The sequence below is a fragment of the Agrobacterium sp. Azo12 genome, assembly GCF_029193765.2.
Taxonomy (GTDB): domain Bacteria; phylum Pseudomonadota; class Alphaproteobacteria; order Rhizobiales; family Rhizobiaceae; genus Agrobacterium.
This window is the reverse complement of sequence record NZ_JARFYO020000001.1, coordinates 908,516-1,369,888: the sequence shown is the minus strand read 5'-3', so window position 1 is coordinate 1,369,888 and position 461,373 is coordinate 908,516. Positions and strand designations below refer to the sequence as shown.

Genomic DNA, 461,373 nt, shown 5'->3' with positions numbered 1-461,373 from the left:
CGAGGCGTCTTCAAAGTCCACGATGGCGAAGGCAGCCGGCTGCCCGTCCACCTCGGCAATCCAGCCGCATTCTGCACTCTCCAGCGTTTCGGTCACCACATCCTGCGAGATGCCCATCTCCAGCAGTTGTTCATGCGTCAGATGGTTCTGCGTTACACTCGTCCGGATATCAAAAATGGCGTCGACATCAGCAGAGCGGGCACGGCGAACACATATCATTGGCTGAGATTTTCCTTTTAAATACAACATAGAATGGTGGCGATGCTTTTGACACCAAATGCAGTTTCCATCAACGCGCATTATGCACAACGTCAACAAAACTGATTGGCGCGAAAATATGAGGAAAGCTAATATGGGCGCCTATCAGGAGATTACTGAATGCCCGATTCTATCCGCCAGCCGATGCCCTGGCTCATCATCATTGCCGGATCGCTGATTGCCGTCATGACCTTTGGCCCGCGCTCGGCCATGGGCTTTTTCCAGCTGCCAATGTTGCAGGACACTGGCTGGGATCGCTCGACCTTTGGGCTTGCCATGGCGTTGCAGAACCTGTTCTGGGGCATCGGCCAGCCGTTTTTCGGTGCGCTTGCCGATAAATATGGAACAGGCCGTGTGCTTATTCTGTCCGGCATTCTTTACGCTGCGGGTCTGGTGTGCATGTCTTTTGGCACATCACCCTTCTGGCTGCATTTTGGCGGCGGCGTACTGGTCGGCCTTGGCATTGCCGCCGGTTCGTTCAGCGTCATCCTGTCGGCCTTTGCCCGCAATGTGACGCCGCAGCAGCGCACGATGGCGTTTGGTATCGGAACGGCCGCCGGTTCTGCCGGCATGTTCCTGTTTGCGCCCATCAGCCAAGGCCTGATTTCGGCCTATGGCTGGTCCGACAGCCTTGTCTATATCGGTGCAATGATGCTCATCGTGCCATTGCTGGCATGGCCGCTGCGCGGCAACGCGACATCCGGCACGCAGTCACAGGCGCAGTTTAAGCAAACGGCTGGCGAGGCCCTGCGGGAAGCTCTTGGCCACAAAAGTTATTTGTTGCTGACAACCGGCTTTTTTGTCTGCGGTTTTCAGGTGGCCTTTATCACCGCCCACTTCCCGGCCTATCTCGGTGATATCGGCATTGAACCACGTTACGCTGTCATTGCCATGGCACTGATCGGTTTCTTCAACGTCATCGGCTCGCTGGCGGCAGGTTACATCAGCCAGCGTTACTCCAAGCCTTATTTCCTTGCCTATATCTATATTGGCCGCTCGATTGCCGTGACGGCCTTTCTGCTGCTGCCGCAGACGCCGCTTTCAGTTGTCATTTTCGCTGCCGTGATGGGTCTGTTGTGGCTGTCCACCGTTCCGCCAACCAATGCACTGGTCGCCATTATGTTCGGCACGCGTCATTTGGGCATGCTCGGTGGCGTGGTGTTTCTCTCGCACCAGATCGGCTCATTCCTTGGCGTCTGGATGGGCGGCTACCTCTACGATATTCTCGGGTCTTACGATCTCGTATGGTGGCTTGGTGTCGGAATGGGTATCTTTGCAGCCATTGTTCACTGGCCAATCCGCGAACAGGCGGTTGAGCGACCAGCGATCGCCTAATCCAGCACTGGCTGCTGGACAGCCATCAACGCTTTTAATGCCGCCTGGACGAAACCGTCTCGGGCGGCATTGTCGTTTAGGCCACGCGGCTCATAAACATGGCGGTTGAGGAAATGACCGGTCAGTCGGAAAGCGGCGGTCAGGCTCTCACAGGTGGCGGCAGCTCTGCCCTGATGCCCAAGGAACGGCGGCAACATCAACATTCGGTCTGCATAGGGTTGACCGGCAGCACGACACACAGCACGCCCGGTTTTGGGTGAGACATAGACAAGTTCGTCGCGCGTGCCGGTTGCGGCACACTCACTCAAATCCAGTCCAAAACCGAGATCGTTCAGCACGGCGAGCTCAAACCGCACGAACAGTTCCCCGGCATCGGCGGGATTGGTCATATTTTCAAGAATCACATTCATCGCTTCAAACAGATGCGGATGCGGATCACGTTCCGGCAACAATCTGAGAAGCGCACCCATGGCCTGCACACCATAGACCGCCGTTGCCGTTTCCATCAACTGGGCGGCGCGCAAGCGCACCGGCTCCATGCGGTATTCACCAAGATGGTCATGCAGACGCGCACGCCAAGTCACATCAACCAGATTGCCCGGCTGCAACACCGGCTGCATGCTACGGGAACGACCGGACCGAACCATGCCCAAATGGCGGCCACGCGAACGACTCATCACCTCGGCGATAACACTCGTTTCGCCGTGGCGCTTCACGCCAAGAATGATTGCCTCGTCCTGCCACTGCATGGAATAAACTGCCGCTATGCTGATTCAAGTCACTCTACAGCATCGGCCCGTGAAGCGAAATTGCTTTACAGACTATCGCGCCTCAGACGAGGCGCGTTTTTCATGTTTGCCGAGAATGCCGGACACAAAGGTCGCAAATTCGCCGTCATCAAACGGTTTGCCCAGCACTACCGCCTGCTTCAAATCCTCGGGGAAGCCACTGGTATCGTTATAACCGCTGATAAAGCCGAAGGGAATTTGCCGCTCGCCCAGCGCACGCGCCAGATCAAAGCTGTTTTCTCCTGCGATGTTCACGTCCAGAAACACGCAATCATAAATGTGCGTTTCCAGAGCCGTAACTGCGCCTGCAATAGATGTCGCGATGTCAACCGTATCGAACCCCATACCAAGCAAGGTTGTCTCGATATCCAGCGCGACGAGATATTCATCTTCCAGCACGAGAACTCGTTGCCGCACCATATCTTTTCTCTATCCTCACCCGTCTGCCCGGCCCTCGCAACACTGCGACCCGTATTATGGAATCGCAAATACGGACCACGACGTCATTTAAAAAAGACATGTTCCTGGGCGTTAGCTCAGATAAACGGTCGACTCTGTTTGTCGTCACCGTCCCAACCAGCAACCGCCGCCAGACCTGCCTCATCCAGCACGAGACAGCCTTTGTCCGTCCAGCGCAACAGATTGCGATCGGAGAGCTTGCGCAGGGTCTTGTTGGTATGCACGATCGACAGGCCCAGCGTATCGGCCACATGTTGCTGGGTGACCGGCAGAGTATCTTCCTTACCAAGCAGATTGACCGCACGCGCCTTGCTGTAAAGAAATGCAATCAGGTAGGCGGCACGCTCCAGCGCAGTGCGTCGACCGATGCTGAGCAAGTGACTGTCCAGCATTCTCTCCTCACTGGCGGCAATCCAGGTCAGGTCATAGGCAAGCGTCGGATGATCGGTGAAAAGGTTGTTCAGCCTGCCACGTTCAAAAACGCACAAGGTGACCGGAGAGAGCGCTTCGACAGAATGCTGCATCTCTCCCATAACCGTGCCCTGAAGACCGACAAGATCGCCAGGCATGAGGTAATTGAGGATTTGCCGGCGCCCATCCTCCAGCGTCTTGTAGCGAAATCCCCAACCGTCGAGCACGGTATAAAGGTGGGCGCTGTGCGATCCTTCCATCAGGATCAGCGCGCCAGGTTCAACGGTCAGTTCACCGGTTTTGAAACGAGATACAAATGCGAGTTCACTACCAGAAAAATCTCGAAAATGCGGCATGTGCCGCAAGGGACACTTTTCACATGGGGTGGTTGACGATCCAGCTGGACTTCGAGGGGCCATTGATCCTCAGAACGGTTGTGAACAATTAAGTTATGCGATTACCAACTCGTACACTTAAAAATTGTTCCAACCGTCCCATTGAAAATCAGCCTTATCCCCTTGGGAATTCCAGACCCATTTCGCGGAAGCGTTCCGGGTCATTGCCCCAGTTCTCGCGCACCTTCACGAATAGGAAGAGATGCACCGTCTGCTCGAGGATCTCAGACAGTTCCTTACGGGACGCGGTTGAAATTGCCTTGATCGCATCGCCGTTTTTGCCAAGGGCGATTTTTTTCTGGCTGTCGCGCTCGACATAGATCACCTGTTCGATGCGAACAGAACCATCCTTGCGCTCTTCCCACTTTTCGGTTTCGACATGCGATGCATAAGGAAGCTCCTGATGCAGACGCAGGAACAGCTTTTCACGGGTGATTTCAGCAGCCAGCTGGCGCATCGGCAAATCGGAAATCTGGTCTTCCGGATAATACCAAGGGCCTTCCGGCAGCTTTTCCGCCAGATAATCCATCAGGTCATCACATCCGGAACCATTGGTGGCCGAAATCATGAAGGTGCGCTCAAAATTCACTTCGGCATTGGCAGCAGCCGCCAGCTTCAAAAGATCTTCGCGCTGCACCTGGTCGATCTTGTTGAGGCACAGGATCTTTGGCTGTGGCACATCTTTGAGGCCGGTGAGAATGGCTTCCGCATCGCCTTTCAGACCGCGCTCACTGTCGATCAGCAACAGAATGACATCCGCATCCTTGGCACCACCCCAGGCAGACGTCACCATGGCGCGGTCCAGCTTACGGCGTGGTTTGAAAATGCCAGGCGTGTCCATGAACACTATCTGGGCATTGTTGTGAATGGCGATGCCACGCATCACGGCGCGTGTCGTCTGCACCTTGTGGCTGACGATGGACACTTTCGCACCGACCAGCCGGTTTACCAGCGTCGATTTGCCGGCGTTGGTCGGGCCGATAAGCGCGACAAACCCGGAATGGGTTGGACCGGCGACAACGGTTTCGTCGCCCAGGCCTTCAGTGTTTTCATGTTCGGTCATAATGTCCAATCAGTCTGCGGCGGGCGTTTTGTGCCAGACGCCTTCTCGTTCGAGTAATTTGGTGGCGGCAACCTGTTCTGCTGCGCGTTTCGAGCGTTCAACACCCGTTTCCGGTGCGACGCCGGGAATTTCCACGGTCACTGTAAAGCGTGGATCGTGATCCGGTCCACTGCGATCGTCAACCCTGTAAGATGGGGTGACGGCAAAACGGGCGTGCGCCCATTCCTGAAGTTCGGTTTTGGCGTCACGGCGACCGGCATCAATGCGGGTGGCGCGCTTCTGCCAAAATTTGAGAATGAAGCGTCGCGAGGCATCCAGTCCGCCGTCGAGATAGATCGCGGCAATCAGGCTTTCCACAACGTCGGCGCGAACATTCAGCATGCTCTTGCCGGTCAGTTTCTTGACGTCTGCGCCGGTACGAATGAATTGATGCAGGCCCATTTCATCGGCGATGGCGGCGCAGGATTCTGCGCTGACCAACTGGTTCAGACGAACAGACAGTTCGCCTTCCGCAGCAGAGCGGAAGGTGGAAAACAGAAGTTCTGCAACACATAGGCCCAGAACGCGGTCGCCCAGAAATTCCAGTCTCTCATAATTTCCGGCGGAAGCAGAACGGGCACTTGCATGCGTCAAGGCGCGGTCAAGCCGCGCCTTTTCTGTGAATACGTGACCGATGAGAGCTTCGATACGGCCAATTTCCTCCGGCGAAAGAGGTTTTGCCTTGCTCATTCCACGGCCTTGAACAGTCTGTCCCAACGCATGTTGGCAGGCCATTTCCAGAATTCACGGAAGGATGTGTCATTGCCTAGCGAGAAGAAGATGATGCTGGCGCGGCCGATCAGGTTTTCCGCTGGAACGAATCCGACGTCAAAACGGCTGTCGAGAGAGTTGTCACGGTTATCGCCCATGAAGAAGTAGTGGCCTTCCGGCACGACAAATTCACGGGTGTTATCGCCGCGCGAATCCTGCACCTGATCCAGCGTATCATAGGTCACGCCGTTATCGAGCGTTTCCCGGAATACCGGAACGTCAGAGCCTGGATCAAGGCGGTAATCAGAGGTGAAGGTGCCGTCAGGCTGCTTTGGAACCGGCTTGCCATTGATGAACAGCACGCCATTGGTCACCTGAATACGGTCACCCGGCAGGCCGACGAGACGCTTGATGTAATCCACTTCCGGGTTTGGCGGCAGACGGAATACGATGATGTCACCACGCTCCGGCTCGCTTGCAAAAATGCGGCCCGAAAACAGGTTTGGCGAAAATGGCAGCGAATATTTCGAATAGCCGTAGGAGAACTTGTTCACGAACAAATAGTCGCCAACCAGCAGCGTCGGCATCATCGAGCCGGACGGAATGGTGAAAGGCTGAAACAGAACCGTACGAATAACCATCGCAAGCAGCAGTGCCTGCACGATGACCTTGATGTTTTCCCAAAGGGCGCTCTGCTTCTTTTCAGCTTTATCGGACACTTAAAGACCTGCCTGCTCGTTCCTAAAATCGAAGACTTCTCTAGAACCTTTCCAGCGTAAAGGAAAGTATTCTGTTTCAATGCCAGACCGTGGCGGCAATTTCACCACCGCCTGGCGAAAATTGCTCAAGCGCTGACGGGCCTTGCCTCAATAATCACGAATGCTTGAGCGTAAGGAAATTCGTCTGTTATCGTTAGATGGATAAATGCTTCGTGGCCTGCCGGCAGCAATTTTGCCAGATGTTCACCTGCCCCGCCAGTCAGGGCCATGGTCGGTTTTCCACCCGGCAGATTGATAACACCCATGTCGGTCCAGAACACGCCATGCGAAAGCCCGGTGCCTAAAGCCTTGGAACAGGCCTCCTTGGCTGCAAAACGTTTGGCATAGGACGCAGCCCGGTTTTTCCGTCCGTCGGATTTGGCCCGTTCAATGGGCGTAAAACAGCGGTGGGTGAAACGTTCGCCAAAACGTTCAATAGACTTCTCGACCCGGCGAATGTCGATGAGATCACTGCCGATGCCGATTATCATGCAGAAATTCCTGTATCGTTATTGGAGAAAGAAAGTGCTTGCTGACGCTGCCGGCGCATGGCGCGCAGCAGAAAAAAAACACCAAAATAGGCAATGAAGGCGCTTAACAGTGCAGGAAGCGCCGATCCGACAATCATGGGCTCCAGCACGGGCCGCCAGAGTTCGCGGAAACTCACATGGTGGATAAGCGAACCCAGATCGAGATTATTGGTGGCAGCCGTTTCGTCCCTGCGCAAAAGCAGGCGACCGATTTCCCATGTGGATGCCCAGATGAAGGGAAGTGTCAAAGGATTGGCAACCGCCGTTCCCAGTGCCGCAGCCACAAGACTGACACGCAATATGAAGCCCACAGCCAATGCCAGAATAATGTGGACACCCAGAAATGGCGTCCACGCAACGGCAACACCGATGGCAAAGCCTGCCGCAATCGAATGCGGCGACGCCGAGAGGCGTGAAAGTCGCAGCGCCAGATAGCGAAACGAACGCTTAAACCCTTTGCGCGGCCAAATCAGCGCGCGCAATCTTTCCACAAATCCAGCAGGTTTTTTCCGGCGAAATGGCATCTGATTAGCTTATTGCATCGCTTCAAAACCGCCAAGCGGCGTTTGTTACAAAATGCAATCCATAGAGGCCTTGCCGTTAAACCTGACTAGATTAACGGCGGAACAGGCCGCGATCGATTTCGCGCTGACGAAACTCAAGATCAACCTGCGACATCGAAGCATTGAGGTAGTCAAACTCGCGTTCCTGGACAGTCTTACCACGAACAGCACGAGCAATCTTACGAATAGGACTAAACATGATCTTTTCCTTTTCTTCCAAACCGGCCCTGAATTGAATTTTCACCAAGGCGTCGGAAACTTTGTTCCTGTTTTCTGATCTGGAAGATAGTCCTGCACGAGCAACTTGACTACAGACATGAAAAGGCCGCTGGTATGCACTCCACGCATAACAACGGCATTAATGTCTATTTTGCGTGCAATTTCTGCCTCAATCGAAGGCACGTGTCACGGTTGAGACGCAATCGAGGTCCTTCAATTGCGACTGAAGCTGATTCAACTGACGCAAATCCCAGACTTCGACATCAAGCGACAGCTCGGAGAAGTCCGTACCGATGCGGATCATGTTAAGGCTGCGAATGTTGACGTCGAGCGTGGCGATGGATTGCGCAACAGAGGCAAGCGTGCCGGGCTCATTCAAGGCATTGATCATCAGACGCGCCATGAAGCGTGACTTGTTGGCCTCGTCCAGATCCCAGCGCACATCAATCCAGCGTTCCGGCTCATCATCAAAGCGCTGCAATGCCGGCGACTGGATGGGGTAGATGGTAATACCCTTGCCCTTTTCCATGATGCCGACGATACGATCACCCGGCACGGCACCAGCCGAACCGAAATGTACGTCAACATTTCCGGACAGACCGCGGATCGGCAAAGGATCAGGTCCTTCGGCAATCTCTGCCGCACCATCGTCTTCCAAAACAGAACGCGACTTGCCGGGAATCTTGAAGACCATGCCGGATGCGCTGCGCATGTTAAACCAGCCGTCATCGCCATTCAGCTTCACGGTGACGCGCTCGTCCTGATAATCAGGATAAACTGCACGCAACACGTCGAGCGACGACATTTCGCCACGACCAACAAGCGCGATCGCGTCTTCAACGTCCTTCTGCGCCAAACGATGCAGGGCTGGTTTCAGCGCATCTCGAGAGAAGGCCTTGCCTGCGCGCTCAAAGGTGCGCTCCAGAATACGGTAGCCAAGGCCTGCGTATTGTTTGCGGATGGCCATACGGGTTGCACGGCGAATGGCGGCACGCGCCTTTCCGGTGACCACAATCTCTTCCCAAGCGGCAGGAGGCACCTGCACGCCGGAGCGAATGATCTCGACTTCATCACCGTTATTAAGGCGCGTTACCAAAGGCATGATACGGCCGTTGATCTTCGCACCTACGGTCGTGTCACCGATGTTGGTGTGAACCGCATAAGCGAAGTCGATGGGCGTTGCACCACGCGGCAGCGCAATCAGCTTGCCCTTCGGCGTGAAGCAGAACACCTGATCCTGGAAAAGTTCGAGCTTGGTGTGCTCCAGAAACTCTTCCGGATTGTCGCCTTCGGCAAGCGCCTCGATTGTGTGACGCAGCCAGGAATAGGCGTTGGATTCCGGAGAGAGCAAATCCCCCTCGCCGTTTTCGCCATCCTTGTACAGTGAATGCGCAGCGATGCCGAACTCGGCAATCTCGTGCATGCGCTTGGTTCTGATCTGCAGCTCGATACGCTGACGAGACGGACCAACAATGGTGGTGTGGATAGAGCGGTAGTCGTTCTGCTTCGGCGTCGAGATATAATCCTTGAAGCGGCCAGGCACCACGCGCCAGCGCGTATGCACAATGCCCAAGGCACGGTAACAAGACGGGATATCACCGACCAGAAGACGGAAGCCGTAAACGTCAGAAAGCTGCTCGAACGACAGTGACTTCGACTGCATCTTACGGAAAACCGAATAGGGCTTTTTCTGCCGCCCCTTGACCATGGCACCGATTATTCCGTTCGCTACCAGCAGATCACGCAGTTCGTCCTCAATCTTCTTGACGAGACCCTGATTGCGCTCCTCAAGCTCACTGAGTCGCTTTGTCACGGTCTCGTAGGCCTCAGGATTGAGATAACGGAAGGACAGATCCTCCAGCTCGTCACGCATATCCTGCATACCCATGCGGCCGGCAAGCGGCGCATAGATTTCCATGGTTTCTTCGGAAATACGGCTGCGTTTGTCCGCAGGCATGTACTCCATCGTGCGCATGTTGTGCAGACGGTCGGCCAGCTTGACCAGCAACACCCGCACGTCGTCGGAGATGGCCAGCAACAGCTTGCGCAGGTTTTCCGCCTGCTTGGCCTTCTTGCTGACCAGATCCAGCTTCTTGAGCTTTGTCAGACCTTCAACAAGGCGGCCGATATCCTCGCCGAACAGCTCGTCGATTTCCTGACGGGTGGCAGAGGTATCTTCAATTGTGTCATGCAGGAGAGCAACAGCGATGGTCGATTCATCGAGGTGCATTTCGGTGAGAATGGCGGCAACTTCAAGCGGATGCGAAATGTAGGGGTCACCGTTGGCGCGTTTCTGCTGGCCATGTTTTTGCATCGCATAAACATAGGCTTTGTTCAGCAGCGCCTCGTTTGCATCCGGCTTGTATTTTTGAACCCGCTCAACGAGTTCGTATTGCCTCATCATTGGAAACCAACCGCCATTAAAAAGAAAGCGCGCCAATCTATTAGATTGGCGCACAATTCTGCATCATATGGGATCAAATTATGACAGCAAAGATTTACAGACGGTAACCGCCTGCCCTAGCCGACATAAGAGAATCAATAATCGTCGCTTTTTTCCGGCGGAACGAGGCCTTCGATACCGGCCAGCAGATCCTCTTCCGACATCTGGTCGAATGTGATCGCTTCTGGCTGGTCATCCTCTTCGCTGTCGGAAGATGCAGCATTTGCCGCAACAGCAGCTGGATCGGGCTCTGGCTCATCCACTTCAACATGCTTCTGCAGCGAATGGATGAGGTCTTCCTTAAGGTCGTCAGGAGACAGGGTTTCGTCAGCAATTTCGCGCAGAGCCACGACCGGGTTCTTGTCGTTGTCGCGATCAATCGTGATCTGCGAGCCCTGAGAGATCTGCCGTGCGCGGTGGCTTGCGAGAAGCACCAGCTCAAAACGGTTGTCTACCTTATCAATGCAATCTTCTACTGTGACACGGGCCATTGCCTGTCCTTTGCGGTCGTTATATCGCTTGTATGCTTGCCCGATACAGTGATTGGGCACAAAATTCAAGTTTTTCGTGAATGGGCGTAACTTTAGTAGGATTTGCGCATTGTTTGCGCTTTTAGGTGAATTATCAGCCATAATTGACTTGGAATAAAGCTAAACCTCGAATAATGAACTTTATATGACGTGCTCATAATGTATGATGAGTAACTAAAGTGATTTGCTACTACCGGTTTTGAAATCCTGGTCAGCATTTCTGGCCCGCATTTATGAGGAAGGACCAACCATACATGTTCGATCCCCGAGAGAAAATTGCTCTCTTCATCGACGGCGCAAATCTCTACGCAGCTTCTAAAAATCTCGGCTTTGATATTGACTACCGCAAGCTGCTAAAAGCTTTCCAGAAACGAGGTTACCTTCTGCGTGCGTATTATTACACGGCCCTTATTGAAGATCAGGAATATTCATCCATCCGACCATTGATCGACTGGCTTGATTACAACGGCTACAAAGTTGTGACCAAACCTGCCAAGGAATTCACCGATTCCATGGGCCGCCGTAAAATCAAAGGCAATATGGACATTGAACTGGCTGTCGATGCCATGGAGCAATCCAGCACTGTCGACCATCTTGTCATATTTTCTGGTGATGGTGATTTCACCACACTCGTCGATGCCCTGCAGCGTAGAGGCCGCAAGGTTTCCGTCGTTTCCACCATGGCAACACAGCCACCAATGATTGCTGACGACCTGCGTCGCCAAGCAGATCACTTCATCGATCTCGTATCCTTGAAAGCAGAGATTGGCCGTGACCCGTCGGAAAAACCACAGCGTGTTACCGAAGGCGCAATTCAGGAATAAAATCTTGTTCTGGAATTTATACTTCATCTTCACAAGACCGCACTGTCGAACAGCCTAGTGCTTTGACAGTGCGGTATCATTTTTACATTCTCTGCATTTCCACACAATGGATTTTATAGTTTTTGTTTAATCCGCATTATTTTCTGCAATCAAAACAATAACAGAATAAAACTAAGCACACATTCAATTTGCTCAAAGTCAAATTGCTGCAAAAAAATTTTTTAACTTAACCTAACCATCTATATTCTTGCTGGACACTTGGGCAAGATAACCGCTGCGCTTGGATGCATGAGAAATATGCGATGCAACCGAGGATACTTGGCGCTATCTGCTCCACACTGCCTATTTCATCAAAACCTTTGTTAGGAATTGATTAAACCTAATTGTGGCCTTGTCACGCCACGGGACCAGGAGACTCTTCTCCTCGGGCAAATGAACGAGTTAAATTCATGAGTGGCAAGCAGAACAGTTATCAGGCACTGGAAGAACGACTTTCCTTTTTGGGAATCGCCGCAAACCAAAAGCGTGATCTTCACAACATCATGCCTGTTATCACAGATTCGCTGAGCAGCTCTCTGGATACATTCTACAACAAGGCAAAGACGGTTCCCCATACCGCAAAGTTCTTCGCTAATGATGCGCATATTGCACACGCCAAGAGCATGCAGGTCAAACACTGGTCGCGCATTGCCAGCGGTCGTTTCGACGAAGATTACGTCAAGGCCGTCAGTGCTATTGGCCACACCCATGCCAAGCTGGGACTTGAACCACGCTGGTATATCGGCGCCTATGCGCTTGTTGTCGAAGGCATTGTTAAGGCGCTGATCGAAAACCAGCTGAAAGGCTTTCTCTACGACAGCAAGGCCAAGGCACTGACGCGCGACATTTCCGTTGTGCTCAAAGCCGCCCTGCTCGACATGGATTACTCCATCACTGTGTATCTTGATGCGCTGGCTGAAGAACGTGAAAAAGCGGAAATTCAGCAGCAGCAGATGAAAGCTGAACAGGAAAATGCTCTGGCAGTTCTCAACCAGGCCCTGAATAAATTGGCCAGTGGTGATCTCGCCACCAAGATTGATGCAACCCTTGCGCTGCAGTTTGAATCACTGCGCGATAACTACAACCAGGCTGTCAGCAATCTTTCCAAAGCATTTTCCAATATCGTCGTCGAGACACACAAGATTTCAGCCAATACGCGTGAATTGACAACGTCGACGGACGATATGGCGCGCAGAACAGAACAACAGGCTGCAGCGCTCGAAGAAACCTCGACCGCGATCGAGCAAATCACCACAATTTCCCGCCAATCTGCCCAGCGTACGCGTGAGGCCGAAGATATTGTGCGCAGTTCGGCCCAACAAGCCAATAAATCACGAGATATTGTCGCCGAGACCGTTCAGGCAATGGGGGCAATTGAAGATTCTTCGCAGAAGATCACCCAGATCATCAGCGTGATCGACGAAATTTCTTTCCAGACAAACCTTCTGGCACTCAATGCCGGTGTTGAAGCGGCGCGCGCTGGCGAAGCCGGCAAGGGATTTGCTGTGGTTGCCCAGGAAGTCCGTGAACTGGCACAACGCTCCGCCTCTGCTGCCAAGGAAATCAAGACCCTGATCGACAAGTCCTTCGCGGATGTGTTGCACGGTGTTTCTCTCGTCAACAAGACCGGCGAAGCCCTGCATTCCATTGGTGAAAAAGTCGACAGCATTCAAGAGCATATCGGTGCGATTTCGACGGCTGCGCAGGAACAGGCGGCCGGAATTCAGGAGATTCACACCGCCGTTGCAAGCATGGATCAATTGACGCAGCAGAATGCTGCGATGGTTGAAGAAACCAATGCAGCGACACACGGCCTCAGCGATATCAGCAGCAGCCTTGCGGATCTTGTTTCCCGCTTCAAGGTCTCTACCCAGATGAGCTTCGAACAACCGGTTTACCGCGCAGCTTAAGGTACAACAAAACAAGAAGGGCTCCAAAACGTCGGTTTTGGAGCCTTTTTTTATCTTAAGCCTACTTTTGATGGCATCCTTTTGGATAGAAAGCTTAGCGGGAATCACCCTTGAGTATTCGGGACTTCTGGCGATTCCAATCGCGTTCCTTCTCCGTCTCGCGCTTGTCGTGCAACTTCTTGCCCTTCCCTAGCGCAAGCTCCATCTTGGCGCGGCCACGATCATTAAAATAAATCTTAAGCGGAATAAGTGTCATGCCATCACGATTGATGGCAGAACGCAGGCGATTGATTTCACGCTTGGTCAGCAGCAGCTTGCGACGGCGGCGCGGCTCATGATTGAACCGATTGGCCTGCAGATATTCCGGCAAATGCGAGTTGATCAGCCAAATTTCATCACCTTCATCCGACGCATAGGATTCAGCGATGTTTGCCTTGCCTTCACGCAGCGATTTGACCTCGGTGCCCGTGAGTACCAAGCCGACTTCGTAGGTATCAATAATCTCGTAATTGAAGCGTGCCTTGCGGTTTTCCGCGACAATCTTCTTTACCGTGCGCTGACTGCCTTTGGGAGCCATGGAATCCGATCCGCCTTTTGTCGTTTTTTTGTTATGTCGTCGCGTTGTATGCGCAAACGGCTTTATACGCCTTATTTAGTGCAGGCATGTCGGAATGTGAAGGCGCGCAACACAACGCGCCTCCACCAGTTGATATCAGTTGATGAGTCCTGCGTGTTTCAGCACAGCGTCAATAGCGCTTTCGGTCGCTGGCTCCAGCGAACTCATCAGCGGAGAGCGAACGGTGCGGTTGATGCCACGAATTCTCGAAAGTGCATATTTTGCACCACAAACGCCTGGCTCCATGAAGATTGCCTTGTGCAGCGGCATCAGACGATCCTGATAATCCAGTGCGAGAGCATAGTTGCCAGCCAGCATGGCGGCCTGGAACTCTGCGCTCAAGCGGGGAGCAACGTTTGCGGTAACGGAAATGCAGCCAACACCACCATGGGCGTTAAAGCCAAGCGCTGTAGCATCTTCACCGGATAGCTGAACAAAGTCCTTGCCGCAGCAAATGCGCTGCTCGGATACACGTTCAATCTTACCAGTAGCGTCTTTAACGCCGACAATGTTTTTGTGTGCCTTGGCAAGCGCACCCATCGTCTCCGGGCTCATGTCGATGACTGAGCGCGGCGGAATGTTGTAAATGACGATAGGCAGGCTCACAGCTTCGGCAATAGCCGAGAAGTGAGCGACGAGCCCCTTCTGCGTTGGTTTGTTATAATAAGGTGTCACCACCAGCAGTGCGTCAGCACCAACGTCCTGCGCGTGCTTTGCAAGCTCGATGGCTTCGCTGGTGTTGTTAGAACCGGCACCTGCGATCACTGGAACCCGTTTGTCCGCGACCTCCACACACAGCTCGACGACACGTTTGTGCTCGTCATGGGAAAGGGTTGGCGACTCTCCCGTCGTGCCAACCGGCACAAGGCCGCTGCTGCCTTCCGCAATCTGCCACTCGACGTGAGCGGCGAAAGCCGTTTCATCTACCGCGCCTGAGGCGGTAAACGGAGTAATGAGGGCGGGAATGGATCCCTTGAACATACAAAGCTCCTTGCGACTGGCTATCCACGCTTCAGCCGCATTTCCATGGTTAAAACCGCCACACATTAGTTCCGGTCTTATCAACCGACAAGCATGCAAGGGCGCTATTTTCTGCTAAAAACAAAATCATGTGACAGTTTTATTTCTCAAACTGGTCTGATTACGCCTGCACGGTTCGCTCAAAGATATTTGATCGAATTTGAAGCAGTGGAGTAAGGTTTCGTTAATGCAGCAGGCGGTTAATGGAAGGTGAATTTCCAAAGTTGCGAGTGACGGAATGAAGAAGACGGCGATAACCTTTTTGGCGGCGAGTTTGAGCGCAGGTGTGTGGCATGCCTTTGCATCACCCGTGCCGGACGCCGCTACCCTGCCGACATCGGCGCCACTGCCTTACGTTCGTCCCAATGCCCCTGCCCCGTTTGCAGCGCCCAATCCTGAAATTATTACCGGTGCTATTCCCCGCACGAGCCGACCCGGTGATGTGTCCGACCTGAAAAGCGGACTGGACGCCCTATCATCTCGTGATGCGGCTCGCGCCATCGCGATTCGCAACGGTTTGGCAGCAGACAGTCTGGACCGGCACATTCTGACTTGGGCGATTGCCGTTTCCGGCATGAAAGAAGTACCTTCCTCTGAAATCGCTACAGCACAACGCGAGCTAAAGGGCTGGCCGGGTGTTGCAGCATTCCGCTCCAACTCGGAACGGGCGCTGCTGCGCGAAAATCCACCGACAGCTCAGGTTCTGGCATCATTCGGCAAAAGCCAGCCGGAGACAGCCGAAGGCGCCATTATTCTTTCGCGCGCCTTGATGGCGACTGGCAAGGCAAGTGAAGCCGCGGCCAATATTCGCCGTATCTGGCTGCGCGAGGGTATGGACACGGATCTTGAGGATCAGGTCCTAAGCGAGTTTTCGTCTCTGCTGACCAGCGCTGATCACAAGGCCCGCATGGATTATCTGATGTATCGCAGCCGGATTAGTCAGGCTAAGCGATTCGCAGATCTCGGCAGGGCGCAGTCGCTTTACAAGGCTTGGGCTGCCGTTTTGCAGCGCTCCAGCAATGCGCCATCACTGCTCAGCGCCGTTGACAAGTCATGGACGAGCGATCCGGCCTATCTGTTTGCCCGTGTCGAATATTTGCGCAGCCAGCAGAAATATCCTGAAGCTGCCAAGCTTCTCGAGCAAATGCCGCAGGATAAGGCAAAACTCGTCAATCCCGGAGAATGGTGGAACGAGCAGCGTATCATCGCTCGCGGCCTGACTGATCTTGGGGATTTCAGGCAGGCCTACCGTATCGTTGCAAACCACGCCGCCACATCTCCAACCGATGTTGCGGACGCAGAGTTTCATGCCGGTTGGTACGCGCTGCGTGCGCTGAATGATCCCAAGACCGCCGAAAAACATTTCCAGAAACTGCTTGATACCTCCAATCGCCCTCTCTCCGCATCCCGCGCGTACTACTGGCTTGGCCGTGCCGCAGAAGCTGGCGCGCCAGGAAATGCACGCGACTATTTTGCGAGAGCGGCGAACCATCCCGGCACGTTTTATGGTCAATTGGCGGCGGCACGAATCGGCGTGAAGACGCTCAATGTCACCTACCCGACCCCTAGCAACACAGACAGACAGGTTTTTGCGTCTCGCGAAGCGGTGCGGGCAATAGACCGTCTCGAGGCCGCCGGATACAACTGGAGAGCTGACAGCCTGTACCGGGCGCTTTCTCAACAATTGGACAGTGCCGGTGAACTCGCGATTCTGGCCGCACGTGCCGAGCGTAACGGTAACCATCAGGTATCGCTGCAGATTGGCAAAACCGCCTTTTCACGCGGTATCGACGCTGCAGCACTGGCCTATCCGCTTGGCGTCATCCCTGACAGCGCCAATATTGCCGGTTCCGGCAAGGCTTTGGCCTATGCGATTGCCAGACAGGAAAGCGCGTTTAACCCGGCCGCTATATCGCCGGCCGATGCCCGTGGCCTTCTGCAGCTTCTGCCAGGAACAGCCAAAGGCGTTGCAAACCGCCATGGCCTGACCTTCACGCCAGCGAAGCTGACCAGTGACGCAGGATATAATGCGACGCTCGGCGCTCATTACCTCGGCGAACAAATCGATGCGTTTGGCGGATCCTACATCCTGACTTTCATCGCTTACAACGCAGGTCCAAAACGCGTACCTGAATGGATTACGCGCTACGGCGACCCGCGTGGCAAGCCGATCGATGAGGTTGTTGACTGGATTGAACGTATCCCCTTCCCTGAAACCCGCAATTACGTGCAGCGGGTGATGGAGAATTATCAGGTCTACAAAACACGGCTGGGGCAGAAGTCCGACATTGTCTACGATCTGAGAAACGGTCGTTAAGCACAGTCATCTCGTGACGAATCAAAACGTTGCCAAATGCTCCGGCCGCATTTTTTTGACTGTCACTTTTCAGTGTCTTTAATGTCGTGCGCTATCGAGCGCATTCGATTTGAAATTCAGCAAGCATCATAGAGAAGTTGTGGCGCAGCAATATATGGTGTGGCTGTCTTTATATTGAAGCCAGCAAGTACAGGGTACTGCCATAGGCATACCGACGACCTAAACTTTACGAACGAAATATCTTCCAAAACATAAAAGCCCGGCATTGCTGCCGGGCTTTCACTAATTGACTTAACGTCAGATTAGAACGAACGGGTCAGACGAACCCAACCAGAAGTGTTGTCGCCGAGCAGGTCGGAGTCCTTGTAGTCAACAGTCGCGCCGACCTTCAGGCCAGTTGCGAGCTGGTATTCAGCCAGCAAGCCAACGCCCCAGATGTCGTCGTTGTTTTCGGTTTCCCAGTAAGCAGCCGATGGAGTGATCGTCAGCTTGTCTGTAGCCTTGAGGGCGTAAGAGGCGGAAACAGTCCACTCGTAAGACCAGCCAGAAGTGAGGCCGAGGTCGCGGTAAGAACCAACGTAGGCGTTAACGCCAGAAGACCAACCAGCGCCGATGTTCAGTTCGCCTGGGCCGATTGGAGCAACGAGAGTTGCGTACAATGCGCCTTCTTCAGCTTCAGTGTCGTAAACGCCGCGCAGAGCGAGGTTCGAAGCGCCGAAGTCAACCTGAGCATAAGCCTGGAAGCCGATTTCGTTGCCAGGAGCGCCAACCCAAACGTTGGAGATGTCGTCTACACCGAGACCGATGCGGAACGCGCCAGCATCGTACAGGTAGCTGATTGTATTGAAGTTGGTTGCGTTATCGAAAGCGTCGAGTTCGCCGTTGATACCGATGTCATCCCACCATGTGAGAGCCTTACCAGCCTTCAGGCCGCCAACAGTGATGTAAGCCTGCTCGAGCGAAACGCCAGAGGAAGGAACGCCACCTTCAGAGCTGTAGTTGCCCTGCAGACGGATGTAGGTGCCGATGGTGCCGAGTTCGGAGTCAGACTTCGTGTCGAAGAATACGCGGCCACGAGTAGCGGAGTACCAGTCGCTAGTTTCGTCTGCACCAACGTCTTCACCGAAACCAACGGTGAAACGAACTTCACCACCGATGCGCAGGCAGGTTTCAGTGCCTGGGATGTAGAAGTAGCCAGCGCCGAAAGCGTCGCAAACGCGAACGTATTCCAGGGGCTCTGGCTCAGCAGCGACGATAGCGTCAGCGGCCTGTGCGCCAGAAACTGCTGCGAGAGCTGCAGCGGAGCCGATGAGAAGGCTCTTGATGTTCATATTGACCTCCAGTCAAGTTTGACTAGAGGTGTCAAAAATCACCAAAAATCACCAAAAATTGCAGAAAAATGCCGATTTTGCAGAGTTCTATGCTTTTGGAGATTTCAGCGAGAGAAAAATGTGCCCGAAGAAAAACAGGAGATGAATGCGAAGTCGCATCGCGTTTAATGAGGGGGAATTATTTTGGGAAATCAAAATGATGGCGGAGAGGATGGGATTCGAACCCACGATACGCTTTTGACGTATACTCCCTTAGCAGGGGAGCGCCTTCGACCACTCGGCCACCTCTCCGGTGCGGCCTGATTATTGCGTAACTTTTTTGAATGCAAGGCCTTTTATCATTATCAACGAAAAACACTGCGCTTTCTTCACAGGTAGACGCCTCATGCACGCGCCATATATAGGATGGCGCGTTTATAGGGGGGATTCTGAAAAGAATCACCCAACACTTCAGCAACAGAATCGTGGACGATTCTCCAAATTTCGTGATGGGACAGCTGTTGGGACGGGTGAACCAGCTGCATGCGATAACCTGCCCAAGACGGCCCGCCAGCCGAAAACACCTGGCTTTTAGCCCTAAAATCCCTTGAAATTGTGCTGAAAGAATACGAAACCTCGAAATGTCGTCTCGTTAAGTGACGGATTCAAAAGGTTTTTATTAAGAAGTTGTAAACCTTTTCCACTGTCGGCACCGTGTTTTGTGTCCTTTGCGCAACAGCGTGGGATGAAGCAACACAGGAAAGTGCGTTTACGTGAAGATGGTGATTGCATGCGCGGGTTCGTTTTGTATTTTCAACATCAGGAAGCGCGGCGGTGGATCGTCCGTTTCTTAAATCGACGGGAATGGGGCAGGGAATGCTGTCCTTCAGCTAAGAACCCAGACCCTTGTGAAACTTGACTGGAGGTCAATATGAACATCAAGAGCCTTCTCATCGGCTCCGCTGCAGCTCTCGCAGCAGTTTCTGGCGCACAGGCCGCTGACGCTATCGTCGCTGCTGAGCCAGAGCCCCTGGAATACGTTCGCGTTTGCGACGCTTTCGGCGCTGGCTACTTCTACATCCCAGGCACTGAAACCTGCCTGCGCATCGGTGGTGAAGTTCGTTTCACCGTTGGTTTCGGTGAAGACGTTGGCGGCCCAGCTCCTGGCGGCTTCTCGAGCGATTGGTACTCTGCAACTCGTGGTCGCGTATTCTTCGACACGAAGACCGACTCCGAACTCGGCACCATCGGCACCTACATCCGTCTGCAGGGCAACTACAACGGCAACCAGCAGCTTCCTTCCTCTGGCGTTTCGCTCGAGCAGGCTTACATCACTGTTGGCGGCCTGAAGGTTGGTAAGGCTCTCACATGGTGGGATGATATCGGTATCAACGGCGAACTCGACGCTTTCGATAACGCAACCAACTTCAACACTGTTAGCTACCTGTACGACGCTGGCGCGTTCCGCATCGGTCTCGGTGTAGACGACATCTCCAACGTTTGGACTGGTGCAGCTGGTTCCGAAATCGGTATCCAGGGATACGCCCAGGTTGACTTCGGTGCAGCTAACCTCGCTCTGCGCGGCGTTTACGACACTGAAGCTGAAGAAGGCGCATTGTACGCAACTCTCGTTGCTCCAATCGGCCCAGGCGAACTGAACATCGGCGCTGGTTGGTCTTCTGACATCAACGCCTACGTTGGTTCTTACCGCGACATCGGCTTCCAGTCCGGCTGGGCATATGAGTGGACAGTTTCCGCTTCTTACGCTGTCAAGGCTACTGAAAAGCTGACGATCACTCCATCGGTTGCTTACTGGGAAACCCAGAACAACGACGACATCTGGGGCGTTGGCTTGCTGGCTGAATACCAGCTCGCAACTGGCCTGAAGGTCGGCGCGACTGTCGACTACAAGGACTCCGACCTGCTGGGCGACAACACAACTGGTTGGGTTCGCCTGACCCGTTCGTTCTAATCTGACGTTAAGTCGATTAGTGAAAGCCCGGCAGCAATGCCGGGCTTTTATGTTTTGAGCATTAGGGCTGCTCAATTCATAAGCGTGGTAAATTTTTTATTACGGATTATTCATCTTCGTTCACAAACGCCGACAGACTTGGAGACACGGGTATTATGTCGGCTGTTTTATGAGGCCGTTTTTCTCGCGGACGCATAAAAATCGAAACATTCTAAAATGCGAAGATAGTTTGCATTTTATGAAATTTTAACCGGCCATGGTCATTGGCGGAAAGGGGGCAAAGGAGCATATTTTATGCAGCAATTAAACGCGGCCGAAGATACGGGTATTTCGAGAGACTATGCGTCCTATGATTTCCCATATCGTTACAATTTAACGACAGCAGCAAAGCTCGTCAGGGAAATTTCATTAAAAGGTTTGCTCGAGCGTTACGGGGACATTCTGTGGCAGCCGGGAAGCCATAAATACAACGTCAATAACTTCATTGGCGAATTGCATGAAATTTTAGAAAATCCGTTATTTACTGTATTTTCTCAGGATATGCTGGATGGCCTGATTGGCAAGCTGCGTAATCGCGGCAACAGCAATGCCACCATCAACAGAAAGATGGCTGCACTCCGAAAGTTGCTGCGCAAGGCGCATAAAATGGGGGATATCCACAGCTTGCCGGAATTCCGGCGAGAGAAGGAAAAGGCCGGACGTATTCGCTTTCTTGATCATGAAGAAGAGCGGCGCCTTTTTGAGGCCATAGGTAAAGAATCAGACGTCTATCAACGACTTTGTATTTTTCTCGTCGATACCGGCGCACGCCTTGGAGAGGGTCTTGGGCTGCAATGGGGTGATATCGTCGAAAGACGTGCAACATTCTGGGTGACTAAATCCGGCCGTAGCCGTTCAGTACCGTTGACCGCACGTGCCTATGATGCGGTTTTTGCATCTGAGAAGCGCGGAAAAGGCCCATTTGCTGGCATTGATCAACAACGGTTCCGGACAAGCTGGCACGCGGCTCGCCACACGGTCGGGCTTGGAAGTGATGACGATGTTGTTCCGCACATCTTGCGACATACATGCGCGTCGCGGCTTGTTCAGGGCGGCATTGATATCAGGCGTGTGCAAATGTGGCTCGGTCATCAGACACTACAGATGACAATGCGTTACGCACATCTGGCGTCACACGATCTCGATATGTGCCTGCCCGTGTTGGAACGGCACGTCAAATAAATCATGCCTCGTAGTTTCGAGGCTGTATGCGCCAGATATATTCGACCTGCCCTGCCCTCTTTGGCGCGCGGCAGGTCGAAAGCTTTCATCTCAAACCAAAATACGACCCGACATTGGAACCAAATGTTAGTTCAGGCCGTTCTTTACCCGTAACCATATGAGGTGATTGGTAATGGCACAAACCAAACTCAATGTCGTGGAAGACACGATTGAAACGCAGATTGCAGAACTGCGGTCTCAGATTGATTCACTGACTAAGTCAGTGTCGGCAAGAGCCGGAAGTTTTTCGGAAAGCGCTGCTGAAGTCGTAGACGATGCTAGCAGCCGGGTGCGCAAAGCAGCCCATAACGTACGTGAACAAGGCTACAATGTCGTCGAAGCCGTCAAGGAAAACCCTGGCACTGCGACGTCGCTTTTGACGACGGTTGGCGTTATCGGATTTGCGCTTGGCTATTTTATCGCCAACAGCAGCTCGAACCAGCCTCCATCGCGCTGGCGCCTGCCGTAAGACAGCAAGACACTATCTCAAAGGGGCGTTTACCGCCCCTTTTTGTCGTTGGCATTTTGAAAGCGGGGAGGAATAGTAATCATGCAAATGGACAAAACGAAAGTATTCGAACCAGAACTCGAGGAAGCATTGATGTCCTTTGCGACATCGAGGCAGATGCAGCGAGATGACGCTATACGGCAGATCCTGCGCAACTGGCTGTTAAATGAGGGCTATTTGCATTCTGGCGATCAGGGCATTCCACCGGAAAAACTGAACGCCAGCAACGATGACTGAAGCGGAAACCACTGTCGGGGCCACGTGACAGAGTATGTTGTTACTCCGCCTCGTCCTTCAATATCCCTTGGCCGGGCTTTTGGTCGCTGAAGAGCCCACCTTGTAGCGAGCAGACAGGTTCCTAAGCGCAGTAGCAAACTCGAACACATCCGCGCCAACAGCAACAAAAGTCGCGCCGAGTTCAAGGTAACGACGGTTGAAGGTCTCATTGAAGGTCAAGATGCCAGCGGCCTTACCTGCTGAAACAATCTTGGTGATGGCGTTTTCAATCACCTCTTGCACTTCCGGTGCGTCCATCCGACCAAGATATCCAAGATCAGCCGCAAGGTCAGCCGGACCGATGAACACACCGTCGACACCTTCAACAGCGAGGATATTATCGAGATCGGCAATCGCTGCGCGGGTTTCAACCTGCACCAGCAGACACAGACCTTCAGCCGCCGTTTCAGCGTAGTCATCAATCGTGTTGAACGCTGATGCACGCGCAACCGCCGCTCCCACCCCACGAATGCCGTGGGGCGGGTAATGAATTGCACGCACAAGTTCTCTCGCCTGCTCCGCCGAATCAACCATCGGCACCAGAAGTGTGCGAGCGCCAGCATCGAGCATTTGCTTGATGATCCAGGTGTCACCGACGGGAACACGTACGACGGGCTCTGCGGGAGAACTGGAGAGTGCCCTTAGCTGTTCGATAATGCTACGTAGGTCATTCGGACCATGCTCACCATCAATGACAAGCCAGTCAAATCCGGAGGTTCCGGCAATCTCGGCAGCGATTGCCTCGCCCATGTCCAGCCACAGACCGATCTGTGATTTTCCCGATTTAATGGCTGTTTTGAAACGATTTTCAGAGGCGGGCATGCACTTTCCTTTAAACAAGAAGCTGCTTGAGATCAGCTGAGGTATCGGCGAGAATCACACGGTCCGGATTGATGCCGCTTTCGAGCATCTTTTTACCGGTGACATAGGCTTTGGCATCATTGATCGCGTCAACGGCGATGAACTGGCCCTGACGGAAATACCAAATGGAAAGACTACCCTCACGTGTGCCGACACGCACCAGGGTTTCGTCATAACCAGCATTAAATCCGGCGATCTGAAGCTTTACATCATACTGATCGGACCAGAACCACGGTTTTGGATCATAGGGACGATCCTCACCGGTCAAGACGATGGCAGCGGCTTCTGCCTGCTCAACTGCATTCTGTACGGATTCAAGCCGGATCTGCGTGCCCTGCCAAGGCAAGACTGCGCAATCGCCCAATGCATGAATTGAACTGTCCGATGTGCGGGTAAAGGCATCCACAACCACGCCATTGGCGACATCCAGCCCGGCTTCGCGCGCCAGGCGGTCATTGGGCGTCACGCCGATACCGGCAATCACAAAATCCACATCAATGACAGAACCGTCTGACAGTTCCGCGGTTTTCACGTGACCGTTGTCGCCATTCAGACGAACCAAACCGGTTTTTTCCCTGATGGAAACACCATGCGAGACGTGGATTCCCCTGATGGCATCGGCAGTTTCACGCGCCGCAACGCGTTGAAGGATACGATCCGCCATTTCAATCAATGTGACGTCAAGGCCGAGATGGCGGGCAACAGCCGCAGCCTCAAGTCCGATGTAACCGCCTCCAACAATCAGCAGGCGGCGGCCGGGACGCATCTCTTTCATCAGGCGATCCGCGTCGCGCTTGTCGCGAACCGTAAAAATGCCTCGCAAATCACCACCGATGCCAGGTGGCAGACTGCGCGGTTCGGCCCCGGTTGCCAAAACCAGTGTTTCATAAACTACGGTGCTGCCATCCTGCAGACGAACGCTCTTTGCAGTGCGGTCGATTTCCTCAACCCACGCCGACGTTCTGATTTCAACATTATGGTCGGCGTACCAATGCTCAGGGCGAAATAGCAGCCGATCGAAGGTCATGTCACCGAGAAGATATTTCTTGGATAAGGGTGGACGTTGGTAAGGCAGGACATCTTCTGAGCCGAGGATTGTGATGGGCCGATCATCCTTTAACCCTCTCAGTTTAGAAGCAAGTGCGAAGGCCGCCTGCCCTGCCCCCACAATGACCAATCTGCCACTCACAACACCAACTCCCCCACATCACGATTCGCCTCAACACAATCGCATGCCTGTTTACATGACAAAGGCGTAACGCTGCGTACGGCTTGCGTCAACTCCCGTGGAGCCAACCACACAGAACAACTGCGCAGAAGCAATTCTGAGCGTCGTTGTGTGGCAAAATCATGCACATTGTTTTGTATTTTAGAAATTCGATTAAGCTTGGAGCAATGCTTGAGGCGTACCTTCATATATAAATAATGGGCAATCATGGGAGGTTGTCATGCCATTGAACGTAACAATTGATCCACGGCAATCGGTTCCTCAGGATGAGATGTACGAGAAGTTCACGATCGATCGCCCCGGCAAGATCGTGGTACTCGGCCGCCACCTGAGCACCAAGGACAGCGTACGTTGCCTAGTCAGGACGATTTCACTCTACGGCGCTGAACTCGAAGTCAGCCCTGAGGTGGAAATTCCCAATAACTTCTTCCTCGAATTGCTCGGAATTCGTGATGAAATTGGCTGCACTCTGATCCGCCGCGAAGAAGAAAAAGCGGTGATCGGCTTCAATATGCTGATCGATCCTGAATTCCTGCACCACGTGCAGAGACTGAGTTTCGACGCCAGCCTGTAAGTGCAGACACATTGAAAAGATCAAGGCGGAGGTCATTCCTGATGACCTTCGCTTTTTGTATTTTGGGCAAATTTGTGCGGTGTCGTATGACGCAAAAGTCATTGGCGTCCGTACAGTTTCAGCAAAAACTTGGCTTGCACGGGATGGTTTTCAACCTATTGTGTCGTCGATTTCAAATCGATACCGGAATAGTCTGTAATGTCCGCATTTTCCCGCTTTACGCCCCTCGCCGCCAGCCTGCCATCAACCGTTCCCTTCGTTGGACCTGAAGCCATAGAGCGTAATCGCCATTTGGCCGTCAAAGCCCGTATCGGAGCCAATGAAAGCAGCTTCGGCCCAGCGCCGTCTGTTCTGGAGGCTATGCGCAATGCGGCAACCGAAACGTGGATGTATGCCGACCCGGAAAATTTTGAACTGAAGGAAGCACTGGCCATCCACCATGGCGTATCGCGAGACAATATTGCGGTCGGCAGCGGCGTGGATGGTATGTTGGGTGAAATTGCCCGGCTTATCGTTGAGCCCGGCACCCCTGTCGTCACGTCATTTGGCGGGTACCCAACCTTCAATTACCACGTCAATGGTTTTGGCGGACGCCTGGTCACAACACCTTATGTAGATGACCGCGAAGATCTGAATGGTCTGCTTGACGCCGTGAAGCGTGAAAACGCACCGCTGGTCTACTTCGCCAACCCAGACAACCCGATGGGCAGCTGGTGGAACGCAAACGAAGTCGAAAATTTCGCGAAGTCCTTGCCGGACAATTGTCTTCTCATTCTGGATGAAGCCTATTGTGAAACCGCGCCCAAGGGCGCAACGCCCGACGTCAACGCACTTATCGGCCTGCCGAATATCTTGAGAATGCGCACGTTTTCAAAGGCCTATGGCCTGGCAGGTGCCCGGGTCGGTTATGCGATCGGCACACTTGGAAACGTGCAGGCATTTGACAAGATTCGCAACCACTTCGGCATGGCACGGGTTTCCGTCGCCGCAGCACTGGCCGCGCTGAATGACCAGGCCTATCTGCATGAGGTCGTGCAGAAAATTGATGGGGCTCGCACGCGTATCTCGGCAATTGCCAAGGCCAATGCCCTGTCGCCGCTGGCCTCCGCCACCAATTTTGTCACCATCGATTGTGGTCGCGACGGCGTTTATGCCAAGGCTGTCGTTGATGGCCTGATGGAACACGGCGTGTTCATCCGCATGCCGGGAGTTGCACCGCTTAACCGCTGCATTCGCGTCAGCGCCGGCATTCAATCGTCGCTTGATCTCTTTGAAGAAGCTCTGCCGAAAGTGCTGAAAAAGCTGGCCTGATACGGCCAGCGTCCTTACGCAGCATCGAACAAGAAAAAACCGCGCTGGCCTTGTTCCTGCCAGTCGCGGTTTGATGTGTCAGCGCAAGTTTCGGTTTTCTGCAACATTTTCGCAAATGGATTTGCCCTTCAGCATTTGCGTGTTGTCAGTCCGTCCCAAATTCCCCGCCGCGTTCCTCTTGCGAGTTATCTTCGTTCTACCCTCCCTTGGGTATCTCGTTTTGGCCTTTCTGGCCTGATCAATTAGTGAATGGTCATCCATTCACGTGCAGCACGCAGTGCCGCAGCCAGGTCGGCCTTGCTCATGTTGCGGGCCAGGTCGGCACGCAGGCTTGCCGCGCGCTCAGATCCTTTGATTGCTGCAATGTTCAGCCACTTGTGGGCTGCAACCACATCAACGTCACATCCGCGCCCTGTGGCGTAGATAAGACCCAGATTGCAGAACACATCGGCGCGGGCTTCACCGCCCATTGCTGCTGTTTCGATATCGCGAATTTCAAAGCGTGCCATTGTTTTTCTATCCCTGTTAAAGCCTGTTTTGGTTCAGTCGTTGTGCTGCCCCTTATCCGGGCTTCCGAAAGGATCGCGCCGTCTTCTGCGGCTTTGCGTATCCTTCCGGTTTGGCGGGTTATTCCCTGCTCGTTTGATGGGCTTACTATGCCAAAGCCGCTTCAACGGACGCTTAAAATGCATGATTAATTTGAGACAAACAAAGTCCAAACAGTTGGTAAATTTGAGTTTTTGTTAAATATGGCTATGCCTGAGAATTAAGGGATTTCGCGAAAATTTTACGAAAACTTTACCGGCCGATTTCAACCCTTTGCTAACTTTAAAAACAGCATCCATTTTTCCGTTTGCATAAATCACCGCGTTTATCTGGGTGGAAAACCACTGTCAGCGGCAGCAAACCTTCTTTCCTTTTACGTGAACGTAAACTATAAATTGCCCACTCGTGTGGAGGAACACGATGTTGATGGCACGTGCGCGCACTTGACCGTCAAACACCGGAGGAGGATTTATGAAACGGATTGCACTTCTTGCTGCACTGCTGATTTCAGGTCAGGCATTTGCGGCTGAAAATATCGAAGGAAATTGGAAAACCCAAAGCGGTGAAACGGCAACGATCGCTTCTTGCGGATCTGCGTTCTGCGTCACGCTGAAAACTGGAAAACATGCGGGCAAGCAGATTGGCCGTATGAGCGGCAGCGGCAATGAGTATTCGGGCGAAATCACCGATCCTGCAAATGACAAGACCTATAGTGGTTCAGGCAGTGTTTCCGGCAATTCCCTGAAAATGAAAGGATGCGTTCTAAAGGTTCTGTGCAAGTCGCAGACCTGGACAAGGCTTTAGAACGTTTTTTGTTCAATAACGGGAAAGAGCCAGGATGGCACCGCCTGCCATTCTGGCTCACTTACTTAAGGTCCCCGAAAATTGCCCGCGCAATCCTTATGGTTAAGCGCACATCTGCACTTATCAGCCCTGTTAATGCTTCTGAACGCGAGATGAATTTGGCTCTCAGCAATGGTTCAGACCGAATGTGGCAAAACCATAGCATCACATTCGCAAAGGGGAGCGGACAATGGCAATTCTGATACGGCGTTTAACGATCATTACTTTGCTGATGGCCATTTTTGCGATGTCGTTTGCGGCACTTGCCATCAATCCGCACCGTAATTTCCAGCGGATGCAAATTGGCACCATTACGCCTTGCAGCCAATCCATCCAGACCAACTGCACGACCATTCTGTAAGAAGGACGAAATACCATGACTAAGACCTTCTCCGGCGCGGTTTACAGCAGTGTTCGTCTGGCTCTCATCGCCACCATGTTTCTCGGCCCCATTGCCGGGCTTGCCGCCATGAAAGAAAATGAACGTAGCGCGATGAACAAAGGCGCTGGCTTTGTTCTGTTGATGAGCTTGCAGCGCGGCGCGCTAGGCTAAAACATCAGGGTTTGCAGGCCATGGAAATCGCCGCACTCACAGATAAAAAATAACAGTCTCGTTGTACTTCATTGCTGCGTGCTGTCGCTTGCGTGTCTCAATAGCGTATCTATAATGCCTCATGAGCACACGAATCCCTTCTATATCAGCCCTTACTTTCATAAGCCCTGAGCCCTATGCGCCGCAGGTCTTTACAGATCACAAAGAGGCGGTCGAGGCCCTGACCGCGCTTTACGAACGCAACACCAAATTTTTGATTGATGCGTTTACCGCACTTGCGGCGGGTGCGCCGATAACCGGCCGTTACCGCGCCTGCTATCCGCAGGTCAGCATGGAAACGACCAGCTTTGGCCATGCGGATTCCCGCCTGTCCTACGGCCATGTCACGTCGCCCGGCATTTACACCACAACAATCACCCGTCCGCATCTGTTCAGGCATTATCTGAAAGAGCAGCTCGAGCTGTTGATGCGCAACCACAATGTTCCGATTACCGTATCGGAATCGGCAACGCCCATTCCGCTGCATTTCGCATTTGGCGAAGGCGCCCATGTCGAGGCCTCCGCCACATCGTCTCTTTCCGATGTGCCGCTGCGCGATCTGTTCGATACGCCGGATCTCAACAATACAGACGACCTGATCGCCAATGGTGAATATGATCAGGTATCGGGCGAGCCTGCGCCGCTGGCGCCGTTCACCGCACAGCGCGTCGATTATTCGCTGGCGCGTCTGAGCCATTATACGGCCACCAGCGCCAACCATTTCCAGAACTTCGTTCTGTTCACCAACTACCAATTCTACATTGATGAGTTTGCCAACTGGGCGCGCGACCTGATGGCCAAGGGCGATGAAGGTTATACGGAGTTCGTCGAACCCGGCAACATCATCACCCATGCCGGTTCAGACCGCCCGGAAACCGACATGACCCTGTCGCGGTTGCCACAGATGCCTGCCTACCATCTGAAAAAGAAGGGGCATGCCGGTATCACGCTGGTCAATATTGGGGTTGGACCATCCAATGCCAAGACGATTACCGACCATATTGCCGTGCTTCGTCCGCACGCGTGGCTGATGGTTGGTCACTGCGCCGGCCTGCGCAACAGCCAGCGTCTGGGCGACTATGTGCTGGCCCATGCCTATGTGCGCGAAGACCATGTTCTGGATGATGACATACCAGTGTGGGTGCCTATTCCGGCACTGGCGGAAGTGCAGGTTGCACTCGAGGCAGCCGTGGCCGAAGTTACCGGTTACGAAGGTTTTGAGCTGAAGCGCATCATGCGAACCGGCACCGTCGCCACGATTGACAACCGTAACTGGGAACTGCGCGATCAGGCTGGCCCGGTTAAACGGCTTTCGCAATCGCGCGCCATCGCACTGGATATGGAATCGGCAACCATTGCCGCCAATGGTTTCCGTTTCCGTGTGCCCTACGGCACGTTGCTGTGCGTTTCAGACAAACCGCTGCATGGCGAGTTGAAACTGCCGGGCATGGCAACCGCATTTTATAAAACGCAGGTTGCCCAACATCTTCAGATCGGCATTCGTGCGGTGCAGAAGCTGGCGGCCATGCCGCCGGAAAAACTGCACTCCCGCAAGCTGCGCAGTTTCTATGAAACGGCCTTCCAATAATTCCAGAAAGACAAAACCCCGCTTCAATGAAGCGGGGTTTTCCTTAAGCGCCAGAAGGAATGTCTTATTCCTTGACGGTATCGCGAAGGTGGTCCAGCCCCTTGCGCAGTGTTTCGATAATGCGGTCCACTTCCGAATGGCTGATTGTCAATGCTGGTGAGGCCAGCATGCGGTCGCCGGTGGCACGCATGACCAACCCGTTTTCAAGGCAGTGATTGCGCACGACAATGCCGACATCGTCCGGTTTGGCAAAACGCTGGCGCGTGGTTTTATCGACAGCAAGCTGTAAACCGCCCATCAAACCGACATTGACCGCCTCACCGACGATTTCATGATCGGCCAGGCTCTGCCATGCCTTGGTAAAATAAGGCCCAATGTCGTCTCTGACGCGCTCAACCAGACCCTCATCTTCCAGAATGCGGATATTTTCCAACGCAGCCGCCGCGCATGTCGGATGACCGGAATAGGTAAAGCCGTGATTGAAGTCACCGACTTCTTTGATCATCACTTCCGCCACACGGTCCGACACCAACACACCGCCAATCGGCAGGTAGCCAGAAGACAGTCCCTTGGCGACCGGCGCGAGGTCCGGTTGGTAACCGAAATGCTGGAAACCGAACCATGAACCGAGTCGGCCGAAACCGCAGATGACCTCGTCGGATACCAGCAGAATGTTGCGCGCCTTGCAGATGCGGGCAATTTCCGGCCAATAGGTATCTGGCGGCACAATAACACCGCCCGCGCCCTGAATGGGTTCAGCAACGAAAGCTGCGACATTGTCTTCGCCCAGCTCATCGATCTTCGCTTCAAGTTCGCTGGCCATTTTCAAGCCAAACTCGGCGGGAGATAGATCACCGCCTTCAGCATACCAGTAGGGTTGGCCGATATGGGCGATGCCTTCAATCGGAAGGTTGCCCTGCTCGTGCATCCACTTCATGCCGCCAAGCGAGGCACCGGCCACGGTGGAACCGTGATAACCATTGCGGCGCGCGATGATCTTGATCTTTTGTGGATGGCCCAGTGCCTTCCAGTAAACACGTGCCATGCGGAACCAGGTATCGGTGGCTTCCGAGCCGGAATTGGTGAAGAACACATGGTTCATGTGACCGCCGGTGTGGGACGCGATCTTCTGTGCGAGCAAGGTGGTTGGCGGGGTCGTGGTACCGAAAAAGCTGTTGTAGTAGGGTAACTCGTTCATCTGGCGAGAAACCGCTTCCGCCATTTCCTTGCGTCCGTAACCGATGTTTACGCACCACAGGCCGGCAAAGGCATCGAGATATTTTTTGCCGTTGCTGTCAAAGATATAAACGCCTTCGGCACGCTCGATAATCCGAGTTCCGGCCTCGTTGAGCTTACCCATGTCTGAAAAAGGATGAAGATGGTGAGCAGCATCTATAGCTGCGAGATTGGAAAGGGTTTTGCTCATTTCATTCATGCCAGTTACCACCGATTTTCCCAGTCATGTTGCTGGAGCGAGCATGGCGTTATGAAATGCGTTTGGCAAGGCGGTGTGTTTAAGCTTATCGTTGCACGTTCTACGATCAGACGAGAAAGCCGAAATACCAAAATGACCCGCAGAGAAACCGTACTCCCTAGCCATTTTGTTGAAATGCAGCCACGCATAGAGCTGCTGCTTGTTGGCATGAATGGTGATCTGAGAGGCAAACGCATTCCGCTCAAAGCCGAGAAAAAAATATGGGAAGGCTCCGTCCGACTTCCCGCCTCCACGCAGTCGCTGGATATCTGGGGTGATGACAATGACGAATTTACTGGCCTGTCGCTAACGCTCGGTGATCCTGATGGCGTGTGTGTGCCAGACAAGCGCAGCCTGGCGCCGATGCCTTGGGCACCAGAGGGTTCAGCGCAGGTGTTGGCCACCATGCACGACATGGATGGTGGACCAAGCTTCATGGACCCACGCGCCATCCTGTCACGCATGCTGGAACGTTACGCACAGCTTGGCCTCACACCGGTTGTCGCGACCGAGCTTGAATTTTATCTTGTTGAGGATGACTGGCGTGCAACCGGCAAACCGCGCCCGCCTGCCCGGCTTGCCTACAAGGGCGAAGCGACCGGTGCGCAGCTCTACGATATGGGCGCCACAGACATCATGGACGATTATCTGCAAACGCTGAATGCCTGGGCCAAGATACAAGGCCTGCCCGCTGATGCGACAACAGCAGAATTTGGCCCCGGCCAGTTTGAAGTAAACCTGCTGCACAGGCCGGATGCATTGGCGGCCGCCGACGACTGCATTTATCTGAAGCGGATTGCCGAACAGGCTGCCAAACACCATGGCCTGAAGTCGACATGTATGGCCAAGCCCTATTCGGATCAGGCCGGATCAGGGCTGCATGTCCACATCAGCATTCTTGATGGAAAAGGCAACAACATACTCGACGCGAAAGGCGGTGAGCCAACACGGCTGAAATCCGTCTGTGCCGGTATGTTGGAAACCATGCGGGATGCGCAACTGATCTTTGCACCTTTTGCCAATTCCTACCGGCGTTTCCAGCCCGGCTCATTCGCACCGGTTGATATTGACTGGGGCTTTGCCCATCGTGGTACCTCCGTTCGTATCCCCGATACGCACGGTCCGGCAGCGCGCATTGAACACCGGGTTGCCGGTGCAGACGCCAATCCGCATCTGCTACTGACGGCCATTCTAGGGGGGATGTTACGCGGCATCGAAAATGATCTTGATCCCGGTCCGGCAACCGAACCCGGCGGCGCATCACAATCCCAGAGCAAGCTGACCCATGATTTTCTGACAGCCGTCGAGGATTTTGCGGCGTCGGCTTTTATCGCCGATACGTTTGGCGCGGCCTATCAAAAGCTGTTTGCCGATACCAAACGCAAGGAAGCCATCACATATCTGCAGACGGTGTCGGACTTCGATTACCGGACTTACCTGCCGAGACTATGATCGTCAGGCAGCAGCCTGCTGGATAACCGGGGACGTGAACACTTTCAATTCCCCGGGATGCAGCTTGATTAGCACATCCCGTTCCATCGGCAGCAACTCGCCATCGATAACGCAGCGCACATCGCGGCGGCTTTTGGGAAAATGCAGCTCCAGTTCCGGCGTGGTCATTGAGGTGACCGCAGCATTTTCCTTCAGCTTGCCTCGCAAGATATCAAAGGCCAGCCGCACCACGCCCGGTGGCGTCATGACGTCGGCCAGATAAAAACCCAGATGACCACCGGCAACATCATCCGGCACCAGAAAGGGATGTTCGCCAAACTCATTGTTGGAGACAGAAATGGCGCAGACCTCCCGGTGGCGCATCACGCCATCGACCATATATTCGACATCGAAGACCGGTGGATTGAGCACGACACCCAGCGCCGCACGGGCACTCGCCTGTATTTTGCCGAGCCTTGAGGCAAAGGCCATGTTGTTGCGATAACGCACCATGCGGGCATGCAGACCAGCGGAAAACTGGTGTACAAAAGGGCGTCCGTTGACGCTGGCAATGTCCACGTCACGCACATTACCTTCCGCCAGCACGTCAACGACCGCCCTTATATCAAGCGGCAGCTTTAGCGAACGGGCAAACAGGTTCATGGTACCGGCGGGAACGACACCGAGTGCAAGACCATTTTTCCATGCAATACCGGCAGCAGCCGAGATGGTGCCATCGCCGCCACCGGCAATCAGGCCATCGAGCCCTGGTGTTGCCGCTGCCTTTTCCATTTCCTCGACGATATTGGGGCCTTCAACAAGGCGGCATTCAATATCATGCCCTGCGCCGCGGAACGTTGTCTGTACCAGAGAGCAATATTCAGTCATGTCAGTTGTTTTGAACGTACCGCCGTCGCGGTTGAATATAGCAATCAACTTCATCTCTGTTCCCCACAGACGGGCCGCCCGTTACCGCGGCGAGAAAACACCCAGTTTGAAATTCTGTTCCAGATAAAAATCGTCTGATGCCATTTTTGATGCGAATCCTCTACCGCACCGCACAATCAAATGATAAACGTCAGATCAGGTCATTTTGGTGACCAGTTTCCAGTCCCTGCGCATCGTTGCAGCTCCCGCACCGAATACAGTTCACATATCAGGTTTCCTCATGACCGAGTCCGTCATGCACGATACACGTGCGCAATCATCCGGTTCCGCGAGTGACGCGGCCAAGTTATCGCCCCTTGCAATCGCGCTTATCGAAATTGCGTTGGCTGCCGGCGGCTTTGGTATCGGTACCGGTGAATTCGCCATTATGGGTCTGCTGCCGGAAGTGGCCAGCACCTATGGGGTCAGCATTCCGCAGGCCGGATATGTGATTACCGCTTACGCACTGGGTGTTGTGGTCGGTGCTCCGATCATTGCGGTTCTGTCGGCACGCCTCAGCCGTCGTACGTTGCTGCTGTGTCTGATGGGACTATTTACCATCGGCAACATCCTGAGTGCCGTAGCTCCGGACTTTGCCTCCTTCACCGCACTGCGATTCATAACCGGTTTGCCACATGGCGCCTATTTCGGTGTTGCCGCTCTGGTCGCCGCCTCCATGGCACCAGTTCACAAACGAACCCGAGCTGTCGGGCGTGTAATGCTGGGATTGACCATTGCAACACTGCTCGGCACACCTCTGGCGACATTTATCGGCCAGTTGATGAGCTGGCGCGCAGCCTTCATGCTGGTGGGTGGTATCGGGCTTTTGACGGTTGGCTTGGTGTGGTTGTTCCAGCCTCGCGACACGGTTGCCGAAGGCGCCAGCATTGCGCGTGAGCTTGGTGCATTCAAACGCGTTCAGGTCTGGCTGACTCTGCTGATCGTTTCGGTCGGGTTCGGCGGCATGTTCTCGATTTTCAGCTACATCTCCAAAACAACGACGGATGTTGCGATGATGCCTCTTGCTTCGGTTTCCATCGTTCTGGCGCTGTTCGGCATCGGCATGAATGTCGGTAACATCATCGGTTCACGCCTTGCCGATATTTCGCTGACCGGCACGATTGGTGGCATGCTGGTGTTCAACATTCTGGTCATGACACTGTTCTCGCTGACAGCTGATAACTGGTTCATGCTTTGCCTTTGCGTGTTCCTTGTTGGCTGTAGCTTTGCAGCTGGCCCGGCTGCTCAGACCCGCCTGATGGACGTTGCAGCGGATGCACAGACGCTGGCCGCCGCCTCCAACCACTCCGCCTTCAACATCGCCAATGCGCTTGGCGCGTGGCTCGGCGGTCTGGTGATTGCGTGGGGCTACGGCTACGCTGCAACCGGTTATGTCGGCGCTGCACTCTCAGCCGCTGGCCTTGTGGTTTTTGCGATTTCCGTCTCCATCGACAAACGCGCAAAAGCGGCCTGAACTGACCCCTTAGCGCATTGCTTTGGCACCGTTTTTCGAAACGCGTGCCAAAGCAATGCAGCCTTGCAAAAACGTAATTATTCTCTTCTTGACTATTGGCCGTTTCAGGCGCAACACATGCCTTACGCGCATGGTTTTTCATCGCGCGGATTTCAACCGGAGCATCATTAGATGTCTAGCGACAGTAGTAGTCGATTGCCTTTGCCGAGAACGGCGTTCGTGCACTGATCTGACTCCTGTCGGCTCACCACGATCTGCCGCAATCGGCGGATCGATAGAAAGGTGAGCAATCATGAACTTTCACACCCTCTCCCAGAGAGCCAGCAAGGCTGCACGCCTCTTTCGTGGCACCCATGCAACAGGCCTCACCATTGCAGAACGTGTAGACCAGCTGAACACGCTTGACGTGGCACAGGCTGCATCTGCCCTTTCCACCATGGCACAGCCAAAAGCCGTGGCCATTCTGGCTCGGCCAGAGCTGCATCACGCCGCCGCCATCATCAACGCGATGCCGGTCGACGTTGCCGTTCGCCTGCTGAACACCATGGCAAACGATCGTGTCGCAGACCTTTTGCAGGAAATGCAAGACGGTGAGCGCGCCCGGCTGTCTTCACGGCTGGACCGCACAACGGCACTCGCCATACAGCATCTGATGAACTATCCGCCCCGCACTGCGGGCAGCATCATGACCACGGAGTTTGTCAGCGTCCCTGATGACTGGACCGTTGAGCAGACGCTTGATCATATCCGCACAGTCGGTCGTTCGCGCGAAACGGTCTACGCCATCTATGTGCTGAGCCATGACGGCGTTTTGACAAATGTCGTGACACTACGCCGCCTGCTGACCGGTCAGCCAGAAGCCTCGATCCTGTCGGTCGCCCAGGCAGAAAGTGTTGTTTTCATCGATCCCTTGGCCTCGCAGGAAGTGGTAGCCAAGCTGATCCGCAAGCACAACCTGCTGGCCCTGCCCGTCGTTGATGAGCACGGACATGTTCTTGGCATTGTGACCGTCGATGATGTGATCGACACGATGATTGCCGACACGACCGAAGATGCACAGAAATTCGGTGGCATGGAGGCGCTTGGAAAGCCCTATATGAAAATCGGCTTTCCAGAGATGATCCGCAAACGTGCCGGATGGCTGGCTGCGCTGTTTATCGGTGAAATGCTGACAGCAAGCGCCATGCAGCATTTTGAGGGTGAACTGGAAAAGGCTGTCGTGCTGACACTGTTCATTCCGTTGATCATGAGCTCCGGCGGCAATTCCGGTTCGCAGGCAACGTCACTGATCATTCGTGCATTGGCGCTGGGAGAGCTAAAGCTTTCCGACTGGTGGCGTGTTCTGCTGCGTGAACTGCCAACCGGCCTGATGCTGGGCACCATACTCGGAGCAATCGGTTTCCTGCGGCTGACCGTATGGCAGAAGGCAGGTTTTTACGATTACGGCGAACACTGGCTGCTGGTTGGCTTCACGGTATTTTCCGCGCTGGTCGGCATCGTCAGCTTCGGTTCGATCTGTGGTTCCATGCTGCCATTCATCCTGCAGAAACTGCGTCTGGATCCAGCAAGCGCCTCGGCACCCTTCGTGGCAACCCTTGTCGATGTCACGGGTCTGGTCATCTACTTCAGTGTCGCGCTGCTGATCCTCAGCGGCACCGTGCTCTGATCAAAAGACTGGCAGCTCAGGCTGCCAGTTCCTTCCTGCCATCCGGTGTGCGGACGTATTTCGTGCCATTCTCGCAAACGACGTGGCTATCACCCCAGGTTTTCAGGGCGGCGATAACCGGCTGCATGCTGAGGCCCAGTGGCGTCAGCGTATAGTCCACCCGAGGCGGCACGACGGGAAAAACCTTGCGAGAAATCAGACCTGCTTCTTCCAGCTCACGCAACTGCTTGGTCAGCATGCGCTGGGTGACGCTTGGAATGTGGCGACGCAGTTCGTTGAAGCGAAGCGTGCCACCATTCAGCAGGTGATAGAGGATGACGCCCTTCCACTTGCCATCGAGAAAACTCAGCGTGGATTCAACGGGACAGCCGGGAAAGTTGCCAGTCAATTTTGCACGAGGACGAGACATCACAGTATCCTTTTTGTGCGTATATACAGAATTTGTGCATTCTTGCGGTTTCATTTCATATGTATCAATTACCATGCATGCAAACAAGCAAGGAGGCTTTACATGCGTGCCGTCGGTTATCTGAACCCTCAACCCATCACTGCCGAAACGTCCCTTCTGGACATTGAATTGCCGGTTCCTGTCGCCGCCGGTCACGACCTGCTTGTCGAGATCAAGGCGGTGTCTGTGAACCCCGTTGATACCAAGGTGCGCAAAAGTGCTGTTCCTGAAGATGGCCAGCACTGTGTGCTCGGCTTCGATGCGGCGGGTGTGGTCAAGGCGGTTGGCGACAAGGTCAGCCTGTTCAAGCCCGGCGACGAGGTCTATTACGCTGGGGTCATTAACCGGCCGGGCTCCAACAGTGAATTCCAGTTGGTGGATGAGCGCATTGTCGGCGCAAAGCCCAAAAGCCTGAGCTTTGAAGAAGCGGCTGCCCTGCCCCTCACAGCCATCACCGCCTATGAAACCCTGTTTGATCGCCTTGATATCAATGAGCCGGTTTCCGGTGGCGCTAACGCCATCGTCATCATTGGTGGCGCCGGTGGTGTTGGCTCGATTGCCATCCAACTGGTGCGGCAGTTGACCGATCTGACGATCATCGCAACGGCGTCACGTCCGGAAACGAAAGAATGGGCAAAAGAACTTGGCGCTCACCATGTCATCGACCATAGCCAGCCGATAGCCAAGCAGGTCGAGGCACTTGGAATAGGCGCACCTTCCTTCGTGTTTTCCACAACACAGAGCGATCTTCATGGCGGCGAAAGCGTGACCTTGCTCGCACCACAGGGCCGTTTTGCATTGATTGATGATCCCAAAGGCGGGTTCGACGTCATGCCATTCAAGCGTAAATGCCTGTCGGTGCACTGGGAAATGATGTTCGCACGCGCCGTCTTCCAGACACCTGACATGATCGAACAGCACAAGTTGTTGAGCCATGTCGCAGAACTTGTCGATGCAGGGAAAATCAAAACAACGCTGACGGAAACCTATGGCAGCATCAATGCCGCCAACCTGAAAAAAGCCCATGCGCTAATTGAAAGCGGCACGGCAAAGGGCAAGATAGTCCTGTCCGGCTTCTGATGATCTTGAATCCCCCTAACCTTTGGTCAGGGGGATTTTTTTCATCATGACGGGTCTTCGTCTGGATGGCAGGGCCACTCTTTAGATGCCGTAAGGCCTTCCGGTAGCTTGGTGTTTGCATCACCACAGGCGAGATCAAGCTGGCCTTGAGATAATCCAGAGACCTTCGACAGGTCGACGCCTTCAAAACGTGCCAAGAAAAGAAATGCGTTCTGCAAATCCACCGCGCCGCCAAGCTTTGCACCGATGAAGCGCGCGCGAGACAAGTTTGCCATGCTGAAATGCACGTCATCCAGCACCGCGTTCTCAAAATTTGCCCGGCCGAGTTCGGCCTTCGAAAAATCCGCGCCAGCGAGATGTGCGCCGGTAAAATCGGCTCTTTGCATTTCCGCGTTCACGAATGGCACCTTGTCGGCCTTCACATTGGTGAAATCGCTGCGGTAGGCTTCAATCTTGTTGAGTGTTGCGCCTGCAAGATCGGTATTTGCGAGTGACGTTCTGACCAGCTTCGCCTTGGTGAAGTTCACCGATTTCACAATCGACTCACGCAGGTCTGTATAGGTGAAATCAGTGCCCTGCAGGTTGGCACCTTCGAAATTGCTTCCACCGAGCATCAGCAGTCGCTTGTTGCACTGGCTCCAGTCCACGCCGGGGGCCGGATCAGACCGGCAATCGGCGGCGGCAGTGAAATGCGCTGAGGTCATGACCGATAGAAAACCGCATGCCGCAACAGCAGACCATAGCCATCTGCTTTTAAGGCCAGAGGAGATAACGCCGCATTTAACACCAAAGTCCATAACACCACCCCAGGACGCGATATGCGCCACAGCATTATATCAGCACCTCCCCACATGTCATGGTTAAACGCAGGGAATTCAACAGGCCGTTGCACGCGGTTGTGGATTTAGTGCTTAACCCAAGCCATGGCGACGCGGCGGGCAGGATCAAGACCACATTTAATCTGGTGGTCCAGTGTTTGCCGCAGATGAGACGACAGTTCATCATCTGCCAGCACACGGAAACCCTTTCGGGCATAAAACGGCGCGTTGAACGGCACAAACCGGTCGGTGGTCAGCGTCGCACGTCGCAGTCGGCGTCGCCCCATCTCTTCGACAACCCAGACAATCAGAGCCTTGCCCAGCCCCTTGCCTTGCACTGCCCTCAAGACATCGATTTCATTGATGTAGAGTTCATCACCGATCTGCGTTGCACCGAGAAAACCCAAGGGGCGATCTTCACTGTTTGCGGCCACGACAAGAAGACCATTTTCAAGCATGACGCGAAGGCTGTCAGCCGATGTGGCGCTTGGTTCGCCCGGAATACCGCCAGCATCGCGAAGCGCAAAAAAGGCATCGAGCTCAATCTGTCTCAATGCCTCTATTTCATCGCGTCGCGCAGGCCGGATGGAAAACGAGACAAGATCATCCATTTTCACACCCTGGCCTTCTCGTTGTTGACGGTGGTCCGTGCGGGCCGGGCCATCTTTACAAATTGGCGTAGACCGGCCCTTCGCCGAACATCCTCGCTGGCGGCGGTCCGTGCGGGCCGGGCCATCTTACATATTGGCGTAAACCGGCCCTTCGCCGCCTTGTGGCGGAACCCAGTTGATATTCTGGTTAGGGTCCTTGATGTCACAGGTCTTGCAGTGCACGCAGTTCTGCGCGTTGATCACGTAGACTTCTTCGCCATCCTTCTCGACCCATTCGTAGACGCCTGCCGGACAGTAACGTGTCGAAGGCCCTGCATAGACATCATGCTCGGAGCGCTTCTGCAAATCCATGTCCTTGACATGCAGATGCACCGGTTGGTCTTCCTCATGATTGGTGGAAGACAGGAACACCGATGACAGGCGATCGAAGGTCAACACGCCATCTGGTCGCGGATAGGCAATCGGCTTGTGTTTCGCAGCAGGCTCAAGGCTTTCCGCATCGGTCTTTCCGTGCTTCAGGGTGCCGAAGATTGACAAGCCGAAAATCTGGTTGATCCACATATCGAGACCACCCAGGCCAATGCCCAGCAACGTGCCGAACCTGGACCACAGTGGTTTGACGTTGCGAACCCGCTTCAGGTCCTTGCCAATATCGCCCAGGCGCCATTCATTTTCGATCTCGACAACTTCATCATTGGCGCGACCTGCGGCAATCGCGTCGGCGATCTTTTCTGCCGCCAGCATGCCAGACAGCACGGCATTGTGGCTGCCCTTGATGCGCGGCACGTTGACCAGACCGGCTGAGCAACCGATCAGTGCGCCACCGGGGAAGGAAAGTTTTGGCACCGACTGGTAGCCGCCTTCGGTGATGGCGCGAGCGCCATAGGACAGGCGCTTACCGCCCTCAAAGGTTTCGCTGATTGCCGGATGGGTCTTGAACCGCTGGAACTCTTCAAACGGATAGAGATACGGGTTTTTGTAGTTGAGGTGTACCACGAAACCGACAGCCACCAGATTGTCTTCCAGATGATAGAGGAACGATCCGCCACCGGTTTTAAAGCCCAGCGGCCAGCCGAACGAGTGCTGCACGAGACCCTGTTTGTGCTTTTCAGGCTTTACCTGCCACAGTTCCTTGATGCCAATACCGAACTTCTGGACATCACGGCCTTTCTGCAGGTCGAATTTCGAGATAAGCTGCTTGGCCAGAGAACCACGCACACCCTCGCCGATCAGCACATATTTACCCATCAGGGCCATGCCGCGCGTGAAGTTGGGGCCAGGTTCGCCGTTTCTTTCAATGCCCATGTCACCGGTTGCAACGCCAATGACAGCGCCATCATCACCATAGATAACCTCGCTGGCAGCAAAACCGGGATAGATCTCGACACCGAGAGCTTCCGCCTTTTCCGCCAGCCAACGACAGACCAGACCAAGCGACACGATGTAATTGCCGTGATTGCTCATCAGCGGTGGCATCATGAAGTTTGGCAGACGAATTGAGCCCGCAGGTCCCAAGAACAGGAACCGGTCGTCCTTCACCTCGGTCTTGAACGGATGGCCCTCTTCCTCACGCCAGCCGGGCAACAGGCGGTCGATACCAATAGGATCAACCACCGCGCCGGACAGGATATGGGCTCCAACTTCGGCGCCCTTTTCCAGAACAACCACCGACAGGTCCGGATTAACCTGCTTCAAACGAATTGCTGCCGACAGACCCGCAGGACCTGCACCCACAATCACAACGTCGAATTCCATCGACTCGCGTTCAGGAAGTTCATGTTGCTCTGTCATATCAGCCTCTCAATCCCGCCGGGTTGACCACCCCGTCCCTGTCTTTCGGTTCTTTCTTGGCAAAGCAAACAGCACTTGTCGAGCGCTGAATGCGGCAAGTCATGTCGATTCACACATTATTGTCAGACAACCTGACGATTAAATTACTTTTACGTTCACGTAATATACAAATAAGGTCGGTTTTAGCGTCGGTCAAGGCGCGTTTAAGCAAATGATCACGCTTGACCTTCAACGCAAATCGCCATCAAAATCAGTGGATTCTTCAAACTGCATTGGACGCCTGACCGCAGGCTGCTATTGATTTGCCAACTGAATTCACGCCGCGAAGCGAACCGCTCATGTCAGACACGTCCGCCCTCACCCTTGCAGCGAAGCTGAAATTTGCCTTCCCCGATATGCACGTAGCCACACATACCGACTTGCAAGGACGCGACCCCGGAGAACACCCAGACAATTTTGGCGCTGGCATTCTGGTGTCTCCCTCTAGTGCAGTGGACCTCGCTGCGTTGGTGACATGGTGTCGCGAACAGGGCGTCAACATTGTGCCTCACGGCGGGCGCACCAGTCTTGCTGGTGGTTGCGTCAGCCATGAAGGGCAGATCGCCATCTCGACATCACGGCTGAACGCCGTTGATAGCATCAATATCGAAGAAAAGACCGTCACAGTGCAGGCGGGCATGACGTTGCAAGCCCTTCAGGAAGCGGCAGCGGCATACGGCCTTACCACCGGCATTGACCTTCCTTCGCGCGGAACGGCAACAATTGGCGGCATGGCGGCCACCAATGCAGGCGGCTTGCTGGCGTTTCGTAACGGCGTCATGCGCCATCAGATACTCGGCATCGAGGCCGTCATGCCTGATGGTACGATATTCAGTGACCTGACCCGCGTAGTCAAAGTCAGTGCCGGGCCTGACATCAAGCAGTTGCTGATCGGAAGCGAAGGCACGTTCGGTATCATCACACGCCTCGTACTGAAACTTGAAACTTTGCGGCCATACCGCGCCACCGCCATGCTGGCAGTCAATAATGCCAAAAGCGCGCTGGCCATTGCCGAACGTCTCACTGACATGACGGGCCTCAAGCTGGAAGCGGCAGAAATGATGTGGCCGCTGTTTATCCGTGACCATGCCGCCTTGCGCAATTTTGACCTTTCCTGGCTGCCGGAAAGCGCCTGCGCCTTTATCGTTGAGCTTTCGTCCACAGATGAAGAAACGGCTCGCGGCAATCTGGAAGCGGCCCTTGCCGATATCTGGGAGGACATCGGTATTCTCGATGGCATTGTCGCGCAGTCCAGCAACCAGGCCAAACAAATCTGGGCGCTGCGCGAGGAATCCGGTTTCTATTACCAGTCCTACAACAATCCACCCTCCTTCGACGTATCCTTACCGCCTGCCCTGCTGGATGCCTATGTCGCGGATCTACATGCTCGGTTTCAGGTGCTGAATCCGGATTACCAACTTTATGTCTATGGCCATATTGCCGATGGCAACCTGCATCTGACGGTCAAATGTGATGAGCCAGACGAAGCGGAACTCATTCGCATTCAGGATGCGATCTATACCGATGTGCGCGAAATTGGCGGCAGCTTCTCGGCCGAACATGGCGTGGGTTTTGAGAAACGGTATGGTTACGAAAATTATGCCGACCCGGTAAAACGCAGTCTGGCAAAACAGATCAAGCAGGCTCTCGATCCCGATGGTTTGTTCAATCCCGGCAAAGTGCCATTTGCCTAAATGCACCAAAGCAGGTCTCGACCTTCAAATCGTGACCTGCGCAGCCTATACAAACAATGACGTCTCGATTTCATAAGGAATGACACATGGATTTCGGTATTTCCGGCAAACGCGCACTGGTTCTCGCCTCTTCACGCGGTCTTGGCCTTGGCATTGCCACTGCGCTGGTCAAGGAAGGCGTTAATGTATTGCTGGTTGGTCGCACCAGCGAAAAGCTGGAAGCAAATTGCCAAGCTCTCAACGCGCTTGGCAAAGGCAAAGCCGATTGGGTTCGTGGTGACATTTCCGAGGCAAATTTTGTGGCGGAGATGGTTGATGCCGTTAAACAGAAACTCGGCGGCATCGACATCCTGATCAACAATACCGGCGGCCCGACACCCGGCACTGCCGAAGAAATCACAGCCGAAAAGCTCGAGACCTTCTTCCAGTCGATGGTGCTGCGCGTCATCACACTGACTGGCGCTTTCCTGCCGCAGATGAAGGAGCAAGGCTGGGGCCGTATTGTCACCGTCGCCTCGTCAGGCGTTTTTGAACCGATCCCCAATCTGGCGCTGTCCAACACTTTGCGCGGCGCGCTGGTTGGCTGGAGCAAGACATTGTCGAGCGAAGTGGCAGGTTTCGGCATCACATCCAACATGCTGTTGCCCGGCCGTATTCACACCGATCGTATCGATGAACTGGATGGCGCCAATGCCAAGCGCACCGGCAAGAGCATCGAGGAAATCCGCTCATCGTCCGTCAAGACCATTCCGGCTGCACGTCTCGGCACTGTCGATGAATTTGGTGCAGCAGGTGCGTTTCTGTGCTCGCAGGGAGCAAGCTACATCACCGGCACCATGTTGCGGGTCGATGGCGGTGCGGCAAGCTCCATCTAACGATCAATTCGTTCAAAGTCCTTTGGAGCGCGCCACGGCATGGTTGTGGCGCGCTTTTGTTTTGTGCTGTGGAAAACGCAATTACCTCAGTATTTTAATAAAATCACGCTACCCAATTCCACTAAATTTTGGGGGGTGGAAGGTTAGACGGGGGGCATTGATAGTTCTGGTACCCCTTTCATGCTCGAAACACTTCTGCCGCCCACCTCTTCAAATGGGCAAACGTCTATTGGCAACAGCGGCAACACAAATTCTTCTTCCGGCAATCAGGCTTCGCAAACGCCGCCGGGCACACATGCACAAACCGGTGAAAACACGGCACTAGAGACCGCAGCACAAGATGATGATGGCACCTATTCTGCGGCGCCTACTCAGCCCGATGGCGACACAGAGGCAGACGCTGGAGCTGCGGCTGGGGAACCGCCTTCCGCCGTCGATGATAACGACATATCGGAAGACGGTGATAGCGCCGGTTCAGCGCCGGAACCGACCGATGCATCTCAGCCCAGTGAACAGGTCAACGCAGCGCCCTCGTCGACTGTCGAGACCGATAGCGCGCAGAATGATAGCAAGGCTGACAGTGCCACCACGGCACCTGCCGCAGCGGGCCCTAATCCGCAACAGCAAGCCGCGCCGGTTCAGTCAAGACCAAAAGCCGTTTCGTCTGTGTCAGCGCCCACCTCTCACCCACTGGTTTTGAAAAATGACGCCGCGCTGGAGCGCAGTTTCAGAGTGGTTAATGACGCCGCATTCACAGCCTTGCGCAATCGTGCAATCGCCGCCCAGAAAGACCAGATCATTCGTGGTGTCTTGGACGCGATCGAAAAAAGCACGTTTGAAGGAACGGCGTCAAAGGCTTCGCAGGATACCGACACTGAAAACGAAACAAATCTGATCGTTCGTTATTACGCTGAAGCGTAAACGACGGGAGATTGTGACCATGGCGCGATAGACCGCTTCAGGTTATGATAGAGACCTTGTCTCTTTCGGGGTTTATCATGCAGGTGCTTCGAATTTCGCTGACCGTCCTTGGGGTTCTTCTAACGCTTATCGGCGCAATCTGGATTGGGCAGGGTAGCGGTTATTTCCCCTACCCCGCCTCCAGCTTCATGATCAATCAAAGCCCATGGATGTTGCGCGGCGCACTTTTGGCGATTGCCGGGCTGGCCATGATCTTCGTGGCACGGCGCTTTATCCGCTAAATTATTTCACCAGCTTTGGCAGATCGGCAATCAGCGCGTCACGGGTCGCAAAGCTGATCGGTTCCTTGGTTGTCCATTCCCGGACATTCAGCGTGGCAAAGACCACCCGCTGATCGCCCTTTTCTGCCCAGCCGACAAACCAGCCAAGCCAGTTATTACCATCCGCCTTGCCGACCTTGTTGCGAATACGACCGGAACCGGTTTTACCGTGGATCAACCAGCCATCAGCGGCGGTAAATTGCGGGATGATCGCCTTTGTATTGTCATAGGCTTGTTTGGAGGCCGGTATTTTTCCACTCACGAAGCGGCGCATGAAATCGACCTGCTGATCAGGAGAAATCCTCAGCGATGACATTAGCCAGGATTCCGTCAGCCCATCCGTATGACCGGGTACGCCTTTGACATCGGCATTGCCATACTCGAATTCCTTGACGTATTCGGCAAACTTCTGCTTGCCGAGCTTTCGGGTAATTTCCTGCGAATACCAGACGATGGAATCCTTTTCCCAAATCGTCGGATCGACCGATTGCTGTTCGCGCTTCGGCCTTTTCCATTCGGCCTTGTAGTCCCATCGCGGCGTTGTGGCGTCCTTCAGAATGCCGGCATCATAACCCATGATCGCCAGAGGAAATTTGAAAGTCGATTGAGGTGCAAAGGCTTTATCGCAATCCCCCTCACGGTGCAGAGCCTGCCGGCTCGCCACATCCAGAATGACCGTGCAGTGAACCGGTTCTGCTGCACCGGCCGCACCAAAACTCAGACAAACGCCTGATACCAAACCAAAAAACAATGCCGAACGATAAAGTGTTTGCGTCATACGTCGCCCTCCTGATGCGCTTTACTCAAAACAACAAGCGCCGTGCGTTTCATCAAATCATGTCCATCCCCATCTTCGTATTGCGCCAACCGTCGTGGCTTTATTGCGGCATGACCTAAGAAAACGCATGCGCCATGCTTGCCATTCACAATCTCCTATGCGATCACCCGCCCTCTTCAAAAATCACAGGTGTCAATTGACGCCTTTTTATTTGCGGGACTGACATCGTTCAGTCCGGCCAGCTATTTTATCGACAAAGGATACCGCAATGGCACGGGCGCTCGGCCTCGACTTCGGCACGACCAACACGGTCATGGCTCTCTCTGAAAACGGCACGCAGAGCCGTTCCATGCAATTCAGCAGCATGGCCGGTGACACAGACAGCATGCGAACCGCACTTTCCTTTATGAAAGATCCGTCGCTTGGTGCTGCGGCATTGCACGTGGAAGCCGGTCAGGCCGCCATTCGCCAATTCATCGATCACGCCGGTGATTGCCGTTTCCTGCAGTCGATCAAGACATTTGCCGCCTCCTCGCTTTTCCAGGGCACGTTGATCTACGCCAAGCGCCAGACCTTCGAAGATTTGATGGAGGTTTTCCTACGCAAGCTGAAGACCTATGCAGGCGATAACTGGAACGGTGATATCGGCACCGTTGTAGCTGGTCGTCCCGTGCGGTTTGCCGGCTCCAACCCAAATGAAGACCTTGCCCTGCAGCGCTATAATGAAGCCTTGACGCGCATGGGTTTCCCAAACATCCACTATGTTTACGAGCCGGTGGCAGCCGCCTACTATTTTGCCCAGAGCCTCAAGAAAGATGCGAATGTTCTGGTCGCCGACTTCGGCGGCGGTACAACCGACTATTCACTCATTCGTTTTGAAACCAATGGCGGCCAGCTTTCGGCAAAACCGATCGGTCACTCCGGTGTCGGTGTTGCCGGCGACCATTTTGATTTTCGCATGATTGACAATCTGGTCTCGCCAGAGATCGGCAAAGGCAGCCAGTTCAAGAGCTTTGACAAGGTTCTCGATGTACCGGCCGGCTACTACGTCAATTTCGGCCGCTGGAACCAGCTGTCGATCTTCAAAACGTCAAAAGAATTCACCGATCTAAAATCACTGGTGCGTTCTGCTCTGGAGCCGGAAAAGCTGGAAATGTTCATCGATCTGGTTGAACATGACGAAGGTTATCCGCTCTATCAGGCCATTTCGGCCACCAAGATGGCACTGTCGCAGCATGAAGAGGCGGAGTTCAATTTCTCGCCGCTCGGAAAGTCCGGCCGCAAGACCGTGCGCCGCGCCGATTTTGACACCTGGATCAGCGACGATCTCGCCAAGATCGAAGATGCGCTCGACGAAGTCCTGACCAAGACCAACACCGATGCATCCAGCATCGACAAGGTCTTTCTGACAGGCGGCACATCCTTCGTTCCTGCGGTACGTAAAATCTTCACGCAGCGTTTCGACGCCGATAAGATTGAAAGCGGCGGAGAATTGCTGTCGATTGCGCACGGTCTGGCCATGATTGGCGAGAGTGGCGACATTGAGCGTTGGACGGCGTAACCAAAGACGCTTTTTACTTTGATCTACGCCGCCAGATCATTATGTTGACCTCATGATATCCGCAAATGACCTATCCCCTGCCGAACTCGCCGCGCTTCTGCATTTTCATGCAGATGCGGGCGTTGACTGGTTGCTGGAGGATACAGCCATTGACCGGTTTGCGGAGTTTGAGGCAAGCCGTGCCAAACAGCAGGTACGGCAGACGGACAACGCACGCTCCGGCCAAACGGCAGGACGGAGCGATGCCGGCAAACCATCTGCCACGACCGGTGGACGTCCGCCAGCGGCGGCACCCTCCATGCCTAATATGGCGGTGCCAGACGAACAGGCGGTGGCTGCGGCCCGATTTGCGGCCGAAAGTGCCCGTTCCCTGGAAGAGTTGAAAACTGCCCTTGAAAGCTTCAACGGATGCAATCTTAAAAACGGGGCGCGCAATACCGTGTTTGCGACGGGTACCCCGGGCTCCAAGGTCATGATCATTGGCCCGATGCCGGATGCGGATGACGACCGCGATGGTCTGCCTTTCTCTGGCAAGGCAGGCATGCTGCTCGACCGTATGCTGGCAGCGATCGATCTCGACCGCAATCAGATCGCACTTGCCAACACCGTGCCATGGCGCCCGCCGGGCAACCGCGCCCCTTCCGGGCCGGAAATGAACATTTGCCGCCCCTTCATCGAGCGGCAGATCGCGCTTTTTGAGCCGAAACTGCTGTTGCTTTTGGGCAACGTTACCGCGCGATTCTTCTTTGGCGGCACCGGCACCATCCACACAATGCGCGGTCAGTGGCGTGAAGTGCCCGTTGGCGGCGCGATTATTCCGGCACTTGCCAGCCTGCATCCGCAAGAATTACTCAATGCTCCAGCCAGTAAAGCATTGGCCTGGCAGGATTTATTGTCTTTCAAATCCCGTCTCGCTCAAATGTAAATGCTTGGTTTTTGACCATTGTAAACGTTTTATGAAAATAGCCATGCGGTTAACGCATAACAGCGCCGCATTTACCCTGATTGTCGAATCCGACGACCGCTGTCATAAGCACCTCATGTCTTGGGAGGAAATAGGTTTAAGGAACCAAGGCTATGACAACTCGCTTTCGTCCGGTTCACTCCGGCTTTGAAACACTCAGGCTCGCAGGGGTTGGCCCCCGCTCCAGTCAGGGTTACCACCGTTTCGGTTCGGCAACGAACGAACAAATTACCGCACGTGCCTATGCTGTTCAGCATGGTGTAACGCGCCCTTCGCAAGTTTTTGCGGATTTTCGTGCACGCTGATCCAACGGCGTCATGTTTTAAAAATTGTGTTACCGTGAGCGTTTTTCGACAGAAAGACGCTCTTTTGGTTTTTATGGGCTTTTTTTGGAAATAAAGCGCAATTAGCGCAGTGGTACCATCGACGGCCAGCAAGACCGCACAATCAGTCGCGGTTGACCTGCGGCAGCGTCATCTCATCACCGTGGCTTTCCACTACCGTCACGAATGCATTGTTGACATGAGCAATCTTTACAGCTTGCCAGCCGGCGTAGTCATGCAGAAACTGCTTCGATATCCACATACCAGAACGCGGCGCATCGTCTGACCAGCCTATCAACTCCATATCCATGGCCTTGCGCATCATGCGCTGGAAATGGGTACGCGACATCATGAACTCGGTCGCAAGTTCGGGAATGTTGACGTAGCCAATATCGATCCGTTTCTGGGTTATATCGGCATTTTTGATGCGGGCGATAAAATCATCGACCACCAGACCGCCACCCTCCGTCCACATGAACATTGCAACGTTCTCGGGCGGTTCGCGCCATTCCTTGGATTCGATGCAACTGCGAATGGCGCGTGGATGAGCAAGCCGGAACAATTGCGGTTGGCTGATCAGCCGCGCCGCGCGCATGCCGCCATCCATGCCATCCACCACCATCAGATTGCTAGCATACCAGCGGAACATCGCGCTTTCGGTTGTGTCCGTCGCGCGGTAACGACGCGGATAATAGCGGCCATTTTTACCGACTACTTCGATGAAGCGGTAGATTTCCAACTGCTCGAGAAAGTTCTGAACCGTGTTACGGCTGGCAATGCCATGGGGCGTGATCAAATCGCGCAGGGAGGCAATTGTTAGGCCAGCCTCGCCGTTTTCCAGATGCAACGCCATTCCGGCCTGACTTAACAACCAGCGTTGGTGGGCGGCCAGCATCTTGGCCATCCGTGGACCTTCCGCGAAGACGGCACGTAAAACCTGCGCCAGATCACTCAAGCCACTAACGAATGCCGGATGCTCTACAAGTTCAGCGGGCGTATATCTTTTCAAGATATCCTCCCGACATGAACGAACCTGGTAGTCTCACTATAATCACTGATTGAAGCATGCATCGCAATCATGAGCGTACAGGATAATACACTGACTGCAAAAGCAGCCCATGTACTTTACCACGCTCAACCCCATTTCCCGCTTTTGCCAGCCTGCAACACAAGCATTAGCAAAACTGCATTACCCTAGAATTGTCTTTTAACTAAATTTTAACAACCAGGACAACGGGTAACAGGTGCAATAGACAGTTATATTACAACTCCACGCATTTATGTGAAGAAAATCAGCCCTGTGGGGTTGAGGCTTTCTTGCTTGCCTTGCGGCTCAGGCCGAGACGATGTTCGCGGTAAATAATGAAGATACCGGCTGAGATGACGATAGCTGTTCCCACCAGCATGGTGAATGTCGGGATATCACCGAACATCACATAGGAAATCCCGATCCCGATGATGATTGAGCTGTATTCAAACGGCGCAATGGTCGAAACCTCGGCATGGCGGTAGCTTTCAGTCAGGAACAACTGCGCCACGCCACCAAATATACCACAGGCGATGAGCAGCGTCGTATCGGTGGCGCTGAGTGACACCCAACCGAATGGCAACGTAAACAGCGACAGCACAGCCCCGGTTATCGAGAAGTAGACAACTATAGTGGCGGTCTTTTCGCTGACGACCAACTGACGCACCTGGATCATCGCCATGCCTGCCAGCACTGCCGCCGCCATGACTGAGAGAGCGCCCATGCCTTCGCTGCTGCCAAAGCCACCTTCGCGTAGCAAAGTCAGCTTCGGAAACAGAATAACAATAACGCCGATCATGCCGACGAAAACGGCCGTCCAGCGATAGACCCTTACCTGTTCACGTAACAACACGGCGGCAAAAATGACCGCCATCAGCGGGGAGGCATAACCAAGCGCGATGGCATCGGGCATTGGCAGATGCACAAGGCCATAAAAACCACAGGCCATTGACAGGATGCCGAGAACGCCACGTTTGAAATGACCGAAAGGATGACGGGTATAAAAGGCACCTGGCAGATCCTTCAGCCAGGCAAGATAGATAAGAATGGGGACCAGCGCGAAGGCCGAGCGAAAAAAGGTAATCTGTCCCGCCGGAATATCCGCGCCTGCCGACTTGATGCAGGTCTGCATCATCAAAAACAGCATCACCGACAGCACCTTGAAGCTGATACCGCGAATTGGATTTATTGCTGCCACGCTCATCGGAATTGCACTCAGGACACCTGGAAAAACGCGCTATCGAAGCAAGCAGAGACGGCGGCGCACGGAAATGGATTTTACCTATAACCCATATTTGATCGCACTTTCATCAAAACGTGTTATCGAACCATGAATAGGCTTGGAAATTTACGGCAACTGTTGCGGCGCGTGTTTTGATCGTCGCTTTCAAGGCATTTTCCAGCGCGACATACGTTCGATGCTATGGCCAGGATATTGTCTCCGCCAACACAGTGAAAACGAAGTAAGCTTCGCGAAGAACTTGCTACCTGAGAGGTCAAGTCTGCTTCGACTTACTCGTCCATATAGATTTGCCAAATTATTATTCGGGCAAAGACATAATTTCAGTAATCGTTCAACATTTGATGTGAATATGTGCCAATGCGAGGCACATTCACTGGTTTTCCGTGAACAGATTGTCTGGCAGCTACTACGAAGGACATTATGTTTTTCGCCTTTCACATGATTGTGAATCTCAAAATTAATTTTACATTCGGGCGGCATGTTCCATGATGTCCGGTAGCGGCAGACATAAGTTCATTCAGGAATAGTCATGCGAACAGACACGGGCCAGATCGTTCACCTGGCAGATTACCGCCCAACAGATTTTGTTTTGGAACGGGTGGATCTCACCTTTGAACTCGACCCTGAAAACACCAAAGTCGAAGCGCGTCTGATTTTTCACCGGCGCGAAGGCGTCGATGCAAAAGCGCCGCTGGTACTGGATGGTGACGAGCTTGTTCTGTCCGGTCTGCTTCTGGATCAGATCGATGTTCCTGCTGCACAATATGACGCAACTCCGGAAAGCCTGACAATCCGTGATCTGCCGGAAAGCGAACCGTTCGAGATTTGCGTCACCAACTATATCAACCCGACATCCAATACCCAGTTGATGGGCCTTTACCGCACTGGCGGCATTTATTGCACGCAGTGTGAAGCAGAAGGCTTCCGTCGCATCACCTATTTTCCGGATCGTCCGGATGTATTGGCACCTTACACGATCACCATCATCTCGCAGAAAGAGGGTAATCCCCTACTGCTGTCGAACGGCAACTTTCTCGGTGGTGGCAATTACGACGAAGGCCGTCATTTCGCAGCCTGGTTCGACCCACACCCGAAGCCAAGCTATCTGTTTGCGCTTGTCGCAGGCGATCTCGGCGTTGTGGAAGATACATTCACAACCATGTCTGGCCGTGAAGTTACCCTGAAGATCTACGTCGAGCACGGCAAGGAGCCGCGCGCCACCTACGCCATGGATGCGCTGAAGCGCTCGATGAAGTGGGATGAAGACCGTTTCGGCCGCGAATACGATCTCGATATTTTTATGATCGTTGCCGTGTCTGACTTCAACATGGGCGCGATGGAGAACAAGGGTCTCAACGTATTCAACGACAAATACGTTCTGGCCGATCCTGAGACCGCCACCGATGCGGACTACGCCAATATCGAAGCGATCATCGCCCACGAATATTTTCACAACTGGACGGGCAACCGTATTACCTGCCGCGACTGGTTCCAACTGTGCCTGAAAGAAGGCCTGACCGTTTATCGCGATCATGAGTTCTCGGCCGACATGCGCTCGCGCGCCGTCAAGCGTATTGCAGAAGTGCGTCACCTGAAAGCGGAGCAGTTTCCGGAAGATGGCGGACCGCTCGCACACGCCGTTCGTCCAGAGAAATACCGCGAAATCAACAATTTCTACACGACGACGGTGTATGAAAAGGGCTCCGAAGTTACCCGGATGATTGCCACCCTGCTTGGTCAGGATGGTTTCAAGAAGGGTATGGACCTGTATTTCGAACGTCATGACGGCGATGCCGCCACCGTCGAAGACTTCGTGAAATGTTTCGAAGATGCCAGCGGTCGTGACCTGACACAGTTTTCGCTGTGGTACCGTCAGGCCGGCACGCCGCTTGTCAGCGTATCCACTGCTTACGACGCGGCAGCGAATAAATTTACCCTGTCTCTTGAGCAGACAACTCCGCCAACACCCGGTCAGCAGAACAAAGAGCCGATGCATATTCCGCTCAGCACCGCGCTGCTGCTGGACAATGGCCAGATTGCCGAGCCGACACAGGTCGAGGGTGGCGAGTTTTCCAACGGCGTGATCCACCTGACCGAGCGCTCGCAGACGTTCGTGTTCTCCGGCATTTCGCCTCGCCCGGTTGTTTCGCTTAACCGCAGCTTCTCAGCACCGATCAACCTGCATTTCGACCAGACACCTGCCGACCTCGTGCATATTGCTCGCAATGACGCAGACCTGTTCTCGCGCTGGCAGGCGATTACCGACCTTGCACTGCCAAACCTGATTGAAGCCGTGGCATCGGTCAAACAGGGCAAGGCTGTCAGCTTTGCACCGGACCTGATTACCGCGCTGTTGGAAATCGCATCCGACGACAGTCTGGAACCTGCCTTCAGAGCGCAGGCGCTGGCGCTGCCAAGTGAATCCGACATTGCCCGTGAACTTGGCCGGGACAATGATCCCGACGCCATTCACAAAGCACGTGGCGAAGTTTTGGCGATCATCGCGCAGGGTGGCCAGGAGACCTTTGTCCGCCTGGCGGAAGACATGCGCACCGAAGGCGAATTTACGCCAGATGCAGCCAGTGCCGGACGCCGTGCCCTGCGCAACAGTGCTTTGCTCTACCTGTCTTACGCCGAAAAAGATCCGGCACGGGCAGCAGAAGCCTTCCGCACTGCCAGCAACATGACTGACCTTGCCCATGCCCTGACCGTCCTTGCGCACCGCTTTCCTGCGGCGACCGAGACCGCAGAAGCGCTGGCATCGTTTGAAACACGCTTTGCCAACAACGCACTTGTTATCGACAAGTGGTTTGCCATTCAGGCCACCATTCCCGGCCACGACGCGCTGGACCGCGTAAAGAAGTTGATGCAGTCGAAGCACTTCATTGCAGGCAACCCGAACCGCGTTCGCTCGCTTGTCGGCAACTTTGCCTTTGCAAACGCCACCGGTTTCAATCGCCCTGATGGTGAAGCCTACGCTTTCATTGCCGAGCAGATCATTGAAATCGATAAGAAAAACCCGCAGCTTGCTGCGCGTATTCTGACATGCATGCGCTCATGGCGGTCTCTCGAGGCCGGCCGGGCTGACAAGGCACGTTCTGCCCTGATGAAAATTGAGCACGCACCAGCGCTTTCCACTGATGTGCGTGACATCGTTGAGAGGACTCTCAAAGGCTGATTGAGAGTTTCTTTTGCAAAAAAGGCTGGAGCTTCTCCGGCCTTTTTTGTTTTAAAACAGCATTTCGCAACCGACCGCAGACAAGAGTAAAAAACCTTGAGTCGGTTCAAGGGGTTAATAATCTTTTAACCAAAGCCTCTGGACAACACACAAAGCCTTTGATTCATTAGGGTAGATTCGAGCGGCGGTGCTTTGGATCAGCGCATTGGTCTTGGGGATCTGAACAGATCTTGAGAGTGGGCTATGCGGCTTTTCAAATTGTGACAGCGTCCTGATTTGCGACATGAATGGCGCGGCGCTGTAATCGAGGGACATCAAGGCGGGACAATGACGAACGTGCGGCGGGCGACTGCGGGCGATGAGCGACCGTATGCCAAATTTTCTGATTTTTCAGTCTGGAGCGAGCAGCTATCAAGCAATTTGATAGGGCTGGTTCACGGATCTCCGCGTCAGCTGCCGCAGGTGGAGACGACGCTCAAGCGTCTCATTCCCATACTCATCACAGCCTTCCTCGTTGTGGTCGCTGCGTCACGCACGCTTGGCATCATGGCAGAGTATAACCGAATGGACGATGCCGCCCGGCAGTCCACGGCTCTAATCGCCATAACCTCCCGCTCCGTATTGTCTGAAAATGCCGCCCCGCTTTCATTTCAGAACCGCCTGCAAGCTGAACAGAAACTCTCTGCCGCATTTCCCGAAGGCAGCATGGGTGGCGATACCTTCGTTTTGCTGTCTGACGCCTCAGGCAAAGTCTTTGCAACTTCCAGCGTGGCCTCTTCGATCTATATCGGCACCAGCCTGACAAATCTCCTGCCGGAAATTGCAATTGTGCGCCGTTTTGCCGGCGCACCCGGCACGATCGAGACCAATATTGACGGCACGCCACATTACGCCACGATGATGCCAATCGGCACCGAGGGCGGCATGGTGATTGCAGCGCAGTCGCTGGAGTCCATCCGCTCGTTCTGGCGGCAGGAAATTGCCATGAACGTCACGTTGTTCGCCGGCATTTCCTCGATCCTCATTGTGATCCTTTATGCCTATTACATGCAGGTCAAACGGGCGCGTGAAGCCGACGAGATCTTCCTGGAATCCAATCTGCGCGTTGATACGGCGCTGTCGCGCGGCCGCTGTGGTCTGTGGGATTTCGATCTCGCCAACCGCCGCATGTTCTGGTCCAGTTCGCTTTATGAGATGCTCGGACTGCCGCCGCGCAACAAGCCGCTATCGTTCAGCGACGTTGCCCGCATGATGCACCCTCAGGACGGCAATCTCTACGCACTTGCCCGTGCTGTTGCCGGACACGAACTTAACCAGATCGACCAGATTTTCCGGATCAAACACGCAAAAGGTCACTATGTTTGGATGCGCGCCCGCGCGCAGGTCATCCGCACCGTGACCGGCCGTACCCATGTCATCGGCATTGTGATGGATGTGACTGAGCAGCATCGTCTGGCGCAACGTTATGCGGAAGCTGACCAGCGCCTTGCAGATGCGATTGAATGTACCTCTGAAGCCTTTGTTCTCTGGGATAAAAATGACCGCCTGGTGATGTGTAACGCCCACTTCCAGCAGGCCTATGGTCTGCCAGATAGCGTCCTTATTCCCGGCACCGAACGTTCCGCTGTCAACGCTGCGGCGGCGCGCCCTGTTGTCGAACGACGTATTGCCGATGGCGACCAGTCCGGTCTTTCCCGTACAACAGAAGTACAGCTTGCCGATGAGCGCTGGCTGCAGATCAATGAGCGCCGGACCCGTGACGGTGGCCTCGTTTCGGTTGGTACCGATATTACCCTTCTCAAGCGCCATCAGGAACGGTTGCGTGATTCTGAAAAGCGGTTGATGGCGACGATTGGCGACCTCTCAGCCTCCCGCCACACGCTTGAACGACAGAAGTCTGAATTGTCTCTGGCAAACGCCAACTACCAGGCGGAAAAAGACCGCGCCGAAGCGGCCAACAAGGCCAAGTCAGAATTCCTTGCCAATATGAGCCATGAGTTGCGCACGCCGTTGAATGCTATTCTCGGCTTCTCGGAAATTCTGGTGAACGAGATGTTCGGTCCGGTCGGATCGCCGAAATACCAGGAATATTCTCATGACATCTACGACAGCGGCAAACATCTGCTGAATGTCATCAACGACATTCTCGACATGTCGAAGATCGAAGCCGGGCATATGCGTATCAACCCGGAAAATATCGACCTTGCGCCACTAATTGATGAAGCTCTGCGCCTGACCTCCATTCAGGCCGAACAGAAGAGCATCTCAATTGAACAGCGCATCTGCACCGGCCTGACAATGACGGGTGATCGCCGCGCCATGAAGCAGATTTTCCTCAATCTTCTCTCGAATGCGGTGAAGTTTACGGAAGAAGGTGGCCGAATTGCCCTACGCACCCATGTCCATCAGGGTGCATTGATGCTGACGATTGCCGATACGGGCATCGGTATTCCCACCAAGTCGTTGCACAAGATCGGCCAGCCGTTTGAACAGGTGCAAAGCCAATACGCCAAAAGCAAGGGCGGCTCAGGTCTCGGCCTGGCAATCTCACGCTCGCTTGTCCACCTGCATGGCGGCACGATGAAGATCCGCTCCTGCGAGGGCAAGGGCACTGTCGTTACCCTGATTATCCCTCACGTCCAGCCACGTGGATGCAGGCTGCATTGACCCGGATGCAACTGTCATCCACCGTTCTTGACCAACGCATTGAAGGTTTTCCGAACAGTTTTCGACAGGCGCTTCACTTCACCTTCAAGCGTTGCAATGTCTGGGCATTCGCCTGCACGGCAGACCAGATCGATCAGCCCCGCCGGGGCCTCCTTCGGTTCAAAACGGCTATCGATGCACAGGCGGATGATCTGCGACAACGCCGTCCATAGCCGCATGGCTTTCAGGCAATCGTCAAAGGCTGACGGCTCCATCGCCCCAACTGCCTGCGCGTCCAGCACGTCATAGGTGCTTTGGCCAAGCAGCGGCAATTCCTGCCCCTTGGTGACGGTGACGAGCAGCAGGAATTGCGCCATGAACTCCAGATCGATCTGACCACCGGGGATCAGCTTGAGATCCCAAATGTCAGCCGGTGGCTTTTCCTGTTCGATCAGCGTGCGCATTTCCTTTACATCGGCGGCAATTTTGCTGATTTCGCGCTTCTGCGACAGGATCGAACGAATGATGGTTGCTGCATCCAGTCTCAGGCTTGGGTCACCGCAGAGAGGGCGGGCGCGTGACAGTGCCATGTGTTCCCAGGTCCAGGCTTCCTCGCGCTGGTACTTTTCGAAAGCGGAAAGACGCGTTGCCACCGGCCCCTTGTTGCCGGACGGGCGCAGGCGCATGTCGACTTCATAAAGGACACCCTCTGCCGTCGGCGCAGACAGCGCAGCGATAAGCCGCTGGGTGATGCGGGTGAAATAACGCACAGCATCCAGCGGTTTTTCGCCGTCAGATGCGGTTGCACTGTCATCGTAGTCATAGAGCAGGATCAGGTCGACGTCGGAGCCTGCAGTCAGCTCGAAGCTACCGAGTTTCCCCATACCGAGCACAGCCACGCGACCACCAGGGAAACGGCCATGCGCCTGCTCTATCTGCTCCAGAACAGCATTGAGGGCTGATTCAATCACGAGGTCCGCAAGGTGTGTAAACGCTCGTGCCGCCATCTCTCCACGGATCGCGCCTGTCAGAAGCCGCACACCGATCAGGAAACGCTGCTCGGCGGCAAAGATACGCAACCGGTCAAGAATGTCCTCATAATGCTGGGCAGGCGCCAGGAAGCCAGCCATACGGCCTGCCAGATATTCACGTGTCGGAATATCGTTCATCAGGCCGGGATCGAGCATGCCATCAAACACATGCGGACGCGAGGCAATGATATCTGCCAGTCGCGGCGCGGACGACATGATAGTGACCAACAGTGACAACAGGGCGGGATTGTTACCGAGCAGCGAAAACAGCTGGATGCCGGCTGGCAGGCCGGACAGGAAGTTGTCAAACCGCAGCAAAGCCTCATCGGCGCGTTTGCTTTCGCCAAAGGCTTTCAGCAATTGCGGTGTCAGTTCTGTCAATCGCTCGCGTGCCTCAACCGACTGCGTGGAGCGATAGCGGCCATTGTGCCATGTGCGGATGACACGCGAAATGTCCTGTGGCCGTTCAAAGCCCAGTTTGCTGAGGGTCTGCAATGTGTCTGGGTCGTCCTTTTGGCCGGTGAACACCAGATTGCCCGAACCGATGGAAAGACGAGTCTCCTGCTCGAACAGTTCGGAATACTGTTTTTCGACCCGACGCAGCACCTCTTCCAATCGGCTGGAAAATGTTTTGGTGTCGGCAAAACCAAACATGAAGGCAATGCGCTTCAGTTCAGCCTCGCTGTCCGGCAGTGTATGAAGCTGCTCATCGCGGACCATCTGGATGCGGTGTTCGATTTCTCTCAGGAACCAGTAGGCATCGATCAGCTCGTCGCGGGTATCAGCATCAATCCATTTCGCCGTGGTCAGCTCATTCAACGCCGGTTCGGTGGCACGAACGCGAAGGGCCGGCATGCGGCCGCCGGCGATCAATTGCTGGGTCTGGGCAAAAAACTCGATCTCGCGAATACCACCGCGACCAAGTTTGACATTATGGCCTTTGACGGCGATAGCGCCGTGGCCCTTATGGGCATGGATCTGCCGCTTGATGGAGTGAATATCGGCGATCGCGGCGTAATCGAGATATTTACGGAACACGAAGGGTGTCAGTTCACGCAGGAAGTTCTCACCTGCCTTGATGTCGCCCGCCACCGGCCGTGCCTTGATATAGGCGGCACGTTCCCAGTTCTGTCCCCTGCCCTCGTAATAAAGAAGAGCTGCCTCAACCGGAATGGCAAGCGGCGTTGAGCCTGGATCAGGACGCAGACGCAGGTCCGTGCGGAAGACATAACCGTCACCGGTACGTTCCTGCATGATGCGGATAAGGCGGCGCATCAGGCGCCCGAAGGTTTCAGTCGCCTCAAGCGGATCCGCCACGATACCGGCCGATGGTTCAAAGAAGATCACCGCATCAATATCGGAGGAGTAGTTAAGCTCTCGCGCACCGAGTTTACCCATGCCAAGCACGACAAGGCCGGATTTTTCCGATGGCGCATCGGGATTGCTGAGTTGCAACTTGCCCGCCTGATGGGCCGACAGTAGCAGAAAGTCGATAGCGGCAGACAGGGCCGCATCGGCCATGTCGCTTAACCAGCGCACCGTGTCACGGGCGGTATAAATACGGGCGAGATCGGCTAGGGCAACGATGAAGGACAATCGACGCTTGGCAATGCGCAGCCGTGTCATCACGTCGCTTTCGCTTGGGAAAGCACCTTCTGCATCGGCACGCCAGCAATTGCGTGCATCATCGACAAGCTTTTGTAGCGTGGCGTCGAGCGGCTCACTGATTGCCAAAGTCAGCAATCCGTCATCCATGGTCGCCATATCGCGCAGGTAGGGCGAGAGCGTGAAGGCATTGGCAATAAAGTCTTTTAAAGGCATCTCAGTCGCCAGAAGGCTGGCAACGGCCGGTTCATTTTTGGCGATGTCCTTTAAAATGGAAAAAACGGATTTCAGCTCCGTCTGCGTGTAGGGACGGATGATATCCGCCGCGACAGCATCCAGCCGGTTCTGCGTTGTCTTGTCCTGCAGCAATGTCTCTCTCCCTTGTCGATACTTTTCTGCCGCCGGTTCCACGCAAATGGAATCGGCTTAGTATCGTTCAATGGCGGGAGTTTAGGGATTTGAAACGGGAAAGACCATCGAAACAGTAAGCCCCGGACATGCCGCACCGAGAGGATTGGTATCAGACAGTTCCAATGTGCCGCCATGCAGTTCCATCACCGCTTCCACCAGTGACAGGCCAAGGCCAGTGCCGGGCTTGGAACGGCTTTCATCCAGACGGACGAAGCGCTTTTTCACCTCACCACGCTTATCGGCGGGAACACCCGGCCCGTCGTCGCTGACGGAGAGAACAATCTTCTGGTCTTTTTTGGCAAGGCTGACACGAATGCGTTTTTCGCCATCGCTTTCTGCGGAATATTTGATGGCGTTATCGATCAGGTTGGTCAAAGCTTGCCCGATAAGTTCGCGATTACCATTCAGCGAGATGCCCTGCTCTACCTCTGAAATCAAGGTCAGCCCGACCTCTTCGGCAACCGGCTCATAGAGTTCGGCGCTATCGGCCGCGATGGCGGAAATATCCACTTCCGTCATTTCGGCGGCGATTGAGCCAGCTTCAACACGAGAGATCATCAGCAGTGCATTGAAGGTGCGGATCAGCTGATCGGACTCACCGATAATGCCTTCAAGCGCGATCTTACGACTATCGTCATCCGGGCTACCGAGCGCGTCAGCAGCCTTGTTGCGCAGGCGCGTCAGCGGTGTCTTCAGGTCATGGGCGATATTGTCAGAGACCTGGCGCAGGCCTTCATTGAGCTTTTCAATACGTCCCAGCATGGCGTTGAGGGAACTGGACAGCCGGTCAAATTCATCACCGGAGCGACCCTCCGGCAGACGCTGTGACAGATCACCCGCCATGATCTTCTTGCTGGCGGCAGACATGCGGTCGATACGCTTCAACGCATTGCGCCCGATGGCAAACCAGATGACCAGTGCACCAATACCCATGATGGCAAGTGCCACCATCAGCGCATTGCGAACCAGCAGACGCAGCTTGGTGGGTTCACCCAGATCGCGGCCGATCAGGATCCGCATGCTGTTATCAAGGAAAAATACGTGGCCTGCGGCCAGATGCTTTACGCTATCGCCACTTTCCGAATAACGCTGGTAGCGGAACGGAAATCCGGTCCAGCCTTCCTTGTCGAAGATACCAGGCTGCACCGAGGCAACGTTGCCTGCAAGGATTTCGCCATTGGGGCCAGCGATCACGTAGAGATTGGCGCCCGGCTGGCGCGCACGCCGCTCGAGCATGCGCAGCATGGGGTTGATGCCACCGCGCTCATAGGCGCGCTGGACCTCAAGCACTTCCTGCACCAGCGAGTCTCTCGTCTGCTGGTTTAGCAGACGTTCGGACAGCGCTGTAACGTAGAAAACAAGAAATGCCGCGCACAGGGCAACAAGAAGAATGTAAAGCGCAGAAAGACGAACCGCCGTCGATCTCTGAAGAAGCCAGAAACCAGCCATAATGCAGGCTTACCCTTCGTCTTTAATCATGTAACCCGCGCCGCGGATGGTTTTCAGCAAAGGCTTCTCGAAGTCCTTTTCGATCTTGGAGCGCAGGCGGGATACGTGCACATCGATCACATTGGTCTGCGGGTCGAAATGATAGTCCCAGACGTTTTCCAGAAGCATGGTTCTGGTGACGACCTGACCGGCATTCTTCATCAGATATTCAAGCAGCCGGAATTCACGGGGCTGCAACAGGATTTCCTTGCCGTTGCGGCGTACGTCATGGGACAGGCGATCCAGTTCCAGATCACCGACACGATAGACCATATCCTGTTCAGGCTTGCCCTTGCGGCGCCCAAGCACTTCGATACGAGCCAATAATTCGCTGAATGCATAAGGCTTCGGCAGGTAGTCGTCACCGCCGGCACGCAGGCCCGTGACACGGTCATCGACCTGGCCGAGAGCCGAAAGAATAAGAACCGGTGTTTCAATGCCCCGACGGCGCAGCTCGCTGATGACCGACAGGCCATCACGGCGCGGCAACATACGGTCAATGACCATAACGTCATAGGTATTCTCGCAGCCCATGAACAGGCCGCTTTCGCCATCACTGGCATGGTCGGCCACAATCCCGGCTTCGCGGAATGCCTTGGTCATGTAGGCCGCAGCTTCAAGGTCGTCTTCAATAACAAGAATCTTCATGTGCGGCACATTAGCGCCGTCCGCCTTTTCCGCACAACTGGAAACAGCTGAGGCAGTGGTATCCTGAAGCTTGATATCCATAAGAAACCTCCTGAAAAGGAAATGCCGGGGCACGAACGCCCCGGCACACGTTCAAACGGGCTTAGCCAGCATCGATATCGAGAGCGACGAAGCGACTGCCGTTTTCGGTCTGGATCTGGAACAGAGCCTTGGAGCGGCCGTCTTTTTTGGCCTGTTCAAGGATTTTTTCCACATCAGCCGCAGAGCTGACCTGCTGGTTGTTGACGGAGGTGATCGTTTCACCGGTCTTGAGGCCACGGGTTGCGGCATCGGAATCCGGATCAACGTCCGTGATGCTCAGTCCCTTGCCATCTTCAGCCGGAGCGACCGTCACACCAAGGCTTGCAAGTGCCTTTTCGCTGGATGGCTGCTGTTCATTGCCCTGCGAGGTGCTTGGCGTTGTCGGGGAAGCCTCATCGCTGGAAAGGTCACCCAGTGTTACGGTGACGGGCTGAGACTTGCCGTCGCGCCACAGGGAGATTTCAACCTTGGTGTTTGGCGCCAATGCACCAATCTTGCGGGACAGATCGCGGGCGTCCTTGATGGTGTCGCCATTGACGGCAGTGATGATGTCACCCTGCTTGATGCCAGCCTTGTCGCCAGGCGAGCCGGCCTGTGGTGCAACGACCAGAGCACCACTTGCTTCGGACAGACCAAGCGATTCCGCAATGTCTTTGCTGACCGGCTGGATCTGAACGCCGAGCCAACCGCGCTCTACCTTGCCGTCCTTCATCAGGTCAGCAACGACGTCTTTGGCGACGGCTGCCGGAATAGCGAAGGCAATACCGACGTTACCGCCGGATGGCGAAAAGATCGCGGTGTTGATACCGACAACTTGACCATTGAGGTTGAAGGCAGGACCACCGGAGTTACCGCGGTTAACCGCAGCGTCGATCTGCAGGTAGTCGTCGTATGGGCCAGAACCGATGTCACGGCCGCGGGCAGAGATGATGCCCGAGGTGACCGTACCGCCGAGACCGAACGGGTTACCAACGGCGACAACCCAGTCACCAACGCGCACCTTGCTGTCATCGGCAAACTGAACATAGGTGAACTTGCGGTTCACATCGACCTTCAGCACGGCCAGATCGGTCCGGCTGTCCTTACCGACCAGCTTGGCATCATATTCGGTGCCATCATTCATTACGACGGTGAAGGCAGCGCCATCATCGACAACGTGGTTATTGGTGACGATGTAACCATCCTCAGAGATGAAGAAGCCGGAACCCTGCGAGGTTGGACGAAGTGCGCCCTTGCCAGGTCCACGGCGGTTCGGTGCGCGGTCTGCATGATCGCGGTCACCGGGTGTTGGGCCGCCGAATTCACGGAAGAAACGCTTCAACGGATGGTCGTCAGGAAGCTGGTCGAGACCACGACCGCCAAAGTTGAAGGAAAAGTTGCTGTTGTCGTCAGAGGCTGGCTGGACATTGGTCTGCACACGCACCGAAACAACGGCCGGGGAAACGGCATCAACCACGTTTGCAAAGCTTGCAACCTGCGGCGCGTTAACCTCGACTGGGGCAGCCAAGGACTGACCAACATGGAGTGGGAGACCGGTGGCCAGCATCACGGCAGCCAGACCCGCAACAGTTGATGTCTTGAGCGCGGTGTTTACGGAAATGCGTCCGGTTAAATTCTTCAGCATGGAGGTACCTTCTTTCATCATTCAAACTGGAGCCCGTTAGCGGGAAGCGGTGGATGATGAAGATATAGGAGCTCTCACCTTACAATCAGGTGTCTGCTGCATGAAAAATCGGTAATGTTGGTGCTGGCCAGTCTTTCAGGAAAAGGGTCAGTCCTGTTTTTCCAGCAGTGAGCGGATTTTCGCTTCCTCGTCAGAAGACAATTTCTGCTGTGTGGGCAGTGTATTACGCCGTCTGGCAAAAACCAGCAGCGATGTGACGCCAGCCAGCGTCAGCAGGATAGGTGCGCCCCACAACAACACGGTACGAGCGCTGAAACGTGGCTTGAGAAGCACGAATTCGCCGTAACGGGACACAACATAAGCAATCACGTCCTGATCGCTGTCGCCGCTGACCAGACGTTCCCGCACCAGCACGCGCAGATCGCGGGCCAGTTCTGCGTTCGAATCATCGATGGACTGATTCTGGCACACCATACAGCGCAGTTGCGCCGAAAGATTTCTTGCGCGCTCTTCCAGAACAGGATCGCTCAAGATTTCATCCGGCAGAACCGCCATGGCAGGGACTGTCGAAAACAGCAGAAGCACGGCGACGACGAGACTGCGGATCATTCGGCCGCCTCCAGTGCTGGTGTCTTGACCGGTTTGACCTTGCGCGTGGGCGCCCCCACCCGCAGCCTGCGGTCACTCAGAGACATGAAGCCGCCGGCCATCATGAACAGCGTACCGCCCCAGATGCACAGAATGAATGGTTTCCACCAGACACGCACGACAATGCCACCATTTTCGGTGAGATCACCAAGCGAGACGTAAAGCTGGCTGAGGCCGAAGGTCAGAATGCCCGCTTCAGTGGTTGGCATACGTCGTGCGGTGTAAAGCCGCTTGGACGACCAAACGTCAGCAACCATCACACCGCCCTTCAAAATGTTGAAGTGGCCACGATCTTCGGTAAAGTTCGGGCCGGCAGCACTGCGCATGCCGTCAAAAACCAGCGTATACCCCCCGGCTTCGGTGACCATGCCCGGTTTCATTTCCAGCACATGTTCGGTTTCGTAAGTGGTCACGATGACGATGCCGAGAACCGTGATGCCAAGGCCCATATGGGCAAGAGCCGTACCGAATGCGGAGCGTGGCAAACCTTTCAGACGGCGGAAAGCAATGCCGAAGGCCAGCTTGCCAAAGTTGGCGCGGTACCAGAGGTCGGTAAAGGCACCGATGATCAGGAAGAAACCGGCGGCAATACCCAGCGCCGCCATAACCGGGCCGCCATTTTCCACGTACCACAGAACAAGACCGACCAAGAAAGCAAGTGAGGCTGCAACATAGAGCCGCTGCAGGGCACCCAGCGCATCACCGCGTTTCCAGGCCAGCAACGGCCCAAATGGTGTGATGATGAGGATCGGTACCATCAGAAGGCCGAACGTCAGATTGAAGAATGGAGCACCGACCGAAATCTTTTCACCGGTCAAGGTTTCCAGAACCAGCGGATAAAGCGTGCCGGTCAAAACCGTTGCGGTGGCAACCGTCAGGACAAGGTTGTTGAGGACAAGCGCACCTTCGCGCGAAATCGGCGCGAACATGCCACCCGCCTTCAACATCGGTGCCCGCCAGGCAAACAGCGCAAACGCACCACCGATAAACACGGTCAGAATGCCGAGGATGAAGATACCGCGGCTTGGATCGGTCGCGAAGGCGTGGACCGAGGTCAACACACCGGAACGCACCAGGAAGGTCCCCAGCAGCGATAGCGAGAAGGTCATGATGGCAAGAAGCACCGTCCAGATTTTCAGCGCTTCGCGTTTTTCCATGACGATTGCCGAATGAAGCAGTGCCGTACCGGCAAGCCATGGCATGAAGGACGCGTTTTCAACCGGGTCCCAGAACCACCAGCCGCCCCAACCGAGCTCGTAATAGGCCCAGTAAGAACCCATGGAAATGCCTGCCGTCAGAAAGGTCCATGCGGCCAGCGTCCATGGACGCACCCAGCGCGCCCAGGCGGCGTCGATGCGACCGTCCAACAAGGCAGCTACAGCAAAGGAGAAACAGACGGAAAAGCCGACATAACCGAGATAGAGAAGCGGCGGATGGATCGCCAGACCGAAGTCCTGCAGGATCGGATTGAGGTCCTGGCCTTCGGCTGGCGCCGGATCAAGTCGTTCGAACGGGTTCGAAGTCAGCAGAATGAACAGCAGGAAAGCGAGAGTAATCCACGCCTGAACTGCCAGCACGTTGGCCTTGAGCGTATCCGGCAGGTTGCGGCCGTAAATGGCGACCAGCGCGCTGAAGAAGGTGATAATCAGCAACCACAGCATCATCGAGCCTTCATGGTTGCCCCAAACGCCAGTGAGCTTGTAGAGCATTGGCATCATCGAATGCGAGTTCTGGTAGACATTGGCGACCGAGAAGTCGGACACCGCATAGGCTCTGGTGAGCGCTGCAAAAGAAAGGCTGACCAGCAGGAACAACATGATGGAGCCGAGGCTTCCGATATCCATCAGTGCCACATCGTTACGACGCGCGCCAATCACCGGCAGGATCGACACGATCAAGGCGACAGCCAATGCAAGCACCAGCGAATAGTGGCCGACCTCGGTAATCATTGCTTTGCTCCACTTGCGGCTTCTTCCTCACCATGCTGCCACAGACCCTGTTTTTTCAGACCGTCGGCAACTTCCTTGGGCATGTAGTTTTCATCATGTTTGGCCAAAACACTATCGGCCACGAACATGTGGCTTGCCGCATCAAACGAGCCCTCGGTGACAACGCCTTGTCCCTCGCGGAAAAGATCTGGAAGAATACCGGTATAGGTTACCGGTACGGTTGCCGAGCCATCGGTAACGTTGAAGCTGATCGTCGTGCCCTCGCCGCGCTTGACGGAGTTTTCACCCACCAGCCCGCCGAGACGAATGCGAGTGCCAGGTTCAACGGTGGTCTTGGCCAGATCAGACGGCATGTAAAAATAGGCAACGGCCTGCCCGAAGGCGAACATGACCAGCAGAACTGCGGCAATGATAAAACTGACCCCTCCGCCAATGATCGTCAGGCGTTTCTGCTTGCGTGTCATTGCGAAACTCCTTCAAGCGACAGTCCCAGCTCTTTTGCCAAAGCAACCAGCTGTTTTCCCTGTACGCCCTGTGCGGGGAATGATTTCAGGCCGGTTTTCAGAGCTTCCTGTGCCTTGGTCTCGTTCTTGAGCATGGCATAGGAACGGACCAGACGCATCCAGCCCTCAAAGTTGTCAGGATTTTCCTGCAGTCGTGCATCAAGGCTTTCCACCATGCCGAGGATCATCGCCTGACGGTCTTCGGTGTTCATGGTTTGCGCATTGGCGATATCTTCAGCGCTCGGATTGCCAAGCTGCTCACTACCCTGTGATTGTGCCTGACCCTGTGTCTGGGTTTGCGCCCTGTCGACAGTCGGTCCGTTGTCCTGTTTCAATGCTGCGATATGCTCATTGACCAGTGGCAGCCACGGCGAATCCGATTTGGAATCCTTCACCAATCCCTCAAAGGCGGCCAGTGCCTCCTGTTTTCTGCCCGCCTGCTCATAGGCAAGGCCAACATAAAAACGGGCGCGCGGATTGGTGGCGTCAAGGCGAAGGCCTTCTTCAAAGGCTGAGCGTGCATCTTCGGTGACGATACCGTCATTTGCCGCCACCAGCGTTTCTCCAAGACCAATCAGGCGGTCTGAGCTTGGCCCCTGGATACGGATGGCGTTGCGGTAGGCAAGCTCGGCATCACCCAAACGCATGGTGCGGAAGTAGATCGGTGCCAGAATGTCCCAACCTGCGCCATCCTCAGGGTTTTCCGCCAGATGACGTTCGGCCTTGGCGATCAGCAGCGACATGTTATTGCCTGGGTTTGCAAGACGTGCCTCTAGCGGCATGTCCGGTTTTTCCGGACTGCCGGTCAGCAAGTAAAGACAGAGACCAAAGGCAGGCAGCAGCACAGTGACAAATGCAGACGCAAACTTGTGGCTGCTTTGCACGCGGGCAGGCTTGTTCGCTTCCGTGGAACTTTTTGCATCAGCAGCCAGAAGCCGCCGGCCGATTTCCGCACGCGCATATTCCGCTTCGGAATCGCTTATCAGGCCGCCTTTACGCTCGCGTTCAAGTTCCGCGATCTGGTCCTTGTAAACAGCAACTTCACCGCTCTCTGTTGCCTCCAGCACTTCGGCCTTGCGCATCAGGGGGTACATGAGGACAACAGCCACGGCTGCCGTCAGTATGGCGACGATAATCCAGAACATAATGCCCATTACTCGAAGGCGGTCCCTTTTGAAACAAGCAGGCCCGCAATAACGCAAATTTGAGGCAATGTGCCGCAACCTTGCGTATCTTTCATGGGGCTAAAAACACCCTCTTGCCATGACTTATGTCAAAGGCGTCCAGGATCCGTCCGCATTTCGGCACGCTGTTCCGCGCACTTTCGTTTCGCGGCTGTCCGCAGTGATGGTGTGGGTATACTGGCGGCAATTCTGTCCGCCGACCTGATACGGGGCTGCCGCCACAACCTGACCCTTGCCGTCGTCGCCGCTCCAGGCCACGGGCTGGCCACCGGGGGCTGCCTCAAGTGCCTTGTATTCGGCTTCCAATGCGCGCTGCAGGTCATTGCGTTCAAACTTCAAACCGCTGCGCGCGATGATGCCCCCCTGCAGGCTGGCGATATAGGGTGTCGAGGTGGCGGAGCTGCGCGACAGCAAACCACCGGTGCCCGCTGCACGGTTGGTCGTTGTGCAGGCACTCAAAACAGACAGGGATACAGCCGATACGACTGCCGAACGCATTGCGAGATTGATCATCTTACCAAATCTTGTTTTTCTGTTTTCACCGGCCACGAATACGCTTGTCGCTATTCTAGAACACTTCCAGAAAAAGAGTGAAGCAGTTTTACTTCGGGATACACGTAAAAACAAAGACATGGTGCGTTTTAGTGACTCTTTGCCGTCAGCCGTTCCGGCACGATCCACGAAAGCTGCACGGTTTTCCGGTGTCGTTTTTTGAATAGCATGCACTGTCATCCGTGTTCTTTCGAAAGTCCCGGCAGCAACAGCTCAGCCTTGAGGCCGCCGAGTGCGCTGCGCGACAGCTTGAATGTGCCATGATATTCCGAGGCAACCTCGCTGACGATGGACAGGCCAAGCCCCGTTCCGGGCTTGCTTTCATCCAGACGTTTGCCACGTTTCATCGCTTCACTGATCTGCTCAGGCTCCAGTCCCGGACCATCATCCTCGACAACAAGGTTCACCCAGGTTCGGCGGGCATCTTCGGGATCTGACGGTCCCTGCGTGGAAACTTCCAGCGTCAGACTAACGTTAGAGGCGGCAAACCGTGCCGCATTCTCAAGCAGGTTGCCAACCACCTCTTCGAGATCCTGCTGCTCCATGGCCAGAACCAGACCGGCTGGCGCCACTTGCAGCGTAAAATTCTTGTCGCTGTTAAGGCGGCGCATCACACGTACCAGCCGCTCCAGTGCAGGCTCTGCTTCGACACGCGCCAGAATGGAACCCCGCTGCGCGGCGATACGTGCCCGGCTGAGATAAGATTGAACCTGCGCCTGCATCGCCTCGGCCTGCGTGCGAACAAGTTCGCCTTGCTGATGATCCAGCAGCCGAGCCTCATTCAACAAAACGGCAATCGGGGTTTTCAGCGAATGGGCCAGATTCCCCACCTGCATACGTGCACGCTCGACAAGTCTGCGGTTGCTATCGATCAGCGCATTGATTTCCGTGGCAAGCGGCTGAATTTCACGCGGAAAGGTTCCTTCGAGACGTTCGGCATCACCACTGCGCACTTTTCCAAGCGCAACCTTTGCCCGGTCGAGTGGACGAAGGCCGAACAGAATGGCAAAGCCATTCACTGCAAGACTACCGACACCAAAAATGGCCAGTGCGATGTAAAGGCTGTTGGAAAAGCTGGCGATATCATCTTCGACGACATCAAGGTTGCCGGTCACGCGAAACCGCGCTGCACGTCCCTCGCCATCCAACACCACTTCCGTTTCCGCAACCAGTACACGGTTACCGGCCTCATCGACCACGGGATAAAACCGCTCATAACGGCTGTCGAACGGAGCGTCGAGAATGCCGGGAACTGGCAGGCTTGCCACACCGAGCGATGACGACACCAAGGGAGCGGCGGTAAAGTTTCCAAGCGGTTCCACCACCCAGTACCAACCGGTATCAGGCTGGGCAAAGCGCAGGTCGCCTAGCTGCGGGCTGCCGGTCAGCGTATTTTCATTGCTGATCGAGACCGAGTTGATGACGTTATAAAGCTGGGCACGCAGAAGGTCGCTGAAGCTGCGCTCAGCACCCTGCCGGTACAATGTGGAAATTGTCACAGCAATCACCACCAGCGCCAGTGCTGACCATAAAGAGGCTAGCAGCAGAACGCGGGCAGTTAGCGAGCTATTTTGCATTTTCAGGCGCTTGCATGCGGTAACCCAGACCGCGAATGGTCTCGATAAGATCGATGCCGATCTTCTTTCGCAAGCGACCGACAAACACTTCGATCGTGTTGGAGTCACGGTCGAAATCCTGATCATACATATGTTCGACCAGTTCGGTGCGGGACACGACCTCACCCATGTGATGCATGAGGTAGGACAGCAAGCGGAATTCGTGTGAGGTCAGCTTGAGCGTGATGCCGTTAACAGTAGCCTTGGAGGTCTTGGTATCGAGGCGAACCGGACCACAGATGATTTCAGAAGAGGCATGGCCAGCGGCGCGGCGAATGAGTGCGCGCACACGGGCAAGAACTTCCTCGACATGGAATGGTTTGGTGACATAGTCGTCGGCACCGGCATCAATACCGGCCACCTTGTCGCTCCAGCGATCGCGCGCCGTCAGCATCAAAACCGGCATGCCCTTGCCACTTCCACGCCATTTTTCGACAACGGTAATGCCATCCATCTGCGGCAGGCCGATATCCAGCACGACAGCATCATAGGGCTCGGTATCGCCAAGGTAGTGCCCTTCCTCGCCATCAAAGGCTTGGTCGACCACGTATCCTGCTTCCTTCAACGCGTCTGTCAGCTGTCGGTTGAGATTTGTGTCGTCCTCGACCACAAGAATGCGCATGTCCGCCCTTAACCCTCTAATTCACCCACCGCCCGGTTGCTGGCGAGGATATACCCCCGCCGCCAGCAACTCCAGTTACATGGGAACTCTCATCGTGACTTTTCTTGGTCGCTCACCGCCGCCCTGCACCAGCACAGTCACAACGCAACTCTGGCCGTCCCCCGACGGCTGGGCGGAAAGAAGCTGGCCGCCGGTTTCGCGGATGACACGGGAGACGGCAGCACTGCAATCTACAGCGGCCAATATCACCCGGTCCTGCATATCAGCCTCCGGCGCTATGAAGCCGGATAGTCCGGCTGCAAGCGTCGCTATGATCAGAGGTGATGCCATTCCACAAACTTCCAAATACAAAACACGGTAGAGAATATGTAGCGCAATACGTCTGAATGGCAAATGAATGACGCCATAATTCAAGAAAACAAGGTTTACAGCGCCCTTCCCTGCTTTGTCATTTCAAAGACTTGATGGCAAAAACTTTGCCGTAAAACGAAGTCGTACTACCAAGTACATGGAGACGCTGTCTGCGGATATCCACAGTGTGATTCTACAAGAGCGAGTTGGCGAGCCCCTTTGCGGATGAAAACTGTTACTATCCCACCAATCGATGCCGCCCTTGCAGTTGCCGGGTTCGATCGGGAAGTTCAGACATATTTCATTTCTTCGAATTAAGATTGGCATTACTGGCAGGACCACCAGTCTTGGCCTGAAAGACCGTGTTTTGCGCTTTATCAAACCTGATTTGATGATTCATTTGAATCTCTTGCGCGCTGTCCTTCACACAATGAGTCCGGTACTTCACACACTGATTCAACTTTGGCGGAATTTGATTCCGCAAAAGGTCGTAGCGGTTTGTTTTCGTGAGGTATTGGTTATGCTCAAAGTCATTGCGCAGGATTTCATCAGGCCAGAGGCGGTCGATATCGTTATGCCGCTGTACCGCGAGCTGGTTGAGAAAACCAAACAGGAAAAACTCTGCATCGCCTATGATCTTTTTGTTGATCAGAAAGATCCCGGCCACTTCATTTTTATTGAGGAATGGCCAGACCGAGCAGCACTCGATGCCCATTGTGCGACCGAACATTTCACCCGTCTGGTGCCGCTGATCAATCAGCACCAGCGGCAGGAAGGTACCTTCATCCTCATGGATGATTTCGATCCCGCCACCTAGAATGATGGCCAGCGAGTACAAAAAACCGCCCTGAAATCTCTATCGGGCGGTTTGCAAATCCTGTCATTTTTATAGGGCGAAAAGCTCAATCGACGATCGGGCTGGTCACAGCCTTGGCGTTATCATAGTCGGCAGCGATGCGGATTTCGCGCAGCGGCTTTACCGTGGAGGTCGAGCGATTGTATTCCGGGTGGGCCTTGTAGGCGGCAAGAGCTGCTTCGTCTTCGAACTCACCGTAGACGACAAAATCAACCTCATTGTCCCACTGATCGTTTTTCACATTCTCGCCGATCTCCAGCTTGGACGCGTGCGGGATCGCCGTGAGGATCGACAGACCTGCCCGGACCGCTTCGCGATTTGCTTTTGTGGCTGTGAAAAAAACGATGTGACGGATCACGGCTGCACCTGCTTTATATTCGTCTGAACTGCCCCGGCGATATCACCTGCGCGTTGTATGTTCAATCCGCGTGGTTGGGCTGAAATAATCTCGCAGCAGTTTTGGGGGCAGATTCTTAGTTCAGGATTTAATGCATTTTCTGTCCTGAAAAAGGACGGCCTGCCTCGAAAGACCCGCTATGACACAGGGCGTCACCTTTCCTCGGCAGGCCAATTATTGCCGTTCATCAAATGCTAATCGATTTGAAAAAATCTTAATCGATTTTAATGCCTCAAAGCCTAGTCGGGAGTATTTTTTTGCTTGAAGCCGGGAACAATCACAGTAATCCTCACGTTCATCACCCCGCCATGACCAATAGGAGGAATGCCAATGACATCGACAATTCCCCATGATGTTGCACAGCGTCTAGAAGATGAATGGCGTCAGATGCGCGATCTGGGATCGAAGCAAAAGCCGGCTACGTCGAGCAAAAAGTAATATTTTCTTAGTTTTCGTAGGGGGCACATAGTGCCCCTTACTTTATTGGGGTGCCTGTACCATATGACGCAACATGTTGCGTCGGACCGACACTTCAAATCTCTCTGTCGATTTTCCGGAATTGTTTGGCACCGCTTCTATAACCGGTGCGGGCCCTCTGATGGAGTGCTCGTCAGCGCGACGTTAAAGCATTCATCGAAGCTGAATAAACGCCAATCAGGAATGGGTGGCGTGTTGCTTTCACCATCTACTTGCCAAGCGCTCATCGCTGGCCGAAACGCCGTTGTCGTTCCGACAGTGTGAACTTCGACAACCCTGGGAAGGCCTTCATATGTCAGCGACAAACACTTGCCGCGGTCGATCGCCTCAATAGCCATCAGACGATTGTTAGCGGCCTCGCCCACGTTCTTCGGCTTGTTGGTCTTTATCTTGTGTGAATAACTTCCACCCCAAGGTGACGTTCGTTTGGCCATTGCCGGTTTCCTCTAATTCAACAGAAAAGCCGTCTTACCATAAGCGTGTCTTATCGTGGGACTTTAATCACGGGACCACATTCCTGCCCCCCATTGATTATTACAGTTATCTGTTGGCTTTAGCCAAACACCCGTAATAGACTTGCGGGAATGACCAACAGGATTTTGAAACCCTCATGAATTTTCAATTCCTTAGGAATAGTCTCCGTTCTCTTTCAATCACCGGCATTCTGATTGGCACGCTGTTTTTCTGCGTGTCGCTGACGCCAAGCCTGCTGCCACGGACCTATGTCATGCAGGGCGCACTGTGTGGATTTGCCTTCAGCACCGGTTACATGATCGGTGTCTTCCTGCACTGGGTGTGGGCCTATCTGCAATTGCCGGAACCGAACCGCCATCAGGCGCGCGGCATACGGTTCCTCATTTCTTTTGCAAGCCTGGTTACCGCGATCTTTTTCCTGTGGCAGGCAGCCGAATGGCAGAACTCCATTCGTATATTGATGCAGCTACACCCCGTTGACAGCGCACATCCAACCAAAACCGGCCTGATCGCTGCGGCGATCAGCATTGTGCTGATTGCAGCCGGTCGCCTTTTCCAGTTCATCCTGCGGTTTACGTCACAACGCAGTGGCCGTTTCCTGCCGCGCCGGGTGGCGAATGTTGTCGGCATCGCAGTTGCCGTGTCGCTATCATGGATGGTGGTCAACGGCATCATTTTCGACATTGGCCTGCGAGCAATGGACTCGTCCCTCAAACAGTTCGACTCGATGATGGAACCGGATGTTGCACGGCCGACCGATGCCAGCAAAACCGGCAGCAGCGCATCGCTGGTCAATTGGGAGGGGCTTGGCCGACGCGGGCGTGAATATGTGGCAACCGGCCCTTCGAAGGCAGAAATCGAAGCGTTCACCACCAAACCGGCGATGGAACCCATCCGGGTCTATACCGGCCTGAACTCAGCCGAGACACCGCAGGCGCGAGCAAAACTGGCGCTGGAGGAATTGAAGCGCCAAGGCGGCTTTGAACGCTCGATGCTCGCTATCATCGTGCCGACCGGCACCGGCTGGATCGACCCTGAGGCAGTCGACACGCTGGAATATCTGCACCATGGCGATACGGCCAGCATCGCCGTGCAATACTCTTATCTCTCCAGCTGGCTGGCGCTGCTGACAGAGCCGGATTACGGCATCGAAACCGGCCGGGCGCTGTTTCAGGAGGTCTATGGTTACTGGACCACGCTGCCAAAAGACCAGCGCCCCAAACTCTACCTGCATGGGTTAAGCCTTGGTTCGCTGAACTCCCAGAAGTCTTCGGATCTTTATGATGTTTTGGCCGATCCGTTTGACGGTGCCCTATGGAGCGGACCACCCTTTTCCAGCACAACATGGCGCATGGCGACCAATGGCCGCGAACCGGGCTCGCCGGCATGGTTGCCACGCTTCCGGGATTCGTCGGTCATCCGTTTTGCCAATCAGACCAACACGGCGGAAATGCCAGACAAGCCGTGGGGACCGATGCGGATTGTCTACCTGCAATATGCCAGCGACCCGATTACCTTCTTCGAGCCATCGGCGCTTTATCGTCGTCCCGCATGGATGGACACGCCGCGAGGGCCGGATGTGTCGCTGTCGCTGCGCTGGTTCCCTGTCGTGACACTTCTGCAATTGGGACTTGATGTCGCCTCTGCGACAACGGCACCGATGGGTTATGGCCACGTCTATGCGCCGGAGCATTATATTGACGCGTGGATCCAGGTGACGCAGCCACAAGGCTGGAACGCGGAAGAGACGGAGCGGCTAAAGGCGTTTTTCATTCAGCGGCGCAGTCTGACAGAATAGGGCAGAACAGCTCTGCCCTATCTAAAGTCTTCGCTTACGCCTTGAGTGTCGCGAGATTATCGGCGATGTAGGTTTCCAGCGAACGTGCGGGTTTACCAGTCAGTGTTTCAACATCACCGGTTACACCTGACGTCCAACCCTGACGGACCGGGTAGAAGATCGAGGTGAGGAATGTTGCGTAATCCTCCGGTACACCAACACCAGTCAAAAGACTGATAAAGGCCTCGTCACTCAAGGTCGAATAGGTCACAGGCTTGCCGGTTGCCTTAGAGATAAGAGCGATCGCATCCGCGTAACCCAATGCCTTAGGCCCGGTCAGGTTAAATGCCTTGCCATCAAAATTGCTAGAGGTCAGTGCTGCGGCCGCACTGGCAGCAATGTCCCGCACATCGATGAAACTGGACTTGCCATCATCGGCGGGAACCGAGACCTGACCATGGTCGATGCCTGCCTTCCAGTAAGTGTGGAAATTGTCCGAGAACCAATTGGGCCGCAGGATGACATAAGGCACACCCGAATTGATTATTACCAGTTCCACTTGGCGGTAAGGGATGCTGTCATCGGCATCGACACCGAGCACGCTCTGGAAGACGATTTTTATCTTGCGGCTGATAGCAGCCTCAATCACCGGCAACAACTTGCCCTTGGCATCGACGTAACCGCCAGCCAGCATGATGTAGGCGCGATCTACGCCCTCAAAAGCCGGGCCGAAGGTTGCCGCATCATCATAATCAAACCGCACGCCTTCCGCACCATCGAGTGCGTTACCGGAGCGGGACGCGGCCTTCACGCTTTCGCCCTTGTCGAGCAACAGCTTGACCAGCGGTTTGCCGACGTTTCCATTTGCCCCCAATACGAGAACCTTGCCTGACATTTCAAAACCTCTTAGTATCTGTTAGAAACTATCTATGCTCGAGATACATACTTTCATCACGAAAGTAGCGAAAGAGAGCACTTTAAAGTCACATGGTTTCCATCAGGAAACCGGTGACGATGCCAAAGCGGGGTTGAGATGGAACATGTCTATGATGTCTACGAGGATCGCTGTCCGACGCGCATGGTGCTGGACAGGCTGGCCGACAAATGGGCGCTGTTGATCCTGGACCGTCTGCGCTCCAAGACCGTGCGCTTCAACCATCTGCGACGCGACATCAAAGGCATTTCGCAGAAGGTTCTGTCACAGACATTGAAAAAGCTGGAGCGTGACGGCCTCATCAACCGCGAGGTCTTCCCCACCGTCCCGGTGACCGTGGAATATTCACTGACACCGCTTGGGCTGACATTAAATGAAACCGTTGCGGCGCTGACCCATTGGGCGGAAGGCAATATAGAAGCGGTGCTTGCGGCGCAAAAAGCCTATGATGACAATGCTGCCGAGAAAAACTGAGCGGTTCAGCGCGAAATACGAGTCGAAAGAATAATCGACGACAGAGTTCGCTCGACCCCATCGATTGCGCCGATGCGATCAATCAGGCTGTCGAGGTCGGCAATGGATGGCGCTGCCAGAATAGCAATCAGATCAAAGGTGCCGCTGACAGAGTGTAGTGTCGTGACTTCGCTGATCGCGGCGAGTGCCGCCGTCACCGCCGGCAGGGATTTGGGCGCGATGGTAATCAGCACATGCGCCCGCACCAGCCCGCTGCGATAGGCATCCGACAGCCGAAGGCCGTAACCGGCAATTACCCCATCTGCTTCCAGACGCTCGATCCGGGCCTGTACCGTGGTGCGTGACAGGCCGAGTTTGCGCGCCAGTTCGGTCACCGGCATCCGGGCATTTCCACTCAACAGCGCCAGCAAAGCGCGATCCTTGTCGCTCACCGTCATATTGCGCAATCCTATGGGCATTATGCGTTATTTATTTCGTCTATATGAAACATATGCAGCTACGAATCGACAAGAAAAATCGTCATTCTGTTAAAAAATTGCATCATCCTGTGGGGAAATAAAAATGAAAAACATTGTCGTCGTTGGCGCTGGAAATATTGGCTCTGCCATTTCATGGATGCTGGCAGCCACAGGTGATTACCGGATTATCGTTGCGGATCGTTCTACAGAACAGTTGGCCAATGTGCCGGCTCATGAGCTGGTTGAAACCAAAGTTGTCGATATTACCAACCGTCCGGAACTTGAGGCCTTGCTCAAAGGCCAGTTCGCGGTGCTGTCTGCCGCACCGTTTCACCTTACCTCAGGCATCGCCGAAGCAGCGGTTGCAGTCGGCACACATTATCTCGATCTGACCGAAGACGTTGAATCCACCCGCCGGGTCAAGGCACTGGCGGAAACCGCCAACACCGCGCTCATCCCGCAGTGCGGACTGGCACCCGGTTTCATCTCCATCGTGGCTGCCGATCTCGCGTCGCGCTTCGACAAGCTGGACAGCGTGCGCATGCGGGTTGGTGCCCTTCCGCAATATCCGTCCAATGCGCTCAACTATAACCTGACCTGGAGCACCGACGGCCTGATCAACGAATATATCGAACAGTGTGAAGCGATTGTCGAAGGACGTCTCACCGCCGTTCCTGCTTTGGAAGAGCGCGAAGAGTTTTCACTGGATGGCGTGACCTATGAGGCGTTCAATACATCGGGTGGCCTTGGCACACTGGCGGCGACGCTGGAAGGCAAAGTGCGCACCATGAACTACCGCACTATCCGTTACCCCGGCCATGTGTCGATCATGAAGGCGCTGCTAAACGACCTCAACCTGCGCAACCGCCGCGAAGTGCTGAAGGACCTGTTTGAAAATGCCCTACCTGCCACCATGCAGGATGTTGTGATTGTGTTCGTGACTGTATGCGGTACGCGCGGTGGCCGTTTCCTTCAGGAAACCTATGCCAACAAGGTGTATGCCGGCGCCGTATCTGGCCGCATGATGAGCGCGATCCAGGTCACCACAGCCGCCGGAATCTGCACGGTGCTCGACCTTCTGGCCGATGGTACCCTGCCACAAAAGGGTTTCGTGAAGCAGGAAGAAGTTGCTCTGCCCAAATTCCTCAATAATCGCTTCGGCCATTATTACGCGCCGCATGACGGTTTGGCGAAGGTCGGCTAAAGCTCCACACTGGGGGCGATCACGTTTCGCCCCCAATCTGCTTGCGCTGGACTTAAGTCCCGCAGAATGTCCTGAACACCCGCTCATGGCCCATTGGCGGCTGCATGTAGACGGAAAATTCCGGCAGTTCTTCAAACGGCTTGGCAATTGCCTTCAACATGTCGTGGAAGGGTTCAAAGTCACCATCTTCAACCGCCGCCGCAATCAGCTCCTCAATGCGATGGTTGCGCGGAATGATTGCCGGGTTGGTGGCGCGCATATTGATCACCCGTTCTTGCGGTGACGTAACTTCGCGCCCTGCCCGCTCTTTCCACCGCGCAAGCCACGTATCCATCGAATGCAGATCAATAAACATGCTGCGGAAAGGCTCGACGTTACCCTCGGCGGCATCGCACAGCCGACGAAAGGCGAGTGTGAAATCGACCTCACCCAGCTTCATCTGCTCCAGCAGATCCTGCACCAGCGCTTCGTCATCGTCCTCTTCATTGCTTAAGCCGAGCTTCTGGCGGAAACCGCTTAGCCAGCGTTGTGGAAAGGTTTGGGCAAAATCTGCCAGCACGCCATTGGCCATCTCGGCCGCTTTCTCGACATTCTCATCCAACAGCGGCAACAGGCACTCCGCCAGCCGGGCAATGTTCCACTGGGCGATGCCGGGCTGGTTGTTGTAGGCGTAACGCCCCTGCGCATCGATGGAAGAAAACACCTTCAGTGGCTGGTATTCATCGAGAAAGGCACAGGGGCCAAAGTCGATGGTTTCGCCTGACACTGCCATATTGTCAGTGTTCATCACGCCGTGAATGAAACCGACCATCAGCCAGCGTGAAATCAGTTCAAGCTGGCGCGCGGCGATGCCCTGCAGCATGGCAAGATAGGGGTTTTCGGCCTGTCTGGCGTCCGGATAGTGGCGATCGATAACGTGATCGGCCAATGCCTTGATGGCCTCATTGTCTTCTCTGGCGGCAAAAAACTGGAATGTGCCGACGCGGATATGGCTTGCGGCAACGCGGGTAAAGACACCGCCCGGCAGACCTGTTTCACGCTGCACCCGCTCGCCTGTCGTCACAGCGGCAAGTGCGCGTGTGGCGGGAATGCCAAGCGCATACATGGCCTCTGATACGATATACTCTCGCAACACCGGTCCGAGCGCCGCGCGCCCGTCCCCTCGCCGAGAGAACGGCGTACGACCCGACCCTTTCAGCTGGATGTCGCGGCGTTTGCCTGAGGTGTCGACCACCTCACCCAACAGGATTGCACGACCATCCCCAAGCTGCGGCACGAAGCCGCCGAACTGGTGACCAGCATAGGCCATGGCCAGAGGCTCGGAGCCTTGTAGAATGGTGTTGCCGGAAAAAATCTGCGCCAGACGGGCATCATCGGCATCGGCCAGATCAAGCCCCAGCTCTTCGGCGAGTGGCTTGTTGAAAGCAATAAGCTGCGGCGCTTTTACCTGTGTTGGCATGACCGCTGCGGTGAACCGCTCAGGCAAACGGGCATATGAATTATCAAATTGGGTCAAGGTTTCACTCCCTGCGTTTGCCTCTATATGGGGCTTGTCAGGCAAAGATGCGAGAGGATTTCACCCACACAGCGTCATGCAGCGGAAACGGTGACTGCACGCCGGCGAACAACCAGATATTCCCAAATGGCGACCATCAACAGCACGGCGGCACTGGCAATCTGCAACAGATAAAGCGGCAGGCCCGGCAGGAAGAGCAAGCCGACCAAAATGGCAATGCCGACAAAATGCGACACTGGGCGCATATGGGCCGAGGCTATTTTCACACCGATCGCTCCGGCCAGAAACAGGACCGGCCCACCGATGATGGCCAGTGTCTGGCGCAGCGTTGCTTCGTCATGGCTATGCGACAGGCTGAAATCTTCACCCACAGCCGTCAATATGATGCCGGCGACAATTGGCAAATGACCGTAATTAAACAGGCTTTGAGCAATCTTTTCCGGTTCCGCCGCCCCATCCACCTTTTCGGACACCCGCTTTTGCGCATAATCAAAATAGATCCACCACATCAGTACCGTGCTGGAAAAGGCGCAGAAGAATACTACGAAAGTCAGGCTGGAATTCATATGCTCCGATGCGGTGCGCCCGGTCGTCAGAATGGTTTCGCCGAGGCAGATGATGACGAAAAGGGCACAGCGTTCAGCCAGATGTTCGCCCGACAGCCCGAGCTTTTCTTCGCCACCGGTTTGCAGACCCGGTACGTAGTACTTTGCCAGCGGCCCTGCATATTCCACCGCAATGGCAAGCGTCCACAGCACGATGCGCAGGTGCAGTTCGGCCAATGCGCCAGCAAACCAGAACAGGCTTGAAAACACCAGCCACACCGCAATACGCGCAAAGATGCGATAATTCTCGTCATCAACGCCTTTGAACACATAGAGTGCAAAACATGTTCTGCCGATCTGAATGGCGCTGTAGATGGCGGCAAACACCATGCCCTGTTCGGCAAAGGCTTCTGGGATGGCAATGGCCAGCAGTATGCCACCAAACATCATGGCAAACAGCAACAGCCTGACCACTTCCTTTTCAGTGTTCAGCAGGTTGGTCAGCCAGGTGGTGTTGATCCACAGCCACCATAAAGCAAAGATAAGGATTGCCGCCTCAATGAGGGCGGTCGTGCCGAAATCTTCGGCTAGCGTGTGCGATAACTGAATAAGTGCAAATACAAACACCAGATCAAAGAACAATTCAGGGAATGTCGCCTTGCCGCTTTCCTGATCATCACGTTTCAAAAGCCCGGCTTTCGCCGGCCCTGTCGCCTGTGTCTTTTTCATGATGTGCCCCCGCATACCGCCTGTCGTTTATCGCGCTGCTGCGTCAGCCAGATCATTTCGTTCCAGCGTCGGGTTTTCCCTGCCGGGAAACTGCATGGCATTTGCTGGATCCGTGTAAAAACGCGGGCCGACAAGACGAACGCGCTTGCCTGCAACATCGGTGATGTAATGGACCTCACCCGAAGCGGCGGTCACAGCTTGGTTTTTCTGGGCCGGTGGGCTGACAGCCTTTATGGATTGAGACAAAGCGGGAAGTGAAGTGGCTGTGAGGGTGATTGCCGCAAGACTTATCGACAGCCAATTCATATCTGTTCTCCACACATGATGAGATTTCACGCATGAAGAACAGCAAAGGGAAAATTTTGTTCCATCGCCGGGATGAAGGCCGGCAAAGGATTTATCAGGACGCCTTTGGAAGAACGTCCAGGGACGGTTTGTTTTTCAGTTGCGGGATTTCGTTGAGCAGTTCGCTGACCTGATTTTTCGTCAAAGGTCGCGCCATCAGGAAGCCCTGAACCTCATTGCACTGATCCGCAGTCAGCATGACAAGCTGCTCGTTGGTTTCAACACCTTCGGCGGTGACGGACAGGCCAAGCGCCTTGCCGAGACCGAGGATGGCCTGAATGATCGAGCGTGCGCTGTCGCTTGAATCGATGTCCGAGATAAAGCTGCGGTCGATCTTGATCACATCAAATGGAAAGTTGCGCAGGTAGCTCAGTGAGGAATATCCGGTTCCGAAATCGTCCATGGCGAGCTTTATGCCCAGCGCCTTCAAATCCCGCAGAACTTCATTGGCGCGCTCGGCATCCTCCAGCAGCACACCTTCGGTGATTTCAAGTTCCAGCAGATGGCCAGGCAAACCGCTTTCCAGCAGGCAGGATTTGACCTTGTCTACCAGCCCGGCATCTCGGAACTGAATGGGCGATACGTTGACGGAAACGCCGATGCTGTCCCATTGTGCAGCAGCATTGCAGGCGGTGCGCAATATCCATTCGCCCAGCGGAACGATCAGACCGTTCTGTTCGGCAATGGAAATGAAGTCCATCGGGTTGATGCGGCCATGTTCCGGGTGTGCCCAGCGAACAAGTGCTTCAACGCTGCGGATCGTTCTCTGGCGCGTATCAAATCGTGGCTGGTATTCGAGATAGAAGTCGCCCGCCGTCAGGCTGTGACGCATGTCTTCGGCCAGCTGACGCTGTGTGCTGATCTTCTCATTCATGTCGGATGCGAAGAAGCTGTAATGCCCGCGACCATTTTCCTTGGAGCGGTACAGCGCCGTGTCGGCCATCCGCAACAACTCATCCGGTGTCGTCGCATCGGTTGGCGCGATCGCAATACCGATTGACATGCCAATGCTCACCTCACCACCATCGTGACGGATCGGCTGAGTGACAGACTTGTAGAGATTTTTGCAGAATGGCTCGATCTCATCCATCGTCATACCAGGTGCGGCAATAACAAATTCGTCGCCTCCGATACGGGCAACAAGCTGGTCGTCTTTCAGCGCGCGGCGCATACGGTCTGCCACCTCACCCAACACCCGGTCGCCGACATGGTGGCCATAGGTGTCGTTGACCGGCTTGAAGCGGTCGAGGTCGATGTAAAACACCACCATGCTGGCCTCTGGGCCACCAAGGCAGGCATTCATGAAGCTCGAAAGCTTGGCGCGGTTGGGCAGCGACGTTGCCGCATCATGGTTGGCCTGACGGCGAGCATCTTCGAAGGCTTCGGCCAGGGCAACATTCGAGCTGACATCGGTGGCGTATTTGATGACCTTGACCGGCTTGCCGTCGAGATCGAGAACGGGGTTATAGGAGGCCTGAATCCAGATTTCACGACCGTCCTTGCCTAGACGCTTATACATGCCCGAATGATAAGCACCTGTGCGCAGCAGATCCCAGAACTCAACATATTCTCGGCTGGCAGCAAATTCTTTTTCAACAAGCGTCGCGTGATGTTTGCCGTCCAGTTCATTGGCCTCATAACCAAACATCGACAGGAAGTTTTCATTGGCCTCGGCAACCGTGCCATCAAGGTTGAATACGACAACGCCCTGAGATCTATGGATCGCATTGATCTGACCGACATGATCGGCATGCATCATTTTGTCAGCGGTGACATCGGTCGCATATTTGACGATTTTAAACGGCTTACCGTTCATGTCGAGAATGGGATTGTAGGTTGCCTGCAGCCAGATCTCGCGACCATCCTTGCAGATGCGGCGATACTCACCCGCGCAATGATTGCCCTCTGACAGCTTTTTCCAGAAGGACTGGTAGTCCTCGGTTTTGGCATACTCTTCTTCGACAAACATGCTGTGGTGCATGCCGCGCACGTCGGAATAGCGGTAACCGGTGGCATCGAGGAAGTTTTCGTTGGCATCGATGATCGTGCCGTCGAGCTCGAAGGAAATCACACATTGCGCGTTGTGGATCGCAGCAATCTGGCCCTGATTATCGGCCTGCAACAAACGTTCATCAGTGACCACAGAGGCGTATTTCACCACCTTGACCGGCTGGCCATTGGTGTCGAAAATCGGATTGTAGGTCGCCTGCAACCAGACCTCCTTGCCGTCCTTGCCGATACGGCGGTACTGGCCGGAGCGATGGTGCCCCTTGCGAAGGTCCTGCCAGAAGGCGGCATATTCGCCGCTATGGGCATAAGAAGGCTCAACGAAAATGCGGTGATGACGTCCGCAAATTTCGTTTTCAGTATAGCCGGTGGCTTCCAGAAAGAGGTCATTGGCATCCAGAATGGTGCCGTACATATCAAAGGTTATGACAAGGTTCGACTTGTGGATGGCGGTAATCTGCCAGCTGTAATCGGCTTGACGCAGCTTTTGCTGGGTAATGTCTGTGGCGTATTTAACCACCTTTGTCGGACGTCCAGCAGGGTCTAGTACCGGGCTGTAAACCGCCTGCAGCCAGACTTCCTTGCCATCCTTGTTGATCCGGCGGCATTCCCCCACGCGGTGTGCGCCGCTGGACAGTTCCTTCCAGAAGGCTTTGTATTCTGTACTTTCTCGTTCTTCCTCTTGGATGAAAATTGAGTGGTGCTGGCCAAGTATCTCCTGTTCCTCATAACCCATGGCATTGAGGAAGATTTCATTGGCACTGAGAATAACGCCGTTCAGCGAGAAATGGGCAACGGCTTGCGTCTTGTTAATGGCGATGATCTGGCTGCGCTCGTCCGCTTCGCGGGTCTGCTGCTCAGTCACATCCTCAACGATCTGCACGATTTCAGTGATATGGCCACCGTCGTTCTGCAGGGACACATAACGCGAATGTAGCCAGATTTCATGCCCGCCATTTGTGATGCAGAGCGAACGCTTTTCAACGAACTTGCCAGCGCGCAGATCTTCCCAGATCGCGTTCTGTTCTGTGCGCTGGTAACTTTTGGACAGGAACATGGTTTCCTGCTGGCCAATCAGGTCAGGTAGTTCATATCCAGTGATGCGCAAAAACCTGTGATTTGCAGCCTTGATCCTGCCATCCGGTGAGTACCGAACCGTAGCAAAAACCTGATTAAGCGCACGTAACTCGGCATGCACTTCAGAGGTTTTATTAGTAATGACAGACATTTGTTCTACCGAATAAAAGTGAAATTTCGGCACCTTTATAGTCCATGACTATCTAAACAAATGTAAACCCTTGTATCTCCACGATAAGTTCAGCTTCTAAGTTAATGAAACATCTATAATGTTCCGCAAACATAGCGTCGTGGTTGCGGCAATATGTGCGCCTTGAAACCACGTGGCCTTTTTCTTGCTGAACTTTTGCGCCTTAGTTTCGTTGTCTAAAGTTAGACACAGACGAGAAAGGACGCCGAATGAACGACACATCCTTGCCCATCGAAGCAGAGAGCGCCATTCGCACCATCCACCTCGACCTTCCTGTTAACACGACATTCCACATATGGCTGAAGGCCAAAAAAGAAGATGAGGCAGGTGCCGTTTCCTTTTCCAATGCCAATGGGAAATTTGCGGAAGTTTCCAGTTCCAATACCGACGAATATTCATTTCGTATCTACCAGATTTTCGGCGGCGGCCATGTGGAACTGAACTATGACACGGCGCTAACGGCCGTTTCGGTTATCTACTGGTTTACTGCCTCCGACGTACTGGAAACCGGCATTACCGTGGTTCACACCAAGCCCGACAACGCTGCACCTGACATATCAGGCAGCTATCATTTCCGCCCACCGTTCGGCTGGATGAACGACCCCAATGGTTTTGGTCGTTTTGAAGGGCGACCGCACCTGTTTTATCAGCATTATTCACACGGGCTTCACTGGAATACCATGCATTGGGGCCACGCGGTTTCATCCGATTACCTCCGCTGGCGGCATCTGCCGATCTTCCTGTTCCCATCCGAGGAGCTGGCCGCGAAACCCGACAAGCGTGGCGGGGCATTTTCCGGCACCACCATTCCGCTTGCCGAAGGACCGGGCATTCGTGTGTTTTTCACCGAGCAGGAGTTGGGGCGCGAGCCTGAACAGCAGATTCAGCTGACCGCCACTTCACATGATCTGATCATGGCCGGACAGGCCGACGTTATTCTCGCCAATCGCCCCGCCAATGAAGGTCTGACGCCCGACTTTCGAGACCCCTATGTGTTCAGGGGACCGGATGGCATCTGGAAAATGCTCCTTGGTAGCCAGAGCGATCAGGGCGGCGTTATCCTGCTTTATGAAACACAGGATCCGACCGCCGCTTCCGACTGGACCTATGTCGGTAAATTGCTGATCGAGACCCGCTACAAGACAACGGCCATCGAGTGTCCATGCCTGTTGCCACTGGATGGGCCGGTGACCGGGCGTGCCACGCGCTGGGTACTGATTTATGGCCTGATGCACAGCGAGGATGCGCAGACCGGTCGCAAGAACCTGACCATGGCCGATGTCGGCTGGTTCGACGGAAAAACCTTCATCAAGTCCTTCGGTCAGGAACTGGATTTTGGCACCGATAACTATGCGTTTCAGGCCTTTCTGGATGGCGATATCGCCGTTGGTATCGGCTGGTTGGCCAACTGGTGTGATGCAAGCCCGGAAATCGATTTCCCCACCGCCATGACATTGCCAAGGCGACTGCATCTTGCCGGTGATGCCTTGTTAACCCCACCGATTGGTGCGGCAGAAAGCTTGCGCAGTCATATCCTTGACCGCACCCGTTTGGCGGCTGGTGAACGCGTGACATTTCTCAGCGGCGCCATCGAACTGCTTTTCGAAACATCGGAAGCCGGTAGCCACTTCGATCTGGAACTTGAACACCCCACCTTGCGCCTCGGCGTCGTGTGCGATGACACCGGTCTGTGGATCCGCCATGAGGATAAAAATGGTGCTCCATCCCCACATTATTTGGCACGGGATGCGAGACCATCCCGCTTTCGTATTTTCCTCGATTTCGGCTCGATTGAAGTGTTCGCCGACAGAGGACGCTGGGTCGGCACAAAACGGATCGACGGCTTTGCCCCCGTCAGTTCCGCATTGCTACACGCGCCTACTGGTTCTGTACAACATGCAACCGTTTGGGCACTCAAACCGTAGTCTTCTAAATTTCATCCACCCTGCATTGAATTAGATTGCGCGACAATAACTTCTGATTATTATCCTCGCCAGATGCGTAAATGGCGGGGGCGCTAGTTTGTATCATTCCATTCGTTCGTTGATATCGGTCGCGGCTCTATCAGCCCTTGCTTTTCCAGCTTTCGGCGCTGATTTCAACGCAGAGCGCATGGCCCCTGAACGCGAATGGGCCGTGATAGTCAGCCCTTATGCTTGGGCGGCCAGTCTGAACGGTGACGGTTCACTGGCCGGCTTCGACACTGATGTTGACGTGCCCTTCTCAGATGTTCTCAAACATCTCGACTTCGTCGTTATGGGCAATGTCGAAATCACCAATGGCCTTTGGGGCGTCTATTTCGATGCGCAACATGTGCGTACCAGTCAGGACGAGCAGTTGCTGGCCAACGAACTCGATCTTGGTATCAAGACCACTTCCTTGAGTGCCGGTGCCTTTTTCAAGGCCTATGAGGCTGAACTGGGTGGGCAGACTGTTTTCAACCGCCCACGCACCATTTCGATTGAACCGACCGCTGGCATTCGCTGGACCAAGCTGGAAGGTACTGTGCATTTTCTGGGTCTGAGCGCCAAAAAAAGTGCCGACTGGGTTGATCCCTTCATCGGTCTGCGCGTCAATGCCGACCTTACCGATCGCTGGAACCTGTTTAGCTCGGTGGATGTTGGCGGGTTTGATGTCGGATCGAAATTCACCATCAACGCACAATCCTATCTCGGTTATCGCACCACATTGTTTGGTAAACCGACGATCCTGCGGGCCGGATATCGCGTGCTGCATCAGGACTATGAAAGCGACGACTTTACCGGTGCCAACAAGTTCCGCTGGAACGTAACGCAGCACGGGCCTGTCGTCGGTTTTTCCATGCGCTTTTGAATGTCCTGATACCAGGCTCCAAGCAGAGGAAATCTCCCATGAAAGCCAGACGCCTTAACGTTTCAAAATCATTGGTCGCCCTTGCCTTCGCCAGCGTTTTCACACTTCAGACCACTGCCGAAGCCTGCACACGCGTTGTCTATCTCGGTCCAAATGACAACATCATCACTGCCCGCTCCATGGACTGGAAAAATGACGTTGCGACCAATCTTTGGGTACTGCCGCGCGGCATAGAACGAACAGGTGAAACCGGCCCCAACTCCATAAAATGGAAAGCCAAATATGGCAGCGTGGTCGCCACGGGCTACGATGTCTCCACGACCGATGGCATCAATGAAATGGGTCTGAACGCCAACCTGCTGTGGCTTGCGGAATCGGAATACCCGGTGCTCGACAAAAAAAAGCCCGGGCTGACAATCGCCGCCTGGGCGCAATATGTGCTGGATAACTTTGCCACCGTTGCAGACGCTGTCGAAGCACTGGAAAAAGAACCCTTCACCGTTGTGACCGACAACGTGCCTGGCGAAAACCGGCTGACCACGCTTCACCTGTCGATATCCGACGCCAGCGGCGACAGCGCCATTGTCGAATATATCAAGGGCAAGCAGGTCATTCATCACAACCGTGATTACCAGGTCATGACGAATTCTCCGCAGTTCGAGCAACAGCTGGCACTCAACGCCTATTGGAAGAGCATTGGTGGCACCACGATGCTGCCAGGCACCAACCGTGCGGCGGACCGTTTTGCCCGCGCCTCGTTTTACGTGAACGCCATTCCGAAGGAAGAAGATTCCAACCGGGCACTTGCCAGCGTATTTAGCGTGATCCGCAATGCATCGGTGCCATTTGGCATCAACACGCCGGAAGAACCCAATATATCCTCCACCCGTTGGCGGGTGGTGACGGATCACAAACGCAAGCTTTATTTCTTCGAGTCGGCACTGACTCCAAATACTTTTTGGGTCGATTTGAAGAAGCTGGATTTTGCGGAAAACACCGGCAAAGTCCTGAAGCTCGATCTGGGACCGGATCAGGACCACACTTATTCTGGCGAAACCAGCGGCGAGTTCAAGGAAAGCCCTGCCTTCAAATTCCTCGGCATACCAGAATGACACCTGATCGGGCCACATTACCGTCGTTGGCTCGTTTATGGACCTGAAATCATCGAAAATTCACGTGACGAGATTTCGCTTTTCTGCTTGATGCGTGTGCATGAACGCATATCTCGCACTTGGCATTGCCATTGTCTCGGAAGTCATCGCCACGGCTGCCCTAAAGGCGTCGCATGGCTTTAGCCAATTGGTACCGTCACTCATTGTGGTGGTCGGCTATGGTGCGGCGTTTTATTTCCTGTCGATCACGCTGAAAACCATCCCTGTCGGCGTGGCTTATGCCATCTGGTCCGGCACCGGCATTGTGCTGATCTCCATTATCGGTTGGGTTCTGATGGGCCAGAAGCTGGATCTGCCGGCGATTATCGGTATTGCGCTCATCATGGCCGGCGTCATCACCATCAATGTCTGGTCTTCAACAGGTCATTGATGGCGACGCGAAGGGTACGGGCGGCTGTCACGCTGCCTTTTCAGGGCTGTAACCAGCCTCGCGGATGGCCTCTTCTGCGGCCTGCGCATTTCCTGTGACAGACACGCTGTGTGTCGAAAGATCGACGCTGACCACTGCATCCGGCAGCACATCTGCCAGCGCGCCACGCACGGTCTTTTCACAGTGGCCGCAGGTCATGTCCGGCACGTGGAATGTTACCGTATCGCTCATGATATTTCCTTTCATGCTGTTTCAGTTTTTATGACGGTGAGATGGGTTGGATGGCAGCATGTCAAACCCCGCGAGATCATCGAGGATCGGGCAATCGGGCCTGTGGTCGCCACCGCAGCAATGGGCAAGGTGTGACAGGGTCGTCACCATGCTTTTCATTTCTGCGATCTTGTGTTCAAGATCGGCGATATGCGAGAGCGCAATTTCCTTCACGGCACTGCTTTCGCGGCTCTTGTCCTGCCAGAGTTTTAGCAGCGTTTCGGTCTCCTCCAGTGAAAAGCCGAGCGTTCTCGACCGCTTGATGAAGCGCAAGTTGTGAATATCCTGCTCGCCATACACGCGGTAATTATTACCTGTTCGCTCTGCCGGATGGATGAGGCCGATCTGCTCATAATAACGGATCATCTTGGCAGAGACGCCGGAGGCTAATGAAGCTTGTCCGATATTCATGCGGCATGGGTTCCCTGTTGAGACATGTCATGGTGCGAAACCCTGACGGTTTTCAGTCGCAGCGCATTGGCCACCACGAAGACACTGGAGAGCGCCATGGCGCCCGCGCCGAGCATTGGTGACAATAGAATGCCAAAGGACGGGTAAAGTACACCGGCAGCCACCGGCACCAGCGCAACGTTGTACCCAAAGGCCCAGAACAGGTTTTCCTTGATGTTGCGAATGGTCGCGCGGCTCATTTCAATGGCATTGACCACGCCGGTCAGGTCACCACCCACCAGCACCACATCGGCACTTTCGATTGCAACGTCTGTACCCGTGCCAATGGCAAGGCCGATATCGGCCTCGGCAAGGGCTGGAGCGTCATTGATGCCATCACCAACAAAGGCAAGCGTCTTACCGCCCTGACGAAGATCATGGATGGCCTTGACCTTGCCCTCTGGCAACACTTCCGCCACGACACGGGTAATGCCAACCTGGCGGGCAATCGCTTTGGCGGTGCGCTCATTGTCGCCGGTCACCATGACAACCTCAACGCCCATATCCTGCAGCGCCCTGATGGCAGTGACACTGGTTGCCTTCAGCGGATCGGCAACGGCAATGATCGCAGCCAATTGGCCATCGACTGCCGCGTAAAGCGGGCTCTTGCCCTCGTCGCCCAGACGGTTGGCAACCTCCGTAAACACGTCAACGGCAAGCCCGAGCTTTTTCATGAAACGATCAGCACCGACCTCAACCTTGCGGCCGGAGACTGTTGCCGCAATGCCGTAACCCGTTACGCTCTCAAAACTCTGTGCAGCTTCTACGACACCCAAATCCCGGTCTTTGGCAGCCTTGACGATCGCCTCTGCAATCGGATGCTCGGAGCGCGCCTCTACGGCGGCAACCAAAGCCAGCACCTCGTTATCGGCAAACCCTTCCGCGACGACAAGATCGGTCAGTTCCGGGCTTCCCTTGGTCACGGTACCGGTCTTGTCGACAACGACGATTTCGGCAGAACGCAAGGCTTGCAGGGCATCCCCCTTGCGGAACAGCACACCAAGCTCAGCTGCCCTGCCGGTTCCAACCATGATGGATGTCGGGGTTGCCAGGCCCATGGCGCATGGGCAAGCAATGATCAGCACCGCCACGGCATTGACCAGAGCGTGGGTGTAGGCCGGTGACGGACCAAAGGTCAGCCAGACAAAGAAGGTGATGATGGCAATGGCGATGATCACTGGCACGAACAAGGCCGTGACCCGGTCGACCAGCAACTGGATTGGCAGTTTGGAACCCTGGGCCTCTTCAACCATGCGGATGATTTGCGCCAGCATGGTATCGCCGCCAACCTTGGTCGCCTTGAACTTGAAACCGCCTGTCTTGTTGATCGTGCCGCCGATCACCGCTGCGCCGACTGTTTTTTCAACCGGCACCGGTTCGCCCGAAATCATCGATTCGTCCACGAAGGAAGTGCCCTCAACCACCTCACCATCAACGGCAATACGCTCGCCAGGGCGAATGATGATGACATCACCCAGCACCACGTCATCAGGAGAAATCTCAATTTCCTGACCTTCACGTTCAACACGTGCGGTTTTGGCTTGCAGGCTGGCAAGTTTACGAATGGCATCGCCGGTTTTGCCGCTGGCACGTGCCTCCAGCAAGCGCCCCGTCAGAATGAGCACCACGATAACGGTGGCCGCCTCGTAATAAACGAACTGCGCCTCGTAGGGCAGCAGATCAGGCGCAAAGGTCACAAACACCGAATAGGCATAGGCAGCGAGGACACCCAACGACACCAGCGAGTTCATCTCCGGCGCGCCATGCAACAATGCCGGAATGCCCGCCTTCAGGAAACGCCAGCCGGGGCCAAAGATGACCACTGTCGCCAGCGCAAAATAGATATAATACAGCGTCTGCGTTTCAATGACGCCCATCAGCCAGTGATGAAAAGGCTCGTAGATATGGCCAGTCATTTCGAGAATAAACAGCGGCAACGTCAGCGCGCCACCAATCAACAGGTCACGCTTTAAGGTCGCCTCGCTGCCAACATGGTGCATGTGGTAATGGCCACCATGGGAGGGGTGATCACCCGACGTATCACTGGTATGGCCAGCATGTGCGTGGCCCGCATGGGCATGATGTGCCGTACCCGATACCTTTGTTTTGAAACCGGCCGCATTGGCCGTTTGCAACAGAGTGTCGCGCTCGTGACGCCCGCCAATCGTCTCGATATGGGCAGCGCCCTGTTCAGCATCGACGTGAACATTGACCACGGTCGCAACCGCTTCCAGCACTGATTTAAGACGTTCGGCTTCCTGAGGATTGTTCAATCCTTCGAAATTCAGCTCAAGATGGTTCGGGGTTACCTCATAGCCCATTTTTTTCACGGCAGCGGCCAGTGCCTTGGCCGAAAAACCGTCGCCAGGTTCAACGGTCAGTTTCTTGGTGGCAAAGTTGACGGAGCTGGCTGCAACGCCCGGCACCTTCGCGGCGGCTGTTTCCACCCGGCGCACGCAGGAAGCGCATGTCATACCTTCAACGGGAACAGAAACCGGCTCAGCGGTGTGGATATGTTTAATGGTCTCGTTCATGGGACACCCCTTTTTGAAATCCACCGGATGTCAGATGGATTTCATAATCAAAACGGCGCTTGTCGGCGCGATCGTCTTTTGCTGAACCCTATGTAGGGCTTCCCATCATGGTAAGGTCAAGGGACGGTGTTGTTTTTTATTGAAGCGTGGCAAAACACTGCCAGCTCTGGCGTAAATCTCAATAAAAATAGCCGCTTAATGGATGCGCTTGCCGCGCTCAGTTGTCGAAGGGTGTGGTGATAGAGGATGGTGCGTATCAGTTTTTCTGTGCCAGCCACACGGTTGCGCCGCCGCATTGCGGATCTTCCACCCTGTGATGCAGCACTCGAAATCCGTTGTCATGTAGTAGCTGGCGATACTCTTCTGCAGAAAGGCTGGCGTGATAAAGCGGCCTGCCCTGCCACTCACCAATCACCTCGCCAGCGGTCGGCCCCGAGGTAAAGATCAGTGCGGCGCCGGATTTTGCGTGGCTGGCAAAACGCGGAAACATAAAGCGCTGGTCATCCGGCGTCAGGTGGAAAAAGCTGTGCCAAGCAATCAGGCCATCAAATTGCTTGTCTATATCAAGCTGACGCATATCTTCTACGTGCCAGCAGTGCTCTGGAAAACGCGAGCGGCACAACGCAATCAATTCTTCGGACGCATCAATACCGGTCAGAGCGCAACCGCGCTCGATGCAATAGCGCGCTATAGGTTCGCCCGAACCACAGCCGATATCAAGAGTATGCGATGAGGCAGGCATGAGAGACAGGAAGCGATCAAACCACGGCGCTTCCCGCATGTCTTTGCCGCGCGACTGATCGAACTCCGCGGCGTGCGCACGGTAGAGATCAATGACGGTTTCACTGATCCCCTTGCCCTTGTTTTTGGTGTCAGGGGCGCACAGGCGCGTTTTCTCCCACCCGAAGCGGCCAGTCGACCACATGATCCTCGAAATCATCCACGTCGACGTCAAGTTCGCTCACGGTGCGGTCACGTGCCGAAATACCGGCAATGTGAACAGTTTCCTTGTCTCCAGACACCAGCGGATGCCACCAGTAGAGGTCGTCTCCGTCACGCACCAGCCGGTAACCGCAGGTCGGAGGCAGCCAACCGATTTCATCTACCAGTTCCGGGGTCAGCTGGATGCATTCTGGCACCGTTGCGCGACGATTGGGGTAATCGCTGCACTGGCAGGAATGGCCATCCAGCAACTGACATCGCACGGAGGTGAATACCACGTCGCCGGTGTCCCAGTCTTCCAGCTTGTTAAGACAGCACAGGCCGCAGCCGTCACAGAGGCTTTCCCACTCCTGTGTCGTCATTTCCTCCAGCGATTTCGTTTTCCAGAACGGAAGGTCACTCATTATTCATCATTCCATTTCATCATCGCGCGCCATCGCCGGATTTTGCCACCTCGTCAAGCATCGAGATATGCGGTATTTCTTATCTACAGGGGCCGATGCAGAGGAATGACCCGCGCAAGCTCAATGCGTCAAGCATTCCTTTCAGACCCGAACAGGACATGGTCGCGACGTGCAGGAAGACAAGAACATAAATAAACCGCTCAAACGCAAGCGCCACATTCTCTTGCGAATCGATTCATGGATCGATTCCAGCTTGTGGACCGCCGGGTTCCGCCTCGTTGACCTCTGGGAAGAAGTAACAATCTTTTCGCGGAAATTCCATGTCGAGGGTTGGAAAAAACATCTTATCAACCTCACAGGCAATGCGCTGACGCTTGGAGCCGCCGGTTCCGTGCTGTTGCTGACGCTTGCCATGCCTGCCTTTGAAGAAACCAAAAAAGACTGGCGATATCGTGGCGACTTCGCCGTTACATTTTTGGACCGTTACGGCAATACAATTGGCCATCGTGGCATTATCCATGAAGACTCAGTGCCAATTGATGAACTGCCCGACCATTTCATCAAGGCGGTTCTGGCAACGGAAGACCGTCGCTTCTTTGAACATTTCGGTATCGACTTTATAGGTCTTGCCCGTGCCATGAGCGAAAACGCCCGCGCAGGCGGCGTTGTCCAAGGCGGTTCAACGCTGACCCAGCAGTTGGCCAAGAACCTGTTTTTGACCAATGAGCGGTCGCTGGAACGCAAGGTCAAGGAAGCTTTCCTCGCCCTTTGGCTTGAAGCCAACATGTCGAAAAAAGAAATCCTCAGCCTCTATCTTGACCGCGCCTATATGGGCGGCGGCACCTTTGGTGCGGCAGCGGCCTCGCAGTTCTACTTCGGGAAGAACCTGAGCGACGTCACACTGGCGGAATCCGCCATGCTGGCCGGCCTGTTCAAGGCACCGGCGAAATACGCCCCGCATGCCAACCTGCCTGCGGCACGCGCGCGTGCCAACCAGGTTCTGTCCAACCTTGTTCAAGGCGGCCTGATGACTGAAGGTCAGGTTATTGGTGCGCGCCGCAACCCGGCAACGGTAATCGACCGTGCCGAGGTCAAGACCCCCGACTACTTCCTCGACTGGGCCTTCGACGAGGTGCAGAAACTTTCGGCATCCGGCAAATTCAAGGATCACACTGTCGTGGTACGCACCACGGTTGATACCGGATTGCAAAGTGTCGCCGAGCAGTCGATGGAATCCAGTCTTCGCGAATATGGCGAAGGCTACCGTGTCAAACAGGGTGCAATGGTGATGATCGAAAACGGTGGCGCCGTGCGTGCCATGGTCGGCGGTCGTGACTATGGCGAAAGCCAGTTCAACCGGGCCACCAATGCGCTTCGCCAGCCCGGTTCGTCCTTCAAGGTCTATACCTATGCCGCCACAATGGAAAAGGGTTACAAGCCGGAGACGTTGATTTCCGATGCGCCTGTGACCTGGCGCGGCTGGTCGCCACAGAATTATGGCCGCTCTTACGCCGGCAAGGTGACGCTGGAAACCGCTCTGGCCAAGTCCTACAACACCGTACCGGTACGCCTCGCCAAGGACGTGCTCGGCACCAAGGTCATTGTCGATACGGCAAAGGCGATGGGTGTGATGACCCCGCTGCGCGAAGACAAGACCATTCCGCTTGGCACATCGGAAGTGACCGTTCTTGATCAGGCCACCGGTTACGCGGTTTTCCCGGCAGACGGCATGCAGTCGCGTCGCCATGGCATTGAACAGGTACTCGATTACGAAGGCAATGTGCTCTACGATTTCGAACGCGACGAACCACCTGCCCGCCGCGTCTTGAGCGAAGAAGCCAACTCCAAAATGAACCGCATGCTGGTAACTATCCCGGTCAATGGTACCGCCCGCCGTGGCGCGTTGGACAACGGCATTGTCAGCGGCGGCAAGACCGGCACATCGCAGTCCTACCGCGACGCCTGGTATGTCGGCTTTACTGGCAACTACACCACCGCCGTATGGTTTGGTAATGACGATTTCTCTCCGATGAACAACATGACCGGCGGTGCCTTGCCTGCGATGACATTCAAGCGCCTGATGGATTATGCCCATCAGGGTATGGAGCTCCGCCCGATCCCCGGCATTCAGAACCCCCTTCCGTCGGGCTCGCGTCCGGAACCGGCAGCAGGGTCTGCCAATGTGGCCAGTGCGACAGAAAACATGCCGGTATTCGTGCGTCCCCGTTCGCTTTCGACCGAAGCAACTCGCATCATTCGTGACATGAGCAAGCGCTTCAAGGATGCACCTGCACTGTCGCTATCGGTGCAAAAGGTCGCGGGTATCGACACTCCATCCACTTCAACCAAAGAGCAGAATTGAACCAAAGCGGGGCATGACACAAACTCTGCATTTCCCAAATCGGGAATCAGTGATACCCCTCTAATGCATCGGAGCGGGGACGAGCACGATGCTCGGCAAGCACGATATGCAGATTCAATAGGTTAGAATGCCCTTGATGTGTTTTGAAAACACGGCGGCGCTCTAACATTTGCAGGGGCATACCGGCACCGGTTTTGCCCGAGAAGCAAACGACACAAGGCTGGCGGTCTGAGGCAGGTAAACCAGACAGGCTCACAGCCTCCGCAGACTGACTTTATACTCGCGGTAAACCATGGCGCGGTTCGGAACAGGAAATATACAAGTGCTAAGGGTTCCCTTTCTTGTCGCCATCATGCTGGTCATCGCTTTTGGTGGCGGTATTGTCTCGACATTAGCGGCGCTGGAAGCGACCTCCGGTTTCGGTTCCATCCGGATCGGCCAGTGGGACGCCTTCCCGGAAGCCCAGACAGTCAATGCCGATCCCTATGCCAAATCTCACCGCGCAGACGCTGGCAAGTTGCTGTACGGCACCGCCGAGGGCCTGGCCTTCACCGCGACAGTCGACAATCAAGGCAACAGACTGGTCGGCGACTGCCGATACAATATCGAGGGCGTGACACCACCTGCCCGCTTCTGGACGCTTTACGCTGCCGATATGCAGGGCAATCTGCTGGACGACGGCAGCGGACGGCCAGCGGCACTGAATTCACGGACACTTTTGCGCGGTCCTGAAGGTGATATCGATATCGCTGTCGCCTCCACCGCCCAGACATTCAACTGGCTGGCCATTCCCGCAAGCGGAGAGTTCAAGCTGGTGCTGACACTGCTCGATACACCGGTGGCGGGCAGTTCCGGTCTTATCGATCTGACCATGCCAAGCATTATCCGGACGGGGTGTGGCAATGCTTAGGATCGCACTGGCAATCTTTACCGGCCTGATCGGTGCGGCCCTACTGCACCTCATCATCGTGCTGGCTGTTCCGCATTTCAGCAATCGTGATGCCTACACGCGCTCATTGGCCGAAGGGCCCGCGAACACGTTTCATCTGTTGAAGGATACACGTGACAAGGCAGCACTTGGCAGTGGCGATCCGTTCATTAAGGTGGCCGTCTGCACCTTTGACATTGAAGAGATGCCCTTGCGGTTGACCGCCTTCGGCAATGTCCCGTTCTGGTCTATAGCCATTTACGACAGCGCATCCAACGAAGTGTTCAGCATGAATGACCGCACATCGGCCGAAGGTGTGATGGATATTCTGGTGGCGACACCGGTGCAGCTTTCAACAATTCGCAAAGCGCAGCCTGCAGCACTGGCACAGGCCATTCTGACATCATCTGTTCAAACAGAGGGATATGCGGTTTTGCGGACAATGACACCGCAGAGCAGCTTCGTTCAGGAAGCCGAGACATTTCTGGATCAGGCGAAATGCGAGCCATTTCAATGGCAATAATGGCACCTAGCGGATATTGACCCGCTACCTGCATGTTAACTGATGCGGCCCATCAGGATTTGGCGGCTTTTCCTGGCTGTACAGGGCGACCGTTGGTCGTTGTGGGTGCCGGCGTTTCCGGTTCCGTCGTGCGGCGTTCATAACGCACGCCAGTGAAAAACAGGATTTGCGCCGGGCCGTTGATGGCTGGGCTGTTTTTCGCTTTCACACCATGGAAAGAGCGATCATTCGCACTGTCCAGTTTGATAATGTCTGCCATGCTCCTCTCCTTCGCTGCATCATTCATTGACCTTTGGCACACTCATGGGCACTTGAGTCAACATTATGAAGAAGGCGGCAAGTCAGGCTCATTATCTGCGGTCACACTGACATTTAAAACGCCTTCTACACTCGGTATTCGAACCACTGCATAGTATGCGATCAAGCCACATTATGGTTAACAGATAGTTAATGCTAATTTGGACGCAACTGTGCGAATATCCACAGGCCGGCCCCTAAAATCTCGTAGTAGATCAACAAGATTTTATTAATCTTACAACCACGGGCCCTAATTTGAACAACCCAAGATTTAGGCGATTTATGCCGTTGTAATGAAATAGTTTTTTCTCACGCCATTTTTTGACACCCCAAAATTTGGGGGCGAAATCCGTTTATCAGCGTTTGACGGAATAAGGTTCAGTGTTCTCTATAGGATTCAGCCGTCATGACGACGGTTAGGGCCCGCATTTCATAGCAAAACTATGGTGCGGGTTCCGCATTTTCAGATGCTGCGCTTTGTTCGCCATTTGCTGCCCTCCCTGATTTTTCCGCAATTTTCCACAGCAACTTTCATGCTCGCTGAAAAACTTGGCACACAGCCCCCCATAGTTAACAGGACGTCAACGCATTTGTTCTAAATCTACACAATATTGCGTTTGCGTAAGTTGTATTGGGTGCGCTTTGGACGACCGGTTTCGAGAACTTGAAAGGCCTACGGCCATGCGGAAGAAAGATGTCGTGCTGATGGCTACGGTCACAAGCTTCGAGACACTTGCACATCCATCGAAGTCGGAATTGCGCCAGTTTGCAGAGCTTTTCATGCCTTTGTTTGCCGCTTCGACCGATGAGGCACGGCGCCAGGCCATTGCAGCCCTGTCTCAACATCCCGACATTCCGGCACCGGTGGCATTTTTTATTGCCAGCCAGCCGATTTCGATTTCCGCACCGTTTCTGATTTCTTCGAAATCTCTCAATGACGAAACGCTGATCACCATTGCCCGGACGCAAGGGCGTGCCCACGCGCGCGCCATTGTGCGCAGAGAATCTCTCTCGCCAACCGTCATAGATGCCCTGGTCGGCATTGGCCATTCGCAGTCCGCCTCGCAGCCCGTGGAAACGGCAAAGGCAGCGGACGCGCAGGCCGTTCAGGCCGCACCTGTGCCTTCCGAAATCATCGATGTACCGCCAAGCAATCCGTCGCGTGAGGAAGAACTTCGCCAGCAGATCAAGACCATGGCTCGGCAGGTCAGCCGTCCATCCGACGATGTGCTGGGTCTTCGCCGCCTGAGCGACATTCAGGAAGCCTTGCTGGTGCGTTTTGCCCGTGAGCGGGATGCCCGGCAGTTTTCTGCCGCCCTTGCAAACACACTTTCGGCCAGCCACTGGCTTGCAGAGCGCATCATGCTGGATATTTCCGGCGTGCAGTTGGCAACAACCCTCAAGGGGCTGGGTATGAACGCGTCAGACGCGATATTCGTACTACAGGGCTTCTATCCGCATCTTAGCCAGAAGACTGGTGACATCAGCCGGGCTGAAGGCATCTTGTACAAGCTTGACGCGATTGCCTGTGAACAACGTATCGAAAGCTGGCGCCGTGCCGACAGCTATACGTTCCAGCCCAAGGATGCGGACAAGCAGAAGCGGTTTGGCTGACACGACCAGTCAGCATGTTTCTCAGATATCGCCGTTCACGACTGTAAACAGGTCACTGGCGTTTTCCGTTTCAATTTCCACCAGCCAGAGATCGCTGTCAAAGCGACTCTCCTTCTCGATGACAGCGGCAACCGCCGCTGCATCCTGCCGCCGCAGACGTACCTCGAAGCGGCGCCCTGCGTCGCTTTCCTCACTGTCAGAGAACACCTGTGGCGCCGGGCCAAAGAGCGTTTCGGAGCCATCACGAAATCGCTGGCGGATAAAGATCGCACCCGCCTCTTCCGCACCGCGTTTTTCAACGGCTGCGAAATCACCAGTGGCAAATACCCGCCGAATGAGCGCGGCGACAAAGATATCCGATTTCAACCGCATTCAGGGTTTCCTGCTTGAATGGAGAGGCGGCCCTGTTAAAGGGCGCCGATATCCTTCAGCTTCTTCAATACCGCATCGCTTGGTTCGCCTGTTTCAGGCAGGCGGTAATGTTTTTCAAAGTGGCGGATCGCCGTGCGGGTCTGCTGCCCAAGCATGCCATCCACGGTCACATTGGCATAGGCGATGTTGACCAGACCCTGCTGGATCTTGGCAACAAGCTCATTATTGACCGGCTTGATCGCGGCATTCTGCGCCGTCGCATTGACCGGTGACGGCTTGGCATTTTCCGATTTGCGGATTGCCGCTGCGACGGGGTCAATCGCGACACCCTGATTGCCGGCGCTCTCGTTCGGGCGATCTCTGGGAATTGCCGATACGGTCGAACCATCGATTTTCAGTGCAGCGAGAACGCGCGTGGTCGGCTCACCGGTTTGCGTCATGCCAACGGTTTCTTCAAAGAACAAGATTGCCGCAGTGGTGCGTGGACCGATCTTGCCGTCAGCTTTGCCATCGTAGAGACCGCGGCGGGCCAGTTCCTGCTGGATCTCGGCTACGAGTTGCGAAGGCACCTGGGATGGTTGACCATCGGAGACCTGTGTCGAGGCCTGCGGTGCGCCGTCCTGCGGCTGGCCACCGTCCTGCAGATCTCCTGCTTCACCCGGTGCGCGCTCGATACGGAATGTCGTTACATCGCCCGTGGCATCGAGTGGCTGTGCAACGCGATAGCCGGCAATGCCGTTGGGATCGACTTCGTCACGGGTTCTGAGAAACGGCGACGGATGCACACCTGGCTGGTACCAGAGCGCGTTGGCGGACACGAAACCGAAGACAATCGTAAAGGCGGCGACACCCGCTACAAGGCGCGGATGTTGACCGAGTTGATACCCCACCTGGCGCCCCACAGCGCCAATAGCCAGAGAAACGACACCCGGCTCACGGCGGGCTGGTTTCCTCTCAGGCGATTTTCGCTTTCGCGGTGCCATTTACACTTCCCTCTTTCATAACTTCCACAGAAGCGATCTGCCGAAGACGTGGCGGAAATTCGACCATGCGCTCGGTTTCATCATTCTGTGCACAGCCAATTGCGCCTGAACCGTCAATTGGCAATGTAACCGTTACAATTGTTCCTTCACCCGGACGGCTGGCAATAGCGAAACGACCGCCATGCAGACCAACCAGTCCCTTGACCAGCGAAAGACCAAGCCCCGTGCCCTCATAGCGACGGGTATATTCGTTCTGAACCTGCATGAAGGGCTGGCCCAGCAAATCGATCTTGTCAGCGGCAATACCGATGCCGGTATCGCTGACAGAGATTTTCAGCGTGTTGCCCTCGCGGGCCGCATCCATGCTGACGACGCCACCGGCATCGGTAAATTTAAGTGCGTTGCCAGTCAGGTTGATGAGAACCTGCTGGATTGCTCGCTGGTCTGCAACCACATCACCGAGATCGCGCTGGACGCGGCTGGTCAAAGTGACGCCCTTTTCCTTGGCCTGCAGACCAAGCATGGCTTCGCAGGTCGAAATCGATTCGCCTATGTTGAACGGCTCCATCAGTAGCTCGTAACGACCGGCTTCCAACTTGCTCATGTCCAGCATGGTGTTGACCACAGACAGGAGATGCGCACCGGACTGGCGGATCAGCGCAACATATTCGCGCTGGCGATCATTTTCGAACTTGCCGAAATATTCACCTGCAAGGATATCTGAAAAACCAAGGACGGCATTGAGCGGCGTGCGCAGCTCATGGCTGACGGCGGCCAGAAAACGCGACTTGGCGTCATTAGCCGATTCGGCCTCGGCGACCTTGCGTGCCACTTCACCGCGCAAAACTTCCTTTTCGGTCGTATCACGCAGCTGGCCAATGACCCGCAGAAGTTCACCACTCGGCTCGCGAACCGCCGTCAAATCCATGCGGGTATGCAGGAACTGATCGACACCACGGCTAAGAGACGATTGTTCGAAACGCAGCTCGACAGACGACTGCTCCGCACCCTGGCGCAGGCAATCCAGCGCCTGTGCAAAGGCAATACGGTCCGTCACATGAATACGCTCGGCAAACATATAGCCGGCGCAATCCTTGACGCTCTTTGGAAAGGCGTCGATGTCGCGACCGGCAACATTTTGCACCATGCCCAGCTCGTCAAAAAAAATAACCACGCCAGGAACATAGGCAGCAAGCGCATCCAGCTTGACCGGCTGGTTGGCCACAGTTGCAGCGGAGGATACCGGACGGCGCACACCCAGATATACGGCAATGACAATAAGGAAGCTTGCCAACACGATCGCCGCCCCTGCTGGAAGCGCAATTGCTGGACTTACAAACAGGCTCAAAATGGTCGGCACGACGAACAGTGCACATAGGCTGAAAGCCATGAACCGGCGCAGCACCGGCACTCTGGCGGTCCGCTGCACGGCATCTTCTTCCATGCGCGCAAGCCACGTGCTTGCGACATGATCAATGCCTGCAACCGCTCTATCAGCAATGTTACTCAATACTTGCACACCAAAACCCTAAAACGGTCTTCTCGAGGCCGGAGAATAGGTCTTGGCACTTAAAGAAAGGATAAAGACATGGGTCAGATGGGGCAGCAAAAGGGCCTGAAATCTCATTTCGGAACATTTCACAGCGACTTTGCCAATCATGGTTAATGACGGGTAAGCGACGGATTTTGCTCAATTTTCCAAATGCTGTTAATCATTGTGGCGAAGAGAACCCAAGGTTTGCGGTGCATTAGGGCCGCGCTGCCGCAATTATGCTTAACATCATCGTTTAAATTAGATCCAATTGCTTAGGACGGCATGCCGGAAAAGGAAAAAAGATAAAATTTGAATCAAATTTGATGAAAATACCGCCGGAAATTTCAAACGGCTGTTGGTCTGTTGTGTGTAGGTTCTGCTCAAGCCCGAAAAACAGGGCATTCGCATACGGGAATACCGTTGCAAAACAAGGCAGGCCTGAAAGGCAAGCCAACAAACAGGGTAGTTGACAATGTGGTTTCTTATTAAAGGAACATTCTGGTTTTCGCTGGTGCTGGTGGCGCTATCCTATTTTGGCGCCGCGCAGAACGAATCGCAGACCTCGACACCGATGAATGTCGCAGGTGCAGTTTCGGCTGCCAGTGAAGCCTACCGTTATGTCAGCGCAATCTGCACGGAGAAACCTGAAGTTTGTGAACAAGGTGCAGAGACATTCCATGCACTGGCCGGACGTGCCCGTGACGGCGCCAAGGTTGCCTATGAATTTCTCGACACCCAGATTGGTGTCAACGAAGACAAGGCCACCGCTGAGTTGACCACCGCCTCGACCGGTACGCCAAGCATCAGCGTTGAATTCCCTCAGAATGGCGACAAGGCGACATCTGAGGGTTTCGTGCCCGTTCCGCAAAAGCGCCCTGCCCTTTAATATCCTCTGAATTCGCCGCTGCCCTCGCCATCTGAAATTCCTGCCGAAGATGACCACTCCTTCGGCACATACACCTTGCGGACAGTTGATAGCCATCGTCTGCCGCCGGACTGCCTGAACTGGACTGAGAATTTGGTCACGCCCTGCCCGGTGAAAATCCGGCAGGGCTTTTTCTTTGCTTTGCGGTTCTAATCACCACGATTTTCGCCTATATGGCGGCAAGTAGTTAAATGGATAGTGTGATGACCTCTCTCGACAAAATGATGGACGACTTTGCCTTTCTCGATGATTGGGAGGATCGCTATCGTTACGTGATCGAGTTGGGCAAGGAACTGCCTGACCTGGCCGACGAGCACAAGAACGCCCATAACAAGGTTCAGGGCTGTGCCAGCCAAGTTTGGCTCGTAACACATGCAGATGCCGACAAAGACCCTGTGATGACGTTTGAGGGCGATTCTGACGCTCATATCGTGCGCGGGCTGGTTGCTATCGTGCTTGCCGTCTATTCGGGCAAACATGCCTCCGAAATCACGCAGCTGGATGCCATCCAAGTCTTCGACAAAATCGGTCTGGTTGAGCACCTGTCTTCCCAGCGCGCCAATGGCCTGCGCTCGATGATCAATCGCATCAGGGAAGAGGCACGGCTGCGCCTGCAATAATAATCCAGTTGGCGGTCAAGTCCTTCGGACTGGTTTCATCCTGGACATGGTTCTACCGTTCTACCCACAAAGGCGCGATTGTGGTCGCGCCTTTTTTGTGTCGTCTATCTTCGTTCACCGCGACATGGCGAACCGTTTCAGATGTCGGCCTTGCTGAAGACTGAGGCCGTAATACGCTCAAGGACAGAAACGAACTCGTCGAAACCGGGGTCGTCGCGCCTGTCCTCTACAACATTGCAGGCATAACCGACTGTTGTCCTGTCCTTGCCAAAGGATATGCCGATGTCACTGAGAGATATGCCAAGCACAACATGGCATACATACATCGCAATCTGCCTGATGTGGCAGGCCGCTCGGCGCCGGTCACTGCGCACCAAGGTACGCTCCCCCGCAAGTACCACCAATTCGCTGGTCAACTGCCTGACGATACGGCAGACGCGGCGGGTGGGAAATGGCAATCCGCCGCACATCACCATCGGTGCGGCCGGGTTCTTCTGGCCTTGTTGTGGCTGGATATCTTTCCTTTGTGTATCCCCTGGCATGAACGAACTCCCTTCATGAATAGGAATTAATTCATGTCATGCGCTGCATGCAAGGGGAAATTATCATATCACTTTTGTACATCCCCCCAGCGACCTTGCGGAGTGACCACAAACAGACCTTCAGTGAACCATTATTTAATCATTATAAAACAGCATCTTCACATAATTTCAGTCTGTCGAAAAAGAGATATTGCCGCGAGGACTGCGTATCGAACAATGAAATAAATGTGATTTTTTTCCTCTTTATACACAAAAAATCCGCGCAAAAGAAAACCGGCCTCTAAGGGCCGGTTTTCAAAACTGCTTATTATTGCCAGTTTAAAGTCGCGACCTCGAACGTGGCCGAAGCACTGCAAACTTGAAAGCGATTAGCGCGAAGCCTTGCGACGCTGGCCAAGACCCATTTCCTTGGCGAGGCGCGAACGTGCTTCGGCATAGGCTGGGGCAACCATCGGATAATCAACCGGCAGTTCCCACTTTTCGCGGTAGTCTTCCGGCGTCATGTTGTGATGGGTTGTCAGGTGGCGCTTCAGTGACTTGAAGGAACCGCCGCATTCGAGGCAGATGATCTGATCGTCCTGAACCGACTTTCTGACCGAGATGGCAGGTTTCTGTTTCTCGGCAGCAATTACAGAAGGGGCTGGGGCTGTTGTACCACTCAAGGCGGAATGCACATCAGAAATGAGGCTTGGCAGTTCTGCAACCGGAACAACATGATTGCTGACATAGGCAGCAACAATGTCAGCGGTTAGTTCAACCAGCAGATCATGTGCACTACCGTATGCGGTTTCAGTCATATAAGTATCTCCTATCAATTCGTTCCGGTACGGCAACGTTTGATCCTGCCCTTCCATGTTTGTGAACATGTTACGAAACCACCCCCAAATGGCTTCCAGCAGACAAAGCAAACATCGTCTGTTACTGGCCATTCAACGGCGCCGCACAAAGCATATGCTCATTTAGGAGAGCACTGATCACGTAGTCTCAATGATCACAAAGCATGTTGCGCGGCAGGAAAACCAGCATCAGAAACTTAATGGGAAATCGAATAACACCGTTTCAAAAAAAGTCCAATTATAATTTCATACTAATTTAAGCTACTGATTTCTTATAATTTACGTATTCCTCAAGAAAATTCTATCTTGACGTTAGAGAACCTTATGATTTGGTAATATATAGCTGGAGATCTGGATAATATTCAGATTTTCAACTTTCGGTTATCTTCAATTCATCAATAACAGACACATCACAAAGCTTGTAACCTGCGATATGGGCAGCTCTGGCAAGCAAATGCGCAGATATCGGTGCCGTCAATATAAAGAAAAAGAAACCGGCTATGGTTCGCGCCAAAATTGAAATATCGACAGAATGAATTCCTACCGCCAATAGCAGCAAACCAGAGCCGATCGTACCCGCCTTTGAGGCGGCGTGCATGCGTGTATAGAGGTCCGGGAAGCGGTTGACGCCAATGGCTGCCACCAGCGCAAACAGCGCACCGGACAGCATCAGAAACGCGGTTATGAGCGCGATGATCAACTCCATTACTTCTTCCTTTTCGATGCTTTTTTTCGTTGTAGTTTTTCCTGCGGTCGTGCCGCTTTGGCGGTAACGCCGTTGTTGCTCGGCGCGCGTGACAACACGAAGCGGGCAAAAGCAACGGTTGCCAGGAACCCGACAAGACCGAGGGCTATCGCGATATCGATGTAGAGCGTGAAACCCGTCTTGATGGCGATGACCGCGATAAAGCCGATCACAATACCAACGAGCATATCAAGGGCAACAATCCTGTCCGGAAGTGTTGGCCCCTTTATGACGCGGTAGACGGTCAGCAGAAATGACAGCGAGAGAATGACGAGGGCAGCAACAGTTGCCCATGATACGATCAGGGATACGGCGCTCATCGAAAGGCCTCCATGATCTTGCGCTCAAAGCCATTGGCAATATCCCGCTTCGTTGCCTCGATATTCGAGCAATCCACGGCGTGCACGTAAAGGAAACGCCTGTCTTCCGACACATCCACCGACAGGGTGCCCGGTGTCAGCGTAATAAGGTTGGCGAGCAAGGTTATCTCAAAGTCACTGGTCACAGTCAGGGGAAAGGCAAAAATGCCGGGCTGCAGGTCAAGGCGTGGTTTCACCACCATCACGGCGACAGTCCATGCCGACAGCATCAGCTCCTTGAAGAACAGTCCGATCAACGACGCTATACGGCCAATACGGATCCAGTAACTGCGTCCGCCCACCTGATCACGGATCAACCAAAGCGCAAATGCTGACAGAAGAAAGCCGAAACCGATATTGAGAAGCGTCGCGCTGCCGGTAATGGCAACCCAGACGACAACAAAGAGAACATTGACGATAAGCAGGGTCATCTTACGCTCCCCTCTGGAAAGACAGATCGTATATAGGCCGATGGATCCACCAGCCCTTCTGCTGCCAGCTGGCTGAGGTTAAAGACGGTTTCCGGAAATACGCCGCCAATCGTCACAAGTAGTGCAAGGCCGGCGATAGCAGTAACCGCAATCGAAAAACCTGGCTGGATTGTGACAGCAGTCTGTGTGCCAACCTGCTTCACCTGTGGGCGCCAGAAGGCCAGAAGATAGACACGGCCTAAGGTCAGCGTGATGATGAAACCGGCCACCAGCAGCGAAGCTGCCAGCCACCACGCGCCGATATCAATTGCAGACTTGACCAGCATGGCCTTTGGCCAGAAGCCGATGAAGGGCGGCAGCCCTGCCCCGGCAAAGAACAGTGCCAGCGCCATGCCGGAGAACAGAGGAGCGGTTTTGTAGAGGCCGCCTAGTTCAGAGAGCAACCAGCCACCGCCAATGCGGGCGGCAACACCTGCCACCAGATAGAGCGCCGTCATCAGCAGCACGGACTGGACAGCATAAAATATTGCGCCGCTGATACCGGCTGTGGTGCCGATGGCGACACCTGCCATGATGTAACCAATACCGGACACCACAACGTAGCCCAGCATGCGCCTGATATCATTTTGTGCCAGAGCGCCAAGTGCACCGAGGATCATGGTGAGGGCTGCGACGATGGCGATCACAAAGCTCAGTTCTTCGCGCTCTACCGGAAACAGCATGACCATGACCCGCAGCAAAGAGTAGACGCCGACCTTCGTCAGCAAACCGCCGAACAATGCCGCAACCACGATCTTGGGCGTGTGGTAGGATGCAGGCAGCCAGAAATTGACCGGGAACGCTGCCGCCTTCATCGCAAAGGCCAAGGTAAACAGGCAGGCCAGCGTCATCATCGGAGCAGTACCCCGTAGATCACCGGCCTTCAGCACAATGTCAGCCATATTGAGCGTGCCGAAGATGGCGTAAAGGTAACCGACAGTGATCAGGAACAGGGTTGTGCCTATGAGGTTGAGAACCGCATATTTGAGCGCACCGTCGATCTGCTCTCTTTCCGACCCCAGCACCAGCAGGCCAAAGGACGAAATCAGCAGCACTTCAAACCAAACATAGAGGTTGAAGATATCACCGGTGAGGAATGCGCCGCTTACACCGGCCATCAGCAACATCAAAAATGGATAGAAACCGTACCGCTTACGGTTTTCATCCATATCCGACAGGGAATAAAGGCCGCAGGCAAACGCCGACAGCGCCGCGACAAAGGCCAACAGTGCACCCGTCAAATCAGCGGTAAATGCAATGCCAAATGGCGGCAGCCAACGCCCCATGACCATGGTGAACGGCCCTTGTGTTGCGACCTTCCACAACAGGGCTGCATCCAGAACCACGAGCACCGCAAGACCGGTCAGTGCAATACGCGCATGCAGCCATGTGGAGTGGCGCACCATCATCAAAATGGCGCCAAAGGCAATGCAGACGGCGACCGGCAGAATGATCAGCCACTCGGAGGCAGCCACAGGCTGCATGACCATGGCGGCGGCGTAATCTGGCACTGTAGAAGAAGGAGCGGCCATTTTTTCTTTCTATGCTGAAACGTCAGTAGCCAAGCGGCGGCAAGGGTTCATGCGCCGGTTCGGCTTTACGCATTTCGTCCGTGTCATCGGTTTTCAGCTCCTGAAAGGCACGCCAGGTCAGCACCAGCAGGAAGCAGAAAAACGAAAATGAGATCACGATGGCTGTCAGGATCAGTGCCTGTGGCAAAGGATTGGCCGTGTCTGCAGGCAACGTGTCCATGCCTGCACCAATGATTGGCGGGATTTCGCGGGTGAGACGGCCGGAGGTAAATAGCAGCAGGTTGACGGCATTGCCCAGCACCGCAATGCCCAGCAGGATGCGGATGCTGTAGCGCGATAACATGAGATAGATGGCGACGGAAAAGAAAATGCCGACCACAACAGAAAGAACAGCTTCCATCAGTCAACGTCCCTTTCTTCCAGCGCCAGCGCAATGGAGGTTATGGCCCCGACAACGACAAGATAAACACCGATATCGAAGGACATGACGGTGGCAAGCGGCACTTCGACGCCGAACAGGCTGGGATAGACCCACAGGCCTGTCATGAAAGGCACGCCGGCAATGACAGATACCAAACCGGATACGGTTGCCAGCAGCAGACCCGCGCCTGCAATGGCCAGCGGATGGAAACGGATAGCGCGACGAACGGCGTTGACCCCAAAGGCAATGCCATAGATGGCCAGCGCGGAAACGGCGATCAGTCCACCGATAAAACCGCCACCCGGCTCATTATGGCCGCGCAGCAGCACGAAGATAGAAAAGAGCACCATCAGACTGGTAATTATCGGCGCAATGGTCCGCAGGATGATCGTATTCATGCACGTTTCTCCTGCCCGCCCTGGTCATCATCCAGCGGGTGAATACGCACACCTGCCCGCAGCCGGATCAGCGCCAGAATGGCAAGGCCGGTGATCATCACGACAGAGATTTCGCCCAGCGTATCCGTGCCACGGAAATCGACAATAATGACGTTCACCACGTTGGCGCCGTGGGCAATCACCTTGGACCACTGATTGAAGAAGTCCGTCAGATTGTTGTTGAATGGCACTTGCGTGGATTTGAGCAGCATCAACGCAAAACCGGCACCGCATGCAATAGCAATGGTGCTGTCAAGTATGATCTGCCCCCAGGAACGGTGATCGACCGCAGACAGGCGCAACCGGGTCATGACAAGGGTTAGAATGACCACCGACAGGGTTTCTACCATGAACTGGGTGAAGGACAGGTCTGGTGCGCCGAACAGCAGAAACAAAACGGCAACCGAGAAGCCCTGTATACCAAGAGCAACAATGGCATTGAGGCGGGTCTTCGACATCAGGATCGCCACGAGGCCGATCAATGCAATGACGATGAAGGTAAATTCATGCAGCAGAATGTCCTGCGGCCAGACCGGCATGTCAGGCAGTTCATCGTAAACGAACAAGGGTACCAGAAGTGCAAAGGCCAGTACCGCAAAGGTCGCCGTGACATAAAACTCCATGCGGCCCGGCTGAATGAAGCGGGTAACATGAAATGCAATCTTGACCATCAGGGCCACGAAACAGTCAAAGCCCTTGTCGGGTCCGCCGCCAATTGCCTGCAGCGTCGACGCAATAAGGATGCGCAGCTTCGCAATGCTTTTATAGGCGATAATTCCAAGCACGACTGTCAGTAGCGATAGCGCCAGCGGAACACCGATATGCGGCAGCAGGGATATCTCCACCGCCCTCATCTCTCCGGCAACGGCACTTGCCATTGGCGTCGACAGGAACTGGTGGGCAACACCGGAAAACAGTGCCAGCAGCAATCCGCATGCGGCCAGGACGGTCGGGCCAAGCCACAACAATACCGGCCCTTCATGCGCATGTTTCGGTGTTTTGACCGGCCCACCAAGGAACGGTTTCAGCGCCACGGCAAAGGCAATGGCAAACATCAGTGCATTGCCGATGATCGCGACACCGAGAAACAACACGGCGCGCGGGTCATTATGCGCCAGCGCATAGTAGATTTCTTCCTTGGCCAAAAATCCAAACATCGGCGGCAGGCCGCCCATGGAAATCGCAGAGACCAGCGCCGCGGTAAAGGTTATCGGCATGGCCTTGCGCAGTCCGCCAAGCTTCGTCACATCACGGGTGCCTGCCTCATGATCGATAACTCCGGCGACCATGAAAAGTGCGCCTTTGAACAGCGAATGCGCGATGAGATAGAGCACGGCCGCCTCGATGGCATGTGGCGACCCAAAGCCGGTCAGCATGACCAGAAGACCAAGAGAAGACACCGTTGTATAGGCCAGCATCAGTTTGAGGTCGGTCTGCCGTACCGCGAGAAACGCGCCGACAAGCATGGTAATGCCGCCAAAGAGCGGCAGCAGGATTTCCCAGGCGGGCGTATCGCCCAATACCGGATTAAGGCGCATCAGCAGGTAGACGCCAGCTTTGACCATGGTCGCTGAGTGCAGGTAGGCCGAAACAGGTGTTGGTGCTTCCATGGCGTTGGGCAGCCAGAAATGGAATGGGAACTGCGCGGATTTGGTAAAAGCACCGCCAAGAACCAGCACCAGCGTGACCAGATAGAGCGGGCTGGCACGCAAGATATCGCCGCCCTGCATCAATTGGGAAAGTTGGGTGACGCCACTGATGTTCCAGATAAGGATCAGGCCTGCAAGCAGAGCCAAGCCACCACCACCGGTGACCAGCAGCGCCTGTAGCGCGGCGCGGCGTGATGCCGCGCGCTCATGGTCAAAACCGATGAGCAGGAATGATGTGATCGAGGTCAGTTCCCAATAGACGAACAGCATCAGGAAACTGTCGGAGACCACAACGCCGAGCATCGCCCCCATGAACAGCAGCAGAAAGGACAGGAAGCGCCCCTGCTGCGGATGGCCCTTGAGGTAGCCGCCAGCATAGAGAACGATGAGAGCTCCAATACCGGTAATCAACAACGCGAAGGTCAGCGAAAGGCCATCAAGAAACCACGAGAAACTAAGATTGAAGCTCGGCACCCAGATATAACCGCCAGTGACGGCTTCCCCTGCTGCGACAAGCGGCAGAAAAGAGGCGAACTGGGCAAAAGCAACGGCCGGAATGAGGACAAGTATCCAGGCGGCGTTGTGACTGAATCTGCGAACCAGAAACGGTGCAACCAGCGCGCCTGCAAATGGCAGAAACAGCACAATGAATGTCATCAACGTGACATTTTCAGACATCTCACCCCCTGTGGAACTGTCAAGAATCCCCCTCGACAACACCCTCTTTTCAATAGGGTAACATGGGTCGTGCCTCAACCATTTTCAGCGAGAATCGGGCCATACACAAAGTTCTCCACCAAATGCGGGGAACTGGCACTTGCGGGCTTTTTTCTTGACGTAACGCACCTTATCTAAAGGGACAACAGAAAGGATCAGCGCCATGAACGACATCAAGACATCTAAACTCGTCAAAACCGATGCGGAGTGGAGAGAACAACTGACCCCGGAACAGTACCATATCCTGCGGGAACACGGTACTGAGCGCGCGTTTACCGGCCCCTATTGGGACAGCAATGAAAAGGGTCTTTACCGTTGTGCTGCCTGCGATGAGCCACTGTTTTATTCAGACACCAAATTCGATGCGGGATGCGGTTGGCCAAGTTACTTCGAGCCGGTCAAGGCTGATGCGGTGACCGAGCACAGTGACACAAAATACGGCATGGTCCGCACTGAGATCCGTTGCGCCAATTGTGGTGGCCATCTCGGCCACGTGTTCCCTGACGGACCCAAACCGACGGGATTGCGTTACTGCATTAACGGCCATTCCATGGTGTTTGAGCCGCAATAACAAACCGCGTATTCATGAAATTGAAAAAGGGCAGGATCACATCGACCTGCCCTTTGTCTTATGGGATGTCCCGTTGCGTGGAAGGGCTGCGGCTTTCACCCCGACAATCGCTTAATCCGGTGTAATGGATTGCCATCTGCCAAGAACGCGCTGCTCCTCACGTGACCATGTCCAGTAATGCCCCTGGAAGGGCTGATCATGGGCGCGGTCAATTTTTACGCCTTGCAGGGCGCAGAGCAGCAGCGTGCCAACGCCGCCATGGGCGACAATTGCCACATCACCCGCTCCGTCTGCCTCTGCTCCAATCAACTGAAAAGCCTGTAGAACACGGGCCTGCGCATCAACTGCTCTTTCCCAACCGCGCACGCTTTCGTTAGGTTCGGAGAAAAACCGGTCCGCCATGACCTCGAATTCAGAGGGCGGCAAAAAGCCGGTCGCGTTGCGATCATTTTCATGTAGCGCATGCTGCACCTGAACCGGAAGACCATGGAACCCGGCCAGAATGCCCGCCGCTTCAATGGCCTTTGTTTCATCACTTGCCCAGACGTTCCTAACCTCGGCCATGGCTGCAGAGGCAGCAAACACCCGCATACGGGCAATGCCCTTATCGGACAGGCACCAGCGAGGCACCGGTTTTGCCGGATCGACCACGATTTCAGGGTGGGTGATAAAATGGATGTTGCTCACGTCGGATCCGCTTCGCCGAGGCGTAGTTCCATGCAGGTCAGGTCGAGCCAGCGACCAAACTTGATGCCGACCTGCTCAAACCGGCCGACATGGCGAAAGCCCATTTTTTCATGCAGACGAATGGACGCGGCATTTTCCGCCTCGATTGCTCCGATCAACACATGCACACCATTGTTTCTGGCGCGCCGGATCAACTCCTGCATCAGCGTTTTGCCGGCACCGGTGCCGCGCGCTTCTTTGTGCACGTAAACCGAATGCTCCATGCTACGGCGAAAACCATCAAACGCCCGCCAGTCGCCGTAAGAAGCATAACCGACACATTTGCCGTCCAGTTCAGCTGCAAGAACAGGATATCTCTTGTCCTTGCGTGCCTTGAACCAGTTCAGGCGGTTTTCCAGATCAACCACCGTGTCATTCCAGATCGCCGTGGTGTTGAGAACGGCGTCGTTATAAATATCCATGATCGCAGACAGATCTGCTTCCGTCGCGTCACGCACAATAAGTGTCATCGGGTATGTCCATCACATGTAAAGCCGGAATATGGCTGTTATGTCTCACAGGCCGGTGACAGGCGAAAGGCTGAAACAGGTGATAACCGCAGAATAATGCACGGCAGCAGCAGCCACCACGAAGCCATGCCAGATGGCGTTCTGAAATCGCAGTTTTTCCCAAACGTGAAAGATCACGCCCAGCGAATAGATCATGCCGCCCGCCACGATCAGCCAGATGGTTACTGTCGAGAGATATTGTGAAAGCGGCGCGGCGATCAGAACACCGCTCCAGCCCATGCCAAGATAAAGCAGGATAGCCAAACGGTCATATCGACCGGGAAACAGGCATTTCAGAGCAATGCCACCGATGGCTGCCAGCCAGATGAAAGCCAACATAAACACGATTAGCGGTTCGTCTGCACCGCGTTGTAGGAATGGGGTGTAAGTGGCGGCAATCAGCAAAAAGATCGCAGAATGATCGAGCCGCCGCAGATACCATTTGGTGCGCGAATGTGGCCAGATATTATAGGTAAAGGAAATGGACAGGCACAAAACCAGCCCCAGCCCATAGACCCAGGCGGCGGCCATGCCGCTGAATGTGCTCCATACTGTAGCGTAGAAGATCAGCGCGGTTGCGCCGATCAAGGCCAGCACGATGCCGACGCCATGCACGATGCCGTCGGCGACGATTTCGTGAAAATCATATTTGCGGCCTAAACGCCAAAGTTCACTCATGGCCCGTTCCTGCTGTCAGGCGTGTAGAATGCCGACAACACGCGCCAACAGCAAGTGGTGTCTCGAAACTGACGATCACGTTGCGTTCGATTATGTTGCAGCCTGTCATGAAGATGTGGCCAGCGAAGCGCCAGGCCACATCCTCGTCTCACACCTGTTCAGCTTGCTGTTCTGCCGCACATTCCTGGCAAAACGGCGTGTAGGGCACGGCTGCGAGGCGCTCAGCGGAAATGGTCTTGCCACATCTGACGCAGGTGCCGAATGTGCCATCGGAAATGCGCACCAGAGCAGCATCAATTGCCTTCAACTCATCCTGTCCGACTTGGCCAAGCTCATCCAGAACTTCGTCATTGCTGCGTTCAACGGCACGGTCCTCATTGTCAGGGTTTACCGGCTGCTCAAAGTCATCCTCGATCTTGCGCAGCCGCTTGTTCAGTTCACGTTGCCTGTCGCGCAGGATTTTTTCATAGCCAGACGTATCCATAACCCATGTCCTCTAATGGTCGATTTCAGCGCGGCGGCCACCCATCGAGAGACCGCCGTGCCAATTCAAGATGTCGTGCAGCCTTGCTTTTAACGGTCGATCAGCACCGAGCATTTTGCATGGCGTACAACGCGGTCCGCTGTCGCACCGATGAAATAGTTGGTGAAATCAGGCGTATGCGAAGCGACGATGATGAGATCGGCATGATGTTCCTCCGCGCAGGCAAGAATTTCGCGTGCCGGAGGGCCACTGCGGATTTCAACTGTTGCCTGAATGCCTGTCCGCTCTTTCAGTTCCACAAGTTTTGCCTTGCCATCCTTGATCGCATTTTCAATCAGGTCGACTGGAAGGTCTATGGCGATATAGCCCGGTAGCTGCTCGACCACATTCAGCAAAACGATCTCGCCACCAGCATCCAGCAAACCCGATGCCTTGCGGATGATCTTTTCACCCTTTTCAATGGCACTCATGTCAACAGGTACAACGATCTTCTTGTACATATGCTTCTCCTTCCACGTTAAGGCTGCGGCTATTTGAGCGCGATGACAGCCCCAGTTCCCAAACCCCGACGCAGCGCAAAGCCAGTCGCCGCGAGAATTATAAAACGGTTCCACACCGATACATGCAGTTTCCCAAATTTGCGGTGCTCTGCCTTGATTAAGGTCAAGCGCAGACAACTTCATTGTCAACAAATAGTGCACGCTCAATCACCAAACGCCCCTCTTTCCTGAACGTTCCCGAGAGACCATATTCACGTCAAATAAAGCGTCGCCGGAACGGCGCCGCAGCGCACGGCCGCCTGCTGATCAAGCACGCCAGCGCAGATGGAGTTCGTGACATCATGACTGAAACATCGCAATTCGCACTGACACGGCCGGCCTATGTTGGGCAGGCACATCTTGTCGTGAACGACCTGGCGGGCGTTTCTGACTACTACCAGAAGGTCATTGGCCTGTCGGTTATTGAAAAACAGCCAAGCGGAGAGATACTTGGCGTCAACGGCCAACCCTTGCTGACCCTGTCCACATCCAGCAATGCCGAACGTGCACCACGCAACGCGGCAGGCCTGTTCCATACCGCCTTCCTGCTGCCAAGCCGCAAGGAGCTGGCGCATTGGCTGACCCATGTTGCGCACAACAATATTCAGCTTGATGGCGCATCCGACCATCTGGTCAGCGAGGCGATCTATCTGTCTGACCCGGAAGGAAACGGCATCGAGGTTTACCGGGATCGCTCGCCTCTGGAATGGACCTACCAGCAGGACGGCACGGTGGAGATGAACACGCTGCGCCTCAACCTGCAGGAGCTATACAACTCTGCCCCCAAGGCACCCTGGCAAGGTGCGCCTGATGGTACCGCCATCGGCCACATTCATTTGCAGGTCGGCAACATTCCGCAGGCAGACGAGTTTTATCAGGACGTGCTCGGCCTGAAGATCATGGCGCGCTATCCCGGCGCCAGCTTTTTTGCCACGGGCTCCTACCACCACCATGTTGCCGCCAATATCTGGAACAGCCGTGGTGCCCAGGCACGACGCGACAACATGACGGGTCTTGCCGGTTATTCGCTGCGCTTCAACGAAAAGGGTGCGTTGGACAGCGCGGTTGCCTCACTGGACCGGTTGGGCATTTCGACTGAGCGTCAAAGCGACGGCATCGTTCTGAAAGACCCATGGGGTATTGGTCTAAGGCTCGCAGCCTAACATCTCTGCTGGTCACCCTCGCCCTTCGGGAACCGTAACTGTTGTTGAACGTTACTGTCTCGGACGGGGATATGAAATCATGAACGGCACCATAAAAATCGATGAAAAAGTTCCGGTGACACCGATCGTAGAGGCGCCGCAGCACAGACACGTATCAAGAAAAAATTCACCGGATGACGATGCGCGCAGCCAGCAGCCATTGGGTCGCGAAGCGCTGGAAGTTGCGGCCAAGTGGTCGATCGTCGGTCTGTTCACCATTGCCTTTCTTGCCTGCGTACACCTGCTGTCCGTAGTGCTGATCCCCATCGTCATGGCAATCGTTGTCGGGATGATCCTTGGGATGGCAGCGGAAAAGCTGGCTGGTTACGGTATTCCGGGCTTTGGCGTGGCGCTCATTCTGTCAGGCCTTGTGGCACTGGTGTTCATTTTCGTCATCAATTCGCTGATCGATCCACTTTCCATGCTCGCTTCTCAGGGGCCGCAACTTCTGGATCAGACCGCAGAACGTTTCCTGCCCTATCTTGAGCGTGTGAGATGGCTCAATATTTCTGCGGCGACCTTCAGCTTCGGCACAATGTCGATGGAATCGCTGCTGGACCGCAGCACCGGTATCCTGTCCGTCGTCACGTCCAGCCTGACACCCGCAATTGTGCAAGGCTTGATCTTCTTTGCCGGACTTTTGATGTTCCTTTACAGCCGCTTGCGGTTGCGCAAGGCCATCATCATGGCCTTTCCAGCCCGCCATCAACGGCTACGGACCATACGTACCATCGGATCGGTGGAACATGTGCTTGGCACCTATTTCGCCACGGCCAGTCTGATTTATGCCGGGCTTGGTGTTACCATGGTTCTTATCGCTTATCTCGGCGGTCTGGCCATGCCATTGCTATGGGGGCTGTTTGCCTTCCTCTCCAGCTTCATACCGTTTATCGGCATTGCCGTGATGACCATATCCCTGACGATTGCTGGCATGTTGACCCATGATACGTTGCTGCTTGGCCTGCTGCCCGCCTTCGTGTTCTTTACCATTCACCTGTTGATGGAAAATCTGGTGTTTCCGGCCGTGATCGGCCGCAACCTCGAGATCAATCCGTTTATCGTGTTTGTCGCGATTATCTTCTGGACGTGGATGTGGGGTGCCGCAGGTGCCATGCTGGCGCTGCCTTTGTCGTTGATTGGCATGACAATCGCGCAGGAGCTTTTCCCGTCGCGCAAAGTGGTGCCGAACCTTCCCGACTAGCTTTAGTTGGTTTCGGGATCAAATCCCGGATCATCCAGACGGACGAAGGTGACACCGCGTTTTTTCAAGGCGAGCAACCCCTTGGCGACGCCCTCGCCTGCCTGATGGGTCGGCTGGTTGATATGGGCAATCACCACATCACCATCCTTAGCGGCAGCAATGCGTTTTTGCGCAACGCCGGCACCAAGTAGCGAACCACCGTCGCCGTTGATGGAGTAACCGGCGATACGTTCGCCGATACCATTGATCTCAATCATGGAGGAATGGGTGTATTTAGCCGTCGCCCCACGGAACCAGCTGGGCTCCTTGCCAGTGGCCGCAATGATGGCCTCACGCCCACCATTGACCTCCCGCATGACACTTTCCATGCTGCCGGCAGCGGCAATACCATAGACAGAGACCTGACGGTCTATGGCCGGGATATGGTCTTGTCCGTGGTTCTCAATCTCAAACAGATCAGGATTGGCCATCATGATGGCAAGCGCATCTCGATTGTGCCTGATCCAGCGTGCGGTCACGAACACGGTCGCGGGAATGCGCTCTTTGACCAGCGTATCGAGAATTCGAAAGTCGGTCTTGCCCATGCAGGCATCCAGCGTGATGGCAACCCGCGTTACGCCACTTGCCTGCGGGCGCATTTTAAGCGTCGGCTCAACCAACCCTGATGACGCAAAGGCGGGCACTGAAAACAGCGCAACAAAACAAACGCTGGCGAGGCTGGAAAGAAGATAACGGCGCATGGCAGACACAGCTCAACGGGAGAATATCAAAAGCGGATGCGCCGGATAAACGCCTGAATTATGGCCGGGTCAACAGCAAAGCTGCTTCAGTTGTAAAGGTAATACTGGCCCCATTGCGATTCCGGGACTTTTTCGCCCACACGGTAATCAAAGGATTGGATGGCAAGGTTCTGTTCGCTGGTCCGGCACTTATATTTCAGCTTGTACCATTCGCCACTGCTGCGAAACACGGCGCCTGCCGCCTTGATGGAGTTTTCCGTGACCTGCGGCTCACCGAACGTGTAGGCGATGACCTTGTCCGGCCTCATGCCCTTCTGTTCGGCGGCGATGCGCTCCATCGCCTCGATATCACAACGCTGCTCAAGACGTTCTTCCGGTGCGAGCGCGTTCAACTGTCTTTTGACGGAACTATCCAGTGCAAGGGATGGAACAGCTGACACGACAACGAGAACAACTGCCGGGAGAAGGTGACGCATATTATCCTGACCTGGTGATTTCGATTCCCTGGAAAATAAAAACAGCAACCGCTCTTTTCCACGTACCTAAGGCTGTATCGTCGAATTGTGCCCGAAACAGGGTAAATCTCAAGGGGCCAGCAGAGATGCCTGTGGATATTCAACCTTGATCCTTCCCCCGCCCCTCTCTACATCTTCTTCCACTGGTGCCACGGCCTGAAAACGGCCACTGGCGCTGCCATTCATTTCCGATGAAAGCGAGTTTGTTTTGTCGATATTCAAGAACCTCCCCGCCGCTCCTGTCGCAGAAAAAAAGCCGGTAACGGATACGCGTCACGGCATCAGCCGCACCGATGACTATGCGTGGTTTCGGGCAGACAACTGGCAGGCAATGTTCAAGGACCCGACCCTGCTCGATCCGGCAATCCGTAGCCATCTGGAAGCGGAAAACACTTATATGGAAGCTGCCCTCAGCGACACCAAACCACTGCAGGAAAAGCTGTTTGAAGAGATGAAGGGCCGCATCAAGCAGGACGATTCGTCCGTGCCTATGAAAGATGGTCCTTACGCCTACGGCACGTTGTTTGTAACCGGTGGTGAGCAGCCACACTATTTCCGCACCCCACGCGACGGTGGTGAAAAGCAGGTCCTGCTTGATGGCGATAAGGAAGCTGAAGGCAAGGACTATTTCCGCCTCGCTGGCATCGACAACTCGTCCGACCACACTCATGGCATTTGGGGCTATGACGACAAGGGCTCTGAATATTTCACACTGCGGGTTCGTAATCTCGCGACCAGTGAAGACCTTGATGACGTGATCGAAAACACTGGTGGCGGCAGCGCATGGGCGCCTGACGGTAAAAGCTTTTTCTACACCTTGCAGGACGAAAACCATCGGCCGTCCAAGGTCTTTCACCACATCATCGGCCAGCCGCAATCGACAGACCGCCTCGTCTATGAGGAAAAGGACCCTGGCTTCTTTATGGGCGTTGGCGGCTCATTGCTTGAAGACTGGATCTTCATCGACATTCATGACCATGAGACCAGCGAATACCGCCTGCTGTCCACCGCCGACCTGACTGCCGAGCCTGTCATCGTGGCGAAGCGTGAGGAAGGCGTGGAATATTCCATGACCGAGGGCGGTGATGTTTTTTACATCCTGACCAATGACGGTGATGCCAAGGACTTCAAGATCATGGAAGCGCCGGTGACGGCACCTGGCAAGGAAAACTGGAAGGAAGTGGTGCCGCACGAGTCTGGCCGCCTTATCCTGTCGCACCTTGCGCATGCCCGCCACCTGCTGTGGCTGGAGCGCCGGGATGGCCTGCCGCGCATCGTCATTCGTGACCGCGCGACCGGTGAAGAACACGCCATTGCATTTGCCGAGGAAGCCTACTCTCTCGGCCTGCAGGGTGCCGCCGAATATGACACCGACACCATCCGCTTTTCCTATTCGTCGATGACCACCCCAAGCCAGTTGTTCGATTACAACATGGTGACGCGTGAACGCGTATTGTTGAAGACCCAGGAAGTGCCATCCGGCCACACTATCGATGACTACGTGACGCGCCGCGTCATGGCGACATCGCATGATGGAGCATTGGTGCCGGTATCACTGCTCTACCACAAGGACACCAAGCTGGACGGTTCGGCCCCTTGCCTTCTCTATGGCTACGGCGCTTACGGCATCAGCATTCCCGCCTCGTTCAGCACCAACAATCTGTCACTGGCAGATCGTGGTTTTGTCTATGCCATCGCCCATATTCGTGGCGGCAAGGACAAGGGTTTCGAGTGGTATGAAACCGGCAAGATGGAGCATAAGCAAAACACCTTCAAGGACTTCATCGCCGCGGCCGACCATCTGGTTATGGAGGGTTTCACCTCCTACGACAAGATCATCGCCGAAGGCGGATCGGCCGGTGGCATGCTGATGGGTGCTGTGGCCAATATGGCACCAGAGAAATTCGCTGGCATTATTGCTGCCGTTCCGTTCGTGGACGTGCTGACGACGATGCTGGACGACACGCTGCCGCTGACACCGCCGGAATGGCCGGAATGGGGCAACCCGATCGATTCAGAAGAGGAATATAGCTGGATTGCGGCTTACAGCCCTTACGACAATGTCGGTGCAAAGGCTTACCCGCCACTGCTGGCGATTTCCGGACTTACCGATCCGCGCGTAACCTATTGGGAACCAACGAAGTGGGTGGCAAAACTGCGCGAGTACAGCACAGGCGACGCGCCAATTCTGTTGAAGACCAACATGGCAGCCGGCCATGGCGGCAAATCCGGACGCTTCCAGCGACTGGAGGAAATCGCCTTTGAATATTCGTTTGCCATCAAGGTTGCGGGCAAGATGTAAAGTTTGAATTGAACGGCCCCGCCTGTTTTCCGCAACAGACGGGGCCGTTTTGTATCAGCCGTTATTGGCCTCGGTATTCGCCGTGACGATACTCGCCCTCACGAAGGCGGCAATAAACATCGCCGACAGCAGAAGCACGATGGTCGGTGCCGGGGCGCTGTCGATAAAAAACGACAGGTAGACACCGAGTAAAGACGCAGTAAGCGCAATGACCACTGCAAGCATCAGCATGGTGGAAAACTTGCGTGTGAGCAGAAATGCAATCGCGCCTGGCGCAATCAGCATGGCAATGGCGAGAATGATGCCGACGGCTTTCAGTGCGCCGACGATGGTCAGCGAAATCAGGCACAACAGACCGTAATGCAACAGGTTTACCCTGAGGCCCACCGCCTTCGCCTGAGCAGGGTCAAAGGCATGCAACAGGAAGTCTTTCCACTTCAGACTGATAATGCCAGTGGTTATGACCGCAATAATCGCCGTCTCGGTAATGTCCTGCCAGCTCACGCCCAGCATGTCGCCAAACAGGATGTGATCGAGATGCACATCTGACTGGATTTTGACGTAGAGCACCAGCCCCAGCCCGAACATGCCGGAAAACACCACACCCATCACCGTATCCTGTTTGATACGGCTGTTATCCTTGAGATAACCGGTGGCAAGCGCACAGACCATGCCGGCCACGAATGCGCCAACCGCAAATGGCAGGCCAACGATGTAGGCGATGACGACGCCTGGGAACACCGCATGGCTGATGGCATCGCCCATCAGCGACCAGCCTTTCAGCACCATGAAACAGGACAGAACGGCGGTTGGCACGGCAACCAGAGCTGCTATGACCAGCGCGTTGACCATGAAGTCAAATTCAAAGGGCTCGAGGAAGTTCATAGCGCCACCTCCTGCGCCTGCGCTGCACGGCGGCGAGATGCCACCAGCCCATGTTTAGGGGCGAAAAAGAAGGCGATGAGGAAGATCAGCGTCTGCAACACGACGATGATGCCACCGGTCGCACCATCCAGGAAATAGCTGGCATAGGCACCGGTGAAACTGGTGATAGAACCAATGGCAACAGCAATGCCCAAAAGACGCGGAAAACGGTCTGTCAGCAGATAGGCCGTTGCGCCCGGTGTGACCACCATGCAGATGACAAGAAACGCGCCGACCGTCTGCATGGCTGCGACTGTCGATGCTGCCAGCAGCGTGAAGAACACGGCCTTCAGAAACGTTGGTCGCAGACCGATGGAGCGGGCATGGCTTTCGTCAAAAAACGTCACCATCAGGTCCTTCCACTTCAGCAGCAAAATGGCCAGCGACACGAAACCGATAATGGCAAGCTGCAATGTATCGGCAGGCGTGATGGCAAGAATATTGCCAAGAACAATGGTCTGGATATTCACAGCCGTCGGGTTGATCGACATCATGAACAGTCCAAGTCCGAAGAAGGACGAAAAGATCAGCCCGATGATTGCATCTTCCTTGAGCTTGGTGCGCTGGTTGAGAAACAGCATGGTCACCGCCGCCAAGCCGCCTGAGAAAAACGCCCCGATGGAAAATGGCAGGCCCAGCATATAGGCGCCGGCCACACCGGGCACGATGGAATGCGAAAGCGCATCGCCAATCAATGACCAGCCTTTCAGCATCAGGTAGCAGGATAGGAATGCACAGACACCGCCAACCAGAGCGGACACCCACATGGCGTTGAGCATGTAGTCATAGGTGAAGGGTTCAACGAGGGCGTTCATCATTGTCTGCCCCTTCCGATGTCACGCTTTGGCCCGAGACTGGACGTCCGTCGCGCAAAACCAGCGGCCGTTCATCATCGGTCATGACACCAACCGGCCATGGCTTTCCGCCATCCGAACCATTCAGAACAAAATGGCGCAACACGCCACCAAAGGTCTTTTCCAGATTGTCCTTGGTGAAGGTTTCTTCGGTCGGCCCATAGGCCAGCACCGTGCCCTTGATCAGAATGGTACGGTCACAGAATTCCGGCACGCTGCCGAGATTGTGGGTCGACACCAGCATGACCTTGCCTTCATCCCTGAGGGCGCGAAGAAGGTGAACGATCTGCTCCTCGGTTTTTACATCAACACCGGTAAAGGGTTCATCCAGCAGAATGACCTTGGCATCCTGCGCCAGCGCACGCGCCAGAAACACGCGCTTTTTCTGACCACCGGAAAGCTCACCAATCTGGCGGCCACGAAACTCGCTCATGTTGACGCGGGTGAGAGCTGCGGTCACTGCATCACGGTCGGCAGCCTTGGGGATGCGCATGAAACCCATATGGCCGTAGCGGCCCATCATGACCACATCTTCCACCAGCACCGGGAAGTTCCAGTCCACTTCCTCGCTTTGCGGCACATAGGCCACCAGATTTTGCCGAAGGGCTTCCGGCACAGTTTTGCCCAATATTGAAATCGTGCCCTGGGCAATACGCACAAAGCCCATCACGGCCTTGAACAGCGTCGACTTGCCCGCGCCATTTACCCCCACCAGCGCCGCGATCGTGCCTGTTGGTATCTGGAATGTTGCATTCTTTAAGGCCGTATGGCCGTTGCGATAGGTCACGGTGGCGTTGTTGACGGAAATACCGGAACCCTCCGTTCCCGTTTGCCAGCCGGTGTGCGCATTCATGAAAAGCATTCCTTTTCAGCGGTTACAAAAACAAACGGCCTGCAAAAACTGCAGGCCGTAAAAGTTCGGATCATGTCAGGAGGACGATGCAAGTCCCTTGGCAATGGTATCGGATGTGACCTTCAGCAGGTCGATATAGGTTGGCACCGGACCGTCAGCCTCAGTCAGGGAATCGACATAGAGAACGCCACCGTATTTTGCGCCGGTCTCGCGGGCCACCTGCTCTGCCGGTGCGGCGGAAATCGTGCTTTCCGAGAAGACGACGCCAATCTTGTTTTCACGAACGGCATCAATGACCTTACGCACCTGCTGTGGTGTGCCCTGCTGGTCGGCATTGATGGGCCACAGGTACAGTTCTTTCAGGTCGAAATCGCGTGCCAGATAAGAAAATGCGCCTTCGCTCGACACAAGCCAGCGCTTGTTTTCAGGTAGGGATGCCAGCTCCTGACGAATTGGTTCGATGGCGTCCTTGATCTGCTGTTTGTAGCTTTCCGCATTGGCCTTGTAGGTCTCGGCATTGGCCGGATCATATTTCACAAAGGCGTCGCGGATATTGTCGACATAGATCAGCGCCGCATTGGGCGACATCCAGGCATGCGGATTGGGTTTGCCTTCATAGGGACCTTCGGAAATGCCCATCGGCTCGATACCATCGGATACAACAGCGCTTGGCACATCTCTGAGTTTTACGAAAAACTTCTCAAACCACAATTCGAGGTTAAGGCCGTTCCACAACACGAGCTGCGTGCCCTGCGCCTTGCGAATATCGCCCGGCGTGGGCTGGTAGTTGTGAATTTCAGCGCCGGGCTTGGTGATGCTTTCCACGATGGCAGCGTCGCCGGCGACATTTCTGGCGATGTCAGCAATGACCGTGAAAGTCGTCACGGCTTTGAACTTTTCCTGCGCAAACGCCACGCCACCGGTAACACCCAACGCCACCACGGCAGCCATTCCGCCCAAAAGCCCGCGCCTGACAATATCAAACATAAGTCACTCCTTGCTCACACCAACACTACGCTATTAAGAACCATTTGCAACAAGGTGGCATGTTTATTTTTGAAATGCAATTGCGAATTACTTGCAACAGACTACGTCAACGTTATTTGAGGCAAGATTGTTCCCAGACCTCGGGCTGGGCATCTGAATTGCTGCGATTGCGCGCTTGTGGTCGCGTGAAAACCCGCATCCAAAGACAACTGAGCGGGAAAGATTGTCGCGCCAAGTCGACAAGATGGCGGTGCACGGGTTCGTCAGGCACTCAGAGCGAACGCACAAACAAAAAGGGCACCCGATCGGGTGCCCTGATTTAGTCCTTAAGCAGCGTCGGCAGCTGCTTCGGTTTCCGTACTGCCCTTGCCGGCTTTTGCCTTGAAGTGCAGCCGGTCGGTGCCGGATGTCACCTTGACGCGAGAGCCATCAGGCACTTCGCCACCAAGGATCATTTCAGCCAGCTTGTCCTGTACCGTCTTCTGAATAACGCGTTTCAGCGGACGTGCACCATAGGCCGGATCGTAACCCTTATTGGCAAGCCAGACACGGGCATCTTCATCCAGATCAAGCGTGATCTTGCGCTCCGACAACAGGGCCACCAGTCTCTTCAACTGGATATCGACAATCGCGCCCATTTCTTCACGCCGCAGGCGGTGGAACAGGATGATGTCATCGATACGGTTGAGGAACTCTGGACGGAAGTGGCTACGCACCCTTTCCATGACCAGTTCCCGCACCGATTCCACATCGTCATTGTCGCCCATCTGCGTCATGAATTCAGAACCGAGGTTCGAGGTCATGATGATGATGGTGTTCTTGAAATCGACGGTACGACCCTGACCATCGGTCAGGCGGCCATCATCAAGAACCTGCAACAGCACGTTGAACACATCTGGATGTGCTTTTTCAATCTCGTCGAACAGCACAACCTGATATGGGCGGCGACGCACGGCTTCCGTCAGTGCACCACCTTCCTCGTAACCGACATAACCGGGAGGCGCACCGATCAAGCGAGCCACGGAGTGCTTCTCCATGTATTCCGACATGTCCAAGCGAACCATCGCGGTTTCGTCGTCGAACAGGAAACGTGCCAGCGCCTTTGTCAGCTCGGTTTTACCAACGCCGGTCGGGCCGAGGAAGATGAACGAACCGATTGGACGGTTGGGGTCCTGCAAACCGGCACGCGAACGGCGCACCGCCTTGGAAACCGCCTGAACGGCTTCACCCTGACCGACCACTGATTTGGCCAGTTCGTCTTCCATACGCAGCAGCTTTTCACGCTGGCCTTCCAACATCCGGTCTACCGGAATGCCTGTCCAGCGCGAGATTACCTGGGCGATGTTGTCCGCCGTCACCACTTCCTGCACCATTGAACCAGCACCGCTTGCGTCGCGTTCTTCCGCCGCAGCCAGTGCTTTTTCAAGGCCCGGAATAATACCGTAGGTCAACTCACCTGCCCGCTGGAACTGGCCACTGCGCTGGGCAATTGCCAATTCGTTGCGTGCATCGTCGATCTGCTTTTTCAGGTCAGCCGCATGGCCGAGTTTCTGTTTCTCCGCCTGCCAGCGCGCCGTCAGCGCATCCGCCTTCTCTTCTGTGTCAACCAGTTCGTCTTCCAGCTTTTTCAACCGGTCGGCAGAGGACACATCGGTCTCCTGCTTCAAGGCTTCACGCTCAATCTTCAGCTGAATGATACGACGATCCAGTTCGTCCAGTTCTTCCGGCTTGGAATCCACCTGCATACGAAGACGCGATGCGGCTTCATCCATCAGGTCAATCGCCTTATCCGGCAGGAAGCGATCAGTAATATAACGGTTGGACAAAGTCGCAGACGCCACCAGTGCCGAATCCGAAATACGGACCTTGTGGTGCTGCTCGTATTTTTCCTTCAAGCCGCGCAGAATAGAAATCGTGTCTTCCACGGTCGGTTCATCAACCAAAACGGGCTGGAAACGACGGGCGAGAGCCGGATCTTTTTCAACGTGCTTGCGGTACTCATCCAGCGTGGTCGCGCCAACGCAGTGCAACTCACCACGCGCCAGAGCCGGCTTCAGCAGGTTGGACGCATCCATTGCGCCATCTGCCTTGCCTGCACCCACCAGCGTGTGCATTTCGTCGATGAACAGGATGATGCCGCCGTCTTCTGACTGGACCTCGTTCAGAACAGCCTTCAGGCGCTCTTCAAATTCACCGCGATATTTTGCACCGGCAATCAACGCGCCCATATCTAGCGCCATCAGCTTTTTGTCCTTGAGGCTTTCCGGCACATCACCATTGATGATGCGCAATGCCAGGCCTTCGGCAATCGCTGTTTTACCAACACCGGGTTCACCGATCAGAACCGGATTGTTTTTCGTGCGGCGCGACAGAACCTGCATGGTGCGGCGAATTTCATCGTCGCGGCCAATCACAGGATCGAGCCTGCCTTCGCGAGCTTCTGCAGTCAGGTCGCGTGCAAATTTCTTCAGCGCATCAAAGCCCTGTTCTGCATTGGCAGTATCTGCCGTGCGACCCTTGCGAAGGTCGTTGATAACCTGGTTCAGGCCTTGCGCAGTAACACCAGCCTTTTTCAGGGTCGCTGACGTCGACGCGCTGCCTTCAATGGCCAGAGCCAGCAAAAGGCGTTCGACCGTGACAAAGCTGTCGCCGGATTTCTTGGCGGCGTCTTCGGCCGTGGCAAATACCTTGGCAAGCGGTGCCGTCAGCGACAGTCCGCCGTTGCCACCGGAGACCTTAGGCAGCTTGGAAAGCGCAATATCATTCGCGAGCCGTGCTTCCTTGGCATTACCGCCAGCACGTTCAATCAGCGAAGACGCCATGCCCTGGTCGTCATCCAGCAATACTTTCAGGACGTGTTCCGGCGCAAACTGTTGATGGTCCTCAGCAAGCGCATGGGTTTGGGCAGATTGCAAAAAGCCGCGCACCCGCTCGGAGTATTTTTCGATATTCATATATGCCTCCTTGAACCGGTCTGCCCTCAAGCGGCACAGACCCGGATGTTAGGGTAAAGGCTCCCGACAACGGCAAGCCCCGATACGACGCCAACGGACATATCCGCACCATCGCCTCTTCGTTTCGCATGTCCTGGATAGAAACATGCTTTGGAAGCAGCCAACCGGCCCTTCCGTTGTGCTTGATATGGTAAGCGATTTTCGCGGTTTAAAGAGGTTGCAGACAACGCAACGCAGAAAAACATGAGGGCATGACAATCCTCAAATTTGCTGCGGCACGATTAGTCGTTGCGACCGCATCTGCACAAAACAGAAAACCCCGGCAAGCCGGGGTTTTCGAAATATCTCTACAGGAAGTATGTCGCTTATTCAGCGGCGCCTTCAAGTGCGGCTGGCTCAGCAGCAGCCTCGCCACCGGCCTCTTCGCCACCTTCCGCATTTTCAGCGGTGCGACGTGGACGACGCGGACGCGGGCCAGTGCTGCGGCGGCGCGGCTGGCGCTCACGAGGAGCCTCAGCGGCCTGAGCTTCTTCTTCCACGGCGACCTCGAGCGGCGTGCCTTCGATTACTGGCTGCGGACCGCTACCGTCATCGTAGGAAGGCTGTTCATCGTCATCACCAGACTGCTGCACCTGCGGAGCAGCGGAACCGATTGTGTCGTCGCTATCGCTGTCGTTGTCGTTGCCGTCAACGTCGTCGCCATCGCGTTCATTGTTGTAGTCAGCATTACGTTCGTCACGCTGGACACGTTCCTGCATATGCGCCTGTGCGGCAGCAATGATACGGTTGTAGTGTTCTGCGTGCTGCAGGTAGTTTTCAGCCATAACCCGGTCGCCGGAGCTTTGCGCATCACGGGCCAGAGCGGAATATTTTTCAGCAATATGCTGGGCAGTACCGCGGATTTTTACATCCGGACCGGAGCTGTCATAGGTCCGAGTGAGCGGATTCCCGCCCTTGCGGTTGAAGTTGTTATTACCACCACCGCCATTATTGTTGTTATTGTTGTTGTTATTTCCACGCCCACGGCCGCGCTTATTTTGCTGTCCTGGCCTCATCAATTGCTCACCTGAATTCTGTTGTGCTCACGAATTAACCACGCGGCTTGCCGGACAGGCCGGATCAAGACCTCGCCTTCGCGTCCGGTTGCCCCCATGGCTTTACCGGGTTGCTTGCGAAATGAAGTTTATGATTCACATGCCGGAAACGCCCAGCCTTTCAGAGTTCTTCAAGGAACTCCCCTAGGGACTGACCAAACCCGGGCGAATCTAGTTCGCCCTCAGTCACCCTGCATGTGGCTGCAAACTATCCCGCTTCATGCGGAAAACCAAGTCTTTTCTTTTGCTTTGCAAAATATCCTTAAAACAGGAGGGAAGCGCAGCGGCTCCCTTACTTTTGAAATACTAGAACACGATCGTTTCCACCGTAATCTTTCACCCCTGCGATGCAAGGAAAACCGGCTGACTTGAAGATCGTTTCAACATCTTGTCTCTGATCAAACCCGATCTCGACCCCGATGACGCCATTTTCTGTTAAAAATCCGCCTACACCACGGGCAATTGCCCTGTAGGGCTCCAGACCATCCGGCCCGCCATCCAGCGCAGCCATGGGATCGAACTCCCGCACATCGCGGTCCAGCGTTTCAATGACAGAGCTTCGTATATAAGGCGGGTTTGACACGATTATGTCGAAACTGCCCTCGATTTTGTCAAACCAGTGACTTTTCACTGTTTTAAAGCGGTCAGAAACATCATTTGCCACCGCATTACGCCAAGCGGTTGCCAAGGCATCCTCGGAAATATCGCTGCCGATACCTTCTGCGCCCGGACATTCATGGATCAACGAAAGACAGATTGCGCCCGTCCCGGTCCCCATATCCAGCACCTGCGCAGATCCCTTGGCGGCAACTGCGGAGCGCAGATATGGTAGAATGGTATCAACAAGTATTTCGGTATCCGGGCGTGGCTCCAGCGTGCCGGACGAGAGGAAAAATTCCAGCCCGTAAAACTCACGTTTGCCGAGAATGCGGTGGACAGGTTCGCCGGTTTCTCGCCGTGCAATTGCACCCAGTACCGCTTGCGCTACATCATCGGCAACACTATCGCTGCCCTTGAGCAAAATATCGGTCAGAGACAGTCCGAGAATGCCGCTGACCAGAAGGCGTGCATCAAAGACCGGATCAGCCACACCGGCCGCGTCGAAACGTTTGCGGGCCTCAGCCAACAGGTCGGCAATGGTGCGCGGTGCGACCGTCATCCGCGCTGTTCACCCAACTGTGCGAGTTGTCCGGCCTGATAATCGGCAATCAGCGCATCCACCATCTCGTCAATTTCGCCCTCGATCATCCGGTCGAGCTTGTAGAGCGTGAGGTTGATACGGTGGTCGGTTACACGACCCTGCGGGAAATTGTAGGTGCGGATACGCTCAGAACGATCGCCCGAACCAACCTGGCTTTTACGATCGGCGGACCGTTCGCTGTCGACCTTCTGTCGTTCGATATCGTAGAGGCGCGAACGCAACACCTGCATGGCCTTGGCGCGGTTCTGGTGCTGCGACTTCTCTGAACTGGTCACAATGAGACCGGTCGGCAAGTGAGTGATGCGCACCGCAGAGTCCGTGGTGTTAACGTGCTGACCACCGGCACCGGAGGCCCGCATCGTATCGATGCGAATGTCTTCCGGGCGAATTTCAATATCGATTTCTTCGGCCTCGGGAAGCACCGCAACGGTTGCGGCCGACGTGTGAATACGGCCGCTCGCTTCGGTATCCGGCACGCGCTGAACGCGGTGGACACCGGATTCGAATTTCAGCTTGGAAAACACGCCGCGCCCGGTAATGGTGGCGATGATTTCCTTGAAACCGCCTGCGTCACCTTCGCTTGATGACAGCACCTCGACCTTCCAGCCCTTGGTGCTGGCAAATCGTTCATACATTCGGAAAAGGTCGCCTGCAAAAAGAGCGGCTTCCGAGCCACCAGTACCAGCACGAATTTCCAGAATAGCGCTCTTTTCGTCGGCGGCATCCTTGGGTAGCAGCAGAATTTGCATCTCTTTTTCGAGCTGCTCGATGCGCTCGGAAAGATCAGGTAATTCAGCTTCGGCCAGATCACGCATGTCGCGGTCCGTCGTCTTGTCAGCCAGCAGCGCCTGCAGGTCGGCCTGTTCGGCCAATGCCTTTTCATATTCCTGGATCTTCTTCACCACAGGCTGAAGCTCGGAATATTCAGACGCCAGCTTCACATAGACATCAGCAGCAGGGCCAGCCGACATCCGCGCTTCGATTTCCTCGAAACGCCTTGAAAGCTCGCGCATTTTTTCGACGGGTAGCTTTGCCAACCTTCGCTCCGGTATTTGAATTCAAAAAGACCTGAAACACATTGCGCTTAAAAACGCGGGAAATCCCTTGTGCTTCAGACTGGAATGGAATGTTCCGCGGCGAACCTTTGCAACAGGACGCGCGGACTTTCCAGAGATTTATGGTCATCGAGCGCCGCATTCAACTCGACCGACAGCGCACCAACATCCAGCCCCAGTAGCATGGCCTTTACCGGACCAATCGATGTGGGCGACATGGAGACTGAGCGGAAGCCAAGGCCGATGAGTGCCATGGCTGAAAGCGGCCTGCCGGCCATTTCACCGCACAACGTCACCGGCTTGTTGTTACGCTCACCGGCCCGCACGATATCACGCAGGATCCGCAGAAACGGTTTGCCCAGAATGTCGAAGCGATCTGAAACACGCGCATTGCCACGGTCCACCGCCATCGAAAACTGGAACAGATCATTCGAGCCAACCGACACGAAGTCGACTTCCTGCATCAGTTCATCCAACTGCCACAGCAAGGCCGGCACTTCCAGCATCGCACCAAATTGCAGCTTGCGCGGCAGGGCATGGCCGAACTTGGACAGATGCTGAATTTCCTTCTGCATCAGTTCGCGCACCGCGTGAATTTCAGACACTTCCGTAATCATCGGCAGCATCATCTTCAATTCGGCACCGGAGGCGGCGCGCAACAGAGCACGCATCTGAGTACGCAACAGACCGGGACGGTCCAGCGACAGGCGGATCGCACGCCAGCCAAGCGCCGGGTTTTCCTCTTCCTGTCCGCGCATATAGGACACGACCTTGTCACCGCCAATGTCTAGCGTACGGAAGGTAACAGGCTTGCCTTTCGCATTGCGCAGAACACTGCGATAGAAGGCTTCCTGCTCCTCGCCTTTCGGCATCGTCGAGGCAATCATGAACTGCAGTTCGGTGCGGAACAGACCGATGCCATCAGCGCCGGATTCGGCCAGTTGCGGCAGGTCTACGAGCAGGCCAGCATTCATCTTGAGATTAATGAACTGGCCATCCTTGGTGATTGGATCGACAGAGCGCAAAGCGCGGAACTGTTCCTGACGGCGGGCGCGCAGCCGTACTTTTTCTTCGTAAGCGCGCTGCAGGTCCATGATTGGACGCAGATGCACCTGCCCATCATCACCATCAATGATGATGGCGTCATTGTTTTCGGCCAGCGCGACGATGCCTGCGGCTTGCCCGATAACAGGAATACCCATGGCACGCGCCACGATTACAACGTGGCTGGTAACCGCGCCGTCTTCCAGCACAAGACCGCGCAGTTTTTCCCGCGGATAGTCCAGCAGTTCGGCAGCGCCCATGGCACGTGCCAGAATGATCGCGTCGCTCGGGAAATCCTCGCCCGGGCCACGCCCGCTAAAGCCGGTAAGCTGGCGCAGCAAGCGGTTGGCAAGATCGTCGAAATCATGCATGCGCTCGCGCAGATAGGGATCGGTCAGGCGCATCATGCGCGCCTTGGTATCGCTCTGCACTTTTTCGACCGCCGCCTCAGCCGTCAGGCCGTTGCGGATGGCTTCCTCCATGCGCCGCACCCAGCCCTGATCATGAGCAAACATGCGGTAGGTTTCCAAAACCTCACGGTGTTCACCTTCGGTCGGTACGTCACGGCGCTGCAGCATGTCGTCGATCGACAGGCGCAGGGAACCGATCGCCTCAGCCAGACGACGGATTTCGGTATCGGCATCCTCGTTTAGAAGATTGGTGACCACGACACGCGGATCATGCAGCACGACGTGGCCAAGGCCGATGCCTTCACTATAGCCATCGCCATCGACGCTGACTGCGCGCGTCAGGTCAAGCTCCACGCCGGGCTTGGTTATTTTCTTTAGTTCACCACTCGCAACGATTTCGGCAATCAACATGGCAGTCGTTTCCAGCGCCTCTACCTCATCTTCGCGGTAATTGCGGCTGACCTTGTTCTGCACAACGAGAACGCCCAAAGTGCGGCCAGATCTCAAAATCGGCACACCGAGGAAAGAGTGATAAATTTCTTCGCCGGTTTCCGGCAGGTAGCGGAAAGCGGGATGCGATTGGGCATCGGAAAGGTTGAGCGGTTGCGCCGATGCGGCAATGGTACCGACAAGGCCCTGCCCCATTTTTAGCTGGGCCAAGTGGACAGCACCTTTGTTCAGACCCTCTGTGGCGTAAAGTTCGAGGACGCCATCAGAACGCAGCACGTAAACGGAACACACCTCCGCGACCATGTTCCCGGCAATCTGCCGCACAATCTGGTCCAAGCGCTCCTGAGGCTCAAGTTGCTCCGCCATCATTTCGCGAAGCTTCTTGAGGAGGACGCGCGGACCGGCTGCAAGGTCTCTCATCGCGATGCTCCTTCATTCGCTACAGCATCCGCACGAAAACGGTTTACGTTTTGAGTGATGCACACATCAAACAAGTTGGAGCGTGCTTCGTACGACGCCCACTCCTCAAGGCATCATACAAAGCACGCTCCAAACGGAGGACAGTGCTTCGGCAAACCGAAGCAATGCGAACCACCGCTATCGAATCAACTTTTATCCAGACCGTAAGCGGAATGCAAAGTGCGAACTGCAAGTTCCGCATATGCACCGTCAATCAGGATAGAAATCTTGATTTCCGACGTGGTGATGGCGCTGATGTTGATGTTCTTGGCTGCGAGCGCCTTGAACGCGCTGGCAGCAACACCTGCATGGCTGCGCATACCGATACCAATGACGGAAACCTTGGCAAGGCCAGGCTCGCTCTGGACAACGTCAAAGCCGATATGGGCCTTGTTTTCTTCCAGGATCTTGAGCGCCTTGTCCATGTCGCCAGCCGGCACGGTGAAGGTCATGTCGGTGCGCGAACCATCTTCAGAGATGTTCTGCACGATCATGTCGACGTTGATATGTGCTTCTGCCAGCGGGCCAAAGATGGCTGCCGATACGCCCGGGCGGTCTGCCAGACGGCGCAGGGAAATTTGAGCCTCATCCTTGGCGTAAGCGATGCCGGTGACTACTTCCTGTTCCACGATCTCATCCTCGTCACAAATCAACGTACCGGGCGGATTGATAAGGTCACCCATGCCCGGTGCATCGGGATCCTCGAAACTTGAACGCACGAAGGTACGAACCTTGTGCACCATGGCCAGCTCAACGGAACGGACCTGCAAGACCTTGGCGCCGAGCGATGCCATTTCAAGCATTTCCTCGAACGCGATCTTCTTCATGCGACGCGCTTTTGGCTCGATGCGCGGGTCAGTGGTGTAAACGCCATCGACGTCGGTGTAGATATCGCAGCGATCTGCCTTGACGGCAGCGGCAATAGCAACAGCAGAGGTGTCGGAGCCGCCACGGCCAAGCGTTGCAATGCGGTTGTCAGGACCAATGCCCTGGAAACCGGCGACAACGGCAACCTGCCCCTCGCCCATTCGACGGATGATGTCCGAACCATCAATTTCCTGAATACGGGCAGCACCGTGAGCGTTATCCGTGCGGATGGCGATCTGCCAGCCCTGCCAGGAACGGGCATTGACCCCCAAAGACTGCAAGGCAATGGCCAGAAGACCAGACGTTACCTGCTCACCGGATGCAACAATGGCATCATACTCGCGCGCGTCATAAAACGGTGAATCCGCACCGGCGACCTTGGGCATGTTCTGCACCCAGTCAACCAGTTCATTGGTCTTGCCCGACATGGCAGACACAACAACGGCCACTTCGTGACCGGCATCTACTTCACGTTTCACATGGCGCGCCACGTTATGGATGCGTTCGAGATTGGCGACGGACGTTCCGCCGAATTTCATGACAATGCGAGCCATAGTCTTGACCAGTACCACCCGTTACGCCGTCCGCACGGCGGATACGGCACCTCATACCAGCTCAATATGACCTTGAGCCTCAAGTTGCGCGTCTATTACCGAAAAGGTCAAGCACGCGCAATGCCGGTTTTTCGCAGATCGGTTCGCCCGGCCAAAAACCTGATTGGTCACACGGCGCAGTAAATGCCGTTGCAAATAGCAAAAGGCCGCGGCACTCAATCGCATTCTTGATCGCGAGCGCTCCTTTGTTTGATAGGTGCGAAGCAGAGATTCCGCAGCTGCCGATCAAGCAACTTCAATTTCTTGGGTAAATTCATCCTGCATTAGGGTATGGCCTGTGACTTTTTCCCGGCAATATTCACCATGTTAGTGTGCTTGAAGCGTTGAATTCAGGCATTTTCGACTGCTGGACTGTACAAAGCCGCGTATTCCAAGTAGAAGCGCGGCCAATGAACCGGTATTTCCGGGGCTGAATGGTCCACCAGCACTGTTTCCAAGACCTGTGCAGGCGGACGCTCTCCAATTCCGAAAGACGATAGATGACAGAAATCCAGGGCCTTGCCCCGGCGCTCGCTCAGGCGTTGCAAAAACGTGGCTATACTGATTTGACCCCTGTGCAGCAGGCCATGCTTGCACCTGAGCTGGAAGGCGCCGATGCGCTTGTTTCCGCCCAAACCGGCTCCGGCAAGACCGTAGCCTTCGGTCTTGCACTTGCTTCCACCCTGCTGGAAGACCGCAAAACCTTCGGCCCTGCGGCCGCACCTCTGGCGCTGGTAATTGCGCCAACCCGCGAACTTGCCCTTCAGGTAAAACGCGAACTCGAGTGGCTCTACGAAATGTCTGGCGCATCGATTGCGTCCTGCGTCGGCGGCATGGATGTTCGCACCGAACGTCGCGTGCTTGAACGCGGCGCGCACATTGTTGTCGGCACACCTGGCCGCCTTTGCGACCACATCAATCGCGGCGGGCTCGACGTTTCGTCGTTGCGCGCCGTCGTGCTGGATGAAGCCGACGAAATGCTCGACCTTGGCTTCCGTGAAGACCTCGAATTCATTCTGGAATCCTCTCCTAAGGATCGCCGCACACTGATGTTCTCGGCAACAGTGCCGCGCAGCATCGCCAAGCTAGCTGAAAGCTACCAGAAAAACGCCATTCGTATCGCGGCCGCTTCCGAACAGAAGCAGCACGGTGATATTGAATATCGCGCGATGCTGACGGCACCTGCCGACCGCGAGAACGCCATTATCAATGCGCTGCGTTTCTACGAAGCACGCAATGCCATCGTGTTCTGCTCGACCCGTGCAGCCGTTAATCACCTGACAGCGCGCTTCAACAACCGTGGTTTTTCTGTTGTTGCCCTGTCCGGCGAACTGACACAGAACGAGCGCACACACGCGCTGCAAGCCATGCGTGACGGCCGTGCCCGCGTCTGCATCGCAACCGACGTTGCCGCCCGCGGTATCGACCTTCCCGGTCTGGAACTGGTTATCCATGCCGACCTGCCGACCAACTCGGAAACACTGCTGCACCGCAGTGGCCGTACCGGTCGCGCTGGCAACAAGGGCGTCAGCGCTCTAATCGTGCCCGTCAACCAGCGTCGCAAGGCCGAGCGTCTGCTCGAGGGTGCACGCGTACAGCCACAGTGGGTACGTCCCCCCTCTGCCGACGAGATCATCGAGCGTGACGCCGAGCGCCTGCTGGCCGATGCCTCGCTTTCGCAGGCAATCAGCGACGACGAAAGCGGCTTTGTCAAAACGCTGCTTGAAACGCACGGCGCAGAACAGGTGGCAGCGGCCTTTATCCGCCTCTACCACTCCGGCCGTTCCGCTCCGGAAGAGTTGACCGAGGTTTCGGTTGATAACACCCGTAAGCCGCGCCGCGAAAACACCGAGGGCGACACAAACACGGCACCACGCCGCGATCGCAACGAGTTTGCCGACAGCGCATGGTTCTCGCTTTCGGTTGGCCGCAAGCAGAGCGCTGAACCACGTTGGCTCATTCCTATGTTGTGCCGCTTCGGCAAGCTGACCCGCCAGGATATTGGCGCGATCCGCATGCAGCAGAACGAAACCTATGTGGAACTGGCGGCTGATGCCGTTGACCGTTTCGTATCTTCGATTGGCAAAGACATGGCCCTTGAAAAGGGTATCCGCGTCAAGGCCCTTGAGGGCAAGCCGGATATGTCGACTGAGCGCCGTGACGACCGCAGCTTTGAGCGTCGCGACGAGAAGCGTGGCGAGCGTCGTGATGACCGCCCCTCCTCCTCCGGCCCGAAGAAGTTTGGCGGCAAGCCTGACTTCGCAGCCAAGACCAGCGACAAGCCTTGGAAGAAAAAAGACAGCAAGCCGAAGTTTGAGAAGACCGGCGACAATGCTGGCAAGCCGCAAGCCAAGAAAGACAAGCCCTTCGCCAAGCGCAAGCCAAAGGCCTGATACAACATTCCCTGCCCCGGCACTGCAAACGCAATGCCGGGGCAGTTGCTTTTGACGATCTCCGTTTCTGAAGACCTCTGTCTTGATGGACATCCTGCTACCGGCATTTCAGTGGCCGTGTAGCAACCGATTCTCTCCCCGACTCAACAACCAAATAAAAACCCCGCCGATTCTTGGCTGAAACAGTCATTGGCGCGCAAATTGGTTGCGCACCCCAAGTAATGACCGGTCATTTCTTCTCAGAATGTGTGGTTTTAGTGCCGCGAAGCAGCACCTTTACCCCTGTCAAGCCCGGGAAACCGGCAAAAAACAGCCTGACGCAAGTTCTGGACGATAGATAATCGTCATATTTTTCAACGCAGGATAAGTGCCATGCAGATTGAAAGCAGCGTTAGTGGCAACCCCTATCAGGGTCGCATACATGACTTGGACAAGAAGAACGCCGAGCCTGTGCAGCAGGAACAGGAGCAGAGCAGACGAAGTGGCATGCCGACCGTCAGCAGCACGGTGCTATCCAGCTCGTTGGCCAATGTTCTGTGGGCGGTCGGCGGGGCGCGTGCACCTGTTGACCAGGATGCCTCCAAGCCCATCTCGGCAGAAGAAAAAGTTGCCGCCAAGATGGAATGGGTTCAGGGCGCCTATCAGGAATATGAAGAGTTCTGACAGACCGTGCCGCATTACGCGGCAGCGGAGACTTCCACGGTAACATGCGCCAGTTTCGGAACTTTACTTAATTCCTTTTTATAAAGCTCAGGACTTTTTCCAGCCGGAGACACCAAGGCAACAATGGTTGCGTAATGCCCCGGCCCAACTTGCCAGACATGCAGATCTGTCACCACATCACCGTCTTTCTCGACGATATCGCGGATTGTTTTGGGCAACCCCTTGTCGGCAGGTGTCGCATCCAGCAACACACCCGAGGTGGCGCGAATTAGCCCCCAAGACCAGCGCGCAATAACAAGACCACCAACAACCCCCATCAATGGGTCCAGCACGACCCAGCCCTGCCATTTACCAAGTATGAGCGCAACGATGGCCAGAACCGAGGTCAAGGCATCTGCCAGCACATGCAGATAGGCGGCGCGCAGATTGTTGTCGTGCCCTCCATGACTGCCGTGCGATCCATGAGAACTGTGGGACGCATGAGCGTGGTGGTCGTGACCGGCGTGATCATGATGAACATCGTGTCCGTGGTCATGACCATGGTGCGAATGATCGTCCTTCAGCAACCAGGCACTGACCAGATTGACGCCAAGCCCCAGCACGGCAACGAGAATGGCTTGGTTGAAATCAATCTCGACCGGCGCTACCAGGCGGACCACACTTTCCCAGGCGATTAGCAGCGCCACCAACGCCAGGATGACCGCACTGGCAAATCCTGCGAGATCACCGAACTTTCCGGTGCCGAAGGAGTATCGTGGGTCGCGGGCATATTTGCGGGCAAACATGTATGCCAGTGCCGAAATCAGCATCGCGCCGGCATGAGTGGACATGTGCCAGCCATCGGCTGTTAGCGCCATCGATCCGTAAATCGTACCGGCAGCAATTTCCGCTACCATCATTACACTTGTCAGCGCGATAACCATCCACACACGGCGCTCGTTCCGCTCGTGGTCTCGGCCCAGAAACACGTGCTCATGTCGTGCATTGTTCGCAAAGTTTCCATCAACAGCCATGGCCGTTACCTTTCGCTCATCGAATATAGGTTTTGAGGACCTGCGCCAGTTCATCGGCGGCCTTTTCACGCTCAGCATCGCTTTCCGCATGCACAACATGTTCATGCAGGTGGTCGTGCATGATCTCGCCCGTCAGTCCGGACAGTGCGCCGCGCACTGAGGCCAACAGTTGCAAGATTTCGCCGCAGGGCTTCTCTGCCTCCAACCCACGTTCGACCGCCTCCATCTGCCCCTTGAGGCGACGAACACGAGCCAGCAACCTTTCCTTGTCACGAACGGTATGAGACATGAGGTTCTCCTAAATATAATATAGGGGGGTATACTATCACTCTGTGAAAATTAATAGGCACACTTCGAAGTGCAGAACCATGCCGACGCAGCCCTCGCGAATGTTTCGGCTCGTAGATGTTGGTCATCACGATTCCCGAAGGAAGAATCACAATGACGACCATTTCAAATATGGACAGTTATTATCCGATGCGTTCGAGAATACGGGACGCGAAAACCGAAGACAGCTTCTCGCCGGTTACATCGGGAGCAACATTCACACCAGACGAGGAAAAATTCGGTTCGCGTGGCCGCGAGGATGCCGCAAGCAGCGTCAGTAGCTACGCGTCTCTCGCCTCTTCCCTTTGGGACATCGAACAACTCAAGTCTGAAGCCACCACCATGTCAGGCGATGCAGTTGATACATCATCCAGTGATCGTCTTTTGGCCGAATTGCAGGAATGGTCACAAATGACGCCGGGCGAAATGATCCGCGCCAAACTACTGGAACAACTGGGTCTTTCCGAAGAAGAATTTGCCGCTCTGCCAGCAGACGAACGTCTGGCCGTTGAGGAAAAGATCAAAGCGGCACTCAAGCAATCGCTTGATGTCGATAATACCCAATCCGGCAACAGCTATGCTGAACAGTCGCTTGAGGTAGACGCTGTTTGACATTGATATATCCCGCGAAAAACCTTATGTCTTCTAGAGCTATAGGTTTGAGGAGCGGGACATGCTTTCCATCGGTGATCTTTCCAAGCGAACGGGCGTCAAGGTCCCGACCATCCGTTACTATGAACAGATGGGGCTGATTGAGGCGGCAGAGCGATCCGAAGGCAATCAACGCCGGTATGAAAAGGCCGATCTGGAACGGCTGGCCTTTATTCGTCACGCACGCGATCTCGGCCTCAACATCGATGCCATCCGTGAGTTGATCCGCCTCAGCCACCACCGACAGCAGCCCTGCGAGGGTGCTGACAGGATCGCAGCTGATCATCTGGTTGCCGTGCGCGAGAAAATTGCCAAGCTGAAAAAACTGGAGCAGGAACTGGAGCGCATCGTTTCGCATTGCGACGGGCATTCCATAGAAGATTGCTACGTGATCCGGGCACTTTCGGACCATAAGCTGTGCGAAAGTGAGCATTAATTTCAGGCGGCCTTACTGAAACGAAACATCTGCAAAAATCCCGATTGACAATCTTGTGATTCAGGAGCATCTAGTCGCCCATGATCAACAATCGCGCACCAATCTCTTGCACGTATTTTTGGGCCTACCTGTAAAGGGCGGCTCGACAGATCATCATGTCAACAAGCCGCCGTCAGGCGGCTTTGTTGTTTTTCAAACGTCCTGATGGCACCTCAAAAAACCCGAAGGACCGAAAAATGACCGAAGACAGTGCCATTACCCTTCCACGCCCCGCCGTTGTAACCATTCGTGGCGCACGCAAGGCTGACCTGCCACAGCTCAACGAAATGATCGCTTTGCTTGCCAAACATCACGGCGACGCATCGGTGATGACGCCGGAAAAGCTGGAACTCGACCTGTTCAGCCCTATTCCATGGATTACCGCACTTGTTGCCGAAGCTGGTGACGAGTTGATCGGCTACGCCATTCTCGTTCCGCTCTACAGAGCGCAGGAAGCGCGTCGTGGCATGGAACTGCACCACCTCTACGTCCGTGACGGTCATCGCGGTCACGGTACTGGCCAGCATCTGGTATCGCGTGCACGCGATGTCGCCAAGCGTTGCGGCTGCGACTACCTCTCGGTCAGTGCAGCCACGGGTAATGTTGCTGCACATCGTTTCTACGAAAACATGGACTTCACACCGCGTCCGGTCACCGGCATGCGCTACATGCAGGCTATTGCGTAACGTTGGATTGCTGTCAGCAAGGACAAAGACAATGACCCGTATTGCAATTGCATTGACGCCCGAGTTCGCCGATTGGGAAAGCGCCCTGTTCAGTGCTGTGGCGCGCAGTTATCTGGGTGCCGAGATCATCATTGCGTCACCGGATGGTTCGCCGGTCAAGTCAATGGGTGGCCTGAAAGTCATGCCCGATGTAGCCTATGGTGCACTTGATCCGGCCTCGATCGATGCGCTGATTGTTCCCGGCGGACTGAGTTGGGAGCGTGGCACCGCCCCGGACTTTACCGAGATGGTGCAGCGGTTCCGGCGGGAGGGACGTGTGATCGCCGGCATTTGCGCGGCCGCCAGCATGCTGGCTGGCACCGGCATTCTGAATAACGTTGCCCATACCGGCAACTCACTTGCCTCACACCGCGCCTATCCAGCCTATTCGGGCGCCGATTATTATCGCGACCAGCCACAGGCGGTGCGCGACCAAGGCGTTATCACGGCAGCGGGAACCGCGCCGATCAGTTTTACCACCGAGATCCTCAAGGCGCTTAACCTGTGGGGACCGGAAGCAGAAGCAGAAATCAAGGCGTTTGCAGCCGAGCACCGCTGAGATAACTCAGCTGGCAACATCGCGGTCGAGAACCCGACAGACACGCTGCGGACCCGACGCGATATCGTTACCCAATGCGCGACGAATATCCCGACTGTTCAGATGAAGGCTTTTATCCGTCGCCAGATTTTGTCGCTTGATCTTGTCGAGGGCGGCAGCTTCAAACGCAGCCTGATGCTCGGTAAAACAGGCAAGGCAGGCCTCGCTATCCGGTGGTGCACCTAGCAGTGCCTTGAAAGCAAGGCGGTGCACGGCGCAAGGCGCGCCATGCCCGGGAACAGAAAAACGCAGCGCATCAAGCGCCACGTTCCATTCGGCAGAACCGTTGTTCACTTGGCCGCTTCAAAGCGCTTGAGGAACGTGCCGCTCAAGGCACCCAGCAACACCCAGAACACAAAGCTGGTGAGTGTGGCAAGGATGATGAAACGGCGCTCCAGTGGCAGTGGTGCCAATGCGTGCTCGCCTTCCGGCGGCAACGGCGCACCAATGACATGCGGCGCAGCAATCAGCACGATGGCGAGTACCGCCGCCCATGGCTCACGACGGAAAGCCAGAAGCGCTATACCACCTGCTGTTGCTACCGCAGTGCCAATCCACCAGGCCTGACGCGCGGCAAGTTCACCAGCCGGGCTTCCCGGCAATTCAGGCGGCAGACCGACCATCGGCGCCAGAGCCACGGCCGCAAAGCCGCCAAGCCCCCAGAACAGACCTTCACGCCAGCCAATATTGCTGCCCCGCAGTGAGATGAGGCCGGTCAGAACCAGTGCATAACCGATTGCCGTCAGAATATTGGCAGCAGCCGTGTAGGCATTCCGCTCAAAACCATCCGTCGGTCCCCAGGCTTCTTCGTCATGAGCGTGGCCAGCAGGCGCAGCCGCTTCACCGGTTGCCGGTGCTGCGTCATGACTATGCCCGGCCTCACCGCCAGCCGATTCGAATGTCTCGGCATGCAGGATCAACGGTGTGGTGCCGACATATTGCATGAGGCTGACGGCAAGTCCGCAGATCAGCCCCACCAGAACGGATGTGAAAACGATATTACGAAAAGACGACATGCCGCTCTCCCTCAGTGGCAGGGAAAGGCGTTGGCATGGCGCGTATCATGCGCGGCATTATGAACGGCCTCGATATGCGAAAAGCCGACAAAACCGATGATGAACAGGCCGCAGAACACGGCCAGAAGCGACTGGACTGCGCTGGCAGATTTGACAGATACCGCCTGCGTGGCGACGTTGTTTTGGACAGACATGGTGAACCCTCTCGCTCAATGCATACGCAGTCTCAAAAACGGAACCGGCAGCGTATGCAATGGACACGCGGATCCGCAATCGACATCCGTCACCACGGGGAAGCACACGAAGAAAGAGGAAACCGCCGAAGCATTTCCGCAAAACCGCGCAAATTCCGGACACCCCGCCGGCATGGACACTCTCGCGATGGCAGGTCTCCTGGCTCACGGGTCGTAACCTGAAAACACCTTCCCGGTCTGTCTGTTTTTTCGCATCGACAGTGCAAAATCACTATGATTCCGCATCGATGCGCCAGACCAGTGGCTCTTTGTTTTCAGGCTCTCCGTTCACAGTTGCGGGGGCAGCCACGAATGAGGACAATTCCCTATCGTGTTCCCTTTTCATCCCGCCGTAAAAACCCCGGCAAGGAACCATCACATCATTGTTATCCGGCGCGGCCCGGTTTGAGTCAATGGGCGACGTTTCAATCGGGCAATCAGTGCCACTGCGTGACAAGGTGATTGTACCGTTAGAGCTGAAAATACGGAAATCTAATCAAAGTTTTAACTAAAATTTGCCAGTGAATAGTTATAGACATTAACCAAGTTTGACAGGTGGAGTTATGGGGTTTGATCGCATTTTCAGCACGGAAGCCGCGGCTATCCTGTCTGCATTCAGCCGATCGCAGGCCATCATATCTTTTACACCCGACGGCATGGTGCTCGACGCCAACGAAAATTTCTGCGCGACGCTCGGTTACCGACTCGATGAGATCAAAGGCCGTCATCACAGAATGTTCATGCGCGCAGAAGACGCTGCCGCAGCAGACTACAAGACGTTCTGGAAGGGCCTCGCTTCCGGTCAGTATGAGCAACGCCAGTTCCGCCGCCTGACCAAGAGCGGTGAAGAAATCTGGATCCAGGCCAGCTACAACCCGATTATCCGCGGCGGCAAGGTTGTCAAAGTCGTGAAGATCGCCACCGACATTACTGCCGCCAAGCAGGAAAGTGTGGAAAGCAAGGGCAAGATTTCCGCGCTGTCGCGCGCGCAGGCCGTCATCGAGTTCAAGCCGGATGGCACGATCCTGACCGCCAATGAAAACTTCTGCTCGGCGCTAGGTTACAGCCTCGAAGAGATCAAGGGACGCCACCACAAGATGTTCTGTGAGGCCGACTATGTTGCCTCCAATGAATATGCCGGTTTCTGGCCACGTCTGGCGGCTGGCGAGTTTTATGCCGACGAGTTCAAGCGTATTACCAAGGATGGCAGTGCCATCTTCATTCAGGCGACCTACAACCCAATCCTCAATGATGAAGGCAAGGTCATCAAGGTTGTGAAGTTTGCCACCGATGTCTCTGGTCGCGTACGGGCACTTCAGGAAGTGGGCGCTGGTCTTGAACGTCTGGCGGAATGCAATATTCGTCTGACAATCGACGACCCCTTCGTTCCTGAATTCGACCACCTGCGCCACGACTTCAACCAGTCGCTGGCGAAGTTTCAGGAAACCCTTGAGCAGGTGCTGACCGAAACGGCCATGCTGTCCAGTAAAAGCGGCGAGATGCGCGCCAGCGCCAGTGGCATCGCCACCCGCTCCGAGCAGCAGGCGGCGGCTCTCGAGGAAACTTCCGCCGCCCTTGAGCAGATTACCGAGACGGTTCGCGAATCCACCGGTCGCACCGCCGAGGCCCGCAAGCTGGTTCAGGACGCCCGCATTGCAGCAGTCGATTCTGTGCAGGTTGTCGATGCAACGGTTGATGCCATGGCGCGCATTGAAACCGCATCACGCGAGATTTCCAAGATTATCGGCGTCATCGATGAAATCGCCTTCCAGACCAATTTGCTTGCCCTCAACGCGGGTGTTGAGGCTGCCCGCGCCGGTGAAGCAGGCAAAGGTTTTGCGGTCGTCGCGCAGGAGGTGCGTGAGCTTGCCCAGCGTTCAGCCTCCGCCGCCAAGGAAATCTCCGGCCTGATCAAGAACTCGACCAATGAGGTCAATGAAGGAGTCAGACTGGTTGGTAAGACAGGTGATGCACTCAAGAACATTCAGGGCTTTGTGCAGAGCATCGAAAGCAATGTCGAGGCCATCGCGATTGGCTCTTCTGAACAATCCACGAAGCTGTCAGAGATCAATTCGGCAATCGGCTCGCTCGATCAAATGACCCAGCAAAATGCCGCGATGGTCAGCAGCATGAGCGCCATTTCCGAAGCATTGGCCAATGGTGCTGGTGAACTTGAACATCTCGTCAAGCGCTTCAAGCTTAACCGCCGCAAATGGCAGCGTGAGCCGGGCTCGGATGCCTCCAAGCTTGGGCCGGAAGATCGCGGTTACGGCAAAAACACCATCTACCAGCCAAAAGCCGCCATCAAGGGATTGGCCAAGGCGTCATAACCTCCAAGGCAAGGATTGCTCCTTGCCTGTTGTTCATCAGTCTCTACGTCACTGAAACAGTCGAATTTCAACCTGCCCGTTTCTCACGAGACGGGCAGTAATTTTTTGCATCAACTCAGACAGCTTTGCCGATACCAAAAAGAAGAGGCGTGGAAGCTGACAGCTGTTCGCGTGTTGCGGGGCGACCGAACAGAAAGCCTTGAACCTCGTCGCATCCTTCCGACAAAAGCACCTGCAACTGTTCGCGTGTCTCGACACCTTCAGCCAGCACCGCCACATCGAGGCTTTTGCCGAGTGCAACAATTGCCCGGACGAAAGCCTTGGACTGTCGGCTTTCAAGCTCATGTACGAAGCTCTTGTCGAGCTTGATCTTGTCGAACGGGAAGGACCGCAGTGTTTCAAGCGACGAATAACCAGTGCCGAAGTCATCAATCGCAATCGTTACGCCCATCGCCTTGATCTGGCGCAGGATATGCAGTGCACGCGCCTTGTCGCCAATGATGGCGCTTTCGGTGACTTCAAGCTCAAGACGTGCAGCGGGCAGGCCGGTGTCCAGCAGAATCTCGCGAACCTTCTCAACTAGGATGACATTGTTCAACTGCAATGGGGACAGATTGACCGCAATCTTATGCGGGATGTCCCAATCTGCGGCCTCACGGCAGGCCTGTTGCAGCACCCATTCGCCGATCGCCGAGATCGCACCACATTCTTCTGCAATCGGAATGAAATCGACTGGTGAAACGAGACCTCTTTCCGGATGCAACCAACGTAGCAGCACCTCGTAGCCGGTGACCTCATCGGTCTTCACCGAACGCTGTACTTGATAGGTCAAGTAGAACTGCTTCTTTTCAAGCGCAATCCAGATATCACGGCCCATGGCCCGCCGTTCTCTGGCGGCCTCGTCCATCGCGGCTTCATAGAAGCTGATCTTCTGTTCGATGCTGGCCTTGGAACGGTACATTGCCATATCGGCATTGCTGAGCAACTTTTCCCGATCAGTAGCATCCTGCGGATAAATCGCCACGCCAAGGCTGGCACCTGGCACAATCTCGGTGTGGGACAGTTCTATTTTGGTGGTCAGCAAGCGGTTCATGCGACGGATGAATTCATCCAATTCTGTCTGATCGTTGAAGCTTTTTATGGCAACAAATTCGTCGCCGCCCAAGCGGCCAACCGTTTCGCCAGTTAGCAGTCGTTCGCCCAGGCGCTTTGCCAATGTCACCAGAACGCTGTCACCTGCGGCGTGGCCGAGCGTATCGTTGACCTCTTTGAAATTATCGAGATCGACTGCGATAACGGCGACCTTTGAAGTGAGTGTATCGGCGTCTCGAATAGCGGCATCCAGCGTTTCGACAAATTGGCGGCGGTTTGGCAGGCCGGTCAAGACGTCATGGCGAGCAAGATGGGCAATGCGTTTTTCAGATTTAACCCGTTCGGTAATATCCTCGACGGTTGTCACCCATGCGCCTTGCACGGCCGGGCGATGAATGACACGCACAGTGCGTTCGTTCTGGATCGTGCGAATGGTTTCGCCACCTTCCGTCGCACGGATCAGGTCGATATGGCCGTGATAAAAATCAGAGGCGTCGATCTTGCTGCCGGCATCATGGCCATAGGGCAGTTCGCAGATTTCCCGGAAGGTCTTGCCCACCAGATCCGCGTTATCGGGAATACCAACAATTTCATTGAGGCGTGTATTCTGCAGAACCAGACGCTCGTCCTTGTCGAACAACATGATGCCATTGGCCATGTTGTCCAGAGCAAGCGCCAGATTGTCGGAAGCTTCCTGAATGCGGTTGGCAGCACGTTTCTGCTCGGTGCAATCCCGCGTGATCTTGGCATACCCGGCCAGGGTGCCGTCCTCAGCATAGATTGCATCAATTACCACAGCCGCCCAGAAGGACGAACCGTCCTTGCGGTAGCGCAGGCCCTCGGATTCAAACTTGCCCTTCGTCCGGGCTGTCTCAAGCGCCTTTTCAGGCAGTCCTGCGGCCCTGTCTTCCTGTGAATAGAATTGTGAAAAATGCTGACCGACAATTTCGTCTGCAGTGTAACCCTTGGCGCGCTCGGCACCGACGTTCCAGTTGCTGACCCGTCCCTCAGTATCCAGCATATAGATTGCGTAGTCGGTAACGCCCTGTACGAGGCGTCGGAAATTGGTTTCACCTGCTACCGTGGCCATTTCCGCCCGCATGGCAAACATCGCTGCCGTCAGCCCGGCAAACAGGAAGGACAGTGTCACGCAGGTGATGATGAGAACCATCACGCCCGCAGAGATGACGTTGCTGGCTGGCGCGGAGTAATCTGGCACAACAGTGATCGCGCCCATGGCGGTGAAGTGCATGCCAACAATTGCCAGCGTCAAAAGTGCGGCAGGCAGAATGACAGGTGAACCGCTGGTCCTTTCAGCGCGACGTACCGCGAATGCTGGCACAGATAGCGCAACGGCCAAAATGGAAGCCGCAATAACCAGGGAACGATCCCAGACAATGGTGCCAGGCAGTTCAATTACCGTCATGCCGATGAAGTGCATGCTGGTGACGCCGATACCGAACAATACACCTGCAGCAACAGTACCGTGCCGACCGGTATCGTAGGTCGCACAGGCCGCAGCCGCCACGGTCGTTCCGATGGCAACCGCCAGCGAAATCAGCGTTCCATTAATTTCATACCCGAACACAAAACCGGGATCATAGGCAAGCATTGCCACGAAATGGGTGGTCCAGATGCCAAACCCGCTTGCCCCGCCGGTCGCAGCAATCCAGATCACACGAGGTAAGCCGCTGCTTTTTACAGCGCGCCGAAGCAGCAACATCGCTACCGTCGCGGAAAGAAGGCACAATATTCCCGCAAGCACTACCAGTCGCATATCGTGCTCATACACCAAGCACGTCAGTATCGAATTCATTTCATACCCCGAATATGCAGAGACGTCACATGCCTGAAATAAGCAATGGTAGCGCCCGTCTAGGCCGGGCATTACTGAAGGCGACAGCTTACGAGATGATTAATTCCGCAGGGTTCTCAAAGGCTTGGTTAACGAAGTCGATCCATCTTCAACGCTGCATCATCAACCACTAAAGGTTTGCACGTTAAGAGCGTTTTTTGTGATTTTTAGTTGTTGAGTAAAACAAATGCACCAGTGGATAGTGGTCGTACTCGTAGTGAGCATGGCGTGTGGTTACACAACATATTTCTACGCCCGCAAGATCGCCAGAGAAGATGGGCTGGATGACCAGAAGCCAACATGGTTCGGCGGATGGAGGAATGTTTCGAAGATCAACACCATCTTGAAACAACGCGCACAGAAAGGCGACCGATTGGCCGCGCGAATACGAATGCTGCATATCGTGAGCAACGCGTCCATACCGCTTTTCATCATCGGCATGGCTGTTCGAAATGTCTGGATGCGCTGACATTACCTGCCGCCAACCGACGATGGCGGCCGCATAGAACCGACTGTTGACGACGGTGCTTTTGCCACACCAATCATCCACATCGGTTTTCTAGCCAGGATGTCACCGTGCCGGAATGGCCTTGAGATAGGCGGCAATCGCATCCCGGTCTTCGGCTGGCAGGCGCGCCATGTTTTGCTGCACCTTCACCATTGAGCCGCCAACACTGTCGAACTCTGGTGTGAAGCCGGTTTCCAGATAGCTTGCGATATCTGCATCAGCCCAGTTTTCCATATCACTGGAACCAGGGGTGATATTGGGAATGCTGCCCTCGCCTTCCGGATTGGGACCACCGGCCAGCCACTTGTCTTTGAGGAATCCACCCAACAGGTTGCGTGGTGTATGACATTCACCACAATGGCCCGGCCCTTCAACCAGGTACTGGCCGCGCACCAGTGCGGCATCGGCGTTTGCCAGCTCGACGCGTGCCGCACCTTCGTCAAAATACAGGAACTTCCAGCCACCCAGAGCAAGCCGGATGTTGAACGGGAATGGCAAGTCATGGTTCGGTGCGACGTGATCGCTGGCAGGCAATGTCTTCATATAGGCAAACAGATCGCTGATATCCTTGGCGGGCATCCGCGCGTAGGAAGCATACGGGAAGGACGGATAGAGGTGCTCACCATTGCGGCCGGTGCCTCGGGTCATGGCATCGCCAAATTCTGCAAGGGTCCACTCACCAATACCGGCCTTTGGATCCGGCGAGATATTTGGCGCATAGAATGTGCCAAATGGACTGTGCAATGGCGCGCCACCAGAGAGTTGTAACAGGGCATCCCCCGTAGCATCAGGCGCTGCATGACAGCTTGCGCAACCACCGGCCCAGAACAGGTTTTCGCCATTGACGAGATCTGGAGTTCCGGCATTGGCCCAATGGCTTGGCGCCTGCCTGTCCGGCGCCGTAACTACGAAGAAAATGCCTGCACCTGCAACAGCAGCCAGAGCCGCGGCGGCACCAAGCTTTACAAGCTTCGAAGCCATATCATTCTCCCGAAATGCACAGTCTGAAAAACAGTCTGAAAAATGCCGGTCTGCGCGTACCCCCAGCGATCGGGATGACAGACCATGGATATCGTCAGCAGAATGTGCGGCCCATGCTGAACAGCCGCACATTCTCAGCAGGCTTAAAGCTTAACGCTTCAAGCGGTAGGTCTGGTGGCAGACACCACAATCAGCGCCGAGTGACTGCATGGCGGTTGCAACGCCAGCCTGATCGGCTGGCAACTGCGCCAGAACGGCATCAGCGTCTGCGCCGAGCTTTTCGGACTTGGCCTTGAAGTCATCGAAATTCTGCCAGATGGCTGGAGAGGCTGCACTTCCGGTCTCCGTACCCGCCGGGAACTGATCAGGGAATGCCTTGGCATTGGTGCTGATGGTCGTGACAGCAGCCTTCACCGCTTCAGCATCGTAAGGCTTCTGGCCCTTGGCGATGGCATTCAGCGCGCCCATTGCGCCGCCGATTTGCTTCATCATGCCTTCGCGCTTTTCAATTTCGCCAGCAGCGGAAACCGCTCCGGCGCAAAGACAGCCGAACAACATGGCAGCCGCAATGGTCTTCAATTTCATATGCTTCTCTCCTTGATACCGGCCAAAGGGACGATTCAACATTTAGGGACGCCCGAACATGCCCCGTTTGACGTTTCGAGAGAAGTCACAATAAGGTGAGGTTTGGTGATTTTCGCTGCTAAAACAGTCATCTAAGAGACTTTTGTCAATTCCGCCCACAGGGTTAGCGCCGATACAACAACCAGCACCAGACCCGCCGCACGTCCGACGAAAACCGTTGCTGCAGGTGATGAAACCAGAAACCTGCGACTTTTATCCGCCGTCAACGCCAATGCGCCATAGACGCTGAACTGGGTTGCAGCCACCATGGCCCCCATGATCAACCCTTGTGTCCACACCGGGCCATAGGCGGGTTTCAGAAACTGCGGATAAACCGCCAGCATGAACAGATAGGCCTTGGGGTTGGCAAGGCAGGTCAGGATGCCGCGCCGGAAGGCACGCCATGCCGATTTGCTGGACGATGCCTCATCTCCCTGCACGGTAATTGAACTGCGCATCAGGCTGATGCCGATCCAGATCATGTAACCAGCGCCCAGCACCAGCAGCGGTGTGAACAGGCTGGGCATCCAGGCAGCCAGCAGCCCGACACCGGCCGCACCATACAGCGAGTGAACGACACCACCGGCCACGATACCGAGAATGGCGAAAAAGCCGGTACGTTTTCCGCCGGTCAAAGAGCTTGCCAGCACAAACAGCATGTCCATGCCCGGCACAATGATGATGCCAAACAAAAGCAGGAAAAACAGCCAGAGGTTTTCGCTATAGGCCATGTCAGTATCTCCCCCGCATTATTTGCTGCAAACTGCGCGCGATCCCAAGGTTTTCAAACCGTTTCTGGTGTTTATAATCTCGTGCTACTGACAGCGTTCTGTCAGTAGCCTTCGCACGGAGACAGAAATGCGCAAAGCATCACGGCTTTTCGAAATCATCCAGATATTGCGGGTGGCACGCCAGCCGGTGACCGCACAGCAGATTGCCGACACGCTGGAGGTGACACCTCGGTCGGTTTACCGCGACATTGCCGCCTTGCAGGCCATGCGTGTGCCGGTCGAAGGGGAACGTGGCGTGGGTTACATCATGAGGCCCGGCTTCAACCTGCCACCGCTGATGTTTTCGATCGAGGAAACGGAAGCCATCGTTCTTGCACTGGCACTTGTCAGCAGAACCGGCGACACGGAGTTACGCCAGGCAGCCAAGCGGGTCAGCGACAAGATTGCCTCATCGGTCCCCGAACCCCTCTCCCGCATTCTGTCCACCACTGCGCTACATGCCTGGGGCATTATTGCCAATGCACCTGATGGCGTGGACCTGTCGATGATCCGACGCGCAGTTCGCAACGAGGAAAAGCTTGATATCACCTATCAGGACGAAGCCGGTTCGCTGACCGAACGGCGGATACGGCCAATCGCGGTGATCTATTATTCCGAAACCGCCAATATCGCCGCCTGGTGCGAGTTGCGGCAGGCGATCCGCAACTTCCGTGCGGACCGTGTCAAAAGCTGCATCGAAACGCAGGACTTCTTCAAACAGCAAGGTGAGGCTTTGCGCCAGCTATGGATGGGCCAACTGGCAATATAGTCAAACGCCGAAGACCAATCCTTGAGCGATCAAAGCGCTAGCGTGCGGCTGTCTTCACGACCGAAACCGCGAACCTCGATACGGTCAGCATAGACATCGGCAATGGCAAAGGTGTTTTCGTCAGGCGTGTCCACCATGCCCTTGAAATTGAGAAAATGCTTGCCGTCTATTTCGCCGTAATTACCGACATGGTTATGGCCGCAGAACCACGCCACAAAACAATCATGGTCGGCCAACAACGACAGAATGCGTGGCGTATCCCACAGGTTATGGGCATTATCAGGGAAGACAGGATAGTGGCAGAAGATCACCACCTTCTGATTGAGACGTGCTGCGTCTTCCAGCGTGTTTTCCAGCCAGCCAAACTGCTCATCACTCAATGAACCATTCCAGGTCTGCGCATTGATGGCGCCAACCGCCTGCAATGTCTCCAGCCGCGTGGCGGCGATTTCACGCTTCGGGTCATGTCTTTCCGGTGCAAACAGACTGACGTCAGATCCATCAAGAACAATGAAACGCATACCCTGCTCGGCAAAGTCATGCCAAGGCGATGGCATGCCCAGTCGCTGATAGACGTCTGGCAATTTCTCAGCATCGACGGCAAAGTCGTGATTGCCCGGCAACAGAACGGAACGGTGCCGCAGCTTGTCATAACAAGCAAGAATTACATCGTAGCTGTTCCAGTCACGATCGACCAGATCACCCAGCGTCACGACGAAGGCCAGATCCTCGCCATTCATCGTTTCAATCGCCGCATCGAGCTTGCGTGGGCTACTGGCGTAATAGCGCCCCATATCAGGCTTCGGTTCGATGTCGGCATATTGGGGGTCGGCGATGATGCCGAAGGAAAATAGCGGTGCAGCAAGATGTGTCATGGCGGCGGCTTTATGCCCTGCACATGACAGCGATATGACATCGCGGCCACATAGCAAAACACCCGGCACGAAGGCCGGGTGTCTCGTAAAATCAAAGGTTGAAAACCTTACTTGGAAGCGGCTTCGAAGCGCTCCAGAACGTAGTCCCAGTTGATGAGGTTATCAACGAAGGCTTCGAGGTACTTTGGACGCAGGTTGCGGTAGTCGATGTAGTAGGAGTGTTCCCAAACGTCGACGCCGAGGATCGGCTCTGCACCGTGAACCAGCGGGTTTTCGCCGTTCGGGGTCTTGGAGATTTCGAGCTTGCCGTTCTTGACCGACAGCCATGCCCAGCCGGAGCCGAACTGTGTGGTACCAGCAGCGATGAAGTCTGCCTTGAACTTGTCAAAACCGCCGAGGTCGGAGTTGATTGCAGCTTCCAGCTTGCCAGGCAGCTTGTTGCCGCCGCCGTCCTTCTTCATCCACTTCCAGAAATGAACGTGGTTGTAGTGCTGGGCAGCATTGTTGAACAGGCCAGCATTGGTGCCGAAAGACTTCTTGACGACTTCTTCCAGCGACAGGTCAGCAAGGCCAGCTTCAGCAGCAAGCTTGTTGCCGTTGTCTACGTATGCCTTGTGGTGCTTGTCGTGGTGGAATTCGAGCGTTTCGCGCGACATGTATGGTGCGAGAGCGTCGTAGTCGTATGGAAGTTCGGGAAGTTCGAAGGCCATGGTGGTACTCCTTGTTGCAGCGGTGACCCGCTCCTTGAAACCTTGTGCGCGGAACATAGGAGCGGAACTCAATTGAGGCAACCTGCGAAATATCAAAATGTTCCGGCAAAAGAGAAAATTCCACTACCAACATCACAAATTCACAATCGCATTCGATGGTTGCGTACCGATTCAAGAACTTCGGTTCGGCATTACTGACAAGGAAAGCGACAAGATGAGGAAAACCCTCTGCACTGCAATTCTGGCAAGCCTGATCTCACTCCCTGCTGCCGCCTCATCGGATGAAGCATGGCAGGAGTTTACTGCCGACGTCCAAGCGAAATGCCTTGCCGCCACGGAAGGCATGATCGAGAACGCCAAGATCGTGGTCGATCCGTTTGGTAGCGAAAGCTACGGCCTTGCGATCGTCAGCGGCAAAGCCAAGGGGGCCGACGCGACGATCAGCCATATCTGCGTTTACGACAAGCAGGCAAAGACCGTGGAAATCGGCGGTGAAATGACAACGGACACCGTCAAGATTGATATTCCCGATCAGGCCAAGCCATAAGGCGAGATAGCCCCAATCATATCAGGGCTGGAAGCGCGGCGTCGTATCTGCTTCACCAAGCGGGCGTTGCATCAGCACAGTATCAAGCCACTGGCCATGCTTCCAGCCGATTGACTTCAATGTTCCGACCATTTCAAAACCTGCCGCGCGATGCACGCCGACCGAGGCGGCATTGGCGGAATCACCGATCACTGCCACCATTTGCCGAAAGCCCTTGGCCGTCGCGTCGCCAATTAGCGCATCCAGCAATTTTCGGCCAATGCCCATGCCTTTGGCATCGGGGCTGACATAGACCGAATCCTCGACCGTTGCGCCATAGGCCGGGCGCGCACGGTAGGCACCGGCATAGGCGTAACCAGCGATACGGCCTTCAACCTCAGCCACCAGATAAGAAAACCCGCCGGAGACCAAAGCGTCGCGACGCTTGAGCATTTCATCAACGGAGGGCGGATCGATTTCGAAGCTCGCCTTGCCGTGCAGGACAGCATCACGGTAAATTTCGGTTATCGCTGGGATATCGTCTGTATGGCTCTGACGAATAATGATGTTAAGCGAAGATTTTTCGGCCATTTGCCGTCATCCGGAATATGTGTTGCAGGAGAAAAAAACGGCCGGGGAACCCGGCCGTTTGGTAGATGTGCAATTAGGCGTCAGTGCCTGACTTGGCCCATTCGAGATAAAGCTCCAGTGCCTTGCGGGCGACCGGGCCAGCCTGCAATTCCTTCTCGTCCAGCTTTGTGACCGGCGAAACCTTGGAATAGTTGCCGGAGCAGAAAATCTCGTCGGCGTTCTTGAAGTCTTCCACCGAAAGCGTTGCTTCGCGAACCTCGAAACCCGCCTGACGAAGCAGACCCATAACGCGCGAGCGGGTGATGCCGGCAAGGAAGGTGCGGTTTGGAACCGGGGTCAGGACAACGCCATCCTTGACCATGAAGATGTTGGAGGCTGCCGTTTCAGCAACATTTCCGTTCATATCGCGCATCAGGGCATTGTCGAAACCACGCGAACGGGCCTCAATGATCGCACGGCCGCTATTCGGATAAAGGCTGCCTGCCTTGGCGTCGGTCATTGCAGTTTCCGGCGAAGGGCGACGCAGCGGAGAAACGGTGAGCGTCAGCGACTTGCCCGCATCCATAGGTGCTTCAAACAGGCAAAGAGCAAAACGGGTGGAGGCACCATCCGGTGCAACAACGCTGCCAACCGAGCCATGTTCAGCCCAGTACATCGGCTTGATGTAGATAGCGGTCTTGCCATCAAACTTCTTGACGCCTTCCAGCGCCAGCGCCTCTATCTCTTCCGGGGTCTTTGTCGGGATCATGCCCATGTTGGTGGCCGAGCGATTGACGCGCTGGCAGTGCAGATCCAGATCCGGTGCCAGACCGTCAAACCAACGAGCGCCATCAAATACTGTCGAAGCCAGCCACATGGCATGCGAGGTGGGGCCAATCAACGGCGGATTGCCGGGCAGCCATTCACCGTCAACATAGGTCCAGGTGTTTGATTTCGGTGAAGTATCGACGGCCATTCTCAAAGTCTCCTATAGATAAGTGGCCGGAGTGAATGCCTCGACCTGCATCAGGTCAAGATAATTTTTCCGCAAAAACACAAAACGACGCAAAACAATATCCACCTGCGGTATCTGAGCAAGAATCTTCCATCGAACCAACAACTTGATAAATGGACGCATAACGATAAATGATGGAGCGGGTAAAAACTGTGTAATTGAAACGGGACACCTGAGCGAAGGTGTCAGCATGGGAGACTCACAGATATGGCATGGTCCGCCGCACAATACCTCCGGTTTGAAGATGAAAGAACACGCCCTGCCCGCGATCTGCTGGCGCAGGTTCCGCTGGAAACGGTAATGGCGGGTTATGACCTCGGCTGCGGTCCTGGCAACTCCACAGAGCTTCTGACAAACCGCTACGGTCTGAATGTGATCACCGGCGTGGACAGCGACGACGACATGCTGGAAAAGGCCAGAGATCGCCTACCGAATACCGAGTTTCGCAAAGCCGGCCTCTCCACATGGCAACCCGATACACCGGCCGACCTGCTTTACGCCAATGCGGTTTTCCAATGGATACCGGACCATCTGAGTGTGCTGGAAAAGCTGATGGATCATCTGAAACCGGGCGGCGTGCTGGCGGTACAGATGCCGGACAATCTGTCTGAACCGACCCATGTCTCGATGGGAGAAACCGCGTCTGTCGGGCCTTGGGCCCCGGCCTTTGCCGACGGATCTTTGCGGCGTAAACCACTGCCCTCCCCAACCGCCTATCTCGACCGGCTTGGTCCAAAATCGGCACGGGTCGATGTTTGGCACACGATCTATAACCACCCGATGACGGATGCCAGCGCGATCGTCGAATGGGTGAAAGGTACTGGACTGCGCCCCTATCTGAATGCCGCAGGTGCTGAACATCAGGAAGCGTTTCTGGCTGACTATACGGCGCGCATCGCCAAGGCTTACGCGCCGATGGCGGACGGCCGTGTCCTGCTACGCTTCCCGCGCCTTTTCGTTGTTGCTGTCAAGAAGTGATCCTGCCGGCCGAGCGGTAGCCCCGAGCAAAACAGACAAAGACCCCGCCCATATGCATGGGCGGGTCTTTCATTTTTCAATCAGTTCAGCCGATAGGCAATAACACTGTCACCCAGTGTCGTGCCGATTGAGCCATGACCACCGGCGGCAATGACGACATATTGTTTGCCATCTGCTCCGCGATAGGTGACGGGCGTTGCCTGCCCGCCCGCCGGCAGACGGGCCTGCCACAGTTTTTCACCTGACTTCATGTCGTAAGCTCGCAGATAGTTGTCGAGCGTGGCAGCGGTGAAGGACACACCGCCTGCCGTGGTCAAGGTGCCACCATGGGCGAGGATGCCCATCGGCAACGGGATCGGCCATGAGTATCCCAATATCTTCTGGTCCTGCACCGTGCCGTTGCGACGTTTCCACGCGGTTTTGCCCGTTGTCAGGTCGACGCCAACCATTTCACCCCATGGCGGTGTATTGCATGGCAGCCCGATGCCGGACCGGAAGTTAAGGATGCTTATGCCAAATGGCCCACCTAGATTTTCATTGCCAGGGTTAGTGCCCTCCTTGGTGAAGAGACGGGCATTCAAATCATCCGGTTTGCGTGGATAGGCCTGATAAAGATAGGGCAGATATTGCGGTGTGCCGATCAGCCATTTGTTGACCGGATCAACCGCGATCGACCCCCAGTTGAACACACCAATATTACCCGGCCAGACAAGCGAAGGTTTGCCGATACCCGGAGGTGTAAACGGATTTCCATCGTATCGTGCCTGCTTGAATGCCAGACGGCACATCGCCTGGTCGATCGGTGAGACACCCCACATGTCGACTTCACGCAGCGGTGCCGGTGTGAAGTTCAGCGACGAGACAGGTTGTACCGGTGACGGTTTTTCATTGGGTACATCGGTTTCCGTGCTGACCTTCTGTTCACTGACCGGTAAGATCGGCGTGCCGTCCTGGCGGTTGAGAACCCACAAGTTGCCGCCCTTGGTCGGCATGATCACCGCCGGTACATTCTTGCCGTCCTTGGGAAGGTCGAGAAGTGTCGGCTGAGACGGATTATCACGGTCCCAAAGATCGTGATAGGAGGTCTGGAATTTCCAGCGCAACTTGCCTGTTTCAATATCGAGTGCTGCCAGCGCATCGACAAATTGCGTGTCCTCTTCAGTGCGGTTCATACCGAACTGATCAGGAGACTTGTTGCCGAAAGGCACATAGACAAGACCCAGCGCTTCATCGGCACTGAAGGTTGTCCATGCGGTGGGAGAGTTGGCCTCATAGGTTTCACCGGCGGCGAGAGGCGCTGTTTCATCCGGTTTTCCGGCATCGAATTTCCAGACGATTTTGCCCGTGCGCACATCATAGGCGCGGATCACGCCCGAGGTATTGTCCTCGTAATAATTGTCAGACACCGAACCGCCGATGATGATGAGGTTTTTCGTCACCAAAGGCGCTGATGTCTGCATGTAAGAGGATTCATGCAACATCGGCATTTGCGCCAGAAGATTGACATAACCATTTTCGCCAAACTCGGTGCAAAGTGCACCGGTATCGGCATTCAGCGCATAAAGGCGACCATCAACCGTGGTGGAAATGATACGGCGTGGGCAGGTCAATGTAGCCGGAGCCGGCGCGACCACTTGCGGTGTTTGGGTTTGAGCCTGCGTTTGTGGCTGTGGCTGTGTCGTGCCATCGGTTGCCGGAGCAGTGGGTGCTACAGGAACTGATGTGGCAGCAGGTACTGCAGGGGCGGCGACAAAATCGCTGCTGTCATTATAGGACACACCACGGCATGTCTGGTGTTGGAAGAATGTGCTGGGTTTCAGCTCAGGGTCAAACTTCCATTTAACCTCCCCCGTTTCCGGGACCAGTGCCTCGACAATGTTGTGTGGCGTGCAGAGATACAGCAGTCCGTTGACCTTCAAAGGTGCCACCTCGAAGGTAAACTCCTTGCTGTCATTGGCAGTTTTCAAATCGCCGGTATGGTGTTCCCAGGCAACGGTCAGCCCCTTGACAGTATCGACGTTGATATCACTGAGGGAGGAATAACGTTGGCCGAGATTGTTGCCGCCATAGGCAATCCAATCATCTGCCGGGTAAGCCGGCGTGCCAGTCGCAGCGGGCTCGGCCTGGGCGGTTTGCGGTTGAAGTTCGCCATCAATCAGCCGCGGGTCGACAAACCATGACACGACACCCAATACAGCGATAACAAAAACTGTCATGCGCAACAAAGCAACGCTTTTGCCTTTGGTTTTAAGGCCATAGGGCACCAGCGGTAGGCTGAGCAATAATCCCAGGAAGGTCAGCAATGCACCGCGCGGTATCCATTGCCACTTGTCGAAACCCACTTCCCAGATAGTCCACACGAAGGTGGCGATCAAAAGCAATGCGTAGAGAAAATAGCCGGATTGTCGACGGCGAATGAGCTGGATGGACGCCAGCAACAGACCAATGCCGATAACGACATAAAAGACGCTTCCGCCAGCCATTGCGAGTTGAACACCGGGATACAGTATCGCCAGAGCCAGTATGGCTGCAACAACCCCAATAATGAGAACAAACATGTGTTCTCCTTTCGCAGATCTGAAAAAATCACCGGTGCCGGAAAGGGCTTTCGACATCAGCATCAGCAGAGGTGAAGCGCGCTCTTTTCTCAGGGTGGCTTCAGCGGATGAGCCCATCTTGCCGGGCGTCATTCTTCAAAGACCACAATCCGGTGTCGTAGCTGAACGACATTTCAGGCACCGGTTGCGACAATGTTTTTGACATGCTTCAACTTTAAAGGGAATGCTAATTAACGAGCTTCTGATACACGCAAACAGAATGCTCCGGACACCTCATGTCAGGTTGCACCTTTGCCCCAAACGCAGTGTCGCCTGAAATGTTCCTTCCGCATAGGGAAAGGACGACCGAAGCCGTCCTTTCCCTGCCTCTCGGGCCTATCTTACCGAGCCATTGCGGTGCGGGTTCGATGGTCGAACACCCGAACGCCGAGAGCAGCAATGGCAAGCACCGCGCCCAGAACACTGACGGCAGTCCATCCATCATAGCCCCAGGCGGCGGTTGCGAGAGCAGAACCGCTAGCACCTCCCAGAAACATACTGGTCATAAAGATGGTGTTGATGCGGCTACGGGCTTCCTGATCCAGCGCATAGATGATGTGCTGGTTGGACACGAGGGCACTCTGCACCCCGAAGTCGAGGATGATGACGCCAATAACCAGTGCTGCCAACGACGCCCATGCGCCGAAGACAATCCAGGAGACAAGAGCCAGAACCGCGCCTGACCATACCACGAAGTGTGGTCCACGACTGTCAGCGATACGGCCTGCCAGCGGTGCTGCGAAGATGCCGACAGCACCCACCACACCGAACAGACCAGCGACATCTGCACCCAGATGGAAGTCAGGACCTTGCAGGTAAAGCGCAAGGATGGTCCAGAATGCCGAGAAGGAGCCGAACAGCGCCGCCTGCACCAATGCAGCGATACGCAAATCCGGTTCACGCTTCCAGATGTGCACCAAGGACACCATCGCCTGACGATAAGCCATGCGCGACGATGGCTTGTGGTTTGGAAGGGCAACGAACATCAATGCGGCGGCAAAAAGTGCCATCGGCACGCCGATCCAGAACATTTCCCGCCAGCCGGCATGCTGGCCGACAAAACCGGACAGGGTGCGGCTTAACAGAATGCCTGACAGGAGACCGGCCATAACGGTACCGATGGTGGCGCCACGTTTTTCCGGTGCTGCCAGCGAGGCTGCAAAGGGTACAATCTGTTGAGCGACCGCGGACCCGACGCCGACGGCAAATGAGGCGATGACCAAGATCCATGCGGTTGGTGCGACGGCCGTTGCCGCCAGCGCGACAGACAGAGCCACAAATTGCCCGATGATGAGATATCGGCGATTTACGATGTCCCCGAGCGGCAGAAGCAGCAGCAGGCCGAATGCAAATCCGAGCTGTGTGGCGGTCGGTACAAAGCTGGTGATCGCATCATGCGGGAAACCTGCCTTTATGATGCCGAGCATCGGCTGGCTGTAATAGATATTTGCAGCGGCAATGCCGCTGGCAACCGCCATTGCCAGCAAGCTCCACTTGCTCAAGCTGGCATGTGCCTGCGGTGCACTGGTCTTTGTCGTGTTCATGTTTCACGCCTTTCTGGCCGAAGAGTTGGCGCAGATATACAATTTAATCAAAATAAGATTTAGTGCCCCATATAGTTCAACCCGTATAACGGAAATTGATATAATGAATATCCAAGACGTGTTGGTTTTCACCACGGCTGTTGCTGCTGGTAGCCTGTCCGAGGCGGCAAGACGGCTTGGCATGCCGTCCATGACGGCCACACGTCGCCTGGCTGCACTGGAGGCAACGGTTGGGGTGCGCCTGATGCACCGTACCACCCGCTCGCTTTCGCTAACAGCGGAGGGCGAGACATTTCTACCTTACGCGCAGGCACTGGTGGAAAATACCGAAGAAGCACTCGCCCAGTTTAATTCTGGCACACAAAAGGCAAGCGGCTTGCTGCGCGTGTCCGTTCCTGTGGCTTTTGGCATCCAATTTGTGGCACCTCTCGTGCCACAACTGCTAGAGGCCCATCCCTCCTTGCGCATTTCCCTTGATCTCAACGATGCCCTGCCCGATCTGGTGTCCAGCGGTATGGATCTGGCCATTCGTATTGCCAGGTTAAAGGACAGCAATCTGATTGCCCGCAAATTGGCAGACAATCCGCGTGTTCTTGTGGCGTCACCCGATTACCTCGAAAAATACGGCACGCCGCGCACGCTCGAAGAACTGCAACAGCATGACTGCCTGCCGATTGCCAACATCCAGCAGTGGAACTTCATCGCCGATGGACATGAACGACATATGCGGCTGAACCCGCGCTTTTCCGCGACCAGCATCGAGGGATGCCATGCGGTTAGTATTGCCGGTGGCGGCATTGCCCTGCTTGCCAACTGGAATGTCAAGAAGGACTTGCAGTCCGGGCGACTGGTAGAGGTCAAGCTGGAGGATGCGGCGCCTCAGACAATCGCTATCTGGGCGGTTTATCCCGCTCGCAAGCTGCTGCCAGCCAAGGTCAGCGTGTTCATATCGGCGCTGCAGGACGTTCTGGATAAAAACACATCCGGCAACGGGTGATGGTTGCCGGATGTTGTCTGTCTGGACCGCACCTGTTTATGCGTGGATGGAATTGACCATCTGGAAGACCTTGTCGAAAGCACCGTTTTCAACGGAAAAACGCAGCGGCTTGCAGCGCTCGACCACCACTTCCTTTTCATCCGGACGATTTGTCAGGATATCCATGACTTCCGTGATGAAGGCTTCCAATGGCATGGCGCGTTCGTCCGTTGCCTGATGTTCACCCTGCAGGGTGGTCTGCACATAAGGCGGAACAATCTCGATCACCTCGACCGGCGTTGCCTTTAGCTGCTCGCGCAGCGTCACCGAATAGGCATGGATGGCCGACTTGGTGGCGCTATAGGTTGGGGTTGCAACCATCGGCACAAAGGCAAGGCCTGACGATACGGTCAACACGGTCGCATTCTTCTGTTTCAGGAAATGCGGCAGCAATGCCGCCGTCAGGCGAATGGGCGCCAGAAGATTGGTGGCGATGGTTTCTTCCGCAATCGCAAGGTAGTCAGGCGCTGACGGAATGGCTTCGTTTTTCATGATGCCTGCATTGTTGATGACGGCGTTGAGGGCGGGATAGGCAGCCACGACTTTGTCGGCGAATGCGCTGATGTCGGCTGCGTCCGTCGCATCCATGACAAAGGATGCCATGCCGGGATTTGCCTTGGTGACCTCGTCCAGAACGTTAGCGCGTCTACCGCTGATGATGACCTGATTGCCGAGGGCATGAAATGCTTCGGCCAGTGCACGACCAATGCCGGAACCGCCGCCAGTGATGAGAATGGTGTTACCTGTGGTTTTCATGGCGATGACCTTTCCTTGTTGTCTGGACAAAGATTAGCTATCATCCTCTCCAATCGAAAGAAGGCACCCAAAAGATTTATACTTACCAAAAGGAGAGTGTCTGCATGAAAAGGCATTCCGTCGATCCGATCATCGAAAAACGCCTGCATGATGAGATACCTGATAATGTTGACCCGGTGATTGAAGCGCTGGTGCAGGACATCATCGCCAAGGTGGCAGACAAATGGACGATGCTCATTCTGGAGGTTCTGGAAGAACACGGCACCGTGCGGTTTACACAACTGGGCAAGTTGGTGGGCGGCATCAGCCAGAAGATGCTGACCAAGACACTTCGGCAGATGGAGAGTGACGGGCTGGTGAAACGCACCGTGCATCCAGTTATTCCACCGCATGTCGATTATAGCCTGACCAATCTTGGCCGCAGTCTGGGCGGTGCATTTTGCGGAGTATGGATCTGGGCGGAAACCCATCATGCCGAAATTGAAAAGGCGCGGCGCAATTTTGCTGCAGCGTCCGGCTGAGCCCTGCCCTGTCCCTTGACCAGCCTCCCAAAAAAAGGTGCATCTGCGTTCGAACCGCAGATGCACCCTTTGAAACTTCAGGCGATCAATTTCTGATCAGGTGAACTGGCTGAGACCTGGAACGGAGGCGATAACCTGATCGACAACTTCATCACCAGCGTGCTGGCGGGCAACTGCGATGGTTTCCTTTGCAAGAGCGGTAATCTCGCCCATGCCAAGGCCCTGGCTCATCAACTGCTGGCCAAGCCCCATGATGCCGCCACCACCGATGGCGCTCATCAAGCCACCCAGCAGACCGCCGCCGCCACCGGCGCCTTCACCGTTAAAGCGCGCAACCAGCTCGGTCGCACCGGGAATGGCTTCGATCATGCGGGCGATTGCACCGTCATCGGCTTCGCGCTGCAGAAAACCCAGCATCATGCCAACGGCCTTTTCAGCCACTTCCGGGCTGATACCGACCTTGTCGGCCACCTGCGTTACGAGTTGGTTCATATCGTCACCTCCTGATTATTTTGACGTTAACGTCAAGGTAAAACAAATATCTTGCCGACTCAAGCCACTGTGGCAAACTATGCAGTGATTAGCATGGCGCACAGCAACTTGTTGTTGGACATTGCTTGCAGCCTTACAAGAACATTGCAATAGATTGATAAACAACGAAGCGTGCCTCGTGTATTTGCGAGTGTACCAGTTTACAGTCAGACGCCTAACAGGAGAGATGCCCACATGTTGCAGGATGGAAAACTCTACATCGGCACAAGCCGCAATCCGGACGACACTCTCAACAAGGGCGAATATCTGGAGCTTAAATTCGGCAACAGGCACGGCTTGATTACCGGTGCGACCGGTACCGGTAAAACCGTGACTTTGCAGGTTCTGGCAGAAAGCTTTTCCAATGCCGGCGTGCCGGTATTCTGCGCCGATATCAAAGGCGACCTCTCCGGCATTGCCGCCATTGGCGAGGCAAAAGACTGGGTCAGCAAACGCGCTGAACAGATCGGTTTTTCTGATTTCGCCTTCCAGGAATTCCCGGTCATTTTCTGGGATCTCTATGGTGAAAAAGGCCACCGGGTGCGCGCAACTATTGCCGAAATGGGACCGCTGTTGCTGGCGCGATTGATGGATGCGTCCGAAGCGCAGGAAGGTGTGCTTAACATTGCCTTCAAGATTGCAGACAAGGGTGGCCTGCCGCTTCTCGACCTGAAAGACCTGCAATCCCTGCTCAACTACATGGCGGAAAATGCCTCCGAGCTTTCCGGACAGTTTGGCCTGATTTCCAAGTCATCGGTCGGTTCGTTGCAGCGTGGTCTGCTGGTGTTGGAACAACAGGGTGCTGAACATTTCTTCGGTGAGCCAGCCCTGAAAATCAGCGACATCATGCGTGTTACCAATGATGGACGTGGCGCTGTTTCTGTTCTGTCGGCTGAAAAGCTGATGATGAACCCTCGCCTCTACGGCACCTTCCTGTTGTGGCTGCTGTCGGAACTGTTTGAAGAACTGCCTGAAGTGGGTGACCCGGACAAACCAAAACTGGTGTTCTTCTTCGACGAAGCGCACCTGCTGTTCAACGACGCACCTAAGGTGCTGATCGAGCGCGTGGAACAGGTTGTCCGCCTGATCCGGTCCAAAGGCGTTGGCGTCTACTTCGTGACCCAGAACCCGCTCGATGTGCCAGAGACAGTATTGGCGCAGCTTGGTAACCGTGTGCAGCATGCCTTGCGCGCCTATACCCCACGCGAACAGAAGGCGGTCAAGACCGCTGCCGACACCTTCCGCCAAAACCCTGCCTTCAACACGGCGGAGGTCATCACCACGCTCGGCACCGGTGAGGCGCTGGTTTCAACCCTGCAGGAGAAGGGTGCGCCTTCAATCGTGGAACGCACGCTCATTCGCCCACCCTCTGGTCGCGCCGGTCCCTTGACCGATGCGGAACGGAAAAGCGTGATGAATGTCAGCCCGGTTGCCGGACAGTACGACACCGACCTCGACCGTGAATCCGCGTTTGAAATTCTGACTGCCCGCGCTCAAAAAGCAGCTGAGGCCGAAGCCGCCAAGCGTGCCGCCGAAGAGCAGTCCGCGCAGCCGGACAGCGCTGCAGGGCGATGGACCCTGCCGGGATTTGGCGATGCACCGAAAGAAGCCTCAACAACCGGTTCGCGCGGTTCTGCGCCACGCCGTACCGGTGGTTACCAGCGCGAGACGGTGATTGAAGCCGCAATGAAAAGTGCCGCCCGTTCGGTCGCGACATCGGTCGGTCGGGCGATTGTGCGCGGCATTCTCGGAAGCCTGAAGCGATAAAATATGCCACCGCCCGGCCAGAGAGCACGGGCGGTGGCATCTAATGACGTTCTGGCGACGGCTTATTTCTCGCGGTAAAAAATCATGCCGCCATGATAGAGCACATCGTCAACAAACTTGCCGTCCGCAGTAAAGCCGGTGTCATCCCAATAATCGATATGATTGCCGGTGACTTCGTAACGCCCCTGATAGGCGCTTTTGCGTTGGCCGCGCGCTTCATCATAGCGCCCGTTTGCCAACAGTTCCTGGCGGATCTGACCGTCGCCCGTCACCCACATGCCAATGTAAGGATGTGTAACCGCTTGCGATGTCTGCTCGGTGTTTTCTGTTTTCATCATGGAGTTCGCTCTGGACGGGCTGGCATCTGCAGCGACAGATGCGAGCGCCATCGCAATTGATGTTGAAACCATTTTCATTTGCTGGACCTCCTCGCGTCACGCAGCCGTCGGGCGCACGACGATTTCATTAACGTCAACGCCATCAGGTTGTTCGATGGCAAACCGCACGGCGCGGCCAATGGCATCCGGCTTCAACGCAATGGCGCGGTAGCTTTTCATCAGTTCGGCGGCTGCCGGATCGGTGATGGTGTCAGCCAGTTCGCTTTCCACCACGCCGGGATGGATGCAGGTCACCCTGATATCCTTGTGCTCCTGACGCAGACCATCGGAGATGGCGCGTACCGCAAATTTAGTCGCACAATAGACCGCTGCCGTCGGAGACACTGCAAGTGCACCGATCGAGGCGATATTGATAATCTGACCGGACTTACGGTTGATCATTTCCGGCAGGACCGCCGCAACACCGTAGAGCACACCCTTGATGTTGACGTCGATCATGCGGTCCCACTCGGCAACCTTCAGCGACGACATCAGCGACAAGGGCATGATACCGGCATTATTGACGATAACGTCGACCTGTCCGAAAGCCTTACGACCAGCCTCGACGAAGTCTGCGACGCTTTCCCGGTGTGTCACATTCAACGGATGGGCGACCACATCGGCACCAGTCAGACGTAACTCGTCTGCCAATGCCTCCAAGCGATCCGTGCGACGGGCGCCCAAAACCAGCTTGGCGCCAGCGGCAGCAAGTTCCCGTGCAATGCCTGCACCGATACCACTGGATGCGCCTGTAATAAGAACGACTTTGTTCATTGCCATGTGTCATCTCCTTGGTTTGCCAGCTCGACCTTTCCGGCCTCTGCTGTTGCAATTAAGATAATTCACAGGCATTGTCGTGATAACCGCCTCAATCATGAACTCAGTAGTTAGATTTTCTAACCAATGAATATCGATCTCAATGCACTATCAGCTTTTTGCCTGGTCGCCGAGGAGCGTAATTTCCGCGCCGCAGCCGACCGTCTTGGTGTCACGCGCTCGGCGGTCAGCCAGACCATTCGCAAGCTTGAGGAAACGATGGGCATTGCGCTCGTCCAACGCACGACACGCAGCGTCAGCCTGACCGAAGCAGGGCAACAGCTTTATGCCGATGTGTCACCATCAATCGCCAATCTCGTACAGGCCACCCTCACCACATCGTCGTTCAGCGGTGCGGTGCGCGGGCAATTGCGGCTAGCGGTGTCGTCGATCGCCGAACGCTTTCTGTCCGGGCCGCTGCTGGCCAGTTTTGCCGAAACCTATCCAGAAGTGCAGCTGGATATTGTCGTCACCGATGAGGAGTTCGACATTGTTGCCGAACAATATGATGCGGGCGTACGACTGGGTGAGTTGATTGCCCAAGACATGATCGCGGTGCCTGTTTCGGTCGAGCAGCGTCAGCTTGCGGTCTGCGCACCAGCTTACAGAGATCGCCATGGCCTACCCTCACATCCTGCAGAGCTGATCGACCACAGATGTATCGGTTGGCGTGCCCGTCCCGGCGTTGCCCCCTATCGATGGGAGTTTGCGGAAAACGACCGTGAATTTACCGTGGCGGTGGAACCGGAATTTACCACCAATGATATGCAACTGATGATCAAGCTGGCCTGCGCCGGTGCCGGCATTACCTTCGGTATGGAAGAGACATTTCGTCCATACATAGAACGTGGACAGCTGGTGTCGATACTGGATGGTTATTGCCCGAGCTTTGCGGGGTTTTATCTCTATTACCCAAACCGTCGTAATCTGGCACCCAAACTTCGGGCCTTCATTGACCACGTCCGGCTGCCACGGCGCAGTTGACCGCCAGGTGGCCAATGTCGGCTGATTGTTTCAGAAAACAGCCTGTGTTATGAATTGGCATCCGAAACCGGTTTTGAAAGGAGGCTTCGCATGGACATTTCATGCTTCTGGCGTTTTTGCCAGATCACGCACCTTTCTGCCCTGCAAATGCGTTTGCGGGGCTGACCGGACACATATCACTCTGGTTTGCCTACCGTAGCGGTTATACGCAGCACGACCTTTGCGTTGTGCCTGCACGTTCTTGATCGCCGGATTTTGCTGTCGTGTTGCCGAAGGCACCGTCAGCATATTCTCATGGGTAATTCCCATGGGTTCCGGCTTGGCAGACCCGAGAATTTCAATGACTTTGATCAATATTCGTGACCTTGGCGTCACACTCACCACACCCCTTTTTACGCACCTTAACCTGAGCATTTCGGCCGGTGACCGCATCGGCCTTGTTGCCGCCAATGGGCGGGGCAAGTCGACCCTGTTGCGGGCAATGGCAGGAGAAATAGACACAACCGAAGGCCAGCTCACCTCGGCGCGCGGCGTCACCATCGGCCATGTTACCCAGCATATAACACCGGCGCTGGCGAAGCTTTCTTTTCGCGACATGGTCTCCGGTGGCCTGCCTGACGAGCAGGCGACCATGGAAAGCTGGCGTGTCGACATGCTGCTGGATATGCTCGAGGTACCAGCTGAGATGAGGGGCCGGTCGCTTTCTGAATTGAGTGGCGGCTGGCAACGACAGGCCCTTCTGGCCAGGGTCTGGATACGCGAGCCCGACGTGTTGCTGCTGGACGAACCGACCAATCACCTCGATCTGGAGCGAATAGCTGTCCTTGAGAACTGGCTGGCCGGGCTGCCCCGAGAAACGGCAATCGTCATTGCCAGCCACGATCGGGCGTTTCTGGATGCAACAACACGCAGCACCCTGTTCCTTCGGCCGGAACGTTCACAATCCTTTGCCCTGCCCTACAGCAAGGCACGTATTGCACTTGATGAAGTGGATGCCTCGGAAGAACGCCTCTATCAGCGCAACATCAAGGTGGCGCAGCAACTGCGCCAGCAGGCCGCCAAGCTGAAGAACATCGGCATCAATTCCGGCAGCGACCTGCTTGTCGTCAAAACAAAACAACTGAAGGAGCGCGCAGAAAAGCTGGAGGATGCTTCACGTCCTGCGTACCGCGAACAGTCGAGCGGCAACATTGCATTGGCCAGCCGCCGTACACACGCCAAGGTGTTGCTTAGCCTTGAGGACGCCGACGTGACGACACCGGACGGAACGCTGTTGTTCAGGACCGGCAAACAATACATTCGCCAGGGCGACCGCATCGTCCTGCTGGGTCGCAATGGTGTTGGAAAATCCTGCCTGATACGGATGTTGAAGGCCGCGATTGAACAGCCGTCGGCGACCGGCCGTATCCGCGCAACACCGTCGCTGGTGCTTGGCTACGCTGATCAGGCGCTGAATGTGTTGTCACCAGAGGAAACGCCGCTTGCCGCAATAACCCGGCGTTTTGATATCTCCGACCAGCAGGCTCACACCCTGCTGGCAGGGGCCGGCATCAGCATCATCATGCAACAGCGCGCTACCAGTCTGTTGTCAGGCGGGCAAAAGGCACGGCTCAGCATGCTGGTGCTGCGGTTGATGGCACCCAATTTCTACCTGCTGGATGAACCAACCAACCATCTCGACATCGAGGGCCAAGAAACGCTTGGCGAAGAGCTGACCGGCAAGACCACGAGTTGCGTTCTGGTATCCCATGACCGCAGCTTTATCAGGGATGTTGCCAACCGCTTCTGGCTGATCGAAAAACGCAAACTGATTGAGGTCGATGACCCCGAAGATTTCTTTGCGTCCTTCGGATAAAAAATGTCCCCTTTGCCGGGTCAGGGCAAAGGGGACATATCTACGTTTACTTGCGTGGTGCGACGAGCGAGAAATAGGCCCCATGTGGGTCAAGGCAATTGACGATCCAGCTGCCGCCGGGCACTTCCATGGGACCGTTTATTACCTGGCCGCCGCCGGTGCTGACACGTGTAACGGCCTCATCGATGGCGTCGACATTGAAGTAGTAACCCCAGTGACAAACGGGAACCTGTGGCAAGCGTTTCATCATGCCGCCAATGGCTTTGCCCTTATAGGCAAAAATGCGGTATGGCCCCATTTCACCCATGTCCATATCATGGTCCTTCGTCCAACCAAAGACACTGCCATAAAAGGTACTCGCCCGTTCGACGTCGTCAGTGAAAAGCTCGCTCCAGCCGACGTGGCCGGGTGCATCCGGAGCTGCTTCCGGTGGCTGGTTATCCATAGGCAGAGGTGTCATGATGCACAGAACCGCCCCGTCAGGATCTTTCACCACGGCGAACCTGCCAACCTCTGGAATGTCTTCCGCCGGGCGCATGATGCTTCCGCCTTCGGCGTCGATCTTGCGCACCGTCTCATCGACATTGTCGACAGCCACATAACCCGTCCAGTTCGGTGGTATGCCACTTCTCGCAAACTCGTCGGTCAGTTCCATCATTCCGCCGACACCCCGACCATTGGTCTCGAAAATGGTGTAGGGCATGGCGGCATTTTCGAATGGCGCCGCCGTCCATCCAACAACAAAACCGTAAAACCGTGCTGCAGCTTCGGTATCGGGCGTCATCAGTTCATACCAGATGAACTTGCCATGCGTATCAGACATTGCACTCTCCCATTGGTCACATGTTAAGCGGCACAAACGTAACCGCTGTCATTTCCGGCGAAATTCAGAAGACATGAATTGTTTGAAACTGCCATCCGGCTGCCTGACGCTGCCGGAAAATGTTCTGTTATTGTCGTCATGCAATGTCAGGACATCGTGATAAAGGGCGGTGCCGCCAGTGCCATCCATGGCGGGACCTTCGGCTTCCAGCGTCAGTGTTTTGCCGTCTGCTTCCAGCCGGCCCTTGTAGACCCAGAGGTTGGTCATCATAGACCCGACCCAGGTGCCGACAAAATCTCCCTTATCAGGGTCATAGCCAACCGTAATAAGCGCAGTCATCGGGCTGCCATCCGGCATCTTTCCCTTGCCTTCGCCAACGATCCAAAGACCGCCGATGGATTTAACAGTTTCGGTAAACACCTGCTCGGGATCATCGGGATTATAGCCTACATGTCCCGATGTGGACACCATAACCCAGTCACCCACGATCCGTTGCAGGAACTCATGCTGTTTTTGCGGCTTGGCACTTTCCATAATCTTTCCCTCCAGAGATTACGTAAGGGTGTTAAGCACTCCAAATCCTTTTGTTGACGCATGATCCGGTTGGCGGTGTTGCAGCCTTTCCAGATGATGTTTCAATGGCAGCAGCTTGCGGCCTTCGGTACATCTTCGTACTGATCGTGGCGTCGCACCCAGTTCATCACGCCGTCTTCGTTTCGTCCCTTGGGCACCAGATCCAGCAGCATCAAAGTACCGATGGTCTGTTCGCAGCCGCGGGCATAGGTGGAATAGGTATGGAAAACCTCGCCATTTTCGTCTTTTGCAAACACGCTGATACCATGCAAATCCTTGAGGTCGCCCATGGGCGGTATCTCGCGGTAGTTATAAGTGATCCCTCCGTCTGAAAGTTCTTCATCCCGGAAAGACACCTGATAGTCGTAATTGAAATCGCTGTCCCCGGCCGAGACCCAAGGAAACTTCCAGCCCATACGTGTCTTGTAGGCCTCAATCTTTGCCAGTGGCGCACGAGACACGGCAACGAATGTGGCATCGGCATGCTGCATGTGTATGACAGAGCCATCGACGTGATCGGCGAAGAAAGAACAGCCGACACAGCCCTCCTCCCAGTCCGGTGCCAGCATGAAATGATAGATGATGAGCTGGCTGCGGCCATCAAACAATTCGGAAAGATTTTTGGGACCAGACGGTGCGTCGAAAATGTAGTCCTTGCTGACCTTCTCCCATGGCAGTTCTCGTCGCGCTTCATTCAGCCGGTCTCGCGCACGTGTGGCTTCCTTCTCCAGCACGAGAAGGTTTTTGCGGGCTTCCAGCCATTCCTTTTGGGAAACGACAGCATGAGACATGATCAATCCTCCTTCGATCAGCTTTTGCTTGACTAATTACGTTGATATCAACATATATTAGCCATGTCAAATGTCACAGTGATTCCTTTTTCAACAACGCCTCTGGTGCGCGATAGTTGCCTTTGCCTTCACGCACAAAGGGCAGCGCGTGCGCTGGCGCGGCGTTTCGACAATGCATTGAAGCCCTTGGGCATGACCAATGGCCAGTTCTCACTGCTGATGTCGCTCAACAGACCGGAACCGCCGCCGATGGGACCAGTGGCGCAACTGCTCGCCATGGACAGGACCACACTGACGGCCGCCCTCAAACCTCTTCAGAAAAAAGGCCTCGTCAGCATTGAGCCCGACCCCAGAGACAAGCGGGGAAAAAGACTGCGCTTGACCGAAGCGGGCATGCAACTGCTGGTCAGCGCCTTTCCGATCTGGGAAAGTGTCCATGCGGATGTTGAACGGCGTATCGTCAGCGGTGACCCAAGCCGTCTGCGGCAGGACCTGCTCGACATCTCCAGATAACATCCTTCATACAAACCCATGAAAAAACCGGCGGGATGAACCGCCGGCTTTATGTTCGTATTACTGCAATTACTCAACAGTGACAGGCACTTCCGTCGAGGTGCGCAAGGCGTGGCTGTATGGGCACACGATGTGTGCTGCAGCAGCCAGTTTTTCAGCCACTTCGCGCTCGACGCCTGGAATATGGACGCTGAGAGCAACATCAATTCCGAAACCACCGCCATCCTCGCGCGGACCAATACCCACGGTTGCTGTCACAGTGGTGTCTTCAGAAATCTTTACCTTTTCCTTGCCAGCAACAACCTTAAGCGCGCCGAGGAAGCAGGCCGAATAACCGGCTGCAAAAAGCTGCTCTGGGTTCGTGCCGGTTGCGCCGTCGCCGCCGAGCTCTTTAGGAACTGTCAGTGTTACATCCAGAACACCATTTTCCGAAACGGCGCGGCCAGCGCGGCCACCGGTTGCACTTGCTTTTGTCTTGTACAGAATTGGCATGGCATTAACTCCCTTCGGTTGATTTGATAAGCATTACCTATCACTCCATTTAATTGCGCGCAATATAATTTTGCGCATTGCCATCAAAAATATTATCTGTGAAAAGCAGAACAACGTCAGAAATAATCTTTGGCGGCATGACCAAGGAACTTACAGCCCCGCCGATTGTTCCATTACGCGAGGGATTTGCAGGAGACGCCATGGACAGGGATGAACTTGAGAAGCATCTACAACTGGAACATCAGATTTGCTTTGCCCTTTACGGTGCGGCCCACGCATTTACGCGGGCCTATAAACCTCTTTTGGATCCGCTTGGCCTGACTTACCCGCAGTATATAGCCATGATGGCCCTTTGGGAAAAAGAGACCGCCACCGTCAAGGCGCTCGGCGAAATGTTGGGCCTAGATTCAGGCACCCTCTCCCCCCTCCTCAAGCGGCTTGAGCAAGCAGGGCTGATCAGTCGCAAGCGCAGCCTTGAAGACGAGCGTCAGGTATTGATTACGCTGACCGATCGTGGACGGGACTTGAAGAAAGATGCGGTTGGCGTGATGCAGGCGATTGGCCAGGCAACCGGCTGCGGATTTGACGAATTGGCAGCCATACGCGACACGCTCAAGAACCTCAGCGCACGGCTCAACGACACCCAAAACTAAAACGCCGCATGCGCACTGCATACGGCGTTTTGAAATCATATATTAATGTCAGGACAATTACTGCCAGACGACGATACGCGCCTTGTTGGGAACGCGCTCATAGAGGTCAATGATGTCCTGGTTCATCAGACGTACACAGCCTGAGGAAACGGCCTTGCCGATGGAATTCCACTCGGGAGAACCGTGCAGGCGGTAAAGCGTATCCTGCCCGTTCTGGAAGATGTAGAGCGCACGCGCGCCAAGCGGATTCTTCAAACCAGGCTGCATGCCGCCATTCTTGGAAGAATATTTGGCGAGTTCTGGCTGACGGGCAACCATTTCATCTGGCGGGGTCCACTTTGGCCATTTCTGACGCCACTGGATAACGCCCTCACCCTGCCATGCAAAACCCTGGCGGCCGATGCCAACGCCGTAGCGCATGGCCGAACCACCCTGCTCAACAAGGTAGAGGAAGCGCGACCGCGTATCGACAACCACGGTGCCGGGCCGTTCGCCGGTCGGGTCGACAACCCGCTGGCGGTAAAAACGCGAGTCGATCTGCCTGAAAGGCACGGCTGGGATGACATAACCGCCATCCTCAATCGAGCCGTACATGACATTCAGTTCTTCGTCACTCAAACGACCGCCAAAAAACTGGCGAACGCCACCGGATATATTGTTGGCGACTGCGGAAGGATTGTAGTTGCCGGAAGATGCACAGCCCGTGAGCAGGGCCGCGGAAGACAGGCCAAGCAAAGACAGGAAGGATCTTTTGGAAAAATCTGGTTGGTCGGGGTTCATCATGAAGGCCGGAATTCTTTCATAAGCGGGACATCACATACTGACGTGCGGTACTCATTTCGCAGTCAAGGATTTATTCCCACATTAGTTAAGGCATCCCTAAATTCCAGCAACCGGTGCTTTAAACCGCAGTCACAGCGATACGATCAAATGGCGACCGTGCTCAAATAACCACAATTGGCGCACCCTGCGGCACGCGTTCATAGAGATCGATCACGTCCTGATTGAGCAACCGCACGCATCCGGATGACGTTGCCTTGCCAACGGACTGCCAGTCAGGCGTTCCATGAACGCGGTACAGCGTGTCCTTGCCGTCCTTGAAAATGTAAAGCGCACGCGCACCAAGCGGGTTGTTCAAACCGGGCACCATGCCGCCGTTGCGGGCAGATACGGAAGCGAGTTCAGGCTGACGCTGCACCATCTCATCCGGAGGTGTCCAGCGTGGCCATTTGGCCTTCCACTGAATTTTGCCACGGCCAGACCAGGCGTATCCGTCTTTTCCAAGCCCAACGCCATAACGGACGGCCTTGCCGCCATCCTGCACCAGATAAAGGAAATGTTGGTTGGTATCGACAACAATCGTGCCCGGCGGTTCGTTCGTCTGATAACTGACTTCCTGCCGTAGGAAACGCTGATCGATGCGGCTGTAGGGAATGGCTGGAAGCGTGTGGCCATCATCATTGACCACGCCATACATGGCGCGGTGTAGCGGATTGGATACTGGCAAGCCATAAGACAACGGCTGGCCCGGAACAGGTAAGCCATATTGCTGATGGAAGCGTGTGCGGAATAGATCTGGCGGCTGCGGCGACAATTGGCCGGGCAGACGCTCCCGTGGCGGCTGTCGGTTGGAGTTCACATCATTATATTGGAACACCGGTGCCGTTTCGCGCACGAAAACATCCGCATTCATGCGGCTGGTGTCCGTCACGAACAGGCAGCCCCCCAAAAAAGGCAGAACCATCAAGGCCGCTACGGACAGCGAGCGACGGCAGGTTTTCTTGAATTTGTCTGTCATTGAACCGCTTCACACAGATATCGTTGCCCTCATGATGAACCTTTCGGCTGGCGCGAAGCTGGTGTGATCAGCGTTTACGACAGGTTTGCCAAAGGGAGTCAGCCCTCAAAACGGGCGAAACGCACATGACTTGTCGGCCTGACAGGTCCCTGCTGTGCAATGGCGGCCGGTGGCGCGTGGTGCGGGATCTGGCGGTAGCCTTTTCTCGGCTTCCAGGCCTCTGCATGACGAGCAGACAGAAGAAGAACAATCGCGAAACCGGCCAGAACCGGACCTGCGAAAGCATCGATTACGGCATCTGTGCGTGACATTTTATTATCTCCGTAAAGCTCTAAATCGAATGATATGCTTTACGAAAACTATAGGCCTGGCGGCTTTGTCTGAATTTGAGCGAGATCAAATGCGCGCGCAGTCCAAGCATTCCGTCCGGACTCAAAATCAAAAATACATCAACAAAATCAATGGCGAGAAAACTGCACATGCGACTGACACATAATGCCGCAGGCTGCGATTTACCGTTGAAGCCCGTTTTTGCAGATCATTCTTCGACCTGCACCACCGTCAATCGGTTACCACCTGCCTTCTTGGCACGGTACATATCGGCATCGGCTGCGGCGAGCAGGTCTTCGGCCGTTTGGCCATCGCCGGGGTAAAACGCAACGCCGATCGAACAATCGACTTTGAGTCGAGCGCTCTCAACATCAATCGGCATGCCGACCTTTTCCCTGATCTGCGCGAGACGTCGACGCACGCCCTCTTCATCATGCTTGGGATTGCTGAACACCAGCGCAAACTCATCTCCGCCAAGACGTACGGCAATATCGGCAGCACGGATGCAGGAGACGAGCCGGTCCGCCACCCTGCACAGCACCTCATCACCGGCGGCGTGGCCAAACAGATCGTTCACCTGCTTGAAGTCATCGAGATCGAGATAGGTGATTGCCACCATGCGGTTCTCGCGCTTGGCCTCGTGCAGCGCACGATTGAACTGCGTCCAGAACAGCGTGCGGTTGGACAGGCCTGTTAACGGGTCATGATGCGCCATGAAACGCACCCGCTCTTCATTGTGCCAACGATCAATCGCGATACTGGCAATGCTGGTCGCCATATCGATCAGCTCTTTTTCGTGAGCGGAAGGTTTGCGCACCTCACCGGAATAAAGCGCAAAGGTGCCGAGCACCTGCCTGTTGGCGTTCATGATCGGCGTAGACCAGCATGAGCGAAGCTTAAACGGCCGGGCGATCTCGACATAGTCCTCCCATAGAGGACTATTTTCTATGTCTTCAACGATAACTGGCTCACTACGCCAGGCAGCCGTACCGCAAGAACCAACCTTCGGGCCGAATGTAATTCCATCGATCACGCGGCAATAGGCTTCCGGCAAACTGGGGGCAGCACCGTGACGCAGCTTTCCGGTTTCCTGATCAAATAGCAAAACCGACGCGCAAATTCCCTCAACCATGCTCTCGACCAGCAAAGTCAGTGCATGCAGGATCATGTCCAGCGGCTGATTGCGCGCTATCAATTCGAACAATGCTGCACTGCCGCGTCGTATCGTATCCTGTCTTTTATTTTCGGTAATGTCGCGCCAAATGGCAACCAGACCGTTGATGCGACCCTGCTCGTCTCGCAGTGGAATTTTCGTCGTCGAAAGCCAACAAACAGGCCTGCCGCTAAAAGAAAAGCACTCTTCCACGTCGGAAGTCGACTCGCCTGTCTCCAGAATTCGAGCTTCGGCGCTAAGAATATTGCTGACTGACTTTTCGGGCAGGAAATGACTTTCGTGAAAATCGTTCAGCGGTTCGTCAGACCTCAGCCCGAGATACTTGCGAAGTGCTGCATTGGCAAAGATAAATCGACCTGCGGCATCCTTGACAAACACCATGTCAGGCAAAAGATTGACCAAGCCAAGAAGTTGATCTGCTTCGGTAAAGCCGCCGTTACTCCTGAGAAAAGATACATCAAGAACTTTTGTCATGGGCTTCGCCATCTCTTCACGGCCTGTTTCAGGAAATACCCATCCAAACTTGCCTTAAATTTTTCTGCGCATCCTCAAATGCACGTTTAAAACAGGTAATTCATTTGATCTGCGTCGTTATTCTATAGGACATAGCGAATATTTGCTTATGCTTGATTAAAGATTCCCGGAAAAACCAAACATGCAACCGATTTGTTAGAAAATATTACAAATTAACGGAAAAGGTAGCAATCTGATCCGGATAGCAGGTTCAGAAAAATTCATGATAAACGGTCTAAATTTCCTTTCGTTTAGACAAAAGCGCCAATAGGCTCACCGCGAAAACTGGCCGCTGTAAAGCACAAAAGTGCCGCCTACATGGCCTTAAGGTTTTGAGATAATTTGCTTTCTTTCGCAGTTGCGAGACGCGACTGCACACAGGGGACCCTCATGCTGACTATTTACGGTGTTTACCGCTCCCGCGCCACGCGCACTCTCTGGTTGGCTGGAGAACTTGGTATCGCCTACAAACATGTGCCGGTCATTCAAGCCCGACGTCTCGACAACCCTCTTGCCGACACAGCACCTCTGAACACGCTTTCCCCGTCTTTTCTGACAATCAATCCTATGGGGACGATACCCTGCATCGAAGATGACGGCATAGTTCTATACGAATCGATGGCGATCAATCTTTACCTTGCGCGCAAATATGGTGGCGCGCTTGCGCCTAAAGACCTGTCCGAAGATGGCGCAGTGATGCAGTGGTCATTCTTCGCTGCGACCGAAATTGAAACGCAGTCACTGAAAATATCCACCACCTTTGCTGAGGATCTGGCCGAAACGGCTGCTGGCAAGGCGGTGATTGATGTCGCAGCCCGCCTGCTGCAACGGCCGTTGCGTGTTCTCGAGCAGCATCTTTCGTCACAGGACTACCTGATCGGTGATCGTTTTACCGTTGCCGACATCAATGTTGCTGAGGTGGTCCGTTATGCGCAGGCCCATACGGCACTGATCGACACATATCCTGCACTTAAAGCCTGGCTGGAACGCTGCCAGTCCCGCCCGGCTTTCAAGGCGATGTGGGATGCACGTGGCGCTGAAGCCGCATGACACGCCAATGATAAAACAAGCCACCCCGAATGTTGACCGGGGTGGCTTGATGTTTCAAGCCTGCTTTTCAGCCTCAAGCACCTGATGACGGCAGCGCGCGCCAACATGCGCTGGTAATGGTCATGCACTTTTGGAAAACGGGCGATGTCGACACCGTCGCTTTCCAGCCATCCCGACATCACGAACAGATAGGGATCGGACACTGAATACTGGCTGCCCAGCACCCATGGGCCGCCGTGAAAACCCTGCTCGATAATCTCGAAACAGTCGCTCATGACCTGCGGCACCTTGCGTTTCATGTCTTCCAGCGAAGACGCCTCATCCGCCCACCGACTGCCACGACGGCCATGGGCATGCGCAACGTGCACGGTGGATGAAATATAAGCGTTGAAGGATTGCATGCGCGCAAATTCAAAGGCGTCATCCAGCGGCGCCAGTTTGGCGGCCGGTGCCATTTGCGCAATGAACGACAGAATGGCAGGTGTCTCCGTCAAAACACCACTAGATGTGACCAGCGCCGGCACCCTGCCCTTCGGATTAACGGCCAGAAACTCCTGCGAATGCTGCTCCTGCTTGCTGAAATCAACCCGCTTGACCTTGTAGGGCAAACCGGATTCCTCAAGCGCGATATGGCTGGCCCGCGAGCAGGTGCCCGGCATGGAAAACAGCGTAAACATTTTCGATTTCCTTTAATTTCACTCAAGGACGAAGTTTCGCGACCTCACTGCGCAAAACCGGCAGCGACCCTGACGTCGCCGACGTGGATCTTGTTCCAGTTTTTCATGCCACGGTTCGACATGGCCAGCAGGTCGGCCTGTTGCTGACTTCCCTTTTCAGAGTAACGCGCCAACAGCGCCGCAATCATGGCTTCTGCCGCACGCGTTGTTCCGTCTTCGCATTTCACCGCCATGGCAATTCCGCTCTCGGGCAGCGCCGCGACGAACACACCTTCCGCTCCGGTCTTGGCAAAGATACGACCGGGTGAAACCTGCATCAGGCGCGTGCAGGTTCTGCCCGTCCCGGCGACGTAAAATGGTTCAGCCATGCAGGCGTCGATCAGGCGTTTCGCCGATTTCGCCCGTAAAGGCTCAAGCCCGGTGCCGGTTGCCATTTTCGCAAAGCCATGTGCGAGCCCCTTCAACGGAACCGCATAGGTGGGAATGGAACAGCCATCGGTGCCGCAAGTTTCATGGGACAGCACGGCGCCAGTCAGCGCCTGCATGGTTGTACGGATTTCCTGCTGCAAAGGGTGGTCGTAACCGACGTAACCTTGCGGGTCGACGTCCATGTGGCAGCAGGCGCAGACAAAACCGGAATGTTTACCGGAGCAGTTGTTATGCAGGGCTGTCGGTTTTTCCAAGGTACGGGCCTGATGAATGAGTGTTGCCTGATCGGACGACCAATGGGCGCCGCACTCCAGCACATTCACGTCTCGACCTGCTTTTGCCAGCATCGAGGCCGCCAGCTCGACATGGGCATCTTCGCCATTGTGCGACGAGCAGGCCAGCGCTAGTTCCCGGTTACCGAAGCCATAGGCGTCTGCGGCACCACTTTCCACCAGTGGCAGAGCCTGCATGGCTTTGCAGGCCGAACGCGGGAAAACACCGCTTTCAATATCGCCGGCGGAAAACAGGATCTTGCCGTCACCATCGACCACCACTGCCATTCCATGATGACGGCTTTCGACCAAATTTCCGCGGGTAACTTCAACAGTAACAGGATTGTTCATAACGGCCTCAAAAAACTCCAGATAATATACGCTTCTACTGCATGACGCCTTAAATCGCACCTGATTCAAGGCATGGATCATGCAGCCATTCCAGCTTCCCTTGCGCAGTGTACAGAAGGCGTTGCGCTTTGAAAGGCAGTGGATACAACGCACGGGGCAATATGAGATACGTCAAACGTTTCTTCGTTCTGGTTTTTGTCATCTTCCTTTTACCGGCCATCGCATCTGCCGGGTTATGGGCCATTCGCGACAAGCCCTCCAGCTGGCGTGAGGCAAAGTGGTCATCATCTGGACTATTGCCGAAAACCGATGACCAGAAGGACGCTGCGGTTTATGTGTTTTCCGCGATGACTGGCGGTTTTAAGGGCGCGCTGGCCAGCCATGCATGGATCGTTACCAAGGAAAGAAACGCGGCGCGCTACAACCGCTATGACAAGGTTGGCTGGGGCAATCCTATCAGGGTGAACAACTATCCGCCTGACGCTTTCTGGTATTCCAATCCGCCACGTCAGGTCATTGCGATCAAGGGTGATGAAGCTGAGTGGCTGATCCCGAAAATCGAAAAGGCGATTGCCGCGTACCCGTACGCCAAACAGGGTGGTTATCAGATCTACCCCGGCCCCAACTCCAATACATTTGTTGCGCATGTGCTGCGCTCGGTACCGGAACTGGGTGTAGCCTTGCCGCCAGATGCGGTCGGGCGGGATTATGTGCCGAATGCCGCCTTGTTCCATGTCGATGACGATTGGAAAGATGTCCATGTGTCCTGGAGAGGTCTGATCGGGGTTGCCGCTGGCGTGCGCAGCGGATTTGAAGTCCATCTGCTTGGGCTTGTCGCCGGTATCGATGTGGTCAATCCCGGCATAAAGGTCCCCGGCCTTGGCTGGTTTGGTATGCAACGCACCGGCAATATCGCGATTTGATAGGTCGTAAAAACAGGAAAAGGGCCGCTCACGCGACCCTTCCATGAGTTTGATCCTGATAGAGGACCCGAACTGTCATTCAAGATGGCAGTCCGAAGGAAGGTTGGTCAGGCCGAGGGCTGCCCCGTCAAAACCTTCTCCTTTCCCAAGCCCAGTACAGATCGAAATCTCATTAGACATTGGATCACCTTCCTTTCGCTACGTTGAACATGAGAGAAAGGTAATCCATCCATGGGCGATTTCAAGGGCTTTCTTACGTATTCAACTTAAGTACGATTTTGCCGATGTGCTGACTGCTTTCCATCAGCCTGTGTCCTTCAACCACATCGCTGAATGGAATGACCTTGTGAATGCAAGGCGCAATGGTTCCGTTTTCGATGAGCGGCCAGACCTGTTGTAACAATTCGTCCCGGATAACCTGCTTTTCAGCCGCGGTGCGCGGTCGCATGGTAGAACCGGTTACCGTCAGTCGCTTGACCATGATTGGTGTCAGGTTAACCTTTTCGGCAACCGCACCGCCGAGAAACGCGATAATGGACAGGCAACCATCCTTGGCAAGACTTACCAGATTGCGCTCGAAGTAATCAGCGCCGATCATATCCAGAACAACGTTGACACCCTTTCCGCCAGTGTTTTCCTTGATGATGGCAACAAAATCATCTGTCTTGTAATTGATGGCGACATCGGCCCCGATCTTAAGGCAGGCTTCGCATTTCTCCGCGGATCCCGCCGTGACATAGACCTTGGCACCAAACGCCTTGGCAAGCTGGATGGCCGTGGTACCAATGCCGCTTGTTCCGCCATGAATAAGAACGCTCTCGCCTTCGCCGAGACCTGCCATCTGGAACAGGTTTGCCCAGACGGTGAAGAAGGTTTCCGGCAATGCAGCTGCACGTTCTCCATCATATCCCTTGGGAAACGGCAATGTCTGGCTAGCCGGAACGGCGCAAAATTCGGCATAACCGCCACCATTGGCGAGCGCGCAGACCTTCTGTCCGATGGCAAAACCGTTTACGCCTTCGCCCAGCGCAACAATTTCGCCGGCGATTTCCAGGCCCAGAATCGGATTGGCGTCCTTGGGAGGCGGATAGGTTCCCTGCCGCTGCGCCACATCTGGCCTGTTGATTCCTGCCGCTTCAACCCGGACCAGAATTTCGCCCGTCTTCGGTTGAGGTACAGGCCCCTTGGCCAAGACCATAACCTCGGCGCCGCCAAAAGAGGGCAGATCGACAAAATTCATTTCATGCGGCAATGCCATAGAACAATCCTCCTGAAACAATGCAGGGGTAAAGGCTTAGAGGAATGGTATGGCGAAGAAAAGAAGACGCTTTGCCACTGGCGTCATTTTGTCCCGTTAAATACCCGGACCGTCAGGCCGTCCTTGCTGTCCTTGGCGGCTTTCTTGATAGCAGCGATTTCACTTCCGATACGCTCGCTGTCGCCAATCATCAGACCTTTCGGCAGCTCCAGAACGGCAATAGAACAACGCAGCAGCGCAAAGAAACGCTCTGTTCCGAAGCGGTCGTGACCAACGATACGGCCTGCTTCCCGGTCATCTTCAGAGTAGAGTTCGATGACGTCGCCGTGAAAATCGCTGAGCAGTCTTTCAAGAATCTCCAAGATTTCCTCACGCGACCAGCCACGAACGCCAATGAAGAAATCATCGCCGCCAATATGGCCGAGGAAACAGCCGCCAGCAAAGAAGTAACGCCGCATAAGAGCGGCGAATAATGAAATTGCATGGTCTCCGATGTGAAAACCGTATTTGTCGTTGAACGGCTTGAAGTTGTCAAAGTCGCAGTAACACAGGAAACGGGTATCGTCGTCGTCGCGGCAGCCCTCTTCAATGAAGCTGCTGATGGCACGGTTGCCAGGTAGTGCCGTCAACGGGTTCTGGTCCTGCGCCATTTTCAGCTTTTTCTCATTGACGACCTTGATAAGCGAGGCCGCAGAGACAACACCGACGTAACGTAGATTTTCCGTCAAGATCACGCAGGCGCTGCCATCCATGCTGGCAAACATCGACATCAACTGGTCTGCATCAGCGTCCAGACCAACGATCGGCGCGGCGTCGACAAAGTGCGATATGGTGCGCTCATAGACCTTGTTCTTTAGCAGGTCGCGACCAAAGGGCTGATAGATATATTCTTTTAGGTGGTGCTCGTTAATAACACCGCGCGGCTCGCCATTTGCATTGAGAACCGGGAAAAAGCCTTGGGCAGGGTTTCTGCGAAACAGTTCAAACACGCTGTCGATGCTGTCGTTCTCATAAACGGTCGGCAGACGTTCAATCTGTTTACGGATGAGTATTTCATCCAGTGACTGGCTGCTGCGACGGTTCTCGCCCAAATGTTGGAGATGTGGGAAGGCCGGCTGCAATTCAGTGGTAAAGGTTGTCGGCCGGGCAATGAACCAGCCCTGTACCAGATCAACGCCATATTCGCGGCATACAAGGAATTCCGCTTCGGTTTCAATGCCTTCAGCGATAACCCGCACACCCAGAACATGCGCAATGTTGACGATGTGGCGCACCAGATGGCGTTTGCGTGCATTGCTGTCGACACCATCGATGAAGTGGCGGTCAATCTTGAGATAATCCACCTGGTAGTCGCTAAGAAGTTTCATTTCGCCATGACCGACACCGAAATCGTCGATGGCAATCTTGAAACCTTCCTTGCGCATTCTGGCGATCAGCGAAGAAAATTCCGGCACGCTGGTATTGTCGAAGCGTTCAGACAGTTCAAAACAGATTGAAGACGGCGCGATACCGGCGCCCGAAAGATGCGAAACAAGCTTGTCGAGAATGGCATCCCCATGACGTATCAATCGAACATCAAGATTGAGAAAAAGCGTGGCAGAGGTAAAATCAGGTAAGGTCGAAAACTTGGCCAGTGCCCTGCTGGCCAGCAGGTTTTCCAGCGCGACAAGTTGGCCGTCACTTTCCGCCTGATCAAGCAGCGCCAAGGGAGAAGAAAAGCCCAGCTTTTCGTGACCGCGCATCAGGGTTTCGTAACCGAACACCGTTCCTGTTGTGGTTTCCACAATCGGCTGAAATGCCGTTTCCAGAACCAATTTAGACATGGACATCATCTGTCCGCTGGCAAAACGACGTATCGAAGGGTGATCCAACGCCAGAGCCGTTGTCATGATTATTCTCCGTACCATAATTATACGGGTTTACGCGGCCTTTTGGGCACGGCGACAACACCGCTTTTTACGGAGAAGCATCCTGAAAACTGGTCAATAAAAGATTGACCGTATGTGAATGTTGGATGAAAGTTTTATGACATAACTGTCACACTTCAGCCGGCCAATATTGTCAGACAAGACGCTGCATCAGCCGCACCGCTTCTTGTCTGCGTGAGCTGCAAAAAGCTCTGCAACATTCACTCGCTCATCTTCATGATTTTGCTGACCTTTAGCAGCAACGTTCAAGTCGTTTGTCTGCGACGATGCGACCCACAAACGCAATGCGGCACGCACAACCTCGCTGCCGGATGCGTATGCACCACATTCAACAGCATGGCGCATTCTCGCCGCCTGCTCCGGGGAAACTGACACAGTGACCATAGGCATATTGTTTCTCCCTTTTTCTCAAATCATGACCCTTGGCAGAACTGCCGAAAAATTGGGCCAGCTTTGGATTGGTTGCGGTCTTATTATTTTGAGCCTGACCGTGGCACCGGACATTGGTAATCCGAAGACATTATATTAGCACAAACTACCGCAACTTACAAAACTCATTCGGGATGAATGTTCGACGCAAGCGCACCCGGTTGAGCCGAGCAATAATGCAGACGATACGCTGCAGGTTCCGCCGCCCTTGTTATTTTACCTGCATTTTGATGTTCAGGATTTTAGCGCAAGCCCAAGCGCAATCAGCGCCCAGCCTTGCATCATCAAATCAATCGACAGGAAAAGGCCCAGCACCCAGATGCTGTTGACTGGCCAGCCAAGCGCGATGATGAAGCCCGCCAGTGCGGTGACGACACCCGCGACAACCACCCAACCCCAGCTTTTCAGCGGACGCAGTTTCACGCCAAGCCATATGCGCGACACACCGGCAATGACTAGGGCGACGGCCATCATCAAAGTCAGCACGGCAGCTGTCAGGTTCGGGTTCTGAAACGCAATGATGCCTGCCAGCAGATAAAGGACACCGCTTAACGTCCAGAACAGGATGCTTTCCCAACCTTTGACCTGGAAGGCATGGATAAGATGGATGACACCACCCATCAGCATCAGCAGGCCGACATAAAAGACTGAGGCGGCGGTCGCGACCATCAGGTTCGCAAAGGCGATGATACCAAAAACAAGAAGAGCAACCCCGAGAACGACAAACCACCCCCATTTGGCGTGAATACCGGACATTTTCAAAGGCTGGAAATCGGACATTTTTGACACTCCATCCGCACGGTATGATTTCATCATATACACCTAATAGGTGACTGCAATTGATTTAGCGCAACATCAAATAAGCGCCTTTAAAGGTGCCATTTATTTTTATTGATTGATCAATCAATCAAATGTAATTTTGACTGATATCAGGAGACAGTCATGCCGAAGATTGGAATGGAGCCGTTGCGCCGAAAGGCTTTGGTGGATGCCACGTTGCGGGCAATCGGCCATCACGGTTCGCTCAGTGTCACAATGAACGAGATTGCCCGGGAAGCCGGTGTGTCTGCGGCATTGGCACACCATTATTTTGGCAGCAAACAACAGCTTCTGCTGGAAAGCATCCGCAGCATGCTGCGGGATTTGCGCGTTGACGCGATTGCGGCACTCAACAGTGCCTGTGGTCCACGCGAGCGGCTTTCTGCCATTATCCGTGTTTCGTTTCAGCAAGACCAGTTCACCAGCGAAACGATTGCCGCATGGCTTGCCTTTTACGTCGAGGCACAGCGTTCGGAGGAAACCAGACGGCTATTGTCTCTCTATACACACCGGCTGCGCTCAAACTTGTTGGCGGATCTCAAGCGGCTCTGCCCGCTGGATGATGCGGCGCGCATCGCCGAAGGTGCCGCTGCGATGATCGACGGTCTCTACATCCGTCACAGCCTGCGCGCCGCGCGCTTTGACATCAAATCGGCAATCGCCCTGGTGGAGGATTATCTGGACGCAAAACTCGTCCCCTTCACCGATGCCCTTGCCCCTAAACAATAAACGAATTTCTTTTCCGGAGTTCTATATATGAAAACCCAACCAACTGCCTCGCATTTCATTGACGGCGAATATGTTGAAGACCAGCAGGGTACTGCTTTCGAAAGCATTTATCCTGCGACCGGTGACGTGATCGCAAAGCTGCATGCCGCAACCCCTGCTATCGTCGAAAAGGCGATTGCTGCGGCCAAGCGTGCGCAACCGGAATGGGCCGCGATGAGCCCGACGGCGCGTGGGCGTATTCTCAAGCGCGCTGCCGACCTTATCCGCGAGCGCAACCGTGAGCTTTCCGAGCTGGAAACCTACGACACCGGCAAGCCCATTCAGGAAACCATTGTTGCCGACCCGACATCGGGTGCCGATGCCTTTGAGTTTTTCGGCGGCATTGCACCGGCAGCTCTCAACGGCGACTACATTCCGCTGGGCTCCGATTTTGCCTATACCAAGCGCGTGCCACTTGGCGTCTGCGTGGGTATCGGCGCCTGGAACTATCCACAGCAGATTGCCTGCTGGAAAGGTGCACCTGCTCTTGCAGCCGGTAACACCATGGTGTTCAAACCTTCGGAAAACACACCGCTTGGCGCCCTCAAGATTGCAGAAATTCTGACAGAAGCCGGTGTGCCCAAGGGCGTTTTCAACGTCATTCAGGGCGACCGCGATACCGGCCCGCTTCTAGTCAACCACCCCGACGTTGCCAAGGTCTCGCTGACCGGCTCCGTTCCGACTGGACGCAAGGTCGCCGCTGCGGCTGCCAGCCACCTCAAACACGTCACCATGGAACTTGGCGGCAAGTCGCCGCTGATCGTATTCGATGATGCCGATATCGACAGCGCCATTGGCGGCGCGATGCTTGGCAACTTCTATTCAAGTGGTCAGGTCTGCTCCAACGGTACGCGTGTGTTCGTCCATCGCAAGATCAAGGATACGTTCCTTGCCAAGCTGAAGGTCCGTACCGAGGCCATGTCGGTTGGCGATCCGATGAATGAAGAAACTCAGCTTGGCCCGCTGGTGTCGTTGGCGCAGCGCGAAAAGGTTCTTGCCTATATTGAAAAAGGCAAAGCCGAAGGCGCAACACTCATTACCGGTGGCGGCATTCCCAACACGGTCTCCGGCACCGGATATTATGTACAGCCAACAGTGTTCGCCGATGTCACTGACGACATGACGATTGCCCGTGAGGAAATCTTCGGGCCTGTGATGTGCGTGCTGGATTTCGACAGCGAAGAAGATGTGATCGCACGTGCCAATGCGACCGAGCTTGGTCTTGCCGGTGGCGTCTTCACCAGCGATCTGTCGCGCGCCCACCGCGTTGTCGACCAGATCCAGGCCGGTACATTGTGGATCAACACCTACAATCTTTGCCCGGTCGAAATTCCGTTCGGTGGTTCCAAACAGTCCGGTTTTGGCCGTGAAAATTCGGTTGCGGCACTGGACCACTACAGCGAATTGAAGACGGTCTATGTCGGCATGGGCAAGGTGGACGCGCCGTACTGAAGAGATCCCTACTCGTTGTAGGAACGTCTTCTCCCCCTCATTCCTGTGCTTGTCACAGTAATCCAGCCACGCAGCGTCTGCTGCGTGGAAAAGACTCTGGACCGTAATTTACCCTTGAGCGATTGATATTTGGGATTGATACCAATGCAGCAAGCAGATTTCGTTATCGTCGGCTCGGGTTCGGCCGGTTCAGCCATGGCCTATCGTTTGTCGAAAGACGGCAAATACTCCGTCATCGTGATCGAGGCTGGCGGCAGTGATTTTGGCCCCTTCATCCAGATGCCGGCAGCCCTTGCCTGGCCGATGAGCATGAAACGCTACAACTGGGGTTACCTGTCCGAGCCGGAACCCAACCTCAACAATCGCCGGATCACCGCACCCCGCGGCAAGGTGATTGGCGGTTCATCCTCGATCAATGGCCTTGTCTACGTGCGCGGCCATGCGGAAGACTTCAACCGCTGGGAAGATCTTGGTGCACGAGGCTGGGCCTATGCCGACGTACTGCCCTACTTCAAGCGCATGGAGCACAGCCATGGCGGGGAAGAAGGCTGGCGCGGCACCGATGGTCCGTTGCATGTGCAGCGCGGTCCGGTCAAAAACCCGCTGTTCCACGCCTTTATTCAGGCCGGCCAGCAGGCCGGTTTTGAAATGACCGAGGACTATAACGGCTCCAAGCAGGAAGGTTTTGGCCTGATGGAGCAGACCATCCATGATGGTCGGCGCTGGTCCGCCGCCAATGCTTATCTCCGCCCTGCGCTCAAGCGCCCCAACGTATCGCTGGTGCATGGTTTTGCCCGCAAGATCGTCATTGAAAACGGTCGTGCGACCGGCGTGGAGATCGAGCGAAAAGGCCGTGTCGAGGTCATCAAGGCAGGCCGCGAAGTGATCGTGTCGGCCTCCTCGTTCAACTCGCCAAAATTGCTGATGTTGTCTGGCATTGGCCCGGCTCAGCATTTGCAGGATATGGGCATTGAGGTGAAGGTAGATCGACCGGGTGTCGGCGCCAACCTGCAGGACCATATGGAATTCTATTTCCAGCAGATATCCACTAAGCCAGTATCGCTTTATTCCTGGCTGCCATGGTTCTGGCAGGGTGTGGCGGGCGCACAGTGGCTGTTATCGAAGGGGGGCCTTGGGGCTTCCAACCAATTCGAGGCCTGTGCATTCCTGCGCTCAGAGCCAGGCCTCAAACAACCGGATATCCAGTACCACTTCCTGCCGGTGGCCATTTCTTATGACGGCCGCGCTGCCGCCAAGAGCCACGGTTTCCAGGTTCACGTTGGCTACAATCTGTCAAAGTCGCGTGGCAACGTGACCTTGCGCTCTGCCGACCCGAAGGCCGATCCGGTTATCCAATTCAATTATATGAGCCATGAGGAAGACTGGGAGAAGTTCCGCCACTGCGTTCGCCTGACGCGCGAGATTTTTGGCCAGAAGGCATTTGACGATTATCGCGGCCCTGAAATTCAGCCAGGAAATGCCGTACAATCCGATGATGATATCGATGCCTTCCTTCGCGAACATCTCGAAAGCGCCTATCACCCTTGCGGCACCTGCAAGATGGGCGACCGTGATGACCCACTGGCGGTCGTCGATCCGGAATGCCGGGTGATTGGTGTGGAAGGATTGCGTGTCGCCGACAGCTCGATCTTCCCGCATGTCACCTTTGGTAACCTGAACGGCCCATCGATCATGACTGGCGAAAAGGCCTCTGACCATATTCTTGGACGCCAGCCGTTGCCGCGCTCCAACCAGCAGCCATGGACCAATCCACGCGCTGCCGTCAGTGACAGATAAAACGAGTGCTACCGTCAAAATCGAAAATCCCCGCCAGATATGCGGGGATTTTTATTTGCAATGGTATTACACGAGGCAGATAAGAGGGCAGCCTGATCGTTGACTGACTAAAGATCGTTTCCGATGCCCATGAATTACAAGAAGCTGAAAATGCTGCGTCGCTCACGCGTGATGTGGGGATCTTGGCGTGTGTGGAAACCCAGAGGAATTTTCTGGCTGGGTGCAATAGCAGTCGGCGTCATCAGCGTTGCCTTTGCAAAAATGGCGGATGCCGCGCAGCACCTGTTTTTTGCCATGACATCTGCAGGCGAATACACCTTCCTGCTGCCATTGATCATTACACCTGCCGGCTTCATGCTTTGTGCATGGATTGCAGCAACCATTTTTCCCAACTCTCAGGGCAGTGGCATTCCGCAGGCTATTGCTGCGCGCCATTTGCGTGATGTCGAAGATCGCTCACGGCTCTTAAATCTGAAAGTCGCCACGGGAAAAATCATTCTCACGATCACCGGTCTGCTGTGCGGCGCGTCAATCGGACGTGAAGGCCCGACCGTCCAAGTGGGTGCATCCATCATGCTGCAAGCCGCCCGCTGGGGCGGTATAGCGCAAGCCCGCGGCCTCATTCTCGCTGGCTCTGCTGCGGGCATCGCGGCGGCCTTCAACACGCCGCTTGCCGGCATCGTTTTTGCCATTGAGGAAATGAGCAGAGCGTACGAATCCCGTGCCAACGGCCTGGTGCTCATGGCCGTCATTCTTTCCGGTCTTGCCTCGCTTGCGCTGGTCGGCAGCTACACTTATTTCGGTGCAAGCACTGTCTTGGCCACCACGGCAAAAGACTGGGCACTGGTTCTGGTTTGCGGTGTTGGCGGTGGCGTTTTCGGTGCCTTGTTCAGCGCACTCGCCTTGAAGATTTCGCAGCGTATACGTCGATGGAACCGCTATACACCGCTGCGAAAAGTGCTCATCATTGCCCTGATATGCGGTTTGGGTTCCGCACTGCTCGGCGTCATGACCGGTGGCGCAACATTCGGCACCGGCTATGAACAGGCGCGTGCGGCCATTGAAGGACATGGAACCGGTCAGTTGTTCTTCGTCGAAAAACTTGCCGCAACATTGCTTGCCATGCTGTCCGGTATTCCCGGTGGAATTTTTGCTCCATCGCTGTCGGTTGGAGCAGGTTTTGGCAGCACGGTTGCCTCGATGCTCGGCGCCAGCATCGGCCTTGGTGCGATTGTCGGCATGGCGGGGTATTTTGCCGGTGTCGTTCAAGCGCCCATGACGGCCTTCGTGATCATTCTGGAAATGACCGGCAACCACGAAGGCGTTCTACCCATCATGGCAGCCGCCATGCTGGGCTATCTGACGTCGCGGTTCATTTCGCATGAACCACTTTATCATGGCCTATCCCGAGTTTTCCTGGCACAGAGCATTCGTGACAAACGCGCGACGCAACGTCACGATGCTACGGCCAGCACACCGAGCCCCTAAGATTACTTCTGAAAAATCTTCCAGCGCGTTGGGCGGAAACGCAGTTCCTGCCCAACCACGATCGACGCATGCAGCGGCACTTCGATTTCCAGATGATAGGGATCATGGCCGTTATTGGCGATGTCGATTTCTGCAATGCGTGTTCCGGCCAAACGACGACAGGTGGTAACCTTGCCGTAGAGCGCGCTCTGATCGATAGTCAGTTCGACATCTTCCGGACGGAAGAACAACTCGCCCTCACCCTTGCCTTCATCGGAAACGCCGATCTGCTCACCCTGGAACAGAACATGGCCGTCCTTGATCGACACCGGCAGGCTGGAAGATTCACCGATAAATGAAAACACGAAAGGTGAGTTGGGACGATCGTACACGTCATCGGCCGTTCCGACCTGCTCGATCTTGCCCTGGCTCATCACCACCACACGGTCGGCTAGTTCGAGCGCCTCTTCCTGATCATGTGTTACGAAGACGGTGGTGTGCCCAGTACGGTCATGGAATTCACGCAGCCAGCGGCGCAGTTCTTTGCGCACCTTGGCGTCAAGCGCACCGAAAGGTTCGTCGAGCAGCAGGACCTTTGGTTCGATTGCCACGGCACGTGCCAAAGCAACACGCTGGCGCTGACCGCCAGACAGCTGGTTCGGATACCGTTTTTCAAGGCCGCTCAGATGCACCATATCAAGCAGTTCCGACACGCGGCGCTTGATCTCGCTTTTGGCCGGACGTGTGTCCGAGGGGCGTACCTTCAAGCCAAAGGCAATATTTTCGGCCACCGTCATGTGGCGGAAAAGCGCATAGTGCTGAAACACGAAACCAACGTTACGTTCCTGAACACTGCGGTGCGAGGCATCCTCATCACCGAAAAAGATCTGCCCTTGCGTGGGTTGCTCCAAACCGGCGATCAAACGCAACAGCGTGGTTTTGCCCGAACCGGAAGGTCCAAGAAGCGCGATCAGTTCTCCAGAACGAATGTCCAGCGACACATCGTTCAAAGCCGGAAAACGATCAAACTGCTTGGTAATGCCGGAAACTTTGACTTCCATAAAAATGCCCTTCAATGCTTGCCGGCAGCGTTGCCCGCGCCAAAGCGAATTTCAAGAATAGTTTTCAGAACGAGCGTAACCAGTGCCAGACCTGCCAGCAGCGTTGCGACAGCAAATGAAGCGCCGATATTATACTCATTATAGAGAATCTCGACATGCAACGGCATGGTGTTGGTTTCACCGCGAATGTGACCCGACACCACCGACACAGCGCCGAACTCACCCATAGCGCGCGCGTTACACAGCAACACGCCGTAAAGCAGGCCCCATTTGATGTTGGGAAGGGTCACGTACCAGAAGGTCTGCCAGCCGGACGCCCCGAGCGAAATGGCCGCCTCTTCGTCACCCGTTCCCTGCTCCTGCATCAGCGGGATCAGTTCGCGTGCCACGAAGGGAAAGGTCACAAATACCGTGGCCAATACGATGCCGGGCACGGCAAACAGGATTTCGATACCGTAGCTTTTCAGCCATGGACCGAGCACGCTGTGGGACGAAAACAGGATGACATAAACAAGGCCCGAAATCACAGGTGAAATCGAAAACGGCAGGTCAATCAACGTGATCAGGAACGCCTTGCCCTTGAATTCGAACTTCGCAATGGCCCAGGCGGCTGCGACACCGAAGATCAGGTTTAGCGGAACCGAGATGGCCGCAACTAGCAATGTCAGGCGAATGGCCGACAGAGCATCCGGCTCGACAATCGCTTCCCAGAAGGCTTCCCCGCCCTTGCGGAAAGCTTCAAAAAACACCGAAACCAGCGGAAGCACCAGAAACAGGGCCAGAAAGAGGAAAGCCAGAGCAAACAGCGCCAACTTTGCAAGCGGGCCTTCAGTTGCCGGATCACGGAATGGTCTGGATTGGATGGTGCGCGCGTTATCAGGCATATCCGTACCTCTTGCGGCTCCAAGCCTGAATGAGATTGATGACAAAAAGCATTGCAAAGGAAATGATCAACATGATCGTCGCAATGCCTGTCGCGCCTGCGTAATTGAATTCCTCCAGACGGATGACAATCAACAGCGGCGCGATTTCCGAGACATAAGGAATATTGCCAGCAATAAAGATGACCGACCCATATTCACCCACGCCACGCGCGAATGCCAGTGCAAAGCCCGTGAGGATTGCCGGAACCAGACCCGGCAGCAGAATACGAGTGATAGTCTGAAAACGATTGGCGCCCAAAGTCGCGGCAACCTCTTCCACCTGACGGTCAATTTCCTCCATGACCGGCTGCACGGTGCGCACTACAAATGGCAGACCGATGAAGATCAGCGCGATGACAATACCGGTTGGTGTGAAGGCGATCTTGATGCCGAAGGGCTCAAACCATGACCCAACCCAACCACGATTGGAATAAAGTGCAGTGAGCGCGATACCGGCAACGGCGGTTGGCAAAGCAAACGGCAGGTCGACGATGGCGTCAACAAACCGGCGGCCGGGGAAGCGATAACGCACCAGCACCCATGCGATTATGACGCCGAACACGGCGTTGACCAGGGCGGCTACGAAGGCCGTGCCAAAGCTAACGCGCAGGGCGTTCAGTGTTCTGCTATCTGTGGCGATGGCAATAAAGTCTGCCAGACCGAGTTTTGCGGTGGACCATACCAAGCCGCCAAGAGGAATGAGAATTATAAGAAAAAGGTAAGTTATCGTGTAGCCCAGCGTCAGGCCAAATCCTGGCAGGACACTCGACTGACGCCACTTCCACCTGCTTGGCGATGGGGTATTGCTCATCAATGCTCCGGGTAAACTCTGGTGGCGAAAGCCACCCTTTTCAGAACGCCGGGAAAACTGGACTAATCCCGCCACTCTCAGCTGTTGTTCAGGCACCAGGCGTCAGGACACGCTGTCAGGCAAAATCCACGCCGGCACTTTACGCGCCATCGACCGGCTTGTGGCCGGTCGATATTTTATCCGGTCTGGACTGGTTTGCTGCCAATCCAGAATGTTCACATCATCCGCTTACTTGCCGGGCTTGTAAATCTGGTCGAAGATGCCGCCGTCACCAAAATGTTCCGGCTGCGCCTTGGCCCATCCGCCAAACAACGGGTCGTCGATGGTGACCAGCTTGATGTCTGGCAGCTGCTTCAACAGGTCAGGTGCAACGACAGACGGGTTGGATGGGCGGTAGAAGTGCTTGGCAGCAATGTTCTGACCTTCGTCAGAATAAAGATACTGCAGGTAAGCTTCTGCAACCTTGCGGGTACCCTTGGCATCGACGTTCTTGTCAACCACAGCGACTGGTGGCTCCGCGAGGATGGAGATCGGCGGCACAACGATATCGAAAGCGTCCTTGCCGAATTCCTCACCGGCCAGATAGGCTTCGTTTTCCCAGGCCAGCAGCACGTCACCAATCTGACGCTGTGCGAAGGTTACCGTTGAACCACGGGCGCCTGTGTCCAGCACCGGAGCGCGTTTGTAGAGTTCAGCCACATAGGCTTTGATCTTGTCCTGATCGCCCTTGTACTCTTCATTGGCCCATGCCCAGGCAGCAAGATAGTTCCAGCGTGCGCCACCTGAGGTCTTCGGGTTTGGCGTTACGATCTGGATATCGCCCTTTACGAGGTCACCCCAGTTATGGATGCCCTTCGGGTTGCCCTTGCGCACCAGGAAAACGATTGTCGATGTATAAGGAGATGAATTGTGCGGCAGGCGTGTGCGCCAGTCGGCATTGATCTTGCCACCATTCTTCACGATCGCATCGATGTCGCTCTGCAGGGCGAGCGTAACTACATCGGCTTCAAGACCGTCGATAACCGAACGGGCCTGTTTGCCGGAGCCGCCATGCGACTGCTGAATGGTAATGTCTTCACCCGTATCTGCCTTCCACTTCTTGGCGAAGGCGTCGTTGAAATCCTTGTAAAGCTCACGGGTCGGGTCGTAGGAAACGTTCAACAGTTTAGTATCGGCCGAGGCGGCGCTAAACGAGCCAACCGTCAGTGAAAGGCTCAGAGCCAGAACGCTCAAGCCGGAGAGAAGCTTTGACATAGGTTTTCCTCCTATTGGATGCCTCTTAACTCTACTGGTTCAGTCGTCTTGGTCAATCGCAGGAATTGTGATTGCAAAAGTGTTTCCCCCCGGCTTTCCGGCGGGCAATAAACACAGTGCACAACGGCAAAATTGCGCAATATGGCCCTTTGAACTCAAACACACAGGCAAAACGAATTCACGTTTTTATGCAAAAACGGGGCACTACAGGCAGGATAATTCATTCAGGCGGAATATTGTTCCCCGACAAATCGCGTCAAGCGTCAGGCCTTGAGCAACTCCGGAACCATCACACCGCTGACCGAATCCTCGATGGTGGTGTTGAACAGGATGTTGCGGGTGCTGTCGGCAACGCGGGCAAATACGTGGCGAATTTCGCACTGGCTTTCGCCATCACAGTCCTCACATTGGCGGTACGCCGTCTGCGACAGACAGGGCAGCGGCGCAACGGGACCATCGATCAGACGTAGGATTTCGCCAAAAGTAATATCGTTGGCTGGGCGCAGCAGAAGATAACCACCCTGCTTGCCACGTCGGCTTTCGACGTAACCTTCGCGTTTCAGCTCAAGAAGGATTTGCTCCAGAAACTTTTTCGGAATGGCTCGTTTCTTGGCTATATCGGAAATCTGCACAGGACATGCGTCATCGCTTTGTGCCAATGCGGCCAGCGCCCTCAACGCATATTTCGCCTTCTGGGAAATCATAACAAAACCAAAAACACGCCACGCAAACAAATGTTCCCCCGCATTAGCGCAATTTCCGAAAGAATTCAAACCGATGACTGCCCTTCTTACGCGTGGGCACGTTTTGCTTAAGAATTGGCATGTGTGAGAGATATTTGCTCCCTAAAGCAAAGGCCAAAGACTCACATTTCTTACAAAGAGCGGCCTGAAGACCGATAATCGCCAAAATCGCAGATGGATGCCGATGATGACGATGCCTAAGCCTTTGCAGACCGATAAACCTCTCGACATTGTGTCGCTGGATGAAGCCCTTGCCTCACTGGATTTGGCCGGGAGGTTGTCGCTTGTGGCAGGGCTTGGCGGTCGTGCGGTGTTTACCACCAGCCTTGGCATTGAAGACCAGGTTATCATCGCTGCCATCGGCACCCACCGGCTGCCAATCGAAGTGGCAACGCTTGAAACCGGCCGTCTGTTTGCCGAAACCGTTACGCTGATTTCGGAAACCGAAGAACGCTACGACATCGCCATCCGTCGCTTTTATCCCGAACAGGACGACATCGACGCCTATGCCGCAAAGTACGGCCTGAACGGCTTTTACGAGAGCGTTGAAGCCCGCCATGCCTGCTGCCATGTCAGAAAGCTGAAGCCGCTGGCCAGAGCGCTGGAAGGTGCTTCTTTCTGGATTACCGGCCTGCGCCGTGGTCAGTCCGGCAACCGGGCGTCCACGCCCTTTGCCGAATATGATGCGGACAGAAACCTCATCAAAATCAACGCCCTTGCAGACTGGGACATTGATGCGATCCACGCCCATGTGACGAAGGAGAGCATTCCGGTGAACCCGTTGCACGGACGTGGTTATCCCTCGATCGGCTGCGAACCGTGTACACGCGCCATCAAGCCCGGTGAGCCTGAGCGCGCCGGACGCTGGTGGTGGGAAAACGACGAAAAGCGCGAGTGCGGCCTCCATGTTGCGGAAGCACCTCAAGCCTCTCTCCTCCCCTCATCATCCCAGCAGTAACCTTTTCTCAGAATTCAGAAATCCCGGAGTTTTTACATGTCCAGTGCCCTTCCGGAAACGGAAAGCAAAAGCCCGCTTGCACCCAAGCCGCCTCTTGATCCCCATCTGAAAGCCCTTGAAAACGAAGCCATTCACATTTTCCGTGAAGTTGCAGCCGAGTTCGAAAATCCTGTGATGCTGTATTCCATCGGCAAGGACTCGTCGGTCCTGCTGCATCTGGCGCGCAAGGCTTTTTTCCCTGGCCGCGTGCCGTTTCCGTTGTTGCACGTCAACACCGGTTGGAAGTTCAAGGAAATGATCGAGTTCCGTGACCGCATGGTCAAGGAATATGATCTCGACCTGATTTCCCACACCAACCCGCGTGGTGATGCAGAGAAGATTTCGCCGTTTACCCATGGTTCGCTTTACACCGACATCATGAAAACCGAAGCGCTGAAGCAGGCGCTGGATGCCGGCAAATTCGATGCTGCATTCGGTGGCGCACGCCGCGACGAAGAAGCAAGCCGCGCAAAGGAACGTATCTACTCGTTCCGCACGCCGGATCATCGCTGGGACCCGCGCAACCAGCGCCCGGAACTGTGGAACATCTATAACGGCATGATCAAGCGTGGCGAAAGCGTACGCGCCTTCCCGCTGTCCAACTGGACGGAAGTCGATATCTGGCGTTACATTCAGGCGGAAAACATTCCGCTGGTGCCACTCTATTACGCCAAGAAGCGCCCCTATGTTGAGCGCGATGGCATGATGATCCTGGCGGAAGATGAACGTCTGGAACTCCTGCCGGGCGAAGTGAAGCAGGAAGGTATGATCCGCTTCCGCACACTCGGCTGCTTCCCACTGACCGGCGCCATCCGCTCCACAGCGACGACGCTGACAGAAGTTATCGACGAGCTGGAAATTGCGACCGTTTCCGAACGGCAAGGCCGCGCCATTGATCGTGACCAGTCCGGCTCCATGGAAAAGAAGAAACGCGAAGGATATTTCTGATATGGCCTCCCATAACGAAACCACCTCCGCAACAATTCTGCCGTTTGCAGAACCGGTCAAGGCAGTGCGTGACACGCGCCCCTTGCGCCTGATTACCTGCGGCAGCGTGGATGATGGAAAATCGACTCTGATCGGCCGCCTGCTTTGGGACACCAAGGCTGTGAAGGAAGATCAGGCTGCAACGCTACGTCGTGACAGCGGCAAGCAGAACGACCTTGGTCTGCCGGACTTTGCATTGTTGCTGGATGGCCTTCAAGCCGAGCGCGAACAAGGCATCACTATCGATGTCGCCTATCGTTATTTCTCGACCGAAAAACGCGCCTTCATCGTCGCAGACACGCCCGGCCACGAGCAGTACACGCGCAACATGGCAACCGGCGCTTCGACCGCCGACCTTGCCATTCTGCTGATCGACGCCCGCGTCGGCATCCTTGAGCAAACCCGTCGTCACGCGACGATTGCTGCCCTGATGGGCATCAAGCAGTTCGTGTTGGCGATCAACAAGATCGACTTGACCAATTACGATAAGGCCGGCTTTGAGCTTATTGCCCATGACTTCCGCGAATTTGCGCTGTCGCTGGGTGTGAAACAGATTACCGCCATTCCTATGTCTGCGCTGAAGGGCGAAAACGTGGTGCTGAGCGGTCATGCCGCCATGCCATGGTATGATGGCCCGACTTTGGTCGAAACACTGGAACTGGCAACTGTCCGTTCCTCGCAAACTGTTGGTTTCCGTATGCCGGTCCAGCGCGTATCGCGTCCGGGCGAAAGCTTCCGTGGTTATCAGGGCACGATTGCCGGTGGCTCAGTCAAGCCGGGCGATTCCGTCGTCATTCTGCCGTCCGGTACGGTTGCCAACGTCAAGCAGATCGTGACGTTCGATCTGGTGCGCAACGCCGCCGTGGCTGGTGATGCAGTGACACTGGTGCTTGACCGGCAGGTCGACATTTCCCGTGGTGACGTCATCAGCTCAATTGACGGCCAGCCGCATGCCGGGCTTGCCTTTGATGCGCAACTGGTTGCCTTGCAACCCGGTGGCATTGAACCCAATAAACGTTACTGGCTGAAAAGCGGCAGTCGCCGCCAACGTGTAACAGTTGAGCCGGTCTCACAACTCGACCTCAAGAACGGCAAATGGCAAGAGCATTCGACCGCACTGGCAATGAATGCCATCGGCAAGGTGCATCTGGCGTTTGATGAGACAGCGATCTTTGATCCCTATGAACTGAACCGTGCGACCGGCTCGTTCATCCTGATCGACCCGGACACCAACAACACGGTTGCGGGTGGCATGATCGTGTCCAAGCGCAGCGATGTTAGCGCATTGGGTAGCAATGAACGGGTGATCCTATCACTGCCAGCAGATCTGGCTGAAAAGTTGCTGTCGAGCGAGCTGTTTGCGAACCGCCGTGATGACATTGACGTTCGCCGGACAAATGCAACTGCAGCCAACCGGATCATCAATGATCTGAGCTGAGGTTCCGCGTTCAACCAATGCAAAAGCCACCTTCCTCGGAAGGTGGCTTTTTGATTTTTGCCTGTTACGGCATACCGCGCTTGGTTTGGAGATCTTCAAGTATTCCTGCTAGTGCAGGAAGAACATCCAGATCAAAAGCACAACAACAAACGGTACGCCCATGGCCCACAGAAGCATTGCTCTTAACATGTTTCTACCTCCTTGCTTGTTCGAATAAATAACGACAGGGCGATGGAAAAGGTTCCAGAGCAGTTCAGAGACTTATTTCAAATTGATACAGGGCTGCGTAGACGCCGCGTGGTTTGCCGCTCGACAAACTGATAGTCGAGGCTGACGATTTTCTCCTCAACCTTTTTTCCTGCCGCCAGCGTCAGCAGCATGTCGGCAGCGCGGTAGCCCATCTCGAAACGCGGAATACGCACCGTCGTCAGCGGCGGTTCAGTAACGCTCGCAAAATCCAGGTCATTAAAACCGCAGATTCCGAAATCCTCGGGGATACGGATGCCGAGACGTTGGGCTTCAAAAATAACACCCAACGCCACATCATCGCTGTGACATAAAACGCCGTCGGCATCCGGCACCGCCTCGATGAATGCGCGCGCAAGGCGAGAGCCCAGCCTTGGGCTTGGCGGCGTATCCTCCCAGATCACCAGTTTTTCGTCGTATAGGCCAGCATCGCGCATCGCCTCGCAATAGCCCATCTGGCGCTGTCGGACGCGGAAATCATTGCCGCCACCGATCAGTGCGAAACGACGATAGCCCTGTGCCAGCATATGCCGTGTTGCGGCTCGTGCTGCACTCCGATGGTCAATCGCCACTGCAAATTCCGATAATGGAAAACTGACATCAACGGTTTGCACGATGGGGCATGCGGCCTCGCGCATGAGCGCTTCCATACTGCCGTGATCTTCTACCCCGGCCAGAATGATACCGGCCGGACGCTGCGCGGCAAACAGGCGGATCTTGGCAATTTCTTCGGCCAGATCATAATGGGTATTGGCATATTGAATGCTGTAATCACTGCCCCTCACCCGCTCCTCGATGCCACGCACCACACTCAGTACGGCAGCATGTGACAGGGATGGAACAAGCACGCCAATGAAACCACTGCTGCCACGCGCGAGGGCCCGCGCTGCGAGATCCGGAACGTAACCCATTTCCGCTACAATTTGCAGAATCATCTCACGCAACGTCTCGGAAACCTTGTCCGGCTCCCGCAATGCTCTTGAAACGGTTATTGCACTGACACCAGCTTTTTCTGCGACGTGCTGCAAGGTAATCTTTTCACGCGCCGTGCGTTTGTTGCGTAATGTCAATCATGCACCTCTGGAGAACGATCCCAGCTTAATTACCCTATTTTAACCGCATTTTCAAACTGCAACGTTGTAGATTGAATATTATCGGCCGGAAATTGAATCGCTTCTGTTCATAATATTTAAAAGAAAACGCATTACGTGCCACACCCCCATAAATGGGGGTACAGTATTAAATCATCATAAACCAAACCAAACACTGTATTGCACGCAAGTGATGGAAACTAGTTTTCGTCCCTTCAAAATATCGTAGAGTATTCGCAAACAATTTTACGGAAATGAACACGCATATGATTACCACAGATCATTTTTTCCACTCCGGCAATGCCCGCCTTGCTTTTGGTGAAGCTGGCGAAGGCGAACCGGTTATTCTGACCCATGGCTATACCTCCAGCACCGCCACCCAGTGGGGCAAAGATGGCGTATTAGACTCCTTGCCGAGCCAGTTTCGCGTCATCGCACTCGATAATCGCGGCCATGGCAACAGCCAAAGCCTGCATCGCCGCGAAGACTACGGCCGGGAAATGGCGCTGGATGTGTTGCGTCTGATGGATCATCTGAAGCTAGAACGCGCGCATATTCTAGCCTATTCGCTTGGTGCGCATATCGCCGCTCAAACACTGACTATCGCGCCCGAGCGTATGGCAAGCCTGACACTCGGCGGCGGGGTCGGACGCTGGAATTTTACGGCCGCAGAACTTCAGGCTATCTCTGACGAGGCGGATGAACTGGCCAATGGTGCAATGACCAAGCACATATTGCGCATGTGGACTGGTTCGCCCAAACCCGGCCCAGCGGAGGTTATCGAGATTTCGCGCCAAAGGCTCGCGGGCAAGGATGCACTGTCGCTTTCGGCCATCAAACGCTCGATGCCGGACCATATTGTGACCATCGAAGAGATGAAGGCAAGCATCGAAAGGACTTCTCTGCCGGTTCTCGGCATTATCGGTTCACTGGACTGGCAGGCGGAAGCCATGCGGAAACTCAAGAGCCGCATCCCGCAAATCGAGCATGTGGAAATTGACGGCGCCACTCACGGCAACGCTCCATCCCACCCGCTGTTTCGGCAAGCTGTCACGGACTTCCTCAAGCGTCATCCAATGGCATGACGGTTTGGTATCCACGATCTCAGTTTGCCGGTTGATCAGCGGAACAGTTGCGCGATATTTTCGGAGTTGGAGTTAGCAATCGACAGAGCCTGGATTGCTAACTGCTGCTGTGTCTGGAGCGCTTTCAATCGCGTCGAGACTTCGTTCATGTCGGCATCGACAAGCCGGCCGATGCCCTGACTGATAGACTGGGAAAGTCGGTTGGCGAATTCGCTCTGCATGTCGATACGCATGGAAAGCGCTCCAAGTGTCGCGGCGCTGTCAATCGCCTCGCGCAGCATGTGCTCAACGCCCTCAATGTATTTGTCGATCTTGAAACGGGTGGAGGTGACATCGATCTCGGCGAGGTCAAAATCCAGCGAGAATGGCAGGTTGGTGCGCACGTTTGAAACGTTGAACCTTGCTGCCCGGTTTCCGGCCTCGGGATACATCGCCGGATCTGCCATGAAGACAACAACGCCTGGATATTCCAGATCATTGGATATGACCGTGACGCCGGTACCTGCGGTTACATAGGCAAGCACAGTCGCCAGTTCGTGGCGGTCGCCAATATATCCATCTGTTGTGCCAAGGGCCGCATCAACAGTTGCCTTGTCTATGAGCATTGACTGCACGCCACCGCCATTGACCTCAACGTCAAAGCGGATTTCCGCAGTTGCCGAAACCGTGAAGCCTTCGGTGAAGCTAAGAGTGCCCTTGGGGAACATGTTGTCGTGATTGTTGGACGGCGCATCCTCGAGTCCCAGCGCAAAACCCGCTGGATGTCCCACCGCGAAACTGGAGGTTACCCCGACAATGTCCACGCTGGAACCATTATGCCCTGATGTTTCAAGCGAACCGATTTCGAAGCGGGTGGCAGAGTTACCGAAAGATGTATAAGCCGAAGGCCTTACAGCCCACAAGGGAACGCTGTTATCATCAAACACTTGCTGCAACACACGTGTCATGTCGTAGGCATTGTTGATGGTGCCGGTGGTCGTACCAAGGGCGTTATCGATCACGCTCTTGTCTATTCTCAAATTGTTGACCGTTACACCGGCGTCGGTGTCAAAGGCATCGATCAACACCGAAAACTCGATGAAGTCGGCGACATCAAACGTGGCAGGCCCTGTAAATTCGTGGGTTTCATGGCCGTTATGGGCAGAGGCATTCATGTTGGCATTGGCAAAACCGCCCATGTCGCTCACGCCGCCGAGATCTTTCTGCAGAATGCCGCCGCCGCCGGCATTAAGCATGCTGATGCTTTTCAGATCGACCTCTGTCGTCTTGACGGCAACCGAACCGTCGCTTGATCTGACGAAAGCGGAAACCACTGATGATGTCAGGCTGTCCGTTTCCATCAGATGGGTTGTCGCGCCGGTGTTCAGCCAGTTGGCACCGCTGAAGCTTGAAGACGCCACGATGCTCTCGGCCTGCGCATTCAACTGCGTCAACTCTTCCTGGATCTTGGAGCGGTCCAAGCCCTCTTCCTTCGCAGCCACCAGACGGGCCTTGAACTGTTTGAGCACATCAACAACCGAACTGGTTCCAGCATAGGCCGTATCAACCTTCGCAGCGCCAAGACCCAGAGCATCGCTGACGGCAGACAGCGCCATGTTGTCCGATCGCATGGTGGTCGCAATCGACCAGTAGGCAGCATTGTCAGACGCAGACGAAATACGCAGACCAGAAGAGGTCTCGTTCTGTGCTTGCCGAAGACTGGAATCGATGGCGCGCAACGTCTGGAGTGCAGACATCGCTCCAACGTTCGTAAGAATGCTGGTCATAATAGCTCATGGGAAAATTGTGAGATGCTCGTCATGAGCTATGAGAGGTTGCATGCAATACAACCGAACATGGTTAACAACTCGTTAACCAGGGCGCCAAGAGGTTAAAATGGTGATAATTTTTACGCTATTGGCGGCATCAAACACTGTGGTTGAACAAGAGCGCAACCGACCGACACCAGTCGGGCATCAAGCCATGAGTTATTAATCTGGGGAAAGCAAAAAGAGCGTTTTCAAACTGTGCGCAGAGGCGAAAAAGAACACGCAAACCCGCTGAAGTCGCAGGTCAAAATATTTGATTTTATGGGATAATATGGTCGGAGTGGAGAGATTCGAACTCCCGACCCTCTGGTCCCAAACCAGATGCGCTACCAGACTGCGCTACACTCCGTTACCTGCGGCACTCTATAGACCAGCCTAAAACGTTCCACAAGCGGACAACGCAGCTTTTGTGTAAATTTTATGATGGTTCTTTTCTTATTTCGTTTGGGCTTGCGCATCTGCAATTTTCAGCCGGGTGCAAACGTTACAAAAAAGCAATTCCGTCAATAAATCGCACATCAGCACTCGCAAAACACTCCATTCGACGCAACAAATCTGCTAGGCGACGCACATACACGGCAATCAGCCGGACAAAATTCAAAAGGATCTCGACCATGCGATTTCGCAGCGTAATGCTGGCAGGGCTGGCTGTTGCCCTCACCGCCTGCACCACAACGTCACTGCCAGCAACAAACCCAATCGAAAGCCGCTGGAAGGGACAGTCCGCAGGCGTATTTTTCGCAAAATACGGCCCGCCGATCAGCGACACGGCATCTGGCAGCGAAACGCTTTACACATGGCGCGGCGGATACAAGAACACACGCGTTCCTGCGCAGTTTGAGCAGACCAAGGACGGCAAGCGCGGCAAACAGACTGCACCAGCCCGCACGCTCTACCTCTCGTGCACAGTGCAGATCACAGCTTCAGAAGATTACACGATCCGCTCGATCCGCCCGGTTGCCGACCGCCCAGGCGTGAACGGCCCAAGCTACTGCGCAGAATTCCTGACTGCTGAGTAATACATACAACGACCAATACGGCCCCGCAGTAACGTCGGGGCCGTAATGTTATTGACGCTGCCAGACCGATTGATCAGCAGACTTCAAACGCAAAATCATCTTGAAAAATGTGGCTGGGGCGCCAGGATTCGAACCTGGGAATGCCGGTACCAAAAACCGGTGCCTTACCGCTTGGCGACGCCCCAACAAAACAGCAGGGCGAAGCGCTGCTATTCGAGTGGCGCCTGATTAGCAAAGCATAAGGGCAGCGGCAATCATTAAGTTTGCAGAACTGCAATATTTCTTGTTAGGACCGGACTATCTTCATGGTAGTTCATAAAGCAACCGATATTGCCGATCATTTTGCTTGAAAGTGCACATGAGCAAATACAGCGCACGTCCCCCAGCCACGCCAACCACACTGCTCGATGACGATGTCGTGCGGATTATCCGTTGGGACTTTGAGCCAGGTGCCGATACCGGCCATCATACCCATGGGCTTGGTTATGTCGTTGTGCCGATGACTGATTGCCATTTCCTGATCGAGGATGAAAATGGCAGTCGTCGCGTCGACACACCGCGCGGCATGCCGTATCGGCGGGAGGCAGGCGTTTCGCACAATGTCGTCAATGCTGGTGACGAGCCGATGTCATTTATCGAAATCGAATACAAATAAGGGCGTTAGCCAGACAGATGTCAGACCCGGAATTCAGCCGCGAATTTCTGCCCGCCTATGGTACAGCCGTTCCGGTCAGCGATCATGTCCAGCGGATTACCGTCAACAACCCTTCGCCGTTCACCTTTCACGGCACCAACAGTTACATCGTTGGTAACCGCTCAGTGGCCGTCATTGATCCCGGCCCGGAAGATGACGCGCATTTCCAAGCTCTGATGGACGCCCTGAAAGGTCGGGAAGTCAGCCATATTTTTGTCAGCCATACACATCGCGATCACTCGCCGCTTGCTGCCCGGTTGAAAGATGCCACCGGTGCCATCGTCGTGGCTGAAGGTCCACACCGGTCCGCACGTCCGCTGCATGCCGATGAACGCAACCCGTTTTCAGAAAGCTCCGACTACGCCTTCGCGCCGGATATCGCCATTGGCGACAATGAGAGCATAGCAGGTGATGGCTGGACGTTGACGGCGCTGCACACACCCGGCCATACCGCAAACCATGCGTCCTTCGCGCTTGACGGTACCGGCATCGTATTTTCCGCCGACCATGTCATGGCATGGGCAACCACCATTGTGGCACCACCGGATGGCGCGATGAGCGACTATATGGCTTCACTGGAAAAGCTGCTGGAGCGAGACGACAGGCTGTTCCTGCCCGGTCATGGCGGCCCGGTGAAAGACCCCTCCTCTTTTATGCGCGGATTGAGGACCCATCGCCGTATGCGCGAACGGGCCGTTCTGGAGCGGATAAAAGCTGGCGACCGCAGGATACCCGACATGGTCAAGGTTATCTACCAAAGCACCGATCCGCGTCTGCACGGCGCTGCAGCACTTTCGGTTCTGGCGCATCTGGAAGACCTGCTTGAAAAGGGGCGCGTTCAAACCGATGGCCCGCCATCGTTGTCAGGGCATTATTTCCCGACGTAAGGCTTAAGGGATCAGTCCCCTACGCCGAGCATCTCAGCATCCAGCGCCAGCAGATAGGCTTCCGCCAGACTGGCGCTTGTCCCGAGATCATGCGGCCCGAAACGTGAGGCAACGCGAATATCGACCAGCGTCGTTTCCGTTTCTTCCCGCAGCCGCAACAGGACATCAAAACGCGCACCGAGGATGAAGGAGCGTGTCGCGCCCTGCACCAGCACATCGCCGCCCGTCCCAAACATTGGTCGCGGTGCATCCGCCGGTCTCGACAGCGGTACCGGCACATTTGCCGGTGGCTCGTCATTCAAGGTCTCACCCGATGGGTTTTCTTCCGGCGCGGGTAACGCTTCCGGCTGGTCAGGAATGGCGCCTGCAAGCCCGCGTGTCTCGGTGATACGGATGCCTTGCGCCGTCGCGACTTTACGTGCCGCCTGATAGATACGGTCCACCGCGCCTTCATAACGCCGCCCGGTCAAACCGGGATAGGCTTCAGCCTGTTCCGCCCTCGTTTCGGCTGTGATTGGCGGACGAGTAAACCATTGCTGGTTGGCCGTGGGCACCTCGATCCATTCAGGGATATCAGTGGTATCGGTCGAGACATCGTAAAGAACAGGGTTTTGCCAATAGAGAAAACCTGCCCAAATCGCGACGCCCAAAGGCAGAGCTGATAGCAGGATGGCTTTGAAGGCAGATCGACCGCCCTTTGCCCCTGTCATCCACAGCCGATAAAGACCAAAAAATGCCAGAAGTACTGCGACAAGCGCCAGGCCTGCCGAAATCAGCACGAGGCTGACAAAGTCTGGCATGGTGAGTGGCCCGAACCGAAACAGCGGCACGGCAAATACAAATAGGCACAGTGCGACAAGGCCGAAATAACGCGAGGCAGCGGCAGCACGGGAAACAGGTCGAACGAAGCGCACAGCCATGGAAACAGCCACCCGGATATTTTTCAGTCGTTATATGAAGCCTACCATCCGGCGACGGATGGTTAGACCAATGGCCCAAGAATCACCATCTGCCAGTAAATAGACCGGATTCGCCTTGCGGCAAACGTGACGACAAAAGAAATTCTTCCGAAAGCGATCAAACGGGCGTATCAGTCGAACCAGATGCCATTCTATTCGTTGTAGAAAATGTGCATCACGGCCATTCGGCATTGGAGGTGTTCAGATGCGTATTTTCTCTCTCATCGGCTTGTTTTGCGCGGCAGTGACGTTGGCGTCCTGCCAAACGATGACACCGGAAGAGCGGCGTGCTGCCGACGAGGCGACCTGCCGCGGTTATGGTTTCAAGGTTGGAACAGATGCCATGGCCAGATGCCTGCTCGATATCGATCTGGACCGCCGTGCAGAAGCACGCAGCTGGCAACAACGGCAGAACGACATGTTCTTCCGCCAGCCGGTGGTTATTGAACGTCGGGTGATCGTGCAGAAATCCTCTTAAGGGAAACGCCAGTCAGCCGGACAATGCCCTCGCCGCTATAGTAGCCTGCGCGGCGGCCAGCCGTGCAATCGGCACACGGAACGGTGAACAGGACACATAATCCAGCCCCGCATCTTCGCAGAAATGGATCGATGCCGGGTCGCCACCATGCTCGCCACAGATGCCGAGCTTGAGGTCGCTTTTGGTCTGCCTGCCGCGCTCAGCGGCTATGCGGATCAATTCGCCAACCCCGTCAAAATCGAGCGAAATGAACGGATCACGCTCGATGATACCCTTGCGCTGATAGGTCGTGATGAACCGCGCCGCATCGTCACGCGAAATACCAAATGTCGTCTGCGTCAAGTCATTGGTACCGAACGAGAAAAACTCGGCCGCTTCGGCAATGATGTGGGCGCGCAAGGCAGCACGCGGCAGTTCGATCATCGTGCCGGTGAGATAATCGATTTTCACACCGGTTTCTTCCGCCACGCAGGCAGCGATGCGATCGATGCAGGCACGCACATAATCAAGTTCTGAGCGCAAGCCAACCAGTGGCACCATGATTTCCGGCACCACAGGTGCGCCAGTTTCCTTGGCGGCGGCAACGGCCGCTTCAAAGATCGCCCGCGCCTGCATTTCGGCAATTTCCGGATAGGAAATGGCAAGGCGGCACCCGCGATGGCCGAGCATCGGGTTAAACTCGTGCAAAGCATCCAGCCGTTGACGGAATACGGTTTGCGGCATGCCCATGGCCGCCGCAACCTCAACGATTTCGCCATCGGTCTTTGGCAGGAATTCGTGCAAGGGCGGGTCCAGCAAACGGATGGTCACCGGCAGGCCATGCATGATCTTGAAGATTTCTGTAAAGTCGGACCGCTGCATGGGCAACAGCCGGTCAAGTGCAACCCGCCTGCCCTCTTCACTGTCGGCAAGTATCATTTCCCGCATGGAATGAATGCGGTCTTCCTCAAAGAACATGTGCTCGGTACGACAAAGGCCAATGCCTTCCGCACCGAAGGCGCGGGCAGCACGTGCATCCTGCGGCGTATCGGCATTGGTACGAACGGTCATGCGGCGTGCTTCATCCGCCCAGGACATCAGGCGGGCAAAATCACCCGACAACTCAGGCTGTACCATCGGCACCTCACCGCGCAATACCTGCCCGGAGGAACCGTCAATGGTGATGATGTCACCCTTTTTGAGCACACAGCCCAGCCCGACCAGCGTGTTGTTGCGCAAATCAACACGCATGGAACCGGCACCGGAAACACAGGGAATCCCCATACCGCGTGCAACAACGGCCGCGTGGCTGGTCATGCCGCCGCGTGTCGTCAGGATACCACCTGCGGCATGCATGCCGTGAATATCTTCAGGACTGGTTTCCATACGCACGAGAATGACGCTGCGACCTTCCGCATCCGCAGCAACGGCTGCCTCTGCGGTAAAGACGATTTCACCGGTGGCAGCTCCAGGGGAGGCAGGTAGACCGGAGCCGATGACAGGACGCTGCGAGCGCGGGTCAATCGTCGGGTGTAAAAGCTGGTCCAACGACGAGGGCTCAATGCGGGATACTGCTTCATGACGGGAGATCAGCCCTTCATCCACCATATCGACCGCAATTTTGAGCGCTGCGCGTGTTGTCCGTTTGCCGGCGCGGGTCTGCAGCATCCAAAGCTTGCCACGCTCAATGGTAAACTCCATGTCCTGCAAATCGCAGTAATGCCGCTCGAGGTCGCCGCAGATGCCGGCGAATTCTTCGAACGCTTCCGGCATCAGTTTTTCCATGGACGGCTTGTCCGAGCCGGATGCAATACGGCCTTCTTCGGTAATTGATTGCGGTGTGCGAATGCCGGACACGACATCTTCGCCCTGCGCATTGACCAGAAACTCGCCGTAAAGGGCTTTTTCTCCGGTTGATGGATTGCGCGTGAAAGCAACGCCGGTTGCCGAGGTAGAGCCAAGGTTGCCGAACACCATCGCCTGGACGTTGACCGCGGTTCCCCAAGCTGCCGGAATGTTGTGAAGCTGTCGGTAGGTGACGGCACGCGGGTTCATCCAGCTGGCAAAAACAGCCTTGATGGCGCCCCATAACTGCACTTCAGTGTTCTGCGGGAATACCTCGTCCAGTTCATCTTCAATGATCTGTTTGTAGAGCGTGACGATGTGCTGCCATTCGACGGCGGAAAGCTCGGTGTCATATTCATAACCGAGGCGTGCCTTTTCATCTTCCAGCACCTCCTCGAAAACCTCGTGGTCGAGGCCCATGACCACATCGGCATACATCTGGATAAAGCGGCGATAGCTGTCCCAGGCAAAACGTGCGTCGCCAGCATCGTGGCCCAGCGCCTCCACGGTTTGATCATTGAGGCCGAGATTGAGGACAGTGTCCATCATGCCGGGCATCGAGACTTTTGCGCCGGACCGAACTGAAAGCAGCAAGGGTTGCGAACCGCAGCCGAATTTACGACCCGACATGGCCTCCATGTCGGCAATACCTGTCATGACTTGTTGTTTCAGATCGTCAGGCAGATCGCGGCCGTTGACGTGGTACCAGCCACATGCTTCGCTGATGATGGTCAGGCCAGGTGGCACAGGCAGACCAAGACTTGCCATTTCGGCAAGATTCGCCCCTTTGCCGCCAAGGATCTCGACGTCACTCGCCCTGCCTTCGGCTGCCCCGTTGCCAAAGGTGTAGACCCATTTTTTCATCAACGCTCTCCACCCAGAAGCGGTCTTGTTTTTCAAATCTTTATAGCATCATCCGGCTATTTAAAATCGATACCGTATAACTGCTTCGGCGCAGTGCAACAGAAATGAGGCGATTGCATGCTTTGCCTCTCAGGATCACGAATTTTCCGTAAACGGTTGACGCATTCGTGAGATGCAAGAGCACAAAACGCGGCGTAAGGGAAATCAATCTCACTCCCGGATTTTTTCCATGAACCATTCTCGCAGACATATTCTGAAACTTGCTGGCGTGACATCTGCCAGCGCTGCCCTGGCCGGTGCTGTCAAAGCCGAAGGCATGACCAACCTGACCCTTTCCACCGATGCCCTGCCGTTTGCTCTGACCACGCCAATGCATGTCCGCGAGGCCGCAATCCGGGTAAAAAACCTTGATAACATGCTTGCCTATTACCGGCAGGTGATGGGCTTCACCGAGATTGCGCGCAACGGCAACACCGTCATTGTTGGTGCCGGTGGCATACCACTGCTGCATCTCATTCACCTGCCGCAGGCGGAATTTGAGAGCCAGAGTGCTGCGGGCCTATTCCACATCGCCTACCTGATGCCCACCCGCAAGGATCTTGCCCGCTGGCTTGTGCATGTCGCAAGAATGCAGGCACCGGTTACCGGTTTTGCCGACCACAATGTCAGTGAAGCCGTCTATCTGAACGACCCCGAAGGCAACGGCATCGAAGTCTACAGTGACCGTCAGAAGGACAGCTGGCAGTGGGATGGCGATGTGGTGACGATGGGCACCAAGGAACTTGATATCGACGACATCGTCGCGCTGACCGATACAACAAAGGACGACTATACGATCGCGCCGGATAATCTGCGTATCGGGCACATGCATTTGCGGGTCGGCGATATCGCTAAGGGACGTGCGTTTTATGAAAATGCAGTGGGCCTCGCCTCGACACGCGGCAACCGTGAGGACGCTGCCTTCCTGTCTTCCGGGCGGTATCATCACCATGTCGCTATCAACACCTGGAACAGCCGGGGCGCCGAATTGCGCGATGACAAGCAGACCGGGCTTGCCTGGTTCTCGCTGAAGATCACCGACGCGGCAGACATCAAGCAGCAGCGGGATCGTCTTGAGGCGGCAGGTTACAAGGTTTCCCAGCTTGAGAATGGCGATGTTGAAGCTGTCGATCCCTGGGGAACCGGCCTTAGACTGCAAAAAGCCTGATCACGCAACCTCGACAAGCCGCTCTGCGGCCTGAAGATCGACAGACACGAGCTGGGACACACCCTGCTCTGCCATGGTCACACCGAACAACCTGTTCATGCGGGCCATGGTGATCGGGTTATGGGTGATGATGACGAACCGCGTTGCGGTTGACGCCACCATTTCATCCATAAGGTTGCAGTAACGCTCGACGTTGTGGTCATCCAGCGGTGCGTCCACCTCGTCCAACACACAAATGGGTGCCGGGTTGGTCAGGAACACAGCAAAGATCAGCGCCATTGCCGTCAATGCCTGCTCGCCACCGGACAAAAGCGTCATCGTCTGCGGCTTTTTGCCGGGTGGGCGGGCAAGAATTTCCAAACCGGCTTCCAGCGGGTCTTCCGATTCAATCAATTGCAGTTCCGCAGTGCCACCGCCGAACAGGTGCGTGAACAGCCGCTGGAATTGGCCATTGACCACGTCAAAGGCAGCGATCAAACGCTCGCGTCCTTCGCGGTTCAGGCTCTGGATACCGGCGCGCAGTTTCTTGATGGCATCGATAATGTCATCGCGTTCCTTGACCAGAGCGGTCAATTTTTCCGAAAGCTCTGCTTGTTCTTCGTCGGCACGCAGGTTAACCGCGCCTAGTCTTTCGCGTTCTATCTTGAGGCGATCAAGTTCACGCTCCACTTCGCGCAAATCAGGCAGCGCTGCATCAGCGGCAAGGCCCGTCAGGCGGTAGGCCTGATGTGGACCGACATTGAGCGTCTCTTGGATGCGATGTTCGGTTTCCTGGCGTCTTTCGCGCGCAGATACCAGACGTTCTTCGGTTCTACCGCGACGCTCGCGGGCCTCCGCCAGTTCTGACAGTGCCGTTGCAGCCGTGCGGTCTGCTTCACGTTGCAGATTTTCCGCATGCACCAGCTGGTCAGCGGCCAGACGGCGGGCCTCTTCAGTCTTTTGAAGTTCCGTCAAAAGCGCTCGGCGTTTTTCATCGAACTCTTCTGGCGCGACCTCGAGATCGAGCATTTCTTCGCGGGCTTCTTCCTCACGTTCACGCAAGGTCGAAATATGATCGGAAGCGCTGGCAACACGTGCCTGCCAGGTACTGCGCTCCTGCGCGATGGCGTTGATACGGCGCTGACGGGCTTCGGCTTCCCTGTTCAGACCTTCGTGACGGGCGCGGGCTTCGGCAAGCAGGCCACGATCGGTAGCAACCTCCATCTGGACTTCGCGCAAACGGGTATCGATCTGCGTCAGATCAGGCGCATCATCCATTTCGATACGCGCATTTTCTTCCTGAATGACAACCTCTTCGATCTGCGACCGTATCTGGTTGAGGGCTTCGCTGACGATATCGCGACGACGCATCAGGTCACCGGAGGCGCGCTCTGCACTGGACAGCGCGTCACGTGATTCCGCCAGATGCCGCACGGCAAGGCGGCTCATTTCGCGCGCTTCATTCAGGCGAATATCGGCAAGGCGAATTTCATCCGCCGTCGCCGCAAGCTGTTCTTCTGCTTCTGAGAGCGCAAAACGCGCTTCTTCCATCTCGCCTTCCAGCTCAGCTAGACGGTTTTTCTGCGCAAGCCGCAGGGCGGCCGTTCCCGGAGCATCTGCACCGGTGACATGGCCGTCCCAACGGAACACTGCACCTTCACGCGTCACAAGCCGTTGGCCGGTTTGCAGCTTCGGCATCAAGCGAAAGGCGTCTTCAATGTTCGCGACAATGCCGATTTGCTTGAGCGCACGCGACAGTGCCACCGGGCCTTTCACATGTTCGGCCAGAGAGGCAAGTCCGGTTGGCAGCGCAGGATCAGCACTCGCGTCACCGCTGACGCTCCAATAGGTCGGAGCTGCCGGATCAAGTGAGCTTTCAAGATCATCGCCAAGGGCAGCGCCAAGAGCTACCTCAAAACCCTTGCCAACCGTCAATTCTTCAGCGATCGGCGTGAATGTACCAGAACTTGCGCCGGCCGCCAGCATGCGTGAAATGGTACGGGCTTCGGTTTCAAGGCCGTTTACCCGCGCCCGCGCGGCATCCACCGGGGCACGCGCCATGGCCTCACCACTGCGCGCTTCCGTCAGTGCCGTTTCGGCATCTTCAACCGCAATCTGCGCGTCACTGACCGCATCTTCCGCAGCCTCGACCACCGAGCGCTTTTCAGCGGGGTCCGGCAGTAAAGACAGTTTTTCGGAGATGGCATCCAGTTCGGACGACGCGTCCTGCGCCTGTTTTTCCAAGCGCATCTTGCGATCGGCGAGATCACGAATGGCGCGTTCAAGCTGGGTACGGGCAGCAGCCGCTTCCGCGCGCTGGGCCGTCAGTGCCGTTGCGGCATTTTCGCTTTCGCTGAGCTTTGCTGCGGCAGCCTCAAAGGCTTCGCGCGTTTCCTCGGCATAACGCCCGCTATCGGCCAGTGTCTCGACCAGCTCGGCCTCTTCGGCATCCAGCCGTGTCAGGATCTGGGCATTGTCGGCAACCAGCCGCTCTTCGCGGGCGATGTCTTCTCCCAGTTGTGCCAAGCGTCTGGTCAGTTCATCGCGACGTCTGAGCAGGCGGCCTGCTTCCTCATCAAGCTGGGTTCGGGCAATCTGCAGGCGCTGCAAGGCGGCTGCGGCACGCGCTTCATTCTCGCGTAATTCCGGCAGCTTCAGGCTGGCAATGCCTTGTTCCTTGGCCGCCTCCATTTGCTTCTGGGCTTTTTCAGCAACCAGAACAGTGGCCTGATTGAGTGCGCTTTCGGCCTCGCCTTCCGCCTGCTTGGCTTCCACCCAACGGATGTGCAGCAACATGGCCTCGCGGGCACGAATATCGGCAGACAGGCTCTTGAACCGGTTTGCCTGACGGGCCTGACGTTTCAGGCTCTCAATCTGGCTTTCCAGCTGCGCCGTTACATCTTCCAAACGTTCAAGATTGGTTTCCGCAGCGCGCAGGCGCAGTTCCGCCTCATGACGTCTGGAATGCAGACCCGAAATGCCGGCTGCCTCTTCCAGCAACTGACGGCGGGCCTGCGGTTTGGCGTTGATCAACTCGCCAATGCGCCCCTGCCCGACCATCGATGGCGAGCGGGCACCGGTTGATGCATCGGCAAACAGCAGTTGTACATCCTTGGCGCGGGCTTCCTTGCCATTGATGCGATAGACCGAGCCATTTTCGCGCTCAATGCGCCGCGTCACCTGAATTTCATCTGCGTCATTAAACGCCGCGGGTGCGGTACGATCAGCGTTGTCGAGATAAAGGCCAACTTCGGCGGTGTTGCGGGCCGGACGATTTCCAGAGCCTGAAAAGATGACGTCATCCATTCCGGAGGCGCGCATGTTCTTGTAGGAGTTTTCCCCCATCACCCAGCGTAGCGCTTCAACAAGGTTGGATTTTCCGCAGCCGTTCGGACCGACAACACCAGTCAGTCCCGGCTCGATGATGAACTCGGATGGTTCGACAAACGACTTGAAGCCGACAAGGCGTAGCTTGTTGAACTTCATTGATCGTTATCCCCGGCAGCGCATAAGCAATAAAAAACGGGCGAACGGAATGATCCGCCGCCCGTCATTTGAATGGAACGTCGTTTAGCTAAGGCTGTCGATAAGGGCCGACATGGATTCAAGCGACATGTCTCCAGCATACTTCTTGCCGTTGATGATGAAGGTTGGCGTAGAGTTTACACCAAACTCGCCAGCACCACGCTGCATCGTTGCGTTCACATCATCCAGAAGCTTCTGGTTCGTCAAGCAGGCTTCGAAGCTCTCCTGTGAAAAACCGGCAAGTTTCGACATTTGCAGCAATGCGGCGCGTGCATCCTGTGCTGTCGCCCATGTCTGCTGCTGCTTGAACAGCATGGAGACGAATGGGTAATACTGGTTTTCAGGAGCGCAACGGGCCAGCATAAAGGCCGCAGCAGCACGCGGATCGAACGGGAATTCGCGGATAACGAAGTACACCTTACCGGAGTCGATGTACTTTTCCTTGATCTTGTCGAAGGTGTTGTTGTGGAAGTTTGCGCAATGCGGGCAAGTCATGGACATGTATTCCACGATCTTGACTGGTGCGTTGGCATCACCAAGCGCCTTGTCTGGCAGAGGGCCAGGCTTGAGCACTTCCGTCATGTCCACATCGCCAATGGATTGCGGCAGTTCCTGCGCGCTTGCGTAATCCGCAACCAGCGAAATCGGCAAGGTTACGCAAACCGCTGCCAAAGCAACGCTGCCAAGAAGATTACGGCGGGTCATGGTAAGTTCGGAAGAAGGCATTGAAGCACCTGTTCGTGTGAAGACTCGATATGTCTGTATTTCCGATATCGCGGCGGCCTGTTCATAACAAGCAGCCATTCTCATTCTTATTGTCAAAGAATTGTGACCAAAGCTCGTTTCGCTAAAATATCAGTGCACATTCGGAAGTATTTTCCGACACTATTGCCGTTGATCAAGAACGTCCGCGCGCAGGTTTCTGCAACACTGCGGTGCCCAATCGCTCCACCGCCTTGCGAAGCTGTTCGCTTTCAATACCTTCCATCATGTCGTGAAGACGCTTCGCGGCGTCTCCCTTTAATGGCTGCGGTTTTTTCTTGCGCAGTATCGCCTGCGAAACGGGCTTTTGCACAATACGGATCTGGCGCACGGCGGGATAACCGAAAAATCCGTTGATACGGGCAATCAGTTCACCTTGCGCATGGGTCAGGAAAAGCGCACGTGCGCCTTCGCAGGCAATCGTCAGAACACCGGGTTGATAACCGCTGCCGTCGGATGCATCGTCGCGTTGCGGCCAGGCAATTTTTTCAGGACGGGTGCAGTCGGCAAAATCTTCACCGGCAATTTCATCCCAGGAACCAAGCAGGGCGGTGCTGATCCCTGCCCGGCGCGCCAGCACCGGGTCGATGATACCGTTGGCTACTTCCGATATCTGGACAACAGATGGTCTGCGTCCCTTAAACGGTGCCACGCACATTTCCCTTCGTGTTCTCTTCAGTTGTGACTGGCAGAGTGACAAAAATAACCAGCGCCGACCACAGGAAAATACTGTCGTAGATATCGTGGCCGAAGATGAAGTTCGTCATGCCGCCAACCACATATGTAGCAGTCAAAACGATAGCGACAAACAGGCGCTGGCGATAAAAATCATCACGAGCGGCATTGATCGCGGCCAGAAGCGGTGCGCAGAGCAACGCAACCAAAGACAGGAAACCGACGATACCTGAATCAACCATCGCCGTCAGAAAACCATTGTGGAAGTGGGTGAACTGCAGTCCGGTCTGTTCAATCAGCACACGTCTGTTTTGAACACCATAACCAAAAAACGGGTTCTGCTGAACCAGCTCAAGGCCATATTTCCATAAGTCCATCCGGACACTGTATGATGTGTCGGTTGCAGTGGCATTTTCACTGGTCATGTAGGCAATGGTATCGCGAATTCTGTCGGCACTGCTGATGCCGAACCAAACGATGATCACGGCAACAACAGCCAGAATAAGCGCACCCTTGATATTCAGCCACGGCTTGATAGTGGCCGGGAAAAACATTGAGAACAAAGCGATAGCAAGGACGGTTGCCGGCAACATGCCGCGTGACTGAGACAGCAGCAGACAGACGAAGCCAGCCACAAAGCCAATGAAACCAACAATCTTGCGCCATTTGACCTCAGACAGCAGGTTCAACAATGCAAGCACTGAAAACAGAGCGCAAATCAGGGCAAATGGCAGCGCGTTACCCGCTCCACCCTCTGCACGAGTCCGCAGAATAACGCCCTGCCACATGGCAACGGGCAAAGCGAGGATGCCACAGATCGCAGCGCCCAGGACAAAACTCTCAAAAAGGCTCCGTCCTGACGTAATGCGCAGACGCGGCAGCATCAGCCAGAACAGCAAGAACGGCAGCAATGGTGCCAGCTTGCGCAGTGCAGGCATCAAACCGGTATCCGAATTGATGATCATGGCGAGGAGCTGCACCAGAACGTAGACGATGGCCGGTATAATCAGGAAAAGATCCTGTCTGGAAAAGGCTGGCGGAAAACGTTTCAGAGAAAGAGAAACAATCGCCCAGACAATGGAGGCTATCAACAGGATCGTCGTGACCGAGCCGCCGACACCTGCCAAGGCCGCCACGGCAATAATGAACACATGGTTGTTTGCATTCATTGACAGAGGCTTCATCAATTCCACTTTCATTGACTAAGGTTTGCATGGCCCTATATGAGATGGTTGGCATAGTTTAAAGAATGCGCCATTACCAGTGACATATCCCTGCTTTTCCGTTGAAAACAGTTTCCACCAGGGGTGTCGAGTGACATAAATATCGCGGAAAAGGTGCAATGCTCCTCACGAACGACCGTCCAGCATTATCCGACCTGCTATTGCGATGGTATGACAGGCATCACAGGGAACTCCCGTGGCGCACATCCCCTGCCATGGCAGCAAAAGGTGTCACAGCTAACCCTTATCACGTTTGGCTGTCTGAGGTGATGTTGCAACAGACAACCGTGCAGGCGGTAAAACCCTATTTCGCAAAATTCCTGGCATCCTGGCCAACCGTTACCGATCTGGCTGATGCACCGGTTGAAGATGTGATGGCCGCCTGGGCTGGGCTCGGTTACTACGCACGTGCGCGTAATTTGCAGAAATGCGCCGAAACCGTTGCCCGTGACCATGCCGGTATATTTCCGGACACTGAAGATGGCTTGAGAGCCCTGCCCGGTATTGGTGATTATACCGCTGCCGCCGTCGCAGCGATCGCCTTTAATCGGCAGGCTGCCGTGATGGACGGTAACGTCGAGCGTGTTATCTCGCGGCTCTTTGTCATCGACGCGCCCCTGCCATCTTCAAAACCGGCCATGAAAGCGAAGGTGGTTGCGCTGACGCCGTCCGACCGTCCCGGCGATTTTGCGCAAGCGATGATGGATCTGGGTGCTACTATCTGTACGCCGAAGCGTCCGGCCTGCGCACTCTGTCCGTTCAACGAGCACTGTCTGGCGCTTGCCACTGACAATCCAGAGCGCTTTCCGGTCAAGGCACCCAAAAAAGACAAGCCGGTCCGGCTCGGTGCAGCCTTTATTGCTGTCAATGACAGCGGCGAGATTCTGTTGCGGCGGCGGATTGAAAGCGGCTTGCTGGGTGGCATGACAGAAGTGCCAACAACGGGTTGGACAGCGAGGATCGACGGCACGACGGGGACCGAAGAAGCGCCGTTGCCAGCGGACTGGGAGGCCGCAGGCGCAATCGTGCATGTCTTTACCCATTTTGTATTGAGACTTTCGATCTACCGGGCAAAAATTCCTGCGGACAGCCAAAATCATGTCAATGACGGATGGTGGGAGCCAGTCATAAATCTTGATGCGCAAGCGCTGCCAACAGTCATGAAAAAAGCGATCAAACAGGCTATTCCGTTTGCTTTCGATCATAACAGGACCTCTGCATGACCCAGACTATTCGGCATATTGTTTTCGATATTGGCAAAGTACTCATCCACTACGATCCTGACATTCCCTACAGCCGCATCATTCCCAACAAGGAAGAGCGCCAGTGGTTTTTCGAGAATGTATGTACGCATGATTGGAATCTGGAGCAGGACAGAGGTCGTACTTGGCAGGATGCTGAAGCGTTGCTGATTGCAGAGCATCCGGAAAAAGAAGCACATATCCGTGCGTTTCGCGAAAACTGGCATGAAATGGTCTCGCACGCCTATGACGATTCCGTTGCGATCATGCTTGGACTGATCGAGGACGGTCGTGACGTGACGATGCTGACCAACTTTGCGTCGGACACATTCCGGCAGGCGCAGGAAATGTACCCATTTTTGAAACGGCCACGTGGGGTCACCGTTTCCGGCGATGTTGGATTGATAAAGCCCGATGTCGCGATTTACGAAACACATCACAAGGCTTTTAATCTGGAGCCTTCGGCCACATTGTTTATCGACGATTCCTATCCAAACGTCGAAGGCGCACACAAGGCCGGATGGCAGGCAGTGCATTTTACCGGCATTGAAAAGCTGAGAGAAGATTTGAAAGCGCACGGCGTGCTGTGAGCGAGTATCTGACGCAGGCAGGAAATGGCGGTCTCCCACCTGCGTCAGTCCAGCCGTAAACGGCAGGATTTCAGAATTCATGCGTGAGACGTTTATGCTTTCGCAACTCGCCATGTCTCCTCTGAAAACAGAGATAAAGACACAGGCTTGTGTGAAACTGTCATGGTTTTGTTATCTAAAGCAATACTTATATGACCAACATTTCAGCACTATACAGAAATAGCTTATAAACAGAGCGGCCCCCGAGGCTTTCGCTTCGGGGGCCGTTCATCTCCTTCCGGGACTAGAGGTACTTACACCGGAAAGAGAAACTGGCAGACAGGCGCGGCGGTGGATCGTTTATTCTACCTTTGCCAGTTCAGAACGAATGACACTTCTCAATTCATCGATAGGCTTGAGGTCAGCACCATCTTCAAAGTGCCAAAACATCCAGCCATTGCAGGCATCCAGCCCTTGCACCTTGGCTCCAAGCCGGTGAATTGAGCCCGCATCACCGCCTGAAGCAATCGTACCATCCGCACGAATAATGGCGCTATAACGGCGCTTCACATCGGTCAGAACCTGGCCTGGACGAACAAGTCCACTTTCAAGCAGCGTATTGAACGCGACACGTGGTTCAGCACGCTTGCCAGTCATAACCGTCAATTCGGCTTTACCCAGCGGCTCTACCGACGCGATGCGAGCGGAAGCTGCATCAATGTAATCCTGCTCACGCTCAATGCCGACGAAATGGCGTCCCAAACGCTTGGCAACGGCACCGGTGGTACCAGAACCGAAGAATGGATCGAGAATGATATCGCCCGGCTTGGTCGAGGACATGATGACACGCGCCAGCAATGCTTCAGGCTTCTGCGTCGGATGAACCTTCTTGCCGTCTTCGCCTTTCAGGCGCTCATGGCCGCTGCAGATCGGGAACAGCCAGTCGGAGCGCATCTGTACGTCATCGTTAGATGCCTTCAGCGCTTCGTAGTTGAAGGTATAGCCTTTGGCCTTGGAATCGCGGCTGGCCCAGATCATGGTTTCATGTGCGTTCTGGAACCGGCGACCCTTGAAGTTCGGCATCGGGTTGGTCTTGCGCCAGACGATATCGTTGAGGAGCCAGAAGTTGAGATCCTGTAACATCGCACCGACGCGGAAAATATTGTGGTAGGAGCCAATAACCCAGATTGTGCCGTTGGGCTTCAACACACGACGGCAGGCGAGAAGCCATGCACGTGTAAAAGCATCATAAGCCTCAAACGAAGCGAACTGGTCCCAGTCATTGTCAACGGCGTCGACAACAGACTGATCCGGACGATGCAGTGTGCCGCCAAGCTGAAGATTATAGGGTGGATCGGCAAAAATCGCATCGACCGACTGGCTCGGCAATGCTTCAAGAGCTGCTACGCAATCGCCCTTTATGATGCTGTCTTTCCAGGCATCCTCCTGCCCTGCACGATCAAAACCGGCACGCCGAAAATCGGCCAGCGGATAAACTGATGCCATCGGTACTCGCTCCATACGCTTACTCGAACTGAACTGATGCCTATGGTTACCGAAGATGGTTATCAAAGACTGAATGCGGGACAGAAAAACGCAAATATCTGACAAAAAAGCATTATTTCATTTGTATTCAGTTGGTCATCGCAGTGTGACAAATAGAAGAAGCAAGCGTGCCATTAACCATGGCACGCAGCGGGTTCGACGGTTTCAGAGATGATTTTCACGCCCTTGAAACCGGAGGCGGCAACCTTGTCGCAAAGCGAACTCCATTCGCAATCATGACAGGCTTTGCGAATCGAATTGTGTGAAAATGCCAACCGCAAACGTGACAGAAACACGTGGTCGGGTTTCAGCGTATCACCAATCAACAGTGTTTTCCCGAGCAACCGCCCAACCGCATCCAATGCAGCAATATCGCGCTGCACGACACTTTCCTTGTAACAATGCGCGCCATGACTGCAGAGCAAGGGTTGGCATATATCGTCCGGTCGATCGACAATCTCGATTGTCTCACCGGCAGACAGCCGTTTGGCGATTTTGCGATAATTATCGGTGAAGGCCGCTGTGTAGCCCTCACCGACAAAGGTCAACATGCAGAGCAGATGATGCCCGCGCAGACGTATACTCAAGAGGTCTTTACCCGGCCTTTGGTTGCCTTGAGCACCGTTGCTGCCAAAGCAGATTTAAGGACTGCGCCAATCAGGAATGGCACAACACCGGCGATCCAGGCTTTTTCAGCGCCGATCACCTGTGCCAGCCACATCCATCCCAAGAGCAGGCAAAGCAGGTTCGCGGCAAGGTGCAATGAAAAGCCGGCAAACAACCGATTGGCAGATATGCCCTTTTCAGTGAGGAAACCGACAAATATCGCCATTAGCGGAAATGCCACGAGATATCCTGCGGTTGGCCCCATGAAAGGTGCAATGCCCGACTTGAAATCGGCAAGAACGGGGAAACCGACCATCGCCTCAACGAGCCATGCCAAAACTGTCAGCCCGCCCAATCGCCATCCATAAAGCGCTCCAATCATCGTCACAGCAAATGTCTGCATGGTGATTGGCACAGGGACCATCGGCACCGAAATCTGTGATGCGATTGCCAACACCAGCGAGCCGACAACCACGAGGACGACTTTCCCAAACAGAGTCTTTTCGAGATTATCGATAAGACGACCGTTCAAAGCAGATACTTTTCCAGACATTATCTTTCCTTTTCAAAATTATAGATAATTCTGAATTTATAAGGATCGAACCGTCCAAAAACCAAATGGAATCTTCAAAAATTGAAAAAATATCACGCATCTCCGCCAGGAGACTGTGGAGATATTTCAATAAATGGCTTTATTTACAGTGAATTACGCGGAAATAAAATTATCTATAATTTTATCCGACGATAGCAAAGGCATCCTTCGTGGAGCCGGCTGGTGTGCGTATGGCGGTTCTGCCAATCCATTGCACGTGACCATCCAAAATACGCACAGCTTCCTCTCCCCTGCCAGAACGCAAGGCATTCAGGATAGCGCGATGGTCATGGTCTGTACGGCGCTCCCATCCGGCACGCCATGCCGAAAACAGGAAACGCGCGCTCGCCGCATGCAGCCCGTCGATCGTTTCAAGCAATCGCGGCATGCCGCAGGGCGTTATGATCAACCGGTGAAAGCGCCGGTTGGCCGCCTCCCAGCTCCGCACGTCTGCCGCGCTGTCGCCTTCGGCTGTTGCGGCCTCAGCCTCATCAAGAATGGCGGCAGTCATGTGCGGAATGGCATGGCGCAAGGCCAGAACCTCAAGAGCCGCGCGCATCTCAGCAACTTCGCGGACTTCGTTCAGACCGAAATCTGCAACCCTGACGCCGCGTCGCGGCAGGCTGATGGCCAGCCCTTGCGCTTCCAGCCGACGAAAAGCCTCACGCACAGGGACGTGACTGGCACCGAACTCTTCAGCAATATGATCCTGCCGCAGCCGCTCACCCGGCGACAATTCACCACGAACGATCCGGTCGCCGAGACTGCGTGCGATACGCGCCGCGATTGTATCATCCGGCTTGCGGGGTTCTTTAGGGGCCATGCCTTCCCATAGAATGCGCCGCAATGCTTGTCGAGCAACAAACGCAAGCAGGTTGAGCTTAACCGCCGCATGGTCTAAAAGCGCCGCGATTTGTTATTCTGAAAGGAGCGCAGATGAGCGCCTTCGACCTTATCATTTTTGACTGTGACGGCGTGCTAGTCGATTCCGAAATCATTGCCGCGCAGGTCGAATCCGCACTTCTGACAGAAGCAGGCTATCCGATTACCGTGGAAGAGATGGGCGAACGTTTTGCCGGCATGACATGGCACAATATTCTGCTGGCTGTTGAGCGTGAAGCAAGCATACCGCTGTCGGCATCGCTGCTCGACAAATCGGAAAAGCTGCTGGATGCCCGCCTACAGCGCGACGTCAAAGTCATCGAAGGCGTCAAGTTTGCGCTGGCGCGCCTGACACTGCAGCGCTGCATCTGCTCCAATTCCAGCAGCAAGCGTCTGGACATGATGCTGACCAAAGTCGGCCTGAAGCCTTATTTCGATCCGCATATCTATTCGGCCAAAGACCTTGGTCCGGACAGGGTAAAACCGAAACCGGATATTTTCCTGCACGGCGCCAGCCAGTTTAATGTCTCGCCATCCAAGACCGTTGTTGTCGAGGATTCCGTTCACGGCGTTCATGCAGCAAAAGCGGCTGGCATGCGCGTTATCGGCTTTACCGGCGCCTCGCACACCTACCCCGGCCACGCTGACAAGCTGACCGATGCGGGCGCAGAAACCGTCATCGCCCGCATGATGGACCTGCCGGCTGTCGTTGCAGCGCTGTCCGATTGGGGCGGCATTTCCTGATAAAGAAAATGGGCGTAGGAACACTTTGTTCTTCCGCCCATTTTTCAAAACCTTAGGCCACCCGTCTAATGCAGATTTACGCTGACGGGCCAGCCAGTCGTCACTTCTTCTTTTTCACACCATCATCGAAGCCGACGAAGACGTTTACAGTCTTAGGTGCGCCGCCGGGGCCATTTGGAATGGCAACATGGTCATTGTTGAAGATGAACTGCGCGCCACCATCAGCCGCAATATTGACCGGAAACTGCGTTACCTCGGAGAAAATTTCACCGTCGCCATCTTTTACAGAGACGCGAATTGGCAATGTCACCGCGCCTGGCTTTGCCTGTGGACCGGGAACGATTCGGCCCTGCACCAAAACATTCACAGTCAATGTGTCCATGTTCATCGTGCAGGCGCGGGTGCTGTCAGCCAATGACGCCTGATAAACCAATTGTTCTGGATTATCCTTGGCGCCGCGCGCATAAACGCGATGCACGGCATTGCTATCGAGAACCGTTACCTTGGGGCAGTTTGCCTGCACAACCGGCGTAACAGCTGCGGCTGCCGGGGTTGCACTGCCGCCGGTTTCGCCGATGCCGAGCGCTTCCGATGGGCTGGAAGAGTTGCATCCGGCAACGATAGCCAGCAGCGACATGGCGGCGGATAAACGCAAAATATGACCTGACACTCTGTTCAATCCTCTACACTGCCTCCGAGGTGTACCGGAGAACCTGTTTAACGGCCTTTCACGCCAGTTGGCGATGGTCTATAGCAGCGACGTCGGAAAAAATCGATTGGCCTGTTCGGATTTGCTTGAATTTTCCTCAGCATCACTGAATACCACCATATCTGTTTTGCTTCGGCGACCTGACTGCTTACGACAAGGGACCATCTCGTGGAATATGTTTCGACCAGGGGCGAAGCCCCTTCGCTGGGTTTTTGCGATGTACTGCTTGCCGGTCTGGCACGCGACGGCGGGCTGTATGTGCCGCGTAAATGGCCGTCGATGAGCAAAAAGGAAATTCGTGCGCTGCGCGGAAAATCCTATCAGGAAATCGCCTTTGAAGTGCTTTACCGTTTTACCGGCGGCGAAATTCCGGCTGATGATTTTCGTGCGATGATCGACGAGGCCTACGCCACGTTCAAACATCCAGCCATTGCTCCGCTGGTGCAGACCGGCCCCAACTCCTACGTGCTTGAACTTTTCCACGGCACGACGCTGGCGTTCAAGGACGTCGCCATGCAGCTGATCGGCCGTTTGATGGATTATGCCCTGACGCAGCGCGATCAGAGAGCGACTATTGTTGGCGCCACATCCGGCGACACTGGTGGCGCCGCAATCGATGCGTTTGCCGGTCGCGAACGTACAGACATCTTCATCCTGTTCCCGCACGGCAAGGTGTCGCCAGTGCAGCAGCGCCAAATGACCAGTTCTACCGCATCAAACGTGCATGCCATTGCCGTTCACGGCAATTTCGACGATTGCCAGAACCTCGTCAAAGAAATGTTCAATGATGCCAAGTTCCGCGACACCGTCAAACTGTCCGGCGTCAATTCCATTAACTGGGCGCGCATCATGGCGCAGGTGGTGTATTACTTCACATCGGCACTGACACTCGGTTCTCCAGATCGCAAAGTGTCCTTCACCGTACCAACAGGCAACTTCGGTGACATTTTCGCAGGCTACGTCGCCAAGAAAATGGGCCTGCCAATCGATCGTCTGGTCATCGCCACAAACGACAACGACATTCTGGCGCGCACGCTGAAGACTGGCCGTTATGAAATGCGTGGCGTGAAGGCGACCACCTCGCCTTCGATGGATATCCAGATTTCCTCGAACTTCGAGCGCCTGCTGTTTGAAGCCTATGACCGCGATGCGCGTGCCGTGCGCAATTCCATGGATGGTCTCAAGCAGTCCGGCTCTTTTGAAATTCCAGAAGAAGCTATGAAGTTTATTCGTCGCGACTTCCGCGCAGGCCGTGCAACCGAAAAGCAGGTTGCAGCAACCATTCGCGACACCCTGCAGGAAACTGGCTATTTGCTGGATCCGCACACAGCAACCGGCGTTTTTGTGGCGAAAAAGCATGAAAAGCCACGCAGCCCGATGGTTACGCTGGCCACTGCTCATCCAGCAAAATTTCCGGCGGCTGTAAAATCCGCTTGCGCAATCGATCCGGCCCTTCCATCATGGCTCGCTGATCTTATGAACCGGGAGGAGCGTTTCGAAATTCTTGAGGCCGACCTTAAAGCCGTTGAAACCTTTATCGGCAAACATGCGCGCGCCAAGGAATAGAGACGCGGAAAGACGTTAAAATGAATGTTCAAGTAACCCGGCTTGCGTCCGGGTTGACGGTCGTAACCGAGCGCATGCCACACATTGAAAGTGTGGCCCTCGGGGTTTGGATCAAATCGGGTTCACGCAATGAAACCGATAATGAGCATGGCATTGCTCACCTTCTTGAGCACATGGCATTCAAGGGCACAGCGAGACGCACAGCCCGCCAGATTGCCGAAGAGATTGAAAACGTAGGCGGCGAAGTCAACGCCGCAACATCGACAGAGACCACCTCCTATTACGCCCGCGTCCTGAAGGACGATGTCCCGCTCGCAGTGGACATTCTGGCTGATATCCTGACAGAATCCTCGTTTGAGGAAGACGAGCTGGAGCGCGAGAAAAACGTCATTCTGCAGGAAATCGGTGCTGCCACCGACACACCCGATGACGTGATTTTCGATAATTTTTCCGGCGTTGCCTATAAAGACCAGACCATCGGCCGGCCAATTCTTGGCACACCTGAGACGGTCCAATCGTTTACCACCTCACAAATTCGCGGATATCTTTCCCGCAACTACACGACTGACCGTATTTTCGTCGTTGCTGCTGGTGGCGTTGATCACGAAACATTCGTCAAGCAGGTCGAGCAGCGCTTCTCCACCTTGCCGCAGACACCGAATGCGCTGCCTGTCATGCAGAAGGCAATCTACACGGGCGGTGAAATCCGCGAAACGCGCGACCTGATGGATGCGCAGGTGTTGCTCGGTTTTGAAGGCAAAGCCTACCACGCCCGTGATTTCTACTGCTCGCAAATTCTCGCCAATATTCTGGGCGGCGGAATGTCTTCGCGACTGTTCCAGGAAGTGCGCGAATATCGCGGTCTGTGTTATTCGGTTTATGCGTTCCACTGGGGCTTTTCCGATACCGGCATTTTCGGCATCCACGCAGCAACAGGCGCAAACGATCTGCCAGAACTGGTTCCAGTTATTCTGGAGGAGCTGCGCAAGTCTTCTGATAAAATCCACAATCAGGAAATCGAGCGTGCCCGGGCCCAGATTCGTGCGCAGTTGCTGATGGGTCAGGAAAGCCCTGCCGCCCGTGCCGGACAGATTGCACGGCAGATGATGCTTTATGGTCGGCCCATCCCCAATGACGAGATGATGCAGCGCCTGCGTGACATCACCACCGAGCGATTGACGGATCTTGCCGGACGCCTGTTCTTCGACAAGGCTCCGACACTGTCTGCCATCGGCCCGTTGGAAAATCTCGCGTCCATGGACGATATCTCCGCTGCCCTCTCAGCACCGCAGCACTTACAGAAAAAAGCGAATGCCTAGGTTGACGCCCCTGACAACGATCAGGAGGCGATGGTCGTAACGGGGAATTGAATGAGCCGAGCCATGTTGCGTTTTTTCTCACGAAACGGCGACAAACCGGAAATTCGCGATTCGTCCTATCTGCTGCGCCTGCCGCAATATTCGGATTTTCGACAATGGCACGGGCTACGCTCTGAAAGTCGTCGGTTCCTGCAACCATGGGAACCGACCTGGCGGCCAGATGAGTTAACAGAAGGTTCTTTCAGAACGCGGGTTATCCGCAACGGTCAGGAATTCTCCTCCGGCACCGCTGTAGCGCTCCTAGTTTTCAAACAGCCCGAAATGTTACTTCTCGGCGGTCTTACAATCGGCTACATACGCAGAGGTGCAGCGCAAAGCTGCATGATCGGATACTGGATGGGCGAACGATATGCGGCACAAGGTCATATGTCTGCCGCATTAAGACTGGTAATACCCTACATCTTCAATGGGCTACAGTTGCACCGAATTGAGGCAGCCTGTATTCCAGATAACTTCAAAAGCATCCGGTTGCTCGAAAATGCCGGCTTTCAGCGGGAAGGTCTCTTGCGAGAATATCTCAAGATCAATGGTGAGTGGCGCGATCATGCCATGTTCTCCTTAATCGCTGATGGTCGCCATGACAGTAGGAAACCGGACTAATTATGGCTGGCATGTATTCAAAATTTCGAGTTTCACGGCTGATCGCAGCAATCGCCATCTTTTTTTCGGCCCTACTGGCGCTGGCCGGTTTCGCAACGACTGCTGCTGCCTTTGAGCCGGTGAAGATTTCGCGCGATGCCACCGCGCTGGACCTGACCGCCACGACCGATATTCATGTCAATCAGGGTGAAGCCTTTCAGGTATCCACCGCACCGGGACCCGATGGTATTCGCCGCCGTATCGAGGTGCGTGCCAGCTCTCCTGCCCACCAGGGTGACTGGGCAGTTTTTGCGCTCGCCAACGTGTCCGAAGAGCAGCTTGAGCGCGTTATCGTTGCCCCGCATTTCCGTCTGGTGAATTCCAAGGTATTCTGGCCGGATCTTGGTTCTCAGCGCATCATCGCTATCACCCCCAGTGAAGGTTTTGCGCTGGACCGTCAGCCAAGCCCGGATGCCGACGTTTTCCGCATCACCCTGAACCCCGGTTCTGTCATTACCTTCGTTGCCGAGCTTTCCACGCCGCAACTGCCACAGATTTACCTGTGGGAACCGGAAGCCTACAAGGACACCGTCAACGCCTTTACACTCTACCGCGGTATCGTGCTTGGCATTGCCGGCCTGTTGGCGGTGCTGCTGACCATTCTGTTCGTGGTCAAGGGCACATCGGTTTTGCCAGCTTCGGCTGCCCTTGCCTGGGCTGTTCTTGCCTATATCTGCGTGGATTTCGGTTTCCTTGAGAAGCTGATCAGCGTGACCTCAAGCGATCAGCGAATATGGCGCGCGGGGGCGGAGGTCGCTCTCGCATCCAGCCTTGTGATCTTCCTGTTTACTTACCTCAACCTCAACCGGTGGCACGCCCATCTTGGTTATGCGACATTCGCTTGGGTTGTCGGTCTGGCACTTCTGTTCGGCGTTGCGATCTATGACCCGTCGGTGGCGTCGGGTATCGCCCGTATTTCCTTTGCCCTGACCGGTGTCGTCGGTATTGCCCTGATCATTTATCTCGGCTTCAACCGCTATGACCGCGCCATTTTGCTGGTGCCGTCATGGGCGTTGATCCTGGCATGGCTTTTCGGCAGCTGGCTGACCGTTACCGGTCAACTGGACAATGACATTATCCAGCCGGCGCTGGGTGGTGGTCTTGTCCTGATCGTGCTGTTGATCGGCTTTACCGTCATCCAGCATGCCTTTGCTGGCAGCGCCTACCAGCAAGGCCTGTTTTCAGACCTCGAGCGCCAGTCACTTGCCCTGACCGGCAGCGGCGACACCGTTTGGGACTGGGATGTAACCCGTGACCGTATCGTGACCACGCCAGACATTTCCCTCAAGCTGGGTCTTCACCCCGGCAGCATGCATGGCGCAGCGCGCAACTGGTTGCCACGCCTTCATCCCGACGACCGCGACCGGTTCAAGGCAACACTAGACGTGCTACTCGACCACCGTAAGGGTCGTTTCAATCATGAATTTCGCATTCGCGCCGAAGATGGTCATTTTCATTGGCTGCAGATTCGGGCACGGCCGGTGCTCGGTTCCAACGGTGAAATCATTCGCTGCGTGGGAACGATTACTGACATTACCGAGCAGAAAAACTCGGTGGAGCGCCTCTTGCAGGATGCGCTCACCGACAATCTAACCGGCCTACCGAACCGTCAGGTTTTCCTTGATCGTTTGCAATCGATCCTCAACCTGACCGCTGACGGCGACAGTGTCCGCCCGACGGTTCTTGCCATTGATATCGACCGCTACAAGCTGGTCAATGATACGCTGGGCATTGCCGCCGGCGACAATATCCTAATTGCACTGACCCGCCGCCTGCGCCGCCTGCTTAAACCGCAGGATACGCTCGCCCGCCTTGGTGGTGATGAATTTGGCCTCATCCTCGTTTCCGAACGAGATCCGGCCCGTATTGCTGATTTTGCCGATGCGGTGAACAAGGCGATCATGGTGCCGATCAACTTTGCCGGACGTGAAATCATCCTGACGGCATCGGTTGGTCTGGTTTCCTGGATAGATCAGCAGGACAGTGCAGCCGGACTGCTCAGCGACGCCGAACTTGCCATGTACCGTGCAAAACGGTCTGGCGGCAACCGTGTCGAACCGTTCCGTCCGGCGTTCCGCAGTTCCGGTACAGACCGTTTGCAGCTGGAAAGCGACCTGCGCCGAGCATTGGAGCGAAAAGAGCTTTACCTCGCCTATCAGCCCATCATCCGGCTTGACAATGGCGATATTGCAGGCTTCGAGGCTCTCATGCGCTGGGAGCATCCCAAGCGCGGCAATATTCCACCCAGTGAGTTCATTCCTATTGCAGAGGCCTCAGGCCTGATCGAACAGCTCGGGATGTTTGCACTTGAGCGCGCTGCGACCAACCTCGTGGAATGGCAACAGGCGATCGACAAATTGCCGATCTTTGTTTCCGTCAACATCTCCAGCGCCCAGTTGCTAAACAACGAACTTTACAACGATGTTCGCAGCATGCTGGCACGCACACACTGCAATCCCAAGCAGTTGAAACTGGAACTGACCGAATCCATCGTGATGGAAAACCCAGAGCAGGCACGGCTTGTCCTCAACAAGCTCAAGGACACAGGTTTGAGCCTTGCCCTTGATGACTTCGGTACCGGTTATTCATCGCTTGCCTATTTGACCCGCTTTCCATTCGATACGATCAAGCTGGACAAGGCGCTGGTCGCCAATTCTACAGAGAAGCGCAATATCCTGCTTATGTCGGTGATCGCGATGGCCCGTGCCCTGGAAATGCATGTGGTGGCCGAAGGCATCGAAACGCCAGAAGACGCAGCCGAACTGGCACGCATGAACTGCCATTACGGCCAGAGCTTCATTTTCGGCACACCGGAAAATGCAGACGCTTCACTCAAGCTGTTGCGCGAGCGTTTTCAGCCAGCCAAACGCGCCTGATCCGTTGAAATATCGCCATGCACCAGTTCGTGAATGAACTGGAGCTTGGCGGTAACAACCGGTGTAACGACAAATGGATAGAGATCTCCCTGCCCCATGCTGCGGTGGATGGAGTTCATCGCCACGCTGAGCGGCACCCAGACGGATACGAGCTGTTCTGCACTGCGGGCTTTATACGGATCAAACTCAACTTCTGCGGCCATCTCCTTGTGACCTTCAGGTTCGATCGCCATGCCGAAAGACCCAGCCGTCTCCAGTGTATCGATGATATGCAGGTAATGGGCAAAACATTCGGCAAAGTCTTCCCAGGGATGGCTGGCGGCATAGGTACTGATGTAATTTTCCTGCCAACCTTCGGGCGGTCCACTCTGGTAATTGCGCTCGAGCGCTTCGGCGTAGTCTTGCGTTTCGTCGCCAAACACGGCGCGGAATGCTTCGAACCGATTTGCATCACGTACCAGCTTGTTCCAAATGAAGTGCCCTGTCTCGTGCCTGAAGTGCCCGAGCATGGTGCGATAGGGCTCATTCATGTTGCTGCGAACCTGCTCGCGTGTCGCGTCATCCGCTTCAGCGGCACGGATGGCGATCAACCCTTCCTCATGGCCGGTCATGGCGGGAATGATATTGCCATCCGGCGTTACCTCGTCCACCAGGAAATCAAACACCAGCCCGCTCTGCGGGTCTTGTAGGCGGTCAGGCACAGGCAATCTCAACCGTAAAAGCGAATAGAACAGGTGGCGCTGCGCTTGGCTAATACGTCTCCAGCGCTCAAGACCAACCGCGGTCGAAGCATCGGGCACCAGTCTGTTGTGTTTACAGACTTCACAAAACTCACCGTCCTGCTCGGCAGGGATCGCCCAGTTACAGATGTCGTGAACCTCGTTGCCGCAGAAACGAACTTGTCGCTCAGGAGATGACACCAAGCTCCAAAGCGGTTCACCAGCTGGCTGCAAAGCTTCCAGCGCAACCATGTCTGGCACGAAAGCCAGACGGCTTCCGCATTTCACGCAATATCTATTATCGAAATGAATGGATTGGCCGCACGTCGCGCATGTAAAAAGTCTCATTTCAACCCCGCAGTCGCATCAATGAAACAAAAGAAAAGTGCAGGTAAAAGGTTACCTGCACTTAACGTTGCTTTGCCGGTCAGACGGCAAGTCAAGCATGGGGTGTTTACATGCGGTCGACTACATTCTTCACGGTATCTTTGGCTTTGCCGGTTGCTGTCTGAACCTTACCTTTGGTTTCCTGAACAGCACCTTCAGCGCGCATCTGGTCATTGCCAGTTGCCTTGCCCACGCCCTGCTTCACCTTGCCAGCGACTTCGTTTGCCTTGCCAGCAACCTTATCAGACATGCTACCCATTGGACTTCTCCTTTAAACTTTTCTGCCGTCTGTAGCGGCAGCGTGGAGAAAACGTCAGCGACGCAGGCTGGTTCCAAACGCTGTTGAATTATTTTGAGTCATCAGGCGTGCCCGGCCGTAGTCGACAATGCAGAAAGCTCAATGCCCATCAATGAAAGCGCACGCTGGTACTTGTTATCGAGCGAGCGGTCAAAAATCATACCTTCATTCGCCTCGCAGTTCAGCCAACCATTCTGGACGATTTCTTCCTCCAGTTGGCCCGGCCCCCAACCAGCATACCCAAGCAGCATCGTCGCACGATCCGGTCCACGGCCATTGGAAATGGCACGCACGATATCCAGCGTTGCCGTCAGGGAAATTTCGTCGCTCACCGGAATGCTGGACTCACTGGAATAGTCATCGGAATGCAAAACAAAGCCGCGGCCGCTTTCTACCGGACCACCGCATTGGATCGGGAATTCCCGCGTGTGGTTTGGCAGCATGATAGCGTCGTTGCTGTCCATAAGGTTCAAATGCAGCAACACGTCGGTAAAGGTTATCTGCTGTGGCCGGTTAATGATGAAACCCATGGCACCAGCTGAGGAATGCGCACAAATGTAAATCACTGAACGGGCAAAATTGCCGTCGTTCATCGCTGGCATGGCAATGAGAAATTGCCCATCCAGAAAGCCCCGTTCTCGCTTGTCCATGAGAGTTGAAAACTTCATATTCACCTCCGGATCGTTGGAAACTGTCGGCCCTGCCCTTTGCCCAATTCATTCAGGATGCGGTATTGTGACCAATCAATCAACTGAAAATGATTGAATTTTTTTGATATGAAGTGGCAGAGCGCTGGCGGCTGGAGTAAATCAGAACCCATGCGTATTTCCAGATCACTTCAAGCCCTGTCCATATTTGCCAGCCTGAGCGTCCTTGCAACAGCAACTTCCGGCAACGCAACTGTCACCGAATGGGCGGAAAGCGAAGGCGGCCGCATGCGTGTGGTGACACTGGATGTCGACCAACATGGCATGCTTCAAGCCGGACTGGAAATCGAACTCAAGCCAGGGTGGATCACCTATTGGCGTGAACCGGGCGAAGCAGGTATTCCGCCGCATATTGAAGCCAGTTTACCGGGCGGTGGCGTCACTGTTCAATCGCTTGTTTTTCCAGTTCCGAAACTCATCATGAACGGCGAGTTGCGCGATATCGGCTATGATCAGTCCGTGTTGTTGCCCTTCAAACTTGGCGCGTTCGACCCCTCGAAAGAAATCTCTGCCAAGCTATCTGCTTTTATCGGCGTCTGCCAGAATATCTGCATACCGTTTCAGGCGGAGTTCGAAATCACCGTAAGCAGGTCTTCCAAAGCAACCTTGGATGAACGCCAGATCATTGAAACCGCATACAAAAAACTGCCTCAGCAACCCGACGACAACTTCAAGGTCGCATCCTACGCCCACAAACGCGACAATACGGTCGCTTTCGACGTCTTGCTACCCGAGGGTGCTGGCGAGACATTCGAGGTCTATCTGACAGGGCCGAATGGCTACGCATTCTCCAGCCCCTCCAATATCAAGAAAACGGGACGACACGCCGTTTTTGATATGGATGTGAGCGGACTGCCCAAACGCTTCCGCATGCCGGGTAGCAATTGGCGTGTTCTGATAAAGGCCGGTGGCAAGGCAATCGAAAGCCCGCTTCAGTTTTAACAAAATTCATTTTTCACAGACCGATTTAGCCTCTACGGTGCCCGCGGAAAATCTTTCAGTCATTTCCATTTATTCAACAGGAGCATTCAATGACCATTGCAATTGGTGACAAGCTGCCTTCGGCCACCTTCAAGGAAAAAACAGCGGATGGCGCGGTAGAAACCACCACAGAAGACCTTTTCAAGGGTAAGAAGGTTGTTGTTTTCGCCGTTCCGGGCGCGTTTACGCCGACCTGCTCTCTCAACCACCTTCCTGGCTATCTTGAAAACCGCGATGCCATTCTCGCACGCGGCGTTGACGATATTGCTGTTGTTGCGGTCAATGACTGGCATGTCATGGGTGCGTGGGCGCAGTCTTCCGGTGGCCTCGGCAAGATCCACTTCCTGGCTGACTGGGATGCTTCTTTCACAAAGGCACTTGGTCTGGATGCAGATCTGTCTGGTGGCGGCCTTGGCGTTCGCTCCAAGCGCTACTCCATGCTGGTCGATGATGGCGTCGTGAAGTCTCTGAACGTCGAGGAAAACCCAGGCCAGGCCACGGTTTCCTCCGCGGCAAAGATGATCGAACAGCTTTGATCTGATAGACAGTCAAAAAAATCAGGGCACATTCCGGCTGGAATGTGCCCTTTTTGTTGTACGATGGATATCGCGCACCAGGCGCGCGTGCCGCTCAGATCAGCATGTCAAAGACGAGAATTCCCGCCAGTCCGCCATCGGTCAATGTGATGATCTCATCGCCGACCTCAACATGCTGCGGGTGGGTGAGGTAGGCATCACGGGCTTCGATGCTTTCCAGTGTCACGATAAACCCATCCAAAAAACCGCCATTCAAGCCTTCCGGCGATACATTTTGTCCGAATTTGATATCGAGAATTCCAGGTACAACATCTTTCAAGGCCGCAATGGCATCATAAATTGCCTGCTTTTGATCAGCCGTGGTCGAGGCTTTCAAACGCAGAAATACGCAATGTTGAATCATAAATGACCTCTCCTGTTATTTGACGACAAGATAGGTAGAGATGAGGCTTTGGCAAGGTTAAATCAGACGCATATTGGCGTCACCGTGTCTTGAATGGCTCCATGCCCTTGCGCGCCAGTTCGTCGGCACGTTCGTTTTCCGGGTGTCCGGCATGACCTTTGACCCAGTGCAGCGTCACCTTGTGTCGGTCACGCGCCTCTTCCAGTGCCTGCCACAGCTCGACATTTTTCACCGGCTTATTGTCGGCGGTTTTCCAGCCTTTTTTCTTCCAGCCGAAAATCCATTTGGTAATACCGTCCTTAACATACGAGCTGTCGGTATAGAGATCGACCTCGCAGGGCGATTTCAGGGCGTTAAGCGCCTGAATTGCCGCCATCAGCTCCATGCGGTTGTTGGTCGTTTCCGCCTCACCGCCACACATGTCCTTTTCGATTTCGCCGTAACGCAAAACAGCGCCCCAGCCACCCGGTCCTGGATTTCCCGAACAGGCGCCATCGGTAAAAATATCGACGTGTTTCATTCGCTGGCCAATCCATACTCGGCCACGTCGTTGATGGACCGGTGGAAGCGCAGCTTGCGCAGATATTCAATCGGGTCTTTCTTGACCACCAATGCCCCTTCCGGCGTTGTCAGCCAGTCGTAGAGGCGTGTCAGGAAGAAGCGAAGTGCAGAACCACGCGCCAGCAACGGCAGTGCGTTCAACTCTTCAGCGTTCAGTGGACGCACGGACTGGTAACCTTCCAGCAATGCCTTGCCCTTGGTGACGTTGTAGGCGCCATCCTTTTCAAAGCACCAAGCGTTGAGGCAGATGGAAACGTCATAAGCGAGGAAGTCATTGCAAGCGAAATAGAAGTCGATCAGGCCAGACAGTTCGTCGCCCAGGAAAAACACGTTATCCTGAAACAGATCGGCGTGAATGACGCCGGCCGGCAAATCCTTCGGCCAGTTGGCTGCCAGAAAATCGATTTCCGGCTGGATTTCCTGCTGCAGGCCTTTTTCAACTTCGTCAGCGCGTTCACGGGATTTTTCCCAGAGAACTTTCCAGCCTTCAACGGACAGCGCGTTAGGTCGCTTGATCTCGAAACCTTCGCCCGCGAGGTGCATGGCGGCCAGAGCCTTGCCGACTTCGCGGCAATGCTTGGCTTCCGGCTTGCGCAGCCACATGCCTTCCAGGAAGGAGATCAGGGCGGCCGGACGGCCCGAAAGTTCGCCCAGCAACTCGCCATCCTTGCGGGGCAGCGGCAGCGGGCAGGAAAGTCCCTTGTCTGCCAGATGGTGCATGAGGCCAAGGAAAAACGGTAGGTCCGACTTTTCCACCCGCTTTTCATACAACGTCAAGATCAGCGGCGACTTGGTGGTGTGAAGCAGAAAATTGGTGTTCTCTACACCTTCGGCAATGCCTTTGTAGGAGGTCAATTCCCCTGCATCATAGGCTTCCAGAAAGCTCTTGAGGTCGTCTTCGGTGATATCGGTGTAAACTGCCAATTTGAAGTCTCTTACATATCAGAGGTTTGCAGCAAAGATGGATTTTGCAGGCATGATGTCGCGTGAATCGCCATTTACGAATGCCATATCGGCAGTGGTCAATTCAATGCTGCGCAGCTCTCTGTTGACAAGGAAATGCTCGGTTTCTTCAACCGTCACAGCCAGATCCAGCGTCGTGTCGTAACGCTCGCGGAATGCGCTGATAATCTCGTCAACGATCACTTCAGGGGCGGAGGCACCCGCCGACAGGCCAACCGTGCGGATATCGCCAATCACGTCCCAATCGATTTCCGAGGCGCGCTGCACCAGAACGGAGCGCGTTGCCCCTGCCCTCAAGGCCACTTCAACGAGGCGCTTGGAATTGGAAGAGTTGGGTGCACCGACCACGATGAACAGATCACAACCAGGAGCAGCCTGCTTGACCGCTTCCTGGCGATTGGTCGTTGCGTAACAAATACTGTCAGCCGCAGGCGACTGAATGGACGGGAAACGTTCCTGCAGCTTGGCAATAACGCCGGCCGTATCATCCACCGAAAGCGTGGTCTGCGTGACGAAACCGAGATTTTCGGAATCGGCCGGTTCATAGACCGCTGCATCCTCAATGGTTTCGACAAGCGAGACGGTGCCATCAGGCAATTGACCCATGGTACCGATGACCTCCGGGTGACCGGCATGGCCAATCAACACGACGTGGCGGCCCAAACGCTGGTGGCGCATGGCCTGCTTGTGCACCTTGGAAACCAGCGGGCATGTTGCATCGAGATAGAACAGGTTACGGGCCTGCGCATCTTCAGGCACCGACTTCGGCACACCATGGGCCGAAAACACCACCGGCTGCTCACGGTGTTCAGGTGGAATCTCGTTCAGTTCCTCAACGAAGATCGCGCCCTTGGCCTCAAGCCCCTCAACCACGTAGCGGTTGTGAACGATTTCGTGGCGGACATAAACGGGAGCACCATAGGCTTTCAGCGCCAGAACGACGATCTGAATGGCCCGGTCCACGCCTGCACAAAAACCGCGCGGCCCACAGAGCCGAATCGTCAGGGGCGACTTGGAAACGATGGTGTTCATTCCTTCTCCTTGGCGAGCCGGTAAAGTTGCTACCCGGGTTTACCTTTAGTTCCCCGGAAATAGGCAAATCCGGCGACGATGACAAGGGCAGCGGCCAGTCCGTACCATGTTATCGCATATTGCAGATGATTGTTTGGCAAATCGATGAGCGTTACGCCACCTTGCGGCCAGCCACCTGGGTTCGGCGCATCGTTGGCGTCGACAAAAAAGCCCACGACCGTGGCCGGATCAAGACCGGCACTGTTCACCATTGCGTCAAAATCTTTCCAGTAGAAGATATTCTTGGCGAGATCGTTTTCCGGAACCATCGAGGAAGGCTTTTCCGTCAGCTTCTCGCGTAGCAGTCCTTCAATAACGACAGGGCCGCTCATTATTTCTCCGGCGAGCCGTGTTGCCGGTTCCTTCAACTCATAAGGCACGAAACCACGGTTGATGAAAATGAAGCGATCATCCTCCAGTCGCAACGGCGTGTAGATATAATACCCGGTCTGCCCACGATGGGTGGCAAAGAAGTGACGTTCACGGGTATGGTCAAACAAACCCTGAACCTTCACCCGGCGATATTCCAACGGTTGTTTGCCGAGCATCTGCTCGGCTTGTGCAAGCGTCAGCGGCTGGGAGGTGCGGCGGGTTTCGATGTCCTGCAGCAGCGTCTCTTTCCAGTGCAGGCGTTGTACCTGCCACGTACCAAGCCCCAACAAGATTGCCAGAGCGACCAAGGCGCTCAAGCCAGCGACCAATTTCCGTGTTCTTCCAACTGTTGTCATGTTGATGTCAGCCACGATCTATGCGGCCTTCGCTGGCGTTGTTTCTATATTGCAGGGCAATCATGATGCCTTTCAGAACGCGCAACAGCGTAAGGGACACGATGACCGTCATGGGCAACCATATCAGAGCGTGAACCCAGACGGGTGGTTCAAAGGTCGTCTCAAGCCAGAGCGCCAGACCGACAATCAGGAAACCGACGATCAGCATGACAAACACGGCCGGCCCATCACCCGCATCGGCAAAAGAATAATCAAGCCCGCAGGCCGAACACTCTGGTTTTACCTTGAGAAGACCATCAAACAGTTTCCCCTGCCCGCAGCGCGGGCAATGCCCCTTCAAGCCACACTTAACCGGATCAACCGGTGGATAAAGGGCGCTGTCATCCTGCATGGCTTTTCCTCTGTCTCCACGTATTTCCGCACTAAAGCATGTTTAACGGCAACATGCTTCAGGGTCGGCAAAAAGAAAGGGCGGCATTGCTGCCGCCCGACATTGTCTGTTGTTTGGCGATCAACCGTGAACCGGTGCGCCCCAACCGCCCCAGATATAGATTGCGAAGAACAGGAACAGCCAAACCACGTCAACGAAGTGCCAGTACCAGGCGGCCGCTTCGAGACCAAAGTGTTGTTTCGCCGTAAAGTCCCCGGCTATAGCACGGAACATGCAGACCAGCAGGAACACGGTACCGACGAAAACATGGAAGCCGTGGAAGCCGGTCGCCATAAAGAAGGTGGCGCCGTAGATAGAATTCTTGAAGTCGAACGGCGCGTGCATGTACTCATAGATCTGCACGGACGAGAACAAAACGCCAAGCGCAACCGTGAGCGCCAGACCGTTAATCAGCCCTTTGCGATCATTGTGCAGGATCGCATGGTGTGCCCAGGTTACACAGGTACCCGACAACAGCAGGATAACGGTGTTGTACAGTGGCAGGTGCCATGGATCGATCACCTCGATGCCCTTGGGTGGCCATTGACCGCCGGTATATTCAAGGCGCGAAGCCTGAATTGCCTCATGCGGGTAAAGGCTGGCGTCGAAGTAAGCCCAGAACCATGCCACGAAGAACATGACTTCCGAGGCAATGAACATGATCATGCCGTAACGAAGATGCAACGACACAACACGGGTGTGGTGCCCTTCATGCGCTTCTTTCACGGTGTCTGCCCACCAGGCGTACATGACGTACAGCACCAGCGCGAGGCCGATGTAGAACAGCCAAGGATTGGCCATTTCCAGACCAAACAGCTTCATCGAGCTACCCGAGAGGTAGCGCATATAACAGACGCCACCAAAGGTCAGCACAAATGCACCAACAGCAGCCAGAAGTGGCCAGGGGCTTGGATCTATAATGTGGTAGTCATGTTTCTTTTCGTGCGTGTCTGCCATATCCGACAATTCCCCGAATTGACTGCTTTCCCAAAATCACACCCTCCCGATCAGAGCGTGCGATTCCCTCTCTCAAAGTTTCTGTTCCTGACCTTCTGTTTTCACCGGCAGCGCTGCCACCGGCTTGTCCGTCTTTGACGGATAGAAAGTATAGGACAAAGTCATTGTGTGTATGTCTTTTGTTTCGCGCGTCTTGACGATATCCGGATCGACAAAAAACACCACAGGCATTTCCAGCGTTTCGCCCGGCTGCAAGGTGGTTTCCGTAAAGCAGAAACATTCAACCTTGTTGAAATAGGCGCCCGCTTCCATCGGCGTCACGTTAAAGACAGCTGTGCCCGTGGTCGGGACCGTAGACCGGTTGGTCGCCTTGAAGCGAACCTCGACCGTCTCACCGATCTTAGGATCGATTGAGCGTTGTACCGGACGGAAGTCCCAGTTCAGGCCATTGGATGTGTTGGAATCGAACGTCACCTTTACGGTGCGATCAAGAATGGTCTCGGAGTACTGCTCTACGCGTTGCGTGGTGCCGTTATAACCGGTGACCTGACAAAAAAGGCGATAGAGAGGGACGGCGGCATAGGCCATGCCGACCATGCCACAAACGAATACCAGGCACAGCACCAGAATTGTGCCGTTCCCTGTGCGTTTTGCAGGTCCTACATTTGCCGTTGTCATTTCGCTCCTCCTCCCTTTTTCGTTACGCGCTTCGAAAAACTCCGGGCGTATAACGACCTTTAAGATGCAATTCCTGCACTGCCCGCCATTTCTCCCCGCATTGTTGCGTCAGAGGTGACCGCAGCGCAGTATTGCGCGACATGCTCTAGTGCGATCCAATCTTGATGATCGTAATGACGTAGAAAAGGACCACCAACGCCGCCAATACAAGGCCGAGCGCGATGTTTCTTCCACGTCTGGATTTCTTTTCTGCTTCGCTTGGTTTTACTGTTTCCATTAGGCCCACCCCGCCATTAACGTCTGGAATGATGGCACGAAGTGATCGGCCAGAAGTCCAGAGAAGATCGCGAACAGGTAAAAGATCGAGTAGGCGAACATCTTTTTCGCAGGAACCATCTTTTCATCTCCTTCCGGCATGCGCAGCACGGTCAGAGAGAAATAGATGAAGATCACACTAAGTACGGCCGCGAAAATGCCGTAGCCAACCCCCGCAAGACCGGTAAATGATGGCGCGACAGCGACCGCAGAGGTCAGCAACGTATAGGCCAGCATCTGGTTCTTGGTAGAAGATTCGCCCGCTACATTCGGCATCATCGGGATACCGACGGAACCGTAATCTTTCATCTTGAACAAGGCCAGCGCCCAGAAATGCGCAGGCGTCCAGAGGAAAATGATAAGGAACAGGAGAACGCTGTTCAGCGTCACATCGCCGGTCACACAGGCCCAACCGATCATCGGCGGGAAAGCACCGGCCGCCCCACCGATCACAATGTTCTGTGGTGTCGAGCGCTTCAGCCACATGGTGTAGACCACGGCGTAGAAGAAGATGGTGAAGGCAAGGATGCCTGCGGCAAGCCAGTTCAGCGCCAGTCCAAGGATCATCACCGAGAAGGCCGACAGCGTAAGGCCGAATGCCAGCGCTTCGCCGGGCGCAACGCGACCGGAAGGCACCGGACGATTTGCCGTACGGGTCATCACCGCATCAATATCAGCATCGTACCACATGTTGAGCGCGCCGGAGGCACCTGCGCCAACCGCAATACACAGAATGGCAATGAAGCCGAGTACCGGGTTAAGGCTGCCTGGCGCCACGATAAGACCGGCAAATGCTGTGAATACGACAAGCGACATAACGCGTGGCTTGAGCAATTCGAAATAATCACGAGCACCGGCTTCTGACAGACCAGAGCCTTTCGCATCCAATACGTCGTGATTGTCGATAACAGTCATTTCAAACTTAATCCTGATTCAATCAGGATACCGCGCGCATCGGCGCGATATCCTTGTACCAACGTCATTTCGCCTTAGCGAATGCGCGGAAGCTGTTCCCACTGGTGGTATGGAGGCGGAGACGAAAGCTGCCATTCAAGGGTGGTTGCACCCTCGCCCCACGGATTATCACCCGCAACACGCTTCCTCGCCAAGGCTTCCCATACACCGTAAAGGAAGATGAGAACAGCCACTGCGGAAATATAAGAACCGTAGGACGACACCATGTTCCAGCCGGCATAGGCATCCGGATAGTCGATGTAACGACGTGGCATGCCTGCAAGACCGAGGAAGTGCTGCGGGAAGAACACCAGATTCACGCCCACGAACATTACCCAGAAGTGAATGTTACCAATGGTTTCGCTGTACATATAACCGGTGATCTTCGGGAACCAGTAGTACCAGCCTGCAAAGATCGCAAACACCGCACCCAATGACAGCACGTAGTGGAAGTGTGCAACCACGTAATAGGTGTCATGCAGCGAACGGTCGAGACCGGCATTGGCGAGCTGTACGCCCGTGACGCCACCAACCGTGAACAGGAAGATGAAGCCGATAGCCCAGATCATCGGTGTGCGGAAGCTGAGTGAGCCACCCCACATCGTGGCAATCCACGAGAAGATCTTGATGCCGGTCGGAACGGCGATAACCATCGTGGCGAACACGAAGTAACGCTGTGCTTCCAGCGACAGGCCAACCGTATACATGTGGTGGGCCCAAACGATGAAGCCGACGGCGCCGATGGCGACCATAGCGTAAGCCATGCCAAGGTAACCGAATACCGGCTTTTTCGAGAACGTCGAAACGATGTGGCTGACGATGCCGAAAGCAGGCAGGATCAGAATGTACACTTCCGGATGACCGAAGAACCAGAACAGGTGCTGGTAGAGAATCGGGTCACCGCCGCCTTCCGGCGAGAAGAATGCAGTGCCGAAGTTACGGTCAGTCAGCAGCATGGTGATGCCACCAGCCAGAACAGGCATGGAGAGCAATAGCAGGAACGCAGTTACCAGAACCGACCATGCAAACAGCGGCATTTTGTGCAGGGTCATGCCCGGCGCACGCATGTTGAGAATGGTGGTGATGAAGTTGATCGCACCCAGGATCGAAGACGCGCCTGAAACGTGCAGCGCAAAGATCGCAAGGTCAACCGCAGGTCCCGGCATGCCGGTTGTCGACAGTGGCGGATAAAGCGTCCAGCCGCCACCGACACCATAAGCACCCGCTGGTCCTTCCACGAAAAGCGACAGGATAAGCAGAATGAATGCCGGAACGATGAGCCAGAACGAAATATTGTTCAGACGCGGGAAAGCCATGTCAGGCGCACCGATCATGATCGGCACCATCCAGTTGGCAAAACCACCGATCAACGCCGGCATCACCATGAAGAAGATCATGATGAGGGCGTGTGCAGTGGTGAACACGTTGAACATGTGCTTGCCGCCATCGATAGCGGCATCGCCTTCAAAACCATAAACCATGGCCGCAAGACCGTGGAAAATCTGAATGCCAGGCTCCTGCAACTCCATACGCATGACAACCGAAAGGCCGCCACCGACGATACCCGCGATGATCGCGAAAATCAGGTAGAGAGTGCCGATGTCTTTGTGGTTCGTCGACAGGAACCAGCGGGCGAAAAAGCCCGGTGTATGTGCATGATGTTCGTCATGCACGTGCTCGTTGTGAGCGGAATGACCATGAGAGTGATGGTCGTCGTGTGCGGAATGTCCAGCCATTTGCCTCACCCTACCTTTACTTGGTTTCGTTTCCAGCCACTTCGACGGTGCTTACCCCACCCTCGACAGAAGCAGTCAGTGCCTTGTTGGCTGCGCCCAGGTCAGAGCCTGCGGCGGCATGCCAGCTATTGTACTGATCTTCGGAAACCACTCGTATGGCGATTGGCATGAAAGCATGATCCTTGCCGCAAAGCTCGGAACATTGACCATAATAAAGACCTTCACGGTCAGCCTTGAACCATGTTTCGTTCAGACGGCCCGGTACGGCATCGATCTTGATACCGAAGGCTGGCATTGCAAAAGAATGGATAACATCTGTCGGAGCAGCCGTCACCAGAAGGCGAACGGTCTTGCCAACCGGAACGACCAGTTCATTATCGACAGCCAGAAGGCGCGGATAAACAGCCTTGTCGGTCTTGCCGGCGGCGTCTCTATCTTCTTCCTTGAGCATGTAGCTGTCGAAAGACACGGGTTCGGCCCCCTCAGCCGCCGCATATTCATAGCTCCACAGCCACTGCGTCGCAGTCGCCTTCAATGTCAGGTCCGGATTTTCCGGTTGAATAAGTTGTGCATTCAACAGCTTGAAAGACGGGAAAGCCAAGAACAGCAGGATCAGAACTGGCGCCAGTGTCCAGACGACCTCAATTGCCGTGTTATGGCTGGTCTTGGATGCAACCGGATTGGCGGCTGCGCGAAACTTGATTGCCACTAGGATCAGCAGCGCAAGTACAAAAAGCGTAACTGGCACAATGAACCACAGGGTGTACTGCTCAAACGCACGAATGTCGTGCATAATAATTGTGGCAGCTTCCTGCATCCCCATTTGCCAATGTACCGGCTGGTCGGCATGGGCGCCGCCAGCCGTGAGCAGACAGAAAAATGCCCCCAGCGCCACGTAAATTCTGTTAATCACGGTATCTCTCCCTCACGCGTTTGATCCATCTCAAACTCAAACGCAGAATCCATGCTATAGAATAAACTCAAACCATAGTTTGCACGTCGCCGCAATATCCGCAATCGAAAGCGGGTGCGGCTTTTTGGCATTCATCAATTTCAGAATGTTTTTCATCGTTTATATCTAAAAAACATGAACTAGCTGGCATATCAGGCTTGTTTGAAGATTTCACGGGGAAGTCCAATTTCCGCCGCACTCAACTGGAATTGAAGGATTAAGGCTTTCATTTCCTTGAGCGAAGGGCAAAATAGCCGCATTGATTCGAATTCCAGAGGTACTCATGGGTTTCACCCCGTTTGCCCGCACTGTGCTTGCAGCCGCGGGACTAGCGATCATCATGCCGACAGCATCGGTCATGGCACAGCAACCGCAGCCTGCACCTGGCCAGCCACCCGCTCCGGGCATGGCGCGTTCCAACCATGGATCGTGGTCGGTGATTTGCGACAAGCCGGCTGGTGCGTCTGAAGAGCAGTGTGCGCTGATGCAGAACGTGATTGCGGATGACAGGCCCGAAGTTGGTCTCTCCGTTGTCGTGCTAAAGACCGCTGACCGTAAATCCCGCATCCTGCGCATTCTGGCGCCGCTTGGCGTGCTGCTGAAGGACGGGATGGAACTTTACGTCGACAACAACAATATCGGCCGCGCTTATTTCACACGTTGTTTCTCTGAAGGTTGCTACGTGGAAGTGGACATTGACGACGAGCTGATGAAGGTGTTGCGTGCCGGTAAGGCAGCCGTTTTTGCGCTGCGGGAATCGGTTGATCAGGATCGCGTTGGTATTCCGATCGAACTTTCCGGCTTTTCCGAAGGGTACGACGCACTCCCCTAACCAGATTGCCTGACCGCTGGCCTGCTTGCGCCAGCGACCACCAGAGCCTACATCATACCTTGAGGGCGTTCGCAGACCCGGCGGACGCCCTTCATAATTTTACGCTATGGTCTGCACTATCAGGGATTAGGTCCGCTAGTGACAGAAACCACGGCAAACCGATGGAGCATGTGATGACGAAAGATCTTCTGTCCCTGTTTGATTGCGACGAAGCAAAGATGCGCGCGCTTGTGGCAGATGCTCTTTCGGGAGCGGATGACGGTGAACTTTTTATCGAACATGCGCAGGCGGAATCACTGACCTTCGACAATGGTCGCCTGAAGGGCGGCAGCTTCAACACCGACCAGGGGTTTGGCCTGCGCGCCGTGGCCGGCGAGACTGTCGGTTACGCCCATGCCGGTGAGTTGTCTGAAGGCGCATTCAAACGCGCGGCGGATGCTGTTTCTGCCGTAACGAAGGGTTATTCCGGTTCTTACGCTGCCGCTCCACAGGGAACAAACCGCAAGCTTTACGGTGATGAGAACCCGATCGGTTCACCGAGCTTTGAAGAAAAAGTAAAGCTGCTGCAGGATATCGACACCTATCTTCGCGACAAGGATCCGAAGGTCCGTCAGGTGACGGCATCGGTTTCGGCAAGCTGGCAGATCGTTGATATTTTGCGTGCCGACGGTCACCGTGTCAGCGACATTCGCCCGATGACCCGTATCAACATCTCCGTTATTGCCGGAGAAGGCGACCGTCAGGAAAGCGGCTCCTTCGGGTCGGGCGGACGTGTCGGCTTTGGTGATTTTATCGCGACAGACAACTGGCAACGCGGCGCCGACGAGGCGTTGCGTCAGGCACTGGTTAATCTGAGCGCCATCGATGCGCCCGCCGGCACCATGGATGTCGTGCTAGGTTCCGGCTGGCCGGGTGTGATGTTGCATGAGGCGGTTGGCCACGGCCTTGAGGGTGACTTCAATCGCAAGAAAACCTCAGCCTTTGCAGGTTTGCTGGGCGAGATGGTTGCAGCACCTGATGTGACCGTGGTTGACGATGGCACCATAGATAACCGTCGCGGCTCCATCACCATCGATGATGAAGGCACACCGTCTGCCTACAATGTCCTGATCGAAAATGGCAAACTGGTCGGTTACATGCAGGACCGTCAGAATGCCCGCCTGATGGGTATGACGCCGACGGGCAACGGCAGGCGGCAGGGTTATTCCCATGTACCAATGCCCCGCATGACCAACACCTACATGCTGGGCGGCAACAAGACGCCGGAAGAAATTATCGCCTCGGTCAAGAAGGGCATTTATGCCGTATCCTTCGGTGGCGGTCAGGTGGACATCACCTCCGGCAAATTCGTGTTCGGCTGCACCGAAGCCTATCTGATCGAAAACGGCAAGATCGGTGCGCCGGTAAAGGGCGCAATGCTGATCGGCAACGGCCCGGATGCCATGAAGCGCATCTCGATGGTTGGTAACGACATGAAACTCGACACAGGCATTGGCAACTGTGGCAAGGCAGGCCAGTGGGTTCCTGTTGGTGTTGGTCAGCCGCACCTGCGCATGGATCAGGTCACCGTCGGCGGCACACAGGCTTAAACCCTCGTGGGAACGAAGGTTGAAATCGTTTCCTATGATGCCTCATGGCCACTCGAATTTGAAAAAATCCGGCAGGACCTACAGCTCCTTCTGCCGGGCAAATCCCTTGATATCGAGCATATTGGCAGCACCGCCGTTGTTGGCCTGTCTGCCAAGCCCTGTATCGATGTAGACATCATCCTTGGTAACCTCACTGATATGGATTGTTGCCGAGCCGCTCTGGAAGACGCTGGTTATGAACCGCGTGGCAGCCGTTATGGCGACGGCGTCTGGGCCTTCTTGCGTCGCGACGCCCTGCCCCATCAGCGTCTTTATGTATGTCCGCCTGAGAGCTTGACCCATACCCGCCGTGTTCTGTTCAGGGAAAGGCTGCGCGAGAACAGTGATCTAGCTCTGCAGTACCAGCGGTTAAAACTGCAACTGGCACAGAAGTATGAGTATGACGGCGATGCCTATACGCGCGCCAAGACCGACTTCATCAACACAATCATCGACGCAGCTGTGCGCGATTTGTAAAAGATAATGCCAAGGCAGATGTATCAGGGCTGCGGTGCGAGGTCCGGATCATCGGAGCAGTTACCGGTCATCATACATAATGAGCCGATCTGCGGCAAACGCTGCGGCAATCCCTTGATACGCTCACAGCGATTGATGGTTTCAGCAAAGACATTATCGAGCTGCGTGCCATCAACCATGACGACATCATTTCTGATGGTGGGTTCGGCGCCATCAGCGATCATCAGCGCCAAGGAGCGGATGGCAATATTGGCGTGGTGACATGGCCCCATTTGCAAAGCAACCTGGTGTGGATCAACCGCCATCAGCGCCAGCTCTTCGCTGACATCCTGTTCCTGCTGTTCGACGATCAGCGTCAGAATATTGAGAAATTCTCCATCCTTGGCCTGAATGTCTTCAGCCAATTGCGTGAGCTTTTCGAGGTCACCTGATTTTACGTAACCGGCAATCTCATTCTCCAGCCGCTGCGCTTGCGCCGCTTCGCCAAACGACGCCATCGCCGCTTTCAAGGCCACGTCGTCCATGGCATGCGCTGGACCACTGAGTGTCAAAGCCACCACGGAACACAATGCCAGGGCCGGAATACGGGCGGCTTTTATTAAACGGGCAAACAGCCCGGACTGAAACGATTTCGTCTTGGACAACACGCAAATACTCATCATCAAGATACAATGTGTGTCCGGTGCGCGGTGCCAATCCGCCACGCATCGGACAGATGCTCACGGGTACATGCGGACCTTGCTCCAGTCACCTTCTGCCGTGTCGCGTCTGAATTCCACCCGGTCATGCAGGCGGAAATTACGATCGTGCCAAAACTCGATGGTAACGGGGCGGATACGGAAACCGGACCAATGCGGCGGGCGCGGAATGTCTCCAACCGCATAACGTACGGTATATTCGGCAACGGCCTTTTCCAGCGCAAACCGGCTTTCCAGCGGGCGCGACTGCTTGGACGCCCATGCGCCGATGCGGCTGCCACGCGGGCGGGACGCGTAGTATGCATCCGCTTCTTCGTCGCTGACAATTTCCACGTCGCCACGGATACGGACCTGTCGGCGCAAGGATTTCCAGTGAAAACACATGGCTGCCTTTTTCTGGCCAAGAATTTCCAGTCCCTTGCGGCTCTCGAAGTTCGTATAGAATACGAACCCTCGCTCATCAAAATCCTTGAGGAGAACCATGCGGACGCTCGGCATGCCGTATTCATCGACAGTTGCCAATGCGACCGCATTCGGATCGTTGATCTCGGACGCGGTTGCGTCGTTCAGCCATTGCCCGAAAAGAGCAAAGGGTTCGTTTTCCTCGGTGAAGTCACCGGTTGTTAACCCACTTTCAGACATATTGAATAAAAAGCTCCTGAACTGATTGGCAAACCCGGAGATGATCTCCGGCATGAAGATGGTGAACGTCATAGCAAAGTCGAACAGGCGAACAAAGAGCAGCTTGCAAACAGGCGCAGGTGTTTTCCTGAGCATGTCGGCTGTTTTGATGCTTACATCCTGTGTCAGCAGCCTCAACTTGTTTGGTGGCGACAAGGCTGATACCAGCCTTTCCACGGCCTCCGTGTCCGGTGGCAACCGCCCCACTGTTCAGACAGACGATGTTACCGTGCGCAATGCCGTAACGTCAGCCGATCTTTCAAAACTATCCAATTCTCCCCTTCCCTGGGCCAATACCACAACCGGCAGTGCTGGCGTGATTACCGCCATTCGCGAAGACAACTCCACCGGCTTCCTTTGCCGCAACTTCGACACCACCCGTCATTCCTATGAGGGTATCGCCAGCTATTCGGGCCAAACGTGCCTTTCAGAAGCAGGCGAATGGTTGATGACCCGCTTCAACCAGAAATAATCTATTTACCTTATCCACGCGAAAACCCGCCGGGAACCCGGCTGAACCGCCCGCGTAAAGGTCTGATTAGCAACTTGTCGCCAAAGTCTTGTGCAGTTTAAGCAGGAAGAGGGCGCGAATGATCGCGACCAGCTTACCGCAAGTGTATTTTCACCCTCGTTCTCATGATGAGAAGAACAGGGAAAAGCGTTACCGGTGGTTCATATGCGTGATCCTTATTCCGTGCTTGGCGTCAAACGTGATGCTCCCGCCGACGAGATCAAGGCGGCGTGGCGCTCCAAAGCCAAGTCAATCCATCCCGACCAGAACCGGGATGACCCCAATGCATCGCAGCGTTTTGCCGAGGTTGGGCAGGCCTATGACGTTCTGAAAGATCCCAAAAAGCGTGACCGCTATGATCAGGCGCGCAAGGCAGCGGCACAAAAACACCGCGAGCAGACCATCATGCAGCAGCGCGAAGCCGCCCGTGAGGCCGCCGAACGCGCAAAGGCTGCCGAAAAGCTGATGGAAGAATTGGCAAAGGCCGAGGCCCGCAAACCGCAGGGCACTGCCTCCGGCAAGCCTGCCGATGCGACAGCACCCGAAGCCCCGGAAGATATGCTGGAGCGGATTTTTGGTGCGCAGGCGCGCCAGCAGCAGGCAAAAACCTCTGCAAGCGACAGCAGCGCTTCCGGTACGGCTGGCACGTCTGGCAACGGCACAACATCAGACGAGGCTCAGGCCTATTCCGAAACCGATGCATCCGGTGACAAGACACCGGCGGCTATTGCTGCTGCCGGATCCTTCATCACATCCCTTTTCAAACGCCTGACGGGCACAAGCCAGGTGATTGAAAAAGCGCCTGATATCACCGCAGAGGCAACTGTGACTGTCAGCGATTTCCTGGAAACGAAATCTGTCAGCTTGACGCTGAGCGACGAACGCGAGGTCCGGTTCCAGATTGAGCCTGGCATGACCGACGGTCATATCGTACGGCTTAAGGGTCAGGGCCTGAAGATCCCCGGCATGCAGCGCGGCGATCTAACCATTACCCTGCTTGCCGCACGCAGCGACAATTTCAGGATCAATGGCTACGATATCCACACTCCTCTTTCGGTGTCGTTGCAGGACGCCGTGCTCGGTTGTGAAACTACATTGCTAGCGCCCGAAGGCGAAATTTCCGTCACCGTGCCGGCATGGTCCGGTTCCGACCAGACGATCCGTATTCCAGGTAAGGGTCTCTACGACGACAAGGGCGAACGTGGTGATCTGGTAATGGAAATCCGCATCGTGCTTCTGGAAAAGCCCGACGAAAAGGTAACAGACCTGATGCGCCACATGCGTCAGGGCCTTTATTTGTGACATTTTCACGAAACCTGTTGGTCAAGCACCCTTTGTGACACTCCCTAACAGGAGATGATCCTCTGCCTGCTTGAACCGGCAAGCAGGCTATGCCATAGGCAGGTCAATCCACTGCATCACCCTAAATCGGAATCGATTTGCGGTGAAAATCTTGCAGCAACTTAAAATATTACAGCGTCCTTGTGCGTTTTCTCAAACGCACAAGGACGCTGTAGGTATCAGGGAGCATAACATGGCTCAGACATCCGGCCTTATGGCTGGCAAACGCGGCCTCATCATGGGCGTTGCAAACAACCGCTCAATCGCTTGGGGCATTGCCAAGGCTTGCGCCGATGCAGGTGCCGAACTTGCATTGACCTGGCAGGGTGACGCTTTGAAAAAGCGTGTTGAACCGCTTGCACAAGAGCTGGGCGCCTTCATGGCCGGCCACTGTGACGTGACGGACCTAGGAACAATCGATGAGGTTTTTGCTGCGCTGGAAAAGCATTGGGGCAAGATCGACTTCGTTGTTCACGCCATCGCGTTTTCCGATAAGGACGAGCTGACCGGTCGTTACCTCGATACCAGCCGTGACAACTTCAACCGCACGATGGACATTTCGGTGTTCTCGCTTGCGGCTGTCGCCAAGCGCGCGGAGCCTATCATGAATGATGGCGGCTCGATCATCACCCTCACCTATTACGGTGCGGAGAAGGTCATGCCGAACTACAACGTCATGGGCGTTGCAAAGGCTGCTCTGGAAGCCAGCGTTCGTTACCTGGCGGTTGATCTCGGCAACCGCGGCATTCGCGTCAACGCGGTTTCGGCCGGCCCGATCAAGACGCTCGCTGCATCTGGCATCGGTGACTTCCGTTATATCCTGAAATGGAACGAATATAACGCGCCGCTGAAGCGTACCGTGTCCATCGAAGAAGTTGGCAAGTCTGCGCTTTATCTGCTGTCTGATCTTTCGACCGGCGTTACCGGCGAAATTCATCACGTCGATTCGGGTTACCACACCATCGGCATGAAGGCCGTGGATGCGCCAGACATCTCCGTAGTGAAAGACTGATTGAAATACGCCGGAAGGCGGCGAAAGGATACGCGTGCTTATCTATGTAATCAGACATGGACAGACCGACTGGAATGCCGAACGCCGCCTTCAAGGGCAAAAAGACATACCGCTGAATGACTTCGGGCGCAGCCAGGCGGTTGCGAACGGCAAGGCGCTGGGCGACCTGCTTGGTGATACTGTCTCGCAGTTTGATTTCGTGGCCAGCCCGCTTGGCCGTACACGCGAGACAATGCAGCTTATCCGCAGCGCGATGCAGCTACCTGCACTCGACTATAGAACCGACGATAGACTGGTCGAGATTTCCTTCGGAGACTGGGAAGGCCGAACGCTGCCCGAACTGAAACTGCAAGTGCCTGACCGCGTTAAGGCCCGAAACCGGGCTAAATGGGACTTTATCCCGCCAGGCAAACATGCCGAAAGTTATGAGATTCTCTCATGGCGCATCGGGGCATGGCTGTCGTCTGTCGACAAGCCAACGGTCTGTGTCTGCCACGGCGGCGTTATCCGCTCAATTTTCAGGCTGGTCACGGGAATGGATACTGCAGTTGCGGCCAACACGGAAATTCCGCAGGATCGAATCCTGAAAATTTCGCTTGCCGATAAAACGGCTGACTGGCTGTAATCAGCCAGTCCTTATTCTTCAAAACAGGTCGATGATTGCGGCGTCACTGGACGACTTCCAGATCGTCAACGACGCGCTTGCCATCAACTTCGGTGTAGAACACGACGACCTTTACGCCAGCCTTCAGCCCTTCGAAGTTAAACTCCTCCGGAACCTTGTAGTTCTTGCCATCGATCAGGGTAATGGTCAGGCCATTTTCGTCGACCTTGCTGATGGTGGATTCGACATCCGCACTCTGAGCGAAGCCGTTGATCGGAGACAAGAAGCTTGCCGTCGCCAACAGTGCTGCAATCATCAAACGCATCGACTTAACCTTCCCAAGCGCATTCGCCATCAAAACCTGTGACAAGATTTGCCTCCTGATTGTGGCGGAATTCGCCCGTAACAATGACATTTTGGCGCAATTGATGACCTGAATTTTTAGTGCAATCAAGCGGCCGCAAAGAGATTTCCCCACCATCCCGTACCAAGTAAAATTTCAAGTCTAAATTAACTCGCGTCGACTATAGTGCGAGCCTGGGTAAAATGAGAATGCCTGTGAAATCTGTGCTGTATTGCGCAGTATTTCCATAACACGGCACACTTTTTGGCGAGGAGAGTTTTCCCGATTTGAGTGCGGCATCTTTTTTCCAGCAAAAATATACAGGCATTTCACGTACTTATCGCGGTTCAATTGTCGCATCGGTGTTGCTTTCCTGCATTGTGATTATCGCAGTTCTGGTCGTGGACATGCGCCATACTGAGAATTTCCGCACCGAATTGCGGACCACGGCGCATAATCTGTCACAGCTTTTGCACAACAGATTATCTGCGCGTATTGATCATGACGTCAGCCTGATCCGCTCGTTGGCCCATTCCACGATCAATGTTTCCAATGATCCGGTTGAGCGGTTTGGCAGTCTCGCCGAACATAACCTCAATTCCAGCGGTCATTTCATCAGTATCGGGATTGCACCGGGCTACCAGTTGCAGAACATCTACCCCGCCCAATGGGTCTCAGATTTTCCGAAAGAGAAAATCCGGCAGATGATGGAAAAGCGGCTTGAGGAAATTCGTCAGGGAACACCTGCCGACACCAAGCTGCCTGCACCGATCATGAGCAATGCAGAGGATGGTGCGCTTATTCTCGTCGTTCCGATCATGGACAGCGAAACAGAACAGGCTAACGCGCATGGCGCGGTTGTTCTTGTTATCGATCAGGACAAATTTCTGGATGCAGCCAATGCCCATCCCGACAATGAGATCGCCCGGGAAATGGACGGGCTGCAAGTGGCGCTGAAAAACAGCAATACGACCACCGCCTTCATCGGCGCAGACCATGTCGTCAACTCGCAGCCTGCGATCAGACAGCTGAATATTCCCGGTGGTTCCTGGGACATCATGGCCAGCCCCAAAAAGGGTTGGGATGCCCTGCCTGAAGGCAAAGGCACCTTCCGGCTTATGCTATCGTCGGCTGCAATTGCGATGATCCTGCCAATTTTTATAGCGAGCTTCCTGATTTCAGAGCGTAACCGCAACATCGCGGTGCTTCGCGCCCGTGAAAGCCGATTGCAGGAGATTTCTCAGCGTTTCAAGCTGGCAATGGAGTCTTCCAACATCGGCATCTGGGAATTGGATGAACATGGAGAACGCTGTTTCTGGGACGAACGTGCTTCCGGTCTGCATGGTCTGGCCATGCTGGAACAGGATGTTTCGCTGCAGAGCTGGTTAAGCATGATTGTTGCGGAGGACCGCGCGGCCACGGAAGCCTATGTCTTCAACTGTATGCTTGGCACCAAGACATTCTCGCAAATCTACCGGTTGAAACTAGCCGATAACTCCATCAGGTATATTCGCTCAGCCGGCGCCAACTATACCAGACCGGACGGCACACGCCGCACGACCGGCATTGCCTGGGATGTGTCTGCCGACAGCATGATGGCGCAAAATCTGCGCGATGCGATGTCGACCAGTGAAATCAAAAACGCGGAACTTGAACTCGCCCTGCAGGAGCTGTTCAGCCGCGAACAGGATCTGGAACAGCTTTCCGGCCGTCTGGACCTTGCACTTGCGTCCTACCAGTGCGGCACATGGGAATCGCATCTCTCTCAAGATGGTGCGATCTGGGATCGCCGCATGCATCAGCTTTATGAGCTGGAGTATATCGGTAACGGCCACGTATCTCGCCAGCGTTGGCTGGATTGTCTCGTGCAGGAGGATCGAGAAACTGCGGCGGAGCGCGCCGACACGTCGACCTCTAACAACACGCAGTTGTCAGATATCCAGCGTGTCCGCCTGCCCTCCGGCGAGGTGCGCTACGTCCGGTCCGTAGGACAGATTTACAGAGGGCGTAGTGGCGAGGGAAAAATCGTCGGTATTGCCTTTGATATTACCGCCGACATGTTGCTGGCCCAGCAGTTACAGACCGCCAAGGAAGACGCGGAAGCCAAAAATGCCGAGTTGGAAATTGCCAAGAACCGCATCGAGCATAACTCACTTCATGACCCGTTGACTGGCCTTTTCAACCGCCGCAAGTTGGACCTTGAACTGGATGCGCTGCCGCAACGGGAGGTCAAAAGCCGTAACCGTTTTGCGATCATCCACTTGGATCTCGATCGCTTCAAACAGATCAATGACACGCTTGGCCACGCGGCCGGCGACGCCATGCTTATTCACGCTGCCAAAATCCTCAAACAATATGTGCATCAGGATGATCTCGTGGCGCGTATCGGCGGCGACGAATTTGTGATTGTCGTGCAGAACAATTGCGACCGCGAGACGCTGAAAGACCTGTCGCTCAACATCATCGACGCTTTCCGCCAACCTCTGGATTTCGAGGGCTTTTCCTGCCGTTGCGGTGTTTCCATCGGCATTGCATTTGGTGAGGGCATACATGCAGATGCCCGCAAGACGCTGATCAATGCCGACCTTGCCCTTTATCGTGCCAAAAGCATGGGCCGTAACCGCTATGAGTTCTTTACGCAGAACCTGCAGGCTGAGGTTATCAACACCAAACGTATCGCCGATGAAATTCTGGTCGGCATCGAAAACGGCGAGTTTGAAACCTGGTACCAGCCACAGTTCTGCGCCAGGACCAGGCAGATTGTCGGTGCTGAAGCCCTCATCCGCTGGCGCCATCCGACACGTGGTATCGTCACGCCAGACAAGTTCCTGAAAATCGCCGAAGACCTTAACGTCATGGCATCGCTTGATCGGCAGATGCTGGAAACGGCGCTGACCGACAAACGCCTGTGGAACCTGAAGGGCATTACCCTGCCCCGCGTTTCGGTGAACGTATCACTGCGACGCCTCAACAACGAACACCTGATGGAAAGCCTGGCTGATTTGAACATCATGCCCGGCGAAGTGGCGTTTGAACTGGTAGAATCGATCTTCCTCGATGAGAGCGAACATCTCGTTTCATCGAATATTGAAAGCATCAAAGCACTGGGCATTGATATCGAGGTCGACGACTTCGGTACAGGTCACACCTCGATCGTCAGTCTGCTGCGGTTGAAGCCAAAACGCCTGAAGATCGATCGTCAGTTGGTCATGCCCATTCTCGAGGCCTCGCAAGAACGCGCGCTTGTTCGCTCGATTATCGACATTGCCCGCTCGCTCGGCATCGAAACCGTGGCGGAAGGCGTGGAAAGCATGGATCATGCCACCATGCTGGCGCAGATGGGTTGTGACCTTTTGCAGGGTTATGCCTTTGCCAAGCCGCTGAGCGCAGAAGACTTTTCCGCACAGGCGAAATCCGGCGTCTGGTCGATGGCCTCCTGAGGCTTGATTGCCGTTTCTCTTGCCGCACGGGAAGAAAGGCTTTTGCCTTCTTTCCTTTTTCCACTATGACAGCTTTGCTTTCATCAACAATGCGCCCTTCACAAACGGTCGCGATTGCCTTGGTCTGAATACATGTCGCACAATACTTTCGGTCATCTTTTCCGCGTTACCACCTGGGGCGAGAGCCACGGTCCAGCCTTGGGATGTGTCGTTGACGGCTGCCCTCCCGGCGTCCGTTTTACCCAGCGTGACATTCAGGATTATCTCGACAAGCGCAAACCCGGCCAAAGCCGTTTTGTGACGCAGCGTCGTGAAGACGATATCGTCAAGATACTCTCAGGCGTGATGCTGGATGAGGATGGCGAGACGTTTATTTCCACCGGCACTCCAATTTCCATGCTGATCGAAAATACTGATCAGCGCTCTAAGGATTACGGCGAAATTGCCCGCCAATATCGTCCGGGGCACGCCGATTACACCTATGATCTGAAATACGGCATTCGTGATTACCGTGGTGGTGGCCGCTCTTCAGCGCGTGAAACGGCAGCCCGTGTGGCGGCCGGTGGTTTGGCGCGCAAGATTCTGCCGCAGGTCACTGTGCGTGGCGCACTGGTGCAGATCGGCAAACACAAGATCAACAGAGATAACTGGGACTGGAACCAGATCGACCAGAACCCGTTTTTCTGCCCTGATGCAGAGATGGTTCCGGTTTGGGAAGACTATCTCGACGGCATCCGCAAAGCCGGTTCGTCGATTGGTGCGGTTGTCGAAGTGATCGCTGAAAATGTTCCGGCCGGACTGGGCGCGCCTATCTATGCCAAGCTCGACCAGGATATCACCAGCAATCTGATGTCGATCAATGCCGTAAAGGGTGTCGAGATCGGTGAAGGTTTTGCCTCTGCCGAACTTACCGGCGAAGAAAATGCCGACCAGATGCGCATGGGCAATGACGGTAAGCCGATATTCTTGTCCAACCATGCTGGCGGTATTCTCGGCGGCATCTCGACCGGTGAACCTATCGTGGCACGTTTCGCCATCAAGCCAACTTCCTCCATTCTGACGGAACGCCAGTCGATTGATGCTGACGGTAAGAACGTCGATCTTCGCACCAAGGGTCGTCACGACCCATGCGTCGGTATTCGCGCTGTGCCGATTGGCGAGGCGATGGTGGCATGCACTGTTGCTGATCATTATCTGCGGGACCGCGGCCAGACCGGCCGTCTGAAGTAGGGAACTGAACATGGCCTATGATCAAAAACGTGTCGTTGAAGCAATCCGCGCCTTCGAAGCCGGTGAGATCGTTGTTGTCATGGATGATGATGATCGTGAAAACGAAGGTGACCTGATCGTTGCTGCCGTGCATTGCACGGCGGAAAAAATGGCCTTCATCGTGCGCCACACTTCCGGCATTGTTTGTGCGCCCATGCCGCGTGAGGAGGCGAAACGCCTGAACCTCAATGCGATGGTGGCTGAAAATGACAGCGCCCACACCACGGCCTTTACCGTGTCCGTCGACTTCAAGCACGGCACCACGACCGGTATTTCTGCCGATGACCGTACATTGACGGTTCGCAACCTTGCCAATCCCAATGTCGGCGCGGCCGACTTTACCCGCCCCGGCCACATATTCCCGCTGGTGTCGCGTGAAGGCGGCGTTTTGATGCGCTCCGGCCATACCGAAGCAGCCGTTGATCTGTGCAAGCTGGCGGGCCTGCCATTGATTGGCGTAATCAGCGAGCTGGTCAATGATGACGGCACCGTTATGCGTGGCCCGCAGGTTTCAGCTTTTGCCGAGACCCATGGCATGAAGCAGGTTTCGGTTGCCGATCTCATCGCTTATCGCCAGCGTAAGGAAACGCTGGTGGACATGGAATCTGAATTTACCATCGAAACGCCCTATGGTCCTGCCAAGGCGCAGACCTATTCGCTGCCTTGGGATCCGATGCAGCACATGGCGATCATCTTTGGTGATATTCGTGACGGCGTCGATATTCCGGTGCGTCTGCATCCTGAAAATGTTGCTGACGATATCTTCGGCAACAAGCAGCCCGTGCAGCACTATATGCAAAAAATTGCTGAACAGGGCCGCGGCGTGATCGTTTACCTGCGTGAAGGCTCTGTCGGTGTTGGTCAGGCAAGTGACCCAAGCCGCAACCGCAAAAAGACAGCCATTGACGAGGATCATGCACAGGCGCGGTCACGCGAACATGAGTGGCTGGAAATTGGTCTCGGCGCACAAATCCTTAAAGACCTCGGCATTAGTTCGATCAAGCTCTTGGCCAGCCGCGAGCGTCACTATGTCGGCCTTGAGGGTTTTGGTATTAATATCACAGAGACCGAAATCTGCTGATTGCAGAGTTTTAGATTACCGGTGAAAGGGGATTAGCCCCCTTTCCAGCCCTCCAGATAATTGACGCTCTCGACACCGGTAAACCGCGCCAACCGTTTAAGTTCGGCATCCAGCTTGTCAAAACGCCCGGCAGAACCGCGTACACCCGGCTCCAGCCAAAGACGCTTTACGTCCAGCGTCCCGCGCTTGCGATCCGCCTTCATATCGATGCGGCCGATCATCTGATCCTTTTCCAGCAACGGAAACACGTAATAACCGTATTGCCGCTTGGGTTCGGGTACGAACACCTCGATACGATAGAAAAAGCCAAACAGTCGTTCCGCCCGAGCGCGGTCGCGCAGCAACGGGTCAAAGGGGCTGAGGACACGAATGCCGCTTGGCGGCTCAGGCACTGCCTGCAAATCATCCTCAATGTCGCGGAAGGCGACGCAGGCACGCAGTTTTTTGCCATCGGCTGACGCAAGGGTCACATCGGTCAATTCATCGCGGTGGCTGTCAACCCAGGCCTTAGCTTCCTGCGGTGTCACGATATCCCAGAAGGCAGCAATTTCGCCCGAGGTTGCAAAACCAAGCCGCTTGAGTGCCTCGCGGCAGGCCCAGTCAAGAAACGCATCATGATCGACATCCGATTCGTGATGATCAGGGCGTAATACCCGTTCCGTCAGATCATAAACCTTCTGGAAGTTCACCCGGCCAGAAATCGACAGCTTGCCGGTATGCCACAGAAATTCCAAGGCAGTTTTGGAAGGATGCCAGTTCCACCAACCGCCCGACTTATGATCCTCGGCCTTCACGTCACGTGACATGACCGGACCGTTCTCCACAATCCGTGCGTAGGTTTCCTCAACAGCCTGACGGAACCCCTCGCCCTGCCATCTGGTCCAGCGCTCAATCATACCCGGTTCGCGGCGGCGGAAACGGTGTTTCCAATAGGGAAAAAATCGAGACGGCAGAATGGAGGCATCATGCGTCCAATGCTCAAAAAGCAACCGATCCTTTTCCAGAAGTTCGGTCAGATGTTTGGGTTTGTAGGTGCGGTTGCGTGAAAAGATGATCTGATGGTGGGCGCGCTCGACGGTAGCGATACTGTCCACCTGAACGAAGCCGATATTATCGACAAGCTGCAACAGGCCCTGTTTGTCCATGGCACGTGCAGGCGCGGCACAAAGCCCCTGCTTCGCCAGAAACAACCGTCGTGCCATCTGATTTTCAATCTCAATCGCCATGGTCGAAACGTTAGTGCGATAAAATCTGAAAATCAATGTTCTTTTTTTGTTCTTAATGATCGCCACTGCTGAACCCTTTACAGGTCCATTCTGATGCTCCAAACGTTCCGCGTAAGCTTGAACAAGAATGATCGTATTTCAGGAGACGTGGCGGTTGGACATCTGCTTTAACCAGGCGGGCGCACGGTTTGAAAACCGCACTGCCCTTCACCCTCTGAGCCTGACGCTGAAAGAACACCGTATCGGTATTATCGGGTTGAATGGTTCCGGCAAAACCACCTTTGCTCGCATGATCAACGGATTGACCAAACCAACAAGCGGCACCGTCACGGTCAATGGGCTCGACACCGTCAAGGATGATGTCGCCGTTTTGCGGCAGGTCGGCTTTATCTTCCAGAACCCGCAAAACCAGATCATTCTGCCCGTTATTCGCGATGACATTGCTTTCGGGTTGAAAAACCGCGGACTGAGCAAGGCGGCGCTGAATGCCGCAGTTGAAGCCGTTTTGCAACGTCTTGGCATCGAACATCTGGCAAACCGTCGCGCTCATGAGATTTCCGGTGGCGAGTTGCAGCTGGTGGCTCTGGCCGCATTGACGATAACCGGCCCACAAATCCTGATCATGGATGAACCGACCAACCAGCTTGATCTGAAGAACCGTGCGCTTGTGGGAAAAACAATGGCTGGGCTGGAGCAGGACTTGATTGTCATCACCCATGATCTTGCCCTGCTGGAAACTTTCGATCGTGTGCTGGTATTCAATCAGGGTAGTCTGCATGCCGATACGTCACCTGCTAATGCCATCAGCCTCTACCGCGAATTGGCCTTGTCATGAGAAGCCTGCACGTTGAGGGAACCGGCTGGCTTTACCGTTTGTCGCCACGCATCAAACTGATTTCGCTTGCCCTGTTCAGCATTGCACTTTTCATGACGCGCGATCCCTTTCTCTTAGCCGTCGGGCTAATGGTCGGTGGTGGCGTGTTGTGGCAGGCACATCTGGGCTTGAAAGAAACCCTATCGCGGCTGCGGCCGGTCATGCTGACGATTACGGTAATCGCCTTGTTTAGCTTCGTGTTTGCCTCACCGCTGGAAGCCACCATTGCTCTTTTTCGTCTAACTGCGCTCACGCTCTTGGCAACCGCGATAACGGCAAGTGTCAGTATCTCGCAGTTCATGGACGAAATCACGCTTGCCATTCGTCCGCTGGAAAAACTGGGACTGGCCAAGGCTGCTGACATCGGCCTTGCGGTTGGGCTGGTTATTCGTTTCGTACCAGAGGTCGTTCACCGCTACGAGTTGTTGCAGGACGCCCATCGGGCACGCGGGATACGGGCGAAATTGCACACAATCCTTGTTCCGCTGATTATTATGACGTTGAAGGATGCGGATGCGATTGCCGACGCCATTGACGCGCGCGGTTTCAGAGGCCAAACCTCATCTCCTGATATTTTGAGGGGAGACTAAACCCATGAAGACCCGTGACCTCGTTCTTATTGCGTTGTTTTCAGCGATCATCATTGCGTTTGGATTGCTGCCGCCAATTCCGGTCGCCATTATCCCCGTTCCAATTACGGCGCAGTCTCTCGGTGTGATGCTGGCCGGTGTCGTGCTTGGCGCAAAACGTGGCACGCTGGCCGTGTTGTTGACGATCCTGATTGCCGCCATCGGCCTGCCGGTGCTATCGGGCGGTCGCGGAGGTCTGTCGATTTTCAACACGCCGACAACTGGTTATCTGATCGGCTGGATTTTTGCTGCCTTCGTCACCGGTTACCTCTCGGAGAAACTGGTCAATCGTCAGCAGTCCGGTCTGGTCCAAGGCGTTGGTTTCTTCATTGCCAGCGTCACCGGCGGTGTTGTGGTGCTTTATGCTTTCGGTGTGCCTTATCTGGGTTACGCGGCCGGCACGGGTCTGGAAAAAGCTTTCCTTGGTTCGCTGGCCTTCATTCCAGGTGACGTTCTCAAGGCTGTTCTGGCGGCACTTGCAGGGCGTGCAGTTCTGGCGGGTTATCCGCTTTTGCCGCATCGCGCCTGACCGTAATCCCCACATCCGATCCTTTTTTTTCGAAAAGACACCTGGATAGACCATGGCCACACGTCTTTATGAGCATCCCATTTTTCTTGAACACCTGACACCGGAGGGGCACCCTGAGCGCCCCGATCGGTTACGGTCGCTCAATATTGCGCTGGAGCACCCGAATTTCGGCGGCCTCGAGCGCAAGCAGGCGCCGCAGGCCAATGAGGATGCAGTGCTTCTGGCACATCCGGAAGAACATCTTCTGAGCGTGATGCGGGAAATTCCGGAAGAGGAAGGCCGTATCAACCGTCTCGAGGCCGACACCTATGCTTCGCCGAAAAGCCTGCAGGCTGCCTTAACCGGCATTGGCGCGGCTATGGCGGCGGTGGATGATGTATTTTCCGGCGCCGCCGATAACGTGTTTGTGGCATCGCGCCCTCCCGGCCATCATGCCGAGACGTCAAAAGCCATGGGCTTTTGCCTGTTCAACAATGCCGCTATCGCCGCACGCCACGCACAGCAAGTGCATGGTGCTGAACGCGTGGCCATTGTCGATTGGGACGTTCACCATGGCAACGGCACACAGGATATCTTTTGGGAAGATACCTCCGTGCTGTTCTGCTCCACGCACCAGATGCCACTTTATCCGTGGAGCGGTGACAAGAACGAAACCGGCGTGAAGAACAACGTGGTCAATGCGCCTCTGTCTCCCAACACCGGCAGCGATCATTTCCGTGAGGCGTTCAAATCCCGCATCTTGCCAGCGATCTCCGATTTTTCGCCGGACCTGATTATCATCTCTGCCGGCTTTGATGCCCATTACCGCGATCCGCTGGCGCATATCAATCTGGTTGGTGATGACTTCGACTGGGCAACGGGCCGACTTCTGGAGATGGCGGACAAATATTGTCAGAACCGGGTCGTCAGCCTGCTTGAAGGTGGTTATGATCTGGAAGGGCTGGCGGAATCGGCGGCCATGCATATTTTGAGAATGATGAAGGGTTGAATATGACGGACACGACCAGCGCAACCGATGTTAGCAGCTACTCTTTCGAGAAAGCTGTCGCGGAACTGGAAAGCATCGTGGCCCGTCTTGAACGTGGTGATGTTGCACTTGATGATTCCATCAAGATTTACGAACGCGGCGAAGCCCTGAAAAAGCATTGCGAAAACCTGCTGACCGCCGCAGAAAAGCGCATCGAAAAAATCCGCCTTGATCGGAATGGTGCACCACAGGGTGTTGAGCCGCTCGACGGCGAATAAGTCGTTCAGGCGGATTTCCGCTTTAAGTTGATCGGTTCAAAAACAGTACACGCTGTTCACAAGACGTGCTCTGCCAATTTCGTTCATCTGTGCTAGTTTGCCGGGAAATAAGAAGGAAAATACACGATGTCCTTTTTTCCCGGGAACGATCCTGCCGCCGGTGATGCATTTAGTTGCGACGCGATCGAAAACCTGATCATTCCGCGCTCGAGTGATATTGGCGGTTTTGCAGTGCGCCGGGCACTGCCCACCCGGCAAAGACGCCTTGTCGGGCCATTCATCTTTTTTGACCGTATGGGCCCTGCCATTTTGAAAGCCGGTGAAGCGCTGGATGTGAAGCCACACCCGCATATCGGCCTTTCAACTGTCACCTATCTGTTTGACGGCGAGATCAAACATCGCGACAGCCTGGGTACCGAACTTGTCATTCGCCCCGGCGATATCAATCTGATGACGGCCGGTCGTGGCATTGTTCATTCGGAGCGCACACCGGAGAACCTACGCGGGCATCCGCTGTCGATGTCCGGTTTGCAGACATGGCTGGCGCTGCCCAATCATCTGGAAGAAATGGCACCGGCCTTTGCCCATACCGGGCGTGAACATATGCCTGATATTGATGTCAAAGGTGTACGCGGCCGTGTCGTTGTTGGTTCGATGGGTGGGCTGGTTTCGCCCGTTACAACCTATTCCGATACACTCTACGCTGATATCAGCCTCGAGCCGGGGGTCACATTCCCGTTCGACGCAACGCATGAAGAGCGGGCAATCTACATTCTTTCCGGCTCTTTGGATGTTGCTGGCGATATTTTCGCCGCCGATCAGTTGCTGGTATTTCGCCCCGGCGACAATATAACGCTGAAGGGCGGACAGGCAGGCTGTCATATCATGCTGTTTGGCGGGGCTGCCCTTAATTCCAAACGATATATATGGTGGAACTTCGTTTCTTCATCAAAAGAACGTATTGAACAGGCCAAGGAAGAGTGGAGAACCGCCCGGTTTGACATTGTTCCGGGTGATGAAGAAGAGTTTGTTCCTTTGCCGCAAGGTTGACATTTTGTAGAAGTGGACCAATTGCTCAGACAGAATTTCGCAATACATGGATTTGCGATAATTTATCTGCTGCTGGAGCCATCTGAATAAAGGCCGGACGATTGACCGTATTGCCAGAAACACCATTGCTTGACCGGGTGCAGTTTCCATCCGATCTGAAAACGATTGAAGACCGCGACCTGCCCCAACTGGCACGGGAACTTCGCGATGAAATGATCGATGCCGTCTCCCGTACCGGTGGCCACCTCGGTGCTGGCCTTGGTGTGGTTGAGCTGACCATCGCTATCCATAAGGTTTTCAACACGCCTGAAGATCGGCTTATCTTCGACGTCGGGCACCAGTGTTATCCGCACAAGATCCTGACCGGACGTCGTGACCGTATTCGCACGCTGCGTCAGGAAGACGGTCTTTCTGGTTTTACCCGTCGGGCCGAAAGCCAATATGACGACTTTGGTGCAGGTCACTCGTCCACGTCGATTTCTGCCGGTCTGGGCATGGCTGTGGCAGCCGAACTCGACAAAAGCGACCGCAAGGTCATTGCTGTCATCGGTGACGGCTCAATGTCTGCCGGCATGGCCTTTGAGGCGCTGAACAATGCCGGTGCACTCGATGCGCGCCTGATCGTTATTCTGAACGACAACGACATGTCTATTGCACCGCCAACCGGTGCGATGAGCGCCTATCTGGCGCGTCTGGCGTCTGGCCGCACCTATATGGGCATCCGTGATTTCGGCAAGAAGCTGACCGCCTATCTGGGCAAGACCATCGACCGCGCCATTACACGCGCCGTCACTCATGCCCGCGGTTATGTAACTGGCGGCACGCTGTTTGAAGAGCTTGGTTTCTACCATATCGGCCCGATTGACGGTCATTCCTTTGACCATCTGCTGCCAGTGCTGCGCAATGTGCGCGACAACCAGCAAGGGCCTGTACTCATTCACGTGGTGACACAAAAGGGCAAGGGCTACGCCCCTGCCGAAGCTGCGGCCGACAAATACCACGGCGTCAACAAGTTCGACGTCATTACTGGTGCGCAGGCCAAGGCCAAGCCCAATGCACCGAGCTACACCAGCGTATTTGCTGAAGCGCTGGTGCAGGAAGCGACGCTTGACGAAAAGATCGTTGGCGTTACCGCGGCCATGCCAAACGGCACTGGCCTCGACAAGCTGTCCGATCTCTTTCCGTCGCGGACCTTTGATGTCGGTATTGCCGAACAGCACGCCGTTACATTTGCAGCCGGACTTGCTGCGGATGGTTACAAGCCGTTCTGCGCGCTTTATTCGACATTCCTGCAGCGCGGTTACGACCAAGTCGTCCATGACGTTGCCATTCAGGGCCTGCCTGTGCGCTTCCCAATCGACCGCGCCGGGTTTGTTGGTGCCGATGGCCCAACCCATGCCGGTTCATTCGACACCACATTCCTTGCCACCCTGCCCGGCATGGTGGTCATGGCAGCCGCTGATGAAGCCGAACTCAAACATATGGTGCGCACAGCTGCCGCCTATGATGAAGGTCCTATTTCCTTCCGTTACCCGCGTGGTGAAGGTGTTGGCATTGAAATGCCAGCCCGTGGTGAAATCCTTGAAATTGGCAAAGGCCGTGTCATCAAGCAGGGTAGTAAGGTTGCCATCCTGTCATTTGGGACACGGCTTGCCGAATGCCTGATGGCGGCGGAAGATCTTGACGCCGCCGGACTTTCGACAACGGTTGCCGATGCACGATTTGCCAAGCCGCTGGATCTCGACCTTATCCGCCAACTTGCCAGCCATCATGAAGTCCTGCTTACCATTGAAGAAGGTTCTGCGGGTGGGTTCGGTGCCCATGTGCTGCATTTCATGGCCAGTGCCGGTCTCCTGGATACGGGCCTCAAGGTTCGCACTCTGACATTGCCAGACCAGTGGGTTGAACAGGCCAAGCCGGAAACCATGTATGCCAATGCCGGGCTTGACCGCGCTGGCATCGTCAACACTGTGTTCAAGGCACTGGGCCAGGCACAGCCGGGTACGGGTTACGCCGTTTAACGCCGGCGTCCTTCCGTCCATCATGCCATGGATGACATGGAGGCACATCGTTTGCGAGGGGCAAGATGCCTCCGCAACGTGCTTTAGCGCAAAGATCAACCCTCCATATTCGATACATTGATTTTGCAGCAAACGGGACGTCACACCCGGTGTTGCAGACATGTTCCCATGTCCAGGCAGGCAGTGCGCAACACCGGGCGGGGGTTTCGCACTGCTGCTTGAAAGCAGAAACGCCGTGCCTCCAGTCGGACGCACGGCGTTTTCGGATCTCCGTATGGAAACCATGACGCTGTAAGTAATTGCCTACAGCGCTTTCAGGAACCGCTTATCAGAACTCTGTCCAATCCTGCTCAGCGGCTTTGGCTGTGCTTTCTGCCGGTTTGGCATTAAAGGCACGTGCCAGTGTCTGTCCCAGGGAACGGGCTGGTGACGCAGCCGGACGCGACGTTTCAGTCGCCGCAATCGGGCCACGGCTCGTCACTGTTTTTCTGACAGCCGGTTGAACCGATTGACGCGCCGAAGACGACTGGCGGTGGGATGATGTTCCCGTCGCAGCAACGCGGTTGACGGCACCGATATTGAACTGGCCAAGCAACGTGTTCAGGCCTTCGGCTTCACGGGCCAGTGAATGGCTGGCTGCCGTCTGCTGTTCGACCATGGCAGCATTCTGCTGCGTGCCCTGGTCCATGGCATTGACGGCCGTGTTGATTTCCTGAAGGCCAGTGGATTGCTCACGAGCGGCAACAACAATGGCGCTGACATGCGTACTGATTTCAGCGACGTCGGAGACGATCTTTTCCAGCGCCTTGCCGGTTTCATCAACGAGGTTCACACCGTTTTCGACCTGCTGGCTCGAAGCGGTGATCAGCGACTTGATTTCCTTTGCAGCATTGGCGGAACGCTGCGCCAGTTCACGCACTTCCTGCGCAACAACTGCAAAGCCCTTGCCTGCTTCACCGGCACGCGCCGCTTCAACACCGGCGTTCAGCGCCAGAAGGTTGGTCTGGAAGGCGATGTCATCGATAACACCGATGATGTTGCCGATTTCACCCGAAGACTTTTCAATTTCCTTCATGGCTTTGACGGCATTACGCACCACCACGCCAGACTTTTCGGCACCTTCACGGGTACGCTGTACGAGGTTGCCTGCTTCTTCCGCACCACGGGCAGAATCGCGAACTGTCGTTGTAACTTCTTCCAGAGCAGCGGCCGTCTGTTCGATCGATGCAGCCTGTTGTTCAGTACGTCGGGAAAGGTCATCGGCAGAGGACAACATTTCAGCAGCGCCAGAATTGATGGCGGAAGCATTTTCGCCAACCGAGCGCAGCGTCTGCTGCAGCTTTTCAAGCGAATTGTTGAAATCGTTTCTAAGCGAGTCCAGACGCGGAGCGAACTGCTTTTCAATACGATAGGCGACATTGCCGTTGGAAAGAGCCGTCAGGCCATTCGCGAGTTCTTCAACTGCAACGTTGTTCTCAGCGTCTTCGCGAGCCTTTTCAGCTTCGTTTCGGCGACGTTCATCGTCCGACGACAGGCGCATTCTTTCGGTCTCGTCGGCAAGACGCAGCTTTTCGATACCGGCCTGTTTGAAGACCAGAACGGCCTGCGCCATTTTACCGACTTCGTCCTTGTGGTCGAGTGCCGGCACTTCGACAGTGTTGTCACCCTGTGCAAGGCGGCTCATCGATTCCGTCATCTGGACGATTGGCGTCGCGATAGCGCGTGCCAGAAGCAGGATCAGAGCAATGGCAATCACGCCAGCAACTGCACCGCCGCCAAGAAGCGCCATCTGAAGGTTAAACTGTGCGGCGTCCTGTGCCGCATAGTGTGATGCAGACAGTTCAGCAAGCTGCGATTTGATGGTCGCCGCATTGGTGCGGAAACCATCCAGCTGACCCTTGGCCTGGTTACGGCCAATTTCAATGATCTCGGAAATCGGCGCTTCCGTCGTCTTGCGCGCAGCAATCTGTGGCTCGGCAAGCTGCTTGTGGAACACCGTTGCCGATGCTTCCATCGCATCGATGGATTTCAGGATTTCCGGCATACCAGCTGCATAAGCGCGGGCTTCATTGAGCTTGTTCAGCATCAATTCGCGGTTGGCGAATACGTCATTGTATGTGCTGTCGCTGCGGAACAGCAGGTAGCCACGCTGGTTGACGGCCTGCTCAAGCATTGCTGCGAGCGACGCATCCACCGACTCCACGATCTTGTCTGTTTTAAACTGTTCAGAAGATATACGTTTTGTGTCGAGTGTCTGCCAGAAAACCACGGCAGATGCCACAAGACAGACCCCCATCAACGCGACGAAGGTTATGATCAGTTTCAAATTGATCGAGAAATTCTTCAAGGACATTGAATGCTCTTTCCGGAACAGTTGATGTATCAACAGCACCATGCCCGACGCTCAAGAACCCCGGTGTCGCAACATGGATTTTTAGAAAATGCCCTCATGGCAAATCGGCGGGATTAAAGGCAGCCAGCCAATCGCACCTTGCAGATAGCGCGTTTAAAATCACTTAATCGGCCACGCAAAAGCGCCCGGATTTCGCGTATGCAGCAAAATTATAGGTCAGAACCAACCATTTGCGTTGCAAAGATGATGCCCATCACCGCCATATGGTTGTCAGATCGGTGTTCGCCTCGACAAAAGGCTTGCGTTCAGGGCGCACCGCAGTCATTGACACTTCCCATGTCTCACTCAACAGAAACACAACGCCTAGACCAGTTGCTGGTGGCACTTGGTTTGTTTAGCAGCCGTTCGCGGGCGCGCGATGCCATTGAACGTGGCACGGTCAGCGTCAACGGGCAGGTGGTCATCAAACCAGCTGCGATGTTTGCAGCCAACGTGGCCATCAGAACCGCAGACCCTGCGCAGGACTATGTCTCGCGAGCAGCGCTAAAACTCGTGGCTGCACTCGACCATTTCAAACTCGATCCGCGCGGCCAGGAATGCCTCGATGTCGGTGCGTCGACCGGCGGCTTTACCGAAGTGCTTCTTGAGCGCGGTGCAGCCCATGTAACGTCAATCGATGTCGGCCATGGCCAGATGCACGCCCGCATTGAACAGAACCCGTCGGTGACCAACATCGAAGGGCTCAACGCGCGTTACCTGACAGCGGAAGATATTTTCGACCGGCCGGTGACGTTTATTGTCTCGGACGTTTCCTTTATATCGCTGAAGCTGGCGCTTGCGCCTGCGCTGGAGCTTGCCGAAGCTGGTGCCCACGCAGTGCTGCTGGTCAAACCGCAATTTGAAGCGGGCAGAGATGCCATCAGCAAAGCCGGACTGCTCAAGGCACCAGAAACCGCGCCTGATGTTGCACGCGAACTGGAGCGATGGCTGGTTGAGGACATGGGTTGGCTAAGCCATGGTCTCATTCCCTCGCCTATCGCAGGAGGAGACGGAAACATCGAATTTTTGCTCGGAGGCCAAAAGCCATGACAACGCAAACCGTGAAAATCCAGAGCATGGGCGCGCAGGGCGATGGCATTGCACACTGTCCCGACGGCATCGTCTATGTCCCGTTCAGCCTGCCCGGCGAAACGGTTGCCATTGCGCGGGTTAAGGACCACGGCACGATCATGTCGATTTCGGAAGCCTCTGTGCAGCGACGCGAACCGCTCTGTCGCCACTTCGGACCGGATGGTCAGGGCGGCACCTGTGGCGGCTGTTCGCTGCAGCACATGGGTGATGAGGCCTATCACGAATTCAAGCGCGATCTCGTCGTTTCTGCCTTGAAGGCCAAAGGCCTGACACCTGAGGTCGATGCTCTGGTGACCTGTCAGCCCAAACAGCGTCGGCGCGCGGTCTTTGCCTTACGCAAAACCGAAAAAAGCATGCTTCTCGGTTTCAGCCAGGCAGGCAGCCACCACATCGTCGATATTGCAGAATGTCCCGTCACTTCGGATGGCATTGTCAGCCGACTGAACGATCTTCGGGCCATTGGTACAGCCATGGTTCAGAGTGCCGAACCATTTCGCATGACGGTGCTGGAAAGCTTGTCGGGTCTTGATGTCGCGGTCGAGGGCATAAAATCTGTCAATGACAAACAGCGCCATGTGCTGACCCAGACCGTTTTGGCGATGAGAGGCATTGCCCGCGTTTCGTTGAATGGTGAAATCCTCATCGAACCGCAAAAACCGGCGCTAAAATTTGGCAAGGCCGAGGTTAACCCGCCGCCCGGAAACTTCGCGCAGGCAACCATTGCTGCTGAGAATGCGATGGCGGAAATCGTGGTTGACCATTTTGGCAAGGCCAAGCGTGTGGTTGACCTGTTTGCAGGTTGCGGCACGTTCTCATTGCGCCTGGCGGAAAAATCGCAGGTTCTCGCGGTTGAAGGCGATGACAAGGCCATCAAGGCACTGGATGCCGGTGCTCGCAAAACACAGGGCTTGAAACCCGTCAAAGCCGAAAAACGTGACTTGTTCCGTCGGCCATTGATGACAAGCGAGCTCAAGACTTTTGATGCCGTTGTGTTTGATCCGCCACGGGCCGGTGCAGAAGCGCAATCGAAAGAGCTGGCACGCAGCACCATCAAAAAAATCGCTGCGGTCAGCTGCAATCCGCTGACGCTGGCACGCGATCTGTCCATTCTGGTGGAAGGTGGCTACCGCATCGTGCGCGTTGTGCCTGTGGACCAGTTCCTGTGGTCACCCCATGTGGAAGCGGTGGCACTGCTCGAAAAATAGGGTGAGTGCAGCACGCTCACCCCCAAAGATCTCTTTTTACCATACTGGCTGAAGGTTGCCGCTCCCGACAATGCCCGGGCAGCGGCAGCGCCCGCCTGCCCGGCCGGTTTCGACACGGCAGACATAGGGTTGCGAGCGCCGTGCGCTTTCTGGCGGCGTGATCACGCAGGCAAAACGTGCGCGGTTGTTTTTTTGACGATCTGGGCGTGACTGCGAAGAGTTAAAATCCATGTTCTGAGACTGCGCCAGCAAAACATCACTGTTTGGCACAACAGACATGGCTGGCATGTCACGGCTTTCGGCGGCTGTGGTGAGCAGCAGCGCCATGCAGGCAAGGGCAATTTTACGCATTACATTGGTTCCCGAATAACCGATCATCCTGGCTTCAACACCCGTTTAAGCGTTTGGTTGCCAGCGGCATTCTTTTACCGCCTTCAGCATTAACGGCGCATGAAAGCCTCAAAGGCAGCCCGCGCTTCTGCACTTTTCAGGCGAGAACTGAAATGGGCAAATTCCTCATCCATTCTCTGCAGTTTTTCCTGCTCGCTTCCGCGCAGCAAGTCGCGTGCAATGCGCAGAGCCTGCGGTGGCTTGGCTGCCAGTTTGCGGGCGATTTCCAGCGTTTCCGTTTCCACATTCTCGGGCTCGGTGACTTTCCAGATCAGGCCAGCCTCAAAAGCCTGTTTTGCCGAAAAACCCTCCCCTGCCACCAGCAACGCAAAAGCACGTTGGTGACCCATAACGCGTGGTGCCAGCAGACTGGACGCGGCTTCTGGCACCAGCGCCAGATCGACGAAAGGCGTTTTGAACAGGCTGCGTGACGATGCGACCGTCATATCGCAATGCAAATGAAGCGTCGTGCCGATGCCAATCGCCAAACCATCAACACCGGACACCAAGGGCTTTTTCGCTTCCGCCAGCGCTTTGATAAACTCAAAACCTGCGGGCGGTTCCACCGCCTGCCCCATGCCATAGGTCAAGAAGTCGGCCATGTCGTTGCCGGCCGAGAAACAGCCTTCCGTGCCGAGAAAAACAACAACCCGCACGCCCTCGTCTTCATTGGCAGAATTCAGTGTTTTCACCATACGACGATACATTGCCTGCGTTATCGCGTTTTTTTTCTCAGGCCGGTTAAATCGAATGACGAGAACGCCTGATCCGTCCTCAGACCTTTCCACCAAAATATGGTTGTCCTGCACGGCATTCCTCCCACGACCTTACACACCACGTTTTCACGTATGGTTTTCAGAAATAATTTATTTTTACGTAAACGTCAATTTACTCATGAGATTTGAATTCCCATTGAGCACCAATGGCTGTCGAGCCAATGCATAAAGCACAAAACAAAACTCCGCCCGGTTTGAAACCGGACGGAGCTTGATGGACATCTCTGTGATACGGATCAGAAATACGGCGACAGGCACTGACGGCGGGGGCCGTAATTTGGCTGGAACGTATTGCTATAGGAATCATAAGACCGGTAACGGGCCGAGCACCAGTCGTAGTGACGTGGATTGATATTGCTCGTAGGAACCGGGCGATAAACTGGTTCCGGGCGATAGACTGGCGCAGGACGATAGACCGGGGCTGGTCTGTAGGTCGGAGCGGCCATAGCGCCGCCAATCACCGCACCCGCCGCAAATGCAGCAAGCGGGAACCAGTAACCGTCATGATGACGATAGCCCTGACGAGGCTCGCGATAACCGCGATAACCGTTGTAATAGCCACGGCGAGGGCCGCGATCATAGTCGCGGTAGTACTGTACATTAACCACGTCGGGGTTAACGCTGGGCTGGCTTGGAACCACCGGCAGCGGCATGGCTTGCGCCGGTGCGATCGCTGTTACTGCAACAAGTGCAGCAAAACCGGCACCGGCAATTTTCTTGAGGTAGTTACTCATCTGACTTCTCCCTACTCTGGGCAAGTCTGCACCAACAGAGCGATAAACGTTATTTGTTCTACCGAACTACATCTGCACCACGCAGGTCTATCCGGAATTTATATTACGAACATATTTCAGTTCGCATGAACCCAGCATTAACGAATGAAATCGCAGGAAAACCCGTCTTTTAAAAAATTAACCCGCGATTGAATCGCGGGGTAATAAATTCTGTTTATCGACCATAAGGCGACACACACTGAGCGCGTGGACCGTTATAGGGCTGATAGGTGTTGTCGTAAGCGCGGTAGGATCTCCACCGGTTGGCGCACCAGCTTGTGTGGCTGTTGCCATAAGATGGCTGGCCCTGCTGCATAGCGCCACCTATAATGGCGCCCGCAGCAAACGCTGCCATGGGGAACCAGTAACCATTGTGATAACGATATCCGGGACGTCTGTCGGAATAACCACGGTGGCCATTGTACCAGCCATAGCGTGGACCGTTATCTCTTACTCGTGGTCCGTCCCAACGATCACGGGGCGAAACATTTCGGCCGTGTCTCGGTATATACCTCGGCATATCTACAATATTGCCATTCCGATCCCGGCCTAGGCGCTGAAACTCATCCCTCACCTGAACAGTAGGTAACCGATTATCGTCTGGCTGCTGCACAGTGGGCATCTGGAATGCCTGAGCTGGAATAACGCCGCTTAGGCACATCACGATCGCCGTAGCAACGCTTGTCGTACGAAATCGCATCATGGGTATTCCTCCATAGTAAATCGTCAATGACGAAACGAAGTTCTTTTGAGGGCATGCACTTACCAGACGACTATCGCGGAGAGTACATTAACTTCAAATTCAACTATAGAGAAACGAGCTTGATAGGACTTTGTTCCGCAACATTGCGATAACCAAAGTAAAAATCATGTGATTGTATTCAGACCTCAACTTTTACATCACCCAGCGGCCGTGAGCAGCACGCAAGAATATAACCTTCCTCGATCTCCTCATCGAGAATGCCGCCATTATGGGCCATATCGACATTACCGGAAAGTTTAAGCACCCGGCAGGTTCCGCAAATACCGGATTCACATGCTGCCCCTATACGGACGCCAGCAGCACGTGCGGTGGTCAGAATTGTCTGTCCCGGCTGGCAGAAGGCTTCTTTCCCGGCAAGCGTGAAGGTGACCGTGGCGAGCACCTCACCATCTGCACCGGCGATAACTTCCGCCAAAGGCGGCGGCGCGGCCGGAGCGAAACTTTCCTGATGGTACCGACTCATGTCGAAACCAGAGGCTTCCAGCAACGAGCGTACCGCTGTCATGAACGGTTCCGGACCGCAACAAAACACCGTGCGATCCATGAAGTCAGGCGCAAGAAGTGCAATCTTGGCCTTATCCACCATGCCCTTAAGGCCGGACCAGAGGTCTGTGCGCCCGCAATTTTCAACGATGAAGCCGAGCGACAGTTTCGGCATAAAACGCGCCAGATATTCCAGCTCGTGCCGGAACACGATATCGGAGGGCGAGCGAGAGCAGTTTAGGAAGGCGATATCGCTTTGCGGCGCGCGATCACTCATGTCGCGCACCATCGACATCATCGGAGTGATGCCGGAACCCGCCGAGATGAACAGATATTTGTCGCCGGGATGTTTCACATAGGAAAAGTCACCGAATGGCCCCAGCGCCCGGATCTTCATGCCCGGTTTGAGGTTGTCGAACATCCAGCGCGTGCCGATACTATTGGCCTGTGCCTTCACCGTCACCGACAATGCATAGGGCCGTGAGGGGCTGGATGACAGCGTGTAGGTGCGCAATAGCACCTCGTTGCCGACAGGAAGCTCCAGCGTCACAAATTGACCCGGCATGTAGCGGAACCAGTTCGGCTCTTCCGAGCGAAACAGGAACGTCATCACATCTGAAGTTTCCGGTGTCACGGACAGGCATTCGAGAAGGTGGAGCTTGTCGCTCCACGGCTTCATTTCGTCGAGATGTTTATAAGAGAGCACCATGTTCACGTCAGGCAACCACTGCGAGTTTTGCCTTGTCGCCCTGCAGGCGATCAATCATGAAATCCGCATACCAGTTGACGAATTGCATGACACCGCCTTCATGAACCATGGAGTAGGGTCCCGGCTCATAGGCAGGTGAGCGAATACCAAAGGCATTTTCTTCCACGATCTGGCGATCCTGGTCATTGGTCTCGTTCCAAACGTGGGTCAGTTCCTCGATATTATAGTCCACCCCTTCAACCGCATCCTTGTGCACCAGCCATTTAGTGGTGACCATGGTTTCCTCGGGCCCAAGCGGTAACACACGGAAGGAAATCGTGTGATCGCCCAGGAAGTGGTTCCATGTTGTTGGATAGTGGAACAGCAGCAATGCGCCGATATGGCTGATCGTGACATCATCCGAGAGCTGACGTCGCACCGCACGCTTGCCGGACATTGTGTAGCTTTCTGCGTCGCCAATCAGCGGCATACGCGCGACACGGAACTGTCCACGTGGATCAATCTGGAAGCGGCTTGGCAGGCCTGCGTCCTCACACCGTGACCAGTGACCGCCAATTTCGGGGTCATCAGCGCCACCATCCGTGCCTGTTACACTTGGGTTTTCCGGGTAGGTACGGCACAGTTCCGGGTGGTTTGCCGCGCAGTGGTAACATTCGCGGTTGTTTTCCCACACCAGCTTCCAATTACCCTTTTCAATGATCGTGCTTTCATGGGCGATCTTCGCATCGGCAATGCGATGCGGGGCCATGTAGCCCTCGACCTGCGCACGCACCAGCGAGAAATCTAACGGATTTTCGGCAAGACAGATGAAGATGTAACCGGCGACACTTTCGCAGGCGACCGGCTTAAGACCAAATTCGCTCTTGTCGAAATCATCACCCATATGGCGGGCAAACAGCAGTTTGCCATCCAGATCATAGGTCCATTGGTGATATGGGCAAACGAGACGTGCCGACTGTCCCTTGTGGCTGGTGCAGACCCGAGAACCGCGGTGGCGACAGGAGTTATGGAAAGCGCGGATGACACCATCTTTGCCGCGCACGATGACCACGGCATAATTGCCGATCTGGACGGTGAAGTAATTGCCAGCCTTCGGCGCTTCGCAATCATGTCCGATAAACAGCCAGTCACGGTACCAGATTGTTTCCATATCAAGCTGGAAATAATCCTTGTCGATGTAAAATGGCTGCTCAAGACTGAAGCCTTCCCGACGGTTCTTCAGCTGGCGCAAAACGGTGTCACGCAAATCCATGGCCACATTCCTCATTGGCAAAACAGAATGTCGAAGAGGTACTCCAACTGCTGTTTCAACGGCATGTGAACATCTAATCACGCCTGAAAGAGCGCAGGTGCGCAAACAGCGACATGGTTTTCCGCATTGGCGACAATTTGCGACATGGCGAAACAATGCCGTGATCTACATCATTGTTTATAATCAATAGTTTAATTAGATTTCCGACACACGAAGTCGCAACCAGACATGCCACCTGTTCAGAAAATCACCGGAAACCGTGTATTAACTCCTTAAATCTAAACTGATGTCCCAGTGACCATGGAGAACCTGTCGCGTGGAACAGGCAACACGTATCCGTTATTACGACGCCAGTGCGCGCAAGAAGGCCCCTGCCCGTGCGCGCAATATGCATTCGGAATTCCTGCGGACCGGACGCATCCTGCGTTACGAAGAACGCTGGTTGCCCGAGGAAAAGCGTTACATGACGCATGACGAGGTTGCGGACCGTACCGGCCGTAAACTCGAAACGGCGGGATACAAGACGCATTCCCACCTCAACAATTTCCACCGATCGATCCAGTTCCCGAGCATGATCTTTCACAAGACGCTCGAAGACAGCCCACATCTTGGCTACTGCCATGTGACGGCATCGAAAACCAGTTTCGACATGCGCCGGCAGATCCTGTGGTCGTTCTATTTTGCCAATTTCTTCGCGGAAATCGGCGGTGACAAGGACGGCTTCTTCGTTGAGATTGATCCACGCTATTCCCGCATGTATTTTGCCATCGCGATGAACGCGGTCAACGGCCACAGCGTTGAGATCGATCGTTCGGTTCATAAGGACGGTCTGCTGTTTCGCACGCATGACCCCAAGGTCGCGTTGAAAAACGTGCTGACGCTTGGTGCGCGTACGGAAGAAATGCGCAAGCTCATCATGGCGATGTAAATAAGTTGCCCGTTGCGCACCGATAATGTGCGCTTCACAGGCGGACCTAAAATGCGCTATGCACCACACCACAGGAACGGTGCATTAGATGGCTCGGCATATCAATATCCATACACATCCACAGGAAGCTCTTGAGGTTGCCTCCACAATTCTCGGCGACGGTTATCCCGTGGCAATTCCAACGGAAACTGTTTATGGCCTGGCTGCCGATGCGACCAATCCCGCAGCGATTACCCGCATTTACGAGACCAAGGGCCGCCCGCGTTTCAATCCTTTGATCTGCCATATGTCTGATCTAGAGATGGCGCAGCGCTACGCAAGGTTCGATGACCTGTCTCTTGCGCTGGCGAAGGCATTCTGGCCAGGCCCGCTAACCATCGTTTTACCGTTAAAAGACAACAGCGGCATTCATCCGCTGGCTACTGCCGGTCTCGAGACGGTCGGTATTCGTGTGCCGCAGGGTTTTGCCGGCGAGCTGATCAAGACATTTGATAGAGCGCTTGCTGCACCAAGCGCCAACAGCTCCGGCAAGATCAGCCCCACAAGTGCGTCGCATGTCGAAGATGATCTGGGCGAGAAGATCAAGCTGGTTCTGGATGCAGGTTCCGCCGGAGTTGGCGTCGAATCCACCATCGTCAAAGTTGAAGAAGACGGCAGTTTGCGATTGTTGCGGCCGGGCGGTCTTGCCTCACAGGACATTGAACGGGTTGCAGGCAAAAAACTTTTGCGGTCCAAAACGGCATCGCCAGCCATTGAAGCACCGGGCATGCTAGCCTCCCACTATGCGCCGGGTGCGGCCGTGCGTCTGCAAGCCACGTCGGTTGACGCAGGCGAAGCCCTTATTGCCTTCGGTGATATCCCGCCGCTGCAGGGACAGGACAAAGCCAAGGTCGTTCTCAACCTCAGCCCTTCCGGCGATCTGGCCGAGGCCGCCACAAATCTTTTCGGATATCTCAAACTGGCGGATGCCAGCGGTGCTGCCAGCATTGCGGTTACCGCCATTCCGCAGCATGGTCTCGGAGAAGCGATCAATGATCGACTGGCACGAGCCGCCGCACCCCGTTCATAAGATCCAGCAATCTCCACGATAAAGGTGAAAGATGACTGTTGCCGCTCTTTCAGACGATCTCATTGCACAGTTCACGGCCATTGTCGGTGCAAGCCACGCCGTTCGCGATCAGGCCGAACTCGCGCCTCGCCTTGTCGAAAACCGTGGTCTTTACCATGGTACATCGCCCTTGCTGCTGAAACCTGCTTCGACAAAAGAAGTTGCCGAGATAATGAAGCTGGCGAGCAAAACCGGCACGGCCATCGTCCCACAAACCGGCAATACTGGCCTTGTTGGCGGTCAGACACCACGGGCCGGAGCCAGCGATATCATTCTGTCACTGGAACGCATGAACAAGGTGCGTGAAATCGATGCCGTGGCCAATGTCATTGTTGCCGACGCCGGCTGCATCCTTGAAGACATTCATACGGCGGCCGACAGTATAAATCGCATGTTTCCGTTGACGCTTGCATCGCAGGGGTCCTGCCGCATCGGCGGTAACCTTGCCACCAATGCCGGGGGCACTGCCGTTCTGGCTTACGGCAATATGCGCCAGCTTTGCCTTGGCCTTGAGGTGGTTTTACCGACAGGTGAAATCTGGAACGGGCTCCGAAAACTGAAAAAAGACAATACGGGTTATGATCTGCGGGATCTGTTCATCGGCTCGGAAGGTACACTCGGTGTCATTACCGCTGCCGTTTTGAAACTGTTTCCCAAACCACTCGGCCATCAGGTTGCTTTTGTCGGCCTGGCGAGCCCTGATGCTGCCTTGACGCTGTTTGAAAAAGCAACCAGCCTGTGCGGCTCTGCCCTTACCGGCTTTGAATTGATGCCGCGCCTCGGTGTTGAGTTCACCACCAAACACATTTCCGGTGTCAGGGATCCGCTGGCACGGCCACATGCCTGGTATGTGCTGATCGATATCTCGACATCCGACTCCAGCGATGCAGCTGATGCGATGATGCAGGTCCTGCTGGAGCAGGGCCTGGAAAACGGTATCGTTGAGGATGCCGTCATTGCGGCATCGGACGCACAACGTCAGGCAATCTGGCATATGCGTGAAAGCATGTCGGAAGCGCAGCGCCCGGAAGGCGGTTCGATCAAGCACGACGTGTCAGTGCCGGTTTCCAGCATCCCGGAATTTATGGCAGCGGCAGAAACGGCTGTTTTGCAGGTCATTCCGGATGCCCGCATCTGCGCCTTCGGCCACATGGGTGATGGCAACATCCATTATAATATTTCCCAGCCGATTGGAGCAGACAAAGCAGAGTTCATTGGGCGCTGGCGCGAGGTCAATGCCATCGTGCATCAGTTGGTATTGTCTTGTGGCGGGTCAATCTCGGCTGAACACGGCATTGGTCAGCTGAAGCGCGATGAACTTGCCCATATCAGGGATGGTATCGAGATTGATCTCATGCGGCGCATCAAGTCCGCTTTTGACCCTGCCGGCATCATGAACCCCGGCAAGGTCATAGCGACGCCATAACAGGCACCGCCTATTGCGATTACCGCGACGAACCGAGCGTTGCTACCGCCATCAACGTGTCGACGCTGATGGTTGTAGACCCACTGAACATGGCCAGAGTCGGATTGTAGCTTCCATTGACCATATCATACATGACGGTGAAGCGTGAGATCAGCTTCTTGACCTTTTCTTCGTCCTGAAAGTCCTCGATGTCGAAGTATTTCTTCATCATCGTCACCTGCGTGTCGACTTCCGCATTGGCCATTTCGTCAGGAATTTCGAAGGTCGTCGTAATGAACTTCTGAAGCGCTGTATCGCCAAGAATGGTGTAGTAGGACGTCGTATCCTTGGCCATACGCTGGAAATACAGCGCAAGACGAACACCGGCATTGTCTTCACCCGCCTGGGTTTCCAAGGTCTGCTGCAGATAGTTGTCGAGCGTCTCATAAAGACCGCTGCGGTTTTGAATGGAGGCGCGGTCCTCCCGCATCAGGTTGCCTTCGGTGTCGAAATTGAAGGAGGTTACCAGCCTGCGGAAAGAGGTATCGGCTTCCGTGTTGATGTAGCTTTTTGGATCGTCCAGATCGGACGTGAAAATCTTGTAGAGTTGTTCGGTCGTAACGCTGGCCGGATCAATGTCGAAAGCTTCCATGGCAAAGGCCAGCAGTCTGGCATTGCCCAGCAGGTCCTTGAGAGATTTGATCTTTTGAATTTCTTCCGTGTAATATTCGGACTCTTTTTTCGCCAGGGTCTTTTCGTCTTCGGTGCCGAATGCAGAGCGGCCATTGATATAGGCGGCAGCCACGGTTTGCACGTCAAGCTCCGACTGCGCGAGAACCGGCGCGCCGATTGTGCCATCCGACTTGAAGTTGAAAAGCTCCGCCAGCTTGACGTAGCGCTCGTCCTTCAGGGTGTAGACAAAGCTTTTCGGGTCCTGAAGGTCGCTTTTTAGCACCTCTTTAATGGTGCGTTCGCTTTCCGTGTTCGGATCGAGACCAACCGCCTTAAGGGCATAGCTGTAAACGCTGGTGTTGGTCATGAAGGTCGACAGCGACGTGACCGTGGCAATCTGGGTCTTGAACGACGCAAGCGCCTTTTCGTCGGCGGCTTCATCCTTGTCGTTATGGTAGCTCATATAGCCCATATTGGTAATACGGCTCTGTTCGGACGTCTGCGGCAGAGTGCCATCGGCAAGCGTGCCATCCGACTGGAAGTTGAATGCGTTTCTCAACGCAATATACCGCTCGTCGTTTTTGCCGACTGTCGCGATGTAGTTGTTCGGGTCGCTCAGATCAGCCGTCAGAATGTTTTTGATCGTTGCCGGCATGATCGTTGCGTCAGTCAGGTTAAATGCAGTCTGGATATAGGCCAGAAGGCGTGCGTCACCGGTTACACCACCACCGCCAGCAATCTGTTCAACCGAGGTGATCGTGTTGATCTTGCTCAGGAAGTAATCCCGCTCCAGTTCGGCCTTGGCGATGGTCGAGCGAGGGTTGGTCAGGATATAAGCGTTGTTCATAACCAGACGGTTTTCTTCCGTCTGGGCACTGCCCGGGGTTACGGTGCCATCGGCATTGAAATCAAACGCATCGGCAAGGGCCCGGAAGACATCCAGATCAGAGTTGGTCTTCGTCAGCGTGGTCTTTTCGGTATTCAACTTCGTGGTTAAAGCCGTTGTCTCGGTGCCAACGGCTGGAAGACGGGTGTTATAATCGTCAATCAGCGCCTGATTGGTGGTGATTGCAGCCTGCGCCGCATCACGGTCGGTCACGCTGACCTTGCTCCAAACGCTGGCAAGCTGGGTTTTCAGATCTTCGATCTTGGCAGTCAGTGTTTCCTCATCACCGCCATTGTCCAGTTCCTCCTGCGCCGCATCAATCTGCACCTGAAGGGCATCGCCCTTGGTAATCGCGCTATTGAGATCACTGACCTTGGTAATAGCTGTGGCACGCCCGGTGATTTCGGTCAGCGTGGTGTTAATTTCGGCCAGACGCGCGGCATTGGCACCGTATTTAGCGCCGTAGGTAATGTTGAAATAGCTGTTGGGATCATCTGTATCACTGGTCAGCAATCCCCTGATGTTGGCATAGGAGAAATACTGCTGATCAATTCCGAAGACACTGAGCGTATAAGAGCGAAGGCGCTCGTTCTGCATAAGCTTGTCGACGTTATCAATCGTCTTGATCATCACATTGTAATAGCGATTTTCTTCGGTAATCGCCGAGTCCGCATCCGCAACATTGGTGTTGTAGAGGCCGATCATCGCTTCCAGCTGCGAATCCGATTGCAAGGTGCTGGTCGGTGTACTGAAATTGAACGCCTCGGCAAACTGGCGATAGCGGGTGTCAGTCAGCTTGTTGGCAAAGCTGTTTGAATCATTCAGGTCGCTCTCAAGCACCTTCTTCATGAACGCCTTGGCATAGCTCATGTCGGACAGACCGAAGGCTTCCATGGCATACGTATAGAGCTGGTAATTATCCAGAAACTCATCGACGGTTTTCACCTTGCCGATATTCTCCTTGTAATACTCGGTTTGCCGGGCGGTCATGCTTTGCTGGGCAACGCGTGACAAACTGGTTTTCATGTCCCGGTTTATCAAATCGTAGCTGAGATAAGTCGACACCATTGCGCGTATTCCTTCGCGTAAATTCCACCGCAAAACAAAACCAAGCAATTCCGTCCGATAAAATCGCACAGAACTCCGAGATTGGCAAAATGCCCTCGTAGCCTTGCCCGGAGCTTGAACCATGAGACCTTTGCCGTGGCCAATTGGAGAAAATTGCACTGTCTCCGTTCACACTTCCGCAACCCTGATCATTGGGCACTTTGCTAACCATCTGGGAATGCAAAGTTTTTTAACCTCGTTTTTTAAGCGGTCCAGAATGAGCAGGCGCTATGTTCACATCATCAGAGGACGAAAAGTCCCGGGAGATGCCCAAAAGGCTCTCAGGTAAAACAAGGGTTGCATGAATATGACAAATACGGTTTTGAAGCCCGAATGGGCCGCAGCGACACTCAGACTCGATCCAGCGCGGTTTCCGCAACAGGTCACTTATGGAGTCCGCGACGGATGTTCCGACGTTGTCATTACACTTGATGAACGCGGTGCCGTACTCAAGAAAACACTCAATTCAAGCGGCCTGCCGCTTTCCTTTGCCCTGCCAGCACGCGCTTTCAAGGGTGTTGCAGCCCGCGCCATCGACCATGGTGATGGTCAGGTTACCGTAACGCTGGAACTGCACCACGAGGACCCCGCCCTGTGCATTCCACTGCTGGTAGCCCATGATCTCTGTGACATTGCTGCCGACTGGCGCAACTGGTCTGAAACCTATCGCATTCCGATGCTGATGGTTGAAGCAGATGGCGTTGCCCGTCCGTTGGAAGACCATATTGGCGGCCCACGCCCGCAGGACCTTCGTCCGCGCCGTCGCCATTCCTACTTCGCAAATCGTCGTCCACGTTTCCTTGTTCGCCGATCCACCGGCAAGCTTGGCGTCGCGATGAAGATCGAAGGCAAAGAAATTATCGCACGCAACTGACTTTAAACGTGATCTCCAGATCAAAAAGAACCCGGCACGGAAGTCATTCCTGCCGGGTTTTCTTTATTGAAGCAGATTGACGGCAAGCGGCAATAACAGACCGGCAAATACCAGCGCGCCAACCCGCGTGTTGGACTTGAACAGCGCAAGGCACTGGTCGCCATCATTGATATCCAGCACGATGATCTGGCGAATGAACATACCTGCTGCGGCAGCAACACCAGCATAGGCCAGCAAGCCGACACCGGCAGATGCAAAAGACATCACCATCAATACAAGCGCCAGACAGTAAAGACCGATAAGCCACGTGCGTGTGTTGTCACCAAACAGGCGGGCGGTTGAGCGCACGCCAACCAATTCGTCGTCTTCCTTGTCCTGATGGGCGTAGATCGTGTCATAGCCAATCGTCCAGGCAATTGACGCTCCGTAAAGCAGGAATGCTGCCGGTGCCAGAGTGCCGAACTGCCCCGACCACCCCATCAGCGCACCCCAGCAGAAGGCAAGACCGAGGAAGAACTGCGGCCAGTCGGTAAATCTTTTGGCGAAGGGATAAATGACGACAAAGATTAGCGAAAAAATGCCAAGCGCCCAAGAGAAGGTATTAAACTGCAACAGCACCACGAGACCGGCCAGCGACTGCAGCACAATAAAAATCTTCGCTTGCTTGCGGGTAACTCGGCCTGATGGCAATGGGCGGGAGCGTGTACGGGCAACGGCCAGGTCGATTTGGTGATCGACCAGATCATTATAGGTACAGCCTGCACCACGCATGGCGACCGAACCGATAAAAAACAGCGCAAGATGGAAGGCCAGCAGGCCCCATGAAAATGTTCCGGCGTCCATGGCGACATTTGCCGCCAGGGCGGCCGACCAGAAACACGGCCACATCAGAAGCTGCCAACCAATCGGGCGATCCCAGCGGGCGAGCTGCGCATACGGCCAGACCCAGCGTGGCAGCAGCCGGTAAACCCAATTGTCGGATGGCGCGTCTGAAACGCGGCCAGTCATATCGCTATTATGAACCATACCGGGGTTTCCAAGCCTTTCCTGCTACCATGAGACAGGAAAGGCTCTAAACCCGCGCTTTTTGCAAAGCAAGGATGATTAGGGAACGCTGAACCCGAATTTGTAGCTGGCGCCGATACCGACAACAAACTGGTTCTTCGAACCACGTTCACTGACCAGCGTGCTTTTGCCAGCGTCGCCCATCAGGCGCTTGTATTCGGCAAAGGATGTCAGCTCGATATTGTCGGTTGCCTTCCAGGTGATGGCAACACCAACACCGGCAGAATGCAGACCGCCATCGGGATTGTAGGCCGAAGGACCACCGGACGCCGCAGCCGCAGAACTTACACCGTAATATTTGTCGTTATATTTGTTGCTGACCCATGTCGCGCGTGGACCGGCCGAGATCTGCAGACCGGGCGTGATGTCGGTGAAAACGTCCGCTGACAGATCGGCAACGACACCGCTATGGCTGCGTATGCCCTGGCGCACTTCACCGCGAACACGCACCCAGTCTGTTGGGTAGACTTCAGCAAAGCCACCGAGTTCACCGCCGAGCTTGATTTTCTGCATGCCACGAAGGTCAGAAGAATCACCCTCATCACGCGGCATGATCAGCTTCGCAGCGACACCGGCGCGAAACGTTCCCTGATCGAGAAGACCAAACGACGCACTATCATTGCGCGACGAAAACTTTGCGGATGGGCCAACTTTGCCCAGCGAAATGATTGGCGCAGCGCCAAACTCATTCTTGTTGTCGCCCTGATACTTCGGCGCGGAAAAACCGACCGCACCAACTTTCAGGTACCAGTCACCGGAGAACCAGCTTTCGGCCTGTGCAGTGCCCGCAAGACAAAGGGGAATAAGGCAGGCGGAAAAAGCCAGCTTTGAAAAAGACATGTATGAACTCCGGATACGCAAAACAGAAAGGAGAAACAGATACTCTCATTTCAAATTAAGCATATTCCCTTGCCAATCTGTTAACTACGCAGGGTAGCTGCCGGCGTGTCAAATCCTATCCGAGATTGTGTGTCAGAACTCGACCTTCTCCATCGGCAGGCGGGTCTTCTCAAACTCTGCCAGTCGCTGTTCTGCCAACTGAATGTAATTGCGGTTGTCGGGAACAACATCACCGCGTTTTGCCAGTTGCAGCTGGAAGATATGAAAATTCTCGTGAGTGAAGGCCATTTCTGAGCCGGCCAGATAGAACTCCCACATCCGGAAAAAGCGCTCGTCATAAAGCGCCACGGCTTCGTCCTTTCGAGCGACGAAACGTTGCCGCCAGTGCCTCAGCGTATGGGCATAATGCATCGGCAGTATTTCGATATCGCGCACCAACAAGCCGGCTTTTTCCACCGCAGGCAATACTTCCGCCAGTGACGGAATATAACCGCCGGGGAAAATATACTTCTCGATGAACGGGTTGGTGGCCAGTGCCGGATAGGGTTGACCGATGGAATGCAGCACCATCACGCCGTAGTCATCCAGCACTTCTGCCGCCTTGTTGAAATACTCCCGATAATGAGTTGGCCCAACATGTTCGAACATGCCAACCGACACGATACGGTCGTATTTTTTGGACGGCAGATATTTATAGTCCTGGAGTTCAAACCGCACCTTTTCCGACAGGTTGCGTTTTGACGCACGACCCCGCGATACCCTTAGCTGTTCTTCGCTTAAGGTGATGCCAGTTACATCAACACCGGAACTTTCGCTCAGATACATCGCCATGCCGCCCCAACCGGAGCCTATTTCCAGGACGCTCTGGTCCTCGGCCAGCAACAGTTTTGCGGCAATATGTCGTTTTTTGGCAGCCTGTGCCTCATCCAGCGTTATTCCGGGCGGATTGAAATAGGCGCAGGAATATTGCCAGTCCTCGTCCAGAAACAGATCGAACAGCTTGGCGCTCAAATCATAGTGGTGTGAAACGTTGCTTTTGTTGTGATTGACTGGCAGGTGCATCTTTATGCGCGAGGCGATAATGCGCGCGAAACCGCGCCAAATCATGCCGAAGGTCAGCGCCTCGCTCAGTGTATTCGCCTTGATCAACGCCAGAAAATCATAAATGTCGCCCTCGTCGACATTCATACGGCGTTCCATATAGATTTCGGCGAGTTTCAATGTCGGGTCTCTGGCAATCTCGTCCGACGCTTCATCATCGGTAAAACTGATCGCGACCCGTTTTCCTGTACCGTCGCCGTAAATGTGAAGTCCATTTGGACCGGTAACGACGAGGTCGCCGGTTCTGACTATTTTCTCAAGCAATGCATGCAGAGACGAGGCCATTTCACCTCCCGAATAAGCTAAGTCTCACTTATCAAGTTTTGTAACCGTATTCCTTTCGGCCAAAGTTTCAAGACAGGCAGTTTTCAAAAAAATTGATGCATTTCAGACGCAAAACGCCGCCCCGTAAGTCACACGGGGCGGCGTTGTTTGTTCTTCAATCTATCGCAGATAAGGTTAGCGGCGTTTCATCGCCTCTGCGAGTGCGGCAGCCAAAGCACCACCGGATTGGCCCGTATCATTGCCACGACCCTGCGGTTTGGCACTGGCGTGCTTCATGGCGCTGGCATTGCCCTTTTCCCGCATCGACTGAGGTGCCGCTTCGCCACCATCCTTGCGCATGGTCAGGCCGATGCGCTTGCGCTTAACGTCAACCTCAACCACTTTTACCTTAACCACGTCGCCGGCTTTGACGACTTCATGCGGATCCTTGATGAAACGGTCTGCGAGTTGCGACACGTGAACAAGACCGTCCTGGTGCACACCGATATCCACGAAGGCGCCGAAGGCCGCCACGTTGGTAACCGTGCCTTCCAGCAACATGCCCGGCTTCAGGTCGGTAATTTCATCGACGCCCTCTGCAAAGGTTGCTGTCTTGAAACTTGGGCGCGGGTCGCGACCGGGTTTTTCAAGTTCTGCAATAATGTCCTTGACCGTCGGCAGACCAAATTGCTCATCAATGAACTTTTTCGGATCAAGCGATTTCAGGGTGGCACTGTCGCCCATAAGAGTGCGCAGATCACGGCCGCAAGCGGCAACAATCTTCTTGGCAACGCCATAGGCTTCCGGGTGCACCGAGGATGCATCCAGCGGCTCCTTGCCGTTTGGAATACGCAGGAAGCCTGCGCACTGCTCAAAGGTGCGCTGGCCAAGGCGCGGCACTTTCAGCAAGTCCTTGCGGCTGGCAAATGGACCGGTCTGGTCACGATGCAGAACAATAGCGTCGGCAATCGATGCGCCGAGGCCGGAAACACGTGCCAGAAGTGGTGCCGAGGCGGTGTTGAGATCAACACCAACCGCATTCACCGCATCTTCCACGACCGCGTCCAGCGAACGCGACAGCTTGCCCTGATCAACATCGTGCTGATACTGGCCAACGCCAATTGATTTGGGTTCGATCTTGACGAGTTCGGCCAACGGATCCTGCAAGCGGCGAGCAATCGACACCGCGCCACGGATTGAAACATCGAGATTGGGGAATTCGGCAGCGGCGCGCTCAGAGGCCGAATAGACCGAAGCGCCAGCTTCCGACACGATAACCTTGGTGGGTTTCGGACCGGTCAGCTGGGTCAGCATGTCAGCCACCAGTTTTTCGGTCTCGCGACTGCCGGTGCCGTTGCCAATCGCAATCAGCTCCACGCCATGTTTGCGAATAAGACTTGCCAGTTCGGCCTGTGTACCACGAATGTCGTTTCTGGGCGGGAATGGGTAAACGGTCGAGGTATCGAGCAGTTTGCCGGTGCCATCGACAATCGCCACCTTGACGCCGGTACGGATGCCCGGATCAAGACCCATGGTGGCGCGCGAACCGGCAGGTGCCGCCAGCAGAAGGTCTTTCAGATTTCTGGCGAACACGTGGATCGCTTCTTCTTCCGCCCGTTCGCGAACTTCTCGCATCAGGTCGAGCGACAGCGACATGGAAAGTTTGACGCGCCATGTCCAGCCGGCAACCTCCATCAACCAGGCATCGCCTGCTCCGCCGGAACGGATATCAAATGCACTGGCAATGGTTCTCTGGCACGGTTTGACCGGCGATGGATCATCTGCATCAACGTCGATTGTCAGTGTCAGAATTTCTTCGTTCCAGCCGCGCAACATCGCCAGCGCACGGTGACCCGGCACTGTGGCCCAGCGCTCAGAATGGGCGAAATAGTCGGAGAATTTTTCGCCCGCTGCTTCCTTGCCTTCGACAACCTTGGCACGGAACGTTGCGTTGTGGCGCATGTAGTCACGCAGGCGGCCAAGCAGTTCGGCATTTTCGGTCATGGTTTCGGCAACAATGTCACGCGCACCTTCAAGGGCGGCCTTTACATCGGCGACTTCACCCTGAACATAAGTCTCAGCGAGCTTGGCAGGATCGGCACTGCGATTGTCCCAGATGGCTTCTGCCAGCGGTCCAAGGCCACGCTCACGGGCGATTTCCGCACGGGTACGGCGCTTTGGTTTGTAAGGCAGGTAAAGGTCTTCCAGTTCGGCCTTGGTGACTGCCGATACGATCTTGACCATCAAATCGTCGGTCATTTTTCCCTGACCGGTGATGGATTCGACGATCGAGGCACGACGCGCATTCAGTTCACGCAGGTACGACAACCGCTCGGCCAGTGTGCGAAGCTGGGTGTCATCCAGACCACCCGTCACTTCCTTACGGTAACGTGCGATGAACGGAACCGTCGCGCCTTCATCGAGCAGCTGTATGGCAGCCTTGACCTGATCGGGTCGGGCATTGATCTCAGATGCGATGACTGGCGCAAGGCGGGCATTATCTGCGGACATGTGCTTCTCTGGTCTGTTTAAAATCTGGCCGAACATAGAGGCTGATTGTGGCATGACAACACGAAGTGTGAACAAACCCACAGAAAAGCCGATAAAGCATCGTGAACAGCTGGTGTTAAAGGCCCCAGAAGGCGGATATGCGGGAACAAACAGGCCGGAAGGACAGCTTTCTCCTTGACCTTTCTCCCCCCTGCCCTTAACGCCGCAGAAACGAGATTACAGGGGTGAGACCATGAAAGTTCTGTTGATCGGTTCTGGCGGACGCGAACATGCCTTGGCGTGGAAAATCGCGCAGTCCCCCCTGTTGGACACACTCTATGCGGCACCCGGCAATCCAGGCATCGCGGAACATGCGACGCTGGTGTCTCTCAACGTTGAAGACCACGCTGCGGTCATCGCGTTTGCCAAGGAAAAGGCGATAGACTTTGTCATCGTTGGTCCTGAGGCTCCGCTTGTTGCAGGTTTGGCGGATGATCTTCGCGATGCAGGTATTGCCACTTTCGGCCCGTCGAAGGCAGCAGCCCAGCTCGAAGGATCCAAGGGTTTTACCAAGGACCTCTGCGCCCGTTACGATATTCCAACCGGCGCGTACCAGCGTTTCAAGGAAGCAGAACCGGCCAAGGCCTATGTGCGCGAACAGGGCGCACCTATCGTCATCAAGGCCGATGGACTTGCCGCCGGCAAGGGCGTGACAGTTGCGATGACCGAAGCTGAGGCGCTTTCCGCCATTGACGATTGTTTTGATGGCGCCTTCGGTGCTGCTGGTGCAGAAGTGGTTGTCGAGGCATTTCTGGATGGTGAAGAAGCAAGTTTCTTCTGCCTTTCGGATGGCAAAACGGCGCTGGCGCTGGCAACCGCACAGGACCACAAGCGCGTTGGCGATGGTGACACCGGCCCGAACACCGGCGGCATGGGTGCCTATTCCCCTGCTCCGGTCATGACAGCTGACATGGTTGACCGCACCATGAAGGAAATCATCGAGCCGACCATTCACGGCATGGCCAAGGACGGCCATCCGTTCAGCGGTGTGTTTTTCGCCGGGCTGATGATCACCAAAAAAGGCCCCGAACTGATCGAATATAATGTGCGTTTCGGCGATCCCGAATGCCAGGTCCTGATGATGCGCCTGAAGAGCGATCTGCTACCTATTCTCTACGCCACGGCCACCGGCACGCTGGACAAGGTGACAGCAGAGTGGATCGACGACACCGCACTAACAGTCGTTCTGGCATCAAAGGGTTATCCGGCAGCCTATGAAAAGAACACACCCATCGTCGCCATTCCCCAGGCTGACGAAGGCGCAAAGGTGTTTCATGCCGGCACAGCGCTTAAGGACGGCCAGTTGGTGGCCACCGGCGGTCGCGTGCTGAACGTCACGGCAACCGGCAAAACGGCGAGCGAAGCGCAGCGTCGTGCCTATGACCTGCTTTCCAAGGTTGAATGGGACAATGGCTTCTGCCGCAAGGATATTGGCTGGTTGGCAATTGCCCGCGAACAGGGCTGATAAGCTGTCGCCCTGACAGGTTATTCGTTCAACATTTACCAATTTTACTGACCGGACGGAAAGGAAGTCCGGTTACTATACTTCTTCGAATGAAGGAGTATTGGCCCATGCGTTATTTTGTTTCGGTTGCATTGTTTGCACTGACAAGCCACACCGCTATGGCTTCCTCGATCGAGGTCATTGACCATGACCGCACAGACAACAAGAGCATTATCAACCTGCGTTGCGGGTCTTGCCCTCCCCTGAAGGAGAAGGTGACGGCTAGCCAGTATGTGGCGCCATCGCTGCAATCCGGCGTTCAGAAAACCGAAATCCGTGATGTGAACGGCACCAAGGAAATGTTCCGCACCGAAGCATGGCTGGGCGGTTCGCCCGTTGTCTACGTGAGCACAGCCAAGACCTGGATGCCAGCGGAAGATAGCGGCACAACGCTGGCTGCCACGAAGGACGGCCCCGAACACGCACCTGATGGCATTGATTTCGAGGCGACAACGACCTCAATCAGTAAACCACAGCCACCTGTTGCGGCTTCTACCGTGACAAAACCCGATTTCAGCAATTTTCCGCTGCGCTTGAACTAACAGACACGATCAGCGATCGGCCCTTGAGGCCTGTTTCACCCGCGTGGCAACAACAGGCGGGTGTTTTTATGCGCATGTCTTTCTGCCAGCTGGGCTTTGAGCTGCGATCAGCCGATGCAGATTTACGCAACCAGTAGCGGATTGTGAACCAGCGCACTGCCAGCCACCGCGTTAACTATTTGTCTTTTGTCAGATTTCTTTCGCATCCCCGAAGCGGGGTTTGGCGCAACATATATTTAAAACTCAACTGCGGGGAGTTTTATTATTAGCGACAAGCCGCCATGTATTAATATGTAGTATTTATGACAGACGCAGAAAAATGCTCGCTTTGGTTTTATTTTTATTTGCCATCAACTTAATCATACTGAATAACGACATCATAATACTCGTCTCTTGAAGAGATCTCCCCCACACCAACTGCTCAATTAAATATTTATTCAACAATATGTATTTTTTTAATGCATGGTTGTGCGATGCAGCATGATGACCAGTGCAGAATGCGCTCCCCCTTTTTTTAGATCTTGCCCCACCGCTTCATGAGAAGCGGTGCCGCAAAAGCGCGATGAGTAGATATGAAAAATCTTCCGATTTCCCGACAGTTGCTATTGTTGGTCATCACCCTGATGATCGCATTTGCCGGTGCAACATATTATCAGATCAGCTCTTCCGCGAATGCGATCTATGAAGAGCGGTACAACATGTTGCGCACGCAGGTTCAGTCTGCAGTCTCTATTCTCAAAGAGTACCACGCCAAGGAACAAGCAGGCACTTTGACGACCGAGGAAGCCAAGAAGCAGGCTTTTGAAGTCGTTTCCGCTATCCGATACACGCCGGATGGTTATCTGTTCGGTTATGACTACGACGTGAAGATGGTGTTCCACCCAGAAGCAAAACGCGTTGGCCAGAACTACAAGGGCCAGCCGGACAGCAAGGGTTACCAGTATCGCGACGAGTTGGTAAAGCTTGGCCGCGCCGGTGGTGGCCAAACCGACTTTTACGGTCCAAAACCTGGCCTAGAAGGCTCCTTCCTGAAAAGCTCCTATGCACTGGCTTTTGAACCCTGGCAGCTTGTCGTGGTAACCGGCGTTTATGTCGACGATCTTCAAGCACAGGTTCGCGCTGAAATCTTCAAGGCATTGTCGCTTGGCATCGCCGTTCTGGTGCTTGGTATCGGTGCAGCACTTTATGTCATTCGTGGCATCTCCCAGCCGTTGGCCGATATTCACAAGGCACTGGGTGAAGTTGCTAACGAAAATGTCGCCATCGACATTCCGCACACCACCATGACCAATGAAGTGGGCATGATGGCCAAGGCTACTGCATCTCTGCAGCAGAAGGTTCGTGAACGCCACGCCATGGTCGAGCGTCAGGAACAGCAACAGCGCGAACTGAACACAGAACGCCAGAACAACCTTGATATGCAGCGCAGCGAAGCTGAATTGCAGGCGCATGTCGTCACCATCATCGGCCAGTCGCTTGAAAAGCTGGCAAAGGGCGATCTGACCGTTCGTTGTGGTGATCTTGGCCCGCGTTATGCGGATCTGCGCAGCAACTTCAACGAAGCCCTGACGCATCTTGATGCTGCCATGGCCAAGGTGAACGCCAAGAGCATCGACATTGGCGGCTCGAAGGAAGAAATCCGCAAGGCATCGAATGAACTGTCCCAGCGTACCGAGCTTCAGGCTGCAAACCTTGAAGAAACCTCCGCTGCCCTCGACCAGCTGACTGTGGCCGTTCGCCAGACCGCAGAAGGTGCACATGAAGCCGCCAAACGCGTTACCGCAATTAGCGGTGAAGCAAGCCGTAGCGACCTCGTTGTCGAGCAGGCCATTGGCGCGATGAGCGGCATTGAGCAGTCCTCGGATGAAATCTCCAAGATCATCGGCGTGATTGACGACATCGCCTTCCAGACCAACCTTCTGGCGCTGAATGCCGGTGTTGAGGCGGCACGCGCTGGTGAAGCAGGCAAGGGCTTTGCCGTCGTGGCACAGGAAGTTCGTGAGCTGGCTCAGAAATCTGCGGCTGCGGCCAAGGAGATCAAAGACCAGATCGCCCGCTCGTCCGGTCAGGTTGAAAACGGTGTTCGTCTTGTTGGCGAGGCTGGCGATGCATTGAAGCGTATTTCCGACCAGATCAAATCGGCCAATGAGATTGTCACCAAGATTGCCCATTCGGCGTCCGAGCAGGATACGACACTGAGGTCCATTTCGTCCTCGCTGAACCAGCTTGACGCAGCCACACAGCACAATGCCGCCATGGCGGAAGAAACCACGGCGTCGGCTGAAGCCCTTGCCGTGGATACGGAAGAGCTGCTGACGCTGATCCGCACCTTCCGGGTGTCCGCCTCGTCCAACGCTTCCGGCAGCCTCTATGGCATGGGAGAGCAGATGCGCCGGGCAAGCTAAGGTCGCGATAGACAATCAGATAAGACAAAACGCCGGAGATCACTCTCCGGCGTTTTTATTTGGGCCATGTCCCTCGGCCATATCTCAGCCGCGACGGGCGGCCTCAATTTTTGCCACGTCGATCTTTTTCATGGTCATCATGGCATCAAAGGCACGTTTTGCTTCAGCTCCACCAGCGGCCATCGCCTGCATCAGAACACGTGGGGTTATCTGCCAGGAGATACCCCATTTGTCCTTGCACCAGCCGCACTCACTTTCCTGCCCGCCATTACCGATAATGGCGTTCCAGTAACGGTCGGTTTCTTCCTGATCGTCTGTGGCGATCTGGAATGAAAAAGCCTCATTATGTTTGAAGACCGGTCCTCCATTCAGACCAACGCACTGCACGCCAGCGACGGTAAACTCGACCATCAACACATCGCCTTCGTGGCCTGATGGGTAATCACTCGGCGCGCGATAGACCTTGCCCACCACGCTATCCGGGAAAAGTTCGGCATAAAAACGCGCGGCTTGTTCCGCCTCGCTTTCATACCAGAGACAGATCGTATTCTTAGCCATGCTCGTTTCCTCCCGATTGACCACCTCCTCAGGCATAGAATGCGTAGCAAAGCCTAACGTTCCTCGAGACATCGGAGATGTCGCGTGTGGCAGCGCCGGATCATTTTTTACTCGGGCAGTTGCACGAGTTGTTCAATCTGGTCGTGGGAGAAAATTGAGATGCCCGCTTTTGCAAGAAGAGCGGCGGTTATGCCGTTGCCGGCATGTTTCAGGCCGGAAAACGAGCCATCGTAAATGGCAATCGAACCACAGGAAGGGCTGCCATCGATCAGCAAGGCATAGTCGCAGCCGTTATCCTGCGCGAAAACCAGCGCCTTTTGCGCACCGCGAATGAATTCGGCCGTCACATCACCACCGGTGATTTCCAGCACGCGGGCACGGCCCTCAAGCACATCGAGACCGGAGGCACCATTTTCTATTTCAGCAGGAGGACGGGGAACGGGCATTCCACCTGCCATTTCCGGACAGATGGACACAAGACGCCCTTCGTTTTTCCAGCGTTCTATCGCCGGATGGGAAAGCAGCTTTCCCTTGCCGTCATACCTTACGGCATGGCCCAGAAGGCAGGCGCTGATGAGGATTTTCCCGCCCACCAGACGCCCCTTTATCAGCCAGTGATTTTCGAGAAGTCGGCAACAGTGCCGGTTGCTTCACGAATAGCCTTCAGCAATGCCAGACGGTTGGCGCGGATCGCCGCATCTTCATCGTTGACGAGAACGTCTTCGAAGAATTTGTCGACCGGCGCACGCAGCGTCGACAGCGCCTGCATGGCAGAACGGAAGTCCTCGCCTGCAACAGCCTTGGCGGCATCAGCAGCGGCCGTCTTGATTGCAGCGTAAAGCGCCTTTTCAGCATCAAGCTTCAACAGTTCGTCTGCCACGCCATCGGCAACCACGGTGCCCTTCTTTTCTTCCGCAGCCAGAAGCTGGGTGGCGCGCTTTGTGCCAGCCAGAAGGTTGATACCGTCCTGATCGGTGATGAATGCCGTCAGCGCTTCAACGCGGCGCGCAACCATCAAGAGATCGTCCGATTCCGGTGTCAGAACCGCGTCAATCAGATCGTAACGGGCACCGAGATCACGCAGATACACCTTCAGGCGGTCATGGAAGAACGACAGCAGGTCCGGGTCCTTGATGACGGAAAGCAGCGGCAGGCGAACATTGCGTTCCATGATGATGCGCACAACACCAAGTGCCGCACGGCGCAGTGCAAACGGGTCTTTTGAACCGGTTGGCTTTTCATCGATGGCCCAGAACCCTGAAAGGGTGTCCAGCTTGTCAGCCAGCGCGACAGTCAGCGAAACCTTGTCACGTGGCACGAGGTCGGTCGGGCCCTGCGGCTTCCAATGTTCTTCAATGGCAGCGGCAACGCTTTCGTTTTCCCCCTGCAACAGCGCATATTTGCGGCCCATCAGGCCTTGCAACTCTGGAAACTCGCCAACAGCTTCGGTGCGCAGGTCGGCCTTGGCCAGAACCACAGCGCGATCCACCAGCGCAGCATCGGCACCAACGATTGGTGCCAGCTGTTTTGCCAGTTGGCGAATGCGGGTTACGCGCTCACCCTGCGTGCCAAGTTTGGCATGGAAGGTTACGTTGAGCGCGTCCAGCTTGGCCATGCGCTGATCAAGCGGCTTATTAAGGTCGAGGTTGAACTTTTCGGCAGATGCCTTCAGCGTCTCGAGGTCCGGCAGGTTACCCTGGTCGCGGGTCCAGAAGTGCTTGGCATCCGACAGGCGGGCACGCACAACCTTGCCGTTGCCATGCATGATTTCCTTGCCGCCATCGGTTGCCTGAATGTTGGACACCAGAATGAAGCGGTTGGACAGACCTTCTTCCGCACCCTGCGGGCGGGTCACGAAACACTTCTGGTTGGTCTTGATGGTCAGACGGATGATTTCTGCCGGGATCTGCAGATAATCTTCCTCAAACGTTCCCATCAGCACTTGTGGCCACTCTACAAGACCGGACACTTCTTCGAGAAGACCTTCGTCCTCGACCAGTTCGAGACCATTGGCGAATGCGATGTCCTTGGCGTCATGCAGGATGATATCCTTACGACGCTCAGCATCGAGAATGACCTTGGCCTTTTCGAGGTTGGAAACATAGTCTTCAAAACGGCGGACAGTGATCGCTTCAGGCGCATGGAAACGGTGACCATAGGTCACGTTGCCGGCAACGATGCCATCGATCTCAAACGGAATGACCTGCGTCTCGTCATGTTCTGGCCCAAAAAGGCAAACGATGGACTGCAACGGGCGCACCCAGCGCAGGCTTTCCGAACCTTTGCCTTCGATGCCGCCGTAGCTCGAACCTTTTGGCATGGAAGCCGGGCCGGAGCGCATGGACTTTGGCCAGGCAAAACCACGAATGATACCCGGCATAACGTCAGCAATGATGTCTTCCGCCGGACGGCCGGGCTTGTTGACCACGGCGATATAGAAGTCACCCTTCTTCGGATCGGAAACGACCTGCGCCTGCGAAATATCGCTCAGACCCGCGCCGCGCAAAAAGCCTTCGATCGCTTTTTCATTGGCGTCGGTGCGTGGACCCTTCTTTTCTTCCCGCACATCGGCGGAACGGGCGTTCAGGCCGCGAATGTCCAGCGTCAGGCGACGTGGTGTCCAGTATTCGCGCGCGCCATCATAGGTCAGGCCAGCTTCAACCAGTGCGTCGGTGACGAGCTTTTTGAGGTCACCCGCCGCCTTGCGCTGCATGCGGGCGGGGATTTCCTCGGAGCGGAGTTCAAGCAGAAGATCGGGCATGGGATGAAAACTTTATCTGTTTCAAAAGAGTGTCGCGGACTTAGCAAGCCCAGTGAAAAAAGTCACCACGGCAAACGGTTAAATTACCGACAAGGTAAGGTTTATCTAGCGGATAGAAGCAACCAGCACCATGATCCGGCAAAACTATAGCGAAAAAACCGGCCAATCACTTTTTCTCAGGTTCAGGAACAACGGCTTCAACCCTTTGCGCAAGAGCGGAGGAGAAGTCGGCTATCCAGTCACCAAAACATTTTTCGGGGCTACCGCCATACCATGATGGCGCATAGGATGAGGCAACACCTGCGCTGATCAACCAATTTCTGAATTGCTGGCACCAGTTTTTCTCAACACCCAAAGCAACGGCATAAGGCAACATATCCTCAAAATGCGATGCAGACATCAATGGTGCACGGGCCATCACCGCGCGCTCCTTTTCTGACAATTGCAGATAAAGGCTGAAACCTTCAAAGCGCTCCAGTACCGTACGGCCAAGTGGTGTCCGCCCGCCGATCAGGAACAGAGAAGCCACATTTGTGAGAAAAATGCCGCCAATAGCCAAAATTATGGGAGGTAAACCAAGGTCAATAGTGTCCTGCCACACGTCGTGCGGGAAGCTAAGTGCGATATCCCTACACCGGTAGACAACAAACACCAGGATACCAGTTACAAAAATCTTGGCGGCACAACCCGCACGGACTTCAGCCATAAGTCTCCAAATGAATAGGGGAACAAGAATGAAGAAAAAGGGAACAACCACAGAAACGCCAAGGAGCATTTTAAACTGCTCAAAATTAAAGTCGGTCAAAAATACAAAAACACCCAATGACACGATGCTGAGAATGAATCCGAACAGAAAATATGAGGAGTGATCCTCATGATATTGTCCCAAATCTTCGCCTCCCAGCGTCTGGCGAAAATCTTTGACCAACGTGTCAACCGCCCAGCCATTGAACCTGTCGATGGTGAACTCTGACCCTGGATTTGCAATGTGGGAAAGAATGGCCTGTTGGCTGGCCGGCAACTGTTTGTCTTCTGACTTATTGGTGCGGCGGAAAACAATCTCGGTTCCCAGATCCGTCAGCACAACAAAACCTTTCACCGCGAGTTCGAATATACTGGCAGAAAAGGCCGTGTAGCCTTCCGACGAAAAAGTGTGGTGCGCAAGAAAGTTTGCGCGGACGGGCGACATGTCCTCTGGAACAGACCAATGTGGTCTGATCAAACCTTTCGGCAGGCCAGGGCCAACCTTGAGCCTGACACCGAGATAATAGAGCGCGACAACTGCTATGCAGATGAGTGCCAAAACATATGGTGACGTATCAGCCATTCACAGCCGCCCTTTTGCACTCTTGCGCCGTGCGGAATTACCAGCCGCCGCCACCACCGCCACCACCGCCACCGCCTGACGAACCACCGCCACCGGAAAAACTGGACGAAGAACTGCTGACCGGTTGCGGAATCGTGGACGCAATGGTTGAGGCCATCGACGAGGAAAACCCTCCGATCCGATCACCGAAGCCGCCACTATAATTGCCGCCATACCACCCCGGTGCATAGGCCGCCGCAGCGGCACCGGCCGCGGCCGTTGCCAGCCATGTTTCAAACGCCCTGCTCCACGGCTTTTCCACACCAAGAGCGACAGCATAGGGCAGCAGCTTCTCGAAATGCGATGGCGACATTTGCGGTGCGCCCGCCATGTTCATGCGGTCTTTTTCAGCCAGTGTGAGATAGATGCGCAATCCCTCGATACCGTCCATCATCTTGCGACCCAATGGCGTTGGAGCGCCCATCAAGAAGATAAACAGGCCATTCAGCAAGGCGATGCCACCCAGAGCGAGAATGATCGGAAACTGCGCGCTGTGACTGAGATCAAACCACATCGCCGACAGGATGCTGGCGAACATGCTGATAGCGGTAAACGCAAAAATCGCACCCACCACAATGCCACCAATCTTTTTCGGAAGGCTGGCGCTGCCGCGAAAGTTCTTGCCAATGATGGTTGCGGCAATGCTGAAAAACACCGCAAAAAATATCCCGATGATAGCCGCCGCAATAACGTTTTCATCGAGATCGCCGAGGATGAGAACCGCCGCGACAAAGGCAATGCTCAGGAACACGCCAAACAGCGTATATCCCGCATTGGAATGGTAATATTTGCCGCGATGTTCCTTCTCGATCGCCTGCCGGAATTCACGCCCCATGGCTTCGACCTTTGAGCCGTTGGTTTTGTTGATAGGAAATTCCGAGCCGGCCTTGCCGACTTTTTGTAGCAAAATCTTTTGACCGCTTGGCAGGTCCGCATCGGCCGGTTTGTCGGTGCGTCGAATAACGATCGAACTTTTCAAATCGTCGAGAATAACAAAACCCTTTACCGCAAGATCGATGGCGCTGGCGGAAAGCGCTGTCCAGCCTGCACCTGAAAAGCCATTATTATCGATGTAGTTGACCAGTGCGGGCGAAATGCCCTCCGGCGCATCCCAGCGCGGCACGACCACGCCCTTGGAAGGATCGCGACCCACTGCAAACCAGGCCCGCAGGTAATATAGGGCAACGACAACCAGTCCAACAATCGACAGCAGATAACCGGCATTGTCACGAAAATACCACTGGCCTTCCTGCCCTGATGACGGCGCGGCAATGGCACCTTTGGGCAGTTTGACGGCGATGGTCATGCCTTCGCCCTCGTTGAAGGCGCGCGTGCTGGAGAAGAAAACTTCGTTCCCCTCGGTCATGACCTGAGCATCCGTGCCCGTCTCTCCTGCCGCACCGGTAAAGACCGCCGTTTCGCTGGCTTTCACCGTCGGCGGAAGAACAACTGTTGCGGAAATCTCCTCGATCCGAAACTGCCAGCCATTGCCAGTCACATTCCAGTAGAGCTCGTCATAACCATCGAAATAACGGATCTGCCGGTCTGTCGTGTAGGTGATCTGGTAGGTGTGCTCCCCCGCCTGCAACAAACGGTCGGCACTGCCGGTGTAAATGCGTATACCGCCAGAGATATTCTCCGTGTGCCAATCTTCCGGCGCACCGTCACGCTCGACGGAGACGACACCAAAATCAACCTTGGTGCGCCGTCCTTCAGCGTTCTGCGCATAGAGTGGGAAGTCACGGAAGATACCGCGCTTGATGTCGATGCCTTCGGAATTGACCTTGATGGTTTCCGTGACGGTGAGTTCACCGGCAGCGGAAACATCAATAACCGAATGGTAGGACTGGATATATTCTTCCGCCATTGCTGGCGAAACGGCCAAAAACAGCAGCAGGCCCAATAGTCTCGCAACAAGGATTTTCATCCGGACCTCCTGCAGTTTCAGCAACTTCAAGCTTCTGTGTATTCAACCCCGAGTGAAGCCAACGCCTTCCAGTAACCGGGATAGGTCTTGCCGACACACAACGGGTTCTGGATGGCGATGCCACCGGTTTTCAAGCCAGCCAGCGCAAAGCTCATGGCAATGCGGTGGTCGTGGAATGTGTCGATGGATGCCGTCACACTCTGTCCCGCCAATGCAGGATCAGAATGCACGATCAGATCGTCACCTTCCTCATGCGCCAGACCTTCACGAATATTGTTCAGCCCTAGTGACAGGGCACGCACACGATCGCATTCCTTGACACGCAGGTTGGCGATGCCGACGAAACGCACCGGCGTTTTGTTATAGGCCGCGAGAACCGCAATGGTCGGAATGGCATCCTGCATCTGGCTGCCGTCGATAACAGCTGGCAGATTGGGGAACTGCGCAATCACGTCGTAAGCGCGAGCATCTGGCTGTGAGAACTTGTCGGCCGGTGTGCCGATATCGATCTTGCCACCGGTCAGCACTTCTGCACCCCAGAGATAGGTTGCGGCAGATGCATCCGGCTCGATATGGAAGTCGGTTGCGATATAACGGGTTGGCTCAACACGCCAGACAGCGGCACTAACGCGTGTAACCTTTGCCCCAAAAGCTTCCATGGCTGTGACGGTGAGATCGATGTAACCCTTGGCACCGATTTCCTCGCCGGCCAAAATGATGTCAATCGGTTTACCCGCGCAGGCTGCTGCCATCAGTAGCGCCGACACATATTGGCTGGACAGGTTGGCGTCGATTGTCACCTTGTCGTTGAGGAAGCCTTTTTTGCCGCACACGGTGACCGGCGGGCAGCCGGTTGGGGCATCGGCTTCAACGCCCAGCGAACGCAGAGCATCGACCAGCGGCGTGATCGGACGCTTGCGCATATGTTCGTCGCCATCAACGATGACGGCACCGTCAACCAGCGCGCCAGCGGCCGTCAGGAAGCGGGTGGCCGTGCCTGCATTGCCGAGGAACAGCGGGTTTTCCGGTTGGCTGAGATAGCCATTGCCCTCAACGACAAAGGTCGTTTCGTCAGGCTCGTTAATGGTCACGCCCATGGCGCGCAGCGCGTCTGCCATATAGAGCGTGTCATCGCTTTTGAGAGCGCCGGTCAGCCGGCTGACGCCCTTGGCCAGCCCCGCCAGAAGCAGCACGCGGTTGGTTATCGATTTGGAGCCGGGAGGCTGCACCTTGCCGGTAAGAGGTCTGCCGGGGGGAGTAATCGTCAGTTCTGTCATTTGTATCTCATGGTTTCCCGTATCATCGGGATAACGCCGGGTTGTTGGCGTTTCAGAATTTCACGGAAGGAACGGCGCGGTCTGCTTCGTTGGTGATTTCGAAATAGCTGGCTTTGGTAAAGCCGAAATTGCGCGCTACCAGATTGGACGGAAAGCTTTCCACCTTGACGTTCAGGTCGCGTGCTGCACCGTTATAATACCGGCGTGACATCTGGATTTCGCCCTCAAGCGTTTCAAGTGATGCCTGCAAATCGAGAAAGCCCTGATTGGCTTTCAGGTCGGGATAGGCCTCTGCCAGAGCAAACAGTTTGCCCAGCGCCTGCCCCAGCATGCCTTCTGCCTGCGCACGGCCGGCAACGTCACCAGCAGGTACGGCCTGCGCCTTGTTTCGCAGGGTTATAACTTCTTCGAGGGTGCTTTTTTCATGGGCGGCATAGCCCTTCACCGTCTCGATCAGATTGGGAATAAGGTCTGCACGGCGCTTGAGCTGAACGTCGATACCCGACCATGCCTCCTCCACCATCTGACGGGATTTGACCAGCCCGTTATAGACGATGACGGCATAGACAAGAACGGCAGCAATAATGGCAAGCGCAGTAAACATTCAGGATACCCCTCTCCTACGTGACCACTGAGAGCATGAAGTCCGCTGCCACCCGAGTGGTACGGCAACTTCATGCTCCAGGTCATTTGCTGCCGGACAATATTCTCTCCTCAAAATATTGTCACTGCTTCTATGCATGCAAACGGTTCGCCCGATCAGGCGGCCTTATTCCAGTTTGCGCCGCCGGCATCCGTCAGCAGGAATGCTTCACCACAGGCCTTGGCCAGCGTGCGAACCCGCAGGATATAGCTCTGGCGCTCGGTGACCGAGATAACGCCGCGCGCATCCAGCAAGTTGAAGACATGGCTTGCCTTGATGCACTGGTCATAGGCCGGGAACACGCACTTGTGCAGCATGTGGTTATCATGTTCGCCCGGTGCACCAGCGGCGAGAAGTGCCATGCACTCCTGCTCGGCATCGATAAAGTGGCGATGCAGCATCTCGGTGTTGGCGAATTCAAAGTTGTGGCGGGAATATTCCTGCTCTGCCTGAAGGAAGACATCACCGTAGGAAATCTTCTCGTCGCCTTCGCGGCCATTGAAGTTCAAGTCATAAACATTGTCCACGCCCTGCACATACATGGCCAAACGCTCAAGACCGTAGGTCAATTCCCCGGCGACAGGCGAGCACTCGATTCCGCAAACCTGTTGGAAATAGGTGAACTGCGACACTTCCATGCCGTCACACCAGCACTCCCAGCCAAGGCCCCAAGCACCGAGTGTCGGGCTTTCCCAATCGTCTTCCACAAAACGGACATCGTGCAGCAACGGGTCGAGCCCAATGGCGCGCAGCGAGCCGAGATACAGCTCCTGCAGGTTGGACGGGTTCGGCTTCAGAATGACCTGATACTGGTAATAGTGCTGCAGGCGGTTGGGGTTTTCGCCATAACGGCCATCGGACGGGCGGCGCGACGGCTGGACATAGGCAGCCTTCCAAGGTTTTGGACCGAGGGCGCGCAGTGTTGTTGCCGGGTGGAACGTACCAGCGCCCACTTCCATATCATAAGGCTGCAAAACGGCGCAGCCCTTGTCAGCCCAGTAGTTATGGAGCGTCAGAATGAGCGCCTGAAAAGAACGCTTCGGGTTCATATGATCTGGAACGTCGGTCATGGGATAGGCCAGCACTTGCTTATTTCGGATGCGGACAGGTGCCACGACCGGCGCGACGGGTCAAGGTTTTATGCGCGCCGGACAGAGACTGAACAGCTGATGGAGCCGGTTGCGCACAGGCACAGCCAGCTCTATCTATTCAACATGTAGTAACCATGCGTCGATTGTCTGAAGATCAGGCCTCATCGTCCTTTTTGAGACGATATTCACCGGTTTCCGGGTCCTTGACCAACGTGCCGGTTGCGCCGGTTTCCTTTTCCTTGCGTTCCTGACGCGAGCGTGCAGCCAGCTTTTCCGCGTCGGAGATAAACCGCCGATACAAAAGAAGAGCCCCGCCAATCAGGACCACCAGAAATATAATTTGCGCCATGCTGCGTTCCCCTTGGCACGATTGGCCAAAAGCAGCGGATGAAATTGGCGTTTCCCGCTACCCTGTCTTTTTGTTTGATGTCGGGCTTTTGAAACAGCCTCACGTTTCGACGCGAGGCGGATTACAGACCGAAACGTCCCCACAATGCCTTTTCTTCAGCCACCTCTGCAAGTCCTGCAACAGAGGCTGCGGCAATGTGTTCCGCGTTCAGCGAGACGCCCGGGACGCGTTTGCCAAAAAGGCTTCGTGCGCCGGTTATCAGCTCCAACTTTACTTTCTTGCCGTAACGGCGACGCAGCACGTCCCGCATGTCGCCAAGCCCATCAATCAGGCCAAGGTCGAGACCACGCATACCAGTCCAGAACAGGCCGGAGAAAATATAGGGATCGTCAGCCAGCTTATCGCCACGACGCATACGCACCATGTCCATGAAAACCTTGTGAATTTCGATCTGCAGGGTTTTCAGATATTCGACATCGCTTTCCTTTTCAGGCTGGAAAGGATCAAGGATCGCCTTGTTTTCACCGGCGGTGTAAACGCGCCGTTCCACACCGATCTTCTTCAGCAGTTCCGGGAAACCGAACCCGCCGGAAACAACGCCGATGGAACCCACGATCGATGTCGGGTCGGCAATGATCTCGTCACCGGCAAGGGCGATCATGTAACCACCGGATGCGGCCACGTCTTCCACAAAAATCAGAACCTTCTTGTCGTTTTCTTCCGCCAGCATGCGAATGCGCTGATAAATCATGCGCGACTGAACCGGCGATCCACCCGGCGAGTTCAAAGAAATCGCGACAACTGGCGCATCCTTGCTGGCAAAGGCTTTTTCAAGCAATGGCGCATAGGTGGCAAGGTTAAGGGCGGGACGGAACTGGCTGCCGCCTGCCATGATAGCCCCATGCATTCTCACAACCGGGATAACAGTCTCCCGTTTGCGAAAACGTTTGGGCAAAAGCCGCCTCAATAAACCTGCCATACACTTGCCTCACTAGTAACATTTGCGGACGCCGCTCTGCGAAAACCGCACCGGTTTTCAGCAAGCATGATGCATCCTGCTCTCGTTTGGTGATGTATGCATCGAAGCGTCAAACGCAATGGCAATGGTTAAAAAAAGCGCAGTTTTTACGCGCCTTTCAGAGGCTTGCGCGCATAGGCCGCACGGCCGTTACTGAGATCATCCACGAAACAGGAGAAGGCGTGGCCTTCTTCTGCATGCATGACCAGCGCCGCACGGAAGGACAAGCGGGCCCTTGACCCCTTGATGGCGGTCACCAGCACCCGCACGGCATTTTGGCCCGGACGCGGATGAACGAGCGTTATTTCCAATCCGCCAAAACGCTTGCCGCAGGCGCTTATCAGCTCACCAACCGATTCCGGTCTGGCAATAAGGGAAAGCTGACCTCCGGGCATCAGCACAGCGGCAGCCGTTCGCAGCCAGTCCTCAAACAATGTTTCCGTCATGGCATGGGCCTGCGCCTTCAGTCCATCCGGAGTGCGCCTGTCCGAGGCATCATTGAAGGGCGGGTTCATGATCACATGATCAAAATAGTTGTCCTGCAATCCGGCTGCTGCGCGCGCTTTGGCCCGCAAGGTAACATCGGCCGCATGTACGCAAACACGGTCCGCAAAATAGGCGTTTTCGGGAAGTTTCAGGCTGCGCTCAGCAAAGGCAACCATTTCGTCCGAGCGTTCAAATAAGGAAACCTCTGCTTTTGGCAACCGCGAAGCCACGGCCATGCCAGCGGCACCCGCACCGGCACCAAGATCCGCCACTCTGCACGGTCGGTCATCCGCGACCAGCGAGGCAAGCAACATAGCATCCATGCCGGAACGGTGGCCACGCCCCTTGGGCTGCACCACCAGAAACCGTCCGCGATGAAAAGCATCGATTGTGTCCGCATCGACCTCAGACATCGCTTGCCTCAGGCCTTTTCGTCACGCAATTCAGCACCCAGTCCCGCCTCACGCAGGATGGTACGCGCCTCTTCTGCACGCCCTTCCTCGACAAGAAAACGCCGAGGCAGAAGCCCTAGTGACCCTTCCAATATGCTCATGGATTGGTCTGCTATCATGCAATGAATCCCCGCTTCACTCAAAAGTGTTTCCACGAAGGACAGAAGAACCGCATCGTTTGTGCGGATTATTTCCAGCATATCAACGATAATCCCATAATTTTGAATGCCCAGTGGCAATTCGCCCCTTGCCGCGCAAAGCGCCCCTTTCTATTGTCCAATCGAAATTATGAACAGGAGTCCGGGCCGTTGGGCATCGTCATACCGCTTGAAGAGAGCAAAAACAAACACGCATCCGTAAAACCGCTCGTCGAGCTGACAAAAGCAGACATGGAACGGGTAAACCAGCTTATTCTTTCCAAGGCCGGTTCGGATGTGCAGATGATCCCGGAGGTTGCCAATCATCTGATTTCCTCCGGCGGCAAACGTCTGCGTCCCATGCTTACCCTCGCCTCTGCAGCGATGTTTGGTTATACGGGCGATCATCACATCAAGCTGGCAACAAGCGTCGAGTTCATGCATACGGCCACCCTGCTGCATGATGACGTGGTGGACGAAAGCGACCTGCGCCGCGGCAAGTCCACGGCGCGCACCATATGGGGCAACCAGGCCAGCGTTCTGGTTGGCGACTTCCTGCTTGGTCAGGCCTTCCGCATGATGGTGGAAGTGGGCTCTCTCGATGCTTTGGATGTTCTGTCTACCGCCGCTTCTGTTATCGCCGAAGGTGAAGTGCTGCAGCTTTCCGTTGCCAAGAACATGGAAACGACTGAGGACGATTACCTCTCGGTTATACGCGCCAAAACTGCAGCGTTGTTTGCAGCCGCCGCCGAAGTTGGTCCTATTGTGGCCAAGACCACCAAGGCTGAGCGCAATGCACTGAAGTCCTACGGCATGAACCTCGGCCTGGCCTTCCAGCTGGTCGATGACGTTCTCGATTACGGTGGCAAGGCTGCCGACCTTGGCAAAAACGTCGGTGACGATTTCCGTGAGGGCAAGATCACACTTCCGGTCATCCTGTCCTACCGTCGTGGCAGCCCGGAAGAGCGACAATTCTGGAAAAACGCCATTGAAAATGGCGAAAGCTCCAACGAGAACCTCGACAAAGCCCTCGGCCTGATCGGCAAATATAACGGCCTTTCCGATACGATCACCCGCGCCGTCCACTACGGCACGATTGCACGCGATGCGCTCGCACCGTTGCCTGAAACACCCTGGAAGTCTGCGCTGATGGAAGTCATCGACTTCTGCATCGAGCGCGTGAACTGAACCGGAGAAACTACCCGGTGTGGTTTTGAACCACCGAGGTGCCTTTTCTCGGAACGTCATTTCTCTGGCAGCCCGCAACCAAAAATCGATTTGGTTGCGGGCCTGCTCCAAAAAAGCCATTCTGTTGTGACGAAGAATGGAAAGTTGTATTTTCAGTGCTTCGGCACCAATCAAGGGTTTCCACATGCGGCGCAAACCAGCATTTCGTTTTCTCTGTGGCGTGGCTTTTGTCGCCTCTCTCACCTTGGGGGCGGCACCGGGAACGGCCAGCGCTGAAACGAAACCTGCGGAAAAAGCCGAAACCTTCGATCCGGCCAGCGTCAACTCATTTTCCGGAGCGTTTCTGGCGGCCCGCACCGCTGACGTCGATCAGGATTACGACACGGCAATTACACTTTACACCAAGGCTCTTGACTTCGATCCGGCCAATTCGGAAATCCGCCAGCGTTTGATGATTGCACAATTGCTGAACGGCAATTTCGATGCAGGTGCAAAAATCGCGGAAAGCCTCAAGAACGATTCGTCCGTCGAGCGGGTAACAACCATCGTTCGCGCCCTTGATGCGATGCGCAAAAAGGAATTCACCTCCGCTGAAAAGCTGCTGAAATATACCGGCCCGAACGACCTCGACAAAATGGTCAATACGCTGCTGATCGCCTGGGCGAATGCCGGTGCGGGCAAAAGCAAGGAAGCCCTTGCCATGATCGATGGCATGAAGGGTCCCGGCTGGTACGCGATTTTCAAAAACTACCATGCAGGCGCCATGGCGCTGGTAGCAGGCAATGTTGAAGTTGCACGCAGCCGACTGAACGCCGCGATCACCGACCGCGAAGGCGGCGCTACCGCCAGCGACACCTATATGCGCGCCGTGATGGCTCTTGCCCGCCTGGAAGCAAAAGCCGGCAATAAACAGAAGGCACTGGATGCCATTTCGGTTGGCGATGATTTTGCCAACAACTATGCCCCGCTGAAGGCCCTGCGCGAAAGCATAGAAAAGGGTGAAAAGCCGGAACAGCAGGTTACCACTGCGACCGAAGGTGCTTCCGCGGTTCTGTTTTCCATTGCCGGCGCGTTGAACCGCGAAGGCGCGGAAGAGATTGTTACGCTCTACCTGCAGATTGCCCATGAACTGGATTCGAAAAGTGCCGATACGCTGATCCTGCTGGGTGGCCTTGCGGAGAACCTCAAGCAGCCGGAACGCGCTATCGAATTTTATTCGAAAGTGCCTGCGACATCGCCGATGCACCGCATATCGGAGTTGCAGCTTGGTCTTACTCTTGCCCAGACAGGTAAGGTTGATGAAGCCCGCGAACATCTGAAGTCGCTGCTGGCATCTGACCCGAAGGATATTCGCAGTTACCTCGCCTATGGCAGCGTTCTCTCCGATGCCAAGGACTACAAGGCAATGGCTGAGAACTACGACAAAGCCGTTGAAATCCTCGGACCAGTGGCAAAACGTGGTGATTGGGCCGTCTATTTCCAGCGCGGCATCGCCTATGAGCGCTTGAAGGAATGGGAACAGGCCGAGCCAAACTTCAAGAAGGCTCTGGAACTCAACCCTGAACAGCCGCAGGTTCTCAACTACCTCGGTTATTCCTGGGTCGATAAAAACCTCAACCTTGATGACGCGATGGACATGATCCGTCGCGCGGTCGAGTTGCGCCCGAATGACGGCTACATCGTCGATTCGCTTGGCTGGGCTCATTACCGCCTTGGCCAGTTTGATGAAGCTGTGGTCGAACTGGAACGCGCCATCGAGCTGCGCGCTGGCGACCCGACCATCAACGATCACCTTGGTGATGTTTACTGGCGCGTTGGCCGTAAAGTTGAAGCCGTTTACCAGTGGAACCGTGCACTGATTGGCGACAGCGATGACGTCGATAAGGCGAAGGTCAAGGAAAAGATCGCCAACGGCCTGCCGCCGCTGGAAAAGGATGCCGAAAACACCGCCAAAAAGGATGTGAAACCGGAAGAACCGGTTGCTCCTGTGCCTGACAAGAAATCCTGATCAACCGCATGCCAGTTCAGCTTTTTTCCGGAGCGGCGGAGTTTTACGAAACCGCTCCGGCCAAAATCAACCTTGCCCTGCACGTGGTGGGGCAGAGGGCAGATGGCTATCATCTGCTGGAAACGCTGGTCACATTCGCTCATGCTGGTGACCGGCTGTCCTTCGTAGCTGATGATGCGGATCGATTTTCAATCTCCGGCCCCTTTTCCGCTGTACTCGCCAACAATGACGGTTTGAGCGATAATCTGGTGTTGCGTGCACGTGATCTTTTGCGTCAAGCGGTGATCGCCACTGGGCAGCAAGCACCGGCCGTGGCCATCCATCTGGAAAAGAACCTGCCAATTGCGTCGGGCATCGGTGGCGGTTCGGCTGATGCCGCAGCGGCGCTGCGTGGGCTTCTGCGGTTCTGGCGCTGCTCCATCCCCAATGAAACACTTGATACGATTGCCCTGTCGCTTGGTGCAGATGTACCCATGTGTTTTGCCGGAATGCCGCTGATGGCGCGTGGCATTGGTGAAGAGCTGACCTTGCTACCACAGCTACCGGCATTTGCCATGGTGCTGGCAAACCCTTTGACAGGTGCCTCAACACCGGAGATTTTCCGCAGGCTGCAGACGAAGAACAATCCGCCCGTGCCAAAATTCTTGCCGCAGAATAAAGACGATTGGCAGGCTTTCATCCATAATTTGCGCAATGATCTCGAGGCACCTGCGATTTCAGCCCTACCCGTCATCCAGGATGTGTCAGATCTGTTAAAACAGAATGGTGCCACGCTGGTGCGGATGTCCGGCTCCGGGGCCACCTGTTTCGGGATCTTCCCCTCTTTCGAGGTGGCACAACAGGTTGAGGCATCACTGGCAGCACAAAGGCCGGACTGGTACTTCAAGGCAACCATGACAAAACAGGAAGCGCAGCCATGAGCGATACGTCCCGCCCGTTTATCCCGGTCAATATTGCTGTTTTGACAGTTTCTGATACGCGCACGCTGGACAATGACAAGTCCGGTGACACGCTGGTTGCCAGAATAACCGAGGCCGGTCACAGGCTAGCGGACCGCGCCATCGTCGCCGATGATCGCGAGGCGATTTTCAACACGGTGCGTGACTGGACCCTGTCAGAGAGTGTCGATGTGGTGATTACCACCGGGGGCACAGGTTTTACCGGACGTGACGTGACGCCGGAGGCATTAGAGCCCCTGTTTGAAAAACGCATGGACGGTTTTTCCGAAGTGTTTCATCGCATTTCCTACGATAAGATCGGAACCTCGACAATCCAATCTCGGGCGACTGGTGGTGTGGCCAATGCCACGTATATTTTCGTGCTGCCTGGCTCTCCCGGTGCCTGCAAGGATGCGTGGGACGGCATATTAAAAGCACAACTCGATTACCGTCACATGCCCTGCAACTTCGTGGAGATCATGCCGCGGTTGGATGAACATCTGAAACGCGGGTAATTTTGCAGGGGCCGTTAGCGGCCTTTCCGCGCTTCCGTCACCACCCATGAAGGGATGATCTCCGCACTCAGGCGGCGCAGCTTTTGGCCTTTGGTGAAATGCTCAAGCGCCATGCTGGATTTGGCTAGGCTGACCGCCTGCTTCTTCGGCAAAAGCAGCCCGTATTCCAGCGGTTGCGGTTTCTGAAAAAGGCGGCGAAGAAATGGCCGCCGGTAATTGCGCGACGGCGTGAATTTGGCGGGAACCCTGTTCAGCGCCACGTATTCCTGAATGTCTTCAATCCAACCGGTTTGCGGACGCGCTCCCGGCTCTAGCAGCAACAGCCATTCGCCGCGTGCCGATTGTACGATGTCATTGATGTCCCACTCGGCATGAAAGCGGCAACCGGCTGCATCGGCAACATGCGATGATCCATCACGTGAACCATGATCCAAGATGACAACGTCGCTTACCAGTCCTTCGACTGCACCTGATACCAGCGTGGACAAGGTGTGAGCCAACTCAGGTTCTTGATCCCGGCATTCCATGATCACTGTCAGCATGGGTGGTCCCAATCGCCAGCGATTGTGGAAGGTCGTATCGAAGCACTTAAGCCCTGTGAAAGTCGGTCCGTTCTGTTTTGCAAAACCTTGATGGACATCATTTCCATCCGTGGTCTTGCTTCCGAAACCGAACGATCTTCCCTCATGCCGCAGTCCAACCCCTGATGTCCTATGCAACCTAGCATTATCGTATCAGATCATAAATTGCCACAATCTGTTTGTGCATTTTGTTCTTGTAATGTTCTCATGAATGTTTTAGGAATTTAATCATCGAAGCGAAGAGTCGTTTTCGCACGGAGCAACCAGATGACAAACCATATGCTTTCGGGGCAAAGCGCATTCGCGCCTGCTCATACGGCAGATATTGCCAACGCACTTGCAAATGCATCCGGCCTGCGTATCGAAATTGATCGTCGCCGGGGGCGTGGTGCCGGGCTTAACCCGTCCGGTCGCTTTGAGACAGAACAGCGCGAAGCCTTTGATGATGGCTGGCAGACACTGGAAGACCTGCCTGCCTTCAAAACCGAGGTGCAGGTTGAAAAGCCACGTTCCATCATCACACGCAATGAATCGCCCGACATTCCCTTTGATCGCTCCATCAATCCTTACCGTGGTTGCGAGCATGGCTGCATCTATTGTTTTGCCCGTCCGACGCACAGCTTTATGGGGCTGTCAGCCGGTATCGATTTTGAAGCACGGCTTTTTGCCAAACCCGATGCAGCGAAACTGCTGGAGCGCGAGTTGGCGAAACCCGGTTACAAACCACGTACACTGGCCATTGGCACAAACACGGACCCCTACCAGCCCATCGAGAGAGAATGGCGCATCATGCGACAGATTCTCGAAGTTCTGGCAGAGGCGGAGCATCCGGTTGCTATCGTGACGAAGTCGGCTCTGGTAACGCGTGATATCGATATTCTCGCTCCATTGGCAAAGAAGGGTCTGGCCAAGGTTGCCTTGTCCGTGACGACGCTGGACAAGAAGCTGGCGCGCTCAATGGAGCCGCGTGCCTCGACGCCGGAAAAGCGGCTTGAAGCCATCAAGGCACTGACCGAGGCAGGCATTCCGACATCCGTCATGGTCGCACCGGTGATTCCCGCACTGAATGATCACGAGATCGAACGGATTCTCGATTCGGCTAAAGCTGCCGGTACAACTGAGGCAAGCTATGTATTGTTGCGTCTGCCGCTTGAGGTCAGCCCGCTGTTTCGCGATTGGCTGTTGCGCAATTATCCCGACCGTTACCGCCACGTCATGTCGCTTATTCGATCGATGCGTGATGGCAAGGATTATGACGCTGAATTTGGTAAGCGCATGAAGGGTGCCGGTCCCTACGCCTGGCAGATCGGCAGACGGTTCGAGATGGCGACCAAACGCCTTGGCATGGTGCGGCGTGGCATCCATTTGCGCGATGACCTGTTCGTTCCTCCGGGAGGTGCTGGCGTGCAGCTTTCGCTTCTCTGAACCGCGTTCCACCTCAGCACAGTCTTCAGCGACTTCAGGACATCCAGGGTCTCTGCCAGATCAAAGGTTGAATGTGTTTGAAAGATATCGTTCGCGTCGTCCCTGCCGCGAACCGATCCCCGGACCGCTTTGTGATGATCCCGCCGCATCTGTCATGACGACAGGGGCCGCCAGCAGAACCACCGTTGCCGCCGCTCGGGTACTTGCTGCAATTATCATCGCACCGGGGCTTGCAGGAGATCGGGTTGGCATGCGAGTTTCCGCCGCATGAAAAAGCGTATGCCTCCCGACTCTCCTGCTCTTTTTGATTTCCAGCTGACTGGACCGGATTTCAGCATTGAGACCGAATGCCAAAAACAAGGTTTCTGGCCGGTTGCAGGCACGGATGAAGCAGGGCGTGGCCCCTTGGCCGGTCCGGTTGTGGCAGCAGCAGTCATTCTCGATCCCAACAATATTCCGCCGGGGCTGAACGATTCCAAACAGCTTTCCAAAAGCAAACGGGAAAGCCTTTTCGAACTTATCCTCAAGACCTCAATCGTCTCCATTGCCTCGTCCTCACCGACAAGAATTGACGACATGAATATCTTGCGTGCCAGCCTTGATGCCATGCGTCGGTCAATCCTTGGTCTGACGACATCACCTGCCATCATCCTAGCCGATGGTCGTGACGTACCGCCTGGCATAGCCTGCCCCGGCCGCGCCGTGATCAAGGGCGATGCGCGATCCGTCTCGATTGCAGCGGCGTCCATCGTCGCCAAAGTAATGCGAGACAGGATGATGGAGCAGGCTGGAGAACTTTTCCCGCATTATGGTTTTGCAGGGCACGCAGGTTACGGCACAGCAGCCCACAGGCAGGCGATTGAACAACATGGCGCCTGCCCATTGCATCGCATGAGTTTTCGCCCTCTGCGTCAGGATTGAGCCTTACCGCCTATGTCGCCATGTCTTGGTTGAGGATGGTCGACCGTTACGCCGTCGTGAGACAATCCAAGCCTAAGTTCGCCGGGCGACTCTGTTCATAGCGCCAGTACTAATCATTGCAATCGGGATTGAGCCGGTCAGATGGGCACTTGCCACAAGGTGGCAATGCGAGACCACGCACCCACCGTCCGGAATGCCCGTGTCTATGCAAGGCCGTGCGATCAACCCTTCTCATGGCCAGGACAGGCGCAGCCGTCGTCCAGATACAAAAAAGGCCGGGTTGCCCCGGCCTTTCAAAATTCAAACTGCAATCCGCTTAGTTCAGACGAGATTTGACTTCGCCTACTGCAGACTTGAACAGCTTACCCTGCACAGCAGCGGTAGACTTGTCTGCAATCAACCTCTCAGAAGCAGCAATCGCGAGATCAACAGCTGCGGAACGAACTGCCCCAATGGCGTCGTCTTCAGCCTGCTTGATCTTTTGTTCAGACAGAGCGGTACGGCGTGCGACGAATTCTTCCGTCTTCGCCTTGGCTTCAGCTGTCAGGGCTGCCGCTTCACGCTCGGCCGCAGCAACGATGCTTGCAGCTTCTGCTTCGGCATCCTTGCGCTTGCGCTGATATTCAGCCAGCAGGTGCTGGGCTTCTTCACGCAGACGCTTTGCTTCGTCGAGTTCATTGCGGATATTGTCGGCGCGCTCGTCCAGGGACTTCGCGATCATGCCAGGGACCTTGAGGTAGGCAATCAATACGAAGAAAAGAACAAGACCAACCAGTGCAAAGAATGATGCGTCTAAGGCCATGTTACGCCTCCTTCTTTTCAGAAGCGGCAGCAACAGCCGCCTTGGCATCGGTATCCTTGATTTTGGAACCAATCAGCTGATCAACGATCGCAGTCGTTGTTTCCTCAGCAATGGCACCAACTTCTGCAAATGCCTTTTCCTTGATACCGGCAATACGCTGCTCGGCAGCGGTCAGCTTTTCAGCCAGTTCTGCCTCTACAGCGGCGCGGTCAGCATCGGCCTTAGCCTTGGCTGCGTCACGAGCCGAAGAAGCGATAGAGCTTCCCTTGGCTCTCGCGGCTGCGAGTTCTTTTTCATAGCTTTCAATCGCGGCATCGGCTTCAGCATTCAAACGAGAAGCTTCATCCAGATCCTGCGCTATACGCCCGTGACGGTTTTCAAGAATACCGCCGACGCGGGGTACGATGACCTTTTGCATAAGCACGTAAAAAAGGCCGAACGTAATCGCCAGCCACAAAAGCTGCGAAGCATATGTAGACTGATCGAACGGGGGAAAAACGCCAGAACCGTGTTCAGCACTTTGTGCTACGCCGGTTTCCGTATGCGTTTCACCAGCAGCCGGTGTTGACTCGGCATAAGCCGGGGTCACAAACATGCTTACCTCCAGGTGTACTGCAAATACGAAAGATCACGGCACGCATAAAAAACGCGCCGCGATCAATAAACGTCACTGTCGATATTAGACAGCGAACAGCAGAAGAAGAGCGACGAGCAACGAGAAGATGCCCAGAGCTTCCGTAACGGCGAAGCCGAATACCAGACGGCCGAACTGGCTGTCTGCTGCAGATGGGTTGCGCAGTGCGCCGGAGAGGTAGTCACCGAAGATACGGCCGAGAGCGAGGGACGTACCAGCCATGCCAAGGCATGCGAGACCTGCGCCGATGTACTTTGCTGCTTCCGCTTCCATGTTAAGCTCCTTAGAAATGGTTGTTGCGGCTTTTATTGACGCCCGGGAACCGGGGCCAGCGACTTTACTTCTCAGTGACCACCATGCACGGCGTCGTTCAGGTACATGCAAGTTAGTACCGCGAAGACGTATGCCTGCAGGAAGGCAACGAGAAATTCCAGACCAGTCATTGCGACAGTCATGATCAGTGGCAGAATAGCGCCGCCAATACCGACTGCGCCCATAGCGCTCATCGTGGCAACGAAACCTGCGAAAACTTTGAGGGTGATGTGACCGGCCAGCATGTTCGCGAAAAGACGAACCGAGAGGCTGATCGGTCGGGACAAGAATGAGATCACCTCGATGGACGACACCAGAGGTAACAGAACCTTTGGAACGCCAGCCGGCGCAAAGACGCCGAGGAAGTGAAGACCGTGCTTGTAGAAACCGTAAACGACGACCGTGCCGATAACCAGGCACGCCAGTGCGAAGGTTACGATGATCTGGCTGGTGATCGTGAAGAAGTATGGGAACATGCCGAGCAGGTTTGCGGTGAGCACGAACATGAACAGCGAGAAAACAAAGGGGAAGAACTTCATACCCTTGCTTCCGGCGCCTTCGCGAAGCATCGACGCAATAAACTCGTAGGACATCTCAGCAACAGACTGGAAACGGGTCGGGATAAGACCGCGGTTCGATGTTGCGAAATACAGGAAACCAGAAGCGGCTGCGATAGTAGCGACCATAAACAGCGATGCGTTGGTAAAGGAAAAATCGACCCCACCGATTTCGATCGGAATAATCGGCTGTACCACGAACTGATGTGTCGGATCGTTTGCCACCGGCTGCCCTCTTTGCCTTTGGCGCCATCAACGGCGCCTCTTCATCGTATTGAAAAACCAGCTTTAAGGGCTGTTTTTCCCATTCTGTTTCTTTGTCTGCGCATCGTCCGAAAATTGTGGCTGAGCCACGACACCGGCCGAACGCAGAACGTTCAATACACCTGCACAGAAGCCGAGAAGAAGAAGTATAATCATCCCCCAAGGCGACGTACCAGCTAAGTAGTCCAGAAGGTACCCGAGCATGGCGCCAACCACGATCGCGGATATGAACTCAGAAGACAGCTTCATTGCCATTGCGAAACCCTTGCGTGTCTCACCGGCATTTCTCTCCGCCGCTGCTTCGGCCTCATCCTCCGTCTTCACCTTTGCCAACTCGTTGGCGAGGCGTTTACGGCGTTCTTCCAGACTATCGTCACGGTTGCTATTCATGTCCCACCTGCCTTTTCTTCCCTCGTTCCAGCACCGCCAGAACGCTTTGAGGTTGTAAACGGCAAGGGCTTTGACATGTTCCAGCCCGTTCTGAAGTCGCGCGCAACATAGTTTTGAGTGCCCGTATAGTCAAGGCGTTGAACACGCTTGATTAAATACAAATTAACACTGTAAAAACATAAGCTTAGACTTCAAAACCGGTTTCGGGCGTCTATAGCGCACAGGAATCACTGGATTTGTTCACACTAATCGTTGCCATCAGGCCACAATTTCAGCTCCATCCGCCGCCATATGTGCGGTAAAACACGTGCAATCCGATACGACCGACCTTTTTCATGCTCTTGCCCCAAGCCGGGCGCACGTAAACAGCATGGTAGTGGGTTGCAGAACCAACTTCAGGCAGCCAGATTTTGCCGGCTGTGGTGGCCATGGCGATTTCGCGCGCCATTTTCCAGTGCCGCTGCGAGTTGACGCGGTCACGGATGTTGTCGCAGGCAAAGGAGAACTGGCAGCGATTGCGCCAGTCCTTGTTCTGATAGACAACACCACAGATCGTTGACGGGTAGGTTGGGTTGCGAACACGGTTGAGAATGACCTGCGCGACGGCCGCCTGTCCCTTCACCGATTCTCCACGGGCCTCAAAGTAAATGCCGGAAGAGAGGCACTGCTGCTCCTCAGCAGAAAAGACTGCCGGCGGCAGTGGCGTTGCCGCCCACGCATGGTCGTCCGGCCCGATGTCAGGAATGAAACGTCCGGTCTGCGGCTTCTTCAAAATAGCGTCGAAGGGAGATTCGCGGGCAAAATCAGGTTCTGCTGGTGCATAGGCCGTTGCCAGCACATCCGCGTTACGGTTGGTGACCAGCGACGCCAGCATTGGCGAAACGCCATTGTCCATCTTCTTTTCTTCACGACGGAAATAGAATGAGGCCAGTTCGACTGGCTTTTCGCGCTTTGCCTTTACAAAAGACGGGCGCTCCTTGCGGCTCAGCGGTTCGACGTCGATCATGCTTGTGCGCTGCAGAACTGAGCCCGCTGTAAAAGCTGGCGGTGGCTGCATGATTTCCAGTGCGACAACGCGGCCCTTCTTGGCGGCGCGATTGACGCGTTCGCTATCTGGCGTTGTCGGATGTTTTTCCTTGTCTTCGGCAAAAGCGATCTTTCGGCCGTCCGGCAGGGTCATGCCGGCACCAGATGAAGTTGAGGCGCTGTCGGCATTATTAAATGCAAGCGAAGCGGAATGGACGGAGCCAGCCGGCGAGTTGGTCAACACCATGCGCCACTGGCTATTGCCGCCATCAAGGCCGGCAAGCAGTGCGGCCAGATCGGCCCGCGATGCCAAAGTGGGGAAAGCCAGCCATGCAGCAAGGCCAAGAACTAAAGGCGAGGTCCATTTTCCACTCGAAATGAACGACCCGCGACGCATCACACCTTTTGAACGCAAAACCGGCACTCCAAACACGCAGACACACACAAATGACGCGACCAGAGGGGCCAGCGACACGAACTCGTATATGAGCAAAAATAGTTCGTTAACCTTGATGCTTGGTTAACGAGATGTCCGTCTGCGCAGCGGATTTAACAAAGTGACACATAATATCGGCACACGTTTTCGTGAATCGGTGCGGAACGACTTAGCGAGACGCCAGCCGTGAGCACAACACGCAATGAGAGACATAAAATAAGGTGAGCAGAGTGGTCATCCACCCTGCCCGCTCCTTGAGGTTTTTCGGGCGTTTTCAGATCACCACGTGAGAGCCAAGTTCAACCACCCGGTTGGCTGGCAGGCGGAAATAGTCTGAGGGATCAGCCGCTGTTTCTGCAAGGCCAATAAACAGGCGGTTCTGCCATGTCGGCATTTCGGAGTTTTTATCTGGCACCAGCTTGCGACGTCCGAGATAAAAGGAGGTCGACATGATATCGAACTTGAAACCGGCTCGACGCAGATAGGCCAATGCCTGTGTGACGTTCTGGGTTTCCATGAAGCCAAAATGCAGCTCCACCACAATAAAGCGGTCGCTTAACCGCCGCATGGTGAAACGTTCCACCTGACTAACGCGCGGTTGGTCTTCCGTGCGGATCGTCAGGATGACATTCTTTTCGTGCAGGACGTGATTGTGCTTGAGATTATGCAGCAGCGCTGCAGGAGCGGTCTCGGGGTCACCGGTCAGGAAAATCGCCGTGCCGGGAATACGCAATGGTGCATGCGCACTTTCCTTCTCGACCGAAGCCACGAACAGTTTAAGCGGCACATCGGTGCGGCGCGTCTTGGCAAACAGGATTTTCGAGCCACGCTGCCATGTCCACATTATAATAGTGAAGACAATGGCAAACATAACCGGCACGTAACCGCCATCATGAACCTTCAGCAAGTTGGCGCCTAGAAACACCATTTCCAGCAGGAACAGTGGCAGAAGAACCGCAAGTGCCAGCCACAGTGACCAGTTCCAACGGCTGCGCACAAACTCAAAGAACATCAGACTGGTGACGACCATCGCACCAGTGACCGAGATACCATAGGCGGTGGCCAGTGCATCCGAGCTCTGGAAGCTGAAGACCAATGCGATAACGCCCAAAAGCAGAATGGTGTTGACCGACGGCAGATAGATTTGCCCGGTATTGGTTTCCGAAGTGAACAGGATTTCCATACGCGGCAGATAACCAAGGTTGATAGCCTGCCGGACAAGCGAGAAGGCGCCGGTTATAACGGCCTGACTGGCAATAATGGTTGCCGCGGTCGCAAGGATGACCGCAGGGAGCAATGCCCATTGCGGGAACATCAGGTAAAACGGGTTAGACATGGCCTCAGGTGTTTTGAGCACAAAGGCCCCCTGCCCGAGATAATTCAGCGTAAGCGCGGGAAAGACCAGCAGGAACCAGGCAAGCTGGATAGGACGCCGACCAAAATGCCCAAGATCCGCATAAAGTGCTTCGGCACCGGTAACGGTCAGGAAAACCGCGCCCAAAACGACGACGCCCAGAAATCCTTCTCGCAGCAGGAACTCTGCTGCGTAGAGCGGATTGAACGCGGCAAGAATTCCAAAGTCATCCGAGATGTGCATGACACCAACGCCACCCATGACCAGAAACCACAGGACGGTGATAGGACCGAAAAATTTCGCGACCGTGCTGGTGCCGTGTGACTGGATGGCAAACAAACCAACCAGAATGGCAACCGAGATCGGGATGACGAACTCATCCATGGCAGGTGTGACGAGCTTGAGGCCCTCAACGGCCGAGAGGACCGAAAGGGCTGGTGTGATCATGGCGTCGCCAAGAAATAGCGCCGCACCCACCAGTCCAAGGACAATCAGTGTTGCCCGTCTGGAACCGGCCGTCTTCATCAACATGGCAAGGAGGGATAATGTACCGCCCTCGCCGTCATTGTCAGCACGCAACAGCAGCGTCACATATTTAAATGTCACGATGATCGTCAAAGCCCAGATCATGAGAGAAATCAGGCCGATGATCTCGATCCGGGTTACGCCGTCCTCGGCGATTGGCTTCAGGGCTTCCCGAAAGGCATAAAGCGGGCTGGTTCCGATGTCGCCATAGACGACACCAACGGAACCTAGGGTCGCCGCCAACAAGCCTTCCGCAGACTTTGTTTCGCTGTTTTGGCTATCGTTAACTTCACTTCCAAATCCGTGAGACATGTCACCTCAGGCTCGTCAGAGCCACCCCTTCCAGCGGAAAAAGAGAAACGGAATTACTGCCGACAAGAGCATTACACACACCGCAACCGGGTAACCGTAGGTCCAGTCTAACTCCGGCATGATGTGAAAGTTCATTCCATAAATGGACGCAACCAGAGTTGGGGGCAGGAAAACGACCGACGCGATCGAGAATATCTTGATAATGGCGTTCTGCTCGACATTGATCAGGCCGAGTGACGCATCCAGCAAGAACGACAGGTTGCCGGAGATAAAGGACGCATGCTCCGACAGTGATGGGATATCACGACCAATGGAGCGGCAAAGCTCCTTTGCGTCCTTGTCCTGCTGAATTGCCGGTACGCTGAACAAAAATGTCTGCAGGCGCGACAATGACATCAGGCTATCGCGTACTTTTGACAGCAGGCGATGATAGGACGCAATGTCGCCCAAACGGTCTTCCAGAAACCGTGGCGCCTTGCGTTTGACCCTAGCCTGACTTCCAAATATGCCTGCCGAAAGCTGATCAATGCCGGCTACGGATCGTTCGAGAATTTCCGCAGTGCGGTCGACAATCGTTTCCAGCAATTTCAGCAGAAACTGAACGCCGTTGCGCTGTTCGCCTGAAACACGTGAAATGGCGGCGATGAACAGATTGAAGGATTTCGGCTCAGCATATCGGATGGTGACCAGTCTATTTCCAGCCAGAATGAAGGCAACATCCGTCAACTGGGGCACATCGGTTTCTGCCTTGCAGATCAAAGATGCCGTCATGAAGACATTGCCGTTATCAATATAAAGACGGCTGGACGGTTCAATATCTTTCAAATCTTCGCGGGTAGGAACCTCTATGCCCAGCAGAGTCTCTATATATCGCTCTTCATCCTGAGTAGGATTGAGCATGTCGATCCAGATTATATCGGGATATAGCTCCGCAATCGGCTGTTGCGCCGAGAGGGTTACTGCCTCGCAGGTCGAGCGATAGGCATTGATCAATCAGTTTCTCCGGTTTGCAAATCTGACTGTCATCAGCCTGCCGCCAAATCGTTCATTATCATGATCTGGGCGGAGGCGACAAACAAATGATTGCAGCAAGCCAGAACGGCAGGGGATAAAGTTAAGCCGTCCTGTCGCTCTGTTTTTGTTCAAGCCTCGGACGCCCTGATCCAACGTCTGAACGGCGCAGGCATGTGCCCGTAAACGGATTTATAATCAAGCGCTATTTATCGGCTCACAAAACCGGAGTGTTATTCAAACACGATTTTTGGTGCAGCCTTGCCACTTCCAGCCTTCAGCGTATCCCAGACACGCAAGGCAATATCGCGGTAGATTTTAGCAACCGGACCGTCCGGCTCCATCGCAACGATTGGCGTTCCAGCGTCGGACATTTCACGGACCGAAATGGTGAGCGGCACTTCACCAAGGAAAGGAACATTGATCCTTTCAGCTTCTGCCTTGGCGCCGCCGTGACCGAAAATGTCATAGCGCGCGCCAGTATCCGGCGCGATGAAGTAGCTCATGTTCTCGATAACGCCGAGCAGCGGAACCTCGACCTTGCGGAACATGGTGATGCCTTTGCGCGCATCGGCCAGTGCCAGATCCTGAGGTGTCGACACGATAACTGCACCGGACAGCGGAACCTGCTGCGCCATGGTGAGATGTACGTCACCTGTGCCGGGTGGCATATCAACGACCAACACGTCCAGCTCTCCCCATGCGACTTCGCGCAACATTTGTAGCAATGCTGACTGGACCATGGGACCACGCCAGATCATGGCCGCTTCTTCATCGACCAAAAAACCCATCGACATGGTTTTAAGGCCGTAATTTTCCATCGGCACGATGGTGCGACCTTCCAGCTGTTTCGGGCGACCGGAAATTTTCAGCAAACGCGGCAATGAGGGCCCGTAAATATCGGCATCCAGAATACCGACTTTTAGACCGATCGATTGAAGACCGAGGGCCAGATTGACGGCAGTGGTGGATTTGCCCACCCCACCTTTGCCGGATGCGACCGCCAGAATGGCACCGATGCCGGGAATGCCCGCCTTGGCAGGAGGCCGAGGTGCGGGTGGACGCAAACCGCCGGCAGGAGGAACCGGCCGCGATTGCGCAGAGGAAGATGGTTCGCCCGCCTTCTTGTCAGCCGTCAGGGCCACCATAACAGAGGCAACCCCGGGAATGGTCTTGACCAGAGTTTCAGCCTGTTTTCGCAGTGGCTCCAGCTCTTCTGCTCGTCCGGCGGGCACGGAAATGGAAAAATATACTTTGCCATCGGTGACAAAGATTTCCGAAACCATTCCCATATCCACGATGTTCGAGGGGCCGCCCGGCACCTGAACCTTCGCAAGAACTTCGAGAACTCTCTGTTTTTCGACCTGTGCCATGACTGCGCTGCCTTCCGGTTTCCAGCGTAGATAAACACGTCCGGGCCATTCGCCAATGCCCGGATTGCACTATCCCTGACATAGATCAAAGATCGTTGAAGATTTCAAACCGCTCCGGATCGAAAATCCGGCCATCAAAAAACATGTCTGGACCCAAAACGAGACCCGAACGAGAGGAGCCGACATGAACCGGCTGGCGCAATGTTCCCTCCATTTTCAGATTGGCGGATGGTACATGCGCAAATAACGGTTTTAGGGCCTTGCGAAAAATATCCGGCCGGAACGCATCTCGCACCGCCTCGCATGTCGTGGGGTCATCGGCCAGTGTGGCCGGGCAATCGCCCCAGCGCATCATCTGGTTGAAGTACCACAGCGCCTGACTTTGCCATGGGAAATTGGCCGCCTTGCCACTGGTGACAAAAAACTCCTCGATTTCCAGCATCTGCAGATCGGATATCGACAGAAAGCCGGTGAAGGACGGCAGGATAAGATCACCATCTTCGCCCAGATATTTTGGTGCCGCCAAAATGCCGGTCAGTTCCTCGATATTGCTGGCATTGGCGCACCACTGGCCGGCACGGTAAAGGGCGCGCAGCAAGGCTTCCAGATGCTGCATATTTTGTTCGGCCCAGCCCTGGCTGACGGCAAGCACCCTTTCCGGAGAGTTGTGCCAGATATTGGACTTGGTGGTGGCCATAAAGCCTGTGCCATTGAGGATAGACGCACTGCCAAATGGCTCCGGCGCATAAAACCCGTCAATCGTGCCCTCTTCCAGAAGATAAGGCATGGCCTGTGGTGACGAGATAACGATGCTGACGTCGGTCGGCACCGCGATGCGACAGTGTGCCAGCATGTAGCGCAGCTCATACCACGAGGTGGCGTATCTGCTTTCAACGGCAATCTTTAGAGGTGTTGCCAGACCTTGCGCTCTTCGGCGTCCGCACAGGCGCGACAGGGCAATGGATAAAGTGGACGGGCTCAAACCGAGCGCGCCAGCATCCTCCAGACGTTTATGCAAATCCGGAGAGACAACCAGACTGGCACCGCCGAGCGACAGCGTAAAGGGTGCAAAATACCCTTTGGGCATACCAGCCAGTTGCAAAGCAGACAAAACGGGGAATGTTGCAGGCAATTGACCCAATGACAGTTCGTCATCGCGCAGGGCTTCGACAATATCACCAACGAGGTTTTTACGAACGAGTGAAAGGCGGATGCCTTCATCCGCTGCAAAACCCTTCTCAGCTGCAATCGCAAGAATTGCGCTATCGACGGAAGGAGAGAAACCAACCGAGATAATGGGGTTGTCCGGCAAGCACGGGTCCTCCTGACGAATCGTATAGAGGATTGCGCATGGCGCGGCAGATAACAATCACCAAACAGCAAAATCGTCTTATTTTATAAGACCCACGCGCAACGCTTTTGCTACAGCCTGGGTCCTGTTGACGGTATCCAGCTTTTTGGTTGCCCGGTTGAGGTAATGATTGACCGTATGCTCGGAGAGAATGAGGATTTCCGCAATCTCAGCGCTGGTCTTACCAGCAGCGGTCCAGTTCAAGCAATCCAGTTCCCGGTCCGTCAATGTGTCCGGTACGCGGTTGTCGAGGCGCTTGATATACGCCAGTCGGTCGAAGATATGGGTGGCAATATAGGAAATTTCGGCAATTTCCTGATGCGAGAACGCTTCTCTGTTGCCAGAGAAGGACACGGCCCCCCGCGCCCCAGAAACGTCATGCGCCGGACACCATATGGAATTTAACATTTCGAAGCGCTCAAACAGCGCACGCACGACTTTTGTGGTTGCCGGGTCTTCTGTTCGATTGAGAAAGTCAGCATCAACGAAAAAAGGAACAGTCGATTTTTGCAGCGCCGCCATGACCGTGCTGCCACGGATGAGGCTTTCGTTGTCATAGGACTGCAGCAGTTCGGCCGGCCAATTGGTGATAATCGTATATTGCGATAATTCAAGTCCTGCCTGGGTGGGCAAATTGACGACCATGAATGCCTTCATACCCCAGGTTTCCGTCAGATTTTTCAAAAAGCGGAAAACATCAAATTGTGTCTTCAGCGCTTCGATCTCAGTGACACGCTCTGCATGCGTCCTGACAGGTCTATCGTGTTCAGACATGGACATTGGGCTTTTTCTTTAGATGGATAAAACAAATAGACCGGCTTCAGAAAACGTGGTTCGAGTATCTACCCAAGACCGCATTTTTTTACAAACCGTAGTTGAGCTAAAAAACCACAACCGCGCCGTTTGTGTAACCCCACAAATTGAAACTCAATGACCTAACGGGATGATGGAGATATTCTGACGGATATATCAGTTGCAATTTTATCGGCGATTTCACAAACAACCGGCGCGAGCTTTTCAAGATGCTCAAGCGTCAATCGATACGCCGGACCCGTGACGGAAACTGCCGCTGCAAAGTCATGACCGGTACAAAGAATTGGCGCTGCAACACAGTGGATACCGTCCTCATGTTCGGCCAGATCAAAGCCAAAGCCGCGGGCTCTTATGGCATTGACCTCGTTCAGCAGCGCCTCACCATTTGTTATGGTGCTGGCTGTAAATGAACGAAATTGAATATTATCAACGATTTGCAAGAGCCTCTCTTGCTCAAGCGTGGCCAATGCTGCTTTGCCAACCCCGGTGCAAAAGACGGGTGATGCATTGCCGATTTGCGAGTGCATGCGAATGGCACGGCTACCCTCCACCTTGTCCAGATAGATGACTTCAGTGTCGCGCAGCATACCGAGATGCACTGATTCTCCGGTTACCGCCTGCAATTCTCGCAAATAGGGTGCGGCAACACTTCTGAAATCATTACGGGCCCATGCCTTGCCGGCAAACTTCAAAAGCCGCATGCCGGGCACATAGGCCTGATGGGCGTCGAGTTCCAATAGCCCTTCCTGCAACAAATGGGTCAATTGCCGGTGAACAGTGCCGCGCGGTTGGCCAACAATGTTCAATATCTCGGTGAAACGCAAAGGCTCGGGCGCCATCACAACCAATTCCAGCAGAGCCATGGCCTTGCCAAGTGTACCGGTTGCTGATTCTTCCCCGGCTGTGCTTACTGATGATGCGACATTATGGTCGGGCATTTGCCTTGATATCCTTGGCCGCAAGCTTGACAGCTTTTGAAAGAGCGACGAATAATTCCATTTAATTGAACATAGTTCCAAATAATGGAATTAACAAGACTTCAGGGAGTGAGTGTCCATGGCGAGGAGCGGTTAATATGGAGCAGCCCGGGTTTTCCGATCTGAAAGATGCTGGCGTTCTGATTTCCGGCGGAGGCTCCGGTATTGGGGCGGCCCTGACTGAGGGGTTCGCCCGCGCGGGCGCCCGAGTGACCTTTCTCGATATCGCCAAGGCACCGAGCAAAGCCCTGGCAGCAAGGCTTTCGGCCGAATGCAGCCATCCGGTGAATTTCGTCCATGCCGACTTGCGCAATATCACTGAAACGAAAACAGCGATCGATGAAGCTGGGCGCAAGGCCGGTTCGTTTCGCGTGCTGGTCAACAATGCCGCATGGGACGACCGTCATGACATCGACACCGTGAATGAGGACTATTGGGATAATAATCAGGCGATCAACCTGAAGCAGTTGTTTTTCGTCACGCAGGCTACTCTTCCCTACCTGCGCAAGGAAAAGGATGCGGCGATCGTCAATTTCTCATCCATTTCCTTCATGCTCAACATGGGTGATCTACCATCCTACGCGGCAGCGAAGGCCGGCATCATCGGCCTGACGAAAAGTCTCGCCGGACGGCTTGGGCCGGAAAACATTCGGGTCAATTGTATCCTGCCGGGCATGATCGTGACGGAGCGGCAAAAGGAACTTTGGCTCACCGAACAGTCAATCGAAGCGACAATGGGCAAGCAGTGCCTCAAGCGCGTCTTGACTGCAGAAGATATTGTTGGCCCATGCCTTTTCCTGTCTTCAAAGGCAGCGGGGGCCATTACATCACAATCTATTATCGTTGACGGAGGAATTTTCTGATGGCGCAACCCGCATTCGTAGCCGTGGACTGGGGAACCACCAGTTTCCGCATGTGGCTACTCGACAAGAGCGGAGCCATTCTTGCTGAACGACGCAGCAACGAAGGTATGACCACAGCAGCCCGTACCGGCTTCGCCGACGTATTGAACGCACATCTGGCGGCGACGGATGCGCCCGACGATATTCCGGTGCTGATCTGCGGCATGGCTGGTGCGCGCCAAGGCTGGATCGAAGCCGGTTACGTTGACGTACCCGCACAAATCGAAGACGTCCTGAAGGGCGCTGTTCGTATTCCGGGCGAAAGCCGGGACATTCGTATTCTGCCGGGTCTTGCCCAGCGTGCAGAAACAGCACCAGACGTTATTCGCGGTGAAGAAACCCAACTGCTTGGCGCATTGGCCTCCGATGAGGTCAAAAACAATTGCCTCGTCTGCATGCCCGGAACCCATTCCAAATGGGTGACCGTGCAGGACGGCACCGTTGAAGGTTTCTCCACCTACATGACCGGTGAGCTTTTTGAAGTTATCGCCAAACATTCGATCCTTGCTCACGCCGTTTCGGAAGGTGAAGCAACGACGGGCGAGAACCCTGAATTTATAGCTGCCGTGCGCAAGGCAGTTGAGAACCCGCAGATGGCGACACACCATGTGTTCACTGTCCGCTCCGGTCAGCTGCTGCATGCACTGTCCGCCACCAACGCCAAGGCACGCCTCTCCGGTATTCTGATCGGTGTTGAAATTGCCGGTGCCCGTTCACAGGTATCCAGTGACACGCAGGTTGTTCTGGTCGCATCCGGCGGACTTGGCGAACTCTACAAAGCCGCATTGGCGGCTCTGGACATTTCCTACACGCTTATCGATGCCGATGCCGCAGTACGCCACGGTCTTTACGCCGCCGCTACGACCATCTGGCCGAATTTGAAAGGTTGATACCCATGCGCATTCCATTTCCATCCATAAAATATCCGCTGGTCGCCATTCTGCGTGGCCTGAAGCCGGAAGAAACCCATGATGTGGTCAGCGTTCTGATCGAAACCGGTTTTCGCGCCATCGAAATTCCGCTGAACTCGCCAGAGCCGTTCAAGTCCATCGAGATAGCTGCAAAGCTTGCCCCTGCCGATTGCCTGATCGGTGCAGGCACCGTGTTGAGCGTTGACGATGTAGAAAATCTCGACAAGGCTGGCGGCAAGCTGATGGTTAGCCCGAATGTCGACGTTGAGGTTATCACCGCCGCACGCGAAAAAGGCATGGTGACATTGCCGGGGGTACTGACACCAACCGAAGCACTGCTGGCCGCCAAGGCCGGTGCAACCGGTCTGAAGTTTTTCCCGGCCAGCATTATCGGCCCCGCCGGTATTGTTGCCATCCGCACAATTTTGCCAAAGGATCTGCTGATTGCAGCCGTCGGCGGCGTATCGGACAAGAACTTCTCCGATTACACCAAGGCAGGCATCACAGCTTTTGGCCTTGGCACAAGCCTGTACAAGCCCGGCCTCACGGCTGCGGAAGTCAAGGAACGCGCCATCCTCACCATCAACGCCTATGACGATGCGATCAAGGAGGCATAATGGCGACCCTACATCCTTTCACAGGTAAAGTTCTCGACGAAACTGCACTTCAGTTGGGTGAAGGCCCGACCTATGACGCGGCGACCGACACTGCATGGTGGTTCAATATTCTTGGAAAAGAGTTGCATGAATTGCACCTCGCATCCGGCCGAAAGAGCGTTCACAAACTCCCCTTCATGGCCAGCGTTCTGGCCAAGGTGGATGATGACCGTCAGTTGATTGCATCCGAAAATGGCCTGTTCCTGCGCCAGATCGCAACCGGTGAGCTGACGCTGCACACCGATTTCGAGCCAGGCAAACCGGCAAACCGCTCCAATGATGGACGCGTGCATGCCTCAGGTGCCCTGTGGATCGGCACGATGGGTAAATCAGCTGAAGACGGAGCTGGCGGCATTTATCATGTTGCCAATGGTACTGTGACGACGTTGTTTGACAATATCAGCATCCCCAACTCCATCTGCTTTTCACCGGATGGAGCCATCGCCTACTACACCGACACAAGGGTCAACAAGCTGATGCGTGTTGCGGTTGATCCCTCGACCGGCCTGCCGCTGGAGAAACCATCCGTTCTGGTTGACGCAAGCGATGACGATGCCGGTATAGATGGATCGGTATGCGACAAGAACGGCGATATCTGGAACGCCAAGTGGGGTGCCGGGCGCGTTGCCCGTTACAACGCCAATGGACAGTTGCTTGAACAGTATTCCGTACCGGGTCTGCAAACCACATGCCCGGCGTTCATCGGCAAGACTGCAAATCGGCTCCTGGTCACGTCAGCTTTTGATGGCATGGCGGATGCAGGTCTGTCGCCTGATGCCCTGCAGGGTGCAACATTCGATCTCGGTATCGACGTGAATGGCGTTCACGACTTCGCGTATCGACTCGCCTAAAAGAAATGAGCGGCGGAACTGTTTCCGCCGCTCAAATTCTGATTTTACCCGGACGTTTTCAGGCGCCCACTGGTGCCAAATCGCGGAAATTGTCGCGCAGATAACGTAGTGTTGCATTTGCATCTGCTGGGCGGCCAAAGAAAAAGCCCTGCCCCATTTCGCAACCAAGCCCACGCAGTTTTTCAGACTCGTTGCGGTTCTCAATCCCTTCAGCAACGACCTCGAGATCAAGACCATCACACATGGCGACGATTGCCTTGACGATGTGTTCCGACGGGCGATCCGTTGAAATGCGCGACACGAAGGCACGGTCGATCTTGACCTTGTCAAAGGTGAAGTCCCGCAGACGGCCAAGGCTCGACTGACCCGTTCCAAAATCATCCAGTGAAATACGCACACCGGCCTGCTTGAGGTCTGAAATGATTTTGGTCGCCGTTTCAGCAGAGGTCATGACGGCGGTTTCGGTAATTTCCAGTTCCAACCGGCTGGGATCGAAACCCGCGCGGCCAAGGATGGAGAGAATATTGTCTGCAGTGCCCGGATCCATCAACTGTGCCGAAGACAGGTTGAACGATAGGAACAGGTCGCGTGGCCAGGAGAGTGCAGCCTCAACTGCCTTGCGCAGCAGCGTTTCCGACAGTGCATCGATAAAACCGCGTTCTTCCGCCAGTGGCACAAACACGGCTGGAGATACAAATCCAAGATCAGGATCGTGCCAACGCGCTAGGGCTTCAAAACCAATGACCATTTCATCGGTCAGGCGAACGATAGGTTGGAAATGAACTTCAACGGCATCGGTGATAATGGCATTACGCAACGCCTGTTCCAGCTGCGTCGCCCGCTTCATTTCCTGCGCAATTTCGCTGGAATAGACTGTGATCTGCCCGCGACCACGGCGTTTGGAACGATACAAGGCAGTTTCGGCGCTTTTCAGCAAATCTTCGAATTCCTGCCCCGCAAAGGGATAGACGGCAAAACCGAAGGACGACGATAGACGCACATTGCGGTCCCCTAGATCATAAGGCGCCGACAACACATCCTTGATCATATGACCAATGCGTTCGGCGCCTGTACGCTCGAAGACAAGCGGTAAAATGAATGCAAATTCATCGCCCTCGTGGCGGGTAACGGTCGCACCATCGGGGATACAGGCTTTCAGGCGATGGGCGACCTGGCACAAAATTTCGTCACCGGCAGCCGCACCAAACAAGTCATTTATTGGCTTGAAGCCGTCAATATTGGCAATACCGATGGTAAAGGGAGCAGGATCACTGGCGCGTTCCGCAGCTAGCTGACGCACCTTGTCTCGCAGGCGATAGCGATTTCCAAGACCGGTCAATGGGTCACTATAGGCCATGGCCTGCAACTCATGCTGACTGATCTGCGGGTAGTTTGCTTCCGCCGACTTCATGTTCGCGTCCTAAGAAATCTGCAACGATTTAGCGCACAATGATGGCTATGTCTTAAGAAACATATAGCGTATATTTAACAATGGTTAAATACCGACGATTATCGGTGGCCAGTACCTGGCCGACCATCATACACTCATATCGCTACGCATAGCGGTGCTGCTGGACGGCAAAAATCGCCTGAGAACGGTTTCAATCATGTCCGGGCTGACCGGCTTGAGAATCATATCATCCATGCCGGCATCAAGGCACGCTCGGCGATCACCATCAAAAGCATGGGCGATCACACCGATCAGCGGGATCTTCTTACTATCGCCTTCGGCGGAGCGAATACGTCTTGCCAATTCAAACCCGTCAAAGTCAGGCAATGTCGCATCAACCAGCACCAATGACGGTGAATGGGCGTCGATCATCCGCAATGCCTCTTCACCGGAGCCCGCGACCTTGTAGCCGACATTCAGGCTTTCGAGGATCTGTGAAAAAACGATCTTGTTGACTTCGTTGTCCTCGACGACAAGCACATCGATAACCGACGTCTGGGTCTTGGGGCGAGCAGTCTTGATTGCATTGTCCGCTGCGGTTTCCTTGACGCTGGATAATGTGTTGACCTGCGATGTCGTGGCCAAGAAGTTATAGATATGGCGGACAAGGTCTTGCTGGATCTGGAACGCATCCAGTGTCAGCACCGACAGCCCATATTGCTTGGCAATATCAAGGCTGGCGTGGCTCATGTTGGAATCAACAACCACGAGATCGATTGCCACACCTGATGATGTCGCGACATCAAGGAAGGTCACCTGCTCCTCAAAACTACTGGCTGCCGCATAATCCGCTTCGACAAAGGCAAAGACGTGCGAGGCATTATCCCGCACGCCCTGATCTGGCGATACGAAAAGAATGCGGCATCCCTTCAGGCGGGCGGCGAAATCCGGCTCTTCGCGTTTCTCGACCGGTCGGCCTTTGTGGGAGGTTTTCACGAATGGTAGATGCACCATGCCGGGCAGAACAGGTTCTCCGGTTTCATCGGTAACCGACAGAGCCGTGACATCTTCCATTGTTGTGACCAGGAAATAACGGCCGGGTTTGCCCACACGCTGCTTACGCGTGATCAGCAATGCATGTTCGCCGTCAATTTTGGTAAGGTGTTCGGGAATCGTACTGCTTTGGCCGGTCTCCAGAATCCGGCGATCCATCGCATCGATCCGGCTTGCCAGTTCATGACTGTGAATATCAAAAACCGTGCGGCCCAGCATTGCTTCCGGGCCGACTTCCATCATATCGCAGGTCGCCTTGTTGACGGCGACATAGGTCAGGTTGCGGTCCTTGACGACGACCGGGAACGGAATGTTGTCCAGTATTTCCTCGGTCAACTGCAACCGCTCGAGATCAGCGCGCCATTGCTCCTCGCGCTTCTTTTGTTCGGAGACATCTGTGATCACACACATTCCAATGCCGGATGGCAGCCGTTTCTTGACGTAACGATACCAGCGGTCGCTACCGCGTTTTTCAAGATGTTCGGATTTTTCTTTCCAGTGGGCGGCAAGCCGTTCGGCGATCCATTCCTCACGGCTGCTCTTGCGGCCTGAAGCGATATTCTGACTGGAAACGTCCTCACAGTCATAACGTGTATTCAGGAAGTCCCGCAGGCGCATACCAACGAAAACACGTTCTCCAAGCGATGGCAGATAATTGGTAATGTGGCGACTGACGAAGGTAATGATGTCGTTTTTGTCATACACAATGACGGCGGTCATCAGTGCATCACACACGGTTTCCAGCAGTGATATTTGGATGTCTACGTCTTGCGACGTCACATCAGTCATTGCTGCTCCCCACGCCTATCCTCCAGCCACAAGGGCATTCCGAAAATTGATAAAACAACTGATGTCGAGCACGGGGCCGCTACTGTTGCAATCGCTGAGAAAACATACCGGGCATACCTTGAAACAAAGCACATATTACAAATTGGCGACCCTCCGGTTGGCCACCCAATGCTTTGACGGAAATACTATCCCGTAATCATTTCAAGTCTTTGCGAGATTACAGTTTTTGTCTTAAGCGTTGCTTAATGGTCGGGTTTCATCCGTGAATAAGGCGCGGAAAACATACGATTTCTCTTTTCCCACCACAACAAATCCACGACAATAGAATCATGTCCATAAAACAGCTTTCAGAAACGCTCATCAACCAGATCGCAGCTGGCGAGGTTATCGAACGACCGTCCAGCGCGGCCAAGGAATTGATAGAAAATGCTATCGATGCCGGTGCGACGCGTATCGAAGTTGCGACATCCGGTGGCGGCAAAAGCCTCATTCGCATTACCGACAACGGCACTGGCATGAGCCCTGACGATCTGGCGCTCGCCATCAAGCGGCATTGCACCTCCAAGATCTCGCAGACACTGGACGATATACGTACACTCGGCTTTCGTGGCGAGGCACTGCCATCGATCGGTTCGGTGGCAAAGTTGACTATTACAAGCCGCCAGCATGGCTCGGAACAAGGCTCCGTCGTTGCCGTAACTGGCGGTAAAGTGGCAGATGTCCGTCCTGCAGCCGCCAATGTCGGCACCGTCGTTGAAGTGCGTGACCTGTTTTTTGCGACCCCTGCCCGTCTGAAATTTCTCAAAAGCGAGCGTGCCGAGACGGCTGCGATTACTGAAACCGTCAAACGCATGGCGATTGCCTTCCCGAATATCCGCTTTGTCCTTTCAGGCACGGACCGGTCCACGTTGGAACTGCCCGCGACTGGCAGCGATGCGCTTGCACGCATGGGCCAGATCCTTGGTGTGGAATTCCGGGACAACGCGATTGCAATCGATGCGGCACGTGAGGATGTTGCGCTGTCCGGTTATGCCGGTGTGCCGACCTTCAACCGCGGGAACTCCGCCCATCAGTATATGTTCGTGAATGGGCGGCCGGTTCAGGACAAATTGCTGCTGTCTGCCATTCGCGGTGCCTATGCCGAGACCATCCCGCATGGCCGTTATCCGGTTGCGGTGCTCTCATTGACGCTCGATCCGGCACTGGTGGACGTCAACGTGCATCCGGCCAAGTCCGATGTGCGGTTCCGTGATCCCGGACTTGTTCGTGGCCTCATCGTCGGTGCGATCCGTGAGGCGCTTTCGCGCGAAGGTGACCGCGCCTCGACAACGGCGACCAGCGGCATGATGAATGCGTTCCGTCAGGGTTTCCAAGCCGCTCCGGCAGCCAGAGCGCAGGCGGCAACCGCGTGGAGTGCTGCTGCATCACCATCCCGTCCCTTTTCCTATCCGCCATCCGCTGGCTTTGCAGAGAACACACAAGCCGAGTTTCTGGACGTCACAGCACCTGCAGCCCGGCAGGAAACGGCAACGGTTTTTGCCGAGCAGCCAACTGAAAGCCTATCGAGCGCGCAGTACCCACTCGGTGCAGCCCGCGCGCAAATTCACGAAAATTACATTGTTGCACAAACCGACGACGGACTGGTGATAGTTGATCAGCATGCGGCGCATGAACGTCTGGTGTTTGAAGAAATGCGCAAGGCGCTGCATTCACGGCGCCCGCCATCGCAGGTGTTGTTGATTCCTGAAATCATCGATCTTCCGGAAGAAGATTGTGACCGGCTGATGGAGCATGCCGAAGGTTTCGACGCTTTGGGGCTGGCAATTGAACGTTTCGGCCCCGGTGCCATTGCAGTGCGCGAAACACCTGCCATGCTCGGCAAGGTCGATGCTCAAGGCTTGGTGCGCCAGTTGGCGGATGAAATTGCCGAATGGGACACTGCATCAACGCTGAACGGTAAGCTGGAGTATGTGGCGGCCACAATGGCGTGCCATGGTTCTGTCCGTTCCGGTCGCCGTTTACGGCCAGAAGAAATGAATGCGCTTTTGCGACAGATGGAAAACACTCCCGGCTCTGGCCAGTGTAACCATGGGCGGCCTACTTACATCGAACTGAAACTGTCCGATATTGAACGGTTATTCGGCCGAAGCTGATGCTAAATGCTGGTATTTCATACCTGCAACGATTATTGGATAGAGATGATCGGGCCTGCAATTGGCAGTGCTTGACCTCACGAAATTGAATGGAGACAGCGGATGAACCGGTTTGAAGGCAGCGGCAGCCGCGAAGCAAAGATCAAATATCTGGATGGCGATTTTCAAATCGTCACCAATGGATCTTATGTGACCTGCGCCATGACAGGGCAGCAGATCCCCGTCGATGAACTGCGTTACTGGAGCGTTGCGCGACAGGAACCGTATGTCGATGCCGCTGCATCGCTGGAAGCAGACAAGATTGCAGGCATTTTGCCGAACCAGAAGCGCCCGACGGCCTGATTATCGTCAGTTGCCCTTGAGCACACGCGTGCGGCAGTTCTCGATTGCCGCATGAATGATATCGGAAGCCGTGTTTGGGTCATCAAACACCATTTCGATTTCAATGACCTGGCTCCGCTGGAGCAACTCTTCTGCCTTGCCGTGACCACCCTTCAAACGCACGAAGTCCTTGGCGGTCGTGACCAGTTGCAGCTGCTGTTTGTCAGCGAGCGCCAGCAGATCGGAAATCTCATCCTCTTCGAACGTATGGTGATCGCTGAACGAGCGACGCTCGACGATATTGCCACCGAGACTTTCGACCGTTCTGTAAAATTTATCGGGATCAGCAATGCCGGCATAGGCCAGCACCCGTTTGCCGACAAAATCTGGGGGCACGACCGGCTGAATGGCAGAGACATAGATTGTCTTGCCCGCCCTTGCCGCTTTGCGAACCAGCGGGTCGGCGGCGTCACCAGTGCCGACCTTGAGAATGGCGGAAAGCTGTTGCATCTGTTCCTGGATTGGCGCACGCACCGGCCCTGACGGCACAAGGCAACCATTGCCAATGCCGCGCACGCTATCGATCACCACAAGCGCATAATCCAGCGTCAGACGAGCGCTTTGAAAACCGTCATCCATGATGATGAGATCGGCGCCTGCCTCCACCAGACGACGTGCACCTTCGATCCGTCGTCGCGAGATGGCCGTCATAGCGTGGCTGACCAGCAAAAGCGGTTCGTCACCGACATCGGCGGCGCGATGATGCGGTTCGACCAACGTCGTGACATCCAGCGTGCCACCATATCCACGGCTGAGGAAGCCAGGTTTCAACCCGTTTTCGATCGCAGCTTTGGCAATTGCGACGGCGGTGGGCGTCTTGCCGGCACCACCGACCGTAAAGTTACCGATGCAGATCACCGGAACAGGCACGGATGGCCGGTTCTCGCGGCGCATTCTTTTGCCCGCAATCCAGCCATAAACCCATGAAACGGGTTTGAGTGCATATGCCTGCCAGCCCGGTTTTTTCCACCAGAAAGGCGGCGCTTCCGAAATCATTTCTCGCTCCTGCCGAATACGCTGTCTGCCAATATCCGATTGAAACGATAAAATATACTAAAGTGGCAAAACGTTAGCCTGGCTTACTGTTTAAAGCGGGTTAGATTGCAGCCCGTTGCGGCAAAAGCGGCTCTAGCGCGGTGATATCGGACAGGCAATAGTCGCTGTCGTCACTGAGGCTTTGCGGCGAGCCGGTTCCGGTGAGAACGGCAACCTTCAAGGCCGCCCCGGCGCTTTTTGCCATATGTAGATCGTGATTATTGTCACCGACCACGGCAACCTGCGACGGCGACAGTTTTACCGCCTCACAGAAACCGAGCACCATACCCGGCTGTGGTTTGGTACCAAATCCACTGTCATAACCAGCAATAAAATCAATGTGCTCTTCAAAACCGAAACGGCGCGCCGTTTCACGGATCGAGCGCTCATTGTCGCTTGATGCGATACCGATGCGATAACCGCGTTGGCGCAGGCGCTCGAAAAAAGCTCGCAGATCCGTGACCGGAACGGAATGGGCAGCGGCTTCGGTAAATAGTGTGTCCAGACGTTTCGTCAGTTCTTCCTGATCGCAAGGGGAACCAGCAGCGACCAGACCGGCCGCGATTTCCTGCGTATTGCCGGCCGCCAGCAAGCTATCCGGCATGACCTTTCCGCTGACCGGGTCCATGCCGCATGCCAACAGCAGCCTGTCTGCCAGTTCAGGATCGTCCATTGAGGCAATGCGGGCCAGTTCCCGGTTTACCGGGCCCCAGCTTGCGTCATAACCCAACAGGGTTCCGTCCTTGTCGAAGAGGATACCGGCAATCGACTGTGTGTCTTTATTCACGGGAAAGCACCAATTTTAAAACATGTTACCGGAAACCCGACAGCTGTCCCGCTGTCAGGCCACGGCACATCATCATGATGGAAAGCAATGTGGATAGACAGGCTTCGATGCGACGTGCTTTGGTGGATATCAACCGGCAGCCACATTTCTTGGCATCAGCTTTGCAGTCACGGTCAGCGGTGCGATGTAGGGTTCAAGTCCCTTAATCGTCGAGGACAAGGCGCCACGCATTTCCTGAATGACCCGGTCGCCCGCATCCATCATCTTGTAACGCTCGTTGTCGTTGACCATCAGATAATGAACGGCCTTGGCCAACATTTCGACGTCACGAATGATACGTCCGCCACCGGCCCGCAGCAGCTTCTGATAGGCCTCACGGAAATTCTGCACATGTGCACCGGACAGCACTGCGCAACCGAGCATGGCCGGTTCCAGCGGGTTCTGGCCACCCTCACCGGTCATCGAGCGACCGACAAAGGCGATTTCTGTCAAACGAAGATAAAGCCCCATCTCGCCAATGCTGTCACCGAGGAATACATCCGTTTCCGGCGCAATGACATCGTTGCGGCTGCGACGGGCAACAACCAGACCCATTTCCTTCAGCTGCGCTTCAATGGCGTCGGCACGGTCGGGGTGGCGCGGAACGATAATCGACAGCTGACCGTTGCGCGCCTTGATGGCGTTATGAACGGTGCCGGCAATCTTCTCTTCGCCTTCAAAAGTCGAGATGGCCGCCCATGTCTTGCGGGTGCCAATCTGCTGACGATACCGATCCAACAGTTCCTGATCCACTGGCGGCGGATCCGTGTCGCCCTTGAGGTTACCTGAAGTCATCACCGGCCAGGCGCCCAGATCACGGAAGCGTTCGGCATCGAGATCCGACTGCGCGATAACCAATGACATCTTGTTGAAAATGGTTTCGGCAAAATCGGCATGCGATTGCCACCGGGCGAAGGAACGGTCCGACATGCGGGCATTGACGCGGATTTGCGGAATGTGGGCCTGTTCCAGTTCCATCATCGTCACCGGCCAGACCTCAGACTCCGCCGTGATGGCTGCATCCGGATGCCAATAGCTGATGAAACGTTTTACCGCGATTTTGATATCAAGCGGCACATATTGGTGAATGACGTCACTACCAAGTCTGGAGCGGCACAGCTCTGCCGACGTCACGGTTCCGGTTGTCAGCAGCACATGAATTTCGCGTTTGCGGATTTCGCGGATCAACGGAATAAGCGCCATTGTTTCGCCGACGCTTGCGGCATGAAACCAGATGAGCGGGCCTCTAGGGCGCTCTACGCTGGCATAACCGAAGCGCTCCAGCTTTCGGCTTCGGTCTTCCTTACCCTTGATCGCACGATAGGTAAGGTAAGGACCGGCAAATGGATAGGCTGCCATGCCTGCCAACCGGTAACCGGAAAGTGCCACCCGCGCAATTCGGCTTTTCATGACGGTATGCCTTCAATCCGTGCGCCCAATGGTGCCATCCCCTTGTCAGGTGTTTTCTTGAACTTTCTGTCTTCTCGAAATGCGTCAATAATTGAGCCGACGTGAATCTTTTTGTTCATTTGCGGCAAAAAACTTTGGATGCGGCACGGATGTTTTTACACCCATGCCGTGCGATTCTACGATATATATTATAGCATAAATCGGGGTCTTTAAGTCTAAACCCGGTTATTTCGTGGTTTGTGGATCAAGAAGTCTGTGCATATGCACTATAAAGTAGCGCATGTGAGCGTTATCCACAGTCTGCTGCGCCTTTGCTTTCCAAGCTGTCAGTGCAGAGGCATAGTCCGGGAAGATACCAACGATATCCAACCCGTTCAAATCCCGGAATTGCACGTCTTCAAGACTTTCAAGCTCGCCGCCAAAAACGAGGTGCAGAAGTTGTTTTTTTTCACTGGATTCGGTCATTTTCTTTTATCTCTTGCCATGTGATCTGGTCCCTTTCCTGTGCGGGATTTCCGCCAAAAGGTCAACCATTACCTGACTTCACAAAGCGTTCAGAAGACCACCAAGCGTCGCTTCGCTGGCTGCACATAATGACGGATGACTGACCACCGGCTTGTTGTAAACGATTGGTGAACCATCAAGGTTCACAAGGCGACCACCGGCACATTGCAGGATAAGATCGGCTGCGGCCAAATCCCAGTCATGTGAACCTGTGCGTACCAGCGTTCCATCAATACGGCCATCGGCCACCATCGCCAGACGATAGGCGAGCGACGGCACATGTTTAATGCGATTGATGGTCTGAGCGGTGTTTTTCTGCAGATCCGCCACGACATCTTCCGGGGCTGCAATATTGAGCACTACGGATGGAAATGACACAGTAATCGCCTGCCCGTTTCTTTGGGCGACGCCACCTTTAACAGCCAGAAATTCTTCCCCTAGCGCCGGCGCAACAAGAACGCCTGCGACCGGCAACCCGTCGTGGACGACTGCGACGCTGACGCACCAAGTATCGAGACCAGAGATAAAGGCCCGCGTGCCGTCGACAGGGTCGACAACAAACGCTGTCTTGCGGCTCAGGCGATCATGACCGTCTTCGGTCTCTTCAGAAAGCCAGCCATAATCTGGCCGAGCTGTGCGAAGAACCTTTTCCAGAACAGCGTTCGCCGCATAATCCGCCGCACTGACGGGAGAGCGGCCGTCATTCTTCCACCAGACCTCAGGCTTATTACCGAAGTAGCCAAACGCGACCTCACCTGCCTGCCTTGCCGCAGCAAGAATAAGGTCGAGATCGGCCTGCCAGTTGTTTTGCTCTGCCGTCATTGTTTAATCGCTATCTGCTTTGCCGGATCAGCGGCCGGCAAGCGTCATGCCCTCAATGGCCAAAGTGGGCGCTGCCACGCCGTATTTGCGGTCGACATCATTGGCCGGAGTGACACGCATGAACATGTCCTTCAGATTGGACGCAATCGTCACTTCCGATACCGGGAACGACAATTTGCCATTTTCAATCCAGAAGCCGGTTGCTCCACGGCTGTATTCACCCGTGATCATATTGACGCCCTGACCGATCAGTTCTGTCACGTAAAAACCGTTGCCGACGCTGGCGATCAGCTCTTCCGGCGAAACATCTCCTGGTTCCAGCGCCAGATTGGTCGAGGCAGGGCTAACTGTGGTGCCACCACGAACGCCACGCCCGTTGGTGTCAAAACCGCCAATTTCCTTGGCTGCCGATGTGGACAAGAACCAGTGCTTCAACACACCGTCCTCGATCATGACAAGACGTTCGCCCCGGACACCTTCGCCATCGAATGGACGGGAAGACGAACCGCGCACGATTTGCGGATCATCGGTAATAGACAGGCCGCTTTTAAGAACCTGCTGTCCCATCTTGTCACGCAGGAAACTGGTCTTTCTGGCAACTGAAGCACCATTGATGGCACCGGCGATATGACCGACGAAACCACGCGCCACGCGTGGATCAAAGACAACGGTAACGTTTTTACCCGTATCGACCTGACGCGGGTTCAGGCGTTCAACCACCCGTTCACCGGCACGACGACCAATGTCCTGCGCACTGTCGAGATCGGAAAAATACAGGCGGCTGTCGAAATCATAGTCGCGCTCCATCTTCGTTCCTTCGCCAGCGATAACACTGACGGAACGGCTGAAACGGCTGCCCATATAGCTTCCGGCAAACCCGTGCGAAGTGACAAGCACAAGACCGCCCATGCCGGTAGAGGCGCCGGCGCCGGATGAATTGGAAACACCCTCCACTGCGAGAGCGGCCTCTTCCATGGCCAGGGCTGCTTCCTGCAAGGCAGCAGATGACACTTCGGTCGGATCGAAAAGATCAAGATCATCATATTGACCAGCAAGGTGTGCTTCGTCCGCCAGGCAGGCGAAGGGATCTTCTGGTGAAACCTTTGCCATGGCGACAGCACGCTCGGCCAAGGTTTTCAAGTCGAAGCCCGGATTGGCAGAAACACTTGCTACCCGGTTGCCAACAAAAACACGCAGGGCGAAATCATCGCTTTCCGAGGACTCGGTATTTTCAACCTTGCCAAGACGCACGCCAACAGAATGGGAGCGGGAACGAACCACAACTGCGTCGGCCTTATCCGCACCTGCCTGTTTTGCAAGGTCCACCAACTGGCTTGCGCGATCAATGAGAGCGGAGGAATTGATTTCAGAGGACATTATTTCGCCTTTCGTTACGCTCCATTTATTGACCGGTGCGCCTATCATCAAGGGTAAAGGGAGAACTCGGTCGCAAAATCAGGCAAAGAACTGAAGCTACTTTCAAAGCTCGCACAGATTTGACGGGATTAAATTCGCCCTTCCCGACGGCGATGGTACAATTCGATCTGCGTTTCGATCTGCCGTTTGAGATCGTCCTTCACGGACGCCGTTTCTGCCAGAACCTCTTCAGCTTTCATAAAATCCATGACGCGGAAACGGTTTACCGGTGGACGCAGGAAGATATGTGGCGGATTGAGCTTCAATTTTGCAGCAATGGCAGAATGCATCATCAACTGGCTTGCACCGAACAAGCTATCGATACGGCTGGGAATTGTGGTGCCGTCACCTTCCGGTCCGCCCACCACATCGACGCCGATCACGATATCGGCATCATCGAGAAGCGGTTCATAGGGAACGGGATTAAAGATACCGCCGTCGATCATCACCCGACCGTTAACCCGGACCGGCATGAACAGAGCCGGGATAGCTGATGATGCAGCAAGCGCCGTGCAAATGTCGCCCTCTGTTACCACAGCCTCGCACTGGCCGTAATAATCCGTCGTTACCACCTTCAACGGGGTTGGCAGTTTGTCGAATGTCTTCGGAATCGCCTGGGGCAGCAGTGCATCAAGGATAAGTTCCAGATTAAACTGGCCGAGACGAAAACCATCGACGGGATGGCGCATGGTGGCGGGCCCAAGGCTCCAAAGACGGTTAGCCACGCTGCCTTTTTTGCCCATCAGGTCGATCGTATAATGGCGGATATCCGCGCCTGTCATTCCGGCGGCGTAACCAGCACCAAAAATCGAGCCGATTGAGGCCCCGGCCACGGCGACTGGCTTCAAGCCCAGCTCATCCAGGGCTTCGATGATGTTGATGTGGCAGATGCCACGCGCGCCACCGCCGCCAAGGGCAATTGCAAATCGTGGTTCGCTATGGGTAAGTGCTGGTTGCGAAGGTGTGTCCTGCATTTCGAGAGCGTCCTTCACAACAACCATAACATTCCTGTTTTCTCTTCAGAGTGAAAACATCTTCAGGGACATTGCGCACCGCATGATGTTACGGCTCGTAACGATAGAAATGCATCTTCGTATCGCCAAAGGTTCTCTGCTCCAGCGGCTTGAAGACGGGAGCAACACTGACCATGACGTCGCCACGCTCTTCGAGAATGGCCAGAGCGCCTGGCACCAACCAGCCGCCCTCATGCGCGGCAACAAAAGCCTTCTCACCCTGTCCCAGCCCATAGGGCGGGTCGGCAAAAAGCACATCGAAAGGTTCGATATTGTTGACGCTGCCAAGTTTGGTCGCATCCCGCCGCAGGATACGCGCCCGGCCGTGCAGGCCCAGCGCGTCGATGTTTTCCCAGAGCAGACCACGGCCTTCAACGCCGTTTTCCACAAAAAGCGCAATACGACAGCCTCGGGACAATGCCTCAAGGCCGACGGCACCGGTGCCAGCAAACACATCGAGAATGCGCGTGCCATCCAGTGCTTCCGGATAGGCGTGGCTCAATATGTTGAACAGGCTTTCCCGGGTCCTATCGATTGTCGGGCGAATGCTGTTTGATTTTGGGGCCGCTAAACTACGGCCACGAAACTCACCGCCTACGATCCGCATTCCGTGTCATCCCTTTGCCACCTGAAGACTTGCCGCCGGGTCCCTTGCCAGGACCTTTGCCGCCGGGTTTGCCTCCAGACCCATTACCATCGAATTTGCCGCGTGCGCCGCCTTCGGAACGTTCACCGCGCGGTTTTCCAAAACCAGATTTGCCGTCCGGACGTCCGCCGCCAGGTTTGCCACTGCGTGGCTTGTCACCAAATGGTCGCTCGCTGCGCTCGCCACGGGCCGGGCGATCACCAAACGGACGGTCACCGCGTGCCGGACGCTCAGAACGTTCGCCACGTTCAGCACGATCTCCGCGTGGCGGACGATCGCCATAAGGTTTATCGCCGCGTGGCGGGCGGTCACCGAAAGGTCTGTCGCCACGTGCTGGACGATCACCGTAAGGCTTATCACCACGTGGTGGACGGTCGCCAAAGGGTCTGTCGCCACGGGCTGGACGTTCGGAACGTTCACCACGCTCCGGTCTGTCTCTAAAAGAACGCTCTTCGCGCGGGCGATCCCCAAACGAACGTTCGCCAGCGGGACGATCTCCACGTGGAGGCCGAGCACCAAACGGCTTGTCGCCACGGGCTGGTCGATCCGAGCGGTCGCCGAATGGTTTGTCACCCCGTGGCTTGTCACTGCGTGGGCGGTCACCGAATGACCGTTCGCCCCGTGGTCGGTCGCCACGCTCACCACGGCCACGGCCTTGTTCTTCGTCACGCGGTGGAGAATCGGAGCGAATCCACTCACCCTCGGCATCTGCATGGCGCACGACGCTACGGCGTGCTTCTTCCTGTGCAGATGGCTGCTTGAACAGGCTTTCAGCCTCAGCGCGCGCTGATGTCTTGCGTGCCTTGCCATCGCGGGTCGGCTTTGCACCCGGTGCCATCCACACATTGGCAGTGCGGCTGCTGCCCAAAGCAGGACGGGATGGACGGCGATCGTCGGCTTCGTTTTCGTCGCGGCCTTTCGCGCCAAATTTCGAACCGGGTTTGGAACCAAACTTCCCAGCGGGCTTGTCAGAACGTTTTGTATCGAGGCGTCCTAGCGAACGTTCACGGTCATCACGCTTGTCGCCGGATCTTGCTGGACGTGAATTTTCATCACCGTCCGAACGCTTTGCCCACTCACCCTTCGCAGGACGGGCCGCTGGTGCCTCATCGTCTTCTGCACCAGCATTGTCGTTGTAAAGCGGCGCTTCGAAGTTGGCGCCAGCAGCTTCAATCAGGCGTGGACCCAACTGATCGCGCAACATGCGTCCACGAACTTCCACAACCTTGCCTTCCGGCAGGTCACCCAATTGGAAAGGACCGTAGGAGATACGGATCAGGCGGTTAACTTCCAGACCAAGCGCACCGAGAACGTTCTTGATTTCACGGTTCTTGCCTTCACGCAGACCCATGGTAATCCAGACATTGTGGCCCTGCTTGCGGTCCAGCGTCGCATCAATTGCGCCGTAGAGAACGCCGCCGACGGCAATGCCTTCCTTGAGCTTGTCCAGTTCTGCCTGATCGACCTCACCATGGGCCCGCACGCGGTAACGGCGCAGCCAGCCAGTGGTGGGCAGCTCCAGAACACGAGACAATCCACCGTCATTGGTCAGAAGAAGCAGACCTTCGGTATTGATGTCCAGGCGGCCGATCGACAGAACGCGCGGCAATTCTTCCGGCAGGTTGTCAAACACTGTCGGACGACCTTCAGGATCGAAATTGGTGGTCACCAGACCAGCAGGCTTGTGGTAGAGCCACAGGCGGGTGCGTTCTGCACCACGGATCGGCACGCCATCCACTTCGATCTGATCGGCAAGTGTTGCATTCACGACCGGCGAATCAAGCTTGACGCCGTTCATTGAAACACGACCTTCCATGATCATGCGCTCGACATCACGTCGCGATGCGACCCCTGCTCGTGCCATGATCTTGGAAATGCGCTCCGGCTTGCCGACCGGCGCGTCTTCAGCTGCGACCTTTGCGGCGGCCGCCTTGTCATAGGACTGTTTTTTCGCCGCCGGCTTGCCTTCTGGCTTGCCAGCCTTGCGATCACGGTCAAATTTCTTGTCACCACCGCGCGTCGGCTTGTCTTTGAATGTCATTTGTTGTTTGCCTGTTGTTTGCCGTGTCCTATCAGGTCAAACGGCCGTGGTTAAGAGGAAATTGCAGACAATGGCGGAAACAATGCATTTCATGGACCTTGCCTTTGCGGCTGCGCAAGAGGCTGGAGAAAAGCAGGAAGTTCCTATCGGCGCTGTGGTCGTCCTCGATGGTTATGTTATTGGCAGTTCCGGAAACCGCACACGTGAACTAAATGATGTCACGGCACATGCCGAAATCATGGCGATCCGCATGGCATGTGAGGCATTGGGGCAGGAACGGCTAAGCGGCGCCGACCTGTATGTGACCCTTGAACCATGCACGATGTGCGCTGCCGCCATATCATTTGCACGTATTCGCAGACTGTATTACGGCGCCGAAGACCCCAAGGGCGGTGGCGTTGACAATGGGGTGCGCTTTTACCAGCAGCCGACCTGCCACCACGCACCCGATGTTTATTCCGGCATAGGCGAAACTTCGTCCGCGCAGCTGCTCAGGGATTTTTTCCAGAGCAAGCGAGAGGATTAAAACGCTGCGATCTCATGCCGTCGCGATAAGGGCAACGGCATGATACCTCAACCGGTCATTATTGGAATGGCATCCACCACTTGCTGCCCTGCTTGGCAGCTGCGGCCTCTTTCTTAAGGCGCTTGGCCTTTTTCTGTTCCGGTTCGCCCAGATCATTCAACTCTTCTTGTGAGGCTGAACGATAGCCGGTTGGCGGGTCTGTCAGGTATTTGCGCTGGCCGTTGACGGCGTTGCCGCCTGAGGCTTCCGCCTTGGCCTTACGGAATGCTTCCCACTTCTGGCTTTCGGTCATCTGGCCATTGGTGCCATTGCCTGCCAGGAGTGGCGAACGGTAGTTCGGGTTGTTCTTGTTGGCTTCCGCCTCTTCACGCAGGCGCTCGCGGGTTTCTTCCGGCGCTTCCACCCATTGCGGGTTGTTTTCGCGGCTGGCAAGAGACTGCTGCGGCTGGTTGAGCTGACGTGTGTTGGCGTTGGCAGGCACAACGAGACCCGGACGCGGCGTGTATTTCAGATTGCGATTTTCCTGATTGCCGGTCAGCGAAACCGACGAACCCAGATCTTCGACAAGCTGCTCCATGGAGGATTTGCCCGTGCCATAGGTCGGACTGCCGGTACATGCACTCAAGGCCAGGCAAGCGGTGAGAACACCTGCGATACCGCCGGACATGCGTAAACCTTGCATCATCTTCATCGAACCCTTCAAGCCAAGCCAGAACAAAAGACATAGCCAATTTCATTTGGCAATGCTGGGAAAATCCGGCCAATTTCAGGCAGGTTTACCGGATGAAGCACCAAAGTGCAATTCATCCGGTCATTTTCCTTAGTTTACTGCGGCCAATTCACGCAATGCTGCTGCATCACGCGCTGATACGTCAGGATATTCAGGGTCGGAGCCGACATCAGCCGTAATCCGCCAGGACCGTGCGCACTTCTTGCCTTCGGCCAGCTTCTGCTCAACCGAAACCTTCTGTACTTCGTTCAGACGGAAGGCATCAGACGCACCCTCGCCCGTCACCACCGAGATGGCAGAGGTGATGCAGATTTCTGCGAAATCCTGGCCTTCAAGTGCCTTTAGCAGTTCCGGATCTGCAATGTGCACAACCGGAGCGGCTTCCAGCGAAGAACCGATACGCTTTTCACGGCGCTCGATTTCAAGCGCGCCGGTGACAACCGTGCGAACCCTGCGGATCTTGTCCCACTTGGCGGCAAGCGCATCGTTTTTCCATTCACCCGGCACAGTTGGGAACTGCTCAAGGTGAACCGATTCGCTTTGTGGATAACGCGAGAGCCACGCTTCTTCTGTGGTGAATGGCAGCATTGGTGCCAGCCAGCTCACCAGGCAATCGAACAGCTTGCGGATAACCGCAAGCGATGCACGACGCTTGAGCGAAGACGGCGCGTCGCAATAAAGCGTGTCCTTGCGAACGTCGAAATAGAATGCCGACAATTCGACATTCGAGAAATCGATCAGGGCACGGGCGATCTTCTTGAATTCGAAGGCGTCGTAACCTTCACGGACAACCTTATCCAGCCCAGCCAGACGGTGCAGCATCAACTGCTCCAGTTCTGGCATGTCGGCATAGGCAATGTCTTCACCGGTGTCATGCGCGAGCGTACCAAGCATCCAGCGGATGGTGTTACGCAGCTTGCGATAGGCATCGATATTAGTTTGGATGATGGCCTTGCCGAGACGCTGGTCTTCCCAGTAATCGGTCGTCATAACCCACAGACGCAGGATGTCGGCGCCGGATTCCTTCATGACGTCCTGCGGAGCGACAACGTTTCCAAGCGACTTGGACTGTTTGCGGCCCTGTTCGTCCATGGTGAAACCGTGGGTAACGACAGCCTTGTAAGGCGCACGGCCACGCGTTGCGCAACTTTCCAGCAGCGACGAGTGGAACCAGCCGCGATGCTGGTCAGAACCTTCCAGATAAACATCGGCTGGCCATTTCAGGTCAGGGCGATCTTCCAGCGTGAAGGTGTGCGTGCAACCACTGTCGAACCACACGTCAAGGATATCCATGACCTGGTGCCACTGGGCATGATCGTGCTCGCTGCCGAGGAAACGATCCTTGGCGCCATCTGCAAACCATGCATCTGCACCCTCAACCTCGAACGCTTCAAGGATGCGGGCATTGACGGCGTCGTCCACTAGCACTTCGCCCTGCTCGTCTGCGAAAACAGCGATTGGAACGCCCCAGGCGCGCTGACGCGACAGCACCCAGTCAGGGCGGTTCTCGATCATTGCGCGCAGACGGTTCTGGCCGGACGCAGGCACAAAGCGGGTGTCGTCGATGGCCGAAAGCGAGCGCGAGCGCAGCGTGGTGCCGTCACCCAGTTCCTTGTCCATGTAGACAAACCATTGCGGCGTGTTGCGGAAGATAACCGGCTTCTTGGAGCGCCAGCTATGCGGGTAGCTGTGCTTCAGACGGCCGCGTGCAAACAGGTTATTGCCGGCGATCAGCGCCTTGATGACACGATCATTGGCATCACCCTTCTTGCCGTTATCGTCCATGACGCGTGCGGGACCGCCTTCAGCCGACGGACCGAAGCCCGGAGCATCCTCGGTGTAAAAACCGTCATCACCAACCGGGAACGGGATTTTGGGCGAGATGCCGCGCGCTTCCAGTTCGCGAACACTGGCCATCCACGCGTCAAAGTCTTCGCGACCATGGCTTGGTGCGGTGTGCACAAACCCAGTGCCGGCATCGTCGGTGACGTGATCGCCGTCCAGCAGCGGAACCGCAAAGTCGTAACCCAGGGATGCCAACGGATGGGCGCAGGTGACCGACGCCAACTCCTCCGCTGTGACACCGCGCAGCAACTTGAACGTAACCTTGGCCTTGGCTGCAGCATCATCCGCCAGGCGGGTGGAGAAGATCAACTTTTCGCCGGGCTGCGGGCCAAAATCATTGGTGGCCGTTTCAACCTCATAAAGACCATATGGGAAACGCGACGAGAACGAGATCGCGCGGTTGCCCGGGATTGTCCAAGGCGTAGTTGTCCAGATGACAACAAAGTTGCCCTTCAGGTCAGCCGGGCCTTCGACAACCGGGAACTTCACCCAGATCATGTCGCTTTCGACGTCAGCATATTCAACTTCGGCCTCAGCCAGAGCCGTGCGTTCGACAACCGACCACATAACCGGCTTGGAGCCGCGATAAAGCTGACCGCTTTTGGCGATCTTCAACAGTTCTCCAGCGATCCGCGCTTCCGCGTGGAAGTTCATGGTCGTGTAAGGGTTTTCAAAATCGCCTTCGATACCGAGACGTTTGAATTCATCCGACTGCTTCGCGATCCAGCCAGATGCAAAATCACGGCATTCCTTACGGAATTCGTTGATCGGAACTTCGTCCTTGTTCTTGCCCTTGGCACGATACGCTTCTTCGATCTTCCATTCGATCGGCAGACCGTGGCAATCCCAGCCAGGAACGTAGTTGCTGTCGAAACCGCGCATCTGGAACGAGCGCGTGATGACGTCCTTAAGGATTTTGTTCAGTGCGTGGCCGATATGGATATTACCATTGGCATAGGGAGGGCCATCATGCAGCACGAACTTCTCACGTCCGGCGGCGGAGGCGCGAAGGCGCTTATACAGGCCCATTTCCTGCCAGCGCTTTACTGTTTCTGGCTCTTTTTGCGGCAAGCCTGCACGCATCGGGAAATCCGTCTGCGGCAAATAGAGCGTGGAGGAATAGTCTAGTTTTTCTGCGGTGTCGTTCATAACCGTACCGTTACTGAGGCGCCCTCATGGGGTCGCGTCGTATTGATTTTGATAAACAAAAGCGGAAAGCGCCTCGACAAGCGCCAACATCCCGGACCTTCCGGCTGTTACAGCGGGCGGAAGGCCGGGCCAATAATTCGGGATATGAACGTCGACCGATATTGGAACATAGTGCCGGTTCTTTAAGGCGTTTCAGACCGTTTGAAAAGAGAATAGATGGTGATAGCGTCTCAATAGCCCGCCACCCGCCAAAAAAATGCAACAAAATCGCTCTCTTGCCGTGCAATCAAGCATTGTCCGCTCGAATTTTCCGGCGGATGGCAAGACGTCTCAAAAAGCGATTTTTGCATCCAGTTCGCCCAGCGGACGAACACCTGACAGAAGCGCCCTAGCCTCTTCTTCATCGCGCTTGATCTGGGCGACAAGAGGCTCGAGCCCGTCAAACTTCAACTCATCGCGCAGATGACCAAAGAACGATACGGAACAGGTTTCGCCGTAGAGATCGCCCGAAAAATCGAACACAAATGTTTCCAGCAACGCGACGCCATTTTCCGTGACGGTCGGGCGGTAACCGAAGCTCGCCACACCATCATGAAGCGTGCCATCGGCACGACGGAAGCGCACGGCGTAAATGCCGGGTTTCAGTGCAGTCTCCGGAGGAAGCGCCATATTGGCGGTTGGATACCCCAAGGTGCGGCCAAGTTGCTGGCCTTTGATAACCACTGCCTCAACCGTATAACGATAACCCAGAAGTCCGGCAGCGCCGACAACATCGCCCTGGGTCAGCAATGCCCGGACACGACTGGACGATACCACCTCTGCACCTTCATCCCGGAAGGCATCAATCAGCGCGACATCAAAACCGTAACGTTTGCCCGCTTCCATCAGGAATGCAGGCCCGCCTTCACGACCTTTGCCGAAATGAAAATCAAAACCTGTCACCACTGCACTGGCACCCAACCAGTCCGACAATATGGATTTGACGAACTCATCGGCAGAGCGCTGCGAAAAATCATGGTCGAATGGATATTCGATGACCGACTGGAAACCTTCGGCTTCCAACAAACGCGCCTTGAGCGACGCAGGGCTCAGACGGAAAACAGGTTCATCCGGTTTGAAAATCGTGCGCGGATGCGGCTCAAACGTCAGCACCAGCGCAGGTACGCCACGCGACCTGGCCAATTCCAGTGCCCGCTCAAGCACAGCCCGGTGGCCGCGATGCACGCCATCGAAATTGCCGATGGCAATGACCCCACCGCGAAGATTTTCCGGCAGCGGCTCTTTTTTTTCGTTGCGATGAAATACTGTCATTTCCGCCAATTCCTGTTTACGCCAGACGTGGCATCCACCAGCCAGGCGCCGCACCCTGCCCCTTCAGATAGGCATTGAGCAATGCCTCATCCGTCTGGCCGTTCAGCGTATATTCCGCAGCGTGAATGCCACCGCTTATATAGAGCAATTGCAGGCCGTTCGAGAGGGCGCCCTTGACATCTGTCGGCATGCCGTCGCCTATTGCCAAGATCCGCTCCTGCGGAAACGGGCCACGAACCTCTTCGGCCGCAGCTAGGCACGCCTGATAAATTGGCGTGTGCGGCTTGCCAGCAATACGGACCTCGCCGCCAAGCTGCCCATAATAGGCAGCCATGGCACCTGCACATGGAATGATGCGCTCGCCGCGCTCAACCACCAGATCTGGGTTTGCACAGATCATTGGTACGGAGCGGGCAATAAAGCCCTTCAGCATATCGGTGTAGTCTTCAGGTGTTTCGGTTTCATCATCGAAGAACCCGGTGCAGACAACCGATTCCGCGTCGGCTTCCGGTACGATTTCAACGTCCAGTCCGTCGAGCAACGGCAGGTCACGTTCCGGTCCGAGCAGAAAAACCTTGCTTGGGCCTTCGGCGATCAGTCCACGTGTCACGTCTCCTGAGGTGATGATGCGGTCATAGGCAGTATCGGGAATGCCGAGCACGCGCAGCTGAGCAATCACACCGGGCGCCGGGCGCGGAGAATTGGTAATCAGCACCACGGTCTTGCCCACCTTGCGCGCTTCTTCCAAGGCAACGGCCGCATCCGGAAATGCCGAAACGCCGTTGTGCAAAACACCCCATACATCAGACAGAATGACGTCGAAATGCTCGGTAATGTCGCCAAGAGTGGTTATGCGGTGGGCCATGACTACTTTCCGGGTAAAAGACAATTGAGGCTGACATTGCAAAGCGCAACGTCGATGGCAAGAAAAAAAGCCACCGGATTGAAAGGCAAGTTGACGTTACGGCGGTTAACCGCCGACCCAGAGGCGGGCGAAACCGGCGGCGATGCACAACGCCAAAACCGGCACCATGCCAAGCTTGAAGCGAAACAGCATCAGTGTTGAGGCCACAAACAGTGCGAGCGCAACCGGATCCAGCGTGTTCCACACCGGCACCGACAGGTTGAGATTGATGACAGGGACGAGCGCCACACGCTCGACATCCCGAAACAGCACATGCAGGCCAAACCAGACAGAAAGATTGAGAATGACACCAACGACGGCAGCGGTGATTGCTGACAAGGCGGCAGAAAGCCTGCGGTTGTGGCGCGCACTTTCCATGTAAGGTGCACCAAGAAAAATGAAAATAAAGCTGGGTACGAAGGTTGCCCATGCCGCAACACTTGCCCCCATGACACCTGCCAAAAGCGGATCAAGCAGACCGGGATTTCTGAACGCTGCGAGAAAACCGATGTAGGACAGTACCAGCACCAGCGGACCAGGCGTCGCCTCCGAAAGAGCCAGACCATCAAGCATTTCACCTGCTGTCATCCAGCCATGGTTTTCGACAGCAATCTGCGCCACATAGGCCAGCACCGCATAGGCACCGCCAAATGTCACAACGGCCATCTTTGAGAAGAAGGTTTGCAATTGCGCCAGGGTTTCAGGTGCCGCAAAAATCCAGATCAAGGCAAAGGGGATTTGCCAGATAGCAAGACCACACAGCAGGCCGACCGCTCTTTTGTGCAAAGGCGGCACGTCGATCTTTGGCGCGCTTCCTAAAGAAGGCGATTGCTCACCAGCTGCACTGGAGGTTATGGCTCTTCGCGCCACAAACCAACCGACAGCACCGGCGATCAGTATCACCAACGGGAATGGCAGACCAAACAGAAACAGAGCAATGAATGCTGCGCCAGCGATATACATAAGAGACCGACTGACAAGGGCACGTTTTGCCACCCGCAGCAGTGCTTCAATGACGATGGCGAGAACGCCAGCTTTCAGACCTGACAACAATGTTGGCAGCCAGTGGGTATCCTGATAAAGCGCGTAAGCTGCCGCCAGCGCCACGATGACGATAAAGCCAGGCACAATAAAAAGTGTTCCGGCAATGATGCCACCGCGCCTGCCATGTAAAAGCCAACCGCAATAGGTGGCAAGTTGTTGTGCTTCTGGACCGGGCAGCAGCATGCAATAATTCAAAGCGTGTAGAAACCGCTCCTCAGAGATCCAGCGGCGTTCATCAACCAAGATACGGTGCATCATGCCGATCTGACCGGCCGGACCGCCAAAGCTAAGCAGGCCGATCCGGGCAAAGGTCGCAGTCAACTCAAAAAATGAGGGTCGGGTCGTCGAAATGTCGGGGCGCAAAAAATCTGTCATGCAGACGCAGTAACCATTTTACATGAAATTTTTCCGACAGGCTGTCCTTGACTCGTACAGGTAGCCTGCTTATCTCCGTCTCGCTGGCACTCACATACAGGGAGTGCTAACACTATCCAGATGGATCACAAGATCCATGAATGTCATTTGATCGAGGGATTAGACAATGGCAAGCACAACTTTCCGCCCGCTTCACGACCGCGTTGTCGTTCGTCGCGTTGAGTCCGAAGCAAAGACCAAGGGCGGCATCATCATTCCTGATACCGCCAAGGAAAAGCCACAGGAAGGCGAAATCGTCGCCGTCGGTTCCGGCGCTCGTGATGAGTCCGGCAAGGTCGTCGCTCTCGACGTCAAGGCTGGCGACCGCGTTCTGTTCGGCAAGTGGTCCGGCACCGAAGTCAAGCTCGACGGTGAAGACCTTCTTATCATGAAGGAATCCGACATCATGGGTATCATCGGCTAATCTGCCGAACCCGTCGTTTCCTTAAATTTTAAGCCGGACACCGTCCGGCAATTCGAAACCAGGAGTTTTGAAAATGGCAGCTAAAGAAGTAAAATTCGGCCGCAGCGCACGCGAAAAGATGCTGCGCGGCGTAGACATTCTTGCAGATGCAGTGAAGGTAACTCTCGGCCCTAAGGGTCGTAACGTTGTTATCGACAAGTCCTTCGGCGCACCGCGCATCACCAAGGACGGCGTTTCGGTCGCGAAGGAAATCGAACTGGAAGACAAGTTCGAGAACATGGGCGCACAGCTCGTTCGCGAAGTTGCATCCAAGACCAACGACATTGCAGGTGACGGCACCACCACCGCTACCGTTCTGGCGCAGGCTATCGTCCGCGAAGGCGCAAAAGCCGTTGCAGCTGGCATGAACCCAATGGACCTGAAGCGCGGTATCGACCTCGCTGTTGCAGAAGTCGTCAAGGACCTGCAGGCAAAGGCAAAGAAGATCAACACGTCCGAAGAAGTTGCACAGGTCGGCACGATCTCTGCAAACGGCGAACGTCAGATCGGTCTCGACATTGCTGAAGCAATGCAGAAGGTTGGCAACGAAGGTGTTATCACCGTTGAAGAAGCCAAGACTGCTGAAACCGAACTCGAAGTCGTTGAAGGCATGCAGTTCGACCGCGGTTACCTGTCCCCTTACTTCGTAACCAACCCAGAAAAGATGATTGCGGATCTCGAAGACGCATACATCCTTCTCCACGAAAAGAAGCTTTCGAATCTGCAGGCTATGCTGCCAGTTCTCGAAGCTGTTGTTCAGACCGGCAAGCCACTCGTCATCATCGCTGAAGACGTAGAAGGCGAAGCTCTTGCTACGCTCGTCGTCAACAAGCTGCGTGGCGGCCTGAAGATCGCTGCTGTTAAAGCTCCTGGCTTCGGCGACCGCCGCAAGGCCATGCTCGAAGACATCGCCATCCTGACCGGTGGTACAGTGATCTCCGAAGACCTCGGCATCAAGCTCGAAAACGTTACGCTCGACATGCTCGGCAAGGCGAAGAAGGTTTCGATCTCCAAGGAAAACACAACGATCGTAGACGGCTCCGGCCAGAAGTCCGACATCGAAGGCCGCGTTGCCCAGATCAAGGCTCAGATCGAAGAAACCTCTTCTGACTACGACCGCGAAAAGCTGCAGGAACGTCTTGCTAAGCTCGCTGGCGGCGTTGCTGTTATCCGCGTTGGCGGTTCGACAGAAGTTGAAGTTAAGGAAAAGAAGGATCGCATCGACGACGCTCTCAACGCGACGCGCGCTGCTGTTCAGGAAGGTATCGTACCAGGCGGCGGCGTTGCCCTGCTGCGTTCCTCCACGAAGATCACTGTCAGGGGCGAGAACGACGATCAGGAAGCTGGCGTCAACATCGTTCGCCGCGCTCTGCAGGCTCTGGTTCGCCAGATCGCTGAAAACGCTGGTGATGAAGCATCTATCGTTGTTGGCAAGATCCTCGACAAAAACGAAGACAACTACGGCTACAACGCTCAGACTGGCGAATACGGCGACCTGATCGCACTCGGCATCGTCGACCCAGTCAAGGTTGTTCGTACAGCTCTGCAGAACGCAGCTTCGGTTGCTTCGCTGCTGATCACCACCGAAGCCATGATTGCTGAACTGCCAAAGAAAGATGCTCCGGCTCTTCCAGGCGGCGGCATGGGCGGCATGGGCGGTATGGACTTCTAATCAGTCCTACCCGTTTCGTATACGAAAGGGCGATCTTCGGATCGCCCTTTTTTTGTTTGCGCCAATACTCGTCTTGTAACGTTAATGCACGCGGTTAAACAAAACGGTCAACACACAGGTCTTATCGTTTTTGCCAATTTAAATGTGAGATCGGGCCTTTTGCGCGCCCGGTGCCTTTACAACTTGCGCATCCTTCACAGTTTTGCCTCAGATCTCAGCAAAACAGTTTGGACGGCAGTCACTATTTTATGTTTCAAATGCCGTTTGCAACAAATTAGAAATATAAAATTATCTAATATGAATCATTATGGGACAGCATTGATGTTAGAAAATACTTGTCGCGGTAGAAAAATAGAGTATGAGGACTTTCTTCTTCCGTCCCTGAGCTTACCGGATGGTAGATGCTGACAGACGAACACCCTTGAAAACCTAGCAAATTGTCGTATTTTCGAGTTATCGCGGAAAAAACATAGTATGTGATGTTTTTTAGCAAAAATGCATTGCCGTTTAAAAAAAAGAAACTATAAATCCTGCGCGAACAGCAGATATTTACAACTCTAAGATAAAATTTCAGAGCGCGTCTAAAACAAAAAGCATTTATCAAGACTCGCCGACATTCGTATGAGTGAATACTTTGCGCATTCGCAATATTCACGATTTCAGGTTTCTCATGATGAGCAACCAGCATCGCAATGCCACATGCTTCAGCGAAAAACGCAATCTGAAGTGTGTCACGCGCAAGTGTACCGGAACTTTGCGATAACGATACGTAAAACAACAGCTTAAACTACGCCAGCAAATCGGGGTCATCGCGACGTGTTTGAGTATGGGAATTGTTAAAGTGCCATTTTGCATTCCAATATCGTCAGGTACGAGAGACCAGCGAATGCATTCCGGCATAAAATTCGGGGACTACTGTGTTTAAGATTTCGCGAAACAACAATGCCGAATTTTCCCCTTCATGGAGCCACGAGGACCATGGAATTTTTTCGCAGCTCTGCGTTTCGGAGAAATGGACCGGCAACCTGTCAAACGGCATCATTGAACTTGGCAGCCTGTCGTCGTCACTTCATGGTCTTGAAGGTAAAGAATGCGGCTTGCTTAGCCTGATGCGTTGTTATGATCCCCATGATCGCGCCAGCATTCTGGCCCTGTTCGAGCAAGCTTCTATGGCTGCATCACGCTTTTGTTTCACAACAACGGTGAAAATAGACGGCAACAAACGCCAACCAGTGTTCTGTGCAGGTGAATCTCGCGGCCAAGAAGAGCGTTTTTACGGCAGCATAACCGGCCTCTTCATGTTCCCACGCTTTCAGGTGCCTGTTGGTCAGAATGCATTTTATTCAACCCGTTTCGCGCAATAAGCTCCAACTCCGACCGATATAGGGTATGGGACCGTGGAAGGACAAACCAGCCCTTTCCTAGGCCGGAACTTTTAGGCCCTTTATGCTGGCTGGGCGAGATTCTGCTTTATGGTGCCACGCTGCAACAGCGGGATAACGTTCCAATTGCAGAGCCTCCCTCGCGCCGTAATGGACTTCCAGACCCCGCACCCAAGGAAATGTCGCGATGTCGGCGATCGAATAGTCATCACCTGCCAGCCATTGATTGTGCTCCAGCCATTTTTCCAAAACACTCAGCAGGCGCTGGGTTTCTTCACGATAACGGTCCGTCGCGTATGGATTATTGGCGACCTTGTCGGAGGCATACTTAAAGAAATGGCCAAACTGGCCGAACATCGGGCCGACCCCACCAACCTGAAAAAATAGCCATTGTATCGCAAGATACCGCTTCTCCGGATCGCGGGGCAAAAGTTTCCCAGTTTTTTCAGCGAGATACAGCAGGATGGCACCGGACTCAAAAATACCAATGGGCCGTTTGTTTGGCCCATGTGGATCTATGATTGCGGGTATGCGACCGTTGGGATTGAGCGACAAAAACTCCATCGATTTCTGGACATTGGTTCCTATATCGATCTTGTGAACCTCATAGGGTAGCCCCAATTCCTCCAACGCAATTGCAACCTTCACGCCATTGGGCGTGGCAAGTGAATAAAGCTGTATGATGTCTGGATTGGTGGCCGGCCATTGAGTGGTCACAGGAAAAGCAGAAAGATCGATCACGGCACATCTCCTCGGTCGTTATGAGACTGTATGCGCATTGCAAATATTTTAATGCTTGCAACTAAACCCGAAAGTCATCGCTTCGGATCTTTATTGTTCATCAATTGCGAACAAAGCGTCTTTGTTCGTCTATCTTTCGTAAACAGACAAACTGATCCAAATATGGTTGCAGAATTCAGCATCACACACAATCGCCTACACGGCGCATGGAGCCTTATATGTCTGCAACAAATTCCAATACCAACAGCCTGATCTTGCTTGGCGCACGCGTACTTCTTGCCGCCATGTTCCTGCTCGCAGGTTTTCCTAAACTCATCGATCCGTCCGGCACCTCTGGCATGATCGCCGGCGCTGGCCTGCCTGCCGCAACCGCGCTTGCTTACATTGCCGGCATCTTTGAAGTCGTTTCCGGTCTTGCGATCCTTCTCGGTTTCCAAACGAAGATTGCAGCATTTGCTCTGGCGCTCTTCTGCTTGTTCACCGCATTCGTCTTCCATAATGGCCCGATTGTTGTCCCCGACTTTCCTGAAGGCGCAAACAACCTCCTGACCATGTTCAACGGCTTAATCTTCTGGAAAAACATTGCGGTCGCAGGTGGTTTCCTCGGCCTGGCAGCAGCTGGCGCTGGCGCCTATTCCATCGATGGTCGTCGCGGCTAATAAGCCCTTCCTGAAAAACACAAAAACCGCCGGATTGTTCCGGCGGTTTTTTATTCCACATAGTCTTTCTCATGGGATGGAAGATCATCGATCTGCGACAGCCATGCCACTGAGGAGCGCGCCCATATCTGGGCTTTGGGAGTCAATACATCACGCTCGTTAATGCTGCTCCAGCGAATTCCCCATTCCTTCTCGTCCTCGCCCTCGCCGCTGGTAAACAGCGGCGAACCGCACTCTGGACAAAAATATTGCCGGCGGGCACGGCCGTTATCACCGACCTTCCGGTAGAGCTTGGGTTGGTTATCGAGAATTTTAAGATCGGCCCTCGGAACGAGCAGTGTGACGCGGAAGGGTGAGCCGGTTAGTCTCTGGCAATCAGTGCAATGGCAAATGCCCACACGGCTCGGATCGGCTTCCGCTTCAAATTTGACATGGCCACAGTGGCATTGCCCGCTAATATGCATGATGGCCTCCCTCTTCAGGCAGGCCATCATAAATGAACAGTACAGAAACCGACAGTCTAAAGGGCAGACTGCACGCGGGCGATGATATCTTTCGCCACCGCATCGCCCTCATGTTCAGGCTTGCGTGCCCGCACAAAGCAGGCCTCGGAGCGCAGGATGACGCCATCCGACAAGATCTTAAGGTGGTTTGCCTTCAGTGTCGAACCCGTCGAGGTGATATCAACGATGATATCAGCTTGACCTGCAGCAGGTGCGCCTTCGGTCGCACCAAGGCTTTCGACAATGCGATAAAGTTGAATGCCGTGGCTGCCGGAAAAATACTGCTGTGTCAGACGCCAGTATTTCGTGGCAATGGCCAAACGACGTCCATGGCGCGCACGAAATTCGGCCGCCACATCACCAAGATCCGCCATGCTGTCGACATCCAGCCAGATTTCAGGCACGGCCACGACAACATCCGCATGACCAAAACCGAGGCGTGCACAAAATTCGACACGTCCATCGGCATTATCAAGTCCTTCGCGCACAAGATCTTCACCGGTCACGCCGAAGTCTACGGTGCCATTGCCGATCTCACGAGCAATCTCAGAGGCAGACAGATAGGCGATCTCGATGTCGTCGCGTCCGTCAACACGGGCGCGATAGGAACGATCATTGCCTATGGCAGAAATCTTCATGCCTGCCCGTTCGAGAATGGCAGAGGATTCCTCTTTCATGCGACCCTTGGAGGGCAGGCCAATGGTGATGGTCATTTGGAAGCCCTCGCCATTTCAATACGGTCCAGCCACAGGGAGAAGCCAACGGCGGGGATACGATCCGTCGCGCCGAGCAGCGTCATCAGCCGGTCAAAACGTCCGCCGCCTGCCAGCACCTCAACACTGCCTGTTTTGGTGATTTCGAACACGAGGCCGGTGTAATAGTCCAGCGGACGCCCGAAGGCCGCCTTATACTGAATGTTGTCCAAGTCGGCACCGGAATTTGCCAGCGCAGCCACGCGGCCATCGAAGGTGGAGAGAGCTGCGCCGAGCTGCAAACCGGCCTCCTGCGCAAAGGCGGCAAGCGCCTCGGATGCACCTGACAATGGCGCCTTCAAGGACAGGAATGTCTTCAGGGTGTTGAAATTATGGTCGGAAAGACGGGTGGCCGCCAATGCCAGCTTTTCGCGCAGACGTCGGGCAATTTCTGCCGGTGCGCGGCTTGCATTGGTGGAATAACCGGTCTGCTGCATGACGGTATCGATGTAACCGACAAGCTCCGTTTCATCGCCTGAGGCAAGCAGGCCTGCTACCCGCGAATCCAGTCCCGTTACCGGTTTTGGATTGATCAGTCCCTCGAGCAGGGCTTCCAGTTGCTGGATATTGCCAAATGCCTGCACCAGCCGCTTTTGCCAGCCTGATGGCAGGCCAAGGGCTGCAACAACCGCTTCGAAAACCTTCTGGTCGCCCAGCGTTATCGACAGCGCCTGCGATGGCAAAAGTCGGTTCAAAACCGCCGTTGCATCGACAATGGCGCGGGCGTCTGATGCAGCGATATCCGCATCGCCCAAATCTTCGATACCGGCCTGGTAAAATTCGTTGGCGCCTTCACGACGCTGGCGAAATACCTGCCCCATATAGGAATAACGTTTCGGCGTCCCGGTTGCCGTTTCGATGTGGCGAAGGCAAACGGGAATGGTGAATTCCGGGCGCAGGCAAAGGCTTGCGCCGGTTTCGCTCTCGGTCAGGAAAATACGGCGGCGCAAATCTTCGCCCGCCATATCCAAAAACGGTTCGGCGGGCTGAATGACAGGCGTATCGATGCGCACTGTCTTGCGCTTGGCAAATTCATCCAGTAATTCACCGGCGAAATCCGGCATGTCGATGAAAGGCATGTTACCCTGCCCGCGCTCGGTCTTCAGCCTGTGCGGCCAGAATTTCCTTCACCTTGGCAACGAGTTCAGCTTCCGGAACGGTTTCCTGCGCCACACGCGCCTCACGCCAAGTCGCATTGTCCTCGATCTCGCCGGAAAGTCGCTTACCTTCGATTAGATCCTTGATCTGAACGACGCTCTGCGCACGCTCATCACCACCCTGAATGATGGCGACAGGAGAACCGAGGCGGTCGGCATATTTCAGCTGGTTGCCGAACTTCTTCCAGTTGCCCTGATACATTTCGGCGCGGATGCCTTCGGCGCGCAGTGCCTGGGTGAAACGCTGGTAACGACCCATGCTTTCCACATCACCGTCCATGACGGTAATCAATACAGGTGCCAGTGCCTTTTGCTGTCCAAGCTTGCCAAGATTTTTCAGCGCCGTCATCAGGCGCGAAACACCAATGGAGAAACCGGTTGCCGGAACAGGCTGGCCCATGAAGCGGGATACCAGACCATCGTAACGGCCGCCACCGCCGACTGAACCGAATACGACCTTGTCACCCTTGTCATTGGTAACGTCGAAGGTCAGTTCAGCTTCGTAAACCGGGCCGGTGTAATATTCGAGACCACGCACGACGGACGGGTCGATCTTGATGCGGGTTTCATCGTAACCGGCGCTGGTCACCAGCGCGCCGATGATATTCAGTTCTTCGACGCCTTCTTCACCCTTCGAGGTGCCGGCAACGAGTGCTGCCAGATCAGCGGCGCTTTCCGCATAATTCTTGATACCTACGAAGAACAGAACCTTTTCGATCTGTCCTTCATCAAGGCCTGCGCCCTTGGTGAAATCGCCTGACTCATCCTTGCGGCCGGGACCGAGCAGCAGCTTGACGCCTTCAGGGCCAAACTTGTCCAGCTTGTCGATGGCACGCAGAACGTTAAGACGGCGGGCAGCATTTTCGTCGCCACCCAGACCCAGTGCTTCCATAACGCCGTCGAGAACCTTGCGGTTGTTGACGCGAATAACGTAATCGCCACGCTTGATGCCCAACGCTTCCAGCGTATCGGCCATCATCATGCACATTTCAGCATCGGCCTGCACACCGGCAGCACCAACCGTGTCAGCATCAAATTGCATGAACTGCCGGAAACGGCCCGGACCCGGCTTTTCGTTGCGGAACACATAGCCAGCGCGGTAAGTGCGGAATGGCAGCTGAATTTCGTTGAAATTTTCTGCGACATGACGGGCGAGAGGCGCGGTCAAATCGTAGCGGGCGCTCATCCACTGTTCATCATCGTCCTGCAGCGAGAACACGCCTTCATTTGGGCGATCACTGTCGGGCAGGAATTTTCCAAGCGCATCGGTGTATTCGAACAGCGGTGTTTCGATCGGATCGAAACCGTAAAGTTCGTACACCTTGCGGATTTTTTCGACCATTTCATTGGTGGCATGAATGTCGGCAGCCGAACGGTCCACAAATCCACGCGGCAAGCGTGCTTTCAGTTTCTGCGGTTTCTTCTGCTTTTCACTCATTTTTACCATTCCGGTCTTCTTCAGGATAATGCCGGTTCTTAGAGGATCGGGCTGCATGCGGCAAGCACGAACACGACCAATCTTGCCTCAGAGAATGGGCCAGCGGTCGATAAATCAGCACAAGTCCTGCCGATTGGATTTTGTCGCGGCAAGGGATCGACCCAAAGCCGCTTTTAACAGTACGGCTTCCCGCATCCTAAGCGCTTGCGAAGCGCCATACCATCTGTTAGTCGCTTGCCCGTTGCATGCAGCAACCGTAAGCGTCTGACGTCAAGCAACGCACCTAACCCTTCGTCATCAGGAGGGCGCTTATCCAAGGTGCTGTCCATGAAGACGAATTTCCAGAAAGCGAAGCTTTATGAAACTGTCACGCTTACCCGCGAAATATGGTGCGCTTCTGACACCTTTGATCCTGTCGATCATCATGACCTTCATCGTGTCGCTGATTGCCACCGTCAAGGCGGTCGGTATCAGCGATTTCTCGGCACGTGAATGGATGTCGGCATGGGGCCTGTCGTGGATGGTTGCCTTCCCGACGCTTCTTCTTGTGCTGCCGCTGGTGCGCAGGATCGTCGGGCTTTTGGTAGCCCCTCACCGCGCCTAACGTGTTACGCCGCGCTCAATACGAGCGCGGCCTCCGCCAGCAAACTCTTTCAAACACCCTGCAAAAAACCGATAAAGGCATCATGATTCTCGAAGCCATCCATTATGCTGCCACGTTTGCCGTCACTCCACGGGAGTTCCGGCCTTATATTCGTTACAGCATAAACCTGTGGGCGCGTGCCAAACGCTGCACACAGGATTGGAAGGTGCATGAAGAAAACTGTAAGCGCACCATACTGGAACGCGCTGCTAAACTGCGGCAACGGCGAACCGCTGTCGTGCTGGGCTCCGGCCTTTGGCGCGATGTGCCCGTAAGAGAGCTCTGTCGACTGTTCGACACCGTCGTGTTGATCGATCTTGTCCACCCGGCCAGCGTGAAGCTGGAACAATCATTCCGCAAACTGAAAAACCTGCGCTTCGTTTACCGCGACCTCTCCGGTTATGAAGACGCAGCGGAAGATCGACCCGGTGAGCCACTAGGGTTTCTGCGGCTGGTGCCCTATCTCGATTTTGTCGTTTCAGCCAACGTGCTTTCACAGATCGGCACCGGTGCCCGCGACCGACTGTCGAAACACGGGCTGGAAACCAGAGAACAGGACGTTCTGCCCCGGCTGATCAAGGCGCATGTCGAGGGGTTGGAAAACCTGCCCTGCGCAGTCTGCCTGCTGACCGATACCGACTACACGGTTATCGATCGTAACGGAAACACCCATGAAACCGTTGATCTGTTGTATGGCGTGGAAACGCCGACGCCTGTTTCAGACTGGGTATGGCCGGTGGTGCCATTGGGTGAAGAGAGCCGCGATTACAAAGTCGTGCACAAGGTGATTGCTGTTGACGTGCGATGATCGCCAGCTTTAAATCAGCCTATGCGATTTGCGGCAAAAGCATTGATGATCTTGGCATGGCTGTTTTACGGGTCGATCCCGGCACAGTCTTCTTTTCTCATTGAGCCGATGAACGTTCGCCCCATCATGCAGGACATGACAGGCGATAACTCCTCTCATTCAGATCATAAAAAGGTCGACCACACTTCCGCGCATCAGCAGCAGGCGACCCAAAAAGGCGACCCCTGCCCGCACCGCGGAGACATGAAGCACAGTGGCTTGTGTACCGCCTGTCTGACGACAGCACCACACATCACTGTTTTTGAGAGCGGAAAACACATCTTCGCCTATCCCACACCGGATTTTGGTGATGTTTTCCTGACCTCCGGCTCTGCGCCACCGATCCCGCCTCCCCGATCCTGATTTCTCATCGTTCAAAATCAAACCCGCGGATCATCCGCTTTACTCTGAAACAATGAGAACTCAGGATTTACACTCATGACCAAAACACTTCTTTTGACGGCAGCCTTTGCTGCGATGCTTGCTGGCCAAACCTTGGCGCAAGACACCAACAGCCATGCCGGTCATGGCGCGGCGGCCCAAACGCAAGAGAGCCCATCGACCAAGGCGTTCATGGAAGCCAATGACAAGATGCACGGCGACATGTCACTGGAATTTACCGGTGATGCGGACGTGGATTTCGTACGTGGCATGATCCCGCACCATCAGAGCGCTATCGATATGGCCCGCATTCAGCTGCAATACGGCAAGGATCCTGAAATTCGCAAGCTGGCCGAAGAGGTCATCAAGGCGCAAGAAGGCGAGATTGCCATGATGAAGGAATGGCTGAAAAGCAAAGGCCACTAAACGGTAAAAAGGGAATGCGCCTGACGGGCGCATTCTCCCTCATATCAGTTAAGACGCAGGCATCGGCGTCAGTTTTTCTCGATACGTAAATCGTAATGAGCACCCAACCCGCGGCGTGGTGCACTGAGGATAAGGATGGGACGGATAAGCCACCAGCTATCCTTGTTAGTCTTTAGAGTGGCGACCTTCACCCCGGCATCGCTGAAAAAAATTGCGTCGTCATCGGGATCGGCCATATCGAAAACCGCAAAATTCAAGAATTCGCTTGAGGACGTAAGTGTGATCCGCATGGCGTCGCCCGCCTTGACATTGAGACGGTAGACATTGCCTCTGCCTTGACGCGTCCAGCCGCCGACATGCAGACCTTCCGGCGTAAAAGAGCCAAGATCTTTCAACACTTCGCCAGGATTGAGCCATGACGGCCTCTCATCTTGTGCAATTGCCGTGATTGGCGCGGCACATGATGCAAGAAGTAACATCAGAAACTGGCGTTTTTTCAACTCGTCGCTCAAGGACGTACAAACTCCGCGCGCAGTTTTTCCACCCGGTTCCGGCAATAACAACCCTCAATATGATCGTTGACCATGCCCATGGCCTGCATGAAAGCATAAACGGTGGTCGGGCCCACAAATGTCCAGCCACGTTTTTTCAGGTCTTTAGATAATCGCACCGAGGTTGGTGTTGTCGGGTTGGCTCTCAGTTCCTGATAATCGAACACCGCCGGACGCTGGTCCGCAGACGGTTCATAACTCCAGAAATAATGGGCCAGCGTGCCAAATTCCTGTTTCAGGTCCAGCGCACGCCGGGCATTGTTGATGGTGGAAACAATCTTGCCGCGATGCCGCACAATGCCTTTGTCGGCCAGGCACCTGTTCACATCATCCTCAGTGAAAGCTGCCACGATGGAAAAATCGAACCCACTGAAGGCGGCGCGGAACGCCTCACGCTTGCGCAGGATCGTCAGCCAGGACAGGCCAGACTGAAAGCCTTCAAGACAGATTTTCTCAAAAAGCCTGATATCATCGACCACAGGCTTGCCCCACTCTTCATCATGGTAGTGACGGTAATCTTCAAGCCCCTGATGCCACGAGCAGCGCACTTGTCCATCCGGACCCGTCAGAAGCCCATTTTCACTCATCTGATGCCATCCCTCGTGCAAATCACCATGGAATTACCATTGATTCACCCTGTTTCAAAACCCCACAGTAACCTTACGACAAGGTTTCCATGATCCCGCCTGTTTTAATTAATCGGCATTTACCATTCGCTTGTCCGAAAGTGAGAACGTCAAAAAATGTTTCGGTGCATGTAACGAGTAGATCCGATGACGATGAAGTCTCTATGTCTGGCATTAAGCCTTGTTTCTGTCTTTTCTTCAGCCGCTTTGGCAAATGACCGCTATCGCGAACGACCTCCGGTTATTGTCAGCCCCGATCTTTCGGCACCGTGGCTAATGCAGCTTGGTGGCGGCAGTGCACGTCCCGTGGTGGTGCCACAGCGCCAGACGGTACGTCAGCCAGTTTACCAGCGCCAGCAGGCGGTCAATGTTCGTCCAACCCGCCAATATAATGGCGTGACAAGCCAGCGTCCGGCCGGTGTTCAGCAAGTTGCTGTACGACCAAATTCACCGGCCAAGGCACAGATCGCGCCGCAGTTCCTGCCACAGATCGTATCCTACCAGACACAGCATCCGGCCGGCACAATCGTTATCGATACGCCGAACCGTTTCCTTTATCTGGTTCTGGCAGATGGCAAGGCACGTCGTTACGGCGTTGGTGTCGGCAAGCCCGGCTTTGAATGGGCGGGCACCCACCAGGTTACCCGAAAAGCGGAATGGCCAAGCTGGACACCACCGAAAGAAATGATCACCCGCGAAGCGGCAAAGGGTCATTATCTGCCGGCATTCATGGAAGGTGGTCCGCAAAATCCTATGGGTGCACGCGCCATGTATCTTGGCTCAACCCTGTACCGCATTCACGGCACCAACCAGCCATGGACAATCGGCAGCAACAATTCTTCCGGCTGCATCCGCATGCGCAATGAGGACGTGACCGACCTCTATGAGCGCGTCAATGTCGGCACCAAGGTTATCGTCATGTAAGGCTTTAAAGCCGACAAACAGAACACGACATTCCGGCAGTATAGCGTGTATTGCCGGAACAGATGCACGTTTAGACTTGCGTTCATGGGCGGCTTGGCTAACTTCAGCCTGTATCAGGTTTGAGGGGAGCATAGATGAACCGAAGAGATCTTCTTGCATCAGCCATGGGGATGGCAGCGCTGACTGTGATTTCCGTACCATCCGCACAGGCAGTCACACTCGCCGACAAGGCGTTGAACGTACCCGCAGGCACCGATGTCCAGCCGGTGGCAATTCAGAAAAAGCAGGTTGAGGAAAAATACAAACGCCGCGTCGTTCGTCTTTCCACCAGCGAAACGCCCGGCACGATCATCGTCGATACCAACAACAAGTTTCTCTATTTCGTTGAAGGCAAGAACCGCGCGACCCGCTACGGCATTGGCGTCGGACGCGATGGTTTCGGTTGGTCCGGTGTTGTGAAAGTCGGCCGTAAGGCGGAATGGCCCACATGGACCCCGCCTGCTGAAATGCGCCGCCGCGAAGCCGCGAAAGGCCGCATTCTGCCAGCCGTTCAAAAGGGTGGCGAAGACAATCCGCTGGGCGCACGCGCGCTTTATCTCTATCAGGGCGGACGCGACACCATCTTCCGCATTCACGGCACAAACCAGCCGTGGACAATCGGTCTGAATATGTCATCCGGCTGCATCCGTATGATGAACAAGGATGTCGAACATCTGTATGCCCGCGCCGATATCGGCACGAAGGTCATCGTTGTCGGCCCGGGCAACAAGCAGGGCAACGTATCGTTCAACGATCGCGGTATTGATATTCTGCGCACCATTTTCGGTGGCTGACACACCATCCATGACAGGGTGGATGACGCCCTGTCATGGTTTTGCGATTTTGTCGCCGGTTGAATGATCCATCAGATCAACCACTTGTAGGGATCAGCGATCGGTTCCTGATTACCGGCTTTCTGCAGTCCCACGACACAACGGACAACGACCCAGATAATTGTGGCCAGCATGCCCAGAAAACCGATGAAAACGACTGTCAGCATCAGCGAAATGAAGCCGTAGAGAATGCCTATCCAAAAGGTCCTGATAGCCCAGATGTAATGCGACTGCATCCAACCGGTTGCCTTTGTCTTGTTCAGATAGGCGATAACAACTCCGACAATGCTGGTAATGCCGACAACGAAGCTGAGCATATACAATATGTAAACCAGCTGGATGTTGGTTTTGCCCGGTTCGAGCCAGTTATCGTCAGGGGAGCGCACAGGTTCGTTGGACATAGGGTCTGCCATGAAATACCTCCGCTATTCATAACATTTACTTCCGCCTTCAACATTTAGGGCGTGTTTGGAATTTTACCAGATTGACCTGCCAGGAACGTCTTGCCTGACCCATGACGTGGCTAGCAATTGCTGCTATTGGATTGATGACCGTTCCGGCATAAATGGAAAAGATTTTGACCAATCTGGGTGACCTTGAAGTCTTCAATCTCGTGGCGCAATGCGGCAGCATGTCAGAAGCGGCGCGTTCCCTAGGATATTCGCCAGCGGTTATTTCCAAACGCATCAAACGACTTGAAGAACGCCTTGGGGTCCGTCTTTTCCAGCGCACCACACGTCAGCTTTCATTGACCGAAGCGGGTCAGGGGTTTTATGAGCGGGTTCAAGGCATTCTCGTCAGTCTGGGCGAAGCAGAGGATTTTGTCGCCGGACGCGCCAATGCCATTTCAGGGTCGCTGAAAATTTCGGCCCCCACCTCTTTCGGGCGCCTGCATATCGCACCCCACCTCAAACCCTTCATGGATGCCAATCCCGCCCTTGCCATCAACCTGGTGCTAAGCGACGAGTTCACCGATCTTGTGGCCGGCGGTTTTGATCTGGCCATCCGCATCGCCGACCTTAATGATTCAAGCCTTGTGGCACGGCGCCTAGCCCCGGTTCGCCGCGTATTGTGCGCCTCTCGCAGCTATGTCGAGACACATGGATTCCCGAAGGACATCAGCGACCTTGCCAATCATCGCTGCCTGCCGGCCCATAACAATGACAGTTGGCGGCTGGAGGGCCCCGATGGTGCCGTGACATTGCGGCCCGACGGCATGCTGGTCACCAACTCGAGTGAAGTTATTCGTGAAGCTGTCATCGCCGGTCTTGGCATTGCACTGCGCTCGACATGGGATATCGGGCAGGAACTGCGTGACGGTTCGCTCGTTCAGGTTTTGCCTGATTATGAGGGATCGAAAAACGTCTCGCTCTCGGCGGTTTATTCCAGTCGCAAACTGTTGCCTGCAAAAGTGCGGCTGTTCATCGACTACCTGACGACACTTTACGCACCAGTCCCCTACTGGGAGCGATGACACCGTCGTTTTTCAGTCGAAATACAGAAAAACCAGAAACTGCACCATTCCGATGGAACTTTTTCAACGAAGTCGCATTTGCATTCATTAGTTGAAAAATTATACCAAGATGGATGTATATTTCCCATGACCGATCAGGATCGCTATCCAAGGATTGCACTCGTTTCGACCCATGGCTATGTGGCCGCCCATCCCCCCTTGGGCGCCGCAGACACCGGTGGCCAGGTTGTCTATGTGCTTGAACTTGCCCGAAAACTTGGGCAGCTCGGCTACACTGTGGACCTGTATACACGGCGCTTTGAAGATCAGCCGGAATTCGACGAGGTTGACGAACGCGTGCGGGTGGTCCGCATTCCCTGCGGCGGCGGCGATTTTATTCCCAAGGAATATCTGCACCGCCACATGATGGAATGGTGTGAGAATGCGCTGCGGTTCATCAAGAAAAACAACCTCACCTATTCCTTCATCAACAGTCACTATTGGGACGCCGGTGTCGCGGGTCAACGCTTGTCCGAAGCGCTCAAGGTGCCGCACCTGCATACGCCGCACTCCCTCGGCATCTGGAAAAAACGCCAGATGGAGACCGACTACCCGGAGAAGGCAGACAGTTTCGACCTGGAGTTCAACTTCAAGGAACGCATCCAGCACGAACTGATCGTCTATCGCAGCTGCGATCTGGTGATCGCCACGACCCCAATACAATTGGACATGCTGCTTGAGGACTACAATCTCAAGCGTAAGCAAGTGCACATGATTCCGCCGGGTTATGATGACAATCGCTTTTTCCCTGTGTCAGAAGCATCCCGCCAGATGCTGCGCAGTCGTTTTGGCTTCGAGGGAAAAACCGTGCTTGCGCTTGGTCGGCTGGCGACCAACAAGGGCTATGATTTGCTGATTGACGGCTTTTCGGTTCTTGCGGAACGCGAACCGGAAGCTCGCCTGCATCTGGCCGTTGGCGGCGAGAACATGGATCCGCAGGAAACAACAATCCTCAACCAGCTCAAGCAAAGGGTCGAGGATCTTGGTTTGCAGGACAAGGTCGTATTTTCCGGTTACGTGTCAGATGAGGATTTGCCGGATATTTACCGCGCAGCCGACCTGTTTGTTCTCTCCAGCCGTTACGAACCTTTCGGGATGACCGCCATCGAGGCGATGGCCAGTGGCACACCCACTGTGGTGACCATTCACGGTGGTTTGTTCCGGGCGGTCAGTTATGGTCGTCACGCACTGTTTGCCGATCCTTTCGACAAGGAGGATCTGGGCATCACCATGATGAAGCCCTTCAAACATGAAAGGCTGTATGGCCGCCTGTCGCGGATGGGTGCCCACAAGGCTCGCAGCCTGTTTACCTGGACCGGCATTGCACAGCAGGTGCTGGCACTGGTGGAAGGGCGAAGCATGATGCCTGTGCTGGAAGAAGCCGATTGGGCAGAACCGTGGAATGACGGCGATTGATGCGGCTTTTTTCGACTGACCTCGACGGCACGGTTGTCGGAAACCCAGAGGCGACCCGTCGCTTTGCGCGTTTCTGGCATTCCCTGCCTGACGATATTCGCCCGGTACTGGTTTACAACAGCGGTCGTCTGGTGGACGATCAGCTTGCCCTGATTGACGAAACCGGCCTGCCCGAACCGGACTTCATTATTGGTGGCGTCGGCACGATGTTGCACCACAAGACAAATACCAGTCTTTCCGACAACTTCAGTTCGGCCATCGCCGACGGCTTTGATAGCCATTCCGTCGAACGCGTCATGTCCGGTATAGACGGCATAAAGAAGCAGCCGGATGAGTATCAGCATGCGCTGAAATCAAGCTGGTATCTTCACGATTCAACGCAGAATGCGCTTACCGCCATTCAACAGCGGCTGGAACATGCGGGGCTTCAAGCCCAGATCGTGTATTCCAGCAGTCGCGATCTGGACGTGCTGCCACGCAATGCCAACAAGGGCCATGCCGCCCTTTGGCTTGCAAAATCGCTGGGCATCGCACCAAGCGATATCATCGTGGCTGGCGATACTGGCAATGACCGCGCCATGTTTGAAATTCCCGGTGTGCGCGGCATTATCGTCGCCAATGCACTGGATGAACTGCGCCAGCTTGGCAACACAAATGATCGATTGATGATTGCAAAATTACCGATGGCCGATGGCGTTATTGAGGGGCTTACCCGATTGCTGGCGCGTGAAACTTAAATTTCCGGTGGAACGTCGCCGGAATGCCGCAAACAGGATATTGACGGTCCTTTTTCAAGCGCAGACTATCGAGAATCATCATATTTTCATGATTTGCAGATAATATTCGACATCGCTTATATTTAAGCATGCCCAAATGGAAGGAAACTCCGTTATTGAACCTGCTCAACCGATTGACCAATGACGTTTATCTCATGCTGCGCCGTCCACCGCGTCAGCAATATGCGGCTTTGTGCTATCGGATCAAGAAAAAGCAGGGCGACGTTGAGATCCTGGTCCTGACGAGCCGCGATACCGGACGTTGGGTTATTCCGAAGGGCTGGCCGATGGACGGCAAGCAGGCTCACACGGTTGCCGCGCAGGAAGCCTACGAGGAAGCTGGCGTAAAAGGTAAAGTCGAAAAGGAAATTCTCGGCTTCTACGAATACCAGAAAAAACTATCCAACGGCATGAATGTTCTTTGCAAGGTACAAGTCCATGCACTGGAAGTTGAAGAGTTGATCAAGAACTTCCCTGAAAAGAACAGCCGTAAACTTGAATGGGTTTCCGTCGAAGAAGCTGCAAGCCGCGTCAATGAACCGGAGTTGAAAACTCTCATTCGTTCTTTCGGAAAGCGTATTTCTACAGTCATTCCAGCCAAAATCTGATAAGAATACCGACTTTGGGGGCCGTCCATATTGATTTTGCGGGCTCCATAAACTAACCGATATTCCTCATCATGATAACGAATGCTTTATCCTGGCGCTCCGTTCGCAGGCCTAGTGTTATCATGAGTTTTCCTACCCTCCCTTAAGCCGCCTGAACCACGGATGAAAGGATACCCGGCATAGAGGTGACGATGGCTATGGAATTGCCAGACTTAACAAAACGTACACTGGACAAAGACCTAGACAAGCTGACCAATGTCGAGGCGGCGACGCATTATCTTGCCAGGCAATTTGCGAATTATGCCACTGCAACGCTGTTTCTGATCGTTGCAGGTTTCTTTGCGGGTGCGTCGGTCAGCAATAGCCCTGGGGTCTGGATCATTATCGCGGCTGGTGCTGTCGGAGCCTACATGGCCGTCAATATCGGCGCCAACGACGTGACCAACAATGTTGGACCGGCGGTAGGCGCAAAAGCCATCAGCATGGGCGCAGCACTTGTGCTTGCCGCCGTTTTCGAAATTGCCGGCGCGCTTTTAGCGGGCGGCGGAGTTGTGCACACGATTTCGAGCGGAATTATCGACACGTCCGACGTCGCCAATGCCGACGTCCTCGTGTGGATCATGATGTCCGCCCTGCTAGCGGCGGCCTTGTGGGTCAATCTCGCGACTTGGCTGAAAGCACCAATTTCCACCACGCACGCGATTGTTGGCGGTGTTGCCGGTGCAGGCATTGCAGCGTCCGGCCTTGATGCCGTTGACTGGATTGCCATGGCGCGCATTGCCGCAGGATGGATGGTCTCTCCGTTGTTGGGCGGACTGGTTGCCATCGCATTCCTGGCCTTCATCAAGGAATTCATCATCTACCGTACCGACAAGGTTGCAGCGGCACGTTTCTGGGTGCCTATCCTGTCGGCAATTCTGGCCGGTGTATTTGCGAGCTATCTGGCCCTGATCGGCGTACAGCAAATCGTGCAGATTTCTGTTGGCAACTCTCTGTTAATAGGATTGCTATGTGCGGGTCTTACCTGGCTTGCCAGCGCACCCTTTGTCAAAAAGCAGTCGGTTGGGCTTGAAAACCGCAATCAGTCCCTGCGCCAGTTGTTTCAGATACCGCTGATTTTTTCTGCTGCGTTGCTGTCTTTCTCTCATGGTGCAAACGACGTATCCAATGCGGTCGGCCCCTTGGCTGCAATCGTACAGGCCGTGCAGAACAACTCGATGAGCAATGACGTTGACGTGCCGTTGTGGGTCATGCTGATCGGCGCATTTGGGCTGTCCTGCGGTATTCTGCTGTTCGGGCCGCGCCTGATCCGGTTGGTTGGTGAACAGATTACCAAGCTTAACCCGATGCGCGCTTTCTGCGTTTCCCTCGCAACAGCGCTGACCGTTCTCTTGGCATCCTGGCTCGGCATGCCGGTCAGTACGACACATACCGCCGTCGGAGCGGTGTTTGGGGTCGGCTTTTTCCGTGAGTGGTACACCCGCAATTCCAAGCGCCGTAAACTTACGGTGCGTGCACAGCCGATCCGCGCAACCGACAATGTGTTTGAAACGGACGCCGTGGAAATGCGCAGACGTTATCTGGTGCGCCGTTCGCATTTCATGACCATCATTGCGGCCTGGATGATAACGGTTCCTGCAAGTGCCACTCTTGCAGCCTGGCTTTATTGGGTTATGTTCCGGCTCTTCATATAACGGAATGTAAGAGCAGAAAATGCGCGCCAATTTTCGCATGCAACGTCTTTATGTCGAGGATGCCATTATCCTCGGCACCGGCATTGCCGCCAGCAGTGAACAGTTCAACTATCTGGCCAATGTGCTGCGCATGACGGACGGCGCAGAGGTGCTGATTTTTAACGGCCGTGATGGCGAGTGGAAAGCGCGTCTGGCGTTCCCATCGAAAAAGAAAATCGTGCTGATACCACAGGAACAGACCCGGTCACAGCCGGCGCCCTGCGACCTGCATTATCTCTTTGCTCCTTTGAAAGTTGGACGTATCGATTACCTGATCCAGAAGGCTGTCGAAATGGGTGCAGGTATTCTACAACCGGTCATGACCCAGCATGTGCAGGGCAAGATCACCAATCTGGAACGCTTGCAGGCCAACGCAATCGAAGCCTCCGAACAGTGCGGCATCTTGGCCATTCCGCAGGTGCAACCGCCGGTAAAGCTGCGCGACCTTCTGGAGAACTGGCCATCGTCACGCCGCATCATTTATTGCGATGAAGGCGACGAGGGCCAGAACCCCCTGCCCGTTCTGTCACGTATCAAGGAGCGCCAACTTGCGCTGTTGATTGGCCCGGAAGGCGGCTTTTCCGAAGAAGAAAGACAGCTGCTTCGCAACCACCAAAGCGTGACGCCGATACCACTCGGCCCACGGATTTTGCGGGCGGATACGGCTGCTGTTGCCGCACTTGCGGTTATTCAGGCGGCCATCGGAGACTGGCAATAATCAATCCTGGCGATGGCGATTATCGGCATTAAACCATGATTGAAAGAAATTCATTTGCAGAGGCTATCGTCCCGCCCTATCTGGCTTTTTGAATGACAGACAGACGTTGCGCAGTAAGGTTACATCAATGGCTCGCGATACTACCGATCAGACCCCGATCTCCTCAAAACAGGAACTGACAGACTATCTGGCAGGCGGCAACAAGCCGGTTGAGAAATTCCGCATCGGGACTGAACACGAGAAGTTCGTGTTTTTCCGCGACACACATAAGCCTGTGCCCTATTTTGGCGACGCGAGCATTTCCGCCCTGCTGAACGGCATGGAATCCCGGCTAGGCTGGGAACCAATCATGGACGGCGAAAACATCATCGGCCTTGCCGAACCCACCGGCATGGGCGCCATTTCCATCGAACCAGGTGGCCAGTTTGAACTTTCCGGTGCACCGCTGGAAAATATTCACGAGACCTGCAAGGAATCCAACCAGCATCTTGCCGTGCTACGTGACATTGCAGAGCCGCTGGGCATTCGTTTTCTGGGTATGGGCGGTACGCCATCCTGGAGCTTTGCCGACACACCGCGCATGCCTAAGTCCCGTTATGCCATCATGACCGACTACATGCCGAAGGTCGGCAGCAAGGGTCTGGACATGATGTACCGGACCTGCACCATTCAGGTGAACCTCGACTTCTCGTCGGAAGCGGATATGCGTCGCAAGATGCGCGTCAGCATGAAGTTGCAGTCACTCGCAACTGCCCTGTTCGCCTCCTCGCCATTTACCGAGGGCAAGCCGAATGGTCAGCTCTCATGGCGTGGCGATATCTGGCGCGATACGGACAACAACCGCTCCGGCATCCTACCCTTTAGCCTGAAAGAAGATTTCGGCTTCCACCACTATGTCGAATGGGCGCTGGATGTGCCGATGTATTTCGTCGTGCGTGACGGAAAATATCACAACTGCACACACATCACCTTCCGCCAGTTCATGAATGGCGCATTGAAGGGTGAAATTGCCGACTGGCAGCCAACACTCGGTGACTGGACAAACCATCTCTCGACGCTGTTTCCGGACGTTCGCCTCAAGCGTTTTCTTGAAATGCGTGGTGCAGACGGTGGCCCATGGCGCAGAATCTGTGCGTTGCCGGCTTTCTGGGTGGGTCTACTTTATGACGACGAGGCCCTGTCGGCTGCCGATGAACTGACCAAGGACTGGTCGTTCGAGCAGGTCAATCAGTTGCGTGACGATGTGCCGACCAAGGCACTGAAGGCAGAAATTACCGGCCATAGCCTGCTGGATATTGGTCGTGAAGTTCTGAAAATTTCTCACCTTGGCCTGAAAAACCGCAACAGACTGAACGCGGAAGGTCAGGACGAAACAGTTTTCCTGTCCACTCTTGATGAAGTTATCGCCAAGAAGACCACACTCGCAGAAGACATGCTGTCTGCCTATAACGGCCGCTGGAACCAGTCGGTTGATCCGGCTTACGAAGAATACCAGTACTGAATTTGCGTCAGCAGTGTTGGCTCATTGAACCCATTGAACCGGCAAGACAATTTGCTACACCGGGCACAAAAAAAGCCCGGTGCGGCATAGCCTGGCACCGGGCAAAAGCAGGGCTATTGGCAATCACCCTGCGGGGAAAACTCAAAAAATCAGAGCGTCTTGCGAGCGAACCGTTGGGTCGCGTGCACTTCCGCTGCCTTTATTAACTGCTGAGCGGGGTCATCTAGCAAGCCCACATTCAGGGCTTTTAGTACGTCCTGACGAACAATACCGATATCTGCCAACATTCGATCATCGAGATCGGTCAGGCGGTTGACCTGGAAACGGGTCACGAGGTTGCGCCAAACCATATTCACGCGCATGCCGAAGCGGGAAACATTGCGTAGTTCGACACGCTTTTCCGGCTGGCAAATACCGCTTGCAATAATCTGGTCTGCCGTGCTCATGATGAGATCCTTTCCTTGGCACGATTGCGACCATCAGGCTTACTGTCCTGATCGTCATTTAGTTGCACCTTTAATGACGCAGCCCCATTGATCAGTCCAACGAATGTTTTTAATGTTAGTCATCAATGGTTCTTATGGGATGCACCATGTCCGCCCCGCTTGATATCGATCAGCTACACACATTTATCGCCATCGTGGATACAGGCAGCTTCACCAAGGCTGCGGATCGTATTTTCAAAACGCAATCTGCGGTGTCCATGCAGATGCGCCGTCTTGAGGAGCGGATCGGCAAACAGCTGTTCACCAAGGACGGGCGCGGCAACCGCCTGACCAACGAAGGTGAGAAGCTGATGAATTATGCGCGGCGCATCATTCGTCTGAATGATGAGGCAATCGCAGCTTTCGATGATAATCGTCTGGAAGGCACATTGCGCATCGGCACACCTGACGACTACGCCGACCGGTACATGCCAGAAATTATCGGCCGTTTTGCCAAGACACACCCCAATGTCGAACTTTACATCGTCTGCGAACCATCCGTCAGCCTGGCGGAAAAAATGGCCCGTGGCGAACTTGATATAGCACTGGTGACGCATAATCCCCGCGCCCGTATTTCTGACGTGGTGCGCACCGAACCGCTTTGCTGGGTGGCCTCCGCCAATCACCCGTTGCGTGACAATGCACCGGTGCCGCTTGCCGTGGGCCGTCGTGACTGTCACTGGCGCCAGCTTGCCTGTTCAGCGCTGGATGCCGATGGTCGCGATTATCAGGTTCTGTTTACCAGTTGGTCGTCTACGGTTATCGCTTCAGCGGTTCTCGCAGGCATGGCGGTTTCGGTCCTGCCGGAATCGGCTTTAAGGACCGGCATGAAGGTACTGACCGCCAGTGATGGCTTCCCGCCACTTCCGCCCGTTCAAATCGGCCTGATGAAACGTCCGGGCATTTCGCCGTCACTTGCCAACGCCATTACCGACCATATCTCGGCCTGCCTCGACAATATTTCACTGACGGCGGTGGCAACCGATGATCTGGATAGTGACGTCAAAAGTTATCCGAAGATGCCGAGGCTGCGGGCCGGACATATGCTGCCGGGTTGGTGAGCGACGGTCTGAACGGTGTTAGATGCTTTCACCGATCAGCACCTTGCACTCCGCCAAGAGACGTTGTGCTTCATCCTGATCACTCAGCAGCGACAAGCGCATGCAGGAGCCGAGAAAATAGCTGAGTAGTTTACAGCGGGCTTCATAATCTTCGCCCGGACGTGGACTGCGCAATGATGAGGTGTAACGGATGAAAATCTCTGCCAACCGATAGCTTTGGTCGATGTTCAACCTGGCCAGCGCCTTGTCCATCTCCATGCTCAGCCAGATGCTGAGATAGATGGGGTTTTCGCGGCACTCCTGATAATACCAATCAATTAAAACGAAAACGTGCTGTTTCAGTTCATCCAGTGACGTCGCCTCGTCCAGCGACCGAATGACATGATCTTCGACACGGTTCGAGATCATGTCGAACAGCGCACGCAGGATGGCGGCTTTTTCAGGAAAATATTGGTAGATCGACCCAATTGGAATACCGGCCTCTTTGGCGAGAGCGGTCATGGTCAGGGAACTGACACCGCTTTTGGTAATCAGTCTGGTTGCCGATTCAAGAATGGCATTAACGCGCTGGATGCTGCGATCCTGTTGTGGCGTTTTTCTTGGTTCAATGCGTTCTGGCGTACCACGTCTTGGCATATTGTTTCCCGTCCTGAAACACATGCGGGTAGCTCCCTTGCCACCACAATGGTTGCGATATGGCATGAGCTTTTTTGACGAAAGTTGAACTGCGTTGCGGGCTTTTTAATGAAAACAGCAAAAAGCCGGACAAAAGCCCGGCTTTCCGTTTTCAACTGGCAGTTTAGTCTCACTCGGCCGCGCTGATAGTATCGGCCTGATAACCGTGAGCGGCCTTGAGGGCAGCTCTTAAACCGGCTTCATAGTCCGGATGAACCTGGCGGAAATGCGCAAGCTGGCGCTCAACGATAAAGCCCGGCACACCACCCATGGCTGCAGCTATGTTCGAAAAAAGGCGCTGCTTCTGGCCTGCATCGAACAGGTTGAAGAGCGCGCGCGGCTGGCTGTAATCGTCGTTGCCGATACGGTGGTTGTAACGAGCGGCATCACCGGAGATACGCAGTGGCGGCTCTTTTGCAGCCGGCTGTTCTACCGGGCCATTAAACGAGTTTGGCTCGTAATAGGCATCCGGGTTACCGGTCTTGATACCACCGTAAGTATTCATCTGACCATCGCGATGGTAGTGATGCACGGGACACTTCGGAGCGTTGACCGGAATGTTCTCGTAGTGGGTACCGAGGCGGTGACGGTGGGCGTCCGCATAAGAGAACACGCGCGCCTGCAGCATCTTGTCTGGCGAATAACCGATGCCTGGCACGATGTTGGACGGCGAGAAGGCAGCGTTTTCGATTTCGGTGAAGTAGTTGTCCGGGTTACGGTTCAGCTCCATCACGCCGATATCGATCGGTGGGTACTCGGCATGTGGCCAGACCTTGGTCAGATCGAACGGGTTATAGGTTGTCTTTTCGGCATCCAGTTCCGGCATGATCTGAACCTGTACAGTCCAACGCGGATATTCACCGGCTTCCAGCGCGTTGAATAGGTCTTCCTGCGTCGACTCGCGGGTTTTACCGATAACGGTTTCGGCCTCTTCATTGGTCCAGTGCTTGTGGCCCTGCTGGGTCTTGAAGTGAAACTTTACCCAGTAACGTTCACCGGCATCATTCCAGAAGGAATAGGTGTGTGAACCATAACCATTGATGTGACGAACGTCGGTCGGCAGACCACGGTCGGACATCAGGATCGTCACCTGGTGCAGGCTTTCAGGCGACAGCGACCAGAAATCCCACATGGCAGTTGCCGAACGCATATTTGTGCGCGGATGACGTTTCTGCGTGTGGATGAAATCAGGGAACTTGACCGGATCGCGCACAAAGAACACCGGCGTATTGTTGCCAACAAGATCCCAGTTGCCTTCTTCGGTGTAGAACTTGATGGCAAAACCGCGCACATCACGTTCGGCATCGGCAGCGCCCTGCTCACCGGCCACTGTGGAGAAGCGCAGGATCAACGGCGTTTCAGCGCCCGGCTGCAAGGCCTTGGCCTTTGTGTAACGGGAGATATCGCCAGTGATTTTTAGCGTGCCATAGGCACCCCAACCCTTGGCGTGAACGGCACGCTCAGGAATACGTTCACGGTTCTGATGTGCCAGTTTTTCAATCAACTGGTAGTCCTGCAGCAGAAGCGGGCCACGCTCGCCTGCACTCAGGGAATTCTGGTTATCAGGAATTGGTGATCCTGCGCTGGTTGTCATTGTCGGGCGATCAGCCAAGATTTCCTCCTTTTGGGTTCACTCTCGATGGCAGCAAGTCACCGGCAATCGGGCCGGACGCTTGTCTAGAATACTTCTAACACTGGATTTTTGGCATCCCCTCTCCATAATTTCCAATTGTATTTACGTTCATTTCCGATAGGATTTTCCTATCATGATTACACTTCGGCAAATGCGGTATTTTGAAACTCTGTCCAACACACTTCACTTTGGAAGAGCGGCCCGTGCAGCCAACATCAGTCAGCCAGCGCTATCGGCCCAGATTATGGAGATGGAGAACCATCTCGGCGTAAAGCTGGTAGAGCGGAGCCGCAGCGGGGTCATTATAACCCAAAAAGGCATGGAAATATTACAGCATGCCCGGGCAATTCTTGCTGAGGTCGATCAGCTTGAGGCAACGGCCCGCAAGGGGTCGGGTGTGCTGGAGGGTCCGGTTCGTATCGGCATCATTCCAACCATTGCACCTTATCTTGTGCCACAACTGATACCGCGACTGCGCCAAACCTATCCACGCATTGAAATCGAATTGAAGGAAGCCGTCACAGACCGGCTGCGCAGTGACCTGCTTGAAGGTAAGTTGGACGCGGTGATTGCTGCCCTGCCGCTGGATGACGAATCACTTGCCAGCCAGGTGCTGTTTACGGACCGCTTTTACATGGCCGTTGCCAGCAATGAAGACAGCGTGCTCTCCTCCCCGATGACCGAAGCGCAGGTCGACATGAACAGGTTGCTGCTTCTGGAAGAAGGTCATTGCCTGCGCGACCAGGCACTGGCGGTATGCGGCACAGCTGGCAAACGTAGTCTGGTGAATTTTGGCGCAACGTCGATGACCACGCTGCTGCAGATGGTGTCCCACGATATGGGCATGACACTTATTCCCGAGATCGCGGTACCCTTGGAAACCAAACGCAACAATCTGAGGATCGTTGCCTTTGCCGAGCCGCAGCCATCCCGGCAGATTGGCCTTGCCTGGCGACGCTCCAGCGCCCGTGCGGACGACATGGCGGCACTGGCACAGATGATAACAGCCTGTGCTTCGAAAGAAACACAGGCTGTCGGACATGTGAAAGACTAGTTCAGATCGACAACGATACGGCCGTCGATCTTGCCTTCCTCCATGCGGTGGAAAATATCATTGATGTTTTCCAGCTTGTCCCATGAGAAGTGGGCGGCCACCTTGCCCTCACCTGCAAAGGCCAGGGATTCCTCAAGATCCTGTCGGGTACCGACAATCGAGCCGCGCACTGTAATGCGCTTCAACACCGTATCGAACACCGGCAGGGAAATGTAACCCGGTGGCAGACCGACCAGCGCCATCGTGCCCTTGGAACGCAGGAAACCAAAGGCCTGCTCCATAGCCTTCGGCGAAACGGCTGTTACCAATGCACCGTGAACACCCTTGGTTGCCTTCTGCACCTGCTCAATCGCATCCGGCGCCTTGCCGTTAACGACGATATCCGCACCGAGCTTTTTCGCCAGTTCCAGCTTGTCGTCAAAAATATCAGCGGCAACCACATGCATGCCCATAGCCTTTGCATATTGCACCGCCATGTGGCCAAGACCGCCGATACCGGAAATGACCACCCATTCACCGGGTTTCACCTCGGTTTCCTTCAGGCCTTTGTAGACGGTCACACCGGCGCACAGCACGGGAGCCGCAGGGCCGAAATCGAGATTGTCAGGCAGACGGCCAACATATTTCGGATCGGCAAGGCCATATTGCGCAAAGCTGCCATTCACAGAATAACCGGAGTTTTTCTGTTCGGCGCACAATGTCTCCCAGCCGGTGCGGCACGGAACGCAGCAACCGCAGGCACTGTAGAGCCAAGGCGTGCCAGCACGGTCACCTTCCTTGAAGCCGGTTACGCCAGCGCCAATCTTGGCGACATAACCAACGCCTTCATGGCCGGGAATAAAGGGTGGATTGGGCTTAACCGGCCAGTCACCGTTTGCTGCGTGCAAATCCGTGTGGCAAACGCCGGTCGCCTCATATTTCATGAGGATTTCGCCGGGGCCCGGATCGGGAATTGGCACCTCTTCAATAGAAAGCGGTTTGCCAAATTCCCTGACGACTGCGGCCTTCATCATTGCTGCCATTTGTCTTGCCTCCTTCAACCATAGAACGGTCAAAGGATAGAACAACAACATTCAGTAGAGTTGATCTATCGCAAGAGAAAACGGTTTCGTTTCGCACAGTGTCGCAGTTTTGCGGCAGTCGCGACTATTCAAATGCCAGCCAGATCACCATCCAGCCCCACATGCAGACCAACGCGGCAAAGCCGATGGCAAATGCCGGTGCACGATAACGCAGGCGATTGCTGGTGACATGAAAGTAAGAATGGGCGTAACGCGAAAGCACAAAAATCCATCCCAGCACGATAGTGACGATATTGTCCGCATCAGTAATGTAGAGCAACAAGCATGCCGCGTGGAACAGCACGGGAAGTTCGAACTGGTTGGCAATATTCTTGTTGACCAACTGGCTCTCGCGCGCCTCCTCACCGGCATCCCTGAAACGGCGCGCCGCTTCCGCGTTGAGGAAGGTATATTTTTTCCGTCGGATAAACAGCAAGCAATAAAGACCGAAAACAAGGAAAGCATGCGCAATCATCGGCCAGAACATCGCGGTTGTGGGTGACATGCGGGTTCTCCTTAATCGGTATTCATAGTTACGCTCCCTGACCCGATCTGGATCAGGGAGCGCACAAAAATTCAATTGGCCGTCAACCTAGCCTGCGTAAGGATCAAACGCTACCCGGATAATTCGGGCTCTCGCGGGTAATCGTCACGTCATGGGCGTGGCTTTCGCGCAGGCCAGCACCGGAAATACGAACAAATGTCGCGCGGTCCTGGAATTCAGGAATGGTTGCGCCACCGACATAGCCCATAGCAGCCTTCAGGCCGCCTGCCAGCTGGTGCAGAACGCCGGAAACCGGGCCCTTGTACGGAACCTGACCTTCAATGCCCTCGGGAACCAGCTTCAGAGTGTCGCGAACTTCGGCCTGGAAATAACGGTCTGCGGAACCGCGTGCCATTGCGCCAACGGAGCCCATGCCACGGTAAGCCTTGAAGGAGCGGCCCTGATAGAGGAACACTTCGCCTGGGCTTTCATCCGTACCGGCCAGCAGCGAACCGATCATCACGGCAGATGCACCGGCGGCGATAGCCTTGGCGAGGTCGCCGGAGAACTTGATACCACCATCGGCGATCACAGGAATGTCCAGGGACTGTGCTGCATCAACGGCCGACATGATGGCTGCAAGCTGCGGAACGCCAACACCTGCGACAATACGTGTGGTGCAGATCGAACCTGGGCCGATACCAACCTTGACGGCGTCAGCGCCTGCATCGATCAGCGCTTTGGTGCCGTCAGCGGTCGCGACGTTACCGGCGATGATGCGAACAGCGTTCGACATCTTCTTGACCTGTGCAACAGCGTCGAGAACACGCTGCGAATGGCCATGGGCGGTGTCGACAACGAGGATGTCCACGCCGGCATCGATCAGGCGTTCTGCACGGTCACGGGCATCATCGCCAACGCTGATGGCGGCTGCGGCACGCAAGCGGCCCTGCGCATCCTTTGTCGCATTCGGGTTGAGCTGCGACTTTTCGATGTCCTTGACAGTGATGAGGCCAACGCAGTTGCCCTGGGCGTCTACCACCAGCAGCTTTTCAATGCGGTGCTTGTGCAGAAGGCGACGCGCTTCCTGCTGGTCAACACTGCTTTCCTTGACCGTCACGAGGTTTTCGCGGGTCATCAGTTCGTAGATTTTCTGAGCTGGATCGGAAGCAAAACGAACATCACGGTTGGTGAGGATACCAACCAGACGGCCTGTTTTGTGGCCGCCCTGACCGCCGTTTTCGACAACCGGAATACCGGAAATGCCGTGTGCCTTCATCAGGCTCTGGGCTTCAGCAAGGCTGGCATCCGGACCGATAGTGACCGGGTTTACAACCATGCCGCTTTCGAATTTCTTCACCTGACGAACTTCTTCAGCCTGTTCAGCAGGGGTAAGGTTGCGGTGGATAACACCGATACCACCGGCTTGTGCCATGGCAATCGCCAGGCGGCTTTCCGTGACGGTGTCCATTGCGGAGGAAAGAATAGGCAGGTTCAGGTCGATATCACGTGCGATACGCGTCGAAATATTCGTCTGGCCCGGCATCACTTCGGAGTGTCCCGGCTGCAAGAGCACATCGTCGAAAGTGAGGGCGTCCAAACCTGTGGGCGTTTGAATAATGCGTGCCATGCCAATTTCCTTCATTAAAGAATAGGGTATCCGCCGGGAGGAATCATCCACCGGTGGTTTCACAAGGAGTTCTTGGAAGTTGGCGAGGGCTGGTAACACGTCTATGACAGGAAGGAAATAGCAAAAACCCGGATTCATGAATCCGGGCCTGCTGATCAGCTCACACAATTATGCATAGCTCATTGTGTTTCAACCACAACGGGAGGCTATTACAGGTCAAATTGGTAGGACTTAGGGACGAACCTGTAGCCCTGATCCTGCTTTTCGACATAACCGACGGAGGGGAATGGCATGTGGTACCCGAGGAATGCCAGCTTGTCGGTCGCAATCATATCAAAGACTTTTTTGCGGGTTGCCGCAGCGGCAGCCTTGTCCATGTCGAAACGCACTTCCCATTCCGGACGCTGCAACGACAGCACATAATGGTTGGCTGTATCAGCGGTCAGAACAAGTTGGCGACCTTCCGACTCCACCCGGAAAATCATATGGCCGGGAGAGTGGCCGAAAGCCTCGATACCGGTAATGCCTGAGACAACTTCAGCACCTTCACCGATAAAGGTCATCTTGTCTGCCAGTGGCTTCACCTTGCCGAGCACACCCTTGTGGCCGTTTTCGGCAGGAGTTCCGACGCGAGCGTCGCTGGTCCAAAAATCATATTCGACCTTGCCTGCCACATAACGAGCGTTGGGGAATGCCGGTGCGTCTTTCTCCATCAGGCCGCCAATATGGTCGCCATGCATGTGGGTCAGGACAACGATCGAGATATCCTCGGGCTTGTAACCGGCCGCAGCCAGGCCTTCCTGCAGGCGTCCATTGCCGTTGGCGCGGCCAGCCTCACCAAAGCCGGTATCAAACAGCACGCGCTCGGACCCGGTATTGATCATGACGGGTGCAAAGCTGTTGACGAACTTGTCCTTGGGAAGAAAGTTCTCTTCCAAAAGTGCGCCGACCGCTTCGGCAGACTGGTTGGTGCCAAAGGTTTCGTTTGGCGGTCCCGATACGGCTGCACCGTCCTTGATGACCAGAACCTCGAAATTGCCAAGCTTGAAGCGATTTGTTTCCGGCCCCATAGCGTGGTTTATCTCCATGGATGTTTGTGGTTGCGCGGTTTGCGCCATCGACGCACGCGCCATGATAAACGGAGCAGCCAGTACACCTGTTCCGGCAGATCCCAGAAGTACGCGTCTGCCGATTTTTGAAATCTCAGCCATTGTCCTGTCTCCTCAAAAAAATGTCCGTTTTCATTTGGACAGGAGTATGCAGACAAGACTAAGACGTTGATACCACTTAGATGAAACATCACACACACGTGATGGATGTCAAATCAATGACAAAGCAATTGGCATTGGCCCACATAGAAACTAAACACACACCGTGTGAACCTGATCACAAGCGCAGCGCAGGCATTTCCCATGAACCGCATCATACCGCTTATTCTTGCCGTGGCATTGTTCATGGAGCAGATGGATTCCACCGTTATTGCAACAGCCTTGCCGACTATTGCCCAGGACCTCAATGTCGGGCCGATTACTCTCAAGCTGGCCCTCACCTCCTACATGGTGGCATTGGCAATCTTCATTCCGATCAGCGGATGGATGGCTGACAAATTTGGCGCCAAGACCATCTTCCGGCTGGCCATCGGCGTCTTCATGGTGGGTTCGCTGTTCTGTGCGGTATCCGGTTCATTGGCAGAATTCGTGCTTTCGCGCTTCTTGCAGGGCATGGGCGGCGCAATGATGACGCCGGTTGGTCGTCTCGTCCTGTTGCGCACAACAGACCGCAAGGAACTTGTATCGGCCATGGCCTTGCTGACCATTCCGGCGCTGCTGGGTCCACTGACGGGGCCACCGGTTGGCGGCTTCATCACGACCTATTTTTCCTGGCACTGGATTTTCCTGATCAACATCCCGATCGGTGTCGCCGGTATCGTGCTGTCCAGCATCTACTTGCCGGTGATCGAAACCACCAATCCGCCGGCCATGGATGTGAAAGGTTTTATTCTGTCATCCGTCGCCGCATCGGGCGTGGTTTTCGGTGTTTCGGTTATCAGTCTTCCCGCTCTGCCGCCGACCATCGGCATCGCCTCAATTCTCACCGGTATCGTCGCTGGCGTGCTTTACGTGATCCATGCCCGCAGGCACCCGGCTCCGATCCTCGACTTCAAGATTTTCCAGAATACGACATTCAGAATAACCTCGGTCAGTGGCACGATCTTCCGCATCTCGACTGGCGCCATTCCCTTCTTGATGCCGCTGATGTTGCAGATCGGGTTCGGGTTGAATGCATTTCAGTCTGGCATGGTGACCTTTGCGGGCGCGTTCGGCGCCATCACCACGAAGTTTATTGCAAAGCGGATTTTCGCCGCGACCGGCTTCAAGACCACATTGATTGTCGCCTCGGTAGTTGGCGCGTTTACAACAGCGGCCAATGCGCTGTTTGTGCCGGAAACACCGCACTCGATCATCATCAGTGTTCTTGTCGTGTCCGGTTTTGCTCGGTCGTTCTTCTTCACCGGTTCAAATGCGCTGAGCTATTCGGAGATCGACAACAATCAGGCCAGCCAGGCAACATCCATGTCGTCGGTTCTGCAACAGATCAGCCTTGCATTGGGTGTGGCGTTCGCCGCAACCATTCTGGAAGTCAGTGCCGCATTGACCGGTTCGCACCTGCAACTTGCGGACTTCCATCTCGCATTTGTGATTGTCGCGGCATTTTCGCTTCTCGCCCTGATACCGCTGTTCAGCTTGGATAAAAACGCAGGTGAAGCAATATCCGGGCATCGTCCGAAAATCAGATAACAGCGGAAAACAACACTGCGCAGCGCCTTATAAAGGGCTGCGCAGCCATTAAAGATCGAAACGTTGTCGCTTAGACGTCTTCGTCGGCGTCCTGCTCCAAAGTATCGCGCTCGTCGGCATGGTGGTCGGCCGCTCCTGTATCTTTGCGGCCCTTGAAGCCCTTGGCCAGCAGGAACATTTCTACCGACTCAGAGCGCGATGACGCAGGTTTGATATGCAGGACCTGTTTGAAGTTGCGCTTTAATAGATCAAGCAGCGACTTTTCCGTGCCACCTTGGAAGGTCTTGGCAAGGAAGTGTCCGCCTTCTGCCAACACCTCAATGGCAAAGTCCGCCGCGACTTCGCATAGATGCATCGTGCGAATATGGTCGGTTTTTTGATGGCCCGTGGTCGGCGCTGCCATGTCCGACAAGACCAGATCCGGTGTGCCGCCGATTGCTTCCTTCAGCTTTTCTGGCGCAGTCGGATCAAGGAAGTCGAGCTGCAACAGACGAACGCCAGGAATAGGATCGACCTCAAGGAAGTCGATCGCGGCAACGCGGATATCGTCTTCGGTCGAATCCGTAACCTTGGCGGCAATCTGCGACCAGCTGCCCGGAGCGGCACCCAAGTCGATAATGCGGGTCGCACCCTTCAAGATCTGATGTTTGTCGTTAATCTCGAGAAGCTTGTAGGCTGCGCGGGCGCGGTAGCCTTCCAGCTTGGCGCGCTGCACATAGGGGTCATTGATATGGCGTTCAAGCCAACGGCGCGATGACGCCTTGAGCTTGGTTTTTTTCACCTTCTGGCCAATTTTACGGCCGGTGCGATTGCTTCCGACTGGAGGCTTACTCATAAACTTTGTTCCTTATCTCGCACCGTTTTGCTGGCGGCGCAGACGATTGCGTCGCCACGCGCCATCATCCGCCATCATATCGGTCAACAGGCCTTCACGCAGCCCGCGGTCCGCGACCCGCATACGCCGGGCTGGCCAGCGGCGACGAATGGCCTCCAGAATAGCGCAACCCGCCAGCACCAGATCGGCACGATCCGGGCCAATGCAGGCATTGGCGGCACGGCCGGCAAAATCCCAATCCAGCAGCTTGTTCTGCATGGCTGTCACTTCGCGGTCCGACAACCACAATCCATCCACCTTGCGGCGATCATACCGTGGCAAATCCAGATGGACACCTGCCAGTGTGGTGACCGTGCCTGAGGTGCCGATCAGGTGGAAATCTTCCAGTACGTCGCTTGCCGCAAATGGCGGGCACACGAACGAATCGAGAAGGCCTTCAACTTCGGTCACCATCGCAGAAAACACCTGCGGTGTAACATCGCGACCACCGTGACGTTCCGACAGGGTGACCACGCCAACTGGCAGCGATGTCCAGTGGGTGATGTGGTTGGCAAGACGGTTGGAGCGATTTTCACCAACGCGGATCACGGCAATTTCCGATGAACCGCCACCGATATCAAACAGCACAACCGAGCGGGCATCACGGCCAATCAACGACGAGCAACCGGAGACGGCAAGACGCGCTTCAGTTTCACGGCTGATGATTTCGAGGTCCAGGCCGGTCTCGCGGGTGACGCGGGAAAGGAACTCCTCCCCGTTTTCGGCAGCGCGGCAGGCTTCGGTCGCAATCAGGCGCATGCGCCGGATGGGACGCCCCGACAGTTTTGCAGCACAAACGCGCAGTGCTTCCACGGCACGGTCCATCGCTTCATTAGAAAGGCGGCCGGTTGAAATCAGCCCCTCTCCCAAGCGCACGATACGCGAAAAGGCATCAACCACACGGAACTGGCCGGGACGCGTTGGCTGGGCAATCAGCAGGCGGCAATTGTTGGTGCCGAGATCAAGCGCCGCATACATATCGGCGGCCTGATCCGCATCACGGTCATGGCTGTGCTGGCGCTGGCCATCCCGGTGACCATCACCACGCGATGTCGATCCCGTTCCGTCCTGCCCGGACGACTGGCCTTGCGGCTTGCCGTTCTTGGCAACATGCGTCGGAACCAGCGGCCGGCCTTGCGGCCCGCGGTGTCCACGGCGACGGTCGCGAGATTTGCGTCCCTCGGGTGAACCGGCATTTGGTCCCGCCGTCTTGGCGGCCTGGCCATTGGCTTGAGCACCATCGTTGGTAGATTTTGTTTCTGGATTGGAATTTTGTCCGCTGCCGCGCGAACGCCTGCGCCGTTTGCGCTTGCGCTCACCGGCATCCTGGCCGGGTGAGGTTTCATGCTGAGAATCAGCATGGGAACCGACGACAACAACCGGCGTAGCAACTTGGGCGCCACGGTTAGTACCGTTGCGCTTGCCTTTACCACGTCGAGAGCGTTTCGCTCTGCTCTTGTTTACCGTCGACGCCCCTGATTCTGACGGCTTTTCGCCGCTGCCGGGGTCAGTCACTGTCTTGTCCATTTCGCCGCGCAAAGCGAGAGGCAATGCCGCAGGCGTTTAAAGGTTTCGTTGGGCAGAACATACCAGCACAAGGCATTTTAGCCAACCGTTTTTTGTTTTGCCCAATGGCGGCGGCAGCCTGACACCACAACCGCAATCACAAAAAATCAGTGCACCCCACTTTGCGTGCGAACTGGACAGAGAGGTCGCGGTTTAGAAATCCCAGTCGTCATCCTCAGTCGCAACCGCTTTACCAATGACGTAGGACGAACCAGAGCCGGAAAAGAAGTCGTGATTTTCGTCTGCATTGGGTGAAAGCGCTGAAAGAATTGCCGGATTAACCTTGCATGCTTCCGGCGGAAACAGGGCCTCATATCCCAGATTCATCAGCGCCTTGTTGCCGTTGTAGTGCAGGAATTTCTTGACGTCTTCGCTGAGGCCAACACCATCATAGAGTTCCTCTGTGTATTTCGCCTCGTTGTCATAAAGCTCAAGCAGCAAATCAAAGGCAAAGTCCTTGATCTCCTGTTTCCTGGTATCGCTGAGACGAACCAGCGCCCGCTGGAACTTGTAGCCGATGTAATAACCGTGAACGGCTTCGTCGCGAATGATAAGGCGGATCAAGTCAGCCGTGTTGGTCAGCTTGGCGCGGCTGGACCAATACATCGGAAGGTAAAAGCCGGAATAGAACAGGAAGCTTTCCAGGAAGACGCTGGCGACCTTCTTCTTGAGAGGGTCATCGGAGGCATATTGCTCCATGATCAATGTCGATTTGCGCTGCAGGAACTCGTTTTCTTCCGACCAGCGATAGGCATCATCAACATCAGGTGTCAGGCACAGCGTCGAGAAGATAGAAGAATAGGAGCGCGCATGCACGGCCTCCATAAAGGAGACGTTGGACAGCACCGCCTCTTCATGCGGCGTGATGGCATCTGCCATCAGCTTTACCGCACCGACACCGTTCTGAATGGTGTCGAGCAGTGTCAGTCCGGTAAACACACGGATGGTGAGCTGCTGTTCCTGCGGGGTCAATGTTGCCCAGGATGGGATATCATTGGAGAGCGGTACCTTTTCCGGCAGCCAGAAATTGCCGGTCAAACGGTTCCAGACTTCCAGATCCTTGTCGTCCTCGATGCGGTTCCAGTTGATTGCACGCAGACGGCTGGCCGTCTTGATTTGCATATTCATGTTGCTTGTCCCTCAAATTTTACAGCGTGCAGGAAACGCAGCCCTGAACCTGCGTGCCTTCCAGCGCCATCTGGCGCAACCGAATGTAATAAATGGTCTTGATGCCCTGCTTCCACGCATAGATTTGGGCGCGATTGATATCGCGGGTGGTGGCGGTGTCGCGGAAGAACAGTGTCAGCGACAGTCCCTGATCGACATGTTGTGTGGCCGCGGCATAGGTATCGATGATCTTTTCAGGACCGATCTCATAGGCATCCTGATAATATTCAAGATTATCATTGGTCAGATAAGCTGCGGGATAATAGACGCGGCCAATCTTGCCTTCCTTGCGGATCTCGATTTTCGAGACGATCGGATGGATCGAAGACGTCGAATGGTTGATGTAGGAGATCGAGCCGGTTGGCGGCACGGCCTGCAGGTTCTGGTTATAGAGACCAGATGTCATGACCGCTTCTTTCAATTCCTGCCAGTCGTCCTGGGTTGGAATGTGAATACCGGCCTTTTCAAACAGTTCCTGAACCCTCTCAGTCGCAGGCGTCCATTCGCGCTGTGTGTATTTGTCGAAATATTCGCCGGACGCGTATTTGGAGTTTTCAAAGCCCTTGAAGCTTTCACCAAGTTCCGTAGCCAAGCGGTTCGATGCGCGGACTGCGTGGTAAGCCACAGTGTAGAAATAGATATTGGTGAAATCGATGCCTTCTGGCGAACCATAATAAATGCGCTCGCGGGCGAGATAACCGTGCAGGTTCATCTGGCCGAGACCAATCGCGTGGCTTTCCTCATTGCCCTTTGCAACCGATGGCACGGACGAGATATGGCTCATCTGCGAAACGGCGGTCAAAGCGCGAATTGCCGTCTCGATGGTCGTGCCGAAATCTGCAGAGTCCATCGCGGCAGCAATATTCAAAGAACCGAGATTGCAGGAAATATCCTTGCCCATATGGCTGTAGGAAAGGTCATCATTAAAGACACTTGCGTCGCTGACCTGCAGGATTTCGGAGCACAGATTGCTCATGGTGATACGACCGGCAACAGGGTTTTCCCGGTTCACCGTATCCTCGAACATGATGTAGGGATAACCGCTCTCGAACTGGATTTCGGCAATGATCTGGAAGAACTCACGGGCCTTGATCTTCTTCTTGCGAATGCGGCTGTCGGCAACCATTTCACGGTATTTTTCTGTGACTGAAATCTCGGTAAACGGCACGCCGTAAACCCGCTCCACATCATATGGCGAGAAGAGGTACATATCCTCGTTGTTCTTTGCCAGCTCAAAGGTGATGTCGGGAATGACCACGCCGAGCGACAGGGTCTTGATGCGGATTTTTTCATCGGCATTTTCGCGCTTGGTGTCGAGAAACCGCATGATGTCAGGGTGGTGCGCATGCAGATAAACAGCCCCTGCCCCTTGGCGTGCGCCGAGCTGATTGGCATAGGAAAATGCGTCTTCCAGCAGTTTCATTACCGGAATGACGCCGGATGACTGGTTTTCGATGTTCTTGATCGGTGCGCCCATTTCACGGACGTTGGTCAGGGACAGGGCGACACCGCCGCCACGCTTGGACAATTGCAGCGCGGAATTGATGGAGCGGCCAATGCTTTCCATGTTGTCTTCGATGCGTAACAGGAAGCAAGACACCAGCTCGCCGCGCTGCTTTTTACCGGCATTGAGAAATGTCGGCGTCGCCGGCTGGAAACGACCGGAAATGACCTCATCCATCAGGTTGCGGGCCAGCTGCTCATTACCGCGCGCCAGCGTCAGCGCCACCATGCAGATACGGTCTTCGTAGCGCTCAAGGTAACGCTTGCCGTCAAAGGTTTTCAGCGTGTAGCTGGTGTAATATTTGAACGCACCCAGGAAGGTCGGGAAGCGGAATTTACGCGCATAGGCTTCGTCGAAAAGATCACGCACGAAATTGAAGGAATACTGGTCCAGAACCTCCTGTTCGTAATAGCCTTCCAGCACCAGATAATCGAGCTTTTCCCGCAGGTTATGGAAAAAGACCGTGTTCTGGTTGACGTGTTGCAGAAAATATTGCCGTGCCGCCAGCTTGTCCTTGTCGAGCTGGATTTTGCCATCCTCATCATAGAGGTTCAGCATCGCGTTCAGCGCGTGATAATCCAGCGCCGTTTCACCCGCCTTTAGTGGGCGCTCGAGTGTTGTGACGTCCAAAATCGTTCCAATCCATGTTTGGCTTTCGCAACATCTTCCCCGGTACCCAACAGCTCGAATTTGTAGAGAAAGGGCACGTCGCATTTGTGGGATATGATGTCACCGGCAAGGCAGTAGGCCTCGCCGAAATTGGTGTTTCCAGCGGCGATAACACCGCGAATTAAGCTTCGATTTTCCGTAGAGTTCAAAAACTGGATAACCGGTTTCGGCACCGCACCTTTTGCGCCGCCACCACCATAGGTCGGCACGACGAGCACATAGGGTTCTGTCACCAGCGGCGGGACCTGATCTGCCGCAACTGGTAGGCGCAGCGCCCGAAACCCCAGCTTTTCAACAAAACGGCGGGTGTTTTCCGATGTCGATGAATAATAGACTATCAGCCCCATGCCGATCGTCCGTCACGACAGCGTGCTGATCATATCCGGCCTGAAACCGGCCCAATGGGTGTCACCCGCCACAACAACCGGCACCTGACGGTAACCGAGATTCTGCACATGCATCAGCGCCTGATCATCAACGGAAACATCGATGACATTGTACGCAATACCCTGTCGCTCGAGAGCGCGTGTCGTGGCCGTGCACTGTACGCATGCAGGTTTGCTGTAGACGGTGATATTCATGACGTTCCTCGTTGGTCGATAAAATTGGGCAAGCGGATGCATTCGGTTACGTCTTGGGGACAAAACCGTTGGTTCTTAAAATTCTCGGGGGTCTGAAATCACATCAGATTAAATACCGCGCGCGCATCATGACGAACGGAACAGATATTTCACACAGCATGCTTTCACCCCGAAGCTTTGGCAGGGGTCAAATGTGCGCATGCCAAGCTATGCCTGGGATAACACGCACCCTTCGGACACCCCGCCCGTGGATTGTCTTGTTCGAGGCAGGTCTCCTGGCTCGCGGGTCACGGCATCATACCCAGTCTTCCCAAAGCACACATGCTTCAGTGACGGAATTAAGTAGACGCTATCCGCTTACAGTTGCGGGGGCAGCTATGGCATCGCCTGACTACGCTGGCTCACCATATTCCCATCTTAGCTTCCATGTCTTGCGACCGGAAGAACCTAGAACGCTACATATAGTAGTTATTGCGCGCGATTCGTCAATCAACCACAAGCCCGAAAACTGCTTTCCTCACAACAGAATGCATTCGTTTGATGGAGAGCGTGTGACGGAACGTTTGTCGGCCTGCATTGCGGGCCTTTCCCCCATGCTGCACCGACCCAGCCTCACGACCGAGATATCCTGTAAAAAGCGTGCGACAAGGTAACTTCACTTGAAAATCACCGCAATATTGGGATGCTGCCTGCCAACAGTGCTAAGCACGTGATTCGAAATTGAAATTTCGCATAATTTAAAAGGCGGACGTCATGGTTTCCCATCAGGAAAAATCCGAGATTTATTGGAAAAACACCAGCAATTCACATCTGGCTGCACCGGAATATTACGAGAAAAAGAAAAAGATTCTCGAGGTTATTATTTCACATATTCCAGCCGCACATTCGACTTTGGATATCGGATGCGGCAACGGCGAATATACCGCAATGTTTTTGCCGAAATCTGAGAAGATCGTCGGCTACGATATCTCGCCTGGCCTGCTGGATGTTGCCAGACAAAATTTCGCGCACGAACCCAAAATGACCTTTCACTGTGCAACGGTGGACGAAATTTCTCCAAACCAGGAAAAGTTCAACACCATCCTGTGCATGGGCGTAACGAGCTGCATCATTGACGATGAGAAATTTAATGCTCTCGTCAAGAAAATGGTCCATCTGGCGTCCAACAACGCATTCATCATCATGGGTGACTCACTGTCTCACCACAATACTCTGTCTCTCGAAGACCAGTCCGGTTACGTGGCCAAGTACAGAGACCTGCATCTTTACCAAAACACCTTCATCAGCGAAGGTTTGCGGCTCGTCAGCGATATCAAGGTGATGGACGGCTACGGCGGCAAGACGACCAACAATCTGATGTTGTTCTGGAAGAAATAAGCGTGACAGCGCTGCTCGAAATCGCCGCCTCATCTCAAACATAAAAAGCCTCCCGTACGTCAGAATGCGGGAGGCCTTTCATTTGGACGTAATCAGAAGCGTCGCGACCGGTAGGGTGCAGAACGTTCTTTTTTGCGACATTAAGCTTCGGCTTGACCTCATCTGTCGCATTTTCAGTCGCGCCAAAGTGATTGCCTGAACGACAAACAGATGCAGTTAGAATGTTGAGATAAAATCGCGTTTAAGCGAATCAATGTGCTGCTTTAGGCGTAGTGCGCCACAAGTCGCGTTTCAAAGCCGGAGATTTCGATCTGAACACACAAACCGGGCGCACCGGACGCAAATTTGCGAAAATTCCAGAAAGCGGTCACATGGTGAGAAAGCATGGCAGACAGGGCAACCGGGGCTTTTTACATCCCTGGCGTCTTACAACTGTCTGAATTTATGTGGAAAAATGGTACGGTTGAGTGGAGTTGAACCACCGACCTCAGGTGCCACAAACCTGCGCTCTAACCAACTGAGCTACAACCGCACACGACCGGCCGCAAGGCCGCTATGGGGGTCACATACGGGGTGTTTTCCGTTTTTGCAAGACCCTTTGAACTTTTTACAAAAAAAGACGTGGAATAGCAAATGCCGATCATTGACCGCAGGCCCACCAACAACCAAACTTCTGGCAATTAACTCTGTTTGCCAATTCCCTGCTGGTGATTATGGACCGCCGTGCGCTGGGAAGTTATTTAATATTCTGTTAACATGCCCTGCACGCATTAATGCTTGGCTTTTCATGAGGAAAAGCGACAGAAACATGCTGGGGTCAGCAGTACCAGAATAGGTTTCGAGATGCCCGCCGTTCAATATCCTTTCATAGATATAGCTGTTCATGAGCGTGTGCGTGACCGTTTTGGCCGGGGCGAAGCCCTCGTGTTGTTTTCTGTCGATCTCGAACATGTCCTGTGGGCAAACGGTCGCGGCGCCTCGCTGTTCGGCACGCCTTCAATCTATGATTTTGTGGATCATGGCCCGAAGCCGCAGGATATCACCTTCCGACAGATTTCGATGGCGGCGAGCAAGCTATCCGGCGTTGGCGATTCCCAGTTTTTTACCGCGCGTATTGCCGCGGGTTTCAGAACCTTTCCGGTGAAGGCAATCGTCGAACTCATCGAGGTCGATAACAATACCCAGGCCATTCTTTTTGCATCGCCCGTTGATGTGCAACAACCGTCGGCGCAGGACTGTGCAAATCGCATGATCGAAGGTTTCAGCGATCCCGACATTCATCTGGCGGTGCTGGATGAGAGTGGGCTGATCCTTGCTGCGTCGGATAATTTTCGCAATCTCGGCATCACGCCTAATACCGTAAAAACGCTGACAACAATGACCCAGCATCAAGCCGGGCATCTGGTTAAGCGCCCTATTCCAACCGGCAAGGGTTATTTGCCAGCTGCGACCGGCCAGCTTAGCCAGACACCGATCATGAACCTGTTGTTTGTGGTGGAAACTGCAATCGGGACACTCGACCCGGTTTTCGACGGCAGTGAGCAAGACGATGTCGCTCCGGCAGCGCCCGTGGCAGCTGTAGAGGTGACAGAACAGGTTATTGAACCAACTGAAAACAAATTCGAGACACTGATCAACGATATCGCCACCATTGAAGATCTGCCGCAGCAGGACGAAGAGTTTGATGCGTCGCAAGCACTTGATGCGCAGGCGTCGCTGATCTTCTCTGAAGTTGAAGCGCCTGAACAGGCTGAGGCTGAGGCTGAGGCTGAGGCTGAGGCTGAGGCTGAGGCTGAGGCTGAGGCTGAGGAAAACATCGACGTTGCAGAGGAAGAAGTACATCTCTCTGTTGCCGAAAATTATGATGAGCGTTCCAAGGACCTAGACTTTCCAGTTTTTGACGACATCGAGCCCCTTGCCGCCGCGGATGTAGCTGTTGAAACCGTTGTAGAAACAGAAACGGTCACCGAACAGATTGAACACGCTGACGACGCACCATCTGCGGCGCCGGGCACATTCATATTCAATCCATCGGCCCGGGCTTCGCGGTTTGTCTGGAAAATCGATGCGAATGGTTGCTTCAGCTCGATCTCGCACGAGTTCGCCGAAGCCGTCGGACCACGTTCGGCTGCTGTTGAGGGCATGTCCTTTGCGGATGTTTCGAGCCTGCTGAACCTCGACAAGGACGGCAAGATTACTGAACTGCTCAGCAAACGTGACACATGGTCCGGCAAAACGATTTTCTGGCCGGTCGAAGGCACATCACTTGTTGTGCCGATCGATCTCGCGGCCCTGCCGACCTATACGCGCACCCGTGAGTTTGACGGCTTCCGTGGTTTCGGCATCGTGAGACTGGCCGATGCCGTTGAAGACCCGCATGCTATCGGCCTGACACTTGCCGAAACCGATATCGCTCCTTTGGTAGACGTGGTCGACACGACGCTGCCAGAGGCCGAGACTATTCTGCCTCAGGAAGAGCCACAGGCAGACGAGGCGCCAGTCGCCGAGGTCGAAGACCGTGAGCCGGAAGCCGAACTGACAGACGAGCCGGTTATCGTCGCGGAGGAGCAGAGCGAAGCAGAACGCGGAAAGCCTGCCGCTTTGCAGCCGCCGCACGAAGAAGTTCCTGTGCTTCGGATCAGCGAAACCCCAAATCGCCGTTTCTCGGACAAGATCATTCAGCTGGAAGAACATCGTTCCCGTGGGCGCGATGGCTTGAGCCCCGGCGAACAGGCTGCATTCCGTGAAATTGCGCGCCAGTTGACGCCCAAGGACGAATTGGAACCTGCGCCGGTGTCCGAGCCTCTGTCACCCGTGCAAGAGGTTGAGCTGGAAAGCCCGGTTGCTGATGTCTCGGACGTTTCTGAAGAGATCGCTGTTGAAGCGCCCATCTCGCTCACTGACGAGCTGACACCGGCAGAAGAAGAAATCACAGCCACGTCAGAGGCTGACGAACCGGAAGCGCCTGAGGTAACCGACGTAGAACCTGAGATCACCGAGGCGGAACACGAAGCGCCACCTGCCCGTGAGGTCGGTACATTGACGGAAGAAACCGTTGATGCGCTGCCGCTGGCGCTGCTCATCCACACAGGCGACGACCTTATTCACGCCAACCCGGATTTCCTGCGTCTGACTGGCTATAGCTCTGTTGAGGAACTGGCTTCGGTTGGTGGCATTGACGCGCTGCTGCAAAGACAGGATCTGGAGAATATCGGCGAAGGCAGCGGCGGCATGGTTGCCGTAAGCGCCGAAAACGATCTCATTCCTGTCAATGCCCGCCTGCAGTCCATTCGCTGGCATAGCGCCGCCGCACTGATGTTGTCGCTGGTGCCAGTCCACAAGGCCATGGAGCCAGCCCCTGTCGCTCCAGTGGCCGAGGTGATCGAAGCTCCTGCGAACACCCTTGCGGTCGAGACATTGCAGGGTGAAGTCGATGAGTTGCACTCGATCCTCGAAACGGCAACTGATGGCATCGTCATCCTGGACGAGGAAGGTACCATCCGCTCCCTCAACAGGTCTGCCAGCGCCTTGTTCAATTACGACAATGGCGAGATCAGCGGCAAACCCTTCGTTGTTCTGTTTGCGCATGAAAGCCAGAAGGCCGTTCTCGATTACCTGTCGGGTCTGTCGAACAATGGTGTCGCCAGTGTTCTGAACGACGGCCGTGACGTTATCGGTCGTGAAGCAAGCGGTGGTTTCCTGCCGCTGTTCATGACCATTGGGCGGCTCAAGTCTTCCAGAGGGTTCTGCGCGGTCATCCGCGACATTACCCAGTGGAAACGTACCGAAGAAGAATTGCGCAATGCCAAGCGTGTGGCGGAAACCGCCAACGCGCACAAGACCGACTTCCTTGCTCGCGTCAGTCATGAAATTCGCACGCCGCTTAACGCCATTATCGGTTTTGCCGACATGATGGCAACGGAGCGTTTCGGGCCGATTGGACACCCGCGTTATGTCGAATATGCCAATGATATTGGCCGCTCTGGACGCCATGTGCTGGATATCGTCAATGACCTGCTCGACATCTCGAAAATCGAAGCCGGCCAGATGGATCTCGATTTCGTGGCTGTTGAACTGAACGAAACGATCTCTGAAGCGGTATCGCTGGTGCAGCCACAGGCCAACAACCAGCGCGTCATCATCCGCACGTCGCTGTCGCAATCGGTTCCCGCAATTGTGGCCGATCTTCGTTCGATCAAGCAGATCGTGCTCAACATTCTCTCCAATGCCATCCGCTTCACACCGGCTGGCGGGCAGATTGTTGTGTCAACCGCCTACGAGCCAAATGGAAGCGTCAACCTGCGTATTCGCGACACTGGTATCGGCATGAGCCGTTCGGAACTGGAACAGGCGATGAAGCCTTTCCGGCAGGTGGCGTCCAGCAACCGCATTCGTGGCGATGGTACCGGCCTCGGTCTGCCACTGACCAAGGCGATGGTTGATGCGAACCGGGCCAATTTTTCGATCAGTTCTTCGCCAAATGAAGGCACGCTGGTTGAAATCAACTTTCCCTCGCAGCGCGTTCTCGCCACCTGAGTGAATGAATTTTTTGAGAGGGCGTTGCATCCCATCACAGGAACGCAACGCCCTTTTTACGTAGTTTCACCACGCAAATCTGCGGTCGCTTTTGGCAGCGTGCTTTTGCCGCGGGATTTTCACATGATGCTTTATCAAAGCAGTTCCTGTTTGAGTAACGATGCTGTAAATAGCGGACTTCTTTTGCAGTAACGGATTTCTGCCGGACAGCCGGTGGAAGGATCAGACAATTGCAGTCAGCCGATACCAGTCTCCAGCATGTCTCCGGGCCAAGCACACGCTTTAACCTGTTGAGCCTCATTGCAATTCTTGTGGCGCTCGTGGTCGCCATTCCCATCATTGCGGTTTTCTGGATTGCCATGAGCGGCGGTGTTGGAAACTGGGAGCACCTGTTAGCCTATGTGTTGCCACGCGCCGGTGGTAGGACGGTATTGCTGTTGTTGTGCACCGGCTTGCTGGCAACTTTGTTCGGTGCCTTGACCGCCTGGCTGGTCACGACATTCGAATTTCCGCTGCGGCGTATCCTGTCTCTGGCGCTCGTTCTGCCGCTCGCCATCCCCGCCTATCTGGCGGCCTATGCTTTTGGCGAATTTTTCGATTTTACCGGGCCATTGCAAACGGCAGTGCGTGGCCTGTTCGGCTATCACAGCATCAAGGATTACTGGTTCCCGGACATTCGCTCGCTGGGTGGTGCGGTGCTGGTGCTCAGCTCAGTGCTTTACCCTTACATCTATCTGTCTGCCCGCTCGGCGTTCAGTATGCAGGGTCGGTTTGCGGCCGAAGCTGCGCGTACCATGGGGGCTTCATCCTGGCGGATTTTCTGGCAGGTGCAATTGCCGATGGCACGCCCGGCGATCATGATCGGCCTGACACTGGTGCTTATGGAAACACTCAATGATATCGGCGCTGTCGAATATCTCGGTGTGCAGACACTCACCTTCACGATCTACGAGACATGGTTGAACCGTGGCAGCCTGGCTGGCGCCACGCAGATTGCTGCGGTGGTACTGCTGATTGTTGGTGCGCTGATCCTGTTGGAGAGAACAGCGCGCAAACGTCAACGCTTTTCCACCCAGAAAACCACGATGATGGCGCAACGGTTTCTGCTGAAACCGCTGACTGGTCCCAGAAAATGGCTGGCGACCTTTACCTGTGCGATCCCGGTTTTGACCGGTTTTGCCATTCCCGTTCTGGTTCTTGGCACCTATGCGGCCAAAAGGCTTGACGGATTTCTGTCTCCCAAGCTGCTGAAAGCCCTATGGCATAGCCTGTCTGTTTCAGGCACCGCGGCCTGCCTGACACTCGTCATGGGTTTCGTGCTGTCTTACGCTGCCCGCGCCAATGCATCGCCTGTAACGCGCACCGCTGGCCGGGTCGCTTCGCTGGGTTACGGAATACCCGGCACTGTTCTGGCGATTGGCGTGCTTATTCCGCTTGCCGGCTTTGACAATCAGGTCGACGCTTTCATGCGCAGCACATTTGGCTATTCAACCGGTCTGATGATGAGCGGAACGGCCTTTGCGATCATCTACGCAAGCACAGTGCGTTTCATGACCATGGCAGAAGGATCGCTGGATGCCGGCTTCCAGAAGCTTTCACCACATATGGATATGGCGTCACGCACTCTGGGCCGCACAAAACTGCAAACGCTTGTCTCGGTGCTCATTCCCAATATGCGGCCGGCAGCGCTGACCGCATCGCTATTGGTGTTTATCGAATCTTTGAAAGAATTGTCAGCGACAATTCTGCTGCGCCCATTCAGCTTCAATACGCTGGCAACACTTGTCTATGAAGATGCCTCGCGCTCCAAGGTGCAGGATGCATCTGTCGCGGCCATCATCATCATTGCAGCAGGGCTTATTCCGGTGGCACTGGTTTCACGATCGCTCGAACAGCGACCGTCTGAGTAATCACCCAAAAAGAAAGGCAGCTAACGCTGCCTTAAAAATTAATGCTGTTCAACGAAAGGAGGAGTAGGCCGACATCATGTCTGTAGGACCAGAGGTCCTTGCGCCATCCACTCATCGGATGGCCCCACGTTGGTTTACTTTTGTCAAACGCCTCTTAACAGTGTGTTAAAAACCGCCCCAATCTATCAATGGCAAAAACTCGCGCATGTCTTTTGACACATGCCTTAAACCGACACCGGATTGCCTTAGAGCCGAATGCAAAAGCGCGCCAGAGTTTGACCCTGACGCGCCTGATAGGTTCAAACCTACAATGCCGTTCAGCCTGCAGCAGCCTTGGCCGCCGCGTGCTCATCACGAATGCGTTGCAGTTCGGTCCGTTTCGAGGCAATCGACGCAAAGATCACACCCATGGTGACCAGACCGATCAGGATCGTACATATCGCATTGATTTCCGGCGTCACGCCAAGGCGAACCTGCGAGTAAATCTTGATGGGCAGCGTCGTGGCTCCCGGACCTGTCGCAAAGCTGGCAATAACCAGATCGTCAAGTGACAGGGTAAATGCCAGCATCCAGCCAGCCAGAACCGCCGGGAGAATAAGTGGCAAGGTAATGCGGAAGAAGGTTTTGACAGGTGGGCAACCAAGATCCTGCGCCGCTTCTTCAAGGCTGCGGTCAAAGGTCAAAAGGCGTGATTGCACGACGATTGCCACGTAGCACATGGTGAATGTTGTGTGGGCAATGACCACCGTCCAGAAACCTCTGTCGACACCAACCGCCACAAACAACAGCAATAGCGAAAGACCGGTGATGACTTCCGGCATGACGAGCGGTGCATAGATCATACCGGAAAACAGCATGCGTCCCGGAAACCGGGCAAAGCGTACCAGCGACAGCGCTGCCAATGTGCCGAGGATTGTGCCAAGGGTGGCGCTCAACACACCGACCCGGGCTGTCACCCAGGCGGCGTCCATCAGACCCTGGTTTGACCACATGGCACTGTACCATTGCAGGGAGAAACCACCCCATACAGTGACCAACTTCGAGGCATTGAACGAATAGATCACCAGAATGATGATAGGGATGTAGAGAAACGCAAACCCGAGGGTAAGGATGGTTACGTCAAACTTTCTGTTTTTCATCGCCCTGCCCTCACGCTTTCTGCTGCTGGTTTTGGAAGATGGCAATGGGAACCACCAGCACCAGCAGAAGCAGAACGGCAACAGCCGAGGCAATTGGCCAGTCACGGTTACCGAAGAACTCGGTCCACAATGTCTTCCCGATCATCAATGTTTCCGCACCACCCAGCAGATCAGGGATAACAAATTCACCGGTAATCGGGATGAAGCAGATCATGGAGCCGGCAATCACACCCGGCATGGAAAGCGGGAACGTAATTTTCCAAAAGGCTTTCCATGGTGGGCAACCAAGGTCGGTTGCCGCTTCCAATAGGGTATTGTCAAGTTTTTCCAAGGCTGAATAAAGCGGCAACACCATGAACGGCAGATAGGAATAGACCATGCCGATAAACACGGCCGTTTCCGTACGGAAGATATGGACCTGCTGATCAGGCGCCATAAGTCCCAGCCATTGCAGGAACACCGTCAACAGCCCCTCCGGTTTCAGAATTCCGATCCATGAGTAAACGCGGATCAGGAACGAGGTCCAGAATGGCAGGATCACCAGCATCACCAAAGTCGGGCGAATGGTAGACGGTGCACGCGCCATGGCAAGTGCCATCGGATACCCGATCAGCAGCAACATCAGCGTTGAAATGAAGGCAATTCTTACCGAAGAAAAATAGGCATTAACGTAAAGTGCGTCTTCGGTGAGAAAGAGATAATTGTCAAAATTGAGTTGCGACAGAAAATCGCCGATAGCGCCGAAACCCTCAAAAACCGGCGTATAAGGCGGCATGGCAATCGCGGTAGCAGACAGCGATATTTTGACAATGATAAAAAACGGTACTGCAAAAAACAGCAGCAGCCAGAAATAAGGAACTGCTACTACCAACCAGCGTGCAAGACTTTGTTTGTTTTCCGAAGAGGCCGTTGCCATGAGAACCTCCCTTAGTTGGTCAAAACCATACCGGAATCTGGTCGCCAGTTGAGCCACACCGTATCATCAAAGGTGATCGGGCGATCAACAAGGCGGGACACGTTGGCTTGAGCCGCACGCATGATGCGGCCATCCGCCAGCTTGACGAGGAACACCGAGAAGTCCCCAAGATAACCGATGTCCCAGACCTGCCCACTGACTGCATTTGTCGTGGTATCTGCTGGTGGATCGATAGTGATACGGACCTTTTCCGGTCGAATGGCAAAAGCAACCTTGTTGCCGACTACGGCCTTGCAATCCTGCTCGACTGTCACACCCAAACCTTCACAATCGAGAAGGACGGTTCCGGGTTTGCCGACACCTGCCACATTGGACAACACGCTTGCCTCGAATATGTTGATATCGCCAATGAAGTCCGCAACATAACGGCTGTTGGGTGCCTCATAGATTTCCGCAGGCGTGGCAACCTGAACCACATTACCCTTGTCCATGACTGCGATACGGTCGGAAACGGTCATCGCCTCTTCCTGATCGTGAGTCACAATCAGGAAGGTCAGGCCTAGGCTTTGTTGAATATCCATGAGTTCGAACTGGGTTTCTTCGCGCAGTTTTTTGTCGAGCGCGCCAAGCGGCTCATCCAGCAACAGAACCTTCGGGCGTTTGGCAATCGAGCGCGCTAGAGCAACGCGCTGTCTTTGACCGCCCGAGAGCTGACTTGGTTTGCGTTTTGCAAATTCTGTCAGCTTGACCATGCGCAGCATTTCTTCAACGCGCGCCGATATGTCGGCTTTGGGCAAACCATCCTGCTCCAGGCCGAACGCAATGTTCTTTTCGACCGTCATGTGCGGGAAAAGTGCGTAGGACTGAAACATCATGTTGGTCGGTCGTTTGTGCGGCGGGGTACCGGAAATATCCTTGCCTTGCAGCAGGATACGGCCCTCCGTAGGCTCTTCAAAACCGGCCAGCATGCGCATCAGCGTAGTCTTGCCACAGCCGGATGGTCCCAGCAGCGAGAAGAACTCACGTTCATAGATATCAAGTGTCAGATTGTTGACGGCGACGAAATCACCAAAGCGCTTGGTGATGTTTTCAAACCGGATGAAGGGTACGGATGCGGGATCGTCCCAGGGACTGAATTTTCGTTTTACAGGTCCGAGAGACTTCGCCATTCGCAATCCCCTAAAAATAATAATGAGGCGGGCAAATGGTAGCTGCCAGCCCAATAAGCTGGCAACCAATGGTCAGAAACGAGCCCGCCGGCCGTTTCTGAACCAGCGGGCCCAAAATCAGCTACCGGTTTTTATCTGTGTCCAGACGCGGTTCAGAACGCGCTGTTCTCTCGGTCCATAAGGCGAGATGGTGAAGAGCTTCTTCATTGTCGCTTCGTCAGGATAAACCGCCGGGTTCTTGGAAACGGCTTCATCCATCAACGCCTGTGATGCCAGGTTGCCGTTGGCGTACTGAACATAATCAGACGCCTTGGCGATGACTTCCGGCTTCATCAGGTAGTTGATGAAGGCATGAGCTTCGTCAACATTCTTGGCATCCGCAGGAATGGCAAGGTTGTCAAACCACATGTAGGTGCCTTCCTTCGGAATGACGTAGTCGACAGTCACACCGTTCTTGGCTTCTTCAGCACGCGTCTTTGCCTGAAGAATATCGCCGGACCAACCGATGGTGATGCAGGTATCGCCATTGGCAAGTTCGTCGATATAGGCAGACGAGTTGAAGGTCTTTACCGATGGACGGATCGCCTTGTAGACTTCACCACCAGCTTCCAGATCAGCAGCTTCCTTGCTGTCCGGATCCTTGCCGATGTAGTTCATTGCAATTGCGAAGGTTTCGTCCGAAGCATCAAGAATGTTGATGCCACAGCTCTTCAGCTTTTCGGCATTTTCAGGCTTGAACAGAATGTCCCAGCTATCGATTTTCACGTCACCGAGAGCTGCTTTAACCTTGTCAACATTGTAACCAATGCCTGTTGTGCCCCACATGTAGTTCACGGCATATTCATTGCCGGGGTCGTACTTGGCGAGACGCTCGCTGACTTCCGGCCACATGTTGCTGAGGTTTGGAATTTTCGATTTGTCGAGCTTCTGAAACACGCCTGCCTGGATCTGGCGGGCGAGGAACGGTGCAGTTGGCACGACAACGTCATAACCGGAGTTACCGGCCAGCAGCTTGGTCTCAACCAGTTCGTTGCTGTCAAAAACGTCGTAGACAACCTTGATGCCGGTTTCCTTGGTGAAATCGGTCAGGATCGATTCGTCGATATAATCGGACCAGTTGTAAACATGGACCACTTTTTCCTGTGCGAGGGCCGTACCGGCCATCAACATTGCGGCGAAAGCGACAGACATACCAAGTGAGCGCTGCGTCATGATTTCTCCTGTTAATACGCCTTTCGAAGCAGGCGGCATCCCCTTTTTGGATGAGACTAGAAAGGAAAAAGATTATCGGCAAGCGGGAAATGTGCAGTGCAGAATTTTCCCACTTCACTTTTTTGGAGTTACTGAAAATCAAAAACACTCAATCCTGTAACCATTTCATCCAAACCCAATGGACGGGTTACCGGCGCTTGTGCTCTTGAGAGACAACCGGAGCGTTCGCACAGACGACAGGAAACACCGATGCCAACGGTTCCACTGGTTACTCTGGCAACATCACCATAGATTGTCTCGGCGCCCTGAGTGATATCGCAAGCCAGCAAAATCGCTGTGCGCCGCACCCTTTCACCAAAGGCTGTTTTGGGACCCTCGATCGTTCTGGCGATTGTCAAAAACGTGTCCCCATCTAGCATCTCGGCCGCTTCGGCCATAAGTTGTCCCGGCTGACTGAAGGCGGCGTGGATATTGAGCCGCGGACAGAGGCCACCAAAGCTGGAATGCGGAAAGCCATGCGCCCCGATCTTGCGAAAGCGATTGCCTGCCTGATCAATCTCCATCAGGAAAAAAGCAATGCCAGGCGCACCCGGCCGTCCCAAAGAGACAAGTCGATTGGCGACCTGCTCGAAGGACACCTGAAACCGTGACGCGAGAAGATCCAGATCATATCTGAAACGCTGAGCCGCCGCGAAAAATGAGCCGTAAGGCATGATCAGGGCATGAGCAGCGTAGCGGGCGAGTTCAAAACGCGCCAGGCGTTTGGCTTCTGGGCTACTGAGGTCCAGGGTTTCCAGCGACGCCTGTATCTCCGGCTGGAGCATCAGAAGGCATGCCTCCATCGCCATTTCCTGCAGCCGGTCAAAAGGTGACAACCGTTCGGACAGAAACAGCCGCATGGAATGCCTGTCATACCGCCTGCGAAGATTTGGCATCGCATGGATGGGCAAGGTGCGCACCACGACGCCGTGCATTTTCTGCAGCCAGGTTTTCAAGGCTGCCGGCAGGTCGTCACCCGGTTTCAATTGCTCATGGAATGTTTCGGCCGCGTCATCGATCACGGCAAAATAATAGCTGCAATGTTCAAAGGCATCGCGGACCTCATCGATCGGCAACCGCGCCGATGACAGCGACGGTCCTTGACCATCCCTGGCCATCAAGCCCGCCAGGTCAGACAGCCGTTCAGCCTGTTCACGGTAGGCCCGATACAGTTTCATGATGCCACCGGCCACATTGGGTGCAGCATCTGCCACCTCGACCAGTTCCTGCGGAGATGGTACCTCGCCCGTCAGCAGCGGATCGGAAAACACTTCCCGTAACTGCATGGCAACGCCGCCGCTTTCGCCCTGTAATTCATCCAGGTCAATCTTGTACACAGACGCCAGCTTCAATAGCAGCTGCACGGTCAAAGGGCGCTGGTTGCGTTCGATCAGGTTGAGATAGGACGGTGAGATGCCCAACCCCTCTGCCATGGAGGTCTGTGTCAAACCAAGGCCATTGCGCACGCGCCGCACACGCGGGCCTGCAAAAATCTTATTTTCCGCCACAGGCTCCTCCCTTTGACAAGAATATTACAAGTTAGAGCTGTCGTTTTTTTTACAGTTTTTACAAATTTACTACAGCCATCAGTAAAAGACACTACATCCTAACCTCTTTCAAGTCACTGATTTTATGTTTCCAATAGAACTAAACGGAGTGATTATGTAAATTCAGTCATAGAAAATCTGAGACATCTTTTTAGGAAGAAACGTCTCCTTTTCTATTTTTACATTCGGGAGAGAGATATGACTGATTTTTACAATCTGGTACCAAACGCACCCAAAAGCCGTTTTGACGGCATCGAGCGAACATATACCGCTGAAGACGTGAAGCGTCTGCGCGGGTCTGTGGACATTCGTTACTCCCTGGCGGAAATGGGTGCAAACAGGCTGTGGCAGCTTCTGGAGCAGGATGATTTTATCAATGCGCTGGGAGCACTGTCGGGCAATCAGGCCATGCAGATGGTTCGCGCCGGCTTGAAGGCCATTTACCTCTCGGGTTGGCAGGTTGCCGCCGACGCAAATACTGCATCGGCCATGTATCCTGATCAGTCTCTCTACCCCGCCAACGCGGCACCGGAGCTGGCAAAACGCATCAACCGCACCCTGCAGCGGGCGGACCAGATCGAAACATCTGAGGGCAAGGGCCTGTCGGTGGAGACATGGTTTGCACCAATTGTTGCCGATGCGGAGGCCGGCTTTGGTGGCCCGCTCAATGCGTTTGAGATCATGAAGGCCTTTATCGAGGCGGGTGCCGCCGGTGTTCACTACGAGGACCAGTTGGCATCGGAAAAGAAATGCGGACATCTGGGCGGCAAGGTGCTGATCCCTACAGCGGCCCATATCCGCAATCTCTCCGCTGCGCGCCTTGCCGCAGACGTCATGGGTGTCTCCACGCTGGTGATCGCCCGCACCGACGCCGAGGCTGCCAAGCTTTTGACATCCGATATCGATGAACGCGATCAGCCCTTCGTCGATTACGATGCTGGCCGCACGGTTGAAGGTTTCTACCGCGTCAAAAACGGACTTGAACCCTGCATCGCACGCGCCAATGCCTATGCGCCTTATTGCGACCTGATCTGGTGTGAGACATCAAAACCGGACCTCGAGCAGGCACGCAAATTTGCCGAAGGCGTGCACAAGGTTCATCCGGGCAAAAAGCTCGCCTATAACTGCTCGCCCTCGTTCAACTGGAAAAAGAACCTGGATGACGCAACCATTGCCAAGTTCCAGCGTGAGCTTGGAGCAATGGGTTACAAGTTCCAATTTATTACACTTGCCGGTTTCCATCAGCTCAACTACGGCATGTTTGAACTGGCACGCGGATACAAGGACCGGCAGATGGCCGCCTATTCGGAATTGCAGCAGGCTGAATTTGAAGCCGAGATCAACGGTTACACGGCGACAAAACACCAGCGTGAAGTTGGCACCGGGTATTTCGATGCGGTCTCAGTGGCGATTACCGGCGGGCAATCATCCACAACCGCCATGCATGAATCGACTGAACACGACCAGTTCCGCCCTGCGGCTGAATAACTGGCACTGCAAAACCTCGCATCAAAAGTCCGGTCCGGACCGATGCGTCAAAGGAGGAAAAGGAAATGGCTTCTATTTCGAGAGTTCGTGAGCGGGCCGAGGAACAGTCTTCGGCCATGACACAAGACCAGCAGGCCGCCATCCGTATGTTGGCCAATGATCTGCATCGCCTCAATCAGGCGGTTATGAATGCGGTTGAGGCGGGTGTTTCGGTTGAGCTGGTTCGCTCGGCACGCCACCACAGCGGCGGCGGCAATTGGGGTGATCTGTTGATCCCTGTTATCGTTGCCCAGAACAACGCAGCAGCCTGATCACAGGCTGCAAACAACAGGCCGGGCGGTTCACTGCCCGGTTTTGTTTTGGAAATTTAGGAAAATTACGCCAACAACAGCGCGCAAAGCGTGGCGAAAGCGCCAGCAGCAATGAGCGTCAGTCTGAAGGTGAGAAGCTGCTTGCGGTCCTCTGCGCGAGCAATAGCAATTGCGCGGGCACGTCTGCTGTTGTTTTTCATGAGCGGTTCCTTACGAGAAACATAACCGGCATTGCCACTTGGCGGCGCCCAGCAGCACATCATGTAACGGTATAAACCGCGCTGGTATCAAGGAGGATGCCTCGACGCTTGTTAACAAGTCCTTAATGAACGTGGTGTTTCACCATCGCTATTAAAAATGATTTAACTCGTTGTTTTATTACAGATCAGGCCGTTTCGCCTGCCGCATGGCCACTCGCCCAGGCCCACTGGAAATTGTAGCCGCCAAGCCAGCCGGTTACATCAACACATTCACCGATAAAATACAGGCCCGGGACTGTTTTTGCCTGCATATCCCTGGAGTCGAGACCGTTTGTGTCAACGCCGCCGAGCGTGACCTCGGCGGTACGGTATCCTTCCGAACCGGAGGGCTTTATCTGCCAGTTCTGGATAGCTTCAACCAGGGTCGCCAACTTGCGATCAGCCATATCCGCCAAAGGCCCGGTTATGCCGGAAGCTTCGACGGTATACTGCGCCAGACGTTTCGGCAGGATATCTCCCAGCACCGTCTGCGGTGACTGTTTGCCGTTGCTTTTGCGGGCTTCTTTCAGCCGTTCCAGGATATTGGTGTCCGGTTCCAGCTTCAGGCGGATGGTTTCGCCTTCCCGCCAATAGGATGAGATCTGCAGGATCGACGGCCCGCTCAAACCACGATGGGTAAACAGCAAGGCTTCCCGGAAACTCGTTTTGCCTGAGGATACTTCAGCAGGCACAGCAACGCCTGAAAGTACGGACAGCTTCTCCAGCATGGTCGGATCAAGCGTTAAGGGCACAAGGCCGGGCCGCGTTTCGATGATCGGCAGGCCAAATTGTTCGGCCACACGATAGGCGAACCCAGTCGCACCCATTTTGGGAATGGATTTGCCACCGGTCGCAATAACCAGACTTTGTGCCTCGATCACACCTGATGAGGTGGTGACGCTGAAACCACTGTCGGTTTTTTCGACGCCGAAGAGCTCGGCCTGCAACAGAAGCTCAGCGCCAACGCCGCGCATCTCTTTTAACATCATGGCAATAATATCTTTGGCGCTATTGTCGCAAAACAATTGCCCAAGGGTCTTTTCGTGCCAGGCAATGCCGTGTTTTTCGACCAGCGTCAGAAAATCGGCGGGCGTATAACGCGCCAGTGCCGACTTGGCGAAGTGAGGATTTCCCGAGAGGTAGTTTTTGGCCGTGGCATGAATATTGGTAAAGTTGCACCGCCCGCCACCGGAAATTCTGATTTTTTCACCCGGTGCCTTGGCGTGATCGACAATGATGACCGAGCGTCCACGCTGGCCGGCGCGGATGGCACACATCATGCCCGCAGCCCCTGCTCCCAGCACCAGAACATCGCATCGCCGAACCATTTTTCATCCTTTGCTATCTCCTGCCTTCTCTTTTCAGAACATGGAGCAATGTCAATGCGGTTTCCCCCTCGCCAATTGCCAAACTCTGGTTATGATAGCGCCATTCGAAACAGACCTTCGGTGATTTATGCCTGCAAAGAGAACCATGCTCCGCCCAAAAAAATCGGCAACCATGGCAAAACCGGCAGCTCCAGACCTTTCCTCTACTCGTGGTGTTTCCTCCTGGCGTGAAGCCGCACAATGGTTGCGGGCACGGGGTATCGAGGACATTGAGTGCATTACACCGGACCTTGGCGGTGTACCGCGCGGCAAGATGATGCCGACCTCGAAATTTACCGGCGATACATCGCTGGCGCTGCCATCGGCACTTTATCGCCATACGATTTCCGGCGAATATCCTGACGAAACCGCGAACTTCCGTTACGAGCCACGCGACAGCGACCTCAAGCTCGTCCCTGATCTTTCGACACTGTCGGTTGTGCCATGGGAAAGCGATCCAACCGCACAGGTTATCTGTGACGTGGTTGACGCCGAAGGACAATCCGTTCCCTATACTCCACGCAACGTTCTGAAAAACGTGCTGTCGCTGTATGCCGACAAGGGTTGGAAACCGGTTGTTGCACCGGAAATCGAATTTTATCTGGTCGCCATGAATGATGACCCGGATTACCCGCTGCACCCACCAAAGGGACGTTCGGGACGTTCGATTGTCGGCGGACAGAGCTATTCAATTGCCGGCATCAATGAATTCGACGAGCTGATCGACGATATCTATCACTTCTCGGAAAAGCAGGGTCTTGAGATCGACACGCTGATCCACGAAGAAGGTCCGGCACAGCTTGAAATCAACCTTCGCCACGGCGATCCCATCGAGCTTGCCGATCAGGTTTTCCTGTTCAAGCGAACCATTCGCGAAGCAGCCCTCAAGCACGGTATCTATGCAACCTTCATGGCCAAGCCCATGCAGGGACAGCCAGGCTCGGCAATGCATATTCACCAATCGGTTCTGAATATTGAAACCGGCAAGAACATTTTCTCGACCGATAGCGGCGACGCATCGAAGGAGTTCTTCCATTTTGTTGGTGGCATGCAGCGTTATGTTCCCAATGCACTGGTGATGCTGGCGCCTTACGTGAATTCCTATCGCCGTCTGACGCCTGACATGGCCTGCCCGGTGAACAATGCGTGGGGATATGACAATCGCACCACCGCTTTCCGCGTACCGATTTCCGGTCCGTCGGCAAGGCGTGTTGAAAACCGCCTGCCCAGCTCTGACGCCAATCCATATCTGGCATTGGCCGCATCGCTAGCGTGTGGTTGGCTTGGCATCGTCAATGAAATACAGCCGACAGAACCAACCTATGAAACTGCCAATGAAGGCTCCATCGAGTTGCCGCGCGGTCTGCTGGAAGCGGTTGCGCTGCTGGAGGGAGAACCGGAACTGGAGCGGGTGTTTGGCCATGAGTTCGTTGGTCTTTATGCTGGCCTGAAACGGGGGGAGTTCGAAACGTTCATGCAGGTTATCAGCCCGTGGGAGCGGGAATTCCTGTTGCTGAACGTTTGATCCTACGGCATCGCTGCCATGGTCGAGGCCGACCTTTGGAACACGATGCGTAGAATTGAGTAACTTGGAGCACGCTCATGTGTCTGGCCGAAGGGTGGGCGCTCCAACACCGTCAAGGAATGTGCAATGACATGGCAAAGCCCGATAGCTCCCGGAATTTCCTGGTATCAGGCAACAATTGCTGACCGACCTGAATATCCCGCGATGGATGGGTCGAGAGAGGTTGAGGTCGCCATTATCGGTGGCGGTTTCACTGGCCTGCAAGCCGCCTATAATCTGGCTTTGAAAGGCATTTCCGTTGCCTTGATTGAAGCGAACCGCTTTGGTGACGGTGCATCGGGCCGCAACGGTGGCCAGTTCGGCACCGGTCAACGGTCATGGCCGGATGAACTGGAAGACGAGATCGGTTACGAGCGCTCCAAGGGCCTGTTCGATCTGGCAGAAAATGCCAAACATTACGTGCTGGATTTCGCCGCAGCCCATGGCATCGACATGGAGTATCTGCCGGGTCAGTTGAATGTGGCCCACAAACAGGCCTATGAAAAACATTATCGTAAAAGTGTCGAGGCGGCGGTCGAGCGTTATAATTACCCGCACATGTCCTATATGGACAAGGCAGAGGCCGAAGAACGCCTTGGCTCCACACATTATTATGGTGGCGTTCGCGACACCGGCACCGGCCATATCCATCCGCTGAAATTGTTGGTGGGGCTTGCAAAAGCCGCCAAGGCCGCTGGTGCTGAAATCTACGAGATGACACCAGCGACCAGCCTTCGCCAGTCAAGCGGCAAAACAATCATCGAAACAGCGAAGGGCAATATAACAGCCCGTCGCGTGTTGCTGGCGACCAACGCCTATATCGGCAATCTGGAACCGGTCACCGCTGCCCATATCATGCCGATCCGCTCCTTTATTGGTGCGACTGCGCCACTAGACAAGTTCCCGACCATTCTGCCGGGCAAAGAGGCGGTTGCCGATTCACGTTTCGTGGTTCGTTATTTCCGTATGACGCCGGATAACCGGCTGTTGTTTGGTGGGCGCGAGGCCTACACGGCCGATACGCCACGGGACATTTCTACCCATATTCGCAAGCAAATTGCCGAAATCTATCCAGAGCTTGCCAATATCGAGATTACCCATGCATGGGGTGGCTCGGTTGGTATCACCATGCCACGCCAACCTTTCGTGCGTGAGGTGATGCCTGGCGTCATGTCGATTGGTGGTTACTCCGGTCACGGTGTGATGCTTTCCAACTACTGCGGCAAGCTGTATGCGGATATGCTGACGGACAAGGATCGAGCGCTCGAACAGTTCTCATCTTTGAATGTCCCAGGCTTCCCCGGCGGGGCAACGTTGCGTGCGCCTCTGCTTTTCCTCGCATTGTCATGGTTTGCGCTGCGAGACCGTTTTTAATCGCCCGCTTCTGACAATGGGCATAACCATAGATAAACTTTCATTTTCGCCGGATAAAAGCGAAGTGACATCAAAATAATAATTCCCGACAACAAACTCTGGCGTTTTTAAATCGATTAGATTATCAATGCCCCCAACCCGTGAAGATCGAGAGAATCGGTATGAGCAGTCAAATTATTCCTGTTGACCCCTTTGATTGCGTCGTTTTCGGCGGCACAGGCGACCTGGCAGAGCGCAAGCTTCTGCCTGCGCTTTATCATCGTCAGGTAGAGAACCAACTCACGGACCCGACCCGTATTATCGGCGCGTCACGTTCGGTCATGACACATGAAGAATATCGCAAATTTGCCAAGGATGCTCTGAAAGAGCATCTGAAGTCAGGTGAATATGACGAAGCGCAGGTCACAAAATTCTGCGAACGCCTTTTCTACGTGCCAGTTGATGCGAAGTCCGACAATGGCTGGGATGTGCTCAAGAAGCTGCTGGAAGAAGGTAAGGAACGCGTTCGCGCATTTTACCTCGCCGTTGCACCGGGCATTTTTGGCGACATCGCCGACAAGATCCGCGAACACAAGCTGATTACCAAGTCGACACGTATCGTTGTCGAAAAGCCGATCGGCCGTGATCTCGCATCCGCTCTCGACCTGAACGACACGATTGGTCATGTCTTCAAGGAAGAGCAGATTTTCCGTATCGACCATTATCTGGGCAAAGAGACCGTTCAGAACCTGATGGCGCTGCGTTTTGCCAACGCTCTCTATGAGCCGCTGTGGAATTCCGCACATATTGATCACGTGCAGATCACCGTTGCCGAAGCTGTCGGCCTTGAAGGTCGCGCAGGTTATTACGACAAGGCTGGCGCGATGCGCGATATGGTGCAGAACCATATCCTGCAGCTTCTTTGCCTTGTTGCGATGGAACCTCCGTCTTCACTCGATGCCGAAGCCGTTCGTGACGAAAAGCTGAAAGTCCTGCGTTCGCTGAGACCAATCGACAGCTCAAATGTCGAAAAGGCCACCGTTCGCGGTCAGTACCGTGCCGGCGCATCTGCCGGTGGCCCGGTCAAGGGTTACCTGGACGAGCTTGAAGGTGGCGTTTCCAACACCGAAACCTTCGTTGCCATCAAGGCTGAAATCGGTAACTGGCGTTGGGCCGGCGTTCCTTTCTACATCCGCACCGGCAAGCGTCTTGCCACGCGCGTTTCGGAAATCGTCGTTACCTTCAAGCAGATCCCGCACTCGATCTTTGACGATGCAGCCGGGAAGATCGAAGCCAACAAGCTGGTCATTCGCCTACAGCCGGATGAAGGCGTGAAGCAGTCCCTGCTCATCAAGGATCCAGGTCCAGGTGGCATGCGTCTGCGTCAGGTTTCGCTGGATATGAGCTTTGCAGAAGCCTTCAGCGTGCGCAGCCCGGACGCTTACGAGCGCTTGCTGATGGACACCATCCGCTCCAACCAGACCCTGTTCATGCGCCGCGACGAAGTCGAAGCCGCATGGGAGTGGGTCGATCCTATTCTGAAAAGCTGGGAAGACATCGGACAGGGCGTTCAGGGTTACACGGCTGGCACATGGGGTCCAAGCGGTGCGATTGCTCTTATCGAGCGCGACGGCCGTACCTGGCATGACGCCGACTAAGGAGATATGCTTATGGACGCACAGATGCATGTTTTCGAAAACGGCCCGGCGCTTGCTGAAAAGCTGGCCGCCGACGTTGCCGAACGCCTCAAGGCAGCGATCACCGAGAAGGAGACGGCCAGTATCGCCGTTTCCGGCGGCTCTACGCCAAAGCTGTTTTTTCAGGCGCTGTCCAAGCACGATCTGGAATGGAGCAAGGTTAATGTGACGCTGGTGGATGAGCGTTTTGTTGCCGCAGATAATGACCGGTCCAACCACAAGCTGGTTGCCGACAATCTGCTACAGAATAACGCAAAGTCCGCATATTTCATTCCGCTTTATCAGGCGGCCGCAACACCGGAAGATGCTGCGACCCTTGCCACGGTAAAGACGGAACCGTTCTGCGATCCGTTCGACGTGGTTATTCTCGGCATGGGAACCGATGGGCACACCGCTTCGTTTTTTCCCGGTGGAGACAATCTCGAAGAAGCACTCGACCTCGATGAACCGCGCAGTGTTCTGACAATGGCGGCGGAAACCGCAGGCGAAGAAAGATTGACCTTCAATCTGTCCAGCCTGCACGATGCCCGCTTCCTTGTTCTGCACATTGAAGGTGCTGCCAAGAAGGAAACGCTTGAAAAAGCGAAGGCCGATCTGGACGAAGACGAAATGCCCATTCGGGCGGTGCTGAACAGGGCAGATTCGCCCGTAAACATCTATTGGGCACCCTGATTTTTCCGGCCGGATCGTGACCGGCCGGAAACCGGGTTTACCCCAAGACTGACAACAACATGAACATCGGCCTGTCCGTCCCAAGCGGAGGCCGATGGTCACCAACAGACAGGATGAACGCCCATGGCCGCCGATTCCCGTATTCAGGCAATCACAGACCGTATCGTTGAACGCTCCAAACCTTTCCGTGAAACCTATCTGGAGCGACTTAGGCTTCAGGTTTCAAAGGGTGTTCACCGCTCTGTTCTCTCATGTGGTAATCTGGCACATGGATTTGCGGTCTGTTCCCCCGCCGACAAGGACATCCTTGCCGGCGACAAGGTTCCAAACCTCGGCATCATCACTGCATATAATGACATGCTCTCGGCGCATCAGCCCTATGAGATCTACCCGAACATCATTCGTGATGCGGCGAAGGAAGCTGGCGGGATAGCGCAGGTTGCCGGCGCGGTTCCAGCCATGTGTGACGGTGTTACTCAGGGGCAGCCGGGCATGGAACTGTCGCTGTTTTCGCGTGATGCCATTGCCATGACTGCCGGCATCGGCCTGTCGCACAATATGTTCGACGCTGCCGTCTACCTCGGCGTCTGCGACAAGATCGTCCCCGGTCTGGTGATCGCCGCTTTGACCTTCGGTCATCTGCCCTCGATCTTCATTCCTGCCGGTCCCATGACAACAGGCCTGCCGAATGACGAGAAGTCCCGTATTCGCCAGCTTTATGCGGAAGGCAAGGTCGGTCGTGCCGAACTGCTCGATGCGGAATCCAAGTCCTATCACGGTCCTGGCACCTGCACCTTCTACGGCACAGCCAATTCGAACCAGATGCTGATGGAGATCATGGGCTTCCATATGCCCGGTTCTTCCTTCATCAATCCCGGCACCGAGCTGCGCGATGCACTGACGCGTGAAGCGACAAAGCGCGCACTGGCGATTACCGCACAGGGCAATGAATTTACCCCAGCGGGCGAAATGATCGACGAACGTTCTATCGTCAACGGCATCGTTGGTCTGCACTCCACTGGCGGTTCGACCAACCACACCATGCACCTCATCGCCATGGCGCGCGCTGCAGGCATTGTCCTGACTTGGCAGGACATTTCTGATCTTTCCGACGCTGTGCCGCTGCTGGCTCGCGTCTATCCGAACGGTCTTGCCGATGTGAACCATTTCCATGCTGCAGGCGGCATGGGCTTCCTCATCAAGCAGCTTCTCAAGCATGGTTTCCTGCATGATGATGTGCGCACGGTGTTCGGCCAGGGTCTCGAAGCCTACACCGTTGACGCAAAACTTGGTGAAAACGGCTCGGTCATTCGTGAAGCATCCCCTGAGGTCAGCCATGACCCCAAGGTTCTTGCCAGCATCGAAACACCGTTCCAGCCCACGGGCGGCCTGAAAATGCTGACCGGCAATCTCGGCAAGGCCGTGATCAAGATTTCTGCCGTCAAGGCCGAGCGTCATGTTATCGAGGCACCGGCTGTGGTGTTTAACGATCAGCAGGAACTTCACGACGCCTTCAAGGACGGCAAGCTCAACCGCGACTTTATCGCTGTCGTGCGCTTCCAGGGACCAAAAGCCAACGGCATGCCCGAACTGCACCGCCTGACACCACCATTGGGTGTGTTGCAGGACCGTGGCTTCAAGGTGGCGCTGGTGACTGATGGTCGTATGTCTGGTGCATCAGGCAAGGTGCCTGCCGCCATTCACGTGACCCCAGAGGCCGTTGACTGCGGTCCGATCTCGCGTGTTCGCGATGGCGACATCCTGCGCCTCGACGCCGTCACCGGCACGCTGGAGATTCTGGTGAGTGCGGCAGAACTTGCTCGCCGCGAACCGGCCACGGTGGACCTGTCTGGCAATGAATGGGGCATGGGCCGCGAGTTGTTTGCGACATTCCGCCGGAATGCCGGACCGGCAGACCAGGGCGCCAGCGTTCTGTTCAACTGAACCAGTTTCCCTAAATATAAAAAGCCGCGTTGGTGACAACGCGGCTTTTTCATATCCAGACGATGGACATGCTCCTGATTACCAGGATCGAAGATCAAGGGTCCTATCGCGATGCGCCGGATGCGTGCTGAACACAAAAATCCGGTCCAATTCCTTCTGCGTCAACAGACGGAGGAAACGTACCTGCATGGTGTTGTTGGCGTGGACTCGCATCAACACGCAGCCAATCTTGCTGATACGGGCGTCAGGGATATCCAGATAAAATTGCTGCGGCAGGTTATACTGTGTCAAAAGAGCAAGAACTGCTTCCGACTGTGAAATCTTGATAACATCACAACGACGGGAAGCCATATTCATGACTGCTTTTTCAGTATATTCGATGCGCGCCGCATTCATCGTATCTTCCATCTTAAACCGCCCCTCGCGGTCATACATGAAAGACTCTTCCCTGCTGAAGTAACTGCTTTTTTGAATATTAGGACGGGCGTTCACAATATTTCCCCACTGAATTTATGGGTTCATACTAAGATCAGAATCTTTAAAAGTTTGTTTGCGCGTTTCGATATGAAACACTTCGGTAAATGCAGTGTAACCGGCCGAAAATGGCTTGATTTTCAGGCACTCCGCACCCATCAAACACTTGAATTTGCCTCACCTTTCGCCTCCAGAAACTAACCTTCAAACCGCAAATTACGCAATTTGAAGGTTAGCAGAAGGTTTACAAATTCATTCTATTTGCGATAAGTCGCCCCGTTCGCGTCAAAGAGATGCAGTTTTTCTCTCATCGCGTTAAACTTCAAAGTCTGACCTTTCTGGACATTCGCGATGCCGGGGATTTTTGCGATGACCGGCTCCTGAACAAAGCCACTGTCGATATAGAGAAGCGTGACCTCGCCCAAGGCTTCGACAATTGAAACCTTGCCTTCAAACAGGTAATCTTCACCGTCCTTGGCAATGTAAAGATCCTCAGGGCGAACACCAAAACTTGCCGTCTTGCCAACCTCGCTTTGCGCGGTCTCGATGGCAATGCGAAGGTTCTGGTTGCCGTTGAGTTCGAGCGCAGTTTCCGGACCAGCAGCGGTTATCTTGACCGGCAGGATGTTCATGGCAGGCGAACCGATGAACTGGGCGACAAACAAGTTGGCGGGGCGTTCATAGAGATCAAGCGGTGCCCCGACCTGCTCCACACGCCCGGCATTCAGAACAACGATACGGTCCGCAAGCGTCATGGCTTCCACCTGATCATGCGTTACATAGATCATCGTCGTGTCGGGCATCTGTTCGTTGAGCTTGGCAATCTCGATACGCGTTGCAACACGCAGTGCTGCATCGAGGTTGGAAAGCGGCTCGTCAAACAGGAAGACCTTCGGGTTACGGCAGATGGCGCGACCGATTGCAACACGCTGACGCTGGCCACCGGACAGCGCCTTTGGCAGGCGTTCCAGATACTGGGTCAGCTGCAGGATGTCTGCAGCGGCCCTTACCCGCCGGTCGATCTCCTGCCGGCTTTCCTTGGCGATCTTCATGCCGAACGCCATGTTATCATACACGGTCATGTGTGGATAAAGCGCATAAGACTGGAACACCATGGCAATGCCACGACGGGACGGAGGGATTTCGTTGACCAGTTGGCCATCGATAAACATCTCTCCGCCGGTGATGTCCTCAAGCCCGGCAATCATGCGCAACAAGGTCGATTTTCCGCAACCGGAAGGACCGACGAATACGATGAATTCGCCCTGCTTGATATCGAGATCGATACCATGCAGAACCTTTACCTGCCCATAGGACTTGCGAATGTCTTTAAGTGTCAGACCCGCCATTCTACCCTCCCCGTTTTCTCAGGCATAACGCGCGAAAAATGCGCCCCATGCAGGCAATTCAATATTGCGTCCGTTCAGACTGCTTTCAAAGCCATGGCCTTCCAGAACTTCCCAGTTGCCGTCAGGCAGTGCCGCCGTGGCAGCTGCCGGAGACAGGTTGAAGAAGCAGACGATGGTTTCGTTGCCCTTGGAGCGGGTGTAACCAACGACGCTGTCGCTGACCGGCAGAAACTCGATTCCGCCCTTGGCGAAAGACGGGTGCTGCTTGCGGAACGACAGGAAGCGACGATAATGCTCCAGAACCGAGGCGTCGTTGCCTACCTGCGTGCTGACGGCACGGGCCTTGTGCTCGGCAGGAATAGGCAGCCAGGTCTTTTCAGAGGTGCTGAAACCTGCCTGTGCATGACCGGCATCCCAAACCATTGGTGTGCGGCAGCCGTCACGACCCTTGAATTCCGGCCAGAACTGAATGCCGTATGGGTCCTGCAGGTCTTCGAAGGCGATATCGGCTTCGGTCAGCCCAAGCTCCTCACCTTCGTAAATGCAAACCGAACCGCGCTGCGTCAACAACAGGGCTGAGAGCACCTTGGCATAGGCATCCTTGTCGGCCACATCTGCACCCCAGCGGCTGACGTGACGGACAACGTCGTGGTTTGAAAATGCCCAGCACGCCCAGCCTTCAGGCGCGGCTGTCGCAAAGGCTGCCTGAACATCTGCCACACGCTGCGGGGTGAGCGCATCCGGAGCCAGGAATTCGAAGGCGTAGCACATCTGCATCTTGTCATCGCCGGAGGTATATTCCCCGACAATTTCCAGACCACGCTGACTGTCGCCGACTTCACCGACGGCGGCAATATCCGGGAACTCGTCCAACACGGCGCGGAAGCGCTTGAGGAATTCCAGGTTCTCCGGACGGTTCTTGTCGTAGAGATGTTCCTGGAAGTTATACGGATTAACGGCCGGCGCAGTCGAAGCATTGCGGCGCTCTGGTGCAAGAGCCGGGTTGTCGCGTAGTTCCAGATCGTGGAAATAGAAGTTGATGGTGTCGAGACGGAAACCGTCCACGCCACGCTTCAACCAGAAACGGGTGGCATTCAACAACTCGTCCTGCACCTGCGGGTTATGCAGGTTGAGGTCGGGCTGTGAGGTCAGGAAGTTGTGCATGTAATACTGCATGCGGGTCGGGTCCCACTGCCAGCCCGGGCCACCGAAAATCGACAGCCAATTGTTGGGCGGCGTGCCATCCGGCTTACCATCCGACCACACATACCAATCGGCCTTCGGATTATCACGGCTGGAGCGGCTTTCAACAAACCACGGATGTTGGTCGGATGTGTGCGACATCACCAGGTCGATCATGACCCGCACGCCCAGTCGGTGGGCTTCGGCGATCAGACCATCGAAATCAGCCAGCGTGCCAAACATCGGATCGACGTCGACATAGTTCGACACGTCATAACCGAAATCTTTCATCGGCGAGGTGAAGAAAGGCGAAATCCAGATCGCATCTGCACCGAGGCGAGCAATATGTTCGAGGCGGTCGGTAATGCCTTTCAGGTCGCCGATGCCGTCTCCATTGGAGTCCTGGAAAGATCGCGGATAAATCTGATAGATGACAGCACCGCGCCACCAATCCTTGTCAGACTTAAGAGCGGATGTAACCGAAGACGTCATTGCATTATCCTTGGTATAAGCATTCATAGAATATCAGCCTCCCTTGACGGAGCCGGCCAGCAGGCCGCGTACGAGATAACGTTGAAGGGCGAAGAAAACGCAGAGCGGCACGATGATGGTGACGAAGGCCGATGCAGTAAGAATTTCCCAGTTGCCGCCGCGTGAACCAAGCAACGCATTAAGGCTGCCGGTCAGCACCAGCTGATCTTTCTGCGTGCCAAGAAAGACCATGGCGACAAGCAGGTCGTTCCATGTCCACAGGAACTGGAAGATTGCAAAGGATGCCAGTGCCGGGAACGACAGCGGCAGGATGATCTTGACGAAAATCTCGAAATCGCTGGCGCCATCAACACGCGCCGATTCAATGATTTCTTTGGGCAGACCGGAGATGTAGTTACGCAACAGATAGATAGCGAGCGGCAGGCCGAACGCCGTGTGCGCCAACCAGATGCCGGCATAGGTTTTGGATGGTACGCCGAAGATGTTGCCGATCTCGTTGTAAAGTCGCAACAACGGGATGAGCGACATCTGCAACGGTACCACAATCAGGCCGACCACCATGGCAATCATCAAAGAACGGCCGGAAAAGCGCATCCAAGACAGAGCATAAGCGGCAAAGGCGGCAATGAGGATCGGGATGATCGTCGCGGGAATTGTCACAGTCAGCGAGTTGACGAAGGATTGTCCTATGCCTTCTGAAAAAAGCACCGTGCGATAGTTGTCGAAGGTGAAGACCGGCGGAGACAGAACGGAGATGTAGATACGTTTGCCGCGAGAACCCTCAAAGCTGGCGTTCTTGCTATACTCATAAGCGCCGTCCTTCTGTAGCAGAAGGTTTTCGCCATCGCCGAGATCGACAACTTCACCGGTCGGATAGGCAGCAGGGTCCTGAACGCGCACACCAAATGCGGAGACCTGACCACCCTTGCCATTCTCGAATACCGAGCCGGAGATGATGAACTTGTCACCCTCCTGCCGTTGTGTTGATGGGTCAGCCAAGCGCACCGCTTCCGTTTGCGTTGAACTGGCAAAAGACGTCCACCAACCGGAGACGGTGATCTGATCCTTGTCACGTAGCGAGCTGACAAGGATGCCGAGTGTTGGCAGCAACCACAGAATGACGATCAACAGCACACTGGCATGAACGATCAGTCGTGGAAGGCCGACACGGCGAATACGTTTTACGATATCCATATCAGCGACCCTCCATTTCCTTGTTGGCCTGGCGAATGTTCCAGATCATGATCGGGGTCACAGCTGCCATGATGACCAGCGCAATAACCGCACTTCGGCCGCTGTCGCCGCCGCCGCGGAACATCCAGTCAAACATCAGGTTCGCAAGAACCATGGTGTTCCACTGGCCGTTGGTCATGGTCAGCACGATATCGAAAACCTTGAGAACGAGAATGGTGATCGTTGTCCACACAACCGCAATTGTGCCCCAGATTTGCGGCACCAGAATTTTCCAGAAAATCTGCCAGCCATTGGCGCCATCAATGACAGCAGCTTCAACGGTTTCCTCAGGAATCCCACGCAAGGCTGCTGACAGAATGACCATGGCAAAACCAGTCTGGATCCAGATCAGGATCACCATCAGGAAAAAATTGTTCCAAAACGGCATGGAGATCCATACTTCCGGATTGCCGCCGAAAAATGCGACAACAGCATTCAGAAGACCGATCTGGGTCTGCCCCTCGCCGCGATATTCATAAATGAACTTCCAGATAACCGAGGCGCCCACGAAGGAAATCGCCATCGGCATGAACACAATGCTCTTGGCAATATTGCCCCACCAGATGCGGTCGGTCATCACCGCGATAACCAGCCCGAAGAAGGTGCAGGCAGCCGGCACAACGGCAAGCCAGAGGATGTTGTTGAAAATCGACTGTCGGAAACCGGCATCAAAAAACGCCCAGCGGTAATTCGCCAGACCGACAAAATTCACGCCAGTCCTGTCATAAAAAGACAGATAGAACGTCGCGATGACAGGATAGACGAGATAGACCAACAGCAGGATAAGCGCTGGCCCGACGAATAGCCATGGACGCACAGCGGCTCTTCGATTGAGATTGCGAGAGGCGTCGATGACATTTTTTGCGCTTACAGGGAACAGAACCTGCAAAAATTTGTCGGAAAGCCAATAATAGGCGGCACAAGCAAATACACCGACAATCATGACGCCGATTGCCGAAACGATCTGAGCGATCACATTCCCCTCCCTTATTCCCGGTCGTCCGACCTTTTGCCGATCACGAGAACGAAAAGCTTTAGAAACAACCGCCCGGCAACGATGTTACCGGGCGGGGCAGGAAATGATTACTTCAGGCCGTCCCAGGCCTTCTGGATATCAGTCGCCACGGTTTCGGCAGACTTACCGCCGACGAAATCCACCATACCGGTCCAGAATGCGCCAGCACCGATCTTGCCCGGCATCAGGTCAGAACCGTCAAAGCGGAATGTCGTTGCCGAGGTGAGAATTTCACCCTGCTTCTTCATCTGCTCATTGCCGTAGGCATCGGTGTTCACACCCTTGAAAGGTGTGAGGAAGCTGGACTGCGCCATCCATACTTCGTGTGCGATTGGCGTCTTCAGGAACTCGACAAATGCCTTTGCAGTTGGCGATTCCTTGGTCACGGTCACCAGCGTACCTGCACCGAGAACCGGTTTTCCAAGCTCAGGCTTTGCAGCATAAGTTGGCATGTAGAAGAAATCGACATCGGTTCCGACCTTGGTACCCTCAGGGAAGAAGGACGGAATGAAGGATGCCTGATGGTGCAGGTAGCACTTCGGCGGAATGTCAAACAGACCCTTCGGGCTGTCACGGAAGTCGGTCGATGCAACGGCAGCGATGCCGCCGCTGACATATTTTTCATTCTTGGCAAATTTGCCGAATTCGTCGATAGCGGCAACAACGGCCGGATCATTGAACTTGATCTCGTTCTTGACCCACTTGTCATAAGTTTCCGGGCTGTGCAGGCGCAGCATCAGGTCTTCCACCCAATCGGTTGCTGGCCAGCCGGTTGCACCGCCTGAACCCAGACCGATGCACCATGGCGTACCGCCATCGGCAACAATCTTGTCGGAAAGAGCCAGCAGGTCTTCCATGCTCTCAGGCACTTCATAACCGGCTTCTTCGAAATTTTCCGGCACGAACCATACCAGCGACTTCACATCAGCCTTGAACGGGAATGCGAAATAAGCAGGCTTGCCGTCCTTGCCATTATAGGTGCCGTAGTTCACCCAGGATTCACCGGCGCCGTAATTGTCCTTGACCCAGGATGCGACGTCATCGCCGAGTGGCACGAGCAGGCCCTTGGCGGCGAGGTCAGCCAGCAGACCCGGTTGTGGCAGAATTGCGATATTGGGAGGAGAACCAGCCTGTGTATCGATAACGATCTGCTGTTCGTAATTTTCAGAAGAAGAATATTTTACATTAATACCGGTCGCATCGGCGAAATATGCCAGGACCGTCTGGAACAGGGCTTCATCTTCACCGCGCCATGGTCCGAAAATCGTCAGGGTCTGGCCCTTGAGATCGGCATGCGCTGTTTTGAAATCTTCGTAGCTTTTCCAGTTGAATTTTGCGTCTTCGCCAGGGGCGAATTTCAAATCCGCAGCCATTGCGGAGTTCATGAAAATGGCCATGGCTGCTGTTGTCGCCAGGAATGTCTTAAGCATGTGACTTACCTCCCATCACATCAAGATTTAAACCTATACAAACACCTCAAAGCGCTTTGGACGCTATTAATTCTCCGCACAAACATGAGGAGTCAAGTGCCTTATCTAACTGTAACGTTGCAGTTATCTTGCTTCAATAGGTTTTGCAACGAAATTGCAGTTTTGAGCTGTATTTTCCATTGAGCAAAAGGGAATGTGGCGTTACACAATTCAAAGCGCTTTGGAGTTGAATTTTTGAGACGTTGGCTCGTCTCGCTAAAATTTGGAAGCGTGCGGAGGAGGAGAAAAGATGAACCTGAAGCAATTGTCCCAGTTGCTCGGTCTGTCCCAAACGACAATTAGCCGCGCCCTGAACGGTTACCCTGAAGTCAATGCCGAAACACGCCAGCGCGTGCTTCAAGCAGCCAAGGATACGGGTTACCGCCCCAACCTGACAGCACGTCGACTGGCAACAGGCAAGACCGGCTCGATCGGTCTGGTCATGCCGACTGCCCCCGCCCATCAGTCCGACATGCATTTTGGCGAGTTTCTAAGCGGTCTAGGTGAAGAGGCTGCCCGGCATTCATTTCACATGCTGATCATGCCTGCCGATCCCAGCAACGAGGAAGACGCTTTGCGCTGGCTAGCCGGCAGCGGCAATGTCGATGGAATTTATCTGGCCTATATGCGGGAACGCGATCCGCGCATCGCGCTTCTCAAATCGTTCAACATCCCATTCATGGTACATGGGCGCTCGTTTGGTGCAGATGCCGATTACCCGTTTCTCGATGTCGACAATGAAGGCGCCTTTTACGATGCCACCAAATTGCTTTTGCAGCTTGGCCACAACCGGATCGGCCTGCTGAACGGCCCGGAAGGTCTGGATTTCACATACCGACGTAAGGCCGGTGTTGAAAAGGCATTGTCGGAATATGGCCTTGCGCTGCGTGCAGACTGTCTTCGGCATAGCGCCATGACGGACGAGATCGGTTTTCTGAATATGGAAGAGTTGCTCTCGCAGAAAAATCCACCGACCGCCATCCTCTGTGCCAGCACCACGCTGGCGCTCGGTGCCATTCGCTCCCTCAACCAGCGGGGATTGAAACCCGGCAAGGACGTGTCTCTGATCGCTCATGACGATGTTTTGCCGCTGCTGAAGCCGCATAATTTTTCCGTGCCGCTGACCACGACCCGTTCTTCCCTGCGTGCTGCCGGCATCCGGGTGGCGCAACGACTGATCAATCGCATTTCGTTTGATGAGGTGGACCCGGTGCAGGAACTGTGGAAAGCAGAGCTTGTGGTGCGCGCATCGACCGGACCTGCCCCGGTCTAATCCGGCGGTTAAAGCACGCTGCATTTGTCAACGATTGCAACGTGCTTCTACGCTCAAGTCAAAGCGCGTTAGAATGTCGGCGCAGTCTTTCCGCATTTTCTGTAGGCGGTGATCACTGTGTTTGCCATCAGCATGGCAATTGTCATCGGGCCAACGCCGCCGGGAACCGGCGTAATTGCACCAGCAACCTGACTTGCTTCTTCAAACGCAACATCGCCGACCAGGCGGGTTTTGCCCTCGCCTTTTTCCGGCGCGTCAATCCGGTTGATACCGACATCGATCACCGTTGCGCCAGCTTTGACCCAATCAGCCTTGACCATCTGCGGACGACCAACGGCGGCCACCAGAATATCTGCGTTACGGCACACGGCTGCAAGGTCCTTGGTGCGTGAATGTGCCATGGTGACAGTCGCGTTTGCGTTCAGCAAAAGCTGCCCCATCGGTTTTCCAAATAGATTGGAACGGCCAATGACAACGGCATTCAAACCCGACAGGTCTTCGCCGTTAATATCCTTGACCAGAAGCATGGCGCCAGCCGGTGTGCAGGAGATCAGGCCCGAGGCCAGATCACCAGTGGCGAGCTTACCTGCATTGACGACGCTCAAGCCGTCGACATCCTTTTCCGGCAGGATCATCTGAATGACCGGTTCGGAATCAAGGTGTTTTGGAAGCGGTAACTGCACGAGGATTCCGTGGATAGAAGGGTCGTCATTCAAGGATGCGACCAGTGCCTCAAGCTCAGCCTGCCCGGTTTCCAGCGGCAATGTGTGTTGCACGGAGTTAAAACCGCACTGCTTGGCCATTCTGCTCTTGGAACCAACATAGGCATGGCTGGCGGGATCGTCGCCCACGATGATGACGGCTAAGCCTGGCTTTACGCCAGCGGTCTCTTCCAGCGTCTCAGCAGCAACACGAACTGCCTCCGTTACCGATACCGCTTTCGCTTTTCCGTCAATAACCTGAACCATGCGCCTGCCTCCAATAACAGCCTGCCAGCAGAACACCGGCAACGACTTGCCCTATCACACCGGATAGCCGTGTGAGTTTCGCCCCTAATGCTGCTGAATGATATCGATTGCAAGCAAAAAGGCTGCGACAGAAGCGACAATAATCTCAGGCTCAGGATGCCGCCCTGCGGTTTGCGTAATCGTGCAAACGTTGACGGAGGGCGGCGATGTCGCGGCGGACCTCAAGCACTTCATCAGGCTCGTCATAGACTGGCTGGCTGAAAGCCGGTTTGTCGTAGGACTGCACTTCGAATTGGCCTCGCATCGCAGCTGCCAGCATAGGCGGCAGATCAACGATGTCTTGTGGTGATGCCTTGACACTTCTGCGCATCAACACTTCGCGGACACGTTGATCGAGCGGAAGGTCATTCGCTGCGATCTCGTAGGCCAGATCATAGGCATCAGCCGTTTCAGGGGTTGCAAAGTCTTCTTCAGCATAATCCAGAGCGTCATCGCTTTCCGGCTGCGGGAAAATGGCATCCGGCTGCGGCGTATCCGTATAAAAGCCAATGTCTGGACCGTTGGTGGACTCGTGAGCAGGTATTGACACCTCACGCTTGCGGAAACGGATGTACAAGGCAACAAGTGTCAACACGCCAAGGCCAAGACCGCAGCCACCACCAATCACCGCCATTGAAATCATCTGGCGGAAACCAGCCGGAATATTGACCGCAAGCGGTGCGTTTGCGACAGCAAATGGAGCAGCGGCCTGTGTGGATTTCGGGTCACTATCAGCCAGCCCGTTGAAATAGGTTTCGCGGGCTTGCGACAGCTCTGCTTCCAACCTGTTTAGCTCCGCAGGCGCATCGCCAAAAACCGCCAATTCCTGTTCAAGCGCCTGCTGTCTGTTTCTGGCTTGTGCAAGCTCTGTCTTGGCCGCCTGCTCCTGCTGCTTCAGTTCGCTGGTGATGCTTTTCAACGCACGGGCAGCATTTGCCTTGGTTTCCTGCTGGGTCTGCGTTGCCGCAATGACGTGCGGATGTTTCGGGCCATATTGCACAGACAGTTGGGCGAGCGCTTTGGACGCGCCGACATATTGCCGAACAGCATCCTGAAGGGGAAGAAACGTCGTATCATCTGGAATTTCACGGGCAAGCGCCTTGTCGCCCTGCAACAGCGTCAGATTTGACAGCTTATGGGTCACGTCCGCCAGACGGGATTCCAGCTCGGCTACCGATCCTGAAACAAGCGCCAGATCCTGTGTCGCAGCTTCCATCTTTGCCATGGCGTCGTTGCCATGCCGGACCTGAAAACCAGTAACGGCCGCTTCCGCGTTTTCAAACAGTGCACGGTTGCTGTCGTTATGTCCCTGAATAGAACCAGTCGCGCTGGCATTGATATGAGTTACGATGCGATTGGCGGCATGTTGCGCAAACCGCGCGCTTGCACCTGATGTTTCGGCGTAGGTCGTTACAAAAATTGCACTGCCATCAGCGGCTTGCGACAGAGAAATACGTCCACGCATATCATGTCTGGCGCGCAGAACAGGGTCCGATGGCGTTGGCACCTTGCCGAGCACCACTTCACCAAACAGGCCCCACCATGTCGCCTCGTGAGCGGATGTCAGGACCAGGCCGTCATTGATGATCTGTTGTGCAAGCTCGGCCTTTCCCTCATCGGACAGCACGGCATTTTGTGCTACCGTCATCAATGTCTTGGAATCAGACTGCTGTGTTGAAGCGACATTGAACTGGATACGGATCTGCGTCAGCTTTTCGGGCTCAGATGACGGCGTCATCATCAGGCCAAGTGCGATACCCGCCAGCGTAAAAAGTACAGTGCAGCTGACTGCGAACCGATAAGGGTTTTTCTTGAAAACGGTGCTCAACCAACCCGTCGAGGACCGCGCCACGGCACTTGCTTCACCGCGCGTTTGTGCTGGCACACCAAATCGATCCGACAAATGCGAATGTTCAATATTTTGCGCGTGATCTGCCACGTCAAGCCACCTCAATATTCCGGGTCGGAACTGGTTGGAGCCCCCGTAATATTAATGAAACCTAAATCAACAAGGCAAATAAACAGTTAACAAAGGCCAATATAGGCGGTTGTCGGCCCAAAATGCCGGATAGGTTTCCGGCGGCGCGTTTCAGTGGCGAATGATGCGATAAAGCCATTCAAACCCAAGGCGCGAAAACACCTCTGGTACCGGTTCCTGGTCAGTGGAATAGTGAACCTGCGAGGTCTTGCTGGCTTGCATATTGCGTGCACGATTCACGTCAACGCGATGCGCCAAAGGCGTGGTTTTTTCGGGTGATTCAAATGCAGAAAAAGAAAATCCAGAAAACTTACTCACACCCACACCCGTCCTGCGCTAGCAGTTCCTCTTAAACAGCAACTTTGCTGTTCAGGCATATTATTTGACAGAATTGAATTTACTTTCAAATAGCGTTTTCGAATATGAAGCATTTTTTTAAGAGAATATTAATCATTTCAAAAATGCAGGAACAACAAGGGCCGCAAGAGCGGCCCTTTGATTGGTGTCTGGACGAACTTTCCTGACTCAATGTGAGGGTGCTGCTTCGGCTGCCGGAGCCGCTTCGACCTTTTCACCTTCAACAATCTTCACAGAGTGCGGTTCACCACCACCCTGCTGGGCACGAATGTCTGCTTTGGAAAGATAATCGAGTTTTTCGATCAGTACTTCCTGCACGACGTCATCACCGAGCTTCTTGTTCAGTCCTTCGCGAATGCGTTTCTTGAACTCATCCGCATCAAAGGTCGAAACATTGGCAATGTTGATCATGTTGGAACCAGCCAAAAGCGTGATCAACTCGTCGGTCATCAGTTCTGTTTTTGGTCCTTCGATCAGGTTGACCTTTGTCTTGTCGACATTCAACGAGATCAGCGTGAGGAAATAACCATTTACAGCCCCTTCACTGATGACAGGGACTGTAATCTGCTCTCCCTTGACCAAAGCCAGCGACGCCTTGCGGGCCTCCTCCTCGCTGACCGGCGCCGGTGGCATTGCCATCTGCACGGAAAAATACACTGCGCCGAGCGTGATTGCGCAAACCCATACGCCGGTAAGGAGAAGTTTTAACATCAGGTAGCGCCGTAAAGAAATTGTTCCTGCGAGTAAGTGCCGTCGGTGTCAGCTTCGCGTATGGCATTTTTCAGCAGGTCGGCAACCGCACGCACTGCATTGAGATGTGCCTCGACGCGGCGGGCATTCGTTGCCAGCTTTTCCTTGATGCCACGAACCTGGTTGATGTAACCGGCGGCAATTTCTTCATGCGGTGTATCACGGAACAGCATGGTCAGTTCATAAAGGCAACGGCTTTTGTGGGCGTTGGAGACCTTCAGATCGAATTTCGGGTCTTTGCCAATTTTTTCGTTTTCATTATCAATGATCGTTTCCAGACGTCCGAGAACCGACTGAATACGATGATCGTTCGACACTGCTTCCATGACTTCTGTTCCGTTATGATTATACATTTCTAGCCTCGTCGTTCATGTCACTGGATACACCGAGAATCTTGCGTTCGAACTCTGCAACCATACGCAGGGCCGCATTGTTATCCTTGTCTTCGACGGAGGAGACGCTTTCGAAGCCCTGGCTTTCAGCCTTGCGCAGCGTGTCCTTGTAGACCTGCTCAGCAATACCGATGCCACCGTTCTCAGTCATACTGTTGGCCAACTGCTCGGCCAGCATACCTTTCCAGATTTCGCCAGCATTACCCTTGCCATAAACTTCCTCGCTCTCCTGCGGGAGCATGGAGCCAATGAAGGTCCGCAGCACGGACGCTTCAAACTGACGGAAGGTTTCCGGAATTTCTTTACGCTCGGCGCGCAGATTGGTGTCTCCCAATCCGGCTTTGGATGCGGCATCGTTCAAAACGCCGACAGCGGCATCGAACCCCTTACCCGCATCCGCAAGGCTGGACGCTGCAAACGCCGCCTTGTTTGCCTTGAGCTTATCCTGCGCAACCTGCACGTCCATTGGATCGGCTGCACGGACAACATCCATGACAAGGTCGCTAACAATCGATATCGCCACGCAATTACCTCCTGAAAGGAATGCAGCAGGTTTTGACCCACCACATCTGCATTTCATCAATCACGAATATTCACCACCACTAAAGGGCGATGCATGATGTGGCGACGACTATGTATCGCGAACCTTGCTGGAGGCTGGTGCTGGTGTCGCATTCATGATTTCCAATAAATCATAAATTGCATTGTCATCGGTTTCGCGATCTTCATCATCACGCGCTTCGTACATTTTGTCCTGCAGGCGGTCGCCTTTGGTTTTCTCTTTGAGAACAGCCATTTCCTGCAATTGCTGCGCGCCGGCCAGCTGCCGGTCCTTGACGGTGAGACGTCCGAAACGTTCCGAATACATTTTTGAGAACTGATGATGCACCGGGTCCATGGAGCTTAAGGCACCGAGAATACTGTCCATGGAATCTGCGACTTCCGCACGCTGGCGGGTGGTATCGGCAAGCGTCACTTCCGCCATTTTTTCCATATGGCGTTGAACTGTGACAAGCCGCTTGAGCTTGCGGGAGCGTTTATCCTGCGCCATGGCGCTTCTCCTTCACGGCGGGTCTTTACAAAGACCTCTTACCCAACACATCACTCAATAACCGAAGAATATCGGCCCGAACCCATCCGCAAACTGTCGAATCAGCGCTGCGATGGAAAGGTAAAGCATGAACAGACCACCCATCAGCAGATAGGGGGTGGAAATGAAGTAGACCGGGACCTGCGGCGCCAGCTTGTTGATCAAACCGACCGCGACGTTGAACATCAGGCCATAGATCAAAAACGGGCTTGCCAGACGCAACATGACATTGGTGGTCGCGCGTAAGGTATCGGTCATGGTGATCAGTGTTTTTTGCGAATCCAGCACAAAACCGACGGGCGTTGAACTGTAGGAATCGATAACCGCTTTCAGAACCACATGATGAAAGTCGAAGATGAACAGCATCAGCAGGCCACCAAAGACGATCATGTTGGTCAACTGACTTTCCTGGCTATCTTCCAGAACGTCCGCACCGCCGGGCGCGTTGAAGCCGATGGCGTTACCAACGATAGCGCCGGTAAATTGCAGGCCGAGAACATATAGTCTGGCAATCATGCCGTAGACGGCGCCGATAATGGTTTCTGAAAAGATCAGCGCCACGATAGCGCCGGGTGTCGCGCCCGATACTTTGGGATAGACCGAATCCCACAGGATCGGCGTCAAAGCCATGGATACCGCAGCGGACAGAAGCAGTCTGATGGTCATGTTAAGACGGGCACTTGAGAAGCCCGGCATGGTCATGAAGCAGCCACCGATGCGGCAAAATGCAAGGAACAATGCCAATATTGTCCCTTGCGGGTCGGTTATCATGAAATAGCGCCTAGAATCTTGATCTCAAGCCCCTTGGCCAGTTCAACATGCGACAGCACAGGCAAGGTGGCGAAGAGTCGCTCGATAATCATGCGCACATAGGACCGTGTTTCAGGCGACGTGACAAGAACAAAAGGTAGGCCCCTGTCCATGAATTCACGGATAACTTTCGATGCCTGCTCACTGAACTCTTCCAGATGGCGCGGATCGATGTCGAATTCGACAATTTCGCCCTTTCCATCACGCTTCAGCGCCTGATGGAAAATCATGTCCCATTTGTTGCCGAGGCGCAGAACACGCAGGACCCCGTTGTCGGCAAGGTCACCACACAGCTGCTGGGCAATGCGGATACGAACATGCTCAACGATCTGTTCCGTCTTGCGAACATGCGGTGCAAGTTCTGCAACGGCTTCGAGAATGAGGTGCAAGTTACGGATGGACACACGCTCGGCCAACAGCAGCTTGAGAACAGCCTGAAGGCCGGAATAGGACATGTGCGACGAGCAGATTTCATCTGCTAGCTTCTTGTATTCCGGATCAAGACGATCGATCAGCACCTTCACGTCCTTATAGGAGAGAAGCTGCGGCAGGTTGTTGCGAATGACTTCGCTCAGGTGGGTCAGAACCACCGAGACGTTATCAATCGGGTGGAAACCTTCGCGACGCAGGTCGTCAGCAAATGCTTCGAGGATAGAGACAGCCGGCATGCCAAAAGCCGGTTCGCGAATGTCGTCGCCTGGAATGGTTGGTTTGCGGCCGGAACCGGTCACGACAAGAACGTCGCCGACACGCAGTGAGCTCGAGGCAATCGTCGTTCCATGAATACGAATTTGGTACGATTTTTCGGGGATCATGATGTCGTCGGACACCTTGATCTCGGGCACCACAAAACCATACTGGCTGGCGAATTTCTTGCGCATCTTGCCAACGCGGAATGCCAGCTCCTGATGGGCACCCAGCAAGCGTGTTGAAACCTGCTTGCCAAGGGCAAGTTCGATTTCTGCGGTTTTGAGAACCAGCTTGACGGAGTCCTTCTCGGCTTCCTTACTCTGGATAACCTTCTTTTCTTCCTCTTCGCGGCGCACGAGGTTCATCGCCTCGACCTGCTTTGGAATGTACCAGGCACCGAAGGCCATGACGCCACAGAGCGCCATAAAAGGCAGGAAAGGCAGGCCAGGCATAACAGCAAGCAGTCCCATCAGAAGGGACGCAACGAACAGCGCACGCGGGTAGGCGCTCAGCTGATCGACAACTGTTTTATCGGTGGTGCCGGACATGCCGCCACGCGACACCAGAAGGCCAGCGGCCAGAGAAACGATAAGAGCCGGGATCTGGGTAACGATACCGTCACCAACCGACAGCTTTACGAAAACGTCCGCAGCTTCGCCGATTTCCATGCCGTGACGGAAATAACCGATGATGATACCGCCGAAGATGTTGATGGCGGTGATGATGAGGCCGGCGACGGCATCACCACGCACGAATTTGGACGCACCGTCCATGGAGCCGAAAAACGAGCTTTCAGCTTCCAGTTCCTTGCGGCGAAGCTGTGCTTCCTTTTCATCGATAATACCAGCAGAGAGGTCAGCGTCGATCGACATCTGCTTGCCCGGGATCGCGTCGAGGGTAAAGCGCGCGCCCACTTCCGCGATACGCGTCGCACCCTTGGTGATAACGATGAAGTTCACCGTGATAAGGATAAGGAAGACGATCAGTCCGATAACGAAGTCGCCGGACATGATGAGGCTGGAAAAGCCTGCAATCACGCTACCAGCGGCGTCATGTCCCTGGTGACCATGTGAAAGAATAACACGCGTCGTGGCCACGTTCAGTGCCAAGCGCACCATGGTCGCAATCAGCAAGATTGTCGGAAACGACGAGAAGTCGAGAGGGCGTTGAATCCACAGGGATACCATCAGGATCAGAACGGACAGCGCAATGGAAAACGCCAGGCCCATATCCACCAGAATAACCGGGATTGGCAAAAAGAGAATGCAAAGAATTGCAACGATACCAAGGGCAAATCCAACATCACGCGTGCTGGGAGTGACCTTCGGTATTGATATTGCAGGTGGTTGCGCCATCGATAACGTCCTGTCTCTTCATGAGAAGGGGCGACCGATAAGGGCCGCCGCATGGTTTCACACCATCACTATCGACCGAAGCTTGCGCGAAAATGGTAACCGCGCATTCCTGCAACAAAATTCAGAACCCGGTTTGCACCCGAGAAAAAACGAGATTTGTAAAAAGAGAAATCTGGGCGCCAATAAAAGGCGCCGCAATTCCAATCGTCACCATGATGGCAACGATTTTAGGAACGAAGGTCAGGGTCATTTCCTGGACCTGGGTAAGGGCCTGGATGAAGGCAATCGTTACCCCCACCACCATGCCCGCAATGACGCAAGGACCGGATGCGACCAGAATGGTCCAAACGGCTGCCCGCATGATATCAAGCGCATCCGCCTCGTTCATTGCAAAACCTCAGAACAACAATTGTTGACCTTAGGTATCAGATTCGCTGCTCGAATCCGAGGTGGAATCTGTGGTGTCCGATGTGGAAGTCCCACTTTTCTCACCGAATTTCACGCCAACCTGCAGCAGGATGCCCTTGCCCTCTTCCGTGATGGCGATAATGCCGTCGGAATAGATTTCGACTTCCTTGACGATACCCGAGGTCTTGTCATCGGCGCTGGTGATATGTTTGCCGATAAGATCTGTCGAGCGCGTCAGGGCTTCAGCCTGCAGCATGCTCTTGAGGTGCGTATTCGTCTTGATCGACTGCTCGACCTGCGAGAAGCTTGCCAGCTGAGACATCTGCTGGCTGGCATCCATCGGTTCTGTCGGATCCTGGTTCTTCATCTGTGCGATGAGGAGCTTCAGGAAACTGTCATAATTCAGTGATGCCTTGTCGCTTGCCGAGGTGTCGGAACCTGCATTTGCCCAAGGGTTTGATGCAGCTGTGGAGCCGACAATGTCTACCGCCATGGTGCAATCTCCTTGCGAATATGTTCGATAGTCGCTGGCGTCATTTCCTGGTTGCTCAAGATCTGCTCTTCAGTCGCATACATGGAGCGGATAGCCTTGAGTGCATCAAACGCCTTGCCCGTTGCGACCAGCGCATCAATACGCTTCAACTCGGCCAGAATTTCGTCATTCTGGAAGCATGACAACAGCATCGTCACCGACTTGCGGAACATGGTCGTGGACTGTTCACGGCCTTCCGGGTTGATGAGCATCATCTGAGCGATGAAGTAGAGCTGACGCAGTGGAGTTGTCGCCTGCTCTGGCTGGAGAACATGGTTCTCGAGAAGGAAGGTAACATCATTCAGGAATTCGAGTGCAACCTTGCGGTCAACACGCAACACCGCCCCGTTAATAAAGATTTTCTCGCCGGATTTGAGCGAAATGCGCAGAGTACTTTTCATTTAAGTCCATCCCTGATGATGGTTGTTACGTCAATTATGCCTTGGAAGTTGCTCGATTCCCTCTTTCTGATCCGCTCGCATTCCTTCAAAATCCAGATTGCGATGGAGATCAGATTGGCACGAAGTTCGTTCGGCAACTGGTTCTCCGGGTGTTTGAGATCTTCTATGAACCTCACCCAAACCCGTCGAGTGTAATAGAGCGCTTCGACCGTCAGACGGTATTGCCCGGAGTCTTTTTGCGCGGCGTCCAGTAATTCCAAAGATTTGGACAAGGCCTGCCGCTCGCGATCCTTCGCGTCGGTGACGTCGTCCTCCATTATCTCCGCATAGGAAAACTGGTACATTCATTGTATCCTTTATCTACGGCTACCTTTAATCATCAAAGGTAGTTTACAAGGCTCATTTGTTGCAGCCGTGCCGTCAAGCTGTAGGCAATTTCTATTTGAGACTTCAGCAGATCGAGGCGTGTCTTTGCCTCGTATGTATCGATGCCCTCGAGATCAATGAGGTGCGTTTCGATGATCTTTTTCTGTGCTGACAAAGCGTCGTTTGCCTTGGAAACACGCTCTTCAGAAAGACCGAGTTTACTGGCCTGCTGGTTCAGTCCGTCAATTGCGGACTTGATGTTGTTGACCGCGTCCATGGAAACCTGTTCGCGGATTTCAGGAGCGATATTGTCCTGAAGGAAGGTCATGGTGGTCATTGCCGTGAAGGCGAAGTAACGCATGCCCTTGGAATTGGCGTTTGTCGATGTTTCGACGACTTCCGTCTGGCTGATACGGCTTGTCATGTTTACATCGCTGGAATCCGAGCCAAAGGCGGTCCAGAAATCGTAGTCTGTACCAGCCGTCAACGTGGAGTGCGGCGGGTTGGTGACCTTGGTTTCGCCGTTGAACTTCTTTTCCATGTCGGACATGAACGTCGCGACCTGTTCCTTGGTCAACTGCGAGGCATCGCCAACTGCAGGCGATACCACGTTCGTCATGTAGTAGTTCAACTCGTCGTCATAGGCCTGCTTCAACTTGGAATCGTCAGCGAAGTAATCATCGACCGGCTTCACATCGGTGTTGATGCCGGAGAACAGGAACTCGCCGTTGACGGACGTATTGGCAAAGCCAATGAAGTTGTTGAATGCATTGGTGATCGTGTTGCGAACAGTGCTCAGCGTCGGTTCTTCCGCGCTGGTGTTCGGGACAAGCACCTTCTGAATTTCATTTGCCGCTTCCGACATGTTCTTCAGTGCCAGCTGCGATGCTTCCAGACGTTGGGTGGCAATCGAGTTTACGCCGATGATCGAAGTCAGGCGCTGCACATCACGGTTGAGGTCCAGGCTGCGTGCCGTGTTGGCACCCAGAGCCACGCCGAGATCAGCGTGCTTGCCCGTTGTCAGTTCCGTGGTCAGATCCGTCATCTCAAGCTGAGCCTTCAGGATCGTGCTACGCATGCTATTCTGCATTGCCAGTGAGGATATGAAAGATGTCTTCATGTTACTTCACCATGCTCATCAGAGATTGCAACATTTCATCAATCGTCGAGACCAGCTTCGTGGCAGCCTTGTAGGATTGTTCGATATCGAGCAGCAGAGACAGTTCCTCGTCCAGGCTGACGCCGGTCGTGTTTGAATAAACCTCTTCTGCGCGCTCATAAGCTGCAGTCTTCACATCGTTGGCGTTGGTCGCGCCCTGACGCATCTGCTCCAGCCAACCCATTGAGTTGGAAGCGTATTTGAGAAGGCTTGTGTCCGTGTCGATACGGGTCGTCGGATCGAAATCGATTGATGTGTCGAGTGCCGTTACATAGCTGCGGATAAGCGCGGAGTAGCCCGTGCCACCGCCATTCGACAGATCATTCTTGACGTAAGCTGCACCATTGATACCTCCATCACGAAGAAGTTCAGGGTTTCCACCCTGGGAAATGATCAGATCCGGGTGCACTTTAATGGCAGCCGCAAGACCTTTGGTGATGGCGCCAGCAGCTGGGACCGTGGCTGTAGCAGGATCGTTATAGGTGAACAGACCTGGCAGATCCGGATCGGTACCGGTGCTGTCTGCCTGCTTTTCAGCAAAAAGAGTGATCAGACCGCGAGCAATTTCGTCCAGCTGGTTCTGCATCGTCGGAACGACGTCGTCACGCAACTGCAGCAGACCGGAAAGGCTGCCGGATGCCGTAGTGTTGCTACCCTCACCGGCTTTGACTGCAACGCCGTCAATATACAGCGAATTGCCGTCCATCGATGCGGTGTAGCCGATCTTCGGTGTGAAGCTGACCTGGCGCGGAATGGTTTCGAACAGAGTGATACCCTGATCGCTGGTGTAAAGAGCCATGTCATTGTCACCGCGCGTCACAACGGACACGCCGACAATGCTTGAAATGTCTTTCAGGAGGCTGTCGCGGATATCAAGGGCGTCGTTCGGATCAGCACCAGATGCTGTTGCCGACTTCACCGCATTGTTTGCGACTTCAAAACGGGAGAGCAACTGATTGAGGCTGTCGACCTGAAGTGCCATTTCCTTGTCTGCACGGGTACGAATAGCCTGCAGTTCATTGGAAGCGGTGTTCAGAGAGGTCGCAAGGTCAGTTGCTGCGTTGACAACGGTTGCTGCGAGCGCAGAATCACCGGGTTTGCCAGCGTAAGTATCGAGGCTTTTCTGGAGCGCTCCGAGATATGCACTCGGAGAGCTTTCGTAGTCATTTCCGCCAAAGATACTCTTTACTTCTTCGAGGCCGGTCAGAAGGACATTCTGACCGGAAAAAAGTGAGGACGAAGCAAGTGTCTGCCGCAGAAGACTGTCGTTCTGAACGCGGGCCGTCGTAACAACCGATGCGCCGTAAGCTGTTGCGCTCAGAATTGCAGTTCTTTTAACGTAATTTTTATTACCAACATTGGCGATGTTGCTTGAGACAACATCAGTTTGCTTGCCGGTATTATTAAAAATTGACTGTGCAGTAATCATTGCTGACGAAAGTGACATTCATCTGTCCTCGTGAGATCTATTATCTCTTCAGGTTGACCAGGACATCCAACAATTCGGAACCTGTCTGGAAAACCTTGGAGTTAGCACTGTAGATGCGCTGCGATTCAATCATCTCGGTCAATTCATTGGCGATATCGACGTTCGAGGTTTCCAGCGTCTTGGTCATCAGGTTACCAACGCCCTTTGTGCCAGGATCGTTGGCAATCAGAATGCCAGACGTGTTGCTGGCGCTGTACGCATTGCCGTTAACCGGATTAAGGTTATCCGGGCTGGTAACGGTCGCAAGCATCAGCCTGCTTTCCGTCAACACCTTGGAGCCGTTCTGGTACTGAATGTAGATGCTGCCATCGGTTTCGATGATGACATCTTTCACCGCCGAAGCGCCGTTACCGTTCAAGCCACCGCTCATGATGGTGCTGCCGGTGTTCTGTGTGACAGAGCCCGCGAGATCAACGGTAATGACACCGTTCTGATCAGCGACAGCAGGAATATCAAATGTGCCGGTCGGAGAGGTCAACTCACCAGTGACTGGATCGAACTCAACAGCGATGTCGGGCATAACTGCAGTGCCGGTCTTCGAATTGGTGACCTGCAAGGTCCATTCATTCGCAGCATCCTTGGTGAAGGTGAAATCGTAAACGATTTCAACACCCTGGTAACCGAAGCCGGTCATGGACGTCTTCCATGTTGCACCGTCAGCTGTCTGGTTGTTCAGGTTGAACTTCATCGTACCAGCCGTTGTCGGTGTCGACTTGATATCGTTGCCTGGCATTTCAACAACACTGCCCGAGAAGCGGTTGCTGGACGCTGTGGCCTGAGAAGGCGTGAACAGGTAATAACCAGCCGCATTCTTAAGGAAAGTTTTGTAAACGCCCGAGCCTGATGGCTCTTCCACGGTTTCGCGAGCAAAGTTACCTGCACGGGTCAGGAACTGGGCTGCGTCCGGATCGCGAGATTCAGCGACGATAAAGAAGCCACTACCTTCAATTGCCATATCCGTAGCAGTCGTTGTGTAGGAATAACCGCCAGATTCAGAAATGCTGTAGCGAATGTTGGAGCTGACGCCACCGGAATTGTAGTTTCCACCCGAGGACGGAAGAACCATGGACGAGAACGCGGTCGAAGCGCGCTTGTAACCAATTGTGCTGGAGTTGGCGATGTTGTCACCGACTGTAGCCAAGCGATTAGCCTGCGCATTCATACCGGAAACGCCGGTCTTCATCGTTCCAAAAATACTCATTAAAAGAACCCTCGTGGTGGTCGTTGAATAGCAACTTAAGAGATGGGCCTTGCGTGAAGCTGTCTCATTTGCCGCATTCCGATGAAATGCGGCAAAGGTTCAAAAAATCATTGCCAATCAATGCAATAGCCGAGGAAGCGCTTGGAATCGACAGGGTCGTAACCAAGCTTCTTACGGAGCTTTTTGCGCAGCTTGCTGATGTGGCTTTCGACGACGTTTTCTTCGACGTCATCATCAAAAATGCCGTAGATGGCATTGAAAATCTGTGTCTTGGAAACGCGACGGCCACGGTTGGCGACCAAATATTCCAGAATGCGACGCTCACGGCGTGGCAACGGGAAGACTTCGCTGTTGATTTCAGGATCACGACCATCCGAGAAAACGCGGATCGGGCCGATGTCCGTAAAATTGTTGATGACCTTCAGGCGACGGCGAATAGCCGCTGCACGTGCCAGAATCTCGCGTGGGTGAACCGGCTTACGCACGACATCGTCGACTCCGCTGTCGAACAATGCGAGAGTAGCCTCCAGCGAAGGCTGATCGCTTACCGCGATAACCGGCGCCATGGTTCTGTCGCGAATTGCCCGTGGCAAATTCGCGTACGCGTTACCTTGGCCGATGAGGAATGCCTCAACAGCTGCCAGATCTGTGTCTGCAGCCGTCGTGACCCATTCGCCAAACTCGCGCGGGTCGAAACCCGTCGAGGGAATGCCCTCACGCCCAAATAAAGATGTGTATCCGTTCTTAACGAGCTCGCGCTCATCAACCACTACGATCATTCGTCCGCCTCCGAATCAGTGTGGTGTTGCCAATGTTGGCATTGGTACGAATCGGGGGAATCAGCGACAACTGTGGAATGTTAACTATAGAAATTAATAATTGATTAACTTTTGAGTGCCGATTTGATCTACATTTAGTAGGCATTTTAACTAATCGACACTATTTTAATGTGGAGAAAGGTACGATTCAATAAGAATCCCTCTTGCCGGACCATATTTGCGGCAAACGATCGCCACAATTCCAGATTCCGGCCACATATAGGGCAACTCAATTTATAGTTGTTATTGGTCGCAAAAATTCTTTGCGTTCGTGGTCCATTTTCCGTACCCGGTCGCGACCAGATTCGATATCACGCGGCACACATATTTCTTCTGTGCCGGATCGTTGTTTGGTCCTGCGTGATATCTGGCAACTGCCATCGTCCAGGTTTCATGCCTGTCGTGCAGATTTTTAAGGAACATCGCCGCATATTCCACGTTGCGCTTCGGGTCAAACATTTCCTGCGGAGAACTGAAATTTTCTCCATGGAAGTACTGGTTGATCTGCATGCAGCCAAGGTCAATCAGTTTTGCGCCGTTACGTTTTGCCTCTTCAAATGCCGCCATTGCCTCATTGCGCGACGCGGAAAACACTGATTTTCCTTCGATATTCATCGCGTTGGGATCAAGTCGCCCCTTGCGGCCGGTTTCGGTCAAGCCAACGGAGTACAAGATTCCCTCGGGCACGCCGTATTTGGCGGCCGCAGAACGGATCTCATTTTCACAAGCACCCTGCACGCCAACCGCTAATGCGTCAGAGGTAAAGGCCAGAACTGTGATTACCGGAAGCGAGACCAGAATTCCCTTCAGCAATGACATCAAGTTCCCCTTCGTTGCCCTGTCCCGCGAACTGCCCGCGCTGGCTGCCTGACTCGTCCTGGTTGCGACCACTCAAAGCCTGCTGATTGTTTTGCTGACCTTGCTGTCCATTATTTTGCGAACTCGACTGATCACTTTTTTCTGTCGAAGAAATATTTAGCGTGATTTGATCGACCTGAAGGCCCTGAGCACGCAGCGCATCGACGATGCTTTTGCTGTCGTCACTCAATTTTCTATAGGCGGCAGTGTTCTGAACGGTCACATGAACGTTCAATTCGTCGCCAACCATGCGCAGTGACATGGTCACCGTGCCGAGGTCGATCGGCGTCATTTGCAGCTTCAGCGTATGGACGACCCTACCTGTGCTGCTCTGTGCGGCTGCATTCGACAGCTCGGAGCCGGGCTGCATGGCGCTGACCCATTCAGGGTCACCAGCGATCAGGCTGGTCAATGCGGACGCATTTGTCGACATGGAAAGGCCGATGAACCGGCGTGAATCGAGAACCGTGACGTTCTCCATCGCTCCAGCCTTTGCATCACTGACCTTGAACTCGATGCCATCGCTGCCCGACCGGATCGACATGTCCATGTCACGGCCGGAACTGGCGCGCGAGGAAGAAAAGCGAACTGTCAGTGGGTCGGCATTCACATCAACATCTTCGGCGTCACTGTCAGCCTTCGCCGACGACAGCATGTTGATGGCATTGGATGCCTTCGACTTCGTTGTCGATTTCTCATCGCTGCGTGAGGTTACGCCGAGATTTTCCTTGCCAATGGCTTTTGCCAGCTCGTGCACGGCTGCATCGCCCGCATCAAGGACAGAAAGAACTGTCGGTACTTTCGTGTCGTCGGCAGCAAGATCAGCGTCGGCGACAGTCGCACCCTTGAGCGCGTCGCCTTCATCCATGTCCTTAAGGCGTTTCTTGACCTGGTCGGCCTTGCCCGGCTTGGCAGTCGATGTGTCATCGGCTGTTTTGGTCATCTTGTCATAGGCAGACAGATGGGCACGGAGATTTTCTGCCGAACCATTCAACTTGTTCTTCTGGCCATGTGCACTGACCTGATCTTCCTGCAGCCGGCCATTTGCCGAGTTCGCATCGTCTTCCGATGCGGCATCATCAGATCCACGGTCATTCGCCTGACGGTCGTACGCGTGCGGCCCGGAACGGTCGTTCCGTGCACCCGACATCGCGTCGTCAAACCCGCTCGGCCGAGAGTCGCCCTTGCTAATGCCCGCGCTCGCAGGTTTTGCGTCAGATACTGGTGGCGTCAGTGTAAATGCGCTCGTATCGATCATTGCAAGGAGCCTTCTTTCTTAAGCAGTGCGTCTATTTCATCCAGCTTTGACCGTCCGCTTGAGACGGTGCTCTTGTATTCAGGACTAAGGTCTTCCATGACAGGCGTCGGATTGCGCCAAACACCACTGCCCTCCGCCTGAGGTTCGCTGCCAGGCGCTGCCGCGACCGGCAAGGTCGCCTCTCCTTCCCAGCCCGTCGTACCGGGCTGCAAGGACGCGGCACTCGCCACAGGTGGGCGCACGACTTCTTCAGCAATGGCCTTTGCAGCGTCCCGCAAGATCTTGTCGCGGTCAGACAGATGTTCGTCCGGGATGCTGGTGATGGTTTTGATCGCGCTGACGATATCCGGAGTACCGATGTTTGCGAGACTTTCGTAAAGATTTGCCGGTGCCCCATCGACAACAGGCAGACCCGTTGAAAGGTCCTTGGCTCTGGTAGCCGCCATGCGGGCCAGTTTTTCCTTGCCTGCGACTGTCGCCATGCGTGCCATACGCAAATATGTCTCGCGCTGCCGGTCTGCATCCATCAGTGCGACCGTATCGGTAATCGTCGCCTCTTCAATGTGCTCATAGCGACGCACAGAAAGGGCCACGATCAAATCAGCGAACTGGCTAGCATAGGGCGAATGCAGAAAACGACGTGCATAACGCTGGGCGTATTTGAAGCCCTGTGTTGCATCTCCGTCCTCAACGGCAATGGCCAGCGAGCGGCGCAACGCCGCTTCTTCAACAATCGTACCGGGCGCTTCAAGCCGGGCGATATCATAGAATTTCAACGCGGCAACCGGATCCTGCGCCAATGTCACGTTACCGCTGATCAAAGCCAGATAGGGTCCGATACGGGTCTTGCGATATTCCGGCACCATGGCGCCCAGACCCTTGGCGATCAGGGTACCTCGGCCGCTGAGATATTTCCTTAGTGCATCTGCAACGCGCGTGTCGAAATTGCCATCGACGTCCTTCGCGACCAGCAATTCCAACGTCGCTGGATTACCACCACTCATCGCATAGATCAGTGCGGCGTCCACGTTGCGTGGGTCAGCGAAAATTGACGGCGGTGCATCTCTTAGACGTTCATCGATGGTCGTCAGCATAAAGCGCTGCATTTCGGCCGCCGAATGGTCACCAAGTACAACGGAATCCTGCACGAACTGCAGTGACCGCAGCATCGAATAGGGCATCAGATTGTCAGGCGACTGGGCAAAGCTTTCGGCAGCACCGACAAAGGTGCTGACCGCAGCCAATAGAGATACCCAGCGTTTTGGAAGCCGCATCCGCATCATCCCCGATCCGCTTCCAGAAGAATTTCGATACGTCGGTTGGAATCAGCCAGAGGATCTGACGGAATCTGCAGTCTACGATCCGCAAAACCGGAGACCTGCTTAACGCGGTTTTCCTCAAGACCGCCACGCACCAGCATGTAATAGGCGCTGTGGGCACGGTCCATGGACAGACGCCAGTTGTCGTTTGAACTGCCCTTGAACTGGCGACCATCGGTATGGCCGCGAATGACAACGCTACCACCCTTGTCCTGCAACAACTGACCGATCTTTTCCATCGCCAGAACCATTTCACGGCGCGGGACCGCAGAACCGACATTGAACATCGGCGCCTGGCTCTGATCGGAAATCGTCACGAGCATCCCACCTTCGGCCGGCGTCACGATCAAGCCTTCTGCAAGCTTACCGCTGACACCACTGATCTGCGCCTCGATCTCGTCACGAAGCTCCTTGGCTTCCTTTTCCTCGAGAGGGGTCGGCTTGTGTTGAGCCTCCTCCGGATCCGGCGTTGGCTTGATCTCATTTGGATCAAAAGCAGGTTTCTGCTGCGGGATAACCGCGGCAATTTCCTGCTGCTCGTGGTCATTCTGTTTCTGCTCGTTGAGTTTGGCGACGTCAGCAATGATGTCGTTGGACTGCGGAGCTTCGTTTTGCTGCTGGTTCTGCTGCGATGCAGCCGCCACCTGCGGGTTCTCGGTCGCCTGAGTTTCCTGCTGCGCGGCCTGTGTGTCCTGCGGCTGGGTTTCGGAACGTTGATCGGCGCGGGTTATGCGCACCTGCTGTGTCCAGAAATCAGGGTCGAACGGATCGCGATATGCCTCACCGCCGCTGGCACCCGTTGCCGGGCCGGAATCGGCAGCACCGCCCTCACCTTTCGCGCTGACATTGGCCTGCTGACCAACTTCCTGCGCGATTTCAGCAAGAACCGAATAGGGGTTTTGGAAGAAGTCGGCTTCCGAGTAATTGGCCTCTTCACCGGTTTGCGATGTCTGATCTTCGCCGGTTGCGGCCGCAGACCCGACTGTCGCATTCTCCGCCTTAACCTTGGAGCGTTCGTTCTTCTCCAACCCATCCTTCTCATCGACAGGCTTTTCCAGGCCTTTCGTCGTCGGCTTTTCATCAGAGAGCTGAATCGGGTTGAAGTAACTTGCAACGGATGCCTTGGTTTCTTCGTTTGCGGCGTTAACCAGCCACATAACAAGGAAGAACGCCATCATCGCGGTCATGAAGTCAGCGTAAGCGATCTTCCATGCACCACCATGCGCGCCGTCGTGATCACCACCCTTGCGCTTGACAATAATGACCTCGTTTTTGCCGTGGTGGTGATTTTCGCTTTCACTCATTTCAACACCTTCCGGACGCTAGACGCCCACGCAGACATGCGGGTCACCAGCACGCTGTTGTCCATCTCAACGGATAGATCAACATCCGCGTTTTCAACAAAACGAAACGCCTTTTCATTGCCGCCAAGGACTTCAATCAAACGGTCGTAAAGTGGCTTTGGCCCTTTCACGGTCAAAGTCACGGCCTCTCCATCGGTCAATGATGGGCGAATAATGTCTGCCAACCCGGCCACAGCCTTCTGCGCCAGGGCATCACTCAGGACCGGTGCCAGCACAGCCGAAATCTGTTCATCGAGGTTACTGACCACCAGGTCGTGATTTTCCTGCAGACGGCTTGTGATGAAACCGGCCATCTCGGTATGATAACGCGCCTGAAACTCGGCAATTTCCGCCGCATGGCTTTCAAGCATGGCGCGTTTTTCAGCCTCGAATTGCTCGGTCAATGCCGCAGTCGCCGCTTCGTGGCCTTCGGCATAGGAGATGCGCTTTTCTTCATCGACATCGACAGGTGCAGGCATGGCAAAACTGTCGTCCTCGCCCATATCAAAATCTGGAAATGAGGACGGCAATGCTACGGTCTCATCCATCGCATGCAGGACAGGCTGGCTTTCGCCAAAGTCTTTCAGATAACGGGCAATGGACGCGCTCATCGTCTTCCTCCGCCCATGGCCATGAGTGCGGAGGCACAGTGCTGCCTCCAGAAGCCATGTTTTTTATGCGGTTGTGAAATCATTCCCGTCACCATGTTCGAAGATCGTCAATTCAAGCCTCTGCCTGGAAAAAAGCCGAGGATACTCACTCGAAACGCTAGAACTTCAAACTTGTGCGAGGATGAAGGAGCTCCCTCCTCGCCCTTAAAAATCACCGAACGCCAGCAAATACTTACTTGAAGAGCATCAGGATATTTTCAGCGTTGGAGTTCGCAATGGACAACGACTGGATACCAAGCTGCTGCTGGGTTTGAAGGGCTTTCAAGCGGGTGGATTCTTCGTTCATGTCGGCGTCAACCAGACGACCGATACCCTTATCGATCACGTCCATTAGTGCCGACACGAAGTCGTCCTGCATGCTGATGCGGCTTTGCAGCGAACCGAGGCTTGATGCGGCGCTGGTCATGGCTTCTAGCTGGGTGTTCACGAACTGAACCATCACATCCAATGCTTCCGCATCGGTATAGCTTCCGCCTGTGACCATACCGTTCATGACGCCAGCAACCGAGTTGAGCTCGTTGATGTTAAGGGTCGTTACGGAGAACGAGAGCGAGCGGTCCGTCGCCAGAACCGGTGTCGCGCCAATGTCGTAGTACCAGTCAGTGCCGGAGCCATCGGTATAGGCCGCTTCAGTGCCGGCACCGGTAGACGGCGTACCGGCCATCTTGACCCAGCTGTTGGTCGCTACCTGATAATAGGTGTCCGTTCCATCGCTGTAGATGTTCGGATCAGTATTGGTATCCGGTGTTGCGGCATTGAGTGCTGCGATCTGTGTGTCGTTCAGCTTCTCGACAACATAACCGGTTGTTGTCGTTGTGGTGCCTGCGGTGACCTTCACATTGACCTGTGCCTCGTTCGGGCCAACAAAGATCGCTTCCTTGTCCAGAATACCGAACTTACCGCCGCTCAAATCGAACAGCACGGTCTTTGAATCGAGGCTGTAATCAACCGTCGTAACTTCAACGCCACCTGATGATGTACGGATGAAGGACGCAACGATTTTTTTGACAATCGGCTCCTCGGCCGGCAGAGTGCCGCTATTGCCAATGCGCTCCTGCAGCCAGTTTTCACCGGAGAAGGACGCGGATTCGGAAATGCTCTTCAATTGCTCCTGCAACTGCTGCATTTCTTCCTGAATTTTTACGCGGTCGGCGCCAACGCTATAGGCAGCCACTAGCTTCTTCTTGATTTCCTTGACCACTTCAATGGCGCTCTCAAGCGCCTCATAGGCGGTATCAACCTTTGCTGCACCCAAGCCGAGCGCATCCTGCACAGCCGACAAGGCACTGTTATCTGAGCGCATTGTTGTGGAGATTGACCAATAGGCGGCGTTATCGGCTGCGGTTTCAACGCGGTATCCAGACGATACACGGCCCTGCGTTGTTTCCAGATTTCTGTCGATCATACGCAGGGTTTGCAGTGCTGCCATAGCGGCGGCATTCGTCATAATACTGGTCATAAATATGGCCTCGGTCGATATGCGTGGGAAATCCGGTTGCGAACCGGAAACGACCAGAGGGCATCATGCTCACCGCGGCGTAAACTAGCCAAGCGGCCTGTCGTTCGTTAACAAATCATTAACGAACAGGTAACAAACATCTGTGCCGTTATGCAAGCACTTGCCACATGCTAAATTGCACTTCCCGCGCGCATGGCAGGTTTCACGCAAGCTACATGGCATTTTCAGACGATTTCACCTGACTTAAGCGGCTCTTTCCATATCACACACGCCGGTTCTGGTGCCTCTTGGTCCGGTGGTCGTTAGTTTAATCGCCGCTGAAGATGCGAAAACCGCGCTCCTTGCGAAGCGCGGTTTCGTTTGCCTGTAACTGTTTTGCCAGGGCGGGACGAAGTCGTCCCCAGCCGGGACGCCGCTTACTGACGGAACAGTTGCAGGATGTTCTCTGCGGTGGAGTTGGCGATAGACAGAGCCTGAATACCCAGCTGCTGCTGTGTCTGCAGGGCCTTGAGACGCGTGGATTCTTCGTTCATGTCCGCATCGACCAGGCGGCCGATACCGCTGTCGATGGATTCCTTGAGGCGGTTTACAAACTCTTCCTGCAGGTCGATACGCATGGAGATCGAACCAAGTGCGGCCGCGGCACTGGTCATCGACTTCAGCACGCTCTCAACGTGGGTCAAAGCACCCGTCAGGTAATCGCCGGTGGTGCTTTCAACGTTCAGCGTATCGAGAGAGTAACCGACGGTGCCGATGGTGGATACCAGTCCAACCAGACCGGTTGTCGTCACGATTGCACCTGCAGTGTTGGTGCCGAACAGAACGTTACCCTGGGAAGATGTCGGGTCGAGGTAATAGCTGGTTGTTTTAACCGAAACATTGCCCGAGGAGTCGCGGATAAATCCGGTTACAACTGACTGCGTTCCAGCATTGCCAGCTACCCAGTTTTCGCCACTGAAAGACGCACCTTGTGCAATCGAGCGAAGCTGCTCTTGCAACTGGCGAATTTCTTCCTGGATCTTCGATTTGTCGACTGCGTTTTCGGTTGCAGCAACGACCTTCTTCTTGATTTCCTTAACGACGTCGATGGCGCTTTCCATTGCAGCGTAGGCGACGTCAACCTTGGCGGCGCCAAGACCAATTGCGTCGGATACGGCATCAAGAGCCATGTTGTCGGAACGCATGGTGGTCGCGATCGACCAGTAAGCGGCATTGTCTGCGGCTTCGCCAACACGCAAACCGGATGCGACACGCTCCTGCGCACCTTCAAGGTTCGTGTTGATACCACGCAGAGTCTGGAGTGCTGCCATTGCTGCGGTGTTTGTCAGAATGCTTGTCATTTTCGTTGCCCCTAAATTGGCTGATAAACAGGGACATTCCGGATTTCACCGGGAACAATGGAGCGGCTTGATGCCCGTTAACCATTTCTTCGTCTTGGTTAACCCATCGGTTCGATGAGGCCATTTAAGGAAGAAATGGTTAACAAAGGTTAAACGGTCGTTTACTAAAGTTAATAAAATCGTAAAAAATTGCTTGAGCAGTTGAAGTCGAAAAACCACGCGCTCGCCTGACAATATATTGTTTTATTAGAATAATTTGGAAATCGACAATGACTCCTCCAAAGAACCAATAAAAAAAGCCGCGCTTTTGGCGCGGCTTTCTTTTTGTGAGCTTTGCTCCGTTTATTAACGGAAGAGCGACAGAATGTTTTCCGAGTTGCTGTTTGCAATCGACAGCGACTGGATGCCGAGCTGCTGCTGTGTCTGCAGAGCCTTCAGGCGGGTAGATTCTTCGTTCATGTCAGCGTCAACCAGACGACCGATACCGCTTTCGATGGACTCGTTGAGCTTGGCAACGAATTCTTCCTGCAGGTCGATACGCATGGAGATCGAACCGAGGTCAGCAGCAGCGCTTGTCATCTGCTTCAGAGCGGTTTCAACGATATCCAGAGCGTTCTTCAGGTAGTCAGTTGCTGTGTTGGTAACATCCAGTTCGATAACCGAGAAGCCAACGCTGCCAACGGTCGTAACCTGACCGAGAATACCTGCTGTTGTTACCAGGCTGCCAGCTGTGTTGACGCCGAACAGAACGTTCGCATCCGTACCAGCGTTATTCAAAACATATTCGGTGTGCTTGACGGTAACATTGTTGTTGCTGTCACGGACGAAGCCGGAAACAACAGACTGCGTGCCGGAGCCGATGACCCAGTTTTCGCCGCTGAAGGAAGCAGCTTCCGAAATCGACTTCAGCTGGTCCTGCAGCTGGTCAATTTCTTCCTGCACCTTCTTGCTGTCGACAGAGTTTTCCTGCGCGGTAACGAGCTTCTTCTTAATTTCCTTAACAACGTCGATGGCGGATTCCATCGCGGTGTAAGCGGTGTCAACCTTGGCGGCGCCCAGACCGAGTGCGTCGGAAACGGCGTCCAAAGCCATGTTGTCAGAACGCATGGTGGTCGCGATCGACCAGTAAGCGGCGTTGTCGGATGCTTCACCAACACGCAGGCCGGACGAAACGCGGCCCTGGGTTGTTTCCATGTTGGAATTGATGTTGCGGAGAGTTTCCAGCGCAGACATGGCTGCGATGTTTGTCAGAATGCTAGTCATTGGAAGTTGCCCCTTGAATTGGCTGATTTTAGGGAGGGGACATTCCGGGTACACACCGGTGAACAGCCGTCAGCATCATGCTTACTAACTTATTAATAAATATAGTTAACTGGCCGTTTCGTTGGCCACAGAAAACACCAATATGGTTAAAGAAAACCTAAGCGAATTTAAAAAAGCGCTTCGGCAGAAAACACAGCATTCTGTTTGTGTGAAAGCATACGCTGACATGCCTTTCACGCCAAGGCGTTACAGCCTTTGAGTGTATCTGCTGCTTTTGGAGATTATTTTTTTGCGACCGCCTGCAGAGTAGCGAGACTTAGCTCTCTACACTTGGCGACGCGCAGCGACAGCCGGAGAAATTATCAAAATACAACGCGGCTCGAAAATCCCGTTCACGTGTCTAAAAACTCAGCGAGATAATCACGGGTTTCGGTTTATACCCTAGTGTCAAACTACGAGGTTTTGGGGCACAAATCCGGTAACTGCTTCCGGACCAAGTTCCATCGACTACCGCAAACAGCATTTTTGTCAGCATTGTAGGCCGCGGCGGCTTTTTGTTGTAACTGCGCGGGAGCCGAATTCCACAGTGCAAACCGGCCGAGAATAATATTCTCCTCGGCTGGAGCGAGTTGTTGGGACAGCGATATCGAGTGCGCCAATTCGTCCAAATTTGACGTTCTGGCATAGCGAACCATTGCGAAACGTAACCAGACATTGCCATCAACAGGCAAACACTTCAGAGCATGACGGAGATATCGTTCGGCAAAAATCAAGCCGTTGGATCTGCTCGCAATTTCCTGCAATTGGTAGCGGTAGTCCAGATCCTTCAAAACGAGCGACATACCGGCCTTGACGATGTCAGAGCGGCATACATTGTCATCGACAATTTCTGAAAGACTGTCCATCGAAGCAAGCAGCATTTCATTGGGAACGCTGCCATAGGTATCCACATCCTGCGCGATTGACAAAACATTCGCAAACCTGGAACTGTACCAAGTCTCCTTAAATGCATAGCTCAGCACCAATAAAGATGCCGCCATAACAATGGCGGCAGCAAAAATCGTCGCTCTCATAATCAGGTCTTTTCCTGGTAATATTCTGAGTAGCGCGAATAATAATATTCGGTCGAGCCGTAGGAGCGGTAAAGGTTCATCTTTTCCTGATCAACCTTATTCAGGATGACACCAAGGCACTTCTGGCGGATCAAAGGCTCAGTCTCGAGTGTCTGGCGCACGACACGCCGTGCCGTTTTGCCCCACTCTGCAACATAGACAAACCCATCGATACGGCTTGCCATGGCGCGTGCATCCACAACCGGCCCAAGAGGCGGTAGATCAATGATGATGTAGTCTGCACTGGAAGAAAGCGTGCTCAACAGCTTCCTCATCGCGACAGATGAGAGCAACTCAGAGGAATGCGGAACGCGATGCTTGACCACTGCTGGCAAGAAAGCCATACCTGTGCGGGCATTATAAAGGAAACAATCTTTCGGGCTCTTCCCGTCCAGCAGGGTTTCAAGAAGACCTTCCTGCGCGTGGCGACCAATGGCGCGCGTCGCACCTGGATTGCGCAAGTCGGCATCAATCAGGATAACACGGGATCCCTGGCTCGCCAGCAATTCCGCGAAATTGACTGAAACCGTGGACTTGCCCTCACCCGGCAACGTCGAAACAATACCTATGACCTTGCATTCCTTCTCAGAAATTCCAAGGTCAGCTGCAATCTTCGCGCTGCGAAGCGTCTCAGCGAACGATGATAGCGGATGGTCAATCACGTAATTGGTGACTTCAGTCGCCTTGCGAATACTGCGAGGATTGCTTTCCGTTGCGTTATCAACAACCCGCAGACCATCATTCATCAACGGAGCGATGCCAAGGAATTCAAGGCCAAGGATATCACGAACCTGCTCTCCCGTACGGAAGAACCGATCCCTGAATTCCCTGAATGCGCCAATACCAGCACCGATACCTGCACCCATTATACAAAATGCCGCCAGCAGAAGCATTTTGCGTGGTTGGCTTGGAGATGATGGCGGATTGGCACTTGAAATCACGCGTGCGTCGGTGACTGGGAACGACTGTTGCTGAACAGCTTCCTGGTAGCGCTGCAAGAATGTTTGGTAGAGATTCTTGTACGTCTCGGCCTCACGCTCCAGTTCGCGCAATTGAACCTGCGTTTCGTTGGCGACAGCGCTTACCCCAGTCGCCAACGAAACGCTATTTTGAAGAGAGGTTTCTCGTGCTTTTGCAATTGCGAGGTCACTCTTGTAGCTCTCAGCAATACGCCCCAATTCTTCAAACATCAAACGTCGATACTCTTCCATCTCTTTTCTGAGACGGATCGCCTGAATATGTTGTGCACCGAGACGAGAGGAAATTTCTGATTCAAGCTTGGATGCCGCAAGATACTTTTTGCGCATTTCGTTGACGATAGAACTATCCAGCGCGTCAGTCACAATAGCATCCGACTGCCCAGCGCTGATTACTTTTTGAATACCATCGAGTTTGGCAGCAGCTTTTGCAGAATCAGACTGTGCAACAATCAACGCACTATTCAACTCAGATAATTGCTGATCTGACACCAGCGAATTACCTGCAGTCACGAGGCCATTGGCCGATCTAAACTTCTGGACCGCCAAGTCCGTTTCCATCGCCTTCTGACGCAGTTCGTCAATCCGGTCCTGCAACCAAACACTTGCACGACGCGTGGCGTCATATTTTGAGTTCAATTTGTCTACGAGATATTCAGAAGCGATGCCGTTAGCCACCTTTGCCGCAAGTTCGGGAGATGGCGAGGTGTAGTTGATTTCAAGAACATAGGTCCGGCCTACACGTGTAACACGGATGTTCTTCAGTACTTTGCCGAGCGCGGAACGGCGCTTCGCCTCAATGGCAACGCTGTCTTCTTCGGCACTGGAAAACCACTGCGAAACGTTCACAACCGACCGGACAAAACGAACGACACTACCCAGGAGCGACGATTGATCCGCCATGAACTGAGCATCATTCGAAAGATCGAGTTTATCCACAACCGCCAATCCGATCGTTTCGGACTGTAACAATTCGACTTGACTGAGGACACTTGATTCATCGTCAAGCACGCTACCAATGGCAGATAACTGCTGGACCACCTGATTAGTATTGCGGTCCATGAGAACCTTGGCCGTCGCGGTATACAAAGGCACTGATGTTGTCGCGACGACAAGGCCGAGCAATGCGGCAAATGCTACACAAACTGCAACAACGATCCATTGACGACGCGCTGCGCCAAGCAATGCATCAATCTGAATGACATCGACACGGCCGTTGTCATCAACGTTCTCATGAGAAATGTTTTCTGAAATGTGTCTATTATGAAGCTGCAAACTTTCACCTCTGAAATACGATACTTCAGGATAATTCAGGCGACGAGAATACCATCCCTGACGTCTTAAAGCAGATGCCGAAAGTTCAAGGCCTAATTATGCCCCATCTTATAACTCGGCCTTTAACAGGCCAAAAGACGGGACATAATTTCAAATTTAGCCTGGGCTCACATCAACAACCGTCGTGGTATTGCCATCAGCAAAACCAGTTACGGTGCTGCCACCAGTTGGAGCAGTTGTCGAATTGGTCTGAGTGACCGGTGACGAGCCTTCGCCGAGACCACCAGTCCCGCCACCGACAGCACCTGCCGCACCACCAATTGCACCGCCGCCACCAGCGCCGGCACCACCTGCTCCTGCGCCACCGCCAGCTGCGGTCGCCGTGAAGTTATCAGAGAATGCCTGAGCGAGTAAACCAGCAGCACCTTCAACGCGAACACGGATCATTCGAGCAAGAGCTGCGTTGTTTGCGTTACTTGCCGCATTTGCAGCCAGCGCCAACCCGTCACCCACAGCTTCGGCAGATGGCGAATTCGCTTGGGCAAATGCAAGAACCTCGTCCACAATTGCACGCGTCGCGTCCGTTACTGTGGTTTCAGGTGGCAACAGCAGTGCAACCTGCTCTGCCATAGCTTCCTCTTGAACGCTTCCGCCAGCGATACCAGCCTGAATACGAGCGAGGAACGCACCGATAGCCTCGCCTTCCGCTCTTGAAACAGCAACTGGCGCCGGAGCACCCTGCTCAGCAGCAGGAGTATTAACTTGCTCAACTGCAGGAGCTTCAACTTGCGGTGCAGTTGCCTGAGCGATTGCCGAAGACTGCCCAGCCACTACAACGATGGCTGCAGCTGAGAGCAACCCAAGCATATGCTTGACAATAACCATGCAAATATCCCCAAAACAAATGGCTATAAGTATCTGTTTTCAATCCATCACACAGACGGACGATTAACGCAATATTAATAAAGAAAGCCTGACCGGCTTCCATTATTATGTTTAATTTTTAAGTGCCCGAACCGAAGTGCGGGTGGCAAGAACGTCACTCGAAACATCAGCTGCAGTTGCGGGTACAGAACCAACCAGATCAAGAACCTTGTACAGTTCGATTGCATCCGAATTGGTAACGTAGACAATGTCCTTGTCCTGCATCGGGAACTTCTGAACGGCAAAGAACGTGGCTGGATCTCTCAAGTTTGCCCGGAAGATCACAGGAACCTCGTCTTTGACGAACTTCGAAGTATCAAGGCCAAGCTTTACCAGCAGGTCGCGATTGACGACGCGGTACAGGAAGACCTGCGCCGGATCGGCTCTTGAATCCAGCAAGCCACCGGCCTTGCCGAGTGCATCAGACAATTTCAGTTCAGACTCTTCGAAATCGAAACGACCGTTCAGACCAGAAGCACCAAAGGCCATGAATGTACGACGTTCACGATCAACCATCACCACATCGCCGGGCATCACATAGATGTTTTCCTGCGGATGGCTGGTCAGATAGTCGTAATGAACCTTCGCAGAGCGACCATTACGAATAAGTGTGACATAAGATTCAATGCCCGGCGAACTCAAGCCCCCAGCTTCAGAGATCACGTCAAGAATACGCTCGCCAGCATCTGTCAGGTCAATTTTAGCTGCGGATTTGACATCCCCCAGAACGGAAACCTGCGCTGAGCGGCTACTGATCTTGTTGATCATGACCTGCGGCTCGATAGCACGGTTTGCCAGGCGCTCTTCGAGATCAGCTTGAACTTCTTCTACCGAGCGACCTGCTGCGCGTACACGGCCGGCGTATGGCACGCTCACGGTACCGTCGCGCGCAATCGTCTGGTTTGGAAGAGAAACATAGTTGCCTGGGCGGCTCCCTGCGTCCTGTGGAATGAAAAGACCACCGGCTTGGGATTCAAAGACTGAGACTTGAACAACGTCGCCTACGCCAAGCGGCAGAGATGGAGGACCGCCGCGTCCACCGCCGAAGCCGGTCGCCATGCTACCACCCGTTGCACCACCGATATAACCAAGCACTCGGCTGTTGATTTCAATCAGCGCATAATCGATGCCTGCAACGCCCTTATTGCCACCCTTCTTGTCAGAGACAAGTTTGACGGATGCCTGAGATTCGATCGACCTAAAATCCGGCCCCGAAGAAGAGGTTACAGTGCAGCCAGAAAGAACTGCTGTGCTTAAAAGCAACACACTCGAAAAACGCATAATATAATCAAGTCCCTTTAAATCACAAACTCCATAAGCCACACGGCGTTATGGCGCAATACAGTAGGCTTAAAACAATAAACGCAGGCCTCTCCAACCCCTGGAAGCCGTCACATTTATATCACTCAATTTACCTGCCGAGCAGAAAATTCAATAAGCAAGCAAACTGTCGAGAATCCTTATGGCACTTATATGTCCAGATTGAGTAATTAAATTACAACCATTAAAATTTTAAATACACACTTAACTGGCCCGCAAAAACTACCTGATATCAAGCATCCAATAAAAACAATTCAGGTTGCAATGAAACGGGGCTAACATGCTTATCAAGAAAACAGCAACTGCAACATTCCTGTCTTTCGCTATGTTAATGACAGGTACCAGCAGCCTCGCTGCGGCACCCTTAAGTGGATTGGCGCGCAGCGCTGCACCGAAGCCGGATCAGCATATTTCGACCCGCCGCACAACCATTGCTCCATTTTCTTTCGCGAGTTTCTGCACAACCAACTCTGCAGATTGCGATGTTCAGGGCAGCGGTAAAAAAGTATCTTTGTCACCCGACAAGATGAGCCAGCTGAAAAACATCAATAGCAGCATCAACCGCGCCATAAAATACACGTCAGATCAAGATGATAATGACGCATGGGAGATTAATGTCACCCAAGGCGATTGCGAAGATTACGCACTGACAAAACGCCACAAACTGCTTGCTGCTGGCTGGCCCTCCGGCGCCCTGCGTATCGCGGTCGCTCGCCTGCCAAATGGCATCGGCCATGCCGTACTTGTCGTGACAACAGACCAGGGTGACTATGTGCTCGACAACCGCACCAATGAAGTAAAGCCCTGGCACAGAGTCAATCTGAAGTGGCTGAAAATCCAGTCACCGGATTCACCGCGCAAGTGGCTCGCCATTTGAAATACGTGAAATTCCGTGACGATTGCGGCCCCGCATCGGGGCCGTTTTTATTTGAGTTGATCCTACCAGAAAAAATATACCAAAATGTCATTTTTTCTAATTATTCACCCAGCAGCACCTATATGAGCTCAGGAGTTTGACGGCTGCGAACGCATGTTGTGGCAATAAACTGTGGTAGGCCATTCCATTTCTTTTGTTTTGCCGCATTCCACACCGCTTACCGCCTTGCAGCCGGAAAAATCGCTCCTTATATACGCCCCAGAACAGCAAAAATGCTGAACAGATATCAAGACAATCCAAGTCAAGGAGTTGTCAATGGAATGCCTACCGGGGTTCCGACAACTCGCTTCAAGGAGAGAGTAGAATGGCAAAAGTAATCGGTATCGACCTTGGCACGACCAATTCCTGCGTCTCAGTTATGGACGGCAAGGACACCAAGGTCATTGAAAATGCAGAGGGTGCACGCACCACCCCTTCGATGGTTGCGTTCAGCGACGATGGTGAGCGTCTGGTTGGCCAGCCTGCCAAGCGTCAGGCTGTAACGAACCCGACAAACACACTGTTCGCGGTAAAGCGTCTGATTGGCCGTCGTTATGACGACCCGACCGTCGCCAAGGACAAGGGCCTCGTTCCTTTCGAAATCGTCAAGGGCGATAATGGCGACGCATGGGTAGAAGCCCAGGGCAAGGGATATTCGCCATCGCAGATCTCCGCGATGATTCTTCAGAAGATGAAGGAAACCGCAGAAGCTTACCTTGGTGAGAAGGTCGAAAAGGCCGTTATCACGGTTCCGGCCTACTTCAACGACGCACAGCGTCAGGCAACCAAGGATGCTGGCCGTATCGCCGGTCTTGAAGTTCTGCGCATCATCAATGAACCGACTGCGGCTGCTCTCGCTTACGGCCTCGACAAGAAGGACGGCAAGACGATTGCTGTTTATGACCTTGGCGGTGGCACCTTCGATATTTCCGTTCTGGAAATCGGCGATGGCGTTTTCGAAGTAAAGTCCACCAATGGCGACACGTTCCTTGGTGGTGAAGACTTCGACATGCGTCTGGTCGAATATCTGGCCGGTGAATTCAAGAAGGATCAGGGCATCGACCTGAAGGGCGACAAGCTTGCGCTGCAGCGTCTCAAGGAAGCTGCCGAAAAGGCTAAGATCGAGCTTTCGTCTTCGCAACAGACCGAAATCAACCTGCCATTCATCACGGCAGACGCTACCGGTCCAAAGCACCTGACACTGAAGCTGACCCGCGCCAAGTTCGAAAGCCTGGTTGATGACCTCGTTCAGCGCACCGTTGCGCCGTGCAAGGCCGCTCTCAAGGACGCTGGCGTATCTGCCTCCGAGATCGACGAAGTCGTTCTGGTTGGCGGCATGAGCCGTATGCCTAAGGTGCAGGAAATCGTAAAGCAGTTGTTCGGCAAAGAGCCGCACAAGGGCGTAAACCCTGACGAAGTTGTTGCCATGGGCGCTGCCATTCAGGCTGGCGTTCTGCAGGGCGACGTCAAGGATGTTCTGCTTCTCGACGTAACTCCGCTGTCGCTGGGCATCGAAACACTGGGTGGCGTCTTCACCCGTCTGATCGACCGCAACACGACGATCCCGACAAAGAAGAGCCAGACCTTCTCGACCGCTGAAGACAGCCAGTCTGCCGTAACCATCCGCGTCAGCCAGGGCGAGCGCGAAATGGCACAGGACAACAAGCTTCTCGGCCAGTTCGACCTGGTTGGCCTGCCACCGGCACCACGCGGTGTTCCACAGATCGAAGTGACCTTCGACATCGACGCCAACGGTATCGTTCAGGTATCCGCCAAGGACAAGGGCACAGGCAAAGAACAGCAGATCCGCATTCAGGCATCTGGTGGTCTGTCCGACGCGGACATCGAAAAGATGGTCAAGGACGCTGAAGCCAATGCTGAAGCCGATAAGAAACGCCGTGCAGGCGTTGAAGCCAAGAACCAGGCTGAAAGCCTCATCCACTCGACCGAAAAGTCGGTGACGGAGTATGGCGACAAGGTTTCGGAAGCAGACCGCAAGGCTATTGAAGATGCAATTGCATCGCTCAAGACAGCCGTTGAAGCTTCCGAGCCGGATGCAGACGATATTCAGGCCAAAACCCAGACACTCATGGAAGTATCCATGAAGCTTGGTCAGGCGATCTACGAAGCGCAGCAGGCAGAAGCCGGTGAAGGCAATGCTGAAGGCGCCAAGGACGATATCGTCGACGCGGACTACGAGGAAATCAAGGACGACAAGAAGTCTGCTTAATGCTGGCTTCTGAACGTACTTGATTGAATGACTAAAATCCGGCTGCCTCGTGCAGCCGGAAATCCATTTTGGGGCGTGTTATCTTCATGGCGAAAGCAGACTTTTACGAAACCCTCGGTGTGAGCAAGTCCGCCGATGAAAAGGAGCTGAAAAGCGCCTTTCGCAAACTTGCAATGAAGTATCATCCGGACAAAAATCCAGATGACGCCGAATCTGAAAAAAAATTCAAAGAAATCAACGAAGCCTATGAAACGCTGAAGGACCCGCAAAAGCGCGCGGCCTATGATCGTTTCGGTCACGCTGCCTTTGAACAAGGCGGCATGGGTGGCGGTGGCGGCGGTGGTTTCGCCAATGGCGGCTTCTCGGACATTTTCGAAGACATCTTCGGCGAGATGATGGGTGGCGGTCGAGCACGCCGTTCGTCCGGTGGCCGCGAACGTGGCGCTGACCTGCGCTACAACATGGAAATCTCGCTTGAAGAAGCCTTTACCGGCAAAACGGCGCAGATCCGGGTTCCGACCTCCATCACTTGCGACGTATGCACTGGTTCTGGCGCGAAGCCCGGCACGCAGCCCAAAACCTGTGGCACCTGCCAGGGTTCCGGTCGTGTGCGCGCAGCGCAAGGTTTCTTCTCGGTCGAGCGTACCTGCCCTACCTGTCATGGTCGTGGTCAAACAATCACCGACCCGTGCAGCAAGTGCCATGGCCAGGGACGTGTCACCGAAGAACGTTCGCTTTCCGTCAACATTCCATCGGGTATCGAAGACGGCACACGCATTCGTCTGCAGGGCGAAGGTGAGGCCGGGATGCGCGGTGGACCGACCGGTGACCTGTACATCTTCCTGTCTGTAAAACCGCACGAGTTTTTCCAGCGAGATGGTGCCGATCTTTACTGCGCCGTGCCAATTTCGATGACTACGGCAGCCCTGGGCGGTACATTCGATGTGACGACACTGGATGGCACAAAATCGCGTGTCTCCGTGCCTGAGGGCACACAGGCCGGCAAACAGTTCCGTTTGAAGGGTAAGGGCATGCCGGTGCTGCGTTCTGCGCAGACGGGCGATCTCTATATCCAGATTCAGATCGAAACGCCGCAGAAACTCAGCAAACGTCAAAGAGAGTTGCTGCAGGAATTCGAGCAGCTTTCGTCGAAGGAAAACAATCCGGAATCGTCGGGTTTCTTTGCCCGCATGAAGGAATTCTTTGACGGCTAAGCGTCTGACGTAACGGCATAAAATTGAAAGGCTGGAGATTGTGACAATCTCCAGCCTTTTTATTATCCGGCAAATCCACCCTCATCGAGAAACGCCTGTTCTTCTGGCGTCGTGTCGCGGCCGAGAATTCTGTTGCGATGAGGAAAGCGGCCAAATCGCTTGATGATGTCACGGTGCTCGATGGCGTGGTGTAATGACGGGCCACCAATGATCTCGATCAGGCGGCAGCAGAACTCCTGATCATCCAGTTCTTCCGAATGCATGAACGGCATATAGAAAAACACGCACAGCGCCTCATCGACCGCCGTATCAAGACCTTGTGCGATGGACTTGTGGGCAAAATGTCGAGCAAGCGAATCCGTCGCATACATATGGCCCGTTCCGCGGAAACAGTTGCGTGGGAACTGATCCAACAATAGCAGAAGAGCCAGTGCACTTTCCGCATTGTTCAGCCAGTCATCCAGTTCACGGGCAGCCGCTGCAAAATGCGCAGCTTTAAATCGATCATGGAACTCCTGGTCGAAATCCTCATCCTTGGCAAACCACTTTTCAGGACCTGCATTTTTCCAGAAGGTGATGATTTCGGCTGCTGTTGCTATCAATGCTGTTACCTCTGCAATGTGGGGATTTCAGTAATGTGGCGGCCTGGTAATGGCGGGCGCGTCCAATGACTGTTCTTCCAGGCTCAAAAACCGCTCAGTCAAACGGTCCAGTTTGGCACGCGTTTGTTCCACGACGCGCCATTGCTCCGCCAGTTGATCCGAGAGTTCATCAATAACACGGCTTTGATGGGCGACCGTTTCCTCCAGTGACACTACCCGTGCTTCCATATCAGTCGGCATGCATATCCTCATTTATTCCACAGTGCTGCATTCAACCCACACCGGCAGAATGTCAACCGACGGCATAATGTTACCTCACCTTTCCTTACGCCGTTTATACGGCATCAACATGATTGCGGATGCCGTCACGGCACCGGCAAAGGTTGTGACAAGAGGCAGAGAAATCAGCAACATCGGCAACAGCGGATTTTGGGAATGTTCAATCCGGGTTCCAAGACCGCCGATATCAAAGAACATCAAACCAGCCGCGATAAATAGGCCAAGGCTTGCCCCAAATCCGGCATTACGCGCTAGAAACCATAACATGTCCCAATGATCCTGCCGGGCTTCTTCCGGCGTCATCTCAAGGTCGTCGTCGTTTTTCATGGCGCATCCCTTCTGCGGGGTATTTTCAAGATTGTACAACAGCACCCACAAAATCGGAATTGATTTTCAGAATGCGCGCTATGACATGACGGGGCGGACGACACACTCACCAACGAAAAACCCCGGCAGGGAATGCCGGGGTTGCGAGTAATGGAAGCTGATGAGGATTATTCTTCTTCCTGAAAAACCTGCTCACGCTTTGCCTTGACGCTTGGCAGGAAGACGACAACCAGAACCAAAGCTGCAATAGCCAACAGGATGGCGCTGATCGGCCGTGTGACGAATGTTGTCGGATCGCCACGCGACAAGATCATGGCACGGCGCAGGTTCTCCTCCAACAGCGGCCCAAGCACGAAGCCGAGCAGCAGCGGCGCTGGCTCACAGCGCAATTTCACCAGCACGTAACCAATGAAACCAAAGAAGGCGACGGCGTAGAGGTCGAAGACATTGGAGTTCACGCTGTAAACACCGATAGCACAGAAGGCCATGATGATCGGGAACAGCACGTAATAGGGAATGGTCAGCAATTTGACCCAAAGCCCGATCAACGGCAGGTTCAACACCACCAGCATCAGGTTGCCAATCCACATCGACGCAATGATACCCCAGAACAAGGCAGGCTGTTCGCTCACCACATTTGGGCCGGGCACAATGCCCTGAATGATCATCGCACCAATCATCAGCGCCATAACGGGATTGGCGGGAATGCCAAGCGTCAGCAGCGGGATGAAGGATGTCTGCGCACCGGCATTATTGGCAGATTCTGGACCAGCCACGCCCGCAATCGCGCCGTGGCCGAATTCCTCAGGGTTTTTCGACACACGTTTTTCAACAGTATAGGACGCGAACGAGGCAAGGATTGCGCCACCACCGGGCAGAATACCCAAAGCCGAGCCAATGACGGTGCCACGTAGAATAGGTGCAATCATACGTTTGAAATCATCCTTGCTTGGCAATAGGCCGCTGACTTTGGACATCAGCACCGAGCGGGAATGTTCATCTTCGAGATTGCGCAGGATTTCCGCTATGCCGAAAACACCAACTGCTAGCGCCACGAAATTCAAGCCATCGGCATATTCACGGATGCCGAGCGTGAAGCGCGGTGTACCGCTGTAGATATCGGTGCCAACAAGACCCAAAAGCAGGCCCAGCACCACCATCGCCAGTGCCTTCACGATGGAGCCATGCGCCAGGGCAATGGATGACACCAGGCCGACGACCATCAGTGAAAAATATTCGGCAGCACCGAACTTTAGTGCAATCACCGTCAGTGGCGGCGCAAAGATCGCCACCAGGAATGTCGCAACTGTCCCTGCAAAAAACGAACCAATTGCCGCTGTAGCAAGTGCTACGCCCGCCTTACCTTTGCGGGCCATCTGATAACCATCGATGGCCGTTACGGCAGATGAGGATTCGCCGGGCATATTGATCAGGATAGCGGTGGTTGAGCCACCATACTGCGCGCCGTAATAAATGCCGGCCAGCATGATCAGTGACGAAACCGGCTCAAGCTGGAAGGTGATCGGCAACAACATGGCGATGGTTGCCGTTGCGCCAATGCCCGGCAACACGCCGATCAAGGTTCCCAGCAACACGCCAATCAGGCAGAAGAACAGGTTTCCAAGCGACGACGCCGTGCTGAAACCAAGTGCGAGATTATCGAAAAGTTCCATCGAAACCTCTTAGAACTTGAGCCATGGACCAAACCGCTGGAACGGCAGGCCAAGACCATAATTGAACACGACGACCGAAAAGACAGTCAGCCCGGCCGCCAGAAGAACGGCGGTGTGGACTTTCATTTTACGGGAGGCGAAGGCGGCTATCAGCGCCGTGAAAAAGATTGCCGGCACAAACCCTAGCCCGCGAACGGTAAAACCGAAGAAGACTGGTGCGGGCAGAATAAGCAGCATGCCGCGCCAGGCGATAGCGCCCAGCGGTTCATGTGCCACCTTGCCGGAACGCAGGAAGATGACCGCACCTAACACGACGAGAACCAATGACAGGACAAAGGGGAAATACCCCGGCCCCATCCGAAATGTCGTGCCGAGATCGAGCTCGA

At 54.7% G+C, this 461,373-nt stretch carries 431 protein-coding genes, 4 tRNA genes, 3 pseudogenes and 2 riboswitches (2 of these 440 only partly in view); of the genes and pseudogenes, 160 read left to right on the top strand and 278 right to left on the bottom strand.

What is annotated here, in order from left to right; genetic code table 11:
• Positions 1-219, bottom strand: partial view of a GNAT family N-acetyltransferase gene (locus tag PYL13_RS06290; RefSeq protein ID WP_275640776.1) — the 5' portion only. It extends 222 nt beyond the left edge of the window; only the first 219 of its 441 coding nucleotides appear in the window; its start codon is at positions 217-219; its stop codon lies off the left edge, out of view.
• Positions 220-378: 159 nt separating this feature from the next.
• Between PYL13_RS06290 and PYL13_RS06285 the strand changes: the two genes are divergently transcribed.
• Entirely contained in the window at positions 379-1,593 is a 1,215-nt protein-coding gene (locus PYL13_RS06285) for an MFS transporter (protein WP_250982988.1), read from the top strand.
• Here the strand turns inward: PYL13_RS06285 and recO are convergent.
• From recO to rpoZ, 11 genes are all read right to left on the bottom strand, one after another.
• Positions 1,590-2,342, bottom strand: a complete 753-nt coding sequence (gene recO, locus PYL13_RS06280; RefSeq protein WP_192487387.1) for a DNA repair protein RecO — start codon at positions 2,340-2,342, stop codon at positions 1,590-1,592. The two genes, PYL13_RS06285 and recO, sit on opposite strands and share 4 nt — an antisense overlap.
• A 72-nt stretch (positions 2,343-2,414) precedes the next feature.
• Positions 2,415-2,801, bottom strand: coding sequence for a response regulator (locus tag PYL13_RS06275; protein ID WP_275640775.1), 387 nt, complete (start codon positions 2,799-2,801; stop codon positions 2,415-2,417).
• A 116-nt stretch (positions 2,802-2,917) separates the two neighbouring features.
• The gene (locus PYL13_RS06270; RefSeq protein WP_192487385.1) at positions 2,918-3,670 is read right to left on the bottom strand and encodes a Crp/Fnr family transcriptional regulator; all 753 of its coding nucleotides are present in this window, start codon (positions 3,668-3,670) and stop codon (positions 2,918-2,920) included.
• A gap of 91 nt (positions 3,671-3,761) precedes the next feature.
• Positions 3,762-4,709, bottom strand: a complete 948-nt coding sequence (era, locus tag PYL13_RS06265; RefSeq protein WP_275640774.1) for a GTPase Era — start codon at positions 4,707-4,709, stop codon at positions 3,762-3,764.
• Between the two features lie 9 nt (positions 4,710-4,718).
• The gene (rnc, locus tag PYL13_RS06260; protein ID WP_192487383.1) at positions 4,719-5,438 is read right to left on the bottom strand and encodes a ribonuclease III; all 720 of its coding nucleotides are present in this window, start codon (positions 5,436-5,438) and stop codon (positions 4,719-4,721) included.
• On the bottom strand, positions 5,435-6,178 hold the full coding sequence (gene lepB / locus PYL13_RS06255; protein WP_192487382.1) for a signal peptidase I: 744 nt from the start codon (positions 6,176-6,178) through the stop codon (positions 5,435-5,437). The genes rnc and lepB overlap by 4 nt, the downstream gene beginning before the upstream one ends.
• Positions 6,179-6,303: 125 nt before the next feature.
• Positions 6,304-6,708, bottom strand: a complete 405-nt coding sequence (gene acpS, locus PYL13_RS06250) for a holo-ACP synthase (RefSeq protein ID WP_192487381.1) — start codon at positions 6,706-6,708, stop codon at positions 6,304-6,306.
• Entirely contained in the window at positions 6,705-7,238 is a 534-nt protein-coding gene (locus PYL13_RS06245) for a DUF2062 domain-containing protein (protein ID WP_250983247.1), read from the bottom strand. The genes acpS and PYL13_RS06245 overlap by 4 nt, the downstream gene beginning before the upstream one ends.
• Before the next feature lie 124 nt (positions 7,239-7,362).
• The gene (locus PYL13_RS06240; RefSeq protein WP_192487379.1) at positions 7,363-7,509 is read right to left on the bottom strand and encodes a DUF3563 domain-containing protein; all 147 of its coding nucleotides are present in this window, start codon (positions 7,507-7,509) and stop codon (positions 7,363-7,365) included.
• A gap of 189 nt (positions 7,510-7,698) precedes the next feature.
• Entirely contained in the window at positions 7,699-9,933 is a 2,235-nt protein-coding gene (locus tag PYL13_RS06235; protein WP_192487378.1) for a RelA/SpoT family protein, read from the bottom strand.
• Between the two features lie 134 nt (positions 9,934-10,067).
• Complete coding sequence (gene rpoZ / locus PYL13_RS06230; RefSeq protein WP_192487377.1) at positions 10,068-10,463, bottom strand: DNA-directed RNA polymerase subunit omega; 396 nt, start codon at positions 10,461-10,463, stop codon at positions 10,068-10,070.
• Positions 10,464-10,756: 293 nt separating this feature from the next.
• On the opposite strand from rpoZ, the gene PYL13_RS06225 reads away from it, so the two are divergent.
• Positions 10,757-11,326: a LabA-like NYN domain-containing protein gene (locus tag PYL13_RS06225; RefSeq protein ID WP_250982992.1), complete on the top strand. Its 570-nt coding sequence runs from the start codon at positions 10,757-10,759 to the stop codon at positions 11,324-11,326.
• A gap of 449 nt (positions 11,327-11,775) precedes the next feature.
• Complete coding sequence (locus PYL13_RS06220; RefSeq protein WP_259145489.1) at positions 11,776-13,275, top strand: methyl-accepting chemotaxis protein; 1,500 nt, start codon at positions 11,776-11,778, stop codon at positions 13,273-13,275.
• Positions 13,276-13,369: 94 nt separating this feature from the next.
• Here the strand turns inward: PYL13_RS06220 and smpB are convergent, their stop codons facing one another.
• The gene (smpB, locus tag PYL13_RS06215) at positions 13,370-13,852 is read right to left on the bottom strand and encodes an SsrA-binding protein SmpB (protein WP_259145491.1); all 483 of its coding nucleotides are present in this window, start codon (positions 13,850-13,852) and stop codon (positions 13,370-13,372) included.
• A gap of 135 nt (positions 13,853-13,987) precedes the next feature.
• Entirely contained in the window at positions 13,988-14,872 is an 885-nt protein-coding gene (gene dapA, locus PYL13_RS06210) for a 4-hydroxy-tetrahydrodipicolinate synthase (protein ID WP_275640773.1), read from the bottom strand.
• Positions 14,873-15,149: 277 nt separating this feature from the next.
• On the opposite strand from dapA, the gene PYL13_RS06205 reads away from it, so the two are divergent.
• Entirely contained in the window at positions 15,150-17,228 is a 2,079-nt protein-coding gene (locus PYL13_RS06205; protein ID WP_275640772.1) for a transglycosylase SLT domain-containing protein, read from the top strand.
• Positions 17,229-17,530: 302 nt separating this feature from the next.
• Here PYL13_RS06205 and PYL13_RS06200 read toward each other — a convergent pair whose 3' ends face one another.
• On the bottom strand, positions 17,531-18,559 hold the full coding sequence (locus PYL13_RS06200) for a porin (protein ID WP_275640771.1): 1,029 nt from the start codon (positions 18,557-18,559) through the stop codon (positions 17,531-17,533).
• A gap of 200 nt (positions 18,560-18,759) precedes the next feature.
• Positions 18,760-18,850 (bottom strand) — tRNA-Ser (locus PYL13_RS06195).
• Between the two features lie 619 nt (positions 18,851-19,469).
• On the opposite strand from PYL13_RS06195, the gene PYL13_RS06190 reads away from it, so the two are divergent.
• The 4 genes from PYL13_RS06190 (at position 19,470) to PYL13_RS06175 (ending at position 22,515) form a co-directional block, all read left to right on the top strand.
• Positions 19,470-20,510 (top strand): porin, encoded by a 1,041-nt coding sequence (locus PYL13_RS06190; protein WP_275640770.1) that lies wholly within the window; start codon positions 19,470-19,472, stop codon positions 20,508-20,510.
• Positions 20,511-20,804: 294 nt separating this feature from the next.
• Positions 20,805-21,731 carry a tyrosine-type recombinase/integrase gene (locus tag PYL13_RS06185; protein ID WP_275640769.1) on the top strand — a complete coding sequence of 309 codons (927 nt, stop codon included), beginning with the start codon at positions 20,805-20,807 and terminating at the stop codon, positions 21,729-21,731.
• 172 nt (positions 21,732-21,903) lie between these two features.
• The gene (locus PYL13_RS06180) at positions 21,904-22,239 is read left to right on the top strand and encodes a hypothetical protein (RefSeq protein ID WP_192487368.1); all 336 of its coding nucleotides are present in this window, start codon (positions 21,904-21,906) and stop codon (positions 22,237-22,239) included.
• 81 nt (positions 22,240-22,320) lie between these two features.
• A complete protein-coding gene (locus PYL13_RS06175; RefSeq protein ID WP_275640768.1) occupies positions 22,321-22,515 on the top strand; it encodes a hypothetical protein in 195 nt (64 codons plus the stop codon).
• Between the two features lie 57 nt (positions 22,516-22,572).
• Here the strand turns inward: PYL13_RS06175 and PYL13_RS06170 are convergent, their stop codons facing one another.
• Complete coding sequence (locus PYL13_RS06170; RefSeq protein WP_275640767.1) at positions 22,573-23,376, bottom strand: HpcH/HpaI aldolase/citrate lyase family protein; 804 nt, start codon at positions 23,374-23,376, stop codon at positions 22,573-22,575.
• Between the two features lie 10 nt (positions 23,377-23,386).
• A complete protein-coding gene (locus PYL13_RS06165; RefSeq protein ID WP_275640766.1) occupies positions 23,387-24,604 on the bottom strand; it encodes an NAD(P)/FAD-dependent oxidoreductase in 1,218 nt (405 codons plus the stop codon).
• A gap of 259 nt (positions 24,605-24,863) precedes the next feature.
• Here PYL13_RS06165 and PYL13_RS06160 point away from each other — a divergent pair, with 259 nt between their 5' ends.
• Entirely contained in the window at positions 24,864-25,217 is a 354-nt protein-coding gene (locus PYL13_RS06160) for a hypothetical protein (RefSeq protein WP_246787643.1), read from the top strand.
• Positions 25,218-25,415: 198 nt separating this feature from the next.
• Complete coding sequence (locus tag PYL13_RS06155) at positions 25,416-26,528, top strand: pyridoxal phosphate-dependent aminotransferase (protein WP_275640765.1); 1,113 nt, start codon at positions 25,416-25,418, stop codon at positions 26,526-26,528.
• Positions 26,529-26,770: 242 nt separating this feature from the next.
• Here PYL13_RS06155 and PYL13_RS06150 read toward each other — a convergent pair whose 3' ends face one another.
• Positions 26,771-27,037, bottom strand: a complete 267-nt coding sequence (locus PYL13_RS06150) for a sel1 repeat family protein (RefSeq protein WP_192487364.1) — start codon at positions 27,035-27,037, stop codon at positions 26,771-26,773.
• Between the two features lie 508 nt (positions 27,038-27,545).
• Between PYL13_RS06150 and PYL13_RS06145 the strand changes: the two genes are divergently transcribed.
• The 4 genes from PYL13_RS06145 to amn all read left to right on the top strand — a co-directional run bounded on the left by PYL13_RS06145 (position 27,546) and on the right by amn (position 30,097).
• Positions 27,546-27,878: a DUF2147 domain-containing protein gene (locus PYL13_RS06145; protein ID WP_192487363.1), complete on the top strand. Its 333-nt coding sequence runs from the start codon at positions 27,546-27,548 to the stop codon at positions 27,876-27,878.
• Positions 27,879-28,107: 229 nt separating this feature from the next.
• Positions 28,108-28,278 carry a hypothetical protein gene (locus PYL13_RS06140; protein ID WP_250983006.1) on the top strand — a complete coding sequence of 57 codons (171 nt, stop codon included), beginning with the start codon at positions 28,108-28,110 and terminating at the stop codon, positions 28,276-28,278.
• A 15-nt stretch (positions 28,279-28,293) separates the two neighbouring features.
• Positions 28,294-28,470 carry a hypothetical protein gene (locus PYL13_RS06135; RefSeq protein ID WP_275640764.1) on the top strand — a complete coding sequence of 59 codons (177 nt, stop codon included), beginning with the start codon at positions 28,294-28,296 and terminating at the stop codon, positions 28,468-28,470.
• Positions 28,471-28,591: 121 nt separating this feature from the next.
• Positions 28,592-30,097 carry an AMP nucleosidase gene (gene amn, locus PYL13_RS06130; protein ID WP_275640763.1) on the top strand — a complete coding sequence of 502 codons (1,506 nt, stop codon included), beginning with the start codon at positions 28,592-28,594 and terminating at the stop codon, positions 30,095-30,097.
• 64 nt (positions 30,098-30,161) lie between these two features.
• On the opposite strand, the gene PYL13_RS06125 is transcribed toward amn, so the two are convergent.
• Positions 30,162-31,532: an aspartate aminotransferase family protein gene (locus PYL13_RS06125; protein ID WP_275640762.1), complete on the bottom strand. Its 1,371-nt coding sequence runs from the start codon at positions 31,530-31,532 to the stop codon at positions 30,162-30,164.
• Between the two features lie 132 nt (positions 31,533-31,664).
• Here PYL13_RS06125 and PYL13_RS06120 point away from each other — a divergent pair, with 132 nt between their 5' ends.
• A complete protein-coding gene (locus PYL13_RS06120) occupies positions 31,665-33,023 on the top strand; it encodes a glutamine synthetase family protein (protein ID WP_275640761.1) in 1,359 nt (452 codons plus the stop codon).
• 3 nt (positions 33,024-33,026) lie between these two features.
• Here the strand turns inward: PYL13_RS06120 and PYL13_RS06115 are convergent, their stop codons facing one another.
• Entirely contained in the window at positions 33,027-33,944 is a 918-nt protein-coding gene (locus PYL13_RS06115; RefSeq protein WP_275640760.1) for a diacylglycerol/lipid kinase family protein, read from the bottom strand.
• A 226-nt stretch (positions 33,945-34,170) separates the two neighbouring features.
• Here PYL13_RS06115 and PYL13_RS06110 point away from each other — a divergent pair, with 226 nt between their 5' ends.
• Entirely contained in the window at positions 34,171-35,403 is a 1,233-nt protein-coding gene (locus PYL13_RS06110) for an MFS transporter (protein WP_409515523.1), read from the top strand.
• 292 nt (positions 35,404-35,695) lie between these two features.
• Positions 35,696-37,069, top strand: a complete 1,374-nt coding sequence (gene mgtE, locus PYL13_RS06105; RefSeq protein ID WP_259145501.1) for a magnesium transporter — start codon at positions 35,696-35,698, stop codon at positions 37,067-37,069.
• Between the two features lie 16 nt (positions 37,070-37,085).
• On the opposite strand, the gene PYL13_RS06100 is transcribed toward mgtE, so the two are convergent.
• Entirely contained in the window at positions 37,086-37,478 is a 393-nt protein-coding gene (locus PYL13_RS06100) for a winged helix-turn-helix transcriptional regulator (protein WP_259145502.1), read from the bottom strand.
• A gap of 102 nt (positions 37,479-37,580) precedes the next feature.
• On the opposite strand from PYL13_RS06100, the gene PYL13_RS06095 reads away from it, so the two are divergent.
• Positions 37,581-38,597, top strand: a complete 1,017-nt coding sequence (locus PYL13_RS06095) for a zinc-binding alcohol dehydrogenase family protein (RefSeq protein ID WP_275640759.1) — start codon at positions 37,581-37,583, stop codon at positions 38,595-38,597.
• 44 nt (positions 38,598-38,641) lie between these two features.
• On the opposite strand, the gene PYL13_RS06090 is transcribed toward PYL13_RS06095, so the two are convergent.
• The 3 genes from PYL13_RS06090 to PYL13_RS06080 all read right to left on the bottom strand — a co-directional run bounded on the left by PYL13_RS06090 (position 38,642) and on the right by PYL13_RS06080 (position 41,817).
• Complete coding sequence (locus PYL13_RS06090; protein ID WP_250983014.1) at positions 38,642-39,394, bottom strand: pentapeptide repeat-containing protein; 753 nt, start codon at positions 39,392-39,394, stop codon at positions 38,642-38,644.
• A 107-nt stretch (positions 39,395-39,501) separates the two neighbouring features.
• The gene (locus PYL13_RS06085) at positions 39,502-40,026 is read right to left on the bottom strand and encodes a GNAT family N-acetyltransferase (RefSeq protein ID WP_275640758.1); all 525 of its coding nucleotides are present in this window, start codon (positions 40,024-40,026) and stop codon (positions 39,502-39,504) included.
• 126 nt (positions 40,027-40,152) lie between these two features.
• Positions 40,153-41,817, bottom strand: a complete 1,665-nt coding sequence (locus PYL13_RS06080; RefSeq protein ID WP_275640757.1) for an electron transfer flavoprotein-ubiquinone oxidoreductase — start codon at positions 41,815-41,817, stop codon at positions 40,153-40,155.
• Positions 41,818-42,155: 338 nt separating this feature from the next.
• Here PYL13_RS06080 and PYL13_RS06075 point away from each other — a divergent pair, with 338 nt between their 5' ends.
• The 4 genes from PYL13_RS06075 (at position 42,156) to PYL13_RS06060 (ending at position 45,627) form a co-directional block, all read left to right on the top strand.
• Positions 42,156-43,550, top strand: coding sequence for an FAD-binding oxidoreductase (locus tag PYL13_RS06075; RefSeq protein ID WP_275640756.1), 1,395 nt, complete (start codon positions 42,156-42,158; stop codon positions 43,548-43,550).
• A gap of 86 nt (positions 43,551-43,636) precedes the next feature.
• Positions 43,637-44,425, top strand: coding sequence for an SDR family oxidoreductase (locus PYL13_RS06070; RefSeq protein WP_275640755.1), 789 nt, complete (start codon positions 43,637-43,639; stop codon positions 44,423-44,425).
• Between the two features lie 180 nt (positions 44,426-44,605).
• On the top strand, positions 44,606-45,346 hold the full coding sequence (locus PYL13_RS06065) for a hypothetical protein (RefSeq protein WP_275640754.1): 741 nt from the start codon (positions 44,606-44,608) through the stop codon (positions 45,344-45,346).
• Positions 45,347-45,423: 77 nt separating this feature from the next.
• Entirely contained in the window at positions 45,424-45,627 is a 204-nt protein-coding gene (locus PYL13_RS06060) for a hypothetical protein (RefSeq protein WP_250983020.1), read from the top strand.
• Position 45,628: 1 nt separating this feature from the next.
• On the opposite strand, the gene blaOXA is transcribed toward PYL13_RS06060, so the two are convergent.
• The gene (blaOXA, locus tag PYL13_RS06055) at positions 45,629-46,444 is read right to left on the bottom strand and encodes a class D beta-lactamase (RefSeq protein WP_259145511.1); all 816 of its coding nucleotides are present in this window, start codon (positions 46,442-46,444) and stop codon (positions 45,629-45,631) included.
• 268 nt (positions 46,445-46,712) lie between these two features.
• Here blaOXA and PYL13_RS06050 point away from each other — a divergent pair, with 268 nt between their 5' ends.
• From PYL13_RS06050 to PYL13_RS06040, 3 genes are all read left to right on the top strand, one after another.
• Positions 46,713-48,005, top strand: coding sequence for an Hsp70 family protein (locus PYL13_RS06050; protein WP_259145512.1), 1,293 nt, complete (start codon positions 46,713-46,715; stop codon positions 48,003-48,005).
• Positions 48,006-48,057: 52 nt separating this feature from the next.
• Positions 48,058-48,930, top strand: coding sequence for a uracil-DNA glycosylase (locus PYL13_RS06045; protein ID WP_275640753.1), 873 nt, complete (start codon positions 48,058-48,060; stop codon positions 48,928-48,930).
• A gap of 152 nt (positions 48,931-49,082) precedes the next feature.
• Positions 49,083-49,274, top strand: a complete 192-nt coding sequence (locus tag PYL13_RS06040; protein ID WP_192487344.1) for a hypothetical protein — start codon at positions 49,083-49,085, stop codon at positions 49,272-49,274.
• Between the two features lie 142 nt (positions 49,275-49,416).
• Here PYL13_RS06040 and PYL13_RS06035 read toward each other — a convergent pair whose 3' ends face one another.
• Together PYL13_RS06035 and PYL13_RS06030 are read right to left on the bottom strand one after the other, a co-directional pair.
• Positions 49,417-50,301 (bottom strand): hypothetical protein, encoded by an 885-nt coding sequence (locus PYL13_RS06035; protein WP_275640752.1) that lies wholly within the window; start codon positions 50,299-50,301, stop codon positions 49,417-49,419.
• A gap of 283 nt (positions 50,302-50,584) precedes the next feature.
• Positions 50,585-51,523 carry a DMT family transporter gene (locus PYL13_RS06030; RefSeq protein WP_250983025.1) on the bottom strand — a complete coding sequence of 313 codons (939 nt, stop codon included), beginning with the start codon at positions 51,521-51,523 and terminating at the stop codon, positions 50,585-50,587.
• A 568-nt stretch (positions 51,524-52,091) separates the two neighbouring features.
• Here PYL13_RS06030 and pepN point away from each other — a divergent pair.
• Both pepN and PYL13_RS06020 read left to right on the top strand, forming a co-directional pair.
• Positions 52,092-54,740, top strand: coding sequence for an aminopeptidase N (gene pepN / locus PYL13_RS06025; RefSeq protein ID WP_275640751.1), 2,649 nt, complete (start codon positions 52,092-52,094; stop codon positions 54,738-54,740).
• Between the two features lie 327 nt (positions 54,741-55,067).
• A complete protein-coding gene (locus PYL13_RS06020; RefSeq protein ID WP_250983027.1) occupies positions 55,068-57,407 on the top strand; it encodes a PAS domain-containing sensor histidine kinase in 2,340 nt (779 codons plus the stop codon).
• A gap of 14 nt (positions 57,408-57,421) precedes the next feature.
• On the opposite strand, the gene PYL13_RS06015 is transcribed toward PYL13_RS06020, so the two are convergent.
• The 12 genes from PYL13_RS06015 to PYL13_RS05960 form a co-directional block, all read right to left on the bottom strand.
• On the bottom strand, positions 57,422-60,391 hold the full coding sequence (locus PYL13_RS06015) for a bifunctional [glutamine synthetase] adenylyltransferase/[glutamine synthetase]-adenylyl-L-tyrosine phosphorylase (RefSeq protein WP_441296627.1): 2,970 nt from the start codon (positions 60,389-60,391) through the stop codon (positions 57,422-57,424).
• Positions 60,392-60,472: 81 nt separating this feature from the next.
• Entirely contained in the window at positions 60,473-61,882 is a 1,410-nt protein-coding gene (locus PYL13_RS06010) for a sensor histidine kinase (RefSeq protein WP_275640750.1), read from the bottom strand.
• A gap of 9 nt (positions 61,883-61,891) precedes the next feature.
• Positions 61,892-62,650 (bottom strand): response regulator transcription factor, encoded by a 759-nt coding sequence (locus PYL13_RS06005; RefSeq protein WP_275640749.1) that lies wholly within the window; start codon positions 62,648-62,650, stop codon positions 61,892-61,894.
• Positions 62,651-62,711: 61 nt separating this feature from the next.
• A complete protein-coding gene (locus PYL13_RS06000; protein ID WP_192487337.1) occupies positions 62,712-64,274 on the bottom strand; it encodes a Do family serine endopeptidase in 1,563 nt (520 codons plus the stop codon).
• Positions 64,275-64,421: 147 nt separating this feature from the next.
• Positions 64,422-64,883: a cytochrome c-type biogenesis protein gene (locus PYL13_RS05995; protein ID WP_250983030.1), complete on the bottom strand. Its 462-nt coding sequence runs from the start codon at positions 64,881-64,883 to the stop codon at positions 64,422-64,424.
• Entirely contained in the window at positions 64,880-66,871 is a 1,992-nt protein-coding gene (locus PYL13_RS05990) for a heme lyase CcmF/NrfE family subunit (RefSeq protein WP_275640748.1), read from the bottom strand. The genes PYL13_RS05995 and PYL13_RS05990 overlap by 4 nt, the downstream gene beginning before the upstream one ends.
• The gene (ccmE, locus tag PYL13_RS05985; RefSeq protein ID WP_192487334.1) at positions 66,868-67,335 is read right to left on the bottom strand and encodes a cytochrome c maturation protein CcmE; all 468 of its coding nucleotides are present in this window, start codon (positions 67,333-67,335) and stop codon (positions 66,868-66,870) included. Before ccmE ends, PYL13_RS05990 begins: the two co-directional genes overlap by 4 nt.
• Positions 67,332-68,519 carry a c-type cytochrome biogenesis protein CcmI gene (gene ccmI / locus PYL13_RS05980; protein ID WP_275641378.1) on the bottom strand — a complete coding sequence of 396 codons (1,188 nt, stop codon included), beginning with the start codon at positions 68,517-68,519 and terminating at the stop codon, positions 67,332-67,334. The genes ccmE and ccmI overlap by 4 nt, the downstream gene beginning before the upstream one ends.
• Before the next feature lie 123 nt (positions 68,520-68,642).
• The gene (locus PYL13_RS05975) at positions 68,643-69,071 is read right to left on the bottom strand and encodes a hypothetical protein (protein WP_275640747.1); all 429 of its coding nucleotides are present in this window, start codon (positions 69,069-69,071) and stop codon (positions 68,643-68,645) included.
• A gap of 215 nt (positions 69,072-69,286) precedes the next feature.
• Positions 69,287-70,687 carry a sensor histidine kinase gene (locus PYL13_RS05970; protein ID WP_275640746.1) on the bottom strand — a complete coding sequence of 467 codons (1,401 nt, stop codon included), beginning with the start codon at positions 70,685-70,687 and terminating at the stop codon, positions 69,287-69,289.
• Entirely contained in the window at positions 70,677-71,348 is a 672-nt protein-coding gene (locus PYL13_RS05965) for a response regulator transcription factor (RefSeq protein WP_192487331.1), read from the bottom strand. The genes PYL13_RS05970 and PYL13_RS05965 overlap by 11 nt, the downstream gene beginning before the upstream one ends.
• Positions 71,349-71,423: 75 nt before the next feature.
• Positions 71,424-71,678: a hypothetical protein gene (locus PYL13_RS05960; protein ID WP_192487330.1), complete on the bottom strand. Its 255-nt coding sequence runs from the start codon at positions 71,676-71,678 to the stop codon at positions 71,424-71,426.
• A 274-nt stretch (positions 71,679-71,952) separates the two neighbouring features.
• On the opposite strand from PYL13_RS05960, the gene PYL13_RS26930 reads away from it, so the two are divergent.
• Entirely contained in the window at positions 71,953-72,516 is a 564-nt protein-coding gene (locus PYL13_RS26930; RefSeq protein ID WP_368077674.1) for a putative quinol monooxygenase, read from the top strand.
• A gap of 85 nt (positions 72,517-72,601) precedes the next feature.
• Here PYL13_RS26930 and PYL13_RS05950 read toward each other — a convergent pair whose 3' ends face one another.
• Positions 72,602-72,913, bottom strand: coding sequence for a Dabb family protein (locus PYL13_RS05950; RefSeq protein ID WP_250983035.1), 312 nt, complete (start codon positions 72,911-72,913; stop codon positions 72,602-72,604).
• A 614-nt stretch (positions 72,914-73,527) separates the two neighbouring features.
• Complete coding sequence (locus tag PYL13_RS05945) at positions 73,528-73,863, bottom strand: hypothetical protein (protein ID WP_275640745.1); 336 nt, start codon at positions 73,861-73,863, stop codon at positions 73,528-73,530.
• 176 nt (positions 73,864-74,039) lie between these two features.
• On the opposite strand from PYL13_RS05945, the gene PYL13_RS05940 reads away from it, so the two are divergent.
• Positions 74,040-75,701: an alpha/beta hydrolase gene (locus PYL13_RS05940; protein WP_275640744.1), complete on the top strand. Its 1,662-nt coding sequence runs from the start codon at positions 74,040-74,042 to the stop codon at positions 75,699-75,701.
• A gap of 34 nt (positions 75,702-75,735) precedes the next feature.
• Here the strand turns inward: PYL13_RS05940 and PYL13_RS05935 are convergent, their stop codons facing one another.
• On the bottom strand, positions 75,736-76,575 hold the full coding sequence (locus PYL13_RS05935) for an SDR family oxidoreductase (protein WP_275640743.1): 840 nt from the start codon (positions 76,573-76,575) through the stop codon (positions 75,736-75,738).
• Between the two features lie 138 nt (positions 76,576-76,713).
• On the opposite strand from PYL13_RS05935, the gene PYL13_RS05930 reads away from it, so the two are divergent.
• The gene (locus PYL13_RS05930) at positions 76,714-77,088 is read left to right on the top strand and encodes a winged helix-turn-helix transcriptional regulator (RefSeq protein WP_275640742.1); all 375 of its coding nucleotides are present in this window, start codon (positions 76,714-76,716) and stop codon (positions 77,086-77,088) included.
• A 5-nt stretch (positions 77,089-77,093) separates the two neighbouring features.
• On the opposite strand, the gene PYL13_RS05925 is transcribed toward PYL13_RS05930, so the two are convergent.
• On the bottom strand, positions 77,094-77,525 hold the full coding sequence (locus PYL13_RS05925; RefSeq protein WP_275640741.1) for an Lrp/AsnC family transcriptional regulator: 432 nt from the start codon (positions 77,523-77,525) through the stop codon (positions 77,094-77,096).
• A 124-nt stretch (positions 77,526-77,649) separates the two neighbouring features.
• Here PYL13_RS05925 and PYL13_RS05920 point away from each other — a divergent pair, with 124 nt between their 5' ends.
• On the top strand, positions 77,650-78,750 hold the full coding sequence (locus PYL13_RS05920; protein ID WP_250983040.1) for a saccharopine dehydrogenase family protein: 1,101 nt from the start codon (positions 77,650-77,652) through the stop codon (positions 78,748-78,750).
• A 52-nt stretch (positions 78,751-78,802) separates the two neighbouring features.
• Here PYL13_RS05920 and PYL13_RS05915 read toward each other — a convergent pair whose 3' ends face one another.
• The 4 genes from PYL13_RS05915 to PYL13_RS05900 all read right to left on the bottom strand — a co-directional run bounded on the left by PYL13_RS05915 (position 78,803) and on the right by PYL13_RS05900 (position 85,120).
• On the bottom strand, positions 78,803-80,266 hold the full coding sequence (locus tag PYL13_RS05915; protein ID WP_275640740.1) for a protein adenylyltransferase SelO: 1,464 nt from the start codon (positions 80,264-80,266) through the stop codon (positions 78,803-78,805).
• 74 nt (positions 80,267-80,340) lie between these two features.
• Entirely contained in the window at positions 80,341-81,540 is a 1,200-nt protein-coding gene (locus tag PYL13_RS05910; RefSeq protein ID WP_275640739.1) for a low temperature requirement protein A, read from the bottom strand.
• A 27-nt stretch (positions 81,541-81,567) separates the two neighbouring features.
• Complete coding sequence (locus PYL13_RS05905) at positions 81,568-81,846, bottom strand: hypothetical protein (protein ID WP_275640738.1); 279 nt, start codon at positions 81,844-81,846, stop codon at positions 81,568-81,570.
• Positions 81,847-81,940: 94 nt separating this feature from the next.
• Positions 81,941-85,120, bottom strand: a complete 3,180-nt coding sequence (locus PYL13_RS05900; RefSeq protein WP_275640737.1) for a bifunctional diguanylate cyclase/phosphodiesterase — start codon at positions 85,118-85,120, stop codon at positions 81,941-81,943.
• 248 nt (positions 85,121-85,368) lie between these two features.
• Between PYL13_RS05900 and PYL13_RS05895 the strand changes: the two genes are divergently transcribed.
• The 4 genes from PYL13_RS05895 to PYL13_RS05880 all read left to right on the top strand — a co-directional run bounded on the left by PYL13_RS05895 (position 85,369) and on the right by PYL13_RS05880 (position 89,533).
• Positions 85,369-87,084, top strand: coding sequence for a glycoside hydrolase family 32 protein (locus PYL13_RS05895; protein WP_275640736.1), 1,716 nt, complete (start codon positions 85,369-85,371; stop codon positions 87,082-87,084).
• Positions 87,085-87,271: 187 nt separating this feature from the next.
• On the top strand, positions 87,272-87,991 hold the full coding sequence (locus tag PYL13_RS05890) for a hypothetical protein (RefSeq protein ID WP_275640735.1): 720 nt from the start codon (positions 87,272-87,274) through the stop codon (positions 87,989-87,991).
• 38 nt (positions 87,992-88,029) lie between these two features.
• Positions 88,030-89,103, top strand: a complete 1,074-nt coding sequence (locus PYL13_RS05885; RefSeq protein ID WP_275640734.1) for a linear amide C-N hydrolase — start codon at positions 88,030-88,032, stop codon at positions 89,101-89,103.
• Between the two features lie 100 nt (positions 89,104-89,203).
• The gene (locus PYL13_RS05880) at positions 89,204-89,533 is read left to right on the top strand and encodes a DMT family transporter (RefSeq protein WP_192487316.1); all 330 of its coding nucleotides are present in this window, start codon (positions 89,204-89,206) and stop codon (positions 89,531-89,533) included.
• 27 nt (positions 89,534-89,560) lie between these two features.
• On the opposite strand, the gene PYL13_RS05875 is transcribed toward PYL13_RS05880, so the two are convergent.
• The 5 genes from PYL13_RS05875 to PYL13_RS05855 all read right to left on the bottom strand — a co-directional run bounded on the left by PYL13_RS05875 (position 89,561) and on the right by PYL13_RS05855 (position 94,133).
• Complete coding sequence (locus tag PYL13_RS05875; RefSeq protein ID WP_250983047.1) at positions 89,561-89,764, bottom strand: heavy-metal-associated domain-containing protein; 204 nt, start codon at positions 89,762-89,764, stop codon at positions 89,561-89,563.
• A 21-nt stretch (positions 89,765-89,785) separates the two neighbouring features.
• A complete protein-coding gene (gene cueR / locus PYL13_RS05870) occupies positions 89,786-90,214 on the bottom strand; it encodes a Cu(I)-responsive transcriptional regulator (RefSeq protein WP_259145549.1) in 429 nt (142 codons plus the stop codon).
• Positions 90,211-92,787 carry a heavy metal translocating P-type ATPase gene (locus PYL13_RS05865; protein ID WP_275640733.1) on the bottom strand — a complete coding sequence of 859 codons (2,577 nt, stop codon included), beginning with the start codon at positions 92,785-92,787 and terminating at the stop codon, positions 90,211-90,213. Before PYL13_RS05865 ends, cueR begins: the two co-directional genes overlap by 4 nt.
• 256 nt (positions 92,788-93,043) lie before the next feature.
• Positions 93,044-93,712 carry a class I SAM-dependent DNA methyltransferase gene (locus tag PYL13_RS05860; RefSeq protein WP_275640732.1) on the bottom strand — a complete coding sequence of 223 codons (669 nt, stop codon included), beginning with the start codon at positions 93,710-93,712 and terminating at the stop codon, positions 93,044-93,046.
• Positions 93,660-94,133: a YcgN family cysteine cluster protein gene (locus PYL13_RS05855; protein WP_275640731.1), complete on the bottom strand. Its 474-nt coding sequence runs from the start codon at positions 94,131-94,133 to the stop codon at positions 93,660-93,662. The genes PYL13_RS05860 and PYL13_RS05855 overlap by 53 nt, the downstream gene beginning before the upstream one ends.
• 169 nt (positions 94,134-94,302) lie before the next feature.
• Here PYL13_RS05855 and PYL13_RS05850 point away from each other — a divergent pair, with 169 nt between their 5' ends.
• The 3 genes from PYL13_RS05850 to PYL13_RS05840 all read left to right on the top strand — a co-directional run bounded on the left by PYL13_RS05850 (position 94,303) and on the right by PYL13_RS05840 (position 97,946).
• Positions 94,303-96,495 carry a transglycosylase domain-containing protein gene (locus PYL13_RS05850; protein ID WP_275640730.1) on the top strand — a complete coding sequence of 731 codons (2,193 nt, stop codon included), beginning with the start codon at positions 94,303-94,305 and terminating at the stop codon, positions 96,493-96,495.
• A 322-nt stretch (positions 96,496-96,817) separates the two neighbouring features.
• Positions 96,818-97,405 carry a DUF1214 domain-containing protein gene (locus tag PYL13_RS05845; protein ID WP_275640729.1) on the top strand — a complete coding sequence of 196 codons (588 nt, stop codon included), beginning with the start codon at positions 96,818-96,820 and terminating at the stop codon, positions 97,403-97,405.
• Positions 97,398-97,946, top strand: coding sequence for a DUF1254 domain-containing protein (locus PYL13_RS05840; RefSeq protein ID WP_275640728.1), 549 nt, complete (start codon positions 97,398-97,400; stop codon positions 97,944-97,946). The genes PYL13_RS05845 and PYL13_RS05840 overlap by 8 nt, the downstream gene beginning before the upstream one ends.
• A 52-nt stretch (positions 97,947-97,998) precedes the next feature.
• Here the strand turns inward: PYL13_RS05840 and PYL13_RS05835 are convergent, their stop codons facing one another.
• The gene (locus tag PYL13_RS05835; RefSeq protein ID WP_250983054.1) at positions 97,999-98,205 is read right to left on the bottom strand and encodes a hypothetical protein; all 207 of its coding nucleotides are present in this window, start codon (positions 98,203-98,205) and stop codon (positions 97,999-98,001) included.
• A 719-nt stretch (positions 98,206-98,924) separates the two neighbouring features.
• On the opposite strand from PYL13_RS05835, the gene PYL13_RS05830 reads away from it, so the two are divergent.
• A complete protein-coding gene (locus PYL13_RS05830) occupies positions 98,925-99,857 on the top strand; it encodes a DUF2336 domain-containing protein (protein WP_250983055.1) in 933 nt (310 codons plus the stop codon).
• Positions 99,858-99,878: 21 nt separating this feature from the next.
• Here PYL13_RS05830 and PYL13_RS05825 read toward each other — a convergent pair whose 3' ends face one another.
• The 3 genes from PYL13_RS05825 to PYL13_RS05815 are packed head-to-tail and all read right to left on the bottom strand — an operon-like array spanning position 99,879 to position 102,713.
• A complete protein-coding gene (locus PYL13_RS05825; protein ID WP_250983056.1) occupies positions 99,879-100,229 on the bottom strand; it encodes a DUF1491 family protein in 351 nt (116 codons plus the stop codon).
• Positions 100,230-100,264: 35 nt separating this feature from the next.
• Positions 100,265-101,212 carry a peptidoglycan-binding domain-containing protein gene (locus PYL13_RS05820; protein ID WP_275640727.1) on the bottom strand — a complete coding sequence of 316 codons (948 nt, stop codon included), beginning with the start codon at positions 101,210-101,212 and terminating at the stop codon, positions 100,265-100,267.
• Entirely contained in the window at positions 101,184-102,713 is a 1,530-nt protein-coding gene (locus PYL13_RS05815; protein ID WP_275641376.1) for a sensor histidine kinase, read from the bottom strand. Before PYL13_RS05815 ends, PYL13_RS05820 begins: the two co-directional genes overlap by 29 nt.
• A 505-nt stretch (positions 102,714-103,218) precedes the next feature.
• Here PYL13_RS05815 and PYL13_RS05810 point away from each other — a divergent pair.
• Both PYL13_RS05810 and PYL13_RS05805 read left to right on the top strand, forming a co-directional pair.
• Positions 103,219-103,632 (top strand): DUF5330 domain-containing protein, encoded by a 414-nt coding sequence (locus PYL13_RS05810; protein WP_192487305.1) that lies wholly within the window; start codon positions 103,219-103,221, stop codon positions 103,630-103,632.
• A 242-nt stretch (positions 103,633-103,874) separates the two neighbouring features.
• On the top strand, positions 103,875-104,291 hold the full coding sequence (locus PYL13_RS05805; protein WP_275640726.1) for a SufE family protein: 417 nt from the start codon (positions 103,875-103,877) through the stop codon (positions 104,289-104,291).
• 137 nt (positions 104,292-104,428) lie between these two features.
• Here the strand turns inward: PYL13_RS05805 and PYL13_RS05800 are convergent, their stop codons facing one another.
• The 9 genes from PYL13_RS05800 to PYL13_RS05760 all read right to left on the bottom strand — a co-directional run bounded on the left by PYL13_RS05800 (position 104,429) and on the right by PYL13_RS05760 (position 111,960).
• Positions 104,429-104,767 carry a helix-turn-helix domain-containing protein gene (locus PYL13_RS05800; protein WP_405049395.1) on the bottom strand — a complete coding sequence of 113 codons (339 nt, stop codon included), beginning with the start codon at positions 104,765-104,767 and terminating at the stop codon, positions 104,429-104,431.
• 434 nt (positions 104,768-105,201) lie between these two features.
• Positions 105,202-105,630, bottom strand: coding sequence for a MucR family transcriptional regulator (locus tag PYL13_RS05795; RefSeq protein ID WP_192487303.1), 429 nt, complete (start codon positions 105,628-105,630; stop codon positions 105,202-105,204).
• Positions 105,631-106,039: 409 nt separating this feature from the next.
• Positions 106,040-106,375 carry a monovalent cation/H(+) antiporter subunit G gene (gene mnhG, locus PYL13_RS05790; protein WP_192487302.1) on the bottom strand — a complete coding sequence of 112 codons (336 nt, stop codon included), beginning with the start codon at positions 106,373-106,375 and terminating at the stop codon, positions 106,040-106,042.
• Positions 106,375-106,734, bottom strand: coding sequence for a cation:proton antiporter (locus PYL13_RS05785; protein WP_275640725.1), 360 nt, complete (start codon positions 106,732-106,734; stop codon positions 106,375-106,377). The genes mnhG and PYL13_RS05785 overlap by 1 nt, the downstream gene beginning before the upstream one ends.
• Positions 106,731-107,204, bottom strand: a complete 474-nt coding sequence (locus PYL13_RS05780) for a Na+/H+ antiporter subunit E (protein WP_250983063.1) — start codon at positions 107,202-107,204, stop codon at positions 106,731-106,733. Before PYL13_RS05780 ends, PYL13_RS05785 begins: the two co-directional genes overlap by 4 nt.
• The gene (locus PYL13_RS05775) at positions 107,201-108,775 is read right to left on the bottom strand and encodes a Na+/H+ antiporter subunit D (RefSeq protein WP_275640724.1); all 1,575 of its coding nucleotides are present in this window, start codon (positions 108,773-108,775) and stop codon (positions 107,201-107,203) included. Before PYL13_RS05775 ends, PYL13_RS05780 begins: the two co-directional genes overlap by 4 nt.
• A gap of 22 nt (positions 108,776-108,797) precedes the next feature.
• Complete coding sequence (locus PYL13_RS05770; protein ID WP_275640723.1) at positions 108,798-109,175, bottom strand: Na+/H+ antiporter subunit C; 378 nt, start codon at positions 109,173-109,175, stop codon at positions 108,798-108,800.
• Positions 109,175-109,594 carry a Na+/H+ antiporter subunit B gene (locus PYL13_RS05765; RefSeq protein WP_275640722.1) on the bottom strand — a complete coding sequence of 140 codons (420 nt, stop codon included), beginning with the start codon at positions 109,592-109,594 and terminating at the stop codon, positions 109,175-109,177. The genes PYL13_RS05770 and PYL13_RS05765 overlap by 1 nt, the downstream gene beginning before the upstream one ends.
• Positions 109,591-111,960, bottom strand: coding sequence for a putative monovalent cation/H+ antiporter subunit A (locus PYL13_RS05760; RefSeq protein WP_275640721.1), 2,370 nt, complete (start codon positions 111,958-111,960; stop codon positions 109,591-109,593). The genes PYL13_RS05765 and PYL13_RS05760 overlap by 4 nt, the downstream gene beginning before the upstream one ends.
• A gap of 202 nt (positions 111,961-112,162) precedes the next feature.
• Here PYL13_RS05760 and msrB point away from each other — a divergent pair, with 202 nt between their 5' ends.
• Positions 112,163-112,570 carry a peptide-methionine (R)-S-oxide reductase MsrB gene (msrB, locus tag PYL13_RS05755; protein ID WP_192487295.1) on the top strand — a complete coding sequence of 136 codons (408 nt, stop codon included), beginning with the start codon at positions 112,163-112,165 and terminating at the stop codon, positions 112,568-112,570.
• A 111-nt stretch (positions 112,571-112,681) separates the two neighbouring features.
• Here the strand turns inward: msrB and PYL13_RS05750 are convergent, their stop codons facing one another.
• The 5 genes from PYL13_RS05750 to PYL13_RS05730 all read right to left on the bottom strand — a co-directional run bounded on the left by PYL13_RS05750 (position 112,682) and on the right by PYL13_RS05730 (position 115,467).
• The gene (locus tag PYL13_RS05750) at positions 112,682-113,257 is read right to left on the bottom strand and encodes a histidine phosphatase family protein (protein WP_275640720.1); all 576 of its coding nucleotides are present in this window, start codon (positions 113,255-113,257) and stop codon (positions 112,682-112,684) included.
• Entirely contained in the window at positions 113,254-113,766 is a 513-nt protein-coding gene (locus PYL13_RS05745; RefSeq protein ID WP_275640719.1) for a GNAT family N-acetyltransferase, read from the bottom strand. The genes PYL13_RS05750 and PYL13_RS05745 overlap by 4 nt, the downstream gene beginning before the upstream one ends.
• A 45-nt stretch (positions 113,767-113,811) precedes the next feature.
• Positions 113,812-114,483 (bottom strand): PAQR family membrane homeostasis protein TrhA, encoded by a 672-nt coding sequence (gene trhA / locus PYL13_RS05740; RefSeq protein WP_250983070.1) that lies wholly within the window; start codon positions 114,481-114,483, stop codon positions 113,812-113,814.
• 148 nt (positions 114,484-114,631) lie between these two features.
• Positions 114,632-114,967, bottom strand: coding sequence for a TraR/DksA family transcriptional regulator (locus PYL13_RS05735; RefSeq protein ID WP_275640718.1), 336 nt, complete (start codon positions 114,965-114,967; stop codon positions 114,632-114,634).
• A gap of 89 nt (positions 114,968-115,056) precedes the next feature.
• The gene (locus tag PYL13_RS05730) at positions 115,057-115,467 is read right to left on the bottom strand and encodes a universal stress protein (protein WP_250983072.1); all 411 of its coding nucleotides are present in this window, start codon (positions 115,465-115,467) and stop codon (positions 115,057-115,059) included.
• Between the two features lie 341 nt (positions 115,468-115,808).
• On the opposite strand from PYL13_RS05730, the gene PYL13_RS05725 reads away from it, so the two are divergent.
• Positions 115,809-116,669, top strand: coding sequence for a VOC family protein (locus PYL13_RS05725; RefSeq protein WP_275640717.1), 861 nt, complete (start codon positions 115,809-115,811; stop codon positions 116,667-116,669).
• A gap of 79 nt (positions 116,670-116,748) precedes the next feature.
• The gene (locus PYL13_RS05720; RefSeq protein ID WP_275640716.1) at positions 116,749-117,909 is read left to right on the top strand and encodes an AI-2E family transporter; all 1,161 of its coding nucleotides are present in this window, start codon (positions 116,749-116,751) and stop codon (positions 117,907-117,909) included.
• 2 nt (positions 117,910-117,911) lie between these two features.
• Here PYL13_RS05720 and PYL13_RS05715 read toward each other — a convergent pair whose 3' ends face one another.
• The 3 genes from PYL13_RS05715 to PYL13_RS05705 form a co-directional block, all read right to left on the bottom strand.
• On the bottom strand, positions 117,912-118,649 hold the full coding sequence (locus PYL13_RS05715; RefSeq protein ID WP_275640715.1) for a polysaccharide deacetylase family protein: 738 nt from the start codon (positions 118,647-118,649) through the stop codon (positions 117,912-117,914).
• Between the two features lie 86 nt (positions 118,650-118,735).
• Positions 118,736-119,125 carry a DUF930 domain-containing protein gene (locus PYL13_RS05710; RefSeq protein ID WP_192487286.1) on the bottom strand — a complete coding sequence of 130 codons (390 nt, stop codon included), beginning with the start codon at positions 119,123-119,125 and terminating at the stop codon, positions 118,736-118,738.
• Between the two features lie 108 nt (positions 119,126-119,233).
• Positions 119,234-119,386 carry a hypothetical protein gene (locus tag PYL13_RS05705; RefSeq protein WP_192487285.1) on the bottom strand — a complete coding sequence of 51 codons (153 nt, stop codon included), beginning with the start codon at positions 119,384-119,386 and terminating at the stop codon, positions 119,234-119,236.
• Between PYL13_RS05705 and PYL13_RS05700 the strand changes: the two genes are divergently transcribed.
• A complete protein-coding gene (locus PYL13_RS05700) occupies positions 119,373-121,466 on the top strand; it encodes a S9 family peptidase (RefSeq protein ID WP_275640714.1) in 2,094 nt (697 codons plus the stop codon). The genes PYL13_RS05705 and PYL13_RS05700 overlap by 14 nt on opposite strands.
• Before the next feature lie 54 nt (positions 121,467-121,520).
• Here the strand turns inward: PYL13_RS05700 and PYL13_RS05695 are convergent, their stop codons facing one another.
• The 10 genes from PYL13_RS05695 to PYL13_RS05650 form a co-directional block, all read right to left on the bottom strand.
• Positions 121,521-122,351 (bottom strand): metal ABC transporter permease, encoded by an 831-nt coding sequence (locus tag PYL13_RS05695; RefSeq protein WP_275640713.1) that lies wholly within the window; start codon positions 122,349-122,351, stop codon positions 121,521-121,523.
• Positions 122,348-123,205, bottom strand: coding sequence for a metal ABC transporter permease (locus tag PYL13_RS05690; RefSeq protein WP_441296656.1), 858 nt, complete (start codon positions 123,203-123,205; stop codon positions 122,348-122,350). The genes PYL13_RS05695 and PYL13_RS05690 overlap by 4 nt, the downstream gene beginning before the upstream one ends.
• Positions 123,189-124,097 carry a manganese/iron ABC transporter ATP-binding protein gene (locus PYL13_RS05685; RefSeq protein ID WP_275640711.1) on the bottom strand — a complete coding sequence of 303 codons (909 nt, stop codon included), beginning with the start codon at positions 124,095-124,097 and terminating at the stop codon, positions 123,189-123,191. Before PYL13_RS05685 ends, PYL13_RS05690 begins: the two co-directional genes overlap by 17 nt.
• A 75-nt stretch (positions 124,098-124,172) precedes the next feature.
• Complete coding sequence (locus PYL13_RS05680) at positions 124,173-125,084, bottom strand: metal ABC transporter substrate-binding protein (RefSeq protein WP_441296626.1); 912 nt, start codon at positions 125,082-125,084, stop codon at positions 124,173-124,175.
• 326 nt (positions 125,085-125,410) lie between these two features.
• Positions 125,411-128,038, bottom strand: coding sequence for an ATP-dependent chaperone ClpB (gene clpB / locus PYL13_RS05675; protein WP_275640710.1), 2,628 nt, complete (start codon positions 128,036-128,038; stop codon positions 125,411-125,413).
• 365 nt (positions 128,039-128,403) lie between these two features.
• On the bottom strand, positions 128,404-129,093 hold the full coding sequence (locus PYL13_RS05670) for a DUF4167 domain-containing protein (protein WP_192487279.1): 690 nt from the start codon (positions 129,091-129,093) through the stop codon (positions 128,404-128,406).
• 331 nt (positions 129,094-129,424) lie between these two features.
• Complete coding sequence (prmC, locus tag PYL13_RS05665; RefSeq protein ID WP_275640709.1) at positions 129,425-130,291, bottom strand: peptide chain release factor N(5)-glutamine methyltransferase; 867 nt, start codon at positions 130,289-130,291, stop codon at positions 129,425-129,427.
• A complete protein-coding gene (gene prfA, locus PYL13_RS05660) occupies positions 130,288-131,370 on the bottom strand; it encodes a peptide chain release factor 1 (RefSeq protein ID WP_192487277.1) in 1,083 nt (360 codons plus the stop codon). The genes prmC and prfA overlap by 4 nt, the downstream gene beginning before the upstream one ends.
• A gap of 74 nt (positions 131,371-131,444) precedes the next feature.
• The gene (ptsP, locus tag PYL13_RS05655) at positions 131,445-133,712 is read right to left on the bottom strand and encodes a phosphoenolpyruvate--protein phosphotransferase (RefSeq protein WP_250983082.1); all 2,268 of its coding nucleotides are present in this window, start codon (positions 133,710-133,712) and stop codon (positions 131,445-131,447) included.
• A gap of 185 nt (positions 133,713-133,897) precedes the next feature.
• Positions 133,898-135,172 carry an aspartate kinase gene (locus PYL13_RS05650; RefSeq protein ID WP_250983083.1) on the bottom strand — a complete coding sequence of 425 codons (1,275 nt, stop codon included), beginning with the start codon at positions 135,170-135,172 and terminating at the stop codon, positions 133,898-133,900.
• A 539-nt stretch (positions 135,173-135,711) separates the two neighbouring features.
• Between PYL13_RS05650 and PYL13_RS05645 the strand changes: the two genes are divergently transcribed.
• Positions 135,712-137,604 carry a DEAD/DEAH box helicase gene (locus PYL13_RS05645; RefSeq protein ID WP_275640708.1) on the top strand — a complete coding sequence of 631 codons (1,893 nt, stop codon included), beginning with the start codon at positions 135,712-135,714 and terminating at the stop codon, positions 137,602-137,604.
• Between the two features lie 372 nt (positions 137,605-137,976).
• Positions 137,977-138,267: a hypothetical protein gene (locus PYL13_RS05640; RefSeq protein ID WP_275640707.1), complete on the top strand. Its 291-nt coding sequence runs from the start codon at positions 137,977-137,979 to the stop codon at positions 138,265-138,267.
• 14 nt (positions 138,268-138,281) lie between these two features.
• On the opposite strand, the gene dmeF is transcribed toward PYL13_RS05640, so the two are convergent.
• The gene (gene dmeF / locus PYL13_RS05635; protein ID WP_275640706.1) at positions 138,282-139,280 is read right to left on the bottom strand and encodes a CDF family Co(II)/Ni(II) efflux transporter DmeF; all 999 of its coding nucleotides are present in this window, start codon (positions 139,278-139,280) and stop codon (positions 138,282-138,284) included.
• Positions 139,281-139,296: 16 nt separating this feature from the next.
• The gene (gene dmeR / locus PYL13_RS05630) at positions 139,297-139,569 is read right to left on the bottom strand and encodes a Ni(II)/Co(II)-sensing transcriptional repressor DmeR (protein WP_275640705.1); all 273 of its coding nucleotides are present in this window, start codon (positions 139,567-139,569) and stop codon (positions 139,297-139,299) included.
• A 152-nt stretch (positions 139,570-139,721) separates the two neighbouring features.
• Between dmeR and PYL13_RS05625 the strand changes: the two genes are divergently transcribed.
• The 4 genes from PYL13_RS05625 (at position 139,722) to PYL13_RS05610 (ending at position 142,017) form a co-directional block, all read left to right on the top strand.
• Positions 139,722-140,219 carry a hypothetical protein gene (locus PYL13_RS05625; RefSeq protein ID WP_275640704.1) on the top strand — a complete coding sequence of 166 codons (498 nt, stop codon included), beginning with the start codon at positions 139,722-139,724 and terminating at the stop codon, positions 140,217-140,219.
• A 61-nt stretch (positions 140,220-140,280) separates the two neighbouring features.
• Complete coding sequence (locus PYL13_RS05620) at positions 140,281-140,694, top strand: MerR family transcriptional regulator (RefSeq protein WP_250983089.1); 414 nt, start codon at positions 140,281-140,283, stop codon at positions 140,692-140,694.
• A gap of 236 nt (positions 140,695-140,930) precedes the next feature.
• Positions 140,931-141,419, top strand: a complete 489-nt coding sequence (locus tag PYL13_RS05615; RefSeq protein ID WP_192487268.1) for a GNAT family N-acetyltransferase — start codon at positions 140,931-140,933, stop codon at positions 141,417-141,419.
• A gap of 31 nt (positions 141,420-141,450) precedes the next feature.
• The gene (locus PYL13_RS05610; RefSeq protein ID WP_275640703.1) at positions 141,451-142,017 is read left to right on the top strand and encodes a type 1 glutamine amidotransferase family protein; all 567 of its coding nucleotides are present in this window, start codon (positions 141,451-141,453) and stop codon (positions 142,015-142,017) included.
• Between the two features lie 6 nt (positions 142,018-142,023).
• Here PYL13_RS05610 and PYL13_RS05605 read toward each other — a convergent pair whose 3' ends face one another.
• Genes PYL13_RS05605 through PYL13_RS05595 form a run of 3 tightly spaced genes read right to left on the bottom strand, consistent with a single transcriptional unit; the run spans position 142,024 to position 143,266 of the window.
• Positions 142,024-142,350, bottom strand: a complete 327-nt coding sequence (locus PYL13_RS05605; protein WP_275640702.1) for a DUF1488 family protein — start codon at positions 142,348-142,350, stop codon at positions 142,024-142,026.
• Complete coding sequence (locus PYL13_RS05600) at positions 142,347-143,072, bottom strand: CbtA family protein (RefSeq protein ID WP_275640701.1); 726 nt, start codon at positions 143,070-143,072, stop codon at positions 142,347-142,349. Before PYL13_RS05600 ends, PYL13_RS05605 begins: the two co-directional genes overlap by 4 nt.
• 11 nt (positions 143,073-143,083) lie before the next feature.
• Positions 143,084-143,266, bottom strand: a complete 183-nt coding sequence (locus PYL13_RS05595) for a CbtB domain-containing protein (protein WP_192487264.1) — start codon at positions 143,264-143,266, stop codon at positions 143,084-143,086.
• A 172-nt stretch (positions 143,267-143,438) separates the two neighbouring features.
• A riboswitch (cobalamin riboswitch) is annotated at positions 143,439-143,697 on the bottom strand.
• Between the two features lie 171 nt (positions 143,698-143,868).
• Between PYL13_RS05595 and PYL13_RS05590 the strand changes: the two genes are divergently transcribed.
• Positions 143,869-145,635, top strand: a complete 1,767-nt coding sequence (locus PYL13_RS05590; RefSeq protein ID WP_275640700.1) for a methyl-accepting chemotaxis protein — start codon at positions 143,869-143,871, stop codon at positions 145,633-145,635.
• A 115-nt stretch (positions 145,636-145,750) separates the two neighbouring features.
• Here PYL13_RS05590 and PYL13_RS05585 read toward each other — a convergent pair whose 3' ends face one another.
• Complete coding sequence (locus PYL13_RS05585) at positions 145,751-148,543, bottom strand: bifunctional diguanylate cyclase/phosphodiesterase (RefSeq protein WP_275640699.1); 2,793 nt, start codon at positions 148,541-148,543, stop codon at positions 145,751-145,753.
• A gap of 226 nt (positions 148,544-148,769) precedes the next feature.
• Here PYL13_RS05585 and PYL13_RS05580 point away from each other — a divergent pair, with 226 nt between their 5' ends.
• Positions 148,770-149,051, top strand: a complete 282-nt coding sequence (locus tag PYL13_RS05580) for a hypothetical protein (protein ID WP_275640698.1) — start codon at positions 148,770-148,772, stop codon at positions 149,049-149,051.
• Between the two features lie 102 nt (positions 149,052-149,153).
• On the opposite strand, the gene PYL13_RS05575 is transcribed toward PYL13_RS05580, so the two are convergent.
• The 3 genes from PYL13_RS05575 to PYL13_RS05565 form a co-directional block, all read right to left on the bottom strand.
• On the bottom strand, positions 149,154-150,071 hold the full coding sequence (locus PYL13_RS05575) for a cytochrome c (RefSeq protein WP_275640697.1): 918 nt from the start codon (positions 150,069-150,071) through the stop codon (positions 149,154-149,156).
• A gap of 150 nt (positions 150,072-150,221) precedes the next feature.
• Positions 150,222-150,656 (bottom strand): c-type cytochrome, encoded by a 435-nt coding sequence (locus tag PYL13_RS05570; RefSeq protein ID WP_192487259.1) that lies wholly within the window; start codon positions 150,654-150,656, stop codon positions 150,222-150,224.
• A 131-nt stretch (positions 150,657-150,787) separates the two neighbouring features.
• Positions 150,788-151,426, bottom strand: a complete 639-nt coding sequence (locus tag PYL13_RS05565) for a LysE family translocator (protein ID WP_192487258.1) — start codon at positions 151,424-151,426, stop codon at positions 150,788-150,790.
• 127 nt (positions 151,427-151,553) lie between these two features.
• Here PYL13_RS05565 and PYL13_RS05560 point away from each other — a divergent pair, with 127 nt between their 5' ends.
• Complete coding sequence (locus tag PYL13_RS05560) at positions 151,554-152,234, top strand: helix-turn-helix transcriptional regulator (protein WP_275640696.1); 681 nt, start codon at positions 151,554-151,556, stop codon at positions 152,232-152,234.
• Positions 152,235-152,263: 29 nt separating this feature from the next.
• Here the strand turns inward: PYL13_RS05560 and PYL13_RS05555 are convergent, their stop codons facing one another.
• Both PYL13_RS05555 and PYL13_RS05550 read right to left on the bottom strand, forming a co-directional pair.
• Positions 152,264-153,109 carry a metallophosphoesterase gene (locus PYL13_RS05555; protein ID WP_275640695.1) on the bottom strand — a complete coding sequence of 282 codons (846 nt, stop codon included), beginning with the start codon at positions 153,107-153,109 and terminating at the stop codon, positions 152,264-152,266.
• 107 nt (positions 153,110-153,216) lie between these two features.
• On the bottom strand, positions 153,217-153,819 hold the full coding sequence (locus PYL13_RS05550; protein ID WP_192487255.1) for a superoxide dismutase: 603 nt from the start codon (positions 153,817-153,819) through the stop codon (positions 153,217-153,219).
• Positions 153,820-154,033: 214 nt separating this feature from the next.
• On the opposite strand from PYL13_RS05550, the gene PYL13_RS05545 reads away from it, so the two are divergent.
• Positions 154,034-154,366 carry a hypothetical protein gene (locus PYL13_RS05545; RefSeq protein WP_250983100.1) on the top strand — a complete coding sequence of 111 codons (333 nt, stop codon included), beginning with the start codon at positions 154,034-154,036 and terminating at the stop codon, positions 154,364-154,366.
• A 21-nt stretch (positions 154,367-154,387) separates the two neighbouring features.
• Here PYL13_RS05545 and PYL13_RS05540 read toward each other — a convergent pair whose 3' ends face one another.
• Both PYL13_RS05540 and PYL13_RS05535 read right to left on the bottom strand, forming a co-directional pair.
• Positions 154,388-154,936: a GNAT family N-acetyltransferase gene (locus PYL13_RS05540; RefSeq protein WP_275640694.1), complete on the bottom strand. Its 549-nt coding sequence runs from the start codon at positions 154,934-154,936 to the stop codon at positions 154,388-154,390.
• 73 nt (positions 154,937-155,009) lie between these two features.
• Positions 155,010-155,891, bottom strand: a complete 882-nt coding sequence (locus tag PYL13_RS05535; RefSeq protein WP_250983102.1) for a branched-chain amino acid aminotransferase — start codon at positions 155,889-155,891, stop codon at positions 155,010-155,012.
• A 246-nt stretch (positions 155,892-156,137) separates the two neighbouring features.
• Between PYL13_RS05535 and tam the strand changes: the two genes are divergently transcribed.
• Positions 156,138-156,908 (top strand): trans-aconitate 2-methyltransferase, encoded by a 771-nt coding sequence (gene tam, locus PYL13_RS05530; protein ID WP_275640693.1) that lies wholly within the window; start codon positions 156,138-156,140, stop codon positions 156,906-156,908.
• A gap of 80 nt (positions 156,909-156,988) precedes the next feature.
• Here the strand turns inward: tam and PYL13_RS05525 are convergent, their stop codons facing one another.
• Both PYL13_RS05525 and PYL13_RS05520 read right to left on the bottom strand, forming a co-directional pair.
• Positions 156,989-159,466 (bottom strand): membrane-bound PQQ-dependent dehydrogenase, glucose/quinate/shikimate family, encoded by a 2,478-nt coding sequence (locus PYL13_RS05525; RefSeq protein ID WP_275640692.1) that lies wholly within the window; start codon positions 159,464-159,466, stop codon positions 156,989-156,991.
• A 380-nt stretch (positions 159,467-159,846) separates the two neighbouring features.
• Entirely contained in the window at positions 159,847-161,049 is a 1,203-nt protein-coding gene (locus PYL13_RS05520; protein ID WP_250983105.1) for an MFS transporter, read from the bottom strand.
• 103 nt (positions 161,050-161,152) lie between these two features.
• On the opposite strand from PYL13_RS05520, the gene PYL13_RS05515 reads away from it, so the two are divergent.
• A complete protein-coding gene (locus PYL13_RS05515) occupies positions 161,153-162,046 on the top strand; it encodes a LysR family transcriptional regulator (protein WP_275640691.1) in 894 nt (297 codons plus the stop codon).
• Positions 162,047-162,082: 36 nt separating this feature from the next.
• Here the strand turns inward: PYL13_RS05515 and PYL13_RS05510 are convergent, their stop codons facing one another.
• Positions 162,083-162,841 carry an SDR family oxidoreductase gene (locus tag PYL13_RS05510; RefSeq protein WP_275640690.1) on the bottom strand — a complete coding sequence of 253 codons (759 nt, stop codon included), beginning with the start codon at positions 162,839-162,841 and terminating at the stop codon, positions 162,083-162,085.
• A gap of 104 nt (positions 162,842-162,945) precedes the next feature.
• Between PYL13_RS05510 and PYL13_RS05505 the strand changes: the two genes are divergently transcribed.
• Positions 162,946-163,362 (top strand): winged helix-turn-helix transcriptional regulator, encoded by a 417-nt coding sequence (locus PYL13_RS05505; protein ID WP_250983108.1) that lies wholly within the window; start codon positions 162,946-162,948, stop codon positions 163,360-163,362.
• A 96-nt stretch (positions 163,363-163,458) separates the two neighbouring features.
• Here PYL13_RS05505 and PYL13_RS05500 read toward each other — a convergent pair whose 3' ends face one another.
• Positions 163,459-163,854: a hypothetical protein gene (locus PYL13_RS05500; protein WP_250983109.1), complete on the bottom strand. Its 396-nt coding sequence runs from the start codon at positions 163,852-163,854 to the stop codon at positions 163,459-163,461.
• A gap of 234 nt (positions 163,855-164,088) precedes the next feature.
• Between PYL13_RS05500 and PYL13_RS05495 the strand changes: the two genes are divergently transcribed.
• Positions 164,089-165,660 (top strand): helicase HerA-like C-terminal domain-containing protein, encoded by a 1,572-nt coding sequence (locus tag PYL13_RS05495; RefSeq protein WP_275640689.1) that lies wholly within the window; start codon positions 164,089-164,091, stop codon positions 165,658-165,660.
• A 62-nt stretch (positions 165,661-165,722) separates the two neighbouring features.
• Here PYL13_RS05495 and PYL13_RS05490 read toward each other — a convergent pair whose 3' ends face one another.
• Together PYL13_RS05490 and PYL13_RS05485 are read right to left on the bottom strand one after the other, a co-directional pair.
• Positions 165,723-166,076, bottom strand: a complete 354-nt coding sequence (locus PYL13_RS05490) for an Atu4866 domain-containing protein (RefSeq protein WP_192487242.1) — start codon at positions 166,074-166,076, stop codon at positions 165,723-165,725.
• 18 nt (positions 166,077-166,094) lie between these two features.
• Complete coding sequence (locus PYL13_RS05485) at positions 166,095-166,817, bottom strand: SDR family oxidoreductase (protein ID WP_275640688.1); 723 nt, start codon at positions 166,815-166,817, stop codon at positions 166,095-166,097.
• A gap of 123 nt (positions 166,818-166,940) precedes the next feature.
• On the opposite strand from PYL13_RS05485, the gene PYL13_RS05480 reads away from it, so the two are divergent.
• Positions 166,941-167,837, top strand: coding sequence for a LysR family transcriptional regulator (locus PYL13_RS05480; protein WP_275640687.1), 897 nt, complete (start codon positions 166,941-166,943; stop codon positions 167,835-167,837).
• Between the two features lie 340 nt (positions 167,838-168,177).
• Positions 168,178-169,692, top strand: coding sequence for an ABC-F family ATP-binding cassette domain-containing protein (locus PYL13_RS05475; RefSeq protein WP_275640686.1), 1,515 nt, complete (start codon positions 168,178-168,180; stop codon positions 169,690-169,692).
• Between the two features lie 46 nt (positions 169,693-169,738).
• Here the strand turns inward: PYL13_RS05475 and PYL13_RS05470 are convergent, their stop codons facing one another.
• The 3 genes from PYL13_RS05470 to PYL13_RS05460 all read right to left on the bottom strand — a co-directional run bounded on the left by PYL13_RS05470 (position 169,739) and on the right by PYL13_RS05460 (position 171,879).
• Positions 169,739-170,515: a VOC family protein gene (locus tag PYL13_RS05470; protein WP_275640685.1), complete on the bottom strand. Its 777-nt coding sequence runs from the start codon at positions 170,513-170,515 to the stop codon at positions 169,739-169,741.
• Between the two features lie 48 nt (positions 170,516-170,563).
• Positions 170,564-171,049 (bottom strand): DUF1579 domain-containing protein, encoded by a 486-nt coding sequence (locus tag PYL13_RS05465; protein WP_275640684.1) that lies wholly within the window; start codon positions 171,047-171,049, stop codon positions 170,564-170,566.
• Positions 171,050-171,150: 101 nt separating this feature from the next.
• Positions 171,151-171,879, bottom strand: a complete 729-nt coding sequence (locus PYL13_RS05460; protein ID WP_275640683.1) for a DUF899 domain-containing protein — start codon at positions 171,877-171,879, stop codon at positions 171,151-171,153.
• 63 nt (positions 171,880-171,942) lie between these two features.
• Between PYL13_RS05460 and PYL13_RS05455 the strand changes: the two genes are divergently transcribed.
• On the top strand, positions 171,943-172,392 hold the full coding sequence (locus tag PYL13_RS05455; protein ID WP_275640682.1) for a MarR family winged helix-turn-helix transcriptional regulator: 450 nt from the start codon (positions 171,943-171,945) through the stop codon (positions 172,390-172,392).
• A 69-nt stretch (positions 172,393-172,461) separates the two neighbouring features.
• Here PYL13_RS05455 and PYL13_RS05450 read toward each other — a convergent pair whose 3' ends face one another.
• Entirely contained in the window at positions 172,462-172,884 is a 423-nt protein-coding gene (locus PYL13_RS05450) for an organic hydroperoxide resistance protein (protein ID WP_250983119.1), read from the bottom strand.
• Between the two features lie 200 nt (positions 172,885-173,084).
• Between PYL13_RS05450 and PYL13_RS05445 the strand changes: the two genes are divergently transcribed.
• Entirely contained in the window at positions 173,085-173,537 is a 453-nt protein-coding gene (locus tag PYL13_RS05445; protein ID WP_250983120.1) for a MarR family winged helix-turn-helix transcriptional regulator, read from the top strand.
• Between the two features lie 57 nt (positions 173,538-173,594).
• Here PYL13_RS05445 and PYL13_RS05440 read toward each other — a convergent pair whose 3' ends face one another.
• The 4 genes from PYL13_RS05440 to PYL13_RS05425 all read right to left on the bottom strand — a co-directional run bounded on the left by PYL13_RS05440 (position 173,595) and on the right by PYL13_RS05425 (position 177,313).
• Positions 173,595-174,320, bottom strand: coding sequence for a L,D-transpeptidase (locus PYL13_RS05440; protein ID WP_405049383.1), 726 nt, complete (start codon positions 174,318-174,320; stop codon positions 173,595-173,597).
• 160 nt (positions 174,321-174,480) lie between these two features.
• Complete coding sequence (locus tag PYL13_RS05435) at positions 174,481-175,335, bottom strand: L,D-transpeptidase (protein ID WP_250983121.1); 855 nt, start codon at positions 175,333-175,335, stop codon at positions 174,481-174,483.
• 98 nt (positions 175,336-175,433) lie between these two features.
• Positions 175,434-175,646: a hypothetical protein gene (locus tag PYL13_RS05430; protein ID WP_259145641.1), complete on the bottom strand. Its 213-nt coding sequence runs from the start codon at positions 175,644-175,646 to the stop codon at positions 175,434-175,436.
• 227 nt (positions 175,647-175,873) lie between these two features.
• Entirely contained in the window at positions 175,874-177,313 is a 1,440-nt protein-coding gene (locus tag PYL13_RS05425) for a diguanylate cyclase domain-containing protein (RefSeq protein WP_275640681.1), read from the bottom strand.
• Positions 177,314-177,742: 429 nt separating this feature from the next.
• Here PYL13_RS05425 and PYL13_RS05420 point away from each other — a divergent pair, with 429 nt between their 5' ends.
• The gene (locus tag PYL13_RS05420) at positions 177,743-178,402 is read left to right on the top strand and encodes a glutathione S-transferase family protein (RefSeq protein ID WP_275640680.1); all 660 of its coding nucleotides are present in this window, start codon (positions 177,743-177,745) and stop codon (positions 178,400-178,402) included.
• Positions 178,403-178,476: 74 nt separating this feature from the next.
• Here PYL13_RS05420 and PYL13_RS05415 read toward each other — a convergent pair.
• Together PYL13_RS05415 and PYL13_RS05410 are read right to left on the bottom strand one after the other, a co-directional pair.
• A pseudogene (locus PYL13_RS05415) lies at positions 178,477-179,079 on the bottom strand (glutathione S-transferase family protein); the annotation flags it as partial.
• A 44-nt stretch (positions 179,080-179,123) separates the two neighbouring features.
• Positions 179,124-180,131, bottom strand: a complete 1,008-nt coding sequence (locus PYL13_RS05410; RefSeq protein WP_275640679.1) for an asparaginase — start codon at positions 180,129-180,131, stop codon at positions 179,124-179,126.
• 161 nt (positions 180,132-180,292) lie between these two features.
• On the opposite strand from PYL13_RS05410, the gene PYL13_RS05405 reads away from it, so the two are divergent.
• Positions 180,293-181,054: a DUF3750 domain-containing protein gene (locus PYL13_RS05405; protein WP_259145646.1), complete on the top strand. Its 762-nt coding sequence runs from the start codon at positions 180,293-180,295 to the stop codon at positions 181,052-181,054.
• Positions 181,055-181,307: 253 nt separating this feature from the next.
• Here the strand turns inward: PYL13_RS05405 and PYL13_RS05400 are convergent, their stop codons facing one another.
• The 4 genes from PYL13_RS05400 to PYL13_RS05385 all read right to left on the bottom strand — a co-directional run bounded on the left by PYL13_RS05400 (position 181,308) and on the right by PYL13_RS05385 (position 185,449).
• Complete coding sequence (locus PYL13_RS05400; protein ID WP_275640678.1) at positions 181,308-182,312, bottom strand: NAD(P)H-quinone oxidoreductase; 1,005 nt, start codon at positions 182,310-182,312, stop codon at positions 181,308-181,310.
• A gap of 83 nt (positions 182,313-182,395) precedes the next feature.
• Positions 182,396-184,201 (bottom strand): bifunctional diguanylate cyclase/phosphodiesterase, encoded by a 1,806-nt coding sequence (locus PYL13_RS05395; RefSeq protein WP_192487225.1) that lies wholly within the window; start codon positions 184,199-184,201, stop codon positions 182,396-182,398.
• 189 nt (positions 184,202-184,390) lie between these two features.
• Complete coding sequence (locus PYL13_RS05390; protein ID WP_192487224.1) at positions 184,391-184,630, bottom strand: ribbon-helix-helix domain-containing protein; 240 nt, start codon at positions 184,628-184,630, stop codon at positions 184,391-184,393.
• A 273-nt stretch (positions 184,631-184,903) separates the two neighbouring features.
• The gene (locus tag PYL13_RS05385) at positions 184,904-185,449 is read right to left on the bottom strand and encodes an HdeD family acid-resistance protein (RefSeq protein ID WP_275640677.1); all 546 of its coding nucleotides are present in this window, start codon (positions 185,447-185,449) and stop codon (positions 184,904-184,906) included.
• A 162-nt stretch (positions 185,450-185,611) separates the two neighbouring features.
• Here PYL13_RS05385 and betI point away from each other — a divergent pair, with 162 nt between their 5' ends.
• The 4 genes from betI (at position 185,612) to PYL13_RS05365 (ending at position 190,993) form a co-directional block, all read left to right on the top strand.
• Positions 185,612-186,217 carry a transcriptional regulator BetI gene (gene betI, locus PYL13_RS05380; protein ID WP_275640676.1) on the top strand — a complete coding sequence of 202 codons (606 nt, stop codon included), beginning with the start codon at positions 185,612-185,614 and terminating at the stop codon, positions 186,215-186,217.
• A 27-nt stretch (positions 186,218-186,244) separates the two neighbouring features.
• On the top strand, positions 186,245-187,708 hold the full coding sequence (gene betB, locus PYL13_RS05375) for a betaine-aldehyde dehydrogenase (RefSeq protein ID WP_275640675.1): 1,464 nt from the start codon (positions 186,245-186,247) through the stop codon (positions 187,706-187,708).
• Positions 187,709-187,852: 144 nt separating this feature from the next.
• Complete coding sequence (betA, locus tag PYL13_RS05370) at positions 187,853-189,505, top strand: choline dehydrogenase (RefSeq protein ID WP_275640674.1); 1,653 nt, start codon at positions 187,853-187,855, stop codon at positions 189,503-189,505.
• A 123-nt stretch (positions 189,506-189,628) separates the two neighbouring features.
• The gene (locus tag PYL13_RS05365; protein WP_275640673.1) at positions 189,629-190,993 is read left to right on the top strand and encodes a chloride channel protein; all 1,365 of its coding nucleotides are present in this window, start codon (positions 189,629-189,631) and stop codon (positions 190,991-190,993) included.
• Between the two features lie 2 nt (positions 190,994-190,995).
• Here the strand turns inward: PYL13_RS05365 and PYL13_RS05360 are convergent, their stop codons facing one another.
• The 5 genes from PYL13_RS05360 to PYL13_RS05340 all read right to left on the bottom strand — a co-directional run bounded on the left by PYL13_RS05360 (position 190,996) and on the right by PYL13_RS05340 (position 195,725).
• Positions 190,996-192,033, bottom strand: coding sequence for a sulfate/molybdate ABC transporter ATP-binding protein (locus tag PYL13_RS05360; RefSeq protein ID WP_275640672.1), 1,038 nt, complete (start codon positions 192,031-192,033; stop codon positions 190,996-190,998).
• 11 nt (positions 192,034-192,044) lie between these two features.
• On the bottom strand, positions 192,045-192,917 hold the full coding sequence (gene cysW / locus PYL13_RS05355) for a sulfate ABC transporter permease subunit CysW (protein WP_250983136.1): 873 nt from the start codon (positions 192,915-192,917) through the stop codon (positions 192,045-192,047).
• Complete coding sequence (gene cysT, locus PYL13_RS05350) at positions 192,910-193,767, bottom strand: sulfate ABC transporter permease subunit CysT (protein WP_250983137.1); 858 nt, start codon at positions 193,765-193,767, stop codon at positions 192,910-192,912. Before cysT ends, cysW begins: the two co-directional genes overlap by 8 nt.
• Positions 193,768-193,995: 228 nt before the next feature.
• The gene (locus PYL13_RS05345; protein ID WP_250983138.1) at positions 193,996-195,021 is read right to left on the bottom strand and encodes a sulfate ABC transporter substrate-binding protein; all 1,026 of its coding nucleotides are present in this window, start codon (positions 195,019-195,021) and stop codon (positions 193,996-193,998) included.
• Between the two features lie 263 nt (positions 195,022-195,284).
• Complete coding sequence (locus PYL13_RS05340; RefSeq protein WP_250983139.1) at positions 195,285-195,725, bottom strand: RrF2 family transcriptional regulator; 441 nt, start codon at positions 195,723-195,725, stop codon at positions 195,285-195,287.
• A 226-nt stretch (positions 195,726-195,951) separates the two neighbouring features.
• Between PYL13_RS05340 and PYL13_RS05335 the strand changes: the two genes are divergently transcribed.
• Genes PYL13_RS05335 through cysN form a run of 3 tightly spaced genes read left to right on the top strand, consistent with a single transcriptional unit; the run spans position 195,952 to position 199,186 of the window.
• Positions 195,952-196,722, top strand: coding sequence for a phosphoadenylyl-sulfate reductase (locus PYL13_RS05335; RefSeq protein ID WP_259145914.1), 771 nt, complete (start codon positions 195,952-195,954; stop codon positions 196,720-196,722).
• A gap of 36 nt (positions 196,723-196,758) precedes the next feature.
• Positions 196,759-197,709 (top strand): sulfate adenylyltransferase subunit CysD, encoded by a 951-nt coding sequence (gene cysD, locus PYL13_RS05330; protein WP_250983140.1) that lies wholly within the window; start codon positions 196,759-196,761, stop codon positions 197,707-197,709.
• 1 nt (position 197,710) lies between these two features.
• Entirely contained in the window at positions 197,711-199,186 is a 1,476-nt protein-coding gene (cysN, locus tag PYL13_RS05325; RefSeq protein WP_259145662.1) for a sulfate adenylyltransferase subunit CysN, read from the top strand.
• Positions 199,187-199,452: 266 nt separating this feature from the next.
• Here cysN and PYL13_RS05320 read toward each other — a convergent pair whose 3' ends face one another.
• Positions 199,453-200,502: a LacI family DNA-binding transcriptional regulator gene (locus PYL13_RS05320; RefSeq protein WP_259145663.1), complete on the bottom strand. Its 1,050-nt coding sequence runs from the start codon at positions 200,500-200,502 to the stop codon at positions 199,453-199,455.
• 287 nt (positions 200,503-200,789) lie between these two features.
• Here PYL13_RS05320 and PYL13_RS05315 point away from each other — a divergent pair, with 287 nt between their 5' ends.
• Positions 200,790-201,608 (top strand): alpha/beta fold hydrolase, encoded by an 819-nt coding sequence (locus PYL13_RS05315; RefSeq protein ID WP_275640671.1) that lies wholly within the window; start codon positions 200,790-200,792, stop codon positions 201,606-201,608.
• A 35-nt stretch (positions 201,609-201,643) separates the two neighbouring features.
• On the opposite strand, the pseudogene PYL13_RS27040 reads toward PYL13_RS05315, so the two are convergent.
• The 3 genes and pseudogenes from PYL13_RS27040 to PYL13_RS05305 form a co-directional block, all read right to left on the bottom strand.
• A pseudogene (locus tag PYL13_RS27040) lies at positions 201,644-201,946 on the bottom strand (flagellin); the annotation flags it as partial.
• A gap of 1,032 nt (positions 201,947-202,978) precedes the next feature.
• A pseudogene (locus tag PYL13_RS27035) lies at positions 202,979-203,374 on the bottom strand (flagellin N-terminal helical domain-containing protein); the annotation flags it as partial.
• Positions 203,375-203,688: 314 nt separating this feature from the next.
• Positions 203,689-203,765: transfer RNA gene (locus tag PYL13_RS05305), tRNA-Pro, on the bottom strand.
• A 265-nt stretch (positions 203,766-204,030) separates the two neighbouring features.
• On the opposite strand from PYL13_RS05305, the gene PYL13_RS05300 reads away from it, so the two are divergent.
• Positions 204,031-204,435, top strand: a complete 405-nt coding sequence (locus PYL13_RS05300; RefSeq protein ID WP_192487209.1) for a hypothetical protein — start codon at positions 204,031-204,033, stop codon at positions 204,433-204,435.
• A 110-nt stretch (positions 204,436-204,545) separates the two neighbouring features.
• On the opposite strand, the gene PYL13_RS05295 is transcribed toward PYL13_RS05300, so the two are convergent.
• A tRNA-Gln gene (locus PYL13_RS05295) sits at positions 204,546-204,620 on the bottom strand.
• Positions 204,621-204,793: 173 nt separating this feature from the next.
• On the opposite strand from PYL13_RS05295, the gene PYL13_RS05290 reads away from it, so the two are divergent.
• A complete protein-coding gene (locus tag PYL13_RS05290) occupies positions 204,794-205,090 on the top strand; it encodes a cupin (protein WP_250983146.1) in 297 nt (98 codons plus the stop codon).
• 17 nt (positions 205,091-205,107) lie between these two features.
• Positions 205,108-206,016 carry an MBL fold metallo-hydrolase gene (locus PYL13_RS05285; RefSeq protein ID WP_250983147.1) on the top strand — a complete coding sequence of 303 codons (909 nt, stop codon included), beginning with the start codon at positions 205,108-205,110 and terminating at the stop codon, positions 206,014-206,016.
• Positions 206,017-206,027: 11 nt separating this feature from the next.
• Here the strand turns inward: PYL13_RS05285 and PYL13_RS05280 are convergent, their stop codons facing one another.
• The gene (locus PYL13_RS05280; RefSeq protein ID WP_275640669.1) at positions 206,028-206,936 is read right to left on the bottom strand and encodes a DUF1499 domain-containing protein; all 909 of its coding nucleotides are present in this window, start codon (positions 206,934-206,936) and stop codon (positions 206,028-206,030) included.
• Between the two features lie 244 nt (positions 206,937-207,180).
• Between PYL13_RS05280 and PYL13_RS05275 the strand changes: the two genes are divergently transcribed.
• Positions 207,181-207,453 carry a hypothetical protein gene (locus tag PYL13_RS05275; RefSeq protein ID WP_250983149.1) on the top strand — a complete coding sequence of 91 codons (273 nt, stop codon included), beginning with the start codon at positions 207,181-207,183 and terminating at the stop codon, positions 207,451-207,453.
• A 12-nt stretch (positions 207,454-207,465) separates the two neighbouring features.
• Here PYL13_RS05275 and ppdK read toward each other — a convergent pair whose 3' ends face one another.
• Positions 207,466-210,141, bottom strand: a complete 2,676-nt coding sequence (gene ppdK, locus PYL13_RS05270) for a pyruvate, phosphate dikinase (protein ID WP_275640668.1) — start codon at positions 210,139-210,141, stop codon at positions 207,466-207,468.
• A gap of 229 nt (positions 210,142-210,370) precedes the next feature.
• Here ppdK and PYL13_RS05265 point away from each other — a divergent pair, with 229 nt between their 5' ends.
• Positions 210,371-211,348, top strand: coding sequence for a VOC family protein (locus PYL13_RS05265; RefSeq protein WP_250983151.1), 978 nt, complete (start codon positions 210,371-210,373; stop codon positions 211,346-211,348).
• Here the strand turns inward: PYL13_RS05265 and smc are convergent, their stop codons facing one another.
• From smc to PYL13_RS05245, 4 genes are all read right to left on the bottom strand, one after another.
• A complete protein-coding gene (gene smc / locus PYL13_RS05260; RefSeq protein ID WP_250983152.1) occupies positions 211,349-214,813 on the bottom strand; it encodes a chromosome segregation protein SMC in 3,465 nt (1,154 codons plus the stop codon).
• 84 nt (positions 214,814-214,897) lie between these two features.
• Positions 214,898-215,578: a DsbA family protein gene (locus PYL13_RS05255; protein ID WP_192487201.1), complete on the bottom strand. Its 681-nt coding sequence runs from the start codon at positions 215,576-215,578 to the stop codon at positions 214,898-214,900.
• A gap of 172 nt (positions 215,579-215,750) precedes the next feature.
• Complete coding sequence (locus tag PYL13_RS05250; protein ID WP_441296625.1) at positions 215,751-216,272, bottom strand: DUF721 domain-containing protein; 522 nt, start codon at positions 216,270-216,272, stop codon at positions 215,751-215,753.
• Positions 216,253-217,473, bottom strand: a complete 1,221-nt coding sequence (locus PYL13_RS05245) for an O-antigen ligase family protein (protein ID WP_275640667.1) — start codon at positions 217,471-217,473, stop codon at positions 216,253-216,255. Before PYL13_RS05245 ends, PYL13_RS05250 begins: the two co-directional genes overlap by 20 nt.
• A gap of 158 nt (positions 217,474-217,631) precedes the next feature.
• Between PYL13_RS05245 and mutY the strand changes: the two genes are divergently transcribed.
• Positions 217,632-218,735 (top strand): A/G-specific adenine glycosylase, encoded by a 1,104-nt coding sequence (gene mutY / locus PYL13_RS05240; RefSeq protein WP_275640666.1) that lies wholly within the window; start codon positions 217,632-217,634, stop codon positions 218,733-218,735.
• On the top strand, positions 218,732-219,343 hold the full coding sequence (locus PYL13_RS05235) for an HAD family hydrolase (RefSeq protein WP_275640665.1): 612 nt from the start codon (positions 218,732-218,734) through the stop codon (positions 219,341-219,343). The genes mutY and PYL13_RS05235 overlap by 4 nt, the downstream gene beginning before the upstream one ends.
• 339 nt (positions 219,344-219,682) lie before the next feature.
• On the opposite strand, the gene PYL13_RS05230 is transcribed toward PYL13_RS05235, so the two are convergent.
• The 4 genes from PYL13_RS05230 to PYL13_RS05215 form a co-directional block, all read right to left on the bottom strand.
• Positions 219,683-220,828 carry a site-specific DNA-methyltransferase gene (locus tag PYL13_RS05230; RefSeq protein WP_192487196.1) on the bottom strand — a complete coding sequence of 382 codons (1,146 nt, stop codon included), beginning with the start codon at positions 220,826-220,828 and terminating at the stop codon, positions 219,683-219,685.
• A 173-nt stretch (positions 220,829-221,001) separates the two neighbouring features.
• Positions 221,002-221,454, bottom strand: a complete 453-nt coding sequence (locus PYL13_RS05225) for a DUF1284 domain-containing protein (protein WP_275640664.1) — start codon at positions 221,452-221,454, stop codon at positions 221,002-221,004.
• Positions 221,451-222,026 carry a biotin transporter BioY gene (locus tag PYL13_RS05220; RefSeq protein WP_275640663.1) on the bottom strand — a complete coding sequence of 192 codons (576 nt, stop codon included), beginning with the start codon at positions 222,024-222,026 and terminating at the stop codon, positions 221,451-221,453. The genes PYL13_RS05225 and PYL13_RS05220 overlap by 4 nt, the downstream gene beginning before the upstream one ends.
• Positions 222,027-222,207: 181 nt before the next feature.
• Entirely contained in the window at positions 222,208-222,888 is a 681-nt protein-coding gene (locus PYL13_RS05215; RefSeq protein WP_192487193.1) for a GntR family transcriptional regulator, read from the bottom strand.
• A 113-nt stretch (positions 222,889-223,001) separates the two neighbouring features.
• Between PYL13_RS05215 and PYL13_RS05210 the strand changes: the two genes are divergently transcribed.
• Positions 223,002-223,691, top strand: coding sequence for an HAD family hydrolase (locus tag PYL13_RS05210; RefSeq protein ID WP_275640662.1), 690 nt, complete (start codon positions 223,002-223,004; stop codon positions 223,689-223,691).
• A 100-nt stretch (positions 223,692-223,791) separates the two neighbouring features.
• On the opposite strand, the gene PYL13_RS05205 is transcribed toward PYL13_RS05210, so the two are convergent.
• Positions 223,792-224,328 carry a PilZ domain-containing protein gene (locus PYL13_RS05205; RefSeq protein WP_192487856.1) on the bottom strand — a complete coding sequence of 179 codons (537 nt, stop codon included), beginning with the start codon at positions 224,326-224,328 and terminating at the stop codon, positions 223,792-223,794.
• A gap of 240 nt (positions 224,329-224,568) precedes the next feature.
• Between PYL13_RS05205 and thrC the strand changes: the two genes are divergently transcribed.
• The 4 genes from thrC to PYL13_RS05185 are packed head-to-tail and all read left to right on the top strand — an operon-like array spanning position 224,569 to position 230,860.
• On the top strand, positions 224,569-225,966 hold the full coding sequence (gene thrC / locus PYL13_RS05200; RefSeq protein ID WP_259145916.1) for a threonine synthase: 1,398 nt from the start codon (positions 224,569-224,571) through the stop codon (positions 225,964-225,966).
• Positions 225,967-225,986: 20 nt separating this feature from the next.
• Complete coding sequence (locus tag PYL13_RS05195) at positions 225,987-227,285, top strand: M16 family metallopeptidase (RefSeq protein ID WP_275640661.1); 1,299 nt, start codon at positions 225,987-225,989, stop codon at positions 227,283-227,285.
• Between the two features lie 51 nt (positions 227,286-227,336).
• A complete protein-coding gene (locus tag PYL13_RS05190; RefSeq protein WP_192487189.1) occupies positions 227,337-227,945 on the top strand; it encodes a GNAT family N-acetyltransferase in 609 nt (202 codons plus the stop codon).
• Positions 227,946-227,947: 2 nt separating this feature from the next.
• Positions 227,948-230,860, top strand: coding sequence for a sensor domain-containing phosphodiesterase (locus PYL13_RS05185; protein WP_192487188.1), 2,913 nt, complete (start codon positions 227,948-227,950; stop codon positions 230,858-230,860).
• On the opposite strand, the gene PYL13_RS05180 is transcribed toward PYL13_RS05185, so the two are convergent.
• The 3 genes from PYL13_RS05180 to PYL13_RS05170 form a co-directional block, all read right to left on the bottom strand.
• Positions 230,839-231,927 carry a zinc-binding metallopeptidase family protein gene (locus tag PYL13_RS05180; protein ID WP_275640660.1) on the bottom strand — a complete coding sequence of 363 codons (1,089 nt, stop codon included), beginning with the start codon at positions 231,925-231,927 and terminating at the stop codon, positions 230,839-230,841. The genes PYL13_RS05185 and PYL13_RS05180 overlap by 22 nt on opposite strands.
• 106 nt (positions 231,928-232,033) lie before the next feature.
• A complete protein-coding gene (locus tag PYL13_RS05175; RefSeq protein WP_192487186.1) occupies positions 232,034-232,225 on the bottom strand; it encodes a CsbD family protein in 192 nt (63 codons plus the stop codon).
• Positions 232,226-232,326: 101 nt separating this feature from the next.
• Positions 232,327-232,932 (bottom strand): YqgE/AlgH family protein, encoded by a 606-nt coding sequence (locus PYL13_RS05170; protein ID WP_192487185.1) that lies wholly within the window; start codon positions 232,930-232,932, stop codon positions 232,327-232,329.
• Between the two features lie 150 nt (positions 232,933-233,082).
• Between PYL13_RS05170 and PYL13_RS05165 the strand changes: the two genes are divergently transcribed.
• Both PYL13_RS05165 and PYL13_RS05160 read left to right on the top strand, forming a co-directional pair.
• A complete protein-coding gene (locus tag PYL13_RS05165) occupies positions 233,083-233,913 on the top strand; it encodes a protein-disulfide reductase DsbD domain-containing protein (protein ID WP_275640659.1) in 831 nt (276 codons plus the stop codon).
• A gap of 89 nt (positions 233,914-234,002) precedes the next feature.
• Positions 234,003-234,488: a peroxiredoxin gene (locus PYL13_RS05160; RefSeq protein WP_275640658.1), complete on the top strand. Its 486-nt coding sequence runs from the start codon at positions 234,003-234,005 to the stop codon at positions 234,486-234,488.
• A 94-nt stretch (positions 234,489-234,582) separates the two neighbouring features.
• On the opposite strand, the gene PYL13_RS05155 is transcribed toward PYL13_RS05160, so the two are convergent.
• The 11 genes from PYL13_RS05155 to coxB all read right to left on the bottom strand — a co-directional run bounded on the left by PYL13_RS05155 (position 234,583) and on the right by coxB (position 244,197).
• Positions 234,583-234,891 (bottom strand): Dabb family protein, encoded by a 309-nt coding sequence (locus PYL13_RS05155; protein WP_275640657.1) that lies wholly within the window; start codon positions 234,889-234,891, stop codon positions 234,583-234,585.
• Positions 234,892-234,970: 79 nt separating this feature from the next.
• A complete protein-coding gene (rnhA, locus tag PYL13_RS05150; protein ID WP_192487181.1) occupies positions 234,971-235,411 on the bottom strand; it encodes a ribonuclease HI in 441 nt (146 codons plus the stop codon).
• Positions 235,408-236,376, bottom strand: a complete 969-nt coding sequence (locus tag PYL13_RS05145) for a homoserine kinase (protein WP_192487180.1) — start codon at positions 236,374-236,376, stop codon at positions 235,408-235,410. The genes rnhA and PYL13_RS05145 overlap by 4 nt, the downstream gene beginning before the upstream one ends.
• Positions 236,377-236,394: 18 nt before the next feature.
• On the bottom strand, positions 236,395-237,447 hold the full coding sequence (gene ispH, locus PYL13_RS05140) for a 4-hydroxy-3-methylbut-2-enyl diphosphate reductase (RefSeq protein ID WP_250983165.1): 1,053 nt from the start codon (positions 237,445-237,447) through the stop codon (positions 236,395-236,397).
• 29 nt (positions 237,448-237,476) lie between these two features.
• The gene (locus tag PYL13_RS05135) at positions 237,477-238,214 is read right to left on the bottom strand and encodes an SURF1 family protein (RefSeq protein ID WP_275640656.1); all 738 of its coding nucleotides are present in this window, start codon (positions 238,212-238,214) and stop codon (positions 237,477-237,479) included.
• Positions 238,215-238,221: 7 nt separating this feature from the next.
• Entirely contained in the window at positions 238,222-238,605 is a 384-nt protein-coding gene (locus PYL13_RS05130; RefSeq protein WP_275640655.1) for a DUF983 domain-containing protein, read from the bottom strand.
• A gap of 120 nt (positions 238,606-238,725) precedes the next feature.
• The gene (locus PYL13_RS05125) at positions 238,726-239,601 is read right to left on the bottom strand and encodes a cytochrome c oxidase subunit 3 (protein WP_250983167.1); all 876 of its coding nucleotides are present in this window, start codon (positions 239,599-239,601) and stop codon (positions 238,726-238,728) included.
• A gap of 72 nt (positions 239,602-239,673) precedes the next feature.
• Positions 239,674-240,279, bottom strand: a complete 606-nt coding sequence (locus PYL13_RS05120; protein WP_250983168.1) for a cytochrome c oxidase assembly protein — start codon at positions 240,277-240,279, stop codon at positions 239,674-239,676.
• 276 nt (positions 240,280-240,555) lie between these two features.
• Entirely contained in the window at positions 240,556-241,509 is a 954-nt protein-coding gene (gene cyoE / locus PYL13_RS05115; RefSeq protein ID WP_275640654.1) for a heme o synthase, read from the bottom strand.
• Between the two features lie 74 nt (positions 241,510-241,583).
• A complete protein-coding gene (ctaD, locus tag PYL13_RS05110) occupies positions 241,584-243,284 on the bottom strand; it encodes a cytochrome c oxidase subunit I (protein WP_250983170.1) in 1,701 nt (566 codons plus the stop codon).
• A gap of 16 nt (positions 243,285-243,300) precedes the next feature.
• On the bottom strand, positions 243,301-244,197 hold the full coding sequence (coxB, locus tag PYL13_RS05105; RefSeq protein ID WP_275640653.1) for a cytochrome c oxidase subunit II: 897 nt from the start codon (positions 244,195-244,197) through the stop codon (positions 243,301-243,303).
• Positions 244,198-244,519: 322 nt separating this feature from the next.
• On the opposite strand from coxB, the gene PYL13_RS05100 reads away from it, so the two are divergent.
• The 3 genes from PYL13_RS05100 to PYL13_RS05090 all read left to right on the top strand — a co-directional run bounded on the left by PYL13_RS05100 (position 244,520) and on the right by PYL13_RS05090 (position 247,173).
• Complete coding sequence (locus PYL13_RS05100) at positions 244,520-245,068, top strand: invasion associated locus B family protein (RefSeq protein ID WP_259145714.1); 549 nt, start codon at positions 244,520-244,522, stop codon at positions 245,066-245,068.
• A 173-nt stretch (positions 245,069-245,241) separates the two neighbouring features.
• On the top strand, positions 245,242-246,657 hold the full coding sequence (gene tldD / locus PYL13_RS05095; protein ID WP_192487171.1) for a metalloprotease TldD: 1,416 nt from the start codon (positions 245,242-245,244) through the stop codon (positions 246,655-246,657).
• A 6-nt stretch (positions 246,658-246,663) separates the two neighbouring features.
• Positions 246,664-247,173, top strand: a complete 510-nt coding sequence (locus PYL13_RS05090; protein WP_275640652.1) for a GrpB family protein — start codon at positions 246,664-246,666, stop codon at positions 247,171-247,173.
• 23 nt (positions 247,174-247,196) lie between these two features.
• On the opposite strand, the gene PYL13_RS05085 is transcribed toward PYL13_RS05090, so the two are convergent.
• Together PYL13_RS05085 and pdxH are read right to left on the bottom strand one after the other, a co-directional pair.
• Positions 247,197-247,817, bottom strand: coding sequence for a hypothetical protein (locus tag PYL13_RS05085; RefSeq protein ID WP_275640651.1), 621 nt, complete (start codon positions 247,815-247,817; stop codon positions 247,197-247,199).
• A 75-nt stretch (positions 247,818-247,892) separates the two neighbouring features.
• Positions 247,893-248,513 carry a pyridoxamine 5'-phosphate oxidase gene (pdxH, locus tag PYL13_RS05080; RefSeq protein WP_192487168.1) on the bottom strand — a complete coding sequence of 207 codons (621 nt, stop codon included), beginning with the start codon at positions 248,511-248,513 and terminating at the stop codon, positions 247,893-247,895.
• Positions 248,514-248,661: 148 nt separating this feature from the next.
• Here pdxH and PYL13_RS05075 point away from each other — a divergent pair, with 148 nt between their 5' ends.
• The 4 genes from PYL13_RS05075 (at position 248,662) to PYL13_RS05060 (ending at position 252,041) form a co-directional block, all read left to right on the top strand.
• A complete protein-coding gene (locus PYL13_RS05075) occupies positions 248,662-249,024 on the top strand; it encodes an RT0821/Lpp0805 family surface protein (protein WP_371815226.1) in 363 nt (120 codons plus the stop codon).
• Between the two features lie 204 nt (positions 249,025-249,228).
• The gene (locus PYL13_RS05070) at positions 249,229-250,365 is read left to right on the top strand and encodes a DnaJ C-terminal domain-containing protein (RefSeq protein WP_275640650.1); all 1,137 of its coding nucleotides are present in this window, start codon (positions 249,229-249,231) and stop codon (positions 250,363-250,365) included.
• 232 nt (positions 250,366-250,597) lie between these two features.
• Complete coding sequence (fabI, locus tag PYL13_RS05065) at positions 250,598-251,416, top strand: enoyl-ACP reductase FabI (RefSeq protein ID WP_192487166.1); 819 nt, start codon at positions 250,598-250,600, stop codon at positions 251,414-251,416.
• A gap of 34 nt (positions 251,417-251,450) precedes the next feature.
• Positions 251,451-252,041, top strand: coding sequence for a histidine phosphatase family protein (locus tag PYL13_RS05060; protein ID WP_275640649.1), 591 nt, complete (start codon positions 251,451-251,453; stop codon positions 252,039-252,041).
• A gap of 43 nt (positions 252,042-252,084) precedes the next feature.
• Here the strand turns inward: PYL13_RS05060 and PYL13_RS05055 are convergent, their stop codons facing one another.
• Positions 252,085-252,345, bottom strand: coding sequence for a DUF1344 domain-containing protein (locus PYL13_RS05055; RefSeq protein ID WP_275641374.1), 261 nt, complete (start codon positions 252,343-252,345; stop codon positions 252,085-252,087).
• A gap of 305 nt (positions 252,346-252,650) precedes the next feature.
• Here PYL13_RS05055 and PYL13_RS05050 point away from each other — a divergent pair, with 305 nt between their 5' ends.
• The 3 genes from PYL13_RS05050 to ribB all read left to right on the top strand — a co-directional run bounded on the left by PYL13_RS05050 (position 252,651) and on the right by ribB (position 258,153).
• Positions 252,651-255,803 carry a bifunctional diguanylate cyclase/phosphodiesterase gene (locus PYL13_RS05050; protein WP_275640648.1) on the top strand — a complete coding sequence of 1,051 codons (3,153 nt, stop codon included), beginning with the start codon at positions 252,651-252,653 and terminating at the stop codon, positions 255,801-255,803.
• Between the two features lie 132 nt (positions 255,804-255,935).
• A complete protein-coding gene (gene aroC, locus PYL13_RS05045; RefSeq protein WP_275640647.1) occupies positions 255,936-257,033 on the top strand; it encodes a chorismate synthase in 1,098 nt (365 codons plus the stop codon).
• Positions 257,034-257,043: 10 nt separating this feature from the next.
• Positions 257,044-258,153, top strand: a complete 1,110-nt coding sequence (gene ribB / locus PYL13_RS05040; RefSeq protein WP_259145729.1) for a 3,4-dihydroxy-2-butanone-4-phosphate synthase — start codon at positions 257,044-257,046, stop codon at positions 258,151-258,153.
• 32 nt (positions 258,154-258,185) lie between these two features.
• Here the strand turns inward: ribB and PYL13_RS05035 are convergent, their stop codons facing one another.
• Positions 258,186-259,379, bottom strand: coding sequence for a winged helix-turn-helix domain-containing protein (locus PYL13_RS05035; protein WP_275640646.1), 1,194 nt, complete (start codon positions 259,377-259,379; stop codon positions 258,186-258,188).
• Positions 259,380-259,533: 154 nt separating this feature from the next.
• On the opposite strand from PYL13_RS05035, the gene PYL13_RS05030 reads away from it, so the two are divergent.
• The 7 genes from PYL13_RS05030 to dxs all read left to right on the top strand — a co-directional run bounded on the left by PYL13_RS05030 (position 259,534) and on the right by dxs (position 265,727).
• Positions 259,534-260,214 carry an energy-coupling factor ABC transporter ATP-binding protein gene (locus PYL13_RS05030; RefSeq protein ID WP_275641373.1) on the top strand — a complete coding sequence of 227 codons (681 nt, stop codon included), beginning with the start codon at positions 259,534-259,536 and terminating at the stop codon, positions 260,212-260,214.
• On the top strand, positions 260,211-260,843 hold the full coding sequence (locus tag PYL13_RS05025) for an energy-coupling factor transporter transmembrane component T family protein (RefSeq protein WP_275640645.1): 633 nt from the start codon (positions 260,211-260,213) through the stop codon (positions 260,841-260,843). Before PYL13_RS05030 ends, PYL13_RS05025 begins: the two co-directional genes overlap by 4 nt.
• Before the next feature lie 4 nt (positions 260,844-260,847).
• On the top strand, positions 260,848-261,411 hold the full coding sequence (locus tag PYL13_RS05020) for a biotin transporter BioY (RefSeq protein ID WP_275640644.1): 564 nt from the start codon (positions 260,848-260,850) through the stop codon (positions 261,409-261,411).
• 52 nt (positions 261,412-261,463) lie between these two features.
• Positions 261,464-262,399 carry a histone deacetylase family protein gene (locus PYL13_RS05015; protein ID WP_275640643.1) on the top strand — a complete coding sequence of 312 codons (936 nt, stop codon included), beginning with the start codon at positions 261,464-261,466 and terminating at the stop codon, positions 262,397-262,399.
• 2 nt (positions 262,400-262,401) lie between these two features.
• Positions 262,402-262,656, top strand: coding sequence for an exodeoxyribonuclease VII small subunit (locus PYL13_RS05010; RefSeq protein WP_192487158.1), 255 nt, complete (start codon positions 262,402-262,404; stop codon positions 262,654-262,656).
• 126 nt (positions 262,657-262,782) lie between these two features.
• A complete protein-coding gene (locus tag PYL13_RS05005) occupies positions 262,783-263,706 on the top strand; it encodes a pirin family protein (RefSeq protein ID WP_275640642.1) in 924 nt (307 codons plus the stop codon).
• A gap of 101 nt (positions 263,707-263,807) precedes the next feature.
• Positions 263,808-265,727, top strand: a complete 1,920-nt coding sequence (dxs, locus tag PYL13_RS05000) for a 1-deoxy-D-xylulose-5-phosphate synthase (RefSeq protein ID WP_275640641.1) — start codon at positions 263,808-263,810, stop codon at positions 265,725-265,727.
• A gap of 328 nt (positions 265,728-266,055) precedes the next feature.
• On the opposite strand, the gene PYL13_RS04995 is transcribed toward dxs, so the two are convergent.
• A complete protein-coding gene (locus tag PYL13_RS04995; RefSeq protein WP_275640640.1) occupies positions 266,056-268,080 on the bottom strand; it encodes a methyl-accepting chemotaxis protein in 2,025 nt (674 codons plus the stop codon).
• 336 nt (positions 268,081-268,416) lie between these two features.
• Here PYL13_RS04995 and PYL13_RS04990 point away from each other — a divergent pair, with 336 nt between their 5' ends.
• Both PYL13_RS04990 and PYL13_RS04985 read left to right on the top strand, forming a co-directional pair.
• Positions 268,417-269,169: a TlyA family RNA methyltransferase gene (locus PYL13_RS04990; protein WP_275640639.1), complete on the top strand. Its 753-nt coding sequence runs from the start codon at positions 268,417-268,419 to the stop codon at positions 269,167-269,169.
• Complete coding sequence (locus PYL13_RS04985; protein WP_275640638.1) at positions 269,166-270,416, top strand: class I SAM-dependent RNA methyltransferase; 1,251 nt, start codon at positions 269,166-269,168, stop codon at positions 270,414-270,416. Before PYL13_RS04990 ends, PYL13_RS04985 begins: the two co-directional genes overlap by 4 nt.
• Positions 270,417-270,452: 36 nt before the next feature.
• On the opposite strand, the gene PYL13_RS04980 is transcribed toward PYL13_RS04985, so the two are convergent.
• The 6 genes from PYL13_RS04980 to PYL13_RS04955 form a co-directional block, all read right to left on the bottom strand.
• Positions 270,453-270,767: a hypothetical protein gene (locus tag PYL13_RS04980; RefSeq protein WP_275640637.1), complete on the bottom strand. Its 315-nt coding sequence runs from the start codon at positions 270,765-270,767 to the stop codon at positions 270,453-270,455.
• An 89-nt stretch (positions 270,768-270,856) separates the two neighbouring features.
• Entirely contained in the window at positions 270,857-271,615 is a 759-nt protein-coding gene (locus tag PYL13_RS04975; RefSeq protein WP_275640636.1) for a crotonase/enoyl-CoA hydratase family protein, read from the bottom strand.
• A 203-nt stretch (positions 271,616-271,818) separates the two neighbouring features.
• Positions 271,819-272,316, bottom strand: coding sequence for a BA14K family protein (locus PYL13_RS04970; RefSeq protein ID WP_275640635.1), 498 nt, complete (start codon positions 272,314-272,316; stop codon positions 271,819-271,821).
• Between the two features lie 214 nt (positions 272,317-272,530).
• Positions 272,531-273,058 (bottom strand): BA14K family protein, encoded by a 528-nt coding sequence (locus PYL13_RS04965; protein WP_250983193.1) that lies wholly within the window; start codon positions 273,056-273,058, stop codon positions 272,531-272,533.
• Positions 273,059-273,236: 178 nt separating this feature from the next.
• On the bottom strand, positions 273,237-274,310 hold the full coding sequence (locus PYL13_RS04960; RefSeq protein WP_250983194.1) for a hybrid-cluster NAD(P)-dependent oxidoreductase: 1,074 nt from the start codon (positions 274,308-274,310) through the stop codon (positions 273,237-273,239).
• A 7-nt stretch (positions 274,311-274,317) separates the two neighbouring features.
• On the bottom strand, positions 274,318-275,562 hold the full coding sequence (locus PYL13_RS04955) for an aromatic ring-hydroxylating oxygenase subunit alpha (RefSeq protein WP_275640634.1): 1,245 nt from the start codon (positions 275,560-275,562) through the stop codon (positions 274,318-274,320).
• 316 nt (positions 275,563-275,878) lie between these two features.
• Between PYL13_RS04955 and PYL13_RS04950 the strand changes: the two genes are divergently transcribed.
• The 3 genes from PYL13_RS04950 to PYL13_RS04940 all read left to right on the top strand — a co-directional run bounded on the left by PYL13_RS04950 (position 275,879) and on the right by PYL13_RS04940 (position 279,024).
• Positions 275,879-276,490 carry a DUF6656 family protein gene (locus PYL13_RS04950; protein ID WP_275640633.1) on the top strand — a complete coding sequence of 204 codons (612 nt, stop codon included), beginning with the start codon at positions 275,879-275,881 and terminating at the stop codon, positions 276,488-276,490.
• Between the two features lie 88 nt (positions 276,491-276,578).
• Positions 276,579-277,559 (top strand): L-threonylcarbamoyladenylate synthase, encoded by a 981-nt coding sequence (locus PYL13_RS04945; protein WP_275640632.1) that lies wholly within the window; start codon positions 276,579-276,581, stop codon positions 277,557-277,559.
• A gap of 31 nt (positions 277,560-277,590) precedes the next feature.
• Positions 277,591-279,024 carry an FAD-binding oxidoreductase gene (locus tag PYL13_RS04940; protein WP_275640631.1) on the top strand — a complete coding sequence of 478 codons (1,434 nt, stop codon included), beginning with the start codon at positions 277,591-277,593 and terminating at the stop codon, positions 279,022-279,024.
• A 19-nt stretch (positions 279,025-279,043) separates the two neighbouring features.
• Here the strand turns inward: PYL13_RS04940 and PYL13_RS04935 are convergent, their stop codons facing one another.
• Positions 279,044-281,629 (bottom strand): DUF1217 domain-containing protein, encoded by a 2,586-nt coding sequence (locus PYL13_RS04935; protein WP_275640630.1) that lies wholly within the window; start codon positions 281,627-281,629, stop codon positions 279,044-279,046.
• 346 nt (positions 281,630-281,975) lie between these two features.
• Between PYL13_RS04935 and PYL13_RS04930 the strand changes: the two genes are divergently transcribed.
• On the top strand, positions 281,976-282,542 hold the full coding sequence (locus PYL13_RS04930) for a DUF6101 family protein (RefSeq protein ID WP_192487849.1): 567 nt from the start codon (positions 281,976-281,978) through the stop codon (positions 282,540-282,542).
• Positions 282,543-282,605: 63 nt separating this feature from the next.
• On the opposite strand, the gene ubiA is transcribed toward PYL13_RS04930, so the two are convergent.
• The 4 genes from ubiA to PYL13_RS04910 form a co-directional block, all read right to left on the bottom strand.
• Entirely contained in the window at positions 282,606-283,568 is a 963-nt protein-coding gene (ubiA, locus tag PYL13_RS04925; protein ID WP_275640629.1) for a 4-hydroxybenzoate octaprenyltransferase, read from the bottom strand.
• A gap of 78 nt (positions 283,569-283,646) precedes the next feature.
• Positions 283,647-284,447 carry a MipA/OmpV family protein gene (locus PYL13_RS04920; protein ID WP_275640628.1) on the bottom strand — a complete coding sequence of 267 codons (801 nt, stop codon included), beginning with the start codon at positions 284,445-284,447 and terminating at the stop codon, positions 283,647-283,649.
• 132 nt (positions 284,448-284,579) lie between these two features.
• On the bottom strand, positions 284,580-285,833 hold the full coding sequence (locus tag PYL13_RS04915; protein ID WP_259145757.1) for an SAM-dependent methyltransferase: 1,254 nt from the start codon (positions 285,831-285,833) through the stop codon (positions 284,580-284,582).
• Positions 285,834-286,007: 174 nt separating this feature from the next.
• Positions 286,008-288,323, bottom strand: coding sequence for a Tex family protein (locus PYL13_RS04910; protein ID WP_275640627.1), 2,316 nt, complete (start codon positions 288,321-288,323; stop codon positions 286,008-286,010).
• Between the two features lie 232 nt (positions 288,324-288,555).
• On the opposite strand from PYL13_RS04910, the gene purD reads away from it, so the two are divergent.
• The 3 genes from purD (at position 288,556) to PYL13_RS04895 (ending at position 292,813) form a co-directional block, all read left to right on the top strand.
• Positions 288,556-289,827 carry a phosphoribosylamine--glycine ligase gene (purD, locus tag PYL13_RS04905; protein WP_275640626.1) on the top strand — a complete coding sequence of 424 codons (1,272 nt, stop codon included), beginning with the start codon at positions 288,556-288,558 and terminating at the stop codon, positions 289,825-289,827.
• Positions 289,828-289,934: 107 nt separating this feature from the next.
• Positions 289,935-290,408, top strand: a complete 474-nt coding sequence (locus PYL13_RS04900; protein WP_275640625.1) for a plant virulence effector HPE1-like domain-containing protein — start codon at positions 289,935-289,937, stop codon at positions 290,406-290,408.
• 572 nt (positions 290,409-290,980) lie between these two features.
• On the top strand, positions 290,981-292,813 hold the full coding sequence (locus PYL13_RS04895; RefSeq protein ID WP_250983206.1) for a methyl-accepting chemotaxis protein: 1,833 nt from the start codon (positions 290,981-290,983) through the stop codon (positions 292,811-292,813).
• Between the two features lie 84 nt (positions 292,814-292,897).
• Here the strand turns inward: PYL13_RS04895 and PYL13_RS04890 are convergent, their stop codons facing one another.
• The 12 genes from PYL13_RS04890 to PYL13_RS04835 all read right to left on the bottom strand — a co-directional run bounded on the left by PYL13_RS04890 (position 292,898) and on the right by PYL13_RS04835 (position 304,941).
• Positions 292,898-293,371, bottom strand: a complete 474-nt coding sequence (locus PYL13_RS04890; protein WP_275640624.1) for a VOC family protein — start codon at positions 293,369-293,371, stop codon at positions 292,898-292,900.
• Between the two features lie 107 nt (positions 293,372-293,478).
• Positions 293,479-293,964: a DUF523 domain-containing protein gene (locus PYL13_RS04885; RefSeq protein WP_275640623.1), complete on the bottom strand. Its 486-nt coding sequence runs from the start codon at positions 293,962-293,964 to the stop codon at positions 293,479-293,481.
• A gap of 14 nt (positions 293,965-293,978) precedes the next feature.
• Positions 293,979-296,132: a glycine--tRNA ligase subunit beta gene (gene glyS, locus PYL13_RS04880; protein WP_275640622.1), complete on the bottom strand. Its 2,154-nt coding sequence runs from the start codon at positions 296,130-296,132 to the stop codon at positions 293,979-293,981.
• Between the two features lie 166 nt (positions 296,133-296,298).
• Positions 296,299-297,459 (bottom strand): DUF2207 family protein, encoded by a 1,161-nt coding sequence (locus PYL13_RS04875; RefSeq protein WP_275640621.1) that lies wholly within the window; start codon positions 297,457-297,459, stop codon positions 296,299-296,301.
• A 37-nt stretch (positions 297,460-297,496) separates the two neighbouring features.
• Complete coding sequence (locus tag PYL13_RS04870; protein ID WP_275640620.1) at positions 297,497-299,425, bottom strand: DUF2207 domain-containing protein; 1,929 nt, start codon at positions 299,423-299,425, stop codon at positions 297,497-297,499.
• 26 nt (positions 299,426-299,451) lie between these two features.
• Positions 299,452-300,702 carry a 3-phosphoshikimate 1-carboxyvinyltransferase gene (locus PYL13_RS04865; RefSeq protein ID WP_275640619.1) on the bottom strand — a complete coding sequence of 417 codons (1,251 nt, stop codon included), beginning with the start codon at positions 300,700-300,702 and terminating at the stop codon, positions 299,452-299,454.
• Between the two features lie 52 nt (positions 300,703-300,754).
• Positions 300,755-301,306 (bottom strand): LemA family protein, encoded by a 552-nt coding sequence (locus tag PYL13_RS04860; RefSeq protein WP_250983674.1) that lies wholly within the window; start codon positions 301,304-301,306, stop codon positions 300,755-300,757.
• 155 nt (positions 301,307-301,461) lie between these two features.
• Positions 301,462-302,394: a glycine--tRNA ligase subunit alpha gene (locus PYL13_RS04855; RefSeq protein WP_192487848.1), complete on the bottom strand. Its 933-nt coding sequence runs from the start codon at positions 302,392-302,394 to the stop codon at positions 301,462-301,464.
• Positions 302,395-302,590: 196 nt separating this feature from the next.
• The gene (locus PYL13_RS04850) at positions 302,591-302,785 is read right to left on the bottom strand and encodes a hypothetical protein (RefSeq protein WP_250983673.1); all 195 of its coding nucleotides are present in this window, start codon (positions 302,783-302,785) and stop codon (positions 302,591-302,593) included.
• A gap of 121 nt (positions 302,786-302,906) precedes the next feature.
• The gene (locus PYL13_RS04845) at positions 302,907-303,764 is read right to left on the bottom strand and encodes a S49 family peptidase (RefSeq protein WP_250983672.1); all 858 of its coding nucleotides are present in this window, start codon (positions 303,762-303,764) and stop codon (positions 302,907-302,909) included.
• Between the two features lie 146 nt (positions 303,765-303,910).
• Complete coding sequence (locus PYL13_RS04840; protein WP_275640618.1) at positions 303,911-304,702, bottom strand: tRNA1(Val) (adenine(37)-N6)-methyltransferase; 792 nt, start codon at positions 304,700-304,702, stop codon at positions 303,911-303,913.
• A gap of 8 nt (positions 304,703-304,710) precedes the next feature.
• Positions 304,711-304,941, bottom strand: a complete 231-nt coding sequence (locus PYL13_RS04835) for a putative signal transducing protein (RefSeq protein ID WP_192487125.1) — start codon at positions 304,939-304,941, stop codon at positions 304,711-304,713.
• 108 nt (positions 304,942-305,049) lie between these two features.
• Between PYL13_RS04835 and PYL13_RS04830 the strand changes: the two genes are divergently transcribed.
• From PYL13_RS04830 to moaB, 4 genes are all read left to right on the top strand, one after another.
• A complete protein-coding gene (locus PYL13_RS04830) occupies positions 305,050-306,066 on the top strand; it encodes a polyprenyl synthetase family protein (RefSeq protein ID WP_275640617.1) in 1,017 nt (338 codons plus the stop codon).
• Between the two features lie 184 nt (positions 306,067-306,250).
• Entirely contained in the window at positions 306,251-308,074 is a 1,824-nt protein-coding gene (locus PYL13_RS04825) for a tetratricopeptide repeat protein (RefSeq protein ID WP_275640616.1), read from the top strand.
• An 8-nt stretch (positions 308,075-308,082) separates the two neighbouring features.
• Positions 308,083-308,994, top strand: a complete 912-nt coding sequence (locus tag PYL13_RS04820; protein WP_275640615.1) for a 4-(cytidine 5'-diphospho)-2-C-methyl-D-erythritol kinase — start codon at positions 308,083-308,085, stop codon at positions 308,992-308,994.
• The gene (moaB, locus tag PYL13_RS04815) at positions 308,991-309,527 is read left to right on the top strand and encodes a molybdenum cofactor biosynthesis protein B (protein WP_275640614.1); all 537 of its coding nucleotides are present in this window, start codon (positions 308,991-308,993) and stop codon (positions 309,525-309,527) included. The genes PYL13_RS04820 and moaB overlap by 4 nt, the downstream gene beginning before the upstream one ends.
• A 14-nt stretch (positions 309,528-309,541) precedes the next feature.
• Here the strand turns inward: moaB and PYL13_RS04810 are convergent, their stop codons facing one another.
• Positions 309,542-310,069 (bottom strand): glycosyl transferase, encoded by a 528-nt coding sequence (locus PYL13_RS04810; protein WP_275640613.1) that lies wholly within the window; start codon positions 310,067-310,069, stop codon positions 309,542-309,544.
• Between the two features lie 306 nt (positions 310,070-310,375).
• On the opposite strand from PYL13_RS04810, the gene PYL13_RS04805 reads away from it, so the two are divergent.
• Positions 310,376-311,533: a PA0069 family radical SAM protein gene (locus tag PYL13_RS04805; protein ID WP_275640612.1), complete on the top strand. Its 1,158-nt coding sequence runs from the start codon at positions 310,376-310,378 to the stop codon at positions 311,531-311,533.
• A gap of 60 nt (positions 311,534-311,593) precedes the next feature.
• Here the strand turns inward: PYL13_RS04805 and PYL13_RS04800 are convergent, their stop codons facing one another.
• Positions 311,594-311,785: a hypothetical protein gene (locus tag PYL13_RS04800; protein ID WP_250983664.1), complete on the bottom strand. Its 192-nt coding sequence runs from the start codon at positions 311,783-311,785 to the stop codon at positions 311,594-311,596.
• Between the two features lie 15 nt (positions 311,786-311,800).
• Between PYL13_RS04800 and PYL13_RS04795 the strand changes: the two genes are divergently transcribed.
• Entirely contained in the window at positions 311,801-312,454 is a 654-nt protein-coding gene (locus PYL13_RS04795) for a ribonuclease HII (protein ID WP_275640611.1), read from the top strand.
• Positions 312,455-312,770: 316 nt separating this feature from the next.
• Here PYL13_RS04795 and PYL13_RS04790 read toward each other — a convergent pair whose 3' ends face one another.
• From PYL13_RS04790 to PYL13_RS04735, 12 genes are all read right to left on the bottom strand, one after another.
• Entirely contained in the window at positions 312,771-313,256 is a 486-nt protein-coding gene (locus tag PYL13_RS04790) for a F0F1 ATP synthase subunit B (RefSeq protein WP_259145784.1), read from the bottom strand.
• Between the two features lies 1 nt (position 313,257).
• Positions 313,258-313,851 carry a F0F1 ATP synthase subunit B gene (locus PYL13_RS04785; RefSeq protein ID WP_192487115.1) on the bottom strand — a complete coding sequence of 198 codons (594 nt, stop codon included), beginning with the start codon at positions 313,849-313,851 and terminating at the stop codon, positions 313,258-313,260.
• Between the two features lie 84 nt (positions 313,852-313,935).
• Entirely contained in the window at positions 313,936-314,163 is a 228-nt protein-coding gene (locus PYL13_RS04780; protein ID WP_003494147.1) for a F0F1 ATP synthase subunit C, read from the bottom strand.
• A gap of 71 nt (positions 314,164-314,234) precedes the next feature.
• Positions 314,235-314,984 (bottom strand): F0F1 ATP synthase subunit A, encoded by a 750-nt coding sequence (locus tag PYL13_RS04775; protein ID WP_192487114.1) that lies wholly within the window; start codon positions 314,982-314,984, stop codon positions 314,235-314,237.
• Between the two features lie 63 nt (positions 314,985-315,047).
• Entirely contained in the window at positions 315,048-315,413 is a 366-nt protein-coding gene (locus tag PYL13_RS04770) for an AtpZ/AtpI family protein (protein WP_192487113.1), read from the bottom strand.
• A gap of 271 nt (positions 315,414-315,684) precedes the next feature.
• Positions 315,685-316,836, bottom strand: a complete 1,152-nt coding sequence (locus PYL13_RS04765) for a cell wall hydrolase (RefSeq protein ID WP_275641372.1) — start codon at positions 316,834-316,836, stop codon at positions 315,685-315,687.
• Positions 316,837-317,149: 313 nt separating this feature from the next.
• Positions 317,150-319,066: a potassium transporter Kup gene (locus PYL13_RS04760; protein ID WP_259145791.1), complete on the bottom strand. Its 1,917-nt coding sequence runs from the start codon at positions 319,064-319,066 to the stop codon at positions 317,150-317,152.
• A 15-nt stretch (positions 319,067-319,081) separates the two neighbouring features.
• Positions 319,082-320,059, bottom strand: a complete 978-nt coding sequence (corA, locus tag PYL13_RS04755) for a magnesium/cobalt transporter CorA (RefSeq protein ID WP_275640610.1) — start codon at positions 320,057-320,059, stop codon at positions 319,082-319,084.
• A gap of 251 nt (positions 320,060-320,310) precedes the next feature.
• Positions 320,311-321,450, bottom strand: coding sequence for an Mrp/NBP35 family ATP-binding protein (locus PYL13_RS04750; RefSeq protein WP_275640609.1), 1,140 nt, complete (start codon positions 321,448-321,450; stop codon positions 320,311-320,313).
• 85 nt (positions 321,451-321,535) lie between these two features.
• Positions 321,536-322,762, bottom strand: coding sequence for a CmpA/NrtA family ABC transporter substrate-binding protein (locus PYL13_RS04745; protein WP_275640608.1), 1,227 nt, complete (start codon positions 322,760-322,762; stop codon positions 321,536-321,538).
• A 78-nt stretch (positions 322,763-322,840) separates the two neighbouring features.
• Positions 322,841-323,581 carry a helix-turn-helix transcriptional regulator gene (locus PYL13_RS04740; RefSeq protein ID WP_405049384.1) on the bottom strand — a complete coding sequence of 247 codons (741 nt, stop codon included), beginning with the start codon at positions 323,579-323,581 and terminating at the stop codon, positions 322,841-322,843.
• Positions 323,582-323,736: 155 nt separating this feature from the next.
• Positions 323,737-324,552, bottom strand: a complete 816-nt coding sequence (locus PYL13_RS04735) for an IclR family transcriptional regulator (protein ID WP_275640607.1) — start codon at positions 324,550-324,552, stop codon at positions 323,737-323,739.
• 137 nt (positions 324,553-324,689) lie between these two features.
• On the opposite strand from PYL13_RS04735, the gene PYL13_RS04730 reads away from it, so the two are divergent.
• Genes PYL13_RS04730 through PYL13_RS04715 form a run of 4 tightly spaced genes read left to right on the top strand, consistent with a single transcriptional unit; the run spans position 324,690 to position 327,911 of the window.
• Entirely contained in the window at positions 324,690-325,454 is a 765-nt protein-coding gene (locus PYL13_RS04730; protein WP_275640606.1) for an SDR family NAD(P)-dependent oxidoreductase, read from the top strand.
• A complete protein-coding gene (locus PYL13_RS04725) occupies positions 325,454-326,383 on the top strand; it encodes a 2-dehydro-3-deoxygalactonokinase (RefSeq protein ID WP_259145799.1) in 930 nt (309 codons plus the stop codon). The genes PYL13_RS04730 and PYL13_RS04725 overlap by 1 nt, the downstream gene beginning before the upstream one ends.
• A gap of 5 nt (positions 326,384-326,388) precedes the next feature.
• Positions 326,389-327,021, top strand: coding sequence for a 2-dehydro-3-deoxy-6-phosphogalactonate aldolase (locus PYL13_RS04720; RefSeq protein WP_275640605.1), 633 nt, complete (start codon positions 326,389-326,391; stop codon positions 327,019-327,021).
• On the top strand, positions 327,021-327,911 hold the full coding sequence (locus PYL13_RS04715) for an SMP-30/gluconolactonase/LRE family protein (RefSeq protein WP_275640604.1): 891 nt from the start codon (positions 327,021-327,023) through the stop codon (positions 327,909-327,911). The genes PYL13_RS04720 and PYL13_RS04715 overlap by 1 nt, the downstream gene beginning before the upstream one ends.
• 58 nt (positions 327,912-327,969) lie before the next feature.
• Here the strand turns inward: PYL13_RS04715 and PYL13_RS04710 are convergent, their stop codons facing one another.
• Complete coding sequence (locus tag PYL13_RS04710) at positions 327,970-329,322, bottom strand: putative bifunctional diguanylate cyclase/phosphodiesterase (protein WP_275640603.1); 1,353 nt, start codon at positions 329,320-329,322, stop codon at positions 327,970-327,972.
• 126 nt (positions 329,323-329,448) lie between these two features.
• The gene (locus PYL13_RS04705) at positions 329,449-331,143 is read right to left on the bottom strand and encodes a response regulator (RefSeq protein ID WP_275640602.1); all 1,695 of its coding nucleotides are present in this window, start codon (positions 331,141-331,143) and stop codon (positions 329,449-329,451) included.
• A gap of 329 nt (positions 331,144-331,472) precedes the next feature.
• On the opposite strand from PYL13_RS04705, the gene mutL reads away from it, so the two are divergent.
• Both mutL and PYL13_RS04695 read left to right on the top strand, forming a co-directional pair.
• Complete coding sequence (gene mutL / locus PYL13_RS04700; protein WP_250983649.1) at positions 331,473-333,296, top strand: DNA mismatch repair endonuclease MutL; 1,824 nt, start codon at positions 331,473-331,475, stop codon at positions 333,294-333,296.
• A 102-nt stretch (positions 333,297-333,398) separates the two neighbouring features.
• The gene (locus tag PYL13_RS04695; protein ID WP_192487100.1) at positions 333,399-333,638 is read left to right on the top strand and encodes a DUF2093 domain-containing protein; all 240 of its coding nucleotides are present in this window, start codon (positions 333,399-333,401) and stop codon (positions 333,636-333,638) included.
• A gap of 6 nt (positions 333,639-333,644) precedes the next feature.
• Here PYL13_RS04695 and lpxK read toward each other — a convergent pair whose 3' ends face one another.
• The 9 genes from lpxK to PYL13_RS04650 form a co-directional block, all read right to left on the bottom strand.
• Complete coding sequence (gene lpxK, locus PYL13_RS04690; RefSeq protein WP_275640601.1) at positions 333,645-334,673, bottom strand: tetraacyldisaccharide 4'-kinase; 1,029 nt, start codon at positions 334,671-334,673, stop codon at positions 333,645-333,647.
• Between the two features lie 100 nt (positions 334,674-334,773).
• Positions 334,774-335,499, bottom strand: coding sequence for an HAD family hydrolase (locus PYL13_RS04685; protein ID WP_259145814.1), 726 nt, complete (start codon positions 335,497-335,499; stop codon positions 334,774-334,776).
• A gap of 129 nt (positions 335,500-335,628) precedes the next feature.
• Positions 335,629-336,948: a lipid IV(A) 3-deoxy-D-manno-octulosonic acid transferase gene (waaA, locus tag PYL13_RS04680; RefSeq protein ID WP_250983646.1), complete on the bottom strand. Its 1,320-nt coding sequence runs from the start codon at positions 336,946-336,948 to the stop codon at positions 335,629-335,631.
• 225 nt (positions 336,949-337,173) lie between these two features.
• Complete coding sequence (locus tag PYL13_RS04675) at positions 337,174-337,413, bottom strand: DUF4170 domain-containing protein (RefSeq protein WP_192487097.1); 240 nt, start codon at positions 337,411-337,413, stop codon at positions 337,174-337,176.
• Positions 337,414-337,491: 78 nt separating this feature from the next.
• Entirely contained in the window at positions 337,492-338,274 is a 783-nt protein-coding gene (locus PYL13_RS04670; protein ID WP_275640600.1) for a 3'(2'),5'-bisphosphate nucleotidase CysQ, read from the bottom strand.
• Positions 338,275-338,301: 27 nt separating this feature from the next.
• Positions 338,302-339,651, bottom strand: coding sequence for a TldD/PmbA family protein (locus PYL13_RS04665; RefSeq protein WP_275640599.1), 1,350 nt, complete (start codon positions 339,649-339,651; stop codon positions 338,302-338,304).
• A 128-nt stretch (positions 339,652-339,779) separates the two neighbouring features.
• Positions 339,780-340,691, bottom strand: a complete 912-nt coding sequence (locus PYL13_RS04660; protein ID WP_409515519.1) for a patatin-like phospholipase family protein — start codon at positions 340,689-340,691, stop codon at positions 339,780-339,782.
• A 61-nt stretch (positions 340,692-340,752) separates the two neighbouring features.
• Entirely contained in the window at positions 340,753-341,310 is a 558-nt protein-coding gene (rsmD, locus tag PYL13_RS04655) for a 16S rRNA (guanine(966)-N(2))-methyltransferase RsmD (RefSeq protein ID WP_192487094.1), read from the bottom strand.
• Complete coding sequence (locus PYL13_RS04650) at positions 341,291-343,390, bottom strand: pseudouridine synthase (RefSeq protein WP_275640598.1); 2,100 nt, start codon at positions 343,388-343,390, stop codon at positions 341,291-341,293. Before PYL13_RS04650 ends, rsmD begins: the two co-directional genes overlap by 20 nt.
• A gap of 70 nt (positions 343,391-343,460) precedes the next feature.
• Here PYL13_RS04650 and PYL13_RS04645 point away from each other — a divergent pair, with 70 nt between their 5' ends.
• Complete coding sequence (locus PYL13_RS04645) at positions 343,461-343,916, top strand: nucleoside deaminase (protein WP_275640597.1); 456 nt, start codon at positions 343,461-343,463, stop codon at positions 343,914-343,916.
• Positions 343,917-343,974: 58 nt separating this feature from the next.
• Here the strand turns inward: PYL13_RS04645 and PYL13_RS04640 are convergent, their stop codons facing one another.
• The 5 genes from PYL13_RS04640 to chrA all read right to left on the bottom strand — a co-directional run bounded on the left by PYL13_RS04640 (position 343,975) and on the right by chrA (position 351,274).
• On the bottom strand, positions 343,975-344,607 hold the full coding sequence (locus tag PYL13_RS04640) for a hypothetical protein (RefSeq protein WP_192487091.1): 633 nt from the start codon (positions 344,605-344,607) through the stop codon (positions 343,975-343,977).
• A 129-nt stretch (positions 344,608-344,736) separates the two neighbouring features.
• Positions 344,737-347,640 (bottom strand): isoleucine--tRNA ligase, encoded by a 2,904-nt coding sequence (ileS, locus tag PYL13_RS04635; RefSeq protein WP_275640596.1) that lies wholly within the window; start codon positions 347,638-347,640, stop codon positions 344,737-344,739.
• A gap of 330 nt (positions 347,641-347,970) precedes the next feature.
• The gene (locus tag PYL13_RS04630; RefSeq protein WP_275640595.1) at positions 347,971-348,951 is read right to left on the bottom strand and encodes a bifunctional riboflavin kinase/FAD synthetase; all 981 of its coding nucleotides are present in this window, start codon (positions 348,949-348,951) and stop codon (positions 347,971-347,973) included.
• A gap of 16 nt (positions 348,952-348,967) precedes the next feature.
• Positions 348,968-349,816, bottom strand: coding sequence for a TIGR01459 family HAD-type hydrolase (locus tag PYL13_RS04625; protein ID WP_275640594.1), 849 nt, complete (start codon positions 349,814-349,816; stop codon positions 348,968-348,970).
• A gap of 105 nt (positions 349,817-349,921) precedes the next feature.
• Complete coding sequence (gene chrA, locus PYL13_RS04620; RefSeq protein WP_275640593.1) at positions 349,922-351,274, bottom strand: chromate efflux transporter; 1,353 nt, start codon at positions 351,272-351,274, stop codon at positions 349,922-349,924.
• Positions 351,275-351,440: 166 nt separating this feature from the next.
• Between chrA and groES the strand changes: the two genes are divergently transcribed.
• The 3 genes from groES to PYL13_RS04605 all read left to right on the top strand — a co-directional run bounded on the left by groES (position 351,441) and on the right by PYL13_RS04605 (position 354,812).
• The gene (groES, locus tag PYL13_RS04615; protein ID WP_027673890.1) at positions 351,441-351,737 is read left to right on the top strand and encodes a co-chaperone GroES; all 297 of its coding nucleotides are present in this window, start codon (positions 351,441-351,443) and stop codon (positions 351,735-351,737) included.
• 73 nt (positions 351,738-351,810) lie between these two features.
• Entirely contained in the window at positions 351,811-353,448 is a 1,638-nt protein-coding gene (gene groL, locus PYL13_RS04610) for a chaperonin GroEL (RefSeq protein ID WP_275640592.1), read from the top strand.
• A gap of 917 nt (positions 353,449-354,365) precedes the next feature.
• A complete protein-coding gene (locus PYL13_RS04605; RefSeq protein ID WP_192487085.1) occupies positions 354,366-354,812 on the top strand; it encodes a hypothetical protein in 447 nt (148 codons plus the stop codon).
• Positions 354,813-354,869: 57 nt separating this feature from the next.
• Here PYL13_RS04605 and PYL13_RS04600 read toward each other — a convergent pair whose 3' ends face one another.
• Positions 354,870-355,571: a glutathione binding-like protein gene (locus PYL13_RS04600; RefSeq protein WP_250983636.1), complete on the bottom strand. Its 702-nt coding sequence runs from the start codon at positions 355,569-355,571 to the stop codon at positions 354,870-354,872.
• Positions 355,572-355,789: 218 nt separating this feature from the next.
• On the opposite strand from PYL13_RS04600, the gene PYL13_RS04595 reads away from it, so the two are divergent.
• The gene (locus PYL13_RS04595; protein WP_275640591.1) at positions 355,790-356,230 is read left to right on the top strand and encodes a DoxX family protein; all 441 of its coding nucleotides are present in this window, start codon (positions 355,790-355,792) and stop codon (positions 356,228-356,230) included.
• A 50-nt stretch (positions 356,231-356,280) separates the two neighbouring features.
• Here the strand turns inward: PYL13_RS04595 and PYL13_RS04590 are convergent, their stop codons facing one another.
• Genes PYL13_RS04590 through hisS form a run of 4 tightly spaced genes read right to left on the bottom strand, consistent with a single transcriptional unit; the run spans position 356,281 to position 360,080 of the window.
• Positions 356,281-356,694 (bottom strand): GFA family protein, encoded by a 414-nt coding sequence (locus PYL13_RS04590; RefSeq protein ID WP_275640590.1) that lies wholly within the window; start codon positions 356,692-356,694, stop codon positions 356,281-356,283.
• A gap of 56 nt (positions 356,695-356,750) precedes the next feature.
• Positions 356,751-357,446, bottom strand: coding sequence for an ATP phosphoribosyltransferase (gene hisG / locus PYL13_RS04585; RefSeq protein ID WP_275640589.1), 696 nt, complete (start codon positions 357,444-357,446; stop codon positions 356,751-356,753).
• Positions 357,443-358,564 (bottom strand): ATP phosphoribosyltransferase regulatory subunit, encoded by a 1,122-nt coding sequence (locus PYL13_RS04580; RefSeq protein WP_275640588.1) that lies wholly within the window; start codon positions 358,562-358,564, stop codon positions 357,443-357,445. Before PYL13_RS04580 ends, hisG begins: the two co-directional genes overlap by 4 nt.
• A 1-nt stretch (position 358,565) precedes the next feature.
• Positions 358,566-360,080 carry a histidine--tRNA ligase gene (gene hisS, locus PYL13_RS04575; protein WP_259145836.1) on the bottom strand — a complete coding sequence of 505 codons (1,515 nt, stop codon included), beginning with the start codon at positions 360,078-360,080 and terminating at the stop codon, positions 358,566-358,568.
• Positions 360,081-360,438: 358 nt separating this feature from the next.
• Between hisS and PYL13_RS04570 the strand changes: the two genes are divergently transcribed.
• The 4 genes from PYL13_RS04570 (at position 360,439) to copM (ending at position 362,377) form a co-directional block, all read left to right on the top strand.
• Positions 360,439-360,684, top strand: coding sequence for a DUF2798 domain-containing protein (locus tag PYL13_RS04570; protein ID WP_192487078.1), 246 nt, complete (start codon positions 360,439-360,441; stop codon positions 360,682-360,684).
• An 82-nt stretch (positions 360,685-360,766) separates the two neighbouring features.
• A complete protein-coding gene (locus tag PYL13_RS04565) occupies positions 360,767-361,531 on the top strand; it encodes a hypothetical protein (protein WP_250983630.1) in 765 nt (254 codons plus the stop codon).
• Positions 361,532-361,576: 45 nt separating this feature from the next.
• Complete coding sequence (locus PYL13_RS04560; RefSeq protein WP_275640587.1) at positions 361,577-361,933, top strand: hypothetical protein; 357 nt, start codon at positions 361,577-361,579, stop codon at positions 361,931-361,933.
• A gap of 75 nt (positions 361,934-362,008) precedes the next feature.
• Positions 362,009-362,377: a CopM family metallochaperone gene (copM, locus tag PYL13_RS04555; protein ID WP_275640586.1), complete on the top strand. Its 369-nt coding sequence runs from the start codon at positions 362,009-362,011 to the stop codon at positions 362,375-362,377.
• A gap of 68 nt (positions 362,378-362,445) precedes the next feature.
• Here copM and PYL13_RS04550 read toward each other — a convergent pair whose 3' ends face one another.
• The gene (locus tag PYL13_RS04550) at positions 362,446-362,889 is read right to left on the bottom strand and encodes a hypothetical protein (protein ID WP_275640585.1); all 444 of its coding nucleotides are present in this window, start codon (positions 362,887-362,889) and stop codon (positions 362,446-362,448) included.
• A complete protein-coding gene (locus PYL13_RS04545; protein WP_192487074.1) occupies positions 362,886-363,515 on the bottom strand; it encodes a DNA-3-methyladenine glycosylase I in 630 nt (209 codons plus the stop codon). Before PYL13_RS04545 ends, PYL13_RS04550 begins: the two co-directional genes overlap by 4 nt.
• Before the next feature lie 186 nt (positions 363,516-363,701).
• Between PYL13_RS04545 and PYL13_RS04540 the strand changes: the two genes are divergently transcribed.
• Both PYL13_RS04540 and PYL13_RS04535 read left to right on the top strand, forming a co-directional pair.
• Positions 363,702-364,478 (top strand): L,D-transpeptidase, encoded by a 777-nt coding sequence (locus PYL13_RS04540; protein WP_250983626.1) that lies wholly within the window; start codon positions 363,702-363,704, stop codon positions 364,476-364,478.
• A 134-nt stretch (positions 364,479-364,612) separates the two neighbouring features.
• A complete protein-coding gene (locus tag PYL13_RS04535) occupies positions 364,613-365,311 on the top strand; it encodes a L,D-transpeptidase (RefSeq protein ID WP_250983625.1) in 699 nt (232 codons plus the stop codon).
• Between the two features lie 71 nt (positions 365,312-365,382).
• On the opposite strand, the gene PYL13_RS04530 is transcribed toward PYL13_RS04535, so the two are convergent.
• Complete coding sequence (locus PYL13_RS04530) at positions 365,383-365,763, bottom strand: DUF4870 family protein (protein WP_275640584.1); 381 nt, start codon at positions 365,761-365,763, stop codon at positions 365,383-365,385.
• Between the two features lie 164 nt (positions 365,764-365,927).
• Between PYL13_RS04530 and PYL13_RS04525 the strand changes: the two genes are divergently transcribed.
• The 7 genes from PYL13_RS04525 (at position 365,928) to PYL13_RS04495 (ending at position 373,615) form a co-directional block, all read left to right on the top strand.
• Positions 365,928-366,824 carry a LysR family transcriptional regulator gene (locus PYL13_RS04525; RefSeq protein ID WP_275640583.1) on the top strand — a complete coding sequence of 299 codons (897 nt, stop codon included), beginning with the start codon at positions 365,928-365,930 and terminating at the stop codon, positions 366,822-366,824.
• A gap of 126 nt (positions 366,825-366,950) precedes the next feature.
• Positions 366,951-368,279 carry a glycosyltransferase family 4 protein gene (locus tag PYL13_RS04520; protein ID WP_285200574.1) on the top strand — a complete coding sequence of 443 codons (1,329 nt, stop codon included), beginning with the start codon at positions 366,951-366,953 and terminating at the stop codon, positions 368,277-368,279.
• The gene (locus PYL13_RS04515) at positions 368,279-369,016 is read left to right on the top strand and encodes an HAD-IIB family hydrolase (RefSeq protein WP_275640582.1); all 738 of its coding nucleotides are present in this window, start codon (positions 368,279-368,281) and stop codon (positions 369,014-369,016) included. The genes PYL13_RS04520 and PYL13_RS04515 overlap by 1 nt, the downstream gene beginning before the upstream one ends.
• 155 nt (positions 369,017-369,171) lie before the next feature.
• Positions 369,172-369,663: an NUDIX hydrolase gene (locus PYL13_RS04510; protein WP_250983621.1), complete on the top strand. Its 492-nt coding sequence runs from the start codon at positions 369,172-369,174 to the stop codon at positions 369,661-369,663.
• 191 nt (positions 369,664-369,854) lie between these two features.
• Complete coding sequence (locus PYL13_RS04505; protein ID WP_275640581.1) at positions 369,855-371,357, top strand: inorganic phosphate transporter; 1,503 nt, start codon at positions 369,855-369,857, stop codon at positions 371,355-371,357.
• Positions 371,358-371,376: 19 nt separating this feature from the next.
• Entirely contained in the window at positions 371,377-372,114 is a 738-nt protein-coding gene (locus PYL13_RS04500) for a 16S rRNA (uracil(1498)-N(3))-methyltransferase (RefSeq protein WP_275640580.1), read from the top strand.
• A gap of 127 nt (positions 372,115-372,241) precedes the next feature.
• Positions 372,242-373,615: a glutamate--cysteine ligase gene (locus tag PYL13_RS04495; RefSeq protein ID WP_275640579.1), complete on the top strand. Its 1,374-nt coding sequence runs from the start codon at positions 372,242-372,244 to the stop codon at positions 373,613-373,615.
• A gap of 149 nt (positions 373,616-373,764) precedes the next feature.
• On the opposite strand, the gene PYL13_RS04490 is transcribed toward PYL13_RS04495, so the two are convergent.
• Entirely contained in the window at positions 373,765-374,061 is a 297-nt protein-coding gene (locus PYL13_RS04490) for a DUF1127 domain-containing protein (protein ID WP_192487065.1), read from the bottom strand.
• A gap of 146 nt (positions 374,062-374,207) precedes the next feature.
• Here PYL13_RS04490 and PYL13_RS04485 point away from each other — a divergent pair, with 146 nt between their 5' ends.
• The gene (locus PYL13_RS04485) at positions 374,208-375,161 is read left to right on the top strand and encodes a LysR substrate-binding domain-containing protein (RefSeq protein ID WP_192487064.1); all 954 of its coding nucleotides are present in this window, start codon (positions 374,208-374,210) and stop codon (positions 375,159-375,161) included.
• A gap of 18 nt (positions 375,162-375,179) precedes the next feature.
• On the opposite strand, the gene PYL13_RS04480 is transcribed toward PYL13_RS04485, so the two are convergent.
• Entirely contained in the window at positions 375,180-375,797 is a 618-nt protein-coding gene (locus tag PYL13_RS04480; RefSeq protein ID WP_192487063.1) for a TetR/AcrR family transcriptional regulator, read from the bottom strand.
• 169 nt (positions 375,798-375,966) lie between these two features.
• Positions 375,967-377,448, bottom strand: a complete 1,482-nt coding sequence (gene katA / locus PYL13_RS04475) for a catalase KatA (protein WP_275640578.1) — start codon at positions 377,446-377,448, stop codon at positions 375,967-375,969.
• 154 nt (positions 377,449-377,602) lie between these two features.
• Between katA and PYL13_RS04470 the strand changes: the two genes are divergently transcribed.
• Complete coding sequence (locus PYL13_RS04470) at positions 377,603-378,523, top strand: hydrogen peroxide-inducible genes activator (protein ID WP_275640577.1); 921 nt, start codon at positions 377,603-377,605, stop codon at positions 378,521-378,523.
• Here PYL13_RS04470 and adhP read toward each other — a convergent pair.
• The 4 genes from adhP to PYL13_RS04450 all read right to left on the bottom strand — a co-directional run bounded on the left by adhP (position 378,520) and on the right by PYL13_RS04450 (position 382,909).
• The gene (adhP, locus tag PYL13_RS04465) at positions 378,520-379,545 is read right to left on the bottom strand and encodes an alcohol dehydrogenase AdhP (protein ID WP_275640576.1); all 1,026 of its coding nucleotides are present in this window, start codon (positions 379,543-379,545) and stop codon (positions 378,520-378,522) included. The genes PYL13_RS04470 and adhP overlap by 4 nt on opposite strands.
• Before the next feature lie 124 nt (positions 379,546-379,669).
• A complete protein-coding gene (locus tag PYL13_RS04460) occupies positions 379,670-380,071 on the bottom strand; it encodes an MAPEG family protein (protein WP_192487840.1) in 402 nt (133 codons plus the stop codon).
• A gap of 121 nt (positions 380,072-380,192) precedes the next feature.
• A complete protein-coding gene (gene guaB / locus PYL13_RS04455; protein ID WP_192487059.1) occupies positions 380,193-381,698 on the bottom strand; it encodes an IMP dehydrogenase in 1,506 nt (501 codons plus the stop codon).
• 209 nt (positions 381,699-381,907) lie between these two features.
• A complete protein-coding gene (locus PYL13_RS04450; RefSeq protein ID WP_275640575.1) occupies positions 381,908-382,909 on the bottom strand; it encodes an MBL fold metallo-hydrolase in 1,002 nt (333 codons plus the stop codon).
• Between the two features lie 201 nt (positions 382,910-383,110).
• On the opposite strand from PYL13_RS04450, the gene PYL13_RS04445 reads away from it, so the two are divergent.
• Entirely contained in the window at positions 383,111-384,496 is a 1,386-nt protein-coding gene (locus PYL13_RS04445) for an MDR family MFS transporter (protein ID WP_275640574.1), read from the top strand.
• 70 nt (positions 384,497-384,566) lie between these two features.
• Here the strand turns inward: PYL13_RS04445 and PYL13_RS04440 are convergent, their stop codons facing one another.
• The 6 genes from PYL13_RS04440 to nrdH all read right to left on the bottom strand — a co-directional run bounded on the left by PYL13_RS04440 (position 384,567) and on the right by nrdH (position 390,857).
• Positions 384,567-385,331 (bottom strand): RlmE family RNA methyltransferase, encoded by a 765-nt coding sequence (locus PYL13_RS04440; RefSeq protein WP_250983610.1) that lies wholly within the window; start codon positions 385,329-385,331, stop codon positions 384,567-384,569.
• A gap of 12 nt (positions 385,332-385,343) precedes the next feature.
• Positions 385,344-386,897: a Ppx/GppA phosphatase family protein gene (locus PYL13_RS04435; protein ID WP_275640573.1), complete on the bottom strand. Its 1,554-nt coding sequence runs from the start codon at positions 386,895-386,897 to the stop codon at positions 385,344-385,346.
• A 192-nt stretch (positions 386,898-387,089) separates the two neighbouring features.
• Entirely contained in the window at positions 387,090-388,064 is a 975-nt protein-coding gene (gene nrdF, locus PYL13_RS04430) for a class 1b ribonucleoside-diphosphate reductase subunit beta (RefSeq protein ID WP_275640572.1), read from the bottom strand.
• 19 nt (positions 388,065-388,083) lie between these two features.
• Positions 388,084-390,237 carry a class 1b ribonucleoside-diphosphate reductase subunit alpha gene (gene nrdE, locus PYL13_RS04425; protein ID WP_192487053.1) on the bottom strand — a complete coding sequence of 718 codons (2,154 nt, stop codon included), beginning with the start codon at positions 390,235-390,237 and terminating at the stop codon, positions 388,084-388,086.
• Positions 390,207-390,623 carry a class Ib ribonucleoside-diphosphate reductase assembly flavoprotein NrdI gene (gene nrdI, locus PYL13_RS04420; RefSeq protein WP_275640571.1) on the bottom strand — a complete coding sequence of 139 codons (417 nt, stop codon included), beginning with the start codon at positions 390,621-390,623 and terminating at the stop codon, positions 390,207-390,209. Before nrdI ends, nrdE begins: the two co-directional genes overlap by 31 nt.
• A 12-nt stretch (positions 390,624-390,635) precedes the next feature.
• A complete protein-coding gene (gene nrdH / locus PYL13_RS04415) occupies positions 390,636-390,857 on the bottom strand; it encodes a glutaredoxin-like protein NrdH (RefSeq protein WP_192487051.1) in 222 nt (73 codons plus the stop codon).
• Between the two features lie 248 nt (positions 390,858-391,105).
• A riboswitch (cobalamin riboswitch) is annotated at positions 391,106-391,323 on the bottom strand.
• Positions 391,324-391,610: 287 nt separating this feature from the next.
• Between nrdH and PYL13_RS04410 the strand changes: the two genes are divergently transcribed.
• Positions 391,611-392,234 (top strand): class I SAM-dependent methyltransferase, encoded by a 624-nt coding sequence (locus PYL13_RS04410; RefSeq protein WP_275640570.1) that lies wholly within the window; start codon positions 391,611-391,613, stop codon positions 392,232-392,234.
• A 455-nt stretch (positions 392,235-392,689) separates the two neighbouring features.
• Here the strand turns inward: PYL13_RS04410 and PYL13_RS04405 are convergent.
• Positions 392,690-392,766: transfer RNA gene (locus PYL13_RS04405), tRNA-His, on the bottom strand.
• 311 nt (positions 392,767-393,077) lie between these two features.
• Here PYL13_RS04405 and PYL13_RS04400 point away from each other — a divergent pair.
• Both PYL13_RS04400 and PYL13_RS04395 read left to right on the top strand, forming a co-directional pair.
• Positions 393,078-396,770 carry an ATP-binding protein gene (locus tag PYL13_RS04400; RefSeq protein WP_275640569.1) on the top strand — a complete coding sequence of 1,231 codons (3,693 nt, stop codon included), beginning with the start codon at positions 393,078-393,080 and terminating at the stop codon, positions 396,768-396,770.
• Positions 396,771-397,129: 359 nt separating this feature from the next.
• Positions 397,130-398,680 (top strand): ABC transporter permease, encoded by a 1,551-nt coding sequence (locus tag PYL13_RS04395; RefSeq protein WP_275641370.1) that lies wholly within the window; start codon positions 397,130-397,132, stop codon positions 398,678-398,680.
• A gap of 317 nt (positions 398,681-398,997) precedes the next feature.
• Here PYL13_RS04395 and PYL13_RS04390 read toward each other — a convergent pair whose 3' ends face one another.
• The 5 genes from PYL13_RS04390 to PYL13_RS04370 all read right to left on the bottom strand — a co-directional run bounded on the left by PYL13_RS04390 (position 398,998) and on the right by PYL13_RS04370 (position 404,663).
• Positions 398,998-399,819 (bottom strand): ABC transporter permease, encoded by an 822-nt coding sequence (locus PYL13_RS04390; RefSeq protein WP_275640568.1) that lies wholly within the window; start codon positions 399,817-399,819, stop codon positions 398,998-399,000.
• Between the two features lie 10 nt (positions 399,820-399,829).
• Positions 399,830-400,735 (bottom strand): ABC transporter permease subunit, encoded by a 906-nt coding sequence (locus PYL13_RS04385; RefSeq protein WP_259147418.1) that lies wholly within the window; start codon positions 400,733-400,735, stop codon positions 399,830-399,832.
• An 11-nt stretch (positions 400,736-400,746) separates the two neighbouring features.
• Positions 400,747-401,904, bottom strand: coding sequence for an ABC transporter ATP-binding protein (locus PYL13_RS04380; protein ID WP_250983605.1), 1,158 nt, complete (start codon positions 401,902-401,904; stop codon positions 400,747-400,749).
• A gap of 117 nt (positions 401,905-402,021) precedes the next feature.
• Complete coding sequence (locus PYL13_RS04375; protein WP_192487045.1) at positions 402,022-403,116, bottom strand: polyamine ABC transporter substrate-binding protein; 1,095 nt, start codon at positions 403,114-403,116, stop codon at positions 402,022-402,024.
• Positions 403,117-403,244: 128 nt separating this feature from the next.
• A complete protein-coding gene (locus PYL13_RS04370; protein WP_275640567.1) occupies positions 403,245-404,663 on the bottom strand; it encodes a helix-turn-helix domain-containing protein in 1,419 nt (472 codons plus the stop codon).
• Between the two features lie 237 nt (positions 404,664-404,900).
• Between PYL13_RS04370 and aceA the strand changes: the two genes are divergently transcribed.
• Positions 404,901-406,190, top strand: a complete 1,290-nt coding sequence (gene aceA / locus PYL13_RS04365) for an isocitrate lyase (RefSeq protein WP_275640566.1) — start codon at positions 404,901-404,903, stop codon at positions 406,188-406,190.
• Between the two features lie 65 nt (positions 406,191-406,255).
• The gene (locus tag PYL13_RS04360; protein WP_192487042.1) at positions 406,256-406,501 is read left to right on the top strand and encodes an SMc00767 family acetate metabolism repressor; all 246 of its coding nucleotides are present in this window, start codon (positions 406,256-406,258) and stop codon (positions 406,499-406,501) included.
• 65 nt (positions 406,502-406,566) lie between these two features.
• Here PYL13_RS04360 and PYL13_RS04355 read toward each other — a convergent pair whose 3' ends face one another.
• Both PYL13_RS04355 and PYL13_RS04350 read right to left on the bottom strand, forming a co-directional pair.
• Complete coding sequence (locus PYL13_RS04355) at positions 406,567-406,701, bottom strand: hypothetical protein (RefSeq protein ID WP_275640565.1); 135 nt, start codon at positions 406,699-406,701, stop codon at positions 406,567-406,569.
• A gap of 185 nt (positions 406,702-406,886) precedes the next feature.
• Positions 406,887-408,068 carry an NAD(P)/FAD-dependent oxidoreductase gene (locus PYL13_RS04350; protein ID WP_275640564.1) on the bottom strand — a complete coding sequence of 394 codons (1,182 nt, stop codon included), beginning with the start codon at positions 408,066-408,068 and terminating at the stop codon, positions 406,887-406,889.
• A 127-nt stretch (positions 408,069-408,195) separates the two neighbouring features.
• On the opposite strand from PYL13_RS04350, the gene PYL13_RS04345 reads away from it, so the two are divergent.
• The 5 genes from PYL13_RS04345 to edd all read left to right on the top strand — a co-directional run bounded on the left by PYL13_RS04345 (position 408,196) and on the right by edd (position 415,337).
• Positions 408,196-409,632, top strand: a complete 1,437-nt coding sequence (locus tag PYL13_RS04345) for a glutamine synthetase family protein (protein ID WP_250983601.1) — start codon at positions 408,196-408,198, stop codon at positions 409,630-409,632.
• A gap of 126 nt (positions 409,633-409,758) precedes the next feature.
• Positions 409,759-411,045 (top strand): NAD(P)/FAD-dependent oxidoreductase, encoded by a 1,287-nt coding sequence (locus tag PYL13_RS04340; RefSeq protein WP_275640563.1) that lies wholly within the window; start codon positions 409,759-409,761, stop codon positions 411,043-411,045.
• A gap of 161 nt (positions 411,046-411,206) precedes the next feature.
• On the top strand, positions 411,207-412,682 hold the full coding sequence (gene zwf / locus PYL13_RS04335; RefSeq protein ID WP_259147442.1) for a glucose-6-phosphate dehydrogenase: 1,476 nt from the start codon (positions 411,207-411,209) through the stop codon (positions 412,680-412,682).
• Between the two features lie 12 nt (positions 412,683-412,694).
• Positions 412,695-413,393: a 6-phosphogluconolactonase gene (gene pgl / locus PYL13_RS04330; protein ID WP_275640562.1), complete on the top strand. Its 699-nt coding sequence runs from the start codon at positions 412,695-412,697 to the stop codon at positions 413,391-413,393.
• A gap of 123 nt (positions 413,394-413,516) precedes the next feature.
• Positions 413,517-415,337: a phosphogluconate dehydratase gene (gene edd / locus PYL13_RS04325; protein WP_275640561.1), complete on the top strand. Its 1,821-nt coding sequence runs from the start codon at positions 413,517-413,519 to the stop codon at positions 415,335-415,337.
• A gap of 78 nt (positions 415,338-415,415) precedes the next feature.
• On the opposite strand, the gene PYL13_RS04320 is transcribed toward edd, so the two are convergent.
• From PYL13_RS04320 to PYL13_RS04295, 6 genes are all read right to left on the bottom strand, one after another.
• The gene (locus tag PYL13_RS04320) at positions 415,416-415,772 is read right to left on the bottom strand and encodes a hypothetical protein (RefSeq protein WP_192487035.1); all 357 of its coding nucleotides are present in this window, start codon (positions 415,770-415,772) and stop codon (positions 415,416-415,418) included.
• 296 nt (positions 415,773-416,068) lie between these two features.
• Positions 416,069-417,160, bottom strand: coding sequence for an ABC transporter ATP-binding protein (locus PYL13_RS04315; RefSeq protein ID WP_275640560.1), 1,092 nt, complete (start codon positions 417,158-417,160; stop codon positions 416,069-416,071).
• Between the two features lie 18 nt (positions 417,161-417,178).
• Positions 417,179-418,834, bottom strand: coding sequence for a beta-galactosidase BglA (gene bglA, locus PYL13_RS04310; protein ID WP_259147449.1), 1,656 nt, complete (start codon positions 418,832-418,834; stop codon positions 417,179-417,181).
• Positions 418,835-418,867: 33 nt separating this feature from the next.
• Positions 418,868-420,028: a carbohydrate ABC transporter permease gene (locus tag PYL13_RS04305; protein ID WP_275640559.1), complete on the bottom strand. Its 1,161-nt coding sequence runs from the start codon at positions 420,026-420,028 to the stop codon at positions 418,868-418,870.
• A 1-nt stretch (position 420,029) separates the two neighbouring features.
• A complete protein-coding gene (locus PYL13_RS04300) occupies positions 420,030-421,043 on the bottom strand; it encodes a carbohydrate ABC transporter permease (RefSeq protein ID WP_250983593.1) in 1,014 nt (337 codons plus the stop codon).
• Between the two features lie 107 nt (positions 421,044-421,150).
• Positions 421,151-422,512, bottom strand: coding sequence for an ABC transporter substrate-binding protein (locus tag PYL13_RS04295; RefSeq protein ID WP_250983592.1), 1,362 nt, complete (start codon positions 422,510-422,512; stop codon positions 421,151-421,153).
• A 289-nt stretch (positions 422,513-422,801) separates the two neighbouring features.
• Between PYL13_RS04295 and PYL13_RS04290 the strand changes: the two genes are divergently transcribed.
• On the top strand, positions 422,802-423,824 hold the full coding sequence (locus tag PYL13_RS04290) for a LacI family DNA-binding transcriptional regulator (RefSeq protein WP_275640558.1): 1,023 nt from the start codon (positions 422,802-422,804) through the stop codon (positions 423,822-423,824).
• Between the two features lie 68 nt (positions 423,825-423,892).
• Here the strand turns inward: PYL13_RS04290 and folD are convergent, their stop codons facing one another.
• The 28 genes from folD to PYL13_RS04150 all read right to left on the bottom strand — a co-directional run bounded on the left by folD (position 423,893) and on the right by PYL13_RS04150 (position 453,707).
• Positions 423,893-424,792 carry a bifunctional methylenetetrahydrofolate dehydrogenase/methenyltetrahydrofolate cyclohydrolase FolD gene (gene folD, locus PYL13_RS04285; protein ID WP_275640557.1) on the bottom strand — a complete coding sequence of 300 codons (900 nt, stop codon included), beginning with the start codon at positions 424,790-424,792 and terminating at the stop codon, positions 423,893-423,895.
• A gap of 151 nt (positions 424,793-424,943) precedes the next feature.
• Positions 424,944-426,770, bottom strand: a complete 1,827-nt coding sequence (locus PYL13_RS04280; RefSeq protein WP_275640556.1) for a hypothetical protein — start codon at positions 426,768-426,770, stop codon at positions 424,944-424,946.
• A gap of 564 nt (positions 426,771-427,334) precedes the next feature.
• Positions 427,335-427,877, bottom strand: a complete 543-nt coding sequence (locus tag PYL13_RS04275) for a hypothetical protein (protein WP_259147460.1) — start codon at positions 427,875-427,877, stop codon at positions 427,335-427,337.
• Positions 427,877-428,242: a hypothetical protein gene (locus PYL13_RS04270; RefSeq protein ID WP_192487838.1), complete on the bottom strand. Its 366-nt coding sequence runs from the start codon at positions 428,240-428,242 to the stop codon at positions 427,877-427,879. The genes PYL13_RS04275 and PYL13_RS04270 overlap by 1 nt, the downstream gene beginning before the upstream one ends.
• Positions 428,243-428,261: 19 nt before the next feature.
• The gene (locus PYL13_RS04265; protein ID WP_275640555.1) at positions 428,262-428,831 is read right to left on the bottom strand and encodes a rod-binding protein; all 570 of its coding nucleotides are present in this window, start codon (positions 428,829-428,831) and stop codon (positions 428,262-428,264) included.
• Between the two features lie 108 nt (positions 428,832-428,939).
• On the bottom strand, positions 428,940-429,359 hold the full coding sequence (locus tag PYL13_RS04260; RefSeq protein ID WP_250983587.1) for a hypothetical protein: 420 nt from the start codon (positions 429,357-429,359) through the stop codon (positions 428,940-428,942).
• Positions 429,360-429,413: 54 nt separating this feature from the next.
• Positions 429,414-430,169: a flagellar biosynthetic protein FliR gene (locus PYL13_RS04255; RefSeq protein ID WP_192487022.1), complete on the bottom strand. Its 756-nt coding sequence runs from the start codon at positions 430,167-430,169 to the stop codon at positions 429,414-429,416.
• Positions 430,166-432,253 carry a flagellar biosynthesis protein FlhA gene (gene flhA / locus PYL13_RS04250; protein ID WP_192487021.1) on the bottom strand — a complete coding sequence of 696 codons (2,088 nt, stop codon included), beginning with the start codon at positions 432,251-432,253 and terminating at the stop codon, positions 430,166-430,168. The genes PYL13_RS04255 and flhA overlap by 4 nt, the downstream gene beginning before the upstream one ends.
• 121 nt (positions 432,254-432,374) lie before the next feature.
• Positions 432,375-432,641: a flagellar biosynthesis protein FliQ gene (gene fliQ / locus PYL13_RS04245; RefSeq protein WP_192487020.1), complete on the bottom strand. Its 267-nt coding sequence runs from the start codon at positions 432,639-432,641 to the stop codon at positions 432,375-432,377.
• Between the two features lie 30 nt (positions 432,642-432,671).
• Positions 432,672-433,154 (bottom strand): flagellar hook assembly protein FlgD, encoded by a 483-nt coding sequence (gene flgD / locus PYL13_RS04240; protein ID WP_192487019.1) that lies wholly within the window; start codon positions 433,152-433,154, stop codon positions 432,672-432,674.
• On the bottom strand, positions 433,145-433,594 hold the full coding sequence (gene flbT / locus PYL13_RS04235; RefSeq protein WP_192487018.1) for a flagellar biosynthesis repressor FlbT: 450 nt from the start codon (positions 433,592-433,594) through the stop codon (positions 433,145-433,147). The genes flgD and flbT overlap by 10 nt, the downstream gene beginning before the upstream one ends.
• The gene (gene flaF / locus PYL13_RS04230; protein WP_192487017.1) at positions 433,591-433,938 is read right to left on the bottom strand and encodes a flagellar biosynthesis regulator FlaF; all 348 of its coding nucleotides are present in this window, start codon (positions 433,936-433,938) and stop codon (positions 433,591-433,593) included. The genes flbT and flaF overlap by 4 nt, the downstream gene beginning before the upstream one ends.
• 35 nt (positions 433,939-433,973) lie before the next feature.
• On the bottom strand, positions 433,974-435,080 hold the full coding sequence (locus tag PYL13_RS04225) for a flagellar hook-associated family protein (protein ID WP_259147471.1): 1,107 nt from the start codon (positions 435,078-435,080) through the stop codon (positions 433,974-433,976).
• Position 435,081: 1 nt separating this feature from the next.
• Positions 435,082-436,566, bottom strand: a complete 1,485-nt coding sequence (gene flgK, locus PYL13_RS04220) for a flagellar hook-associated protein FlgK (protein WP_275640554.1) — start codon at positions 436,564-436,566, stop codon at positions 435,082-435,084.
• Positions 436,567-436,588: 22 nt separating this feature from the next.
• Positions 436,589-437,809: a flagellar hook protein FlgE gene (locus PYL13_RS04215; protein WP_250983583.1), complete on the bottom strand. Its 1,221-nt coding sequence runs from the start codon at positions 437,807-437,809 to the stop codon at positions 436,589-436,591.
• 107 nt (positions 437,810-437,916) lie between these two features.
• Positions 437,917-438,588: a transcriptional activator Rem gene (gene rem / locus PYL13_RS04210; RefSeq protein WP_192487013.1), complete on the bottom strand. Its 672-nt coding sequence runs from the start codon at positions 438,586-438,588 to the stop codon at positions 437,917-437,919.
• A gap of 282 nt (positions 438,589-438,870) precedes the next feature.
• Positions 438,871-439,446 carry a lytic transglycosylase domain-containing protein gene (locus PYL13_RS04205; RefSeq protein WP_250983582.1) on the bottom strand — a complete coding sequence of 192 codons (576 nt, stop codon included), beginning with the start codon at positions 439,444-439,446 and terminating at the stop codon, positions 438,871-438,873.
• Complete coding sequence (fliK, locus tag PYL13_RS04200; RefSeq protein WP_275640553.1) at positions 439,382-440,743, bottom strand: flagellar hook-length control protein FliK; 1,362 nt, start codon at positions 440,741-440,743, stop codon at positions 439,382-439,384. Before fliK ends, PYL13_RS04205 begins: the two co-directional genes overlap by 65 nt.
• A complete protein-coding gene (gene motC / locus PYL13_RS04195) occupies positions 440,740-442,026 on the bottom strand; it encodes a chemotaxis protein MotC (RefSeq protein ID WP_441296623.1) in 1,287 nt (428 codons plus the stop codon). Before motC ends, fliK begins: the two co-directional genes overlap by 4 nt.
• The gene (locus PYL13_RS04190; protein ID WP_275640551.1) at positions 442,023-443,366 is read right to left on the bottom strand and encodes a MotB family protein; all 1,344 of its coding nucleotides are present in this window, start codon (positions 443,364-443,366) and stop codon (positions 442,023-442,025) included. The genes motC and PYL13_RS04190 overlap by 4 nt, the downstream gene beginning before the upstream one ends.
• The gene (locus PYL13_RS04185) at positions 443,363-444,016 is read right to left on the bottom strand and encodes a hypothetical protein (RefSeq protein ID WP_250983578.1); all 654 of its coding nucleotides are present in this window, start codon (positions 444,014-444,016) and stop codon (positions 443,363-443,365) included. The genes PYL13_RS04190 and PYL13_RS04185 overlap by 4 nt, the downstream gene beginning before the upstream one ends.
• A 232-nt stretch (positions 444,017-444,248) precedes the next feature.
• Positions 444,249-445,535, bottom strand: coding sequence for a flagellin N-terminal helical domain-containing protein (locus tag PYL13_RS04180; protein WP_275640550.1), 1,287 nt, complete (start codon positions 445,533-445,535; stop codon positions 444,249-444,251).
• A gap of 416 nt (positions 445,536-445,951) precedes the next feature.
• Positions 445,952-446,875, bottom strand: coding sequence for a flagellin N-terminal helical domain-containing protein (locus PYL13_RS04175; RefSeq protein WP_192487007.1), 924 nt, complete (start codon positions 446,873-446,875; stop codon positions 445,952-445,954).
• Positions 446,876-447,220: 345 nt separating this feature from the next.
• Entirely contained in the window at positions 447,221-448,138 is a 918-nt protein-coding gene (locus PYL13_RS04170; protein ID WP_192487006.1) for a flagellin N-terminal helical domain-containing protein, read from the bottom strand.
• A gap of 452 nt (positions 448,139-448,590) precedes the next feature.
• A complete protein-coding gene (locus tag PYL13_RS04165; RefSeq protein WP_275640549.1) occupies positions 448,591-449,211 on the bottom strand; it encodes a hypothetical protein in 621 nt (206 codons plus the stop codon).
• Positions 449,212-449,213: 2 nt separating this feature from the next.
• Positions 449,214-451,481 (bottom strand): polysaccharide biosynthesis tyrosine autokinase, encoded by a 2,268-nt coding sequence (locus PYL13_RS04160; RefSeq protein ID WP_405049442.1) that lies wholly within the window; start codon positions 451,479-451,481, stop codon positions 449,214-449,216.
• A gap of 177 nt (positions 451,482-451,658) precedes the next feature.
• The gene (locus PYL13_RS04155) at positions 451,659-452,387 is read right to left on the bottom strand and encodes a hypothetical protein (protein ID WP_250983574.1); all 729 of its coding nucleotides are present in this window, start codon (positions 452,385-452,387) and stop codon (positions 451,659-451,661) included.
• 111 nt (positions 452,388-452,498) lie between these two features.
• The gene (locus PYL13_RS04150; RefSeq protein ID WP_250983573.1) at positions 452,499-453,707 is read right to left on the bottom strand and encodes a polysaccharide biosynthesis/export family protein; all 1,209 of its coding nucleotides are present in this window, start codon (positions 453,705-453,707) and stop codon (positions 452,499-452,501) included.
• A 319-nt stretch (positions 453,708-454,026) separates the two neighbouring features.
• Here PYL13_RS04150 and PYL13_RS04145 point away from each other — a divergent pair, with 319 nt between their 5' ends.
• The 3 genes from PYL13_RS04145 (at position 454,027) to dnaJ (ending at position 458,106) form a co-directional block, all read left to right on the top strand.
• Positions 454,027-454,623 (top strand): transglutaminase-like cysteine peptidase, encoded by a 597-nt coding sequence (locus PYL13_RS04145; protein WP_259147491.1) that lies wholly within the window; start codon positions 454,027-454,029, stop codon positions 454,621-454,623.
• A gap of 364 nt (positions 454,624-454,987) precedes the next feature.
• The gene (dnaK, locus tag PYL13_RS04140; protein WP_192487001.1) at positions 454,988-456,892 is read left to right on the top strand and encodes a molecular chaperone DnaK; all 1,905 of its coding nucleotides are present in this window, start codon (positions 454,988-454,990) and stop codon (positions 456,890-456,892) included.
• 86 nt (positions 456,893-456,978) lie between these two features.
• Positions 456,979-458,106, top strand: coding sequence for a molecular chaperone DnaJ (gene dnaJ, locus PYL13_RS04135; RefSeq protein WP_259147494.1), 1,128 nt, complete (start codon positions 456,979-456,981; stop codon positions 458,104-458,106).
• A gap of 62 nt (positions 458,107-458,168) precedes the next feature.
• Here dnaJ and PYL13_RS04130 read toward each other — a convergent pair whose 3' ends face one another.
• The 5 genes from PYL13_RS04130 to PYL13_RS04110 form a co-directional block, all read right to left on the bottom strand.
• Positions 458,169-458,708: a DUF924 family protein gene (locus PYL13_RS04130; protein WP_405049431.1), complete on the bottom strand. Its 540-nt coding sequence runs from the start codon at positions 458,706-458,708 to the stop codon at positions 458,169-458,171.
• 27 nt (positions 458,709-458,735) lie between these two features.
• Entirely contained in the window at positions 458,736-458,948 is a 213-nt protein-coding gene (locus PYL13_RS04125; protein ID WP_259147497.1) for a SlyX family protein, read from the bottom strand.
• A 75-nt stretch (positions 458,949-459,023) separates the two neighbouring features.
• Positions 459,024-459,314, bottom strand: a complete 291-nt coding sequence (locus tag PYL13_RS04120; RefSeq protein WP_192486999.1) for a hypothetical protein — start codon at positions 459,312-459,314, stop codon at positions 459,024-459,026.
• A 167-nt stretch (positions 459,315-459,481) separates the two neighbouring features.
• Positions 459,482-460,987 (bottom strand): tripartite tricarboxylate transporter permease, encoded by a 1,506-nt coding sequence (locus PYL13_RS04115; RefSeq protein WP_250983571.1) that lies wholly within the window; start codon positions 460,985-460,987, stop codon positions 459,482-459,484.
• A gap of 9 nt (positions 460,988-460,996) precedes the next feature.
• Positions 460,997-461,373, bottom strand: the 3' portion of a protein-coding gene (locus PYL13_RS04110; RefSeq protein WP_250983570.1) for a tripartite tricarboxylate transporter TctB family protein. 85 nt of this gene lie beyond the right edge of the window; the window shows 377 of its 462 coding nt (coding positions 86-462); the start codon falls outside the window, past its right edge — the gene reads right to left on this strand; the stop codon is at positions 460,997-460,999.

Excerpts from the sequence above, each read along its gene's own strand:
- PYL13_RS05550 (WP_192487255.1), bottom strand. The coding sequence starts at position 153,819 with ATGGCCTTCGAACTTCCCGAACTTCCATACGACTACGACGCTCTCGCA.
- nrdH (WP_192487051.1), bottom strand. The coding sequence starts at position 390,857 with ATGAATATCACCGTCTACAGCAAACCTGCATGCGTACAGTGCACGGCC.
- fabI (WP_192487166.1), top strand. The coding sequence starts at position 250,598 with ATGGCTCAGACATCCGGCCTTATGGCTGGCAAACGCGGCCTCATCATG.
- PYL13_RS04490 (WP_192487065.1), bottom strand. The coding sequence starts at position 374,061 with ATGAGCACGGCAGACCAGATTATTGCAAGCGGTATTTGCCAGCCGGAA.
- tam (WP_275640693.1), top strand. The coding sequence starts at position 156,138 with ATGGCATGGTCCGCCGCACAATACCTCCGGTTTGAAGATGAAAGAACA.
- PYL13_RS05825 (WP_250983056.1), bottom strand. The coding sequence starts at position 100,229 with ATGCGGTTGAAATCGGATATCTTTGTCGCCGCGCTCATTCGGCGGGTA.
- PYL13_RS04540 (WP_250983626.1), top strand. The coding sequence starts at position 363,702 with ATGACGATGAAGTCTCTATGTCTGGCATTAAGCCTTGTTTCTGTCTTT.
- cysT (WP_250983137.1), bottom strand. The coding sequence starts at position 193,767 with ATGAGCAATACCCCATCGCCAAGCAGGTGGAAGTGGCGTCAGTCGAGT.
- PYL13_RS05235 (WP_275640665.1), top strand. The coding sequence starts at position 218,732 with ATGACCCAGACTATTCGGCATATTGTTTTCGATATTGGCAAAGTACTC.
- PYL13_RS05465 (WP_275640684.1), bottom strand. The coding sequence starts at position 171,049 with ATGGAAAGTGCCAAGCCGCAAAAACAGCATGAGTTCCTGCAACGGATC.
- PYL13_RS04845 (WP_250983672.1), bottom strand. The coding sequence starts at position 303,764 with ATGGCAGGTTTATTGAGGCGGCTTTTGCCCAAACGTTTTCGCAAACGG.
- PYL13_RS06090 (WP_250983014.1), bottom strand. The coding sequence starts at position 39,394 with ATGGACTTTGGTGTTAAATGCGGCGTTATCTCCTCTGGCCTTAAAAGC.
- mutL (WP_250983649.1), top strand. The coding sequence starts at position 331,473 with ATGTCCATAAAACAGCTTTCAGAAACGCTCATCAACCAGATCGCAGCT.
- PYL13_RS05285 (WP_250983147.1), top strand. The coding sequence starts at position 205,108 with ATGTCAGACCCGGAATTCAGCCGCGAATTTCTGCCCGCCTATGGTACA.
- PYL13_RS04735 (WP_275640607.1), bottom strand. The coding sequence starts at position 324,552 with ATGCCCGACCATAATGTCGCATCATCAGTAAGCACAGCCGGGGAAGAA.
- PYL13_RS05420 (WP_275640680.1), top strand. The coding sequence starts at position 177,743 with ATGCTGACTATTTACGGTGTTTACCGCTCCCGCGCCACGCGCACTCTC.
- PYL13_RS26930 (WP_368077674.1), top strand. The coding sequence starts at position 71,953 with ATGCCGCCCTTGCAGTTGCCGGGTTCGATCGGGAAGTTCAGACATATT.
- PYL13_RS05945 (WP_275640745.1), bottom strand. The coding sequence starts at position 73,863 with ATGGCCAAACGAACGTCACCTTGGGGTGGAAGTTATTCACACAAGATA.
- PYL13_RS05645 (WP_275640708.1), top strand. The coding sequence starts at position 135,712 with ATGACAGAAATCCAGGGCCTTGCCCCGGCGCTCGCTCAGGCGTTGCAA.
- PYL13_RS06205 (WP_275640772.1), top strand. The coding sequence starts at position 15,150 with ATGAAGAAGACGGCGATAACCTTTTTGGCGGCGAGTTTGAGCGCAGGT.
- PYL13_RS05290 (WP_250983146.1), top strand. The coding sequence starts at position 204,794 with ATGAGCAAATACAGCGCACGTCCCCCAGCCACGCCAACCACACTGCTC.
- PYL13_RS05545 (WP_250983100.1), top strand. The coding sequence starts at position 154,034 with ATGAGGAAAACCCTCTGCACTGCAATTCTGGCAAGCCTGATCTCACTC.
- flgD (WP_192487019.1), bottom strand. The coding sequence starts at position 433,154 with ATGGCGGTAGACATTGTCGGCTCCACAGCTGCATCAAACCCTTGGGCA.
- PYL13_RS05970 (WP_275640746.1), bottom strand. The coding sequence starts at position 70,687 with ATGCAAAATAGCTCGCTAACTGCCCGCGTTCTGCTGCTAGCCTCTTTA.
- ppdK (WP_275640668.1), bottom strand. The coding sequence starts at position 210,141 with ATGAAAAAATGGGTCTACACCTTTGGCAACGGGGCAGCCGAAGGCAGG.
- PYL13_RS04705 (WP_275640602.1), bottom strand. The coding sequence starts at position 331,143 with ATGACTGATGTGACGTCGCAAGACGTAGACATCCAAATATCACTGCTG.
- PYL13_RS04795 (WP_275640611.1), top strand. The coding sequence starts at position 311,801 with ATGAAAAAGCGTATGCCTCCCGACTCTCCTGCTCTTTTTGATTTCCAG.
- PYL13_RS05340 (WP_250983139.1), bottom strand. The coding sequence starts at position 195,725 with ATGATTTCCCAGAAGGCGAAATATGCGTTGAGGGCGCTGGCCGCATTG.
- PYL13_RS05455 (WP_275640682.1), top strand. The coding sequence starts at position 171,943 with ATGTCAAATGTCACAGTGATTCCTTTTTCAACAACGCCTCTGGTGCGC.
- PYL13_RS05885 (WP_275640734.1), top strand. The coding sequence starts at position 88,030 with ATGAAAGCCAGACGCCTTAACGTTTCAAAATCATTGGTCGCCCTTGCC.
- PYL13_RS04840 (WP_275640618.1), bottom strand. The coding sequence starts at position 304,702 with ATGTCTGAGGTCGATGCGGACACAATCGATGCTTTTCATCGCGGACGG.
- PYL13_RS04270 (WP_192487838.1), bottom strand. The coding sequence starts at position 428,242 with ATGGAAGCAGTGTCGAACGATCATCGTATTCAGTCGGTTCTCGGACGT.
- dnaJ (WP_259147494.1), top strand. The coding sequence starts at position 456,979 with ATGGCGAAAGCAGACTTTTACGAAACCCTCGGTGTGAGCAAGTCCGCC.
- PYL13_RS05335 (WP_259145914.1), top strand. The coding sequence starts at position 195,952 with ATGACGATGCCTAAGCCTTTGCAGACCGATAAACCTCTCGACATTGTG.
- PYL13_RS05025 (WP_275640645.1), top strand. The coding sequence starts at position 260,211 with ATGAGAAGCCTGCACGTTGAGGGAACCGGCTGGCTTTACCGTTTGTCG.
- PYL13_RS05695 (WP_275640713.1), bottom strand. The coding sequence starts at position 122,351 with ATGAACTTCCTCGAGCCCTTTGAATTTGACTTCATGGTCAACGCGCTG.
- PYL13_RS05205 (WP_192487856.1), bottom strand. The coding sequence starts at position 224,328 with ATGTCGCTGCTGGCTATCGTTGCCGGATGCAACTCTTCCAGCCCATCG.
- pdxH (WP_192487168.1), bottom strand. The coding sequence starts at position 248,513 with ATGTCTGAAAGTGGGTTAACAACCGGTGACTTCACCGAGGAAAACGAA.
- cyoE (WP_275640654.1), bottom strand. The coding sequence starts at position 241,509 with ATGACTGTTATCGACAATCACGACGTATTGGATGCGAAAGGCTCTGGT.
- PYL13_RS04825 (WP_275640616.1), top strand. The coding sequence starts at position 306,251 with ATGCGGCGCAAACCAGCATTTCGTTTTCTCTGTGGCGTGGCTTTTGTC.
- betI (WP_275640676.1), top strand. The coding sequence starts at position 185,612 with ATGCCGAAGATTGGAATGGAGCCGTTGCGCCGAAAGGCTTTGGTGGAT.
- mgtE (WP_259145501.1), top strand. The coding sequence starts at position 35,696 with ATGAACTTTCACACCCTCTCCCAGAGAGCCAGCAAGGCTGCACGCCTC.
- PYL13_RS06235 (WP_192487378.1), bottom strand. The coding sequence starts at position 9,933 with ATGATGAGGCAATACGAACTCGTTGAGCGGGTTCAAAAATACAAGCCG.
- PYL13_RS04150 (WP_250983573.1), bottom strand. The coding sequence starts at position 453,707 with ATGCGTTTTTCGAGTGTGTTGCTTTTAAGCACAGCAGTTCTTTCTGGC.
- PYL13_RS04440 (WP_250983610.1), bottom strand. The coding sequence starts at position 385,331 with ATGAGTAAGCCTCCAGTCGGAAGCAATCGCACCGGCCGTAAAATTGGC.
- PYL13_RS05180 (WP_275640660.1), bottom strand. The coding sequence starts at position 231,927 with ATGAGACTTTTTACATGCGCGACGTGCGGCCAATCCATTCATTTCGAT.
- PYL13_RS05560 (WP_275640696.1), top strand. The coding sequence starts at position 151,554 with ATGCGCAAAGCATCACGGCTTTTCGAAATCATCCAGATATTGCGGGTG.
- PYL13_RS05425 (WP_275640681.1), bottom strand. The coding sequence starts at position 177,313 with ATGACAAAAGTTCTTGATGTATCTTTTCTCAGGAGTAACGGCGGCTTT.
- PYL13_RS04155 (WP_250983574.1), bottom strand. The coding sequence starts at position 452,387 with ATGGTTATTGTCAAGCATATGCTTGGGTTGCTCTCAGCTGCAGCCATC.
- PYL13_RS04910 (WP_275640627.1), bottom strand. The coding sequence starts at position 288,323 with ATGTCCGCAGATAATGCCCGCCTTGCGCCAGTCATCGCATCTGAGATC.
- PYL13_RS06040 (WP_192487344.1), top strand. The coding sequence starts at position 49,083 with ATGACAACTCGCTTTCGTCCGGTTCACTCCGGCTTTGAAACACTCAGG.
- PYL13_RS06000 (WP_192487337.1), bottom strand. The coding sequence starts at position 64,274 with ATGCTGAAGAATTTAACCGGACGCATTTCCGTAAACACCGCGCTCAAG.
- PYL13_RS04770 (WP_192487113.1), bottom strand. The coding sequence starts at position 315,413 with ATGAATAGCAACCGTGACGATAGTCTGGAAGAACGCCGTAAACGCCTC.
- PYL13_RS04590 (WP_275640590.1), bottom strand. The coding sequence starts at position 356,694 with ATGCATATTAGCGGGCAATGCCACTGTGGCCATGTCAAATTTGAAGCG.
- PYL13_RS06200 (WP_275640771.1), bottom strand. The coding sequence starts at position 18,559 with ATGAACATCAAGAGCCTTCTCATCGGCTCCGCTGCAGCTCTCGCAGCA.
- PYL13_RS05880 (WP_192487316.1), top strand. The coding sequence starts at position 89,204 with ATGAACGCATATCTCGCACTTGGCATTGCCATTGTCTCGGAAGTCATC.
- PYL13_RS04390 (WP_275640568.1), bottom strand. The coding sequence starts at position 399,819 with ATGAAAAACAGAAAGTTTGACGTAACCATCCTTACCCTCGGGTTTGCG.
- PYL13_RS06240 (WP_192487379.1), bottom strand. The coding sequence starts at position 7,509 with ATGTTTAGTCCTATTCGTAAGATTGCTCGTGCTGTTCGTGGTAAGACT.
- PYL13_RS05670 (WP_192487279.1), bottom strand. The coding sequence starts at position 129,093 with ATGAGGCCAGGACAGCAAAATAAGCGCGGCCGTGGGCGTGGAAATAAC.
- rnhA (WP_192487181.1), bottom strand. The coding sequence starts at position 235,411 with ATGAAACACGTCGATATTTTTACCGATGGCGCCTGTTCGGGAAATCCA.
- PYL13_RS05525 (WP_275640692.1), bottom strand. The coding sequence starts at position 159,466 with ATGTTTGTTCTCATTATTGGGGTTGTTGCAGCCATACTGGCTCTGGCG.
- PYL13_RS04460 (WP_192487840.1), bottom strand. The coding sequence starts at position 380,071 with ATGTTCTGGCCGATGATTGCGCATGCTTTCCTTGTTTTCGGTCTTTAT.
- PYL13_RS05900 (WP_275640737.1), bottom strand. The coding sequence starts at position 85,120 with ATGTCTGTCATTACTAATAAAACCTCTGAAGTGCATGCCGAGTTACGT.
- PYL13_RS05930 (WP_275640742.1), top strand. The coding sequence starts at position 76,714 with ATGGAACATGTCTATGATGTCTACGAGGATCGCTGTCCGACGCGCATG.
- PYL13_RS06185 (WP_275640769.1), top strand. The coding sequence starts at position 20,805 with ATGCAGCAATTAAACGCGGCCGAAGATACGGGTATTTCGAGAGACTAT.
- PYL13_RS05585 (WP_275640699.1), bottom strand. The coding sequence starts at position 148,543 with ATGAATTCGATACTGACGTGCTTGGTGTATGAGCACGATATGCGACTG.
- PYL13_RS05450 (WP_250983119.1), bottom strand. The coding sequence starts at position 172,884 with ATGCCAATTCTGTACAAGACAAAAGCAAGTGCAACCGGTGGCCGCGCT.
- PYL13_RS05920 (WP_250983040.1), top strand. The coding sequence starts at position 77,650 with ATGAAAAACATTGTCGTCGTTGGCGCTGGAAATATTGGCTCTGCCATT.
- PYL13_RS04870 (WP_275640620.1), bottom strand. The coding sequence starts at position 299,425 with ATGAAAATCCTTGTTGCGAGACTATTGGGCCTGCTGCTGTTTTTGGCC.
- prmC (WP_275640709.1), bottom strand. The coding sequence starts at position 130,291 with ATGACGGTCGCACCGCGCACCATTGCCGACCTGTTGGCTGAGGCCCGC.
- PYL13_RS04375 (WP_192487045.1), bottom strand. The coding sequence starts at position 403,116 with ATGACGCAGCGCTCACTTGGTATGTCTGTCGCTTTCGCCGCAATGTTG.
- PYL13_RS04920 (WP_275640628.1), bottom strand. The coding sequence starts at position 284,447 with ATGTCTTTTTCAAAGCTGGCTTTTTCCGCCTGCCTTATTCCCCTTTGT.
- PYL13_RS05005 (WP_275640642.1), top strand. The coding sequence starts at position 262,783 with ATGTCCTTTTTTCCCGGGAACGATCCTGCCGCCGGTGATGCATTTAGT.
- PYL13_RS05535 (WP_250983102.1), bottom strand. The coding sequence starts at position 155,891 with ATGGCCGTCGATACTTCACCGAAATCAAACACCTGGACCTATGTTGAC.
- PYL13_RS05775 (WP_275640724.1), bottom strand. The coding sequence starts at position 108,775 with ATGGCCGCTCCTTCTTCTACAGTGCCAGATTACGCCGCCGCCATGGTC.
- groL (WP_275640592.1), top strand. The coding sequence starts at position 351,811 with ATGGCAGCTAAAGAAGTAAAATTCGGCCGCAGCGCACGCGAAAAGATG.
- PYL13_RS04835 (WP_192487125.1), bottom strand. The coding sequence starts at position 304,941 with ATGCTGGAAATAATCCGCACAAACGATGCGGTTCTTCTGTCCTTCGTG.
- nrdI (WP_275640571.1), bottom strand. The coding sequence starts at position 390,623 with ATGGGGCTGATAGTCTATTATTCATCGACATCGGAAAACACCCGCCGT.
- PYL13_RS04650 (WP_275640598.1), bottom strand. The coding sequence starts at position 343,390 with ATGACATTCAAAGACAAGCCGACGCGCGGTGGTGACAAGAAATTTGAC.
- PYL13_RS04715 (WP_275640604.1), top strand. The coding sequence starts at position 327,021 with ATGGCGACCCTACATCCTTTCACAGGTAAAGTTCTCGACGAAACTGCA.
- PYL13_RS04980 (WP_275640637.1), bottom strand. The coding sequence starts at position 270,767 with ATGCGTAAAATTGCCCTTGCCTGCATGGCGCTGCTGCTCACCACAGCC.
- flaF (WP_192487017.1), bottom strand. The coding sequence starts at position 433,938 with ATGTACCAGTTTTCCTATGCGGAGATAATGGAGGACGACGTCACCGAC.
- PYL13_RS06145 (WP_192487363.1), top strand. The coding sequence starts at position 27,546 with ATGAAACGGATTGCACTTCTTGCTGCACTGCTGATTTCAGGTCAGGCA.
- ispH (WP_250983165.1), bottom strand. The coding sequence starts at position 237,447 with ATGAACACCATCGTTTCCAAGTCGCCCCTGACGATTCGGCTCTGTGGG.
- smpB (WP_259145491.1), bottom strand. The coding sequence starts at position 13,852 with ATGGCTCCCAAAGGCAGTCAGCGCACGGTAAAGAAGATTGTCGCGGAA.
- aroC (WP_275640647.1), top strand. The coding sequence starts at position 255,936 with ATGTCGCACAATACTTTCGGTCATCTTTTCCGCGTTACCACCTGGGGC.
- tldD (WP_192487171.1), top strand. The coding sequence starts at position 245,242 with ATGACGAAAGATCTTCTGTCCCTGTTTGATTGCGACGAAGCAAAGATG.
- PYL13_RS05015 (WP_275640643.1), top strand. The coding sequence starts at position 261,464 with ATGGCCACACGTCTTTATGAGCATCCCATTTTTCTTGAACACCTGACA.
- acpS (WP_192487381.1), bottom strand. The coding sequence starts at position 6,708 with ATGATAATCGGCATCGGCAGTGATCTCATCGACATTCGCCGGGTCGAG.
- PYL13_RS05255 (WP_192487201.1), bottom strand. The coding sequence starts at position 215,578 with ATGCCTTCTTCCGAACTTACCATGACCCGCCGTAATCTTCTTGGCAGC.
- PYL13_RS04315 (WP_275640560.1), bottom strand. The coding sequence starts at position 417,160 with ATGGCGGGTCTGACACTTAAAGACATTCGCAAGTCCTATGGGCAGGTA.
- PYL13_RS05405 (WP_259145646.1), top strand. The coding sequence starts at position 180,293 with ATGAGATACGTCAAACGTTTCTTCGTTCTGGTTTTTGTCATCTTCCTT.
- PYL13_RS05160 (WP_275640658.1), top strand. The coding sequence starts at position 234,003 with ATGACCATTGCAATTGGTGACAAGCTGCCTTCGGCCACCTTCAAGGAA.
- blaOXA (WP_259145511.1), bottom strand. The coding sequence starts at position 46,444 with ATGACGCAAACACTTTATCGTTCGGCATTGTTTTTTGGTTTGGTATCA.
- PYL13_RS05385 (WP_275640677.1), bottom strand. The coding sequence starts at position 185,449 with ATGTCCGATTTCCAGCCTTTGAAAATGTCCGGTATTCACGCCAAATGG.
- PYL13_RS05265 (WP_250983151.1), top strand. The coding sequence starts at position 210,371 with ATGAACCATTCTCGCAGACATATTCTGAAACTTGCTGGCGTGACATCT.
- PYL13_RS06075 (WP_275640756.1), top strand. The coding sequence starts at position 42,156 with ATGTCAGACACGTCCGCCCTCACCCTTGCAGCGAAGCTGAAATTTGCC.
- ptsP (WP_250983082.1), bottom strand. The coding sequence starts at position 133,712 with ATGAGAGACCTTGCAGCCGGTCCGCGCGTCCTCCTCAAGAAGCTTCGC.
- mnhG (WP_192487302.1), bottom strand. The coding sequence starts at position 106,375 with ATGGAGTTGATCATCGCGCTCATAACCGCGTTTCTGATGCTGTCCGGT.
- betA (WP_275640674.1), top strand. The coding sequence starts at position 187,853 with ATGCAGCAAGCAGATTTCGTTATCGTCGGCTCGGGTTCGGCCGGTTCA.
- PYL13_RS05940 (WP_275640744.1), top strand. The coding sequence starts at position 74,040 with ATGAATTTTCAATTCCTTAGGAATAGTCTCCGTTCTCTTTCAATCACC.
- recO (WP_192487387.1), bottom strand. The coding sequence starts at position 2,342 with ATGCAGTGGCAGGACGAGGCAATCATTCTTGGCGTGAAGCGCCACGGC.
- PYL13_RS05935 (WP_275640743.1), bottom strand. The coding sequence starts at position 76,575 with ATGTCAGGCAAGGTTCTCGTATTGGGGGCAAATGGAAACGTCGGCAAA.
- trhA (WP_250983070.1), bottom strand. The coding sequence starts at position 114,483 with ATGAGTGAACTTTGGCGTTTAGGCCGCAAATATGATTTTCACGAAATC.
- ccmI (WP_275641378.1), bottom strand. The coding sequence starts at position 68,519 with ATGTTCTGGATTATCGTCGCCATACTGACGGCAGCCGTGGCTGTTGTC.
- waaA (WP_250983646.1), bottom strand. The coding sequence starts at position 336,948 with ATGAAAAGCCGAATTGCGCGGGTGGCACTTTCCGGTTACCGGTTGGCA.
- PYL13_RS05720 (WP_275640716.1), top strand. The coding sequence starts at position 116,749 with ATGAACGGCACCATAAAAATCGATGAAAAAGTTCCGGTGACACCGATC.
- PYL13_RS05765 (WP_275640722.1), bottom strand. The coding sequence starts at position 109,594 with ATGAATACGATCATCCTGCGGACCATTGCGCCGATAATTACCAGTCTG.
- PYL13_RS05610 (WP_275640703.1), top strand. The coding sequence starts at position 141,451 with ATGACCCGTATTGCAATTGCATTGACGCCCGAGTTCGCCGATTGGGAA.
- PYL13_RS04820 (WP_275640615.1), top strand. The coding sequence starts at position 308,083 with ATGCCAGTTCAGCTTTTTTCCGGAGCGGCGGAGTTTTACGAAACCGCT.
- PYL13_RS06095 (WP_275640759.1), top strand. The coding sequence starts at position 37,581 with ATGCGTGCCGTCGGTTATCTGAACCCTCAACCCATCACTGCCGAAACG.
- motC (WP_441296623.1), bottom strand. The coding sequence starts at position 442,026 with ATGATGCGGATGCGGCTTCCAAAACGCTGGGTATCTCTATTGGCTGCG.
- PYL13_RS04180 (WP_275640550.1), bottom strand. The coding sequence starts at position 445,535 with ATGACCAGTATTATGACGAATGCCGCCGCTATGGCAGCACTGCAAACC.
- PYL13_RS05440 (WP_405049383.1), bottom strand. The coding sequence starts at position 174,320 with ATGATGAACCCCGACCAACCAGATTTTTCCAAAAGATCCTTCCTGTCT.
- PYL13_RS06070 (WP_275640755.1), top strand. The coding sequence starts at position 43,637 with ATGGATTTCGGTATTTCCGGCAAACGCGCACTGGTTCTCGCCTCTTCA.
- PYL13_RS05690 (WP_441296656.1), bottom strand. The coding sequence starts at position 123,205 with ATGAACGCCCTCGTTGAACCCTTCACCTATGACTACATGCTCAACGCC.
- PYL13_RS05275 (WP_250983149.1), top strand. The coding sequence starts at position 207,181 with ATGCGTATTTTCTCTCTCATCGGCTTGTTTTGCGCGGCAGTGACGTTG.
- PYL13_RS05210 (WP_275640662.1), top strand. The coding sequence starts at position 223,002 with ATGAGCGCCTTCGACCTTATCATTTTTGACTGTGACGGCGTGCTAGTC.
- amn (WP_275640763.1), top strand. The coding sequence starts at position 28,592 with ATGAGCACACGAATCCCTTCTATATCAGCCCTTACTTTCATAAGCCCT.
- PYL13_RS04355 (WP_275640565.1), bottom strand. The coding sequence starts at position 406,701 with ATGAAAAACAACAGCAGACGTGCCCGCGCAATTGCTATTGCTCGCGCA.
- PYL13_RS05195 (WP_275640661.1), top strand. The coding sequence starts at position 225,987 with ATGAATGTTCAAGTAACCCGGCTTGCGTCCGGGTTGACGGTCGTAACC.
- PYL13_RS04345 (WP_250983601.1), top strand. The coding sequence starts at position 408,196 with ATGCCTGCAAAGAGAACCATGCTCCGCCCAAAAAAATCGGCAACCATG.
- PYL13_RS06140 (WP_250983006.1), top strand. The coding sequence starts at position 28,108 with ATGGCAATTCTGATACGGCGTTTAACGATCATTACTTTGCTGATGGCC.
- PYL13_RS04665 (WP_275640599.1), bottom strand. The coding sequence starts at position 339,651 with ATGTCCTCTGAAATCAATTCCTCCGCTCTCATTGATCGCGCAAGCCAG.
- PYL13_RS05480 (WP_275640687.1), top strand. The coding sequence starts at position 166,941 with ATGAATATCGATCTCAATGCACTATCAGCTTTTTGCCTGGTCGCCGAG.
- PYL13_RS05830 (WP_250983055.1), top strand. The coding sequence starts at position 98,925 with ATGCGGAAGAAAGATGTCGTGCTGATGGCTACGGTCACAAGCTTCGAG.
- PYL13_RS05075 (WP_371815226.1), top strand. The coding sequence starts at position 248,662 with ATGCTTACATCCTGTGTCAGCAGCCTCAACTTGTTTGGTGGCGACAAG.
- cysW (WP_250983136.1), bottom strand. The coding sequence starts at position 192,917 with ATGCCTGATAACGCGCGCACCATCCAATCCAGACCATTCCGTGATCCG.
- PYL13_RS05510 (WP_275640690.1), bottom strand. The coding sequence starts at position 162,841 with ATGAAAACCACAGGTAACACCATTCTCATCACTGGCGGCGGTTCCGGC.
- PYL13_RS04740 (WP_405049384.1), bottom strand. The coding sequence starts at position 323,581 with ATGTCCATGTCTGAACACGATAGACCTGTCAGGACGCATGCAGAGCGT.
- PYL13_RS04225 (WP_259147471.1), bottom strand. The coding sequence starts at position 435,080 with ATGAAGACATCTTTCATATCCTCACTGGCAATGCAGAATAGCATGCGT.
- PYL13_RS04995 (WP_275640640.1), bottom strand. The coding sequence starts at position 268,080 with ATGTCCTTGAAGAATTTCTCGATCAATTTGAAACTGATCATAACCTTC.
- PYL13_RS05300 (WP_192487209.1), top strand. The coding sequence starts at position 204,031 with ATGCGATTTCGCAGCGTAATGCTGGCAGGGCTGGCTGTTGCCCTCACC.
- PYL13_RS04320 (WP_192487035.1), bottom strand. The coding sequence starts at position 415,772 with ATGTATGACCGCGAGGGGCGGTTTAAGATGGAAGATACGATGAATGCG.
- PYL13_RS04710 (WP_275640603.1), bottom strand. The coding sequence starts at position 329,322 with ATGAAGTCGGCGGAAGCAAACTACCCGCAGATCAGTCAGCATGAGTTG.
- ribB (WP_259145729.1), top strand. The coding sequence starts at position 257,044 with ATGGCCTATGATCAAAAACGTGTCGTTGAAGCAATCCGCGCCTTCGAA.
- PYL13_RS06020 (WP_250983027.1), top strand. The coding sequence starts at position 55,068 with ATGACGAACGTGCGGCGGGCGACTGCGGGCGATGAGCGACCGTATGCC.
- PYL13_RS05715 (WP_275640715.1), bottom strand. The coding sequence starts at position 118,649 with ATGCGCCGTTATCTTCTTTCCAGCCTCGCCAGCGTTTGTTTTGTTGCG.
- PYL13_RS05770 (WP_275640723.1), bottom strand. The coding sequence starts at position 109,175 with ATGGAAGCTGTTCTTTCTGTTGTGGTCGGCATTTTCTTTTCCGTCGCC.
- rem (WP_192487013.1), bottom strand. The coding sequence starts at position 438,588 with ATGATCGTAGTGGTTGATGAGCGCGAGCTCGTTAAGAACGGATACACA.
- PYL13_RS05620 (WP_250983089.1), top strand. The coding sequence starts at position 140,281 with ATGCTTTCCATCGGTGATCTTTCCAAGCGAACGGGCGTCAAGGTCCCG.
- PYL13_RS05100 (WP_259145714.1), top strand. The coding sequence starts at position 244,520 with ATGGGTTTCACCCCGTTTGCCCGCACTGTGCTTGCAGCCGCGGGACTA.
- PYL13_RS04810 (WP_275640613.1), bottom strand. The coding sequence starts at position 310,069 with ATGCTGACAGTGATCATGGAATGCCGGGATCAAGAACCTGAGTTGGCT.
- PYL13_RS05460 (WP_275640683.1), bottom strand. The coding sequence starts at position 171,879 with ATGTCTCATGCTGTCGTTTCCCAAAAGGAATGGCTGGAAGCCCGCAAA.
- PYL13_RS05360 (WP_275640672.1), bottom strand. The coding sequence starts at position 192,033 with ATGGAAGTCAAAGTTTCCGGCATTACCAAGCAGTTTGATCGTTTTCCG.
- PYL13_RS04875 (WP_275640621.1), bottom strand. The coding sequence starts at position 297,459 with ATGGCTGATACGTCACCATATGTTTTGGCACTCATCTGCATAGCAGTT.
- PYL13_RS04990 (WP_275640639.1), top strand. The coding sequence starts at position 268,417 with ATGTCTCACTCAACAGAAACACAACGCCTAGACCAGTTGCTGGTGGCA.
- PYL13_RS04520 (WP_285200574.1), top strand. The coding sequence starts at position 366,951 with ATGACCGATCAGGATCGCTATCCAAGGATTGCACTCGTTTCGACCCAT.
- PYL13_RS04865 (WP_275640619.1), bottom strand. The coding sequence starts at position 300,702 with ATGACAGAACTGACGATTACTCCCCCCGGCAGACCTCTTACCGGCAAG.
- PYL13_RS04955 (WP_275640634.1), bottom strand. The coding sequence starts at position 275,562 with ATGGATTTGCGTGACACCGTTTTGCGCCAGCTGAAGAACCGTCGGGAA.
- PYL13_RS04760 (WP_259145791.1), bottom strand. The coding sequence starts at position 319,066 with ATGTCTCACGGATTTGGAAGTGAAGTTAACGATAGCCAAAACAGCGAA.
- PYL13_RS05435 (WP_250983121.1), bottom strand. The coding sequence starts at position 175,335 with ATGACAGACAAATTCAAGAAAACCTGCCGTCGCTCGCTGTCCGTAGCG.
- PYL13_RS04170 (WP_192487006.1), bottom strand. The coding sequence starts at position 448,138 with ATGACTAGCATTCTGACAAACATCGCAGCCATGTCTGCGCTGGAAACT.
- PYL13_RS06270 (WP_192487385.1), bottom strand. The coding sequence starts at position 3,670 with ATGGCCCCTCGAAGTCCAGCTGGATCGTCAACCACCCCATGTGAAAAG.
- PYL13_RS05855 (WP_275640731.1), bottom strand. The coding sequence starts at position 94,133 with ATGAGTGACCTTCCGTTCTGGAAAACGAAATCGCTGGAGGAAATGACG.
- flhA (WP_192487021.1), bottom strand. The coding sequence starts at position 432,253 with ATGGCGCAACCACCTGCAATATCAATACCGAAGGTCACTCCCAGCACG.
- PYL13_RS04145 (WP_259147491.1), top strand. The coding sequence starts at position 454,027 with ATGCTTATCAAGAAAACAGCAACTGCAACATTCCTGTCTTTCGCTATG.
- PYL13_RS04860 (WP_250983674.1), bottom strand. The coding sequence starts at position 301,306 with ATGTTTACTGCGCTTGCCATTATTGCTGCCGTTCTTGTCTATGCCGTC.
- ccmE (WP_192487334.1), bottom strand. The coding sequence starts at position 67,335 with ATGACACGCAAGCAGAAACGCCTGACGATCATTGGCGGAGGGGTCAGT.
- PYL13_RS04670 (WP_275640600.1), bottom strand. The coding sequence starts at position 338,274 with ATGACGGCAGAGCAAAACAACTGGCAGGCCGATCTCGACCTTATTCTT.
- PYL13_RS04515 (WP_275640582.1), top strand. The coding sequence starts at position 368,279 with ATGCGGCTTTTTTCGACTGACCTCGACGGCACGGTTGTCGGAAACCCA.
- PYL13_RS06030 (WP_250983025.1), bottom strand. The coding sequence starts at position 51,523 with ATGAGCGTGGCAGCAATAAATCCAATTCGCGGTATCAGCTTCAAGGTG.
- PYL13_RS05250 (WP_441296625.1), bottom strand. The coding sequence starts at position 216,272 with ATGTGCGTGGCACCGTTTAAGGGACGCAGACCATCTGTTGTCCAGATA.
- dnaK (WP_192487001.1), top strand. The coding sequence starts at position 454,988 with ATGGCAAAAGTAATCGGTATCGACCTTGGCACGACCAATTCCTGCGTC.
- PYL13_RS05215 (WP_192487193.1), bottom strand. The coding sequence starts at position 222,888 with ATGGCCCCTAAAGAACCCCGCAAGCCGGATGATACAATCGCGGCGCGT.
- PYL13_RS04115 (WP_250983571.1), bottom strand. The coding sequence starts at position 460,987 with ATGGAACTTTTCGATAATCTCGCACTTGGTTTCAGCACGGCGTCGTCG.
- PYL13_RS04535 (WP_250983625.1), top strand. The coding sequence starts at position 364,613 with ATGAACCGAAGAGATCTTCTTGCATCAGCCATGGGGATGGCAGCGCTG.
- PYL13_RS06050 (WP_259145512.1), top strand. The coding sequence starts at position 46,713 with ATGGCACGGGCGCTCGGCCTCGACTTCGGCACGACCAACACGGTCATG.
- PYL13_RS05495 (WP_275640689.1), top strand. The coding sequence starts at position 164,089 with ATGTTGCAGGATGGAAAACTCTACATCGGCACAAGCCGCAATCCGGAC.
- PYL13_RS05625 (WP_275640704.1), top strand. The coding sequence starts at position 139,722 with ATGACGACCATTTCAAATATGGACAGTTATTATCCGATGCGTTCGAGA.
- PYL13_RS05650 (WP_250983083.1), bottom strand. The coding sequence starts at position 135,172 with ATGGCTCGCATTGTCATGAAATTCGGCGGAACGTCCGTCGCCAATCTC.
- PYL13_RS06150 (WP_192487364.1), bottom strand. The coding sequence starts at position 27,037 with ATGGCACGCTTTGAAATTCGCGATATCGAAACAGCAGCAATGGGCGGT.
- PYL13_RS04530 (WP_275640584.1), bottom strand. The coding sequence starts at position 365,763 with ATGGCAGACCCTATGTCCAACGAACCTGTGCGCTCCCCTGACGATAAC.
- PYL13_RS06160 (WP_246787643.1), top strand. The coding sequence starts at position 24,864 with ATGCCATTGAACGTAACAATTGATCCACGGCAATCGGTTCCTCAGGAT.
- PYL13_RS04485 (WP_192487064.1), top strand. The coding sequence starts at position 374,208 with ATGTCCGCCCCGCTTGATATCGATCAGCTACACACATTTATCGCCATC.
- PYL13_RS04410 (WP_275640570.1), top strand. The coding sequence starts at position 391,611 with ATGGTTTCCCATCAGGAAAAATCCGAGATTTATTGGAAAAACACCAGC.
- PYL13_RS05120 (WP_250983168.1), bottom strand. The coding sequence starts at position 240,279 with ATGACAACGGCAAATGTAGGACCTGCAAAACGCACAGGGAACGGCACA.
- PYL13_RS05280 (WP_275640669.1), bottom strand. The coding sequence starts at position 206,936 with ATGGCTGTGCGCTTCGTTCGACCTGTTTCCCGTGCTGCCGCTGCCTCG.
- PYL13_RS04765 (WP_275641372.1), bottom strand. The coding sequence starts at position 316,836 with ATGCGTCGCGGGTCGTTCATTTCGAGTGGAAAATGGACCTCGCCTTTA.
- PYL13_RS04500 (WP_275640580.1), top strand. The coding sequence starts at position 371,377 with ATGCGCGCCAATTTTCGCATGCAACGTCTTTATGTCGAGGATGCCATT.
- ctaD (WP_250983170.1), bottom strand. The coding sequence starts at position 243,284 with ATGGCTGGACATTCCGCACACGACGACCATCACTCTCATGGTCATTCC.
- rnc (WP_192487383.1), bottom strand. The coding sequence starts at position 5,438 with ATGAGCAAGGCAAAACCTCTTTCGCCGGAGGAAATTGGCCGTATCGAA.
- PYL13_RS04305 (WP_275640559.1), bottom strand. The coding sequence starts at position 420,028 with ATGGATATCGTAAAACGTATTCGCCGTGTCGGCCTTCCACGACTGATC.
- PYL13_RS04960 (WP_250983194.1), bottom strand. The coding sequence starts at position 274,310 with ATGGTGCTCTCTTATAAACATCTCGACGAAATGAAGCCGTGGAGCGAC.
- PYL13_RS04350 (WP_275640564.1), bottom strand. The coding sequence starts at position 408,068 with ATGGTTCGGCGATGCGATGTTCTGGTGCTGGGAGCAGGGGCTGCGGGC.
- PYL13_RS05680 (WP_441296626.1), bottom strand. The coding sequence starts at position 125,084 with ATGTTTGATATTGTCAGGCGCGGGCTTTTGGGCGGAATGGCTGCCGTG.
- PYL13_RS04290 (WP_275640558.1), top strand. The coding sequence starts at position 422,802 with ATGAACCTGAAGCAATTGTCCCAGTTGCTCGGTCTGTCCCAAACGACA.
- PYL13_RS04470 (WP_275640577.1), top strand. The coding sequence starts at position 377,603 with ATGATTACACTTCGGCAAATGCGGTATTTTGAAACTCTGTCCAACACA.
- PYL13_RS04725 (WP_259145799.1), top strand. The coding sequence starts at position 325,454 with ATGGCGCAACCCGCATTCGTAGCCGTGGACTGGGGAACCACCAGTTTC.
- PYL13_RS06085 (WP_275640758.1), bottom strand. The coding sequence starts at position 40,026 with ATGGATGATCTTGTCTCGTTTTCCATCCGGCCTGCGCGACGCGATGAA.
- nrdF (WP_275640572.1), bottom strand. The coding sequence starts at position 388,064 with ATGAATATGCAAATCAAGACGGCCAGCCGTCTGCGTGCAATCAACTGG.
- PYL13_RS04505 (WP_275640581.1), top strand. The coding sequence starts at position 369,855 with ATGGCTATGGAATTGCCAGACTTAACAAAACGTACACTGGACAAAGAC.
- PYL13_RS05515 (WP_275640691.1), top strand. The coding sequence starts at position 161,153 with ATGAATATCCAAGACGTGTTGGTTTTCACCACGGCTGTTGCTGCTGGT.
- pgl (WP_275640562.1), top strand. The coding sequence starts at position 412,695 with ATGGACGCACAGATGCATGTTTTCGAAAACGGCCCGGCGCTTGCTGAA.
- PYL13_RS05165 (WP_275640659.1), top strand. The coding sequence starts at position 233,083 with ATGCGTATTTCCAGATCACTTCAAGCCCTGTCCATATTTGCCAGCCTG.
- ubiA (WP_275640629.1), bottom strand. The coding sequence starts at position 283,568 with ATGGTTCATAATAGCGATATGACTGGCCGCGTTTCAGACGCGCCATCC.
- flbT (WP_192487018.1), bottom strand. The coding sequence starts at position 433,594 with ATGAAAAGTACTCTGCGCATTTCGCTCAAATCCGGCGAGAAAATCTTT.
- PYL13_RS06135 (WP_275640764.1), top strand. The coding sequence starts at position 28,294 with ATGACTAAGACCTTCTCCGGCGCGGTTTACAGCAGTGTTCGTCTGGCT.
- PYL13_RS04360 (WP_192487042.1), top strand. The coding sequence starts at position 406,256 with ATGGCTTCTATTTCGAGAGTTCGTGAGCGGGCCGAGGAACAGTCTTCG.
- moaB (WP_275640614.1), top strand. The coding sequence starts at position 308,991 with ATGAGCGATACGTCCCGCCCGTTTATCCCGGTCAATATTGCTGTTTTG.
- rsmD (WP_192487094.1), bottom strand. The coding sequence starts at position 341,310 with ATGCGGATCGTAGGCGGTGAGTTTCGTGGCCGTAGTTTAGCGGCCCCA.
- PYL13_RS05820 (WP_275640727.1), bottom strand. The coding sequence starts at position 101,212 with ATGGCACCGCGAAAGCGAAAATCGCCTGAGAGGAAACCAGCCCGCCGT.
- PYL13_RS04720 (WP_275640605.1), top strand. The coding sequence starts at position 326,389 with ATGCGCATTCCATTTCCATCCATAAAATATCCGCTGGTCGCCATTCTG.
- PYL13_RS05070 (WP_275640650.1), top strand. The coding sequence starts at position 249,229 with ATGCGTGATCCTTATTCCGTGCTTGGCGTCAAACGTGATGCTCCCGCC.
- PYL13_RS04890 (WP_275640624.1), bottom strand. The coding sequence starts at position 293,371 with ATGGCTAAGAATACGATCTGTCTCTGGTATGAAAGCGAGGCGGAACAA.
- PYL13_RS04495 (WP_275640579.1), top strand. The coding sequence starts at position 372,242 with ATGGCTCGCGATACTACCGATCAGACCCCGATCTCCTCAAAACAGGAA.
- PYL13_RS04400 (WP_275640569.1), top strand. The coding sequence starts at position 393,078 with ATGCCCGCCGTTCAATATCCTTTCATAGATATAGCTGTTCATGAGCGT.
- betB (WP_275640675.1), top strand. The coding sequence starts at position 186,245 with ATGAAAACCCAACCAACTGCCTCGCATTTCATTGACGGCGAATATGTT.
- PYL13_RS06115 (WP_275640760.1), bottom strand. The coding sequence starts at position 33,944 with ATGAAGTTGATTGCTATATTCAACCGCGACGGCGGTACGTTCAAAACA.
- PYL13_RS04895 (WP_250983206.1), top strand. The coding sequence starts at position 290,981 with ATGAAAAATCTTCCGATTTCCCGACAGTTGCTATTGTTGGTCATCACC.
- PYL13_RS05600 (WP_275640701.1), bottom strand. The coding sequence starts at position 143,072 with ATGTCGTCTTTTCGTAATATCGTTTTCACATCCGTTCTGGTGGGGCTG.
- PYL13_RS05540 (WP_275640694.1), bottom strand. The coding sequence starts at position 154,936 with ATGGCCGAAAAATCTTCGCTTAACATCATTATTCGTCAGAGCCATACA.
- pepN (WP_275640751.1), top strand. The coding sequence starts at position 52,092 with ATGCGAACAGACACGGGCCAGATCGTTCACCTGGCAGATTACCGCCCA.
- lpxK (WP_275640601.1), bottom strand. The coding sequence starts at position 334,673 with ATGATTTCGGAAGCGCCGCCTTTCTGGTGGAAAAAACCGGGCTGGCAG.
- PYL13_RS06065 (WP_275640754.1), top strand. The coding sequence starts at position 44,606 with ATGCTCGAAACACTTCTGCCGCCCACCTCTTCAAATGGGCAAACGTCT.
- PYL13_RS04930 (WP_192487849.1), top strand. The coding sequence starts at position 281,976 with ATGACAAATACGGTTTTGAAGCCCGAATGGGCCGCAGCGACACTCAGA.
- PYL13_RS04275 (WP_259147460.1), bottom strand. The coding sequence starts at position 427,877 with ATGTTAAAACTTCTCCTTACCGGCGTATGGGTTTGCGCAATCACGCTC.
- PYL13_RS05430 (WP_259145641.1), bottom strand. The coding sequence starts at position 175,646 with ATGTCACGCACAGATGCCGTAATCGATGCTTTCGCAGGTCCGGTTCTG.
- PYL13_RS04580 (WP_275640588.1), bottom strand. The coding sequence starts at position 358,564 with ATGCCTTTCATCGACATGCCGGATTTCGCCGGTGAATTACTGGATGAA.
- PYL13_RS04445 (WP_275640574.1), top strand. The coding sequence starts at position 383,111 with ATGAACCGCATCATACCGCTTATTCTTGCCGTGGCATTGTTCATGGAG.
- ileS (WP_275640596.1), bottom strand. The coding sequence starts at position 347,640 with ATGAACGACACCGCAGAAAAACTAGACTATTCCTCCACGCTCTATTTG.
- purD (WP_275640626.1), top strand. The coding sequence starts at position 288,556 with ATGAAAGTTCTGTTGATCGGTTCTGGCGGACGCGAACATGCCTTGGCG.
- PYL13_RS05010 (WP_192487158.1), top strand. The coding sequence starts at position 262,402 with ATGACGGACACGACCAGCGCAACCGATGTTAGCAGCTACTCTTTCGAG.
- bglA (WP_259147449.1), bottom strand. The coding sequence starts at position 418,834 with ATGACGTCTTCGGTTACATCCGCTCTTAAGTCTGACAAGGATTGGTGG.
- PYL13_RS05185 (WP_192487188.1), top strand. The coding sequence starts at position 227,948 with ATGGCTGGCATGTATTCAAAATTTCGAGTTTCACGGCTGATCGCAGCA.
- PYL13_RS04480 (WP_192487063.1), bottom strand. The coding sequence starts at position 375,797 with ATGCCAAGACGTGGTACGCCAGAACGCATTGAACCAAGAAAAACGCCA.
- PYL13_RS05485 (WP_275640688.1), bottom strand. The coding sequence starts at position 166,817 with ATGGCAATGAACAAAGTCGTTCTTATTACAGGCGCATCCAGTGGTATC.
- PYL13_RS04750 (WP_275640609.1), bottom strand. The coding sequence starts at position 321,450 with ATGGCACAGGTCGAAAAACAGAGAGTTCTCGAAGTTCTTGCGAAGGTT.
- PYL13_RS04385 (WP_259147418.1), bottom strand. The coding sequence starts at position 400,735 with ATGGCAACGGCCTCTTCGGAAAACAAACAAAGTCTTGCACGCTGGTTG.
- fliK (WP_275640553.1), bottom strand. The coding sequence starts at position 440,743 with ATGATCGATACGAGCGCATTTACACTGACGCCACCAGTATCTGACGCA.
- PYL13_RS04185 (WP_250983578.1), bottom strand. The coding sequence starts at position 444,016 with ATGAGCGCGTCCATTGCCCGTTATCTGAAAGACTTTGGCGAAAGCCAG.
- PYL13_RS04435 (WP_275640573.1), bottom strand. The coding sequence starts at position 386,897 with ATGGACAAGACAGTGACTGACCCCGGCAGCGGCGAAAAGCCGTCAGAA.
- PYL13_RS06170 (WP_275640767.1), bottom strand. The coding sequence starts at position 23,376 with ATGCCCGCCTCTGAAAATCGTTTCAAAACAGCCATTAAATCGGGAAAA.
- PYL13_RS05795 (WP_192487303.1), bottom strand. The coding sequence starts at position 105,630 with ATGACTGAAACCGCATACGGTAGTGCACATGATCTGCTGGTTGAACTA.
- PYL13_RS05925 (WP_275640741.1), bottom strand. The coding sequence starts at position 77,525 with ATGACGGTGAGCGACAAGGATCGCGCTTTGCTGGCGCTGTTGAGTGGA.
- PYL13_RS04380 (WP_250983605.1), bottom strand. The coding sequence starts at position 401,904 with ATGGCGAAGTCTCTCGGACCTGTAAAACGAAAATTCAGTCCCTGGGAC.
- PYL13_RS04915 (WP_259145757.1), bottom strand. The coding sequence starts at position 285,833 with ATGGCCTCGTCTCTGCATGCATTGCTTGAGAAAATAGTCAGAACCGGC.
- PYL13_RS05500 (WP_250983109.1), bottom strand. The coding sequence starts at position 163,854 with ATGAACCAACTCGTAACGCAGGTGGCCGACAAGGTCGGTATCAGCCCG.
- PYL13_RS04900 (WP_275640625.1), top strand. The coding sequence starts at position 289,935 with ATGCGTTATTTTGTTTCGGTTGCATTGTTTGCACTGACAAGCCACACC.
- PYL13_RS05595 (WP_192487264.1), bottom strand. The coding sequence starts at position 143,266 with ATGTCTGTCCAAAACAACGTCGCCACGCAGGCGGTATCTGTCAAATCT.
- PYL13_RS04255 (WP_192487022.1), bottom strand. The coding sequence starts at position 430,169 with ATGATAACCGACCCGCAAGGGACAATATTGGCATTGTTCCTTGCATTT.
- PYL13_RS04985 (WP_275640638.1), top strand. The coding sequence starts at position 269,166 with ATGACAACGCAAACCGTGAAAATCCAGAGCATGGGCGCGCAGGGCGAT.
- PYL13_RS05505 (WP_250983108.1), top strand. The coding sequence starts at position 162,946 with ATGAAAAGGCATTCCGTCGATCCGATCATCGAAAAACGCCTGCATGAT.
- PYL13_RS05555 (WP_275640695.1), bottom strand. The coding sequence starts at position 153,109 with ATGACACATCTTGCTGCACCGCTATTTTCCTTCGGCATCATCGCCGAC.
- PYL13_RS05615 (WP_192487268.1), top strand. The coding sequence starts at position 140,931 with ATGACCGAAGACAGTGCCATTACCCTTCCACGCCCCGCCGTTGTAACC.
- PYL13_RS05990 (WP_275640748.1), bottom strand. The coding sequence starts at position 66,871 with ATGATTACCGAGGTCGGCCACTATTCGCTGGTGCTTGCATTGGCTGTC.
- groES (WP_027673890.1), top strand. The coding sequence starts at position 351,441 with ATGGCAAGCACAACTTTCCGCCCGCTTCACGACCGCGTTGTCGTTCGT.
- PYL13_RS04805 (WP_275640612.1), top strand. The coding sequence starts at position 310,376 with ATGACAAACCATATGCTTTCGGGGCAAAGCGCATTCGCGCCTGCTCAT.
- PYL13_RS05175 (WP_192487186.1), bottom strand. The coding sequence starts at position 232,225 with ATGGGTAGCATGTCTGATAAGGTTGCTGGCAAGGCAAACGAAGTCGCT.
- PYL13_RS05445 (WP_250983120.1), top strand. The coding sequence starts at position 173,085 with ATGGACAGGGATGAACTTGAGAAGCATCTACAACTGGAACATCAGATT.
- PYL13_RS05975 (WP_275640747.1), bottom strand. The coding sequence starts at position 69,071 with ATGATCAATCTCGCAATGCGTTCGGCAGTCGTATCGGCTGTATCCCTG.
- zwf (WP_259147442.1), top strand. The coding sequence starts at position 411,207 with ATGAGCAGTCAAATTATTCCTGTTGACCCCTTTGATTGCGTCGTTTTC.
- PYL13_RS05135 (WP_275640656.1), bottom strand. The coding sequence starts at position 238,214 with ATGACAACAGTTGGAAGAACACGGAAATTGGTCGCTGGCTTGAGCGCC.
- PYL13_RS06220 (WP_259145489.1), top strand. The coding sequence starts at position 11,776 with ATGAGTGGCAAGCAGAACAGTTATCAGGCACTGGAAGAACGACTTTCC.
- cysN (WP_259145662.1), top strand. The coding sequence starts at position 197,711 with ATGGCCTCCCATAACGAAACCACCTCCGCAACAATTCTGCCGTTTGCA.
- PYL13_RS05875 (WP_250983047.1), bottom strand. The coding sequence starts at position 89,764 with ATGAGCGATACGGTAACATTCCACGTGCCGGACATGACCTGCGGCCAC.
- PYL13_RS05905 (WP_275640738.1), bottom strand. The coding sequence starts at position 81,846 with ATGAATTGGCTGTCGATAAGTCTTGCGGCAATCACCCTCACAGCCACT.
- smc (WP_250983152.1), bottom strand. The coding sequence starts at position 214,813 with ATGAAGTTCAACAAGCTACGCCTTGTCGGCTTCAAGTCGTTTGTCGAA.
- PYL13_RS04695 (WP_192487100.1), top strand. The coding sequence starts at position 333,399 with ATGAACCGGTTTGAAGGCAGCGGCAGCCGCGAAGCAAAGATCAAATAT.
- PYL13_RS06275 (WP_275640775.1), bottom strand. The coding sequence starts at position 2,801 with ATGGTGCGGCAACGAGTTCTCGTGCTGGAAGATGAATATCTCGTCGCG.
- aceA (WP_275640566.1), top strand. The coding sequence starts at position 404,901 with ATGACTGATTTTTACAATCTGGTACCAAACGCACCCAAAAGCCGTTTT.
- PYL13_RS04120 (WP_192486999.1), bottom strand. The coding sequence starts at position 459,314 with ATGAAAAACGACGACGACCTTGAGATGACGCCGGAAGAAGCCCGGCAG.
- PYL13_RS05055 (WP_275641374.1), bottom strand. The coding sequence starts at position 252,345 with ATGCGTTTGATGATTGCAGCACTGTTGGCGACGGCAAGCTTCTTGTCT.
- guaB (WP_192487059.1), bottom strand. The coding sequence starts at position 381,698 with ATGGCACGCATTATTCAAACGCCCACAGGTTTGGACGCCCTCACTTTC.
- PYL13_RS05965 (WP_192487331.1), bottom strand. The coding sequence starts at position 71,348 with ATGCGCATTCTTGTGGTCGAGGACGACACAAATCTCAACCGACAGCTG.
- PYL13_RS04595 (WP_275640591.1), top strand. The coding sequence starts at position 355,790 with ATGTCTGCAACAAATTCCAATACCAACAGCCTGATCTTGCTTGGCGCA.
- PYL13_RS04945 (WP_275640632.1), top strand. The coding sequence starts at position 276,579 with ATGGCTCGGCATATCAATATCCATACACATCCACAGGAAGCTCTTGAG.
- PYL13_RS04125 (WP_259147497.1), bottom strand. The coding sequence starts at position 458,948 with ATGCCGACTGATATGGAAGCACGGGTAGTGTCACTGGAGGAAACGGTC.
- rpoZ (WP_192487377.1), bottom strand. The coding sequence starts at position 10,463 with ATGGCCCGTGTCACAGTAGAAGATTGCATTGATAAGGTAGACAACCGT.
- PYL13_RS05840 (WP_275640728.1), top strand. The coding sequence starts at position 97,398 with ATGCTTAGGATCGCACTGGCAATCTTTACCGGCCTGATCGGTGCGGCC.
- PYL13_RS06285 (WP_250982988.1), top strand. The coding sequence starts at position 379 with ATGCCCGATTCTATCCGCCAGCCGATGCCCTGGCTCATCATCATTGCC.
- PYL13_RS06120 (WP_275640761.1), top strand. The coding sequence starts at position 31,665 with ATGACCCGCAGAGAAACCGTACTCCCTAGCCATTTTGTTGAAATGCAG.
- PYL13_RS04395 (WP_275641370.1), top strand. The coding sequence starts at position 397,130 with ATGAGCGGCGGTGTTGGAAACTGGGAGCACCTGTTAGCCTATGTGTTG.
- PYL13_RS04850 (WP_250983673.1), bottom strand. The coding sequence starts at position 302,785 with ATGGCGCAAATTATATTTCTGGTGGTCCTGATTGGCGGGGCTCTTCTT.
- PYL13_RS05995 (WP_250983030.1), bottom strand. The coding sequence starts at position 64,883 with ATGATCCGCAGTCTCGTCGTCGCCGTGCTTCTGCTGTTTTCGACAGTC.
- PYL13_RS05725 (WP_275640717.1), top strand. The coding sequence starts at position 115,809 with ATGACTGAAACATCGCAATTCGCACTGACACGGCCGGCCTATGTTGGG.
- PYL13_RS04660 (WP_409515519.1), bottom strand. The coding sequence starts at position 340,691 with ATGGTTGTTGTGAAGGACGCTCTCGAAATGCAGGACACACCTTCGCAA.
- PYL13_RS04730 (WP_275640606.1), top strand. The coding sequence starts at position 324,690 with ATGGAGCAGCCCGGGTTTTCCGATCTGAAAGATGCTGGCGTTCTGATT.
- PYL13_RS05245 (WP_275640667.1), bottom strand. The coding sequence starts at position 217,473 with ATGAAGCCTCTGTCAATGAATGCAAACAACCATGTGTTCATTATTGCC.
- PYL13_RS05910 (WP_275640739.1), bottom strand. The coding sequence starts at position 81,540 with ATGAAAAAGACACAGGCGACAGGGCCGGCGAAAGCCGGGCTTTTGAAA.
- PYL13_RS04260 (WP_250983587.1), bottom strand. The coding sequence starts at position 429,359 with ATGGCGCAGGATAAACGCTCCCGCAAGCTCAAGCGGCTTGTCACAGTT.
- PYL13_RS04790 (WP_259145784.1), bottom strand. The coding sequence starts at position 313,256 with ATGGCCTTAGACGCATCATTCTTTGCACTGGTTGGTCTTGTTCTTTTC.
- PYL13_RS05860 (WP_275640732.1), bottom strand. The coding sequence starts at position 93,712 with ATGTGGTCGACTGGCCGCTTCGGGTGGGAGAAAACGCGCCTGTGCGCC.
- PYL13_RS05575 (WP_275640697.1), bottom strand. The coding sequence starts at position 150,071 with ATGGCTTCGAAGCTTGTAAAGCTTGGTGCCGCCGCGGCTCTGGCTGCT.
- PYL13_RS04800 (WP_250983664.1), bottom strand. The coding sequence starts at position 311,785 with ATGCCAACCCGATCTCCTGCAAGCCCCGGTGCGATGATAATTGCAGCA.
- cysD (WP_250983140.1), top strand. The coding sequence starts at position 196,759 with ATGTCCAGTGCCCTTCCGGAAACGGAAAGCAAAAGCCCGCTTGCACCC.
- PYL13_RS05785 (WP_275640725.1), bottom strand. The coding sequence starts at position 106,734 with ATGAGCGCCGTATCCCTGATCGTATCATGGGCAACTGTTGCTGCCCTC.
- PYL13_RS05020 (WP_275640644.1), top strand. The coding sequence starts at position 260,848 with ATGAAGACCCGTGACCTCGTTCTTATTGCGTTGTTTTCAGCGATCATC.
- PYL13_RS05570 (WP_192487259.1), bottom strand. The coding sequence starts at position 150,656 with ATGAAATTGAAGACCATTGCGGCTGCCATGTTGTTCGGCTGTCTTTGC.
- PYL13_RS05640 (WP_275640707.1), top strand. The coding sequence starts at position 137,977 with ATGCAGATTGAAAGCAGCGTTAGTGGCAACCCCTATCAGGGTCGCATA.
- copM (WP_275640586.1), top strand. The coding sequence starts at position 362,009 with ATGACCAAAACACTTCTTTTGACGGCAGCCTTTGCTGCGATGCTTGCT.
- PYL13_RS05760 (WP_275640721.1), bottom strand. The coding sequence starts at position 111,960 with ATGTCTGAAAATGTCACGTTGATGACATTCATTGTGCTGTTTCTGCCA.
- PYL13_RS04625 (WP_275640594.1), bottom strand. The coding sequence starts at position 349,816 with ATGGCCCACCGCATAACCACTCTTGGCGACATTACCGAGCATTTCGAC.
- mutY (WP_275640666.1), top strand. The coding sequence starts at position 217,632 with ATGCTCCTCACGAACGACCGTCCAGCATTATCCGACCTGCTATTGCGA.
- hisG (WP_275640589.1), bottom strand. The coding sequence starts at position 357,446 with ATGACCATCACCATTGGCCTGCCCTCCAAGGGTCGCATGAAAGAGGAA.
- PYL13_RS04785 (WP_192487115.1), bottom strand. The coding sequence starts at position 313,851 with ATGTTTGTGACCCCGGCTTATGCCGAGTCAACACCGGCTGCTGGTGAA.
- PYL13_RS04190 (WP_275640551.1), bottom strand. The coding sequence starts at position 443,366 with ATGAGTGAAAGCGAAAATCACCACCACGGCAAAAACGAGGTCATTATT.
- PYL13_RS05800 (WP_405049395.1), bottom strand. The coding sequence starts at position 104,767 with ATGGTGATGTGCGGCGGATTGCCATTTCCCACCCGCCGCGTCTGCCGT.
- PYL13_RS05580 (WP_275640698.1), top strand. The coding sequence starts at position 148,770 with ATGCACCAGTGGATAGTGGTCGTACTCGTAGTGAGCATGGCGTGTGGT.
- PYL13_RS05475 (WP_275640686.1), top strand. The coding sequence starts at position 168,178 with ATGACTTTGATCAATATTCGTGACCTTGGCGTCACACTCACCACACCC.
- hisS (WP_259145836.1), bottom strand. The coding sequence starts at position 360,080 with ATGAGTGAAAAGCAGAAGAAACCGCAGAAACTGAAAGCACGCTTGCCG.
- PYL13_RS04560 (WP_275640587.1), top strand. The coding sequence starts at position 361,577 with ATGATCTTGGCATGGCTGTTTTACGGGTCGATCCCGGCACAGTCTTCT.
- PYL13_RS05230 (WP_192487196.1), bottom strand. The coding sequence starts at position 220,828 with ATGGCATCAGTTTATCCGCTGGCCGATTTTCGGCGTGCCGGTTTTGAT.
- PYL13_RS05810 (WP_192487305.1), top strand. The coding sequence starts at position 103,219 with ATGTGGTTTCTTATTAAAGGAACATTCTGGTTTTCGCTGGTGCTGGTG.
- clpB (WP_275640710.1), bottom strand. The coding sequence starts at position 128,038 with ATGAATATCGAAAAATACTCCGAGCGGGTGCGCGGCTTTTTGCAATCT.
- dapA (WP_275640773.1), bottom strand. The coding sequence starts at position 14,872 with ATGTTCAAGGGATCCATTCCCGCCCTCATTACTCCGTTTACCGCCTCA.
- PYL13_RS04165 (WP_275640549.1), bottom strand. The coding sequence starts at position 449,211 with ATGAGAGCGACGATTTTTGCTGCCGCCATTGTTATGGCGGCATCTTTA.
- dmeF (WP_275640706.1), bottom strand. The coding sequence starts at position 139,280 with ATGGCTGTTGATGGAAACTTTGCGAACAATGCACGACATGAGCACGTG.
- PYL13_RS05745 (WP_275640719.1), bottom strand. The coding sequence starts at position 113,766 with ATGACACTTATTGTGCGTGACGCGACGGAAGCAGATCTGTCTGCGATC.
- PYL13_RS04645 (WP_275640597.1), top strand. The coding sequence starts at position 343,461 with ATGGCGGAAACAATGCATTTCATGGACCTTGCCTTTGCGGCTGCGCAA.
- PYL13_RS06060 (WP_250983020.1), top strand. The coding sequence starts at position 45,424 with ATGCAGGTGCTTCGAATTTCGCTGACCGTCCTTGGGGTTCTTCTAACG.
- glyS (WP_275640622.1), bottom strand. The coding sequence starts at position 296,132 with ATGCCCGATCTTCTGCTTGAACTCCGCTCCGAGGAAATCCCCGCCCGC.
- PYL13_RS05220 (WP_275640663.1), bottom strand. The coding sequence starts at position 222,026 with ATGTCTGGAAAAGTATCTGCTTTGAACGGTCGTCTTATCGATAATCTC.
- PYL13_RS06180 (WP_192487368.1), top strand. The coding sequence starts at position 21,904 with ATGGCACAAACCAAACTCAATGTCGTGGAAGACACGATTGAAACGCAG.
- PYL13_RS04640 (WP_192487091.1), bottom strand. The coding sequence starts at position 344,607 with ATGAAGATGATGCAAGGTTTACGCATGTCCGGCGGTATCGCAGGTGTT.
- PYL13_RS05890 (WP_275640735.1), top strand. The coding sequence starts at position 87,272 with ATGGCCCCTGAACGCGAATGGGCCGTGATAGTCAGCCCTTATGCTTGG.
- PYL13_RS05035 (WP_275640646.1), bottom strand. The coding sequence starts at position 259,379 with ATGGCGATTGAGATTGAAAATCAGATGGCACGACGGTTGTTTCTGGCG.
- msrB (WP_192487295.1), top strand. The coding sequence starts at position 112,163 with ATGAACGACATCAAGACATCTAAACTCGTCAAAACCGATGCGGAGTGG.
- PYL13_RS04780 (WP_003494147.1), bottom strand. The coding sequence starts at position 314,163 with ATGGAAGCGGAAGCAGCAAAGTACATCGGCGCAGGTCTCGCATGCCTT.
- edd (WP_275640561.1), top strand. The coding sequence starts at position 413,517 with ATGGCCGCCGATTCCCGTATTCAGGCAATCACAGACCGTATCGTTGAA.
- PYL13_RS04450 (WP_275640575.1), bottom strand. The coding sequence starts at position 382,909 with ATGGCTGAGATTTCAAAAATCGGCAGACGCGTACTTCTGGGATCTGCC.
- PYL13_RS06125 (WP_275640762.1), bottom strand. The coding sequence starts at position 31,532 with ATGAATGAAATGAGCAAAACCCTTTCCAATCTCGCAGCTATAGATGCT.
- era (WP_275640774.1), bottom strand. The coding sequence starts at position 4,709 with ATGACCGAACATGAAAACACTGAAGGCCTGGGCGACGAAACCGTTGTC.
- PYL13_RS05735 (WP_275640718.1), bottom strand. The coding sequence starts at position 114,967 with ATGGATACGTCTGGCTATGAAAAAATCCTGCGCGACAGGCAACGTGAA.
- PYL13_RS04940 (WP_275640631.1), top strand. The coding sequence starts at position 277,591 with ATGACTGTTGCCGCTCTTTCAGACGATCTCATTGCACAGTTCACGGCC.
- PYL13_RS05190 (WP_192487189.1), top strand. The coding sequence starts at position 227,337 with ATGAGCCGAGCCATGTTGCGTTTTTTCTCACGAAACGGCGACAAACCG.
- PYL13_RS06100 (WP_259145502.1), bottom strand. The coding sequence starts at position 37,478 with ATGTCTCGTCCTCGTGCAAAATTGACTGGCAACTTTCCCGGCTGTCCC.
- PYL13_RS06225 (WP_250982992.1), top strand. The coding sequence starts at position 10,757 with ATGTTCGATCCCCGAGAGAAAATTGCTCTCTTCATCGACGGCGCAAAT.
- PYL13_RS06190 (WP_275640770.1), top strand. The coding sequence starts at position 19,470 with ATGAACATCAAGAGCCTTCTCATCGGCTCCGCTGCAGCTCTCGCAGCA.
- PYL13_RS05400 (WP_275640678.1), bottom strand. The coding sequence starts at position 182,312 with ATGGCATTGCCGCATGAAATGAATTTTGTCGATCTGCCCTCTTTTGGC.
- PYL13_RS05490 (WP_192487242.1), bottom strand. The coding sequence starts at position 166,076 with ATGAAAATGGTTTCAACATCAATTGCGATGGCGCTCGCATCTGTCGCT.
- PYL13_RS04205 (WP_250983582.1), bottom strand. The coding sequence starts at position 439,446 with ATGTCATTGCTGAAGGGAATTCTGGTCTCGCTTCCGGTAATCACAGTT.
- PYL13_RS04675 (WP_192487097.1), bottom strand. The coding sequence starts at position 337,413 with ATGACCGAATCCAGTGAAAAAAAACAACTTCTGCACCTCGTTTTTGGC.
- PYL13_RS05365 (WP_275640673.1), top strand. The coding sequence starts at position 189,629 with ATGCCCATGAATTACAAGAAGCTGAAAATGCTGCGTCGCTCACGCGTG.
- PYL13_RS05730 (WP_250983072.1), bottom strand. The coding sequence starts at position 115,467 with ATGTACAAGAAGATCGTTGTACCTGTTGACATGAGTGCCATTGAAAAG.
- PYL13_RS06080 (WP_275640757.1), bottom strand. The coding sequence starts at position 41,817 with ATGACAGAGCAACATGAACTTCCTGAACGCGAGTCGATGGAATTCGAC.
- PYL13_RS05960 (WP_192487330.1), bottom strand. The coding sequence starts at position 71,678 with ATGGCATCACCTCTGATCATAGCGACGCTTGCAGCCGGACTATCCGGC.
- PYL13_RS05125 (WP_250983167.1), bottom strand. The coding sequence starts at position 239,601 with ATGGCAGACACGCACGAAAAGAAACATGACTACCACATTATAGATCCA.
- PYL13_RS04965 (WP_250983193.1), bottom strand. The coding sequence starts at position 273,058 with ATGATGCGATTTCGTACGACAAGCGTTGCTACGGCGATCGTGATGTGC.
- PYL13_RS05130 (WP_275640655.1), bottom strand. The coding sequence starts at position 238,605 with ATGCAGGATGACAGCGCCCTTTATCCACCGGTTGATCCGGTTAAGTGT.
- PYL13_RS05345 (WP_250983138.1), bottom strand. The coding sequence starts at position 195,021 with ATGTCAAAGCTTCTCTCCGGCTTGAGCGTTCTGGCTCTGAGCCTTTCA.
- PYL13_RS05410 (WP_275640679.1), bottom strand. The coding sequence starts at position 180,131 with ATGAACAATCCTGTTACTGTTGAAGTTACCCGCGGAAATTTGGTCGAA.
- adhP (WP_275640576.1), bottom strand. The coding sequence starts at position 379,545 with ATGGCAGCAATGATGAAGGCCGCAGTCGTCAGGGAATTTGGCAAACCG.
- PYL13_RS05565 (WP_192487258.1), bottom strand. The coding sequence starts at position 151,426 with ATGGCCTATAGCGAAAACCTCTGGCTGTTTTTCCTGCTTTTGTTTGGC.
- PYL13_RS04215 (WP_250983583.1), bottom strand. The coding sequence starts at position 437,809 with ATGAGTATTTTTGGAACGATGAAGACCGGCGTTTCCGGTATGAATGCG.
- PYL13_RS05710 (WP_192487286.1), bottom strand. The coding sequence starts at position 119,125 with ATGCGTCACCTTCTCCCGGCAGTTGTTCTCGTTGTCGTGTCAGCTGTT.
- PYL13_RS06045 (WP_275640753.1), top strand. The coding sequence starts at position 48,058 with ATGATATCCGCAAATGACCTATCCCCTGCCGAACTCGCCGCGCTTCTG.
- PYL13_RS06175 (WP_275640768.1), top strand. The coding sequence starts at position 22,321 with ATGCAAATGGACAAAACGAAAGTATTCGAACCAGAACTCGAGGAAGCA.
- chrA (WP_275640593.1), bottom strand. The coding sequence starts at position 351,274 with ATGACAGATTTTTTGCGCCCCGACATTTCGACGACCCGACCCTCATTT.
- PYL13_RS05170 (WP_192487185.1), bottom strand. The coding sequence starts at position 232,932 with ATGAAGTTTTCAACTCTCATGGACAAGCGAGAACGGGGCTTTCTGGAT.
- PYL13_RS04295 (WP_250983592.1), bottom strand. The coding sequence starts at position 422,512 with ATGCTTAAGACATTCCTGGCGACAACAGCAGCCATGGCCATTTTCATG.
- PYL13_RS05390 (WP_192487224.1), bottom strand. The coding sequence starts at position 184,630 with ATGCCTATGGTCACTGTGTCAGTTTCCCCGGAGCAGGCGGCGAGAATG.
- PYL13_RS04935 (WP_275640630.1), bottom strand. The coding sequence starts at position 281,629 with ATGGTGTCGACTTATCTCAGCTACGATTTGATAAACCGGGACATGAAA.
- PYL13_RS05685 (WP_275640711.1), bottom strand. The coding sequence starts at position 124,097 with ATGAATGCGCACACCGGCTGGCAAACGGGAACGGAGGGTTCCGGTATT.
- PYL13_RS04855 (WP_192487848.1), bottom strand. The coding sequence starts at position 302,394 with ATGAACCCGAAGCGTTCTTTTCAGGCGCTCATTCTGACGCTCCATAAC.
- PYL13_RS04630 (WP_275640595.1), bottom strand. The coding sequence starts at position 348,951 with ATGACAGTATTTCATCGCAACGAAAAAAAAGAGCCGCTGCCGGAAAAT.
- PYL13_RS05155 (WP_275640657.1), bottom strand. The coding sequence starts at position 234,891 with ATGATTCAACATTGCGTATTTCTGCGTTTGAAAGCCTCGACCACGGCT.
- PYL13_RS06110 (WP_409515523.1), top strand. The coding sequence starts at position 34,171 with ATGACCGAGTCCGTCATGCACGATACACGTGCGCAATCATCCGGTTCC.
- PYL13_RS04545 (WP_192487074.1), bottom strand. The coding sequence starts at position 363,515 with ATGAGTGAAAATGGGCTTCTGACGGGTCCGGATGGACAAGTGCGCTGC.
- PYL13_RS04970 (WP_275640635.1), bottom strand. The coding sequence starts at position 272,316 with ATGAGTAACTACCTCAAGAAAATTGCCGGTGCCGGTTTTGCTGCACTT.
- PYL13_RS05895 (WP_275640736.1), top strand. The coding sequence starts at position 85,369 with ATGAACGACACATCCTTGCCCATCGAAGCAGAGAGCGCCATTCGCACC.
- PYL13_RS05865 (WP_275640733.1), bottom strand. The coding sequence starts at position 92,787 with ATGAACGAGACCATTAAACATATCCACACCGCTGAGCCGGTTTCTGTT.
- cueR (WP_259145549.1), bottom strand. The coding sequence starts at position 90,214 with ATGAATATCGGACAAGCTTCATTAGCCTCCGGCGTCTCTGCCAAGATG.
- PYL13_RS05835 (WP_250983054.1), bottom strand. The coding sequence starts at position 98,205 with ATGGCAGACATTATCAAACTGGACAGTGCGAATGATCGCTCTTTCCAT.
- dmeR (WP_275640705.1), bottom strand. The coding sequence starts at position 139,569 with ATGTCTCATACCGTTCGTGACAAGGAAAGGTTGCTGGCTCGTGTTCGT.
- PYL13_RS04340 (WP_275640563.1), top strand. The coding sequence starts at position 409,759 with ATGACATGGCAAAGCCCGATAGCTCCCGGAATTTCCTGGTATCAGGCA.
- PYL13_RS05590 (WP_275640700.1), top strand. The coding sequence starts at position 143,869 with ATGGGGTTTGATCGCATTTTCAGCACGGAAGCCGCGGCTATCCTGTCT.
- PYL13_RS06010 (WP_275640750.1), bottom strand. The coding sequence starts at position 61,882 with ATGGCTGGTTTCTGGCTTCTTCAGAGATCGACGGCGGTTCGTCTTTCT.
- PYL13_RS04175 (WP_192487007.1), bottom strand. The coding sequence starts at position 446,875 with ATGACAAGCATTCTGACAAACACCGCAGCAATGGCAGCACTCCAGACT.
- PYL13_RS05315 (WP_275640671.1), top strand. The coding sequence starts at position 200,790 with ATGATTACCACAGATCATTTTTTCCACTCCGGCAATGCCCGCCTTGCT.
- PYL13_RS04570 (WP_192487078.1), top strand. The coding sequence starts at position 360,439 with ATGAAACTGTCACGCTTACCCGCGAAATATGGTGCGCTTCTGACACCT.
- PYL13_RS06155 (WP_275640765.1), top strand. The coding sequence starts at position 25,416 with ATGTCCGCATTTTCCCGCTTTACGCCCCTCGCCGCCAGCCTGCCATCA.
- flgK (WP_275640554.1), bottom strand. The coding sequence starts at position 436,566 with ATGTCACTTTCGTCAGCAATGATTACTGCACAGTCAATTTTTAATAAT.
- PYL13_RS05395 (WP_192487225.1), bottom strand. The coding sequence starts at position 184,201 with ATGACAACGGCTCTGGCGTTGGATCACCCTTCGATACGTCGTTTTGCC.
- PYL13_RS04565 (WP_250983630.1), top strand. The coding sequence starts at position 360,767 with ATGATTCTCGAAGCCATCCATTATGCTGCCACGTTTGCCGTCACTCCA.
- PYL13_RS05780 (WP_250983063.1), bottom strand. The coding sequence starts at position 107,204 with ATGACCCTGCTTATCGTCAATGTTCTCTTTGTTGTCGTCTGGGTTGCC.
- PYL13_RS05520 (WP_250983105.1), bottom strand. The coding sequence starts at position 161,049 with ATGAACACGACAAAGACCAGTGCACCGCAGGCACATGCCAGCTTGAGC.
- PYL13_RS06005 (WP_275640749.1), bottom strand. The coding sequence starts at position 62,650 with ATGGATATCAAGCTTCAGGATACCACTGCCTCAGCTGTTTCCAGTTGT.
- fliQ (WP_192487020.1), bottom strand. The coding sequence starts at position 432,641 with ATGAACGAGGCGGATGCGCTTGATATCATGCGGGCAGCCGTTTGGACC.
- folD (WP_275640557.1), bottom strand. The coding sequence starts at position 424,792 with ATGGTTCAGGTTATTGACGGAAAAGCGAAAGCGGTATCGGTAACGGAG.
- PYL13_RS05805 (WP_275640726.1), top strand. The coding sequence starts at position 103,875 with ATGACCTCTCTCGACAAAATGATGGACGACTTTGCCTTTCTCGATGAT.
- PYL13_RS05470 (WP_275640685.1), bottom strand. The coding sequence starts at position 170,515 with ATGTCTGATACGCATGGCAAGTTCATCTGGTATGAACTGATGACGCCC.